General features: G+C 69.2%; 424 protein-coding genes, 6 tRNA genes, 1 other RNA gene, 8 pseudogenes and 2 riboswitches (2 of these 441 running past the window's edge). Of the genes and pseudogenes, 202 read left to right on the forward strand and 237 right to left on the reverse strand.

Going from position 1 to position 447,517, the window contains the following annotated elements; translation table 11 throughout:
* Window positions 1–1,907, reverse strand: partial view of an aconitate hydratase AcnA gene (gene acnA / locus RSP_RS01980; protein WP_017140063.1) — the 5' portion only. Its footprint begins 778 nt before the window's first position; 1,907 of the gene's 2,685 nt are visible here — the first part of the coding sequence; its start codon is at window positions 1,905–1,907; its stop codon lies beyond the left edge, outside the window.
* Between the two features lie 221 nt (window positions 1,908–2,128).
* On the opposite strand from acnA, the gene RSP_RS01985 reads away from it, so the two are divergent.
* A complete protein-coding gene (locus tag RSP_RS01985; RefSeq protein WP_011336996.1) occupies window positions 2,129–2,836 on the forward strand; it encodes a DUF1223 domain-containing protein in 708 nt (235 codons plus the stop codon).
* Window positions 2,837–3,010: 174 nt separating this feature from the next.
* Here RSP_RS01985 and RSP_RS01990 read toward each other — a convergent pair whose 3' ends face one another.
* The gene (locus tag RSP_RS01990) at window positions 3,011–4,069 is read right to left on the reverse strand and encodes a hypothetical protein (RefSeq protein ID WP_011336997.1); all 1,059 of its coding nucleotides are present in this window, start codon (window positions 4,067–4,069) and stop codon (window positions 3,011–3,013) included.
* Entirely contained in the window at window positions 4,066–5,109 is a 1,044-nt protein-coding gene (gene trpS, locus RSP_RS01995) for a tryptophan--tRNA ligase (protein ID WP_023003525.1), read from the reverse strand. The genes RSP_RS01990 and trpS overlap by 4 nt, the downstream gene beginning before the upstream one ends.
* Before the next feature lie 91 nt (window positions 5,110–5,200).
* On the opposite strand from trpS, the gene RSP_RS02000 reads away from it, so the two are divergent.
* On the forward strand, window positions 5,201–5,887 hold the full coding sequence (locus RSP_RS02000) for a rhomboid family intramembrane serine protease (RefSeq protein ID WP_002722664.1): 687 nt from the start codon (window positions 5,201–5,203) through the stop codon (window positions 5,885–5,887).
* A 31-nt stretch (window positions 5,888–5,918) separates the two neighbouring features.
* On the opposite strand, the gene murJ is transcribed toward RSP_RS02000, so the two are convergent.
* Genes murJ through RSP_RS02015 form a run of 3 tightly spaced genes read right to left on the reverse strand, consistent with a single transcriptional unit; the run spans window position 5,919 to window position 11,408 of the window.
* On the reverse strand, window positions 5,919–7,460 hold the full coding sequence (murJ, locus tag RSP_RS02005; RefSeq protein ID WP_011336999.1) for a murein biosynthesis integral membrane protein MurJ: 1,542 nt from the start codon (window positions 7,458–7,460) through the stop codon (window positions 5,919–5,921).
* Window positions 7,457–10,249, reverse strand: coding sequence for a [protein-PII] uridylyltransferase (locus RSP_RS02010; RefSeq protein WP_011337000.1), 2,793 nt, complete (start codon window positions 10,247–10,249; stop codon window positions 7,457–7,459). The genes murJ and RSP_RS02010 overlap by 4 nt, the downstream gene beginning before the upstream one ends.
* The gene (locus tag RSP_RS02015) at window positions 10,233–11,408 is read right to left on the reverse strand and encodes a penicillin-binding protein activator (RefSeq protein WP_002722667.1); all 1,176 of its coding nucleotides are present in this window, start codon (window positions 11,406–11,408) and stop codon (window positions 10,233–10,235) included. The genes RSP_RS02010 and RSP_RS02015 overlap by 17 nt, the downstream gene beginning before the upstream one ends.
* 82 nt (window positions 11,409–11,490) lie before the next feature.
* Here RSP_RS02015 and rsmI point away from each other — a divergent pair, with 82 nt between their 5' ends.
* Genes rsmI through gshB form a run of 3 tightly spaced genes read left to right on the forward strand, consistent with a single transcriptional unit; the run spans window position 11,491 to window position 13,731 of the window.
* Window positions 11,491–12,378 (forward strand): 16S rRNA (cytidine(1402)-2'-O)-methyltransferase, encoded by an 888-nt coding sequence (gene rsmI / locus RSP_RS02020; RefSeq protein WP_011337001.1) that lies wholly within the window; start codon window positions 11,491–11,493, stop codon window positions 12,376–12,378.
* Window positions 12,375–12,728: a YraN family protein gene (locus RSP_RS02025; RefSeq protein WP_002722671.1), complete on the forward strand. Its 354-nt coding sequence runs from the start codon at window positions 12,375–12,377 to the stop codon at window positions 12,726–12,728. The genes rsmI and RSP_RS02025 overlap by 4 nt, the downstream gene beginning before the upstream one ends.
* Window positions 12,729–12,786: 58 nt before the next feature.
* Complete coding sequence (gene gshB, locus RSP_RS02030) at window positions 12,787–13,731, forward strand: glutathione synthase (RefSeq protein ID WP_017140064.1); 945 nt, start codon at window positions 12,787–12,789, stop codon at window positions 13,729–13,731.
* A 364-nt stretch (window positions 13,732–14,095) separates the two neighbouring features.
* Here the strand turns inward: gshB and RSP_RS02035 are convergent, their stop codons facing one another.
* The 7 genes from RSP_RS02035 to RSP_RS02065 all read right to left on the reverse strand — a co-directional run bounded on the left by RSP_RS02035 (window position 14,096) and on the right by RSP_RS02065 (window position 22,364).
* Window positions 14,096–15,634 carry a YifB family Mg chelatase-like AAA ATPase gene (locus RSP_RS02035; RefSeq protein ID WP_011337003.1) on the reverse strand — a complete coding sequence of 513 codons (1,539 nt, stop codon included), beginning with the start codon at window positions 15,632–15,634 and terminating at the stop codon, window positions 14,096–14,098.
* Window positions 15,635–15,722: 88 nt separating this feature from the next.
* The gene (locus tag RSP_RS02040; protein WP_011337004.1) at window positions 15,723–15,959 is read right to left on the reverse strand and encodes a FeoC-like transcriptional regulator; all 237 of its coding nucleotides are present in this window, start codon (window positions 15,957–15,959) and stop codon (window positions 15,723–15,725) included.
* A gap of 6 nt (window positions 15,960–15,965) precedes the next feature.
* The gene (gene feoB, locus RSP_RS02045; protein WP_011337005.1) at window positions 15,966–18,278 is read right to left on the reverse strand and encodes a Fe(2+) transporter permease subunit FeoB; all 2,313 of its coding nucleotides are present in this window, start codon (window positions 18,276–18,278) and stop codon (window positions 15,966–15,968) included.
* A complete protein-coding gene (locus RSP_RS02050) occupies window positions 18,275–18,514 on the reverse strand; it encodes a FeoA family protein (protein ID WP_002722680.1) in 240 nt (79 codons plus the stop codon). The genes feoB and RSP_RS02050 overlap by 4 nt, the downstream gene beginning before the upstream one ends.
* Window positions 18,515–18,520: 6 nt before the next feature.
* Window positions 18,521–18,769 (reverse strand): FeoA family protein, encoded by a 249-nt coding sequence (locus tag RSP_RS02055; RefSeq protein WP_011337006.1) that lies wholly within the window; start codon window positions 18,767–18,769, stop codon window positions 18,521–18,523.
* A 601-nt stretch (window positions 18,770–19,370) separates the two neighbouring features.
* Window positions 19,371–19,868, reverse strand: coding sequence for a YciE/YciF ferroxidase family protein (locus RSP_RS02060; protein WP_009563744.1), 498 nt, complete (start codon window positions 19,866–19,868; stop codon window positions 19,371–19,373).
* A gap of 195 nt (window positions 19,869–20,063) precedes the next feature.
* Entirely contained in the window at window positions 20,064–22,364 is a 2,301-nt protein-coding gene (locus tag RSP_RS02065) for an FdhF/YdeP family oxidoreductase (RefSeq protein ID WP_011337007.1), read from the reverse strand.
* A 246-nt stretch (window positions 22,365–22,610) separates the two neighbouring features.
* On the opposite strand from RSP_RS02065, the gene nadE reads away from it, so the two are divergent.
* On the forward strand, window positions 22,611–24,155 hold the full coding sequence (nadE, locus tag RSP_RS02070) for an NAD(+) synthase (RefSeq protein ID WP_011337008.1): 1,545 nt from the start codon (window positions 22,611–22,613) through the stop codon (window positions 24,153–24,155).
* Between the two features lie 22 nt (window positions 24,156–24,177).
* Here nadE and mog read toward each other — a convergent pair whose 3' ends face one another.
* On the reverse strand, window positions 24,178–24,723 hold the full coding sequence (gene mog / locus RSP_RS02075) for a molybdopterin adenylyltransferase (protein ID WP_011337009.1): 546 nt from the start codon (window positions 24,721–24,723) through the stop codon (window positions 24,178–24,180).
* A 290-nt stretch (window positions 24,724–25,013) separates the two neighbouring features.
* Between mog and RSP_RS02080 the strand changes: the two genes are divergently transcribed.
* The gene (locus RSP_RS02080) at window positions 25,014–26,138 is read left to right on the forward strand and encodes an alcohol dehydrogenase catalytic domain-containing protein (RefSeq protein ID WP_011337010.1); all 1,125 of its coding nucleotides are present in this window, start codon (window positions 25,014–25,016) and stop codon (window positions 26,136–26,138) included.
* A 38-nt stretch (window positions 26,139–26,176) separates the two neighbouring features.
* Here RSP_RS02080 and tldD read toward each other — a convergent pair whose 3' ends face one another.
* Complete coding sequence (gene tldD, locus RSP_RS02085; RefSeq protein WP_011337011.1) at window positions 26,177–27,598, reverse strand: metalloprotease TldD; 1,422 nt, start codon at window positions 27,596–27,598, stop codon at window positions 26,177–26,179.
* Window positions 27,599–27,767: 169 nt separating this feature from the next.
* On the opposite strand from tldD, the gene coxB reads away from it, so the two are divergent.
* The 11 genes from coxB (at window position 27,768) to RSP_RS02135 (ending at window position 37,963) form a co-directional block, all read left to right on the forward strand.
* Window positions 27,768–28,679, forward strand: coding sequence for a cytochrome c oxidase subunit II (gene coxB / locus RSP_RS02090; RefSeq protein ID WP_011337012.1), 912 nt, complete (start codon window positions 27,768–27,770; stop codon window positions 28,677–28,679).
* Window positions 28,680–28,749: 70 nt separating this feature from the next.
* Window positions 28,750–29,682 carry a heme o synthase gene (gene cyoE / locus RSP_RS02095; RefSeq protein WP_002722694.1) on the forward strand — a complete coding sequence of 311 codons (933 nt, stop codon included), beginning with the start codon at window positions 28,750–28,752 and terminating at the stop codon, window positions 29,680–29,682.
* 1 nt (window position 29,683) lies between these two features.
* Window positions 29,684–29,860, forward strand: a complete 177-nt coding sequence (locus tag RSP_RS22160) for a hypothetical protein (protein ID WP_002722696.1) — start codon at window positions 29,684–29,686, stop codon at window positions 29,858–29,860.
* Window positions 29,857–30,432, forward strand: coding sequence for a cytochrome c oxidase assembly protein (locus tag RSP_RS02100; RefSeq protein WP_011337013.1), 576 nt, complete (start codon window positions 29,857–29,859; stop codon window positions 30,430–30,432). Before RSP_RS22160 ends, RSP_RS02100 begins: the two co-directional genes overlap by 4 nt.
* Window positions 30,433–30,459: 27 nt before the next feature.
* Window positions 30,460–31,260: a cytochrome c oxidase subunit 3 gene (locus RSP_RS02105; RefSeq protein WP_002722701.1), complete on the forward strand. Its 801-nt coding sequence runs from the start codon at window positions 30,460–30,462 to the stop codon at window positions 31,258–31,260.
* Window positions 31,261–31,460: 200 nt separating this feature from the next.
* On the forward strand, window positions 31,461–32,132 hold the full coding sequence (locus tag RSP_RS02110) for an SURF1 family protein (protein ID WP_011337014.1): 672 nt from the start codon (window positions 31,461–31,463) through the stop codon (window positions 32,130–32,132).
* A gap of 11 nt (window positions 32,133–32,143) precedes the next feature.
* Complete coding sequence (gene thrC, locus RSP_RS02115) at window positions 32,144–33,529, forward strand: threonine synthase (protein ID WP_011337015.1); 1,386 nt, start codon at window positions 32,144–32,146, stop codon at window positions 33,527–33,529.
* Window positions 33,526–34,785, forward strand: a complete 1,260-nt coding sequence (locus tag RSP_RS02120) for a M16 family metallopeptidase (protein WP_011337016.1) — start codon at window positions 33,526–33,528, stop codon at window positions 34,783–34,785. Before thrC ends, RSP_RS02120 begins: the two co-directional genes overlap by 4 nt.
* Window positions 34,785–35,369 carry a GNAT family N-acetyltransferase gene (locus RSP_RS02125; protein ID WP_002722709.1) on the forward strand — a complete coding sequence of 195 codons (585 nt, stop codon included), beginning with the start codon at window positions 34,785–34,787 and terminating at the stop codon, window positions 35,367–35,369. The genes RSP_RS02120 and RSP_RS02125 overlap by 1 nt, the downstream gene beginning before the upstream one ends.
* Before the next feature lie 333 nt (window positions 35,370–35,702).
* Window positions 35,703–36,509 carry an MBL fold metallo-hydrolase gene (locus RSP_RS02130; RefSeq protein ID WP_011337017.1) on the forward strand — a complete coding sequence of 269 codons (807 nt, stop codon included), beginning with the start codon at window positions 35,703–35,705 and terminating at the stop codon, window positions 36,507–36,509.
* A gap of 38 nt (window positions 36,510–36,547) precedes the next feature.
* Window positions 36,548–37,963, forward strand: a complete 1,416-nt coding sequence (locus RSP_RS02135; protein ID WP_017140066.1) for an FAD-binding oxidoreductase — start codon at window positions 36,548–36,550, stop codon at window positions 37,961–37,963.
* Between the two features lie 128 nt (window positions 37,964–38,091).
* On the opposite strand, the gene RSP_RS02140 is transcribed toward RSP_RS02135, so the two are convergent.
* From RSP_RS02140 to RSP_RS02150, 3 genes are all read right to left on the reverse strand, one after another.
* Window positions 38,092–38,628 carry an adenine phosphoribosyltransferase gene (locus RSP_RS02140; protein WP_011337019.1) on the reverse strand — a complete coding sequence of 179 codons (537 nt, stop codon included), beginning with the start codon at window positions 38,626–38,628 and terminating at the stop codon, window positions 38,092–38,094.
* A 4-nt stretch (window positions 38,629–38,632) separates the two neighbouring features.
* A complete protein-coding gene (locus RSP_RS02145; RefSeq protein WP_011337020.1) occupies window positions 38,633–39,505 on the reverse strand; it encodes an S-methyl-5'-thioadenosine phosphorylase in 873 nt (290 codons plus the stop codon).
* A 304-nt stretch (window positions 39,506–39,809) separates the two neighbouring features.
* Window positions 39,810–40,394 carry a flavin reductase family protein gene (locus RSP_RS02150; protein ID WP_011337021.1) on the reverse strand — a complete coding sequence of 195 codons (585 nt, stop codon included), beginning with the start codon at window positions 40,392–40,394 and terminating at the stop codon, window positions 39,810–39,812.
* An 80-nt stretch (window positions 40,395–40,474) separates the two neighbouring features.
* On the opposite strand from RSP_RS02150, the gene RSP_RS02155 reads away from it, so the two are divergent.
* Entirely contained in the window at window positions 40,475–40,960 is a 486-nt protein-coding gene (locus RSP_RS02155) for a GNAT family N-acetyltransferase (RefSeq protein WP_009563763.1), read from the forward strand.
* A 218-nt stretch (window positions 40,961–41,178) separates the two neighbouring features.
* A complete protein-coding gene (locus RSP_RS02160; protein WP_002722722.1) occupies window positions 41,179–41,943 on the forward strand; it encodes an EcsC family protein in 765 nt (254 codons plus the stop codon).
* 47 nt (window positions 41,944–41,990) lie between these two features.
* On the opposite strand, the gene RSP_RS02165 is transcribed toward RSP_RS02160, so the two are convergent.
* From RSP_RS02165 to ftsY, 3 genes are all read right to left on the reverse strand, one after another.
* Entirely contained in the window at window positions 41,991–42,593 is a 603-nt protein-coding gene (locus tag RSP_RS02165) for an inner membrane-spanning protein YciB (protein WP_002722725.1), read from the reverse strand.
* An 11-nt stretch (window positions 42,594–42,604) separates the two neighbouring features.
* Window positions 42,605–43,510 (reverse strand): DMT family transporter, encoded by a 906-nt coding sequence (locus tag RSP_RS02170; RefSeq protein WP_011337022.1) that lies wholly within the window; start codon window positions 43,508–43,510, stop codon window positions 42,605–42,607.
* Between the two features lie 115 nt (window positions 43,511–43,625).
* Window positions 43,626–44,771, reverse strand: coding sequence for a signal recognition particle-docking protein FtsY (ftsY, locus tag RSP_RS02175; RefSeq protein ID WP_017140067.1), 1,146 nt, complete (start codon window positions 44,769–44,771; stop codon window positions 43,626–43,628).
* Window positions 44,772–44,962: 191 nt separating this feature from the next.
* Between ftsY and RSP_RS02180 the strand changes: the two genes are divergently transcribed.
* Window positions 44,963–45,361: a hypothetical protein gene (locus tag RSP_RS02180; RefSeq protein WP_009563768.1), complete on the forward strand. Its 399-nt coding sequence runs from the start codon at window positions 44,963–44,965 to the stop codon at window positions 45,359–45,361.
* 120 nt (window positions 45,362–45,481) lie between these two features.
* Here RSP_RS02180 and xseA read toward each other — a convergent pair whose 3' ends face one another.
* Both xseA and RSP_RS02190 read right to left on the reverse strand, forming a co-directional pair.
* Complete coding sequence (gene xseA / locus RSP_RS02185) at window positions 45,482–47,041, reverse strand: exodeoxyribonuclease VII large subunit (protein WP_011337024.1); 1,560 nt, start codon at window positions 47,039–47,041, stop codon at window positions 45,482–45,484.
* Window positions 47,042–47,271: 230 nt separating this feature from the next.
* Window positions 47,272–47,625: a hypothetical protein gene (locus RSP_RS02190; RefSeq protein ID WP_011337025.1), complete on the reverse strand. Its 354-nt coding sequence runs from the start codon at window positions 47,623–47,625 to the stop codon at window positions 47,272–47,274.
* Between the two features lie 159 nt (window positions 47,626–47,784).
* On the opposite strand from RSP_RS02190, the gene purD reads away from it, so the two are divergent.
* Complete coding sequence (purD, locus tag RSP_RS02195; RefSeq protein WP_011337026.1) at window positions 47,785–49,047, forward strand: phosphoribosylamine--glycine ligase; 1,263 nt, start codon at window positions 47,785–47,787, stop codon at window positions 49,045–49,047.
* 201 nt (window positions 49,048–49,248) lie between these two features.
* On the opposite strand, the gene RSP_RS02200 is transcribed toward purD, so the two are convergent.
* Window positions 49,249–50,775, reverse strand: a complete 1,527-nt coding sequence (locus tag RSP_RS02200) for a pyruvate kinase (protein ID WP_011337027.1) — start codon at window positions 50,773–50,775, stop codon at window positions 49,249–49,251.
* A gap of 209 nt (window positions 50,776–50,984) precedes the next feature.
* On the opposite strand from RSP_RS02200, the gene RSP_RS02205 reads away from it, so the two are divergent.
* The 6 genes from RSP_RS02205 (at window position 50,985) to RSP_RS02230 (ending at window position 60,056) form a co-directional block, all read left to right on the forward strand.
* A complete protein-coding gene (locus RSP_RS02205; RefSeq protein WP_011337028.1) occupies window positions 50,985–52,244 on the forward strand; it encodes an aspartate kinase in 1,260 nt (419 codons plus the stop codon).
* A gap of 24 nt (window positions 52,245–52,268) precedes the next feature.
* Window positions 52,269–54,512, forward strand: coding sequence for a phosphoenolpyruvate--protein phosphotransferase (gene ptsP / locus RSP_RS02210; RefSeq protein WP_009563776.1), 2,244 nt, complete (start codon window positions 52,269–52,271; stop codon window positions 54,510–54,512).
* A 66-nt stretch (window positions 54,513–54,578) separates the two neighbouring features.
* Window positions 54,579–54,655: riboswitch (SAM riboswitch) on the forward strand.
* Window positions 54,656–54,703: 48 nt separating this feature from the next.
* Window positions 54,704–55,885, forward strand: coding sequence for an O-succinylhomoserine sulfhydrylase (gene metZ, locus RSP_RS02215; protein WP_002722742.1), 1,182 nt, complete (start codon window positions 54,704–54,706; stop codon window positions 55,883–55,885).
* A gap of 95 nt (window positions 55,886–55,980) precedes the next feature.
* Complete coding sequence (gene folE2, locus RSP_RS02220; protein ID WP_002722743.1) at window positions 55,981–57,060, forward strand: GTP cyclohydrolase FolE2; 1,080 nt, start codon at window positions 55,981–55,983, stop codon at window positions 57,058–57,060.
* A 50-nt stretch (window positions 57,061–57,110) separates the two neighbouring features.
* On the forward strand, window positions 57,111–58,559 hold the full coding sequence (locus tag RSP_RS02225; protein ID WP_011337030.1) for a TrkH family potassium uptake protein: 1,449 nt from the start codon (window positions 57,111–57,113) through the stop codon (window positions 58,557–58,559).
* Window positions 58,560–58,601: 42 nt separating this feature from the next.
* Complete coding sequence (locus tag RSP_RS02230) at window positions 58,602–60,056, forward strand: TrkH family potassium uptake protein (RefSeq protein ID WP_011337031.1); 1,455 nt, start codon at window positions 58,602–58,604, stop codon at window positions 60,054–60,056.
* Between the two features lie 69 nt (window positions 60,057–60,125).
* Here RSP_RS02230 and RSP_RS02235 read toward each other — a convergent pair whose 3' ends face one another.
* The gene (locus RSP_RS02235; RefSeq protein WP_011337032.1) at window positions 60,126–61,907 is read right to left on the reverse strand and encodes a trypsin-like peptidase domain-containing protein; all 1,782 of its coding nucleotides are present in this window, start codon (window positions 61,905–61,907) and stop codon (window positions 60,126–60,128) included.
* Between the two features lie 124 nt (window positions 61,908–62,031).
* Between RSP_RS02235 and RSP_RS02240 the strand changes: the two genes are divergently transcribed.
* From RSP_RS02240 to RSP_RS02280, 9 genes are all read left to right on the forward strand, one after another.
* Window positions 62,032–62,955 (forward strand): glycine--tRNA ligase subunit alpha, encoded by a 924-nt coding sequence (locus RSP_RS02240; protein WP_011337033.1) that lies wholly within the window; start codon window positions 62,032–62,034, stop codon window positions 62,953–62,955.
* Window positions 62,952–63,422 carry a DUF6446 family protein gene (locus tag RSP_RS02245; RefSeq protein WP_011337034.1) on the forward strand — a complete coding sequence of 157 codons (471 nt, stop codon included), beginning with the start codon at window positions 62,952–62,954 and terminating at the stop codon, window positions 63,420–63,422. The genes RSP_RS02240 and RSP_RS02245 overlap by 4 nt, the downstream gene beginning before the upstream one ends.
* Window positions 63,423–63,473: 51 nt before the next feature.
* Complete coding sequence (gene glyS, locus RSP_RS02250) at window positions 63,474–65,519, forward strand: glycine--tRNA ligase subunit beta (RefSeq protein WP_371863454.1); 2,046 nt, start codon at window positions 63,474–63,476, stop codon at window positions 65,517–65,519.
* Window positions 65,520–65,637: 118 nt separating this feature from the next.
* Entirely contained in the window at window positions 65,638–68,184 is a 2,547-nt protein-coding gene (locus RSP_RS02255; protein ID WP_002722755.1) for a putative PEP-binding protein, read from the forward strand.
* Window positions 68,185–68,401: 217 nt separating this feature from the next.
* Complete coding sequence (locus RSP_RS02260) at window positions 68,402–69,124, forward strand: cell wall hydrolase (RefSeq protein WP_011337036.1); 723 nt, start codon at window positions 68,402–68,404, stop codon at window positions 69,122–69,124.
* A 99-nt stretch (window positions 69,125–69,223) separates the two neighbouring features.
* The gene (locus RSP_RS02265) at window positions 69,224–70,126 is read left to right on the forward strand and encodes a dihydroneopterin aldolase (RefSeq protein ID WP_011337037.1); all 903 of its coding nucleotides are present in this window, start codon (window positions 69,224–69,226) and stop codon (window positions 70,124–70,126) included.
* A 45-nt stretch (window positions 70,127–70,171) separates the two neighbouring features.
* Window positions 70,172–71,209, forward strand: a complete 1,038-nt coding sequence (gene folP, locus RSP_RS02270) for a dihydropteroate synthase (RefSeq protein WP_011337038.1) — start codon at window positions 70,172–70,174, stop codon at window positions 71,207–71,209.
* Complete coding sequence (gene glmM / locus RSP_RS02275) at window positions 71,206–72,549, forward strand: phosphoglucosamine mutase (RefSeq protein ID WP_011337039.1); 1,344 nt, start codon at window positions 71,206–71,208, stop codon at window positions 72,547–72,549. The genes folP and glmM overlap by 4 nt, the downstream gene beginning before the upstream one ends.
* A gap of 98 nt (window positions 72,550–72,647) precedes the next feature.
* The gene (locus tag RSP_RS02280; protein WP_002722766.1) at window positions 72,648–72,866 is read left to right on the forward strand and encodes a hypothetical protein; all 219 of its coding nucleotides are present in this window, start codon (window positions 72,648–72,650) and stop codon (window positions 72,864–72,866) included.
* Between the two features lie 72 nt (window positions 72,867–72,938).
* Here RSP_RS02280 and ilvC read toward each other — a convergent pair whose 3' ends face one another.
* Complete coding sequence (gene ilvC / locus RSP_RS02285) at window positions 72,939–73,961, reverse strand: ketol-acid reductoisomerase (protein ID WP_009563794.1); 1,023 nt, start codon at window positions 73,959–73,961, stop codon at window positions 72,939–72,941.
* Window positions 73,962–74,090: 129 nt separating this feature from the next.
* Here ilvC and RSP_RS02290 point away from each other — a divergent pair, with 129 nt between their 5' ends.
* From RSP_RS02290 to RSP_RS02300, 3 genes are all read left to right on the forward strand, one after another.
* Window positions 74,091–74,546, forward strand: coding sequence for an Lrp/AsnC family transcriptional regulator (locus RSP_RS02290; RefSeq protein WP_002722770.1), 456 nt, complete (start codon window positions 74,091–74,093; stop codon window positions 74,544–74,546).
* Complete coding sequence (locus RSP_RS02295) at window positions 74,543–75,001, forward strand: Lrp/AsnC family transcriptional regulator (RefSeq protein ID WP_011337040.1); 459 nt, start codon at window positions 74,543–74,545, stop codon at window positions 74,999–75,001. Before RSP_RS02290 ends, RSP_RS02295 begins: the two co-directional genes overlap by 4 nt.
* 177 nt (window positions 75,002–75,178) lie before the next feature.
* Window positions 75,179–76,306 (forward strand): aminotransferase class V-fold PLP-dependent enzyme, encoded by a 1,128-nt coding sequence (locus RSP_RS02300; protein ID WP_011337041.1) that lies wholly within the window; start codon window positions 75,179–75,181, stop codon window positions 76,304–76,306.
* Between the two features lie 4 nt (window positions 76,307–76,310).
* Here the strand turns inward: RSP_RS02300 and RSP_RS02305 are convergent, their stop codons facing one another.
* From RSP_RS02305 to RSP_RS02315, 3 genes are all read right to left on the reverse strand, one after another.
* The gene (locus tag RSP_RS02305; protein WP_011337042.1) at window positions 76,311–77,510 is read right to left on the reverse strand and encodes a UbiH/UbiF family hydroxylase; all 1,200 of its coding nucleotides are present in this window, start codon (window positions 77,508–77,510) and stop codon (window positions 76,311–76,313) included.
* A 51-nt stretch (window positions 77,511–77,561) separates the two neighbouring features.
* A complete protein-coding gene (locus RSP_RS02310; protein WP_002722775.1) occupies window positions 77,562–77,792 on the reverse strand; it encodes a hypothetical protein in 231 nt (76 codons plus the stop codon).
* Between the two features lie 80 nt (window positions 77,793–77,872).
* On the reverse strand, window positions 77,873–78,520 hold the full coding sequence (locus RSP_RS02315) for a pyrimidine 5'-nucleotidase (protein ID WP_011337043.1): 648 nt from the start codon (window positions 78,518–78,520) through the stop codon (window positions 77,873–77,875).
* A gap of 115 nt (window positions 78,521–78,635) precedes the next feature.
* On the opposite strand from RSP_RS02315, the gene RSP_RS02320 reads away from it, so the two are divergent.
* Window positions 78,636–79,271, forward strand: coding sequence for a GntR family transcriptional regulator (locus tag RSP_RS02320; RefSeq protein ID WP_002722779.1), 636 nt, complete (start codon window positions 78,636–78,638; stop codon window positions 79,269–79,271).
* A gap of 7 nt (window positions 79,272–79,278) precedes the next feature.
* Here the strand turns inward: RSP_RS02320 and RSP_RS02325 are convergent, their stop codons facing one another.
* From RSP_RS02325 to carA, 3 genes are all read right to left on the reverse strand, one after another.
* Window positions 79,279–81,189, reverse strand: coding sequence for a glycosyltransferase (locus RSP_RS02325; RefSeq protein WP_017140069.1), 1,911 nt, complete (start codon window positions 81,187–81,189; stop codon window positions 79,279–79,281).
* 137 nt (window positions 81,190–81,326) lie between these two features.
* Complete coding sequence (locus tag RSP_RS02330) at window positions 81,327–82,109, reverse strand: L,D-transpeptidase (RefSeq protein ID WP_029534496.1); 783 nt, start codon at window positions 82,107–82,109, stop codon at window positions 81,327–81,329.
* Between the two features lie 180 nt (window positions 82,110–82,289).
* On the reverse strand, window positions 82,290–83,453 hold the full coding sequence (gene carA / locus RSP_RS02335; RefSeq protein WP_002722785.1) for a glutamine-hydrolyzing carbamoyl-phosphate synthase small subunit: 1,164 nt from the start codon (window positions 83,451–83,453) through the stop codon (window positions 82,290–82,292).
* Window positions 83,454–83,630: 177 nt separating this feature from the next.
* Between carA and RSP_RS02340 the strand changes: the two genes are divergently transcribed.
* Window positions 83,631–84,089: a GatB/YqeY domain-containing protein gene (locus tag RSP_RS02340; RefSeq protein ID WP_009563806.1), complete on the forward strand. Its 459-nt coding sequence runs from the start codon at window positions 83,631–83,633 to the stop codon at window positions 84,087–84,089.
* A 308-nt stretch (window positions 84,090–84,397) separates the two neighbouring features.
* Here the strand turns inward: RSP_RS02340 and RSP_RS02345 are convergent, their stop codons facing one another.
* The 3 genes from RSP_RS02345 to lipB form a co-directional block, all read right to left on the reverse strand.
* Window positions 84,398–84,928 (reverse strand): DUF2244 domain-containing protein, encoded by a 531-nt coding sequence (locus tag RSP_RS02345; RefSeq protein WP_011337047.1) that lies wholly within the window; start codon window positions 84,926–84,928, stop codon window positions 84,398–84,400.
* 13 nt (window positions 84,929–84,941) lie between these two features.
* On the reverse strand, window positions 84,942–86,642 hold the full coding sequence (gene ctaD / locus RSP_RS02350) for a cytochrome c oxidase subunit I (protein ID WP_011337048.1): 1,701 nt from the start codon (window positions 86,640–86,642) through the stop codon (window positions 84,942–84,944).
* Window positions 86,643–87,056: 414 nt separating this feature from the next.
* A complete protein-coding gene (lipB, locus tag RSP_RS02355) occupies window positions 87,057–87,713 on the reverse strand; it encodes a lipoyl(octanoyl) transferase LipB (protein ID WP_011337049.1) in 657 nt (218 codons plus the stop codon).
* Window positions 87,714–87,809: 96 nt separating this feature from the next.
* On the opposite strand from lipB, the gene RSP_RS02360 reads away from it, so the two are divergent.
* From RSP_RS02360 to RSP_RS02395, 8 genes are all read left to right on the forward strand, one after another.
* The gene (locus tag RSP_RS02360) at window positions 87,810–89,369 is read left to right on the forward strand and encodes a peptidoglycan-binding domain-containing protein (protein WP_011337050.1); all 1,560 of its coding nucleotides are present in this window, start codon (window positions 87,810–87,812) and stop codon (window positions 89,367–89,369) included.
* Window positions 89,370–89,490: 121 nt separating this feature from the next.
* A tRNA-Leu gene (locus RSP_RS02365) sits at window positions 89,491–89,577 on the forward strand.
* 289 nt (window positions 89,578–89,866) lie between these two features.
* A complete protein-coding gene (locus tag RSP_RS02370) occupies window positions 89,867–90,970 on the forward strand; it encodes an ABC transporter ATP-binding protein (RefSeq protein ID WP_002722797.1) in 1,104 nt (367 codons plus the stop codon).
* A gap of 54 nt (window positions 90,971–91,024) precedes the next feature.
* Complete coding sequence (locus RSP_RS02375) at window positions 91,025–92,116, forward strand: ABC transporter substrate-binding protein (protein ID WP_011337051.1); 1,092 nt, start codon at window positions 91,025–91,027, stop codon at window positions 92,114–92,116.
* A gap of 51 nt (window positions 92,117–92,167) precedes the next feature.
* Window positions 92,168–93,442, forward strand: a complete 1,275-nt coding sequence (locus tag RSP_RS02380) for an ABC transporter permease (RefSeq protein ID WP_011337052.1) — start codon at window positions 92,168–92,170, stop codon at window positions 93,440–93,442.
* Window positions 93,443–93,520: 78 nt separating this feature from the next.
* A complete protein-coding gene (locus RSP_RS02385) occupies window positions 93,521–94,429 on the forward strand; it encodes an ABC transporter permease (RefSeq protein WP_002722803.1) in 909 nt (302 codons plus the stop codon).
* 179 nt (window positions 94,430–94,608) lie between these two features.
* A complete protein-coding gene (gene rpmG, locus RSP_RS02390; protein WP_002722806.1) occupies window positions 94,609–94,776 on the forward strand; it encodes a 50S ribosomal protein L33 in 168 nt (55 codons plus the stop codon).
* Between the two features lie 74 nt (window positions 94,777–94,850).
* Window positions 94,851–95,336, forward strand: coding sequence for a GNAT family N-acetyltransferase (locus RSP_RS02395; protein WP_011337053.1), 486 nt, complete (start codon window positions 94,851–94,853; stop codon window positions 95,334–95,336).
* A 50-nt stretch (window positions 95,337–95,386) separates the two neighbouring features.
* Here RSP_RS02395 and RSP_RS02400 read toward each other — a convergent pair whose 3' ends face one another.
* Together RSP_RS02400 and RSP_RS02405 are read right to left on the reverse strand one after the other, a co-directional pair.
* Complete coding sequence (locus RSP_RS02400) at window positions 95,387–96,127, reverse strand: Bax inhibitor-1/YccA family protein (RefSeq protein WP_002722809.1); 741 nt, start codon at window positions 96,125–96,127, stop codon at window positions 95,387–95,389.
* A gap of 130 nt (window positions 96,128–96,257) precedes the next feature.
* Window positions 96,258–96,488: a DUF1127 domain-containing protein gene (locus tag RSP_RS02405; RefSeq protein WP_002722811.1), complete on the reverse strand. Its 231-nt coding sequence runs from the start codon at window positions 96,486–96,488 to the stop codon at window positions 96,258–96,260.
* Window positions 96,489–96,605: 117 nt separating this feature from the next.
* Between RSP_RS02405 and RSP_RS02410 the strand changes: the two genes are divergently transcribed.
* Entirely contained in the window at window positions 96,606–97,541 is a 936-nt protein-coding gene (locus RSP_RS02410; RefSeq protein ID WP_017140071.1) for a LysR family transcriptional regulator, read from the forward strand.
* Window positions 97,542–97,548: 7 nt separating this feature from the next.
* On the opposite strand, the gene RSP_RS02415 is transcribed toward RSP_RS02410, so the two are convergent.
* Window positions 97,549–98,508 carry an NADPH:quinone oxidoreductase family protein gene (locus tag RSP_RS02415; RefSeq protein ID WP_011337055.1) on the reverse strand — a complete coding sequence of 320 codons (960 nt, stop codon included), beginning with the start codon at window positions 98,506–98,508 and terminating at the stop codon, window positions 97,549–97,551.
* Between the two features lie 360 nt (window positions 98,509–98,868).
* Here RSP_RS02415 and RSP_RS02420 point away from each other — a divergent pair, with 360 nt between their 5' ends.
* The 4 genes from RSP_RS02420 to RSP_RS02435 all read left to right on the forward strand — a co-directional run bounded on the left by RSP_RS02420 (window position 98,869) and on the right by RSP_RS02435 (window position 103,611).
* The gene (locus RSP_RS02420) at window positions 98,869–99,231 is read left to right on the forward strand and encodes a helix-turn-helix domain-containing protein (protein WP_002722818.1); all 363 of its coding nucleotides are present in this window, start codon (window positions 98,869–98,871) and stop codon (window positions 99,229–99,231) included.
* 88 nt (window positions 99,232–99,319) lie between these two features.
* Window positions 99,320–100,120: an inositol monophosphatase family protein gene (locus RSP_RS02425; protein ID WP_009563818.1), complete on the forward strand. Its 801-nt coding sequence runs from the start codon at window positions 99,320–99,322 to the stop codon at window positions 100,118–100,120.
* Between the two features lie 318 nt (window positions 100,121–100,438).
* Window positions 100,439–100,948, forward strand: coding sequence for a cell wall hydrolase (locus RSP_RS02430; protein ID WP_017140072.1), 510 nt, complete (start codon window positions 100,439–100,441; stop codon window positions 100,946–100,948).
* A 299-nt stretch (window positions 100,949–101,247) separates the two neighbouring features.
* Window positions 101,248–103,611 (forward strand): mechanosensitive ion channel domain-containing protein, encoded by a 2,364-nt coding sequence (locus RSP_RS02435; RefSeq protein ID WP_011337057.1) that lies wholly within the window; start codon window positions 101,248–101,250, stop codon window positions 103,609–103,611.
* Window positions 103,612–103,654: 43 nt separating this feature from the next.
* Here RSP_RS02435 and guaD read toward each other — a convergent pair whose 3' ends face one another.
* Window positions 103,655–104,941 (reverse strand): guanine deaminase, encoded by a 1,287-nt coding sequence (guaD, locus tag RSP_RS02440; protein ID WP_017140073.1) that lies wholly within the window; start codon window positions 104,939–104,941, stop codon window positions 103,655–103,657.
* A 131-nt stretch (window positions 104,942–105,072) separates the two neighbouring features.
* Here guaD and mgtE point away from each other — a divergent pair, with 131 nt between their 5' ends.
* Together mgtE and RSP_RS02450 are read left to right on the forward strand one after the other, a co-directional pair.
* Window positions 105,073–106,452: a magnesium transporter gene (gene mgtE / locus RSP_RS02445; protein ID WP_002722827.1), complete on the forward strand. Its 1,380-nt coding sequence runs from the start codon at window positions 105,073–105,075 to the stop codon at window positions 106,450–106,452.
* Window positions 106,449–107,003 (forward strand): 5-formyltetrahydrofolate cyclo-ligase, encoded by a 555-nt coding sequence (locus RSP_RS02450; protein WP_011337060.1) that lies wholly within the window; start codon window positions 106,449–106,451, stop codon window positions 107,001–107,003. Before mgtE ends, RSP_RS02450 begins: the two co-directional genes overlap by 4 nt.
* A gap of 1 nt (window position 107,004) precedes the next feature.
* On the opposite strand, the gene RSP_RS02455 is transcribed toward RSP_RS02450, so the two are convergent.
* The 13 genes from RSP_RS02455 to RSP_RS02515 all read right to left on the reverse strand — a co-directional run bounded on the left by RSP_RS02455 (window position 107,005) and on the right by RSP_RS02515 (window position 119,155).
* The gene (locus tag RSP_RS02455; protein ID WP_011337061.1) at window positions 107,005–108,315 is read right to left on the reverse strand and encodes a P-loop NTPase family protein; all 1,311 of its coding nucleotides are present in this window, start codon (window positions 108,313–108,315) and stop codon (window positions 107,005–107,007) included.
* 15 nt (window positions 108,316–108,330) lie between these two features.
* On the reverse strand, window positions 108,331–108,834 hold the full coding sequence (locus RSP_RS02460; RefSeq protein WP_011337062.1) for a prepilin peptidase: 504 nt from the start codon (window positions 108,832–108,834) through the stop codon (window positions 108,331–108,333).
* 2 nt (window positions 108,835–108,836) lie between these two features.
* Window positions 108,837–109,685, reverse strand: a complete 849-nt coding sequence (locus tag RSP_RS02465) for a tetratricopeptide repeat protein (protein WP_002722834.1) — start codon at window positions 109,683–109,685, stop codon at window positions 108,837–108,839.
* Window positions 109,686–109,722: 37 nt separating this feature from the next.
* On the reverse strand, window positions 109,723–110,289 hold the full coding sequence (locus tag RSP_RS02470) for a tetratricopeptide repeat protein (RefSeq protein WP_011337063.1): 567 nt from the start codon (window positions 110,287–110,289) through the stop codon (window positions 109,723–109,725).
* Window positions 110,290–110,295: 6 nt separating this feature from the next.
* Window positions 110,296–111,276 (reverse strand): type II secretion system F family protein, encoded by a 981-nt coding sequence (locus RSP_RS02475; protein WP_011337064.1) that lies wholly within the window; start codon window positions 111,274–111,276, stop codon window positions 110,296–110,298.
* 3 nt (window positions 111,277–111,279) lie between these two features.
* Entirely contained in the window at window positions 111,280–112,248 is a 969-nt protein-coding gene (locus tag RSP_RS02480) for a type II secretion system F family protein (RefSeq protein WP_009563827.1), read from the reverse strand.
* A 7-nt stretch (window positions 112,249–112,255) separates the two neighbouring features.
* The gene (locus RSP_RS02485; protein ID WP_011337065.1) at window positions 112,256–113,713 is read right to left on the reverse strand and encodes a CpaF family protein; all 1,458 of its coding nucleotides are present in this window, start codon (window positions 113,711–113,713) and stop codon (window positions 112,256–112,258) included.
* 20 nt (window positions 113,714–113,733) lie between these two features.
* The gene (locus RSP_RS02490; protein ID WP_011337066.1) at window positions 113,734–115,005 is read right to left on the reverse strand and encodes an AAA family ATPase; all 1,272 of its coding nucleotides are present in this window, start codon (window positions 115,003–115,005) and stop codon (window positions 113,734–113,736) included.
* A 346-nt stretch (window positions 115,006–115,351) separates the two neighbouring features.
* Complete coding sequence (locus tag RSP_RS02495; protein ID WP_002722846.1) at window positions 115,352–115,993, reverse strand: OmpA family protein; 642 nt, start codon at window positions 115,991–115,993, stop codon at window positions 115,352–115,354.
* A gap of 5 nt (window positions 115,994–115,998) precedes the next feature.
* The gene (locus tag RSP_RS02500) at window positions 115,999–117,384 is read right to left on the reverse strand and encodes a type II and III secretion system protein family protein (protein WP_011337067.1); all 1,386 of its coding nucleotides are present in this window, start codon (window positions 117,382–117,384) and stop codon (window positions 115,999–116,001) included.
* 253 nt (window positions 117,385–117,637) lie between these two features.
* Window positions 117,638–118,462 carry a Flp pilus assembly protein CpaB gene (gene cpaB, locus RSP_RS02505; RefSeq protein WP_002722851.1) on the reverse strand — a complete coding sequence of 275 codons (825 nt, stop codon included), beginning with the start codon at window positions 118,460–118,462 and terminating at the stop codon, window positions 117,638–117,640.
* A gap of 69 nt (window positions 118,463–118,531) precedes the next feature.
* Complete coding sequence (locus RSP_RS02510) at window positions 118,532–118,678, reverse strand: hypothetical protein (protein WP_227590620.1); 147 nt, start codon at window positions 118,676–118,678, stop codon at window positions 118,532–118,534.
* A gap of 246 nt (window positions 118,679–118,924) precedes the next feature.
* The gene (locus RSP_RS02515) at window positions 118,925–119,155 is read right to left on the reverse strand and encodes a Flp family type IVb pilin (protein WP_002722853.1); all 231 of its coding nucleotides are present in this window, start codon (window positions 119,153–119,155) and stop codon (window positions 118,925–118,927) included.
* Window positions 119,156–119,501: 346 nt separating this feature from the next.
* Here RSP_RS02515 and RSP_RS02520 point away from each other — a divergent pair, with 346 nt between their 5' ends.
* The gene (locus RSP_RS02520; RefSeq protein ID WP_011337069.1) at window positions 119,502–120,392 is read left to right on the forward strand and encodes a lytic transglycosylase domain-containing protein; all 891 of its coding nucleotides are present in this window, start codon (window positions 119,502–119,504) and stop codon (window positions 120,390–120,392) included.
* Window positions 120,393–120,450: 58 nt separating this feature from the next.
* On the opposite strand, the gene RSP_RS02525 is transcribed toward RSP_RS02520, so the two are convergent.
* From RSP_RS02525 to RSP_RS02535, 3 genes are read right to left on the reverse strand one after another with little or no spacing between them, the layout of a single operon-like run.
* The gene (locus RSP_RS02525; RefSeq protein ID WP_011840431.1) at window positions 120,451–120,741 is read right to left on the reverse strand and encodes a GNAT family N-acetyltransferase; all 291 of its coding nucleotides are present in this window, start codon (window positions 120,739–120,741) and stop codon (window positions 120,451–120,453) included.
* Window positions 120,734–121,363 carry a 3-oxoacid CoA-transferase subunit B gene (locus RSP_RS02530; RefSeq protein WP_002722856.1) on the reverse strand — a complete coding sequence of 210 codons (630 nt, stop codon included), beginning with the start codon at window positions 121,361–121,363 and terminating at the stop codon, window positions 120,734–120,736. The genes RSP_RS02525 and RSP_RS02530 overlap by 8 nt, the downstream gene beginning before the upstream one ends.
* A gap of 15 nt (window positions 121,364–121,378) precedes the next feature.
* Entirely contained in the window at window positions 121,379–122,077 is a 699-nt protein-coding gene (locus RSP_RS02535) for a CoA transferase subunit A (RefSeq protein WP_002722857.1), read from the reverse strand.
* A 193-nt stretch (window positions 122,078–122,270) separates the two neighbouring features.
* Between RSP_RS02535 and RSP_RS02540 the strand changes: the two genes are divergently transcribed.
* A tRNA-Leu gene (locus tag RSP_RS02540) sits at window positions 122,271–122,354 on the forward strand.
* Between the two features lie 271 nt (window positions 122,355–122,625).
* Entirely contained in the window at window positions 122,626–123,549 is a 924-nt protein-coding gene (locus tag RSP_RS02545; RefSeq protein ID WP_011337071.1) for a LysR substrate-binding domain-containing protein, read from the forward strand.
* A 139-nt stretch (window positions 123,550–123,688) separates the two neighbouring features.
* Here the strand turns inward: RSP_RS02545 and RSP_RS02550 are convergent, their stop codons facing one another.
* The 3 genes from RSP_RS02550 to RSP_RS02560 are packed head-to-tail and all read right to left on the reverse strand — an operon-like array spanning window position 123,689 to window position 125,318.
* Window positions 123,689–124,210 (reverse strand): GNAT family N-acetyltransferase, encoded by a 522-nt coding sequence (locus RSP_RS02550; RefSeq protein WP_011337072.1) that lies wholly within the window; start codon window positions 124,208–124,210, stop codon window positions 123,689–123,691.
* Window positions 124,204–124,803 carry a 2-hydroxychromene-2-carboxylate isomerase gene (locus tag RSP_RS02555; protein WP_011337073.1) on the reverse strand — a complete coding sequence of 200 codons (600 nt, stop codon included), beginning with the start codon at window positions 124,801–124,803 and terminating at the stop codon, window positions 124,204–124,206. Before RSP_RS02555 ends, RSP_RS02550 begins: the two co-directional genes overlap by 7 nt.
* Window positions 124,800–125,318, reverse strand: coding sequence for a cupin domain-containing protein (locus RSP_RS02560; RefSeq protein WP_011337074.1), 519 nt, complete (start codon window positions 125,316–125,318; stop codon window positions 124,800–124,802). The genes RSP_RS02555 and RSP_RS02560 overlap by 4 nt, the downstream gene beginning before the upstream one ends.
* Before the next feature lie 139 nt (window positions 125,319–125,457).
* On the opposite strand from RSP_RS02560, the gene RSP_RS02565 reads away from it, so the two are divergent.
* Window positions 125,458–126,435 (forward strand): alpha/beta hydrolase family protein, encoded by a 978-nt coding sequence (locus RSP_RS02565; protein ID WP_011337075.1) that lies wholly within the window; start codon window positions 125,458–125,460, stop codon window positions 126,433–126,435.
* Window positions 126,436–126,462: 27 nt separating this feature from the next.
* Window positions 126,463–127,008, forward strand: coding sequence for an AAA family ATPase (locus RSP_RS02570; protein WP_011337076.1), 546 nt, complete (start codon window positions 126,463–126,465; stop codon window positions 127,006–127,008).
* A gap of 43 nt (window positions 127,009–127,051) precedes the next feature.
* On the opposite strand, the gene pdxY is transcribed toward RSP_RS02570, so the two are convergent.
* Genes pdxY through RSP_RS02585 form a run of 3 tightly spaced genes read right to left on the reverse strand, consistent with a single transcriptional unit; the run spans window position 127,052 to window position 128,897 of the window.
* A complete protein-coding gene (pdxY, locus tag RSP_RS02575; RefSeq protein WP_017140076.1) occupies window positions 127,052–127,921 on the reverse strand; it encodes a pyridoxal kinase in 870 nt (289 codons plus the stop codon).
* Window positions 127,918–128,598 (reverse strand): MOSC domain-containing protein, encoded by a 681-nt coding sequence (locus RSP_RS02580; RefSeq protein ID WP_011337078.1) that lies wholly within the window; start codon window positions 128,596–128,598, stop codon window positions 127,918–127,920. Before RSP_RS02580 ends, pdxY begins: the two co-directional genes overlap by 4 nt.
* Window positions 128,595–128,897, reverse strand: coding sequence for a hypothetical protein (locus RSP_RS02585; protein ID WP_017140077.1), 303 nt, complete (start codon window positions 128,895–128,897; stop codon window positions 128,595–128,597). The genes RSP_RS02580 and RSP_RS02585 overlap by 4 nt, the downstream gene beginning before the upstream one ends.
* Before the next feature lie 92 nt (window positions 128,898–128,989).
* On the opposite strand from RSP_RS02585, the gene pdxR reads away from it, so the two are divergent.
* A complete protein-coding gene (gene pdxR, locus RSP_RS02590) occupies window positions 128,990–130,402 on the forward strand; it encodes a MocR-like pyridoxine biosynthesis transcription factor PdxR (protein WP_011337079.1) in 1,413 nt (470 codons plus the stop codon).
* A gap of 1 nt (window position 130,403) precedes the next feature.
* Here pdxR and bioB read toward each other — a convergent pair whose 3' ends face one another.
* From bioB to RSP_RS02605, 3 genes are all read right to left on the reverse strand, one after another.
* On the reverse strand, window positions 130,404–131,390 hold the full coding sequence (gene bioB, locus RSP_RS02595) for a biotin synthase BioB (protein ID WP_011337080.1): 987 nt from the start codon (window positions 131,388–131,390) through the stop codon (window positions 130,404–130,406).
* Window positions 131,387–131,944 carry a biotin transporter BioY gene (locus RSP_RS02600; protein WP_017140078.1) on the reverse strand — a complete coding sequence of 186 codons (558 nt, stop codon included), beginning with the start codon at window positions 131,942–131,944 and terminating at the stop codon, window positions 131,387–131,389. Before RSP_RS02600 ends, bioB begins: the two co-directional genes overlap by 4 nt.
* 83 nt (window positions 131,945–132,027) lie before the next feature.
* Complete coding sequence (locus RSP_RS02605) at window positions 132,028–132,696, reverse strand: GntR family transcriptional regulator (protein ID WP_011337082.1); 669 nt, start codon at window positions 132,694–132,696, stop codon at window positions 132,028–132,030.
* Window positions 132,697–133,158: 462 nt separating this feature from the next.
* Here RSP_RS02605 and dusA point away from each other — a divergent pair, with 462 nt between their 5' ends.
* Both dusA and RSP_RS02615 read left to right on the forward strand, forming a co-directional pair.
* Window positions 133,159–134,154 (forward strand): tRNA dihydrouridine(20/20a) synthase DusA, encoded by a 996-nt coding sequence (gene dusA, locus RSP_RS02610; protein WP_017140079.1) that lies wholly within the window; start codon window positions 133,159–133,161, stop codon window positions 134,152–134,154.
* A gap of 80 nt (window positions 134,155–134,234) precedes the next feature.
* Window positions 134,235–135,053: a sulfite exporter TauE/SafE family protein gene (locus RSP_RS02615; RefSeq protein ID WP_011337084.1), complete on the forward strand. Its 819-nt coding sequence runs from the start codon at window positions 134,235–134,237 to the stop codon at window positions 135,051–135,053.
* A 314-nt stretch (window positions 135,054–135,367) separates the two neighbouring features.
* Here RSP_RS02615 and RSP_RS02620 read toward each other — a convergent pair whose 3' ends face one another.
* The 3 genes from RSP_RS02620 to pyrC all read right to left on the reverse strand — a co-directional run bounded on the left by RSP_RS02620 (window position 135,368) and on the right by pyrC (window position 138,908).
* A complete protein-coding gene (locus RSP_RS02620) occupies window positions 135,368–136,858 on the reverse strand; it encodes a replicative DNA helicase (protein ID WP_011337085.1) in 1,491 nt (496 codons plus the stop codon).
* A 268-nt stretch (window positions 136,859–137,126) separates the two neighbouring features.
* The gene (locus RSP_RS02625) at window positions 137,127–137,825 is read right to left on the reverse strand and encodes an orotate phosphoribosyltransferase (RefSeq protein ID WP_011337086.1); all 699 of its coding nucleotides are present in this window, start codon (window positions 137,823–137,825) and stop codon (window positions 137,127–137,129) included.
* 42 nt (window positions 137,826–137,867) lie between these two features.
* Window positions 137,868–138,908, reverse strand: coding sequence for a dihydroorotase (gene pyrC / locus RSP_RS02630; protein WP_011337087.1), 1,041 nt, complete (start codon window positions 138,906–138,908; stop codon window positions 137,868–137,870).
* A 144-nt stretch (window positions 138,909–139,052) separates the two neighbouring features.
* On the opposite strand from pyrC, the gene RSP_RS02635 reads away from it, so the two are divergent.
* The 6 genes from RSP_RS02635 to RSP_RS02660 all read left to right on the forward strand — a co-directional run bounded on the left by RSP_RS02635 (window position 139,053) and on the right by RSP_RS02660 (window position 146,228).
* Entirely contained in the window at window positions 139,053–139,967 is a 915-nt protein-coding gene (locus RSP_RS02635; protein WP_011337088.1) for an AAA family ATPase, read from the forward strand.
* 104 nt (window positions 139,968–140,071) lie between these two features.
* Window positions 140,072–141,268: a vWA domain-containing protein gene (locus tag RSP_RS02640; protein WP_011337089.1), complete on the forward strand. Its 1,197-nt coding sequence runs from the start codon at window positions 140,072–140,074 to the stop codon at window positions 141,266–141,268.
* 129 nt (window positions 141,269–141,397) lie between these two features.
* A complete protein-coding gene (locus RSP_RS02645) occupies window positions 141,398–141,817 on the forward strand; it encodes a hypothetical protein (protein WP_002722889.1) in 420 nt (139 codons plus the stop codon).
* 214 nt (window positions 141,818–142,031) lie between these two features.
* Window positions 142,032–144,137 carry an OmpA family protein gene (locus RSP_RS02650; RefSeq protein ID WP_011337091.1) on the forward strand — a complete coding sequence of 702 codons (2,106 nt, stop codon included), beginning with the start codon at window positions 142,032–142,034 and terminating at the stop codon, window positions 144,135–144,137.
* 115 nt (window positions 144,138–144,252) lie between these two features.
* Window positions 144,253–145,224, forward strand: coding sequence for an XdhC family protein (locus RSP_RS02655; RefSeq protein ID WP_017140080.1), 972 nt, complete (start codon window positions 144,253–144,255; stop codon window positions 145,222–145,224).
* A complete protein-coding gene (locus tag RSP_RS02660; RefSeq protein WP_011337094.1) occupies window positions 145,224–146,228 on the forward strand; it encodes a molybdopterin-binding protein in 1,005 nt (334 codons plus the stop codon). Before RSP_RS02655 ends, RSP_RS02660 begins: the two co-directional genes overlap by 1 nt.
* Before the next feature lie 71 nt (window positions 146,229–146,299).
* Here the strand turns inward: RSP_RS02660 and infC are convergent, their stop codons facing one another.
* Window positions 146,300–146,911 (reverse strand): translation initiation factor IF-3, encoded by a 612-nt coding sequence (infC, locus tag RSP_RS02665; protein ID WP_227590622.1) that lies wholly within the window; start codon window positions 146,909–146,911, stop codon window positions 146,300–146,302.
* Window positions 146,912–147,009: 98 nt separating this feature from the next.
* Here infC and RSP_RS02670 point away from each other — a divergent pair, with 98 nt between their 5' ends.
* Window positions 147,010–147,645 carry a hypothetical protein gene (locus RSP_RS02670; RefSeq protein ID WP_002722898.1) on the forward strand — a complete coding sequence of 212 codons (636 nt, stop codon included), beginning with the start codon at window positions 147,010–147,012 and terminating at the stop codon, window positions 147,643–147,645.
* A 113-nt stretch (window positions 147,646–147,758) separates the two neighbouring features.
* On the opposite strand, the gene RSP_RS02675 is transcribed toward RSP_RS02670, so the two are convergent.
* The 6 genes from RSP_RS02675 to cobA form a co-directional block, all read right to left on the reverse strand.
* Window positions 147,759–148,565, reverse strand: coding sequence for a ferredoxin--NADP reductase (locus tag RSP_RS02675; RefSeq protein ID WP_011337097.1), 807 nt, complete (start codon window positions 148,563–148,565; stop codon window positions 147,759–147,761).
* 62 nt (window positions 148,566–148,627) lie between these two features.
* Complete coding sequence (locus RSP_RS02680) at window positions 148,628–149,035, reverse strand: DUF934 domain-containing protein (protein WP_011337098.1); 408 nt, start codon at window positions 149,033–149,035, stop codon at window positions 148,628–148,630.
* Entirely contained in the window at window positions 149,032–149,787 is a 756-nt protein-coding gene (locus RSP_RS02685; protein WP_009563863.1) for a phosphoadenylyl-sulfate reductase, read from the reverse strand. The genes RSP_RS02680 and RSP_RS02685 overlap by 4 nt, the downstream gene beginning before the upstream one ends.
* Window positions 149,777–151,447 (reverse strand): nitrite/sulfite reductase, encoded by a 1,671-nt coding sequence (locus RSP_RS02690; protein WP_011337100.1) that lies wholly within the window; start codon window positions 151,445–151,447, stop codon window positions 149,777–149,779. Before RSP_RS02690 ends, RSP_RS02685 begins: the two co-directional genes overlap by 11 nt.
* Before the next feature lie 26 nt (window positions 151,448–151,473).
* Window positions 151,474–151,779 (reverse strand): DUF2849 domain-containing protein, encoded by a 306-nt coding sequence (locus tag RSP_RS02695; protein WP_011337101.1) that lies wholly within the window; start codon window positions 151,777–151,779, stop codon window positions 151,474–151,476.
* Window positions 151,776–152,540, reverse strand: a complete 765-nt coding sequence (gene cobA, locus RSP_RS02700) for a uroporphyrinogen-III C-methyltransferase (RefSeq protein ID WP_011337102.1) — start codon at window positions 152,538–152,540, stop codon at window positions 151,776–151,778. Before cobA ends, RSP_RS02695 begins: the two co-directional genes overlap by 4 nt.
* 142 nt (window positions 152,541–152,682) lie before the next feature.
* Here cobA and RSP_RS02705 point away from each other — a divergent pair, with 142 nt between their 5' ends.
* Window positions 152,683–153,144 (forward strand): Lrp/AsnC family transcriptional regulator, encoded by a 462-nt coding sequence (locus tag RSP_RS02705; protein ID WP_002722912.1) that lies wholly within the window; start codon window positions 152,683–152,685, stop codon window positions 153,142–153,144.
* 170 nt (window positions 153,145–153,314) lie between these two features.
* Here RSP_RS02705 and RSP_RS02710 read toward each other — a convergent pair whose 3' ends face one another.
* The 4 genes from RSP_RS02710 to RSP_RS02725 form a co-directional block, all read right to left on the reverse strand.
* The gene (locus tag RSP_RS02710; protein ID WP_011337103.1) at window positions 153,315–154,496 is read right to left on the reverse strand and encodes a cytochrome P450; all 1,182 of its coding nucleotides are present in this window, start codon (window positions 154,494–154,496) and stop codon (window positions 153,315–153,317) included.
* Between the two features lie 328 nt (window positions 154,497–154,824).
* The gene (tpiA, locus tag RSP_RS02715; RefSeq protein WP_011337104.1) at window positions 154,825–155,562 is read right to left on the reverse strand and encodes a triose-phosphate isomerase; all 738 of its coding nucleotides are present in this window, start codon (window positions 155,560–155,562) and stop codon (window positions 154,825–154,827) included.
* Between the two features lie 111 nt (window positions 155,563–155,673).
* Window positions 155,674–156,030: a HesB/IscA family protein gene (locus RSP_RS02720; protein WP_011337105.1), complete on the reverse strand. Its 357-nt coding sequence runs from the start codon at window positions 156,028–156,030 to the stop codon at window positions 155,674–155,676.
* An 83-nt stretch (window positions 156,031–156,113) separates the two neighbouring features.
* Window positions 156,114–156,476, reverse strand: coding sequence for an SUF system Fe-S cluster assembly protein (locus tag RSP_RS02725; protein ID WP_002722920.1), 363 nt, complete (start codon window positions 156,474–156,476; stop codon window positions 156,114–156,116).
* Window positions 156,477–156,763: 287 nt separating this feature from the next.
* On the opposite strand from RSP_RS02725, the gene RSP_RS02730 reads away from it, so the two are divergent.
* Window positions 156,764–157,567, forward strand: coding sequence for a hypothetical protein (locus tag RSP_RS02730; protein WP_011337106.1), 804 nt, complete (start codon window positions 156,764–156,766; stop codon window positions 157,565–157,567).
* 269 nt (window positions 157,568–157,836) lie between these two features.
* Here the strand turns inward: RSP_RS02730 and RSP_RS02735 are convergent, their stop codons facing one another.
* The 3 genes from RSP_RS02735 to RSP_RS02745 form a co-directional block, all read right to left on the reverse strand.
* Window positions 157,837–158,187 (reverse strand): DUF982 domain-containing protein, encoded by a 351-nt coding sequence (locus tag RSP_RS02735; protein WP_011337107.1) that lies wholly within the window; start codon window positions 158,185–158,187, stop codon window positions 157,837–157,839.
* A gap of 33 nt (window positions 158,188–158,220) precedes the next feature.
* Complete coding sequence (locus tag RSP_RS02740; RefSeq protein WP_011840461.1) at window positions 158,221–158,427, reverse strand: cold-shock protein; 207 nt, start codon at window positions 158,425–158,427, stop codon at window positions 158,221–158,223.
* A 617-nt stretch (window positions 158,428–159,044) separates the two neighbouring features.
* Window positions 159,045–159,785 (reverse strand): Crp/Fnr family transcriptional regulator, encoded by a 741-nt coding sequence (locus tag RSP_RS02745; protein WP_011337109.1) that lies wholly within the window; start codon window positions 159,783–159,785, stop codon window positions 159,045–159,047.
* 126 nt (window positions 159,786–159,911) lie between these two features.
* Here RSP_RS02745 and RSP_RS02750 point away from each other — a divergent pair, with 126 nt between their 5' ends.
* Window positions 159,912–160,178 carry a hypothetical protein gene (locus RSP_RS02750; protein ID WP_011337110.1) on the forward strand — a complete coding sequence of 89 codons (267 nt, stop codon included), beginning with the start codon at window positions 159,912–159,914 and terminating at the stop codon, window positions 160,176–160,178.
* A gap of 494 nt (window positions 160,179–160,672) precedes the next feature.
* Here RSP_RS02750 and RSP_RS02760 read toward each other — a convergent pair whose 3' ends face one another.
* Window positions 160,673–160,816, reverse strand: a complete 144-nt coding sequence (locus tag RSP_RS02760; RefSeq protein ID WP_162129768.1) for a hypothetical protein — start codon at window positions 160,814–160,816, stop codon at window positions 160,673–160,675.
* Window positions 160,817–161,146: 330 nt separating this feature from the next.
* Between RSP_RS02760 and RSP_RS22385 the strand changes: the two genes are divergently transcribed.
* A complete protein-coding gene (locus RSP_RS22385; RefSeq protein ID WP_023003533.1) occupies window positions 161,147–161,884 on the forward strand; it encodes a hypothetical protein in 738 nt (245 codons plus the stop codon).
* 314 nt (window positions 161,885–162,198) lie between these two features.
* Here RSP_RS22385 and RSP_RS02770 read toward each other — a convergent pair whose 3' ends face one another.
* The 4 genes from RSP_RS02770 to RSP_RS22630 form a co-directional block, all read right to left on the reverse strand.
* Window positions 162,199–162,774 carry an IS66 family transposase gene (locus RSP_RS02770; RefSeq protein ID WP_160384103.1) on the reverse strand — a complete coding sequence of 192 codons (576 nt, stop codon included), beginning with the start codon at window positions 162,772–162,774 and terminating at the stop codon, window positions 162,199–162,201.
* A gap of 139 nt (window positions 162,775–162,913) precedes the next feature.
* Entirely contained in the window at window positions 162,914–163,249 is a 336-nt protein-coding gene (tnpB, locus tag RSP_RS02775) for an IS66 family insertion sequence element accessory protein TnpB (RefSeq protein WP_080517257.1), read from the reverse strand.
* A complete protein-coding gene (locus RSP_RS02780) occupies window positions 163,189–163,707 on the reverse strand; it encodes a transposase (RefSeq protein WP_017140083.1) in 519 nt (172 codons plus the stop codon). Before RSP_RS02780 ends, tnpB begins: the two co-directional genes overlap by 61 nt.
* A gap of 450 nt (window positions 163,708–164,157) precedes the next feature.
* Entirely contained in the window at window positions 164,158–164,289 is a 132-nt protein-coding gene (locus RSP_RS22630) for a hypothetical protein (protein ID WP_257722013.1), read from the reverse strand.
* An 89-nt stretch (window positions 164,290–164,378) separates the two neighbouring features.
* On the opposite strand from RSP_RS22630, the gene RSP_RS02785 reads away from it, so the two are divergent.
* Window positions 164,379–164,780: a hypothetical protein gene (locus tag RSP_RS02785; RefSeq protein WP_227590623.1), complete on the forward strand. Its 402-nt coding sequence runs from the start codon at window positions 164,379–164,381 to the stop codon at window positions 164,778–164,780.
* 156 nt (window positions 164,781–164,936) lie between these two features.
* Here RSP_RS02785 and RSP_RS02790 read toward each other — a convergent pair whose 3' ends face one another.
* A complete protein-coding gene (locus RSP_RS02790) occupies window positions 164,937–165,374 on the reverse strand; it encodes a hypothetical protein (protein WP_011337116.1) in 438 nt (145 codons plus the stop codon).
* A 413-nt stretch (window positions 165,375–165,787) separates the two neighbouring features.
* Here RSP_RS02790 and RSP_RS02795 point away from each other — a divergent pair, with 413 nt between their 5' ends.
* The 3 genes from RSP_RS02795 (at window position 165,788) to RSP_RS02805 (ending at window position 168,316) form a co-directional block, all read left to right on the forward strand.
* Window positions 165,788–166,189 carry a hypothetical protein gene (locus tag RSP_RS02795; RefSeq protein WP_023003538.1) on the forward strand — a complete coding sequence of 134 codons (402 nt, stop codon included), beginning with the start codon at window positions 165,788–165,790 and terminating at the stop codon, window positions 166,187–166,189.
* Window positions 166,182–167,372 (forward strand): HlyD family secretion protein, encoded by a 1,191-nt coding sequence (locus tag RSP_RS02800; RefSeq protein ID WP_011337118.1) that lies wholly within the window; start codon window positions 166,182–166,184, stop codon window positions 167,370–167,372. Before RSP_RS02795 ends, RSP_RS02800 begins: the two co-directional genes overlap by 8 nt.
* A gap of 644 nt (window positions 167,373–168,016) precedes the next feature.
* A complete protein-coding gene (locus tag RSP_RS02805; RefSeq protein WP_011337119.1) occupies window positions 168,017–168,316 on the forward strand; it encodes an HNH endonuclease in 300 nt (99 codons plus the stop codon).
* Here the strand turns inward: RSP_RS02805 and RSP_RS02810 are convergent.
* Window positions 168,293–169,147, reverse strand: a pseudogene (locus tag RSP_RS02810) (IS481-like element ISRhsp3 family transposase); the annotation flags it as partial. The gene RSP_RS02805 and the pseudogene RSP_RS02810 sit on opposite strands and share 24 nt — an antisense overlap.
* An 84-nt stretch (window positions 169,148–169,231) precedes the next feature.
* Between RSP_RS02810 and RSP_RS02815 the strand changes: the two are divergent.
* Window positions 169,232–170,122 carry a tyrosine-type recombinase/integrase gene (locus tag RSP_RS02815; protein WP_011337121.1) on the forward strand — a complete coding sequence of 297 codons (891 nt, stop codon included), beginning with the start codon at window positions 169,232–169,234 and terminating at the stop codon, window positions 170,120–170,122.
* 64 nt (window positions 170,123–170,186) lie between these two features.
* On the opposite strand, the gene RSP_RS02820 is transcribed toward RSP_RS02815, so the two are convergent.
* Window positions 170,187–170,262: transfer RNA gene (locus RSP_RS02820), tRNA-Ile, on the reverse strand.
* Window positions 170,263–170,368: 106 nt separating this feature from the next.
* Here RSP_RS02820 and purM point away from each other — a divergent pair.
* From purM to rnd, 3 genes are all read left to right on the forward strand, one after another.
* Entirely contained in the window at window positions 170,369–171,415 is a 1,047-nt protein-coding gene (purM, locus tag RSP_RS02825; protein ID WP_011337122.1) for a phosphoribosylformylglycinamidine cyclo-ligase, read from the forward strand.
* Window positions 171,412–172,002, forward strand: a complete 591-nt coding sequence (gene purN / locus RSP_RS02830) for a phosphoribosylglycinamide formyltransferase (RefSeq protein ID WP_017140088.1) — start codon at window positions 171,412–171,414, stop codon at window positions 172,000–172,002. The genes purM and purN overlap by 4 nt, the downstream gene beginning before the upstream one ends.
* A 96-nt stretch (window positions 172,003–172,098) precedes the next feature.
* A complete protein-coding gene (rnd, locus tag RSP_RS02835; RefSeq protein ID WP_011337124.1) occupies window positions 172,099–173,256 on the forward strand; it encodes a ribonuclease D in 1,158 nt (385 codons plus the stop codon).
* A 36-nt stretch (window positions 173,257–173,292) separates the two neighbouring features.
* Here rnd and RSP_RS02840 read toward each other — a convergent pair whose 3' ends face one another.
* Window positions 173,293–173,745 carry a hypothetical protein gene (locus tag RSP_RS02840; RefSeq protein WP_011337125.1) on the reverse strand — a complete coding sequence of 151 codons (453 nt, stop codon included), beginning with the start codon at window positions 173,743–173,745 and terminating at the stop codon, window positions 173,293–173,295.
* 129 nt (window positions 173,746–173,874) lie between these two features.
* Between RSP_RS02840 and RSP_RS02845 the strand changes: the two genes are divergently transcribed.
* Window positions 173,875–174,303, forward strand: a complete 429-nt coding sequence (locus RSP_RS02845) for a SufE family protein (protein WP_011337126.1) — start codon at window positions 173,875–173,877, stop codon at window positions 174,301–174,303.
* 22 nt (window positions 174,304–174,325) lie between these two features.
* Here RSP_RS02845 and RSP_RS02850 read toward each other — a convergent pair whose 3' ends face one another.
* The 7 genes from RSP_RS02850 to RSP_RS02880 form a co-directional block, all read right to left on the reverse strand.
* Window positions 174,326–174,673: a DUF427 domain-containing protein gene (locus RSP_RS02850; RefSeq protein WP_002719125.1), complete on the reverse strand. Its 348-nt coding sequence runs from the start codon at window positions 174,671–174,673 to the stop codon at window positions 174,326–174,328.
* A gap of 60 nt (window positions 174,674–174,733) precedes the next feature.
* Complete coding sequence (locus RSP_RS02855) at window positions 174,734–176,530, reverse strand: aminopeptidase P family protein (RefSeq protein ID WP_011337127.1); 1,797 nt, start codon at window positions 176,528–176,530, stop codon at window positions 174,734–174,736.
* The gene (gene cobT, locus RSP_RS02860; RefSeq protein WP_009566423.1) at window positions 176,530–178,389 is read right to left on the reverse strand and encodes a cobaltochelatase subunit CobT; all 1,860 of its coding nucleotides are present in this window, start codon (window positions 178,387–178,389) and stop codon (window positions 176,530–176,532) included. Before cobT ends, RSP_RS02855 begins: the two co-directional genes overlap by 1 nt.
* A gap of 51 nt (window positions 178,390–178,440) precedes the next feature.
* Window positions 178,441–178,770: a hypothetical protein gene (locus RSP_RS02865; RefSeq protein WP_002719128.1), complete on the reverse strand. Its 330-nt coding sequence runs from the start codon at window positions 178,768–178,770 to the stop codon at window positions 178,441–178,443.
* Between the two features lies 1 nt (window position 178,771).
* On the reverse strand, window positions 178,772–179,101 hold the full coding sequence (locus RSP_RS02870; RefSeq protein WP_002719129.1) for a hypothetical protein: 330 nt from the start codon (window positions 179,099–179,101) through the stop codon (window positions 178,772–178,774).
* On the reverse strand, window positions 179,098–180,132 hold the full coding sequence (gene cobS, locus RSP_RS02875) for a cobaltochelatase subunit CobS (RefSeq protein ID WP_023003542.1): 1,035 nt from the start codon (window positions 180,130–180,132) through the stop codon (window positions 179,098–179,100). Before cobS ends, RSP_RS02870 begins: the two co-directional genes overlap by 4 nt.
* A gap of 105 nt (window positions 180,133–180,237) precedes the next feature.
* Window positions 180,238–180,873 (reverse strand): J domain-containing protein, encoded by a 636-nt coding sequence (locus RSP_RS02880; protein WP_011337129.1) that lies wholly within the window; start codon window positions 180,871–180,873, stop codon window positions 180,238–180,240.
* A gap of 74 nt (window positions 180,874–180,947) precedes the next feature.
* Between RSP_RS02880 and RSP_RS02885 the strand changes: the two genes are divergently transcribed.
* Window positions 180,948–181,205, forward strand: a complete 258-nt coding sequence (locus RSP_RS02885; protein WP_011337130.1) for a BolA family protein — start codon at window positions 180,948–180,950, stop codon at window positions 181,203–181,205.
* 108 nt (window positions 181,206–181,313) lie between these two features.
* Here RSP_RS02885 and RSP_RS02890 read toward each other — a convergent pair whose 3' ends face one another.
* A complete protein-coding gene (locus tag RSP_RS02890) occupies window positions 181,314–183,473 on the reverse strand; it encodes a malate synthase G (protein ID WP_017140090.1) in 2,160 nt (719 codons plus the stop codon).
* Window positions 183,474–183,572: 99 nt separating this feature from the next.
* Window positions 183,573–184,061 carry an FAD-binding domain-containing protein gene (locus RSP_RS22390; protein ID WP_235896929.1) on the reverse strand — a complete coding sequence of 163 codons (489 nt, stop codon included), beginning with the start codon at window positions 184,059–184,061 and terminating at the stop codon, window positions 183,573–183,575.
* A gap of 274 nt (window positions 184,062–184,335) precedes the next feature.
* Here RSP_RS22390 and RSP_RS22395 point away from each other — a divergent pair, with 274 nt between their 5' ends.
* Window positions 184,336–184,698: a hypothetical protein gene (locus RSP_RS22395; RefSeq protein WP_227590625.1), complete on the forward strand. Its 363-nt coding sequence runs from the start codon at window positions 184,336–184,338 to the stop codon at window positions 184,696–184,698.
* Here the strand turns inward: RSP_RS22395 and RSP_RS22400 are convergent.
* Window positions 184,690–184,938 (reverse strand): annotated as a pseudogene (locus RSP_RS22400) (deoxyribodipyrimidine photo-lyase); the annotation flags it as partial. The gene RSP_RS22395 and the pseudogene RSP_RS22400 overlap by 9 nt on opposite strands.
* A gap of 457 nt (window positions 184,939–185,395) precedes the next feature.
* Between RSP_RS22400 and pepN the strand changes: the two are divergent.
* The 3 genes from pepN to RSP_RS02910 all read left to right on the forward strand — a co-directional run bounded on the left by pepN (window position 185,396) and on the right by RSP_RS02910 (window position 190,302).
* On the forward strand, window positions 185,396–187,951 hold the full coding sequence (gene pepN / locus RSP_RS02900) for an aminopeptidase N (protein WP_011337133.1): 2,556 nt from the start codon (window positions 185,396–185,398) through the stop codon (window positions 187,949–187,951).
* 106 nt (window positions 187,952–188,057) lie between these two features.
* A complete protein-coding gene (locus RSP_RS02905) occupies window positions 188,058–188,969 on the forward strand; it encodes a lysophospholipid acyltransferase family protein (protein WP_017140092.1) in 912 nt (303 codons plus the stop codon).
* A gap of 229 nt (window positions 188,970–189,198) precedes the next feature.
* Window positions 189,199–190,302: a pyridoxal phosphate-dependent aminotransferase gene (locus RSP_RS02910; RefSeq protein ID WP_017140093.1), complete on the forward strand. Its 1,104-nt coding sequence runs from the start codon at window positions 189,199–189,201 to the stop codon at window positions 190,300–190,302.
* Between the two features lie 21 nt (window positions 190,303–190,323).
* Here the strand turns inward: RSP_RS02910 and RSP_RS02915 are convergent, their stop codons facing one another.
* Together RSP_RS02915 and gatB are read right to left on the reverse strand one after the other, a co-directional pair.
* Window positions 190,324–190,767, reverse strand: a complete 444-nt coding sequence (locus RSP_RS02915) for a DUF4177 domain-containing protein (protein ID WP_011337136.1) — start codon at window positions 190,765–190,767, stop codon at window positions 190,324–190,326.
* A 161-nt stretch (window positions 190,768–190,928) separates the two neighbouring features.
* Window positions 190,929–192,440, reverse strand: a complete 1,512-nt coding sequence (gene gatB / locus RSP_RS02920) for an Asp-tRNA(Asn)/Glu-tRNA(Gln) amidotransferase subunit GatB (RefSeq protein ID WP_011337137.1) — start codon at window positions 192,438–192,440, stop codon at window positions 190,929–190,931.
* A 168-nt stretch (window positions 192,441–192,608) separates the two neighbouring features.
* On the opposite strand from gatB, the gene RSP_RS02925 reads away from it, so the two are divergent.
* The gene (locus RSP_RS02925) at window positions 192,609–193,205 is read left to right on the forward strand and encodes a transglycosylase SLT domain-containing protein (RefSeq protein WP_009566412.1); all 597 of its coding nucleotides are present in this window, start codon (window positions 192,609–192,611) and stop codon (window positions 193,203–193,205) included.
* 3 nt (window positions 193,206–193,208) lie between these two features.
* Here the strand turns inward: RSP_RS02925 and RSP_RS02930 are convergent, their stop codons facing one another.
* The 3 genes from RSP_RS02930 to RSP_RS02940 form a co-directional block, all read right to left on the reverse strand.
* Complete coding sequence (locus RSP_RS02930) at window positions 193,209–193,553, reverse strand: DnaJ family domain-containing protein (protein WP_011337138.1); 345 nt, start codon at window positions 193,551–193,553, stop codon at window positions 193,209–193,211.
* 66 nt (window positions 193,554–193,619) lie between these two features.
* The gene (locus tag RSP_RS02935) at window positions 193,620–196,583 is read right to left on the reverse strand and encodes a valine--tRNA ligase (protein WP_011337139.1); all 2,964 of its coding nucleotides are present in this window, start codon (window positions 196,581–196,583) and stop codon (window positions 193,620–193,622) included.
* 118 nt (window positions 196,584–196,701) lie between these two features.
* Entirely contained in the window at window positions 196,702–197,133 is a 432-nt protein-coding gene (locus RSP_RS02940) for an Lrp/AsnC family transcriptional regulator (protein WP_002719143.1), read from the reverse strand.
* Window positions 197,134–197,352: 219 nt separating this feature from the next.
* On the opposite strand from RSP_RS02940, the gene RSP_RS02945 reads away from it, so the two are divergent.
* Window positions 197,353–198,498, forward strand: a complete 1,146-nt coding sequence (locus RSP_RS02945; protein ID WP_002719144.1) for a type III PLP-dependent enzyme — start codon at window positions 197,353–197,355, stop codon at window positions 198,496–198,498.
* A gap of 156 nt (window positions 198,499–198,654) precedes the next feature.
* On the forward strand, window positions 198,655–199,758 hold the full coding sequence (locus RSP_RS02950; protein ID WP_017140094.1) for a DUF2235 domain-containing protein: 1,104 nt from the start codon (window positions 198,655–198,657) through the stop codon (window positions 199,756–199,758).
* A gap of 27 nt (window positions 199,759–199,785) precedes the next feature.
* Here RSP_RS02950 and RSP_RS02955 read toward each other — a convergent pair whose 3' ends face one another.
* The 3 genes from RSP_RS02955 to gltX all read right to left on the reverse strand — a co-directional run bounded on the left by RSP_RS02955 (window position 199,786) and on the right by gltX (window position 203,403).
* On the reverse strand, window positions 199,786–200,262 hold the full coding sequence (locus RSP_RS02955; RefSeq protein ID WP_011337141.1) for a PaaI family thioesterase: 477 nt from the start codon (window positions 200,260–200,262) through the stop codon (window positions 199,786–199,788).
* A 332-nt stretch (window positions 200,263–200,594) separates the two neighbouring features.
* Complete coding sequence (gene gltA, locus RSP_RS02960; RefSeq protein WP_011337142.1) at window positions 200,595–201,881, reverse strand: citrate synthase; 1,287 nt, start codon at window positions 201,879–201,881, stop codon at window positions 200,595–200,597.
* Between the two features lie 106 nt (window positions 201,882–201,987).
* Window positions 201,988–203,403: a glutamate--tRNA ligase gene (gene gltX, locus RSP_RS02965; RefSeq protein WP_011337143.1), complete on the reverse strand. Its 1,416-nt coding sequence runs from the start codon at window positions 203,401–203,403 to the stop codon at window positions 201,988–201,990.
* Between the two features lie 133 nt (window positions 203,404–203,536).
* On the opposite strand from gltX, the gene RSP_RS02970 reads away from it, so the two are divergent.
* A complete protein-coding gene (locus RSP_RS02970) occupies window positions 203,537–205,591 on the forward strand; it encodes a ComEC/Rec2 family competence protein (RefSeq protein ID WP_011337144.1) in 2,055 nt (684 codons plus the stop codon).
* Between the two features lie 55 nt (window positions 205,592–205,646).
* On the opposite strand, the gene lexA is transcribed toward RSP_RS02970, so the two are convergent.
* The 6 genes from lexA to RSP_RS03000 are packed head-to-tail and all read right to left on the reverse strand — an operon-like array spanning window position 205,647 to window position 210,493.
* A complete protein-coding gene (gene lexA / locus RSP_RS02975) occupies window positions 205,647–206,333 on the reverse strand; it encodes a transcriptional repressor LexA (protein ID WP_002719150.1) in 687 nt (228 codons plus the stop codon).
* 56 nt (window positions 206,334–206,389) lie between these two features.
* Entirely contained in the window at window positions 206,390–207,574 is a 1,185-nt protein-coding gene (locus tag RSP_RS02980) for a molybdopterin molybdotransferase MoeA (protein WP_011337145.1), read from the reverse strand.
* Window positions 207,571–208,050, reverse strand: a complete 480-nt coding sequence (moaC, locus tag RSP_RS02985; protein ID WP_002719152.1) for a cyclic pyranopterin monophosphate synthase MoaC — start codon at window positions 208,048–208,050, stop codon at window positions 207,571–207,573. Before moaC ends, RSP_RS02980 begins: the two co-directional genes overlap by 4 nt.
* On the reverse strand, window positions 208,050–208,862 hold the full coding sequence (gene trpC, locus RSP_RS02990) for an indole-3-glycerol phosphate synthase TrpC (RefSeq protein WP_011337146.1): 813 nt from the start codon (window positions 208,860–208,862) through the stop codon (window positions 208,050–208,052). Before trpC ends, moaC begins: the two co-directional genes overlap by 1 nt.
* Window positions 208,863–208,892: 30 nt before the next feature.
* Window positions 208,893–209,909 (reverse strand): anthranilate phosphoribosyltransferase, encoded by a 1,017-nt coding sequence (gene trpD / locus RSP_RS02995; RefSeq protein WP_011337147.1) that lies wholly within the window; start codon window positions 209,907–209,909, stop codon window positions 208,893–208,895.
* Window positions 209,906–210,493 (reverse strand): anthranilate synthase component II, encoded by a 588-nt coding sequence (locus RSP_RS03000; RefSeq protein WP_009566395.1) that lies wholly within the window; start codon window positions 210,491–210,493, stop codon window positions 209,906–209,908. The genes trpD and RSP_RS03000 overlap by 4 nt, the downstream gene beginning before the upstream one ends.
* Window positions 210,494–210,671: 178 nt before the next feature.
* Between RSP_RS03000 and RSP_RS03005 the strand changes: the two genes are divergently transcribed.
* Window positions 210,672–212,105 (forward strand): divergent polysaccharide deacetylase family protein, encoded by a 1,434-nt coding sequence (locus RSP_RS03005; RefSeq protein WP_011337148.1) that lies wholly within the window; start codon window positions 210,672–210,674, stop codon window positions 212,103–212,105.
* A 163-nt stretch (window positions 212,106–212,268) separates the two neighbouring features.
* On the opposite strand, the gene trpE is transcribed toward RSP_RS03005, so the two are convergent.
* Together trpE and RSP_RS03015 are read right to left on the reverse strand one after the other, a co-directional pair.
* Window positions 212,269–213,780 carry an anthranilate synthase component I gene (trpE, locus tag RSP_RS03010; RefSeq protein ID WP_002719157.1) on the reverse strand — a complete coding sequence of 504 codons (1,512 nt, stop codon included), beginning with the start codon at window positions 213,778–213,780 and terminating at the stop codon, window positions 212,269–212,271.
* Window positions 213,781–213,790: 10 nt separating this feature from the next.
* A complete protein-coding gene (locus tag RSP_RS03015; protein WP_011337149.1) occupies window positions 213,791–215,656 on the reverse strand; it encodes a peptidyl-prolyl cis-trans isomerase in 1,866 nt (621 codons plus the stop codon).
* Between the two features lie 197 nt (window positions 215,657–215,853).
* On the opposite strand from RSP_RS03015, the gene RSP_RS03020 reads away from it, so the two are divergent.
* Window positions 215,854–217,836: an AsmA family protein gene (locus tag RSP_RS03020; protein WP_011337150.1), complete on the forward strand. Its 1,983-nt coding sequence runs from the start codon at window positions 215,854–215,856 to the stop codon at window positions 217,834–217,836.
* A 182-nt stretch (window positions 217,837–218,018) separates the two neighbouring features.
* Here RSP_RS03020 and RSP_RS03025 read toward each other — a convergent pair whose 3' ends face one another.
* Entirely contained in the window at window positions 218,019–218,642 is a 624-nt protein-coding gene (locus tag RSP_RS03025) for a GcrA family cell cycle regulator (RefSeq protein ID WP_011337151.1), read from the reverse strand.
* Between the two features lie 585 nt (window positions 218,643–219,227).
* Here RSP_RS03025 and RSP_RS03030 point away from each other — a divergent pair.
* Together RSP_RS03030 and argF are read left to right on the forward strand one after the other, a co-directional pair.
* Window positions 219,228–220,409, forward strand: coding sequence for an aspartate aminotransferase family protein (locus RSP_RS03030; protein ID WP_011337152.1), 1,182 nt, complete (start codon window positions 219,228–219,230; stop codon window positions 220,407–220,409).
* 113 nt (window positions 220,410–220,522) lie between these two features.
* Complete coding sequence (argF, locus tag RSP_RS03035) at window positions 220,523–221,449, forward strand: ornithine carbamoyltransferase (protein WP_011337153.1); 927 nt, start codon at window positions 220,523–220,525, stop codon at window positions 221,447–221,449.
* Between the two features lie 223 nt (window positions 221,450–221,672).
* Here the strand turns inward: argF and RSP_RS03040 are convergent, their stop codons facing one another.
* The 5 genes from RSP_RS03040 to RSP_RS03060 all read right to left on the reverse strand — a co-directional run bounded on the left by RSP_RS03040 (window position 221,673) and on the right by RSP_RS03060 (window position 226,717).
* The gene (locus tag RSP_RS03040) at window positions 221,673–221,879 is read right to left on the reverse strand and encodes a hypothetical protein (RefSeq protein WP_002719163.1); all 207 of its coding nucleotides are present in this window, start codon (window positions 221,877–221,879) and stop codon (window positions 221,673–221,675) included.
* 177 nt (window positions 221,880–222,056) lie between these two features.
* Window positions 222,057–222,551, reverse strand: coding sequence for a GreA/GreB family elongation factor (locus RSP_RS03045; RefSeq protein WP_011337154.1), 495 nt, complete (start codon window positions 222,549–222,551; stop codon window positions 222,057–222,059).
* A gap of 25 nt (window positions 222,552–222,576) precedes the next feature.
* Window positions 222,577–223,053, reverse strand: coding sequence for an NUDIX domain-containing protein (locus tag RSP_RS03050; RefSeq protein WP_011337155.1), 477 nt, complete (start codon window positions 223,051–223,053; stop codon window positions 222,577–222,579).
* Between the two features lie 478 nt (window positions 223,054–223,531).
* Entirely contained in the window at window positions 223,532–225,958 is a 2,427-nt protein-coding gene (gene hrpB / locus RSP_RS03055; RefSeq protein WP_011337156.1) for an ATP-dependent helicase HrpB, read from the reverse strand.
* A 45-nt stretch (window positions 225,959–226,003) separates the two neighbouring features.
* The gene (locus tag RSP_RS03060; protein WP_002719167.1) at window positions 226,004–226,717 is read right to left on the reverse strand and encodes a DUF3108 domain-containing protein; all 714 of its coding nucleotides are present in this window, start codon (window positions 226,715–226,717) and stop codon (window positions 226,004–226,006) included.
* Between the two features lie 136 nt (window positions 226,718–226,853).
* On the opposite strand from RSP_RS03060, the gene meaB reads away from it, so the two are divergent.
* From meaB to RSP_RS03080, 4 genes are all read left to right on the forward strand, one after another.
* Window positions 226,854–227,825 (forward strand): methylmalonyl Co-A mutase-associated GTPase MeaB, encoded by a 972-nt coding sequence (gene meaB, locus RSP_RS03065; RefSeq protein ID WP_011337157.1) that lies wholly within the window; start codon window positions 226,854–226,856, stop codon window positions 227,823–227,825.
* A gap of 213 nt (window positions 227,826–228,038) precedes the next feature.
* Window positions 228,039–228,329: a 50S ribosomal protein L28 gene (gene rpmB, locus RSP_RS03070; protein ID WP_011337158.1), complete on the forward strand. Its 291-nt coding sequence runs from the start codon at window positions 228,039–228,041 to the stop codon at window positions 228,327–228,329.
* 175 nt (window positions 228,330–228,504) lie between these two features.
* Window positions 228,505–228,864, forward strand: a complete 360-nt coding sequence (locus tag RSP_RS03075; protein ID WP_002719170.1) for a hypothetical protein — start codon at window positions 228,505–228,507, stop codon at window positions 228,862–228,864.
* Between the two features lie 29 nt (window positions 228,865–228,893).
* The gene (locus tag RSP_RS03080) at window positions 228,894–229,376 is read left to right on the forward strand and encodes a copper chaperone PCu(A)C (protein WP_011337160.1); all 483 of its coding nucleotides are present in this window, start codon (window positions 228,894–228,896) and stop codon (window positions 229,374–229,376) included.
* A 39-nt stretch (window positions 229,377–229,415) separates the two neighbouring features.
* On the opposite strand, the gene RSP_RS03085 is transcribed toward RSP_RS03080, so the two are convergent.
* From RSP_RS03085 to RSP_RS03105, 5 genes are all read right to left on the reverse strand, one after another.
* Window positions 229,416–229,727 (reverse strand): hypothetical protein, encoded by a 312-nt coding sequence (locus tag RSP_RS03085; RefSeq protein ID WP_011337161.1) that lies wholly within the window; start codon window positions 229,725–229,727, stop codon window positions 229,416–229,418.
* A gap of 207 nt (window positions 229,728–229,934) precedes the next feature.
* Window positions 229,935–230,387 carry a SpoIIAA family protein gene (locus RSP_RS03090; protein WP_011337162.1) on the reverse strand — a complete coding sequence of 151 codons (453 nt, stop codon included), beginning with the start codon at window positions 230,385–230,387 and terminating at the stop codon, window positions 229,935–229,937.
* Window positions 230,388–230,749: 362 nt separating this feature from the next.
* Entirely contained in the window at window positions 230,750–231,235 is a 486-nt protein-coding gene (locus tag RSP_RS03095; protein WP_011337163.1) for a diheme cytochrome c, read from the reverse strand.
* 14 nt (window positions 231,236–231,249) lie between these two features.
* On the reverse strand, window positions 231,250–231,639 hold the full coding sequence (locus RSP_RS03100; RefSeq protein ID WP_011337164.1) for a DUF1924 domain-containing protein: 390 nt from the start codon (window positions 231,637–231,639) through the stop codon (window positions 231,250–231,252).
* A gap of 3 nt (window positions 231,640–231,642) precedes the next feature.
* Entirely contained in the window at window positions 231,643–232,734 is a 1,092-nt protein-coding gene (locus tag RSP_RS03105) for a cytochrome b/b6 domain-containing protein (RefSeq protein WP_011337165.1), read from the reverse strand.
* Window positions 232,735–232,938: 204 nt separating this feature from the next.
* Here RSP_RS03105 and RSP_RS03110 point away from each other — a divergent pair, with 204 nt between their 5' ends.
* From RSP_RS03110 to RSP_RS03120, 3 genes are all read left to right on the forward strand, one after another.
* Window positions 232,939–233,127 carry a hypothetical protein gene (locus RSP_RS03110; protein ID WP_023003545.1) on the forward strand — a complete coding sequence of 63 codons (189 nt, stop codon included), beginning with the start codon at window positions 232,939–232,941 and terminating at the stop codon, window positions 233,125–233,127.
* 703 nt (window positions 233,128–233,830) lie between these two features.
* Window positions 233,831–234,037 carry a cold-shock protein gene (locus tag RSP_RS03115; protein WP_002719178.1) on the forward strand — a complete coding sequence of 69 codons (207 nt, stop codon included), beginning with the start codon at window positions 233,831–233,833 and terminating at the stop codon, window positions 234,035–234,037.
* A 452-nt stretch (window positions 234,038–234,489) separates the two neighbouring features.
* On the forward strand, window positions 234,490–235,467 hold the full coding sequence (locus RSP_RS03120; RefSeq protein WP_011337168.1) for an AraC family transcriptional regulator: 978 nt from the start codon (window positions 234,490–234,492) through the stop codon (window positions 235,465–235,467).
* Window positions 235,468–235,706: 239 nt separating this feature from the next.
* Here the strand turns inward: RSP_RS03120 and RSP_RS03125 are convergent, their stop codons facing one another.
* The gene (locus RSP_RS03125; protein ID WP_011337169.1) at window positions 235,707–236,597 is read right to left on the reverse strand and encodes a LysR family transcriptional regulator; all 891 of its coding nucleotides are present in this window, start codon (window positions 236,595–236,597) and stop codon (window positions 235,707–235,709) included.
* A gap of 97 nt (window positions 236,598–236,694) precedes the next feature.
* On the opposite strand from RSP_RS03125, the gene RSP_RS03130 reads away from it, so the two are divergent.
* Window positions 236,695–237,018 carry a nuclear transport factor 2 family protein gene (locus tag RSP_RS03130; protein ID WP_002719181.1) on the forward strand — a complete coding sequence of 108 codons (324 nt, stop codon included), beginning with the start codon at window positions 236,695–236,697 and terminating at the stop codon, window positions 237,016–237,018.
* Window positions 237,015–237,794 (forward strand): SDR family oxidoreductase, encoded by a 780-nt coding sequence (locus RSP_RS03135; RefSeq protein WP_011337170.1) that lies wholly within the window; start codon window positions 237,015–237,017, stop codon window positions 237,792–237,794. Before RSP_RS03130 ends, RSP_RS03135 begins: the two co-directional genes overlap by 4 nt.
* An 81-nt stretch (window positions 237,795–237,875) precedes the next feature.
* Here the strand turns inward: RSP_RS03135 and RSP_RS03140 are convergent, their stop codons facing one another.
* Complete coding sequence (locus RSP_RS03140; protein ID WP_017140099.1) at window positions 237,876–238,946, reverse strand: sensor histidine kinase; 1,071 nt, start codon at window positions 238,944–238,946, stop codon at window positions 237,876–237,878.
* Between the two features lie 559 nt (window positions 238,947–239,505).
* On the opposite strand from RSP_RS03140, the gene RSP_RS03145 reads away from it, so the two are divergent.
* The 4 genes from RSP_RS03145 (at window position 239,506) to RSP_RS03160 (ending at window position 241,328) form a co-directional block, all read left to right on the forward strand.
* A complete protein-coding gene (locus tag RSP_RS03145) occupies window positions 239,506–239,910 on the forward strand; it encodes a DNA breaking-rejoining protein (protein WP_011337172.1) in 405 nt (134 codons plus the stop codon).
* 20 nt (window positions 239,911–239,930) lie between these two features.
* Window positions 239,931–240,209: a hypothetical protein gene (locus tag RSP_RS03150; protein WP_011337173.1), complete on the forward strand. Its 279-nt coding sequence runs from the start codon at window positions 239,931–239,933 to the stop codon at window positions 240,207–240,209.
* Between the two features lie 72 nt (window positions 240,210–240,281).
* Window positions 240,282–241,016, forward strand: a complete 735-nt coding sequence (locus RSP_RS03155; protein WP_011337174.1) for a CPBP family intramembrane glutamic endopeptidase — start codon at window positions 240,282–240,284, stop codon at window positions 241,014–241,016.
* 15 nt (window positions 241,017–241,031) lie between these two features.
* Entirely contained in the window at window positions 241,032–241,328 is a 297-nt protein-coding gene (locus tag RSP_RS03160; protein WP_011337175.1) for a hypothetical protein, read from the forward strand.
* 6 nt (window positions 241,329–241,334) lie between these two features.
* On the opposite strand, the gene RSP_RS03165 is transcribed toward RSP_RS03160, so the two are convergent.
* Window positions 241,335–242,012 carry a hypothetical protein gene (locus RSP_RS03165; protein WP_023003546.1) on the reverse strand — a complete coding sequence of 226 codons (678 nt, stop codon included), beginning with the start codon at window positions 242,010–242,012 and terminating at the stop codon, window positions 241,335–241,337.
* A 177-nt stretch (window positions 242,013–242,189) separates the two neighbouring features.
* Between RSP_RS03165 and RSP_RS03170 the strand changes: the two genes are divergently transcribed.
* The 12 genes and pseudogenes from RSP_RS03170 (at window position 242,190) to RSP_RS03220 (ending at window position 254,331) form a co-directional block, all read left to right on the forward strand.
* Entirely contained in the window at window positions 242,190–242,351 is a 162-nt protein-coding gene (locus RSP_RS03170) for an RNA polymerase subunit sigma (RefSeq protein ID WP_227590627.1), read from the forward strand.
* Window positions 242,352–242,445: 94 nt separating this feature from the next.
* Window positions 242,446–243,099, forward strand: coding sequence for a hypothetical protein (locus tag RSP_RS03175; protein ID WP_017140100.1), 654 nt, complete (start codon window positions 242,446–242,448; stop codon window positions 243,097–243,099).
* A gap of 468 nt (window positions 243,100–243,567) precedes the next feature.
* Complete coding sequence (locus RSP_RS03180) at window positions 243,568–244,020, forward strand: GNAT family N-acetyltransferase (protein ID WP_011337179.1); 453 nt, start codon at window positions 243,568–243,570, stop codon at window positions 244,018–244,020.
* A gap of 238 nt (window positions 244,021–244,258) precedes the next feature.
* Complete coding sequence (locus RSP_RS03185; RefSeq protein ID WP_011337180.1) at window positions 244,259–245,011, forward strand: SDR family oxidoreductase; 753 nt, start codon at window positions 244,259–244,261, stop codon at window positions 245,009–245,011.
* Between the two features lie 43 nt (window positions 245,012–245,054).
* A pseudogene (locus tag RSP_RS03190) lies at window positions 245,055–245,243 on the forward strand (transposase); the annotation flags it as partial.
* A gap of 39 nt (window positions 245,244–245,282) precedes the next feature.
* Window positions 245,283–246,224, forward strand: coding sequence for a hypothetical protein (locus RSP_RS22750; protein WP_371863453.1), 942 nt, complete (start codon window positions 245,283–245,285; stop codon window positions 246,222–246,224).
* 976 nt (window positions 246,225–247,200) lie between these two features.
* Window positions 247,201–248,697, forward strand: a complete 1,497-nt coding sequence (locus RSP_RS03200) for a P-loop ATPase, Sll1717 family (RefSeq protein ID WP_160384101.1) — start codon at window positions 247,201–247,203, stop codon at window positions 248,695–248,697.
* A 476-nt stretch (window positions 248,698–249,173) separates the two neighbouring features.
* On the forward strand, window positions 249,174–250,688 hold the full coding sequence (locus tag RSP_RS03205; RefSeq protein ID WP_011337186.1) for an SAVED domain-containing protein: 1,515 nt from the start codon (window positions 249,174–249,176) through the stop codon (window positions 250,686–250,688).
* 118 nt (window positions 250,689–250,806) lie between these two features.
* Window positions 250,807–252,018, forward strand: coding sequence for an SMODS domain-containing nucleotidyltransferase (locus RSP_RS03210; protein WP_011337187.1), 1,212 nt, complete (start codon window positions 250,807–250,809; stop codon window positions 252,016–252,018).
* Window positions 252,015–252,548: pseudogene (locus RSP_RS22755) on the forward strand (hypothetical protein); the annotation flags it as partial. The gene RSP_RS03210 and the pseudogene RSP_RS22755, both read left to right, overlap by 4 nt.
* Before the next feature lie 612 nt (window positions 252,549–253,160).
* Complete coding sequence (locus RSP_RS22635; RefSeq protein ID WP_235896930.1) at window positions 253,161–253,820, forward strand: ThiF family adenylyltransferase; 660 nt, start codon at window positions 253,161–253,163, stop codon at window positions 253,818–253,820.
* Window positions 253,813–254,331: a Mov34/MPN/PAD-1 family protein gene (locus RSP_RS03220; protein ID WP_011337189.1), complete on the forward strand. Its 519-nt coding sequence runs from the start codon at window positions 253,813–253,815 to the stop codon at window positions 254,329–254,331. Before RSP_RS22635 ends, RSP_RS03220 begins: the two co-directional genes overlap by 8 nt.
* Window positions 254,332–254,485: 154 nt before the next feature.
* Here RSP_RS03220 and RSP_RS03225 read toward each other — a convergent pair whose 3' ends face one another.
* Genes RSP_RS03225 through RSP_RS03235 form a run of 3 tightly spaced genes read right to left on the reverse strand, consistent with a single transcriptional unit; the run spans window position 254,486 to window position 256,666 of the window.
* Complete coding sequence (locus RSP_RS03225) at window positions 254,486–254,983, reverse strand: hypothetical protein (RefSeq protein ID WP_011337190.1); 498 nt, start codon at window positions 254,981–254,983, stop codon at window positions 254,486–254,488.
* Window positions 254,984–254,995: 12 nt separating this feature from the next.
* On the reverse strand, window positions 254,996–255,805 hold the full coding sequence (locus RSP_RS03230) for a M15 family metallopeptidase (protein ID WP_011337191.1): 810 nt from the start codon (window positions 255,803–255,805) through the stop codon (window positions 254,996–254,998).
* Window positions 255,806–255,859: 54 nt separating this feature from the next.
* Entirely contained in the window at window positions 255,860–256,666 is an 807-nt protein-coding gene (locus tag RSP_RS03235) for a DNA adenine methylase (RefSeq protein ID WP_011337192.1), read from the reverse strand.
* Window positions 256,667–256,969: 303 nt separating this feature from the next.
* Between RSP_RS03235 and RSP_RS03240 the strand changes: the two genes are divergently transcribed.
* The gene (locus RSP_RS03240) at window positions 256,970–257,875 is read left to right on the forward strand and encodes a DMT family transporter (RefSeq protein WP_011337193.1); all 906 of its coding nucleotides are present in this window, start codon (window positions 256,970–256,972) and stop codon (window positions 257,873–257,875) included.
* Between the two features lie 70 nt (window positions 257,876–257,945).
* Here the strand turns inward: RSP_RS03240 and RSP_RS03245 are convergent, their stop codons facing one another.
* From RSP_RS03245 to RSP_RS03370, 26 genes are all read right to left on the reverse strand, one after another.
* Window positions 257,946–258,263 (reverse strand): phage holin family protein, encoded by a 318-nt coding sequence (locus tag RSP_RS03245; protein WP_011336898.1) that lies wholly within the window; start codon window positions 258,261–258,263, stop codon window positions 257,946–257,948.
* 136 nt (window positions 258,264–258,399) lie between these two features.
* Window positions 258,400–258,738 (reverse strand): hypothetical protein, encoded by a 339-nt coding sequence (locus tag RSP_RS03250; protein WP_017140105.1) that lies wholly within the window; start codon window positions 258,736–258,738, stop codon window positions 258,400–258,402.
* 3 nt (window positions 258,739–258,741) lie between these two features.
* The gene (locus RSP_RS03255) at window positions 258,742–259,059 is read right to left on the reverse strand and encodes a hypothetical protein (RefSeq protein ID WP_011337195.1); all 318 of its coding nucleotides are present in this window, start codon (window positions 259,057–259,059) and stop codon (window positions 258,742–258,744) included.
* 6 nt (window positions 259,060–259,065) lie between these two features.
* Entirely contained in the window at window positions 259,066–260,550 is a 1,485-nt protein-coding gene (locus tag RSP_RS03260) for a pyocin knob domain-containing protein (protein ID WP_011337196.1), read from the reverse strand.
* 15 nt (window positions 260,551–260,565) lie between these two features.
* On the reverse strand, window positions 260,566–261,456 hold the full coding sequence (locus RSP_RS03265; RefSeq protein WP_011337197.1) for a hypothetical protein: 891 nt from the start codon (window positions 261,454–261,456) through the stop codon (window positions 260,566–260,568).
* Window positions 261,456–266,462 (reverse strand): hypothetical protein, encoded by a 5,007-nt coding sequence (locus RSP_RS03270; protein ID WP_017140106.1) that lies wholly within the window; start codon window positions 266,460–266,462, stop codon window positions 261,456–261,458. The genes RSP_RS03265 and RSP_RS03270 overlap by 1 nt, the downstream gene beginning before the upstream one ends.
* Before the next feature lie 138 nt (window positions 266,463–266,600).
* A complete protein-coding gene (locus tag RSP_RS03275) occupies window positions 266,601–266,786 on the reverse strand; it encodes a hypothetical protein (RefSeq protein ID WP_011337199.1) in 186 nt (61 codons plus the stop codon).
* 134 nt (window positions 266,787–266,920) lie between these two features.
* Complete coding sequence (locus tag RSP_RS03280) at window positions 266,921–267,307, reverse strand: hypothetical protein (RefSeq protein ID WP_011337200.1); 387 nt, start codon at window positions 267,305–267,307, stop codon at window positions 266,921–266,923.
* On the reverse strand, window positions 267,304–267,747 hold the full coding sequence (locus tag RSP_RS03285) for a phage tail protein (protein ID WP_011337201.1): 444 nt from the start codon (window positions 267,745–267,747) through the stop codon (window positions 267,304–267,306). Before RSP_RS03285 ends, RSP_RS03280 begins: the two co-directional genes overlap by 4 nt.
* Window positions 267,748–267,756: 9 nt before the next feature.
* Entirely contained in the window at window positions 267,757–268,137 is a 381-nt protein-coding gene (locus RSP_RS03290) for a DUF3168 domain-containing protein (protein ID WP_011337202.1), read from the reverse strand.
* Between the two features lie 3 nt (window positions 268,138–268,140).
* Window positions 268,141–268,698, reverse strand: coding sequence for a hypothetical protein (locus tag RSP_RS03295; RefSeq protein ID WP_011337203.1), 558 nt, complete (start codon window positions 268,696–268,698; stop codon window positions 268,141–268,143).
* Window positions 268,698–269,030 carry a phage head closure protein gene (locus RSP_RS03300; protein WP_011337204.1) on the reverse strand — a complete coding sequence of 111 codons (333 nt, stop codon included), beginning with the start codon at window positions 269,028–269,030 and terminating at the stop codon, window positions 268,698–268,700. The genes RSP_RS03295 and RSP_RS03300 overlap by 1 nt, the downstream gene beginning before the upstream one ends.
* Entirely contained in the window at window positions 269,027–269,368 is a 342-nt protein-coding gene (locus RSP_RS03305; RefSeq protein WP_011337205.1) for a head-tail connector protein, read from the reverse strand. Before RSP_RS03305 ends, RSP_RS03300 begins: the two co-directional genes overlap by 4 nt.
* Entirely contained in the window at window positions 269,365–269,799 is a 435-nt protein-coding gene (locus tag RSP_RS03310) for a hypothetical protein (RefSeq protein WP_011337206.1), read from the reverse strand. The genes RSP_RS03305 and RSP_RS03310 overlap by 4 nt, the downstream gene beginning before the upstream one ends.
* 70 nt (window positions 269,800–269,869) lie before the next feature.
* Window positions 269,870–271,171, reverse strand: coding sequence for a phage major capsid protein (locus RSP_RS03315; protein WP_011337207.1), 1,302 nt, complete (start codon window positions 271,169–271,171; stop codon window positions 269,870–269,872).
* 12 nt (window positions 271,172–271,183) lie between these two features.
* On the reverse strand, window positions 271,184–272,023 hold the full coding sequence (locus tag RSP_RS03320; protein ID WP_011337208.1) for a head maturation protease, ClpP-related: 840 nt from the start codon (window positions 272,021–272,023) through the stop codon (window positions 271,184–271,186).
* Window positions 272,020–273,270, reverse strand: coding sequence for a phage portal protein (locus RSP_RS03325; RefSeq protein ID WP_011337209.1), 1,251 nt, complete (start codon window positions 273,268–273,270; stop codon window positions 272,020–272,022). The genes RSP_RS03320 and RSP_RS03325 overlap by 4 nt, the downstream gene beginning before the upstream one ends.
* Window positions 273,270–274,979: a terminase large subunit gene (locus tag RSP_RS03330; RefSeq protein WP_011337210.1), complete on the reverse strand. Its 1,710-nt coding sequence runs from the start codon at window positions 274,977–274,979 to the stop codon at window positions 273,270–273,272. The genes RSP_RS03325 and RSP_RS03330 overlap by 1 nt, the downstream gene beginning before the upstream one ends.
* A 1-nt stretch (window position 274,980) precedes the next feature.
* Window positions 274,981–275,457, reverse strand: a complete 477-nt coding sequence (locus RSP_RS03335; RefSeq protein WP_011337211.1) for a hypothetical protein — start codon at window positions 275,455–275,457, stop codon at window positions 274,981–274,983.
* A 42-nt stretch (window positions 275,458–275,499) separates the two neighbouring features.
* Window positions 275,500–276,399, reverse strand: a complete 900-nt coding sequence (locus tag RSP_RS03340; RefSeq protein WP_011337212.1) for an AAA family ATPase — start codon at window positions 276,397–276,399, stop codon at window positions 275,500–275,502.
* 106 nt (window positions 276,400–276,505) lie between these two features.
* Window positions 276,506–277,168 (reverse strand): hypothetical protein, encoded by a 663-nt coding sequence (locus tag RSP_RS03345; protein WP_011337213.1) that lies wholly within the window; start codon window positions 277,166–277,168, stop codon window positions 276,506–276,508.
* Window positions 277,165–277,743 (reverse strand): hypothetical protein, encoded by a 579-nt coding sequence (locus RSP_RS03350; protein ID WP_017140108.1) that lies wholly within the window; start codon window positions 277,741–277,743, stop codon window positions 277,165–277,167. Before RSP_RS03350 ends, RSP_RS03345 begins: the two co-directional genes overlap by 4 nt.
* Before the next feature lie 197 nt (window positions 277,744–277,940).
* Window positions 277,941–278,624 carry a DUF1376 domain-containing protein gene (locus tag RSP_RS03355; RefSeq protein WP_011337215.1) on the reverse strand — a complete coding sequence of 228 codons (684 nt, stop codon included), beginning with the start codon at window positions 278,622–278,624 and terminating at the stop codon, window positions 277,941–277,943.
* 6 nt (window positions 278,625–278,630) lie between these two features.
* Window positions 278,631–279,182 (reverse strand): DUF1937 family protein, encoded by a 552-nt coding sequence (locus tag RSP_RS03360; protein WP_023003553.1) that lies wholly within the window; start codon window positions 279,180–279,182, stop codon window positions 278,631–278,633.
* Window positions 279,179–279,427 (reverse strand): hypothetical protein, encoded by a 249-nt coding sequence (locus tag RSP_RS03365; RefSeq protein WP_017140109.1) that lies wholly within the window; start codon window positions 279,425–279,427, stop codon window positions 279,179–279,181. Before RSP_RS03365 ends, RSP_RS03360 begins: the two co-directional genes overlap by 4 nt.
* Window positions 279,424–279,762, reverse strand: coding sequence for a hypothetical protein (locus RSP_RS03370; RefSeq protein WP_011337217.1), 339 nt, complete (start codon window positions 279,760–279,762; stop codon window positions 279,424–279,426). Before RSP_RS03370 ends, RSP_RS03365 begins: the two co-directional genes overlap by 4 nt.
* A gap of 32 nt (window positions 279,763–279,794) precedes the next feature.
* Here RSP_RS03370 and RSP_RS22410 point away from each other — a divergent pair, with 32 nt between their 5' ends.
* From RSP_RS22410 to RSP_RS03405, 7 genes are all read left to right on the forward strand, one after another.
* On the forward strand, window positions 279,795–280,388 hold the full coding sequence (locus tag RSP_RS22410) for a helix-turn-helix domain-containing protein (protein WP_227590629.1): 594 nt from the start codon (window positions 279,795–279,797) through the stop codon (window positions 280,386–280,388).
* Window positions 280,389–280,833: 445 nt separating this feature from the next.
* Window positions 280,834–281,031, forward strand: a complete 198-nt coding sequence (locus RSP_RS03380) for a hypothetical protein (protein WP_023003555.1) — start codon at window positions 280,834–280,836, stop codon at window positions 281,029–281,031.
* Window positions 281,028–281,360, forward strand: a complete 333-nt coding sequence (locus RSP_RS03385) for a hypothetical protein (RefSeq protein WP_011337220.1) — start codon at window positions 281,028–281,030, stop codon at window positions 281,358–281,360. The genes RSP_RS03380 and RSP_RS03385 overlap by 4 nt, the downstream gene beginning before the upstream one ends.
* Complete coding sequence (locus RSP_RS03390) at window positions 281,360–281,755, forward strand: DUF2312 domain-containing protein (protein WP_017140113.1); 396 nt, start codon at window positions 281,360–281,362, stop codon at window positions 281,753–281,755. The genes RSP_RS03385 and RSP_RS03390 overlap by 1 nt, the downstream gene beginning before the upstream one ends.
* Before the next feature lie 122 nt (window positions 281,756–281,877).
* On the forward strand, window positions 281,878–283,689 hold the full coding sequence (locus tag RSP_RS03395; RefSeq protein ID WP_011337222.1) for a ParB/RepB/Spo0J family partition protein: 1,812 nt from the start codon (window positions 281,878–281,880) through the stop codon (window positions 283,687–283,689).
* Between the two features lie 75 nt (window positions 283,690–283,764).
* A complete protein-coding gene (locus RSP_RS03400) occupies window positions 283,765–283,995 on the forward strand; it encodes a helix-turn-helix transcriptional regulator (RefSeq protein ID WP_011337223.1) in 231 nt (76 codons plus the stop codon).
* The gene (locus RSP_RS03405; RefSeq protein ID WP_011337224.1) at window positions 283,995–285,020 is read left to right on the forward strand and encodes a tyrosine-type recombinase/integrase; all 1,026 of its coding nucleotides are present in this window, start codon (window positions 283,995–283,997) and stop codon (window positions 285,018–285,020) included. Before RSP_RS03400 ends, RSP_RS03405 begins: the two co-directional genes overlap by 1 nt.
* Before the next feature lie 33 nt (window positions 285,021–285,053).
* On the opposite strand, the gene RSP_RS03410 is transcribed toward RSP_RS03405, so the two are convergent.
* From RSP_RS03410 to RSP_RS03420, 3 genes are all read right to left on the reverse strand, one after another.
* Window positions 285,054–285,130: transfer RNA gene (locus RSP_RS03410), tRNA-Arg, on the reverse strand.
* Between the two features lie 43 nt (window positions 285,131–285,173).
* Complete coding sequence (locus RSP_RS03415; protein WP_011337225.1) at window positions 285,174–285,644, reverse strand: GNAT family N-acetyltransferase; 471 nt, start codon at window positions 285,642–285,644, stop codon at window positions 285,174–285,176.
* Window positions 285,645–285,960: 316 nt separating this feature from the next.
* A complete protein-coding gene (locus RSP_RS03420) occupies window positions 285,961–286,272 on the reverse strand; it encodes an ETC complex I subunit (RefSeq protein ID WP_002719237.1) in 312 nt (103 codons plus the stop codon).
* Between the two features lie 255 nt (window positions 286,273–286,527).
* Between RSP_RS03420 and uvrB the strand changes: the two genes are divergently transcribed.
* The gene (gene uvrB / locus RSP_RS03425; protein WP_002719238.1) at window positions 286,528–288,711 is read left to right on the forward strand and encodes an excinuclease ABC subunit UvrB; all 2,184 of its coding nucleotides are present in this window, start codon (window positions 286,528–286,530) and stop codon (window positions 288,709–288,711) included.
* Window positions 288,712–289,049: 338 nt separating this feature from the next.
* Entirely contained in the window at window positions 289,050–289,763 is a 714-nt protein-coding gene (locus RSP_RS03430; protein WP_011337226.1) for a hypothetical protein, read from the forward strand.
* 5 nt (window positions 289,764–289,768) lie between these two features.
* Here RSP_RS03430 and RSP_RS03435 read toward each other — a convergent pair whose 3' ends face one another.
* Entirely contained in the window at window positions 289,769–290,041 is a 273-nt protein-coding gene (locus RSP_RS03435) for a hypothetical protein (RefSeq protein WP_002719240.1), read from the reverse strand.
* A 100-nt stretch (window positions 290,042–290,141) separates the two neighbouring features.
* Window positions 290,142–290,459 (reverse strand): antibiotic biosynthesis monooxygenase family protein, encoded by a 318-nt coding sequence (locus RSP_RS03440; protein WP_002719241.1) that lies wholly within the window; start codon window positions 290,457–290,459, stop codon window positions 290,142–290,144.
* Window positions 290,460–290,650: 191 nt separating this feature from the next.
* Between RSP_RS03440 and RSP_RS03445 the strand changes: the two genes are divergently transcribed.
* Window positions 290,651–290,842: a hypothetical protein gene (locus RSP_RS03445; protein ID WP_011840590.1), complete on the forward strand. Its 192-nt coding sequence runs from the start codon at window positions 290,651–290,653 to the stop codon at window positions 290,840–290,842.
* 253 nt (window positions 290,843–291,095) lie between these two features.
* Complete coding sequence (locus RSP_RS03450; RefSeq protein WP_002719243.1) at window positions 291,096–291,239, forward strand: entericidin A/B family lipoprotein; 144 nt, start codon at window positions 291,096–291,098, stop codon at window positions 291,237–291,239.
* A gap of 37 nt (window positions 291,240–291,276) precedes the next feature.
* Here RSP_RS03450 and lepA read toward each other — a convergent pair whose 3' ends face one another.
* From lepA to RSP_RS03465, 3 genes are all read right to left on the reverse strand, one after another.
* Entirely contained in the window at window positions 291,277–293,076 is a 1,800-nt protein-coding gene (lepA, locus tag RSP_RS03455) for a translation elongation factor 4 (protein ID WP_011337228.1), read from the reverse strand.
* A 407-nt stretch (window positions 293,077–293,483) separates the two neighbouring features.
* Window positions 293,484–293,558 (reverse strand) — tRNA-Gly (locus RSP_RS03460).
* A 453-nt stretch (window positions 293,559–294,011) separates the two neighbouring features.
* A complete protein-coding gene (locus RSP_RS03465) occupies window positions 294,012–297,476 on the reverse strand; it encodes a pyruvate carboxylase (RefSeq protein WP_011337229.1) in 3,465 nt (1,154 codons plus the stop codon).
* 182 nt (window positions 297,477–297,658) lie between these two features.
* On the opposite strand from RSP_RS03465, the gene RSP_RS03470 reads away from it, so the two are divergent.
* The gene (locus RSP_RS03470; RefSeq protein WP_011337230.1) at window positions 297,659–300,010 is read left to right on the forward strand and encodes an ATP-dependent helicase; all 2,352 of its coding nucleotides are present in this window, start codon (window positions 297,659–297,661) and stop codon (window positions 300,008–300,010) included.
* Window positions 300,011–300,030: 20 nt separating this feature from the next.
* Here the strand turns inward: RSP_RS03470 and RSP_RS03475 are convergent, their stop codons facing one another.
* Both RSP_RS03475 and RSP_RS03480 read right to left on the reverse strand, forming a co-directional pair.
* Window positions 300,031–301,176 (reverse strand): benzoate/H(+) symporter BenE family transporter, encoded by a 1,146-nt coding sequence (locus RSP_RS03475; protein WP_011337231.1) that lies wholly within the window; start codon window positions 301,174–301,176, stop codon window positions 300,031–300,033.
* Window positions 301,177–302,096: 920 nt separating this feature from the next.
* Entirely contained in the window at window positions 302,097–302,312 is a 216-nt protein-coding gene (locus RSP_RS03480; RefSeq protein WP_011337232.1) for a DUF1127 domain-containing protein, read from the reverse strand.
* A gap of 269 nt (window positions 302,313–302,581) precedes the next feature.
* On the opposite strand from RSP_RS03480, the gene RSP_RS03485 reads away from it, so the two are divergent.
* The 11 genes from RSP_RS03485 (at window position 302,582) to RSP_RS03535 (ending at window position 315,353) form a co-directional block, all read left to right on the forward strand.
* A complete protein-coding gene (locus RSP_RS03485; RefSeq protein WP_011337233.1) occupies window positions 302,582–303,643 on the forward strand; it encodes an Mrp/NBP35 family ATP-binding protein in 1,062 nt (353 codons plus the stop codon).
* A gap of 900 nt (window positions 303,644–304,543) precedes the next feature.
* Window positions 304,544–305,050: a division/cell wall cluster transcriptional repressor MraZ gene (gene mraZ, locus RSP_RS03490; RefSeq protein ID WP_011337234.1), complete on the forward strand. Its 507-nt coding sequence runs from the start codon at window positions 304,544–304,546 to the stop codon at window positions 305,048–305,050.
* A gap of 3 nt (window positions 305,051–305,053) precedes the next feature.
* A complete protein-coding gene (rsmH, locus tag RSP_RS03495; RefSeq protein ID WP_011337235.1) occupies window positions 305,054–306,049 on the forward strand; it encodes a 16S rRNA (cytosine(1402)-N(4))-methyltransferase RsmH in 996 nt (331 codons plus the stop codon).
* Window positions 306,050–306,409, forward strand: a complete 360-nt coding sequence (gene ftsL / locus RSP_RS03500; RefSeq protein WP_002719252.1) for a cell division protein FtsL — start codon at window positions 306,050–306,052, stop codon at window positions 306,407–306,409.
* Window positions 306,406–308,199: a peptidoglycan D,D-transpeptidase FtsI family protein gene (locus RSP_RS03505; RefSeq protein WP_002719253.1), complete on the forward strand. Its 1,794-nt coding sequence runs from the start codon at window positions 306,406–306,408 to the stop codon at window positions 308,197–308,199. The genes ftsL and RSP_RS03505 overlap by 4 nt, the downstream gene beginning before the upstream one ends.
* Before the next feature lie 14 nt (window positions 308,200–308,213).
* Window positions 308,214–309,701, forward strand: a complete 1,488-nt coding sequence (locus tag RSP_RS03510) for a UDP-N-acetylmuramoyl-L-alanyl-D-glutamate--2,6-diaminopimelate ligase (RefSeq protein WP_011337236.1) — start codon at window positions 308,214–308,216, stop codon at window positions 309,699–309,701.
* Between the two features lie 88 nt (window positions 309,702–309,789).
* Complete coding sequence (locus RSP_RS03515) at window positions 309,790–311,223, forward strand: UDP-N-acetylmuramoyl-tripeptide--D-alanyl-D-alanine ligase (protein WP_011337237.1); 1,434 nt, start codon at window positions 309,790–309,792, stop codon at window positions 311,221–311,223.
* Between the two features lie 12 nt (window positions 311,224–311,235).
* Window positions 311,236–312,318, forward strand: coding sequence for a phospho-N-acetylmuramoyl-pentapeptide-transferase (mraY, locus tag RSP_RS03520; RefSeq protein ID WP_002719256.1), 1,083 nt, complete (start codon window positions 311,236–311,238; stop codon window positions 312,316–312,318).
* Window positions 312,319–312,414: 96 nt separating this feature from the next.
* A complete protein-coding gene (locus RSP_RS03525; RefSeq protein WP_009562980.1) occupies window positions 312,415–312,996 on the forward strand; it encodes a BON domain-containing protein in 582 nt (193 codons plus the stop codon).
* A 432-nt stretch (window positions 312,997–313,428) separates the two neighbouring features.
* Window positions 313,429–314,826 carry a UDP-N-acetylmuramoyl-L-alanine--D-glutamate ligase gene (gene murD, locus RSP_RS03530; protein WP_011337238.1) on the forward strand — a complete coding sequence of 466 codons (1,398 nt, stop codon included), beginning with the start codon at window positions 313,429–313,431 and terminating at the stop codon, window positions 314,824–314,826.
* Between the two features lie 56 nt (window positions 314,827–314,882).
* The gene (locus RSP_RS03535) at window positions 314,883–315,353 is read left to right on the forward strand and encodes a GFA family protein (RefSeq protein ID WP_011337239.1); all 471 of its coding nucleotides are present in this window, start codon (window positions 314,883–314,885) and stop codon (window positions 315,351–315,353) included.
* A 353-nt stretch (window positions 315,354–315,706) separates the two neighbouring features.
* Here the strand turns inward: RSP_RS03535 and RSP_RS03540 are convergent, their stop codons facing one another.
* The gene (locus RSP_RS03540; RefSeq protein ID WP_017140118.1) at window positions 315,707–316,177 is read right to left on the reverse strand and encodes an SRPBCC domain-containing protein; all 471 of its coding nucleotides are present in this window, start codon (window positions 316,175–316,177) and stop codon (window positions 315,707–315,709) included.
* Window positions 316,178–316,353: 176 nt separating this feature from the next.
* Between RSP_RS03540 and ftsW the strand changes: the two genes are divergently transcribed.
* From ftsW to recN, 12 genes are all read left to right on the forward strand, one after another.
* Window positions 316,354–317,520: a putative lipid II flippase FtsW gene (ftsW, locus tag RSP_RS03545; protein WP_002719261.1), complete on the forward strand. Its 1,167-nt coding sequence runs from the start codon at window positions 316,354–316,356 to the stop codon at window positions 317,518–317,520.
* A gap of 1 nt (window position 317,521) precedes the next feature.
* Complete coding sequence (locus RSP_RS03550) at window positions 317,522–318,616, forward strand: UDP-N-acetylglucosamine--N-acetylmuramyl-(pentapeptide) pyrophosphoryl-undecaprenol N-acetylglucosamine transferase (RefSeq protein ID WP_011337241.1); 1,095 nt, start codon at window positions 317,522–317,524, stop codon at window positions 318,614–318,616.
* Window positions 318,613–320,025 carry a UDP-N-acetylmuramate--L-alanine ligase gene (gene murC / locus RSP_RS03555; RefSeq protein ID WP_002719263.1) on the forward strand — a complete coding sequence of 471 codons (1,413 nt, stop codon included), beginning with the start codon at window positions 318,613–318,615 and terminating at the stop codon, window positions 320,023–320,025. The genes RSP_RS03550 and murC overlap by 4 nt, the downstream gene beginning before the upstream one ends.
* Before the next feature lie 13 nt (window positions 320,026–320,038).
* Window positions 320,039–320,293, forward strand: coding sequence for a DUF2484 family protein (locus tag RSP_RS03560; protein WP_011337242.1), 255 nt, complete (start codon window positions 320,039–320,041; stop codon window positions 320,291–320,293).
* On the forward strand, window positions 320,290–321,216 hold the full coding sequence (murB, locus tag RSP_RS03565) for a UDP-N-acetylmuramate dehydrogenase (RefSeq protein WP_011337243.1): 927 nt from the start codon (window positions 320,290–320,292) through the stop codon (window positions 321,214–321,216). The genes RSP_RS03560 and murB overlap by 4 nt, the downstream gene beginning before the upstream one ends.
* Window positions 321,217–321,255: 39 nt before the next feature.
* Window positions 321,256–322,179 carry a D-alanine--D-alanine ligase gene (locus tag RSP_RS03570; RefSeq protein ID WP_011337244.1) on the forward strand — a complete coding sequence of 308 codons (924 nt, stop codon included), beginning with the start codon at window positions 321,256–321,258 and terminating at the stop codon, window positions 322,177–322,179.
* The gene (locus tag RSP_RS03575) at window positions 322,167–323,093 is read left to right on the forward strand and encodes a cell division protein FtsQ/DivIB (RefSeq protein ID WP_011337245.1); all 927 of its coding nucleotides are present in this window, start codon (window positions 322,167–322,169) and stop codon (window positions 323,091–323,093) included. The genes RSP_RS03570 and RSP_RS03575 overlap by 13 nt, the downstream gene beginning before the upstream one ends.
* A complete protein-coding gene (gene ftsA / locus RSP_RS03580) occupies window positions 323,090–324,424 on the forward strand; it encodes a cell division protein FtsA (RefSeq protein ID WP_002719268.1) in 1,335 nt (444 codons plus the stop codon). Before RSP_RS03575 ends, ftsA begins: the two co-directional genes overlap by 4 nt.
* A gap of 179 nt (window positions 324,425–324,603) precedes the next feature.
* Window positions 324,604–326,262, forward strand: a complete 1,659-nt coding sequence (ftsZ, locus tag RSP_RS03585; protein WP_011337246.1) for a cell division protein FtsZ — start codon at window positions 324,604–324,606, stop codon at window positions 326,260–326,262.
* Between the two features lie 227 nt (window positions 326,263–326,489).
* Window positions 326,490–327,410: a UDP-3-O-acyl-N-acetylglucosamine deacetylase gene (lpxC, locus tag RSP_RS03590; protein WP_002719270.1), complete on the forward strand. Its 921-nt coding sequence runs from the start codon at window positions 326,490–326,492 to the stop codon at window positions 327,408–327,410.
* A 114-nt stretch (window positions 327,411–327,524) separates the two neighbouring features.
* Complete coding sequence (locus RSP_RS03595) at window positions 327,525–328,361, forward strand: outer membrane protein assembly factor BamD (RefSeq protein WP_011337247.1); 837 nt, start codon at window positions 327,525–327,527, stop codon at window positions 328,359–328,361.
* A 27-nt stretch (window positions 328,362–328,388) separates the two neighbouring features.
* Window positions 328,389–330,029 carry a DNA repair protein RecN gene (gene recN / locus RSP_RS03600; protein WP_011337248.1) on the forward strand — a complete coding sequence of 547 codons (1,641 nt, stop codon included), beginning with the start codon at window positions 328,389–328,391 and terminating at the stop codon, window positions 330,027–330,029.
* 10 nt (window positions 330,030–330,039) lie between these two features.
* On the opposite strand, the gene RSP_RS03605 is transcribed toward recN, so the two are convergent.
* The 5 genes from RSP_RS03605 to RSP_RS03620 form a co-directional block, all read right to left on the reverse strand.
* Window positions 330,040–330,432: an SgcJ/EcaC family oxidoreductase gene (locus tag RSP_RS03605; RefSeq protein ID WP_011337249.1), complete on the reverse strand. Its 393-nt coding sequence runs from the start codon at window positions 330,430–330,432 to the stop codon at window positions 330,040–330,042.
* Window positions 330,429–331,802, reverse strand: a complete 1,374-nt coding sequence (locus RSP_RS03610; RefSeq protein ID WP_011337250.1) for an FAD-binding oxidoreductase — start codon at window positions 331,800–331,802, stop codon at window positions 330,429–330,431. The genes RSP_RS03605 and RSP_RS03610 overlap by 4 nt, the downstream gene beginning before the upstream one ends.
* Before the next feature lie 135 nt (window positions 331,803–331,937).
* A complete protein-coding gene (locus tag RSP_RS03615) occupies window positions 331,938–332,567 on the reverse strand; it encodes a DUF1638 domain-containing protein (RefSeq protein ID WP_011337251.1) in 630 nt (209 codons plus the stop codon).
* On the reverse strand, window positions 332,567–332,719 hold the full coding sequence (locus tag RSP_RS22165; RefSeq protein WP_002719276.1) for a hypothetical protein: 153 nt from the start codon (window positions 332,717–332,719) through the stop codon (window positions 332,567–332,569). Before RSP_RS22165 ends, RSP_RS03615 begins: the two co-directional genes overlap by 1 nt.
* A 52-nt stretch (window positions 332,720–332,771) precedes the next feature.
* Window positions 332,772–333,470, reverse strand: coding sequence for a corrinoid protein (locus RSP_RS03620; RefSeq protein WP_002719277.1), 699 nt, complete (start codon window positions 333,468–333,470; stop codon window positions 332,772–332,774).
* A 156-nt stretch (window positions 333,471–333,626) separates the two neighbouring features.
* Here RSP_RS03620 and RSP_RS03625 point away from each other — a divergent pair, with 156 nt between their 5' ends.
* Window positions 333,627–334,715 carry a PA0069 family radical SAM protein gene (locus tag RSP_RS03625; protein ID WP_011337252.1) on the forward strand — a complete coding sequence of 363 codons (1,089 nt, stop codon included), beginning with the start codon at window positions 333,627–333,629 and terminating at the stop codon, window positions 334,713–334,715.
* A gap of 97 nt (window positions 334,716–334,812) precedes the next feature.
* On the opposite strand, the gene bmt is transcribed toward RSP_RS03625, so the two are convergent.
* Together bmt and RSP_RS03635 are read right to left on the reverse strand one after the other, a co-directional pair.
* Window positions 334,813–335,820: a betaine--homocysteine S-methyltransferase gene (gene bmt, locus RSP_RS03630; RefSeq protein ID WP_011337253.1), complete on the reverse strand. Its 1,008-nt coding sequence runs from the start codon at window positions 335,818–335,820 to the stop codon at window positions 334,813–334,815.
* A gap of 211 nt (window positions 335,821–336,031) precedes the next feature.
* Window positions 336,032–336,352, reverse strand: a complete 321-nt coding sequence (locus RSP_RS03635) for a DUF1476 domain-containing protein (RefSeq protein ID WP_002719280.1) — start codon at window positions 336,350–336,352, stop codon at window positions 336,032–336,034.
* Between the two features lie 182 nt (window positions 336,353–336,534).
* Here RSP_RS03635 and RSP_RS03640 point away from each other — a divergent pair, with 182 nt between their 5' ends.
* The 6 genes and pseudogenes from RSP_RS03640 to RSP_RS03665 all read left to right on the forward strand — a co-directional run bounded on the left by RSP_RS03640 (window position 336,535) and on the right by RSP_RS03665 (window position 344,780).
* The gene (locus RSP_RS03640; protein WP_002719281.1) at window positions 336,535–337,287 is read left to right on the forward strand and encodes a phosphoribosylaminoimidazolesuccinocarboxamide synthase; all 753 of its coding nucleotides are present in this window, start codon (window positions 336,535–336,537) and stop codon (window positions 337,285–337,287) included.
* Between the two features lie 14 nt (window positions 337,288–337,301).
* The gene (gene purS, locus RSP_RS03645) at window positions 337,302–337,541 is read left to right on the forward strand and encodes a phosphoribosylformylglycinamidine synthase subunit PurS (protein WP_011337254.1); all 240 of its coding nucleotides are present in this window, start codon (window positions 337,302–337,304) and stop codon (window positions 337,539–337,541) included.
* 231 nt (window positions 337,542–337,772) lie between these two features.
* Window positions 337,773–338,441, forward strand: coding sequence for a phosphoribosylformylglycinamidine synthase subunit PurQ (purQ, locus tag RSP_RS03650; protein WP_002719283.1), 669 nt, complete (start codon window positions 337,773–337,775; stop codon window positions 338,439–338,441).
* Window positions 338,442–338,488: 47 nt separating this feature from the next.
* Window positions 338,489–340,252 (forward strand): sensor histidine kinase, encoded by a 1,764-nt coding sequence (locus RSP_RS03655; protein ID WP_011337255.1) that lies wholly within the window; start codon window positions 338,489–338,491, stop codon window positions 340,250–340,252.
* A 9-nt stretch (window positions 340,253–340,261) separates the two neighbouring features.
* A complete protein-coding gene (locus tag RSP_RS03660; protein ID WP_002719285.1) occupies window positions 340,262–341,590 on the forward strand; it encodes a sigma-54-dependent transcriptional regulator in 1,329 nt (442 codons plus the stop codon).
* A 506-nt stretch (window positions 341,591–342,096) separates the two neighbouring features.
* Window positions 342,097–344,780, forward strand: a pseudogene (locus RSP_RS03665) (Rne/Rng family ribonuclease).
* A gap of 135 nt (window positions 344,781–344,915) precedes the next feature.
* Here the strand turns inward: RSP_RS03665 and RSP_RS03670 are convergent.
* A complete protein-coding gene (locus RSP_RS03670) occupies window positions 344,916–345,143 on the reverse strand; it encodes a sulfurtransferase TusA family protein (protein WP_011337257.1) in 228 nt (75 codons plus the stop codon).
* A 144-nt stretch (window positions 345,144–345,287) separates the two neighbouring features.
* Here RSP_RS03670 and RSP_RS03675 point away from each other — a divergent pair, with 144 nt between their 5' ends.
* The gene (locus RSP_RS03675) at window positions 345,288–346,034 is read left to right on the forward strand and encodes a cytochrome c biogenesis CcdA family protein (protein ID WP_002719288.1); all 747 of its coding nucleotides are present in this window, start codon (window positions 345,288–345,290) and stop codon (window positions 346,032–346,034) included.
* 28 nt (window positions 346,035–346,062) lie between these two features.
* Window positions 346,063–347,277: a hypothetical protein gene (locus tag RSP_RS03680; RefSeq protein ID WP_011337258.1), complete on the forward strand. Its 1,215-nt coding sequence runs from the start codon at window positions 346,063–346,065 to the stop codon at window positions 347,275–347,277.
* On the opposite strand, the gene RSP_RS03685 is transcribed toward RSP_RS03680, so the two are convergent.
* The 7 genes from RSP_RS03685 to RSP_RS03715 all read right to left on the reverse strand — a co-directional run bounded on the left by RSP_RS03685 (window position 347,259) and on the right by RSP_RS03715 (window position 352,426).
* Window positions 347,259–347,480 (reverse strand): ribbon-helix-helix domain-containing protein, encoded by a 222-nt coding sequence (locus RSP_RS03685; RefSeq protein ID WP_002719290.1) that lies wholly within the window; start codon window positions 347,478–347,480, stop codon window positions 347,259–347,261. The two genes, RSP_RS03680 and RSP_RS03685, sit on opposite strands and share 19 nt — an antisense overlap.
* Window positions 347,477–347,680 (reverse strand): DUF4169 family protein, encoded by a 204-nt coding sequence (locus tag RSP_RS03690; RefSeq protein ID WP_011337259.1) that lies wholly within the window; start codon window positions 347,678–347,680, stop codon window positions 347,477–347,479. The genes RSP_RS03685 and RSP_RS03690 overlap by 4 nt, the downstream gene beginning before the upstream one ends.
* The gene (gene fumC, locus RSP_RS03695) at window positions 347,680–349,074 is read right to left on the reverse strand and encodes a class II fumarate hydratase (RefSeq protein WP_011337260.1); all 1,395 of its coding nucleotides are present in this window, start codon (window positions 349,072–349,074) and stop codon (window positions 347,680–347,682) included. Before fumC ends, RSP_RS03690 begins: the two co-directional genes overlap by 1 nt.
* Before the next feature lie 166 nt (window positions 349,075–349,240).
* Entirely contained in the window at window positions 349,241–349,699 is a 459-nt protein-coding gene (locus tag RSP_RS03700; protein ID WP_002719293.1) for an SspB family protein, read from the reverse strand.
* 102 nt (window positions 349,700–349,801) lie between these two features.
* Complete coding sequence (locus RSP_RS03705) at window positions 349,802–350,458, reverse strand: DUF1194 domain-containing protein (protein ID WP_011337261.1); 657 nt, start codon at window positions 350,456–350,458, stop codon at window positions 349,802–349,804.
* A gap of 42 nt (window positions 350,459–350,500) precedes the next feature.
* Window positions 350,501–350,855, reverse strand: a transfer-messenger RNA (tmRNA) gene (gene ssrA / locus RSP_RS03710).
* Window positions 350,856–351,379: 524 nt separating this feature from the next.
* Entirely contained in the window at window positions 351,380–352,426 is a 1,047-nt protein-coding gene (locus RSP_RS03715; RefSeq protein ID WP_002719295.1) for an ABC transporter substrate-binding protein, read from the reverse strand.
* A gap of 338 nt (window positions 352,427–352,764) precedes the next feature.
* Here RSP_RS03715 and RSP_RS03720 point away from each other — a divergent pair, with 338 nt between their 5' ends.
* From RSP_RS03720 to RSP_RS03755, 8 genes are all read left to right on the forward strand, one after another.
* Complete coding sequence (locus RSP_RS03720; RefSeq protein ID WP_011337262.1) at window positions 352,765–354,003, forward strand: aminotransferase class V-fold PLP-dependent enzyme; 1,239 nt, start codon at window positions 352,765–352,767, stop codon at window positions 354,001–354,003.
* 151 nt (window positions 354,004–354,154) lie between these two features.
* The gene (gene phrA, locus RSP_RS03725) at window positions 354,155–355,570 is read left to right on the forward strand and encodes a DNA photolyase PhrA (RefSeq protein WP_011337263.1); all 1,416 of its coding nucleotides are present in this window, start codon (window positions 354,155–354,157) and stop codon (window positions 355,568–355,570) included.
* Window positions 355,571–355,603: 33 nt separating this feature from the next.
* Window positions 355,604–356,815, forward strand: coding sequence for an SAM-dependent methyltransferase (locus tag RSP_RS03730; protein WP_011337264.1), 1,212 nt, complete (start codon window positions 355,604–355,606; stop codon window positions 356,813–356,815).
* A gap of 25 nt (window positions 356,816–356,840) precedes the next feature.
* Entirely contained in the window at window positions 356,841–357,281 is a 441-nt protein-coding gene (gene trgA, locus RSP_RS03735; RefSeq protein ID WP_011337265.1) for a tellurite resistance protein TrgA, read from the forward strand.
* Complete coding sequence (gene trgB / locus RSP_RS03740) at window positions 357,281–358,366, forward strand: tellurite resistance ADP-ribose pyrophosphatase TrgB (RefSeq protein ID WP_011337266.1); 1,086 nt, start codon at window positions 357,281–357,283, stop codon at window positions 358,364–358,366. The genes trgA and trgB overlap by 1 nt, the downstream gene beginning before the upstream one ends.
* Before the next feature lie 332 nt (window positions 358,367–358,698).
* The gene (locus tag RSP_RS03745) at window positions 358,699–359,733 is read left to right on the forward strand and encodes a cysteine synthase A (RefSeq protein WP_002719301.1); all 1,035 of its coding nucleotides are present in this window, start codon (window positions 358,699–358,701) and stop codon (window positions 359,731–359,733) included.
* 3 nt (window positions 359,734–359,736) lie between these two features.
* Complete coding sequence (locus tag RSP_RS03750) at window positions 359,737–362,280, forward strand: DUF3772 domain-containing protein (protein ID WP_011337267.1); 2,544 nt, start codon at window positions 359,737–359,739, stop codon at window positions 362,278–362,280.
* Complete coding sequence (locus tag RSP_RS03755; protein ID WP_011337268.1) at window positions 362,280–362,999, forward strand: alanyl-tRNA editing protein; 720 nt, start codon at window positions 362,280–362,282, stop codon at window positions 362,997–362,999. The genes RSP_RS03750 and RSP_RS03755 overlap by 1 nt, the downstream gene beginning before the upstream one ends.
* A 125-nt stretch (window positions 363,000–363,124) precedes the next feature.
* Here RSP_RS03755 and RSP_RS03760 read toward each other — a convergent pair whose 3' ends face one another.
* The 12 genes from RSP_RS03760 to RSP_RS03815 all read right to left on the reverse strand — a co-directional run bounded on the left by RSP_RS03760 (window position 363,125) and on the right by RSP_RS03815 (window position 375,332).
* On the reverse strand, window positions 363,125–363,838 hold the full coding sequence (locus RSP_RS03760) for a glycosyltransferase family 2 protein (protein ID WP_011337269.1): 714 nt from the start codon (window positions 363,836–363,838) through the stop codon (window positions 363,125–363,127).
* Window positions 363,835–364,386, reverse strand: a complete 552-nt coding sequence (locus RSP_RS03765) for a VTT domain-containing protein (protein WP_011337270.1) — start codon at window positions 364,384–364,386, stop codon at window positions 363,835–363,837. The genes RSP_RS03760 and RSP_RS03765 overlap by 4 nt, the downstream gene beginning before the upstream one ends.
* Entirely contained in the window at window positions 364,383–365,471 is a 1,089-nt protein-coding gene (locus tag RSP_RS03770; protein WP_011337271.1) for a glycosyltransferase, read from the reverse strand. The genes RSP_RS03765 and RSP_RS03770 overlap by 4 nt, the downstream gene beginning before the upstream one ends.
* On the reverse strand, window positions 365,471–366,277 hold the full coding sequence (locus RSP_RS03775; RefSeq protein WP_011337272.1) for a UDP-2,3-diacylglucosamine diphosphatase: 807 nt from the start codon (window positions 366,275–366,277) through the stop codon (window positions 365,471–365,473). The genes RSP_RS03770 and RSP_RS03775 overlap by 1 nt, the downstream gene beginning before the upstream one ends.
* A 133-nt stretch (window positions 366,278–366,410) precedes the next feature.
* Window positions 366,411–367,712 (reverse strand): hypothetical protein, encoded by a 1,302-nt coding sequence (locus RSP_RS03780; protein WP_011337273.1) that lies wholly within the window; start codon window positions 367,710–367,712, stop codon window positions 366,411–366,413.
* Between the two features lies 1 nt (window position 367,713).
* Window positions 367,714–369,039, reverse strand: a complete 1,326-nt coding sequence (gene hisD / locus RSP_RS03785) for a histidinol dehydrogenase (RefSeq protein WP_011337274.1) — start codon at window positions 369,037–369,039, stop codon at window positions 367,714–367,716.
* Between the two features lie 9 nt (window positions 369,040–369,048).
* Window positions 369,049–369,846, reverse strand: a complete 798-nt coding sequence (locus tag RSP_RS03790; protein WP_011337275.1) for an ABC transporter permease — start codon at window positions 369,844–369,846, stop codon at window positions 369,049–369,051.
* Window positions 369,843–370,778 carry an ABC transporter permease gene (locus tag RSP_RS03795; protein WP_011337276.1) on the reverse strand — a complete coding sequence of 312 codons (936 nt, stop codon included), beginning with the start codon at window positions 370,776–370,778 and terminating at the stop codon, window positions 369,843–369,845. The genes RSP_RS03790 and RSP_RS03795 overlap by 4 nt, the downstream gene beginning before the upstream one ends.
* Window positions 370,779–371,337: 559 nt before the next feature.
* Window positions 371,338–372,435 carry an ABC transporter substrate-binding protein gene (locus RSP_RS03800; protein WP_002719312.1) on the reverse strand — a complete coding sequence of 366 codons (1,098 nt, stop codon included), beginning with the start codon at window positions 372,433–372,435 and terminating at the stop codon, window positions 371,338–371,340.
* A gap of 19 nt (window positions 372,436–372,454) precedes the next feature.
* Window positions 372,455–373,588 carry an ABC transporter ATP-binding protein gene (locus RSP_RS03805; protein WP_011337277.1) on the reverse strand — a complete coding sequence of 378 codons (1,134 nt, stop codon included), beginning with the start codon at window positions 373,586–373,588 and terminating at the stop codon, window positions 372,455–372,457.
* Window positions 373,589–373,664: 76 nt separating this feature from the next.
* The gene (locus RSP_RS03810; protein ID WP_011337278.1) at window positions 373,665–374,429 is read right to left on the reverse strand and encodes an SDR family NAD(P)-dependent oxidoreductase; all 765 of its coding nucleotides are present in this window, start codon (window positions 374,427–374,429) and stop codon (window positions 373,665–373,667) included.
* Window positions 374,430–374,624: 195 nt separating this feature from the next.
* Window positions 374,625–375,332 (reverse strand): phosphatase PAP2 family protein, encoded by a 708-nt coding sequence (locus RSP_RS03815; RefSeq protein WP_011337279.1) that lies wholly within the window; start codon window positions 375,330–375,332, stop codon window positions 374,625–374,627.
* Window positions 375,333–375,627: 295 nt separating this feature from the next.
* On the opposite strand from RSP_RS03815, the gene RSP_RS03820 reads away from it, so the two are divergent.
* Window positions 375,628–376,431 (forward strand): lytic murein transglycosylase, encoded by an 804-nt coding sequence (locus RSP_RS03820; RefSeq protein WP_002719316.1) that lies wholly within the window; start codon window positions 375,628–375,630, stop codon window positions 376,429–376,431.
* Window positions 376,432–376,484: 53 nt separating this feature from the next.
* Window positions 376,485–376,559 (forward strand) — tRNA-Glu (locus RSP_RS03825).
* A 242-nt stretch (window positions 376,560–376,801) separates the two neighbouring features.
* On the opposite strand, the gene RSP_RS03830 is transcribed toward RSP_RS03825, so the two are convergent.
* Window positions 376,802–377,257: an Lrp/AsnC family transcriptional regulator gene (locus tag RSP_RS03830; RefSeq protein ID WP_002719317.1), complete on the reverse strand. Its 456-nt coding sequence runs from the start codon at window positions 377,255–377,257 to the stop codon at window positions 376,802–376,804.
* A 110-nt stretch (window positions 377,258–377,367) separates the two neighbouring features.
* Between RSP_RS03830 and putA the strand changes: the two are divergent.
* The 3 genes and pseudogenes from putA (at window position 377,368) to RSP_RS03845 (ending at window position 382,133) form a co-directional block, all read left to right on the forward strand.
* Window positions 377,368–380,807 (forward strand): annotated as a pseudogene (gene putA, locus RSP_RS03835) (bifunctional proline dehydrogenase/L-glutamate gamma-semialdehyde dehydrogenase PutA).
* A 232-nt stretch (window positions 380,808–381,039) separates the two neighbouring features.
* Window positions 381,040–381,780, forward strand: a complete 741-nt coding sequence (locus tag RSP_RS03840) for a rhomboid family intramembrane serine protease (protein WP_011337281.1) — start codon at window positions 381,040–381,042, stop codon at window positions 381,778–381,780.
* On the forward strand, window positions 381,777–382,133 hold the full coding sequence (locus tag RSP_RS03845; protein ID WP_009562919.1) for a GFA family protein: 357 nt from the start codon (window positions 381,777–381,779) through the stop codon (window positions 382,131–382,133). Before RSP_RS03840 ends, RSP_RS03845 begins: the two co-directional genes overlap by 4 nt.
* A 235-nt stretch (window positions 382,134–382,368) precedes the next feature.
* Here RSP_RS03845 and RSP_RS03850 read toward each other — a convergent pair whose 3' ends face one another.
* From RSP_RS03850 to RSP_RS03860, 3 genes are all read right to left on the reverse strand, one after another.
* Window positions 382,369–383,154, reverse strand: coding sequence for an inositol monophosphatase family protein (locus tag RSP_RS03850; RefSeq protein WP_002719321.1), 786 nt, complete (start codon window positions 383,152–383,154; stop codon window positions 382,369–382,371).
* A gap of 131 nt (window positions 383,155–383,285) precedes the next feature.
* Window positions 383,286–384,803 carry an inorganic phosphate transporter gene (locus RSP_RS03855; RefSeq protein WP_011337282.1) on the reverse strand — a complete coding sequence of 506 codons (1,518 nt, stop codon included), beginning with the start codon at window positions 384,801–384,803 and terminating at the stop codon, window positions 383,286–383,288.
* Window positions 384,804–384,930: 127 nt separating this feature from the next.
* Window positions 384,931–385,836: a LysR family transcriptional regulator gene (locus RSP_RS03860; RefSeq protein ID WP_002719323.1), complete on the reverse strand. Its 906-nt coding sequence runs from the start codon at window positions 385,834–385,836 to the stop codon at window positions 384,931–384,933.
* Between the two features lie 94 nt (window positions 385,837–385,930).
* On the opposite strand from RSP_RS03860, the gene metF reads away from it, so the two are divergent.
* A complete protein-coding gene (gene metF, locus RSP_RS03865) occupies window positions 385,931–386,797 on the forward strand; it encodes a methylenetetrahydrofolate reductase [NAD(P)H] (protein ID WP_002719324.1) in 867 nt (288 codons plus the stop codon).
* A 151-nt stretch (window positions 386,798–386,948) separates the two neighbouring features.
* Here metF and RSP_RS03870 read toward each other — a convergent pair whose 3' ends face one another.
* The 4 genes and pseudogenes from RSP_RS03870 to RSP_RS03885 form a co-directional block, all read right to left on the reverse strand.
* Window positions 386,949–387,494, reverse strand: a complete 546-nt coding sequence (locus tag RSP_RS03870; RefSeq protein ID WP_011337283.1) for a biotin transporter BioY — start codon at window positions 387,492–387,494, stop codon at window positions 386,949–386,951.
* Window positions 387,495–387,507: 13 nt separating this feature from the next.
* Window positions 387,508–388,098, reverse strand: coding sequence for an energy-coupling factor transporter transmembrane component T family protein (locus RSP_RS03875; protein ID WP_011337284.1), 591 nt, complete (start codon window positions 388,096–388,098; stop codon window positions 387,508–387,510).
* Window positions 388,073–388,813: an energy-coupling factor ABC transporter ATP-binding protein gene (locus RSP_RS03880; protein ID WP_011337285.1), complete on the reverse strand. Its 741-nt coding sequence runs from the start codon at window positions 388,811–388,813 to the stop codon at window positions 388,073–388,075. The genes RSP_RS03875 and RSP_RS03880 overlap by 26 nt, the downstream gene beginning before the upstream one ends.
* A 302-nt stretch (window positions 388,814–389,115) precedes the next feature.
* Window positions 389,116–390,392 (reverse strand): annotated as a pseudogene (locus tag RSP_RS03885) (4-aminobutyrate--2-oxoglutarate transaminase).
* Window positions 390,393–390,644: 252 nt separating this feature from the next.
* Here RSP_RS03885 and dprA point away from each other — a divergent pair.
* Window positions 390,645–391,763, forward strand: a complete 1,119-nt coding sequence (gene dprA, locus RSP_RS03890; protein WP_011337288.1) for a DNA-processing protein DprA — start codon at window positions 390,645–390,647, stop codon at window positions 391,761–391,763.
* 247 nt (window positions 391,764–392,010) lie between these two features.
* Window positions 392,011–394,665, forward strand: coding sequence for a type I DNA topoisomerase (gene topA / locus RSP_RS03895; protein ID WP_002719330.1), 2,655 nt, complete (start codon window positions 392,011–392,013; stop codon window positions 394,663–394,665).
* A 48-nt stretch (window positions 394,666–394,713) separates the two neighbouring features.
* On the opposite strand, the gene choV is transcribed toward topA, so the two are convergent.
* The 3 genes from choV to choX form a co-directional block, all read right to left on the reverse strand.
* A complete protein-coding gene (gene choV, locus RSP_RS03900; protein WP_011337289.1) occupies window positions 394,714–395,742 on the reverse strand; it encodes a choline ABC transporter ATP-binding protein in 1,029 nt (342 codons plus the stop codon).
* Window positions 395,739–396,593: a choline ABC transporter permease subunit gene (gene choW, locus RSP_RS03905; RefSeq protein ID WP_011337290.1), complete on the reverse strand. Its 855-nt coding sequence runs from the start codon at window positions 396,591–396,593 to the stop codon at window positions 395,739–395,741. Before choW ends, choV begins: the two co-directional genes overlap by 4 nt.
* 104 nt (window positions 396,594–396,697) lie before the next feature.
* Entirely contained in the window at window positions 396,698–397,624 is a 927-nt protein-coding gene (choX, locus tag RSP_RS03910; protein ID WP_011337291.1) for a choline ABC transporter substrate-binding protein, read from the reverse strand.
* Window positions 397,625–397,710: 86 nt separating this feature from the next.
* Between choX and betI the strand changes: the two genes are divergently transcribed.
* The 4 genes from betI (at window position 397,711) to RSP_RS03930 (ending at window position 402,158) form a co-directional block, all read left to right on the forward strand.
* Complete coding sequence (gene betI / locus RSP_RS03915; RefSeq protein WP_011337292.1) at window positions 397,711–398,295, forward strand: choline-binding transcriptional repressor BetI; 585 nt, start codon at window positions 397,711–397,713, stop codon at window positions 398,293–398,295.
* Complete coding sequence (betB, locus tag RSP_RS03920; RefSeq protein WP_011337293.1) at window positions 398,292–399,743, forward strand: betaine-aldehyde dehydrogenase; 1,452 nt, start codon at window positions 398,292–398,294, stop codon at window positions 399,741–399,743. Before betI ends, betB begins: the two co-directional genes overlap by 4 nt.
* 9 nt (window positions 399,744–399,752) lie before the next feature.
* Window positions 399,753–401,399: a choline dehydrogenase gene (gene betA, locus RSP_RS03925; protein ID WP_011337294.1), complete on the forward strand. Its 1,647-nt coding sequence runs from the start codon at window positions 399,753–399,755 to the stop codon at window positions 401,397–401,399.
* Between the two features lie 114 nt (window positions 401,400–401,513).
* A complete protein-coding gene (locus RSP_RS03930; RefSeq protein ID WP_017140124.1) occupies window positions 401,514–402,158 on the forward strand; it encodes a thermonuclease family protein in 645 nt (214 codons plus the stop codon).
* 307 nt (window positions 402,159–402,465) lie between these two features.
* On the opposite strand, the gene pccR is transcribed toward RSP_RS03930, so the two are convergent.
* The 3 genes from pccR to RSP_RS03945 form a co-directional block, all read right to left on the reverse strand.
* The gene (gene pccR, locus RSP_RS03935) at window positions 402,466–403,851 is read right to left on the reverse strand and encodes a propionyl-CoA assimilation transcriptional regulator PccR (RefSeq protein WP_002719339.1); all 1,386 of its coding nucleotides are present in this window, start codon (window positions 403,849–403,851) and stop codon (window positions 402,466–402,468) included.
* A 61-nt stretch (window positions 403,852–403,912) separates the two neighbouring features.
* Entirely contained in the window at window positions 403,913–405,133 is a 1,221-nt protein-coding gene (locus tag RSP_RS03940; protein ID WP_011337296.1) for a multidrug effflux MFS transporter, read from the reverse strand.
* A 36-nt stretch (window positions 405,134–405,169) separates the two neighbouring features.
* A complete protein-coding gene (locus RSP_RS03945) occupies window positions 405,170–405,523 on the reverse strand; it encodes a DMT family protein (RefSeq protein ID WP_002719341.1) in 354 nt (117 codons plus the stop codon).
* A 128-nt stretch (window positions 405,524–405,651) separates the two neighbouring features.
* Between RSP_RS03945 and RSP_RS03950 the strand changes: the two genes are divergently transcribed.
* From RSP_RS03950 to RSP_RS03970, 6 genes are all read left to right on the forward strand, one after another.
* Window positions 405,652–407,184 (forward strand): acyl-CoA carboxylase subunit beta, encoded by a 1,533-nt coding sequence (locus RSP_RS03950; RefSeq protein WP_002719342.1) that lies wholly within the window; start codon window positions 405,652–405,654, stop codon window positions 407,182–407,184.
* 151 nt (window positions 407,185–407,335) lie between these two features.
* Window positions 407,336–407,683, forward strand: coding sequence for a DUF6497 family protein (locus RSP_RS03955; RefSeq protein ID WP_011337297.1), 348 nt, complete (start codon window positions 407,336–407,338; stop codon window positions 407,681–407,683).
* Between the two features lie 214 nt (window positions 407,684–407,897).
* Window positions 407,898–408,032: a hypothetical protein gene (locus tag RSP_RS22640; protein ID WP_002719344.1), complete on the forward strand. Its 135-nt coding sequence runs from the start codon at window positions 407,898–407,900 to the stop codon at window positions 408,030–408,032.
* 72 nt (window positions 408,033–408,104) lie between these two features.
* Window positions 408,105–408,503, forward strand: coding sequence for a hypothetical protein (locus tag RSP_RS03960; RefSeq protein WP_002719345.1), 399 nt, complete (start codon window positions 408,105–408,107; stop codon window positions 408,501–408,503).
* 313 nt (window positions 408,504–408,816) lie between these two features.
* Window positions 408,817–409,044: a hypothetical protein gene (locus RSP_RS03965; RefSeq protein ID WP_002719347.1), complete on the forward strand. Its 228-nt coding sequence runs from the start codon at window positions 408,817–408,819 to the stop codon at window positions 409,042–409,044.
* 182 nt (window positions 409,045–409,226) lie between these two features.
* The gene (locus RSP_RS03970) at window positions 409,227–411,227 is read left to right on the forward strand and encodes an acetyl-CoA carboxylase biotin carboxylase subunit (protein WP_017140126.1); all 2,001 of its coding nucleotides are present in this window, start codon (window positions 409,227–409,229) and stop codon (window positions 411,225–411,227) included.
* A 1-nt stretch (window position 411,228) separates the two neighbouring features.
* Here the strand turns inward: RSP_RS03970 and RSP_RS03975 are convergent, their stop codons facing one another.
* On the reverse strand, window positions 411,229–411,672 hold the full coding sequence (locus RSP_RS03975; RefSeq protein WP_011337300.1) for a DUF4174 domain-containing protein: 444 nt from the start codon (window positions 411,670–411,672) through the stop codon (window positions 411,229–411,231).
* Between the two features lie 91 nt (window positions 411,673–411,763).
* On the opposite strand from RSP_RS03975, the gene scpA reads away from it, so the two are divergent.
* The 4 genes from scpA to gcvP all read left to right on the forward strand — a co-directional run bounded on the left by scpA (window position 411,764) and on the right by gcvP (window position 418,829).
* Entirely contained in the window at window positions 411,764–413,893 is a 2,130-nt protein-coding gene (gene scpA / locus RSP_RS03980; protein WP_011337301.1) for a methylmalonyl-CoA mutase, read from the forward strand.
* A 333-nt stretch (window positions 413,894–414,226) separates the two neighbouring features.
* Window positions 414,227–414,318, forward strand: a riboswitch (glycine riboswitch).
* 138 nt (window positions 414,319–414,456) lie between these two features.
* On the forward strand, window positions 414,457–415,590 hold the full coding sequence (gene gcvT / locus RSP_RS03985; RefSeq protein ID WP_011337302.1) for a glycine cleavage system aminomethyltransferase GcvT: 1,134 nt from the start codon (window positions 414,457–414,459) through the stop codon (window positions 415,588–415,590).
* A gap of 8 nt (window positions 415,591–415,598) precedes the next feature.
* On the forward strand, window positions 415,599–415,955 hold the full coding sequence (gene gcvH / locus RSP_RS03990; protein ID WP_002719352.1) for a glycine cleavage system protein GcvH: 357 nt from the start codon (window positions 415,599–415,601) through the stop codon (window positions 415,953–415,955).
* A gap of 3 nt (window positions 415,956–415,958) precedes the next feature.
* Complete coding sequence (gcvP, locus tag RSP_RS03995) at window positions 415,959–418,829, forward strand: aminomethyl-transferring glycine dehydrogenase (protein ID WP_011337303.1); 2,871 nt, start codon at window positions 415,959–415,961, stop codon at window positions 418,827–418,829.
* Between the two features lie 189 nt (window positions 418,830–419,018).
* Here gcvP and RSP_RS04000 read toward each other — a convergent pair whose 3' ends face one another.
* From RSP_RS04000 to RSP_RS04025, 6 genes are all read right to left on the reverse strand, one after another.
* Window positions 419,019–421,220 (reverse strand): 3-hydroxyacyl-CoA dehydrogenase NAD-binding domain-containing protein, encoded by a 2,202-nt coding sequence (locus tag RSP_RS04000; RefSeq protein ID WP_011337304.1) that lies wholly within the window; start codon window positions 421,218–421,220, stop codon window positions 419,019–419,021.
* A gap of 14 nt (window positions 421,221–421,234) precedes the next feature.
* Window positions 421,235–422,446: an acetyl-CoA C-acetyltransferase gene (locus tag RSP_RS04005; RefSeq protein WP_011337305.1), complete on the reverse strand. Its 1,212-nt coding sequence runs from the start codon at window positions 422,444–422,446 to the stop codon at window positions 421,235–421,237.
* 70 nt (window positions 422,447–422,516) lie between these two features.
* Window positions 422,517–422,960, reverse strand: coding sequence for a GFA family protein (locus tag RSP_RS04010; protein WP_011337306.1), 444 nt, complete (start codon window positions 422,958–422,960; stop codon window positions 422,517–422,519).
* Window positions 422,961–422,986: 26 nt separating this feature from the next.
* On the reverse strand, window positions 422,987–424,762 hold the full coding sequence (locus RSP_RS04015) for an acyl-CoA dehydrogenase C-terminal domain-containing protein (protein ID WP_011337307.1): 1,776 nt from the start codon (window positions 424,760–424,762) through the stop codon (window positions 422,987–422,989).
* Between the two features lie 18 nt (window positions 424,763–424,780).
* A complete protein-coding gene (locus tag RSP_RS04020; protein ID WP_002719358.1) occupies window positions 424,781–425,176 on the reverse strand; it encodes a MerR family transcriptional regulator in 396 nt (131 codons plus the stop codon).
* 124 nt (window positions 425,177–425,300) lie between these two features.
* On the reverse strand, window positions 425,301–425,681 hold the full coding sequence (locus tag RSP_RS04025) for a MerR family transcriptional regulator (protein WP_002719359.1): 381 nt from the start codon (window positions 425,679–425,681) through the stop codon (window positions 425,301–425,303).
* Between the two features lie 107 nt (window positions 425,682–425,788).
* Here RSP_RS04025 and RSP_RS04030 point away from each other — a divergent pair, with 107 nt between their 5' ends.
* From RSP_RS04030 to RSP_RS04040, 3 genes are read left to right on the forward strand one after another with little or no spacing between them, the layout of a single operon-like run.
* On the forward strand, window positions 425,789–426,280 hold the full coding sequence (locus tag RSP_RS04030) for a PaaI family thioesterase (RefSeq protein WP_011337309.1): 492 nt from the start codon (window positions 425,789–425,791) through the stop codon (window positions 426,278–426,280).
* Window positions 426,277–426,783, forward strand: coding sequence for a PaaI family thioesterase (locus RSP_RS04035; protein WP_011337310.1), 507 nt, complete (start codon window positions 426,277–426,279; stop codon window positions 426,781–426,783). The genes RSP_RS04030 and RSP_RS04035 overlap by 4 nt, the downstream gene beginning before the upstream one ends.
* Window positions 426,776–428,110, forward strand: a complete 1,335-nt coding sequence (locus RSP_RS04040) for an MATE family efflux transporter (RefSeq protein ID WP_011337311.1) — start codon at window positions 426,776–426,778, stop codon at window positions 428,108–428,110. The genes RSP_RS04035 and RSP_RS04040 overlap by 8 nt, the downstream gene beginning before the upstream one ends.
* 11 nt (window positions 428,111–428,121) lie before the next feature.
* On the opposite strand, the gene RSP_RS04045 is transcribed toward RSP_RS04040, so the two are convergent.
* The 13 genes and pseudogenes from RSP_RS04045 to RSP_RS04105 form a co-directional block, all read right to left on the reverse strand.
* Window positions 428,122–428,880: a TIGR02186 family protein gene (locus RSP_RS04045; RefSeq protein WP_002719363.1), complete on the reverse strand. Its 759-nt coding sequence runs from the start codon at window positions 428,878–428,880 to the stop codon at window positions 428,122–428,124.
* Window positions 428,877–429,797 (reverse strand): sulfite exporter TauE/SafE family protein, encoded by a 921-nt coding sequence (locus RSP_RS04050; protein ID WP_011337312.1) that lies wholly within the window; start codon window positions 429,795–429,797, stop codon window positions 428,877–428,879. The genes RSP_RS04045 and RSP_RS04050 overlap by 4 nt, the downstream gene beginning before the upstream one ends.
* An 85-nt stretch (window positions 429,798–429,882) precedes the next feature.
* Window positions 429,883–430,683, reverse strand: coding sequence for a purine-nucleoside phosphorylase (locus RSP_RS04055; RefSeq protein WP_002719365.1), 801 nt, complete (start codon window positions 430,681–430,683; stop codon window positions 429,883–429,885).
* A 1-nt stretch (window position 430,684) separates the two neighbouring features.
* Window positions 430,685–431,653, reverse strand: a complete 969-nt coding sequence (locus RSP_RS04060; RefSeq protein WP_011337313.1) for an ABC transporter permease — start codon at window positions 431,651–431,653, stop codon at window positions 430,685–430,687.
* Window positions 431,650–432,744, reverse strand: a complete 1,095-nt coding sequence (locus tag RSP_RS04065) for an ABC transporter permease (RefSeq protein WP_011337314.1) — start codon at window positions 432,742–432,744, stop codon at window positions 431,650–431,652. The genes RSP_RS04060 and RSP_RS04065 overlap by 4 nt, the downstream gene beginning before the upstream one ends.
* Window positions 432,744–434,321, reverse strand: a complete 1,578-nt coding sequence (locus RSP_RS04070; RefSeq protein WP_011337315.1) for an ABC transporter ATP-binding protein — start codon at window positions 434,319–434,321, stop codon at window positions 432,744–432,746. Before RSP_RS04070 ends, RSP_RS04065 begins: the two co-directional genes overlap by 1 nt.
* Entirely contained in the window at window positions 434,322–435,317 is a 996-nt protein-coding gene (locus RSP_RS04075) for a BMP family lipoprotein (RefSeq protein ID WP_002719369.1), read from the reverse strand.
* Between the two features lie 153 nt (window positions 435,318–435,470).
* A complete protein-coding gene (locus RSP_RS04080; RefSeq protein ID WP_011337316.1) occupies window positions 435,471–435,953 on the reverse strand; it encodes a GNAT family N-acetyltransferase in 483 nt (160 codons plus the stop codon).
* Window positions 435,950–436,558, reverse strand: coding sequence for a tRNA (adenosine(37)-N6)-threonylcarbamoyltransferase complex dimerization subunit type 1 TsaB (tsaB, locus tag RSP_RS04085; RefSeq protein ID WP_011337317.1), 609 nt, complete (start codon window positions 436,556–436,558; stop codon window positions 435,950–435,952). The genes RSP_RS04080 and tsaB overlap by 4 nt, the downstream gene beginning before the upstream one ends.
* Entirely contained in the window at window positions 436,548–437,108 is a 561-nt protein-coding gene (locus RSP_RS04090; RefSeq protein WP_011337318.1) for a NifU family protein, read from the reverse strand. Before RSP_RS04090 ends, tsaB begins: the two co-directional genes overlap by 11 nt.
* Before the next feature lie 146 nt (window positions 437,109–437,254).
* Window positions 437,255–437,715 (reverse strand): annotated as a pseudogene (locus tag RSP_RS04095) (universal stress protein).
* Window positions 437,716–437,768: 53 nt separating this feature from the next.
* Window positions 437,769–438,632 (reverse strand): branched-chain amino acid aminotransferase, encoded by an 864-nt coding sequence (locus RSP_RS04100; RefSeq protein WP_011337320.1) that lies wholly within the window; start codon window positions 438,630–438,632, stop codon window positions 437,769–437,771.
* A gap of 70 nt (window positions 438,633–438,702) precedes the next feature.
* The gene (locus tag RSP_RS04105) at window positions 438,703–439,182 is read right to left on the reverse strand and encodes a VOC family protein (protein ID WP_011337321.1); all 480 of its coding nucleotides are present in this window, start codon (window positions 439,180–439,182) and stop codon (window positions 438,703–438,705) included.
* 262 nt (window positions 439,183–439,444) lie between these two features.
* Here RSP_RS04105 and RSP_RS04110 point away from each other — a divergent pair, with 262 nt between their 5' ends.
* Window positions 439,445–439,987 (forward strand): L,D-transpeptidase, encoded by a 543-nt coding sequence (locus RSP_RS04110; RefSeq protein WP_011337322.1) that lies wholly within the window; start codon window positions 439,445–439,447, stop codon window positions 439,985–439,987.
* Between the two features lie 34 nt (window positions 439,988–440,021).
* Here the strand turns inward: RSP_RS04110 and RSP_RS04115 are convergent, their stop codons facing one another.
* The 6 genes from RSP_RS04115 to RSP_RS04135 all read right to left on the reverse strand — a co-directional run.
* A complete protein-coding gene (locus RSP_RS04115; RefSeq protein WP_011337323.1) occupies window positions 440,022–440,903 on the reverse strand; it encodes a lysophospholipid acyltransferase family protein in 882 nt (293 codons plus the stop codon).
* A gap of 298 nt (window positions 440,904–441,201) precedes the next feature.
* A complete protein-coding gene (locus RSP_RS04120) occupies window positions 441,202–442,275 on the reverse strand; it encodes a flagellar motor switch protein FliG (protein ID WP_002719378.1) in 1,074 nt (357 codons plus the stop codon).
* 59 nt (window positions 442,276–442,334) lie between these two features.
* Window positions 442,335–442,490 (reverse strand): hypothetical protein, encoded by a 156-nt coding sequence (locus tag RSP_RS22170; protein ID WP_002719379.1) that lies wholly within the window; start codon window positions 442,488–442,490, stop codon window positions 442,335–442,337.
* A gap of 126 nt (window positions 442,491–442,616) precedes the next feature.
* The gene (purB, locus tag RSP_RS04125) at window positions 442,617–443,921 is read right to left on the reverse strand and encodes an adenylosuccinate lyase (protein ID WP_002719380.1); all 1,305 of its coding nucleotides are present in this window, start codon (window positions 443,919–443,921) and stop codon (window positions 442,617–442,619) included.
* A gap of 107 nt (window positions 443,922–444,028) precedes the next feature.
* On the reverse strand, window positions 444,029–444,283 hold the full coding sequence (locus RSP_RS04130; protein ID WP_017140127.1) for a putative hemolysin: 255 nt from the start codon (window positions 444,281–444,283) through the stop codon (window positions 444,029–444,031).
* A gap of 157 nt (window positions 444,284–444,440) precedes the next feature.
* On the reverse strand, window positions 444,441–447,517 hold the 3' portion of the coding sequence (locus RSP_RS04135) for an efflux RND transporter permease subunit (protein WP_011337325.1). It continues 70 nt past the right edge of the window; 3,077 of the gene's 3,147 nt are visible here — the last part of the coding sequence; the start codon falls outside the window, past its right edge; its stop codon occupies window positions 444,441–444,443.

The following is a 447,517-nucleotide window of genomic DNA, read 5'->3' on the forward strand; positions in this document are numbered from 1 at the left end:
GGCCAGTCGTAGGTCTGGCTGTCCGTGGTCGAGACCGACTGCCACTTGGCATCGCCCTTGAAGACATCGGCATATTTCTTCTGGAAGGCCTCGCGGGTCACGGTCTTCTCGACCAGCTCGGCGATCTCGGCGTTGGTGGGCCAGATGTCCTTGAGATAGACCGGCCCGTTCGTGCCCATGCCGATGGGCTCCGAGGTCAGGTCGATGTTCATGTCGCCGGCCAGCGCATAGGCCACCACCAGCGGCGGCGAGGCGAGGTAGTTCGCCCGCACGTCGGGGCTGATCCGGCCCTCGAAGTTCCGGTTGCCCGAGAGCACGGCGGCGGCCACGAGGTCACCCTCGTTGATGGCGGCCGAGATCTCCGGCTGCAGCGGGCCCGAGTTGCCGATGCAGGTGGTGCAGCCGTAGCCCACGAGGTTGAAGCCCACCGCGTCCAGATCCTCCTGCAGGCCCGCGGCCTCCAGATATTCGGACACGACCTGCGATCCGGGCGCGAGCGAGGTCTTGACCCACGGCTTGCGGTTCAGCCCCAGCGCGCGCGCCTTGCGGGCGACGAGGCCGGCGCCGATCAGGACATAGGGGTTCGAGGTGTTGGTGCAGGAGGTGATCGAGGCGATCACCACCTTGCCCGAGGACATGGTGTAGTCTTCGCCCGCGACGGGCACTTCCTTGCCCACCGGGCGCTTGAAGCTCGTCTCCATCTCCCGCGCGAACGAAGCCTTGGCGTCGGTCAGCGGCAGGTAGTCCTGCGGGCGTTTCGGGCCCGAGATGGCGGGCACGATCTCGCCCATGTCGAGATGCAGCGTGTCGGTGTAGATCGGCTCGTAGGAGGCGTCGCGCCACAGGCCGTTGGCCTTGGCATAGGCTTCGACCAGCGCGATGCGCGACTCGTCCCGGCCCGTCTGGCGCAGGTAGCGCAGCGTCTCGCCGTCGATCGGGAAGAAGCCGCAGGTCGCGCCATATTCCGGGGCCATGTTGGCGATGGTCGCGCGGTCCGCGAGCGGCAGATGGTCGAGACCCTCGCCGTAGAATTCGACGAACTTGCCCACCACGCCCTTCTTGCGCAGCATCTGCACGACCTTCAGCACGAGGTCGGTGGCCGTCGTGCCTTCGATCATTTGGCCGGTCAGCTTGAAGCCCACGACCTCGGGGATCAGCATCGAGACCGGCTGGCCCAGCATCGCGGCCTCGGCCTCGATCCCGCCCACGCCCCAGCCGAGGACGGCCAGACCATTGACCATCGTGGTGTGCGAATCGGTGCCCACCAGCGTGTCCGGATAGGCCACTTCCATCCCGTCCTGGTCACGGTCGGTCCAGACCGTCTGCGCGAGATATTCGAGGTTCACCTGGTGGCAGATGCCGGTGCCCGGCGGCACCACGCGGAAGTTGTTGAACGCCTTCTGCCCCCATTTGAGGAAGGTGTAGCGTTCCATGTTCCGCTCGTATTCGCGGTCCACATTCATCTGGAAGGCGCGCGGATTGCCGAATTCGTCGATCATGACCGAGTGGTCGATGACGAGATCGACCGGGTTCAGCGGGTTGATCTTTTGCGCGTCGCCGCCGAGCCCGAGGATGCCGTCGCGCATCGCGGCAAGGTCCACCACCGCCGGAACGCCGGTGAAGTCCTGCATCAGCACGCGGGCCGGGCGATAGGCGATCTCGCGCGGGTTCCGGCCGCCGTTCGCGCCCCATTCCGAGAAGGCGCGGATGTCGTCGACCGACACCGTCTTGCCGTCCTCGAAGCGCAGCATGTTCTCCAGCACCACCTTCAGCGCGGCGGGCAGGCGGGCGAACTGGCCGAGACCGGCTTCCTCCGCTGCCGGAATCGAGTAGTAGGCATAGCTAGAGCCGCCGACGCTGAGGGTCTTGCGGGTCTTCTGGCTGTCGTGTCCGACGGTGACGGTCATGCGGTCCTCCTGGCGCCGTGGCGAGGGTTGGGCTTGTGCTCCGCGCGCGTTTTGCCCCACCGGGCCTGGTCGCGCAAGGGAGATGGCGGTCTTGTATACCGATGTATGCCGAAAATCCAGAGCCCTTCTGCGGCTTTTTCGCGGGCGAGCCTCGCAAAACCTTGATTGGAACGGCCGAGGCAGGCAGGGCTAGAACGGGATCAGGACATTCGGGAGACTTCATGCAGATGCGATGGACGCTCGGCGCTGCTTGCGCCCTTTCTCTGGGCATTGCAGGTGTCGCCCACGGGCAGTCGCAGGCGGGGGTGGTGGTCGAGCTCTTCACCTCGCAGGGCTGCTCCGCCTGTCCGCCGGCCGATGCCTTCCTCGCCGCGCTGGCCGCCGATCCCCGCGTCATTCCGCTCGCGCTGCATGTGGATTACTGGGACTACATCGGCTGGGAGGACCAGTTCGCCGACGCCCGGTTCACGCAGCGCCAGAAATCCTACGCCCGCGCCATCGGCAGCCGCACGATCTACACGCCGCAGATGATCGTGGGCGGCACCGACCGGGTCGAGGGCAATGCGCCCGAAAAGGTCGCGGCGCTGATCCTCAAGCACATGCAGGCGGCCGAGCGCGTGGGCCTCTGGCTCGAGCGCGACGGCGACGTGCTGCGCATCCATGCCGAGGCCGACCCGCCGCTCGATGAGGCGGTGCGGGTGCAGCTCGTGCGCTACCGCCCCGAGGAGACGGTCGCCATCGAGCACGGCGAGAACGAGGGCCGCACGGTCACCTACCGCAACATCGTCACCTCGTGGGAGGTGGTGGGCGACTGGGGCGGTCAGGCGCCGCTGTCGATCGAGGCCAAGGCCGCAGGCGCCGAGCCGCTGGCGGTGATCCTGCAGAACGAAGGCCCGGGCGCGATCCTCGCCGCCGCAAGCCTGCGCTGATCGTTTCTCCGGCGAGAAGTTCCGCTTCCGCGCTTTCAGCCATGCCCGAACGGGGTGACCGCAAGGCCGCCCTATGCTCCGTCACGCGCGGCGACGCAGGAGGCAGAGACGGAGGCTCCGGGCCCCGCCTTCAACCACGCCAGACAGGGAGAGCAAGCCCGCGCTGCGCTTCCGTCACGCGAGGCGGCGCAGGAGGCGGAGGCCGAGGCTCTGGGCCGCGCCCAAGAGCAGGGCTGTCGCGGAGGCGAGAAGCGCCGCGAGGCTTGCCATCAGCGCCCGGGCGGCCTCGGACCAGCGCAGCGTCGCGCGCAGGAAGCGGGTCTTTCCCAGCATCTCGACCCGGACCACCGTCCGCGGCCCCAGAGCCTCGGCGGCGGCGGCGAAGCGGCGGGCATCGGCCGCGTCGTCGACATGGCGCAGCAGATGCAGCGTCTGTGCGGGCGGCAGGCGCGCGCCGATCCGGCCCAGACCCTCCGCCACCTCTGCCATCGGCCTGAGCGCCTCGGGCCGCAGCAGACCCGCCATGTCGCCGGTCGAGCGGACGGCCGGCAGCCGCGCCCAGTCCACCGCCGTGGCGGCGGTGCGGGTCACGAGCCGGGCGAGCGGCGGCGAGAGAAGCCGCATCCGGTGCGCCATCCGCAGAAGGCCCGCCCCCACCTTCACCGTGGCAGAGCTGCCGCCCGAGACCAGCACCGCCGCCGTGGCCCCGAGGCCCACCGTGGAGAGAGTGAGATCCACCCGGTCGACCTCGGCGCCGCTGGCCCAGGCCTGACCGGCGCGCGCCAGCCCCGCCACATCGCCTGCGGGCGTCAGCACCATGGGCGCCTGACAGAGAAGCTCGGCCGAGAGGCTGCAGGAGGCCGCGTCCCAGAGGCAGGCGAGGCAGCCCGCGGCATCCTCCCACAGCGTCTCCTCGCGCAGCTCTTCGAGACGGGCGGCGGTGTCGGGGGGCAGGGTCAGGCCCTGTTCCGCCGCCAGCTCCGCCAGCGCCTCGACGGCCACGGGGTTCGGCGGTTCCTCGGCCAGCCGCTCTGCGAGCCGGGCGAGGATCGCCTCAGGCGGAGCATGGCGGGCCATGGCCCGGTCCGAGGCGGCGCGGATCTCGTCCGCCGCCGCCTCGGTGAAGGGCGTGAGCGCGGGGTCGCGGGCGATCCGCGCAGCCGTGAGGCCGGTCGCCGCGAGCGAGCCCATCAGCGAAAGGCCGAGGACCGCCCGGGCGAGCCGCCGGATCATCTGCGCCGCGAGCGGATCATGCCGACGATGTCATGGACCTCGTCGAGCACCGGCCGGGCCAGCGCCTCGGCCCGGTCCGCGCCGTCGCCGAGGATGCGGTCGATCTCGGCGGGATCGGCCATCAGCCGGTTCATCTCGTCGCTGATCGGCGCCATGACCGACACGGCGAGCTCGGCCAGTTTCGGCTTGAACGAGCCGAACTGCGCGCCCGCGAACTCGGCCACCACCGCCTCGGGCGTGGAGCGCGAGAGGGCGGCATAGATGTTCACGAGGTTGCGCGCCTCGGGCCGCTCCTTCAGCCCCTCGATGCTGTCGGGCAGAGGCTCGGGGTCGGTCTTGGCCTTGCGGATCTTCTGGGTGATCGTGTCGGCATCGTCGGTCATGTTGATCCGGCTCTGGTCGGACGGATCGGACTTCGACATCTTCTTCGTGCCGTCCCGGAGGCTCATGACGCGGGTCGCCACGCCCTCGATCACGGGCTCGGTCACCGGGAAGAAATTCACGCCGAAGTCGTTGTTGAACTTGATCGCGATGTCGCGGGTCAGCTCCACATGCTGTTTCTGATCCTCGCCCACCGGCACATGGGTCGCGCGATAGGCAAGGATGTCCGCCGCCATCAGCGCGGGATAGGCGAAGAGGCCCAGCGAGGCCGCCTCGGCATTCTTGCCCGCCTTGTCCTTCCACTGCGTCATGCGGTTCATCCAGCCCATGCGGGCCACGCAGTTGAAGATCCAGGCCAGCTCGGCATGGGCCGTGACCTGGCTCTGGTTGAAGAGGATCGAGCGCACCGGATCGACGCCTGCGGCAAGGAAGGCGGCGGCGATCTCGCGGGTCTGCTGGCGCAGCTTCGCGGGGTCCTGCCAGACGGTGATGGCATGCATGTCGACGACACAATAGATGGTCTCGACCCCGTCCTTCTGCATCTCGGCAAAGCGCTTCAGCGCGCCGAGATAGTTGCCCAGCGTCAGCCCACCGGAGGGCTGGATGCCGGAGAAGACCCGGGTGGGGAAGACCTGAGGCGTTTGGACCGGCTCGGTCATGGTTGGCTCCGTCTGGTAAAAGGGTGCCATTGGCCTTATCCCCCGGGACAGGGGCCGTCAATGTGACGGCCCGCGCCAGACGGGGTGCCCCATGCGTGACAATTACAATGCCTCGCCGGTCAATCCGATGCCGGCGGTGGTCTGGTTGCTGGCCCTGCCGATCGTCGCCATGGAGGCGGTGGTGGCGCTCGGCGCGAGCGGGATCGTGGGCGGCGGCGCGGGCGCGGGCTGGCGGCTCGACGCCTGGCAGCGGTTCGCCTTCTCGCCCGACCTCATGCGGGCGATGCTCGAGACCCACACCTATCCCTGGCAGGGGATGATCCGGCTGGTCTCCTATCCGCTGGTCCATGCCACCTTTCTCCATGCGCTGATGGCGGTGGTGATCCTGCTCGCGCTCGGCAAGATGGTGGGCGAGGTGTTCCGGCCCTGGGCGGTGGCGGCGGTCTTTCTCGGTGCCGCCGTTGTCGGGGCGCTGGCCTATGCGGCGATCCCGGGCGTGCGGGCGCCGCTGATCGGCGCCTATCCGGCCGATTACGGGCTGGTGGGGGCCTTCACCTTCCTGATCTGGACGCGTCTTGCCGCGACGGGGGGCAACCAGTACCGCGCCTTCTCGCTGATCGGGATGCTGCTCGGCATCCAGCTTCTGTTCGGGCTCTTCTTCGGCGGCGGCTACGAATGGGTGGCCGATCTCGCGGGCTTCGCGACGGGGTTCCTGCTGTCCTTTGCCGTCAGCCCCGGCGGCTGGGCGCGGGTGAAGGAGAAGCTGCGCCGTCGCTGAGACCCTCCCGGCCCTCTCTGCCGGAGGCCGCTCAGGCGCGGCGGCGGAGCGACCGGAGATCCGAGAGGCGGAAGGCGCCGATGGCCGCGCCCGCGCCGAAGTAGCTCGCGATCCCCGCGGCCACGAGGGCGGCCAGACCGGGATAGCGCCATCCCGGCTCGGAGAGGAGCGGCTCGAGAAGCCCGGTCGCGCCAAAGAGCACCAGTCCCATGAACAGCGCGGCCACCACGATCCGCGGCAGCCGCGCGCGCAGCCGCTCGTCGAGGCGGCTTGCTGCGCCCATCCCGCGCGAGCCCGCCCAGAGCTGCCAGACCATGACCCAGCCCGAGACCGTGGTGGCGAGGGCGGCGGCGAGGAAGCCCATGACCGGCATCAGCCCGATGGCGAAGGCGAGGTTCACGACCATCGAGACGACCGCATAATGGAACGGCCGCCGCGTGTCCTCGCGCGCGTAGTAAAGCGGCTGCAGCACCTTGTGGAGCACGAAGGCCGGCAGCCCCAGCCCGTAGGCGCCGAGCGCCAGCGCGGTGTTCCAGGCGTCCTCCGGTCCGAAGGCGCCGCGCTGGAACAGCACCTGCGTGAGCGGCAGGGCGATCACCACCAGCGCCACGGCGGCGGGCACCGTCAGCATCAGCGCGAATTCCGTGCCGCGGTTGAACGAGGCGCGGCTTCCGGCCTCGTCCCCAGCCCGCAGCCGGCGCGAGAGGTCGGGCAGCAGCACCGTGCCGATGGCGATGCCCACGACGCCCAGCGGCAGCTGATAGAGCCGGTCGGCATAGGAGAGCCAGGCCACCGCGCCTTCGGTGAAGCTCGCGACCTGACGGCCGACGAGGAGGTTCACCTGCACCACGCCCCCCGCCAGCACGGCCGGGGCCGCGATCACGGCCAGACGCTTCAGGTCCGGCGTCAGCCGCGGCAGATGCGGCCAGAGGGTGAAGCCCAGCCGCCGCGCCGCAAACCAGGTGAAGAGGAACTGCGCCACCCCCGTCACCGGCACCGTCCAGGCAAGCGTCAGGCCCATGTCCCAGCCCTGCCGGTCGGCGATCAGCATGGCGGCGATGAACATGAGGTTCATCAGCACCGGCACGAAGCTCGCCTCGGTGAAGCGGCCGAAGGCATTGAGCACCCCCGACAGAAGCGCCACCAGCGAGATGAAGAAGATGTAGGAAAAGGCGATGCGCCCGAACTCGACCGCGAGGTCGAAGCGTGCGTCGCCCGCAAAGCCCGAGGCCATGGCAAGGACGAGCCACGGCATGAGCAGCGTGCCGAGAAGCGTGAAGACCACGAGGATCCCGGCCAGCCCCGAGAAGGCGTCGCGGGCGAAGGCCTTGGCATCCTCATGACCTTCCAGCTTCTTCGCGAACATCGGCACGAAGGCCATGTTGAAGGCGCCCTCGGCGAAGAAGCGGCGGAACATGTTGGGCAGCGAGAAGGCCACGAGGAAGGCCTCGGCCACCGGGCCCGCGCCCAGATAGGCCGCCATCATCACGTCGCGGGCAAAGCCCGCACCGCGGCTGAGCAGCGTCCAGCCGCCGACCGTCAGGAACCCGCGGGCGAGAGAGATCGGCTTCACTGCTTTGCCCGCTCCGCGCCTTCGACGATCGCCTGACGGAGCTTCTTCTCCAGCGTCTCCTGCCGGTTCTTCTGGTGCAGCTTCAAGCCGAACATGTCCTTCACATAGAAGCTGTCCACGACCTGCGCCCCGTAGGTCGCGATCACGGCAGAGGCGATGTAGATGTTGTTGGCAGCCAGCGTCCGCGTCAGGTCGTAGAGCAGGCCCGGGCGGTCGCGGGTGTCGACCTCGATGATCGTGTAGATATCCGACCCCTCGTTGTCGAAGGCGATATGGGTCGGGAAGCGGAACTGCGCCTCGCGCTTCTTCAGCTTGTCGCGGTCCTTCAGCGCCTCGCGGGCCACGACCTCGCCCTTCAGCGTCTTGTCGATCATGCTGGTCAGGCGGGGCAGGCGGCTGATCTCGTAGGGCGAGCCCTCGGAATCCTGGATCCAGAAGACGGCGGTCGCATAGCCGTCCTTGGTCGTGTAGGTCCGCGCATCGACGACATTGGCGCCCACCAGCGCCAGCGCCCCCGCAAGCCGCGAGAAGATGCCCGGATGGTCGGCCAGCGCGAAGCAGGCGCGGGTGGCGTCGCGGTCGGGATCGGGGTCGAGGTCGATGCGGATCTCGGTTTCGCCCAGGCCCCGCAGCATCCGCGCGAAGACCGCATGCGTCGCGTTCGACAGCGCCTGCCAGTAGGGGGGATAGTGGCGCGCGAGCTCTGCCCGCAGATCCTTCGGATCCCACTCCTCGAGCAGTTCGCGCAGGGCGCGCTTGGCCTCGTCGGCGCGGTTCTCGCGGTTCAGGCTCTCGAGGCCTGCATCGAGCGCCGTCACCGTGTCGCGGTAGAGCTTGCGCAGAAGCTGCGCCTTCCAGTTGTTCCAGGTGCCGGGCCCCACGCCGCGGATGTCGCAGACGGTCAGCACGGTCAGCAGGTCGAGCCGCTTCTTCGACCGCACCGCCTTGGCGAAGTCGCGCACCGTCCGCGGGTCGCCGATGTCACGCTTCTGCGCCATGTCGGACATGAGCAGGTGGTAGCGCACCAGCCATTCCACCGTCTCGCATTCCTCGGCGGTCAGGCCGAAGCGGGGTGCCACGCGGCGGGCGATCTGGGCGCCGAGGATCGAATGATCCTCGGGCCGGCCCTTGCCGATGTCATGCAGGAGCAGCGCCACATAGATCACGCGGCGGCTGATCCCGTCGGTCAGGATCCGGTTGGCGATGGGCAGCTCTTCATCCAGCTCGTGCCGCTCGATCTGGGCCAGCGTCGAGATGCACTGGATGGTGTGCTCGTCCACCGTGTAGTGGTGGTAGACGTTGAACTGCATCATCGCCACGATGCGCTCGAACTCGGGGATGAAGGCGCCGAGCACGCCCAGTTCGTTCATCCGGCGCAGCGCCCGTTCGGGATTGCCGTGGCGCAGCAGCATGTCGAGGAAGATCCGGTTCGCCTCGCGGTCGTGCTGCATCTCCTCGTCGATCAGGTGCAGGTTGGCCGCGATCAGCCGCATGGCGCCCGGATGGATCAGGAAGCCCGTGCGCAGCGCCTCCTCGAAGATGCGCAGCAGGTTCAGCTTGTCGGCGAGGAAGGCCTTGGGATCGAGCACGTCGATGCGGCCGTTCACGAGGCTGTACTCTGGCTTCAGCCGCTTCTTGCGCCGGAAGAGGCCCATGATCTTGGGTTCGCGCTTCTCGTGGCGCGCCTCGAGCTGCGCGAGGAAGACGCGGGTCAGCTCTCCCACGCGGGTGGCGTGGCGGAAATAATCCTGCATGAAGACCTCGACCCCGCGGCGGCCGCGGGTGTCGGCATAGCCCATGCGCGCGGCCACCTCGACCTGCAGATCGAAGGTCAGCTGGTCGGTCGCGCGGCCGGTGGCGTAATGCAGGTGGCAGCGCACGGCCCAGAGGAAGGACTCGGCCCGCTCGAAGGTCTCGAACTCGTCCCGCGTGAGCAGGCCCGCCGCCACGAGGCCGGAGGGCGAGGGGACGCGGTTGAGATATTTCCCGATCCAGTAGAGCGTCTGCAGGTCGCGCAGCCCGCCCTTGCCCTCCTTCACGTTGGGCTCGAGCACATAGCGCTGGCCGCCCTGCCGCTTGTGGCGCTGGCCGCGCTCCTCGAGCTTGGCGTCGATGAACTCCGCGCCCGTGCCGCGGAACAGGTCGTTCCAGAGCGTCTCGTCGAGCTCGGCCGCGAGCGGCGCGTGCCCCGCAAGGAAGCGATGTTCGAGGAGCGCCGTGCGGATGGTGATGTCCTCGCGCCCGAGGCGCAGGCAGTCCTTCACCGTGCGGCTCGAATGGCCGACCTTCAGCCGCAGGTCCCAGAGCATGTAGAGCATGCTCTCGATGACCATCTCGGCCCAGGGCGTGATCTTCCACGGGGTAAGGAAGAGCAGGTCCACGTCGGAATGGGGTGCCATCTCGGCCCGGCCGTAGCCGCCCACCGCGAGGACAGCGATGCGCTCGGCCTCGGTGGGGTTGGCCAGCGGGTGCAGCCGCTCGCAGGCCACGCGCAGTGCGGCGGTCACGAGCCCGTCGGTCAGCGCGGCCTGCGCGCGGATCAGACCGCGCGCCTCGCGCGGGCGGGCTTCGAACGTCTCGGAGAGGGCGCGGTTGCCCGCAGCCTTCGCCTCCGTCATCTGGCGCACGGCGATGGCGCGGGCGGACTTGGGGTCGAGCGGACCGGCCGCGTCGATCTCGGCCAGGATGCTGCGCGTCAGCGCCTCTGCGTCGAGAATGCGGGAGCGGGGCAGGATCAGCCCCGAGAAGAGCGGATCCTGCGCGGGGCCGGCCTCAGAAGCCGGCGCCACCGAAGCTTCGCGGCGCGGGGTCAATCACTACCACCTGATTGTTGCGGATCTGGGCGACGGCCAATCCGCGTTCGTTGGTGCCGTCGCTGCGCAGCCGGAATATGCCGTTCACGCCGACGAATCCAGAGCCTTGGGTGAGGGCGCGGCCGCTGAGCCCGTCCGAGGCGCCGCGCTTGAGAAGCGCCCCCACGGCGGCGACGCCGTCGTAGGCGAGCCCCGAGATCGGATGCGGCGCCTCGCCGTAGGCCGCGCGGTAGCGCTGCTCGTACTGGCCGTAGACGCCCGGATCGGGCAGGGCGAACCAGCCGCCCTGGACGCCCGGCAGCGAGAGGGTGGCCGAGGGAATGTCCCAGCGCGTGAGGCCGATGAAGCGGGCGGTCTCCTGCGGCAGCCCGTTCTCGCGCAGCACCTGGGTCACGAGCGGCAGCGCGCCCGCCGTGTCGGCGGTCAGGAACAGCGCCTGCGCATTGGTCACCTGCGCGCGCTCGACGATGCCCGGCGCGGCCGAGACGATGCCGTTCTGCGAGAATTCGTAGTCCATCGACGCCACGAGCGTGCCGCCGGACTGGGCCACGCCGCGCTCGATGGCGGCGCGTCCCGATTGGCCCGCCGGGGTGCGGTCGCTCACCGCCATGATGCGGCCGTTGCCCTGACGGACGGCATAGCCCGCGAGCCGGTTGGCGGTGTTCTGGAAGGTCGGCCCGAGGACGAAGACGTTGCCGCCCGCGATGTCGGGGTTGTTCGAGAAGCTGAGCACATTGACGCCGCTCGGTGCGACGGCCGCGCCCACGGCATTGGCTTCCTGCGCGAAGACGGGGCCGAGGATGATCTTCGCCCCGTCGGCCACCGCCTGCGACGCCACGCTCGCGGCCTGCGAGGGCTGGCCCGCGGTGTTGTAGACCCGAAGGTCGATCTGGACATTGCCCAGGTCGGCCGCAGCGAGGCGGGCCGCGTTCTGCAGGCTGCGGGCCAGAAGCTCGTCGCTGGCCTGCCCCGAGCCCGCCGGCACGAGAAGCGCCACCGGCACCGGTTTCGAGCTGTCCACGGCCGGGCCCCCGCCGGTCATGGCGACGGGTTCGCAGGCGGCAACGCCCAGCGCGGCAAGCGCCAGAGCGGCGCGGCCCAGCGACTTGCGGGCGCGGCTGAGAACGGACAACATGCTGGCTCCTCATCCCGTTGCAATGTTGCGACCGAGCCTATGCGGTCGCATCCGGGATGGCAACTTTGGAAGGAGCGCCCCCATGACCATCGGCGAAGCCGAGCCGGAGAGCGGCCCCGGCGGGGCCCGGCCGCTCGCGCCCGGGCTGCATTTCATCGCAACGCCGATCGGCGCCGCGCGCGACATCACGCTCAGGGCGCTCGACATCCTGCGGGCGGCCGATGTGCTGGCGGCCGAGGACACGCGGACGCTGCGCCACCTGATGGAGATCCATGGCATTCCCCTCGGCGGGCGGCCGCTCGTGGCCTATCACGACCACAACGGAGAGGCGGCGCGCCCGCGCCTCCTCCGGGCGCTCGCCGAGGGGCGGAGCGTGGCCTATGCCTCCGAGGCGGGTACGCCGCTCGTGGCCGATCCGGGCTTCCAGCTCGGCCGTGCGGCGATCGCGGCCGGCCATCCGGTGCTGGCCGCGCCGGGACCTTCGGCGGTGCTCGCCGCGCTGACGGTCTCGGGGCTGCCCACGGACCGCTTCCTCTTCGCAGGCTTTCCCCCCGCCACCGCCTCGGCGCGCCGCAAGTTCCTGGCCGAGCTCGCGCCCGTGCCCGCGACGCTGGTTCTCTACGAATCTCCCAAGCGCATTCACAAGACATTAGAGGATATGGCGGTAGTGCTGGGAGACCGGCAGGCCGCCGTCTGCCGGGAACTGACCAAGCGATTCGAGGAAGTGTCGCGGGGGCCGCTGGATCTCCTGGCGCAGGAGTTCGGCGACCGCTCCGTCAAGGGCGAGATCGTGGTGGTGGTCGACCGTGCCCCGCCGGTGCAGGCGGGGCCCGAGGATCTCGAGGCGGCGCTGATCGCGGCGCTCGGGACCATGTCGGTGAAGGAGGCCGCGGCGGCGGTGGCCGGGCAGCTCGGGCTGCCCCGGCGGGATGTCTATCAGGCCGCGCTGCGGCTGGCGGAGGAGCGATGAGCGGCGAGGTGTCCTATTACGCGGGCCAGACGGCCGAAGAGGCGGTGGCCCGGATCTACGACCGATCGGGGCGGCCGGTGGCTGCCCGGCGCTGGCGGGGGGTCTCGGGCGAGATCGATCTGATCGCCCGCGAAGGGGCCGAGGTGATCTTCATCGAGGTCAAGAAGAGCACGAGCCATGCCGCCGCCGCGGCCCGGCTCTCGCGCCGGCAGATGGACCGCATCTACGGCGCCGCCTCCGAGTTTCTGGCCGGAGAGCCGCGGGGGCAGCTGACCGCCAGCCGGTTCGACGTGGCCCTCGTCGATGCGCTGGGCCGGGTCGAGATCATCGAGAACGCCTTCGCCGCCTGATCCGGTTGCAACCGTCCGGGCGCTGCGCCATCAAGGGCCCATTCGGCAGGAGATGCGCATGAGCCTGAACGTCGCCCTTCAGATGGATCCGATCGGATCGGTCAATATCGATGCGGACAGCACGTTCCGCATCGCGCTGGAAGCCCAGGCCCGCGGGCATCGGCTGTTCTTCTACACGCCGGACCATCTCGCCTACGACGACGGGCGGGTGACCGCCCGGGGAGCTTGGATCGAGCTCCGGCGCGAGAAGGGCAACCATGTGAGCTACGGCGAGACCACGACGGTCGATCTCGGCGACTTCGACGTGGTCTGGCTGCGGCAGGATCCGCCCTTCGACATGGGCTATATCACCACGACCCATATCCTCGAGCTGCTGATGCCCGAGGTGCTGGTGGTCAACGATCCGTTCTGGGTGCGCAACGCGCCCGAGAAGCTCCTCGTGCTGCGTTTCCCCGATCTGATCCCGCCCACCACCATCGCGCGGGATCTGGCCACGATCCGCGCCTTCAAGGAGCGGCATGGCGACATCATCCTGAAGCCGCTCTACGGCAACGGGGGCGCGGGCGTCTTCCGGCTGGACCCGAACGATCGCAACCTTTCTTCGCTGCATGAGCTCTTCACCTCGATGAGCCGCGAGCCGCTCATCGCGCAGAAGTTCCTGCCTGCGGTCGAAAAGGGGGACAAGCGGATCATCCTCGTCGACGGCGAGCCCATCGGCGCCATCAATCGCGTGCCGCAGGCGGGCGAGACGCGGTCGAACATGCATGTGGGCGGCCGGGCCGAGAAGGTGAGCCTGACCGATCGCGACCGCGAGATCTGCGCGGCGCTGGGGCCGGTGCTGCGCGAGAAGGGGCAGATCTTCGTGGGGATCGACGTCATCGGCGACTGGTTGACCGAAATCAACGTGACCTCGCCCACCGGCCTGCAGGAACTGGAGCGGTTCGACGGCACCAACGGCGCCGCGCGGATCTGGGAGGTGATCGAAGCCCGCAGGCGCGGCTGACCGGCCTCGGGGCTTCGAGCGGGCCTTCTTCTCCGGCGCGGCCCTGCCGGAGGCGCGCCGGAGATGGTCCTGACATCGGGCCGGAAGCAGGCGTCGTCCGTGCCCTGCCAGAGACAGCGTCAGCCGATCCGATCCTTCCGGAGGCGGCAGGAACCGGAGGCGCGGGTCGCGCGAGCATGGCATCCTCGGCGCTGAACCGCCCGGCTCGAGGTCACATGGGCGCGGGCCAAGGGCTGCCGCGCCATGGACGGCTGCTGCATCCTCTCCGAGCCCGCGCGCGCGGGATAAGGATCCTCGCGGGAGGAACGGCCCGGAGGGCCTGCTGCGAAGCTGCAGCCGCAGGCTTTGAAGAGCTTCAGGCCTGTCAGCCCGAGGTGGCGGGAGCGTTCCTCGGCCTCGTGGCCGTAAGCCGGTAGCTCACCGCTTCCGCCAGATGGGGATGGCGCACCTCTGGCGCGCCGTCGAGGTCGGCGATCGTGCGCGCCACCCGCAGGATCCGGTGATAGGCCCGCGCCGACAGGCCGAACCGCTCTGCCACCCGGGCCAGGAGTGCGCGTCCCTCGGCGTCGGGAGCGGCCACCTGCTCGAGCAGCGGGCCCTCTGCATCGGCATTCACCCGCACGCCGGCCGATCCTTCATAGCGCCGCGTCTGGAGTGCCCGCGCGGCCGCCACGCGGGCTGCGACGGTGGCCGAGCCTTCGGTGGCGGGCGGCAGTCGTCCGTCGACCCAATCCACCGGGGGCACCTCGATCCGCAGGTCGAGCCTGTCCATGAGCGGGCCCGAGATCCGGCCGAGATATTCCTCTCCGCAGATGGGGGCGCGGCTGCAGGCCTTGGACGCATCCGCGAGATGGCCGCAGCGGCAGGGGTTGGCCGCCGCGATCAGCAGGAAGCGGCACGGGTAGCGATGGCGGGCATCGGCACGCGGCACCATGATCTCGCCGGTCTCCAGCGGCTGGCGCAGCGTGTCGAGCACGCGCGGCGGAAATTCGGGCAGTTCGTCGAGGAAGAGGACACCGTTGTGGGCGAGGCTGGCCTCGCCCGGCCCGGCCCGGCGGCCGCCGCCGACGATGGACGCGGGCGAAGCCGTGTGATGGGGGCTGCTGAAGGGGCGCGCCCGGCTGATCCCGCCGTCGCTGAGCTTGCCCGCGAGCGACTGGATCATGGAGGTCTCGAGCGCTTCGGCCGGAGTCATCGGCGGCAGGAGGCCGGGCATGCAGCGCGCGAGCAGGGACTTGCCCGACCCGGGCGCCCCGATCATCAGCAGATGGTGCCGCCCGGCTGCGGCGATCTCCAGCGCGCGCCGGGCCCGCTCCTGCCCGCTCACCGAGGCCAGATCGACCGAGACAGCAGGCCGGTCGATCACCTCGCCCGCCTCGGCGGGCGGGATCGACGCCTGTCCGGTGAAATGGCGCACCACCTGGTCGAGCGAGGCGGCTGCGAGGACCTCCGTGGCCCCGACCCAGGCCGCTTCGGCCCCCGAGCCGCGGGGGCAGAGGAGCGCGCGATCCTGTTCGGCGGCCGCGACCGCGGCCGGCAGGGCGCCTGCCACCGGCACGAGGCGCCCGTCGAGCGACAGTTCTCCGATGGCGAGGATCCGCTCGACCTCTTCGGCGGGCACGATCTCGAGCGCGGCCAGAAGTGCCAGCGCGATGGCGAGATCGAAGTGCGAGCCTTCCTTGGGCAGATCGGCAGGCGAGAGGTTCACCGTGATCCGGCGCGAGGGCAGGGCGATGGACATGGAGGCGAGCGCCGTCCGCACCCGCTCGCGCGCCTCCGAGACCGCCTTGTCGGGCAGGCCCACGATGGCGAAGGCGGGCAGCCCCGGCGAGACGGCACATTGCACCTCGACGCTGCGCGGATCGATGCCTTCGAAGGCAACGGTGAAGGCTCGGGCGATCATGGGTGTCCCCTTTCGCCCGAGCCTTAGCCCGAATTGGTTTCACGAGCGTTAACCGCTTTCGGGCGGCCGGGTCCGCGCCCGCAGAGGCTCAGTGCGGCGGCCCTTCGACCCATTCGTAGATCACCTCCGGGGCCTTGGTGCAGCCGCAGCAGGACTTGCCGCAGGCCAGCGGCGCGCAGGGCAGCTCGCGCGCCTTGCCCTTGCCGACCCAGTGCTCGACCATCCCGCGCATGGCGGCCGGATCGCAGCGGAAGCGGTGCGCAAGGTCGCCGAGGCTGGCCTGGTGGCGCTCGCGCAGATAGTCACGGACGGCGATCAGCAGCATGGATCCTCAGGCTCCGGCGGGGGCGGAGCGGGAGGCGCCGGTGCCCCCGATCCGCTTCATGACGAGGATGACGAGGGCGAAGGCCGCGAGGACGCCGCCGATCCAGAGCGCCGAGGCCTCGGGATGGCGGGCGAAGGTGGCGGCCTGATAGTAGACCGTGGCCGAGCCCCAGCCCATCATCAGCGTCCAGACCGAGACGAAGCCCGTCCAGGCCGGGCCCGCCTCGCGCCAGACGGCGGCAATGGCCGCGGTGCAGGGCACATAGAGCAGCACCATGAGGAGATAGGCGAAGGCCCCGGCCTGACCGTCGAAGAGCGCGCGCATCGCGCCGAAGGTGCCGGTCGAGACCTCGAGCTCCTCCGCGGCCGCGTCCGTCGAGGAGAGGTCGCCGATCTCGATCCCGAGCGGATCGGTGAGCGCGTCGGCGAGATCGCCGAAATTCTCGCCGATGGTCGCCACGGCGGCCGAGAGGCCGGCAGTCAGGCTGTAGGGCGCGGCCTCTTCCTGCGCCTCCTCCGTTTCGCCCATGCCGGAATAGAGCGCGTTCAGCGTGCCCACCACCGCCTCCTTGGCCAGAAGGCCGGTGAAGATGCCGACCGTCGCGGGCCAGTTCTCCGGGCGGAGGCCCATGGGCTCGAAGGCCGGGGCGATGGTCTGCCCGATGGCCGCCAGCACGGAATTGTCCGTATCCTCGTTGCCGAAGCTGCCGTCGCGCCCCCAGGAGTTCAGCACCGCAATCACCGCCACCACCGGCACGAGCACCCGGCCCGCGCGGATCACGAAGGACTTGAGCCGGTCCCAGGTGCGCAGCAGCACCGCGCGCAGCGTGGGGATGTGATAGGGCGGCAGTTCCATCACGAAGGGGGTGGTGCTGCCCGGCAGGAGCGTGTTCTTCAGCACGAGACCGGTGAAGACCGCCGCGAGGATCCCAATCAGATAGAGCAGGAACACGAGGTTCTGCCCGTTCGCCGGGAAGAAGGCGGCGGCGAACAGCGCATAGACCGGCAGCCGCGCGCCGCAGGACATGAAGGGCGCCATGGCGATGGTCATGGTCCGGTCGCGCTCGTTCTCGAGCGTGCGCGTCGCCATCACCGCGGGCACGTTGCAGCCGAAGCCCACGATCAGCGGCACGAAACTCTTGCCCGGCAGGCCCACGATCCGCATGAACCGGTCCATCACGAAGGCCGCCCGCGCCATGTAGCCCGAATCCTCGAGCACCGAGAGGAAGAGGAAGAGGCAGGCGATGACCGGGATGAAGGTCGCCACCGTCTGCACGCCGCCGCCCACGCCCGAGGCGAGCACGGTCGTCAGCCAGTCGGGGCTGCCGGCCCGGCCGAGCAGTTCGGCGGTGCCCTCGACGAAGATCGTCGCGGCCGCCACGTCGAAGAAGTCGATGAAGGCGCTGCCCACGTTGATCGTGAACAGGAACATCAGATACATGACGAAGAGGAAGATCGGGATGCCGAGCACCCGGTTCAGAACCACCCGGTCGATCCGGTCCGAGAGGGTGCGGCCCAGTTCCGAGGTCCGGCGCACCGCCGCGGCCGTCGCCTCGGCCACCGCATCGTAGCGGCCGCTCGCGATGGCCGTGTCGGGATCGTAGCCCAGAGCCTCTTCCAGCGCCTGCCGCGCGCGCGCCACCTCGGGAGCCAGCGCCGGCACGCGGGCGATCAGCGTGCGGCTGCCCTCAAGGAGCTCGAGCGCGAGCCAGCGCGGCGCGCGCGTCTCGCCTGCCGCCTCGATGGCGGGGACAAGATCGGCCACCGCCGCCTCGATCTCGGGAACGTAGGAGAGCGGCTTCACGGCTGGCACGCCGGTGTCGAGTGCCCGCACGAGGGCCGCCTTCAGCTCCTCGATGCCCCGGCCGGTGGCGGCCACGATGGGCACGACCGGACAGCCGAGCCGGGCCGCGAGCGCCTCAAGGTCGATCTCGATCCGCTGGCTCGCGGCGATATCCATCATGTTGAGCGCCACCACCACCGGCACGCCCATCTCGAGGATCTGCAGCGTGAGGTAGAGGTTCCGCTCGATGTTCGAGGCATCGACGATATTGACCACCAGCTGCGCCTCGCCCGAAAGGGCGAAGTCGCGCGCGATCCGTTCGTCGGTCGAGACGGTGTGGCCCGATCCCAGCGAATAGGTGCCGGGCAGATCGACGAGGGCCGCGGTGCGGCCGGCGAAGCGGATCTCGCCCGTCTTCTTCTCGACCGTGACGCCGGGCCAGTTGCCGACCATCTGCCGCGTGCCGGTCAAGGCGTTGAAGAGGGTGGTCTTGCCGCAGTTGGGATTGCCCAGAAGGGCGATGGTGGCCCCGCTCATGCCGCGGTCTCCTCGATGGACAGGGCCGAGGCCTCGGCCTTGCGCAGCGACAGCTGGTAGCCGCGGACTTCGATGACCACCGGATCGCCCAGGGGGGCCACGCGCAGAACGCGCAGCGCCGTGCCGGGCGTGAGGCCCATCGAGAGCAGCTTCTGGCGGTAGGCGGCACCGCCGGGGGCGTAGCCCGTGACGCGGGCGGTCGCACCGGCCGCCATGTCTTTCAGCGAGAGAACCATCGGCCGTTACCTGTCCTGCAGCGGAGTGACGAAGATCTTGCGCGACATCTCCTGCCCGAGCGCGAGGCGCGACTTGCCCACCGCGAGGAGGAGCGGGCCCGTGACGCAGCCGCGGATCACCTTGACCTCGCCGCCGACATGCAGGCCCATCTCGGAAAGACGCTTCTGCATCTCCTTGCAGCCCGCGAGCCCCGTGACCGCCAGCCGCGCCTCTTCCGGCGCGAAGGCCAAGGGCATCTGCCTCGCATTCATCATAAACTCGTCTCCTTCGCCCCGGACCCTCTGCCCGTCTGACCACCCTGAGTGGTTTACGGTTTTAATAGGGATTGGAGGCTGGGGCACCTTGACGCGGATCAAGTTCCGGCCCCGAAGAGAGGATGTTTCGAATTTTCGGAGAGGCTGCCTGCCCTTGTCCGAGCTGTTCGCTCAAGAATTGGGCGGACTTTGCGCAAGGCTGCCCTCCGGGCCTTCCGTCGAGGCCGGGAGGTCCCGGCTCCCGAGTCCTATTGGCGCGACAGAGAGGAGCCCACGGCGCGGCGCGACGGCGCGCGCGAGGCGCATGACCTCCGAGCCATTGGCTGGGTCGGAGTGTGTGTGACGGAAAGTGCGCGGGTGCGCTCCGCGATGCCGGGAAGATGCCCTGCTTCCGGTCGTCAGCGGCGTGTGGCACTCCGGTTCTGCGTCGATGCTCGACACTTCGGGCGGCGGCCCGGACGCGGGATGCGCGCGCGATACGGAAGCTCAGGCGCGGGCACCGACGGGAGGGGCCATCGGCCCCTCCATCCAGATGGAACCCGCGGCAAGACCGTCAGAGGCGGATGCCGATGGGAGGGGCCGGAGGCCCCTCCGTCCGGGCTCAGGCCGCTGCGAGGGCGCTCTGGTTCACTTCGGCGCCGGCGAGATCGTTCAGCAGGCCATCGGTCTTCTTCTCTTCTTCCAGCGTTTCCGCCAGAAGCTTCGCCGCATCCTCCATCCCGAGGGTCCGGGCCCAGGCCACGAGCGTCCCGTAGCGGGCCATCTCGTAATGTTCGACCGCCTGCGCCGCCGCGAGCAGCGCGGCATCGAGGGCCGGGCTGTCCTTGTATTCGTCCATCACCTCGGAGCCTTCCTCGATGATCCCGTCGATGGCCGGACAGGTCTTGCCCTGCGCCCGCTTGCCCAGAAGCTCGAACACCTTCTCGAGGCGCTCCTTCTGGCCCTCGGTCTCTTCGCGGTGGGTCTTGAAGGCCTCCTTGAGCTGCTCGGACTTGGCGGCGCGGGCCATCTTGGGCAGGGCCTTCAGGATCTGCCGCTCGGCGTAATAGACGTCCTTGAGCATGTCGTGAAAGGCCGTGTCGAGTTCCTTCGTCTTCATGTCCGTCTCCATTCAGGTTATGCCCGGTGAACCGCCGGTCAGGCCGGATGTTCCGGCCGTCGGCGCGCTGAATGGCCTGACCGCGCGGAAGCGGGAGCGGCGCCCACCGGAATGAGAACATCCGGCGGAGGAGGACCTCCACCGGATGCGAGAGCCGCCGGCCGCAACCTTGCCCGCGGGCCTCGACGACCAGCCTCAGAGCGGGGCGGCCGACCCTTCCGCCCGGACCCGCACGGGCGTGCCCTTGTAGGCGGGCGTGCCCGACAGCTCGTCGCGGGCCGCCAGCGGCACCAGCGGATTGGTCTCGGGATAATAGGCGCCGACGCAGCTGTCGGGCAGGTCGTAGGCCGTCACCCGCAGCCCCGACACGCGGCGATCTACCCCGTCGCTCCAGGCGCATTCGAGGGTCACCCGCTGGCCCTCGTGCAGCCCGTGCCGCGCGATCTCCTCGGGGTTCATCAGAAGCACGTTGCGCGGTCCTTCGAGCCCCCGCAACCTGTCCGAGAAGCCGTAGATCGTCGTGTTGAACTGATCGTTCGACCGCAGGGTCACCAGTGTCATCTCCTTGCCCTCGGGCGGCTCGCCCAGGGCGCAGAGCTTGTCGGGCGCGGTGAACTGCGCCTTGCCGCTTTCGGTCTTCCATTGCCGCTCGCGCGCGGCATTGCCGCGGTAGAAGCCGCCGGGCGTGAACAGCCGCGCATTGAAGGCCGCGAACTGCTCCGGCCAGCAGGCCTCGATCAGATCGCGGATGTGGCGATAATCGCCGACCCAGTCGCGCCAGCGCAGCTTCGGGTTTGCGGGCAGCGTCGCCTCGGCCAGGCCCGCCACGATGGCGGCCTCCGACAGAAGCCACGCCGAGGCGGGCGGGCGCTTGCCCACCGAGCCATGGATGTGGCTCAGGCTGTCCTCCATGGATACCGCCTGAGGGCCGCTCGCCTGTCGGTCCTCTTCGGCGCGCACGAGGCAGGGCAGAAGCCAGCTCTCGCGGCTGACCAGCGTGTGCGAGCGATTGAGCTTCGTCGCCACCTGCACGTTCAGATCGAGCCCGGCCCAGGCGGCGTCCGTCCGACCCTGATCGGGAATCGCCCGCGCAAAGTTGCCCCCGAGCGACAGGAACGCCTTCAACGTCCCATCGAGCAGTTTCTCCGTCGCGACGGCGGTGTTCCAGCCCTCGTCCCGCGGAATGGAGAGGCCGAACAGCTCCTCCATCTTGTCGATGGGCACGAGCGAAGGCTTCTCGCTGATCCCGACCGTCCGCTGGCCCTGCACGTTCGAGTGGCCGCGGACCGGGGAAATACCGGCGCCCCTGCGCCCGATATTGCCCCGCATCAGGAGAAGGTTCACCAGCATGCCGATGTTCAGCCAGCCATGCACATGCTGGGTGAGGCCCATGCCGTAGATCCCGATCACCTTCTCCGACCGGGCATAGATCTCGGCCACCTGCTCGAGATCGGCGCGCCGCAGCATCGAGTTCCGCTCGATCTCTTCCCACGGGGTGTCGCGGATGCGCGCCTCGAAGGCCTCGAAGTCCGACGTATGTTCGGCCACGAAGGCGCGGTCGATCACGGAGCCGCGCTGGTCCTCCAGTGCGAACAGATGCTTGCAGATGCCCGCCAGCGCCGCGATGTCGCCGCCGGGGCGCACCTGAAGATAGATGTCCGAGATCCGCGTCGGGCTGCCCAGCGTCATCTGCGAGGGGTTCTGCGGGTTCACGAATTCCACGAGGCCCCGCTCGCGCACCGGGTTGAAGGTCACGATCTTGCAGCCGCGCTGCACCGCCCGCTGCAGCTCGTGCAGGAAGCGCGGGCTGTTCGTACCGGTGTTCTGGCCGAAGAAGAGGATCATGTCGCAGTGGGTGAAATCCTCGAGCACGCAGGTGCCCACGGGCGAGCCGATCACCTTCTTCAGTCCGACGCTCGTGGTCTCGTGGCACATGTTCGAACTGTCGGGCAGATTGTTGTGTCCGTAAGCCCGCGCGAAGAGCTGCCAGAGAAAGGCGGTCTCGAGGCTCGCCTTCCCGGAGGTGTAGAACACCGTCTGTTTCGGATCGATGCCGCGGAGCCTGCCGCCGATCTCGCGGAAGGCCTCTTCCCAGGTGACGGGAAGGTAGTGGTCGCTCGCCGCATCATAGCGCATCGGATGGGTGAGGCGACCGATCTTCTCGAGGTCATGGTCCGACCAGGTGCGCAGCTCGGACACGGAATGGGCGGCGAAGAAGTCCGGCCCGCAACGGTCCGTGGTCAGGTCCCACACCGTCGCCTTCGCACCGTTCTCGCAGAATTCGAACAGGTTGGGCTTTGCGGGCTTGGCCCAGGCGCAGGAGGTGCACATGTGCCCCCCGGGCTTGTTCTGGCGCATGAGTGTCCGGACCACGCCGGGACCCGGCTTCTGGTCGAGCAGCACCCGGGCGATGCCACGGACCGACCCCCAACTGCCCGATGCCGCCTCATAGAAGGGCGTGTCCTTGCGCTGCCGCTTCTCCTTGGGTCGATCCATCGGCTCCTCCTTGCGTGGCGTGGGTGGGCAACCGGCAGGAGCCGCCCCTGTTCCGTCACGACCTGAAGAGCAGAGGCGAAACAGGACCGCCCGGCTGCCTGCCAAGGCGGCGGTCGCGATGCGCCCCGCGCGAGGGGGGCGGGTATTCCTGCCGACACCGCCGGAGATAGTGCCGAAGGTTCCTTCAACAGGAACATTCACCCGAGCCACCTGTTCGCAGCCCAAGGCAGCAGCAGGAGACACGAGATGAGCGGTCAAGTCGCAGCGGCTCGGCAGGAGACGCTGGTGGAGGAGATTCTCGATCTGTCGCGACAACGGCAGGCGGGCCCCCTGTCCCCATGGTTCGCCGCTCGGCTGGAGGAGCAGGTCGAGAAGGGTCTGTTCCTGTCCCCCGAGGATCTCGAGGCGACGGGCGCGCGGCTGGTCGAGGAGCTGGTCGAGTACCGCACCCGGACGCAGGTCTCGACGGCCGTCATCGGCATGTCGGGAGGGGTGGATTCCGCGCTGACGGCGGCTCTCTTCAAGGCCGCGGGCTGGCATGTCATGGGCCACACCCTTCCCATCGAGCAGGACCCCACCGAAACGGACCGCGGGATCGAGGCCTGCGCGGCGCTCGGGATCGAGCATCGTCCCCTCGATCTCTCGGGCGCCTACGAGGCGGCGCTCGCCCAGCTCGGCGAGCTCGATCCGGATCTTCTCTCCTCCGACGAGACGCCGGCGCGGACGCGCCGCGGGAACCTGCGCGCCCGGCTGCGGATGATGACGCTCTACGATCAGGCGCACCGGCTGGGCGGCCTCGTCGCCGGCACCGACAATTTCTCCGAGCTGACCGCGGGCTTCTGGACCCTCCACGGAGATGTGGGGGATCTGGCGCCCGTCCAGTCGCTGCTGAAGTCATGGGAGGTGCCGTGGCTCGCGCGTGCCTACCGCGTGCCCGAAGCGACCTGGCGGGCGATGCCCACGGATGGGCTCGGCATCGGCGGCGGCGACGAGGCCCAGATCGGCGCCACCTATCTCGAATGGGACATCCTGCAATTCGCGCTGGCCGAGGCGCTCGGCGACGATCCGGGGCTTGCGACCCGGCATCTCGCCTTCGCGTTGCGGATGGATGCGGACCGCCACGCTCAGGAGGTGCTCGGCACCCTCATCGCGCGGATGCGGGCCACATGGCACAAGCGCCTGAACCCGATCCGGCTCAACCATCCGAAGGCCGACCGCTACGAGCCGCTCGAACGGATGGAGGCGCGGCTTTTCCGGCCGCAGGGGGTGAAGTCGGACGAGGCCCTGATGGGGTTTCCGACAGAGATGCAGGATCTGGCGGCGCATCTCGTCTGGGCGCTGAAGGCGGCCGACTGCCGGCTGGTGACGGCCGAATCCTGTACCGCGGGGCTGATCGCGGCCTGCGTCTCGGGGGTTCCGGGCCGTTCGGGCGTTCTGGAGGGAAGCTTCGTGGCCTACCGCCCGACGATGAAATTCGCGGCGCTGGGCGTGCCCGAGGCGCTGATTGCCGAAGAGACGGTCTACGATCCCAAGGTCGCCCGCCGCATGGCGGAGGGGGCGCTGGCGTCCGCCCCCGAGGCCGATCTCGCTCTGGCCGTCACGGGCGTCGCGGGGCCGGGCGAAGACGAGGGCCACCCGCCCGGATATGTCTGCGTCGCCGCGGCGCTGCGCGGGCAGGAGACCCGCGTGAGCGAGCATTACTTCCCGGGCAGTCCCCGTCAGGTCCTTGCGGCCACGCTGCGGCGCGCCCTTCAGGAAGGGCTGACCGTGCTGCAGGAGGCGCACCGCTGACGGGGTGCCTGCCGGGCGGGCCTCAGGACCGGAGATAGTCCGGCAGGGTGGGGGCCGCGCGGCCCTCCGCGCCCCAGCGGTCAGAGACGGTCATCCGCCCCGCGCCGATCAGGTCGAGACATTTCGGGATGGCGCCGAACACGCCCTGCAGCGAGAGCGCGATGGCCGCGGGCTGTCCCGGCAGGTTCACGATCAGCGATCTCCCCCGCACGCCCGCGGTCTGGCGCGACAGGATCGCGGTCGGGGTCTGCTGCAGGCCGATGCTGCGCAGGAGCTCGCCGAACCCCGGTAGCTCCTTCTCGATCACGCCCACCATCGCCTCGGGCGTGAGGTCCCGCGGCGATGGTCCCGTGCCACCCGTGGTGAAGACGAGCGCCGCCCCCTCCGCGTCGCACAGCTCGATCAGCGCCGTGCGCACCGTTTCCACCCCGTCCGGCACGATGCGTCGCACGATCTCGTAGGGCGAGGTCATGGCGGTGGCGAGCCAGTCGGCGATGGCGGGGCCGCTCAGGTCCTCGTAGTCGCCGCGGCTGGCGCGGTCCGAGGCGGTCACGATGGCAATCTTCACAGTCTGACGCTCCTTCCGGCTGATGCCGCCACTCTGGCCCGCCGCGGCGACGGGGGAAAGCCCCTTGCCTGCGCCGGGACGGGCGGGGCTGCCACGGCGGGCCGCCGAATTTTGTCTGCAGGGGACACCACTGCGCAGGATGGGCTCTGGCGCGTCCGCTTCGGGGATCGGGTGGAGCCGCAGGCCGAACGCCGCGAGGCCTCCCGAGAAGCGATGGACCGCATGGCGCCACTTTTGACCTGACGCGGCGCGACGGGCAGCCTAGGCTGGCGCAAACGGGAGGGATCGGCATGAAAATCACGGCGGCGGTGCTCGAACGCGACGGGATCGCGGGGAATTATGCCGAGGAGCGGCCGCTCGCGATCCGCGAGCTCGATCTCGCGGAGCCGGGGCCGGGCGAGGTCCTGATCCGGGTGGCCGCCGCGGGCATCTGCCATTCCGACCTGTCGGTCATCAACGGCACGCGGCGGCGGCCGCTGCCGATGGTGCTCGGCCACGAGGCCTCGGGCCATGTCGAGGCTCTGGGCGAGGGGGTCGAGGATCTCGAGCACGGCGACCATGTCGTCTGCATCTTCGCACCCGGCTGCGGCCGCTGCACGCCCTGCGCCGAGGGGCGGCCTGCGCTCTGCGAGAAGGCGGCGCGCCATCATGCGGTGGGCGAACTGATGACCGGGCACCGGCGGCTGTCGCTCGGCGGGCGGTCCGTGCACCATCACCTCGGCATCTCGGGCTTCGCCACCCATGCCGTGGTGGCGCGGCCGTCGCTGGTCCGCGTCCCGCGCGAGGTCCCGCCCCATGTCTCGGCGCTTTTCTCCTGCGCCATGCTGACGGGGGCGGGGGCCGTCTTCAACACGGCGCAGATCCGGCCCGGCTCGAAGGTCGCCGTGGTGGGGCTGGGCGGCGTCGGCCTGTCCGCCATCCTCGGCGCGGCGGCGGCCGGAGCGGCCGAGATCGTGGCGATCGACCCGTTTCCCGCCAAGATGGAGGCCGCGCGCGCCATGGGCGCGACGCTCTCGGTGCCCGCGGACGGAGATACGGTGGCGGCGGTGCGCGACCTGACGGCGGGCGGCGTCGATTACGCCTTCGAGCTGGCGGGCTCGGTCCGGGCGCTCGAAACCGCCTTCGCCGTCACCCGCCGCGGCGGCATGACGGTGACCGCGGGCCTGCCCCACCCGGACGACCGGATGTCGCTCGAGGCACTGAAGCTCGTGGCCGAGGAGCGCACCCTGAAGGGCAGTTACATCGGGTCCTGCGTGCCCCAGCGCGACCTGCCGCGGATGCTGGCGCTGCACCGCCGCGGCCTGCTGCCGGTCGAGAAGATGCTGACCCACCGGCTGAAGCTCGACGAGATCAACCTCGCGATGGACCGGCTGGCCAAGGGCAGCGCGATCCGGCAGGTGGTGGACCTCGGCTGACGCGGCGCGACCCGGCCCGGGGTGGCGCCGCGCGGCCGTCAGGCCTTGCTGCCGCCGACCGTCAGCCCGCCGATCATCAGCGTGGGCTGGCCCACGCCCACCGGCACCCATTGACCCTGCTTGCCGCAGTTGCCGATGCCGGGATCGAGCTTCATGTCGTTGCCGATGGCGCGGATCTGGCGCAGCGCCGTCGCGCCGTCGCCGATCAGGGTCGCGCCCTTCACCGGGGCGCCCACCTTGCCGTCCTTCACCAGATAGGCCTCGGTGCAGGAGAAGACGAACTTGCCGTTGGTGATGTCGACCTGACCTCCGCCGAAGCCCACGGCATAGATCCCGTCCTTGAGGTCGGCCACGATCCCGGCCGGATCGGCATCGCCGCCCAGCATGTAGGTGTTGGTCATGCGCGGCATGGGGATATGGGCATAGCTCTCGCGGCGGCCGTTGCCGGTCGAGGCGGTGCCCATCAGCCGGGCATTCTGGCGATCCTGCATGTAGCCCACGAGGATGCCGTCCTCGATCAGGACGGTGCGGTTCGAGGGCGTGCCCTCGTCATCGACCGAGATCGAGCCGCGCCGGTCGGGGATCGTGCCGTCGTCGAGCACGGTCACGCCCGGCGCCGCGATCCGCTCGCCCATGAGGCCCGCGAAGGCCGAGGTCTTCTTGCGGTTGAAGTCGGCCTCGAGCCCGTGGCCGATGGCCTCGTGCAGAAGGATCCCCGGCCAGCCCGCGCCGAGCACCACATCCATCACCCCGGCAGGTGCGGGCACCGCCTGAAGGTTCACCGTGGCGATGCGCACCGCCTCGCGTGCGGCGGCCTGCCACCAGTCGGGCTCCATCAGCTTCGACAGGCCGAAGCGTCCGCCGCCGCCGAAGCTGCCCGACTCGCGCCGGCCGTTCTCCTCGACGATCACCGAGACATTCATCCGCACCATCGGCCGCACGTCGGCGAGCCGCGTGCCCTCGGGACGCAGGATCTCGACCTCCTGCAGCCCCGCGCCGACCGTGGCCGAGACCTGGATCACGCGGGGGTCGAGGTCGCGCACGAAGGCGTCGATCTCGCGAAGAAGCTCGATCTTCACCGGGAAGGCCGCATCGGCCATCGGATCGAGGTCGGCATAGAGCCTGCGGTTCGTCCCCGCAGGCGGGGCCGCCATCGCGCCGCCGCCGTCGCCCACCGCGAGCCGCGCCGTCTCGCAGGCCCGCTTCAGCGCCTGTTCGGAAATCTGGGTCGAATGGGCGTAGCCTGCCACCTCGCCGCGCACGGCGCGCAGCCCGAAGCCCTCGGAGGCATCGTAACTCGCCGTCTTCACCCGCCCGTCGTCGAGCACGAGTGATTCCGAGCGCGACCTTTCCAGGAAGAGTTCGCCGTCGTCGGCGCCCCGCGTCGCTTCGCGCAGGATCGCGGAGGCGGTCTCCACGTCCAGATGCGTCTCGAAAGGCCGGAAAGCCGAGTCGGTCATGACTACTGTCCTTGATTCAGATCAAATGATGACGCTTCGACGCATCGTTTTCCTTGTCGTCGCCAAAACAATATGGTCTCAATCGGTTCAGGAACAACGGGAAATCTGCCCGGTTTCCGGGCGGCGAACTGACGGCACGATGGCCGGCCGAAGCCAACGGGATCTGAACATGAGACATTCCACGACCTTGACCGGATGCGCCACGGGGGCGGCAGGGCTTCTGGCGGCCACGGCCGCGGCCGCGCAGCAGCAGAGCCTCGAGATCATCGGGCGGCCGCAGCCGGGGGGCACGGGCTTCCAGCCTTCGGCGAGCCCGGTGGCCACGCAGATCCATTGGCTCGACGGGTTCATCCTCGTCATCATCGCCGCCATCACCATCTTCGTCACGCTCCTTATCCTCTATGCGGTCTGGCGCTTCCATGAGAAGCGCAACAAGGTGCCGGCCCGCTTCACCCACAATTCCCCGCTCGAGATCGCCTGGACGATCGTGCCGATCGTCATCCTCGTGGCCATCGGGGCCTTCTCGCTGCCGGTGCTGTTCAACCAGCAGGAAATCCCCGAGGCGGACGTGACGGTGAAGGTCACGGGCTACCAGTGGTACTGGGGCTACGAATATCCCGACGAGGAAATCTCGTTCGAGAGCTACATGATCGGCTCGCCCGCCACGGGTGGCGACAACCGTATGTCGCCCGAGGTCGAGCAGCAGCTGATCGAGGCCGGCTACAGCCGCGACGAGTTCCTGCTGGCCACCGACACCGCCATGGTCGTGCCGGTGAACAAGACCGTCGTGGTGCAGGTGACCGGTGCCGACGTGATCCACTCCTGGACCGTGCCCGCCTTCGGCGTGAAGCAGGATGCGGTGCCGGGCCGGCTCGCGCAGCTCTGGTTCCGGGCCGAGCGCGAGGGGATCTTCTTCGGCCAGTGTTCGGAGCTCTGCGGCATCTCGCACGCCTACATGCCGATCACGGTCAAGGTCGTGTCGGAAGAAGCCTATGCCGCCTGGCTCGAACAGGCCCGCGGCGGCACCTACGAGCTGTCCTCCGTCCTGCCCGCGACGCCTGCGGGCGTGTCGGTGGAGTGAACGCAGGAACGAACAGGCGCGGCGCCACGTTCGGGAGGAGAATCCGGGCCGGCGCCGCAGGGAGAGCTGAATGACCGACATCCGTATCACCGGGATCCCCAAGGAGGCCGGATTTGGCGACTATGTCGCCCTCCTGAAGCCGCGCGTCATGTCGCTCGTGGTCTTCACGGCGCTGGTGGGTCTTCTGGTGGCGCCGGTGACGGTCCATCCGATGATCGCGCTGACGGGGATCCTGTTCATCGCGCTCGGTGCCGGGGCCTCGGGCGCGCTGAACATGTGGTGGGACGAGGATATCGACCGGGTGATGAAGCGCACCCGGAACCGGCCGGTGCCCTCGGGCACTGTGGCGCCGGGCGAGGCGCTGGGGATCGGGCTCGCGCTCTCGGGCATCGCGGTGGTGATGCTGGGGCTGGCCACCAACCTCTTCGCCGCGGGGCTGCTGGCCTTCACCATCTTCTTCTATGCCGTCGTCTATTCGATGTGGCTGAAGCGGACGACGCCGCAGAACATCGTGATCGGCGGCGCGGCGGGGGCCTTCCCGCCCATGATCGGCTGGGCTGTGGCGACGGGCGGCGTCTCGGTCGAGTCGCTCTTCATGTTCGCGCTCATCTTCATGTGGACGCCGCCGCACTTCTGGTCGCTTGCGCTCTTCATGAAGTCCGACTATTCCGACGCCGGCGTGCCGATGCTGACCGTGACCCACGGGCGGCGGGTGACGCGGGCGCATGTGCTGGTCTATTCGCTGCTGCTTGCGCCGCTGGCGGTGGCGGGCGCCTTCACCGGAATCGGCGGACCGCTCTATCTCGCCACGGCGCTGGCACTGAACGGCTGGCTTCTGGTGGGCGCGGTGCGGATCTGGCGGCGCGACGAGGCGCAGGCCGAGGCCGACCGCTACCGCGTCGAGAAGGGCTTCTTCCGCTTCTCGCTCTATTATCTCTTCCTGCATTTCGGGGCGATCCTCGCCGAGGCCGCCCTGAAGCCCTACGGACTGGGAGGCTGGTGACATGACCATCCGCGCCGAACACGAGATCCACCGCCGCAGGCTCGGCCGCAATCTGGGCGTGGGCCTCACGCTCGCGGCCTTCATCCTCGTGGTCTTCGGCCTGACGGTCGCCAAGGTCTCGCAGCTGGGCGAGCAGGGCGCCTTCGCCCATGCCCCGCCGGGGGCCATGGGGCAATGAGCCTCTCGCCGCATCAGAAGACCGCGGGGGGCCTCGTGCTCGTCGTGGCGGTGATGGGGGCGGCCTCGTTCGCGGCCGTGCCCTTCTACAACTGGTTCTGCCGGGTCACGGGCTTTGCGGGCACGACCGCCGTCGCCACCGAGGCGCCGGCCGAGGTGCTCGACCGCACCGTGAAGGTCCGGTTCGACGCCTCGCGCGAGGCGGGGATGCCGTGGGAGTTCCGCCCGCTCCAGCGCGAGATGAAGCTGAAGATCGGCGAGACGGGCCTCGCCTTCTACGAGGCCTACAATCCCACGGACCGCACGGTCGCGGGCACCGCCAGCTACAACGTGACGCCCGATGCGGCGGGCGGCTATTTCGCCAAGATTGCCTGCTTCTGCTTCACCGAGCAGGTGCTGGCGCCCGGCGAGCGGGTCGAGATGCCGGTGACCTTCTATGTCGATCCCGCCATCATCGACGATCCCGACGGGCGCTACGTCCGCCAGATCACCCTGTCCTACACCTTCCACGAGACCGCACTGACCGAGGAACAGGCCGCACTTGCCGCCGAGTCCGCGACCGACGTGAACTGATCCAGAGACGCCACCCCGGGGGGAACCATGGCCCACGCCAAGAACCACGACTACCACATCCTGCCGCCCTCGATCTGGCCCTTCATGGCCTCGGTCGGAGCCTTCGTCATGCTGTTCGGCGCCGTGCTCTGGATGCACGGCTCGGGGCCCTGGATGGGGCTGATCGGGCTCGTCGTGGTGCTCTACACGATGTTCGGCTGGTGGTCCGACGTGGTGACGGAAAGCCTCGAGGGCGACCACACGCCGGTGGTGCGTCTGGGCCTGCGCTGGGGCTTCATCCTCTTCATCATGTCCGAGGTGATGTTCTTCTCGGCCTGGTTCTGGAGCTTCTTCAAGCACGCGCTCTATCCGATGGGGCCCGAGAGCCCGATCATCGACGGGATCTTTCCGCCCGAGGGGATCATCACCTTCGATCCGTGGCATCTGCCGCTCATCAACACGCTGATCCTGCTCTGCTCGGGCTGCGCGGCCACCTGGGCGCACCATGCGCTGGTGCATGAGAACAATCGCCGCGACGTGGCCTGGGGGCTGGCGCTCGCCATCGCGCTCGGCGCGCTCTTCACGGTGTTCCAGGCCTACGAATACAGCCACGCGGCTTTCGGCTTCGCGGGCAACATCTATGGCGCCAACTTCTTCATGGCGACGGGATTCCACGGCTTCCACGTCATCGTGGGCACGATCTTCCTGCTCGTCTGCCTGATCCGGGTGCAGCGCGGCCACTTCACCCCCGAGAAGCATGTCGGCTTCGAGGCGGCGATCTGGTACTGGCACTTCGTCGATGTGGTCTGGCTGTTCCTCTTCGCCTCGATCTACATCTGGGGCCAGTAAGTCCGACGCCGGACTGGGGGCCGCTGCGCCGAGCCTATGGACCCACCGGGCCAGCACGCGGGCTGTCGGGCCAGGGAACTCCGGTGTCCAGCTCGGGTAGCAGGGGAGGGTCCGGGAACTGCACCCTTGCCAGCCGCCTCCCCCGGGATCAGAAAGCGCGGGCCGCGAGGCCCGCGCTTTCCGCATCGAGGAGCTGCCCCATGATCCGCCGGATGATCCTGCCCCTTCTCTTCGGCCTGATCGGGGCGGCGATCCTCGTGTCGCTCGGCCTCTGGCAGGTGCAGCGGCTCCAGTGGAAGGAGGGGGTGCTGGCCGACATCGAGGCCCGCGTCGCGGCTCCGCCCGTGACCCTGCCCGAAGCGCCCGAAGCTGCGCGCGACCGCTATCTGCCCGTCACCGTCTCGGGCCGCTTCACCGGCGAGCACATCGACGTGCTCACAAGCCGCAAGGACAGGGGCGCGGGCTACCGGGTGATCTCGGCCTTCGAGACCGACGAGGGACGCCGCATCCTGATCGACCGGGGCTTCCTTCCGCAGGAGGATCGCGGCCTGCCGCGCACGGCGGTGGGGGCGGGCCTGACCGGCAACCTCGCCTGGCCCGCGGAGGTGGACAGCTTCACCCCGTCGCCCGATCCGGTCTCCGGCATCTGGTTCGCCCGCGACGTGCCCGCCATGGCCGAGGCGCTCTCGACCGAGCCGGTCCTCGTGGTGGCCGCCACCCCCACCGGCGACGGGATCGACCCCTGGCCCATCGGCACCGAAGGCATTCCGAACGACCATCTCGGCTATGCGGTGACGTGGTTTTCGCTTGCCGTTCTCTGGCTGGGGATGACAGTCCTGCTGCTCTGGCGTATCAGGCGTCGGATGGAATGAAGGCGGTAACGATGCAGTATATCTCGACTCGCGGCACGGCTCCGGTTCTCGGCTTCGGCGAGGCCATGCTGACGGGCCTTGCCCGGGACGGCGGTCTCTATGTGCCCGAGTCGGTGCCCGCCCTGTCGGAGTCCGAGATCGCGGCGCTGGCGGGCCTGTCCTACGAGGAGGTGGCCTTCCGCATCATGCGGCCCTTCGTGGGAGAGACCTTCGGCGACGACGAGTTCCGCGGCCTGATCGCCGCCGCCTACGAGGGCTTCGGCCATGCCGCCCGCGCGCCGCTGGTGCAACTCGGCCCGAACCACTTCCTGCTCGAGCTGTTCCACGGGCCCACGCTCGCCTTCAAGGACTTCGCCATGCAGCTGATCGGCCAGCTGTTCCAGGCGGCGCTGGCGAAGAACGGGCAACGGATCACCATCGTCGGCGCCACCTCGGGCGACACCGGCTCGGCCGCGATCGAGGCCTTCCGCGGCCTCTCGAACGTCGATGTCTTTATCCTCTTCCCGCACGGCCGCGTGTCCGAGGTGCAGCGACGCCAGATGACGACGCCGTCCGAGCCGAACGTTCACGCCCTCGCGGTGGACGGCGACTTCGACGATTGCCAGGCCCGGCTGAAGGACATGTTCAACGACTTCGCCTTCCGCGATGCGGTGGGGCTGGCTGGCGTCAATTCGATCAACTGGGCGCGGGTGCTGGCGCAGGTCGTCTATTACTTCACCTCGGCCGTGGCGCTCGGCGCGCCGCACCGCGAGGTGAGCTTCACGGTGCCCACCGGCAATTTCGGCGACATCTTCGCGGGCTACATCGCGCGGCGCATGGGGCTGCCCATCGCCCGCCTCGTGGTGGCCACCAACCAGAACGACATCCTGCACCGTGCGCTCTCGACGGGCGCCTACGAGACCGAGGGCGTCACGCCGTCGATCAGCCCCTCGATGGACATCCAGGTCTCCTCGAACTTCGAGCGGGCCTTGTTCGATGCCTATGGCCGCGACGGGGCGGCGGTGGCAGCCCTCATGGCCGAGCTGAAGGAGGGCGGCTTCCGCATCTCCGAAAATGCGCTGGGGACGCTGCGCGCGACCTTCGCCTCGGGCCGCGCCTCCGAGGAAGAGACGCTGGCCACGATCCGCGCCACCCATGCGGCGACGGGCGAGCTTCTCTGCCCCCATTCGGCCGTGGGCGTGAAGGTGGCCGAGGAGGCGCTCGGCCCCGAGCCGATGATCACGCTCGCCACCGCCCATCCGGCCAAGTTCCCCGATGCGGTCGAGGCGGCCACTGGCCTGCGCCCGCCGCTGCCTGCCCGCATGGCCGATCTCTTCGACCGACCCGAGCGGGTGACGCGCGTTCCCAACGACCTGTCCGCCCTCGAAACCCTCATCCGCGAAAGGACCGGGCGTTGACCGTTCTCCTCGACACCCTGCCGAACGGCTTCCGCATCGTCACCGAGCACATGCCCGGGCTGCATTCGGCCTCGATCGGGATCTGGATCGCGGCGGGCGGTCGCCACGAGCGGCCCGAACAGAACGGGATCGCCCATTTCCTCGAGCACATGGCCTTCAAGGGCACGAAGACCCGCAGCGCGCTGCGCATCGCCGAGGAGATCGAGGATGTGGGCGGCTACATCAACGCCTACACCTCGCGCGAGATGACGGCCTATTACGCCCGGGTGCTCGAGGCCGACACCGGGCTCGCGCTGGACGTGATCGCCGACATCGTTCTGAACCCGGTCTTCGACCCGAAGGAGATCGAGATCGAGCGGCACGTCATCCTGCAGGAGATCGGCCAGGCGCTCGACACGCCCGACGACATCATCTTCGACTGGCTGCAGGAGGCCTCCTACCCCGGTCAGGCCTTCGGCCGCACCATCCTCGGCCCCGAGGAGCGGGTCTCGACCTTCGGGCGCGCCGATCTCACGCGCTTCGTGGGCGAGCATTACGGCCCGGACCACATGATCCTCGCCGCTGCGGGGGGCGTCGATCACGGCAGGATCGTCGCGCAGGCGCAGGCGCTGTTCGGTCATCTGAAGCCGGTGGGCCAGCGCCCGATGCAGCCCGCGGACTTCCTCGGCGGCGAGCGGCGCGAGCTGAAGTCGCTGGAGCAGGTCCATTTCGCCATGGCATTCGAGGCGCCGAACTACCGGGCGCCCGACGTCTATGCGGCGCAGGTCTATGCCATGGCGCTCGGGGGCGGCATGTCCTCGCGGCTCTTCCAGAAGGTGCGCGAGGAGCGCGGCCTCTGCTATTCGATCTTCGCCCAGTCGGGCGCCTACGAGGATACCGGGCAGATCACGATCTATGCCGGCACCTCGGGCGAGGAGGTGGCCGATCTCGCGGGGCTTACGGTGGACGAGCTGAAGCGCGCCACCGAGGACATGTCCGAGGCCGAGGTCGCTCGCGCCCGCGCGCAGCTCAAGGCCGGGCTCCTGATGGGGCTCGAAAGCCCCTCGAACCGGGCCGAGCGGCTGGCGCGGCTTCTGGCCATCTGGGGCAGGGTGCCGGGCGTGGACGAGGCGGTGGAGAAGATCGACGCGGTGACGGTCGGGGCGGTGCGCGACTATGCAGAGCGCATGGCGCAGGCCCGCTCGGCGCTCGCGCTCTACGGCCCGGCCGAGGCGGCTCCTGCCCTCGCACAGATCCGCGAGCGGCTGGCCGCCTGATGCTCGGACTGCGGCGGAAGGTTCGCATCGAGACGGAGCGGATGACGCTGCGCCTGCCGGCCCATTCCGACTGGCGCGACTGGGCCGCCCTGCGCGCCGAGAGCGCGACCTTCCTCACGCCGTGGGAGCCCGTCTGGTCCTCGGACCATCTCTCGCGCAAGGCCTTCACCAACCGCGTCTACTGGGCCGCCCGCGCCGAGAGCCAGGGCACCGCGCTGCCGGTTCTGCTGATCCGGCGCGAGGATCAGGCGCTGCTGGGCGCCATCACGCTCGACAACATCCGCCGCGGTCCGGCGCAGTCGGGGACGCTCGGCTACTGGATCGGCCGGCCCCATGCGCGGCAGGGCTACATGCGCGAGGCGATCCAGGGCATCGTGCACCACGCCTTCACCGCGATGGACGTGAGCCGGATCGAGGCCGCCTGCCTGCCCGAGAACGCGGCCTCGCGCGGGGTGCTGGAGAAATGCGGCTTCAAATACGAGGGCGTGGCGCAGAGCTATCTGCAGATCGCGGGGCGCTGGCGGAACCATGTGCTCTACGCGAACCTCCGCGGCGACCGGCGCGGACGCACCGACGCGGGCTGAGGGGGCCGCAGGCGGGGGGCTTTGCGCCCCCCGCACCCCCCGCAGGATATTTGGGCCAGAATGAAAGCCGGAAGGGCGCGGGGCGCGAGGCTTCGTGCGGTCCGCGCCTTCGGCAGGATTTCTTTATCTCGCAGCGGATGTCCGGGGTTGGCTGCGGCGGCCGGGCGGGTGGCGCACCGCCGGTCGCCCTTGAGGATTGGCGGGAGGCGGCGGCCGTGGCGCCGGGCGAAGCCCCAGCGTCTGCAGGCTTACGGGCGTGGGGCGGGCGGCTGACGCAGCTGTGAACGGGCGCGCGGGCGCGGGCTGGTACGCTTCGGCCCGGAGGTGCCGCCGATGATCCGAACCGCCCTCGCCACCCTTGCCCTTGCCGTTCCGGTTGCCGCCCCGGCGCAGGAGCGGACGCCGAGCCACTGCATCGCGCTGGCCCAGGGGCCCGAGCGGGTGGTGCCTGCGGCCTTCGGCGATCCTCTCGCCGAGGACCGGGTGCGGATCCGCTATGTCCATCACGCCACCTTCCTGATCGAGACGCCGGGCGGGCTGGTGGCCGCGACCGACTATACCGGCCTTCTGGGGCAGCGCGACGTGGTGCCGGATGTGGCCACCATGAACAATGCCCATTCCACCCACTGGACCGATCTACCGGATCCGCGCATTCCGCATCTGTTGCCCGGCTGGCAGGAGGGCGGGCGCGCCGAGCATCATCTCGATCTGGGCGAGATGCTGGTGCGCAACGTGCCCACCGACGTGCGGTCGCGCTGGGGCGAGGGGATCCGCAAGGACGGCAATTCGATCTTCGTCTTCGAGGTGGCGGGGCTCTGTATCGGCCATCTCGGCCACCTGCACCATGAGCCGGACGCAGCCCAATATGCGGCGCTCGGCCGGCTCGACGTGCTGATGGTGCCGGTGGACGGCGGCTATACCGTCGGTCTCGAGACGATGCAGAAGGTGGTCCGCCGCCTGCGCTCCTCGGTGGTGCTGCCGATGCACTGGTTCTCGGGCCGCTCGCTCGAGAGCTTTCTGGGCGAGATGGAGCCCGAGTTCGAGGTGGTGCGCCTCGAGGGCCCCGAGATCGAGCTCTCGCTGACCTCGCTGCCGCGGCGGCCCACGATCATGGTGCTCGACCCGGCCTGGGTGGACTGAGCCCGGGGGCGCGCGTAGAGAGGCACCCGGAGGTGCCCATGCTGAACCCCGCCGACGATGCCTTCCTCGCCCGGCTGGCCGGGCGCCTGCCGCCGGGCTCGCTGACCGCGCCCGAGCCGCGCCATCTGACCGAGCCGCGCGGCCGCAGGCAGGGGCAGGCGGGCGCGCTGGCGCTGCCGCGCGACACGGCCGAGGTGGCCGCGATCGTCGCGGCCTGCGCCGCGGCGCGGGTGGGGATCGTGCCGCTCGGCGGCGGCACCGGCCTCGTGGGCGGGCAGGTGATGGAGACGGGCCCGCTGCCGCTCCTCCTCTCGCTCGAGCGGATGAACCGCGTGCGGGGGATCTTTCCGGAGGAGAATGTGATTCTCGTGGAAGCGGGGGCCATCCTCGCCGAGGTGCAGGCGGCGGCCGAAGCGGCGGGGCGGATGTTCCCGCTCTGGCTCGCCTCGGAAGGCTCCTGCCGGATCGGCGGCAATCTTGCCTCGAATGCGGGCGGGACGGCGGTCCTGCGCTACGGCAATGCGCGCGACCTCTGCCTCGGGCTCGAAGCGGTTCTGCCGGACGGGTCGGTGTTCCACGGGTTGAAGCGGCTGCGCAAGGACAATACCGGCTACGACCTGCGCAACCTGTTGATCGGCGCCGAGGGCACGCTCGGGATCATCACGGCGGCGAGCCTGAAGCTCGTGCGGCCGCCCGCGGCGGAAGGGGCCGCGCTTCTGGCGGTGCGCGACCCCGCCGCGGCACTGGAGCTGCTGGGGCGCGCGCAGCGGCGGCTCGGGCCGCTGGTGACGGGGTTCGAGCTCATGCACCGGCAGGGCTTCGCCTTTCTGGCCGAGACCATGCCCGAGCGGCGGTTGCCCTTCGCCGACCTGCCGGACTGGACGGTGCTCGTCGATCTGGGCCTGACCGAGGGCATGGATCCTGCGGCCGAGCTCGAGGCTTTGTTCGCCGAAGCGGCCGAGGCGGGGCTCGTCTCGGACGGGGCCCTCGCGCAGTCGCTGGCCCAGCGGGCGGATTTCTGGGCGCTGCGCGAGAGCATCCCCGAGGCCAACCGCCGGATCGGCGCCATCGCGAGCCACGACATCTCATTGCCCCTGTCGGAGATCGCGCGCTTCGTGACGGAGGCCGGTGCGGCGATCGGACGGCTCGGCGATCTGCGGGTGAACTGCTTCGGCCATCTGGGCGACGGCAACCTGCATTACAACGTCTTCCCGGCGGCGGGGCGGCGGCGCGAGGCGTACGACGACCTGCGGGGCGAGATCACGCGCACCGTGCACGATCTCGTGGCGGCGGCCGGAGGCTCGATCAGCGCCGAGCACGGGATCGGGCGGCTGAAGGTGGAGGATCTCGAACGCTACGGCGATCCCGCGAAGCTGCGGGCGATGCGCGCCCTCAAGGCGGCGCTCGACCCCTTCGGGATCATGAACCCGGGCGCCGTGCTGCGGGCGGAATGAGGCCACGAAAAGCCCCGCCGGAGCGACCGGCGGGGCGAGGTTGGGGTTGAGGTTACGTCGAGCAAGCAGCGCCGGTCGCCCGGTCCTTCCGATGTAGGACGATTCGCCTAACAGCCGGTTAAGGCGCCTCAGAGGCCCTCGAAGGCGCAGAGGGCATGGACCTCCATCCCCATCGCCTCGAGCCGCTTGCGGCCGCCGAGGTCGGGCAGATCGACCACGAAGGCGCAGCCCACCACCTGTCCGCCCAGCTGCTCGATGAGCTTGATCCCAGCCTCGGCCGTCCCGCCGGTCGCCAGAAGATCGTCGACCAGAAGCACCTTCTCGCCTGCCTGGATCGCGTCGTCATGCACCTCGACCACCGCCTCGCCATATTCGAGCTGGTAGCTGACCGAGATGGTGCGGCCGGGCAGCTTGCCCTTCTTCCGGATCGGCACGAAGCCCGTCGAGAGCCGGTGCGCCACCGCGCCGCCGAGGATGAAGCCGCGGGCCTCGAGCCCCGCCACCTTGTCGAACCGCATCCCGGCGTAGGGCGCCAGAAGCTGGTCGATGGCGATGCGGAAGCCGCGCGGGTCGGCAAACAGCGTGGTCACGTCGCGGAACAGGATCCCCTCGTGCGGGAAGTCCACGATGGTGCGGATATAGTCGCGGACCGACTTGTGGGTCATGGTCTCAGCCCTTCAGAACGCGGCCGGCGACCGCGTCGAGTTTCGCCAGAAGCTCCGGGTCGCGCTTGGCGGGAGCGGTCATGAGCGCATGGTCGAGCGCCCGGTCGCAGCCGTGCGGGCAGAGGTCGCGCTCGGTCCCGAGGCGGGCGGGCAGGCCCGCCACCAGCCCGCGGGCATGGTCGGCATTGGTGCCGAGCGTCGCGATGATCGCGGTGATGTCGACCTCGCCATGGTGGGGGTGCCAGCTGTCGTAGTCGGTGACCATGGCCACCGAGGCGTAGCAGATCTCGGCCTCGCGGGCGAGCTTGGCCTCGGGCATGTTGGTCATGCCGATGACATGGCAGCCCCAGCTCTTGTAGAGGAGCGACTCGGCCAGCGTCGAGAACTGCGGCCCCTCCATGCAGAGATAGGTGCCGCCCTCGTGGACGGTGACGCCGGTGGCGCGGGCGGCCTCGGCGCAGAGCGCCGAGAGGCGACCGCAGGTCGGGTGGGCCAGCGAGACATGGGCCACGCAGCCCGAGCCGAAGAAGGATTTGGCGCGGGCGAAGCTGCGGTCGATGAACTGGTCGACGATCACGAAATCGCCCGGCGCCATCTCCTCGCGGAACGAGCCGCAGGCCGAGACCGAGACGAGGTCGGTGACCCCCAGCCGCTTCAGCGCGTCGATGTTGGCGCGGTAGGGCACGGTCGTCGGGCTGTGGACATGGCCGCGCCCGTGCCGGGGCAGGAAGGCCATCGGCACGCCGTCGAGCCTGCCCGTGAGGATCTCGTCCGACGGATCGCCCCACGGCGTCTCGACCTTCGTCCAGACCGCATCCTCGAGCCCGTCGATCTCGTAGACCCCCGAACCGCCGATCACCCCGATCATGGTCTTCATTGCTGTCCCCGGTTGGATTGACCGGCCGGACAGTAGGCCGCGCGCCCGGAGGAGAAAAGCGCGAACCCCGCCCGACCGGGTGCGATAAATCGCCGTTGTCGCTCGCGAAGCGCGAATTGCGGGCTTTGTGCTGCCGCTGGCTCAGGTCTCTGGCGTGGTCATGGGTCACTCGCCCCGAAGGAATGGGCGCCGCGGCTTGCGGGCCTCCGGTGCCGCTCCCGAAGCGCAGGGGGTCTGCGTGGCGGGGTCTGTGCGACCGGCCGGCACGGGGCGCGGCCGTTCACGACGCGCGAATTGCAGGCGCTCAGCCTTCTCCCGGGCGGGAGAGCTCGATCACCTCGCGCACCACGGCATAGTCGCGGTAGCCGAGGCGCGCCATCGGGCGGAAGGCGGTCACGTCGAACCGTCCGTCGCGCAGGCAGTCGTCGCGCAGATGCACGCCCGTGACCTCGCCGAGGATCAGGAAATTGTCGCGGCCCAGAAGCTCGACCACCTGCGTGACCCGGCATTCGAGCGACGCGGGCGCGTCGGCCACCCGCGGGCAGGGAATGGTGCGGCATTCCTCTTTCGGCACCTCTGCCGCGAGGAATTCGTCGGTCCCGCGCGGGAAGGCGGCGGAGGTGGCGTTCATCCGCGCGAGCGCCGCCGCCTCGACGATGTTCACGCAGAAGACGCCGCTGGCGCGGAGCGCCGCCAGACTGTCCTTGGCGCCGGTCGAGGCGAACATGACCTGCGGCGGAACGTAGGCCACCGCATTGAAGAAGGAATAGGGCGCGAGATTGTCCCCCTCGGGGCCGCGGGTCGAGATCCAACCGATCGGGCGCGGCGAGACGATGGCGTTGAAGGGATTGTGCGGCAGGCCGTGGCCGTCTTCGGGGCGGTAGAACATGGAGGCTCCTTTCCGGTTTGATCCCGGTCTGCCCGCATGTTACGCGCCTTTCCAGGCAAATCCGGGGCAGGGGGATCGGCGTGTATCGCCTTGAACAGGAACGTGAGGCCGACTGGTGGGAAGTCGAGGCGCTCTACGACCTCTGCTTCGCGCCCGGCCGCACGGCGCTCTCCTCCTACCGGCTGCGCGACGGGGTGCCCACCGTGGCCGACCTCTGCGCGCTTTTGCGCGACGAGGACGGCACGCTGGCCGCAGCGATCCGCTACTGGCCGGTCACGGTCGGGGGCAAGCCGGTGCTCCTCCTCGGGCCGGTCGCGGTCCACCCGACGCGGCAGGGCGAGGGGCTGGGCGCGCTTCTGATCGCGGAGACGCTGGCCGAGGCGCGCCGCATCGGCTGGGAGCGGGTGATGCTGGTGGGAGACGCGCCCTATTACCGGCGCTTCGGCTTCCGCAAGCTCGAGAAGGTCGTGATGCCGCCCCCCACGAACCCCGAGCGCGTGCTGGGGATGCCGCTCGTCATCGGCGCCTGGGAGGGGGTCGAGGGCCTCGTGACGAAGGCCGCCTGAGCCGGCAGCCTGCCGACCGGCCGGAGACGTGGCCGCCCGCCAAGAGCTCGCCGTGAGGGGTTTCGCCGAAGGGGCGGCCCAGGGGGGAAACTCCGGCCTGACGCTTCCCGCAAGGCGCCGGCCCCTCTCAGTTGCGGCGCCTGACGGGGATCGGCGGGCAGGCGCGCTCCGGCGGGAGGGCCATTGCCCGAAGGGGCTCTCGATCCTACTTCTGTGCCATGACACAGAAGACCCGCCTGCCTGCCCTGCACACCGGCCCCGAGGCCGAGATCGCGGCCCTCGCCCTGCGGTTCGATCGCGCGCACGGACCGCTCATGTCGCTGATGAACCGCCTCGGCGGCTCGGTCGAGGAGCGGATGGCCCTGCTGCCCGCGCCCGTGCTGCGCCAGATCGAGGCGGTGACGCGGCGCGCGCTGGAACAGAGCCACCGGGTCGCGGCGGCAGGCCGCGCCGCGCCGGATCTCGGGCGCCGGGGTGCGCCGGCGCTGGTGGCGCTGACCGGGGCCGCGGGCGGCGCGGGCGGGATCGCCACCTCGATCGCCGAGCTGCCCGTGACGATCACCGTCATCATGCATGCGATCCGCAACGCGGCCGAGGCCGAGGGCTTCGACCCCGACGATCCGGCGATCCGGGTGGAATGTCTGCGCATCTTCGGTGCCGGCAGCCCGCTGCAGCGCGACGACGGGGTGAACACGAGCTTCATCGGCGCCCGGATCGCGATGAGCGGCGCGGCGGTCAGCAAGGTGGTGGCCTCGGTCGCGCCGAAACTCGCCACCGCGCTCGGCCAGAAGCTCATGGCGCAGGCGGTGCCGGTTCTGGGGGCGGTGGCGGGCGCCGCGCTCAACACGGCCTATCTCACCTACTATCGCGAGATCGCCGAGATCCGCTTCGCGCTGCTGCGGCTCGCCCAGACCCATGGGCCCGAGCGCGTGCTGTCGGAGTTCCAGTCGGCGGTGAAGCCGATCCCGCTCTACCGGGCCTGACATCTGCGGCGCCGCCGGTCTGCCGGGGGCGCCGGGCAGGCCGCGCCTCAGGCCTCGTCCTTCCGCTCCGGATTGTAGCGCTTGAAGAGGCCGCTCTGGGTCATGAAGAAGACGAAGATCGCCAAGGGCAGGCCGAAGGTCTTGAAATTCACCCAGGCATCGGTGCTCATCAGCCGCCAGACCGCCTCGTTGGCGATGGCCAGCGCGAAGAAGAAGGCCATCACCCGGCGCGTGAGGATCATCCAGCCCTCGTCCTGCAGCGGGATCGCCTCTTCCAGCACGAGCCGGAGCCAGCTCTGCCCGCGCAGGAGCCCGATCCCGAGCAGCACGCCGAACAGCAGGTAGATCATGGTGGGCTTCATCTTGAAGAAGCGGTCGTCGTTCAGCCAGACCGACAGGCCGCCGAAGACCACGACCAGCACGACGGTGGCCACCTGCATCTTCGAGAGCTTGCCCGAGAGCCACCAGAGGAGGCCGGTGCAGATCACCATCAGCGGAATGAAGGCCGCCGTGACGATGATGAACCCCTGATAGTCGGTGCCGGCGACGGTGAAGGTCTCGTCCTTCAGCTTGACGTAGCCGAGGAAGAAGGCCGCGATCGGGCCCCATTCCAGCACCGCCTTGACCACCGGGTTGATGCGCTCTGCCATGTCTCTCCCTTTCAGGCCAACTGAACCAGTATCGCGCCGAGGGCGATCAGGCCCATCAGCAGTATTTTCGCGGGCCCCGACCGCTCGCCGAGCAGGAGCCAGCCGATGGCTGCGGCGAAGAGCGTCGAGGTCTCGCGCAGCGAGGAGACCTCGGCCACCTTGCCGAGCCTCGTCCCGAGCATCACGCCGCCGAAGCTGACGAAGGCCACGAGCGCGCCCACGAAGCCGCGGAGCGCGAGGGCTGCCGCCGCCTCCGGCATCTGCCGCGCCTTCAGCAGCCTGTAGCCCAGCAGCAGCGGGAAATCGAGCGAGGTCATCAGGAAGAACCAGGCGAGGAAGGTGAAGGGATCGGGCATGAGCCGGATCGCCCAGGCGTCGAAGGTCGTGTAGATCGCGACCATGAGCCCGCCGGCGAAGGCCCAGACGAGGCCGGCCTTGAGGTCCATCCGCCCGATCTGCGGGCTCGCGGTGAAATTCAGCCGGGCGAGCGCGAGGATCGCCGCCGACAGGATCGCGACGCCCAGCCACTGGATCGCCACATAATGCTCGCCGAGAAAGAGCGCGGCGAAGGCGAGCGTGGCGAGCGGTCCCACGCCGCGCACCACCGGATAGACGACCGTATAGGCCGCGCGCGAATAGGCCCGCGCCATGGCGATCTTGTAGGCGAGGTGGATCGCCATGACGCCCGCCATGACCAGCCACTCGACGCCCCGCGGCCAGGGCACGAGGAAGACGGCGACCGGCGCCGAGAGGAGCAGCATGAAGCTGTCGATCGCGCCGCGGGAGAGCCAGGGATCGTGCCGCCCCTTCTGGAGCGCGCCGAAGCAGGCATGGGCGAAGGCCGACGTGAGCGCGAGGAGGAGCGCGATCCGCGCGCCCTCCGGGGTGCCTTCGAGAGAGAGGATCCAGGCTGTCATGATCGGGCGGAGCGGCGGACCGGGGCTCTGGGGCGGACCGCCGGGGGGCTTTCCGCCCCCCGGACCCCCCGAGGATATTTTTCCAGAGTGAGAGGGGACGAAGGGGGCGGGGGCGTCAGTCGTCCAGACCCATCAGGGCGCGGGCGAACTCCTCGGGATCGAAGGGCGCGAGGTCGTCGATCTGCTCGCCCACGCCGATGGCATGGATCGGCAGGCCGAACCGGTCGGCCAGCGCCACGAGGACGCCGCCCTTGGCGGTGCCGTCGAGCTTGGTCATCACGAGGCCCGAGACATCGGCGAGCTTGCGGAAGATCTCTACCTGGTTCAGCGCATTCTGCCCCGTCGTGGCATCGAGCACGAGGAGCGTGTTGTGCGGCGCGTCGGGATCCTTCTTGCGGATCACTCGGACGATCTTGGACAGTTCCTCCATCAGGTCGGCGCGGTTCTGCAGCCGGCCGGCCGTGTCGATCATCAGGAGGTCCGCGCCTTCGGCCTGGGCCTTCGTCATGGCGTCGAAGGCGAGCGAGGCCGGGTCGGAGCCTTCGGGCGCGGTCAGGACCGGCACGCCGGCGCGGCGGCCCCAGACCTGAAGCTGCTCGACCGCTGCCGCGCGGAACGTGTCGCCCGCGGCGATCACCACCGACTTGCCCGCAGCGCGGAACTGCGAGGCGAGCTTGCCGATGGTCGTGGTCTTGCCCGAGCCGTTCACGCCCACCACCAGCACGACCTGCGGGCGCGACGGATAGAGCGGCATCGGCCGCGCCACCGGCTCGAGGATGCGGGCGATCTCGGCGGCCAGCGCCTCCTTGATCTCGCGGGCCGAGACCCTTCGGCCGTAGCGGCCCTCGGCGATGTTCGCGGTGACGCGCAGTGCCGTCTCGACGCCCATGTCGGCCTGGATCAGCACTTCCTCGAGGCTCTCGAGCATCGCATCGTCGAGGATGCGGCGGGGCTCCTCGGTCTGACCGAACATGCGGCCGAAGAGGCCCGGGCGGCGTTCGGGTTCGGGCTCCGGCGGCAGGCCGGGCAGGGGCGCGGCGGGGGGGGCGGGGGCGGGCTGCGGCTGCGGGTCGGGCGCCTGCGGCACGGGCCGGTCGAGGATCAGGGGGGCGTCCTTCTCCGGGTCGGGCAGGGGCCCGGGTGTCGGCACCTCGGGGGCCGGCGCCTCGGAAGCCTTGTCCTCGACCAGCGCGTCCAGATCCTCCGACAGCCGGTCCGAGGAGCGGAACATCTTCTCGCGCATCTTCTTGAAGAACGACATGGGCTTTCCGCCTCCCCTGCTTGCGGCCCCTGACACCTAGTCGCTCAGGCGGCGCGAGGGAAGGGGGAAGCCCGCCGCAGTCGCCCCCGCCCGGGGCTGGCGCAGGCGTGACTGGTCAGAGGGGCGGGCTTCTGGCAGGCTGATGTCCGTCGCGGCCGGTCGCGCCGTTTCAACCCGCCGGAGGAGACATCATGCACAGGATCTGGGCCGCGGCCCTGACCCTCGCCCTCGCCGCTCCCGCGCTTGCGGCCGAGCCGATGAGCGCGGAAGAGTTCGAGGCCTATTCGACGGGCAAGACGCTCTCCTATGCGGTCGGCGGCGAGATCTATGGCGCCGAACAGTATCTGCCGGGGCGGCGCGTGGTCTGGGCCTTCCGCGGTCAGGAATGCACGCATGGCCAGTGGTACGAGCAGGCGGGGCAGATCTGCTTCGTCTACGAGCACGATGCCACGCCGCAATGCTGGAGCTTCTACCGCGAGGCCTCGGGCGTGCGGGCGCAGTTCGAGGGCGATCCCACGGGCACCGAACTGTCGGAAGTCTCCCAGACGCGCACGCCCCTGATCTGCGCGGGCCCGGACGTGGGGGTCTGACGGGCGCCTGCCGCAGGGCCTCGGGGCACGCGCGTCCGGGGCTGTCCGTCCTTCCGGAGATCGCGCGGAGGGTCCGGTCGTCGCGGCAGGAGGGGCGGCGCGGTGCCGGCGCGGGTGGGTTCAGAGCAGGCTGCCCTGCGCGGGCGGCTCTTCCTTTGGCTTGCGGGTCTTGCCGCGACCCACGGAGAGGCGGCCATCCTGGAACTCGATTTCGAGCATCGCGGCGGCTCCGGCCTCGGCCTTCGTCGTGAGCACGGCGCCGTCCGCGCGCACCACCGCATAGCCGCGCTTCAGCGTCTCGCGGTAGCCCAGCGTCTGGCGCAGGCGGTCGAGCGCCTCGAGCCGGTCCGAGAGGCGGGCAAGCCGCGCCTCGGGAGCCGCGTCGAGCCGCGCCGCAAGCGTGCCGAGCGTGGCCGCGTCGCGCCGGGTCGCGCGCTCGGTCTCGGCGATGAGCCGCGCGAAGGCCGGGGCAAGGCGGGCCGAGAGGGCGTCGAACCGGTCCCGGGCGCGCTCGGCCCGCCGCCCGAGGCAGGTCTCGAGGCTGCGCGTCCGGTCGCCCAGCCGGTCCTTCTGCCGCGCCACCAGATCGGCGAGCAGCCGCGGCCGCAGATGCGCGCCGAGCGGCTCGAGCCGGGCCCGGCGGGCGGCAACGCTCTGGCCGAGCGCCCCCGAGAGCCGGCCCGACCAGAGGTCGAAGCGCTGGCTCGGGCCGGCCACGAGGCTCTCGAGCCGCGGCAGGGCGCGGGCGAGGTCGCGCAGGCGCTGGTCGCGCCGCCGGATGGTCTCGGCCGCACAGCGCGAGAGCCGCGCGACCTGACCGTCGAGGCCGGCGAGCAGCTCGAGCCGCACGGGCACCGCCATCTCGGCCGCGGCGGTGGGGGTCGGCGCGCGGCGGTCGGCGGCATGGTCGATGAGCGTGGTGTCCGTCTCGTGCCCCACGGCCGAGATCAAGGGGATCCGGCTCTCGGCCGCGGCCCGGACGACGATCTCCTCGTTGAAGCCCCAGAGATCCTCAAGGCTGCCGCCGCCGCGCGCGACGATCAGGAGGTCGGGGCGCGGGATAGGGCCGCCCTCGGGCAGGGCATTGAAGCCGCGGATGGCGGCGGCCACCTCGGGCGCGCATTTCTCGCCCTGCACCGCCACGGGCCAGATCAGCACATGGCTCGGGAAGCGGTCGCGCAGCCGGTGGAGGATGTCGCGGATCACCGCGCCCGACGGCGAGGTCACGACGCCGATCACCCGCGGCAGGAAGGGGAGGGGGTGCTTGCGGGCGGCGTCGAACAGCCCCTCCGCGGCCAGCGCCGCACGGCGCTTCTCGAGCATGGCCATCAGTGCGCCTGCGCCTGCGGGGGCCATGTCCTCGACGATGATCTGATATTTCGACTGGCCGGGGAAGGTGGTCATCCGGCCGGTGGCCACCACCTCCATCCCCTCTTCGGGACGCACGGAGAGCCGGCCGGCCTGACCCTTCCAGCAGATCGCCGCCATCACGGCGCGGTCGTCCTTCAGGTCGAAATAGAGGTGCCCCGAGGCGGGCCGCGAGACGCGCCCGATCTCGCCGCGGACCCGGACGAGGCCGAACTCGCCCTCGATCACCCGCTTCACGGCGCCCGACAGCTCCGAGACGGTGAATTCCGGCGTGTTGCGGCTGGGGGCGGGATCTTCGAAGAGGTCGGACATGGGGTCTTTGTGCCCGAGGCCCGTCCGACAGGCAAGCTGCGGGTTCGGGCCGCCTGCAACGGGTCGGGATCTTGCCCGGAGAGGAGGGCCACAGGTGTCGCGCCCTCGGGACGCTGCCGGCCGCTGTCCGGAGAGCGGGCCTCGGCCCGGGCTGAGTGAGGCTTGCGGTCGGCGCGCGCCGGAGCGTCTGCCCCGTCTCTCCGGCCGTCACCGCGGAGGGGCGGCGAAGGTCAGCCCTCGTCGCCCTCGCCGTAGAGCCAGGACGAATAGCCCCGTTCGGCGAGGCTTTTCGCGAAGGCGCGGGCCTCCTCGTCGGTGGCGAGCGGCACGGCCACCATGCCTGCGGAATTCTCCTCGATGAAGGTCGCCGCATCTTCGAGCGTGCGCCCGTCGCCGGGGCCGGTGCTGCCGTCGACCGGTCCGACATAGAGGCCCGCGATCTCGAGCTCTTCCTGAACGGCCACCCGCTCTTCGGGGGTGAGGGCGGCGAAGGCCGCCTCGAGACGGGCGATCGTGGCCTCATCGGCCAGAAGCGGGGTGGCGGCGAGAAGGGCTGCGGGGAGGAGAAGGGTGCGGAGATCCATGACCTGTGCTCGGAGAGGACCGGCCCTCGTGGCCGGGCGCCCGGGCTTCTTCGCATGGCGCCCGGCCCCGCGCAACGGGGCGCGAAGGGGGCGCGGGCGCCTTGTCCCACGGGACGCTTTCGGATTAGAGACGCGGCACCGATGGACAAGGGAGCGGCCATGAACATCCTCATTCTCGGCGGCGGCGGGCGCGAACATGCGCTGGCCTGGGCGATCAAGCAGAACCCGAAATGCGACCGTCTGATCGTCGCGCCGGGCAATGCCGGGATCGCGCAGATCGCCGAATGCGCCGATCTCGACATCCTCGACGGGGCGGCGGTGGTGGCCTTCTGCGAAGCGAACTCGGTCGATTTCGTGGTGGTGGGCCCCGAGGCGCCGCTCGCCGCGGGCGTGGCCGATGCCACCCGCGCCGCGGGCCTCCTGACCTTCGGCCCGTCGCAGGCGGCGGCGCGGCTCGAGGCCTCGAAGGGCTTCACCAAGGAGGTCTGCGACGCCTGCGGCGCGCCCACGGCAGGCTATGCCCGCTTCACCGAAGCCGAGGCCGCCCGCGCGCATGTGCGCGCCACCGGCGCGCCCATCGTCATCAAGGCGGACGGGCTCGCGGCGGGCAAGGGCGTCGTGGTGGCCATGACCGAGGCCGAGGCGCTGGCCGCCATCGACGACATGTTCGGCGGCAGCTTCGGCGCGGCGGGCGCCGAGGTGGTGATCGAGGAGTTCATGACCGGCGAGGAGGCGAGCTTCTTCGTCCTGACCGACGGGCGCACCGTCCTGCCCATCGGCACGGCGCAGGATCACAAGCGCGCCTTCGACGGCGACGAGGGGCCGAACACCGGCGGCATGGGCGCCTATTCGCCCGCTCCGGTGCTGACGACGGCGGTGCAGCGGCAGGCGCTCGACGAGATCGTGAAGCCCACCATCGCCGAGATGGGCCGCCGCGGCGCGCCCTACAGCGGCGTGCTCTATGCCGGGCTGATGATCGAGGAGGGCCGCGCGCGGCTCGTGGAGTACAACGTCCGCTTCGGCGATCCGGAATGTCAGGTGCTGATGCTGCGGCTGGGCGCGCAGGCGCTCGATCTGCTGCTGGCCTGCGCCGAGGGGCGGCTCGATCAGGTGCAGGTGAACTGGGCCGAGGATCATGCGCTGACGGTGGTGATGGCCGCGCAGGGCTATCCCGGCAGCTACCGGAAGGGCACCGAGATCCGCGGCCTCGAGGCGCTGCCCGAGACCAGCCGGCAGGTCGTCTTCCATGCAGGAACGGCCGCAGAGGAGGGCCGCATCCTCGCCACCGGCGGGCGGGTGCTGGCCGCCACCGCGCGGGGCGCCACCCTCGCCGAAGCGCAGGCCGCGGCCTATGCGATGGTCGATGCGATCGACTGGCCCGAAGGCTTCTGCCGCCGCGACATCGGCTGGCGCGCCCTCTGACGGGGCCCGAGCGCGGGTAGACCGAGCCCCGAGGCCTTCCGCCGGAGGGCCGGTGCCGCGCGCCAATCGTGGCGCGCAGGCATGAGCGCTCCGGTCACGGAAGGCCTCGGTGCCGCGCCTGATGAAGGCGCAGGCTCGTCCGCCCGGCGCAAGGTGCGGCCCAGCGGCGTCCGTCCTTCCGGGCGAGGCTTCTTTCGCGCCTCAGCCCGCCCAGACGCGCAGCGGGCCGAGGCGGGCGCTCTTCTTCGTCTGGTGGCGGTCCATGCGGATCAGGATGTCGCGGAGGAACTCGATGGCGGCCGCCACATGCGGCCCCTTGTTCAGCATCACGCAGTCCGCCCGCTGGCTCATCGCGGCGTCGGTCACCTCGGCGCGGCTGGCCTGACCCTCCTTCACCATCCCTTCCAGCACCTGCGTGGCCCAGACCACCGGCACCTTTGCCGCCTCGCAGAGCCAGAGGATCTCTTCCTGGATCTCGGAGAGCCGGTCGAAGCCGATCTCGACGGCGAGATCGCCGCGCGCGATCATCACCCCCACGGGCAGCGAGCCGCCGGCCTCGACGATCAGCTCGGGCAGGAGATGCAGCCCCATCGGGGTCTCGATCTTCAGAAGGATCGCCGGGAGCGGGCGCGGATGGCAGGCCCGCGCCTCCATCGCCGCGATCAGGGCGCGCACGTCGCCCGGTGTCTGGACGAAGGAGAAGGCCACGAGGTCGGCCTCGGCCACCACCACATCGAGCGCCGCAAGGTCTTCCTCGGTCAGCGCGGCCACATCGAGATGCGAGCCGGGCAGGTTCACCCCGCGGCCGGGCTTCAGCTTCAGCCCGCGCTCGCCCACGCGGTCCACCTCGAGGAGCGCGTGCCCCCGGCCGGTCTGGATCACCGTGGCCCAGAGCTTGCCATCGTCCACCGAGACCTGCACGCCCGGTGCAAGGGCGGCAAGCAGCGCGGGATGGCCGAGCATGGCCCAGCCCCGGCCTTCGGGCGCCAACGAGGGTTTCTCGACGAAGGCGAAGCGGTCGCCGGCCTGCAGGCGCTTGGGCAGCGGCCCGCCGGTCTTCGTCACGCGGAACTTCGGCCCGCCGAGATCCATCGAGATCGGCAGCTTGCGTCCCGTCATCCGCTCGGACTTGCGGATGTGGCCGATCATCGCCGCCCAGGCCTCGGGGCCGTCATGGGCGCAGTTGATGCGGAAGGCATCCGCCCCCGCCGCCACCAGCTCGCGCACGATGGCGGGATCCGACGCCGCCTCGGAGGGCAGGGTCACGAGGATGCGCGTGCCGGGCGCTGTGTCCCGCGCGCCGAACAGGGCGTCGCGCCGTGCGTGGAGGCTGCGGAGCTCGGGGTCGAAGCTCTCCCGGTCGGGAAAGGCCGGACCCTCGAGGCCCGCGATGGCCGAGAGCGCCGCGATCACCGCCTCGAGCGAGGGCGGCACATGGCCGTCGAGCCGTCCGAGCGTCGAGAGGCCGAGGCGGCTCAGCCGCGGCTGGAGCGTCGTCAGATCCGCCTCGCGCAGCGCCAGCCAGTCCGCCATGTTGGCGACCGACGGCAGGAATTCCAGCCGGCGCACCCGCGTGGCCCAGTCCGCCATCCGCGCATCCGCCCGGCGGAAGAGATCGGCACGGAGCGCGGTCAGCTCGGCCAGAAGCGCGCGTGCCTCGGCACGCGGATCGTCGCCGGACGGAGGCGAGTCCTCCCCCATCATCTGCCGCTCTGCCACCCCATCCATCGTTCATCCCCTCGCACCCGTGACGGCGAGGAGGCTCGCAGGCTTCTGCAACAGGAACATGTCGACGGCGCCGCGCTACAGGGGGACGCCGCCCGCGAGGATGTCGCAGGCCCGCCCGGCGCTCGACGCACGGCGGGAAGCCCTTGCCCTTCCGTCCGCCCCCGCATAAGAAGCGCCGGATTCCGGGGTCCGGCTGCGGGGGTTGATCCATGCCGCTTCTAGTGATGAAATTCGGCGGCACCTCCGTTGCCGATCTGGCGCGCATCAAGAACGCCGCGCAGAAGGTCAAGCGCGAGGTGGAGCGCGGCTATGACGTGATCGTCATCGTCTCGGCCATGTCGGGCAAGACCAACGAGCTTGTGGGCTGGGTCGAGCAGACCTCGCCCCTGTTCGACGCGCGCGAATATGATGCGGTGGTCTCGTCGGGCGAGAATGTGACGGCGGGCCTGATGGCGCTGACCCTTCAGGAGATGGAGGTACCCGCGCGCAGCTGGCAGGGCTGGCAGGTGCCGATCAGGACCACCTCGCAGCATTCGGCCGCGCGCTTCCTCGAGATCCCGCGCGAAAATCTCGACGCGAAATTCGCCGAAGGCTTCAAGGTCGCGGTGGTCGCGGGCTTCCAGGGCGTGAGCCCCGAGGGGCGGATCACGACGCTGGGCCGCGGCGGCTCGGACACGACGGCCGTGGCCTTTGCCGCCGCTTTCGCCGCCGAGCGCTGCGACATCTATACCGACGTGGACGGGGTCTATACGACCGATCCGCGGATCGCGTCCAAGGCGCGCAAGCTGGAAAAGATCGCCTACGAGGAGATGCTGGAGCTCGCCTCGCTCGGCGCGAAGGTGCTGCAGACCCGCTCGGTCGAGCTGGCGATGCGCTACAAGGTGAAGCTACGGGTGCTGTCCTCGTTCGAGGACACGGACGAGACCTCGGGAACCCTGGTCTGCGACGAGGAGGATATCATGGAATCGAAAGTCGTCTCTGGCGTCGCCTATTCGCGCGACGAAGCGAAAATGACCCTCGTCACCGTCGAGGACCGCCCCGGCGTCGCCGCGGCGATCTTCGGGCCGCTGGCCGAGGCCGGGGTGAACGTGGACATGATCGTCCAGAACATCTCGGAAAAGGACTACGGCAGCCATCCCGGGTCGGTCACCGACATGACCTTCTCCTGCCCGATCAATCAGGTGGCCCGCGCGCGCAAGGCGCTCGAGGATGCCAAGGCCGAGGGCACCATCGTCTATGACGATCTGGTGGTCGACACCGAGGTGGCCAAGGTCTCGGTCGTGGGCATCGGGATGCGCAGCCATGCGGGCGTCGCGGCGACCATGTTCAAGGCGCTGGCCGCCGACGGTGTGAACATAAAGGTCATCGCAACCTCCGAGATCAAGATTTCGGTGCTGATCGACCGGAAATATATGGAACTCGCGGTGCAGGCACTCCATGATGCCTTCGCATTGGAGACGGCCAACTGAGGCCGGCATTGACGCCGGGGGGTCATGCCTGAACGCAGCGAAAGCGAAAGCCGCAAGCTTCTCAGGCGGTTGCGGGACAGTCTGGCCCTGTCCGGAAAGGGCCAGGACCGGCTGGACCGCATCACGTCCCTGATTGCGGACTCGATGCGGACCGAGGTCTGCTCGATCTATCTCTTCCGCGACCCCGACACGCTCGAGCTCTGCGCGACCCAGGGTCTCAATCCCGAAGCCGTCCACCAGACGCGGCTGAAGATGGGCGAGGGCCTTGTCGGCCGCGTGGCGCGGATGGCGAGCCCGATCAACACCGGCAACGCGCCGTCCGAGCGCGGCTTCCGGTTCATGCCCGAGACCGGCGAGGAGATCTATTCCGCCTTCCTTGGGGTGCCGATCCAGCGCGTGGGCGAGAAGCTCGGCGTGCTGGTGGTGCAGTCGCGCGAGGCGCGGGAATATTCCGAAGACGAGGTCTATGCCCTCGAGGTGGTGGCCATGGTGCTGGCGGAAATGGCCGAACTGGGCGTCTTCGTGGGCGAGGGCGAGGCGCTGTCGGCCAAACATACGCAGCCCGTGCTGATGCGCGGGTCGACCGGGCAGGAGGGCGCGGCCGAGGGCCATGTCTGGCTGCACGAGGCGCGCGTCGTGGTCACGAACCCGGTGGGCGACGATCCGGTGCACGAGACCGAACGCATCCGCGCCGCCGTGGCGCAGCTGCGCGTCTCGGTCGACGATCTTCTCTCGGCCTCGACGCTCGACAAGGATCAGCGGCAGGTGCTCGAGGCCTATAGGCTCTTCGCCCATTCCCGCGGCTGGCTGCGGCGGATGGAAGAGGACATCATGGCCGGCCTCTCGGCCGAGGCCGCGGTGCAGAAAGAGCAGTCAGCCGCCCGCGCGCGGCTCGAGCAGGTGCCCGACGCCTATCTGCGCGACCGGCTCCACGATCTCGACGACCTGTCGCACCGGCTGCTCAGGATCCTGACCGGGCAGGGGCGCGACACCGGCGCCGAGATGCCGGAGAACCCGGTGCTCGTGGCGCGCAACATCGGGCCCGCCGAGCTTCTGGAATACGGCCGCAAGCTGCGCGGCATCGTGCTCGAGGAGGGTTCGGTCGGCTCTCATGCCGCGGTCGTGGCGCGGGCGCTGGCCATTCCGCTGGTCATTCATGCCGAGCGGATCACCACCGAGGCGCTGAACGGCGATCATATCATGGTGGACGGCGACAACGGCCTCGTGCATCTGCGCCCCGAGGCCTCGATCGCCGCGGCCTTCCGCGACAAGATGGCGATGCAGGCCAAGGCGCAGGAGCGCTACGCCTCGCTCCGCAACCTGCCCGCCCAGTCGAAATGCGGCACGGTCACGGGCCTCATGATGAATGCGGGGCTCATGGCCGATCTGCCCTCGCTCGATTCCTCGGGGGCCGAGGGCGTGGGCCTCTTCCGCACCGAGCTTCAGTTCCTGATCCGCAACCAGATGCCCAAGCGCGACGAGCTGGCGCGGCTCTATGCCCGGGTGATGGATGCCGCACGCGGACACCGGGTGGTGTTCCGCACGCTCGACATCGGCTCGGACAAGGTGCTGCCCTATCTCAAGCCGCAGGATGAGCCGAACCCCGCGATGGGCTGGCGCGCGATCCGCGTCGGGCTCGACAAGCCCGGCGTGCTGAGGATGCAGCTTCAGGCGCTGATCCGGGCCTCGGCGGGGCGCGATCTGTCGATCATGTTCCCCTTCGTGTCCGAACACCACGAATTCATGATGGCCCGCAGCCATCTGCTGCGCGAGCTGCACCGCGAGCGCAGCCTCGGCCATCCGGTGCCGGTGAACATCCGCGTGGGCACCATGCTCGAGACGCCGAGCCTCGCCTACGCGCCGCGCGCCTTCTTCGAGACCACCGATTTCATCTCGATCGGCGGCAACGACCTGCGCCAGTTCTTCTTCGCGGCCGACCGCGAGAACGAGCGCGTGCGCCGGCGCTACGACGTGCTGAACGTGAGCTTCCTGACCTTCCTCGAGCATATCGTGAACCGCTGCGCCGAGACGGCGACGCCCCTGTCCTTCTGCGGCGAGGATGCCGGCCGCCCGGTCGAGGCCCTGTGCTTCGCGGCCATGGGCATCCAGACGCTCTCGATGCGCCCCGCCTCGATCGGCCCGGTGAAGGCGCTGCTGCGCCGCGTGGATCTGATCGAGGCCCGCAAGGTGATCGAGATGGCCCGCGCCTCGGGCGCCGAGACGGTGCGCCCCGCCATCCTCGAGTGGCTGGCGACGCAGGTCGACTGACGGTTCGCCCGCGCCCCTCGGGATGCGCCCTTCGCGCGATTGACCTGCCCCCGGGACAGGCGTAAGGGCAAAAGCCGTGGTGCTTTGTGCCGGATTGCGGGCCACGTTAAAGAAACCGCTAAAGAGGCGAGGGCCCGCCGCCCCCGTGCTCGCCCGGCATGGGTATCGCGTTTCGTGAAGGACGGACGGGCATGACGAAGGACTGGAAGACAAGGACGCAACTCGTCCACGGGGGCAGCCGCCGGAGCCAGTATGGCGAAATGGCCGAGGCGATCTTCCTGACCCAGGGCTTCGTCTACGACTCGGCCGAACAGGCCGAAGCGCGCTTCATCGAGACCGGCGCCGACGAATTCATCTATGCCCGCTACGGCAACCCCACGACGCGCATGTTCGAAGAGCGCATCGCGGCCGTCGAGGGCACCGAGGATGCGTTCGCCACCGCCTCGGGCATGGCCGCGATCCACGGCGTGCTCACCTCGATCGTGCGGGCGGGCGATCATCTGGTGGCGGCGCGCGCTCTGTTCGGCTCCTGCATCTACATCCTCGAGGAGGTGCTGGGCCGATTCGGCGTCGAGGTGACCTTCGTCGACGGCACCGATCTCGATCAGTGGCGCGCGGCGGTGCGGCCCGGCACGAAGGCCGTGTTCTTCGAGTCGGTCTCGAATCCGACGCTCGAGGTGGCCGATATCGGCGCCATCGCCGAGATCGCCCATGCCGTGGGCGCGCTCGTCATCGTGGACAATGTCTTCGCGACGCCCGTCTTCTCGACGGCGGTGCGGCAGGGCGCGGATGTGGTGATCTATTCGGCCACCAAGCACATCGACGGGCAAGGGCGCGCGCTCGGCGGCGTGGTCTGCGCCTCGCAGGCCTTCATCCGCAAGGTGCTCGAACCCTTCATGAAGCACACCGGCGGCTCGATGAGCCCCTTCAACGCCTGGCTCATGCTGAACGGGATGGCGACGCTCGACCTGCGCTGCCGCGCGATGGCCGACACGGCCGAGAAGATCGCCCGCGCGCTCGAGGGCCATCCGCAGCTCGGCCGCGTGATCCATCCCGCGCTGGAAAGCCACCCGCAGCACGAGATGGCCAAGGCGCAGATGGAGCGTCCCGGCACGATGATCGCGCTCGACCTCGCCGGGGGCAAGGAGGCGGCCTTCCGCTTCCTCGACGCCCTGAGGATCGTGAAGATCTCCAACAATCTGGGCGATGCCCGCTCGATCGCGACCCACCCGGCAACGACCACCCACCAGCGTCTTTCCGACGCGCAGAAGGCCCATCTCGGCATCACGCCCGGGCTCGTGCGGCTGTCGGTGGGGCTCGAGGATGCGGACGACCTGATCGCCGATCTGAAACAGGCGCTCGCGGTGATCTGAACCGTCGCTTAACCCGTATCAGCATCGACAGTTGGGGAACGGGCCGGACCTCTCTATATTGGGGGTCCGACCCGCATGTGACGAGGGGAAGCGCGATGAACATCCTGACGCCCGTGGCCGAGCGCCTGCCGAGCCGTGAGGAAGCCGAAGAGGCACTGGCCGTGCTCCGCCGCTGGGCGACGCATACGCCGGCCTCCGATGTGGCCGCGCTCGCGCCCGAGGCCCCGGCTCTGGTCTATCCCGACCTCAGCCGCGCCTATCCCCGCACCTTCACGGTGGACGAGGCCTACAAGGCCTCGCTGCCCGACCTGCAGAACGGGCCCGCCAGCCTGATCGTCGGCGCGAAGGCCGTGATCCAGCATGTCGGCATCTCGAACTTCCGCCTGCCGATCCGCTATCACACGCGCGACAACGGCGATCTGCAGCTCGAAACCTCCGTCACCGGCACCGTGAGCCTCGAGGCCGAGAAGAAGGGCATCAACATGAGCCGCATCATGCGGTCCTTCTATGCCCATGCCGAGCAGGCCTTCAGCTTCGAGGTGATCGAGCGCGCGCTCGAGGATTACAAACGCGATCTCGAGAGTTTCGACGCCCGCATCCAGATGCGCTTCTCCTTCCCGGTGAAGGTGCCGTCGCTGCGCTCGGGCCTCACAGGCTGGCAGTATTACGACATCGCGCTCGAGCTGGTCGACCGCGGCGGGGTGCGCAAGGAGATCATGCATCTCGACTTCGTCTATTCCTCGACCTGCCCCTGCTCGCTGGAGCTGTCGGAACATGCCCGTCGCGAGCGCGGGCAGCTGGCCACGCCGCATTCGCAGCGGTCGGTCGCGCGGATCTCGGTCGAGGTGCGGCAGGGCAAGTGTCTCTGGTTCGAGGATCTTCTGGATCTCGTCCGCAGCGCGGTGCCGACCGAGACGCAGGTCATGGTCAAGCGCGAGGACGAGCAGGCCTTCGCCGAGCTGAATGCCGCGAACCCGATCTTCGTCGAGGATGCCGCGCGCAGCTTCTGTCAGGCGCTGCAGTCCGATCCGCGGATCGGCGACTTCCGCGTGGTGGCGAGCCATCAGGAATCGCTGCATTCCCACGATGCGGTCTCGGTTCTGACCGAGGGGCCGACGTTCGCTGCCGAAAGTCTCGATCCGAGGCTCTTTTCCAGCCTCTACCACGTCGGCTGAACCGGCGGGCTTGACAGCCGCAGACCGGCATCGCACGGCTGGCGACGATCATGCTGGACCTGCGCCCCGTCGGATTCATCATCGGCCTGCTCGTGGTCGCCTTGGGCGCCGCCATGCTGCTTCCGGCATCGGTCGATCTGCTGCTTGGAGACGGCAACGGGCCGGCGATCCTTCAAGCCGCGATGCTGACCATGTTCACCGGCGGGGCGGTGGCGCTGGCCTGCGCCAATGCCCCCACGAAGCAGCTCGGCATCCGGCAGGCCTTCGTGCTGACCGCGGCGATCTGGTTCGCGCTGCCGGCCTTCGGCAGCCTGCCGTTGATTCTGGGCGAGCCCGACCTGACCTTCACCGACGCGATGTTCGAGGCGGTCTCCGGCATCACCACGACCGGCTCGACCGTGATCGTCGGGCTCGACCATCTGCCCGCGGGCACGAATCTCTGGCGGGGGATGCTGAACTGGCTCGGCGGTCTGGGGATCGCCTTCATCGCCATGATCTTCCTGCCGGTCATGCGGGTGGGGGGGATGCAGTTCTTCCGCACCGAGGGGTTCGACACGCTGGGCAAGGTGCTGCCGCGCGCCACCGACATCGCCCGCGCGCTGCTCGGCGTCTATACCGGGCTCACCGCGCTCTGCATCGCCACCTACCTGCTGATCGGGATGGAGCCGCTCGACGCGGTGGTGAACGGGGTGGCCACCATCGCCACCGGGGGCTTCTCGCCCTCGGACGCCTCGTTCGGGAAATATCCCGGCGCGGGCGAATATGCGGGCACCGTCTTCATGATCCTCGGGGCCATGCCCTACATCCGCTTCGTCCAGCTCGTGAGCGGTGCGCCGCAGGCCTTCTTCGGCGACAGCCAGATCCGCGCCATGCTGCGCTGGATGGTCTACGGGGTGGGCATCGTGACGCTCTGGCGGGTGCTGACCTCGGATCAGGGGCTCGAGCCCGCCTTCCGCGAGGCGTCCTTCAACCTCGTCTCGGTCTTCACGGGCACCGGCTTCTTCTCGGGCAGTTTCGCCAACTGGGGCGGCTTCGGGATGGTGGTCGCCTTCTGCGTCGGCATGATCGGCGGCTGCTCCTCCTCGAGCTCGGGCGCGCTCAGCGTCTTCCGGGTGCAGGTGGTGCTGACGGCGATCCGCGTGCAGATCGAGCGGATCGGCATGCCCGACCGCATGGCCTCGGTCCGCTACGAGGGCCGGCGCGTCGAGGACGACGTGATGAACGCGCTGATCCTCTATGTGACGGGCTATATTCTCGCCATCGGCACGCTGAGCGTGGCGCTGACCCTGACGGGCGTCGATCCGACCTCCGCCCTGTTCGGCGTCTGGACCTCGATCGGCAATATCGGCTACGGATACGGCCCGCTCGTCGCACGCACGGGCACCTTCATAGACTTCCCGGAGCTGGCGAAATGGGTGCTCATCCTGGCAATGCTGATGGGGCGGCTCGCCCTTCTGGCGCTCGTGGTGCTGGTGCTGCCGCGCTTCTGGCGGCAGTGAGGCCCGCTTGACAGCCCGGCCGCCCCCCGCCAAGCCTCGCGCATGATCGACCCTCGCCCCGTCGGATATATCCTCGGTCTGCTCGTGGCCACGCTGGGCGCGCTGATGCTGGTGCCGATGGCGCTCGATCTGGCCGCGGGCGACCGGCACTGGCTCTCCTTCGCCGAGACCGCGACCATCACCACCGTCGCGGGCTCGATGCTCGCGCTCGCCTGCGCGAACGGGCGCGGGCAGGGCACGGGGCTCTCGCTGCAGCAGAGCTTCCTGCTCACCACCGGGGCCTGGGTCCTGCTGCCGGTGTTCGGCGCGCTGCCCTTCATGATGGGGCGGCCGGACGCCAGCTTCACCGATGCGGTGTTCGAGGCCATGTCCGGCTTCACCACCACCGGCACCACCGTCTTCGTGGGGCTCGATGCGCTGCCGCTCGGCACGAACCTCTGGCGCGGGATGCTGCAATGGCTGGGCGGCCTCGGGATCGTCATCGTGGCCATGATCTTCCTGCCGGTGATGAAGGTGGGCGGGATGCAGTTCTTCCGCTCCGAGGGGTTCGACACGCTAGGCAAGATCCTGCCCCGCGCGCTCGACATCTCGACGGCGCTCATCCAGATCTACCTCGTGCTGACCATGGCCTGCGTGATGACCTTCCTCGCGCTCGGCATTCCGCTGTTCGAGGCCGTCGTCCATGCGCTGACCACCGTCTCGACCGGCGGCTTCTCCAGCTCGGACCGGTCGTTCGGCCTGTTCCAGGGGCCCGCCGAATATGCCTGCGCCTTCTTCATGGTGCTGGCCTCGCTGCCCTTCGTGCGCTTCGTCCAGCTGGCGCAGGGCACCTTCCTGCCGCTCTGGCGCGATCCGCAGGTGCGGGCCTACCTGCGCTGGAACGGCTATGCGATTGGGCTGATCGTGGCCTACGAGGTGGTCACGCGCAATGCGCCGGTCCTGCCCACGCTGCGCGAGACGACCTTCAACGTCATCTCGACCTTTTCGGGCACCGGCTTTTCCAGCGTCGATCTCGGGCTCTGGGGCACCTTTCCCTTCGTCCTGCTGATCGTGGTGGGGCTGATCGGGGGCTGCACCTCCTCGACCGGCTGCTCGGTCAAGGTGTTCCGCTACCTGATCCTGCTCGAGGCGATCAAGGTGCAGATCCGTCGCCTGCAAAGCCCGAGCGCGGTGATCTTCGTGGATTACGAGGGCCGCCGCGTGGGCGAGGATGTCATCAACTCGGTGATCCTCTTCTTCACCATGTTCATCCTGAGCTTCGGCGTGCTCGCGGTGCTCCTGTCGCTGACCGGGCTTCAGACCAAGACGGCCATCACCGCCGCCTGGACCGCCATCGCGAACGTGGGCCCGGCCTTCGGGCCCGAGGTGAGCGCGACCGGGGCCGTCGACCGCTTCCCGGCGGTGGCCAAATGGCTGATGATCGGGGGCATGCTGGTCGGACGGCTGGAGCTTCTGTCGGTCTTCGTCCTCCTCACGCCCCGGTTCTGGCGCAGCTGACGGGACGGCGCCCCGCGGACGGGGGAGGGGGCAGGGCCGCGCCCGGCCGCCCCGGGCGAGGCTCTTCGTTCAGTCCCAGCAGGAGACGAGGGCGGTCATGCCGTCGCCCAGCCGGACCAGATCCTCGGGGGCGAGGGCGCCGCTGCCCTCGGCGCGGCGCGGCTCGATGCCCGCCTCCGAAAGGCGCGCGGTGAGCGCGGCCGGGGCGAGGGCGAAGGAGACCTCGTCGGGCAGCCGCCGCTCGCCCGTCTCGGGCGCCACCAGCATCCCCAAGACCGCGCCCGACCCGTCGAGCACCGGCCCGCCCGCGTCGCCCGGCCGCGACGCAAGGCGGAGACGGCGCAGGTCGGCCTCGCCCTCGAGCCCCGTCAGCGCATCGAGCGCCCCGAAGGTGAGCGTGGGCGCAGGCAGCGCCTCCCCGTAGGGATAGCCCGCCACCGCCACGGGCGAGCCGAGCCGCGCCTCGGTGCTGCGGAAGCTCGCGGTGACGCGGGGCGCCATCGGATGAACCGGCCGCAGGAGCGCCATGCCGAGGGCCGTGTCGGTCGCCACCACCTTGGCCTCGTGCTCGCGGTCGATGGTCACGCGCCCGCAGCCCGCCACCGCCTCGGCCGTCGTGAGGACGGCGCCTTTCGGATCGACGAAGATCCCCGAGCGCGACTGGCGCGGCTTGCGCACCTCGAGCCCGGCCAGCATTCCCCGCCGCTGCTCTTCGGTCATCTCGACCATGCCCGGATCGAGCGCCCGGTCGCCGAAGGGGCGGAAGCTCGACTGCATTGCCGTCAGCACGCGCGCCATCCGCTCGTCGTCGCCCGGATGCCAGACCAGCATGTAGCCCTTGAGGAGACCGCCGGCGAGCTCGACATGGGTGTAGCTCGCCAGATCGGCCGAGCGGCCCTCGATGGTGAAGCCGGTCTCCGTCCGGCTGCGGGTGCCTTCGGGCGGCACCACTTCCAGCGTCTGGAGGATGTCATAGAGGCCGTAGAGCGCGCCCCGGTCGCCCGGCTCCGAGATCAGCATGACCTGCACGCCCGATCCGTCCTTCGGCGCGTAATGGACGAAGGGCGGGTCGTAGCGGTCGAAGGCCACGAGGGCGATGGGCAGGGTGATGCGGATGCCGGCCTCGTCTTCGGTCACCGTCTCGAGCCCAAGTTCCGCCTGCGCCCGCCCGTAGCGGTCGAGAAGCTCGGCCCGCTGGCGCGCGGTCAGGATGCCGGTGGCCTCGGCGCCCTCGGCCGCCTGCCAGGCCGCCATCGAGGCGCGGGTGCCCGGGCCGAAGGCCCCGTCGATGGCCGCGCCGTAGAAGCCGAACCATTGCAGGGCGGCCTGCAGCTCCTGCCGCTCGGAGGCGATGAGAAGCGCCTCGGACCGCCGCGCCTCGGCGGGGGTCTCGTCCGGCAGGGGGGCGGGCGCGGCCTCAAGGGCCGGGGGCGCGTCCAATGGCTCGTCCTCGGGCAGCATCTCGGGGCCGGGCACCGCCAGAGCTTCCGCGTCGGGGGCCGGGGGCAGCTCGCCCGGGGCGAGGAAGGGCTCGCGGAAGGCGCGCCCGTCGGCGATGAAACTGTCCCGGGGGATCATGCCCGCTTCCAGCAGATCCTGCAGCCGCAGCCGCGCCACGTCCGTCCCGTAGGGGCCGAGCACGATCGCATACCATCCCGAGGACAGCCGGTAGCCTGCCACGTCGGGGAAGACCTCGGCATAGGCCCGGGCGCGCTCGTCGGCCTCGGCCTCCGTGGGCCGCGCCTCGATCTGCACCCAGACCCGCGTCTCGCTCTGCTCCTGTGCCCAGACCGGAGCCGCCGCAGGCAGGGCCGCCCCCAGCCACAGAAGGAAGATCGCCTGTTTCATCATCGGCCGTCCCGCCTCGCGCGGGCCCCGGCGGCAGGCCCGTCATTTCCGGTCCGCGCGGCCGCCGCCGATTGACCCTTGCCTGCCTCTTGCCTATGGAGAGGGCGCTTTGCAAGAGGGCCAGCGCATGACCGGCAAACCCGTTCCCCCCCGCAGCTTTCAGGAAATCATCCTGCGCCTGATGACCTACTGGGGCGCGAAAGGATGTGCCGTCCTGCAACCCTACGACATGGAAGTCGGCGCGGGAACCTTCCATCCGGCGACGACGCTCCGCTCGCTCGGCGCCCGTCCCTGGGCTGCGGCCTATGTTCAGCCCTCGCGCCGCCCGACCGACGGCCGCTACGGCGAGAACCCGAACCGCCTCCAGCATTATTACCAGTATCAAGTCCTCATCAAACCCTCGCCGCCGGATCTGCAGAAGCTCTATCTCGGCTCGCTCGAGGCGATCGGGATCGACATGGATCTCCACGACATCCGCTTCGTCGAGGACGACTGGGAGAGCCCGACGCTCGGCGCCTGGGGCCTCGGCTGGGAAGTCTGGTGCGACGGGATGGAAGTCAGCCAGTTCACCTACTTCCAGCAGGTGGGCGGGCACGACTGCAGGCCCGTCTCGGGCGAGCTCACCTACGGGCTCGAGCGGCTGGCCATGTATGTGCTGGGCATCGACCATGTCATGGACATGCCCTTCAACGATCCCTGTGGTCCCACGCCGCTCACCTATGGCGATGTCTTCCGCCAGACCGAGCAGGAATATTCGCGCTGGAACTTCGATCAGGCCGACACCGACATGCTTCTGCAGCATTTCAAGGATGCCGAGGCCGAATGCGAACGCATCCTTGCCGCGCCCGAGACCGACAAGGCCGGCCGTCGCATCGTCATGGCCCATCCCGCCTACGATCAGTGCATCAAGGCCAGCCACCTCTTCAACCTGCTCGACGCCCGCGGCGTGATCTCGGTGACCGAGCGGCAGGCCTATATCGGCCGCGTCCGCGCGCTCGCCAAGAAATGCGCCGACGCCTTCGTCACCACCGAGGCGGGGGCGGCTGCGTGAATGGCAAGCTCCTCGTCGGTGGCATCGTGCTGAGCGCGCTCGCAGCCGGCGCCGTCATGTGGTGGGCCCAGCTCTATGCCTATTACGAGGAGGCCAGCTTCGCGCCGGGTGAGGAGATCCGCCTCACGCCGATCCTCGGCGACGCGCCGGAGGCGATCGTCGCGAACGAGGTGACGGGGATCGATTCCGGCTCGTCGCCGCTCCGGTTCCGGGCCTGCTTCACCACGCCCTTGAGCCAGGCCATGCTGACCGAGACCTACCGCGTCTATCCCGATCCCACGCCGCTCAACGCGCCGCCCTGGTTCGACTGTTTCGACGCCGAGCGGATCGACATGGCGCTGCAGAAGGGCGAGGCCATCGCCTTCCTGTCCGAACATGACATTGCCCCCGGGGTGGACCGCGTGGTCGCGGTCTTTCCCGACGGCCACGCCTTTGCGTGGCACCAGCTGAACGCCGAGGAACAGTAGCCCATGCCCGATCTCTTGATCGAACTCTTCTCGGAAGAGATCCCCGCCCGGATGCAGGCCCGCGCGCGCGAGGACCTGAAGAAGCTCGTGACCGACGGTCTCGTCGAGGCAGGCCTCACCTATGCCTCGGCGGGCGCCTTCTCGACCCCGCGCCGGCTCGTCCTGTCGGTCGAGGGCCTCTCGGCCGAAAGCCCCACGCTCCGCGAAGAGCGCAAGGGCCCCAAGGCCGACGCGCCCGCCGCCGCCATCGAGGGCTTCCTGCGCTCGACGGGCCTCACCCGCGACCAGCTCGAGACCCGCGAGGACAAGAAGGGCGCCGTCCTCTTCGCCGTGGTGGAAAAGCCCGGCCGGCCCGCGCCCGAGATCGTGGCCGAGGTGCTGGAGCGGACGATCCGCACCTTCCCCTGGCCCAAGTCGATGCGCTGGGGCACGGGCAGCTTGCGCTGGGTGCGGCCGCTCCAGTCGATCCTCTGCCTCCTCTCCGACGAGGCCGGCGCCGAGGTCGTGCCGATGACGCTCGACGGGTTGACAGCCGGCAACAGCACCGAGGGCCACCGCTTCATGGCGCCCGCGCGCTTCGCCGTCTCGGGCTTCGAGGATTACCGCGCGAAGCTCGCCCGCGCCTTCGTGATGCTCGACGCCTCCGAGCGCGAGCAGGCGATCTGGCACGAGGCAACGACCCAGGCCTTCGCGCAGGGGCTCGAGGTCGTGCCCGACGCGGCGCTCCTCTCCGAGGTCGCGGGCCTCGTCGAATGGCCCGTCGTGCTGATGGGCGCCATCGGCGAGGATTTCTTGGGCCTCCCGCCCGAGGTGCTGCAGACCTCGATGCGCGAGCATCAGAAGTTCTTCTCGGTCACGAACCCCGCCACCGGCCGGATCGAGAAATTCGTGACCGTGGCCAACCGCGAGACCGCGGACCACGGCGAGACGATCCTGAAGGGCAACGGCAAGGTGCTCTCGGCCCGGCTCTCGGACGCGCGCTTCTTCTGGGAGAACGACCTGCGCACCGTGAAGACGGCGGGCCTCGAAGGCATGGCCGAGGGGTTGAAACAGGTCACCTTCCACAACAGGCTGGGCAGCCAGGCCGCCCGCATCGCCCGCATCGAGGCGCTGGCGCGCGAGATCGCCCCCCTCGTCGGCGCCTCCCCCGACCTCGCTGCCGAGGCAGCCCGCGTGGCCAAGGCCGACCTGCAATCGGCGATGGTGGGCGAGTTCCCGGAACTGCAGGGCACGATGGGCAGCTACTACGCCCGCGCGGCGGGCCTGCCCGAAGCGGTGGCGCAGGCCTGCAAGGCCCATTACCAGCCGCTCGGCCCCTCCGACGCGGTGCCCACCGACCCCGTCTCGGTCGCTGTGGCGCTGGCCGACAAGATCGACACGCTGGCAGGCTTCTGGCGGATCGGCGAAAAGCCCACGGGCAGCAAGGACCCCTTTGCCCTGCGACGCGCGGCGCTGGGGGTGATCCGGCTGCTACTCACGAACAATTCTCGTGCGGGCCTCATGGGGATAATGCTCCCCGCGATGAACCGGCACTTGGAACCCTTCGATACATCCGACTTTACCCCGTACGAACGGGACCTCCTCGCCTTCTTCCACGACCGCCTGAAGGTCCACCTGCGCGAGCAGGGGATCCGGCACGACGTGATCGACGCCTGCCTCGCCATGCCGGGGAACGACGATCTCACGCTCCTGGTGAAGCGCGCGGAAGCCCTGTCGGCCTTCCTCAAGACCGACGACGGCACCAACCTCCTGCAGGGCTTCAAGCGGGCGAACAACATCCTGACCCAGGCCGAGGCGAAGGACGGGGTCGAATACAGTTTCGGCGCAGATCCGAAATTCGCCGAAACCGACGCCGAGCGCGCGCTCTTCGCAGCCCTCGAGACGGCCGAGGCGGCCATCGGCCCCGCCCTGCAGGCCGAGGATTTCGCCGCCGCCATGTCCGCCATGGCCGCCCTCCGCGCCCCCATCGACGCCTTCTTCGAGACGGTGCAGGTCAATGCCGACAATGCGGTCCTGCGGCGGAACCGGCTCAACATGCTCCATTCCATCCGCGCCACCTGCGCGCGCGTGGCGGATCTCACCCGGATCGAGGGCTGAGCCCTTCATTCTGGCCCAAATATCCCACGGGGGTGCGGGGGTGTGAAACCCCCGCCGCCCACCTCTCCGCTTGCTTGCCCGGTTGCGATGCGTATCCTGCCCTGAAGGGAGCGCCGCAGTGCAGAAAATCGAGCCGATCAGCGACTTCGACCGTATCACGCCGACCGCGGCGATCAGCCTGAAGACGCATGGCTTCCGGGCCAAGTGCCTGCAGCGCCTCGTCCGGCTCGACCTGCCGGTGCCGGTCACCGTGGCGCTGCCCGCCACCACCGTCCGCGCCATCGCGGCCGGCCACCCGGTCGATTGCCCGGCCATTCTCGCCGATTTCGGCCCCACTCCCCTCGTCTCGGTGCGGCCCAGCCCCGAGAATCCCGACTGGGGCGGACCCGCCACCGTCCTCAACATCGGCATGAACGCGGCCCGCCACGCGGCGCTCGCGCGCATCCATGGCGAGGAGGCGGCCGACGCGATCTATCTCGGCTTCATCCAGAGCTATGCGATCCATGTGGCCCGCCTCGATCCCGAGATGTTCGAGACCGGCGGCTCCTCCTCCGAGGCGCTCCGCGCGGCGCTCCATGCCTGGGCCGAGGAGATGGACGAGCCCTTCCCGCAGGATCCCGCACAGCAGCTCTCCGAAGTGCTGCGCTCGATGGCGCGGGCCTGGGAGGGAACGACCGCCCGGCTCCTCCGGCAGGCGAAGGGCGCCCCCGCCGAGGCGCGGCTCGGCCTCGTCGTGCAGGAGATGGCGCAGGATCTGGGGCAGGGGATCTCGGGCTCGGGCGTGATCCAGTTCGTCGATCCCGCCACCGGCGTCCCGCAGGTGACGGGGCGCTTCTTCAACCGCTCGCGCGCCTGGCACGGCAAGGCCGAGACGCTCTATCTCACGCAGGATCCGCGCGGTCCCTCGCTCGAGGAGCGCGCGCCCGAGATCTTCGCGGCCCTCTGCCGCCACGGCTCGGTCTGCCGCGCCCGCCTGCGCGAGGAGATGCAGATCGAATTCACCATCGAGGACAGCCACCTGTCGGTGCTCGACGCGGTGAAGGTGCAGCGCTCCTCGCGGGCGGGGCTCCGCATCGCGGTGGCGCTGGCCGACGATCAGGTCATCACCCGCTCCGAGGCGCTCCTCCGGGTCGAGCCGCGCGCGCTCTCCGAGCTTCTGCATCCGCAGGTCGATCCGCGCGGGCGGCGCGACCGCTTCGCCCGCGGCATTGCGGCCAGCCCCGGGGCGGCGGTGGGCCGGATCGTCTTCTCCTCGCAGGCGGCGCAGGCCTCGGCCGCGCGCGGCGAGCCCTGCATCCTCGTCCGGCGCGAGACCTCGCCCGAGGATATCCGCGGCATGAACTGCGCGGCGGGCGTGCTGACCGAGCGCGGCGGCGTCACGAGCCATGCCGCCGTGATCGCGCGGGGCCTCGGCCTGCCGTGCGTCGTGGGCGCCTCCGAGATCCGGCTCGATGCGCGCGAGCGCCGTCTCGTGGCGCCCGACGGGCGCGTCTTCCGCGAGGGCGACCTCATCACCGTGGACGGCACGGCGGGCGAGGCGCTCGCGGGCGAGGCGGCCATGCTCGCGCCCGCGCTCGACAGCTGCTTCCGCAAGCTCCTCTCCTGGGCCGACGAGATGCGCGACATCGGCGTGCGCGCCAATGCCGACACGCCCGCCGATGCGCTCGTCGCGCGGCAGTTCGAGGCGCAGGGCATCGGCCTCTGCCGGACCGAGCACATGTTCTTCACCGACGACCGGCTCGTGGTGATGCGCGAGATGATCTTTGCCGACAGCGCGACCGACCGGGCGGCGGCTCTGGCGCGGCTGCTGCCGATGCAGCGCGCCGATTTCGTGCAGCTCTTCGAGATCATGCAGGGTCATCCGGTCTGCATCAGGCTGCTCGATCCGCCGCTGCACGAGTTCCTACCCCATTCGCGCGAGGGGCTGCTGGAGCTGGCCGAGGCGCTCGACCGGCCCCTGTCCGAGGTCACGCGGCGCGTCGAGGCGATGGCCGAGTTCAATCCCATGCTGGGGATGCGGGGCGTGCGGCTGGGTGTGGCCATCCCCGAGATCTACGACATGCAGGCGCAGGCGATCTTCGAGGCGACGCTGGAGGTGGCGGGCCGCGGCGATCCGGTGGTGCCCGAGATCATGATCCCGCTCGTCTCGGCGCGGCGCGAGGTCGAGCTGGTCAAGACCCGGATCGATGCGGTGGCTGCGGCGGTCCATACCAAATACGGCCGCGAGTTCGCCTACCGGCTGGGGGTGATGGTCGAGACGCCGCGGGCGGCGCTGCGGGCGGGCGAGATCGCGCAGCACGCGGCCTTCCTCTCCTTCGGCACCAACGACCTGACGCAGATGACCTACGGCCTCTCGCGCGACGACGCGGGGCGTTTCATGAACACCTACGTCCAGAGCGGGGTCTTCCCCGAGGATCCGTTCCACATTCTCGACGTGGACGGGGTGGGGGAACTGCTGCTGATCGGGGCGGAACGGGGGCGGGCCACGCGGCCCGATCTGGTGGTCTCGATCTGCGGCGAACATGGCGGCGACCCCGAATCAATCGAGTTCTGCCGCCGCGCCGGCTTCGACTATGTGTCCTGTTCGCCCTATCGCGTTCCGCTGGCTCGGCTGGCGGCCGCTCATCTGGCGATCCGCAGCCGGGAGCAGCCGAATGCCTCTTGATGCAAGCGGTTAGCCCAAAAATCGGGCAGGTTTGTCACAGTGGCGCGGGAGCAACACCGGCGGGAACCCGCCGATGGATGCCCCTGCTGACCGTGGCAAAAATGTCACGTGGGTGGACTCGTTAAGGATTTTCCGGCTAGCCACGTCGCGATTTCGCACGGGGCAGGGTTCGACGCCCGCCTCTGTGCAAAGCGGACCATGACCGGGAACAGAGTAAATGCGCTTGCTTGATATCTGGATGCGCAGTGCCGCGGCACTGATGCTCCTGAGCGGAGCGGCCTTCGCCGATGTGACGGTGAGCCAGTCCAACGATCCGTCCGTCAGTCTGGGCGGGCAGCTTTCGGCCCTTCTGGGCGCCGAGCGGAGCGCCCTCGGGACCCTGCCGGCCCAGCGGCTCGAGCAGGTGGCGGCCGCCGTGGCCCGCCCCGAGGCGAAGCCCGAGGCGCCGGTCAAGGCGGTGGCGACCAAGGGCAACCGCGGCGCCAAGGCCGCGGACGACGCTCCGGCGCCGCGCTACGACGAGGCCTGGCTCGCCTCGCAGCCGGCGACCGCGAAGGACTCGGACGAGTGGAAGTGTCTGGCCACGGCGCTCTATTTCGAGGCGCGCGGCGAGTCGATCCAGGGCCAGTTCGCGGTGGCCGAGGTCATCATGAACCGCGTCGACCGCCCCGGCTATCCCGGGTCCATCTGCGGCGTGGTCCGGCAGGGCGGGCAGTTCTCCTTCATGTTCGACGGCAAGCCCGAAACGATCCGCGAGAAGGCGGCCTTCCAGCGTGCGGGCAAGATCGCGGCGCTGATGCTGGCGGGCGCTCCGCGCCAGCTCACGCAGGGCGCCACCCACTTCCACACCCGCGCCGTCCGCCCCGGTTGGGCGCACCGCTTCCCGCGCACGGCGGCCATCGGCGCGCATCTGTTCTACCGCCAGCCCGGCGGCTCCTGACCGGCCTCCTGTCGCAAGACTTGCCTCGCCTGCCGCCTTCGGGCTAGGCGGTGCCGGTGCCGGGCCTATGCTTCCCGGAAGCTGACGCGGGAGGCCGCCTTGACCAACGATATCCGCCTTGCCTTCGCCCATCCCGAGGAGCGGGCCGAGGCCTCGGCCGGCGCCGCTCCGCGCGACCGCATCAGCCTGCGCGATCATGTGGCCGAGGTCGAGATCGGCGCCTTCCAGCAGGAGCGCGGCACGAGGCAGCGGGTGCGCTTCAATGTGGTGGTCGAAGTCCGGCCGCATCCGGCGCCGCTGCAGGACGATGTGGACCGCATCCTCTCCTACGACCGGATCACCGAATCCATCGCCGACGAGCTGTCGGCCGAGCGACTGAACCTGCTCGAGACGCTGGCCGAGCGGATCGCCGAGCGCATCCTCGCCGAGCCGCAGGCCATGCGGGTCTTCGTGCGGATCGAGAAGCTCGACCGCGGCCCCGGCGCGCTGGGCGTCGAGATCGTGCGCTCGCGCGCCGAGGCGCCGCTCCGGCGGACGGGCGAGGGCGGCGAGGCGGTGCATCCCTTGGTGGCTTTCCTCGACAATGCGGCCATTGCCGCGCCCGACCTGCCCGCCCGGCTGGATGCGCTCGAGGCGCGGGGACTGCCGCTCGTCCTCGCCGTGGGTCTGCCCGATGCGCCGCGGCCCGAGACGCACCATCGCCCGACCCAGCGCCGGATCGACCTTCTGGCCATCGAGCAGAATGCCTGGGCGCTGGCCGCCCGCGATCCGCGCTGCGTGGTGGTGGCCACGAGGACCGAGATCGACTGGGCGATGCGGCGCGGCCAGACCATCGTCTGGGCGCCCTCCAAGCTGGTGCTCGATGCGGTGGACGGGCCGAACTCGCGCGATCCGGTGGCGCTGGCCCTGTGGCTGGCGGAGATCCTGGCGGCCGAGCGGATGGTCGTTCACGGCGATGTAACATTGCCGGCGGGAAGCCGCGTGCCGCTCGAACGCGCCTGAGCGGAGGCCCTTGCGCCGGGGCGGCCGGGGCCGCATGAACCGCGCATGACCTATGTCCGTCCGATCCCGCTCGCCGATGCGGCCCGCCCCGAGGGCGCGCTGCCGCTCGCCGGCGGTCCGCTGTTCTTCGACCTCGTCGAGATCCTCGAACGCGGACGCGCACCTGTCGTGCTGCCCGCAGCCGAGCTCGATCCGGCCACGCTCGCCCCCCTGACGGCGCCGCGGCCCCCGGTGGCGGGGCTCGCCATGGGCCGGCCGCAGATCATGGGCATCCTCAACGTGACGCCCGACAGTTTTTCGGACGGCGGCCGGTTCGCGGCGCTGCCCGAGGCGCTGGCACAGGCCGAGGCGCTGGTGGCGGCGGGGGCGGACATCCTCGACATCGGCGGCGAGAGCACGCGGCCCGGTGCTGCGGAGGTGGAGCCGGCCGAGGAGATCCGCCGCACCGCGCCGGTGATCGAGAGGCTGCGGGGGCAGGGGATCGCCGTGCCGGTCTCGATCGACACCCGCAAGGCCCCGGTGGCCGAGGCCGCGCTGATCGCGGGGGCCGATCTCGTGAACGATGTGGCGGCCCTGACCTGGGACGCAGGGCTGGCCGCCGTGGCGGCGCGGCGGGAGGCGCCGGTCTGCCTCATGCATGCGCAGGGTACGCCGCAGACCATGCAGGCCGATCCGCGCTACGACGACGTGCTGCTCGATGTCTACGACTGGCTGGCCGAGCGCATCCGGGCGGCCGAGGCGGCGGGCATCCCGCGCGCCCGGATCGTGACCGACCCGGGCATCGGCTTCGGCAAGACGCTCGAGCACAATCTGGCGCTGCTGCGCCGGCTGTCGCTCTTTCACGGGCTGGGCTGTCCGATCCTGCTCGGCGCCTCGCGCAAGCGTTTCATCGGCACGCTCGCGGACGAGCCTTCGGCCGAACGGCGCATGGCGGGCTCGGTCGCCGTCGCGCTTGCGGGCGCGGCGCAAGGAGCGCAGATTCTCAGAGTGCACGACGTGCGCGAGACACGTCAGGCGCTGATCCTGTGGCAGGCAGTCACACGCGAGGCGGCAGAGACCGCGGCAGAACGGAGGCAGGCATGACGAGGAAGCTCTTCGGCACCGATGGGGTGCGCGGCACGGCCAACACCCATCCGATGACCGCCGAGATGGCGCTGCGGCTCGGCGCCGCGGCGGGGCGCTATTTCCGCCCGGTGGGCGCAGGCTCGCCCCGGGTGGTGATCGGCAAGGACACGCGGCTCTCGGGCTACATGCTCGAGAATGCGCTGACCGCGGGCCTCACCTCGACCGGGATGAACGTGCTGCTTCTGGGGCCGGTGCCCACGCCCGCGGTGGGCTTTCTCACCCGCTCGATGCGGGCGGCGCTGGGCGTGATGATCTCGGCCAGCCACAATCCGCACGAGGACAACGGGATCAAGTTCTTCGGTCCCGACGGGTTCAAGCTGTCGGACGAGGCCGAGGCCGAGATCGAGGCGATCCTCGCGGGCGAGATCCAGCCCGCGCAGCCCGGCAACATCGGCCGCGCCAAGCGGATCGAGGACGGGCGCGGGCGCTATCAGGAATATTGCAAGACGACCTTCCCCTCGGGACTGCGGCTCGACGGGCTGAAGGTCGTGATCGACTGCGCCAACGGCGCGGCCTACCGCGCGGCGCCCGAGGTGCTGTGGGAGCTCGGCGCCGAGGTGATCCCGGTGGGGGTCGAACCCAACGGCAAGAACATCAACCTGCGCTGCGGCTCGACCCATCCCCAGGCCGCGGGCGAAGCGGTGCGCGCCCATGGCGCCGATGTGGGGATCTGCCTCGACGGGGATGCCGATCGCGTCATCATCCTCGACGAGACCGGCAAGGAGGCCGACGGCGACCAGATCATGGCGCTGTTCGCGGCCCGCTGGGCGGACGAGGGGCGCCTCCGCGACGGAACGCTGGTGGCCACCGTCATGTCGAACCTCGGGCTCGAGCGGTTCCTCGGCGCGCGGGGGCTCCGGCTCGAGCGGACGCCGGTGGGCGACCGCTATGTGGTGGAAGCGATGCGGCGCGGCGGCTGGAACCTCGGCGGCGAGCAGTCGGGCCATATCGTCATGACCGATTTCGCGACCACCGGCGACGGGCTGCTGGCGGGGCTCCAGTTCCTCGCGGCCATGGCCCAGACCGGGCGGCGCGCCTCGGACCTTGCGCGCAGTTTCGAGACCGTGCCGCAGCTTCTGCAGAACGTGCGCTACGCGGCCGGGCAGGAGCCGCTCAAGGCGCCGGGCGTGCAGGCGGTGATCCGCGACGCCGAGGTGCGGCTGAACGGGGCGGGGCGGCTTCTGATCCGCAAGTCGGGCACCGAGCCGCTGATCCGGGTCATGGCCGAGTGCGAGGACGAGGCGCTGCTCCGCGACGTGGTCGAGGAGATCGTGGCTGCCGTCCGGGACGCGGCGTAAGAAGGGGAACCCGCGACCCCTTCCGGCATTGTCGGAGCATGGCCCGAGCGGCGGAGAGGATCCCCGCGCTCGGGCCGACCCCTGACAAGGAGACGCCCATGGACTTCGCCTGGATCATCCCCTTCCTGTCGCTCATCACGCTTCTGGCAGGCATCATGTTCGCGATCGCGAGCAAGGACCGCGTCGAGGCGCGCCGCCACGATCCGAACGCGCCCAAGTCGACGCTGGCCAAGGACGGCCCGCAGGGCGGCGTGGCCTTCCTGCGCAAGGACGGGCCCACCGCCCGCAAGCCCGACGCCGAACCCGTTCTGGAATAAGCGGCCCCAGACGGGACCCGATGCAGAAAGGCGCCCCGAGGGGCGCCTTTCGCGTTTCCGAGTGCCGCCGGATCAGTTGCGGGCGCGGTCGACCATCTTGCCCTTGGAGATCCAGGGCATCATGCCGCGCAGCTTCTCGCCGACCTGCTCGATCTGGTGCTCGTCGTTGATGCGGCGGGTGGCCTTGAAGAAGGGCTGACCCACGGCATTTTCCTGCATGAAGTCGCGCACGAACTTGCCGGTCTGGATGTCGGTCAGCACGGCCTTCATGCGAGCCTTGGTCTCCTCGTAGGGCAGGATCCGCGGGCCCGAGACATATTCGCCATATTCGGCGGTGTTCGAGATCGAGTAGTTCATGTTGGCGATGCCGCCTTCGTAGATCAGGTCCACGATCAGCTTCACCTCGTGCAGGCACTCGAAATAGGCCATCTCGGGCTCGTAGCCGGCTTCGACCAGCGTCTCGAAGCCCATGCGGATGAGCTCGACGAGGCCGCCGCAGAGCACGGCCTGCTCGCCGAAGAGGTCGGTCTCGCATTCCTGACGGAAGTTGGTCTCGATGATGCCCGAGCGGCCGCCGCCGATGGCCGAGCAGTAGGAGAGGCCGATTTCCATCGCCTTGCCGGTCGCATCATTGTGCACGGCCACGAGGCAGGGCACGCCGCCGCCCTTGACATATTCGCCGCGGACGGTGTGGCCCGGGCCCTTCGGCGCCATCATGATGACGTCGACGCCCGGCTTCGGCTCGATCAGGCCGAAATGCACGTTGAGCCCGTGGGCGAAGGCGATCGCCGAGCCTTCGCGCAGATTGTCGTGGACGTATTTCCTGTAGGTCTCGGCCTGAAGCTCGTCGGGCATGGTGAACATGATGAGGTCGCACCAGGCGGCGGCTTCGGCGATGCCCATGACCTTGAGGCCCTCGGCTTCGGCCTTCTTGGCGGAGGGCGAGCCCTCGCGGAGCGCCACGACCACGTTCTTCGCGCCCGAATCGCGCAGGTTCAGCGCATGGGCATGACCCTGGCTGCCATAGCCGAGGATGGCGACCTTCTTGTCCTTGATCAGGTTGATGTCGCAGTCGCGATCGTAATAGACGCGCATGGGGCGCTCCTTCCGTGATGAACTGTTGCGCAGGATAGGCATGGGGGCGCGTGACGGGCTGCAAAGTTTGACGCTGCGGACGATATCTGGCAAAGGTCATGCGCCGGATGGCACTTCAGTGAAAAGATCATGCTCGACGACACCGACCGCCGCCTGTTGCGTCACCTTCTGGCCGAGCCCGCGCTCGGCACGGCGGAGCTTGCCGCGCGGGCGGGACTGACCACGGCCACCTGCTGGCGCAGGCTCGAGCGGCTGACCGAACGCGGCGTGATCGGGGCCCGGCAGGCGGTGATCGACTGGCGCAGGCTTGGCTACGAGGTCGAGGTCTCGCTGCGCTTCACGCTGGACAAGACCGACCCGCGCGCCTTCGACGAGTTTCTGGCCGCCGCCCGCACCGTGCCCGAGGTGATCGGCATCGAGACCTTCCTCGGGCGGGTGGATGTGCGGCTCAACGTGATCGCGCGCGACATGAAACATTATCAGGAGCTCTACCGCTCCCGGATCCTGTCGCTGCCGCATATCACCGACATCGAGGCGCTGATGCTGGTGGCCACGATCCGCGAGGCGGAGGCGCTGCCGCTGTGATCGATCTCGACGATATCGACCGGGCGCTGCTCCGGGCGCTGGCCGAGGATGCGACGCAGGGCGCAGGCGCGCTCGGGCGGCGCTTCGGCCTGTCGCAGCCCGCAGCCTGGCGGCGGATCCGGCGGCTGGAGGAGGCGGGCGTCATCGCCGGAAGGCGCGTGGTCGTCGACCGCGAGGCGCTGGGGTTCGGGGTGACGGTGTTCCTCGGGGTGAAGCTCGCGACCAAGGGGCGGGTCAGCCTCGAGGATTTCGAGCGCGCGGTGACGGCGATCCCCGAGGTGCAGGTGGTGCAGCATGTGCTGGGCCTGTTCGATTACCGGCTGCGGGTGGTGGCGCGCGACATCGCCGATTTCGAGCGGGTGCTGCGGCGGCGGATCATGACCCTGCCGGGGGTGGGGCAGGTCGAGGCCAATGTGCTTCTGACCGAGGAGAAGCGGCCGGGCCCGCTCGGCTGACGCGGCGCCCGGCGGAACGGCCGGGGGCTGTCTGCCCCCGGACCCCCGAGGATATTTGCGCAGAGTGAAAGCGGGGGCGGCCGCGGAGGGGCGGGGCGGACCTTGTGCGACCTTTTTCAGGTGGCGCCGGGAGGGCGGCGGGCGCTATCTCTCGGGGAGCTAGGAAGGAGGCTGCCCATGCCCGCGCTGCGCCCGGATGTCGATCCCGACGGTCTGATGGAATTCTCGGTGGTCTTCACCGACCGGTCCCTGAACCACATGTCCGCGAAGTTCCAGCACGTGATGCGCGACATCTCGGGGATGTTGCGCGAGGTCTATGGCGCCGAGGCGGTGGCTGTCGTGCCGGGCGGCGGCACTTTCGCCATGGAGGCGGTGGCGCGGCAGTTCGCGACCGGGGCGCAGGCGCTCGTGGTGCGCAACGGCTGGTTCTCCTACCGCTGGACGCAGATCCTCGAGGCGGGCGGCTTTGCAGCCGGGCAGACGGTGGTGATGGCCCGGCCCTCGGGCAACGGGGCGCGCGCGCCCTTCGCGCCGCCGCCGATCGAGGAGGTGGAGGCGAAGATCGCCGAGGCGAAGCCGGATGTGGTCTTCGCGCCGCATGTCGAGACCTCGGCCGGGATCATCCTGCCCGACGATTACATCGCCCGGATGGCGGAGGCCGCCCATGCGGCCGGCGCGCTGATGGTGCTCGACTGCATCGCCTCGGGCTGCATCTGGGTCGACATGGCAGCGACCGGGGTCGATGTGCTGATCTCGGCGCCGCAGAAGGGCTGGTCGGCCTCGCCCGCCGCGGGGCTCGTGATGCTGTCGGGCCGGGCGGTCGAGCGGCTGGAGGCCACGGCCTCGAACAGCTTCGCGCTGGATCTGAAGAAATGGCGCGCGATCATGGCGGCCTACGAGGCGGGCGGGCATGCCTATCACACCACCATGCCCACCGATGCGCTGCTGGGCTTTCGCGATGCGATGGCCGAGACGAAGGCCATGGGCTTCGAGGCGGCCAAGTCGGCGCAGTGGCGGCTCGGGCAGGAGGTGCGCGCCATGCTGGCCGAAAAGGGCGTGGTCTCGGTCGCGGCCGAGGGCTTCGCGGCTCCGGGCGTTGTGGTGAGCTACACCGACGATCCCGAGGTGCAGACCGGCCGGAAGTTTCTGGCGGAGGGGCTGCAGATCGCGGCGGGCGTGCCGCTGCAGGTGGGCGAAGGGGCGGAGTTCCGCACCTTCCGGCTCGGGCTCTTCGGGCTCGACAAGCTCGCCGATGTCGAGGGCACGGTGGCCCGGCTGCGCCGGGCGGTGGAGGCCGTCCTCTGAGGGATCAGGCGACGCCGAGGCCCGCGCGCATCAGCGTGCGGCGCACCGGCGCCGAGCCGTAGAGCGCATCGAGGAGCTTGGCGCGCAGGTCGCGCCAGGCCGGATCGCCTGCCATCGAGGCGCGGTTCAGGAGGTCGATGCCGAGGATGCGGGCCTGCACCTCCCAGTGACGACGGCGGTGGTAGGCCTCGAGCAGGGCTGCGGAGCCGGGATCGTCCCGGTGATCCGCCAGAAGCTCCAAGAGCGCGCGCAGGTCGGCGAGGCTCATGTTCAGCCCCTGCGCGCCGATGGGCGGCATGACATGGGCGGCCTCGGCCATCAGGGCCGTGCGCTCGCCCGACATGCGGGCCGCGACCTGGCTGATGATCGGCCAGACATTGACCTGCGAGGCGAGGGTGAGCGGGCCGAGGATCCCGCAGGAGCGTGCGGTCATCTCGGCCTCGAAGGTCTCGCGGGGCAGGGCCTTCAGCCGCAGCGCCTCCTCGCCGCGTTCCATCCAGACGATGGCCGAGGCGGGCTTGCCGCCTGCGTCGGGCAGGGGAACGAGGGTGAAGGGGCCGCCCGAGCGGTGGATCTCGGTCGAGACATTCTCGTGCGGGATCGGGTGGGTCACGGTGAAGGCCAGCGCCTTCTGGCCGTAGCGGGTGGTGCGCACCGAGATCCCCAGCGCCTCGCGCACCGGCGAGTTGCGCCCGTCGGCCGCGACCAGCAGCCGGGCCGCGACGCGGGTGCCGTCGGAGAGGGTGACAAGCGCTTCGCTCTCGCGGGTGAGGACCGATTTCGTGGCGATGCCCGGACGGAAATCCACGCGCTTCAGCGTCTTGAGATGGGCCACCATCTCGCGCCGCAGGAGCCAGTTCGGGAGGTTCCAGCCGAAGGGCTGTTCGGAGATGTCGGCCGCGTCGAAATCCTTGATGACGCGCGGCTCGGCCACCGGTCCGCCCGCATCCACGATGCGCATGACCTGCAGCGGCGCCGCATGGGGCGCCAGACGCGGCCAGAGGCCCGCGGCCTGAAGGAGCGGGATCGAGGGCTGGAGGAGGGCGGTGGAGCGCAGGTCGGCCCCCTCGGCCTCGGCCGAGGTGACGGGGGGCTGCGGATCGACGCAGATCACGGACCAGCCGGCCGAGGCGAAGGCGGCGGCGGCCGTCAGGCCGGCCACTCCTCCGCCGGAGACGAGAATGTCGGTTGCGATCCGGGCCATGGTTCCCTCCGTTTCAGGGGAAGCTAGAGGCCCGGACGCGGGTCGTCCAGATCAGCCCAGCGTAATCATGATGATGACGACCATCATCACCGGCACGAAGAAGAGCGCGGTCATCCCCAGCATGACGGGGCCGAACGCCCAGGTGCCCAGAGCCACGATCGAGACGAGGGCGGCGGCGAAGGCGAACAGGACGAGATCCTCGCGGGTCGTCTTGCGCGTATGGCGCTCCATCGGCGGGATGATGTGGTTCGGCAGGTCGGTGACGTCGGCGTAAGCGTTCATGCGAGATCTCCGTTAACGACGCGGGACAGATAGTCGCAAACCGGTCATGTGGCTAGGGCATTATGCCGCGCCGTCGCGTCTCAGGGCTGCAGAAGGGCCAGGAACTCCGACAGATCGAGCGTGTGGTGGTGGATGTGCGGCGCAGGGAGCGCCTCGGGCGCCACATGGACGGTGCGCATCCCCATCTCGTGCGGCGCGAGGAGATTGCGCGAATCGTCCTCGAACATGGCCGCGGTCCCGGGCGCCAGCCGGTCGGCGGCGAAGACGGTCTCGAAGGCCGCGCGGTCGGGCTTCGGCCGGAAGCCCGCATGTTCGACGCCATAGACCGCATCGAAGAGGTTCGCGAGGCCGCGCGCCTCGAGCACGCGCTCGGCATAGGGCGCGCAGCCGTTGGTATAGACGATCTTGCGCCCCGGCAGCGCCCGGATGCGCGCGGCGAGGATCATGTCGCGCTCGAGATGGTCGAGCGAGATGTCGTGGACATGGCTCAGATAGGGCGCGGGATCGACCCCGTGCTCGGCCATCAGCCCTGCCAGCGTGGTGCCGTAGGTGGACCAGTAATGCCGCCGGAGCCGGTCGGCCTCCTCCCGCACCACGCGAAGCTCGGTCATCACCCAGTCCGTCATCCGTCGCTCGATCTGGTCGAAGAGGCGCGCGGACGGGGGATAGAGCGTGTTGTCGAGGTCGAAGACCCAGCCCCGGACATGTGAGAAACGATCGGCCACCATGGGCGGAGGCTACGCCCGGCCCCGTGGCGGCGCAATGGTTTGCGGTTGATCCGCGGCGGCGCTCGCGGCTAACGTCGCGACGTTCCACCCTTCGTTTGGGAAAGGCCGCCCCGTCGTGCAGAAAGATGCCTATACGCTGATCCTCGAGGCCATCGAGGGCGGCACCTACAAGCCCGGGGACCGTCTGGTGGAATCGGAACTGGCCGAGCGGCTGGGCGTGTCCCGCACCCCGGTGCGCGAGGCGCTGCAACGGCTCGAGACCCAGTCGATGCTCACGCGCGACGGCCGCAGCCTGATCGTGGCCTCGCTCGACCATAACCAGCTGGCGGAGCTCTATGCCGTGCGCACCGAGCTCGAGGGGCTGGCCGCGCGGCTTGCGGCCCGGCACGCGACCGAGGAGGAGATCCGGGTGCTGCGCGGCATGGTCGAGGACGACCGGGCGCTTCTGGGCGGCGATCCGCGGGCGCTGTCGCGCGCCAACAAGCGGTTTCACAAGCAGATCCATCTCGCCTCGCACAACCGCTTCCTCGTGCAGCAGCTCGACCTCGTGCACCGCTCGATGGCGCTGATGGCCACGACCTCCTTCGCGGCCGAGGGGCGCGACGAGGTGGCGATGGCCGAGCACGAGCAGATCGTGCAGGCGATCGAGGCGCGCGACGGCGAGGCGGCCTATGCGGCGCTGCGCAACCATATCTCGAAGGCCTTCGAGACCCGGCTCCGGGTGGATGCGGGCGAGCTGCGCATGCGCTGACGGCGGATCAGGCGGGCTGCAGGAGAGGGCGGCCGCGGGCCTGGGCGTCGAAGACCCCGTGGCAGGTCTTGTCCCAGTAGAAGGGCGCGCGCAGGAGCTCCCACAGCGCCTTGTAGGCCGCGAAGGTGGCGAGCGGGTTGTAGAGATGCAGGGTCGGCACCCAGAGCGGGTTCAGGCGGTGCCGGGTCTGCCGCAGGGCGAGGATGCCCATGGCAATGGCGGTGCCCTCCGATCCGATGAGAAGCCCGATCATCGACCAGAGCAGCGGCTCGGGCACGAGCGGCGCCACCGGATGCGGCAGGCCGAGCGCCAGCAGCCAGAAGGACCAGAGCACCGGCGCGAGCAGGGTCTGCGAGATCGAGCCGAGGAACATCACCTGGAAGCCTGCAAAGCGCCAGGGGCCGAGTTGCCGCCAGAGCAGCCGCGGCGCGCGCATATGGACGGCCCATGTCATCATGAAGCCCTTGATCCAGCGCGATCTCTGCTTGATCCAGGGGATGGCGCGGCAGTTGGCTTCCTCGGCCGTCACCGTGTCGATGAGGTCGGTGCGGTAGCCGTGCCGCGCGAGGCGGATGCCGAGATCCGCATCCTCGGTCACGTTATGCGCGTCCCAGGCGCCCAGCTCCTCGAGCGCCGCGCGGCGGAAGAAGAGGGTGGTGCCTCCGAGCGGGACCACGAGCCCCAGCCGGTCGAGCCCCGGCAGCATCAGCCGGAACCAGGCCGCATATTCGATGGTGAAGCAGCGCGACAGCCAGTTGGTGCGCGGGTTGTAATAGTCGAGCCGTCCCTGCAGGCAGGCGACGTGCGAGCCGCGCCGGCTGAAGCCCTCGACCACGCGGCGGATCTGGTCGGGCTCGGGCGCGTCCTCGGCGTCGTAGACGCCCACGATGGAGCCCCGGCAATGGTCGAGCGCCACGTTGAGCGCCCGCGGCTTGGTGCGGATCGCGCCTTTGGGCGAGACCACGATCCGCATCCAGGGCGGCAGGCGCGCCTCGAGCAGCGCCCGCCGTGTCCGTCGGTCGGCCTCTTCCACCACAAGCAGGATCTCGAGCCGGTCGTGGGGATAGTCGAGGCGGCCGAGGCGCGCCACGAGACGGCCCGCGATATCCTCTTCGCGATAGAGCGCCACGATGATCGAGACCATCGGCAGATGCAGGAGCGGCGGGCTTTCGGGCTCGGGCGGAGGGCGGCGCAGGCTCGCCACCGCGGTTGCCAGCCGCAGCGCTGTGCCGCAGGCTAGCGCCAGAAGCGCCCAGGCGGTCAGGGCGAGCAGCACAAGGCCCGGTGCCAAGGCGAGGCCCGCGGCGAGGGCGAGGCCCGCCAGCGCCGCGAGCCGAGTCATCCGCCCCGTGCGCCAGTCGCGGCAGCTTTCCTCCGGTGCGACCCGAAGTTCGGCCGCGGCTCCGATGGCGTCCGCGCGCAGCTCCTGCAGCGCGTCCTCGATGGACGAGCGGCTGGCGAGGGCGGGGATCACGGTGCCGAACAGCTCCTCGAGCCGCGGCCGGTGGCGGCGGAAGCTCTCGGGGGCCGCCGCCGCCAGCAGGACGGCGCTGCCCGTGTCGCGGAGGGGCAGGAGGCCCTCGCGCAGACAGTCCCGCACCCCCAGCCGGTCGATGAGCCGGGGATCGGGCCGCTCGGCCGCGGGGTCGAGCACCGGCAGCCCGCTCCGCCGCGCCATCATGGCGAGGATCTCGTCCTCGGACAGGGCGCCTTCGGCGAGCAGCAGATCGGCGAGGGGTGCGGACGGCCGCCCGCCGTGACTGAGGGCCGCCATGATCCGGTGCGGCGCGAGATGCCCTTCGCGCAGCAGCATCACGCCCATCGGCTCCGCGGCCTCCGCGGGCGAGGGCAGGGGGCGCGGCGCTGCAGGCGCGCGGCCCGGCCGGATCTGGGGCAGGGAATCGGGGAGTGCTGGCAAGGCCGTGCCCTTTCGCTGGACACGGAACCATCCTCCCGCGAGATTAAGAGATCGTAAACCACGATGACGATGGCGCGCGATCTCCGGCGGACGTCACCGGCGCCGCGGCTGCGGCGCCGGAAGGGGCCTTCCGAGGATCAGAAGCTCTCGGTGAAGAACATCGTGGCGGCCGTCTCGCCCGGAGGTGCCACGCTGTTCAAGCCCGCAACGCGCGGCGGCAGTGCCCGCCCCGCGGGCACCGTGCCCTTGCCCGACTCGGCCTCCGTCAGCACCACCACCTGCGTGCCCAGCGACACCCGCGCATAGAGATCGAGGATATCCTGGTTCCAGAGCCGGATGCAGCCCGCCGAGGTGGCCTTGCCGATCGAGGAGACATCGTTGGTGCCGTGGATCCGGTAATAGGTGTCCTTGCCGTCCCTGTGCAGATAGAGCGCGCGGGCCCCGAGCGGGTTCGAGAGCCCGCCGTCCATCCCGTCCTTCCACGGCCCGTACTGCTCGGGATCTTCCGCAATCATGCTCTTGGTGGGAATCCAGCGCGGCCATTCCCGCTTGATCGGGATCACTGCCTCGCCCGAAAAGCCGCGGCCTTCCCGCCCGACGGCGATGGCATAGCGCAGCGCCCGCTGGCCGGGCTGCACCAGATAGAGGTAGCGCGCATAGGGATCGACCACGATGGTCCCCGGCGGCTGATCGGTGAAATAATCCACCTCGCGCCGGACCTTGTCGGCCGAGAGATATTGCGGCGGCACCGCCGGGATGATCCGCTCGCCGTCCGCCACCGGGCCGTAAAGGGCCGCGATCTGCGGCGAGAGGCCCATCGGCGTGGCGCTGCGGGTGGGCGGCGGTTCGGGCGCACAGGCGGCGAGCAGCGCGAGCGCGGCGAGGGCGGGCAGGAGGCGGCGCGGGAGAGATCCGGTCATCGGCATGTCCTTGTTGCGGGCCCTGCCGCGACGGGGCGCCGTGCCCCGGAAGCCGCGGATATGGCCCTCCATCGCCGAAAAAAGGTCCCGCATCGCCACTTGGTTCCGGCACAACAGTGCGAGGCCCGCCGCGAACTCTGTCGCGGCGGGCCTCGGAAAGGGCCGAACGGGTGGGCCGGGTCAGGCCGCGCGGCGGGCGCGCATGGCCGCGGCGAACCGATCGAAGAGATAATAGCTGTCCTGCGGGCCGGGGCTCGCCTCGGGATGATACTGCACCGAGAAGACCGGCCGATCCTCGACCCGGATCCCGCAGTTCGAGCCGTCGAAGAGGCTCACATGGGTTTCCTTCACGCCGGCGGGCAGCGTCTGGCTGTCGACCGTGAAGCCGTGGTTCATCGAGGTGATCTCGACCTTGCCGGTCTCGAGATCCTTCACCGGATGGTTCGCGCCGTGGTGGCCGTGGTTCATCTTGACGGTCTTCGCCCCGAGCGCGAGGGCCAGCATCTGGTGGCCGAGGCAGATGCCGAAGAGCGGCATGTCCCGTGCGAGCACGCCCTGGATCATCGGCACCGCATAGGCGCCGGTCGCCGCCGGATCGCCCGGGCCGTTCGAGAGGAACACCCCGTCCGGGTTCAGCGCCAGCACGTCCTCGGCCGTGGCGGTCGCGGGGAGCACGGTCACGTCGCAGCCCGCCGAGGCGAGGCAGCGCAGGATGTTGCGCTTGGCGCCGTAGTCGATGGCCACGACCTTCAGCCCCGGCTCGCTGCGCGACCGGTAGCCCTCGGGCCAGGCCCACCGCATCTCGTCCCAGCGGTAGCTCTGGGCGCAGGTCACGTCCTTGGCGAGGTCGAGACCGACGAGCCCGCGCCAGCCGCGGGCCTTGGCCACCAGCGCTCCGATGTCGAAGCGGCCTTCGGGATCGTGGGCCAGCGCCACATGCGGCGCGCCCTGCTGGCGGATCGCCCGGGTGAGGCGCCGCGTGTCGATGCCGCCCACGCCGATCCGGCCCTTGGCCTCGAGCCATTGGGTGAGCTCCGAGGTCGCGCGCCAGTTCGAGGGTTCGGTCGGGTCCCACTTCACCACCATGCCGGCGGCGACCGGCTCGGCCGTCTCGTCGTCCTCGGGGGTCACGCCCACATTGCCCACATGCGGGAAGGTGAAAGTCACGATCTGCCCCGCATAGGAGGGATCGGTCATGATCTCCTGATAGCCGGTCATGGCGGTGTTGAAGACGAGCTCGGCCACCGTCTCGCCCCGGGCGCCGAAGCCCCTGCCGTAGAAGATGGTGCCATCGGCGAGCGCGAGGCAGGCAGTGGGCTTGTCGGTGGGGCTGGCTGCGGCCATGGCGCGACTCCTTGGCAAAATCTGGCGGACACTAAGGTTTGGGCGGCCAGGGGTCAAGGCTGCGTCAGAAATGAACTATCCTTTTAGATCAATGGCTTGATCTTTGGTGCCGTGGTTGTGTCGGGCGAGGCTTGCCTGTATGGTGCGAGTTTCGCATGGCCATGGAGACGAACGAGAATGACTCTGCGCGAGCGGCTTCAGGACGCTATGAAAGAGGCGATGCGTGCCAAGCAGCCGGACCGGCTCTCGACGCTGCGTCTCATCAATGCCGCCATCAAGGACCGCGACATCGCCGCCCGCGTGGATGGCGCCGACGGCATGGTGTCGGACGAGGAGATCACCGCCATCCTGGGCCGCATGGTCCGCCAGCGCATCGAGAGCGCGCGGGCCTACGAGGAGGGCGGCCGGCTCGAGCTCGCCGAGAAGGAACGGGCCGAGATCGGCGTGATCGAGGACTTCCTGCCGCGCCAGCTCGATCCGGAGGAGGTGGAGGCTGCGATCTCGGCCGCCATCGCCGAGGTGGAGGCCACGACGATCCGCGACATGGGCAAGGTCATGGCCGAGCTGAAGACGCGCTACACCGGCCAGATGGATTTCTCCGCCGTGGGTCCGATGGTGAAGGACCGGCTGGGCTGAGAGGTTACGGCTGCCGGCCGGGTCGGGCCCGCAGGTCCGGTCGAACCTTGTCCCCTGAGGTCGCGCGCTGAGCGGCCTGCGCCCGGGCGGGGCCCGGGTCGGGCGATGCGCGGGGCAGGGCGGCTCGCAGAGCATGGGGGACGCTGCCCGTCCGGGCGAGCGCAGTCATGCCCTTCGCGCCCCTGGCGGCTCCCGCACGACTCTTCTCCCGCGGCGCGCCGGTTCAAGCTGCGGGCCTCCGGCTCCCGGTCCGTGGCAACGCGGCGCGAGGGGCCTCGATGGCCCCGCTGCGACGCTCCTCCCGCCCGTCAGCGCGCCCGGGAGAAAGCGCGTTCCAGTTCGGGCCAGAGCGCCAGACGCTCCTCCTCGCCCAGAAAGGCGCCGATCTCCACCTCGCGCGGTCCGCCGCCGAGCGTGAGGTAATGGGGCACCGGCCCGCCGCTTCGGTGCAGCGTCACCCGCACCCAGTGCGGATTGGCCTGCCAGCTCTGCCGCCGGCCGCGCGGCCCGTGCCGATCCAGCGTCACCCTGTCGGGCCAGAGCGTCAGCTCCTCGAGGATCTCCCCGTCGCCGTAGCTGCGGTTCAGCGCCAGCCACATGCCGGTCACGACCGCTACGAGGAAGGGCAGCAGCGCCCAGAGCACGGGCGAGCCCAGCAGCCCGATCAGCGGCAGGGCGAGCAGCAGGCAGGTCACGCCGATGAAGGCCGCGAAGCCGCGCCGTGGCAGCGAGCGGTAGGGCCACAGATGAAGCCGGCCGAGAGGATCTTCCTCCCCCGAACGAGGAAAGGCCCCGGATGTCTCCGGGGCCTTCGGGGCAATGACCCATTCGTAGGGCATCAGAAGGCGGGCATCAGTGGGCGGGCGCGCGTTCCCAGTCTTCCCGCTTGGGAAGCTGCTCGAACGTATGCTCCGGCGGCGGAGAGGTCAGCGTCCACTCCAGCGTGTCGGCATGTTCGTTCCAGTAGTTGTTCGCCGTCACCCGCGCCCCGCGCGTCAGCGTGTAGAAGATCACGCCGAGGAAGAAGAGGAACGAGGCGAAGGACAGGAAGGCGCCCAGCGACGAGACGAAGTTCCAGGTGGCGAAGGCCTCGGGATAGTCGATGTAGCGCCGCGGCATGCCCTGGCGGCCGAGGAAGTGCTGCGGGAAGAAGGTGAGGTTCGCGCCCACGAACATCATCCAGAAATGCAGCTTCCCGGCCCATTCCGGATATTGCCGGCCCGACATCTTGCCGATCCAGAAGTAGATCCCTGCGAAGATGCCGAAGACCGCGCCGAGGCTCATCACATAATGGAAGTGCGCCACGACATAGTAGGTGTCGTGATAATAGCGGTCGACGCTCGCCTGGCTCAGCACGATGCCGGTGACGCCGCCCACGGTGAAGAGGAAGAGGAACCCGAGCGCCCAGAGCATCGGCGTCTTGAGCTCGATCGAGCCGCCCCACATGGTCGCGATCCAGGAGAAGATCTTGATGCCGGTGGGCACTGCGATCACCATGGTCGCCATCATAAAGTAGCTCTGCTGGGTGAGGCTCAGGCCGGCTGTATACATGTGGTGGGCCCAGACCACGAAGCCCAGCACGCCGATCGCCACCATCGCATAGACCATCGGCAAATAGCCGAAGATCGGCTTTTTGGCGAAGGTCGCGATGACGTGGCTGACGATGCCGAAGGCCGGCAGCACGATGATGTAGACCTCCGGGTGGCCGAAGAACCACAGGATGTGCTGGTAGAGCACCGGGTCGCCGCCGCCCGAGGGCTGGAAGAAGGTGGTGCCGAAGTTCCGGTCGGTCAGCAGCATGGTAATGGCGCCGGCGAGCACGGGCAGCGCCAGCAGGATCAGCCAGGCGGTGACGAAGATCGACCAGGCGAAGAGCGGCACCTTGTGCATGGTCATGCCGGGTGCGCGCATGTTCAGGAAGGTCGTGATCATGTTGATCGCGCCGAGGATCGAGGAGGCGCCCGACAGGTGCACCGCGAAGATCGCGAGGTCGGTGGAATAGCCCGATTCGGAGGTGGAGAGCGGCGGATAGAGCACCCAGCCGATGCCAGAGCCCAGCTGGCCGTTGCCGCCCGGCGCGAAGAGCGAGGCGACGGCGAGCGAGGTGCCCGCGACATAGAGCCAGTAGGAGAGGTTGTTCATCCGCGGGAAGGCCATGTCCGGCGCGCCGATGTGCAGCGGCATGAAATAGTTGCCGAAGCCGCCGAAGAGCGCGGGAATGACCACGAAGAACATCATCAGGATCCCGTGGCCGGTGATCATGACGTTCCACAGATGGCCGTTCGGGGTGCAGTTTTCCACCGCCGAGGGCCAGAGCGACTGGAAGAAGCCCTTCACGAGGCCCGATTCCAGATGTTCGGCGCACATGAACTGCACGCCCGGCGCCATGAGCTCCATCCGCATGTAGACGGTGAAGGCCACCGAGATCAGCCCGACGAGGCCCCCGGTGAAGAGATAGAGAACGCCGATGTCCTTGTGGTTCGTCGACATGAACCAGCGGGTGAAGAACCCCCTCCGGTCGTGCTCGTGGCCATGGATGGCTGCGTCGGCCATTGGCTTGCCTCCCCGCGTGCTGTTTCCGATCAGACGGGCGTCGGATGGATCCGTGCCAGCATCTCCCGGATATCTGTAGAGCGCCGGTCTTGTTCCGGCAACGCCGCACTTTGATCTGGATCAATAAAAACGCCCACTCCTTCCTTGGTGGGGGTGGCATCTCGTCGCGGAAACGAAGCCGGCCCGAGACCCCGCGGGCGCCGGCCCGGGCGGGACACTCGCCCGGGCGGCAGGCCTCGTCGGCAGGCCGTGCCGAGCGCCTGCGTGCCACCGGCGCGCACCCTCCTGCGTCGACCCTGCGGCCCGGATCACGAGAACGGCTCCTCGGCGAACAGGCGCGCTCCGTGCGGGCCTCTGGCGGGAGGCCCGGTTCGGCCCGGCAGGCGACCGGCCAAGCCGGAGCCGCCTGCGGCGTCAGTCGGGAAAATGCTGCGGGAAGGTGCGCAGCAGGGCCGCGTCGAGGTCCTGCATCGTGACGGGAAGCCCCAGATCCACGAGGCTCGTCACCCCGTGTTCCCGGATGCCGCAGGGCACGATCCCCTCGAAATGCGTCAGGTTCGGCTCGACATTGATCGAGAGCCCGTGAAAGCTCACCCAGCGGCGGAGCTTGACGCCGATGGCCGCGATCTTGTCCTCGCGCGGGCTGCCGTCGAGGCCCGCGGGCCGGTCGGGCCGCACGACCCAGACCCCGACGCGCCCCTCGCGCCGCTCGCCCCGCACGTTGAACTCGGCCAGAGTGGCGATCACCCAGTCCTCGAGCGCCGTCACGAAGCGGCGCACGTCCCGGCCGCGCCGGTCGAGATCGAGCATGACATAGGCCACCCGCTGCCCCGGCCCGTGGTAGGTATATTGTCCGCCGCGACCGGCCACATGGACGGGAAAGCGCTCGGGCTCGACCAGATCCTCGGGCCGGGCCGAGGTGCCGGCGGTGTAGAGCGGGGGGTGCTCGAGCAGCCAGATCGCCTCCGCGGCCTCTCCGGCCCGGATGGCGGCCACCCGGTTCTCCATCGCCTCGAGCGTCTCCCGATAGGGGCTCAGGCCGGGCAGGATCGACCATTCCACTGCGGACATCGCCTTATGATCCCCTTCTCCACCGCAAAAAACATGCCGGCAGTTCACATGGCCGTGTTACGCTTCCCGAGTCCTTCGACTTCCGGGAGATGTCCGATGTATGGGAAATATCTAGTCACCGCCAGCCTCGCTGCCCTCATCGGCCTGGCCCCGGCCGAGCCTGTGAAGGCGGATGCGGGCGACGCCATCGCGGGGGCGCTCGTGGGCGGCATCATCGGCCATGCGATCGCCAACGACCAGAACCGCCGCCGCGCCCAGCAGCAGCAGGTCTATCGCCGGGCCCCGGCCAAGGCCACCATGTCCAGCGCCCAGCGGGAGCAGAACAAGGAGGTGCAGACGGCCCTCAACTACTTCGGCTATCCGGTGGGGACGGTGGACGGGGTGCTGGGGTCGCGCTCGCGCTCGGCGGTGTCGCAGTTCCAGGTGCTGATGGGCTACCAGCCGACCGGCCAGCTCACGGAATACGAGCGGACGATCCTGACCACCGCCTATCACCGCGGCATCGCCGGCGGTCCGATGGTGCAACAGGCGATCGCGACCCATCCGCAGGGGATGCGCGGGCTTCTCCTGATGCAGCGCGACGAGATGGCGGGGCTGCCCGCCGCGCAGTCGGCCATGGCGCTGATGCCGCAGGCGCCGGCTCCGCAGATGCCGATGGCCGTGACGGCCCCCGTTCTGCCGGTGGCCCCCGCGGCGGCCGCAGCCGGGGCTGCCGCAGCCGTTCTGCCGGAGCTGCCCGCTCCCGTGGCCGAGCCTGCGCCGGCGGCGCCCGAGCTTCCCTCGTTCCTGGGATCGGGGGCGACGATGGCCTCGCTCGCCTCGCACTGCAACACGATCGGGCTGCAGACCAACGCGAACGGGGGCTACACGACCTCGGCCGGCATGACCGATGCGAGCTTTGCCCTGGGCGAGCAGTTCTGCCTCGCGCGGAGCTACGCGATCTCGGCCAGCGAGGAGCTGACGAAGCAGGTGCAAGGCTTCACGCCGCAGCAGATCGCCGACCAGTGTCAGGCGCTCGGGCCTGCGCTGCAGGATCAGGTCTCGGCGCTGTCGCTCGAGCCGCGCGACGATGTGCTGAAGGATGTGTCGGCCTTCGTGCTGGCCTCGGGCCGGCCTCCGGCGCAGCTGGCGGGTTCGGCCCGGATCTGCCTCGGCACGGGCTATGCGCAGGACCGCATGGATGTGGCGGTGGCCTCGGCGCTCCTGCTGACTGCGCTCGGCCAGAAGGGCTATGCCGAGCTTCTGGGCCACCATCTGGCGCAGGGCTTCGGGGCGAGCCAGCGGCCCGATCTGGCGCTGGACTGGTATCAGATGGGGCTCGACGCGGCCCAGTCCGGCACGGCCGTGTTCGGGCAGGGGATGCCCGACCGGACCGAGGTGATTCGGAAAGCGGCCTACACGGTCGGCGGGCGGGCGGATCTGATCGTGCCCCAGACGCCCGCGCCGCTGCCGGTCTTCGCCCCGGTCACGCCCCCTCCGGTCGAGGTGGCGGCCCCTGCGCCTGCGCCCGTGGCAGCGCCGACGGTCGAGGCGGCGGCCTCCGCTCCGGCGCCCGCTCTGGCCCTTGCGGCACAGCCGTCCGGCGAGATGGCGGAGGCGGGCGCCAAGGCCGTCTCGGCCGCCGCGCGGCTGCCGTTCCTGCTTCTGGGCCAGTGACTTGAGCGCGAGGGGCCGGCGGGCTCGCCGGCTCCTCGAAGGCATTTTTGACGCGGTGCAAAAATACCCCTTTTCTTCCCCCGCGAGCTTGGCTAAGAACCCGCCACCAAGCCAAGACAGTGCGGTCGTGGCGGAATTGGTAGACGCGCAGCGTTGAGGTCGCTGTGGGGTAACTCCCGTGGAAGTTCGAGTCTTCTCGACCGCACCATTCTTCTGACGAAGCGCCCAAGGGCGGCCTCTCCGGGCCGCCTTTTGGCGTTTTCGGGCCCCGGCTCAGGCCGCCGGTTCGCTTCCGTCACCGATCGGTCGCATTCGGGTGCCCTCTGTTCGCATCCCGTCGCTTGGGCACGCGGGCTCTCGTGCTAGCTGCTCAACCATGCGGCAGACGCCGTCCCTCCCGCAGACCGTGCACAACAAGATTGCAATGGTGGGGGCCTTCCGCTTTAAACAATGACAACAAGTGCAGGAAACCTGCCGGTCAAGATGGGGAGAATGGGGTGGTGGCTTCTACCCAGGACGACGGTTTTGTCGTTTTCGAACATGTGCAAAAAAGCTATGATGGCGAGACGCTCGTCGTCAAAGATCTCAACCTGACGATCGGGCAGGGTGAGTTCCTGACCATGCTGGGGCCCTCCGGGTCGGGCAAGACCACCTGCCTGATGATGCTCGCGGGCTTCGAGACGGCGACGCACGGCGAGATCCGCCTCGACGGTCGCCCGATCAACACGGTGCCCCCGCACAAGCGCGGCATCGGCATGGTGTTCCAGAACTACGCGCTTTTTCCTCACATGACGGTAGGCGAGAACCTCTCCTTCCCGCTCGAGGTGCGCGGCATGTCCAAGTCGGACCGCGAGCGCAAGATCAAGCGTGCGCTCGACATGGTCCAGATGGGCGCCTTCGCCAACCGCCGTCCGGCGCAGCTGTCCGGCGGGCAGCAGCAGCGGATCGCGCTGGCCCGGGCCCTCGTGTTCGACCCGCAGCTCGTGCTGATGGACGAGCCGCTCGGCGCGCTCGACAAGCAGCTGCGCGAGCATATGCAGTTCGAGATCAAGCATCTGCACGAAAGCCTCGGGATCACGGTGGTCTATGTCACCCACGATCAGGGCGAGGCGCTGACCATGTCGGACCGGATCGCCGTCTTCAACGACGGGCGCATCCAGCAGCTGGCCCCGCCGTCCGAGCTCTACGAGCGGCCGAAGAACAGCTTCGTGGCCAGCTTCATCGGCGAGAACAACCGCCTGCCCGGCACCGTCGAGGAGATCGCCGACGGGCGCGCGCTGGTGCGGCTCGAGACCGGCGAGCTGATCGACGCCACGCCGGTGAACGTCGCCCGCAAGGGCCAGCAGACGCTCGTCTCGATCCGTCCCGAGCGGGTCGAGTTCAAGCCGGAGATGCTGCCGCCCAACGCACATCTCATCGATGCCGAAGTGCTCGAGTTCATCTACATGGGCGATATCTTCCGCACGCGGCTGCGGGTCGCCGGATCCGAGGATTTCGTGATCAAGTGCCGCAACACCCTCGGCCAGCGCGTCATGCAGCCGGGCGAGAAGGTCAGGATCGGCTGGGCGCCTCAGGACGCCCGCGCGCTCGATCCGCTTTAACTCCGTAGTAACGGACCTGCCGCCAAGCTGCGGCCAACAAACAAACGACACAACATGGGAGAGCACAAGATGAAGAAGGCCCTCATTCTATCCACGGCCTTGTCGGCCGTGGCCTTCGCCGCCTCGGCGGAGCAGATCACCGTGATGTCCTGGGGCGGCGCCTACACGACCAGTCAGGTCGAGGCGTTCCACAAGCCCTTCACCGCCGAGACCGGCATCGGTGTGGTCTCGGTCGATGCCGACAATCCGGCCACGCCGCTCAAGGCCATGGTCGAAGCGAAGAACGTCAGCGTCGACGTGGTCGATGTGAACACGTCCGACGCCGTGCGCCTCTGCGACGAGGGCCAGCTTGAGGAGATCGATCCGGCGATGCTGCCGGCCGCGCCCGACGGCACGCCCGCGACCGAGGATTTCCTGCCCGGCGCTCTCAGCGACTGCGCCGTGGGCAACATCGTCTATTCGATGATCGTGGCCTACGACGAGTCGAAGTTCCCGAACGAAAAGCCCAAGACCATCGGCGATTTCTTCGACACCGAGAAGTTCCCGGGCAAGCGCGCCATGTGGAAAAGCGCCAAGACCACGCTCGAGATGGCGCTGATGGGCGACGGCGTGCCTGCGGCCGAAGTCTATGATGTGATGGGCACGCCCGAAGGCGTCGACCGCGCCTTCGCCAAGCTCGACGCGATCAAGGGCGACCTGATCTGGTGGGAGGCGGGCGCCCAGCCGGTCCAGCTTCTCGCCGATGGCGAGGTGGCCATGACCACGGCCTACAACGGCCGGATCTTCGCGGCGGCGGTCAGCGAGAACAAGCCCTTCGTGCCGATCTGGGACGGACAGGTCTACGAATACGACCTGTTCGTGATCCCGAAGGGCGCGCCGAACCTCGAAGCGGCCAAGAAGTTCGTGGCCTTCGCGACCGGCACCCAGCCGCTCGCGGACCAGGCCAAGTGGATCAGCTACGGTCCCGCGCGCAAATCCTCGGCGCCGCTGGTCGGGCTCTATCAGGACGGCAAGACCGAGATGGGTCCGAACATGCCGACGGCCGAGGCGAACCTGACCAATGCTCTGCCCTCGTCCTACGAGTTCTGGGTCGATCACGACACCGAACTGGAAGAGCGCTTCAACGCCTGGCTGGCGTCGAACTGATCCGGACCGGCGCGCGCTCCGGCGCGCGCCACCTCTGACATGAGGGACAAGATGGCCGACGCAACCGCCCAGATCGCTGCCGCCGGGACCGAGCGGCTCACCACCGCGGACGGGCGCCCGCTCAAATCCGCGCTCGCGCGCGCTCAGGCCCGCGCCCGACGCCGCGCCTTCCTTCTGGTGCTGCCGCTGCTGCTGTTCGTCGTGGTGACCTTCATCGTCCCGATCGGCCAGATGCTGCACCGCTCGATCCACAACGACGGCTTCGCGGCCAACATGCCGCAGCTCACGCAGTGGTTCGCGGAGACCGAGCCGGGGACGGAGCCCGACGAGGCGGCCTATGCCGCGCTCGCCGCCGATCTCAAGGCCGCGGCCGAGGCCAAGACGATCGGCGTCGTGGGCACGCGCGTGAACTACGAGATGGCGGGCACCCGCTCGCTCTTCACCTCGACCGGGCGGAAGGCCAGGAACTTCGAGCCACCCTACCGCGCGGCGATCCTCGAGGCGGACGAGAAATGGGCCAACCCCGACCTCTGGGGCACGATGCGCCAGGTCTCGCGGGCCTACTCCCCGAACTTCTTCCTCGCCGCCGTCGATCTCGCCCGCGACAACGAGGGCAACATCGTCCGCGCTCCGGCCGAGCGCCGCGTCTATGTCATGCTGTTCGAGCGCACCTTCCTGATCGTGGGCCTCATCACCTTCCTCTGCCTGCTGCTCGGCTATCCGGTGGCCCATTTGCTGGCGACCCTGCCGCTGCGCACCTCGAACCTCCTGATGATCCTCGTCCTGCTGCCCTTCTGGACCTCGCTTCTGGTCAGGACCACCTCCTGGATCGTGCTCCTGCAGGGGCAGGGGGTGGTGAACAACACGCTGGTGGCCACCGGCCTCATCTCGGACTCGAGCCGGATCCAGATGATCTACAACCAGGCCGGCACGATCATCGCGATGACGCATATCCTGCTGCCCTTCATGATCCTGCCGCTCTATTCCGTGATGCGCCCGATCCCGCCCTCCTACGTCCGGGCCGCGCGCTCGCTCGGCGCCTCCAGCTGGACGGCCTTCCGCAGGGTCTATCTGCCGCAGACCCTGCCGGGCATCGGCGCGGGCGCGCTGCTCGTCTTCATCCTCGGCGTGGGCTACTACATCACCCCCGCCCTTGTCGGAGGCGCCTCGGGGCAGCTCATCTCGAACCTGATCGCCTTTCACATGCAGGACAGCCTGAACTGGTCGCTCGCTGCCGCCCTCGCGGCCGTGCTGCTCGGCGCGGTGCTGGTCCTCTACTGGCTCTACGACCGCCTCGTCGGCATCGACAATCTGAAGCTGGGCTGACCCGGCCCTTCACTCTGCCCAAATATCCCGGGGGTCCGGGGGCAGAGCCCCCGGCCTCTGCCGCAGGAGACAAGCCCGATGGCTCTTCCCGTCTACGCCAGCCCGCTCGAGCGCCTCTGGTATTACAGCTACCGCGTCCTCTGCGGGCTGATCTTCCTGTTCCTGATCGCGCCGATCCTGATCGTCATCCCGCTCAGCTTCAACGTCGAGCCCTACTTCACCTTCACCGAGAAGATGCTGTCGCTCGATCCCGACGGCTATTCGCTGCGCTGGTACGACACGCTCCTGACCTTCGGCATGGCCAATCCCGAGGCTCCGCGCGACTCCTCCTGGTGGATGGATGTGTGGAACAACGCGGCCTGGGTGCGGGCGGCGAAGAATTCGGTCATCATCGGCGTCTCCTCGACGGTGGTCGCGACCGTGCTCGGCACCGTGGCGGCCTTGGGCCTCTCGCGCCCCGAGATGCCCTACCGGCGCGCGATCATGGCGATCCTGATCTCGCCCATGATCGTGCCGATCATCATCACCGCCACGGGCCTCTTCTTCTTCTATTCCGCGACGGGTCTCGCGGGCAGCTATGTGGGCGTGGTGCTGGCCCATGCGACCCTGGGCATCCCCTTTGTCATCATCACCGTGACCGCGACCCTCGTGGGCTTCGACCGCTCGCTCACCCGGGCCGCCGCCTCGCTCGGGGCCAGCCCCACCACCACCTTCTTCAAGGTCACGATGCCGCTCATCCTGCCCGGCGTGATCTCCGGCGCCCTCTTCGCCTTCGTCACCTCCTTCGATGAGGTGGTGGTCGTGCTCTTCGTTGCGGCCCACGACCAGCAGACGATCCCGCGCCAGATGTGGAACGGCATCCGCGAGCAGATCAGCCCGGCGATTCTCTCGGTGGCCACCATCCTCGTCATCGTGTCGGTGCTCCTCCTTGCCACGGTCGAGCTGCTCCGCCGCCGCTCGGAGAGGCTCCGCGGCATCTCCGGCTGACCCCTCCGCTAGCCATTTCGGGGCCCGTCCGGCATCCCCTGCCGGGCGGGCCTTTCCATCTGTCGGGCCCTGCGATTTCAGGGGGCTTTTGCAGTTGACTCTCGCATCAGCCTCGGTAAAAGGCGGGCCTCAGGGATTTTTGCGGGGGGCGTCTGCCCGCCGACTGCAGGAGAGAAACCATGGCGAAGCCGACGACGATCAAGATCCGGCTGAACTCGACGGCGGGCACCGGGCACTTCTACGTGACCAAGAAGAACGCCCGCACCATGACCGACAAGATGGTCGTGCGGAAGTACGATCCGGTCAAGCGCGAGCATGTCGAATACAAGGAAGGCAAGATCAAGTAAGATCTGCCTCTCCTGTTCGCGGACAAGGCCGTGCCTCCGGGGCGCGGCCTTCTGCATTTGAGGAGCCTGCGCCCGTGACCGTCGCCGGCCTGCATCTGCGCCTCGCGCGCCCCGGGGATCTGTCGGCGGTGGATGCGCTCTTCGCCCACAGCTACGCCCGGCTCATCCGGGCCGACTATCCGCCGTCGGTGCTGGTGACCGCCGTGCCGCGCCTCGCCCGTGCACAGCCCGCGCTTCTGGCCTCCGGGCGCTACTGGCTGGCGGAGACGGAGGGGGGGATCCTCGCCGCCGGCGGCTGGAGCCCGCGCGGCGCGGCAGAAGGCGAGATCCGCCATCTCGTGACCCGCGCCTCCCATGTGCGGCAGGGCATCGCCTCGGCGCTGCTTAGCCGCTCGATCGCGCAGGCTGCGGCCGAGGGCATCCTCCGCCTCCATTGCCTCGCCACGCGCACGGCCGTTCCCTTCTACGAGCGGATGGGCTTTCGCCGGCTGGGGGAAGTCTCGGTGCCGCTCGGCCCCGGCGTGGCCTTCCCGAGCGAACGGATGCTGCGCGCACCATGAAAAAGGGCCGGTCCGAAGACCGGCCCCCGTTCGTGGCGTCCGTGCTGCTGTTACTCGCGGTTGCCCATGAATTGCAGCAGGAACATGAAGAGGTTGATGAAGTCGAGGTAGAGCTGCAGCGCGCCCATGATGGCGGCCTTGCCCAGCCACTCCGCATCGCCGGTGTGGGCGTGCTGGAGGTAGGTGTTCTTGATGTTCTGCGTGTCATAGGCGGTAAGGCCCGCAAAGATCAGCACGCCGATCACCGAGATCGCGAAGGCCAGCGCAGACGAGGCGAGGAAGATGTTCACGACCATCGCGACCAGAAGGCCGACCACGCCCATGATGAGGAAGGTGCCGAAGCCGGAGAGGTCCTTCTTCGTCGTGTAGCCGAAGAGCGACAGGCTCGCGAAGGCGATCGCCGTGATCAGGAAGGTCTGCGCGATCGAGACGCCGGTGAAGGCCACGAAGATCCAGCTCAGCGACAGGCCCATCACCGCCGCATAGGCATAGAAAAACAGCTGCGCCGCCGCCTGGCTCAGCCGGTTCAGCACGGCGCCGAAGGCGAAGACCATGATGAGCGGGGCGAACATGACGATCCAGCCCAGGATGTTCGGGCTCATCGTCACCGGGTCGCGCAGCAGCGAGAACAGCTGCTCGCTGGTGCCGAAGGCCCAGGCCACGCCGCCGGTAAGGAGCATCCCGACCGACATGAGTCCGTAGACCTTGTTCATGTGGGCGCGCAGGCCCTCGTCGATCCTGGCCGCCCGGGCGCCTGCGCCGACCGAACGCACCGTCTGATAGTCAGCCATCTCGTACTCTCCTTGTTGACCGTCATCCTGTCCGGCCCACCGGACACGTTTGACGCCTATATTGGAAAGCTGGCCCCGCAATTCAAGGATTTCCGGGCAGAACCGGGGGCCATGGCCGTGGCGATGGGTCTCAGCGGCGCCAGTTCGAGGGCACGTCCCAGAGGGGACGCGCGGCCTCGGCCCGGGCCTCGTCGACGGTCAGGCCCACATCGGCCAGAAGATGCGGGTCGAGATGGGCAAGGGCCCGGCGCTGCCGGTGCGCGGCGAGGGCAAGATGGGCGCGGGCGACGAGGCGCTGAAGGCTCCCGCCCGCCTGCACGCCGCGGGTCGCGAGGCGGGCTGTGTGAAGCGAGGCAAACATGGGTCCGTCCTTTCGGGATCTGATCTGGGCAGAGGGTCTCTCCGCTTGCTCCTTATGCCCGAATCGTTCACATTTGGAAAATGAATGCTTTTGACTTCAATCATCAGGAGTCGTGATATGCCGCGCAACCTCGACCTGACCGCCCTCCGCTCTTTCGTGGCCGTGGCCGATGCAGGCGGGGTCACGCGCGCCGCGGGCTTTCTCAATCTCACCCAGTCGGCGGTCTCGATGCAGATCAAGCGGCTCGAGGAGACGCTCGATCTGGCGCTGCTCGACCGGTCGGCGCGCCGGGTGGCGCTGACCGCCGCGGGAGAGCAGCTTCTGGGCTATGCGCGGTGGATGCTGGCGCTGAACGACGAGGTCTTCGGCCGTCTCACCCATGACGATTTCGAGGGAGAGGTCGTGCTCGGCGTGCCGCACGACATCGTCTATCCGGCGATCCCGCAGGTGCTGCAGCGGTTCTCGGCCGAGTTTCCGCGGATGCGCGTCACGCTCCTCTCCTCCTATACGCGGAAGCTGAAGTCGCAGTTCGCGCGCGGTGAGTGCGACGTCATCATGACCACCGAGGATACGGTGGAGCCGGGGGGCGAGACGCTGGTGGAGCTGCCGCTGGTCTGGGTGGGGGCGCCGGGCGGGCAGGCCTGGAAGCAGCGCCCGCTGCGGCTCGCCTTCGAGCCGAACTGCATCTTCCGCATGGGGGTGCAGTCGGCTCTCGATGCGGCAGGGATCCCCTGGACCATGGCGGTGGAATCCGACAGCTCGCGCACCATCGAGGCCAGCGTCTCGGCCGATCTCGCCGTGCATGTCTCGCTTGCCGGCGCCGAGCCGCGCTACATGGAGCGGATCCCGCATGGCGGCACGCTGCCGGATCTCGAGACGAGCAAGGTCAACCTGTATGTGGCCGATCCGGTGCACAGCCCCGCCGTCGAGGGGATGGCCGAACTGATCCGGCGCGCCTATGCGGCGCAGGCCGCGGGGGCGGCGGCTCCCCGCCCGCTCGCCCCGGTGGAGGGGGCGGCAGGGGAGGGGCCGCGCTTCGCCCTGCGGGCGTAAGTCATGCTCAGGGCGTGATGACGACCTTGCCCGTGGCCTGCCGCGTGCGGAGCAGCTCCAGCCCCTCGGCCGCCCGCTCGAGGGGCAGCTCATGGCTCACATGCGGCCGCAGGCTGCCGTCGGCGAGCCATCCAAGCAGCGTCTCGAGGCTGCGGATCAGCACCTGCGGCGCAAAGGTCATGTAGCCGCCCCAGTAGAGGCCGATCACGCTCAGGTTCTTCACCAGAAGCAGGTTGGCCGGCACCTGCGGGACATCGCCGCCGGCAAAGCCGATGGCAAGCAGCCGCCCCTCTGGGCGCGAGGCGCGCAGCGCCGCGTCGAAGCCCGCGCCGCCTACCGTATCGTAGGTGACATCGATCCCGCCCAGCGCCTTCAGCACGCCCTTGAGATCCTCCGTCTCGCTGTCGATCGCCTCGTGGGCCCCGGCGGCCCGCGCCACCGCCAGCCGCTCCTCGCCCCGGGCCGTGGCGATCACATGCGCCCCCATCCGCCGTCCGATCTCGACCGCGGCCAGCCCCACGCCGCCCGCGGCCCCGGTGACGAGCAGCCGCTCGCCCGGCTGCAGCCGGGCGCGGTGGTCGAGGGCGAGATGGCCGGTGCCGTAAGCGATCTGGAAGGCCGCCGCATCGCGGAAGCTCACGCTGTCGGGCAGGGGCAGGCAGCGGCCCGCGGGCCAGCAGCCGAACTCGGCGAGGCCCCCGCAGGAGCCGAAGGCCGCGACGCGCGTGCCGGGGGCCGGGCCGCTCACGCCCTCGCCCAGCGCATCCACGATGCCCGCGACCTCCATGCCCAGCGTCAGCGGCAGGGGAGGGCGCTCCTGATAGCGACCCTGGATCATGAGGAGATCCGCGAAGTTGAGCGCACAGGCGGCAATGCGCAGCCGGATCTCGCCGGGGCCCGGCTCGGGCAGGGGGTCTTCAGTCAGGTCCGGCGCGAGGCCGGTCTCTCTCAAACGGAAAGCGCGCATGGACGGATCAGGACCTCTCGTCGGGAAAAGCGCGCCGAACTTCAGCATCCCGGGCCGGTTTCCGCCAGCCCCCTCCCGAATATTCGCGACTTGCAAAGTTTCGGCGGCGAATTCGCTGCAAATTGCATTGCAGAATGCAAAAGACCTCAGAGGCGAGTGACGTGTCTCCCGTGCTCCCGAGGGATGATCCACAGCGGCGGACGCCGAACGAACCCAGCTTGTATGAATGGACATATCCAAAAAGACAGGTTTGTTTCAAGACAAGTTTTTCTGGATGGAATTGGACGTCGAGCGGGGTTTTGGCACACAATATGCTTGTTATCCGGGCAGGGACAGCTGGAAGATTTACGGAGACATTTCATGAAACATCCCGTCGACGCCCACGTTGGCAAACGCATCCGCCACCGCCGGTGGATGGTGGGCATGACGCAGCAGCAACTGGCTGATTGCGTGGGCATCAAGTTCCAGCAGATCCAGAAATACGAGACCGGCATGAACCGCGTCAGCGCTTCCCGCCTGTGGGACATCGCCGAGGCTCTGGGCGTGTCGATCAGCTTCTTCTTCGAAGGTCTCGAAGGTGCCGGCGATCAGGCCCGCCAGGCCGAGGGCGACCGCATCACCGACAAGGAAGCCCTCGAACTGGTCCGCTCCTACTATGCGATCCCCGAGGCGCAGCGCCGCCGGCTGTTCGACCTCGCGCGTGTGCTTTCCGAAGCCGCCTAGCTCGATGACTGAGCGGGTGTGCCTCTCCGGCCGCCGCGCTTGACCCTGACCGCCCCGCAGGCTACGCGCGGGGCGCAGGAGGGCCGGGATGCAGATGCTCACCGATCGCGAGACCGCCGACATCATCGACACCGCGGCAGAGATGGCCGCGGCTGCCCGAGACGCCACGCTGCTTCATTTCCGCAGCAGGGGCCTCTCGGCGGATACCAAGGAAGCCGACAGGTTCGATCCCGTGACCGTGGCCGACCGGCTGTGCGAAGAGCGCATGCGCGCCATCCTCGCGCGGCGGCGTCCGCGGGACGGTATCCTCGGCGAGGAAATGGGCGTGCAGGCCGGCGACAGCGGCCTCACCTGGGTGCTCGATCCGATCGACGGGACGCGCTCCTACCTGTGCGGAACGCCGACCTGGGGCGTGCTGATCTCGGTCGCGGATGCCAGCGGGCCGATCTACGGCCTGATCGACCAGCCCTATATCGGCGAGCGGTTCGAGGGCGGCTTCGGCCTCGCCCGCGTGCGCGGCCCGAGGGGCGAAGACCGGCTGGCCACGCGCGCGGCGCGGGCCCTGTCCGAGGCGATCCTCATGTCGACCTTCCCCGAAGTAGGCACCGCCGAGGAAGAAGCCGCCTTCCGTCGCCTCTCGCGGCAGGTCAGGCTGACGCGCTACGGCACCGACTGCTACGCCTATGCCCTGCTGGCCGCGGGACAGATCGACCTCGTCGTGGAAGCGGGCCTGCAGCCCTATGACGTGCAGGCGCCCATGGCGGTGATCGAGGCCGCGGGCGGCCTCATGACCGACTGGGAGGGGCGCCGGAACCCGCAGGGCGGGCGTGTGATCGCCGCGTCCTGCCCCGAGGTTCATGCCGCAGCGCTCGAGATCCTGCGGGGGTGACGCCAGCCGCTCCGCTGGAGCGGGCGCAGGTCTCGCAGACAGGCTCGGTCTCTGGCTGCACGGTCAGGTCTCGCGAAGATCGCGGGCGCAAAGCTCCATCGCTTCCCCTTCGACATCCGCGACCGACGGCGACCCCTTTCGCCCACGTCACGGCCGCTTGCAGCGCCGCAGGCGGTAAAGCAGCATCCGACCAGATCCCTCCGCGGGGTCTGGACCTCGGACCCGGAGTCCTTCATCCTCGCCCCGTTCCACCATAAGCCGAGACCGAGCAGATCGCCTCTCGGCCAGAAGGGCGCAGAGCCCCGCGAGGAGGCAGGTTTGGCGACGAGACTTCTCCGGATATCGATCCGTCTGGTCCTCTGCACGGCCCCGGCGCTCCTGCTGCTGGGATGCGGCCTCTTCCATCGTCCGAGCGATCTGGAATGCATGGAGCGGGCCATGTATTTCGAATCGCACCGCTCGAGCCGGGACGGAATGGTGGCGGTGGGCACGGTGGTGATGAACCGCGTGAACTCCGGCCAGTTTCCGAACACCGTCTGCGGCGTTGTGGGCCAGCGCAACCAGTTCGCGCCGGGCGTGATGTCGAAGCGGATGGACTCGCGCTCGCTGCCCCGGGTGCGCGAGGCCGCGCGGGCCGTTCTGCGGGGCGAGCGGCATCCGTTCGTGGGCAATGCAATGTTCTTTCACACGGCGGGGCACCGCTTTCCCTATGACAACATGCATTACACGCTCGTGACCGGCGGCAATGCCTTCTACGAGAAGCGCCGGAGCGAGCTCGTGACCCAGCCGGTGCCGCCGCCGCCGGTCGACGGGCTGACCGGCTGGTAGGGGAAAGGGCCTCACTGCCGGGCCGCCATTCGCGAAGCGTGAATGACAGGCCGCGGAGCCGAGCCCTCCCGCATCGCCTCCGGGATTCAAGCGTCTGCCGATCAGCGGGACGCGGAGGCGCCGCGGGGGAGTGGGGCCGCCGCTGGATCAGGAAGCCGCGCACGAGACCGGCCGCAGGAGGACAATCCGGGGCCCGATGCACCGCCTTCGCCGGCAAAATCCCGCGAAAACCCCGTCTGGAAGAGGAAAAAGGTCGGGAAGGGGTTGGAAGTCCGGGCAAAGGCACTCTTTCATGCGGCATGACCCGACTGTTCCGAACGCTTGCCGCCCCGCTGCTTCTCGCGCTGACGCTTTTCCTCGGCTCGACGATCGCCTTTCTCCCCGCCTATGCGCAGACCGCGCTCTTGCCCGGCTCCGGGGCAGAAGAGCCCGCCGCGCCCACTTCGGCCGCCACGCTGCTCGACCTCTTGCGCAACGATCAGGCGCGGGCGGAGCTCATCGCCGAACTGGAACGTGTCGCCGCCGCGGGTGAGCCTGCGACGCCCGCAGTGAGTGCGCCCTCCGACGAGATCCTCTCCTTCGGCAGGTCGGCGGCCCTCTTCACCCAGGAGGCGGCGGAGTCGGTTGCGACCAGTGTCCGGGGCCTCTGGGATGCGCTCAAGGCCTCGCCCGAGCTGTTCGCGGGGCTCTCGCGGCTCGATCTGGGCGTGCTCGGCGATGCGCTGATCGAGCTTCTGCTGCTGATCGTGGCCACGGCGGCGATCTTCAACCTGCTGCGCCGGGCGGTCATTCCCACCTACCGCCGCATGGGGCAGCGGGCGCGCTCCGCCGGGGTCGTGAAGCGCATCCTGCTCTATGTCGGGGCGCTCGCCCTCGACGTGCTGATCGTGGTGGGCGCCTGGGCCATCGGCTATGTGCTGGCCATCGCGGTGATCGGCAGCGCCGGACAGATCGGCCTGCGCCAGACGCTCTATCTCAACGCCTTCCTCGCGGTCGAACTCCTGCGCACCGCCATGCGGTTCGTCCTGTCGCCCTCGACGGGCGATCTGCGGATCGTCGCGCTGCGTGACCGTCCGGCGCGCTATCTCTCGGCCGCGATGAGCTTCAGCATCGCGCTTCTGGGCTACGGGCAGCTCCTGATCGTGCCGATCGTCGAGGAAAGCACCTCGCGCGCCGCAGGCCGCGGCGTCTCGGCGCTGATCTCGGTGATCGGCGTGCTCTTCGTGGCCTTCCTCGTGGTCCGCAACCGCAAGGCCGTGGCCGAATGGCTCCTGCGCGAGACCCAGCCGGTCTCGGCCCGCCATGTCGCGGCCGAGCCCCCCGCGCCGCCGGTGGTGACGACACAGGAGATCGATCCCGACCTCGCCGCCGACATCGCGGCGGGCAGGGCCGATGCGCCGCCCCCGCCCGAGGCGGAGCCGGTGAAGGTCACCCCGGAGCCGCATCCCCGCGTGCGGCGCTCGCCCGCCCTCGTGGCGCTGGCGCAGTCCTGGCACTGGTTCGCGCTGGCCTATCTGGCCGTGATCCTCGTCCTGTCTCTGGTGAGCCCGGGCGGCGACGCGATGGGGCCGACCTTCGCCTCGCTGCGGATCGCGGCCGTCTTCGTGGTGGGCTTCTTCCTGTCGGGCGCGCTCGCCCGCGCCATCACGCGCGGCGTCCGCCTGCCGGCCACGGCGAACGAGCGGCTGCCGCTGCTCGAGCGGCGCTTGAACCGCTTCGTGCCGCAGGCGCTTCTGGTGCTGCGGCTCCTGATCGTGGCGGCGGTGCTCTTCTTCACGCTCCACACCATCGGCCTCATCGATGTGGGCACCTGGCTCGAGAGCCAGCTCGGACGGCGGCTGATCGGCACGCTGATCGCGGTCTCGGCCATCCTCGCCGTGGCCTTCGCGATCTGGATCGCGCTCTCCTCCTGGATCGACTACCGGCTGAACCCGGCCTTCGGCCATGTCGCGACCTCGCGCGAGCAGACGCTGCTGTCGCTTCTGCGCAATGCGGCGACCATCGCGCTCGTGGTCATCACGCTGATGTTCTGCCTGTCCGAGATCGGGCTCAACATCGGCCCGCTTCTGGCTTCCGCCGGGGTGCTGGGCCTCGCCATCGGTTTCGGCGCCCAGAAGCTGGTGCAGGACATCATCACCGGGATCTTCATCCAGTTCGAGAATGCCATCAACGTGGGCGACGTGGTGACGGTGGCCGGCACCTCGGGCGTGGTCGAGCGGCTGACCGTCCGTTCGGTCAGCCTGCGCGACCTGAACGGGGTCTTCCACATCATCCCCTTCTCGTCCGTGGACATGGTCTCGAACTTCATGCGGGACTTCTCGTTCTTCGTCTGCGACATGGGCGTGGCCTACCGCGAGGACGTGACCGAGGTCCGCGCCGCCATGTTCGATGCGTTCGAGGAGCTGCGCCGCCGGCCCGAACATGCGGCCGTGATCCTTGCCGACCTCGAATGGCTGGGGCTCGATTCCTTCGGCGACAGCGCGGTCATCCTGCGCGCCCGGATCAAGACCCTGCCGGGCAAGCAATGGGGCGTCGGCCGCGCCTACAACGAGATCCTGAAGCGCATCTTCGACGAGCGCGACATCGAGATCCCGTTCCCGCATCAGACGATCTATTTCGGCCAGCCGAAGCAGGGCCAGATCCCGCCGCAGCCGGAGAGCTGAAGGGGGGAGAGCAGGGGCCGCGCCTCTCGGCGCGGCCCGCCGGTCAGCCGCGGGGCGCGGGCGCGCCGTTCACCCAGACCGCCCGGATCGCGCGGTCGTCGCCCATCATGATGGTGGGAAACAGCGCCTGCCAGATCGTCTCGGCCCGACCCGTGGCCTGAGCGATGGCCGGGGTCGAGGCGAGGTCCACCACCACGAGATCGGCCTCCATGCCGGGCGCGAGATTGCCGATCCGGTCCTCGGCCCGAAGCGCCCGCGCCGAGCCTGCCGTGGCGAGCCACCAGAGCTGCGCCGGATGCAGCGCCTGCCCGCGCAGCTGGCCGATCTCGTAGGCCGCGGCCATGGTGCGCAGCATCGAGAAGGACGAGCCGCCGCCGGTATCGGTGGCCAGACCCACCCGGATCCCCTCGGCCACGAGGCCCATGTCGAAGAGCCCCGAGCCGATGAAGGTGTTCGAGGTCGGGCAATGGACGAGGCTCGCGCCCGCCTCGGCCAGCCGCGCCCGCTCGCGCGGGGCGAGGTGGATCGCATGGCCGAAGACGGCCCCCTCGCGCAACAGCCCCTGTGCCTCGTAGGTGTCGAGATAGTCGCGCGCCTGCGGATGCAGCGCCTTCACCCATTCGATCTCGTCGAGCTGCTCGGAGAGGTGGGTCTGCATCAGGCAATCGGGATGCTCGCGCCAGAGCGCCCCCAGCGCCGCGAGCTGCTCGGGCGTCGAGGTGGGCGAGAAGCGGGGCGTGATGACATAGGAGAGCCGGCCCTGCCCATGCCATCTCTCGAGCAGCCGCTTGCTGTCGGCATAGGCGCTCTCGGCCGTGTCGCGCAGCCCCTCGGGCGCGTTGCGATCCATGCAGGTCTTGCCCGCATAGGCCCGCAAGCCCCGCGCCGCCGCCGCCTCGAAGAAGGCGTCCACGCTCTCGGGATGGATGGTGGCATAGCTGCAGACGGTGGTCGTGCCATGGGCGAGGGTCAGGTCGAGGTAGCGGCCCGAGATCTCGGCGGCATAAGCGGGATCGCCGAAGCGCATCTCCTCGGGGAAGGTGTAGGTCTCGAGCCAGTCGATCAGCCGCTTGCCCCAGCTCGCGATGATGGCGGTCTGCGGATAGTGCACATGGGCATCGATGAAGCCCGCCGAGATCAGCGCCTGCCCGTAATCGGTCACCCGCGCGCGGGGATGGGCCGCGCGCAGCGCCTCGGCCGAACCCACGGCGGCGATGCGCCCGTCCTCCACCAGAACGGCGCCGTGGCTCTCGTGGCGCGCCGCGGCCTCGCCCTCAAGGAACGGATCGGCCGTGAAGGACAGCACCTGTCCGAGGAGCAGGTCGGTCATGGCAGGGTCTCCCATCTGCTGAAGCGCTCCAACCTAGCCCCTTTTCGAGGCAGGGTAAATTTCCTGCCGCCCCTGTTTCTGCGCCGCATCCTTCGGTATGGTCCCTGCGACAGTTGAGCGGGGGCGCCATATTGCAGGTCGAGACGGGCGATACGCGCGAGGAAGAGCGGTCGGGCGTGCCCGACCGGGTGGTGGATTCGGTCCTCGAAGCGGTCGAGGAGCGGGATGAGGCGCGCCTGTCCGACCTGCTCGAGCCGTTGCATGCCGCCGATATTGCCGACGTCCTCGAGCAGATCGGCTCGGCCGAGCGGCGCGAGCTGCTCACGCTCTGGTCGGGCGGGATCGACGGCGAGATCCTCTCCGAGATCAGCGACTCGATCCGCGAGGAGGTGATCGAGCACCTGCCGCCCGAGGTCATCGCCGAGGCGGTGCGCGAGCTCGATACCGACGATGTGGTCGACATCCTCGAGGATCTGGAGGAGCCGCAGCAGGAGGCGATCCTCGGCGCCCTCGACCGGGCCGACCGGGTGGCGGTCGAGCAGGCCATGGCCTATCCGGAATATTCCGCGGGCCGCCTCATGCAACGCGAGGTGGTGGTCGCGCCGGTCCACTGGACGGTGGGCGAGACCATCGACTTCCTGCGCGAGACCGAAGAGCTGCCGGACCAGTTCTACCACGTCATCCTCGTCGATCCGCGGATGAAGCCCGCGGGCTATGTCACGCTGGGCCGGCTGCTTTCGTCGCGCCGCGACGTGAAGCTCACCGCCATCGAGGAGGAGAGCTTCCGCACCATCCGCGCGACAATGGCCGAATCCGAGGTGGCCTATATCTTCAACCAGTACCACCTGATCTCCTGCCCGGTGGTGGACGAGAACGACCGGCTGGTGGGGATCGTGACCATCGACGACGCGATGAACGTGCTCGACGAGGAGCACGAGGAGGATATCCTCCGCCTCGCAGGCGTCGGCGACGAAAGCAGCCTGTCCGACGGCCCCTTCGCCACCGCCCGCCAGAGGCTGCCGTGGCTCGCCGCGAACCTCTTCACCGCCTCGCTCTCGGCGCTGGTGATCTCGGCGTTCGAATCGACCATCGCCCAGCTCGTGACGCTGGCGGCGCTCATGCCGATCGTGGCCTCGACGGGCGGGATCGCGGGCACCCAGTCGCTCGCGGTGGCGGTGCGCGCGCTGGCCACCCGCGACCTCACCTCGGCCAACGCCCCCCGCGTGGTGCGGCGCGAGCTGTTCGCGGGGCTCCTGAACGGGATCGGGCTGGCGCTCATCCTCGGGCTCGCGGGCTTCGTGATCTTCGGCGATCCGGTGCTGGGCGCGGTTCTCGGCATGGCGATGATCTGCAATCAGGTGGTGGCGGCCCTGGGCGGGGTCCTGGTGCCGCTCGGCCTCAACCGGCTGGGCCTCGACCCGGCGCTCGCCTCGGGCACCTTCGTGACCACGCTCACCGACGTGATGGGCTTCTTCGCCTTCCTCGGCCTCGCCAGTCTGGTGCTGATATGACGGTCGCCGCGCTGAAGGCCGAGGCACGCCGCGCCGCCGGCGCCGCCCGGGCGCTTGCGCACAAGGCGGGGCAGGGGCAGGCGGCCGAGCTTCTGGCCGACTGGCTCGTGCCCCATCGCGGGCGGGTTCTGTCGGGATACATGCCGATCCGGTCCGAGATCGACCCGCTCCCGGCGATGGCGGCCCACGACGGGCCGGTCTGCGTGCCGGTCATCGTGGCCCCCGGCGAGCCGCTGCGCTTTCGCGAATGGAGCCCGGGCTGCGCCATGGTCGACGGCCCGTTCGGCGCGCGGGTGCCCGAAGACGGCGCCTGGCTCGACCCCGAGGTGCTGATCGTGCCGCTTATGGCCTTCGACAGGCGCGGCTTCCGTCTGGGCTACGGCGGCGGCTTCTACGACCGGACGCTCGAGCGGCTGCGCGCGCGTCACCCGGTCACGGCTGTGGGCTTCGCCTTTACCGCGCAGGAACTGCCCGAGGTGCCGATCGATGCCACCGATCAGCCGCTCGACGCGATCCTGACCGAGATCGGCCCCATCCCCCTCCGGCGCTGACCTATTTCGCGATCACCTCGTCGCGCACGAACATGTTCGACCAGGCCCGGTCGATCAGGGCCGGGGTCATCTGATAGGGCAGGCCCTCGAAGTCGCAGACCGAAATCATCTGGTCGATCAGATAGACCGGCATGTAATTGGCATAGCGGTTGTCGATGGTGGGGAACTTCGCCTTCATCAGATGCACCAGCGCCGTCTCGTCGAGCGGCATCTTCCGCTTCTTCGCCACCATCGCGAAGATCTTCAGGAAATTCTCCTGGCTCGGCCCGTCCACCTTGATCTTGAAGAAGATCCGCCGGAGAGCCGCGCCGTCGAAGATCTCGTTCGGGTGGAAGTTGGTCGAGAAGATCACCAGCGTGTCGAAGGGCACGGTGAATTTCTCGCCCGACTGCAGCGCGAGGATGTCGCGATTTTCCTCGAGCGGCACGATCCAGCGGTTCACCAGCTTCTGCGGCGGCTCCGCCTGACGGCCGAGGTCGTCGACGATGAAGATCCCGCCGGTGGCCTTCAGTTGCAGCGGCGCCTGATAGGTGCGCGCGACCGGATTGTAGGTGAGATCCAGCATGTCGAGCGTGAGCTCGCCCCCGGTAATCACTGTCGGGCGCTCGCACCAGACATAGCGGTTGTCGAACCGGTTCGAGGTGCGGCGCAGGCTGGTCGGATCGTCCACGGCCGATTCCGCCGACCGGTGCACGATCGGGTCGTAGACCGTGATGACCTGACCGGAATATTCCAACGCGCGCGGCACATAGATCCGGTCGCCCAGCGCATCGCGGATCCCGTTCGAGATCGAGGATTTCCCGTTGCCCGGCGGCCCGTACATCAGGATCGAGCGGCCCGAGGTGACGGCCGGCCCCAGATGGTCCAGAAGCTCGTCGGGCAGGATCAGATGCCCCATCGCCGCCGTCAGCTGCGCCCGCGTGAGCTTGATGTGGCGCACCGACTGCCGCTCGACCTGCAGGCGGTAGCGGTCGAGCGGGACGGGCATCGCGCCGTAATATTCCGACTGGCTCAGCGCATCGAGCGCGCGCGCCTTGCCCTGATCGGTCAGCTGATAGCCCATCTCGTTGCCCGAGGTGGCGTGCAGCGTGCCCGTCGCCTCGACCAGCCGCTGGCTGCGGGCAAGGTCCACCAGCTCCTGCGCGAGAGGGGCGGGCAGGCAGATCACCGGCGCGATCTGCGAGACCAGTTCGAGGTTCATCCGGAACATGGTCTTGAGCAGGATGTCCCGCAGCATGACGAGCGACAGGCCCGTGTCGGGCAGCGTGCGCGGCGCGGGAGGTGCGATGACGTCTGAGCTCTGCACGGTCATGGACTCACCCTTGGGTCAGCGGCCGAAGAGTGCCGCGAGAAGGTAAAGGATCAGCATCCCGGCCAGCGCCAGCCCCATAGGAAAGTCGCGGCGGCGCCAGCTCTCCCAGTCGGCGGTGGCCCGGCGGAAGGGCCCGAGAAGCCCAAGGCCCCGGTGACTGGCGAAGGCGCCGAGGAGGGAGGCCGCGAAGAGCGCGAGGGCCAGCCTCAGGTCCTCCAGCGCCACGAAGAGGGCCATGGCGGCGGCGAACTTGGCGTCGCCTGCGCCGATCAACCGGCCCATGTTCATCAGGAACCCCACCGCCAGCACGACCAGAAGATGCAGCCAGCGCCAGAGCCAGTCGTCGAGCGGCAGGACAAACGGGCCCGCGACGAGGAAGACCGCCGCCAGCGCCAGCACCGCCTTGTTCGGGATCTTCATGAATTTCATGTCGCTCCAGGCCACCCAGAGCGCGATGGGCAGCACGAGGGGCAGGAAGACCGCGGCCGCCGGGGCAGGAGTGGCGATCAGGTCCGCCACGCTCAGCCCGCGTCGAGCGCCTCGAGACTGCGCACGGCGGCCTCGAAATATTGCGGATGCGTGTCGATGGCCGACTGAAGCAGGCCCTTGCCCACCGTCACGTCGCCTTTCTTGATCGCAGCGAGCGCTAGCGTGTAGATCAGCTGCGCCCGCTCGGTCTGCGTCATCTGGATCACCGGCAGGTCGTATTTGCGCTGCGCGCCCCGGGCCAGAACGAGGTTGTTCTTGGCCGTGAAGGAGGTCGGGTCGTAGGTCAGCGCCTCGTAGAAGAGCCGCTCCGCCGCCGCCGCATCGCCGCGCGAGAGCTTCGAGAAGCCCCAGTTGTTCAGGACGCCCGCGGGCTGGGTCGTCATGCCGGTCGCCGTCTCGTAGAAACTGTCGGCCTTCGTCCACTGCTTTTTGCTGTCGGCCACCATCGCCTCGAGCCGGTAACGCTCGAAGGTCTCGTAGGTCGGCGGGATGCGGGACAACTCCGCCTCGGCGCGGCTCCAGTCGTTCGAGCGGATCAGCGTGTCGGCAAAGGCCACACGGTCCGCGTTGGTGCCCTCGTGGCTGTTGACCACCTGGCTCCAGACCGTTGCCGCCTCGGCGGGGCGCTGGGCGCGCACGAGCGACTTGGCAAGGCTGCGCTTGAGGTCGATCCGGTCGGGCGCCTTCTCGACGGCGCCGCGGAAATAGGCCACCGCCTCGTCGGGGGCGCCCACCGTCAGCATGATCTCGTTCAGGTTGCTTTCGTCGGCGGCGCTGAGGCTCTTCAGCGCGCGGTCGACTTCGGCATCGCGGCCGCCGCCGCAGCCGCTCAGGAGGGCCGTGCCGACAAGGCACAGCGCGGTCAGGACGGGGTGGCGCATGGTTCTGCGTCCTCTTGCTGCTCGATCCCGGTCGTGTTCAGAGCTGCGACAGCAGCACATACTGGCCCTGCCCGCGCCGGACGAGGGAGAAGGCGTGTCGTTCCTCCGGCTCGACATACAGCGACGCCTCGCTCTTCGCGATGGCGCGGCGCAGATTTTCCCGGATGGAGTCGGTGGCGCCACTGTCGAGCGCGAAGGCCTGCTGGAAGACGAGCCGCGCCTCGGGGGCACGGCCGCGCTCCATCAGGACGACGCCCAGATTGTTGACAGCCGGCACGAAGGTGGGGTCGAGCTCGATGGCGCGGCGCAGCAGCTGTTCGGCCTGGTTCAGCCGCCCGAGCCGCAGGTTGGCGGAACCGAGCGCCGAGAGCACGTCGGCCGTCATGCCCTGCTCGGACGCGGCGCGGAGATAGGCCCGCAGCGCGAGCTCGCTCTCTCCCGCGGCCAAGAGCCTGTGCCCCACCAGCAGCCCGTCGATCCCGTTCCGGCCGGGATCGACCCCGAAGGGCGCGTTGCGTTCCGAGGCCTGCCGCGACAGCGCATCCGGTCCGCCGCAGGCGGCAAGCGTCGCGCAGAGGAGGAGGAAGACAAGGCCCCGGGTCACGTCGTCTCACTGTCCGCCCAGCTGAGTGGCGATGCCATAGACCGAGGGGCCGATCAGGATCAGCATCAACGGCGGCACGGTCAGAAGCATTGTGCCGAGCGTCAGCTTCGTGGGCAAGGTGTTTGCCTTCTCCTCTGCCCGCATCACACGTTTGTCGCGCATTTCGGAGGAGTAGACGCGGAGCGCCTCGGCGATCGAGGTGCCGAACGTGGCCGACTGGATGAGGGTCGTCACGAAGGAGGAAACGTCGGGAATGCCCACGCGCTCGGACATGTCCTTCAGCACGGCCACGCGCTCCTTCCCGGCCTTGACCTCGTGGGCCACGATCTCGAACTCTTCGGCAAGCGCCGGATAGCCCGCCGCGGATTCTCGGGCCACGCGCAGGATCGACTGATCGAGCGACTGGCCCGCCTCGACGCAGACCAGCATCATGTCGAGCGCATCGGGAAAGCCCGACACGATCTGGTCGTACCGCTCCTGCGCGCGGCGCTTGATCCAGTAGACTGGGAGGTAGTAGCCGATGGCCCCGGGCAGGATCGTGTAGAGCACCATCTGCTGCATGGTGAGCGGTGCCGCGGCCGAGGCGACCATCGCATAGAGGAGACCGGCTGCCAGAAACCCCACCCCCAGCGCGAACTGGGCCGCGTGGAACGCGCGCACGGCGCCCTTCGAGCGGTAGCCGGCGCGCATCATCTTGAGACGCGAGGCCGACATCTCTTCGGCAGTCTTGGGCTCCAGGAGATTGGCGAACCGGTCGAGCTTCTCGCTGCCCGACGCGCGGCGCAGCGCCTGTCCCTTCTGAACCGGCGCCGCCACCGCCGCCGTGCGCTGGGCGCGGATCCGGTCGAACGGCTCCACCCGCTTTTTCAGCATCACGGGCAGGGTGAGCGCGATGAGCAGGATCCCGAGCGACCCCACGGCGATGAGGGGGCCGAGCGGACCCAGCCGGTCGGTCAGGTAGGTCTCGAGCAGGGAGAGGAGTTCCATGGGTCAGACCTTGATGTTGACCATGATCTTCATGAAGATGACGTTCGCGATCAGGAACGCCCCCACGACGAGTGCCGCCGGAATGAAGAGCGGTGTCTCCTTCACCCCGTCGTAATAGTCGGGCTTCAGGATCGAGATCGCGACCAGCGCCACGATGGGGAAGGCCGACAGGAAGGTGCCGGACCATTTCGCCTCGGCCGTGATCGCCTTGACCCTGCGGAAAAGCTTGAAGCGCGAGCGGATCACCTTGGCCAGCCCTTCGAGGATCTCGGCGAGGTTGCCGCCCGACTGCTGCTGGATGGTCACGGCTACGGCGAGGAAGCGGAGGTCCTGGCTCTCCATCCGCTCGGCGAAGGCGCGGATGCATTCGGCCACGTCGCGCCCGTAGGCCGCCTCGTCCGCAATCACGCCGAACTCGGTGCCGAGCGGGTCGGGCACCTCCTTGGCGACGATCTGGATGGCCGAGGAGAAGGGATGGCCCACCCGGAGCGAGCGCACCATCAGCTCGACCGCGTCGGGCAGCTGCTCCTCGATCAGCGCCATGCGTTTCTTGGCCTTGCCGTTGACCCAGACATAGACCGCGCCCACTCCCATCACGACCGCGACCGCCCCGCGCACGAGGGGTGCCGCGCTGGTGCCGATGGTGAGGCCGAGGTAGGCCACGGCCGACAGGAGCACCATGATCCCGACCAGAGCCTTGGGCGAGAAGGCGATGTTGGCCTTCTGCGCCTTCGAGGCGAGGATCGCATAGAGCGGGATCCCCCGCGCGTTCATGTGCTGGCTCATCTCCTTGCGGAGCTGTTCCAGCACCTGCTCGCGGTTCTGGTTCTTCTCGAGCAGCGCGAGGCGGCGGCTGACGCGCGAGTTGAGGCTGATCGTCTTGCCGAAGACGGTCAGATAGATCCCCTCGACCAGCAGCAGCACCGCGACGAAGATCAGGATATAGATGATGGGTGCCGCGCTCAGCTGCATGGGGCCCTCAGGGAATGGGGTCGTAGATGGTGGCGGGCAGGATGTAGCCCCACTGGCGGAAGCGGTCGGAATAGTGCGAGCGCACGCCCGTCGCGTTGAACCGGCCGATGATCTTGCCCGACGGCTCGACCCCCAGCCGCTCGTAGCGGAAGATCTCCTGCATCGAGATGACGTCGCCCTCCATCCCGGTGATCTCGGTGATCGAGACCATCCGGCGCGAGCCGTCCTGCAGGCGGCTGGCCTGCACGATCAGGTTGACGGCCGAGGCGATCTGCGCGCGCACCGCCTTGATCGGCATCTCGATCCCGGCCATCGCCACCATGTTCTCGAGCCGGCTGATCCCGTCGCGCGCGGAGTTGGCGTGGATCGTGGTCATGGAGCCGTCGTGGCCGGTGTTCATCGCCTGCAGCATGTCGATGACCTCCTCGCCGCGGGTCTCGCCCACGATGATCCGGTCGGGCCGCATCCGGAGCGCGTTCCTCAGACAGTCGCGCTGCGTCACCGCGCCCTTGCCCTCGACGTTCGGGGGCCGGCTCTCCATCCGGCCGACATGGGCCTGCTGCAGCTGAAGCTCGGCCGTGTCCTCGATGGTCAGGATCCGCTCGGAATTGTCGATGAAGGACGACAGCGCGTTCAGCGTCGTGGTCTTGCCCGAGCCGGTGCCGCCCGAGACGATGATGTTGAGCCGCGTGGCCACGGCGGCCTGAAGGTAGGCCGCCATCTCCTCGGTGAAGGCGCCGAAGCGCACGAGGTCGGCGATGCCGAGCTTGTCCTTCTTGAACTTCCGGATCGAGACGAGCGAGCCGTCGACCGCGATGGGCGGCACCATGGCGTTGAAGCGCGACCCGTCGGCCAGACGCGCGTCGACGTAAGGGGTCGATTCGTCCACCCGCCGGCCCACCGCCGAGACGATCTTGTCGATGATCCGCAGCAGGTGGCGCTCGTCCTTGAAGGTCGTGTCGGTCAGCTCGAGCTTGCCGCTGCGTTCGACGAAGATCCGGTAGGGGCCATTCACGAGGATGTCGTTGATCGTCTCGTCCTTCAGGAGCGGTTCGAGCGGGCCGAGGCCCATCACCTCGTCGTAAAGCTCCTGGTTGAGGATCGCGCGTTCGTCCTTGTTCAGGACGACGCTCATCTCCTCGAGCGCCTCGCCGCAGATGGCCGCGATCTCGCTCCGCAGGCTCGATTCCGAGGCGGTTTCGAGGGCGGCGAGGTTGAGGTCGTCGAGCAGCCGGCGGTGCAGCTCGACCTTGAGCTCCATCAGCCGTTCCTTGCGCTTCTTCTCCTTGTCGCTGGCAATCGCCTCGGCGCCCGTGCGCGGCGCCGCAGGCCCCGGGCGGGGCGGGGCCGCGGGCTTGGCCGGCGCAGGCGCGACGGGGGCCGTGACCGAGGGCGTCGCCGCCCCCACCGCCGCCGAGGGCGCGGGCTTGGGCCCGTCGGGCGACTTGCGATAACGCGAGAACATTCAGGGCACCTTCCGCAACATCAGGTCTTGGCCGCTTCCACCGCGCGGCTGTGGTCGTAGAGCGACTTGGCGAGCTTCTGCAGTTCGCGCCGCAGCGGGTTCTTGGCAGCGGATTCCGACAGAGGCAGGCCGTGGTCGTTGGCCTGCGTGACGGCCACGCCGCCATCGGGCAGCTGAAGCTCGAACTCGATATCGAGGCTTTCGGCCATGCGCTTGACCCGGCCTCTGGCCGAGAGATCGGTGAAGCGCGGTGCCCGGTTCAGGACGAAGCGCAGCTTGTCGTGCGGCAGGCTTTCCGCCTTCAGCGCCCGCACGAGCCTGAGCACGTTCTGCGCCGAGCGGAGGTCGAGCTCCATCATCGCGAAATAGGCCTGCGACCGGGTGAGCACCGCCTCGGTCCAGGAGACGACGGTCGTCGGCATGTCCAGCACCACGAAGTCGAAGTTGGCCTGCGCCATGTCGAGCAGCCGGCCGATGTCCTCGGCCGTCATTATGTCGAGCGGGAGCATGTCGGGCGGCGCGGTGAAGACATGCAGCCGGTCGTTGAAGGTGAGCATGGCCTGCAGGAACCCGTCGCTGTCGGCCGCTTCGGTGTCCGACAGGATGTCGAACACGGACTCGCGCCGCGGCAGGTCGAGGTAGGTCGAGACCGCGCCGAACTGGAGATCGAGATCGATCAGGCAGACGCGGGGCCCCTCGGTCCTGGCCACGGTGGCCAGTTCCCAGGCAAGGTTGCAGGCGAAGGTCGAGGCGCCGACCCCGCCGGCCATCCCGTGCACGGGCAGCACGATGGCATCGCGGTCGCCCCGGGCCTTGAAGGCCGGCGCATGGGGCAGGCCGGGCGAGGCGGGCGGCGTATGGTCGGCCTCGGCGGGCGGCGGAGGCGCCTTGCGGATGCGGTCGATCGCTTCGTGCAGCGCGCCCTCGGGAAGGGGATAGGGCACGAAATCGTCGGCCCCGAGCCGCAGAAGCTGATGCAGCGCGATCGGGCTCACCTGGTTGGCGATGAGGATGACCTTGATCGCCTTTTCCTTGGCGGTGCGAATGATGTCCGTGAGCCGCGCCAGATCGCCTTCGTCCTCGCCATCGACCGCAAGCGCCACGAATTCCAGCGTGCGCGCCTCGGGCTGGCGGAGGAACAGCCCCGCATCCTCGAAGCAGAGATCGCCCCAGCTCTCGCCGAGTTCGCTCTCCATGTCGTTGATGAGGATCTCGAAGTTCTGGACGTCCCTCGAGATCGTGCAGGCCACGATCGGTGCGGGTTCCGGTTGAAGCGTGGCCAAGCTGCTCATCCCAACAAGTCCTTCCCCCTGGCGGGGCCGCAAGGGGCCTCGGTCGAACGCCGACCTCGGACCCGAAGGGGCCCTGAACGCCCAAAGCTGCGGCAACCGCCGACCAGCCGCGTCCGGCCAGCCCGACTGTTTCCGTTGCGCACAAGGTGCTGCGCAATGGTGGCAGGATTTGGGCTAAAAATACGTTATTGTTTGATTTGCCGGCGCGGCTGCAGCGCCGCCGCCCGCGGTCCTGCGAAGCCCCGGCCGGGCGCGTGAGATGCCATGGCCTCTCCGGCAGGTCCGCCGAGGCCCCAAGACACACCGCCCCTTCCGGCGCAAGCCCCGGAAGTCGCAGGAGAAAGCATCAGCCTTCCGGCGCCACCTGCGTCGCGATCACCCGGTTCCTCGGATGCTCCCGGGTGGCGCCCGCGACATATTCGCGGAAGACCACGGCGGCATATTTGCCGTTCATCTGGCCCCCGCGTCCCGTGACGAAGCCCGACACTTCGGTGACGGTGCGGCGGTTGCGCTCCTCGGGCGCCGCGACGGGAATCACCGGCCTTGTTTCCCCGTAGGAAACAAGCGCCTCGAGACGGGCCGGGCTGATGCCCTGCGAGGCCAGATAGGCCACCACCGCCTTCGCCCGGCGCAGCCCCAGCCGCTTGTTGTAGGCCTCGGAGCCGACGAGGTCGGTGTGGCCATAGACCCGGAAGCGCACCTCGGGGAATTGCCGGATCCAGTCCGCCTGCCGGCGCAGCGTGGCCTGCGCCTCCGGCGTCAGGGCGGCGCTGTCGAAGGGGAAGGTGATCGTCGGATCGACCTCGGAAGCGAACCGCTGCCCCAGGGCCTGCGTCGCGCTCACCGCCCCCATCTGCAAGAGCGAGTTGTTCATCGTGGCATTGCCGAAGGTGCCGTCGTTGATCTCGGTCGAGACCGGCCGGTCGCCGCAGGCCGCGAGCGCGAGAGCCAGCGGCAGGGCGAGGAGGGGGGCACAACGCATCCGCATCGGGGTCACTCCATCACATAGCCGTAGGAGCCGCTGAAATCCTGCCGGGCGACTTCGGCCGCTGCCCCCCGGCCGGTGACGCGGCCGAACAGGAAGAGATCCTTTTCGGACGGCAGTTTCACCCGGTCGGTGGGCAGCGCCAGCGCCTCGCCCCGGGTGGGGGTCACGAGATGCGGCGTGACGATGATGACGAGCTCGCTCTGCGAGCGCTGGTATTCGGCGCTGCGGAAGAGGGCGCCGAGGATCGGGATGTCGCCCAGCCACGGCACCTGGCCGTTGAGGTTGCGGAAGTCGTCCTGCAGGAGGCCCGCGATGGCGAAGCTTTCGCCGTCGCGCATCTCGACGGTCGTCGAGGTCTCGCGCCGCTTGAAGGCGTTGATGGTGAAGCCCGAACTTTCCAGCGTCACGGTATTGTCGATCGAGGAGACGGCGGCATTGATCATCAGGTTGATCTGGTTGCCGTCCACCACGACCGGGGTGAAGTTCAGCTCGACGCCGAAGGGCTTGTATTCGATCGAGATCTTCTCGTCGCCGCTGGCCACCGGGATCGGATATTCGCCGCCGGCGAGAAACTTCGCCTCCTGCCCCGAGAGGGCGGTGAGGTTCGGCTCGGCCAGCGTCCGCACGACCCCCTTCGATTCGAGTGCCTCGAGCAGCACCTGAAACTCGAGCGCGCCGACCGAGAAGCCGAGGCTCAGGGCGCCATTGCCTGAGGTGGCGATCGAAGCTCCCGACGGCGGAATGCCGTTCTGCAGCAGCGTCCCCGTGCCGCCGATCACCGAGCCCGATCCATTGCGGGCGTAGATCGACGAGCCGAGGCTCTTGGCGACCGAGCGCTGCATCTCGGCGAAGCGGACCTTCAGCATGACCTGCTGCGTGCCGCCGACGCTCATCAGGTTGGACACGCGGTCGGGCGCGTAGCGGCTGGCGAGATCGAGCGCGCGATCAAGCTTGGCCGTACTGGTGACGGTGCCGGACAGAACGATCCCGTCGTTGGCGGTGCGGACTTCGATATTCTCGCCGGGCAGGATCTGGCGCAGCCGCTCCTTGAACTCGGCCACGTCGGGCGTGACATGCACGTCCACGTTCGAGATCAGCCGCCCGTCGGCCCCGAGAAGCGTGAGCGTGGTGCGGCCGGGCGCCTTGCCGAGGACATAGATCGAGGTCTCGGACAGGGTGGAGATGTCGGCGATGCCGGGATTGGCGATGGAGAGCTCGGCGAAGGGCCGGTCACTTTCCACCACGACCGCGCGGTTCATCGGCACATTGAGCGCCCCCGAGGCCGAGCCCTCCATGACGCGCAGGGTCTGCGCCGCCGCGGGCGTGAGCGCCATGCCCGCCGCGAGCGCGAGGACCGCCAGCCCGGCCCGGAATATGTCCTTCGTGCTCATCTGCCCTGCCTCTCATGTCCGCCTCGGTGCAGGTCTTGATCGCCCGCTCTGGGGCGAGGATGCCGTATCCCCGAAAACGACGCAATGTTCAGGGGGTTGCAGGCCGGAGTGTATGTTGACAACCGGCAACACCGAAGGCGCGGGTTCCCGGCGCGCAAAGCCGCTGCCCGGCGCACGGGAGCGGCTTGCCGTGGGATGCACCCGGCTGCGATACCTGCGGCAGAGACCTGCCCGCGGCTGCGCGGGGCGACCGTCAGTTGGTGCAGGGAATGCTCTCCATGACCTCGGCCCCGCGCCGGGTGCGCACGATGCAGGCCGGCTTTTCCTCGACTTCCACGACCTTGTCGGGCTCGCCGATCAGGTTTCGGGTGTCGACGGGGGTCGCCGTCGCCTCGGTCGTGTCGTCGCGTCCGACGAGCGACAGCGAGAGCCGACCGGTCGCCTGCGCCTGCGCGAGCCGCGCCACCTGCTGCGGAGACACTTCCACGGTGACGGTGCGCGCGATGATGGCCGAGGTGGCCAGATCGGCATTGGCGGTCTGGTCGACCGCGACGATGGGAATGGTCTTCTCGATCAGCCGCGTGGTCTCGCCGCTGCTGGCGGAGCCCGTCCAGTAGACATCGACCCGGTCGCCGGGCTGCAGGAAGCCGGAGACGCCCGAGGCCACGTCGACCTTGATCGCGAAGGCGCGCATTCCGCTCGCCAGCCGGATGCCTGCCTCGATGCCGGGCGCGGTCACCTTGACGCCCAGCACCGGCTCGAACTTCTCCATCTGGCGCAGGACGTAGCGTGGCTTCGCCGGGTCGGGGAAGAGATCGCTTTCCTTCTGGAAGATCGTCTCGGGCAGGGCGTTCGCGGGCCACATGATGGTGCGGACATCCGCGCGGGTGAGGGGGGCGCCGTAATTGAGCGGCTTGTTCGTCACGAAAACCTCGACCATGGGGCCGAGCTTCTTGCGTGCGGCACGCTCCTTCTCGAGCGCGATCTGCGTCTGGCTGATATAGCCCTGCGCCATGTAGACGGCGAAGCCCGCAAGGGCGATGCCGATCAGGAGGACGAAGGCGAAGACGAGACGCATGAGCTTGTTCCGGGGTCAAGGCTATTTGAGGCGGGAACCTGCGAGAGCAACGGGCACGCGAAAACGATCTTATGGGGCGGAAAGACTGGTCACGATTTCGACCAGCCGGGCGGCAAGAGCCTGAGCGACCCCGGATGAGGAGGTGTAGGCCGGGATGGTCACCAGGAGGCACAAGCCAATGATGGCGGCCGTCAGCACGATCCAGTCGACCGTCACCGCGCCGTCTTCCGCTCTGACAAACGCGTTCCACAGATCAAGTGGCCGTCGGACCATGTGCAAAGCCCTCCATGCTCTCATGACCCATCGGGCCAGTGTAAATGCGCGGCGCCTGTAGAGCTGCCGCGCACTCGCTGACTTGTCCACTGACATGCGCATCCGCGCCGTCTGCCCAGCGCACCCAAGGACGCGCCACGTCAGGTTATGGATGAGGGGCGGTTTCCGGCGTCGAAGGGATAAAGACGATTACGGATTGGTCGGATCAGTTTCCGTGTCAGCGCCATTACCCGCGGCTTGCGTCATCGTGGCGTCGAGGTCTTCAACGAGGGTGTTTGCCGCGTTGGTCAGGCCGCCCGACACCGCGCCCACGACGAGAATGCCGAGGCCCACGATGGCGGCGGTGAGCACGACCCAGTCGACGGTGACGGCGCCGTCTTCGTCGTTCCGGAAGGTCTTGAAGATGTTCAGCAGTTTCATGGCAGCAGCCCTTGCTTGAATGAACCCTATCGCCGGAGGGGCGGGGTGGTCTTTCCGGGTGGTCCGGTCCGAGCTCCGCTTCGGCATGGACCGACTAAGCCCTTCGAATGTGGCGGCACTTTGGTGCCGGATGGGTTTTTTGGCGAAGGAAAGGAGGGGGGAGGACGTCCTTCCGTATCGGCTTCCGCTCGAAAGAAGGGGGGCGGCGTCCGGCGCGCAGCTCCGGGACTGTGGGAAATGGGTCCTAGTTCCGGCAAATCTCCCGCGGCCCGGCCGCGAACCGTCGCTCCGCAGGCGGGCACCGCCTAGGCTCGCCGGAAAACAAGGGCAAGCGGGCAGCTTTCCGATGCGGACCTGGACAGGCGTGTTGATCCTCGCCCTGGCATGCGCGCCGGGGATCGCCGTGGCCGAGCCCGGCCCCGGCAAGGACTTCACCTTCCGCCGGGTGAAGCCTCCGGGCAGCGGCGCGGGCAAGCGCATCACCGTCCAGATCGATCCGGCCGAACAGGCGCGCTGGCTCGCGGCGCTGCCGAAGGTCGAGCCGAGGAAGCCCGACGCCCCGGACCCTGCCGTTCCGGCCCCCGCGGTGCCTGCCCTGCCCGGAGCGCTCTGGCCCGAGCCGGGGCCTGCGCCGCAGGGCGCCTCCTACGGATGGTTCTGGGAGAGGGTGCCGGTGGCGCTCGCCGCCGTGCAGGGGCGCTTTCCGCTGGCGCTTGCGAGCCTCTCGCAGGGGCCGAACGGGGCCGCGGTGCGCGCGCCGCGGATGCAGCATCTGCAGCAGATCGCCGAACGCCATGGGCTCGAGATCCTGAAGGCGACGCTCGGCACCCGCGTCTCGCCTGCGCTGGTTCTCGCCGTCATCGGTATCGAGAGCGGAGGTCGGGTCGATGCGGTGAGCACGGCCGGCGCGCGGGGGCTGATGCAGCTCATTCCCGCCACCGCGCAGCGATTCGGCGTGACGGACGTGCTCGACCCGGCCCAGAACATCCGCGGCGGCGTGGCCTATCTCGACTGGCTGATGGGCGAGTTCGGAGGCGATCCGCTGATGGTGCTCGCCGCCTACAACGCGGGCGAGGGGGCGGTGAAGGCCAACGGCGGCGTGCCGCCCTATGCCGAGACCCGCGATTATGTGCCGAAGGTGCTCGCCGCCTGGCAGGTCGCGCAGGGGCTCTGCCTCACGCCGCCCGAGCTGGTCTCGGATCCGTGCGTCTTCCGCATCCTCTCGGCCGGGCTCTGAGGATCGGAGCGGAAGCGCAGGCCCCGTGCCGGTCGCGAAGGCCGCCGGCGAAAGCGCTTCATACGGCGAAGACGTCCGCCCATTCCGGGTGGCGCTGGCGCTGCGCATTCACGAAGGGGCAGAGCGGCACGATCGTGAAGCCCTCGGCGCGGGCATCGGCGACGAGACGCTCGACCAGCGCCCGCCCGGCGCCGGTTCCGCGGAAGCTGTCGGGAACGCCGGTGTGGTCGGCGATGATCCGTGTGGGCGAGAGGACGGACCAGGTGAGTTCCGCCTCCTCGCCGCCGCGGCGGATCACATAGCGGCCCCTGGCGGGGCCGCTCTCGCGCTCGATGACGAACTCAGTCAACGATCGTGGCCTCGGTCGCGGCCCGCAGCTCGGCCTCGGTCACGCCCTCGGCGCATTCCACGATCCGGAGACCGCCCGGAACGACATCGAGCACGCCGAGGTTGGTCACGATGCGGTTGACGACGCCCTGACCGGTCAGCGGCAGGGTGCAGTGCTTCAGCACCTTCGATTCGCCGTGCTTCGAGGTGTGGTCCATCACCACCACCACGCGCTGCACGCCCGCCACGAGGTCCATCGCCCCGCCCATCCCCTTCACGAGCTTGCCCGGGATCATCCAGTTCGCCAGATCGCCGTTCTCGGCCACCTCCATCGCGCCGAGGATCGCCATGGCGATCTTGCCGCCGCGGATCATGGCGAAGCTCTGGGCACTGTCGAAATAGGCGGTCTTGGGCAGTTCGGTGATCGTCTGCTTGCCCGCGTTGATGAGGTCCGCATCCTCCTCGCCCTCGAAGGGGAAGGGACCCATGCCGAGCATGCCGTTCTCGGATTGCAGCGTCACCTCGATCCCCTCGGGGATGTAGTTGGCCACCAGCGTCGGGATGCCGATCCCGAGGTTGACATACCAGCCGTCCTGAAGCTCCTGCGCGGCGCGTGCCGCCATCTGGTTGCGATCCCAGGCCATGTCTGTCTCTCCCCCTCAGGCGCGCTTGCGGACGGTGCGCTGTTCGATGCGTTTCTCGTGCGTGCCCTGGATCAGGCGATGCACATAGATCCCCGGCAGGTGGATCGAGTCCGGCTCGAGGCTGCCCAGCGGCACGATCTCCTCGACCTCGGCCACGCAGACCTTGCCGCAGGTGGCGGCCGGCGGGTTGAAGTTGCGCGCGGTCTTGCGGAAGACGAGGTTGCCCGAAGGGTCCGCCTTCCAGGCCTTGACGATCGAGAGATCCGCCACGATCCCGCGCTCGAGGATGTAGGTCTCGCCGTCGAACTCCTTGTGCTCCTTGCCCTCGGCGATCACGGTGCCCACGCCCGTCCTGGTGTAGAAGCCCGGGATGCCCGCGCCGCCCGCCCGCATCCGCTCGGCCAGCGTCCCCTGCGGATTGAATTCGAGCTCCAGCTCGCCCGAGAGATACTGCCGCATGAATTCGGCATTCTCGCCCACATAGGAAGAGATCATCTTCCGGACCTGGCGCGACTCGAGGAGGACGCCCAGACCGAAGCCGTCGACGCCTGCGTTGTTCGAGGCGACGGTGAGGTCCCTGGTGCCCGCCTCGCGGATTGCCCGGATCAGCAGTTCGGGGATGCCGCAGAGACCGAAGCCACCGGCCGCGATCAGCATCCCGTCGAACAGCAGCCCGTCCAGCGCGGCGGCCGCGCTGTCATAGACCTTCTTCATGGAGACCTCCCGAAATTCCTCGGGGGAATTTGTGGCCGAGCCTCCGCAGCCTGTCAATCGCCGCGCCGCGGCGTCAGGCCGCGGATCGGGCTCTTCCGGCGCCGTCCGGTCCCCCGCGACGGATCGGCCGGCGGGCGGGGCGCCCCACTTTTCCCTTGCCGGTTCCGGGTGCGCGTCCTATCCGGCACTCGGGGCGGGCATGGCGGAAGTGGTAGACGCAAGGGTCTTAAACACCCTGTCCTCTGGAGTGCCGGTTCGATCCCGGCTGCCCGCACCAGCGCCCGAGCCGCCGTAGCGGCCCCGGTGCGGATCCGGAAGAGTGGTGGAGGGCAGGGGCGTCCCCGAGTCCGGAAAAGAATGCGGTCGGGCGCTGCTGCCCGCTCGCGATCCCGCGATGAAGCGAGAGGCTGCGCCCCTGCGTCGGCGCCGGGCCGAGGTCCGGATGCACGAACGGGCTGGGCCTCACCTTGCGCAACAGGGCTGGCACGGAGGGGAAAGCGTCGTTTGCGCGGTGGCGGTTCTCGGCGATAGTCCTCGTGTGAGGATCGATGGATAGACAAGTCCCCCATAGGCTGACTGTGCCGCTGAACGCCCTGCGCGCCTTCGAGGCCGTAGCGCGCCATCTCTCGATCAAGGAGGCGGCGCTGGAACTTGGCGTCACGCCGTCGGCCGTCAGCCACCAGCTTCGCGGGCTCGAGGAGGCGCTCGGCCTGACCCTGCTGCGGCGGGTCGGTCCGGCGCTGGAACTGACCGAGGCCGGAGCGAGACTGGCGCCGGATCTGAGCGAGGGCTTCTCCCGGATCAGCGCAGCGGTCGGCGGGCTCCGGCAGGATCGGAGCGCGGGCCCCCTGCGCCTGTCGATGTTGCCGACCTTCGCCGCCCACTGGTTCTCGCCCCGGCTGACGCGCTATCCGTTCGAGCGGAACGGGTTCGATCTGCTGATCTCCACGACGCAGGAGGCGGTGGACCTTTCGGCCGGGGTGGCCGATGCAGCGGTGCGGCACGGGCAGGGCCGCTGGGAGGGCTTGCAGGCGGATCTGCTGTTCGACGAAACCGTGAGCCTGTTCGGCGCGCCGCCCCTGGGCAGGCATGATCCGGACGACATGCGGGCGCAGATCGCGCGCCGGACCCTGTTCCTCTCGCAGCATCGGAAAGAGAATTACGCGCGATGGAATGCGACCCTGCCGGGCGGGCCGATCCGGCCCGCGGCGGTGATGATGGTCGATTCCGCGGGGCTCGCCCTGCGCGCGGCCATGGACGGGGCAGGGGTGGCACTGGCCGGCGTCGAAATCGCCGCCTTCGATGTGAGGGCCGGGCGGCTGGCGCAGCTCTTTGCGCACCGGGCGCCGACGGGCGGAGGCTACTTCCTCGTCTATCCCGACGCGCTGGCCCGGGACCGCCGCGTGCGCAACCTGAGCCGCTGGATGGTCGAGGCCTCGGCCGGGGAAAGGGCCCTCGCGCAGAGCGGGTGAAGCCGCTGCGGTCGATATCCGGGATCTTCAGGCAGCGGATCGTGCGGCAGGGGGCTGGCGCAGGACCCTCGGGCATCTCGCGGCGCCGGGTCAGGTCCGTGGGCCTCTGCTGGCGGCGCCTCATGGATCGGCCCGTGCCCTAGCGCTTCTCGACGGAGGCAGCAGGCCGCCGGTTTCGCGCAGATGGTCCTTCGTCAGCACAGCGGCTCAGGTCGATCCGGAAACTGTCCCAGGGCGCAGGGTCGGCGATCGACCGATACAGGTGGATTGCTGTCGCATTGTCCTGCGGCACGAGCCAGCGCAGATGGGTCCAGCCGCGCGCGGTGCCGATCTCGGTCAGCTGGCGGATCAGGGCGCGGGCGAGGCCGCTTCCGCGGGCCTCGGGCATGACGAAGAGGTCGTCGAGCTGACCGGCGCGGCCTCCCGAGATGATTTCGGGCAGCTCGAAGGCGAGGGCGAAGCCGGCCAGCGCGCCGCCGCAGTCCGCCCCGAGAAGCAGCAGATCGGGCGCGCGGAGGGCGCGCTCGATCAGCGCCGCGGCCTGGCCCGGCGTCGTCGCCTCGGCCGGTCCGCTCATGGCCCTCCGATAAGCCGTCGCCAGATCGGCAAGGCGCGGAGCGTCTGCGGCGGAGAGCGCCCGGATCGTCGGAACGCTCACCATCCGCCGGTCCTGATCCACTCTGCCATCATCTCCATGCGATCCCAGCCCCAGAAGGGCTCGTCATCGACGAGGAAGAAGGGAGAGCCGAAAATGCCCCGTGCCACCGCGTCTTCGCCGATCTTCCGGACTGTCTCTTTCAGCGCAGGGTCGGCGATGCCGGCCAGAAGGGCCTCGGGCTCAAGGCCGACCTCCGGGCCGAGGCGCGAGACGGCTTCGGGCGAGGCGGTGTCGAGACGGTCGCTGAAATACAGGTCGAAGACCCTCTGCGCGAAGGCGGTCGCCGCGTCCGGGCTCTGGGCCTCGATCCAGTAGAAGGCGCGCGTCGCCGCCAGAGCGACATGCGGATGGTCGGCGGGCGGGCGGAAGGTCAGGCCCCGTTGCCGCGCGATCCGGGCCCAGTCGCGCTGCGCATAGTCGCGTTTCAGCGGCGTCGACGACAGTCCGCGAGCCCCCGTCACGCTGAAGGCGGCGCCCAGCATGTAGGGCCGCCAGAGCACGGTCCGGCCCAGCTCTGCCGCAAGGGCCTCGATCCGCTGCGCCGCGAAGAAGGCGTAACCGGACGAGAAGTCGAACCAGAATTCGATAGGGTTCATGTCTCCTCGCCCTCCCAGTAATCGACCGCATCCGTGGTGCGGAAGGAGGCGGCGACCCGCCGCTTTGCCTTGTCGCCTCCGGGCGCGGCTCCCGCGAAGACGGTCAGCTTGCCGCTGTCGGGATAGGTCATCACCTCCGGCTCGCGCATGGTGCTGACCGCGACATAGCGCAGAGGGTCAGGGCCTGTTGCGATCAGCTGATGGGCCGTCTCGGCCCCGCCCGCGGGGCAGACGGCCACCATGCCGGCGGCGACCGGATACCGGTCGAGGCCGAACCGCAGCTCGCCATTGCCCGAGAGAATGACGAACAGCTCGTCATTGGCGTGATGGGCATGGAACGGCCAGGCCGCCTTGCCCGGCGGTACCTCCACCAACCGCGCACCCAGATGCGCAGCGCCGAACGGGGCGGCAATGGCCGCCATGGCGGCATGAAAGCGGGTTCCATGGCTCTGCGGCGACAGCTTCAGATCGTCGAGGGTAACGACGGGGCTGCGGGGCATGCGATCTTGGGTCATTCGGGACCTCCTGACGGAAGAGAGCGCCATTCCGCGCGGTCGCGCAATTGAATTGGTTTCAGGTGAGGCGGTGCAAAGCTCATTTGAAGCGCCGTCCCCTGCGCAGGAAGCTGCCCTCCCGGAGGAGGACCCGAGACGCATGTGGACATCTCCGCTTGACCGCTGGAGACCGGAAGCCGCGCCCTTGCGGCTGAAAGCCGAGAGATCCGCCTCGGCGATGCCCGACGAACGCTTCGAGGTGGCGGCCGAGGACGGCTATCCGATCAGAGGCGGGATCTGGCATGCCGATACCGGCCCTGTCGTCGTGATCCATGCCGCCACGGCGGTTCGGGCGCGCTATTACGCCCGGTTCGCCGCCTGGCTCTCCGGGCAGGGGGCGACGGTCCTGACCTTCGACTATCGCGGGATCGGCGAGTCCCGCTCCGTGCCGGTGAAGGATCTGCAGGCGGGATGGATCGACTGGGGTGCCCTCGATGCGGAGGCCGTGCTGGCCTATGCCGGCAGGCGCTGGCCGGATCGGCCGCTCCGCGCCGTGGGCCATTCGATCGGCGGCTTTGCCCTTGGGTTGGCACGCAGCGCGGCGCGGCTTGACCGGATCGTGACGGTGGGCGCGCAATTCGCCTACTGGCGCGATTACGACGCCCGCAGGCGGTGCGCCATGGTGCTCAGATGGCATCTCTTCATGCCCGCCGTGACGCGGCTCTTCGGCTATTTCCCCGGCGCCCGGCTTGGATGGCTCGAGGATGTGCCGCGCGGCGTGGTGCGCGACTGGAGCCGGATGGGGCCGCGGTTCGAGACGAGCGTCTGCTCCGATCTGGACCCGGCAGACCTCGCGGCGCGTCATGGCGCCACCCGGGCGCGGCTTCTGGCCATCGGGTTGACAGATGACCCGTTCTGCACCGAAGCTGCCGCGCAGCGATTGCTCGGCTACTATTCCGCGGCGGATCGGACCCATCTGCGGATCGCGCCGTCGGATATTGCGGTGCCCGAGATCGGGCATTTCGCCTTCTTCCACGCGCGTTTCGAACAGACGCTCTGGCCGCTGGCCGCCGCTTGGCTGCTCTCCGGTCGTCTGCCGGAGGAGGTGCCGGGGCGGATCGTCTCTCCGGCGGGCTGAGCGCAGGTTTCTTTCAGCAGGATCCCCATGAACGACCGACTTTTCGTCATCACCGGCGGCCCGGGATCGGGCAAGACGACGCTTCTGTCCGCGCTGGCGCGGCATGGCCTCGCAACGATGCCCGAAGCCGGGCGGGCGATCATTCAGGATCAGACCACGATCGGCGGACCGGGGTGGCACGGTCAGGACCGGCAACTTTTTGCAGAGCTCATGCTCGGATGGGAGATGCGCTCGTGGCACGAGGCGCAGGGCCTCCGCGGTCCGGTGATCTTCGACCGCGGTATTCCGGACTTGATCGGCTATCTTCAGCTCTACGAGGGCGAGGCGCCGGCGCATGTCCACGCGGCCGCCGAACTTTTCCGGTATCGCCCGACGGTGTTTCTGGCGCCGCCCTGGCCCGAGATCTTCGGGCAGGATGCGCAGCGCGGGCAGGATTTCGACGAGGCCGTTGCCACGGCAGAAGCGATGGAGCAGGCCTATGCCATGGCGGGATACGACCTTCTGCCGCTGCCTCTGACCACGGTCGAAGCGCGGGTCGAGTTCGTTCTGGAGGTTCTGGATCGGTCCGCCTGATGGGCCGCGTTGGCCAGTGCAGAAAGGCGACCGCGCGATGGGATCAGGGACGCGGCGGCTCAGCCTCGCCAGTCCCGAGCGCAAGCAGCGCGCGGCGGAACTCCGGCTCGCTCAGCACCACTTCGCCCGCGCCAAGCGCCTCGGCGTGGCGGAGGGCGCGGGCCGTGAGGGTCTGGGCGGTCTCGATGGCCCGGGGCAGGACAAGGCCCCGCCCGAGGCCCGCGACCACCAGCCCCGCGAAAAGATCGCCGGTGCCGGGAAGGGCGATGGTCAGGCGCTCGGTCGGGTGGCGGCTGAGCCCCTCGGGGCCCATGAGCACGGTTTCGAGCTGGCCGGGGCCGGTATCGTCGAGCACGCAGCCGGTGGCGATCAGATGCGCAGCTTCGGCGAGGGAAAGCGCCGCGCGGGCGGCCTGAAGATCGTCCAGCGTGCGGATCTGCCGGCCGGTGAGCCAGGCCAGCTCGAACGGGTTCGGCGTGGCGATGTCGGCCATGGGCAGCAGCCGGTCGCGCATCACGCCCGCAATGGCCTCGGGGACATAGAGCCCGGGGCCGGTGTCGCCCATCACCGGGTCGCAGATATAGCGCAGGCGCGGGTTTGCACCCTTCGCCTCGGCCACGAAATCCGCCACCATCTCGGCCACATCGAGCGAGCCGATATAGCCGGTGAGGATATAGTCCGCCCGCTCGGGCAGCCCGCGTTCGCGGGCGCCCTGCAGCAGATCCGAGAAGAACTCGGGCGGCAGGGCGCGACCGCGCAGGGTCGGGTAATCCGGGGTGTTCGAGAAGACCACGGTCGGGATCGCCGCCACCTCCAGCCCCGCCGCCTGCATCGGGAACAGGGCTGCGGAATTGCCCACATGGCCGAAGACCACCTGACTCTGGATCGAAATGACGAAAGGGGGGCGTGTCATGCGGTGCCGTCCAGCCTCTTGCTCCAGTCCTCGACCCGCCGGCTTTCCAGCCGCCGGACCGCATGGTTGCGCCAGCCCTCGGCCAGCACGTCGAGCGCGGCCATGCCTTCGAGCTCGGCAAGGTTCATCCGGTCGACATAGAGGGCGTGCCAGAGCCGTCGCAGGCTCCAGTCCGGTGCCGGCCGGTCGATCAGCTCCAGCCGGTCGCCGGGGGCGACGGTGCCGGGCTCGAGGACGCGGTAATACCATCCGGTGCGTCCGGTCAATTGCACGCGCCGCGCCATATCGGGCACGCCGAACCGGTGGTTGAGCTTCCAGCAGGGCTGGCGCCCCTGCGAAACCTGGATCAACGCCCCGCCCAGCCGGAAGGTATCGCCCACGGCGACCTCCGCTTCGGTGAGCCCGACGGTCGAGAGGTTCTCGCCGAACCCGCCGGGCGCGAGGAGCGCCGGAAGGTCTCCGAGCTCCGCGCGCCAGCTCGGGTAATGGTCCGACGGATAGTGATGCACGGCCTTCTCGGCGCCGCCATGCACCCGCCGGTCGGCCTGTTCGTCGCCCTCGAACCCCTCGCGGCCAAGCGTCAGCGGGCGGGTGACGGGTGTCTTGCCGATCCCGCTCAGAACGTCGCTGTCGGGCAGGGGCGCGGCGCGACCCGTCAGGAGGGTGAGGGGGGTCATGCGTCGCGCTCCCGCAGCCGATGCTCGGGTGTGGCCTGCCCGGCGATCCGCCGCACGGAGCCATCGGCTCTGGCCCCCCGCCGCAGGGCTTCTGGGGCAATCCGCGCCCGTTCTGCGCTCTGGCCCAACCGCCAGTGCTCGAAGTCCGGCAGCACAGTGGCCGGACTCGGGTCGACAGGGGCGGGCAGCGGGTCCACCGCCTTCATCCCGCGGAGCAGGTCGCCGGCACTCGGCAGAACCGGACCGAGGAAACGGGCATCTTCAAAGGCCGGGTGGCGCAGGATCGGGGCTGATGTCATCACGGTGGCCTTTCGCGTCTCTTGCCTCTTTGGCAATTCACTGGCCTGTCTGGAAGTGCCAGTATGAACGAATGAGATAGGCCGGTTTGGACATGCGCGAGCCTCTTGCCCTCGAGATCGACCCGGGCCACGGCGGCCCGCTGTTCCTCACCATCGCCGAGGCGATCACCCTCGACATCACCCGCGGGCGGCTGAGGCCCGGAGCGAGACTGCCCGGCACGCGCGCGCTGGCACGCGCGCTCGGGGTGCACCGCAACACGGTGGATGCCGCCTATCAGGAGTTGCTGACCCAGGGCTGGCTGCAGGCGGAACCCGCGCGGGGCACCTTCGTGGCGCAGGATCTGCCGCAGGGGATGCTGGTGCGCAGGCCCGCGCCCGCGCCGGTCGAGCCGGTCGCGATGCGCGCGGGGCTCGCCTTCTCCGACGGCGCGCCGGACCCCGAGCTGGTGCCCGACAAGGCGCTGGCGCGGGCCTTTCGCCGGGCGCTCCTGTCGCCCGCCTTCCGCGCCGGAGCGGATTACGGCGATGCCCGCGGCACCTCCTCGCTGCGGGAGGCGCTGGCAGCCTATCTCGCCTCGGACCGCGGCGTGGTCGCGGATCCTGCGCGGCTGCTGATCGCGCGGGGCAGCCAGATGGCGCTCTTCCTGGCCGCCCGGGCGGCGCTGGCGCCGGGCGAGGCGATCGCGGTCGAGGAGCCGGGCTATCCGCTGGCCTGGGAGGCGTTCCGCGCAGCGGGAGCGGAGGTGCGGGGCGTGCCGGTGGATGGCGGCGGACTCAGGATCGACGCGCTCGAGGCCGCGCTGTCCCGGGATCCGTGCCTCCGGGCGGTCTATGTCACGCCGCACCACCAGTATCCGACGACCGTCACCATGGGCGCCGCACGGCGGTTGCAGCTTCTGGAACTGGCAGAGCGCCACGGGCTCGCGCTGATCGAGGACGATTACGACCACGAATACCGTTTCGAGGGCCGCCCGGTGCTGCCGCTGGCCGCCCGCGCGCCCGAAGGCCTGCCGCTGATCTATGTGGGCTCGCTGTCGAAGCTGCTCTCGCCCGGTATCCGGCTGGGCTATGCGCTGGCGCCCGAGCGGCTGCTGACCCGCATGGCCGCGGCGCGCGCCGCCATCGACCGGCAGGGCGACGCGCCGCTCGAGGCGGCGCTGGCCGAGCTGATCCGCGACGGCGATCTGGGCCGCCATGCCCGCAAGGCGCGCAGGGTCTACCGCGCGCGGCGGGATCTGCTGGCGGAGCGTCTCACGGCGCAGCTGGCCGGGCGCGCCGCCTTCGATCTGCCGGCCGGGGGCCTCGCGCTGTGGCTGCGCTGCACGGGCGTCTCGGCCGAGACCTGGGCCGAAGCCGCAGGGCAGGCGGGGCTCGCCCTGCTGCCGGGCACGCGCTTCGCGCTGGAGAGCCCGGCGCCGCAGGCCTTCCGGCTGGGCTATGCGGCGCTGGACGAGGGGCAGATCGCCCGGGCGGTGGAGATCCTCGCCCGGAGCTTCCCCGGCTGACCTAGTCCGCCGCGACCGGGGGGCGGGCCCGCGCGGGGGCCACATGCAGGCCGAGCCGGCTCAGAAGGTCCCGATCCTTCCACGCCGCCGGATTGCCGGTGGTCAGCAACTGGTCGCCCACGAAGATCGAATTTGCGCCCGCGAGGAAACACAGCGCCTGCAGCTCGTCGCTCATCTCCGTGCGCCCGGCCGACAGCCGCACGACCGAGGCCGGCATCAGGATGCGGGCCAGCGCCACGATCCGCACCAGCGCGAAGGGATCGACCGCCTGCGCGCGGCCCTGCACCGGAACGCCCTCGATCTCGTTCCAGAGGTTCACCGGCACGCTGTCGGGATGCGCGGGGAGGGTCGCCAGCGTCACCAGCAAGGCGATGCGGTCTTCCTCGGCCTCTCCCATGCCGAGGATGCCGCCGCAGCAGACCTTGATGCCGCCCCTGCGGACCTGCTCGACGGTCTCGAGGCGATCCTCCATCGTCCGCGTGCTGGCGATCCGCGCGTAATAGGCGGGCGAGGTGTCGATGTTGTGGTTGTAGAAGTCGAGGCCCGCCGCCTTTAGCCGCGCGACCTGCCCGGGCGAGAGCATCCCCAGCGTCATGCAGGTCTCGAGCCCCAGATCGGCCACGCCCCGCACCATGTCGCAGAGCCTGTCCATGTCGCGGTCCTTGGGGCTGCGCCAGGCAGCCCCCATGCAGAAGCGCTGCGCGCCGGCGGCCTTGGCGCGCCTGGCGGCGGCCAGAACCTCCTCCGTCCCCATCAGTTTCGTGGCCTTCACCCCGGTGTCGTGATGGGCGGACTGCGAGCAATAGCCGCAATCCTCGGGGCAGCCGCCGGTCTTGATGCTCAGAAGGCTCGCGGTCTCGATCGCAGTGGGGTCGAAATGCGCACGGTGGAGCGTCTGGGCACGGTGCATCAGCTCGGGGAAGGGCAGGGCGTGGATCGCCCTCGCTTCCTCCAAGGTCCAGTCGGTCCTGAGGGCGGGGCGGATCATTGCCCGCGTCCCTTGAAGCGCGCGAGCGCGCCGACCAGCCCGGAGGCCAGGGCCAGCTTGACCAGATCGCCCAGGATGAAGGGCAGGAAGCCCGCCGCCAGCAGGGACGCGGCCGGCACGAAATGGGCAAGCCAGGCGAGGCCGGTGGCGTAGACTACGGTGAGCCCCGCAAGCATGGCCAGGAAGCGCACTATCGCCCCGCGCCCCTCCGCCAGCCAGCCGGCAAGGCCCGCGCCCAGCAGGTAGCCCGCAAGATAGCCTCCGGTCGGCCCGGCCATGTAGACAAGCCCGATGCCGCGCTCCGGCGTGCCCGAAAAGACCGGCATCCCCAGAGCGCCGGCCGCCAGATAGGTCGCCATCGCCGCGAACCCGAGCCTCGGGCCGAGCGCTGCGGCGAGGAAGAACACCGCGAGCGAATGCAGCGTCATCGGCACCGGCCAGAACGGGATCTGGATCTTGGCGCCGAGCGTGATCAGCGCCGCGCCGCCGAGCGCCAGTGCAAGGCCGCATCCGAGCGCTGCGGGACGGCCGATGGAAGGGGTGAGAAGCGCCAAGGGTTTGTCCTCCGGAGATAGGGTCGAATCTATCTATAATCAGGAGGGAGCCACGCTGCTCTGGCAACGTTAATTATAGATAATCAGTCGTGAATGTCGTAAGTTCCAGGCCTGTCTCCGTTATTTGCGGATGGCCTGCGCCGTCCGACCCAGCCGACATGGCGGGCGAGCGTGGAACAGGCGAGGTCGGTCTGCCCCTTGCGCAGCGCATCGAGGATCGCGCGGTGGTCGTGATCGGTGCGCGCCTCCCAGTCGCGCCGCCAGGCTGCGAAGAGAAATCGCGCGCTGGCCGCCTGCAGGTCGTCGATGGTCCGCAGCAGGCGGGGCATGCGGCAGGGAGACAGGATCAGCCGGTGGAAATGGCGGTTTGCCTCCTCCCACTCGCGGACCGTGCTGGCCGAGTCTCCGCGGCGCGTAATTTCTTCTGCCTGCAGCAGAATGGCGCGTGTCAGGTTGGGGGCGGCATGGCGCAGGGCGAGGCTCTCGAGGCTGGAGCGCATCTCGGCGACCTCGCGCAGCTCGGCCACGTCGAACTCGGTGACGCGGAAGCCGCGCCTCGGTTCGCTCTCGGCCAGCCCCCTGGTCTGCAGCTCGCGAAAGGCCTCGCGCACCGGCACATGGCTGGCGCCGAACTCGATGGCGACATGATCCTGCCTGAGCCGCGCGCCGGGCGGGATCTCGCCCGAGATGATGCGATCTGCAAGGATGCGGGCGATGCGGGCGGATTGAGTTTCTTCCGGGCTGTGCTGCATGATTTATAGATAATTGACGCGGAATGGCTTGTCGACGGCTGAGGCTGCCGCTCAACGTCTCCCATCACTGTTCGCCGACGTCAGGCGCTGGAGAGGCAACGCTCCGAAGGCATTTTCCCTACCGCGGCTTGACCCGCGCGGATCCGCTGGGCCCGCAGTGGGACAGCGGCGGGTCGGGTTGGGTCAGCTTCGCGCACCGATCTTTGCCGGCTCCGTCTCACGTTTCTTGAGCCCAGCGGCTGCGGCAGGGCGTCTGTCAAAGCTCTGCGTCTCATGATACGAGGTCCCTTCTCGCATCGCGCGCGCGGGGGATCTGCTGCCGGCTCCCTTAGGTTGGCGTACACCGAAGCGAGCCCATGATGACCTTCTGACATGGCGCATGGGACGCATCGGGTCCGATGGCGAGATCGGCGTGGATGGAACATGACGGACCGAAACGAGACGAAGGCGAGGGGAGTATAAGTGACTGAACTGAAGCAGCCTTCGTCAACGGCCTGCCGCCTGTCAGTGGCTCCGATGCTGGACTGGACCGACCGCCATTGCCGCTTTTTCCACCGGCTGATGACGCGGCGCGCCATGCTTTATACCGAGATGGTCACCGCGCCCGCCGTCATTCACGGGCCGCGCGACCGGCTTCTCGGGTTCTCCGAGGCGGAGCATCCCGTGGCGCTGCAGCTCGGCGGCTCCGATCCGGCGGAGCTTGCGCAGGCGGTCCGGCTGGCGGAACCCTATGGCTATGACGAGATCAACCTCAACGTGGGCTGCCCCTCCGACCGTGTGCAGTCCGGCTGCTTCGGGGCCGTGCTGATGGAGCGGCCCTCCCTCGTTGCCGACTGCGTGGCGGCCATGATCGCGGAAAGCCCGGTGCCCGTCACCGTCAAGTGCCGGATCGGCGTCGACGAGCAGGAGCCCTCCGAGGTGCTGCCCGCCTTCCTCGAGACCGTGGCCGCTGCCGGTGTGCGGCATTTCGTGATCCACGCCCGCAAGGCCTGGCTGCAGGGGCTGAGCCCACGGGAGAACCGCGAGATCCCGCCGCTCGATTACCCGCTGGTGATCGCCATGAAACGCCGTTTCCCCGAACTCACGATCTGTCTCAACGGCGGGGTGGGCAGCCTTACGCAGGCCGAGGCGCTGCTGGCGCAGGGGCTCGACGGCATCATGATCGGCCGTGCCGCCTATAACGAGCCCGAGCTGCTGCTCGAGGCCGACCGGCTCTGGGGCGAGGAGCCGCCGCGCGATCTCGCGGCGGTGCTGGCCGACATGCGCCCCTACATCTCGGCGCATCTCGAGGGCGGCGGACGGCTGCACCAGATCACCCGGCACATGCTCGGGCTCTTTGCCGGGCGGCCCGGTGCCCGCCACTGGCGGCGCATCCTCTCCGAGGGCGCCGCCCGGCCCGGGGCAGGGCTCGCGCTTTTCGACGAGGCGCTCGAGGCGGTGCAGCCGCGCGCGGCCTGACGTTTCCGAAGGGCGGGCCTCTGGCCTTCGCGGCCGACGCAGGCTAAGGCGGGGCGCATCCCCGCAAGAACAGGCTCGCCATGACCGAACTCTCGCTGCTCCTGCCCATGCTGGCGCTCCTCCTCGCCATCGGCGCCTTCGCGGGGATCATCGCGGGCCTTCTCGGCGTGGGCGGCGGGCTCGTCCTCGTGCCGGCCTATCTCTATGCCTTCGAGGCGATGGGCTACGGCGGGCCCTCGCTGATGCGCGTCTGCCTCGCCACCTCGCTCGCCACGATCATCGTGACCTCGCTCCGCTCCGTCCATGCCCACCACCGCAAGGGTGCCGTCGATCTCGAGATCCTGCGGCGATGGGGCCTCTGGATCGCGCTCGGCGCGGTCGCGGGCACCTTCCTCGCCTCCAGCATGAAGTCGGTCGTCCTGCAGGGGATCTTCGGCGGCGTGGGTGTGGCCGTGGGGCTCTACATGGCCTTCGGCAAGACGAGCTGGCGGCTCGGCGAGAGCCTGCCCCAGGGCGCGGCGCGGGCGGCCACCGGCACCGGAGTGGGGCTCCTGTCGGTCCTGATGGGCATCGGCGGCGGCACCTTCGGGGTGCCGCTCATGAGCCTCTTCAACGTGCCGATCCACCGCGCCGTGGCCACCGCGGCGGGCTTCGGCGTCATCATCGCCCTGCCCTCGGCCGCGCTCTTCCTCTTCACGCCCACCGATGCGGCGCCGCCCCTGACGGTGGGCGCGGTCAACTTGCCTGCCTTCGGCATCACCATCGCCATGACGCTCTTGACCACGCCCCTCGGCGTGAAGCTCGCCCATGCGATGGACCCCAAACCCCTCAAGCGGGTCTTCGCCGTCTTCATCATGATCGTGGCGCTGAACATGCTGCGAAAGGCGTTCCTCGCCTGATCCGCACAGCGGGGCGAAGGCAGGCCTGCACCCGAGCGTCGGAGCTCGCCCCAAGCGGTGCAGCACCGGACCGGCGCGCGAGCTTCAACCGAACGCTCCTGCAAACTCCTGCCTGATCGCCGCCGGGTCGGGATAAAAGCGCCCTGCCACGCAAGAGCCGGAAGGCACGGCGCAAAGGGCACCTGTCGCGGTCCTGCCGATCTCCGAAGGAGCGCGCCAGTCACCTGATGCAAGCGCGTGGGCTGCCTGTGTCTTCCGCGGCAGCGCCGGAGAGCGGGGGCTCGATGCCCCCCGAGCCGGCCCCTCTCGGCGCGTCAGTAGCTCTCGATTCCCTGCTGCCAGGGCCGCACGAGATTGCCGAACCGCGTGAAACGGCCTTCGAAGCTCAGTTCCACCGAGCCGATGGGCCCGTGGCGCTGCTTGCCGATGATGACTTCGGCCTTGCCATGGACCTGCTCCATGATCGCCTGCCACTGGGCCATCTTCTCCATCTCGTGGTCGCCGGGCTTCTCGCGCTCGCGGTAATATTCCTCGCGGAACACGAACATCACCACGTCGGCGTCCTGCTCGATCGAGCCCGACTCGCGCAGGTCGGACAGCTGCGGCCGCTTGTCGTCCCGGCTCTCGACCGACCGCGACAGCTGCGAGAGCGCCACCACCGGGATGTTCAGCTCCTTCGCGATGGCCTTCAGCCCCTGCGTGATCTCCGAGACCTCCTGCACGCGGTTGTCGCGCGAGCCGCCCGAGCCCTTCAGCAGCTGGAGATAGTCCACCATCAGCACGTCGAGCCCGTGGGTCCGCTTCAGCCGCCGCGCGCGCGCCGCCACCTGACTGATCGGCAGGGCCGGCGTGTCGTCGATATAGAGCGGGCAGGCCTCGAGCGCCTTCGCGGCCTCGACGAAGCGGCGGAACTCGGCCTCGGTCATGTCGCCGCGGCGGATCTGCTCCGAGGGAACCTCGGCCGCTTCCGACAGGATCCGGGCGGCCAGCTGCTCGGCGCTCATCTCGAGGCTGAAGAAGCCCACCACGCCGCCCTCGATCGCCCCTTCCGCCCCGTCGGGCAGGCGCCCGCGGCGGTAGGCCTTGGCGATGTTGAAGGCGATGTTGGTGGCGAGCGAGGTCTTGCCCATCGAGGGGCGCCCGGCGAGGATCAGAAGGTCGGAGGGATGCAGCCCGCCCAGCTTCTTGTCGAGATCGGCAAGTCCCGTCGAGATGCCGGCAAGGCCCCCGTCGCGCTGGTAGGCCGCATTGGCCACGTTCACCGCGTCGGTCACGGCCTTCAGGAAGCTCTGGAAGCCGCGCTCGGCCTGGCCCTGTTCGCCCAGCCGGTAGAGCTTCTGCTCGGCCTCGACGATCTGCTCCTTCGGCTCCGACGCCACATCGACCCGCGCGGCCTTGGCGGCGATGTCGCGTCCGAGCCCGATCAGCTCGCGCCGGACAGCCAGATCGTAGATCATCTGCGCATAGTCGCGCGCGGCGAAGGCCGAGATCGCCGCCCCCGCGAGCCGCACGAGATAGGCGGGCCCGCCCAGTTCCTTCAGCCCCGCATCCTCCTCGAGGAAGGCCTTCAGCGTCACCGGCGAGGCGAGCGCATTCTTCTGGATCCGCGCCGCCGCGATCTCGAAGATGCGCTGGTGGACCGGATCGAAGAAATGCTCGGCCCGGATCACCGAGGCGATGCGGTCGAAGATGTCATTGTTGGTCAGGATCGCGCCGAGCAGCTGCTGCTCGGCCTCGATGTTGTGCGGAAGCACCTCCGGAGATTTCTCCGCCTGAGGCTCCCGGAGCGCCCTGACCTCGTTCATGACTCTGCCCTCTGCTCTCGTTGCGCGGGCGCCACCTTCAGCGGGCGCCCTTCCTGTCTCGCTGGCCCCTGATACCCCCGAACGGCCGTGTCGGGCAGGGGGTATAGGTTCGGGGACGATCCGGCCTGAAGCCTGTGGACAAGCTGTGGATCGTTTTGCGGTCTCCACAGCCTACCACATATCGCTGCGCCTTCAGCCCGAAAACGCAGGCTCTGGGCCGCACTTCGGGCAGGGCCCGGATTCGCCCACAGGCCCCGTGCCGCCTCCGTCAGAGGCTCTTCGTCGGATCGGCCGGTTTCCGCGCGTCCTGCCAGTCGCGGGGGTTGGACAGGAAGCTCTCGACCTCGGCCAGCGTGCCCGCGTCGAACGTGCCCGAGGCGCGCGCCTCGGCCAGCACATCCCACCAGGTGCACAGATGATGCAGCGTGACCCCGTGCGCCTGCAGCCGTCCGATCGTTTCGGGAAAGATCCCGTAGTAGAAGATCACCGCCGTATGGGCGCAGCTGGCGCCCGTCTCGCGGATCGCATCGACGAACGAGAGCTTCGAGCCGCCGTCGGTGGTCAGATCCTCGACCAGAAGCACGCGCTGACCCTCGGTCATGACCCCCTCGATCCGGGCGTTGCGGCCGTAGCCCTTGGGCTTCTTGCGCACATAGGTCATGGGCAGGCCCAGCCGCTCGGCCACCAGCGCCGCGAAGGGGATCCCGGCCGTCTCGCCGCCCGCGATATTGTCGAAGGCCTCGAAGCCCGCGTCGCGCAGAAGCGTCACCGCCATGAAATCCATCAGCGTCGACCGGATGCGCGGATAGGAGATCAGCTTGCGGCAGTCGATATAGGTGGGCGAGGGCAGACCCGAGGCCAGCGTGAAGGGCTCCTGCGGGCGGAAATGCACCGCCTCGATCTCGAGCAGCATCCGCGCCGTCAGACGGGCGATCTCCTCGCGCGGCGGAAAGGAGGTGGGGATCATCGGGATGGTCCTTTCATCGGGTCCGCCTGCGGCGGGAAGGGGTCAGGGTTCGACGTGCCACAGAAGCGGGAAGCCGGGATCGAAGACCGTGACCGGCCCGGCGCCCGTCTCGATCTTGCCGGGCAGCGCGAGAGCCGCCCCCTTGCGCAGGGTGATGCGCTCCTCGTTCGCCGGCAGGCGGTAGAAGGCGGGCCCGTGGAGCGACACGAACCCTTCCAGCCGGTCGAGCGCGCCCTCCTCCTCGAACACATGGGCGAGGATCGAGAGCGTGTTGGGGGCGGTGAAGCAGCCCGCGCAGCCGCAGCCGCTCTCCTTGGCCGCATCGACATGCGGCGCGCTGTCGGTGCCGAGGAAGAAGCAGGCCTCGCCCCCCGTCGCGGCAGCGCGGAGCGCCAGCCGATGCGTCTCGCGCTTGGCCACCGGCAGGCAGTAGTAATGCGGCCGGATGCCGCCCGCGAGGATGTGGTTGCGGTTGATGATCAGGTGATGCGTGGTGAGCGTGCCGGCCATGTCCGGCCCCCCGCCGCGCACATAATCGAGCCCCTCCCGCGTGGTCACATGTTCGAGCACGACCCGGAGCCCCGGCGTCGCGCGCCGGATCGGATCCAGCACCCGGTCGAGGAACACGGCCTCGCGATCGAAGATGTCCACGGCCGGATCCGTCACCTCGCCATGCACGCAGAGCGGCAGGCCGATCTCGGCCATGGTCTCGAGCACGCCGCGCACCCGGTCGAAGTCGCGCACGCCCGAGGCCGAATTGGTCGTGGCCCCCGCGGGATAGAGCTTCACCGCCGTCACGAGGCCCGAGGCCGCCGCCGCGCGCACATCGGCCGGATCGGTCGTCTCGGTCAGATAGAGCACCATCAGCGGCTCGAACCGCGCGCCCTCGGGCAGGGCGCGCAGGATCCGGGCCCGGTAGGCCTGGGCCTCCGCCGCGGTCACCACCGGCGGCACGAGGTTCGGCATCACGATGGCGCGGGCGAAGTGCCGTGTGGTTTCGGGCAGCACCCCCTCCAGCATCGCGCCGTCGCGCAGGTGGAGGTGCCAGTCGTCGGGGCGGCGCAGGGTCAGGCTCTGGGTCATGCCTGCCGCCTACTGCAAAGGGCGGGCCTTTTCCAGTGAGTCGCGCAAGCCCCCGCCGCTCGCGACCTTGGTCGCAGACCGCGGCCCCGCGCTTGACCCGGGCGGCGCGGCCCGCCACCTTCGGCCCATGACCGGAGTGCCGCCGTGACCCAATCCCTGCCCGCCTCGATCAACGCCGCCGCAGCTCTCCTCGCGGGGCAGGGCTATGTGAGCGACCGGGCGCTCTCGACCGTCGTCTTCCTGTCTCTGAAGCTCGGCCGGCCGCTCTTTCTCGAAGGCGAAGCCGGCACCGGCAAGACCGAGATCGCCAAGGCGCTGGCCGCCGCCCTCGGGCGCCGCCTGATCCGGCTGCAATGCTACGAGGGGCTCGACGCGGCCTCAGCCGTGGCCGACTGGAACTTCGCCGCCCAGATGATCGCGATCCGCACCGCCGAAGCCGCGGGCGGGGCCGACCGCAGCGCGCTCCGCACCGAGCTCTTTATCGAGGAGTATCTGATCGAGCGCCCGCTCCTGCAGGCCATGCGCCCCCAGCCCGGCGGCGCCCCGGTCCTGCTCATCGACGAGCTCGACCGCACCGACGAGCCGTTCGAGGCCTTCCTGCTCGAGGCGCTCTCGGACTTTCAGGTCACGATCCCCGAACTCGGCACCATCCGCGCGCCCGAACCGCCGCTCGTGATCCTCACCTCGAACCGGACCCGCGAGGTGCATGACGCCCTCAAGCGCCGCTGTCTCTATCACTGGGTGGATTATCCCGATTTCCCGCGCGAGGCCCGCATCCTCGCCGCCCGCGTGCCCGAGGCACAGGAGCGGCTCAGCCGCGAGATCGTGGCCTTCGTCCAGCGCCTGCGCCGCGAGGATCTGTTCAAGCGCCCCGGCGTGGCCGAGACGATCGACTGGGCCAAGTGCCTGCTCGCGCTCGACGTGATCGAGCTCTCGCCCGAACTCATCGCCGACACGCTGGGGGCGCTCCTGAAATATCAGGACGACATCCAGAAGATCCAGGGCTCCGAGGCGCGCCGCCTGCTCGACGAGGCCCGCCGCGACCTCGCCCCGGCATGAGCCTCTTTCAGTCTGGCGCAAATATCCTCGGGGGGGCCTCCGGCCGCGGCCGGAGGCGCGGGGGGCAGACAGCCCCCCGGCGCGGGCGGGGACGGAGCTGAGACATGGAGTTTGAGGCCCCTGCCGACGGCAGCCTTGCCCGCAACATCCTGTGGTTCGCCCGCGCCCTCCGCAAGGCGGGCCTGCCCATCGGATCGGGCCGGATCGCCGATGCGGTCCGCGCGGTCGAGGCGGCGGGCTTCACCTCGCGCGAGGATTTCTACTGGACGCTCCACGCCTGCTTCGTCTCCCGCCCCGAGCATCGGGCGGTCTTCGCGCAGGTCTTCCGCCTGTTCTGGCGCGATCCGCAGTTCCTCGAACAGATGATGAGCCTCCTCCTGCCGCAGCTCCGTGGGGTGCAGGAGGACCGGCCGCCGGAGCCGGCCGAGAAACGTGCGGCGGAGGCGCTTCTCGACGGTGCCGAGCGTCCCGAGCGCGCGGCCCCCGACCCCGAGGGCAGCCTGATCGAGATCGACGCCTCCGACACCGCCTCGGGCGAGGAACGGCTGCGGCGGCTCGATTTCGAACAGATGTCGGCCGAAGAGATCGCGGCGGCCCGGCGCATGCTGGCGCGCCTGTCGCTCCCCGTTCCGCCGATCCGCTCGCGGAGGCTTGTCGCCGCGGCGGGCGGGCCGCGGGTCGATCTGCGCCGCACGCTCGCCCGCGCCCTGCGGCAGGGCGGCGAGATCCCCGCGCTCGCCCGCCGCCGCCCGGCGCTGCGCTGGCCGAACCTCGTCGTCCTCTGCGACATCTCGGGCTCAATGTCGCTTTATTCACGGCTGGTGCTGCAGTTCATCCATGCGGTCGCGAACCGGAAGGGTCAGGGCTGGGCGCGGGTCCATGCCTTCACTTTCGGCACGCGCCTGACGAACATCACCCGTCACCTGCGCCGCCGGGATGTCGATGCGGCGCTGGCCGCCGCCGGAGCCGAGGCGCAGGACTGGTCGGGCGGCACCCGCATCGGCGAATGCCTGCACATCTTCAACCGCGACTGGTCGCGCCGCGTGCTGGGGCAGGGGGCGGTGGTGCTTCTCATCACCGACGGCCTCGACCGGGGAGACCCGGCGGCGCTCTCGCGCGAGATGGAGCGGCTGCATCTGTCGGCGCGCAGGCTGATCTGGTTGAACCCGCTGCTGCGCTGGGAGGGCTTCGCCCCGCGCGCCGGCGGCATCCGCGCCATGCTGCCCCATGTGGACAGCCTGCGCGCCGCTCACTCGGTGGCCTCGCTCGAGGCTCTGAGCGAGGCACTTTCGCGGCCCTGAGGGCCCCCGATCACACATCTGTTATCTCCGTCTCTCATACGCCGGGGGAACGCAGTCGGCGCCGGTCGGTTGATGCGCCATGCAGATCCGATGCCGAGAGGCCGAGATCACAGAGAGAAAGGACAGACGATGACCTTCAAACTGCTCCAGACCACCGCCGCCCTGTCGCTCGGCCTCTTCGCCCTGCAACCGCTTGCGGCTGCCGCGCAGACGACGACCGAAGACTGCATTCCGAGCGCCAGCGTGACCTGCCCGCCGGGGGCCTCTTCGGTCCCGGGCACCGAATCGCCCGGCGGCACCGATGACTCGACCGCTGCCGCGCCGGTGGATTCGACCTCGACCGGCGGCGGCGCCTCGGGCAGCACCTCGACCACGCCGATGGTCCCGGGTGCGGAAGCGCCGGACGGCACGGACGATTCGACCGCTGCCGCGCCCGTCGATCCCAGCTCGACCGGTGGCGGCCTTACGACCGAGGGTATGGCACCCAGCGTTCCGGGCACCGAATCCCCGGATGGCACCGACGACTCGAACGCCGCCGTTCCGCAGTAACGTCGGGCCTCTCAGAAGCCTTACTCCTGCCGCCGCCCGATTGGGCGGCGGCTTTTTTCATTCCACGGGCAAAGGCCCTTCGGGCGCCGGTCCAGCACTGGCATCTGTCCGCCTGTCGCTGCGCCGGACGGAACGAAAACAGGGGCAGACGGTTCTCAAGCAGCATGAAAGGTCCGGTCGCCAAAACCCGGATCAAGGATGAAAGGATTTTCCGATGAAGAGCCGTCTTATGACGACCACGGCTGCGCTGTCGGTCGCGCTTTCCACTTTCCAGCCGCTGCCCCTGATGGCGCAGGATGCCAACAAAGCTGTCTGCGCGCAGAACCCCGACCTGTGCCCGCCCAGGCAGAAGCGGGGCGAGGGTGCCCAGAAGCGCAAGGAGCAGGAGCAGGCGAAGGAGAGGCGGAAGGAAGAGCGTCCCGCCGCGCGTGCGGCTCAGGAGGAAGAGGGCGCGGCTGCCCGCGCGCGCCGTGCCAACCGCGAGCAGGTGGAAGAGGGCGGTCAGGCGCGCCGGCCTGCAGCCGAGCAGGACGCTCCCGCCCGGGGCGACAAGGCGCGCGCCCGCGCGCGTGACAGCGAAGACGGCGCGGCGCGTGCCCAGGCGGAGGGGAATGCGGCCGACGACACCCGCCTCCTTCAGGAGGGGAACGGTCAGGGCGATGCGGCTCGTCCGGCCAAGCGGGCGCGCCCGGCCGAGGAAGAGCGCCCTGCCGACCGCGAGCGGGCGGGTGACCGCGCCCGCGCGGCCGAAGAGGGCGGCGCTGCCCGGGATGCCGTCCGCGCCGGCGACGAGCGCCCGGCCGCCGGTGCCGAAGGCAGGAAAGCCCAGACCCGCGAGGCCTCGCCGGACGGTGACGGCCCGGATGCCGAGGAGCTGCGCCGCAGGCTGCAGGGGGAGGCTCCCGCCAAGGACCGTCAGGCGCGCGGCGACCGCGATGGCGGCGCGGCGGCCGATGAGGAAGGCGGCAGGAACGCTGAAGCCCGCGGCGACGGGCAGGCCCGTGATGCCGAGGGCCGCGATGCAGAGCGCCCGCGCAACCGAGACGCGGAAGGCCGCGATGCGGACCGCGAGCGCAACCGCAACGCCGAAGACCGCACCCGTCCGGCCGATGCCCAGGCCCGCGACGGCCAGGGTCGCCAGCAGGCCGGAGACGAGGCGCGGCGCGCCCGTCAACAGCAGCCCGAGCGCGAGGAGGCGCGGAAGTCGCTGGCCCGCATCCTCGAGAGCGAGGATCAGGGCGAGGAGTCTGCGGCTGCGGCGGCCGCCTCTGCCGAGGATGCGAGTGAGGCTGCCCGCGAGGCGCGGCGTCAGGCCAATCGTGCGGAGCGCATCACCGAGGAGAACAGCCGCTCCAGCAACGAGGAATTTCGCACGCTGCTGAACGGCAACCGCGACAAGAAGAATGACGACGACGACGATGAGGGCGGCCTCTCGAACTTCGAGAAGTTCGGCCTGCTCGCGCTCGGCGGTCTCGCGGTGGGGACCCTGCTCAACAACAACCGCGGCGAGGTCGTCTCGAACAGCGGCGACCGGGTCGTCGTGCAGCGGTCGGACGGCACCTATTCCGTGCTGAAGGACGATGACACGCTGCTGCGTCGTCCGGGATCCGAGGTGGTGACGCAGTCCTTCGACGACGGCTCGACCCGCTCGGTCGTGACCCGCGCCGACGGCACCCAGATCGTGACGATCCGCGATGCGTCGGGCCGCGTGCTGCGCCGGACGGCCGTCGACGGTCAGGGCCGCGAGGTCATGCTGATCGACGATCTCGAGTCTTACCAAGCTGTCGATGTCTCGCGTCTGCCCGAACCGGCGCCGGTCTACAGCTTCGTCCAAACGCGGGACCAGCGAGACCTGCGGCAGGCTCTGGAACAGACCCGCACGCGCGATCTGGACCGGACCTACAGCCTGCGCCAGATCCGGGAATATCGCGAGGTGCGCGCGCTCGCTCCGGCGATCGACGTGGACCAGATCACCTTCGACACCGGTTCGGCCGCCATCGATCCCGACGAGGCCGAGAAGCTCGCCTCGCTGGGCCAGACGATCGCCGACATGATCGCCGAACGTCCCGAGGAGGTGTTCCTGATCGAGGGCCATACGGACGCCGTGGGCGATGCTGCATCGAACCTCGCGCTGTCCGACCGGCGGGCCGAGTCGGTGGCGCTGGCGCTGACCGAGTATTTCGACGTGCCGCCGGAAAACATGGTCGTGCAGGGCTACGGCGAAGAGGATCTGCGCGTCGACAGCGACGGGCCGGAGCAGCGCAACCGCCGCGTGGCGGTCCGGCTCATCACGCCGCTGATGCAGACGGCGTCGAACTAAGCCGGCGGGGGTCTGCCCCCGTCGCCTGCCAGCCTCGGGCCGCCATGCCACCTTTTGGCACTGGCGGCCCCTCCGTGCCCCGTCGCATGATCGCTGAAACAACGGGGAGGCAGCCTTGGCCGGCCACGACGATATACCCGAACTTGCGCTCGACTGGCACCGCGCGGGTCGAGCGCCCGTGATTGCCACGGTGCTCGAGACCTGGGGCTCGGCGCCGCGGCCCGCGGGAAGCCAGCTCGTGATCGCGGACGATGGCGAGATGATGGGCTCGGTCTCGGGCGGCTGCGTCGAAGGCGCCGTCATCGCCGAGGCGGCAGAGGCGCGGGCCGACGGGCGCCCGCGGGTCCTGACCTTCGGGGTGTCCGACGACGAGGCCTTCGCAGTGGGCCTTGCCTGCGGCGGCACGATCCGCGTGCTGGTCGAACCCGTGGGCTCCGCCCTGCCGGAGGCCGTTCTCGCCGATCTCGTGGCGGCGCGTGCGGGCCGACGGCCGGTGGCGCTGGTCTTTCACCCTGAGACGGGCGGGCATCGGCTGGCCGGCCCCGAAGAGGCGTCCGTGGCGGCCCGGCTCAGGTCCGACCGGTCGGGACTGGAGGAGGACGGCCGCTTCATCGGTATCCACAATCCGCCCCTGCGTCTGATTGTGGTGGGGGCGGTCCATATCGCCCAGCCGCTCGTGGCCATGGCCCGGATCGCGGGCTACGGGCCCACGCTCATCGACCCGCGCAGCGCCTTCGGATCCGAGGCGCGCTTCCCGGGCGAGACCATTCTCGACGCCTGGCCCGACGAGGCGCTGGCCGGGCTCGCCCCCGACGCGCGGACGGCGGTGGTGACGCTCACCCACGATCCGAAGCTCGACGATCCGGCGATCCTCGCCGCCTTCGACAGCCCCGCCTTCTACATCGGCTGCCTCGGCTCGCCGCGCACCCACGCGAAGCGGCTCGACAGGCTGCGAACGGCCGGCGTGCCCGAGGCGCAGATCGCGCGCATCCATGCGCCGGTGGGGCTCGACATCGGCGCGCGCAGCCCGGCCGAGATCGCGCTGTCCATCCTCGCCCAGATCACCGAGCGGCTGAGGCGCGGCTGATGCGCTTCGGAGCCGTTCCGCTCGACGAGGCGCAGGGCGCGGTCCTCGCCCATTCCGTGGCCCTGCCCGGCGGGCGGCTGCGCAAGGGCCTTGTGCTCGGTGCCACGGAGATTGCGGATCTGGCGGCGGCGGGGCATCGGGAGGTCATGGCGGCCCGGCTCGACCCGGGGGACGTGCCGGAGGATGCGGCGGCGGCGCGCCTCGCCCAGGCCCTCGTGCCCGACGAGCGGACGTCGTTGCTGGCGCGGTCGTCTGCCTTCACGGGGAGGGTCAATCTCAATGCCACCTTGCCGGGGCTGGTAATGCTCGATGCCGGCCGCATCCATGCGCTGAACCGGATCGATCCGGCCATCACGCTGGCGACGCTGGCGCCTCTGGCGCGGGTCGAGCCGGGAATGCTCGTGGGCACGGTCAAGATCATCGCCTATGCGGTGGAGGAGACGGCGCTGGCGCAGGCCGAGGCGCTGGCACGGGGCGCACTCAGCGTCCTGCCGGTGGTGCGTCGGAGCGCGGGGCTCCTTTTGACCGAGGTGCCGGGGCAGGAGGCGAAGCTCGCGGCCAAGGGCCGCCGCGCCGTCGAGAAGAGGCTCGCGGCGCTCGGGATGGAGCTGGCCGGGGTGGAGGTGACGGCGCACGAGACGGGGCCCATGGCCGAGGCGCTGGCACGGCTGCCGGGCGAGATGCTTCTGATCCTGACCGGCTCGGCCACTTCCGACGTGCGGGATACGGGCCCCGAGGCGCTCCGGCATGCGGGAGGCGAAGTGGCCCGGTTCGGAATGCCGGTCGATCCCGGCAATCTCCTCTTTCACGGACGGCTCGGTCCGCGCCCGGTGATCGGGCTGCCCGGCTGCGCCCGCTCGCCGGCGCTTAACGGAGCGGACTGGGTGCTGGAGCGGCTGGCCTGCGGTCTCGAGGTCGATGACGCGGCGATCGCCGCCATGGGGGTTGGGGGGCTTTTGAAGGAGATCCCCCTCCGGCCCCAGCCGAGGGAGCGGCGGGCGTGAGCGTCACTGGCGCCCGGACATGAAGAAGGGGGCCGCCGGCCCCCTTGCTTCGGCTCATCCGAGGTGGCGCCTCATTTCGGCGCGATCATCATCACCATCTGGCGGCCTTCGAGTTTCGGCATCGCCTCGACCTTGCCGGCCTCGGCCTCCGAGACATGGGCCGCGACGCGGTTCAGAAGCTCCAGACCAAGCTCCTGGTGCGCCATCTCGCGGCCGCGGAAGCGCAGGGTGACCTTCACCTTGTCGCCTTCGCTGAGGAATTTCAGCACGGAGCGCATCTTCACATCGTAATCGTGGGTATCGGTCCCGGGACGGAACTTGATCTCCTTGATCTCGATGATGTGCTGCTTCTTGCGGGCCTCGGCCTCGCGTTTCTGCTGCTCGTACTTGAACTTGCCGAAGTCCATGATCTTGCAGACCGGCGGTTCCGCGTTCGGCGAGATCTCGACAAGATCAAGACCGGCCTCTTCGGCCATCATCATGGCACGGGAGGGGGTGACGACTCCGATGTTCTCGCCATTGGCGCCGATCAGTCGGACCTCGGGGCAGCGGATTCGCTCGTTGACACGGGGGCCCGTTTCGCGTTGCGGCGGGGCGTTGTGGGGTCTGCGGGCTATGGTGGCGTTCCTTGTGCAGTTGGCAATTGTGCGGCGCAAAATAGTGTCCCGGCCGTTGCCTTTCAACCGAATTCGGGCAGGCAGCAGGGGCTTTGCGGGGAACGGGGTGCGGCATGGCGACGTTTTCCCCTGCAGCCGGAATGGCGTGGCTGGAGGGAGCTGGAATGAACAGGATTGCGATCATCGTCGGGCTTGTGCTGCTCGCGGCAGCGGGCTTCGGCTGGTACCAGTATAGCTACCTGCCCGATCAGGAAGCGGCCGAAGCCGCCCGCGTGGCAGAGGAAGATGCGGCGCGCGCCGCCGACGAGGCGCGGGAGGCGGCGGAGGCCGCCCGCGAGGAAGCCGCGGCCGCGGCCGAAGAGACCGAGGATGCGGCGGCGCAGGCGGCCTCCGACGCCGCGGCTGCCGCCGATGCGGCCACCGCCGCCGCCTCGGATGCCGCCGCCGCCGCGGCCGCCGCCACCGAGGAAGCCGCGCGTACCGCCGGTGAGGCCGCGTCTTCGGCGGCGGATGCAGCCGTCGAGGCTGCGAAGGAGGCCGCCGCCGCGGCGACCCTGGCCGCCCGCAACGCAGCCGACGCGGCGGGCGAGCTCCTGCCCGAGGATCTGCTGCGCGTCGAAACCTTCGACCGGGCCCGGGTCGATGCGATGATCGACAGCTCGGACCTCGATCCCTCCACCAAGGAGCGGCTGAAGAACACGATCGACGCGGCCCAGTCGACGCCCGAACTGCTGGGGCCGGCGCTCGAGACGGTGCGCACCTCGCTCGGCTTCGCCCCCTCTGCGGCAGAGGCGGACTGAGGCCGGTGCGCGCGGGAGCCCTGAGCGCGAAGGTCAGGGCTGCCGTTCACGAAGCGCGAAATGCAAGACCGCCGCGCGGGGTCCGCGCGGCGGTCTGGGTTGTCTCGGCGATCTTAGATCCCGTCGCCGACGAAGGCCTTCTCGACCACATATTGCAGCGGTTCCGAGTTCGCGCCCTCGCGCAGGCCGAAGCTCTCGAGCACGGTCTTGACGTCGAGGTTGAACTGGAGCGAGCCGCAGACCATCGCGCGGTCTTCCTCGAGGTTCATCTTCGGCACGCCCAGATCCTCGAACACCTTGCCCGAGCTGAGGTTGTCGGTGATCCGACCCATCCGGTCCGAGGTCTCGCGCGTGGTGGTGGGATAGTAGAGCAGCTTGTCGCCCACCATCTCGCCGATCAGCGGATCGTCCTTCAGGCTCTCGACCAGTTGGCGGCCATATTCGAGCTCGGCCTGCTCGCGGCAGGTGTGCATCATGATGACCTGCTCGTAGCGCTCGTAGGTCTCGGGGTCGCGCATCAGCGAGGCGAAGGGCGCGATGCCGGTGCCGGTGGCGAGGAACCAGATCCGCTTGCCGGGCAGAAGCGCGTCGAGAACGAGCGTCCCCACCGGCTTCGGACGCAGGATGATCTGGTCGCCGGGCTGGATATGCTGGAGCCGCGAGGTCAGCGGACCGTCCGGCACCTTGATCGAGTAGAATTCGAGCTCTTCGTCCCAGTTGGGCGAGGCGATGGAATAGGCGCGCATGATCGGCTTGCCGCGCTCGTCGAGCAGCCCGATCATCACGAACTCGCCCGAGCGGAACCGCAGCGACTGCGGACGGGTCACGCGGAAGGAAAAGAGACGGTCCGTCCAATGCTGCACCGAGGTCACGGTCTGCGCATCGGGCAGGGTCTTCACAATGGCGGCGTTCTGGTTCATGGCTCGGTCCCCTTGGTCCGCTCTTTCAGTAAAACTTCGCACCCCGCGAAGAAAGGCCGGAATCAGCGCTTAAGCTGCGACTGATAGTCATGGTTTTGCCAGTCGGCGCGAAAGAGCCATTGATCCTCGGGCTGACGGGCGGCGAGATCGTCGGGGATTTCCACCTCGTCGAAGCCGGAACGACGGGCCATGGCATATTGATCCGCGATGAGCGGCCCATGCGCGCGCAGCCGCCCGCGGTAGCCCATCCGCCGCAGCCGCTTGGCAAGCGTGAAGCCCCGCCCGTCGCTGAAGGAGGGGAAGGCGATGCGGATGAGGCCCAGCTGCTCCAGCCGGTTGCCGAGGCGCGCCGGATCGTCGGTGTTGGTCAGATCGACGGCCTCGGCCCCGTCTTCCAGCGCCTCGAGCGATGCGATCGCCCCCGGCCAATCGTCGGCCGCGAAGCCCTTGTCGGTGACGATGACGCTCATGCCGCGTCCTCCTTGTTCACGGGTCCGCGCACCGCGCGGCCGTTGATGAAATGGATGCCGCATTCGGTCTTGGCGCTGCCGCGCCAGCGGCCCGCGCGGGGATCCTCTCCCTCGGCCACCGGCGAGGTGCAGGGCTCGCAGCCGATCGAGGGATAGCCCCTGGCGACCAGCGGATGACGCGGCAGGTTGTTGTTGACGATATAGTCTTCCAGATCCTCGCGCCCCCAGTGGGCGAGCGGATTGACCTTGATGCGCCGGTCGTCCTCGGCCTCGAAGAACTCGACCGCCGCCCGCGTGCCGCTCTGGTAGCGCTTGCGGCCGGTGATCCAGCCATCGAAATGCTTGAGCGCCCGTTCGAGCGGCTCGACCTTGCGCACCGCGCAGCAGGCGTCGGTGTTGTAGCGGTTCAGCGTCCCGTCCGGATCCTCGAAGGCGATCCGCGGCTGGGTCGCCCGGATCGTGCGGATGTCGCAGAGGTGCAGCGTGTCGGCCAGCTCGCGCTGATAGTCGAGCGTCTCCTGAAACAGCATCCGCGTGTCGATGAAGATCACCGGCGTCTCGGGCGCGATGACCGAGACGAGATGCAAAAGCACGACCGACTCGGCCCCGAAGGAGGAGACAAGCGCCACCCGGCCCAGATCCGCATCCTTCAGCGCATGTTCGAGCACGGCCGTCGCGCCGTGGTGCTTGTAGCGACCGTTGAGCGCCGCCACGCGCTCGGCGACCGGGGCCTGGGGAACCTCACGCAGCATCCTGCTTGCCTTCCGCCTCATAGAGCGCCGCCTTGAAGGGCGCATGGCCCACGCGCCGCAGCGTGTCGAGGAACGTCTCGGAGGGCTCGCTGCGGATCTCGAGATAGGCGCGCACGATCCGTTCGACGGCGGGCACGATCTCGTCGTAGGCGAAGCCCGGGCCGGTCTTCTCGCCGATGGCCGCCGTCTCGGTGCCGTCGCCGCCGAGCGTGATCTGGTAGTTCTCGACGCCGGCGCGGTCGAGGCCGAGGATGCCGATATGGCCGACATGGTGGTGACCGCAGGCATTGATGCAGCCCGAGATCTTGATCTTCAGCGGGCCCACCTCATGCTCGAGATCGAGCGTATCGAAGCGCGTGGCGATCTCCTGCGCGACCGGGATCGAGCGGGCGGTGGCCAGCGCGCAGTAATCCATGCCGGGGCAGGCGATGATGTCCGAGATGAGCCCCACGTTGGCCGTGGCGAGCCCCGCCTGCGCCAGCGCCGCATGGACCGCCGGAAGATCGGCCTTGTGGACATGCGGCAGGATCACGTTCTGCTCGTGGCTGATGCGCAGCTCGTCATGGCCGTAGCGTTCGGCCAGATCGGCCATGACCCGCATCTGCTCGGCCGTGGCGTCGCCGGGCGTGGCCCCGTGCGCCTTCAGGCTGATCGTGACGATGGCGTAATCGGCGTTGCGGTGGCGGGCAAGGTTGGTGTCCGCCCAGGCCCGGAAGATCGGATCCGCCCGGTAGAAATCGTCATAGGCGGCGGTCGGCGCCTGCCGGAAGGCGGGCGGCGCGAAGGCCCGTTCGATCTCGGCCAGAAGCGCCATGTCCTGCCCGCCGAACTCGGCGCGGGTCTCGAGGAACCGCTCCTCGATGATCTCGCGCAGCGGCTCGAGCCCGGTCTCGTGGACTAGGATCTTCACCCGCGCCTTGTATTTGTTGTCGCGCCGGCCGAGCTCGTTGTAGACGCCGAGGATGGCCTCGACATAGGGCAGCAGGTCCGCCTTGGGCAGGAAGTCGCGGACCACGCGGCCGATCATCGGCGTCCGGCCGAGGCCGCCGCCCACGATCACCTCGAAGCCCGGCTCTCCGTCGGCGTTGCGCACCATGCGCAGGCCGATGTCGTGCGACTTCGTGACCGCGCGGTCGTTGGGCGAGCCGGTGATGGCGATCTTGAACTTGCGCGGCAGGAACTGGAACTCGGGATGGTCGGTCGACCATTGGCGCAGAAGCTCGGCCACCGGGCGCGGATCCTCGATCTCGTCGGCGGCGGCGCCGGCGAAATGGTCCGCCGTCACGTTGCGCACGCAGTTGCCCGAGGTCTGAATGGCATGCATCCCGACGTCGGCCAGGGCCGAGAGGATCTCGGGCACGTCGCCGAGCTTGGGCCAGTTGAACTGGATGTTCTGGCGCGTGGTGAAATGGCCGTAGCCCTTGTCCCACCGCTCGGCGATCATGGCGAGCTGGCGCATCTTGCGGCTGTCGAGGGTGCCGTAGGGGATCGCCACGCGCAGCATGTAGGCATGGAGCTGCAGGTAGAGTCCGTTCATCAGCCGGAGCGGCTTGAACTCGTCCTCGGTGAGCGAGCCGTCGATGCGGCGGCGGACCTGCTCGCTGAACTGGGCGACGCGGGTGCGGACGAAGGCTTCGTCGAAGTCGGTGTAGCTGTACATGGCTGCCTCTTCCCGGACCGGTGGCGTCAGAGCGCCGCCGCCTCCTGCTTGCCGTGGCGATAGTTCGAGGGGCCGCGCGTGCGGAAGACCTCACGGAAATGGATGGGCTCGGGGCCGTCGGGGCCGGCCTTCGCGTCGGCAAGATAGGGGCCCACCACCTCGGCCTTGCGCGCCGCCGCATGGAGCAGGCGGAGCTGGGCGTGGGCCTCATCCTCGACCAGTTCGGCCTCGTGGTGATGGCGGGTCCAGCGGTCGTCCGCCGTCAGATAGACGACGTCGCCCTCGAGGAGCGCATTGGCGGTGACGACCTTCGGGATGTAGGGGCGGCTCATGCGGTGGCTTCCTTCAGGAGGGGCAGGGCGGCTGCGGCCCGGCGCGGCGCGAGGCCGTAGAGGACGATGGCGGGGCCGGAGAGGCCGGCTACGGCCTCGGGCAGGGTGGCGAGGGTGGCGGCGACGATCCGTTCGTCGGCGCGGCTCACGTTCTCGATCACCGTCACGGGGGTCTCGGGGTCCGCCCCATGCATCATCAGGCGGCCCTGGATGAAGCGGGCCGACTTCTTGCCCATGTAGATGGCGGCGACCTCGCCCACCCGGGCCAGCCCGCGCCAGTCCTGCTCGGCGTAGCCCGCCATGTCGTGGCCGGTCACGATCCGCAGCGCCGCGTTGCGCCCGCGCTTCGTGAGGCCCTGACCGATGGCCGCCGCGGCGGCGGCGGCCGTGGTCAGGCCGGGCACGATGCGCCAGCCGAGACCCGCGGCATCGAGCGCCTCGATCTCTTCGTCGAGCCTACCGAAGATGCCGCTGTCGCCGGACTTCAGCCGCACCACGCGGCGCCCCGACGCGGCATGGTCCACGATCAGCGCGTTGATCGTCTCCTGCGGGGTCGAGGGGCCGAAGCCCTCCTTGCCCGCCTCGATCCGGAGCGCCTGCGGCGGGATCAGATCGAGGATCTCGGGCCCGACCAGCCGGTCATGGATGACGACCTCGGCCTGCGTCAGCGCCCGGCAGGCGCCCATGGTCAGGTGGTCGATGGAGCCGGGGCCGGCGCCGACGAAGATGACCTGTCCGGGGGCGGTGAGCGGGTTCAGCATCCTTGCCATCCATTGCTGGGAGTTCGCCGCCCAATCTAGGACATTTTCCCCCTTGGATGCCATATCCGCTTGCAGATAAGGAAGATCGTTCCGTATGCTGCGGCGGATGGAACCTGGTTCCGCAGGAAGGGGAGTTGCGCGGATGGCGGTCCGGCTGGACGAGATGGACAGGAAAATCCTTGCCGAGCTGCAGGCGGACGCGAGCCAGTCGCTCGATGAGATCGCGCGCAAGGTGGGCTCGTCGAAGACGCCGGTGTGGAATCGCATCCGCCGGATGCGCGAGGCCGGGGTGATCCTGCGGCAGACGGCGCTCCTCGATGCCGAGGCGCTGGGGCTCGAGGCCTGCTTCTTCGTGCTGATCCGCACCTCCGAGCACGAGGCCGAGTGGCAGCGGAAGTTTCTCAAGGCCCTGCGGGAACGGCCCGAGGTGCTCGAGGCGCACCGGCTGGCTGGCGACATCGACTATATCCTCAAGGTCCGGGTGGCCAATGCGCGGGCCTATGACACTTTCTACCAGGCGCTCATATCCGAGGTCCGTATCTACAATGTGACGGCGCTCCTCTCGATGGAGGAGATCAAGGCCACGACCGTCCTGCCGGTCTGACCCGCCGCGCAGGCGGCGCTCTCCGGCGCCGCGTGCCGCCGCCGGCTGCGTCCTGTCGGCGAGCGGGGCAGAGCAGGTGGGGGGAGCGGGAGCCTTGCGACGGAGAGGGCCGGCGCCTCCACCTCTTCCGTGGCCGGCCTCCCTGACGCGGAGAGGGCGTGCCGCCCCGCTCAGGCCGACACGATCAGCCGCTCGAGCCCCCGGAAGTGCCAGCTGTCCCCGTAGGACGGCGGCTTCACCAGCTGCAGGTTGGGCAGCCGCCCGAACAGGATCGGCAGCGCGGTCGCCAGCTCGAGCCGCGCGAGCGGCGCACCGAGGCAGAAATGCAGCCCCGCGCCGAAGGCCAGATGCGTCTTCTCGGGCCGGTTCCAGAGGAAGCGGTCCGGCCGCTCCCAGGGGCCCGGGTCGCGGTTCGCCGCCCCGAGGAGGAGCGCCACCTCGCAGCCCTCCTCGATGGTCCGCCCCATGATCTCGACCCTCTCGTAGGCCATGCGACGGAACAGGTGGAGCGGCGGGTCGAAGCGCAGCAGTTCCTCGACCGTGCCCAGCAGATGCGGCGGCGCAAGCGCCTCGGGCGGCGTGCGGTGGCGCAGCAGGACGGCCGCCGCATTGCCGATGGCATGGACCGCCGCCTCGTGGCCCGCGTTCAGGATTAGGATGCAGGTCGAGACGATCTCGTCGGTCGAGAGCTGCTGCCCGTCGGCTTCGGCCGCGATGAGATGGGTGAGCAGATCGTCGGCCGGCGCGTGGCGCCGGGCTTCGATATGAAGCCGCAGGAAATCCGAGAAGTCGGCGGCGGCCAGCGCCGCGCGCTCTTCCGTCTTGCGGGTGCGGCCCGCCTGATACATGGCAACCATCGCCGACGACCAGCGCAGCAGTTCGGGCGCCAGCGACTCGGGGATGCCGATCAGCCGCGCGATCAGCGTGATGGGCAGGCGCTGGCTGAAGGCGGGCAGCAGATCGAACGGGCCCTCGGGCACCGCGGCCACGAGGCTCTCCGACAGGGCCGCGACCTCGGGCTGCATGGTGCCGATGCGGCGGCTGGTGAAGGCGCGCAGCACGAGGTTGCGCAGCCGCGTGTGGCGGGGCGGCTCGAGCTCCAGCATGGAATGGGCCTCGACCGCCGCGAAGGGCGCGAGATGATCGGGGACGGCTGAAGCCCGTCCGGGGGGCACCTCGCGGCCGAAGCGCCGGTCGCGCAGGATGGCGTTGGCGGCAGCGTAGGAAGTGGTGCAGACGAGCCCCAGCTCCTCCCAGTGGAAGAAGGGTCCGGCCGCGCGTGCCTCGCGATAGAAGCGGTAGGGATTGCGCAGGAAGCGGCGGTCGTGCGGGGATTGGCTCAGGGTCTGCATCGATAGGCGGTCGTCCGGAAGGAGCGGGGCGCACCGCGCTTCTGCGGCGGCGCCCCTATCAGTCCCCAAGGAAGATGGCGGAGGGGCCGCGTCCTGTCCAGTGCCACCGCTCCCGCTTCAAGGCGCTCAAGCCATTCGGAAGACGCGAGAAGATCGTGAGGGGGCCCGCTCATGCCGGAGGGGTCTCCGGCTGCCCGGCATTGCCTGCGTTCCGGGCGCACGCCCGGGTCTCGGGTGTCGGCTGTCAAGGCCCCCGAGCCACAAGCGACCGCTCCCTGGGCGACCGTCTGGAACGGTCCCCTCGCAGCCAGCCTTCGGAGGCCGGAGCTCAGGCGGCCGAAAGGGCCGCCACGATCCCGCCGAAATCCGCGGCCTTGAGGCTCGCGCCGCCGACCAGCGCGCCATCGACATTCGGCACGGCGAAGATCTCGGCCGCATTCGACGGCTTCACCGAGCCGCCGTAGAGCAGCCGGAAGCCCTCCGCATCCGAAAACCGCTCGGCGAGCCGCGCGCGGAGGAAGGCGTGAACCTCGGCGATCTCGGCGGTCGTGGGCGTGCGGCCGGTGCCGATGGCCCAGACCGGCTCGTAGGCGATCACGGTGTTGGCCGCGGTGGCGGCTTCCGGCACCGAGCCCGCAAGCTGTGCCCCGATCACGTCGAGCGTCTGGCCCGCGTCGCGCTGGGCCTCGGTTTCGCCCACGCAGACGATGGCGACAAGGCCCGCGCCCCAGGCCGCTTCGGCCTTCAGCCGCACGAGCGAGTCCGTCTCGCCATGATCGGCGCGGCGTTCGGAATGGCCGAGAATGACGTGGCTCGCCCCGGCATCGGCGAGCATGGCGGCCGAGACGTCGCCGGTATGGGCGCCGGAGGTCTTGGGGTGGCAGTCCTGCCCGCCGACCATCAGGCCCTGCGCCGCGCGTCCCGCCATGCGCGCAACAAGCGTTGCGGGCGGACAGATCAGCATCTCGCAGCGGGGCGACGGATGCGCGGCGAGCAGGGCGTCGATCTCGCCCAGATCCGCCTCGGTTCCGTTCATCTTCCAGTTTCCGGCCGCAAGTTTGCGCATCTTCTTCCCCATCCTTTTCGCGTTGGGGCAAGTGTTAAGCGATTGCGGCAGGCGGGGGAAGCCTCGGGCGCCGTCGCACCCCGGCGGCACCCGGATCGGCGCGTCCGGCTCTCAGGCCTCGGCTTCGCGGAACTTGATCGATTCGCCGCAGCCGCAGGCATCCACGACATTGGGATTGCGGAACTTGAAGCCGGATTCGATCAGCCCGGTCTCATAGTCGATTTCGGTGCCGAACAGGAACATCTGCGCCATGGGCGCGATCATCACGCGCGCGCCGTCCTGCTCGACCGTCTCGTCCATCGGGTTGATGTCCGACACATAGTCCATCGTATATTCCATGCCCGCGCAGCCGCCCTTCTTGACGCCGATGCGCAGACCTTTCGAGCCCTGCTTCTGCATCAGCCGGGCGATCTGCTTCGCCGCGGCGGGGGTGAGGGTGACGGCCTGCTTGCCGGGAATGGAGAACATCGAAGAAACCTCTCGCTGGTCCGAGGGATATGGGCTGCGGAGACGCCCGTCTCAAGTCCTCCGCAGGACGACGGGCGGCCGCCTCACATGAAGCCGAGCTCCAGCCGTGCCTCGTCGGACATCATGTCCATGCCCCAGGGCGGATCGAACGTCATGCCCACGACGACGCTCTTCACGCCCGCGATGGGCTCGACCGCGTCCTGCACCCAGCCCGGCATCTCGCCCGCGACAGGGCAGCCCGGTGCCGTGAGCGTCATGAGGATCTCGACCTCGTTCTCGGCCGAGACGTCGATCGTGTAGATCAGGCCGAGATCGAAGATGTTCACCGGGATTTCCGGGTCGTAGACCGTGCGGCAGGCCTCCACAATGCTGTCGTAGAGCGGGTGGTCGGTCGTCGACGGCTTGATGAGGGGCGCGCCCTCGATCATGTCCTGCTGCTGGTTCATGGGACTCTCGCGCGGTTTGTTGACTGATTATATAGGGAATGCGGGGCCCGAGGTCCAGTGGCGTGAAGGGTCGCTTCCGCCGCAGGCGCCGCGAAAGGCCGCAGGCCGCCCGGCAGCGTTCTCCCTCCGGCGCATGACGAGGCCCGCCGCCCCGACAGGGTCGGAAGCGCAGACCGTGGACCTGTCCTGCAGGCCAGAGCTCGGTCAGGGTCGCGCGCCTGCGTGCTTGACTTCCCCCGCCGGAGACTTCTTCTCGGAGACAGGACGGACAGGCGGCGCGAGGTGACATGCTGAAACAGGTGATCTGCATCAACTGGGGGACGAAATACGGGCCCCGGTTCATCAACCGGCTTTACGCGATGGTGGCCCGGAACATCACGCCCCCGTTCAGCTTCACCTGCTTCACCGACAACGAAGAGGGCATTCGCCCCGAGGTGGATTGCCAGCCGCTGCCGCCGCTCGATTTCGTGATGCCCAAGAACACGAAGGGCAAATGGCCCAAGGCGCGGCTCTGGAGCCCGACGCTCGGCGATCTGAAGGGGCCGGTGCTGTTTCTCGATCTCGATCTGGTCATCACCGGCTCGCTGGACGAGTTCTTCACCTACGGAGACCCGGACAGGGTGATCCTCGCGCGCAACCCCGCCAAGCCCTTCGAGCGTCTCGGTCAGACCTCGGTCTTCCGCTTTCCGGTGGGCAAGCTCGTGGAGTTGCAGCGGATCTTCCTCGCGGATCCACAGGCGGTGGCCGACGAATATCGCTTCGAGCAGAGGTTCGTGACCATGAACGCGCCGGGCGGCGTGGATCTGTTTCCCAAGGCATGGGTCCGCCATTTCCGCTATCAGTGCATGCTGCCCTTCCCGCTGAACCTCGCCCTGCCGCCGCGTCTGCCGCAGGGAGCGAAGATCGTGATCTTTCCCGGAGGCGTGCATCCCGAACATGCGATCCAGGGCGGATGGGTGCGTCGCGAGGGCTGGACCCTCGGGCAGCATCTGAAAGGGCTGGCCGAGCGTCATGCCGACGGCTCCCGCTGGCGGTATCTGCGCCATTACATGCGCCCGACCGGCTGGGTGGCCGACCACTGGAAGGAATGACGGGCGCAGGGGGCTGCCGCGACTCCTGTGTGCAGCGCCCAATGTCCGGCGTGATCGGCACTGACATAATCAACGGGTTAGGAGACAGGTGTCGCGCGCTCTCCGGATCCCTTGCCGTGCGCGGAGGGGCGGGATCCGGCGCTGCGCTGCGTCACCTGAACCCGAAAGCAAGGTCGGCGCGATCGAGCGTGAGGGGCGCTGGAGATGCGCAATATTGCACCGCAGATCCCGTGCGGCATGCGCCTCCGGCGCTTCGGCGCTGTCGGGGATCAGACGAGGGTCCGATGCTCCTGGCTCATCAGATCCTCGGCCACGAAACCTGCGCTCCGGGCGGCAGCGATGAAGGAGCGGCGGGCGCTGCCGACCGAGCCCACGCAATCCATGGCGGCTTCAAGATGATGGATGGCACGCCGCCGCGCGTCATTCTCGACCGGCCATCTACGGCGCAGCCAATATCTCGCCTGTTCGATGGTCGTGAATTTCTGCACGTCCCCTTCCGGAGACACGACGAAGGACAGGGGTTCCCCCCAATGAATTTCGATCAAGTCAGTTCTTTCGGATGAAGAGAACCGCGCAGCCTGACAGGCCGCTGCGGTTCGAATGAAAGCGGGCAGCTTCAAGCCGCCCCGCTTTCCGATCTCAGCAGGCGTCGCTCAGGCGAGAACGAGGTTCGTCGCCGATTCGCGGCCGTTGCGATCACGCTCGAGGTCGAAGCTCACAGCCTGGCCGTCATCGAGTTGCCGAATGCCGGCGCGCTCAAGAGCGGTCACATGGACGAAAACGTCCTTCGAGCCGCCCGCCGGAGCGATGAAGCCGAACCCTTTGGTTGCGTTGAACCACTTCACGGTGCCATTGGCCATCGTGATGTCTCCTGTCTCGTTCGCCACCCGCGTGATGCGGTGGCCTGGCTCAGTTTCGTCAGAGTCGCAACTGAAGCCGTAAGGAAACAGAAGTTCAAAAGAGGATGCTTAGCCCGGTCTTCATGACAGACAATTTCGTTTCACACAAGCCATGGTGGAAAATCGCTCGCCGTAAAGATGCGGGTCCTTTCGGCAGGCGAGGGTGGACCCGGCAGAACCTCCGGGCATCGCGGCCCAATCGAGAGGCGGGCCATGGCGCCGCGCCGGCTCCGAGCTGACGCTCCAGCTGGCTCTGGCTTGGCCTGCGGCATCGCCATGCGGGCGAGGAAGAGCCGCAGACGGGCCCGCTTGCAGCCCGAAGCGGCTCCGTCGGTCAGAGGCGGGCGAAGGTCCGAAGCCGTCCATGCTCAGACCTTCGCGCTCCCTGCCGCACGGGAGAGGCGCTGGCGCGCGGGGCCGCAAGCGGACAGACGCACCTCCTTCGGCGCGCGACAGGATCGACCTGCTGCAGGCGCTTCCTGGGCATCGCTGAAACCTGCTTCATGGCGCACCTCGCCTCGGTCGGATGGGTGGGGTTCGGGCCGCGGGGCCGAAGCCCGATCGCGGCCGGGCAACGCTCACAGCGCACCGCTGAGCAGGGGTTCCTCCTGATCCAGATAGGCCATGTCGAAATCGGCCAGTCGCACCAGCTCCGCCGGGTCGAGGAACTCCGCCTTTCCCTTCTGGAACCTCATCAGGTCCGCCTCCCGAAAGCCGCGAAGCACCCGGTTCACATGGATCGCGGTCAACCCGAGCGCATCGGCCAGATGATACTGCGACAGCGGGCAGTCGAAGGAGGTGGCGGTTGCGAAACCGACGAGCCGCAGCCTCGCGTGGAGTTCGAGGAAGAAATGCGCCAGCCGCTCTCGCGGGCCGCGGCGGCCGACGCCCACCAGATGCTCGACCACCATCGCCTCGTCGCGCGAGGCGGCCCAGAGCACGGCCGCCGCAAGACGGGGCGCGCGATTGAAGCCTCCGACGAGATCCTGGATCGAGACTTCCGAGGCTTCGATCCTCGTCACGGGCATGATGTTGTGATCGGATGTGCGGAACAAGAGCGACCGAAGTCCGAGAAAGTCGCCCGGGATCTGGAAATCGACGATCTGCCGGCGCCCGTCGGGCAGCAGCTTGTAGGACGATGTCCAGCCGGAAGCGAGGACGTAGGCCGAGCGGCGCTCCTGCCCCTGATGGATCACGTCCTGCCCCGGCGGAAAGACGCGGAGGCGTCGGGAGACGGCTTCGAGAACCGCCAACTCGTCATCGGACAGCACGGCAAAAGCACCGAGTTTTCGGGCAAGAGGGCGAAGTTCGATTGGCATGGCGTCCCCGGGCCTTCGCAGTGCGGCTGAGTTCGAAACTATCACGGGGTTGCCCGATCATGCTGCTCTCGATCAGTGCCGGCCTTGCGAACGCTGCCATACTCCACGGGCTCGGTTGCGAGGCATATGCCCAGCACCCTGTCGGAGAGGCCCAAAATGCCCATGCATCCTCCGGACTCTGCCGGGGTCGCGGCCCTCGCGATCTGCGAGGCCCTGCTCCTCTCCCTGCTAGACAGGAAGATCCTTCCCGAGGCCGAGATACTGGGCATCCTCGAGGATGCCGCGGCGGCCCACACCGCGCATCCCGATGACGGCGATGCCGAACTGCACCGGGCCGCTGCCCGGCTGATCGCCGGGATCAGGATCGGACAGATCATGCCGCGTCGGCGATGAGGGATCCCGGTGCGGCACCTCTGGCTGAGGTCCGCAACAGGCGAGGACATTCTACGGTGCCGATTGAAGCGATGACGTTCGGACAGTCTGTTTTCATGACGGCGGACCGGCTCTTCCGAGAGGAAGGACCGGTCCTCATTCCCGGGGGCAGAACCGGGAGCCTTCCCGCAGACCTGCGGTCATTTCCGGCCGGATTTGCGGACCGGCTTCGGTGCCGGAGGCTGGGCCGCGAGCGCCGCATCGCGTTCGAGCCGTGCCGACCTCAGCCGCGCGACCTGCGCATTCCGCGCATCGGTTTCGGCGGCAATGATCGCCTTCGCTGCGGCGTCGGCGCGCTGCGCGGCTTGGCCGGGACCGGATCGGGGGGGATCGGACTTGGGAGATCGCATTCCTGCTCCTTGGTTCGCTGTCGGGATCGATCGTTTCGCGCAGGTTCCGGCGGCCCCGGAGGTCGGGCGAACATGCGCTGCCTCGCGATCTGCGCGGCGCCCGGTTCAGGGCTTCTTCGCGGCGCCGGAACCGGACGACGGAGAGAGGACCGAATGGGCGCTCGCTACCGCGACAACGACGGGCGTCTTCTTCGGTTGTTTCGGCTTTTTCGCCTGCCGGTTTCCGCGGATGTCCATGCCCTTGGCCACTTGGCTCTCCATTCGAAGGGTTCCGGCGGGGAGGTGCCGGTCGAGGCAGCAGAAGACGAGCCGCGGGTCCTTAACACAGGAGGAGAGCGCCGAAGGTCGCCCCCATGCCGCACGGCAGATGGATCATGGCCGGGACGGAAGCCCACGGCCCTGGACCCTTGCACCTATCGTCAGATGGGGATGAGGGGGAGGCGGCACAAGGGCTGATCGCGAGACGGCCCTTCAGGGCGACATGCCATGCGGCGCCCGGCTGCACGCATCAGCATCTCGCACCCGCCTTCGATCCGCCGATCAGGAAGCACCGCGCGGCAGGTCATGAGGAGAGAGGACATGGAACTGCGGGCCATCCATTGGGACGTTTCCTTCCGGAGCGCCTTCCGCCTCGGCGACAACCTCCTTCCGCCGGGGACATACGAGATTTGCGCCGAGGTCGCTGGTGCTCTGGCGCCCAAGGAAGTTTGCTGGCAACGGATCCAGTTCTACATCACGATCGAGCGCTCGATCGGGCGCGAGCGGCGTCCGATCGATCTTCGCGCCCTCGATGACGCCCTGCGGCGGGATCGCGCTCTGGGCGCCACTGCAAGTGCGAAGCTCGTGCCGGATGCGTGCGACCCGACTACGCACGCGAGACCGCTCCGGACCATCGCCGCGTGCGGCCCGGAGCGCGAGCGAACCCGAGACAGGAGGACCTCCATGGCCCAACGCATCGTCCGATCCACCGCGGTGTTCCTGCGACCGTTTCATCTGCCGGGCTATGACGCGGAGCTTCCGGCTGGCAGATACCAGCTTGATACCGAGATCCGTCCTCCTGCGGGCATGACGGATCCGGCAGCATGGCGGGCATCGGTGGTGATCCATCTTCATCCCACGACTGAGATGCCCAACCTCGCCCGGGCTCTGACCGTGCGGCTGGCCGACATCGACGCGGCGATCGCGCGCGACGAAGCTTCGGGCCAATCGCTCGATCGGTTCTTCCTGCAGGCGATGCTGGACGATCCCATGATCCGGATGGTCATGGAGTCTGACGGCGTCACCGAGGCCGACTTGCGCCGCCTCTATGAGCCTTGATCCGCTTCACACGCCCTGATCCGTCGCACCCCGCGGCGGCATGCTTCTGGATAAACCGCGAACCTGCCGTCTGAAGACGCGCCTCGCCATCCGGCCCGCCGTGCTGTAGGGTAGGTCTGAGCCTGGACTTCTCTTCCACAGCCTCTCTGACACCTCCGATGCGGCGATCTGGATGCGCTTCGACGTCGGGTCTTCATGATCATCACCTGACAGGAAGGACTCGACCATGAGCAACCGCCGGCCTCCCATCCTATTGCCACGCCAGCGCCGGGGCCTCGTCTTTGGCTTCCTCGGACCGACAGGGGGCGACAATATCAACAGCCTGCCGGTGCGCCCCGTGCCTCTGTCGCTCGCAACCCGGAAGTGGCGCTCGGGGCTGGGCTGGCGCGAGTTCCTCGCGCTGCAGGGGGGACGTCCTCCACGTCGTACCAGCCGGAAATTCTGGCAGGTATGGTTCTGAGCTGCAGAACTCGGAACGACGGAATGAACCGCTGCCGGTTTCGCGGCAGCAAGTTGAACCTGTCTGCGCAGCGGGACCCCTGCCGAAGGCGCTGAGGGTGCCCGCTGAAGGCTGAGGAGACGGACGTTCTCGCCCCAGACCTTGAAGCCGCCGAGGCGCGTCGCCGCCCGGCGCAGGGTCGTGAGGTCGCCGAACTCGTCCCCCGCCAGATAGCTGACGTCGACCTGAAGGCCCGCGACCTTGTCCGTGCCTCGACGGCCGCGTCATGCTCCTCGGTCGCTGCGGCCAGCGCCAATTCGATGTCCTCGAACGCCAGCTCCATCTGGTCGGGGTGGAGCTTCTCGGACCGCGGCCCGAAGCGCGCCCGCTGGAGTTCCCGGACCAGATGCTCGAGCCGGGCGTTGCGGGTCCTCAGCTCGGCGTTCTCCACCGCGAGCGCCTGGACCTGCGCCTCGAGCGCCGCGCGCAGGGCGGCGGAAGCTGGGCCAGAAGGTCGGGATCGAGCGCCGGCGGCATGGGTCGAGTTTACCTGACTGCACGCCGAACCCCAGCAAAACAAGGTGCTTGATTCAACTCGCCGCAGCCGGAGGAAGCACCCGCTGCGCCATCACCCGCCGCCAGTCCAGCCCTTCGGAGAGTGCCTCGAACTGCGCCCGCGACAGCCGCATTGTCCCGTCCTGCACCTTCGGCCAGACGAAGGCGCCGCTCTCCAGCCGCTTGTAGATCAGCACCAGGCCGCTGCCGTCCCAGACCAGGATCTTCAGCCGGTCGCCGCGCCGGGAGCGGAAGATCACCGTCAGCCCGGAATGCGGGTCGAGCTTCAGCTCGTTCTGGACCTTCGCTGTCAGCCCGTTCGTCGGGAAAACGATCCACCGGATCGTTTTCTGATCCTCCTCACTGACCACAGCGGAAGTCCACCGGTCGCGTGGCGATCACGATCGGCATCCTCTGGCCGGGGATGATCATCCGCGCCGCGCCCCAGCGCCGCCGCGATCTCCGCCACGCGGGCCGCCGGCGTCGAGCCGGACACGCGGATCGTCACGCCGCCCGCCTCGATCTCGATCCGCTCGTCGGGAGGGACCCGAGGCGCTCGCGGCGCGGCGTCCACCATCAGCGGCACGAACTCGGCCGTCTCGGGAAAACCCGGCGCCTCCACGGGCAAGCCGAACCGCCCCTCCCGAGCCATCCGGCGCCAGGTCGTGAGTTGAGACGGAAGGAGCCGATACTTCCGCACCACGTCCTCGACGCGCATCCCCGGCACGTAGCTCTCCATCACGATCCAGAGCTTCTCCTCGTCCGGCCAAGTCCGCCGCCCCATCGGCTCGTCCAGGATCTGGAACGACCCGACATATCCCTCGCCCATGACTATTCTCCACGCTGTCTCGCGCGAAGGATCCGCCAACGCGCGTCAAGCCGGAAGCAAAGACATCAACGGGGAAGACCACCGCTTACGTTGAGGCGAAAGTCATTAGGAACTCAATTGTCTTCTCGGCGACATGGAGGACAAGAGCCGCGTTGCTGCGAAGAAGGCCCTGATGCGCCTGTGCACTTTCCAAGTGGCAGCCGGGATGCCGGAAAAGGCAGAGAGTCCATGCCTGCGGATCCTGTAGTCTACCGCATCGACCTGAAGGTCCCGGACAGTCTGAAGGCAGCCATTACGACCGTCGAGGGCGCCAACCGCCTTGTGCCAGCGGGCACCGCCTAATCCCGCAACCTGTCGCCAGTTTGCGCTGTCTTCGTTCGGAAGCTGGGGGAGCAGCGCGACACTCTGGGTGAGGGAGACGCGACAATGGGTGCCATCAGGACCCGCTTCTCAACCCTCGGCAGGTCCGAGATCGAGGCCGTCGCCTGAACAGCCACGGGAAAGGGGCCTTTCGGCCAGAACGCCGCTTTGCGCAACAACGCCGTGCCATTGCACCATGCCTTGCAGGAGCACGCCGCTCATCCTAAGGCTGGTATCCTGTGAGTTGGATGGAGTGCATCATGATAACCAGAACTACCCCAAGGATGGACATAGTTAGGCAGCATTGTCGGTTGAGCATCTCGGATATTGCTGCAGAGGCCGCGGCGCGATCCTCATCCATTGAGGAGAAGATCGCCGCCTCGGGACTTGAGCCTTCGGGGCCATGGATATTCGTGTCACATAACCTGCCGCAGGATGCTGAAACCCTGTTCGACTGGGAAATCTGGCGGCCTGTTGCCGGCTTGCCAAATGAAGCCACTGCGATGGAAGTCGAGCATATTCCCTCGGCACGAGTTGCCAGTCGACTATTTCGCGGCATCTTGGCGGAGATATTTACGTGTGGCTATCTTCCGCTTCTGACGGAGATTGCAGAGGAGGGTCTTGCTCTTTCTGGCGAGAGCCGGGAAATCTATCACCAATGGAGCGGCCCGGAGGAAAAAGCCGAAGTCGAGATTCAATTCGTCCTGGCCTAGGGCGTAAGCGCACGTACCGATAGCCACGCGAAGATCATTGCGAAAGGAAGCACCATGGCCGTGATGTTTCCCAGGCGAGATGCTCCGCTCGCATCGCCTCGACCTGTTAGGGCAGGAAGAGGGAGAGGTTCGCTTTCCGGAGAACGCGCCACAATTTCATGGTAGGAATATCGTGCGGCCTTTGATTGAAGTCTGGGCGGCCCACACGGAAACAATGGTGGTAATGGAGATCGCGACCCCGACGAGGGAGAGGATGCCAACGAAGTTTGACGCGAATACTTCAAGATTCTGCTCTGTGGTGTCCCCTGCGGCCTTAATGGAAAGCGCAGCGGCGGCGAAAAGAAATGAATTGAGAGATATGAACCATGACATTCGTTGATTTACAAGATTGTTTTCACCTTCGATTTTCTTTGCGTACAGTTCAAACAATTTAATCCTGTCGATTCCTTCCATTTCTGCCTCGCGATTGAATGCAGGATGCTCGAAAAATAATGGCGCCGAATAACATTGACGGGATTCGGTCGTGGTTGCAAGGTGAACAATTCTTGCCGGCAGCATTGTATCGGCGGCTCGGCCCGACCGATCGCGATCCATGCAGCAAGCATCATGATCTGCGGGGCGTCAAACCAGCCGTGGCGGCGCGAGCGGCCTGACTGCCGCTGCGCTGCGCCGGCCGCGGCAGTTCGGCTTGCGCCCGCCTGACCCGCAATCTGCGCTTCTCGACCCGAAGGCGCAGGGCATCAAGCTGGCCAAAGCGGCCGGCCTCATGAAGACACGATAGCCGTCGCCGGTAAGCTCGGCGCCGTTCTCCGCGCATGCGCAGGACAAATATGCCGTTCCGCTGCCCGGCTGTAGCGCCAAGACCCGCCATCGTTTATAATTGAAGCTGGCGCGCTCAATGATTTGAACCAATGAGGTATGGTGATTAATGCTAAGGCCTTATCTTTGCATAATCGCTGCTTCCTGCGCTGGCGCCGGTCCAACGTCGACATCGGGAGGGGATGGCAATGGCCTCTGAGAGTGAACTCGGACATGCAGCCCCATCGTGGTTCTCCGCACCGGGAGAGACCGACTTTCTGGCATGGGTCACTGCCGTTCTGATAATACTCGCCTTGTTCGGTCTAATCACATTGTATGCTGCCTTTGATCGGTGGGCGGAGCATAAGTCGAGCGGAACGCCGCTGGCCAAGACGATCCCGACGCTGCTCACTATCGCGCTTCTATATGAAATTTTCCCTCTGGATCATGTCAGTGCGCTCCTGCCGCTCAGTGCCATCCTGATCGCGCTCGCCGCAGATTGGTCTCGGTTCCACCTCGTCGGCCCGCTGACGCCTGGAAACGCCGCCACGCAATCGGACGGGCGGACCGGCGACCCGACAGAAGCCGAAGGAGAGTCTGGGCATGCTTGAACTCCTGCTGACCTCCTTTCCCGCGATCTTCCGCTATTATCAGCTGAAGCGACGGGCCGAGGCGATGACCGTCTGGAACATGCGGACCGCGGTTTTCGCCTGGGCCGTCATGGCTATGGGCCTGTTTCTCGTAATTTTCTACTTCCATCCCAAATCCTATTCCGGTCTGCTTCCGTTCCGGACGATCTCTGTCGTGGCGCAGACCAGCGGCCCGGTCACCGAGATCCACGTCGAGAATGGCCAGCGGGTCGCTGCGGGCGATCTGTTGTTCAAGATCGAGGACAGTTCCCAGAAAGCACGGCTGAACCAGGCCGAAGCGGAATTCGACAAGATCGCCGCAGCAGAGATCAAGGCGCAGGACACCCTGAGAGTGGCCTTGGCAAGCGTCGCCGCGGCGACCTCGACGCTGGAGAAGCTGAGCGTAGACCGCGATAACGCCCGTCAGCTTCTGACGCGCAATGTCGGAACGCAGGATACCCTTCGCCAGACCGAGGCATCGGTCGCTGCGGCGGACGCCGAACGCGAGGCCGCCCAGGCACAGGCCGATCTTGCCCGTGCAGAGCTCTCGCAGGCCATCCCGGCTCAGCACAAGGCGGCAGAGGCCGCGTTGCAGGTCGCTCGGGCCGATCTGGCCAAGACCGAGGTCCGATCCTTCTCCGACGGACTTGTCACTCAATTGGCGTTGAGCGTCGGCAGCCCGGCCGCCACGCTCATCTTGAGCCCCGCGATGCTGATCATCCCGGATCGGCCCGAGGATCTTCCGCTGCGGTTCACCGCAGGGTTCAATCAGGTTGCGAGGTCCACGCTTTATGTTGGCATGCCGGCGGAGATCGCCTGCAACACGAATATCAACCTTTCCTTTCGCGATACTGTTCTTCCTGCCCGGATCCAGGCGATCCAGCCGGCTATAGCGTCAGGTCAGGTGGTTCCGGGGGGGCGCCTGCTCGAAGCTGAAAGCGGCATGCAACGGGGATCCCTGCTGGTCTATCTGGAACTGATCCACCCCGAACAAGAGAGCATCACGATCGACGGCAGCGGTTGTGTGGTGCAGACTTACACCGACAATCTTGACGGGATCTTCGGTCATGTCATTGCGGCAACAGGGGTCATCAAGGCTGCGGGGCTAAGGCTCAAGGTCTGGGGGGCTATGGTGGCAGGGGTCGGCCTTGGCGGAGGTCACTGAGGGCGCATTAGATTGCGGGTAAACGCGATCGGACGCCGCTTGAGAGGGACGGCCCCTCCCGAAACCCATGCTGTCGCAAGCCAAGGCGCAATCAGCCCGCCGCATGGCCACTGCCGGCCACGCGCCAGTGGGTCCGAAGGTCTCGGATGGCCTGACTTCGGCCTTCCGCCTCGGCGCGAAGGGCCCCTTCCGGCCAAGTGCATCGGTTGCGCACTGCGTGCCGTGCTGAGCGCCACGTGTCATCGCGACCGTTCGTATCTTCGGAGTGAGTTGCAGGTCCACAGTAAGCGGTAGCCTTTCCCATTGATGTCGTTGCTTCCGGTTTGACGCTCGTTGGCGGAACGCGCGTTCCGTGACGCCATGGAGGCTCTGCTCGCGGCCGGAAGGATTGAGGTGCGCGAGGAAGGTCCGCCGTCGCGCCGCGTCAGCTTCCTCTGGGATGCCCGCTCGTGAAGTCCTTCAACCCCCCTTCAACCCCCTGCCTTCATCCCCCCTCCCCCTAAAGGGGGAGATGGAAGCGCCATGCGCGACGCGCTTCCATCTGTAAAAGGCCGGCGGCTGGTCGCCGCCGAAGCCAATCCTCGGGACCGCCTGTCGAACGGCGCGTCTCCGGTTCACAGCCCTCGGCTGGCGGAGGCAATCTGATGGCTGGATGGCCCTACAACACCTCCCGGTGGTCGAAGCTCCGCGAGGCCAAGCTCGCTGAGAAACCCCTGTGCGAGATCTGCCAGCGCCGCGGCATCGTCGAGCCTGCGGTCGCGGTTGACCACTTCGTAGCCATTCGGCATGGCGGCGATCCGTTCCCGCCGCTGTCCGGTCTGCTGTCTCTGTGCGTGGCCTGCCACAACGAGAAGACCGCGAGCTTCGACAAGCCGGGCGCCGATCCGTTCCGCCGTCGCTTCAAGGGCTTCGATGTCCACTTAACCTTCTTGACTGACGAATGACATGACGGTCTCGACCGGTCGACGGCCCATGTTTCGGTAGCCGAGATGTGGCCGTTCGGTATTGTAGTGGACGAGCCAGGCGTCGAGATCGGCCTGCAGGGCCTCTACGCTTTCGTAGAAATTGTCGCGCATCGCGACCCGGAAGAACTCGTTCAGGATGGTGCCGTTGAAGCGCTCGACGAAGCCGTTCGTCTTGGGCGTCCGGACGCGGGTTCGGCGGTGCTCGATGCCGTTGAGGTCGAGATAGAGCTCGTAAGGATGCCGCTCCGTCCCGCAGAACTCGCGGCCGTTGTCGGTCAGCACCGCGCCGACGGGCAGATCCAGGTTGCGGTAGAACGGCAGCACGTCGTTGTGCAGCACCGCCACCGCCGCCTCGGGTTGCTTGGAGACGTGCAGGAACCCGAAGGCGTAGGAGCCGAAGGTGTCGACGACAGCGTGCAGGTAGACCCGACCGATCCCCTTGAGCGCGCCGACGAAGAAGGTATCGGCGGAGAGGAGTTCGCCGGGGGCGCTTGATTCCACATGCCTTTCCCGAAAGCACGGGTTCAGCTTCTCGATGAAGGCGGCCTGCTCCGCGGTCAACTCGATCCTCTTTTCAGCGTTGGCCTGCTCCAGCGCCAGCCAGCGGTCGGACTTCGTGCCCAGACCGTTCTCGTTCAGGATCTTCTGGATGGTGATCGACGAGACCCGGATGCCCTCCAGCGCCAGCATCGCTTCGAACCGGTTGCAGCCATAGGCCGGATGGGCGAGCGCCAGAGTCTTGATCCGCGCCACCGTCTCCGGGGGCGTCGATTGCGGGTGGCTCTTGTGGATCGGCGGCAGGTCCTTGACCACCCCGACTTCCTCTCCCACTACAGCGCCGGGCGACAGGGCGAGAAATGGACCGGCCCTGCGACAGCACCGCAGCCGAAGGCGGTGACCCACTCGATCCAATGGCTGGTCGGCAGATACCTCACGCACCTCGAGAGCCTCGTCGAGGCGAAGCTCGCCTCCCTGCTCACATTGAGGCAGCGCCGCTCTCAGCTGCGCCGGTTCTGCGAAATGCCGACAGAGGATGGCGGCACCTACGGCGAATATGACTTCCGGGCGCCTCGCAGCGCGATCATCGCCGCGCGGGACCAATGGCGGCACAAGCCCGGCGAGGCCGACAACCTCGTGAAGTCGATCTCGGCCATGTATCGGTGGGCCATCGACGAGGCGGAGATCGCGACCGAGAACCCGGCCGTGGGCATCAAGAAGCTGAACAAGGGAGGCGGAGGCGCCGCAGCCTGGACGGCCGACGACCTCAAGCGATTCCGCGAGGCGCATCCCTTCGGCACGACCGCGCACCTATGGCTCACGCTGCAGATGTTCACGGCCTGCCGGATCGACGACGCGCGCAAGCTCGGGCGCAGCAACGAGATCGACAGGGGAGGGACGCTCTGGCTGGAGTTTCAGCCCGGCAAGAAGGGAAGCGCCCCCGTCTCGATCCCGATGCTCCCGCCGCTCCTGAAGGCAGCGCGGGCCCAGAAGGTCCAAGGGGCTACATATCTGCTGACCGCGGCCGGCAAGCCCTTCAGCACCGCGGAGAGCCTGCGGAACCGCGTCCAGAAATGGTGCGCCGCCGCGGGCATCGAGGGGAAGTCCTCGCACGGCATCCGAAAGGCCGCGGCGGAGTTGCTCGCCGAGGCCGGATGCACCCAGCACCAGATCATGGCGCTTATGGCCCACACCCAAGCGAAGACCTCGGAGATCTACACGAAGGGCGCCCAGCGACGGCTTCTGGCGGCCGATGCCGCTGCGGCTTTGGCCACCCTCGAGTGGTGACGGTGCTCCACGCTCCGTAAACGTGGAGCACTAGCCTTAGAAAACAAACGAAAAAATAGGCATGTGGTAGGCCCGGAGGGACTCGAACCCCCAACCAAGGCGTTATGAGCGCCCTGCTCTGACCATTGAGCTACAGGCCCGGCCAGTTCCGGTTACGGCGAAGCGGAGCAGGGGTCAAGCGCGCTTCGCGTTGCGAAGCGGGAAGGGATCGTCTAGAGGGACCGCAGGCAGCGGCAGGGGTGAAAGATGGCCGAACAGCAGAAGGGTCTGACCTACGCGGACGCAGGGGTGGACATCGACGCCGGCAACGCGCTCGTCGAGCGGATCAAGCCCGCCGCCAAGCGCACGGCGCGCCCGGGCACGGTCTCGGGTCTCGGCGGGTTCGGCGCGCTCTTCGACCTCAAGGCCGCGGGATATCAGGACCCGGTGCTGGTCGCTGCCACCGACGGGGTCGGCACCAAGCTGCGCATCGCCATCGACACGGGCGAAGTGGACACGATCGGCATCGACCTCGTGGCCATGTGCGTGAACGATCTCGTCTGCCAGGGCGCAGAGCCGCTGTTTTTCCTAGATTATTTCGCGACGGGCAAGCTCGAGGTCGCGCAGGCTGCGCGGATCATCGAGGGAATCGCGGAAGGCTGCGCCGCCTCGGGCTGCGCGCTGATCGGCGGCGAGACCGCCGAGATGCCCGGCATGTATCACAAGGGCGACTTCGATCTCGCGGGCTTCGCCGTGGGCGCGATGGAACGCGGTGCCGACCTGCCGCAGGGCGTCGCAGAGGGCGACTTGCTGCTGGGCCTCGGGTCGAACGGGGTCCATTCGAACGGCTATTCCTTCGTGCGCAAGGTGGTCGAGCTCTCGGGGCTCGGCTGGGATGCGCCCGCGCCCTTCGGCGGCGACAGCCTCGGGCGGGCGCTTCTCGCGCCGACGCGCCTCTATGTGAAGCAGGCGCTGGCGGCGGTGCGGGCGGGGGGCGTGCATGCGCTGGCCCATATCACCGGCGGCGGCCTCACCGAGAACCTGCCGCGCGTTCTCCCCAAGGGTCTGGGCGCGCGCATCGACCTTTCCGCCTGGGAGCTGCCGCCGGTGTTCCGCTGGCTGGCCGAGACCGCCTCGATGGCCGAGCCCGAGCTCTTGAAGACCTTCAACTGCGGCATCGGTATGATCGTCGTGGTCGCGGCCGATCGCGCCGACGAGATTGCGGCCCTGCTCGCGGCCGAGGGCGAGACAGTCACGCGGATCGGCGAAGTGATCGCAGGCGAGGGCGTGAGCTACGACGGCCGCCTTCTGTGAAACGGGTTGCCGTCCTGATCTCGGGCGGAGGCTCGAACATGCTGGCGCTGCTGCGCAGCATGGAGGGCGCGCACCCGGCGCGGCCGGTGCTCGTGGCCTCGAACGATCCCGCGGCGGCGGGGCTCAAACGCGCGGCCGAGCTGGGCGTGCCGGTCGCTGCGGTGGATCACCGGCCCTTCCGGGGCGACCGCGCGGCCTTCGAGGCGGCGCTGCTCGAGCCGATCCTCGCGGCCGAGCCGGACATCCTGTGCCTTGCCGGCTTCATGCGGGTGCTGACGCCCGCCTTCGTCGCGCGCTTCGAGGGGCGGATGCTGAACATCCATCCCTCGCTCCTGCCGAAATATCAGGGGCTGCACACGCATCAGCGGGCACTCGAGGCGGGCGACGCCGAGGCCGGCTGCACCGTCCACGAGGTGACGGCCGCGCTCGACGACGGGCCGATCCTCGGTCAGGCGCGGGTGCCGATCCTGCCGGGCGATAAGGCGGAGACGCTCGCGGCGCGTGTGCTGACGCGGGAACATGCGCTCTATCCGGCGGTGCTTCGGCGTTTTGCCGCGGGCGATCGCACGCCGCTGCTGCTGGACTGATCCCAACAGCCCATCGGGCTTTCCTTTTTCCCCGACGCCGCCTATAGCGGAAGGGCGCGGGACGAACCCGCACGAACCCCGAGATGCGGGATCTTGATGCAGACCATCACCACCACCGAGGCGCTGGCCGCCTTCTGCGAGGCCGCCAAGGCCGAACCCTATGTCACGATCGACACGGAATTCCTGCGCGAGCGCACCTACTGGTCCAAGCTCTGCCTGATCCAGATGGCGCTGCCGGGCAAGACCGGCGAGGCGGTGCTGGTGGACCCCATCGAGGGGCCCGACATGTCGCTCGAGCCGCTCTACGACCTCTTCCGCCACGAGGCGACGGTGAAGGTCTTCCATGCCGCCCGGCAGGATCTCGAGATCTTCTTCGTAGAGGGGCGCGCCTTCCCCGTGCCGCTCTTCGACACGCAGGTCGCGGCCATGGTCTGCGGCTTCGGCGAGCAGGTCGGCTACGAGACGCTGGTCAAGAAGATCGCACGCGAGCAGCTCGACAAGACCTCGCGCTTCACCGACTGGTCGCGCCGTCCGCTCAGCGACGCGCAGAAGACCTATGCCATCGCCGATGTGACCCACCTGCGGGTGATCTACGAATGGCTTTCGGCTCAGATCGAGAAGAACGGCCGGCAGAAGTGGGTCGAGGAAGAGCTCGCGATCCTCACCGATCCCGAGACCTACACGGTCCGGCCCGAAGAGGCTTGGCTCAGGATCAAGACCCGCACCACCTCGGGGCGCTTCCTCGCCGTGGTGAAGGAGCTCGCCCGTTTCCGCGAGGACTATGCGCAGAAGAACAACGTCCCGCGCTCGCGGGTGATGAAGGACGATGCGCTGCTCGAGATCGCCTCCACGCGGCCCACGAATGCCGAAGAGCTGGGCCGCTCGCGGCTTCTGCTGCGCGAGGGGAGGCGGGGCGACATCGCCGATGGCATCCTTGCCGCGGTGAAGGCGGGCATGGAGGTCAAGAACGAGGACCTGCCGAAGCCCGATCTCTCGCGCGAGCAGCTTCAGGTGAACCCGGCGCTGGCCGATCTCCTGCGGGTGCTGCTCAAGGCCAAGTCGGAAAGTCTGGGCGTTGCGGCGCGGCTCATCGCCTCGGCCTCCGAGCTCGATGCCATTGCCGCGGGCGAACGCGACCTGCCCTCGCTCAAGGGCTGGCGGCTCGAGGCCTTCGGGGCCGATGCACTGCGCCTCTGCCGGGGCGAGATCGCCCTGTCGGCCAAGGGCAACGACGTGCGCGTGGTCAAGCTCTGACCGGTGCCGGGCGGCCTTGGCCGCCCGGAGCGTGCCTCAGCGGCGGCTGGTCAGGGCGTTGCCTGCCGAGACCACCGTGATCTGGCTGATCGAGCGCAGCTGATAGGCCGTCAGATAGGCGCCCACCGTCACCTCGCGCGAGGCCTGCGTGCCGACGGCGGCCCCCCTCGGCGGCGGCAGGGCGCGGAACTCATAGGTCATCACGCCATCCTGAACCGGCCGCGCCACCAGCTCGGCGTTCCAGAAGCCCTGCGTCGGAGGCACGCCCACGGCGCGCACCACAGCACCCCCCCGGTTCGGCTCCACCTCGAGCGAGATCACCTGCGCTATCAGCGGCCGCGCATCGGGCGCCGTGGCCGGCAGATCGGTTGGCGCCAGAGTGGCGGGCGCGGGCTCGGAGCCGCCGATCCAGTTCAGCGGGTTGAGCCGCGAGCCGCAGGCCCCGAGTGCCAGAACCAGCGCAAGCCCCACGAGCAGCGGTCGTCTCATTCCTTCATCCCTCGCATCCTTCTCTGCTCATTGGCTAGCCGATGCGGCGGGCTTTGGAAAGCGCGGGCTGGCAGGGCTGGACCTCGCTGGACCCAGCGATTACCTGTGGCTGCAGGAATGGAGGGCAGGATGGCCACTCAAGCCTTTGAAGAGATCGCCGAGACGTTCGACTTTCTGGACGACTGGGAAGACCGCTACCGCCATGTGATCGAACTGGGCAAGGCGATGCCGCCGCTCGACGAGGCCTTCCGGGTGCCCGCGACCAAGGTCGAGGGCTGCGCGAGCCAGGTCTGGATCCGGCCCGTGATCGAGGGGGAGGGCGGGGGCGCGCGATTCGACTTTCAGGGCGACAGCGACGCGATGATCGTTCGCGGCCTGATCGCCGTGCTTCATGCGCTCTATTCCGGCCTGTCGGTGGCCGAGGTGGGCCGGGTGGATGCGCCGGCCGAACTGGCGCGGCTCGGCCTCGATCAGCATCTCTCATCGCAGCGCTCGAACGGGCTGCGCGCGATGGTGGAGCGGATCCGCCGTGTCTCGGCAGAGGTCGCGGCGGCCTGAAGGCGGGCCGCCGCCCGCCGGCTCAGTACTGGCCGACCTTGGTGCAGTCCGGCGCGAAAGCCAGATAGCCCGCGATGGCTTCGAGCCCTTCCTTCGGTGATTCGTAGGACCAGGCCGCGTCTTTCAGCGTGCCGCTGGCGCCGACGATGGAGTAGTAGCTCGCCTCGCCCTTCAGCGGGCAGGCCGTGACCTTCTCGCTCTTGTCGAACATGACCATCGCCACATCCTCACGCGGGAAGTAGATGACCGGATCGCGGCTGCCCTCGGTCAGTTCGATGGCGTTCAGCGTCTCTCCCAGCACAGCCGAATCCGTCCGGATGACCCATTTGCCCTCGGCCTTGCGCAGGCGGATATGATTGTTCATCTGCATGTCCTTCACGGTGCTGCAACGCAGCAAATGATGCCGCTGCCGCTCCTCATGGGCAAGAGGTCAAAGAGGCGCAGCCGCCGCTTCCAGCCAGTCCCAAGCCGCGGGCGACAGGCGTGAACCGATCTTTTCGAGAACGTCCCGGTGGTAGGCGTCGATCCAGTCCCGCTCTGCCGAGGACAGGAGCTGCGGCAGGATCAGGCGGCGGTCGAAGGGCACGAAGGTCAGCGTCTCGAAGGCCAGTTGCCGACGATTGTCGCCCAGGGCAGGGGCCTCCTCGACGACGATCAGGTTTTCCAGCCGGATCCCGAAGGCGCCTTCGCGGTAATAGCCGGGCTCGTTCGACAGGATCATGCCCGGCTCCAGCGGCACCTCGGAGATGCGGGCGATCCGCTGCGGCCCCTCGTGGACCGACAGGAACGCGCCGACGCCGTGGCCCGTGCCGTGGTCGTAATCCTGTCCGGCGAGCCAGAGCGGATAGCGGGCGAGCGCGTCGAGGTCGCGCCCGGCCAGCCCCTTGGGCCAGCGCGCGCGGCTGATCGCGATCAACCCCTGCAGCACGCGGGTGTAGCATTCCCGCGCCTCTTGCCCCGGATCGCCCACCGCGACCGTGCGGGTGATGTCGGTGGTGCCGTCGGCATATTGCGCGCCCGAGTCGACGAGCAGCAGCTCATCCCGCTGCACCGGGCGGTTCGAGCCGTCGGTCACGCGGTAATGCATGATCGCGCCGTTCGGACCCGCGCCGCAGATCGTGTCGAAGCTGATGTCGTGGAGCGCATTGGTCGCGCGGCGGAAGCCCTCGAGCGCCGTCACCACGTCGATCTCGGTCAGGCCGCCCTTCGGGGCCTCGGCATCGAGCCAGGTCAGGAATTCGACCATGGCCGCCCCGTCGCGCAGATGGGCGTCGCGCATGCCCGCGATCTCGGCCGCGGTCTTGCAGGCCTTGGGCAGGCGGCAGGGATCGTCGCCGTCCACCGCCTCCACGCCGGCATCCTGCAGCTCGAGGAGCACGGCCAGCGGCGCCGTCTTGCGGTCGACCTGCACCGGGCCTGTCAGTGTCCGTAGTGCCGGCACGAAGGCCTGCGGCGGGCGCAGCGTCACGCCCGCGCCCAGATGCGCGCGGGTGGCCTCGTCGAACTTCGCGGCTTCAGCGAAGAGGGTCACGCGGGCATCGTCGTGCAGCACGGCAAAAGCGTGGAGCACCGGATTGCGCGGTACGTCCGACCCGCGGATGTTCAGAAGCCAGCAGATCGAGTCGGGCAGGCTCAGCACGACCGCCCTGCGGCCCGCGGCGGCGAGCGTCTGGGCCAGACGCTGGCGCTTGGCCTCGCCCGTCTCGCCCGCGAGCGCGTCGGGATGAACGAAGGCGCGGCCCATCGGCGGATCGGGCTGATCGGCCCACAGCCGGTCGAGCGGGTTCTCCACCGGCCTGAGCGTGATGCCGGAGCCCGCCAGCGCCGTTTCGAGCCGCGCGATCTCGTCGGCGGTATGGAGCCAGGGATCGAAGCCGATCACGCCTTGGGAAAGTTTTTCACGCAGCCAGTCGCCAGGCTGGATCTCGGGCCAGGCCACCGGCGTGAAATGGGCCAGATCCACCTGATGCTTTACCTGCACCCGGTAGCGACCGTCGATGAAGACGCCCGCCACCTCGGGCAGCACGAGGCAGAAGCCGGCCGAGCCGGTGAAGCCCGTCAGCCATTGCAGCCGGTCGTCGCGCGCGGCCACATATTCGCCCTGATGCGCGTCCGAGCGCGGCACGAGGAAACCGGCCAGCCCCTCGGCGGTCAGCGCCTGCCGCAGGGCGGCAAGCCGGGCCGGCCCCTGAGCCGGGGAGGAAGTCGCATGGAACGTCTGGAACATCAGGCCACCCGCCGTTTGCCGATGCGCTTCTTCGGATCGGCGTCGAAAAGCGATGCCAGCTGCTCGGTCATGGCGCCGGCCAGCTGCTCCACATCGGTGATCGTCACGGCGCGCGCATAGTAGCGCGTCACGTCATGGCCGATGCCGATGGCGATGAGCTCCACCTGCCGCTTGCGCTCGACCATCGCGATCACATCGCGGAGATGTTTTTCAAGATAGCTCGCCGGGTTCACCGACAGGGTGGAATCGTCCACCGGCGCCCCGTCCGAGATCACCATGAGGATCTTGCGCGTCTCGGCCCGGCTGCTCAGCCGACGATGCGCCCATTCCAGCGCCTCGCCGTCGATGTTCTCCTTGAGGAGCCCTTCCTTCATCATCAGGCCGAGATTCTCGCGCGCCCGCCGCCAGGGCGCGTCGGCGCCCTTGTAGACGATGTGGCGCAGGTCGTTGAGCCGCCCGGGCTGCTGCGGACGGCCCGCTGCCAGCCATTTCTCGCGGCTCTGCCCGCCCTTCCAGGCGCGCGTGGTGAAGCCCAGGATCTCGACCTTGACCTGACAGCGTTCCAGCGTGCGCGCGAGCACATCGGCGCAGATCGCGGCGATCGAGATCGGCCGACCGCGCATCGAGCCGGAATTGTCCAGCAGCAGCGTCACACAGGTGTCGCGGAATTCGGTGTCCTTCTCGACCTTGAACGAGAGCGGCGTGGTCGGGTTGGCCACCACCCGCGCGAGGCGGCCGGCATCGAGGATGCCTTCCTCGCGGTCGAATTCCCAGCTGCGGTTCTGCTGCGCCTGAAGCCGGCGCTGCAGCTTGTTCGCAAGCCGGCTCACCGCGCCCTTCAGCGGCTCGAGCTGCTGGTCGAGATAGGCCCGCAGGCGCTCGAGCTCGGCCGGTTCGGCCAGATCCTCGGCGCGGATCTCCTCGTCGAACTCGGTGGCGAAGACGACATAGGCCGGATCGGCCTCGGAATAGGCTGCAGGCGGCGGGGGTTCGAGCGGCGCCTCGCCCTCGGGCAGCTCCATCTCCTCGCCCTGATCCGAATCGGGCTGGTCGTCCATCGAGACCTGCGCCTCGGTCGGATCCTGCTGCTCTTCCTGGCTGCGCTCGGGTTGCGCCTCGGGCGACTCCTCGGACTCGTCTTCGCCCTGGCTCTGGGAGTCGTCCTCGTCGGTCTCCGCGTCCTCGCCCGCCTCGTCCTGCTCGTCGGTATCGGGATCGTCGCCGAGCTGGTCGCCGTAGCCCAGATCCGAGATCACCTTGCGCGCGAGCCGGGCGAAGGCCGCCTGATCGGACAGCACCTCGTCGAGGTTCTGAAGCGTGTCGCCCGCCTGCTGCTCGATGAAGCCGCGCCAGAGCTCCATCACATTGTCGGCGCCGCCGGGCAGGGTGCGCCCCGTCGCCAGATGGCGCACGAGATAGCCCGCCGCCGTGGCGAGCGGCGCATCCGCGGCCTGGGTGATCTGTGCATAGCCCTTCCGCTCGGCCTCGTGTCCGATCCGCGCGTCGATGTTGCCGGCAGTGCCGGGCATGGTGCGCGCGCCCACCGCCTCGCAGCGCGCCGTCTCCATCGCCTCGTAGATCTCGCGCGCCATCTGGCCCTGCGGCAGGTAGCGGGCCGACAGGGCATCGTCGTGATAGCGGCGGCGCAGGGCGAAGGCATCGGCCGTGCCGCGGGCGAGCATCACCTCGTCGCGCGTCATCCGGCGGCTGACCTGCGGCAGCCGCATCCCCTCGCGGTTCATCCCCGCGGGATCGACCGTGAAGGTCACCGTCATCTCCGGATCGCAGGCGAGGGTCTTCGTCGCCTCGGCAAGGGCCTTCTTGAACGGATCGGCGGGGTTGTCGCTGGGCTTGCTCATGGCTTCAGATAAAGCACCCGGACCGGGCGCGGACAAGGGGAGAGAGAGCCGTCACCGGAAGAGCTTCCAGCGCTCGGCGCGGTCGAGGGCCCGGTTGAGCCGGTAGCGGTCCATGGCCAGAGCCACGGCCTCGGGGTGGGCGCGTTCGAGATCGGTCAGGTTGCGCATCACCGCCGCCGCTCGGAGCCGGGTCAGGAGCCCGGTGGCCAGGGCGGCGAGCAGCCCCGCCGCAAGGGCAAGGAGAGCCGATCCGGCCGCAAGCCAGACCACCGCCCCCACGAGGACCGCCGCCAGCGCGCCGAGGATCCGTCCCTGACGCCGCAGGGTCTCAAGGGACCCGTGAAGTTCGGCGAGACGTGCGGCGACGGCGGCCTGATCCATTTCAGCAGTAGAGTTTGTAGCGTCCGGCGCGCTCGGTCGCCATCACCATGCGGTAGCGTTCGAGCGCGGCCGGATAGAGATCGGGATGCTCGACCGCGAGGCGCGCCTGCCGCCGCCCGGCCGAGAGGAGCGAGAGGCCCGCGCCGGCCGCTCCGAAGGCCGCCCCGGCAAGGGCAAGGGCGAGCGCGGTGCCCGCGCCGCCGAAGAGGAGGAAACCAAGGCCCGCGCCGGCCAGAGCCAGCACGGGAACGAGCGTCAGGATCTGGCGCCTTGCCCGCGACCGCGCCGCCTCGCAGGCGGCGATGCGCTCGGCCAGCGCCGCGATACTCATTTCATCGCCGTGGAGGCGGCGCTTTCCGGCAGTTCCTCGTTGAAGCAGCGCTGGTAGAACTCGGCCACCGTCTGGCGTTCGAGCTCGTCGCACTTGTTGAGGAAGGTGAGCCGGAAGGCATAGCCCACGTTGCGGAAGATCTCGGCGTTCTGCGCCCAGGAGATCACGGTCCGCGGGCTCATCACCGTCGAGAGGTCGCCGTTCATGAACGCGGTGCGGGTGAGATCCGCGACCGTCACCATCTGGCTGATCTGCTTGCGGCCCTTCTCGGTGTTGTAATGCGGGTTCTTCGACAGGACGATCGCCACCTCGGCATCGTGGCTGAGGTAGTTCAGCGTGGCCACCAGCGACCAGCGGTCCATCTGGCCCTGGTTGATCTGCTGAGTGCCGTGGTAGAGGCCGGTCGTGTCGCCCAGGCCCACGGTGTTCGCGGTCGCGAACAGCCGGAAGCACGGGTGGGGGGTGATGACTTCGTTCTGGTCGAGCAGCGTGAGCTTGCCGTCGGTTTCCAGCACGCGCTGGATCACGAACATCACGTCGGCGCGGCCCGCATCATATTCGTCGAAGACGATGGCGCAGGGGTTGCGCAGCGCCCAGGGCAGGATGCCTTCCTGGAAGGTCGTGACCTGCTTGCCGTCCACCAGCTTGATCGCGTCCTTGCCGATCAGGTCGATCCGGCTGACGTGGCTGTCGAGGTTCACCCGCACGCAGGGCCAGTTGAGCCGGCTCGCCACCTGTTCGATATGGGTGGATTTCCCGGTGCCGTGATAGCCCTGGATCATGACGCGGCGGTTGTAGGCGAAGCCTGCGAGGATCGCGAGCGTCGTGTCGGCATCGAACTTGTAGGTGGGATCGATGTCCGGCACCCGATCGGTGCGCTCGGCGAAGCCCTTCACCTTCATGTCGGTGTCGATGCCGAAGGTCTCGCGAACGGAAATTTCCTCGGTGGGTCTCACAGTCATGTCCAGCATTCCGTCCGCCTTGTTGCCGCATCGGCCGCCCTTCCGGGCGCCCGGCCTTTGATGAAACATATCGGGCAGGGCTGCAAGGGAAAGGGCGACAAGCCGCGTTGACCTTCTTGCAGTCGCCATCCCGGGCGCGCACTCGTGCCGCGCGAAGGTGCGGCGCGACCGGGGTCAGTCGCGGAAGTAGCGGCTGTCCTTGATCTGGTCCCAGGCCCAGACCACTTCCTGCAGCCGTTCCTCGTCGGCGCGGTTGCCGCCGTTCATGTCCGGATGCAGGTCCTTCACGAGGCTCTTGTATTGCTTGCGGATCTCGAGCTTCGTCCAGGTGTCGCGCGCGTCGAGGATCTCGAGCGCCTTGCGCTCGGTCGGCGGCAGCTTACGCGTGGCGGTGGTGGCGACCTTGCCGGGGTTCTGCGTGGCCTTCTCGCCCAGGATCTCCATCGGGTCGTCGACGCCCAGCCGCGACCAGACGCGGCCCTCGTCGGGACGTTTGGCGAAGGGCTGGGTTTCGCGGCCCCAGAGCCGGTCCTTCTCCATGATGCGCTTGATCTCGTCCTCGCCCGATCCCTGGAAGAAATTCCATTTCAGGTTGTATTCGCGGACGTGATCCTTGCAGAACCAGAAGAACTCATCGAGCAGGTCCGGCGATTTCGGGGCCCGATAGATGCCCGCCTCGGAGCAGTCGGGATATTCGCACTGACGATTGGACGTCTCGAACGCGCCCGACATGCCCCGGCGGCCGGTCTTGCGCCGCTTCTTGTCCGAGGAGACCCGGATGTCGAATTCGAAGGGGGGGCGGTTCGTCATCTCATCATGCCTTTCCGACTCGGAGGCGTGAGTTTAGGGGTTTGTGCGCGGGATTGAAGAGGGGAAGGCACGGGATGGGCGTGGTCGAGGAAATTCGTGATCGGCTGGAGGCGGCCTTCGCGCCGGAAGAGCTTGAGGTGATGGACGAAAGCGAGCAGCACCGCGGCCATGGCGGCTGGCGCGAGGGCGGCGAGACGCACTTTCGTGTGAGGATGCGTGCGGCCGCGATGGCGACGCAAACCCGGCTCGAGCGGCATCGGGCGGTGAATGCGGCGCTCGGGAAGGATCTCGTCGGGCGCATTCACGCGCTCGCGCTGGATGTAGCCGGCTGAGGCGCCGCCCGAGCGTCCGGCGGCCCGCGAGAGGCCGTCGTCGCATGGATATTTAAGCCAGAGTGAGGGAGCGGGGCACGCCCTCCGGGCAGGAGGGCGCCCCCGCGGTCAGGCGCGGCTGACCTGCGGCGTGCGCTCGGCCTTCACCTGCAGGCGCCGGGCATGGAGCACCGGCTCGGTATAGCCCGAGGGCTGCTCGCGGCCCTTGAAGACGAGGTCGCAGGCCGCCTGGAAGGCCGCGCCGTCGAAGCCGGGCGCCATGGGCCGGTAGGCCGGATCGCCGGCATTCTGCGCATCCACCACGGCGGCCATCTTCTTCAGCGCCGCCATCACCTGATCTTCCGACACGACACCGTGGTGCAGCCAGTTCACCAGCGCCTGGCTGGAGATCCGGCAGGTGGCGCGGTCTTCCATCAGGCCCACGTCGTTGATGTCGGGCACCTTCGAACAGCCGACGCCCTGATCCACCCAGCGCACCACATAGCCGAGGATGCCCTGGGCATTGTTCTCGATCTCCTGGCGCAGCTCGGCCTCGGACCAGTTCACTCCCTCGGCCACCGGCAGCGTCAGCAGGTCCTCGAGGCTGCCGCGCGGTCCGCCCGCCGCGATCTCCTTCTGGCGCGCGGTCACGTCCACCCGGTGATAATGGGTGGCATGCAGGGTTGCGGCCGTGGGCGAGGGCACCCAGGCGCAGCTCGCTCCGGCCTTCGGGTGGCCGATCTTGGCGGCCAGCATCTCGGCCATCCGGTCGGGCATGGCCCACATGCCCTTGCCGATCTGCGCGCGCCCGCGCAGGCCGCAGGCCAGACCGATGTCCACGTTGCGATCCTCGTAGGAGGCGATCCAGCGCGAGGCCTTCATGTCCCCCTTCTTCACCATCGGGCCCGCCTCCATGCCGGTGAAGATCTCGTCGCCCGTCCGGTCGAGGAAGCCCGTGTTGATGAAGGCCACCCGATGCTTCGCGGCCCGGATGCACTCCTTCAGATTGACCGAGGTGCGCCGCTCCTCGTCCATGATGCCGAGCTTCACCGTGTAGTGCGGCAGGCCCAGCACCTCCTCCACGCGGGTGAAGAGCTCGTCGGCGAAGGCCACCTCGTCGGGCCCGTGCATCTTGGGCTTCACCACATAGACCGAGCCTGCGACCGAGTTCCGGATGCCGTCGGCCTTGGCCAGATCGTGCAGGGCGCAGAGGGTGGTGGCGAAGGCATCGAGCATCCCCTCGAAGATCTCGGCGCCAGTCTCGTCGAGCACGGCAGGCGTGGTCATCAGATGGCCCACGTTGCGCACGAGCATCAGCGCCCGGCCCTTGAGGGTGACGGTCCCGCCGTCCGGCGCGGTGAAGGCGAGGTCGGGCGCGAGCTCGCGCACGAACATCCGCCCGCCCTTCGAGATCGCCTCGCGCAGGTCGCCGCGCATCAGGCCCAGCCAGTTGGCGTAGGCGAGCGCCTTGTCCTCGCCATCCACCGCGGCGACGGAATCCTCGCAATCCATGATGGCCGACAGCGCGGCCTCCATGCGGATGTCGGCGACGCCCGCGCGGTCGGCGGCGCCGATCCGGTGCTTGCGATCAATGTCGAGGATGAGATGCAGCCCGTTGTTCTTCAGAAGGATGGCCGTCGGAGCCTCGGCAGGCCCCGCGTGGCCCGCAAATTGCGCGGGATCCGCCAGTGCGGGCACCAGCGCGCCGCCCTCGACCCGGTAGCCCTCGACATCGGCATGGCTGCCTTGGGCCAGCGGCGCGGTCTCATCGAGGAACCGGCGCCCCCAGGCGATGACCCGCGCGCCCCGCGCAGGGTCGAACTCCGCACCCTCCGGCAGATCGCCCAGAGCATCGGTGCCGTAGAGCGCGTCATAGAGCGAGCCCCAGCGCGCGTTGGCCGCGTTCAGCGCATAGCGCGCATTCATCACCGGCACCACGAGTTGCGGCCCCGCCACCTCGGCGATCTCTGGATCGACATGCGCGGTCTCGATGGTGAAGTCGGGCCCCTCCGGCAGCAGGTAGCCGATCTCGCGAAGGAAGGCGGTGTACTCTCTAAGGCTCGGCCGCTCGCCGCGGTGAGTGCGGTGCCAGTCGTCGATGGCAGCCTGAAGCTCGGCGCGGCGGTCGAGGAGGGCGCGGTTCCGCGGCCCGAGAGTGCGCACCGTGTCGGCGAGGCCTCCCCAGAAGGTTTCCTCGCTGACACCGGTGCCGGGCAGCGCCTCGCGGGCCACGAACTCGGCCAGACGCACATCCACCTGCAACCCCTGCTTCTCGATCCGATCGGTCAAGACCCCACTCCCGCTGATGACATTCTGTCGCAGCAATAGGGGCAAACCGGGCCGCATTCAACCATCTGGTCATGAAACATGACCAATCCGCCGGAGCGGTCAGAGGTCGAGACAGAGCTGCTGCGTCGGATCCGAGGCGGGCCGTCGGGGCGCCGCGCCTTCTATCACCTCCACGCGCGCGGTCGGGCGCCGGGCCAGCGTCCGCCCCGCGGCGCGTGCCGCCGAAGGATCGACCAGTGGCTCGGGATAGCGCCGCCCGAGCAGCCCCCTCGCGCCCTCCCAGCGCCAGGGTGCCTGGAGGACCCGATCGGGCACCTCCGCCAGTTCGGGCAGCCAGCGGCGCGTGAAGGCGCCATCGGGATCGAGCACGCCCGCCAGCCTCTCGGGGTCGACCGGACGCCCGAGCGCCACGCGGCGCATCTGCGCCCAGTGAATCGGCGGCGAGTGATCGGTGAGTCCTGCCGCCAGCGCCGCTCCCGCGGCCTGCTCCGACAGGCCGAGGTGATGCAGCGCCACCGAGGCAAGCATCCCGCGGAGCCGCGCGGGCAGCCAGCCCGAGGCCGCCATCGCGCGCAGTGCCGCATCCACGAAGGGCAGGCCGGTCTCTCCGGCGTGAAGCGCGGCCAGACGCAGCCTGAGCGCGTCCGGCTTCCCCTTCAGTCTGGTCCAAATATCCTCGGGGGGAGCCGCCCCCTCCGGGGCGGCCGGGGGGGCAGACAGCCCCCCGCGCACCGGGGGCACCCGAAGCCAGCGCCGCCCGGAAGGCGCCGAGGCTGCGCACCCAGTCGGCGTCCGGCCGCTCCGCCAGCCGCGCCGCCACGGCGGCCAGCACCTCCTCGCGCGACAGAGTGCCCGCCGCAAGATGCGGCGACAGGCGCGAAGAGGCCCGCTCCGCCTGCAAGAGCCGGTTGCGCCCGTCGCGGTAAAGCGCTCCGCGCCGCTCAAGGAAACTCTGGAGCAGGAGCTGCCCCTGCGGACGCCCGCCCGGCTGGCGGTGGGGGCAGCGGTCCTCGGCCAGCCGCAGGGCGCGGGCAGGCGGGATCGGCCCGGGTTCGACCGCGGGCAGCGGGGTCAGCGCCGCGGGCGCCCCGGCGCCGGGCTTCAGCCGGATGAAGTCGAGGCCGGTGCCCCCGGCCCAGGCCTGCAGGGCCAGATCGAGCTCCGCGAAAGCGGGATCCTCGAGGCAGAGGATGCGCCCGATCCGGTGCAGCTTGCAGAGCTTTGACAGAACCGCCTGCGCGTCGCCCACGCGCACCGCAAGCGGCGCCCCGAGCGCCGCCAGATCCGCGCGCAGGTCAGCGAGACATTCGGCGCGGAACGCCCATTGCCGGCCCGAGCGCGCCGGATCGGCCCATTCTGCCGGATCGACGATGGCGAGCGGCAGCACGCGGTCGTCCGCCGCGCGCGCCAGCGCCGGATGATCCGCCACCCGCAGGTCGTTGCGGAACCAGATCAGAACATTCATGGAACACTGATGCCCGCATCGCACGGAAAGGGCAAGGGGCCGCGTCGCTCGGAAATGATGAATGGCAGGTCGCCCATCGGTCTGCGATCTCTTGCCCTCTGATCGAGAGCCGCAGGGCTGGCGCGGCGCGTGCTCCCGGCGCTGCCTGCCGCGTCTTTCACGAGGCAGGTCGCGAAGGCGACGACACGGCCTTTCACGGGCCGCCCACCGGCGGTTGCGGGCAGGGCGGACGCGGGCTCGCTCCGTCTCGCAGAGGCGAACCGCCGAGGCCACCGGCCTGCGTCATCCTTCTGCCACCGAAGGCCCGCAGGATCTGCGGGGCCGGGTCGGATCGGCGCCGCCGCGGACGGGGCGCCGATCGCGGGCGAGGAGAGGCGCTCCCTGCGCTCCGGATCCTGCCCGGCGGGCCTTGCGCACGCCGCGGCGCGGACTAGGCTGCAAGATCCAGGAGAAGATCATGACCGACACCCCGATCCGCCTTGCCGACTACCTGCCCCCCAGCCATCTCGTCGATGGGGTCTCGCTCACCTTCCGGCTCGATCCCGGCTGCACGCGCGTGCTCTCCGAGATCCGGTTCCGGCCGAACCCGGCCCGGACGGGGCGCCCCGACCTGCGGCTCGACGGCGAGGGGCTGGCGCTCGTCTCGGCCGCGCTCGACGGCGCGCCCCTCGCCGTTCAGCCCGACGCGACAGGCCTGACCCTTCCCGGCGCAAGCCTTCCCGATGCGCCCTTCGCCTTCACGGCCGAGGTCGAGATCGACCCGGCCGCCAATACTGCGCTCGAGGGGCTCTACATGTCGAACGGCATGTATTGCACCCAGTGCGAAGCCGAGGGCTTCCGCAAGATCACCTTCTATCCCGACCGGCCCGACGTGATGGCTCCGTTCCGCGTGCGGATCGAGAGCGACCTGCCGGTGCTCCTGTCGAACGGCAACGAGGTGGCCTCGGGGCCGGGCTGGGCCGAATGGCACGATCCCTGGCCGAAGCCTTCCTATCTCTTCGCGCTGGTCGCGGGCGATCTCGTGGCCCACAGCGCGGGCTTCACCACGGCCTCGGGACGGACGGTGGCCCTCAACATCTGGGTGCGGCCGGGCGACGAGGCGCGCTGCGCCTATGCGATGGACAGCCTGATCCGCTCGATGAAGTGGGACGAGGAGGTCTATGGCCGCGAATACGACCTCGACACGTTCAACATCGTCGCCGTGGACGACTTCAACATGGGCGCGATGGAGAACAAGGGGCTGAACATCTTCAACTCGAAGTATGTGCTGGCCCTGCCCGAGACCGCGACCGACGACGATTTCGCCCGGATCGAGGCGGTCATCGCGCATGAATATTTCCACAACTGGACCGGCAACCGGATCACCTGCCGCGACTGGTTCCAGCTCTGCCTCAAGGAAGGGCTCACCGTCTTCCGCGACCAGCAGTTCAGCTCGGACATGCGCTCGGCCGCGGTGAAGCGGATCGAGGATGTACTGACGCTGCGCGCCCGGCAGTTCCGCGAGGACGACGGGCCGCTGGCCCATCCGGTCCGCCCCGAGGAATATATCGAGATCAACAACTTCTACACGGCGACCGTCTACGAGAAGGGGGCCGAGCTCATCGGCATGCTGAAGCGGCTCGTGGGCGACGAGGCCTATGCGCGCGCGCTCGACCTCTATTTCGAGCGTCATGACGGGCAGGCCGCCACCATCGAGGACTGGCTCACGGTCTTCGAGGATGCGACGGGCCGCGATCTGGCGCAGTTCAAGCTCTGGTATTCCGAGGCCGGCACGCCGCGGCTGAAGGTCAGCGACCGGTTCGAGGACGGGCGCTACACGCTCGAATTCGAGCAGGTGAACCCGCCCACGCCCGGCCAGCCGGTGAAGCAGCCCAAGGTGATCCCGGTGGCGGTGGGCCTGCTCAATCCGAACGGCGACGAGGTGCTGCCGACCACCGTCCTCGAAATGACGGAGCCGCGCCAGAGCTTCACCTTCGAGGGGCTGGGCGCCCGTCCCGTGCCGTCGATCCTGCGCGGCTTCTCGGCGCCCGTGGTGCTCGAGCGCGAGACCTCTCCCGAGGAGCGCGCCTTCCTGCTCGCCCATGACACCGACCCGTTCAACAAATGGGAGGCCGGACGGGCGCTCGCCAAGGACGTGCTGGCCCGGATGGTCACCGGGGGCGCCCAGCCCGGACCCGACTGGCTCGAGGCGCTGGCACGGGTGGCGGTGGACGAGACGCTCGACCCGGCGTTCCGCGCACTCGCCCTGCGCCTGCCGGGCGAGGACGACATGGCCCAGACGCTCCATGCCGCGGGCCATGTGCCGGATCCGGCCCGCATCAACGCGGCGCGCGAGCGGATGGCGGGGGCGCTGGCCGAACGGCTCGAACCCGAGCTCGGGGCTCTCATCGAGACGCTGGCCGAGCCCGGCCCCTTCTCGCCCGAGGCCCGGGCCGCAGGGCGCCGGGCGCTGCGGCTGGCCGCGCTGGGCCTCGTCACCCGCCGCGACGGCGGGGCGCGGGCCGAGGCCGCCTTCCGCGCGGCCAACAACATGACCGAGGAAGTGGGCGCGCTGGCCTGCCTGCTCGAGATCGGCCGCGGGCAGGAGGAGCTGGGCCTCTTCGAGACGCGCTGGGCCGGCGACCGGCTGGTGATGGACAAGTGGTTCGCCCTCCAGATCCTCCATGCCGCGCCCGAGGAAACGGCGGCCACCGTCGAGCGGCTGACCGCCCATCCGGCCTTCGACTGGAAGAATCCCAACCGCTTCCGGTCGGTCGTCGGGGCGCTCTCGGCCAATCACGCGGGCTTCCATCACGCCTCCGGTGCGGGCTACCGGCTGCTCGCCGACTGGCTGATCCGGCTCGACCCGCTGAACCCGCAGACGGCGGCGCGCATGTCGACCGCCTTCGAGACCCGGGCCCGCTACGATGCGGACCGGCAGGGCATGATACTGGCCGAACTCGACCGCATCCTCGCCACGCCGGGCCTCAGCCGCGATCTGGGCGAGATGGCGGGGCGGATGAGGCACGCATGAGCGGGTGGGAACAGTTGGACGGGAAGCGGCGTTCTGACCGGCGGATGACTGCCGAGCGCAGATCGGTGCAAAGGACGGCGCTTGCCGGCCGGGACAACCGGGCCTCATGTCATGCGAGAGCAGGAGGCCCCGGGTGTCGCTCATGATGCAGTCTCGAATCGATCCGCTCATCGAAGAGCGTGCCCCCTGGCTCTTCTCCGGCCGTCCCCATCATGAAGCCTCGCGCAGACTTCTGTGCCGCGTTCTGGGCTACGACCGCACCGTCGAGATCGGAGAGCAGCTGAAGGACGATCCGACGCCCGAGATCATGCGCCGCGTGGCGCAGATGATCGCGCGGGACGTAGAGGTCTCGGGTCTCGAGAACCTGCCGCGCAACGGCCCGGCGCTGGTCGTCTGCAACCATCCGACCGGCATCGCCGACGGGGTGATCCTCCACCACATCCTCGCGCCCCTGCGGCCCGATCTCTTCTTCTACGCCAACCGCGACATTCTTCGCGTGCTGCCGCAGATGGAGGACCTGATCTGCCCGGTCGAATGGCGGCAGGAGAAGCGGAGCCTGCAGAAGACGCGCGAGACGATGGACTACACCCGCCGCGCCATCGAGGCCGGGCGGCTGGGCGTAATCTTCCCCTCCGGGCGGCTGGCCAAGCGGACGGGACTGAAGCTCATGGAGCGGCCGTGGATGGCCTCCGCTGCGATGATCGCGCGGAAGTTCGACCTGCCTGTGGCGCCGGTGAACATCCGGGCGCGCAACTCGACGCTGTTCTACCTCTTCGACCTGATCCACCCCACGCTGCGGGACATCACTCTGTTCCACGAGGTGCTGAACAAGCATCGCCAGCCGTTCCGACTGACGATGGGCCGGCCGATCCCGGCCGAGCGTCTGCCGTCGAAGTCCGAAGAGGGGATCGAGATGCTGCGCGAGGCGACGCTCGCGCTCGGCGGGCAATATTCGCCTGCCGTCAGCATCCTGCAGATGACGAGCCTGCGCGGCGCGCTCCGCTACGCACGCGGGTAGGGGATCCCGGAGCGCGCGGCTGGCCGGACAGGCGGCCGCGCCTCCTCCCCACCCCTCCGCGGCCGGCAGGGAGCTGTCGCCGCTGCGTTCCGGCAGCCGCGGGCGGCCATTTTCCTCATGCTCCTGCAGTGACCGGAGGACCCGTCGCCGCCGCGTCCAACGGCAGGCGCAGGACGCCCCCTTCGTCATGCTCTTGCACGGCGGCGCGGGATGGCGTTCAACTCGCGCCATGACCGGACCGCGCTACACCCCGCTCGTCGAGAGCCTGCCCTCCACCGTTCCCTTCGTCGGCCCCGAGACGCAGGAGCGTGCGCGTGGCCGCCCGTTCCGCGCCCGCTTGGGCGCGAACGAGAGCCTCTTCGGCCCCTCGCCGCACGCCGTGGCAGCCATGGCCGCGGCCGCCGCCGAGGTCTCGCTGTATGGCGATCCAGAGATCCATGCGCTGCGCACTGCCATCGCGGCCCATCACGGCGTGGCGCCGGATCAGGTGACGGTGGGCGAGGGCGTCGACGGGCTTCTGGGCAACCTCGTCCGGCTGCTTGTCGACGAGGGCGCGCCGGTCGTGACCTCGGAGGGCGCCTATCCGACCTTCGCCTTCCATGTGGCGGGGTTCGGCGGCCGCCTGCACAAGGTGCCCTACCAGGGCGATCACGAGGATCCCGAGGCGCTGGCGGCCGAGGCCCGGAGGGTCGGGGCCCGGATCGTCTATTTCGCCAATCCGGACAATCCGATGGGGTCGCACCATCCTGCCGCCTCCGTCCGCGCCCTGATCGAGGCGCTGCCCGAGGGCACGCTGCTCGCGCTCGACGAGGCCTATGTGGAACTGGCCCCCGAGGGCACGGCGCCCGAGATCGCCCCCGAGGATCCGCGGGTGATCCGCTTCCGCACCTTCTCGAAAGCCTACGGGATGGCGGGTCTGCGCGTGGGCTATGCCATCGGCGCCCGCGACCTCATCCGCGCCTTCGACAAGGTCCGCAATCATTTCGGGGTGGGGCGGATCGCGCAGGCGGGCGCGCTGGCCGCGCTCGAGGATCGCGCATGGCTCGCGCATGTGCAGGCGGAGGTGCAGGCGGCGCGGGCCGAGATCGGCCGGATCGCCGAAGGCTGCGGGCTGACGCCGCTGCCGTCGGCCACCAACTTCGTGACCATCGACTGCGGCCGGGACGGCGCCTTCGCGCGCGCCGTGCTGACCGAACTTGTCGCCCGCGACATCTTCGTGCGGATGCCGTTCGTGGCCCCGCACGACCGCTGCATCCGGGTGAGCTGCGGCCGCGCCGAAGAGCTCAGGGCCTTTGCCGAAGCCCTGCCTCTGGCGCTGGCCGCCGCAGGCTGACCGGCAACGCCGGGGCCGGGCCTATTCCGCCACGAGGCCGCCCCGCGCCGGGCCTACCGCCGGGGCATGGCCCTCCGGCGCCTGGACCGTCGGCGCTCGCCGACCGTCGCCACCGCGCGGCGTCAGGGTGGCCGCCAGTTCCGACGGAGCCGGCGTGCGTTCGGGCCGGAAGAAGGCGGGCAGGTCCGCGGGCAGCTCCTCGCGGGCCGGCGCAGTCGCAGGCGCGGCCTGTTCGACCGCGCGCCGGAAGATCAGCAGGTTCTGATAGGTGGTGGCCTTGCCGGTGAAGCCCACGCGTTCCTCGCAGGGCAGCGTCTCGGCGCGCAGATATTCCCATCCGTCGCGGCCAAGGTCGTTCATCATCTGGGTGAGGGCGTGGGCGAACCGGTCGGTGGCCGTCCTGGCCCCCTTCACCTTTTCGCCCTTCCGCGGGGCGGGAACGACCTTGTATTCGAATCGGGGCATGATGAAAATTCTCGCTGGCTGTCCCCCGAGTCTAGGACGGTTCGCGCATCTGCCAAGGGGCAAGGCGCGGAGCCGGCCCGCGCGCGCGGCGAACGGCCGAGCCGACCGCCACCGCGCCGAGAGGGTGTCGCCGGAAGGGCAGGGCCCTGTCCGGCTGCGGGTCAGAGCCCCAGCTTCTGGGCCACGATCTGGTTGACGGCGGCCGGATTGGCCTTGCCGCCCGTGGCCTTGATGACCTGACCCACGAACCAGCCCGCAAGCTTGGGGTTCGCCTTGGCCTTCTCGACCTGCGCGGGATTGGCCGCGATGATCTCGTCGACCGCCGTCTCGATGGCCCCGGTGTCGGTCACCTGCTTCATGCCGCGCGCCGCGGCCACCTCTGCCGGATCGCCGCCCTCGGTCCAGAGGATCTCGAACAGATCCTTGGCCATCTTGCCGGAAATCTCGCCCGACGCGATCAGATCGAGAACCCCGCCCAGCTGTCCGGCCTTCACCGGCGTGTCGGCGATGGTCAGGCCCTGCTTGTTCAGCCGGCCGAAGAGCTCGTTGATGACCCAGTTCGCCGCCTGCTTGCCGTCGCGCCCGCGAGCCACCTCCTCGAAATAGGCCGCCGCATCGAGTTCGGCCGTCAGCACATTGGCGTCGTAGTCGGTCACGCCATAGTCGGCCATGAAACGGGCCTTCTTCGCGTCCGGCAGTTCGGGCATCGAGGCCGCGATCTCGTCCACCCAGCCCTGTTCGATCTCGAGCGGCAGGAGGTCGGGGTCGGGGAAGTAGCGGTAATCGTGCGCCTCTTCCTTCGACCGCATCGAGCGCGTCTCGCCCTTGTCGGGATCGTAGAGCCGCGTTTCCTGCACCACCTTGCCGCCATCCTCGAGAATGGCGATCTGGCGGCGCGCCTCGTAATCGATGGCCTGCTGGATGAAGCGCATCGAGTTCATGTTCTTGATCTCGCAACGGGTGCCCAGATGCGAGAAATCCTGCGTCTCCTGATACTTCTCGTACTGTCCCGGACGGCAGACCGACACGTTCACGTCGGCGCGGAGGTTGCCGTTCTGCATGTTGCCGTCGCAGGTGCCGAGGTAGCGCAGGATCTGGCGGAGTTTCGCCACATAGGCCGCCGCCTCCTCGGGCCCGCGGATGTCGGGGCGGCTCACGATTTCCATCAGCGCGACGCCGGTGCGGTTGAAGTCCACGAAAGAGAGATTCGGGTCCATGTCGTGGATCGACTTGCCCGCATCCTGCTCGAGGTGAATGCGCTCGATCCGCACCAGCCGCGCGATGCCCGGGGCCAGCTCGACCAGCACCTCGCCCTCGCCCACGATCGGATGGTAGAGTTGGCTGATCTGGTAGCCCTGCGGCAGGTCCGGGTAGAAGTAGTTCTTGCGGTCGAAGGCCGAGACGAGGTTGATCTGCGCCTTCAGGCCGAGGCCGGTGCGGACCGCCTGCGCCACGCAGAACTCGTTGATGACCGGCAGCATTCCCGGCATCGCGCAATCCACGAAGGAGACGTTCGAGTTCGGCTCGGCCCCGAAGGTGGTCGAGGCGCCCGAGAAGAGCTTGGCATTCGACGAGACCTGGGCGTGGATCTCCATCCCGATCACCAGTTCCCAGTCGTGCTTGGCCCCGGCGATCACCTTGGGCTTGGGGGCTTCGTAGGTCAGGTCGAGCATGGGTCATCCCTCCGGTCGCGGGCCCGTTCTAGGCAGGGAACCGCCAAAGGGCAAGTCCACCCCGGGCGGAGTCTCGCCGACATCCGATGGATTGGGTTGCCAGAATCCGCCGCTGACCGGCACAACCTGCGGGCCGCAGCGTAAGGCGGTGCTGAACAAGGTCTTCGCATGAAGCTCCGCATGGTCCTGATCGGTCTGCTGCTCGCCCTGCCCATCTCCTGCGGTGAGGCGCGGCCCACGTCGGATGTCCGCAACTTCCTGCCCGTCATGCGGTGGGATCACCGGCCCGAAGCGAAGATCTGGACCGAGCGGACCCTGCTCGCGGTGGAACAGCGCGACGACTTCCTGACCGATACGGTGCCGCAGGACATCGGCACCTGGTGCCCGGGCTATCCCGACGCCACGCCCGAAGAGCGGCGCGCCTTCTGGACCGGCATCCTCTCGGCGCTGGCCAAGCACGAGAGCACCTGGAACCCGGTCGCTTCGGGCGGGGGCGGGCGCTGGATCGGCCTCACCCAGATCGCGCCGCAGACCGCGCAGGCCTACGGCTGCCGGGCTCAGAGCGCAGGCGCGCTGAAGGACGGGGCGCTGAACCTCTCCTGCGCCGTGCGGATCGCCGCGCGGCAGGTCGAGCGGGACGGTCTGGTGGCCGGCAACGGCACCCGCGGCCTCGGGCGCGACTGGGCGCCCTTCCGCAGCGCCTCGAAGCGGGCCGAGATGGCCGCCTGGACCCGCGCGCAGCCCTATTGCAAGGTCAAGAGCTGAGGCTCAGCCGCGCAGGAAGCGGCGGCGCGCCTCTTCGGCCATCGCCTGCCGCATCTCGATCCGCGCCAGTTCCGCCATGGCCGCGCGCCGTTCCTCGGGATCGCTGATCCCCGCCAGCCGTGCGCGCTGTTCCGCGGCCTGCTTCTTCAGGACGATCTCTTCGGGCAGGACGCCCGCTTCCGCCATGATGCGGAAGCCCACTGCTTCGCCGGGGCTGGTGAAGGCCTCCGACGGTCTCTCGGGCAGGGGCTGACCCTCGCCCGACAGGCCCGAGAGCTGGCCCTCGGCCCGGGCCTTCAGCATCCGCCGTTCCGCAATCCGGTCGAGCCAACCCATCCGCACCTCCATCGGGTCCAAGATCGGTCTCGGGCCCGTGTCAGGCAAGGGCGGCGCTGCCGCCCCCGCCGGTCCCGCTCAGGCGATCTCGGACAGCCGGGCGAGGGCGGCCGAGAGCTTGGCCCCTTCCTCTTCCCCCTGTTCGAGCCGGGTGCGCGCCTCGTCCACCACTTCTTCCGGGGCCGAGGCCACGAAGTTCGGGTTGCCGAGCCGCCCGCGGAGGCCCGCCATGTCCTTCTCGAGCTTCTCGAGGGTCTTGGCGAGGCGCGCCTTCTCGGCGCCGATGTCGATCACGCCCTCGAGCGGAATGGCGAAGCTGCCGCCCTCGACCGCGATGGTGAGCGCCCCCTTCGGCGCGCTCGCCGCCTCGGTGAAGCCCTCGAGCCGCGCCAGACGCAGGATGAGCGCCTCGTTCCGCGCCAGCGCCTCGCGCCCGGCCGCATCCAGCGCGAGCTGCACGACCGGTAGTTTCAGCCCCGCCGGCACATGGACCTGAGCGCGGGCCGAGCGGATCTCCTCGATGAGCGAGATCACCCAGCTCATCTCGCGATCCGCCGCGGGATCGACCAGTTCGGCCCCGAAGGACGGCCAGTCGGAGTGAACCAGCATCTTGGTCCGGCTGCCCGTGGTGGCCCAGAGGTCTTCCGTGATGAAGGGCATGATCGGGTGGAGCAGGACCATGCACTGGTCGAGCACCCAGCCCATGGTGGCGCGGGTCTCGGCGGCCGCCTCCGTATCGAAGAGCGGCTTCGAGAATTCCACATACCAGTCGCAGACCTTGCCCCAGACGAAGGCATAGAGGGCGTTGGCCGCCGAATCGAACCGGTAGGCCGCCAGCGCCGCATCCACTTCCTCGCGCACGCGTCCCGTCTCGCCGATGATCCAGCGGTTGACCGTGGCGGTCGCGGCGGGCGGGGCGGCCTGCGTGGCGTGGCCTTCCCAGACGCCGTTCATCTCGGCGAAGCGGCAAGCGTTCCAGAGCTTGGTGCCGAAGTTGCGGTAGCCCTGGATGCGCGCCGTCGAAAGCTTCAGGTCGCGTCCCATCGCGGCCATGGCCGTCAGGGTGAAGCGCACGGCATCCGCGCCGAATTCGTCGATCAGCTCCAGCGGGTCGAGCACATTGCCGAGCGACTTCGACATCTTCTTGCCCTTCTCGTCCCGCACGAGCGCATGGACATAGACGGTCTTGAAGGGCACCTCGTTCACCACGGCAAGCTGCATCATCATCATCCGGGCGACCCAGAAGAAGATGATGTCGAAGCCGGTGATAAGCACGTTCGTCGGGAAGTAGCGGGCGAGCTCGGGCGTCTCCTCGGGCCAGCCCAGCGTGCCGATGGGCCAGAGCCCCGACGAGAACCAGGTGTCGAGCACGTCCGGATCGCGCCAGACGGGGTAGACCAGATGGGTCGGATCCTCGTTGAGGTTGTAGTCGGCCAGCGCCTGTGCCAGCCGGTCGATGGCCTCGGCGCGGCTCGCCACCTCGACCACGCGCGCATTGTTCAGCGGATGGGGCAGCGAGGCTAGATCGTCGAGGAACTTCTCGGACACCCCCTCGAAGTCGAAGGCGCAGTGATGCGTGGGATCGGCATGGTTGAACGCGCCGTCCTCGAGCAGCTCGAAGATCTCGACCTCGTCGAGCGTGTCGTCGCCGTCATCCTCGAAGCGGGCAGGCCAGATGTCGAGCCCGTACCAGACCGGGATCTGGTGACCCCACCAGAGCTGGCGCGAGATGCACCAGGGCTCAATGTTCTCGAGCCAGTGGAAATAGGTTTTGGCGTCGCGCTCGGGCAGGATCTCGGTCCGGCCGGTCCGCACCGCATCGATGGCGGGCTGGACGATCTGGGCCGTATCCACGAACCACTGATCGGTCAGCATCGGCTCGATGGCGACCTTCGAGCGATCGCCGTGCGGCACCATGTGCCTGTCCTGATCGATCCCGTCGAGCCAGCCCTGCTCCTCGGCCAGCGCCACGACGCGCTTGCGGGCCTCGTAGCGGTCGAGCCCGTCGAGGGCCAGCGCCTCTTCCGAGGGCGCACAGCCCTCGGTGAAGTCCGGGTTCTCGATGAGGAACATCGTCGCGCGCCCGGACATGACGTTGATGGCGCGGAGGCCGGTGCGCTGACCCACCCCCCAGTCGTTGAAATCGTGCGCGGGCGTGATCTTCACGGCGCCGGTGCCCTTCGAGGGATCGGCATAGTCGTCGGCCACGATCGGGATGCGGCGGCCGACCAGCGGCAGGACCACCTCTTTCCCGATCAGGTGGGCATAGCGCTCGTCCGCCGGATTCACCGCGATGCCGGTGTCGCCCAGCATGGTCTCGGGGCGGGTGGTGGCGACGGTCAGGTAGTCGCGCTCTTCCCACTCTGTCGGGCGGCCCTCCTCGTCGAAGGCCACCGGATGCCGGTAGGTCGCGCCATCGGCCAGCTGGTAGCGCAGGCGCCACATGTTGCCGTTGACCTCTACCTGCTCCACCTCGAGGTCCGAGATCGCGGTCTCGAAATGGGGGTCCCAGTTCACCAGCCGCTTGCCGCGGTAGATGAAGCCCTTCTCATAGAGGTCCACGAAGACCTTCAGCACTGCGCGCTGGAAATTCGGGTCCATGGTGAAGGCATTGCGCGACCAGTCGCAGGAGGCGCCGAGCCGCTTCAGCTGGTTGACGATGGTGCCGCCCGACTGCTCCTTCCACTCCCAGACCTTCTCGAGGAAGGCCTCGCGGCCCATCTCGCGGCGGCCCGGCTGGCCGGACTTCGCAAGCTCCCGCTCCACCACCATCTGCGTGGCGATCCCGGCATGGTCCTGCCCCGGCTGCCAGAGCGTGTCGAAGCCGCGCATCCGGTGCCAGCGGGTCAGGATGTCCTGCAACGTGTTGTTGAACGCATGCCCCATGTGGAGCGAGCCCGTCACGTTCGGCGGCGGGATCATGATGCAGAAGGTCTCGGGACGCGAGGCATTGGCCCCGGCGCGGAAGGCGCCTGCCTTCTCCCAGGCGTCGTAGAGCCGGGCCTCGGCCTCGGCGGCGTTGAAGGTCTTGTCCATCGGCATGTCGGGCCTCGCAGTTCGTTGCGCCCGGTCTATCCAAGCCGCGGCCCGAGGCCAAGCCTCATCGCGCCCGGGCCGTTGCGGTCGCGGTCGCGTCTCCGGCAGGCTCGGTAACTGCCCGTCACACGGCCCGGTCGATCCGGGTCGAGAGATGGATGAGGCTTTCCGAACTGCGGACCCCGGTCATGGCGCCCACCTCGTCGAGCACCTGATCGAGAACCTGCGTCGAGGGGGCCGCGATCTGCAGCAGCAGGTCGAACCGGCCCGAGGTGGTGAAGACCCGCTCGACCTCGGAAATGGCCTTGAGCCGGGTGAGGATCGCCGCCTGCGTCCGGGGCTCGATCGTGAGCAGGACCGAGGCCCGGAGCCGCCCCTGCCGCGCCTGTTCGCCGAGCTTCAGCGTATAGCCCGCGATCACGCCCGAGGTCTCCAGCCGCTCGAGCCGGGCCTGGATCGTGGAGCGTGCCACCTTCAACCGGCGAGAGAGTGTCGCCACCGAGGTGCGGGCATCCGCCCCAAGGATGCCGAGAATGTTGCGATCAAGCTCGTCCATGCATTATGCCTGAAGTTTTCGTCATTATGCCAACAGATCGCGGCAATTCAACACTTTTGATCGGTGGAATTGTGCCCCATTTGAGGCATCCTTCTTTGCAGGAAAAGGGCGGCTCATACGCACCTGGCCTGGTTTGTCGAAACCGCGCAGGTGCCTCCCAACTTCCCCCCATGTAACGCGGGCAGAGGGCTTGCGTCTTGTTGGCCGAAAGGAACGCCGATGGGACTCTCGAAGACGATCTGGACAAACCCCGCCGAATATCTCCGTGCGCTCTCTCCCGAGGCGCCGGTGCTGTTCTTCTCGCCGTCGACCCTGCAGGCGACGGCGCGGCGCTTCATCGACGGCTTTCCGGGCATGGTGACCTATGCGGTCAAGTCCAACCCGGAAGAGGTGGTGATCGAGAACCTCGCCGCCGCGGGGATCCGCGGCTACGACGTGGCCTCGCCCCACGAGATCCGCATGATCCGCCGCATCGCGCCGGATGCGGCGCTGCACTACAACAACCCCGTGCGCTCGCGCTCCGAGATCGGCGTGGGCGTCGAGATGGGCGTGAAGAGCTGGTCGGTCGACTCGGCCTCGGAACTGGCCAAGCTCATCGAGCTCGTGCCCGCCGAGGGCTGCGAGATCGCGGTGCGCTTCAAGCTGGCGGTCTCGGGCGCGGCCTATAACTTCGGGGCCAAGTTCGGCGCGACGGTCGAGCTCGCGGTCGAGCTGCTGCGCCGGGTGGCCGAGGCGGGCTTCATCCCGTCGATGACCTTCCACCCGGGTACGCAATGCACCGACCCCGCCGCGTGGGAAACCTACATCCGCACTGCCGCCGAGATTGCGCGCGACGCCGGCGTGACCATCGCGCGGCTGAACGTGGGCGGGGGCTTCCCCTCGCACCGGCTGAACGGGGTCGAACCCGAGCTCGAGGCCATCTTCCACCTGATCGACCGCGTGACGGATGAGGCCTTCGGGGCCGACCGGCCGCTCCTCGTCTGCGAACCGGGCCGGGGCATCTGCGCCGACGCCTTCACGCTTGCCGCGCGCATCAAGGCGGTGCGCGACGACGCCCATGTGTTCCTCAACGACGGCGTCTACGGCTCGCTGACCGAGCTGCCGATGATCGGCGTGATCGACCGCGTGGCGGTGCTGACCCCCGAGGGCCGTCGGCGCGACGGAGAGACCCGCGACCGCATCATCTTCGGGCCGACCTGCGACTCGGTGGACCGCCTTCCGGGCGAGCTGCCGCTTGCCGCGGATGTGGAGGAGGGCGACTTTCTGGTGTTCCAGGGCATGGGCGCCTACTCCGCCGCCACCAATACCCGCTTCAACGGCTTCGGCGAACTGAGTATGGCCACCGTCCTCTCGCTCAAATTGTAAATCGTTCACCTGTCTGTGATATTTTAAAGCCCGGCCGGAACCTCCCGGTCGGGTTTTTTCTTCATCCTCCATGTAACAGTGGATGGGCACCATGTTGACGCTCGGCCGGTGGAACCAGTGCAAGGGGAACGGGACGGTCGGGCCGGAGGGTCGGGCATGTCGCTGATCAAGAGCGTCCGCCACTGGCTGCGACGCCATCCCACCGTCGCCACCGAGCCCGCAACGCCGCCCGCGCGGGGCGCCCATCGCGGCCAGGTCGATCATGTCATCCTCTTCGACGGAACCTGCTCCTCGCTCGAGGCGGGGCACGAGACAAACGTCGGGCTGATCTTCAAGCTGCTGCGCGAGGAGCGCCGCTCGGTGCAGCGCACCATCTACTACGAGCCGGGCCTGCAATGGGGCGGCTGGCTGCGCATCGGCGATCTCGTGCAGGGCAAGGGGCTCAACCGTCAGATCCGGCGCGCCTACGGCTATCTCGCCTCGCACTACCAGCCGGGCGACCGGATCTTCCTTTTCGGCTATTCGCGGGGCGCCTATGCGGCGCGCTCGCTTGCCGGCGTGATCGACCGCGTGGGGCTGCTCCGCCGCGAGGAGGCGACGGAGCGCAATGTCCGTCTTGCCTGGCGCCATTACGAGCAGGGCAGCATCCGCCCGCACGCCCGCGCCTTCTCGCGCCGGCACTGCCATGCGCGGGTCGAGATCGAGATGGTGGGCATCTTCGACACGGTGAAGGCGCTGGGGCTGCGGCTTCCTCTGCTCTGGCGGCTGAGCGAGGATCGCCATGCCTTCCACAGCCACAAGCTCGGCCGCACGGTGCGCCACGGCTTCCACGCGCTGGCGCTGGACGAGACCCGCACCGTGTTCGAGCCGGTGCTCTGGGATTACCCCTATCACGGCCAGATCGTCGAACAGGCCTGGTTCCGGGGCGGGCACGGCGACATCGGAGGCCAGTTGGCCGGCGGGCGGCACGGCTCGCGGCTCCTGTCGAACATCCCGTTGGTCTGGATGCTGGAGCGCGCGACCCATTGCGGGCTGCAGCTGCCCGAGGGCTGGCGCGCGCGTCACCCCTGTGATGTCACGGCACCCATGACCAGCATGTATGCGGGTTGGGGCAAGATATTCCTCTCGCGCCAGCGCCGCCCGACCCTGCGCTGCCCGACGGAATATATCCACCCGACCGCGCTCCGCCCCGAGCCGCGGCGGCGCAAGTGGCGGCTGCGCTGGGGCGGCGCGCCCGAGGGCGAGCCCACGCAGGGCTGAAGCGCCGCTGGCAGCCGGGCGGGGGGCTTAGCCCAGAAGCAGGCAGGTCGTGCTGCCGGTGGCGTAGAGCCGGTCGTCCTCGGCATCGCGGATCTCGCCATGGGCCACGGCGGTGGTGCGGCCGGCATGATCCGAGATCCCTACGGCGAGGATGTCGCGCCCGACCGGCAGCGCGCGGGTGATGTTCACCTTGAACTCGAGCGTGGTCCAGCGCCGGCCCTTCGGCACCCCGGTCATCACCGCACAGCCCATGGCGCTGTCGAGGATCGTCCCGTACCAGCCGCCGTGGACGCCGCCGAAGGCGTTGGTATGGGCGAAGGCCGGAACGCCCCGCCAGACCACCCGCCCGGGTTCGACGCTGACCAGCCGGTAGCCCATTATGCGGCCGATGGTGGGTTCGGGAACGCGGCCCTCCAGCATGGCCTGCATGTAGTCCATCCCCGACAGTCCTGCGACCGTGGCGGCCGCCGGGAAATCCTCGGGACGTTCGGCGAAAAGCGACATGGAAGATCCTCCTTCGGCCCCTGTCTGGCAGGCGAGGGCAGCGAGGTCGAGATCCCCGCCGCGCCCGCCCTGTCCGGCGTTCGATGACGCAGCGTCACAGGCCGCAGCCTCTGCGCTTCGTGAGCGGCGGTGCCGGAACGGCAAGCGGAGACGGCGGTGCGGCGCCCGTCGGCCAAAGCCCTTGCGCTCCGTGAATGGCGGAGCCGGCCGCCAAGGTCCGCCCATCTGGCGAGGGAACGCCGGTCCGAACCTGGCGGCAGCCGCCGCCGCCCGTCTCCGAATGCAAACGGCGGCCCCGAAGGGCCGCCGCCGGACATTCCGTGTCGCGCCGCTCAGCGGTGGCGCAGGTCGACGTAGTCGCGACGGGTCTCGCCCTTGTAGAGCTGCCGCGGGCGGCCGATCTTCTGCGTGGGATCGCCGATCATTTCCTTCCACTGCGAGATCCAGCCCACGGTCCGAGAGATCGCGAAGATCGGGGTGAACATCGAGGTGGGGAAGCCCATCGCATCGAGGATGATGCCCGAGTAGAAGTCCACGTTCGGATAGAGCTTCTTCGCGACGAAGTAATCGTCCTCGAGCGCGATCCGCTCCAGCTCCTTGGCGACCTGGAGCGTCGGGTTGTTCTCGATGCCGAGCAGGCCCAACACCTCGTCGGCGCTTTCCTTCATGACCTTCGCCCGCGGGTCGAAGTTCTTGTAGACGCGGTGGCCGAAGCCCATCAGGCGGAAGGGATCGTCCTTGTCCTTGGCGCGCCGGATATATTCCGGGATCCGGTCCACGGTGCCGATCTCGCGCAGCATCTCGAGACAGGCCCGGTTGGCGCCGCCATGGGCGGGGCCCCAGAGGCAGGCGATCCCGGCCGCGATGCAGGCGAAGGGGTTGGCCCCCGACGAGCCCGCCAGACGCACGGTCGAGGTCGAGGCATTCTGCTCGTGGTCGGCGTGCAGCATCATGATCCGGTCCATCGCCTTGGCGAGGACGGGGTTCACCGTGTAGGGCTCGGCCGGCACGGCGAAGCACATGTGCAGGAAGTTGCCCGCGTAATCGAGATGGTTCTGCGGGTAGTTGAAGGGCTGGCCGATGGAATATTTGTAGGCCATCGCCGCGATCGTCGGCAGCTTGGCGATCATCCGGATCGCCGCGACCTCACGCTGCCACGGATCGTTGATGTCGAGCGAGTCGTGGTAGAAGGCCGACATGGCGCCGACCACACCCACCATCGTCGCCATCGGATGGCTGTCGCGGCGGAAGCCCCGGAAGAAGTAGTGGATCTGCTCGTGCAGCATCGTGTGCCGCGTGATCCGGTATTCGAAATCGGCCTGCTGCGCCGCGTTCGGCAGTTCACCGTAGAGCAGGAGGTAGCAGACCTCGAGATAGTGCGACCGGTCGGCCAGCTGCTCGATCGGGTAGCCGCGGTAGAAGAGCTCGCCCTTGTCGCCGTCGATGTAGGTGATGGTGCTTTCGCAGGCGGCGGTCGAGGTGAAGCCCGGGTCGTAGGTGAAAACATCGGCTTCCGCGTAGAGCTTGCGGATGTCGACCACGTCCGGCCCCAGGGTGGGCGAGTGGATCGGCAGGTCGATGACCTTCTCGCCGATCGTGAGCTTTGCGGATTTCGTCATGCTACTCCCTCTCTCGTTCGGGCCGGCTCCGCACGGGATGGCGCGGGGCCGATAGGTTCCGGTTCCGCGACGGACCGGGGCTCGGACAGAAGGAGAGGGCGGCGGCTCAGGCCGCCGCGGCATCCTCCAGCCGCGCAATCGTCTCGTCCCGACCGATGACAAGCATCATGTCGTAGACGCTGGGCGTCACCGTGCGCCCGGCAAGGGCTGTGCGCAAGGGGGCGGCCAGTTTCCCGAAGCCCATTCCCTTCTCGCTCGCAAAGGCGGTGAGGATGGCCTCGAGATCCTGCTTCGACCAGCTAGCAGCTTGCAGCATCGGCGTCAATTCGCGCAGTATACCACGGGATACCGGATCAAGCGCTTTTGCCGCAGCGTCATCTGCCACAATCGGCCGCGACTCGAGTGCAAAGCGCGCCTTTTCAAGCAGTTCCGGGAAGGTCTTGGCCCGGTCCTTCAGAGCGTAGAGCCCTTTCTCCAGCCGCGCGGCCTGCAGATCGGTGAGGGCGGGTTTCCGCGCTGCAGCGAGATATGCCGCAATTTCGCGCATCAGCTCGGCATCCTCCATGACGGCGATGTGCTGACCGCAGACGCTTTCCAGCTTCTTGAAGTCGAGTCGCGCGGGCGAGCGGCCGATTCCACCCAGATCGAACCAGTCCATCGCCTGCTCGGAGGTGAAGAACTCGTCGTCCCCGTGCGACCAGCCGAGCCGCGCGAGATAGTTGCGCATGCCCGCGGCGGGATAGCCCATCGCCTGATATTCCTCGACCCCGAGCGCCCCGTGCCGCTTCGAGAGCTTCTTGCCGTCCGGCCCGTGGATCAGCGGGATATGGGCCCAGACCGGCACCTCCCAGCCCATCGCCTCATAGACCATCGTCTGGCGCGCGGCGTTGTTCAGGTGATCGTCGCCCCGGATCACATGGGTCACGCCCATGTCGTGATCGTCCACCACCACGGCCAGCATGTAGGTGGGCGTGCCGTCCGAGCGCAGCACTACCATGTCGTCGAGCGTCTCGTTCTGGAAGCGCACCGTGCCCTGCACCTCGTCCTCGATCACGGTCTCGCCGCTCCTCGGCGCCTTCATGCGGATCACGAAGGGCGCATCGGGGTGGCTTGTGGGATCGGCATCCCGCCAGGGGCTGCGGAACAGGGTCGAGCGGCCCTCGGCGCGGGCGGACTCGCGGAAAGCCTCGATCTCCTCCTGCGTCGAGAAGCATTTGTAGGCCGCGCCGCGTTCCAGCATCTCGCGCGCCACCTCGGCATGGCGGTCCTTGCGGGCGAACTGGCTCACCACCTCGCCATCCCAGTCGAGGCCGAGCCAGGTCAGCCCGCGCAGGATCGCGTCGGTGGCCTCGGGCGTCGACCGCTCGCGGTCGGTGTCCTCGATGCGCAGGAGGAACGTGCCCTTGCGTCCGCGGGCATAGAGCCAGTTGAAGAGAGCGGTCCGCCCGCCGCCGATATGCAGATAGCCGGTCGGCGAGGGGGCGAAACGGGTGACGACGGGCTTGTCGGACGCGGCGGGCATGGGCGGATTAACCTTTCTGAAACCATCAGGTGCTCAGGATCGCGCCTGTCTAGGCAATCGCGGATCGGGAAACAAGGTGCGGGCGCTCCACCCTCAGGCCGTCCCCGGAGATCTGGAGCCCCCCGCCGCGCCGGTGGCAGCCTTCGCCCTCCGCGCGCTGTGGCGGCCGGTCGAGGCACTGGCGGCCGCCCGCGGCTTCCTTTTCCCCTTCGTGCCGGTGTTTCTCGGAATCGGGATCGGCCTCTGGTTCGCGCTCCTCTCCGAACCGGGGTGGCCCGCCTATGCTGCGGCTCTGTCGGCGCTCGCGCTCTGGGCGTGGGTCCGCTGGCGGGGGCACGAAGCCCTGCACCCGCCGGTCGCGGCGCTGGCCTGCCTCGGCGCGGGATTTCTGGCCGCGGGCCTGCGGGCCGCGCTGGTTGCAGCGCCGATCCTCGGCTTTCACTATTACGGCGCCATCGAGGGGCGGGTCATTGCGATCGACCGGTCTCAGAGCGACGCGTTGCGCCTCACGCTCGACCGCGTCGTGCTGGAGCGGACAGATCCTCGCCGCACGCCCGAGCGGGTGCGGATCACGATCCATGGCGAGCAGCCGATGGAGCCTGCGCCGGGCATGACCGTGGCGCTCACGGGGCATCTCGATCCGCCGCTTCCCCCGGCCGAGCCGGGCGGGTTCGACTTTCGCCGCATGGCCTATTTCGACCGCCTGGGCGCGGTGGGTTATACCCGCACGCCGGTCGTGCTGCTCGAGCCCGCCCATGCCGGCGACAGCCCGGTGAACCGTCTGCGCACCGCGATCCGGGAAGGCGTGCAGGCGCGCTTTCCCGGCGAGGCGGGCGCCTTCACCGCGGCCGTGCTGACGGGCGACGAGGCCGGCATCAGCGCCGCCACCATGGAGGACCTGCGCCGCTCCGGCCTCGCCCATATCCTCGCCATCTCGGGGCTGAACATGAGCCTGCTTGCGGGCTTCGTCTTCGGCCTCGTCCGCCACGGGTTGGCCCTGGTGCCGCCGCTCGCGCTGCGGCTGCCCACCAAGAAGATCGCGGCGGTGGCAGCCTTCCTCGGCACCGGGTTCTATCTCCTGATGTCGGGCGGCAATGTTCCTGCGCTGCGCTCCTTCGTGATGATCGCGGTGATGCTGGTCGCGGTCCTTGCCGACCGCCGTGCGCTCTCGATGCGGAGCTTCGCGCTTTCGGCCATCATCATCCTGCTGTGGCAGCCCGAGACGCTGCTCGAGGCGGGTTTCCAGATGTCCTTCGCCGCGACGGCGGCGCTGATCTGGGGCTTCAACGCGCTGCGCGAGCGGGTCCATCCGAAAAGCCTCTCGCGCTGGGTGGCGCCCTTCTTCATGCTCGTCGTGGCCTCGCTCATCGGCGGGCTCTCGACCGGCCCCTTTGCTGCGGCCCATTTCAACCGGATCGCGGTCTACGGGCTTCTGGGCAACCTGATGGCCGTTCCGGTGATGGAGCTTCTGGTGATGCCCGCGGCGGCGGTGGCGGCGCTTCTTGCGCCGCTCGGGGCGGCCGGGCCCCCGCTCTGGGTGATGGAGCAGGGCGCGCGCTGGATCCTGTGGGTCGCGCACTGGGTTGCCGCGCTGCCGGGGGCCGTGCGGGCGGTGGTGTCCCCCGGGCCCTGGGTGCTGCCGCTCTTCGCGCTCGGCTCGCTTTGGCTCATGCTCTGGCGGGGGAGGGCGCGGCTGGCCGGCCTCGCGGGGATGGCCATGGCCTTCCTGCTCTGGTCGGCCGCCGAGCGCCCGCCTCTCTTCGTGGCGGCTGACGGTGCGCTGGTGGGCCTGATGGGACCGGAGGGCAGAGCGCTCTCCGATGCGCGCGGCGGCGGCTTCGCGGCACGGAGCTGGCTCGAGAACGACGGCGATCTGGCCGATCAGGCAGCCGCCGCGGCGCGCCCGGGCTTCGAGGGCCCGCGCGAGGCGCGCCGCTTCCAGCTGAATGGCCTCCCGGGCGTGGTCCTGAAGGGCAAGGGGGCGGCAGATCATCTGCCCGAAGCCTGCGCCTCGGCGCGGCTGGTGATCCTCGCCGCGCCCTACGAGGGGCCGGCGCCGGGCGCCTGCCTCCTCATAGATCGGACGTCGCTGGCGCGGACCGGCGCTCTCGCCATCCGGGAAGAGGCCGGGGACCTCCGCCTTCAGCCTGCCCGGATCGGGCACCGCCTGTGGAGCGGACGTCCCTGAACCACGCTTCCCGTCAGACCGGGTGGCGAGGGCCGCAGCGCCTCCGCCCTCAGCGTCAGTAGCTGCGGATCAGCCCGACGAGCCGTCCCTGCACCTTCACCATCTGTTCGGGGTAGACCTGCGTCTCGTAGGAGTCGTTGGCGGGCTCGAGAGCGATCATGCCGCCGCGACGGCGGTAGCGCTTCAGCGTGGCCTCGTGATCGGCCACCAGCGCCACCACGATGTCGCCATTGTCGGCCGTCTGCTGCTCGCGGATCACCACGATGTCGCCATCGTTTATGCCGGCGGCGATCATCGAATCCCCCTTCACCTCCAGCGCATAATGCTGGCCGCGGCCCGAGAGCATCATGCCGGGTACGGTGACCGACTGCGGGCCGCCGTTGATGGCCTCGATCGGCAGACCGGCCGCGATCCGGCCCATGAGCGGCAGATCGAGTGCCCCGGCGGTCTCGACCGTCACGGCGCCCTTCGGCAGCGGGGCCGCCGCAGCCTTGGCGGCCCGGGCGCTGAAGCCGGCTCGCTCCATCGCCTCGGGCAGTTTCACGATCTCGATCGCGCGGGCGCGGTGCGCCAGCCTGCGGATGAACCCCCGCTCCTCGAGCGCCGTGATGAGCCGGTGAATGCCCGATTTCGAGCGGAGGTCGAGCGCGTCCTTCATCTCGTCGAACGAGGGTGGCACCCCGTCACGATCCATCCGCGTCTTGATGAAATCGAGCAGTTCCATCTGCTTACGCGTCAACACACCGGCACCCTCCGTCTTTGGTTCACCGCCTGTTCTGCCCGCGTTCCCTCTTTGTGTCAAGAGTTCAATGAGATATAATCCACCAGATCTCCGACCGCGCGCGGACCATCGTCCACCGGGCGCACCAGAAGGGCATCCGCCTCGGCAAGAAGGCGCAGAAGCGCGCTGTCCTGCGACGAGAAGGGCTCGATCCGCGGCAGCCCGTCCTGCCGGGTGAGGCGCGCCCGCATATAGTGGGCGCGGGTGGGATTGGCCGGCAGCGCCACCGCAAGCTCGGCGCGCAGAAGCGGCGCGGGGGCTGGCGGCAGCCCCAGCATCGCCCGCAGCATCGGCAGCAGGAAGAGATGGGCACAGACGATGGAGGACACCGGATTGCCCGGCAGCCCCAGCATCGGCACCCCGCGCAGGCGGCCCGCCATCAGCGGCTTTCCCGGCCGCATCGCGATCTTGTAGAAGGCGCGTTCGAGGCCCATCCCGGCCGCGACCTTGCCCACCAGATCGTGATCCCCCACCGAGGCCCCGCCGATCGTCACGATCAGGTCGGCATCGGAGGCCAGATCCAGCACGGTGCGCAGCTCGTCCTCGGTATCGCGTGCGATGGGCAGAAGCCGCGCCTCGGCCCCTTCGGCCTCGACCAGCGCCTTCAGCGCGAAGCTGTTCGAGGCCACGATCTGATCCGGCCGCGGCACCTCGCCCGGCATCACGAGTTCGTCGCCTGTGGCGATCAGCGCGACCGAGGGCCGGCGCGTGACGGTCACTTCGGGAATGTTCATCGCCGCCAGAAGGGCCAGATCGTTCGGCCGGAGGCGCCGCGGCGAGAGGCTGTCGCCGGTGCGGAAGTCCTGTCCCCGCGGCCGGATGTGCGTGCCGCCCGTGGCCGCGGCGTTGAGCCGGATCGTGCCGCCCTCGGCCGTCACATCCTCCTGCAGCACGACGCGGGTCGCGCCCTCGGGCACCGGTGCGCCGGTGAAGATGCGCACGGCTTCGCCGGGGCGGAGCGCCCCCTCGTAGCCGTGGCCCGCCGCGGCCTCGCCCACAACGGGGAAGGTCGCGCCCGCGGGCGGATCGCCGATCAGCGCATAGCCATCCATGGCGGAGGCGTCGAAGGGCGGCTGATCGCGGGTTGCCAGCGCCGGGCGGGCCATCACCCGCCCGCGGGCCTCGCCCAGAGCCACGCGCTCGACCGGCAGCGGTGCGGCCAGTGCCAGCGCGCGGGCGAGCGCCTCCTCGACCGAGATCACGCGCTGGCCTCGAAGCGTCCGGACTTGCCGCCCTCCTTGAGGAGCAGCCGGATGCCCGTGATCTCCATGCCCTTCTCGACGGCCTTCACCATGTCGTAGATCGTGAGGCAGGCCACCGAGACGGCGGTCAGGGCCTCCATCTCGACCCCGGTCTGGCCGCCGGTCTTGACCGTGGCCTCGACCACGACGCCCGGCAGGGCCGGATCGGCGGTCAGCTCCAGCGCCACCTTGGTGATGGGCAGCGGATGGCAGAGCGGGATGAGATCGGCGGTGCGCTTGGCCCCCATGATGCCCGCCAGCCGCGCGACGCCCAGAACGTCGCCCTTCTCGGCCCGGCCCTCGGTCACGAGCGCCAGCGTCTCGGCGCTCATCTTCACCGCCCCGCGCGCGACGGCGACCCGCGCCGTGACGGGCTTTTCCGAGACATCGACCATATGGGCACGGCCGGACTCGTCGAAATGCGTCAGGCCCGACATCAGACCCCCCCCTGTGCCGTCAGCGGATCGGCGAGGATCGCGCGCGTCGCGGCCTCGACATCCGCCTGCCGCATCAGGCTCTCGCCGATCAGGAAGCAGCGCGCGCCGTAGCGGGCGAGATCGGCCAGATCCTCGGGCGTGTGGAGCCCGCTCTCGGAGACGATCAGCCGATCCTCGGGCACGCGGCGCGCCAGATCGCGCGTCACGTCGAGCGAGACCTCGAACGTGTCGAGATTGCGGTTGTTGATGCCGATCAGCCGCGACTTCAGATGTTCGGCGCGGGCCAGTTCCTCGCGGGAATGGACCTCGACCAGCACATCCATGCCCCAGTGGCTGGCCGCCGCCTCGAGCTCCAGCGCCTGACTGTCGGTCACGCTCGCCATGATGATGAGGATGCAGTCGGCGCCGAGCGCCCGCGCTTCGGCCACCTGATAGGTGTCGTAGAGGAAATCCTTGCGCAGGCAGGGCAGTTTCACCGCCTCGCGGGCCTGACGCAGGAAGTCGTCGGCGCCCTGGAACGAGGGGCCGTCGGTCAGGACGGAGAGGCAGGTGGCGCCGCCGGTCTCGTAGGCGCGGGCGAGGGCGGGCACGTCGAAATCCTCGCGGATGAGGCCCTTCGAGGGGCTCGCCTTCTTGATCTCGGCAATGAGCCCGTAGCCGGTGGCCGCGGCCGTCGAGAGCGCGCGGGCGAAGCCGCGCGGCGCGGGGGCGGCGCGGGCCGCATCCTCTACGGCCACCAGGGGGCGCTCGGCCTTGCGGGCCGCGATCTCTTCCAGTTTGTAAGCCTTGATGCGGTCGAGAATGGTGCTCATCGCCGGCCGGTCCCCCTTCTTGTTTGGCCGTCAGGCGGCGTTCGTCAGCCGGGCCAGCAGGGCGACCTTCGCCTTGGCGGCACCGGACAGGATGCTGTCGGTGGCGATCTCCACCCCTTCGCGCAGATGCGCCGCGCGGTCGGCCACCACGAGCGCCGCCGCCGCATTCAGCAGCACCGCATCGCGGTAGGCGCCCGGCGCGCCGTCGAGCAGCGCGCGGAAGGCCTGCGCATTCTCGGCGGGTGTGCCGCCCACGATCTCCTCGAACGGATGGACGGGCAGACCCGCCTCCTCGGGATGCAGTTCGAATTCGCGGATCTGCCCGCCCTCGAGCGCCGCGACCTTCGAGGCGGCCGAGATCGCGAGCTCGTCCGTCCCGTCGCCGCCATGGACGAGCCATGCCTTCTCGGAGCCGAGCGCGGAGAGCACCTCGGCCATCGGCCGGATGAGGTCGGGCGAGAAGGCGCCGGTCAGCTGGCGCTTCACCCCCGCCGGATTGGTCAGCGGCCCGAGGATGTTGAAGATCGTCCGCGTCCCGAGCTCGGCCCGCACCGGCCCGACATGGCGCATGGCCGGATGGTGCATCGGTGCCATCATGAAGCCGATCCCGGCCTCCAGCAGGCAGGCCTCGACCTGTTCGGGGCCGATCATGACATTGAGGCCCATCTCGGTAAGCGCATCGGCGGCGCCGGACTTCGACGAGAGGTTGCGGTTGCCGTGCTTGGCGACCGGCACGCCCGCCCCCGCCACCACGAAGGCCGTGGCGGTCGAGATGTTCAGCGTGCCCTTGCCGTCGCCCCCGGTGCCCACGATGTCGATGGCGCCGTGCGGGGCGCGCACCTTGTGGCACTTGGCCCGCATGACCGAGGCGGCGGCGGCATATTCGTCCACCGTCTCGCCGCGGGTCCGCAGCGCCATCAGCAGGCCCCCCATCTGCGCGGGCGTGGCCTCGCCCTCGAACAGGCACTCGAAGGCGAACTCGGCCTCCTCGCGGCTGAGGGGGCGGGTGGCCGCGGTGCCGATCAGGGGCTTCAGCCGGTCGCTCATGCCGTCACCGCAGCGCGGGCGCTGTCGAGGAAGGTCCGCAGCATCTGGTGGCCGTGCTCCGAGGCGATGCTCTCGGGGTGGAACTGCACGCCCTCGATGGGCAGGCTCTTGTGGCGCAGGCCCATGATCGTGCCGTCCTCGAGCCAGGCCGTCACCTCGAGGCAGTCGGGCAGGCTGTCCCGCTCGACGACGAGGCTGTGATAGCGGGTGGCGAGGAAGGGCGAGGGCAGGCCCGCGAAGACGCCCTTCCCCTCGTGATGCATGGCGCCCATCTTGCCGTGCACGATCTCGTGGCAGCGCACCACCTTGCCGCCGAAGGCCTGCCCGATGGTCTGGTGGCCGAGGCAGACGCCCAGAAGCGGGATCCTGGCCTCGGCGGCGGCGGCGGTCAGCGGCAGGCAGATGCCCGCCGCGGCAGGATCGCACGGCCCGGGCGAGAGCACGATCGCGTCGGGATGCATCCCCATTGCGGCCTGCACGTCGAGCGCATCGTTGCGCCGCACCACGACCTCGGCCCCGAGTTCCCCCAGATAATGCACGAGGTTGTAGGTGAAGCTGTCGTAGTTGTCGATGAGAAGCAGCATCTTGCGGCACCCCGAGGCGATGTGGAGGATAGGGGGTGAACCCTTGCGACGGTCGCGTTATACATGGGCCGAGCGGCGCAGGGGCGTCAAGGGGATGAACGGCGCAGTCAATGCGCGAAATGCCCCAGACGGGCCCGAAAGGGCCCGGCGGCGCAGGGGCGAGGGCAGGAGAGGCCAGATGAGCCGGGGTTTCCTTTCGGGCGTGGTGATGGGCGGCATCGTGGGCGGGATCGGGCTCGCGCTCGCCTCGCAGATGGCACCGCCGCCGGGCACGACCTGGCCCGAGGCGCAGGCGGACGAAGCTCTGGCCGGGCCCGCACCCGACGAAGCGTCCCGCTCTCAGGCGGCTGCCGACGGCGCTCGGAAGTCCGACACGGCCGATCCCGACGCAGCACCCGCCGAGAGCGTTTCCGCGGGTGCCCGTGCCGCTCAAACCCCCGGGGCCGCCACCGATCTCGCGCCGCCGCCGGGCTCCGAGTTTGCGCGGCCGCTGCCCGATGCGGTGCCCGTCGTGCCGTCGGCCGATCGGGCGCCGGACCGGACCGAGGTGTCGGTGGTGGCGGCGCCCGAGGTGCCGGACGGCGGCGCGCCGGACACCGAGACCGCGGCGCGTCCACAGCCCCTGCCGCTGGTGCCCGCAGCCCCGGCCGCACCTGCCGCCGAGGCCGCGGCGCCGGCGGTGCCGGGGCTGACGGCCGCCACGCCGGCCCGCAGCGAGGGGGCGGCCCGTCCGGGCGCGCCGGCCGCCGAGGCGGATCCCTCGGCCGCCGACCTGCCGCCGCCACCGCCCCTGACGCCCGAGGAGGAGGCGATGCTGGCCGAGGCGGCGGGAGAGCCCGCGCCCGCCGAGCCCCGGCGCATCGAGCCCGACCCTCCTCGTGCCCCTTCCGAGGCGTCGCGCCTGCCGCGGATCGGCGATCCTGCGCCTGCGGCCGAAGAGGAAGAGCCGCCGCTCCGCCGCTATGCGCAGCCCTTCGAGAACCCGGGCCGGAAGCCGCTTTTCTCGATCCTCCTGCAGGACACGGGCGGCCCGCTCCTCGACCGCGAGGCGCTGGCGGCGCTGCCGTTTCCCGTCACCTTCGTGATCGACCCGCAGGCCCCCGACGCGGCCACGGCGGCGGGGATCTACCGCGCGGCCGGTCATGAGGTGCTGATGCTCGCCAGCGGCCTGCCCGAGAGGGCGCGGCCCGCCGACGCCGAGGTGACGCTCGAGAGCGCGGCCGCGGCCCTGCCCGAAGCGGTGGGCCTGATCGACCTGCCTGCGGGCGGCTTTCAGGAGGCGCGCCCGCTCTCGACGCAGGTGGTCGAGATCCTCGCCGCGCAGGGCAGGGGACTTGTCACCCACGACCACGGCCTCAATGCCGCCGATCAGGTGGCCCGGCGGGAGGGGCTGCCCTCGGCGGTCGTCTTCCGCCGCCTCGACGAGGGCGAGGCGGATGCGGCCTCGGTGCGGCGCGCGCTCGACCGCGCGGCCTTCAAGGCGGCGCAGGACGGTCGGGCGATGGTTCTGGGCGACACGCGCCCCGAGACGCTGAAGGGCCTGATGGAATGGTCCCTCGAGGGCCGCGCCGATGGCTTGGCGCTCGCCCCCGCCACGGCGCTCCTGCGCTGAGAGGAAGGCCGGCCGTCCGCCTGAGGGGAGAGACCGGCCGGGCAGGGTCTCTCAACGCGTAGGCCCGGCCGGACCGGGAACCGCATCGGCAGATGCCTCCGGGACGGCGTGACGGCGCGGACCTGTCAAGGCCCGCACGCCCGCGCGGTCAGCCTGCGGGACGTCAGCCGTTCCCGGCGCGGCGGGCGAAGAGGCCCGCATCCTCGGCGGCCCGGCGGAGCGCCCTGGCCTTGTTGACCGTCTCCTGATATTCGGCCTCGGGGTCGCTGTCATAGACGACGCCGCCGCCCGACTGGATGTAGAGCGTCTCGTCCTTCAGGACCGCGGTCCGCAGCGCAATGCAGAAATCCATCTCGCCGTTGGCCGCGAAATAGCCCACGCCGCCGCCATAGACGCCGCGCTTTTCCGGCTCGAGCTCGTCGATGATCTCCATCGCCCGCACCTTGGGCGCGCCCGAGACGGTGCCCGCCGGCAGGCCCGCCAGCAGCGCCGAGAGCGCATCCTCGCCCTCCGCGATCTCGCCCACCACGTTCGAGACGATATGCATGACGTGGGAATAGCGCTCGATGATGAACTTCTCGGTCGGGCGCACGGTGCCGATCTTCGCCACCCGGCCCACGTCGTTTCGCCCGAGATCGAGCAGCATCAGATGCTCGGCCAGTTCCTTCTTGTCGGACAGAAGGTCGGCCTCCAGCGCGCGGTCCTCCTCGGGTGTCGCGCCGCGCTTGCGGGTGCCGGCGATGGGACGCACCGTCACCTCGCGGTCGCGCAGCCGCACGAGGATCTCGGGGCTGGCCCCCACAACCTGGAAGCCGCCGAAGTTGAAGAAGAACATGAAGGGCGAGGGGTTCGTCTTGCGCAAGGAGCGGTAGAGCGCGAAGGGCGGCAGACGGAAGTCCTGCGCCCAGCGTTGCGACGGCACCACCTGGAAGATGTCGCCCGCGCGGATGTAGTCCTTGGCCTTCTCGACCGCGGCCTTGTAGCCCTCGTGGGTGAAGTTCGAGCGCATCTCGCCCACCTGCGCCACCTCGCCGAAGTCGCGCTGCGCGGGCGGCGCGCGGTCGAGATCGCGCAGCGCATCCATCACCCGCTCGGCCGCCTGCGCATAGGCGGCCCGCGCCGAGAGGCCCGACGAGACCCATGCGGGCGCCACCACGGTGACCTCGCCCTTCACCCCGTCGAGCACCGCCACGACCGAGGGCCGCATCAGCACCGCATCGGGCAGACCGAGCGGATCGGGGTTGATCCCCGGCAGATGCTCGACCAGCCGGATCATGTCATAGCCGAGATAGCCGAAGAGGCCCGCCGCGATCGGGGGCAGGTCGGCCGGCATCTCGATCCGGCTCTCGGCGATCAGCGCCCGCAGCGTCTCGAGCGGGTGGCCTTCCAGCGGCTGGAAGGCCTGCCGGTCGAAGCGCGCCTCGCGGTTGATGCGGCTGTCCTGCCCGTGGCACTGCCAGATCAGGTCGGGCTTCATGCCCACGACCGAATAGCGGCCGCGGATCTCGCCGCCCGTCACCGATTCCAGCATGAACGTGTCGGTGCGCGCCTCGGCGAGCTTCAGCATCAGCGACACCGGCGTGTCGAGATCCGCGGTCAGCCGGGCATAGACGATCTGGTTCTGCCCGGCCTTCCAGCCGCGCTCGAAGCTTTCGAAGGAGGTCACGAGCGACACGGGGGGCCTCTTACTGGAACTGGGCCTGAACCGCAGAGATGGCGGCGTCGTTGAGCGTGATGCCGGCCTCCTGCATCAGGCTGTTGGAAAAGAGCGCGAGCGCATCCTGCGACAGCGCCTGCTCGATCTGCGCCGAGAGCGAGGCCTTGAGCGCCCGGGCCGCCTCGTCGTCGGCCGCCGCGGGTTCGACCGCGTCGAGCCGCAGGACGCCGGCGAAGTCCGCCCCCTCGATGGCGCGGAAGGCGCCCTGCTGCATCTCGAAGGCGGCGGGCACGAGCGTCTCGGGCACGCCCTCGACGAAGCCGTCGCGGGTCATCGGTCCCAGATCCTCGACCGGGCCGAAGCTGCCGAGGTCGGTGCCCTCCTCGGCGGCCTTGGCGATCTCGGTCGCGCGGGCGGCCAGCGCTTTGGTCAGGGCGTCCTTGCGGGCCGCTTCGGCCACATCGTCGCGCACCTCCTCGAAGGGCTTCAGCTTCGGCGCCACCACCTCGTCCAGCCGCATGGCCAGAAGGCCCCCGTCGTTCAGCAGGATCGTCTCGGGGAAATCGTCCTTCTGCAGCTTGTCGGCGGCCGTGCGGAAGGCCTCGTAGCCCGCGATGTCGGAATCGAGACCCGGCGCGTAATCGACGGTCGCGATCTCCATGCCGGCCTCGCCGGCAAGATCCTCGAGCGTGGCGCCTGCGGCCAGAAGGTCGTCGATCTGCTCGCGGCGGCCCGCGATGGCGCGGCCTGCGGCTTCCTGCTGATATTCCGTCAGGAGATCGTCGCGCACCTCCTCGAAGGGCGTTTCATGCGCCGCGATCACCCCGTTCACCCGGAAGAGCGCCGGGCCGAGGTCGGTCTCGACCGGCCCCGCGATGCCGGGCTCGGTCAGGGCGAAGACGGCGTCCGCCGCGCCGCCGAGAGCGTCCCGCGACGCATCGCCGAGGTCGATGTCGGCGAGCTCCAGCCCGCGCTCGGAGACGAGCGTCTCGAAAGGGGTGCCCGCATCGAGGCGCTTGCGCGCTTCCGCGGCGGCCTCGGCCGTGGGGAAGACCAGCCGCTCGACCAGCCGCCGCTCGGGCTGCACGAACTCGGCGTGCCGCTCGTCGTAGAGCCGGCGCAGCGCCGCCTCGTCCGCGGGCAGGGTCGCGGCCACATCCTGCGGCAGCAGCGCGGCATAGGTGATCCGCTTCGTCTCGGGGGCGGTGAAATCGGCCGGATGCGCCTCATACCAGGCCTGAAGCTCGGCATCGGTCGGTGCGGCCAGCGGCTTGGCCAGATTGGCCTCGGTCACGCGCAGCAGCCCGAAGCTCCGCCGCTCGGCGATATAGGCGTGGAGCGTATTCACCATCTGGGCCGGGGCGATGAAGCCGCCGCCCACCGCGCCCTGCAGGAGAGAGCGCGCCATGTCCTCGCGCAGGCCGGTCTCGAACTCGCCCTCGGAGAGGTTGTTCTGGCGCAGCACGAGCCGGTAGGTCTCGCGGTCGAACTGGCCGGAGGGGCCGTGGAAGGCGTCCGTGCCGGTGATCTCGCGCGCCACGCGCGCGTCGCCCACCGACAGGCCGATCCGGTCGGCCTCGTTCGAGAGCGCGGCCTCGGTGACGAGCCGGCGACGCACCTGCTGGTCGAGGCCGAAGGCCTTGGCCATCTCCATCGTGACCGGCTGGTTGATCTGCGCGCCGAGCGCCCGCATCTCCTGCTGGAGCGCGCGGGCATAGGCCCCGGTGGTGATGTCGCGGTCGCCCACGCTGCCGACCGTGCTGAGGCCGCCGCCGAAATTGGTCACGCCGAAGCCGCCGAGGCCCACGGCCATCAGCCCGACGAGGCCCCAGAAGACGAGCTGCGTGCCCTTCTTCTTCGGCTTGTGGTGCTCGATCGACGTCAGTTTCGACATGGCATTCTTCCGGTTTGGGCGGTTGCGACTGTCTAGGGCCTCGGCGGCTCCGGGGCAAGACGCAGAGGGCCGCACGGCACAGGCCCGCAGGCGCCGCCTCACGCAATCCTGACCGCGGCGGCCCCGGCGCTCCGGCAGGCTGCTTGCTGCGGCGGAAGGCGGCGGCTAGGCTTTCCCCACTCAGATCGGAGGTGTCGATGCGCTGGCTGGTCCGTCTGGCGGCTGTGCTCTTCGGGCTCGCGGCCCTGTTCCTCGTGGCCCTCGTGCTCATGCCCCGCGAGCGGGTGGCCGAGCTTGCGGCCCGCGAGTTCGAGGCCGCGACCGGCCGTGACCTGACGATTTCGGGCGATGTGCGGCCCTCGATCTGGCCGCGCCTCGGCGTGCGCACGGGGCCTGTCACCGTGGCCAACGCGCCCTGGACCGACGAGGGGCCGATGCTCGAGGCGCGCTCGCTCGAGATCGGGCTCGACACGCTCGCGCTCATGAGCGGCGCCTGGCGCATCAGCCGGATCGCGCTCGAGGAGCCGGTGATCCGGCTCGAACGGGATGCGGAGGGCCGGGCCAACTGGGATCTCTCGTCCCCGCCGCGCGGGGCGGAGGGCCGCGCCGCCGAAGGCCGAGCCAGCCCGGCGCCGGCCTCGGCCCAGGCGGGCTTTCCGCTCTTCTCGCTCGACGAGGGGCTGGTCACCGGGGGACGCGTGCTCTGGATCGACCGGGCGGCGGGCACCCGCACCGAGATCTCGGGGCTCGACCTGCGCGTGAGCCTTCCCGAAGCGGGCGGGCCTGCGGATCTCACCCTCTCCGGACAGGCGAACGGCCACGGCTTTGCCGTCGAGGGGCGGCTCGCCGAGGCGGGCACGAGCCTTGCCGGCCGCGTGGCGCCGGTGCGCCTGTCGCTGGTCACGGGCGCGGCCCGGATCGGCTTCGACGGCGAAGCGGGCAGCGCTCCGCCCATGGCCGAGGGCACCATCGACGCGGCCCTCGGCGATCTGGGCGATCTGGCGGCGCTCTTCGGTCAGGACCGCCCGACCTTGCCCGAGGGGCTGGGCCGGCGCCAGATCGCTCTGACGGGCGGGCTTACCCTGGCCGAAGGCGGCACGCTCCATCTGCGGAACGGGCAGGTGACGGCCGACAGCAACCGTCTGGCCGTCGAGGCGGACCTGATCCCGCAGGGCGAGCGTCCGAAGCTCGAGGCGAACCTGCGCGCCGAGACGCTGAACCTCGCGAGCCTTTCCGCCGGTGGCGGCGGCACGGGCGGCGGAGGCGGCGCAGGCAAGGGCTGGTCGCGCCAGCCCATCGATGTGAGCGCGCTTTCCGCGCTCGATCTGGGCCTTGCGCTCTCGGCGGGAAGCGTCGATTTCGGCCGGCTGAAGCTCGGGGCCACGAAGGCGATCCTGACGCTCGACCGGGCCCGGCTGGTGGCCGACCTGCGCGAGGTCGCGGCCTATGGAGGTACCCTCTCGGGCGAGCTGATCGTGAACGGCCGGCAGGGGCTGTCGGTGGGCGCGGACCTCACCCTCGCGGGCCTGCAGACCGAGCCGTTCCTCGGCGATCTGGCGGACTTCGACCGGCTTGCCACGCAGGGCGACCTGCGGCTGAAGCTGCTGGCCGCGGGCCCGCACGAGGAGGCGCTGATGCAGAGCCTCTCGGGCACGGGCTCGGTCCGGTTCGGCAAGGGCGAGCTGCGCGGGCTCGACATCGCGCGGATGGTGCGGACCCTCGATGCGGGCTCGGTGGGGCAGGGGACCCGGACGATCTTCGACCGCATGGGCGCGAGCTTCACCCTCGAGAAGGGCGTGCTGCGGAACGAGGATCTGACGCTCGAGGCGCCGCTGATGCGCGCCACCGGCAAGGGGCAGGTGGGGATCGGCGCGCGGACGCTCGACTATCGGCTGCTGCCCACGCTCCTGCCGCAGGCCGACGGCACCGGCGGGGTGAGCGTGCCGCTCCTCGTCTCCGGCCCCTGGGCCAGCCCGCGCTACCGGCTGGATCTCGATGCGCTGGTGCGCCAGCCCGTGGGGCAAAAGGTGAAGGAGCGGCTGGAAGAGGAAGCGGCCGAGCGTCTGGGCGTGGTGCCGGAGGAGGGCGAGAGCCTCGAGGAGGCTGCCAAGCGCCGCGCCCGCGAGGCCGTGCAGGGCGAGGCCGGACGCGCCCTCAACCGGCTCTTCGGCGGAAACTGAGCCGCTTATCCGACGAGCCCCGGGGGCGTCTGACCATTCTGGCCCGCGAGGGGCCGGCCGGCTTTCGGTTCAGGTCTCGGGCGGTCAGGAGAGGCCGGTGTGCCTAACCTCGCAGGCCGAGGCGGTGCGCAGGGCCGCCCCTGCGCGGGGAGGCGGCAGGTTTCCCTGCCGCCGGTCAGGCGTCAGCGGCGCCGGTCGCGGCGGGCGCTCATCGGCTGGAAGGCCACGCCCACATGCGCCTCGCAATAGGGCTTGCCGGCCGAGGAGGGCAGGCCGCAGAACCAGAAGTCATCGGTCGCCGGATCGCCGATCGGCCATTTGCAGGTCCGCTCGGTCAGTTCCATCAGCGTGAGACGGCGGGCGCGCTTCTCGACCTCGCGCACGGAGGCGAGCGCCTCGGGGCTGATCTCGTTGGCCGAGGGCTGCGGCGGCAGCGGCTGGCCCGCGGCCACAACGGGCTTGCGGATCGGCACCGGCGCCGCGGGGGCGGCCGGAGCCGGGGCAGGCCGTTCCGGCGCCGGGCGCGGCTCGGCGGCGCGAGGGGGCTCGGCCGGGCGGGCCGGCTCGGGACGCGGCGGAGCCGGGGGCGGGCTGGCCGGAGCCGCGCCCAAGGCCGGCGCCGCCTCTTCCTCGGCTTCCTCGCGGCTGCCGTTGCCGCCCACGCGGTTCGACAGGCCCAGACGGTGCACCTTGCCGATCACCGCGTTGCGGGTGACGCCGCCGAGTTCCTTGGCGATCTGGCTGGCGCTCTGGCCCTCGGCCCACATTCGCTTCAGGGTCTCGACGCGCTCGTCGGTCCAGGACATGCCGCAACTCCGCTTGAGGGTGGACCCGACCGGATGCCGGGCTTCCGCCGCTCCCCGCCTTCGGGGAGGAAGGGCGAGATTTACACCCGCCCCGCCCGTGTTTCAAGCCGCTCCGGCGCCGCGGCGCCTCCGGCCCGCCCCACAGGCCCCCGACCGGAGGCATCCGGCCGCCCTGCTTTCGCCGGAGATGTCGCCCCGACGCCGCGCGAACACGCGGGCGCCGGATGCCGCGCAAACGAAAGGCCGAAGACCTCGCATCCGCCGACGCTGCGCGAACGGCAGGGATGCCCGCGCGTTCCCCGACGCCGCGCGAACGGGGAGACAGGGCATTGCAGACCCTCTCCGCCGGGCCTCTCTTGCCGGGAGCACTGCCGACCCTCGGAAAAGCAGTGGACAGTCCGGCCGCACGGCGTTACGACCCATCGCATGACCTGCCGGACCCGCGCCCTTTCCGACCGACGTCGACGCTTCTGAGCGTCGCCCGCGCCTGCGCGCCTCTTCCGCCTGTCATTCCTTCCTGACACATCACGTTGACTTGGGGCGCCGCCTCTGGCACCCCTGTGGCTTCTCAAGGGACCCCTGCCGATGATCTCCGCCGTCCTGCCGACCTATAACCGCGCGCCCCTCGCCTTCGTTGCGGGCGAGGGCTCCTGGCTCACCGCCGAGGACGGCAGCCGATACCTCGACCTGGGCGCCGGCATCGCGGTGAATGCGCTGGGCCACGCCAATCCCGCGCTCGTCGAGGTGATCTCGGCGCAGGCCGCGAAGCTCTGGCATGTCTCGAACCTCTACCGCATCCCCGAGCAGGAGCGGCTGGCCGAGAAGCTGGTCGAAGCGACCTTCGCCGACACGGTGTTCTTCACCAACTCGGGCACCGAGGCCGCGGAACTCTCGATCAAGATGGTGCGGAAATACTGGTCCGAGAAGGGCCAGCCCGACCGGATCGAGATCCTCTGCTTCGAGGGCGCCTTCCACGGCCGTTCGACCGGCGCCATCGCGGCGGCGGGCTCGGAAAAGATGACCAAGGGCTACGGGCCGCTGATGCCGGGCTTCCGGCAGCTGCCCTTCGGCGATCACGAGGCGCTGCGGGCGGCCATCTCGGAGAAGACCGCGGCCGTGATGCTCGAGCCCGTGCAGGGCGAGGGCGGGATCCGCGTCCTGCCCGACGTCTGCCTCAAGGGGCTGCGCGACGCCTGCGACGCCGTGGGCGCGCTTCTCGTCTTCGACGAGGTGCAGTGCGGCATGGGGCGCACGGGCAGGCTCTTCGCCCATGAATGGGCGGGGATCGAGCCCGACATCATGATGGTGGCCAAGGGCATCGGCGGGGGCTTTCCGCTGGGCGCGGTGCTGGCGAAGAAAGCCGCGGCCGCGGCCATGACCGCAGGCACCCACGGCTCGACCTACGGCGGCAACCCCCTGGGCTGCGCAGTGGGCGCGAAGGTCATGGAGATCGTGGCCGATCCCGCCTTCCTCGCCGAGGTGAACCGCAAGGCCGCGCTCTTCCGCCAGAAGCTCGAGGGGCTGGTCGCGGCCCATCCGCAGGTCTTCGAGGAGGTGCGTGGCGCGGGCCTGATGCTCGGCCTCAAGTGCCGGGCGCCGAATGCCGATCTGGTGAAGGCGGCCTACGGCCAGCATCTGCTGACCGTGCCCGCGGCCGACAATGTGGTGCGCCTGCTGCCCGCGCTCAACATTCCCGACGAGGACATCGCCGAGGCGGTGGCGCGGCTCGACCGGGCGGCGGGGACGCTCGATGCCGATGCGGCCTGACGCCTGCCTGCGGGCCGACCCGCGCCGACGAGGGACCGCCGTTCCCCGTCACGCATGAACATCCGGCAGGCGGCGGTGCCCGAGGCCCGCGCCCGAGACAGAAGGCCCTTTCCGTGAACCACTTCCTCGATATCCACAAGACCGACACCGCCGAACTGCGGCAGATGATGGACAGCGCCCATGCGATGAAGGCCGCGCGCAAGGGGCGGCCCAAGGGCCAGCTCGACGAGGACCAGCCGCTCGCCGGTCGCATGGTCGCGCTGATCTTCGAGAAGCCCTCGACCCGCACCCGCGTCTCCTTCGACGTGGGCGTGCGCCAGATGGGCGGCCAGACCATGGTGCTTTCGGGCAAGGAGATGCAGCTCGGCCACGGCGAGACCATCGCCGACACGGCCCGCGTGCTCTCGCGCTATGTCGATCTCATCATGATCCGGACCTTCGAGGAGGCGACGCTGCTCGAGATGGCCGAGCACGCCACGGTGCCGGTCATCAACGGGCTCACGAACCGCACCCATCCCTGCCAGATCATGGCCGATGTCATGACCTACGAGGAACATCGCGGCCCGATCGCGGGGCGTAAGGTGGTCTGGGCGGGCGACGGCAACAATGTCTGCGCCTCGTTCCTGCATGCGGCGGGGCAGTTCGGCTTCGACTTCACCTTCACCGGCCCCTCCACGCTGGATCCCGAGGCCGAGTTCGTGGGCTATGCCCGCGAGAAGGGCCGGCGCGTCTCGATCGAGCGCGATCCGGCGAAGGCGGTGGCGGGCGCCGATCTCGTCGTCACCGACACCTGGGTCTCGATGCACGATCCGCAATCCGCGCGCGAGCGGCGGCACAACCAGCTCAGGCCCTATCAGGTGAACGAGACGCTGATGGCGCAGGCCAAGCCCGATGCGCTGTTCATGCACTGCCTGCCCGCGCATCGCGACGACGAGGCCACGAGCGCGGTGATGGACGGCCCCCATTCGGTGATCTTCGACGAGGCCGAGAACCGGCTCCATGCGCAGAAGGCCATCATGCGCTGGTGCCTCGGCCTCTGAGGCGCAGGCCAGGGGCGGGCCGGCTGATGGCCCGCTTTCAGCCTTCGGAGCGCGCAGGAGGCGGGCCCGAGGGGCTTGCCGGGCCGAAGTCCGGCTGCCGTGGACGGATCGCGGGTTGCCGCTCCGGCTCCGGCCCGTCAGACGGTGCGATCCGTGGGGCGCCGACGCGGCTGCGGCCGGTCATGCCTCCCGGTCCGTCAGGCGCCGCCCCGGCTCCGGCCCGTCAGGCGTCCTGTTCGCTGGCGGCGCGGAAGCGGCAGCTCCAGCTTGCGACATGGTAGCGGGGATGATCGAAGATCCACTTCGCCAGTTCCGGCTGCGCCCGCAGCACGCAGGCGGTCGGCGACAGGTCGTCGGCATAGTAGAGGCTGCGCTTCTCGCAGGCGGCGGGGGCGGCGCTGAGGCAGGCCACGAAGGCAAGTTCGATCATGTCGACCTCTTCAAAAGGGTTGGCGTGATCCTCCCTGAACACCGCTGATACCGTGAAACGCTTGCAGGACCCTTGCACGGCGGTGCCCCGCGAGGGGCAAAGACCTCGTTCCGGCCCCCAACGTGCAAAGACGGTTCCGGTTGCCGAAGATATGCGCATCGAGAAAAACGCCGGCCGTCACTCCGGACGCGCGATTCCCGTCACCGTCAGCGTGACCTCGCCCGCGGGCCGGGTCCAGACCACCTTTTCGCCGAGACGCGCCCCCATCAGCGCGCGGGCGAGGGGGGCCTGCGGCGCGATGCGGCGGGCCGTGGCCTGCGCCTCGTCCTCGCCGGTGATCTCCCAGACGGTGCGGCGGCCGGCCTCGTCCTCGACGGTCACGGCGAGGCCGAAGGCCACCTCGTCCAGCGGCTGGGCCGCGGGATCGACGAGGATGGCCGAGGCGATGCGCGCCTCGAGATAGCGGATGTCGCGCTCGGCCGCGGCCTCGGGCAGGCGATCCAGCCTGTCCTCGCGGGCGCGGAGCGCGCGCAGGCGCGCCTGCGTGGCGAGAAGCCGGGCCTGCAGATCGGCCAGCCCGCGCGGGGTGACGAGGTTCGGATGCGGGCTGATCGGCAGGTCGGGCAGGGGCGTGTTGTCCGGCCCGTCCTCCTTCACGAAGGCGCGGCTCATGGGGCTCTCCGGCAGCGGGGCAGGGTCATCGGACGATCACCTCCAGCGGGTCGTAGAGGAGGCCGCCGCCCCAGGCCGCCCCCGCGAGGCTGTCGGGCTTGTGGCGGATGCGGGCGAGCTCTGCTTGCGCGAAGAAGCGCCGCTCGGTCACGATGCCCGCGGGATCGCGCCACTCGGCCGAGAGGCTGCCCGCGAGGATGCGGCAGCGGAAATAGACGTCGACCTGATGAAAGCCCGTGCCGGGATCGTGGAACTCGTTCACGAGGCAGGGATCGTCCACCGCCACGGTGAGGCCGGTCTCCTCGGCCACCTCGCGCACCAGATTGTCGGGCAGCGAGGCGCCGGGCTCGACCCCTCCGCCGGGGGCGCACCACAGATCCGACACACCGCCCGGCCAGGCATTGACCAGAAGCAGGCGGTTCTCGTGCAGGATCAGGGCGCGGACGGCGAGGCGGGGAGATGTCATGTCCCGACCCTCGCAGGCGCCGCGGGCCTTGTCCATCGCCCGGCGCAGGAGGGCAGGCGCCGAGGCGGAGCAGGGCCCTGCGACGGAAGCCCGACCTGCACGGGACCGGACCTCAGGGGCGCTCGGGGAACCGGCAGGCGAGGTGCGGCCCCGGCCGGATCCGGGCGGGGGAGCCGTCGGCAGGGGCATCGAGCCCCCGCCGACGGCGCTGCCGCGGACGAGGCGCGGGCGCGACCGGACCTTCCGGTCAGCGACGGGGTGCAGCCCATGGCCCCGTCCGTGCCGAGCCCGGGGCCAGGACGGAAGCGGGCGGCCGCCTTAAGGTTTACCGATGGGACCGGCGCTGCCGCTGGCGAGGCGCCAGCCGGCCGAACCTTGCGGTGGCGACGGCCGTCGCCCGAAGCCCCGATCCTCGCTGCGCCCATCCGGGCCAGAACCGCAGCGAGGCGCTGCCTTCGAGCGTCGCAGCCCGGACGGCGCGGCCCCGGATGCGGTGCCGCCTGCTCCGATCCGGTCAGGTTCCGCGGGGCTTCGCCCGCAGCGTGGGCTCGGCCACCGTCGGATCCTCGGGCCAGGGGTGGCGCGGATAGCGACCGCGCATGTCGCGGCGCACGTCGGCATAGGAGCTGGCCCAGAAGCCCGGCAGGTCCATCGTCACCTGCACCGGTCGCTGGCCCGGCGACAGGAGCGTGATCCGCAGCGGCAGCCGCTTCGGCCCCACCGTCGGATGCTCCGTCACCCCGAAGAGTTCCTGCAGGCGGATCTCGATCCCCGGCGCCTCGCCCTCGTAGTCGATGGGCACCCGGCGGCCGAGCGGCGTCTCGAACTGCGGCGGAGCGAGCCTGTCGAGGAGCTGCATCCCCTCCCAACCGAGGCGGGCGCGCAGCGCCTCGGTGAGATCCAGCGCGCGGAGCTCGGCCTCGGTGCGCCGGCCGCCGAGGAAGGGCAGGAGCCAGCCCGGATCCTCGAGCAGGGCCGCATCCGACATGTCGGGCATCGGGGCCCCTTCCGCGCGCAGAAGCTCCACCCGCGCCCGGAGCCGCCGGGCGGAGGCGCTCCAGGGCAGGCCGATCTGGCGCAGCCCCTCGACGGCCGCCAGCGCCAGCGCCTCCGGCGGCACCTCGGGCCAGGTCCGGTCGTCGAGCACGAGCGCGCCGAAACACTCCTGCCGGCGGGCCACCACGCGACCCTCGCGGCGCGACCAGTGGCAAACCTCGCGCCAGCGGATCTGCGGCGCGAAGAGCGCGCGGAGATCGGACTCCGGGATCGGCGCCGCCTGCCGCACCTTCGCCTCGCGCGCATCCCCGTCGAGATCGGTCGCCACGATCAGCCGGACCCCGGCGAGCGGCTGGCCCGGCTCCATCGCCGCCCCTTTGCCGCCCGAGAGCACCCAGCGCGGCGCCTCGCCCTTGCGCCGGAGCCCCACGCGGTCGGGGTAGGCCAGGGCCGCCATCTGGCCCACCGACAGCCCCGCCTCGGGTGTCGTCACCGCACGGGCGAGCCTGCGGGCCTCCTCGCGGATGCGGGCGAGGGCCGCGCGGTTCACCTCGTGCGGATGCTCGTCCGAGAACCTCTTCGGATCGGCCAGCGCGGCGAGACGCAGCGCGAGGTCGGGCGGTCCCCTCACCGGATCGCGGTCGGACATCAGGGCCGCGAGCGGCGCGGCCGAGGGCCCGGCCACCGTCAGCATGTGGCCGAGGCGCGGATGAAGCGGCAGCCGGGCCAGCGCCTGCCCATGGGCCGTGACCCGCCCCTCCTCGAGCGCGCCCAGACCCTCGAGGAGGCCGCGCGCCTCGGCCAGCACCCCCGGATGGGGCGGGGTCAGGAAGGGCAGGTCGGCGCTGCCCCAGACCGCAAGCTCGAGCGCCAGCGCGGTGAGATCGGCCGCCTCGATCTCGGCCGGCGGAAAGGCCGCAAGCGCGCCTTCCTCGCCGCGGGTCCACATCCGGTAGCAGATCCCCTCGGCCACCCGACCGGCACGGCCGCGGCGCTGGTCGGCCTCGGCCCGCGTCACCCGCTCGGTCACCAGCCGCGACATGCCGGAACTCGGATCGAACCGCGCCCGCCGCGCCCGGCCCGCATCGACCACGACCCGCACGCCGGGAATGGTGAGCGAGGTCTCGGCGATCGAGGTCGCGAGCACGATCCGCCGCCCGGGCCCTTCCTCCAGCGCCCGGCGCTGGGCCGCGAGATCGAGCGCGCCGAAGAGCGGCGCCACCTCGCAGCCGAGGCCGCCGAGAAGCCCCTCGACGCGGCGGATCTCGCCCTCGCCCGGCAGGAAGACCAGCAGATCGCCCGCGGTCTCGGCCACCGCCTGCCGCACGAGGGCCGCCACCTCGGGCTCGAGCCGCGCGCCCGCGGGCAGCGGCCGCGGAAGCCACCGCGTTTCGACCGGAAAGGCGCGACCCTCCGAGGTCACCACCGGCGCGCCGCCCATCAGCCCGGCCACGGGGCCCGCGTCGAGCGTGGCGGACATGACCAGAAGCAGCAGATCCTCGCGCAGCGCGCTCCGCACCTCGAGCGCGAGGGCGAGCCCCAGATCGGCATTCAGGCTGCGCTCGTGGAACTCGTCGAAGAGAAGCGCGCCGATGCCCGTAAGCTCCGGGTCGTCCTGAAGGGTGCGGGTGAGGATGCCCTCGGTCACCACCTCGATCCGGGTCTCGCGCGAGACGCGCGCCTCGCCGCGGATGCGGTAGCCCACCGTGCGGCCCACGGGCTCGCCCAGCGTCGCCGCCATCCGTTCGGCGGCCGCGCGGGCAGCCAGACGCCGCGGCTCGAGCATCACGATGCGCCCCTCGGTGAGGCCCGCCTTCAGGATCGCCAGCGGCACGCGCGTGGTCTTGCCCGCGCCGGGCGGCGCCTGCAGCACCGCCATCCGCTGCGCGCGGAGCGCCGCGATCAGCCCGGGCAGGGCGGCATCGATGGGAAGCGTCTCGGTCATGCGGCCCTTATGGCGCCCGGCGCGGGCGCGCGCCAGAGCGGGCGGTCAGCGCCGCCGCAGGGTGGCCTTGCCGTAGATCGTGTCGGTGGCGACCTGCACGACGCGCATGCGCCCCTCGGCGGTGGGCTCGTAGCGCAGCGTGAAGGGGAAGCGCGACTTCTCGGCCATGTCCTCCTCGGAATAGCCCGCGATCCGCCGGAACTCTCCGGCGCAGGCGACGCCGCCCTCGGCCGCCTGCGGCGCGCCGAGCACGACCTGCGTCCGCCGCCGCCCGTCGAAGATCTCGAGCGAGGTCCGGCATTCCTGCCCGGGATCCACGTCGCGCAGCGCGGCATAGAGCGCGGTCAGCGGATCGACCGTGCCGCGCTGGGCGGCCGGATCCACATCGTAGGAGCGGGGCTTGCGCGCAGGCTCGTAGCGTTCGACCACCGGCCGGCCGTTCCGCCAGGCGAGCTGCACCTCGGACTGACGCCGCCCGGTGTCGGCCTTCTCGCTGTAGGCGCTGGCCTGCGGCGTGCCGCGCACGATCCGGCCGCTCGCGCGGGCATCGTAGCGGACCGTGCGCAGGAGGCTCACGAGACCGCCGCTCTGCAGCCGCCCGTTCACCGCATAGCGCCCGTCCTGCTCGCTGCCCGCGAAGGAGAGCGTGCCCGCCCGCACCCCGCGCAGCACGAGGTCGAACACCGCCTCGTCGGACTGGGCCGCCGCCGGCCCCGCCAGAAGCAGCATCAGCGCCGCGATCCCGAACCCGATCCGCATCGAACCCTCCTTTGCCGCATCCGAGCCTCTGGCATATCGCGGGAAGAGAGGGCACAACAGCCCCGCATCCCCGGGCAGGCCTGACAATCGCGTCACCGCGCCCGCGATGCGCCAGACCCTCATGCCGGAGCGCCCGATGGACCTGACCGATCTCGCCTCCCGTCTCGCCAGCGGCGACCGCCGTGCGCTGGCGCGCGCCATCACGCTGGTCGAGAGCCGCCGCGCCGATCACCGCGAGGCGGCGCTCGCGCTTCTGGCCGATCTGGCCCGGAACGGGCGCGAGGCGCTGCGCATCGGCCTCTCGGGCACGCCCGGCGTCGGCAAATCCACCTTCATCGAGAGCTTCGGCCTCCGGCTGACGGGGCAGGGGCTGAAGGTCGCCGTGCTCGCGGTCGATCCCTCCTCGGCGCGCTCGGGCGGCTCGATCCTCGGCGACAAGACCCGGATGGAGCGGCTCTCGCGCGATCCGCAGGCCTTCATCCGGCCCTCGCCCTCCCAGACCCATCTGGGCGGCGTCGCGCGGCGCACGCGCGAGGCGGTGGCGCTCTGCGAGGCCGCGGGCTTCGACGTCATCCTGATCGAGACGGTGGGGGTGGGCCAGTCCGAGACCGTGGTGGCCCAGCTCTGCGATCTCTTCCTGCTCCTGCTCGCGCCCGCGGGCGGCGACGAGCTGCAGGGCGTCAAGCGCGGCATCATGGAGATGGCCGACCTCATCCTCGTGAACAAGGCCGACGGCGATCTGAAGCCCGCGGCGCTGCGGACGGTGGCGGACTACGCCGGCGCGCTGCGGCTCCTGCGCCGGAGGCCGCAGGATCCCGAGGACTTCCCCAAGGCGATGCCGGTCTCCGCACTCGAGGAACAGGGGCTGGCCGACGCCTGGACCGAGATGCAGGCGCTCGTGGCCTGGCGCCGCGAAACGGGCCATTTCGCCCGCCGCCGCGCCGAGCAGGCGCGCCACTGGTTCGAGGAGGAGGTGCGCGAGGGCCTCCTCGCCGTTCTGAGCCGCCCCGGCCCTGCGCGCGAGCGGATGGCGCGCCTCGGCGCCGCCGTGACCCGCGGCGAGATCACCCCCGAGGCCGCCGCGGCCGAGCTTCTGACCACGCTCTGAGGCCCCCGGCCCTTCAGTCTGGCCCAAATATCCCGCGGGGGTGCGGGGGCGCGAAGCCCCCGCGCGGCCGGCCCCCGCCTCCCGGCCCGCGGGCTCTCCCTCCCGCCCCTGAATCGCTTGACGCCGCCCCGCTTTGCCCCTAAACGGCCTCGATGGAATTCGGCGCGCTGCCTTTGGCGGTGCCCTTCATGCACAACCACGAGGATCTCGACCATGTCGCGCGTCTGCGAACTTAGCGGTAAGGCTCCGATGACCGGCAACACGGTCAGCCACGCCAACAACAAGAGCCGTCGGCGCTTCCTGCCGAACCTGAACGATGTCACGCTGATCTCGGACGTGCTCGGCCAGTCCTTCAAGCTGCGCATCTCGGCCGCGGCGCTGCGGACGGTCGACCACCGCGGCGGCCTCGACGCGTTCCTCGCGAAAGCCAAGGACGACGAGCTGTCGGTCAAGGCCCGCGCGATCAAGAAAGAGATCGAGAAGGCTCAGGCCACCGCGGCCTGATCCGGCGCCTTCGCCGCATGAGTGGGGGCCCCGCGTCGCGCGGGGCCTTTTTCGTTTCGGACATTCCCCGCTGCGGCCCGGGACCCGGCCGGAAGCCCCACGCGGATCGCGGCCCCGGGGTGCGCCGGCGCCATCTTCGCGCCGAGGGCCGCTTGTGGCCGGCGCCGGGCGGCCTATGATCGGGGCCATGATGCGCTCCCTTCTGGCCTGCCTCCTCTCCCTCTGTCTCGCCGCGGCCTCGCTGACGGTGGCCGAGGCGCGCGGTCGCGCGGCGGGAGCGCAGCAGGTGGTGATCTGCACCGGCTACGGCGTGACCGCGGTCGCGCTCGATGCGCAAGGCCGGCCGGTGGGCCCGCTCCACCCCTGCCCGGATTGCCTCGGAGGGCTGACCCTTCTGGCGCTTCCGCAGGCCCCGGCACTGCCCGCCCTGTCGCTCGGGCGGGGCGAGGCTCTGGCCGTGCCGCCTCCGATCCGCGCCACTGCGGCCGCCTCTCCCGTCCCCTGCGCCCGGGATCCGCCTGTCTCGTCCGCCTGATCGCCAAATCACACAGTCAGGAGAGACAGATGACCCCGTTCCAAGCCATCCTCGCGGCCGCCGCCGTGACCTTTGCCCTGCCGGCCTTCGCCGACAGCGAACTTGCCGTGACCGACGCCTATGCCCGCGTCGCGAGCCCCGCCGCCCAATCCGGCGCCATCTTCATGGTGATCGAGAACCACGGCGCGAGCGACGACCGCCTCGTCTCGGCCGCAACCGACGCGGCCGCCCGGGTCGAACTCCACACCCACCTCGCCGGGCAGGACGGCGTCATGCAGATGGTCGAGGTGAAGGAAGGGTTTCCGGTGCCCGCGCACGGCAGCCATGCTCTCGCCCGCGGCGGCGATCATGTGATGCTGATGGGCCTCACGAAGCCGCTGAAGGAGGGCGACGAGATCGCGCTGACGCTCACCTTCGAGAGCGGCAAGGTGCTCGAGGTCGCGGCGCCGGTGGATACGAGCCGCGAGGCGCCGATGGGCGACCACATGAAGGGCATGACGCACGGCAACTGACGTGCGGGCAGGGCGCGCGACAACGCGCGCCCTCGGCCGTCAGCCGCCGCAATAGGCCTGAGCCGCTTCCCCGAAGGATTTGTAGCGCTTCCAGAAAGCCGTGTCCGAGCTGCGGCTCGAGAAGCGCACGTCCTGCGCCTCGTCGGGATTGGCGAAGAACTTCGCCGCGCGCCGCTGGTCGCCCGAGGGCAGCGTCATGTCCGCAACCTGCTGGATGCAGTTGCAGGTCGCCACATTGGCGGCCTGCCGGTCGGAGCGCAGGCAGGCCCGTTCGATCGGACCTCCGGCGCTGGCGATGGTGGGAAGGACGAGCGCGGCAAAAGCCGCCGCCGCGAGGGCCGGTTTCTTCATCGTCTGCCTCGTTTACTGCTCCGGCAGGTTGATCCCGCCGCGTTGGTCTTCGCGAACTATGCCCGAAAGCCGGTTTTCTTCAAACCGATTCGAGCCTTGCACCGCGATCTTCAGAGATCACGGTCCCGCGAGCACCCTTGGCAGCCGCCGCAGGCCCGAGGCCGGGCAGGTGCATCCGGATCTCTCGCCCCGCCCGGCGGGGCACGCTCAGCGACGCGCCACCCACGCCTCGGCGGCGTCCCTCTGCGTCAGGGGAAAGGTGCGCGCCTGAACCGGCATGAACCAGTCGCTCGTCTCGATCATCAGGGCCGCGATCTTCGGGGGCTCGACGACGGCATAGCGGCGGACCTTGCCGAGGGAGCGGAAACCCGCCTTCAGCCCCTCGAGATCGAGGGCCGCGGCGGGGGTGAGGCCGGTGAACTCCGGCAGCACCACCAGCATGTCGACGCTCTCGAACCGGTCGAAAGCCGCGAGGACGGTCTCCGCCATGCGCCGGATCTCGGGGCGGCCGACATGACCGCCGAGCTCGAAGGTGAGGATATGCGGCGCAGGGCTCGGAAGCCGGCGCAGCCAGCCCGGCCGCCCGCGGCTCTGCGCGCCGAGCGCCACTGCCCCGAGCCCGAGCAGGCCAAGGCCGAGGAGGACGGTCCGCGCGCGCATCAGCGCAGGCCCCCGGACCGGAGGACGGGACGGCGTCGCGCCGCCCGCCCGCCCGTGCCCGCGTCACCGCATCCCATGGCCGGGAAGATCGCCGCCCCGCGCGCCGTCCCGATGGCAAGATCCGCTCTCATGGCCTCCATGCGCCTCTCCCGTTGCTTGTGTCGGGGGCAAACGCGGTCGAAGGCTTCCGGTTCGCGACCCTCTTCAGAGGATCCGGGGCAGGGGGGCAGGCGGGGCGCCTGCTCTGCCGTGCGCCCCGGGTCACGGCGGGTTGCCCGATGGTGCCTTCGGTCGCCCTTGCGACCGCTGTGGCCCCCGGCGGCGCGACGGGCGCCTCCGGGAGCCCGGGTCGAAGACGCCGGTCAGTCGTCGTCGAACAGGCCGCGCTCGGCGCCGGTATGACAGGCGGCGCAGTTCGACATGCTCCGGGCCTTCTCCAGCATGCGCGGCGACACTTCGTCGGCATGCTTGCGCTTGAACCAGGGCAGCTCCGAGATCCGGAGCGGCGTGTCGGTCTGGACCAGTCCGCGCAGCGCGCGGCCCGCGCCCGAACTGTCCGCGGCATTCGCGACGAGGTAGGATTCGATCTGGCCGCGGCTCGCCTCGTCGAGCGAGGCATCCTCGCCGAAATGGTTGGGAAGGTCTGCCATCAGGGCGGTCCAGGACCGGGCGGGCAGCAGCGCCGCCGGATAGGCCATGTGGCAGGCCGAACATTCGGTCCGGGTGAGCGGATCGGTCACCACGAGGGCGGCGCGCCGGCCGCCGTGTTCGCCGTCGTCATCGGCATAGGTGGCAGTCCAGCCGGCCGGCAGAAGGCACAGCGCGAGCGCAAGGATCCGGAGGGTCATCGTCTGTCCTCCGCTCATTGGGCCGCGAGCCAGGCCAGAAGATCGGCCTTCTCGCCCGGCGTGCAGTCGCGGCCGATCACGCTGTTGCAGTTGCGGCCGAGCCATTTCTCGACCCTGGCGCTGTCGGTGAAGCGGTCGGGCGTGGCCGAGGGCGCGAGCGGCGCGATCTCCTTGCCGGTGCGGGTCTGGCCCGCCCGCGTCACGTCCGCACCGTGGCAGGTGGTGCAGGAGGGCGTGTCGGGCTTGCCGCCGGTCTGGGTCGACAGGAAGAGCGCGCGGCCCCGTTCGGCATCGGCGGGCGCGCCGGCGGCGGCCTCGTAGCCTGCGATGAGCTGCGCGGGGCTGGTGTCTCCGGCCAGTGCGGGACCGGCCAGAACGGCCGAGAGGATGAGGAAACGGGTCACGGGTCACTCCTTGGGTAGGTGGATCGAAAAGGGCGAGAAGAGGCCGCTCTCGGCGTCGGCATGGCAGGCCGTGCAGGTCGCGGGGCTGCGGACCGAAGGCTGGCGGAAGAGCCTGTCGGGCAGTCCTCCGTGCAGGCGCTTCCAGCCCGGCGTCTCGGTGAGGGTGAAGGGCGCGCCGGGCGCGGTCTCGGCGAAGGCATGGGCGGGCAGGGTGTCGGCCGTCTCCGCGGCATGTCCGGTGAGCCATGCCTCGATCTCGGCGGCGGTGGCCGGATCGAGGCGCGCATCCTCTCCGAAATGGTCGGCGAGGCCCGCCATCAGCATCCGCCACGAGGCGGCGGGTAGCAGGCTCGGATGATAGGCCATGTGGCAGGCGGAGCATTCGTCCCGCGTCGTGGCGTCGAAGGCCACGGGCATCCCCTGCGGCGCCCGCGCGGAAAGCGCGCTGCTGGCGGCCCAGAGGCCGGAGCCCACCAGCAGCAGAAGGACGAGGGCCAGCGGACCGCGCGCGGGGATCTCCTCCGCCGGGTGGTCGCCCGGGCGGGCCTCCTTGCTGCCGGTCAGCATGGCGCGGGCGAGGTTCTCGCGGCTGCGGCGGCTCTCGAAGGCGACCCCGCCGAGATGCAGCGCGACGAGCCCGAACACCGCCCAGGCGGCGACCTCGTGGAGCATGTGCCACGCGCGTCCGGCCTCGAACGACCAGAAGGCCAGCGGGCCGGTCTTGAACAGGCCGCCCAGCAGGATGAGCCCGGAGAGGCCGATCAGCAGGATCGACCCGATCAGGGCCAGCACCATCAGCGCGCCCAGCGGGTTGTGCCCGAGGTGGCGCGGGGCTGCCGAACGGAGGTGGCCCAGCACGGCGGCCGGCGAGGGGAGGAAGTCGCGGAACCGCGCGTGGGTGGGGCCGGTGAAGCCCCAGACGATCCGCGCGATCACGAGCGCCAGCGCGGCGAGGCCGCCGCCGATGTGCCAGCGGATCGCCTCCGCGCCGCCGAGAAAGCCGGTGGCGGCCGACAGGCCAATGCTGGCGGCCAGCGACCAGTGAAAGAGGCGGATCGGAAGATCCCAGACGGGAACGAGGGGCGGGCGACTCATGACGGACTCCGATGGCAACGGACTTCTTCTTCCGGGCCAAGGTGACGAGCGGCTGACGCGGTCGGTCAGCTTCCTGTCAGCATCCGGAGACGCTGGGGCCGGCAGGCGCGTGACAGCCGCCTGACAGGCCGCGTCAGCCGCGGCTCAGGGGAAGGTGCGACAAGGGTGCACCGATCCGCCTCTGTCCTCTCATGGGAGATTGCCATGTCCCTGTCCGCCGTCACCCCGTCCGCCCGCCTCCTGCCGATGGCGGTGCGCCCCGACCCTCCCCGCGCCGAGGGCGCCGTCTCGCGGTCGCAGGACCCCTGCGGCCGCTGCACCTTCAGCTGGTGCGACGCGCCCTGGTCCTCGGGCCGCACCGGCTGCCCCGCCTGCCCGGGACGCGCGAGCTGACCGGCCGCGGAAAGGGCGCGGACTGTCAGGCCCCTCCGCATGCCGAGGCCCCGCGCGACAATGGCCGGTGCGCAGCAGGGCGCCCGAGCGCGGACGATGCCGGAGCGGCTGGCAGACCGGCCCACGTCCGAGACATCCGTCCGGCGCACGCCCTCGCCCATGCGCGGCCGAGCCCGCGCGCCCCGGAAGCCCGTGCATGAAAGGGCTCCCGGTCTCCGGGCCGGAGCGGCAGCGCGGCCAGCCCGCGACGGCACCGGAGGCCTCGTCCGCGAGGACAGTGGCGCGATGAGCCGCGCCGTTGCCCGCCGCCGGCGCCTCGTCAGGCCGCGCGGCTTTCGGCTGTCCCGACAAGGCGATGCAGGGCACCCGAGCGTCGGGCACCGCAGGTCGCGCGTGACCCCTCTCAGGCCGTCGGCGTCTTCATGTGCCGGAGCGGGCAGGGCCGGGGGGAGGGAGCCAGCGGCAGGAAAGGCCGCCCCCGGGGGGTTGAGCGGGCACGATGAGCGACGACCCGCCCTCGGCCGTCCGGGAATCGCGGCCGGTGTCTCGACCGAGGTTGTTTTGTCGCCCGGTTTCTGTCATACAGGCGGAGCAAAGCATCTCTTTCGACCTTCTGTTTCCTTGCGGCTTCAGTTGCGACTCTGACGAGACTGGGCCGGGCCATCGCATTCAGCGGATGGCATCAAGATAAGGAAATACCACGATGGCCAACGGCACCGTGAAATGGTTCAACGCCACCAAAGGTTTCGGCTTCATCGCTCCGGCGGGTGGCTCGAAGGACGTGTTCGTCCACATCAGCGCCCTCGAGCGCGCCGGCATCCGTCAGCTCAATGACGGCCAGGCCGTGACCTTCGACCTCGAAACCGACCGCAACGGCCGCGAATCGGCGACGAACCTCGCTCTCGCCTGATCGGCAGGTCGACTTCAAGGCAGGAACGGGCGGCTCGGCCGCCCGTTTTTCATTTCTGATCTTTCATTTCCGGATCGCTCGGTCGAAGCCACCTCATCCGATCCGGCGCGCGGCCTCGTCCCGGCCGCGGCAGATCCGGGGGTCTTCCAGTGACGTCCCGCAGGGCCGTCCCCTCGTCAGGAACTCCCCGATCGACCGGAGGCCCGGATCCCGCCCGGCCTTCTTCATGCAAGGACCACCGCCGGACCGGTCGCAGGCCCGATCCTGCTCGTTGCGAATAGGTCGAGCGGCGGGCGGCCGCCCCGCGCGCGCGAGAGACCGGTGCTCCGGTTCGGCGGCTGCGTGCCTCGGGCCGATCCTGCTCTCCTCGGCCGCGCCTGCCTGTGGACGGCGCGAATCCGCCCGTTTCATGATATGGGAAGCGGGTGGGCCACAGGCGGGTGGAGCGGGACATGCCAGACGGAAACGCCAGTTTCCGGACGCAGCGTTTCACGGGCGGCGATGCGGCGCAGCCCCTGCCGTCGATCATGTTCGCCGAACGGCGCAGGCTGGCCATCCTCGGCGAAAACGGGTTCGTCGAGACCTGCGTGCGGACCATCGAGGGCAGCGACATCGTCTTCGGCAGTGTCCGGTCGTCCGGGCATGTGATCGAGCTTCGCGAGCCGGATCGGTTGACCCTCCTTCTGCCGAGGGCGGGGCGCCTGCGGGTGCGGATCGGGTCTGCCGAGCATGGCGTGACGCCGGGCTGCCCCATGGCCTTCCGGCCGGGCGAGCGGGTGACCGACGCCACCGCCGGCCGCGACGGGCTCTTCGCCGCGATCACGCTGCAGGTGCCCGCCGCGCGGGTCCGGGCGCTGGCCGAGGCGGCCGAGCTACCGCTGCGGGGTCTGCTCGGCCCGGATGCCGTGGCCCTGCGCGCCCGGCTCGAGGCTTCGGCGCTGGAGGGCATGGCCCGGCTGGCCTGCGACCTCTTCCTGCGGCCGAAGACCGCCCTTCCGCCCGGCGTCGCTCTGGCGATCACCGACTTCGTGGATGCGCAGCTGCTGGCCCTGATGGACGGCCGGCCTGCTCCGGCCCGATGCCGCGTCCTGTCGGCCTTCCACCGCGTGCGGGCGGCCGAAGAGATCATGCATGCCCACAGCGAAGAGCCGCTCGCCATGCTCGATCTCGCACGACGTCTGGATATCGGCCTGCGCAGCCTGCAGCTGGCCTTCCGCGAGGTGCATGACGGCCTCTCGCCGCGCGAGGTCTACAGCCGGATCCGGCTGGACCGCGCGCGGCAGCGGCTGCTGGCGGCTTCGGGGGCCGATCGGGTGACGACCATCGCGCTCGACAGCGGCTTCGGTCATCTCGGGCGGTTCGCCATGGCCTATGCGCGCACCTTCGGCGAGCTGCCGAGCGAGACGCTTGCCCGCCGCCGCAGGATTTGACAGCTGTCAACCGGGCGGCAGGCTTCAGTGCCCTCATTGCCCTCATTGCCCTCAGTTTCTTCAGTCTCTTCAGGGGCTTGACGCAGCCGCCTTTGCTTTCGCGGTCGGAAAGCCCTGCCTGTCCGATGTGTGCCTCGTGAAGATCGGTGGACCCGGCGTCCGGCCGCGGGACAGACCGGGTCCCTCCCGATCCCGGACGCCTGTCTCCGATAGGCCCGCATCGGTGGCCGCGTCCCGCGTCAGGCCGCCTCCCTCTCGCGGGCCATGGCGAGAAAGGCGGTGAAGCCGGCCGAGGGGTTGCGGCGGCCGGAGTAATAGAGGCTGAAGCCGGGGCGGTTCGGCGTCCAGTCCTCCAGGAGGCGGATCATGCGACCGGCGGCGATGTCCTCGGCCACATCCGCTTCTATGAAATATCCGATCCCGGCGCCGTCCAGCACGGCGGCGCGGGCGATGGCGGCTTCGTCCACCGTCAGGCGGCCGCTCGCCTCGAAGGGCAGCGGCACCCCGTCCTTCTGGAAGGGCCAGCGCAGCAGCGCGCCGTTCGGCAGGCGCACGCGGAGGCACGCATCGGGATCCAGATCGGCGGGCGAGCGCGGCTCCGGATGGCGGACCAGCCAGTCGGGAGAGGCCACCACCGCATGGCGCACGGGGAGGCCCAGCGGCAGCGCGATCATGTCGCGCGGCACCAGATCGGCGGGACGGATGCCCATATCGAACCCCTCCGCCACGATGTCCAACAGCCGCCCCTCGGTCACCAGATCGACCCGCATCTCGGGGTAGCGGCGCAGGAAGGCCAGCACGAGCGGGGCCACCGCCCGTCCGGCCTGCACCGAGGCGTTGATCCGCAGCATTCCCGAGGGCGTGGCACGCTGCGACCGGACCGTCTCCAGCGCGGCGCGGATCTCGGTCAGCGCCGGGGCGATGCGGGCCACGAACTCGCGCCCGGCCTCGGTCAAGGCCACGCTGCGGGTGGTGCGGTGGAAGAGCCGGACGCCGAGGCCGGCCTCCAGCCGCGCGACCGTATGCGACAGCGCGGTGGTCGAGACGCCCAGATCCAGCGCCGCCGCCCGGAACGAGCCCTTTCGCGCGATGGCCAGAACCGCCTCGAGCGCCTTCAACCCGCTGTCCATCATTGTCCCGATCCTGTCATCACCAGATGCCGATCTATCCCGATTATCGGGCGCTTCGTCGAGGATTATGGTGAAGTCACAGCAACAGGAGCCGCCCATGACCCTACCCGCCCCGATCGAGACTTATTTCACCGCAGAGGCGCCGCAGGAGGGCCCGCGGTTCGCCGCAGCCTTCGCGCCGGAGGCCATCGTCCATGACGAGGGGAAAAGCCATCGCGGCCCCGCCGAGATCGAAGCCTGGTGGAAGGCCGCCAAGGCGAAATACCGCCACCGCGCCGAACCGCTGGAGGTGACGGAGGCCCGCGGCAAGACCGTGGTCCGCGCGCGCGTCAGCGGCCACTTCCCGGGCAGCCCGGCGATGCTGACCTTCACCTTCGGTCTCTCGGGCGACCGCATCACGGATCTGAGGATCGGCGGATGACCGGGTTCCTGACGCTGCAGGGCAAGCGCGCCCTCATCACCGGCGGCACGCAGGGCGCGGGCGCGGCCACGCTCGCGCTCTTCCGCGAGCTCGGGGCCGAGGTCCTGACCTCGGCGCGCCACCGCCCCGGCGACCTGCCCGAGGAAATGTTCGTGGCCGCCGACCTGACGACCCCTGCGGGCTGCGGGGCGCTGGCCGCGGCGGTGCGCGACCGACTGGGCGGGGTGGACATTCTGGTCCATATGCTCGGCGGATCTTCGGCACCTGGCGGGGGCTTCGCCGCGCTGGGCGAGGCGGAGTGGCAGGCGGAGCTGAACCTGAACCTGATGCCCGCCGTCCGCCTCGACCGCGCGCTGCTGCCCGGCATGGTGGCGCGCGGGTCGGGCGTCGTCGTCCATGTCACCTCGATCCAGCGCCTCCTGCCTCTGCCCGAGGCGACGACGGGTTATGCCGCGGCCAAGGCCGCGCTGTCGGCCTACAGCAAGAGCCTGTCGAAGGAGGTGGCGCCGAAGGGCGTGCGCGTGGTGCGCGTGACGCCGGGCTGGATCGCGACCGAGGCCTCGCTCCGGCTGGCCGAGCGTCTGGCCGCAGAGGCGGGCACCGATCTCGAGGACGGCAAGCGCCGGATCATGGCCTCGCTCGGCGGCATCCCCCTCGGCCGCCCCTCGACGCCTGCCGAGGTTGCGAGCCTGATCGCCTTCCTCGTCTCTGACCGGGCGGCGAGCATCACCGGGACGGAACATGTGATCGACGGAGGCACGGTGCCGACGGTGTGAGGGCCGGGCCGGAGCGAGGCGGGCTGCCTGAGCCGAGGCCGGCGAGGGCTGCGGTGCGTCAGGGGGGGGCCGCCGGGCCGGTCAGGCGCCGTTGAGGGGCGCGATCAGTTCGAAGTGCAGGCCCGCGGGCTCGTAGCTCACCTCGACCGTGCCGTCGAACTCGGCCGCGAGAACCTGTTTGACGAGGAGGCTGCCGAAGCCGTGATGGCTGGGAGGTGTCACGGGCGGGCCGCCGCGCTCGGTCCAGGATAGGCGCAGCCTGCGGGTTCCTGCATCCCGCTGGTCGGACCAGTCGACCACGACCCGCCCCTCGTTCGTGGACAGCGCGCCGTATTTCACCGCATTGGTCGCCAGCTCGAACATGGCGAGCGTCAGGGCGAAGGTCTGCTTGTCGGTCAGGGACACCTCCGGGCCGGAGGCGAGGAACCTGCAGCCCTTGTCGTCGAGCCGCCGGTGGACGTGGGCCAGAACCTCGGTGACCGTCGCTCTGGAGCTGCCGTGCAGGGACAGGATATTCTGCGCCTGTCCCATGTCTTCCAGGCGGTGGAGCAGCTTCTCGGTCAGGTCCTCCACCGTGGCCGCCCGGCGCGCGCTCTGCCGCACGACGGCAGAGACGAGGGCGTAGGAATTCTTCATCCGGTGAACGAGCTCGCGGTTGCTGATGGCGGCGCGGCGCTCGAACCGGACGCGGTCGGTCGTCTCCACCACCGTGTCGATGAAGCCGCGGATCACGCCCGCCTCGTCCGCGACGGGACTGTAGGAAAAGGTGAAGAAGGCCTTCTCCATCCCGCGATCGTCGCGCAGGACCGACAGGGGGAAATCCTTGATGAAGGTGGACTCGCCCGCCATGGCCTTCGCCGCGATGGGTCCGATGGACGGCCATGCCTCGTGCCAGATCACCGAGAAGGGCAGGCCGAGGCAATCGCCCTTGTTGCCGAGGATCGGCACGAAGGCGTCGTTGTAGATGGCGATATGGTCCGGCCCCCAGCACAGACATTGCGCGAAGCCCGAGTTCAGCGTCATCGCCACGCTGACCTTGAGGGCAGGCGGCCAGTCCTCGATCGCGCCCAGCGGTGTCACGGCCCAGTCCAGGGCCGCGACACGCTGCGCCATGGGAAGGCTGAGATCCAGAAACGCAAACGGATCGGTCATCGGGTCTCCGCTTGTCGTTGACCGCCTTCTGTAAGCCATGGCCATGCGGTGCCGCAAGGTGGGAAGCCCGGCCAGTCGAAGGCAGTCCCTCGGGCCGAGGCGCCGCATCCTGTTCGTTGCCCCTCCCGCCACGGTGCCTGAGGCTAACTCTGGCACGGGGAAACGGCCATGCGTGCACCCCCGGGGGATGGAGCCCCGAACTTTGAAGTCCAGGCCCGCGTGCAGGGCCCCTGCCTCGATGCGCTCGAGGCGGCAACCGCCTGTCGTGCCGGATGGCGATCTCAGGGCTTCGGCCCGCGCCGATTGCGCCCTCCATTCCACCCAAGCGTGTGTCGCCTTCGCATTCCGGATAGCGGAGTCGCAAATATGCCATCAACCTTGGGTCGTCCACGTCGGAGGGACCATGCTGTCAGTCCTGCGCCTCTTCAGCCTGCGGCACCGAGAGTGTCTCCGACCCGCTGCCGGCAGGCTTCTGCACGGCGCCCCGGATGCGTGATGCCGCCGTCCCGTGAGTAGCCGGTCACGTCGCTGTCGCCCCAATCGCTGAAAGGACCGTTCCATGACCTGTCGCAAGCTGACCCGGCTGGCCGCCCTGCTGCTGACGATCGGCGGCGTGCCGGCGATGGCAGACGACATCCGGCGCGAGGCCGTGCACTTCGCCCCGGGAACCTCGGGCTCGACGATCAACGGCAGGATCAAGGGCTACAACGCGGTGCAGTACAGTCTCGGCGTCAAGGCAGGCCAGAAGATGAGCGTGCAGCTCGATTCCGGCAATGCGAGCCTCTACTTCAACATTACGGCTCCGGGCGCCAGCGAGGCGCTCTACAACAGCTCCATCGATGGCAACGGCACGTCGGTCACCATCCCGTCCAGCGGCACCTATGTGATCGACGTCTATCTGATGCGCAATGCCGCAAGGCGGGGTGAAACCGCCAACTACTCCCTGACGCTCTACGTCGAATGACCCTCAGGAAAGGACAAGCCATGAAACATGCCGCATTGCTGGCCGGCGCGCTGACATTGTCTGCCTGCGCCGAGGCGGGAGGAACGAGCCCCTCCGACTTTCCCGAGGATGTGAAGGCCTGCAAGCAGGCGATGGCCTATCGCTCGATGACCACGCCGACCTTCATCGAGGTCGTCAGCGCCGCCCCGCTTCGGGACGGGTCCGGTATCCAGATGTTCCTGACCCATAACGGCCAGAACATGACGATCTGCCGCACGAACAACAGCCACGAGGTGAAGGAGCTTTTCGCCTACGGCTGAAGGCCGGACGGTCGAGGGCTTCGGCGCTGCGTCCTGCGCGCACCGCAGCGACCGGGCAAGGGCAGTTCCATCATGACGGCGAAACCGGATTTCCCCTTCTACAATGGTCGGCCGATCCCGTTCGAGGGCCGGGACTGGCTGCTGCTGATGGGCTCTCTGGCAGTGGCTCTGGCAGTCCTCACGCTGCTGCCGCTGCGCCATTTCCCGCAAGACATCGTCCCGGCGCTGCTCTTCCTCGCGATCCCGCTTCTGGCGCTGCGCCATGTCGCCGGGCCGCACTGGACGGCGCTGTTCCGTCCGGTGGGCCTCCGTGAGATCGGCCTGATGCTGCTCTTCGGGCTGCTCACCCTGGGGGGATCGATCCTTGCGGGGCTGATCCTCTCCCAATTTCTCACCTTCAGCGGCAATCCGGTGGCCGAGAGTTTCGACGGCATGACCGGCATCGCGCTGGTAGCCCGGCTTCTCCCGACCGTCCCGCAACTCATCGGCGAGGAGCTGCTCGGCATTCTGCCGTTTCTGGCCGTGCTCTGGTTCTGTGTCACCCGGATGCGCCTCTCGCGTCCGGCTGGGGTCCTTATCGGGCTTCTGGTCTCGGCGCTGGTCTTCGGCGCGGCGCATCTGCCGACCTATGACTGGAACTGGGGGCAGGCGCTGCTCGGAATCGGATCGGCAAGGGTCTTCCTGACCCTGGCCTATGTCGCCACGCGCAATCTCTGGGTTTCGGCGGGGGCGCATGTGCTGAACGACTGGATCGGTTTCATCTTCGCCTTCGCTGCGGGCCATGCGCCCATCGGCTCCGACCCCTGAGCCGGAGGGTAGATCATGGCCCTGTCGCATGATGCTGTTGTTCGCCTCACGACCCTGGGCTGGGCGCTGCTCCTGATTCTGTTCGTGATCGGTGCGCTGCTGCTCTGGGCGGCCTCGCCGCTGCTCTTTGCCGGGGTGGTCCTTGTCGGAGCGCTGCTCGGCCTTTTGATCCACGCCGCCCGGCGCCTGACGCGCCGCGACGGATGGCCCCCGGGCCGGACGCGGGCCGGCCTGATCGGCGCGGGGCTGCTGACCTGCCTTGTCGCTGCCCCGGTCTGGTGGCTGGGCCAACTGCGACTCGCCCCGCCCTGAGCGGGGTCACGATCCGATCGTCACCGGGCCGCTCAGCAGAGACAGCGCGAAGACGCCGAAGAAGCAGAGTGCACCGATGACGAGGGCCAGCGCGGTCTGGCCCATGGCCTGACGAAGGCGCGTGTTGCGGTGGATCATGAAACCGCGCGTCAGCGCCACTGCGTACCAGCCGAGCCCGAGCAGGAAGATCGCCAGCGCCGTCGGCCCGGTCCAGACGGGCTCGAGAGTGCCTAGCATCATCGCGAGGTCCAGCATCAGCACGAAGGGCACCGTCACGTAGCATTGGGCGTAGAACATCGGGCGCAGCGTCTTGCGGCTGAGGACCTGACCGGAGAGCCGCACATGCTGGATGCCGAGGAGCAGCGGGAACAGACTGAAGGCCACCGCCCGCAGGATCAGGAGGTTGCGCTGATCGGACAGCACGCCCTCGAAGGCCGCGTCATTGTGCAAGACGCCGCGCTGCACCATGTGAGCGATCATCAGCGTCAGGAACAGGAAGATCGGCGGGCTGAGCGCCTCGGAGAACTGCTCCTCCGGCGGCCGGGTCAGCTCCTGTTCGGCGTAGGCGATCATCGCCATCGGGTGCCGCAGGCATCGCCACAGCGTCAGCGGGAAGAAGACCAGCCAGCTCACCACCTCGTAGAGCAACAACTCCGCCGAGCGGAGGAGATTCATGAAATCCATGGCGGGCCTGTGATCCGGGTCGGACAATCCTAGCGCCCTCGAACCGGGTAAGTCATCCGGGCATCTTCCGCCCGCCCAGTGCGGCAGAGGAGAAGTTCGAGACGCAGCGCCCCCTGTTGCCGCCTCTTGCAGGTCGCACGGATGCTCCTCGGTCTGTCGCGGAAGAGGGGAGAGGAGATGGACTGTCTGCAGGTCGCGATGATCGACGGCCTTCCGGGGGTCATCTGCCGCATGGGCCGCGAGCTTCAGGCCACGGCTCTCGAGCTGGAGGCCGGTGGGATCGCCCGCATCAACTTCACGCGGAATCCTGACAAGCTGACCAGGGGGAGGTTGAACTGAGCTGCGGCATCTGCCCGCGTGGTCCATCCGGCCATCGGAAACCGCCCGCCGCAATCCGTCGTTGAGCAAGGGTCGCTACACAAGGAACACCGGAATGCTGAAGCCTCTCGCTGCCACCCTCCTTCTTGCGGGTCCCGCCTTCGCGTCGAGCGACGATGCCTGGGCCGAGTTTGCCGCCGAGGTCGAGAGCGCCTGTCTTGCCGCGGCCGGCGACACGCTGTCCGATGCGTTGGCGGTCGTCGATCCGTTCGGCAGTGAGAGCTACGGGCTGGCGATCGTCAGCGGGCGCACGGCGAACGATGCTCCCGCGAGCATGATCTGCGTCCTGAACAAGCAGAGCCGTGCGGTCGAGATCGGCGGTGAGCTGGCGATCCGGGTCTCGGATCGGGGGCCAGAGCCTCTGACCGCCGAAGATACGGACAAGGCGGCCCTGACGGGCGAGCTCTTCTGCAGCTTCGAGGCCGAGGCGCGGACGCTCCTTTTCGCCGCGGGCAACGTGGCCTCGGACCAGCCGGCGGAGGCGGCCGTCAAGCTCTCGGGCCAGCCGGTGAAGCTGAGCGTCGACGGCGGGTTCGATGCCATCACCCGGGGCGCCGTGTTCACAGACCACGCCGCTACGGCGGAGGTGGCGGTGACCGGCGAGGCGACCGAAGGCGGCGAATCTCCCGCCTATCCGGCGACCCTGACCGTCCGGCCCGAAGAGGGTCCCGAGATGGCCGCCGAGGGGCTCTGGCGCTGCGGCCCGTAAGATGTCGCGTGACGGGCGGCACCTCGCGCCCGCCCTCGCTGCTGCCGCGCAGGCGCGGCCGGGGCGGTGGGGCCACGCCGCCCGCGGGGGCCCGGAAGCCGGCGCGGGTCTCGATGCGGTCGGCCGGGCCGGGCCGCATGGCCTCGGGAGCGCGGAGGGTGGCCGCCCTCCGTCGGATCGTCGGAAGCGCCAGATCGGGGCCATCTTCCCCTGCCGTTCCTTCCGCCGGACGGCCATCCGTCGCGGAGCGCCTTCCCTGTCTTCCGGGATGCGGGTGAGCGCTTCAGGGACTCGAAACAATGTCCGATCCGAGCGTCATGGCCGCTGTTGAAGCAGATCCTCTGCAACGCTATAAGAGCGGCACCACAGAAGGAGGTTGATGCACAGAGGACTCGATTGAACCGCATCCGGCGGTATCGCCCGGCAACTGAGTGCCGATCCTTTTTGCATATCTTCGTGGGAGTTCTCATGGGAACCCTGAACATCCTGATCCGGCCGTATGATGCGGCAACGGATCTCAAGCGCCTGTCCGATATCTGGTTCGATGCCTCGATGGCGGCGCATCCCTTCATCGGCGAGGCGAGACTGGTGGAGCAGCGCCAGCTGATCGAGGAGGACTATCTCCCGACGGCCGAGACCTGGGTTGCCTGCCATGAGCGGGAAGCCGTCGGCTTCATCAGCCTGCTGGGCAGTTTCATCGGCGGGCTCTTCGTCGCCCCTGACCGGCAGGGCATGGGTGTCGGGCGCAAGCTCGTTTCCCATGCCCTCGCCCGGCACGGGGAACTGTCCCTTGAGGTCTATACCGCCAACGAGCAGGCGGTGCGCTTCTACAGCTCGCTCGGCTTTCGCGAGCTGTCCCGGCGCGATGTCGACGACTTCGGTTTTCCGTTCCCGAACGCGTCCCTGCACCTGAAGGTCTGAGAGGTGACCGGGCAGAGGGTCTGCCCGGTCCATAAAGTCCCACACGGCGGGAGCATCGCTTCCGTGATGCTGGAGAGCGAAATGCAAGGCCCGCTCCGAGACCGGCGTTGCAGGCGCTGCCTCCGGGACGAACGGCGGCTCTGCATCCGGCATGGAGGATGTTTGCGCATGAAACGGGTCGGTCTCACGGCAGGGTCTGATTAGGACTCCTTCGACAGTTCATCGAAGGAAAATCGGCATGCTTCTGAACGGAAAGACGATCATCATTTCTGGCGCAAGCAGCGGCATCGGGGCCGCAGCGGCGAGGCTTTTTGCGGCGGAGGGGGCGCGCCTGATCCTCGGCGCGCGTCGTGCCGCGCTGCTGGAGGAGATCACGAACGAGATCCTGGCCGGAGGTGGCGAAGCGGATTTCGTCGTCGGAGACGTCGAGGACAGCGGTTTCGCGGCAGAGCTGGTTCAAAGAGCCGAAGACCGCTTCGGCGGACTTGACGGTGCCTTCAACAATGCCGGGGTGACCGGGGAGATGTGTCCCATCCCCGACATGCCCGAAAGCAACTGGCACAAGGTGATCGCGGTGAATCTCAGCAGCGGATTTTACGCGGCAAAGCATCAGATACCTGCCATGCGCAAACGCGGCGGTGGCTCGATTGTTTTCACCTCCTCCTTCGTGGGACACACGATCGGGCTCCCCGGCATGGGCGCCTATGCCGCAGCGAAGGCGGGCCTGATCGGCATGACTCAGGTTCTGGCCGCGGAACATGGACCCGAGAAGATCCGCGTCAACGCGCTCCTCCCGGGCGGGACCATGACGCCGATGGCCGGAGAGGACGCCGGCTTTCATGAGGTCGTGCGGGGTTTCCACGCGCTGAAACGCATGGCGGATCCATCCGAGATCGCGCAGGCGGCGCTTTTCCTGCTCTCCGATCAGGCGTCATTCGTGACCGGGACCGCACTGATCGCGGACGGGGGAAATTCGATCAGCAAGCTCTAGGGTCAAGACCCATCGATCTGCTTGAGACTTTCCCGCTTGCGTGATGCAGATCCCCCGAACGGACGGGGTGGTGAGGAGCGACCCTTGCCGGCTGACGGACGAGCGGATGGAGCGGCTGACGCCGTTCTTTCCGAAAAGCCATGGCAAGCCGCGCGTTGATGACCGGCGGGCGTTGAGCGGGATGATTTTCATCAATCGCGATGGCTTGCGGTGGTGCGATGCCCCGCGGGAGCAGGCGTAGGGCGCGACGCCGTTCAGCCGGCAGGTTCCGATGACTGAGGCGAAGCGCGCTTGGGACTGGCTGCGCTCGTCGTGGCCGGCGAGGAGCGCGTTCCTTCGCCCGAGGGTCGGCGGCCGGATGCGGTTCTCGACGGGTTCGAGGCCGTCTCGATCCGGCCGCCGTCGGGGACAGCCGCATCGCCCCGTCCTGCACCCGAGCGCTCCGCGCGTTCATCCCTTCGATCCGTCTACGGGACGGATCGATCCCTTCGGGACCGGTCTTCACCTAAACAAAGCTGCCGCTCTTCAGCCGCTTGTCGATCAGCACGAGCCCGCTGCCGTTCCGGACCTGGTCGCCCTTCGCGCCCTCATCCAGCGCCTGAGCTACACCCTGACGGTCAGTTCGGGGTCGAGCCTCTACAACCGCGATGTCGTCCTCACCGTGCCGGACGAGGATCCGGCGCTGCGGGGTGCCGGCCTGCCGTCGCCGGAGGCGGATCTTCCCGGCAACGATCTTGGGGATGAACCCGGCCGCGGCGTTGCCCGGGGTTTGTCACGCCGGCTCTCGGCGCCGCAATGCCTCCACGCGCTGCGGCTCGCCGCCACTTTCGGCACCCGCGAGACCTTTCGGCAATGTCTCGCGCCGGGCGCGGTGACCGTGATCGGAGACCTGCGTCCCGACGAGGTCAGGCCGCCCTCGGACCTGCTGCGGCTCGGGCTGCTGCCGCCGGGCTACTGGATCCACTCCCGGGCGGACCAGAAGATCGAGGGTGAGTCCCTCCTGCTGCTGTCGCCGGTGGCCGACGGCGACTTGATCGCTCCGGCCAAGCGCCGCAGCTTCCACGAGCGTCTCCCCCAAGCCTTCGACGCGCTCCTTCTGGTGCTGATCCTCTGTCCCGAGGAAGCCAAGCCTCCGGCAGACCTCTTGCGCTCCTTGCCGGCGCTGCTGATGCTGGCGCGGGTCGATCGCTCGATGATGCTGCACTGGGGCTGACCCATGCGATCCCCGACGACGCCGATATGGCCGACGTTCATTCCGCGCTTCCAGCCTTGAGCCGAACAAGCTGATCCTGAGGGCCAGACCGGATCCGAAGCCTAAGGAATTACACGCCGACGGCCGTTTGTGCCAGCCGAGCGAGCGGATCACAGAACCCAGATCTTAGTCAATGGCGTGGCGCTTAGAGCAGACATCACGCGATTTTGTCTTGATGCAGGGAGCGCAGAAAAATCCCCGAAACGTAAATCTTTATGCCTCTCTGGCAGCCACTTGCGTGGCACTTGGCGGGCCCAGAAGGTGTGCGGAAAGCAAGCGCAGCCAGAGGCTTGCTCAGTAAACACCGCCTCAGCGCGCTCCTTGCAGATCAATCACTTAGACATCTACGTGTAAACGTGCTGTGCGAAGATGATGGCGATGAATTATGCCGTTCAGTGGACCCATCTGGGACGCAGGACAGGTCGATGAAGCGCCCTCCGTCACGTCGCGATGCAGACCGAAGTTCAGGCCGAAGCGGCCCATCCGGGCCGCCGGCAGCGAACGTCTGGAACCAGCCCATTGCCGTCGGTCGTGCGGAGCGCTGCAGGCCGGTGGCCCCACCGTACAGGGCGGTGAACCGCCCGTGAGGCTGCGGCATCGCGTCCGCGGCAATCGGCGAAAGCGGCCATTCGCGACTCGCCCGTGGCGCAACGCAGTGCGCAGGAAGCGGACCCGAGCGCCTGCAGCCTGATCGGCAGCCGAGCGCAGGAAGCGGCCGGAGGTGGCCCAAGCCAAATACACTAAAGCAATACGGCTGCCTGCTGTTGCGCATCCACCAATTCATGCACCTGCTATGTGGGGCGAACGAACAGTCGACATACTACTGAAATCTGTTTACTTACGTCTTCAAGTGAAGCGCATTGCTGGGTACTAGCCACGTGGTCGATCACGTCAAGCCAATAAAGCGCCTCTCGAAGAAGCTGAAAAGGGGTTCTCCATGACGATTCCGACATTCAAAGATATTGATTTTGGAGAAATAGATGCGAATGCGGAGCACCTCATGGCGCTGCTTAGAAGAGGCATTCCAATGTTTGAGCGGGCCTTCGTGCCTCCGCCAATGCAGAACCTTGATCGCTTTAAGCAACATGAGAAATTTTTGATCTATGGCCAGAAGGGAACTGGGAAGTCGGCAGTTCTCAGACATCTTGAGGCGCATTCAGTTAAGGCGGGATATCGAACGGACTATATAATTTTCAAGGACAATGTCTCAGAAGAATCGGATTTGTTTGAAAGCGGAATTCTAAGCCCCGTATCCGAGCAGGATGTCTTAAAAATACGACATTATCTTCACATTATGAAAAGAATGCTGCTCCTTAAGTTTCTCTACTTAATGATTGCGGAGAAGGGTGAGAGAGTTGCTGGAGAGTTGGATGCGGCGGCTCCCTTCTTGGGCAAGGTCATGGAGTGGTTCAAGAATTCAACGCTTTCGGACGTATCATCTTACGCAATCCGAACAGCATTTGATTTAGCTTCATCGGTAAAGAAAGACGAACAAGAAGGATTGAGGTCGATTGACTTTGGCAAGCTCTTAAAGGGTCAAAACGATACGCTGCTGAAATCTCTCGTCGCTCAGGCTAAGAAGGAGAGCTTCAAGGCTGTAATTTTCGTTGATGAAATCCACTTCTCATTTAAGGATAACGAATCTTATAGACAAGATGCGATGTTGGTTCGCGATTGCATCGCTGCGGCTTTGAACCTTAACGAGACATTCATTCGAAACGGCGTAACCTGCTTTGTCCAAGTGGCCGTTCGGTCGGAATTTCTTGAGCACCCCGTTATTGCACAGGCGGAAATACAAAATCAAATTCATTCATTTGGCGAGCCTATAGATTGGTCGAGTGAGAAATATGATGAAAAATCTAGGCTTTGGGGTTTTGTTTTGGCGAGAGTTAAACTCGAAGATAGCCGAGTCACCTCAAGGCAATTCTTCGATAATTATGTAGGGAATGGAAGAGCAACGTCGCTTCTTGAACATACCTGGTCTAAGCCTCGAGATTTGATTCGCTTCTTCAACGTTGCAAAACGCCGTTATCCAAAAAAAACTAATCTCGACAAGGCTGATTTTGATAGCGTCATCAAGGAATATAGTATCGAGGCATGGCGGGAACTTAGGACAGCACTCTCATCCTTCCTAAACGAGTCCGCTCTGCTCAGGCTGGAAGAGTTCTTAGGAGAGAATGCGCACAGAAATTATAACCATACCCCCTTCAAGAAAGAAGATCTTGTGGATTTCCTGATGGGCGTAAAGTCGGAGTTTGATAATAATTTGGATGTGGGACTGGTTTTGGGCTTGCTATATATATTGGGCGTCCTGCAGATGCGTAGTGAGATGGCTGGCGGGACGATATTCAACGCCTACCATCGCGCAAATCTTCAGCCGAAATGGGATTGGGAGATTTATATGCACCCCGCTGTTGCGAAAAGATTTTCATAGTGGGATTGGGGGCGGCACCACGCCGTTCCTGCCATGAACGGTAGCTATGGGCTGTGAGCGCCTATCGCTGCGGCTTGCCCGAGTGACCGCTTCGGCGGCAGACACCGGGAGTTCCGACCGTCGGCTGTGGGCCGCAATGGGCGGGGCTGAACAGGTCGTGCCAAGCGTTCCTTCCTGTGCGCTACGGCCGCTTCCCTGCGCATCGCCGCCATCCGAGCGTGGCGCGGCGAAAGACCGCAGGCAGCCCTTTACCGCCACTCATGCGAAGCGGAGCATGACGCCCAGCGTCTTCGCTGAGGGCGGAAAGCCGTCAGTCGTCAATGCAGCGTGGCAACTGTAGCAGCTGTGGGGAAGCAGTCTTTCGCGCTGTGCAGAACGAGAACCCGACAAATCGACGGGTGTGCCGCTACCTATTGACTAGGCTTCGAAATTACTGAACTTCAGGTGCGTTGGAGTAGCATGTCGGGAGAAGAACGATGGCAGATCCGAGTGCGCGGTGGCACGGAGACGACTATCAGTCACGCCATTTCTGGATACATGCCGCTTCCCTCCTGGACGAGCATTCCACTCATGTAGCTGAAGTCACATTCGAAGCACACGGTCCCAAATCATTTGACGATGTCGTTGTCCGGTACGATCCCGGCCGGCCCGATCGGAGGAGCCCGGAACCAGTTCATCAGGATCACTATCAGATCAAGTGGCACACTGATCACTCGGGGCACTTCGGCTACGAGCAGCTAATGGATCCAAGGTTCATTTCGGGAACTGCCGTATCGTTGCTCGAAAGGTTGCGCAATGCGAAGCTGACTGCCCCCCCGAACTCAGCCTTCCATTTTGTCACCACCCATGACTTGACGCAGGGCGACCCGCTGCGGGAACTTGTCTCCAATGTGGACCATTCAATCCGCCTGAAGATCCTTAAAGAGGGTAAAACCGCTAGAAGCACGATGGGAAAGGTCCGGAAAGCTTGGTGCAAACATCTCAAGGTGACGGACGAAGAGCTTTTCGACATTCTGACCGGCTTCCACATAGAGACCCGTGCCCGAAGCCTAGAGTCTTTGCGAACCGAAGTGGCCATGCGTTTCCGGACGGTTGGCCTGAACGGCCACGAGACCGATACGATTTTCCCCTATGATGGGTTCGCAAGGGAGCTCGTCGTCAAGCAAATCCGAAGTCTGGACCGCGCCAAGTTTCGGTCCCTTTGTGAGCGAGAGGGCTGGTATCTTCAGAAGCGCGCGCCCTCCAAACGCGGGGTTGCAATCCAGACATACGCGCCCCGTGCAACGCCTGCCGATCTCCTACTTGCCGCGCCGGAGAATACCTTGGTCCTGGCTGATCACTTCAACGACCGGAAATTGAAGGAGGGGCATAGCTGGGATCAGATCAGAGATGAAGTTAGAAGCTTCTTGGACGCCAAGCTACGTGAGACCGTCGATTTCCGGCTTTTCCTCGATGCACCGTCTTCGTTGGCATTCCTGTCCGGCTCCTGTCTAGGTCTGAAATCTGGAGCATCCGTCGAGCTAGTCCAGATGGGTTACGGCAACCCGAACCGGATCTGGGATACCGCTGACGGGCGAGGTGGTCCGCTTCCCGACATAGAGACGCTTAGAGTTGGAGACGGGCAAGACATCGGCCTCGTTATAAGCCTTGCCCGCAACGCACTTTACAAAGTGCGAGAGTATCTCCAGAGAGAATTGCCGGAGGTGGGAACCGTAATACACGTCACGCCGCCCGGGGGCGCTGCGCAGGGGTCTGTGTCGGGCGGAGAGCATGCTCTTGCCATTGCGGGTCAGGCAGGTCAAGTGGTGTCGGATCTTTCTCGGCCAGGCGGTCGTACGCATATATTTATTGCTGCCCCGAATGCCGTAGCGTTCTTTCTTGGTCAGCAGGCTGACTCCATGGGCGTCTGCATCCCATACGAGTTCGACTTCAAAAAGGAAGTCGACGCCTCCTATCGTCCCTCCTTCGAGATTGGACTTCAGCGGCCTTGAAAGGTCGTCAGGCGACGCCCTATGCTTAGGCGATTCGCCCCCGTGCACGCTGGATAAGGTGCTTGAGGGACGGATCTGACGTATCCTATTGTTACCATTTTGGCCGGAGGAGCTCCTCGTGAAGCTCGAGTCGCAGTTTAGGGATTTTCTTCGTGAGATCCGCCCCACCGAAACTCAGCAAGAGGACTGGAAGGCTGGGGCGAAAACTCTGAGAACGAGGTTGGCTCAGGATCCCGACCTGAAAGACATCTTGGAAGAAACCTTCCTTCAAGGCAGCATTCGCAGATCGACCGCAATCCGTCCCAGCGGCAACAAGCGACCGGATGTGGACATTGTGGTGGTGACGAATATCGACTACACCCAGACCACACCTCAGCAGGCCATGGATCTGTTCAAGCCGTTTCTGGACAAGCACTACGGCGGTAAGTGGCGTCCGCAGGGCCGATCCTTTGGAATTGAGCTTTCATATGTCGATATGGACTTGGTGATCACCGCACTGCCCAGAACCGTGCAACTGCTCGATGAGCGTCAGGTTGCACGTTTTGCAGACAAGGACGCTCTCACCAGTATCTACAAGTCCGATGCGGCAACCTCCCTCTCGACACTGGAGGAGGACACCAGCTGGCGCCTCAACACGCGCTGGCAAGACAGCCGATCCTTCAGTGATCTTGACGGGCTGAACCGTGAGCTCGGCTCGGCTGTCAATGAAAGCCTCAAGGACGAGGTTACCGAAGAGTGGAAGTCGGAACCCTTGTGGCTCCCAGACCGAGACACCAAAAAATGGGGGCGCACACATCCCCTTCTTCAGATTTCGTGGACGGCCGAGAAAAACCGAAGGACGAACAAGACTTATCTCCACATTGTTCGGGCCATCAAATGGTGGCGTCTGGAGATTGCGGAAAAGCTGCCCAAGTACCCCAAGGGCTACCCTCTCGAGCACATGGTTGGGCATCTCCTCGAGGACGGGGCGGACCTGTCCACCGCTCAGGGCATCGTCCAAGTATTCGAGAGCTTCCGCGACAAGTGGCTTCTTGTAGCAAGGAACCATCAGGTCCCTGTGCTTTGTGACCACGGCGTGGCCGAGCACAATGTACTTGCCCGCCTGAGCGCCGAAGACTTCGTGGGGTTTGTCGAGGTAGTATCTAAGTTTGCAGCCCTAGCGCGCCAAGCATTCAACTCGACTGATCCTGTCGAATCCGGCAAGCTTTGGCAACAAATCTTCGGGTCTAAATTTCCACTACCCGGCCCCAACGGCGGAGATCGAACTGGCAGCCACTTTGTCAAGCCGACCGTTGCCGCTGTGCCCCCGACCAGCGACCGCTTCGCTTGAAGTCGCCAAACGATGAGGAGATCCCGGATGTTCTGCATCCGGTTACCTCCTTGCTGCGTATTGGCGTTGGTCCCGTGACTGCGCTGGAAGGTTGGAAAGAGTGGCGAAGGGGGTTTTTCTCTCTTCCGCTTGTTGCTCGTGTCACAATTTCGCCCGGCCAGAGCTTTCCTGCCGAAAGCAGATGGCACCTTGTCGTGTCCTCTGGGTCCTACCCGGCAGATATCTTCATCTTGCCCGACAAGGTGGCAGGTCCGAACTTGACCTTTCCCCACCAGGCCGCAGTCTATTCTCGCGATGGCAAAGAACCGTGGTTGAACGGTGAGCCCTGCCTGACAGATCCGACGGCCGCGTTCGGTGATCGCCACGGATCCCGACCGGAACCCATCGCCCTTGCGGACCGGCTGATCTGGAAGGTCGAACGCTTTTCTCGCTGGTGCGAGCTAGCCGCCGCGGGTCGTCTCCATAATCCCGGTGATCACTTCGAACTCCCGCCCCTTAGCGGACATACCAATCCGATGACCATCGGGTTCCATGAGACAGAGGGGGATCTCGTCAGATGGACCCAAGGCGCCGCTAGAGCAGGTATTGTGCACTTGGTCAGTGTATCTTCCTCTAGTAAAGTCCTTGCAGCGCAAAGTTGGCGGACAACTGAGGATGATCTCCTCCATATGCCAGATTGGGGTCTCCTGATAAAGAATCAGTCGCCGGGACAGATACCAGCGATATGGTTCTTGCTCGAAGAGATCCCCATCATCGGTGCTTGGCAGTTGCCCCGGACATATCGGGAGCTCAGCGAGAGACTTGCAGGAGAAACGATTGACCTAGCCAAATCTTTAGCGGTGTTGGGCCAAAGCATGAGGAAAAGGAACATTAGCCGACCGGCCGTAATCATGTTCGGCTTTCCTATTCCACGGTTCTTTGGAGATGCCCCTTCGCGCATTCACTGGCTCGCAATATGTGACGTCCGCTTGACCCGAAAAAACAGCGCAAGGAATGGTTTCCGCTCCTCCGAGGCGAACCGACAACGGTTTGATCGTGACCTCGCACGGTCAGCCAAAGCCCTTTCTTGGGCTACATGTGAAAACTGGGCACCTGATCAGATAAGGACGCGCCTGCGTAGCGCGCCGGGCTCGCAGCCGAAGATGCTGCTGATCGGTGCTGGTGCGCTTGGCAGCCAAGTTGCCGAGACGCTCATGCGTACGGGTGTGCGTGACATTGATGTGCGTGACCGAGATGAACTCGCGGCGGGAAACCTCTGCCGACACGCTCTCGATCTCACCATGATCGCTGTGAACAAGGCCGCAGCCCTAGCCGCGCAACTCAATCGCCTTCAACCTGACGGAAGAGCCCGAGGCGATGATCGGGCCTTCCCAACTGTCGGACCGGACGGGCCTGAGAATGCCGATGACTATGATGTCATCCTCGATTGCACCGGCGAGAACAAGCTGTTGCGCAGCCTTTCGATGATACCCTGGAAGTCCGAAAAACTGTTCATCTCCCTCTCTGTAAACTGGGGCGCGCGGGGTCTCATGTTCTGGTCATCTCGGGGCGCATCATTTCCGGCAGTTGATGCAACGGAACGTCTCGAGGCGCTTGCAAGAAAGTTCAGGCCCGAGGGAATCGATGAGCGGTTTGAGGGGATCGGCTGCTGGCATCCGGTCTTCCCAGCTGATGCAGCAGACATCCGAATCTGGGCCGGAATGGGGGCAAGATATGTGCTGGACCAGATCGAGGGCGGCCCAGAGGGGTGCGGCATCTATTTCTTCAACGACGATCGGACCATCGGACTTGAGCATGGATAGGTCTGACCGGCATTTCACATCCGATTCTGGGGCGACGGTTACTTTAACTGCCAGAGCATTCGCGAAAATGGCCGAGTTCGCTGCCAAACGATCTCAACGCGAGACCGGAGGTATACTCATTGGTCATTATTCAGAGGATCTGACGATCGCCAGAATAGAAGCCGCGAGTGACGAGCCGCCAGACTCGCGTGCAGGTCGGACTTGGTTCGTGCGTGGCCAAGTAGGGCTCGCCGAGATATTGCAACGGGCTTGGCGTGAGGGGCGCTACTATTTGGGTGAATGGCATTCTCACCCCGGAGCCAGCCCTGCACCGAGCGGCCCGGACTTGTCCGCCATTGCAAAGATGGCGCGTCACCCGACCTTCATTTGCCACCGTCCAATTCTGGTTATCATCGGTGGCAATTTCCATCAACAACCGCTCTTGTCCGCCACTTTGGCTGCCAAAACAGGCGTTACAACTCAGCTGCGTGCGGAACTGTACTCCAATGAGCATGAACGACTGCTTCGGTGAAGTTTAAGGACACAGACGGAGGAGTATCGAATGGTAGCTCAGGGCCGGGCGCGCAATCTTGCTGCGCTCGGCCAAGCAGCAGCGGGGGGCCGCTTCCTGCGCATAGCGGTCATAGGAGCGCGGCCGGTTGCCGCGCGCCATGCAGACTAGGTGTTCAGAGTTCGGCGGCTTGGGCCAGCCTGGACCGGACCAGCGCATCTAGCGTGTCCGTCGGCGGGCCGAGCTCCTTCAGCGCATCCGGCACCGATTTCTGAACATAGCTTGAGACAAACTCGGACGCCGCATCGGGGGCAAGCTTCCGGGCCACCGCAAGGCGTGCGGCCGTCATGACAGCCGAATGCAAGGCCTCGCGATGGCGAGCTTCGATCTGGATCCCGGTCCAGTGCTGGAACCGAACGGTTGCGAAGCCGATCAACGCGGTCAGTGCCACGCCCGCGAGATCAAGGAGGCTCGGCGCCAGGGCGGTCAGGAGGTCGCTGCCGGTCGATGCGGCGGCCGGTAGGGCGAGCATGGCGACGATGGGGACCGAGATCGCGATGCGCGCCAGAGCGGCCAGCAGCGGCAAGCCTACCAGCTGGATGAAGGCGGACGCACAGAGAGCGAGCATGAGCACGAGGAGCGCCGGGGGCGCGAGGATGAAGATCGTGGACATGGGGTCTCTCCTTCACAGGCGGGCGAACTGGAAGTGCATCCAGTCGCGGTTGCAGGCGCGGCCGAGGCTCGTGGCGCCGGCGGTTTCGACGATGGTCCAGAAGGGCTCGTAGGCGGGCGCGGCGAAGCTCGCGCGGTCGCGGCCCCAGCGGAGCGGGTTGCGCTCGGGGTCGAGGTCGACGGCGATGCCCCAAGCGTGCATCGAGAGGGCCGAGCCGCCGCGCATGGGCCGGTGGTTGAAGCAGCCCCCGAAGAAGTTCAGCCGCAGGCTCTCGAACTGGTCGGCGCCGTAGTGCGCCACCGCCTCGCGGAAGATCCGCGTCATGGGGGCCGCCACCAGCTTGTGGCAGCGGAAGCTCGTGATGCTCGTGTTGAGATCCCAGGCGAGCCGGAACGGGATCGGCAGCTCGACGATCCCGGCGGTGCAGTCGGGGCCGCCGGCGACGCCATAGAAGGTCGCGACAGACTCCTGCCGCGGATAGGCGCCCTGGGCATCGGCCACGGCATGGCCCGGCAGCGGCACCCGGTCGACGGCGGCCCGCACCGGCCCGGAGGCCCACGCGGTCAGCGCCTCGCGGGTGTTCGGCCCGAGGAGCCCGTCGATCCGGCCCGGCGCATGGCCGAGCCGCGCCAGCACCGCCTGGCCGGCCGCGATCCGCTGCCGGCGGGAGGGCCAGGTGCGCCAGGGCACCGCCTCTCGCTCCAGCGCGGCCAGCGCGGCCGCCTGGGTCAGCGGCCCCGCATCGCCGTCGATGGCGCCGCGGTAGAGCCCCGCGGCCGCGAGCAGCCGCTGGATGTCGGATGTCGTCACGTCTTTCTCCATATGCAAAAGCCCCGCACAAAGGCGGGGCGTGGTGGGTCGGACTGGTGGGATTTTTCAGAGGAGGGTCGCGATCCGCTCGCGGTTCGAGACGAGGAGCTCCTGCGCCTCGGTGCCGCCCGCCGCAGAGACCGAGTAATTCAGCCGCACCGGCTCGAGGTGGAACCGGCCGAAGAGCGCCCGGATCTCCGACGTGTCATTGATCGACAGGAGGAAGGCGCCCTTCAGGCTGCCGAGGATCTCGGCGATCCGCGCGAACTGCGCCCGGTCGAAGATCCCGCGGCCGTAGTCGTTCTCGCCGCCGAAGTAGGGTGGGTCGAGATAGAACAGCGTCTCGGCCGTGTCGTAACGCGGGATCAGGTCGGCCCAGTCGAGGCTCTCGAAGACCACGCCGTCGAGCCGCTCGTGGGCGGCATCGAGGACCGGCTCGAGACGCGCCAACGAGAAGCGGGGCCCGTGCCCGGCCGAGACGCCGAAGACCCCGTCGAGCTTGCCGCCGAAGCTGAGCCGCTGGAGGTAGAGGAACCGCGCGGCGCGCTCGAGGTCGGTGAGCGTGGCCGGGTCAGTCACGCGCAGCCGGTCGAACTCGCGCCGGCTGCAGATCTGGAAGCGCATGATCTCGAGGAGCTGCGGGTAATGCCGCTGCAGGATCCGGAAGAGGTTGATGATCTCGCCGTTGCGGTCGTTCATGACCTCGAGGCGCGGCCGGAAGCGGCGGCGGAGGAAGATCCCGCCCATGCCGACGAAGGGCTCGACATAGGCGCGGTGGGGGATGGCCTCGATCCGCTCGAGGATGAGCGGGTGGAGACGTTTCTTGCCGCCGAGCCACGGAGCAACCGGGGCGGCGGGAGGTACTTGTTTCATAAGGTGATTCGGCCTCACAAGGCGCCTGCCCTCGCGAGGGGTGGCAGGCAGTCTGAAAGGCGACGGACAGGCTGGCGCGGTCGCTGGTGACACATTGGCCGCGTGGTTCGGGCTGTTTGCGCAGCCCGGCCCCTGCCAGAGGGGCGTTACGGGCGCCCCGAGGAAGGGCGCGCCGGATCGGATGATCCATGATCGGGAATGGGCATCAGGGCGGCCGAGGTGCGCTCCCGGCGCGAGCTTCAGGGTGAGGTTGTGCCCCGCGTTGTGTTCCCCTAAAGTTCCCTCTCGTGGCAGGGAGGTTTCATGTCGGCATCTGCAAGAAGCTCCTCCGAGGACCGCATCCCCCTTGCCGTCACGTCGATCATTCTGACGGTTCTTGCGCTGTCGCTCGGGGATGCGCTGGTCAAGATGACCAGCGGCAGCTTCGTCATCTGGCAGATCTTCGTGGTTCGGTCGCTGATCCTGCTCCCGATCCTGATGGGTGTGGCCCTGTCGCTCGGCTGCCTGCGCGTGCCGCAGGCAGGGATATGGATCGCGGTGCGGAGCCTCATGCTGATCGCGATGTGGATCTGCTACTACTTGGCGCTGCCGAACCTGTCCCTGTCGGCCGCAGCGGCGGCCTACTACACGCTGCCCATCTTCATCACCCTGTTCTCCGCGGTGTTCGTTGGCGACAGCATCACGGCGAAGGGCTGGGCCGCCGTTGTGCTGGGGTTCGTCGGCGTCCTGTTCATCCTTCGCCCGAGCGCGGGAGACTTCAATCTCTATGCGCTCCTGCCGTTGCTGGCGGCGATGCTCTACGCCGGGGCCATGATCTTGACGCGGACGCGTTGCCAGTCCGAGCATCCGGTCATCCTGTCGCTGGCGCTGAACCTCGGCTTCATCATCGCCGGCGGCATTGCCGCCTGCCTGATCTGGCAGCTGCCGGCAGACATGAGGCAGGGTTTCCTGCTGTCGGAATGGACGGCCATGGGGTGGAGCGAATGGGTGTCGATGGGGCTTCTGGCGGCCTCCATCCTGATCGGCAGCATCGGGGCGGCCATCGCGTACCAGAATGGCCCGCCAGCCATGATCGGCGCCTTCGACTTCGCATATGTCGGCTTTGCCGTCCTCTGGGGCATCGTGTTCTTTAACGAAACTCCCGATCTGATCGCGTCCATCGGCATGATCATGATCGTGGGTGGCGGGATCCTGTCCCTCCGCCAGTGAGCGGCAGCCTCGCTCGCCTCCTCCACTATGCGTGTGGGTGCAGATGGCCGCCGGTGGCGCTGCTCCCGTTCTACCCCGCGCTCCTTCCCCGCCAGAGCCGCTCCAGCATCGCCGTGGTGCCGCGCGGCCCGAGATAGGCCAGCATCGCGACGAGGCCCATCGCCGCCCGGCCGTCGAGGTCGAGGTACGAGCTCAGGGCCTCGCCGATGAAGGCCATGGCGACGAGGGCGGGGATCTCCCAGAGGAGCTCGCGGCCGAAGAAGGCGCGGCGGCGGGCGCGCACCTCGCCGGTGTGATACATGAGCCGCCCCATGGCGGCGGCGATCAGCGTGGCGATGGCCCCGCCCCAGAGCGCCGTGATGGTGTCGATCAGTCCCTTTTCCGGCATCGCGCCGCTCCTGTTGTGTGCGCTCCGCGCGTCTGTCGGCCCGGCCGGAGGCGGCCGGGTCTTGTCATGATGATCGGGAAGGCGGGGGCGCCTCAGTCTGCCGGTGGCTCGGGGAAGCCCGACTGATCGATCAGGCTCAGAGCCTCACCTCTGCGGCTTCGACGAACAGCCGATCCGTCTCCTCCGGCGAGAGGCCGAGGAGGAAGGCCAGCGTGTCCGTCGTCTCCGATCCGCGGACGAGCATCGTCGCGCCGCGCAGCGCGGCCCGCATCGCCCAGGGGTAGGAGGCGTCCTCCGCGATGGCCATGGCCTCGGCCCACTTCTCCTCGCCGATCACGATCATGGCCTGCAGGACAGAGACCTGGGCCGGCCCCCGCGCGCGAGCCTCGGCCTGCGCCCTGATGTCCGCGGCCTTCACGAGCCTGCTGTAATCGATGGTCGCGGTCGTCATCATTGCTGCTTTCTTCCTGGTCATGGATCAGCCTTCCGCGGACGGCGGGAGGTAGGGCGGGATCGGGATATCCTGATCCTCGACCTCGACAGTGCCGGGGTTCGGCAGCGGATTGTCCCCGTAATAGCCGTGGGGGAAGACCACCTCGAACTCGAGGACACCGTCGATCCGGGTGACGTTGCTCGTGACCCAGGTGTTGTCCATGGCGTCCCAGGGCAGCACGTCGCCCTCCCCGACGCCGCTGAAGTCGTAGACCATGTCATTGCAGGTCAGGGTGTCCCCCTCGGCCCGGAAGACGGTCAGCTCATACATCCGCCGAAGCGGGACCATGCGAATGCGCATCATGGCGGATTACCTCCAGCGGCCGGTGACGAGAAGATCGACGACCTGCGTGCCTCCGTAGGACGTCGGAGCCAGCAGCATGTAAGCGGCGACGTTCGAGGCCCCCGGCCGGCAGAGGAGCGAGATCACCGAACCGCCCCGGCAGCCGCCGGTCACGCAATGGCCGTTCAGGGCCGCGCTCACGAACTCGACCGGAAGCGTCACCGTCTGCCATTCGGTGCGATAGAGCGAGCCCTGCGCGATGGTCGGACCCGGAACCCCGGTCTGGACCAGGCGGCAAAGCTGTGTCCCATCCGCAAAGCGCACATATTCGGCGCCGGCCGTCTCGCCCTTTTCGATGATGCCGCCGCGGGGGAAGCCGGAGGACCAGCTGACAGCGCCCACGATGTTGCGCTGGTCGTAGGTCAGGAACCAGTCGCCCCAGGTCGTATCCTTCTGCCGGCACCAGCGCCCGGTATCGGTGGCCGTCTGCGGATAGGCGATCTGGATGGCGCGCGCCGCCCCGTGCTGGATGTGCTGCAGGGTGCCGACGCCCATGCCGGCGGGACGGTTCAGCGTGGCGCCCGTGACCTGATAGAAGCCCGTCGTCCCGATCTGGTCCGCATCGTTGCCCGGGATCGGGCGCGCGGTGCCGCCGAGGCCGTAGTCCCCGACCTTCAGGAGGCGGCCGGGCGTGGTGTCGAGATCGCTCTGGGTCACGGCGGTGCCGGAGAGAAGCCCCTGCAGCTCCATGCCGGACGGCGTGAACCGCGCCCGTTCCGTCCCCTGGCAGGTGACGCCGATCTCGTTCTCGGCCGCGAGGAAGAAGCCGGTGTTCGAGCCCACCTCCCCGTTGAAGGTGAGGCCGGGGAAGGTCGGCGTCCCGTCCGGAACGCTGAAGGGAACCAGCGCCGCCGCGCGGCCGGAGCCGACGCGGAACCGTTCCTCTCCCCCGGCCGCGATCCCGAGCAGGTCCGCCGCCGCCCGGAAGATCCCGGTGTCGAGGTCGCCCGCGAAGGTGAGGCCGGGGGCGGCCGCCGCCCCGACGGGCACCACGGCCGGGAGGGTGGACTGGAAGTGGGTGGTGGAGAAGAAGCCGCGCGTGGCGCCGCCGGTGACGAAGTGCAGCACGTCCGCCCCGTCGCTGCGGATCCCGGTGTTCGGATCGGCCTCGAACGCGATCCCCGGCGCGGCCGCCGTCCCGAGCGGCGCCCGGAGCGGCACGGTCGAGGTCAGCGCGAGGGCGGAGACCGTGAGCCGGAGGACGCCGCCGGCCGCGATCCCCAGCGCGTTGCTGCCCGGCCGGAAGAGCCCGGTGTCGGGATCGCCCTTCCAGACGAGGCCCGGCGCGGCCGCGGTGCCGTCGGAGAAGCCCGCGCCGGTGAGATAGGGCAGCAGCGCGTTCAGCTCGGCCACGAAGGCCGGGAACCAGCCGAGGAAGGCGTCGGCATCGTCGTTGAAGGTGCCGGGGTTGCCGCTGTTCGGCGGCGTCGGCGGGGGAGAGAAGAAGTCCATGGGATGTCCCTTGCGTCAGGCGAGGCTCTCGACCTCGGCGCGGCCGTCGCAGATGGCATGGCCGAGGGTCAGGTCGTAATCGCGGAGGATGCCGGCGACGGTGGTGCCCCAGAGGTCGACCCCTTCGCCCGCGTAGAAGACGGCGAGCCGGCTCGAGACCCGCTCCATGATCGACTGGACGCGCGCGGCGCCCTCGAGCGGGACCTGGAAGGCCAGCGAGACGGTGCGGGTGACGGGGCGCGGCACGATATAGAGCCCGCCCCATTCGTCGCGCTGCTTCACGGAATAGTCGACGAGGCCGAGGCCGGTGCCGGCGACCGTGGTGCCGACCGGCGTGTCGCGGCCCATGACGATCTCGCCCACGCGGGTGACGGCGCCCCCCGTGACCGTGATGTCGAGCGTGGCGCCTGCCGGCAGCGGCGCGGCCACGATCACGTTCGGGGTGAAGGCGAACTCGGTGAAGACATATTCCCAGAAGGTGCCCACCGGGTCGCGCGCCACGAGACCCTCCGTCCGGTCGTGGATCGTCACGCCTGCGGGCGTGGTGACCTTCACCCGGACGGAGGCCGCATCGAGGTTGAAGAAGGCGATGCGGTTCAGCGTGCGCGGCAGCCGGATGGAATAGGCGATGGTGGGGCCGCCGACCGTCTGGCCGCCGATCCGCTCGTCGAAGGCGCGCCAGCGGTTGGTGGCCCCGATCCGGAGCCACCAGCTGCCGAGCGTATCGCCCGCCGGATCGTGGCCCGTGTTGCCGTCGGCCACGCTCTCCCAGACGCCGTGATGGGCCACGACGCGGGCGCCGCGGGCGTAGGTCACGCCCGGGCCCCAGGCAGGATGGTCGTCCTCGGGGATGTTGCTCGCGAGGAGCGCCGCCGGCGTGACCGGCGTCGGCAGGATGATCCGCATCAGACGGCCTCCGTCGGGTCGATCCGGACGCCCACCGTTCCGATCCGGCGCAGGTCCTTCGCCGTGGCGGTGGAGGCCTCGGCCCCCTTGCGGGCCCAGACCTTCATCTCGGCGAGCTCGCGCGCGATCTGGGCATTCTCGGCCCGCAGAGCCACGAGCTCGGCCTGCAGATCGCGCACGGCGCCGGCCACCTCGGAGGCGCCCATGGCGGCGCCGCCGAGAATGTCCGCGGTCCGCCCCGCACTGTGGATCCGGCTCGGGCCGGTGGCCTCGAGCTCGGGCCCGAGCTCGCCCACGAGGCGCAGGCCGCCCGCATGCAGGCCGCCCGCGGCGAAGCCCGGGACGTCGAGGCCGATGGCCGACCAGTCGAACACCTCCGGCTTGAACGGCCGCAGCCCCGCGAGGATCGCCTCACGGCCGTGGTTGCGGTAGTGGATGGTCGGGTCGTAGCCGTACTCGTCCGCGGCCACGTCCGGGTAGAGCCGCAGATAATCGGCTGTATCGAGCGGGATCCGGCCCTGCCGCTGCTGGAAGAGGCCCCAGAGGTAGTCCTTCAGGCTCCCCGGCAGCCGGCGGATCGTCTCGATCCCGTCGAGCGGGGAGAAGCCCTCGATGGCCCGCATGACCTGCCCGATGGTCTTGCCGTCGGTCGAGATCCCGGCCTTGGCGGCCATCGCCAGGATCTGCTTGTCGGTGGCAAGGATGTCGCCGGCCGCGTTCGTCGCGAGGCCCCCGGCGAAGGCCGACAGCGCCGCTCCGCGCTCGCGCTGCCCGGCCGCGCGCCCTTCCGCGAGGATCGCGTCCCTCAGATCGTCGAGTGCCGTGCGCAGCGCCGTCATCGGCGCCGTGATCGCCCCCCTCGTCGTGGTCTCGAACCAGCTCGAGAAGCCGGTCGAGGGGTCGAAGGCGAAGCTGCCGCCGAGGGTGATCCGGCCGCCCTGGGCGCCGAGGGCCTTGAGGAGCTCCGCCATGCCGAGATCGGAGGCGGGCTTGTCCATCACCAGCGCGAGCCGGCGCACCGACTGCGCCACGCGAACGGCGGCGAGCGCGCGCAGATCGTCGGGCAGCGCGTCGGTCTTCGCTAGATAGCTGATGCGCGCGAGGTGGTCGGAGGAGGCTTTCGCCGCGATCCAGACCAGATCCGGCGTGAGATCCATCCGCCGCAGCACCATGTCGAGCGAGACCTCGACGCCGCTCGTGGCATTCTTCAGGATGCGGCGCAGGTCGGCCGGGATGTCCGCCGTCGCCATCAGCCCCACGGTCACGTCGATCCGCTCGCGGAGGGCGGCGTAGGAGATCTCCTTCGCCGCCGCGATGGCGCCCTCGAGCGAGCCCAGCTGCGCGTTCAGCGCCGCGATCTGCTCGGGCTTCAACGCCTCGCCGCCGGCGAGGTAATCGCGCACCTCGGTCAGGAGATCGACCTGCTCCCGATAGAGGCTGGCCAGCACATCCTCCTTCGCCCCCTCAAGCCCGGTCACGCCCTGCAGGAGCTGCAGGTCGGAGAGCACCTGCGCCTGCGCGCGGGCCACATCCACCGCCGACCGGGCCTGCCCGCGCACCGCCTCGATATAGGCCGAGGCCGCGCCGGAGACGGCTTTGGCCGCCTCCTGATCGCCCGCCATCGCGCTTGCCAGCATCGTCTGATAGCGCGCCTGCGACTGGGCCGCGGCCACCGCGGGCGAGATCAGCTCGGAGGCCGCGCTGCGCAGATCGCCGATATAGTCGCGCAGCGCCACGGTGACCTGATACCAGCCCTTCGCCGCCGCGGCCGCCCCCCGCTGCGCCTCGGCCGCGCCGGAGATCATCCCGTCGAGATCCGTGCTGATCGTGCCCACGAGGCCCGCCAGCTCGGCCGAGAGGCTCGCCACGCTCGGCAGGATCTGATCCATGACGCCCGCCATGCCCACGAGGGCCGCGTAAAGCTCGCGCCCCCGCTCGGTGGTGAGATCCTGCGCCTCGACCAGCCGGCGATATTCGGCGCGGGTCGCGGGCAGCGCCACGCCCAGCTTGGCCAGCGCCTCGGTCGCCTGCCGCGTCGCGGTCTCCATCCGCTCGGCCTCGCTATAGAAGGCCTGGTAATAGGAGGAGGTGGCGGAGACCATTCCTTCAAGCCCGCCGAAGAGCGCGGCCAGATCCGAGGCCATGCCGGCGGTCACCATGTCCACCGCCCGGAAGCTCATGCCCAGCGTGTCCATGACGCCGTTGACCCCGGTCATCGCCGCGCTCAGCCGCTGCAGGGCCTCGACGAAGCTCTCGCCCTCCTTCACCAGAGCGGCGAGCTCGGGGCGGGTCGAGACGAGGCTGTTGCCCGCGATCAGGTCTGCCAGATCGCCCTGCCGCTTCCGGCCGAAGAAGGCGGAGAGAAGCCGGTCGCCGATGGACCCCTTGAGCCCGCTCACCACCGCATCGGACGTCCCCTCGGCGATCCGCTTCTCGAGATCCTTGATCGCCTGGTCGTTCTTTCCGACATAGCCGAAGGCGCGCGCGGCGAAGCTGTCGCCGAGCTCGGTCAGCTTCTCCTGCAGCTTCGCGCCGATCTCCTCGTCGGAGAGCCCCTTGGTCGAGAACTTCACAGACGCCGCAAAGCCCTTGAAGGCCTCGGCGCCGATGCCGAGCGTGTCCGCAACATCCATGACCGAGGCCTGCATCTGGCTCACGGCCTTGACGATGGGGCTCGCCACCGCCCCGTCTGCGAGGCCATAGCTGGTGCGCCGCGACTTCGAGAGCCCGCCGAACCGGGACTTCTCCACCTTCTTGTAGGTTTCGACCATGGCATTCAGCTCGCGCACGGTGACGCGCAGCCCTGCATCGAGGAGCTTCGTCTTCGAGCCGAAGAAGGAGACGGCCGCCGCCACGGCGGCGATGGGGCCCAGAATGGCGCCCGCCGCCTGCGCGAAGCCGACAAGACCGCTCGTCGCCATGCTGAGCGACTGGCCGATATAGGCAAAGCCCCCGGAGAGGCCGCCGGAGAAGAAGTTCCCGAGCGAGCCCAGAGCCCCGCTGCCGAAGGCGCTGAAGGCATTGCCGATGCCAAGGACCCCGCCACCGCCGCCACCACCGAAGAGGCTCCCCAGCATCCCGAGGCCGCCGCCGCCCATGCCCGGCACGCCCGCCGCGGCCGCGGTGCCGGCGACGCCACCGCCGCCGAGCCCCATCCCGATGACGATCCGGTTACGCGCCGCCGTGGCGATCATCTCGGCCAGCATGCTCTTGAAGCTCCCGAGGACGTTGCTCACGAAGCCCTTGAAGTCCTTGAACCCGCCGGTGACGAACTCGCCCCAGGCCGTGGCCACATCGCCGATGATCGGAATGCCCTCGCCGAGCTCCCGGTTCAGCTCTCCGATGGCGCGCCGATGCTCGTCGGCCGAGAGCAGGCCCTTCTTCGAGAGCTCGCCGAGCTTCGCGATCTCCTCGCGGTACTTCTGAACCGGCGTCTTCAGCCGCTCCTTCCACGCCTTCGCGGCCGTGACCAGATCGGAGAGCTTCTGCTTCGCCCCGCCCGCGGCGGCGCCCAGATCCGACACGTTGTCGCCGAGGTCGGAGACGGGCGCCGCCGCCCCGTCGGCGGCCTCCCCGGTGCCCGTCACCGCGGAGCGCAGCTCGGCCGCGGCGGCAGCGGCGGCGTCGAAGCCCTCGGAGGCCAGCGCCCGGGCCTCCTCCTTCAGCGCCTGCGCCTCGTCGCGCGCGCCCCGGGCGGCCGAGGTCAGGGCATGGACCCCGGACCCGGCCAGGATCGCCATGTTGCCCACCTCGAGCGCCGCCTCGCCCATGCCGGGGACGGCCGCCATGCCCTGCGACAGGTCGCGCAGGAAGTCGGTCCATTTGCGGGCGACGGCGGCGATCATGGTCAGAAAGCCCGCCTCGACCGTCTTCCAGACCGCGTTCAGCGCCGGGCCGAGAGCGGTGGCGCTGGTCTTCATCCCCTCCCAGACGCCCCTCGCGACCCGGCCCATGATCTCCATGGCATTGCCGAGACCGCCCACCGCCTTGACCGTGCGCGTCACTTGATAAGCCAGCTCGCCCACCGCGACCACGGCGATGCCGAGGCCGGTGCGGATCAGGGCCGCCCGCGTCGCGACCAATCCGGCCACGAAGGCCCACGCCGCGCGGGTGGCGACGATCAGGGCCGGGGTCATGGAGACGGCGAGCGCCGCGGCCGCCGTCGCCGTGTAGACCGCGAGCCGGTCGATGTTGTCCGCCACCGCGCCCGCGACCGAACCGATCCCGTCGATCACGCCGCGCAGCAGCCCGCCCTCGCGCATCGAGGTCGTGAAGGCCACGGCCATGGCCTGGACGGCGGGGGCGAGCTCGGCCGCGATCCGGTCGCGGGCGGCCGAGACCGCCGTGGCCATCTGCCCGAGCGCGAGGTGGGCGTCGCGGAGGGCCGCCACCGCATCGTCGCCGAGGATCGCGCCGAGGTCGGCCGCCTGGTCCCCGAGCCGCTCCATCTCGGCGCCGTTGCTTCGCAGAAGGGGGAGCAGCAGGGTCGCGTCATTGGCGATGGCCTCCATGTAGAAGGTCATCTCGGCCTGCGAGACGCCGGCCTTCTCGAGGCTCGAGACATAGAGCTGCAGCGCCTGCGGCCCCGACAGATTGCGGAACTCCTTCGCCGTGACCCCGACCTTCGGGGCGATCTTCTCGAAGAAGTCCTTCATCTCGCCGCCGCCGGTCGAGAGGAAGTCGCCCACCTTGTCGTTCACATCCTTCAGGATGTCGGCGAGCTTCTCCTGCTCGATGCCCACGCTCTTCGAGGTGGCGGACCAGCGCTGCAGCGTCCCGGGCGTGGTGTTCGCGACCTGCGCCAGCCGCGAGATCTCGTTCGCCGCGCGGGCGGTCGGCACGACGATGCCCGTCATGGCGGCGCCGACCGTGGCGCCGATGGCCGAGAGCGCGCCGAAGGCCTTCGCCGCCGCCCCGAGCGAGGACTGCGCCCTCTTCAGGCCCTTCTGGAACTCTGCGCTGTCGAGGCCGAGGTTGACCCGGAGTGCGCCGATGACTGCCGACATGGGAAGCCTCCTCATGGAGAAGGCCGCCCGGAGGCGGCCTGGTCAGTTGCGTTTGTGCGGAGCTGGTCCGGGGACGGCGGCCGGTTCATGTTGCAAGGGGCGGTCTTGGTCCGGCGGCGGGCCGCGCCCTCACGGGGATTACCCGCGCCCTCTGAGCGCCATGCCGATGAGCAGGCCGCGCACCCGCTCGTGGTCGGTATCCCAGCCGGCGTCCGCCTTCTGCGCGGGCGGCGCGCCTGCCTCTGCCGGCGGCTTGTAGTCCGGCATCCTGCCCGGCTGGTGGAAGGCGAAGGCCACGAGGGTCGCGAGCTCGTGCTGCAGCACGCGCCGGTCCTCGATCTCGCGCCGGCGCCGCTTGTAGTCGCCTTCGAGGATCGAGATCAGCTCGCGCGGAGTGAGCCGCCAGAACAGCTCGTATTCCTGCCCGGCAGCGAGCCACCGGGCGAGGAGGTCCTCGATCAGGCCGCGGCCGGCTTGGCCTTGGGCTTCGCCGGCGCCGGGGCGTTTCCCCCGGCGTTCTCGACCTCTGCCTCGGCCTTGGCCGACTCGGGGAAGGCGGCGCGGATCGCATCGCCCAGAAGCCGCGAGGCCTCGGCCAGCCCGATCTCGTCTATCAGGTCGCCCGCCGCATCCTCGCTCAGCCCCTCGTGGCCCATGCCGGCCCAGATCAGCCGCCGGAGCCGCAGCATGTCGCCCTGCGAGCCTTCGCCCTGCATGGCCACGATGGCATCGACGAGGGTCTCCCCCGCGCGCTCCTGATAGCGGACCTGGGCATTGGTGGTGAGCCGGATGAAGCGCTCACGCCCCTCGGCCTCGAACGGGATCGCGCCACGGATCATGTTCATGCCTCCGTCCCCCGCGTCCAGGTGGGCGCGCCGGTCCCGCGGATGTTGAGGTTGATGCCGACCGGGGCGCCGAGGTCGCCCGCTTCGATCTGCGGCACCGGGAAGCCGCGGAACTCGAACACGTCGCCGGTGCTCTGGTCCGGGGCGGGCTTCATCGTCACGCGGTAGTGGATGGGGTTCGGGGCCTCCTGATCGGCGATCATGGCGGCGTAACCCGCCGAGGTGTAGCCCATCGGGATGGTGATCTGGCCGATGTCCTTCAGCCCCTTGATGTAGTCGCGGTAGCCGCCCTCGCTGTCGAGCGAGGTCACATCCTGATAGTCCTGCTCGACGACAGGTACGGCGATGCCCTTGGCTTCCGGGATCACGGTCCAGCCGCTGGTCCCATCGGTGGAGCGCTCCACCTTGGCCCCGTAGGCGATGATCTGTTTCGAGGCCATGTGGCCCTCCTATGCTGAGTAGATGGTGAGGAAGTCGAGCGAGACCCGGAAGGGCCGCCCGGTGTCGTCGCCGGGCTCGCGCAGGTCGCGCGCGCCGTCGAGGAAGACACCCCGGAACCCGCCGCCGCTGTGGCCGTGGAGCACGGCGCGCACGGCGCGGGAAAGCTGCTTCGCTGCGCCGTAGCTTTCGGCGTAGCAGTCGATCTGGACGCGGGCCTGCTGCACTCCGTCAGGCCCGCTGACAGTCAGCCCCTCGCGGTCGCTGATGGTGTTGAGCACGAGCGCGGGGAGCGGGTCGCCCTGGGGGTGGCGGCCGAAGTTGACCCGCCTGCCGGCAAGCGCCGTCACCCCGCTGGAGACCAGCAGGAGCGCGCGGAGAGCTTCTTCCATGGGTCAGCCCCCTGCGGCTTTCGCTGCGGCCCGGGCCGCGCGCTTCTCGGCGCGGACGATGGCCTTCCGGATTTCGGCCCAGATCTCGACCTTGAGCCGCCCGAGCAGGGCCTCTCGATCCTGATCCCATGCGGGCCGCATGTAGGACTGCGGTGCCTGCTTGATGGAGCCGAACTCCTGCACCACCGCCTTGATGGCCGCTCGCTTCGACGCCTTGATGGGGCCCATGTAGAGCTCGATCGCGCTGAGGTTGCCCGCGTCGGTTGCCGCCCGGCGCGCATCGCGCAGGGCGGCTCGGGCCTCTCCCACAGAGCCGCCAGCGCGCATCACGGCTCCGAACTCCGCCTTCCCGATCTCGGCGCCGCCGCCCACGGCCTTGGCCGCGACGGTGATGCTCTTCGACAACTCCTCTGTGTCTTTCGGGGCGAGACCGCGGGCGATCTCCGCCATCGGCTGCAGGGACTTCACACCGGCGCGGCGCAGGGCGCCCCGAGCGGCCCCCTTGCTCAGGCGCGCCAGCTGCGCCTCGAGCTCCTTCAGCCCCTCGACCTTGACCCGCATCAGTCGATCCTCGCCGCCGCCGTGATCTCGATCCACTGCCGCCGGGTCTCCGGCGGCTCCTTGATACCGGTGATGTCGAACTCCCGACCTTCGCAGACGAGACGATCCTTCGGATTGATGGCGGCCGCGAAGGCCGACCACCGCACCGTGAAGCGGGTCGTGACGCCGGCCGCGACCTCGGCCGCGCGCCAGCGCTCGCCGTCGCTGAGATCCGCGCGGGCGGCCCAGACCGGCGATCCGTGATCGGACCACGTCTCAACCTCGGCGAAGCCATCGTCCACCAGGGCAGCCCGGCGGAACTGGATCCTGCGGTCGAGCTTCTCGGCCTTCATGGCCGCTCCTCCGGCAGATCCCGCCACGCGCGATAGGGCTCCATCAGGCTCCGCACCGGCCCGGGCAGGTCGGGGGCGGCTTGCGTCCACTCGCCGTCATAGATCATGCCGACCAGCAGCATCACCGCGACGTGGAAGGCGCGCGGCGCAACAATGGCAAGCGGATCATGGTCGGGGTCACCCGGCGCCGGGATCAGCGCGGCGTCGGCGTAGACGGGGCGATCCAGGAATGCCGTCAGCCGCTCCTCCACCGCCTCGGCATAGAGAACGATCAGGCCATTCTGGATCTCGGCACTGGCCCGAAGATGCTCCTTCAGAATGGCCAGATCGGTGATCATTCGGAGCCGCCCCCCTCACCGCCGGCCGCCTTGGCGGCATCGGCTTGGCGCTGCTGCTCGGCCTTCGCCTCCTGCTCCGCCCGCTCACGAGCAGCTGCCGCGTCCTTCTCGGCCGCGGCTTTCGCCTCCTTCTCGGCCTCCTTCCGCGCGACCTCGGCCTTCTTGCGGGCGGCTTCCGCCTCGCGCTCGGCCTCCTTCTCGGCCTTCTGGCGCGCGGCCTCGGCCTCACGCGCCGCTGCGGTCTCGGCATCGAGCCGGGCCTTGATGCCGGCGGCGCGTTTCTTCGCGACATCGGACAAGCCCTCCACGAAGTTGCCGCCCTTCACGAGGCGGGCGCCGAGGTCGGCATCCACCTTGATCGGCACATGCGCACGCGCACGCCCGTAATCGCCGACCTGCATGCGCAGCGGCGTGACCGTCATCTTCGACATGGTCTCTCTCCAAAGGGGATCGGAACTGAGAGGCGGGCCCGAAGGCCCGCCCCGGTCACCTGCGCCGCGATCAGGCGACGCGGCCGAAGTCGCCGTAGATCAGCGCGGCCGCACGCTTGATGGCCAGCGCCAGCCGCTTCTCGGCCCGCACGGTCAGCATGTTCTTCACGAAGTTGTCCCGGTCCTCGGACGAGATCAGCACCTCGGTGTCCATGCGGTCGTAGATCGTGGCGGCCGCGCGGAAGGCCCCCACGAGGAACTTGTCCTCGTCGATCTCGGTCGTCGGCACCACGGGGCGGCCCCAGAGCACGGGACCGGCCAGCTGCAGCGGGTTCGCAAAGATGTAGCGGTTCTCGGAATCCTTGGCCGTCTCGATCAGCGCCCAGTCGATCTCGTTGAGCACCATCCCGTCCGCCGGATAGAGAGCGAGGCTCGCCTCCAGCAGCGCGAAGCGCAGCTTGTCGATCGCCGTGGCGCCCGCGGGCTCGTAGACGCCGGAATAGGCGCTGGCGTTGGTGATCAGGCCCGACAGGTGCTGACCCTCGCCGTCGCCCGAGAGGATCTCCGCCTCCTCGGTCAGGTCGAGACCGTAGCGAAGCTCGCCGTCGATCTCGCCCTGCAGCTGGTCGGCATCTTCCAGAGCCTGCCGCGAAACCGGGATCCAGTGCGCGATGGTTCGCACCGGAGCGTCAGCGGCCTCGTATTCCAGCCCGCTCTCGGGCTTCAGCGCGCCTTCCGCCACGACGCCGGCGGCATTGGTGCGGGCCTTCATCCGGGCATACTGGACGAGGTTCGAGTTGGTGGTGGACCGGCTCAGAAGATCGCGGACGAACACCTGCCGGCGGGGGAGACCCACGATCTCGGTCTCGCGCTGGGGCGCGATCAGCGGGCCGGCCGAGGCCGAACCCGAGGTAATCGCGTTCTGCACGATGAGAGTGATGGTGCCCTTGCCGTTGAAGGCCTTGACCTGGGCGTCCATCGAGATTGCCTGCCCGAGGGTCTGGCGCGCAGTGCCCCCGCCCCGGCGACCGGACATGCGCTGCTCGATGTCGAGGTTGCGCGCATCCATGTCCTCCAGCCGCTGCTGCAGCTTGGCGACCGAATCCTGCAGGGCGTTCTGCGCGGTCAGCAGACTGTCGGCCTTGACCTTGGTCTCGTCCGAGAGCTTGCCCGCGTTCTTCGCCTCCTGGAAGGCGGTGTCGGCCGTCTTGCGGACGTCATTGCCGATGCGGTCGAGCTCCTGCTTGACCTCCTTCAGCAGGGCTTCGAGGTTGCCCGCGCCACCCTCTGCCCGGGGGGCACAGAGCACGGCATGGGGCTGGGTCGCCGCGAGGAGCGCGGACGCCACCAGCGGCATGTTCAGATGTTTCATGGTGATCTCCGATCAGATGGTTTTCGCGAAGTTCAGGAGGTTCCGCACCTCCGCAGCGACCGCAGCGTCATGCATGCTGGCAGGAGCAGCGCCCGGCTTGCTCCCCTTCAGGGCGGCGAGCAGCTCGCGCGCCTCAGAGCGTGAGACCCCCGCCTTGCTGGCGAGGACGTCGAATTTCCTTTCGGCGCGGGCGGAGGCCCGCCCCTCGTCGGCATCGGACAGGTCCAGCTCGTCCGCCGACAGCAGCCCGTCCGCGAAGCCCTGCTCCACCGCCTGGCCGCCCGAGATCCACGTCTCCCGGTCGAGCATGGCCGAGATCTTCTTTGCATCGATCCCGCTGCGTGCCGCGTAGATGTCGGCCGAGACGGCATCGAAGGGCTCGAGCCACTGCGCCACCTCGGTCAGCGCGTGGCGGTCGCCGGCCGCGAGCACCCAGGTGTTGTGGATCATCAGGAAGCCCGCCCGGGCGATGCGGATCTCGTCGCCCGCCATGGCGATGACGCTGGCGGCCGAGGCGGCGACACCGAGCACCCGGACCGTCACCTTCGCGGGATGCTCGCGCAGCGCGTTGTAGATCGCGAGGCCCTCGAAGAAGTCCCCGCCCGGGCTGTTGATGTTGACCACCACATCCCGGTCGCCGATTGCGCGGAGCGCCCCGCTGATCCGCTTTGCCGTCACGCCGTCGCCCCAGAAGTCCTGCCCGATCACCTCGAGGATCGAGATGCTGGCATCGCCCTCTTCGGCGGCCGATCGAACATCGGGGTTCCAGCGCTGCAGCGCCTTCACGTTCACATCGCTCCGGATGCCGGGCTTGGCCGAGACTTCGGCCTTCGGCAGGTCGCGCATGCTCATGCCTGATTCTCCTTCTGGCCGAGATCGGATAGCGGCGCCATCGCGGTCTGAGCCGTCAGCTCGTCGCCGCCGTCGCGCCGGGAAAGGTTCAGTTTCTCGCGGGCCTCGTTGCGGGACATGATCCCGTTGGAGACGAGCTTGGTCAGAAACTCGGACTTGGCCTTGCTGTCCATCTGGAGGATGCCCTCGCGGTTGAACTCGGCGTAGCGCGAGAGCCGCTCACCCCGGGGCATCAGATCCTTTTGGATCCGCTTCTCGATGCGCCGCAGCACCGGGTTCAGCCCGAGCTCCATCCAGGCGATCAGGATCTGCTCGACGCCCGAGCCCCACATCGTCTGGCCCTCGCCCGCGTGGCCGATCACGATCGGCGGCACCCCGAACCAGCGGCAGATGTCCTCGACCTGGAAACGCCGGGTCTCCAGCATCTGGGCATCTTCGGGGTTCAGCGTCAGCGCCTCGAAGCTCATTCCGGCTTCGAGCACCATCACCTTCCAGGCGTTGTCCGAGCTGCGGTAGGCCTCCAGCATCGTCCGCATCTGCTGACGCTGCTCGGCGGTCAGCGTTTGCCCTGCCTTCAGCACCCCCGAGATCTGCATCCCGTTCGAGAAGAGCTTGCCCGCGCTCTCGTCGGCCGCCAGCGCCGTGCCCATGGTCTGGACGCCGAAGTTGATGGCCGACAGCCCCATGTCCCCGCCGAAGCCGAACCCCTTCACATGGAAGACCTTGTCGCGGGGCAGCACCTCGCTCTTCCCCCGATCAAGGATCTGGTAGAAGAGCTCGCCGTCGCTGTTGCGGATCGGGCGGGTCATGTTGGCCGGCAGCGGCTGCAGCGACGACAGCCGCCCGCCGATGTCGGTCCGCTCGGAATAGCAGTTGCCGTTGACCATCAGCCACGCCACCTGCCCCTCCCAGTGCTCGAGCGCGGTCTGATCGAGGTTCGGCGAGACCGAGAGGACCTCGGCCAGCCGGTCATCCACCGAGCTGCGGGAGCCGTCGCCTTCCTTGCGGTAGACGGCGAGCGGCAGGGCCGAGATGGCCATGGCGGTCTGACGGACGCAGGCCCAGACGGCCGAGAGCTGCATGGCCTTGTCGAGGGTGACCGGCTTGCCGGCCGCGGATGTCCTGCCGAAGAGCCGCGACCATCCCGGGCCGTCCGACAGCGACAGACGCCGTTCCTTCTCGATGTCGTAGGCGGCGCTGCGGACCTGCGCCGGCAGGCGCGCGGCGAGGCGGGTGATGAGGGACATCAGATCACCAGCACCGGGTCGGACAGGAAGTCGTCGAGGCTTGCCGGAGCCTGAGGATTGGTGTCCATCAGCACCGCCCCCGTGAAGAGGGCGATCAGGGGATCGATCTTAGCCACACCTGCAGCCTCCTTCGTTATGTAGACATTGTTCCCGCGCTGCTCGGCCTTCGCGTTGCCGACGCACCATGTCATCATCGGCTGGCCGGCATGCCGGATGCGGCCGTCGAGCAGCCGCCGCTCCAGTCCCTTCACCGCGCCGTTCAGCTTGTAGCCCTGCCCGATGGGTGCGATCCGCGTGGACGGATCGAAGCCCTCGGCCTCCAGCGCATCGACGAGAGCCGCCACGCCATAGGGGTCGAGGCCGATGCAGACGCCGTCCGGAAGCCTGCCCGCGTCCCGCGCCTCGCAGATGATCGCGACCGCCTCCTCGACATGCTCGGCCGCGCCGTCGGTGATCCGAAGATCTCCGGCCCTCTCCAACTCCTCGAGCCGGGGCGCGATCTCCTTGCGGTTCTTCAGCACGTCTCTGACGCACCACGCCCAGCTGCGGGTCAGCCAGATCTTGGTCTCGCGGTGCCGGCCGATGGCCGTGAGGCCGAAGAGATCGTCCGCGCCGCCGACATCGCCGCCGAAGATGACAACCTCGCACTGGTCGAGCAGCTGCGCATAGGTCAGCCCCGGCTCCGCATTCTTCAGCCAGTAGTCCGCCCCGACCCACCGGTCGGAATGCAGGCCGATGCCCATCTCCACGTTGAGATGCTGCGAGGCGAAGAGCGCGAGCTTGTCGTCCCCGCCCTCCTGCGCCTCCACGAACTTCTCGCGCAGGAAGTCGATCGAGACCGACCGCTCGAGGTTCGGGTTCACCAGCCCCCAGGTGCTGTCGTCCATCCATGCCTTGGCGGCCTGCATCTTTGCCGGCAGCTCGTAGAGCACCGGCAGGATCGGCAGGCTCACCTTGCCATCGCGCACGTCGCGGGCCAGCTTCAGCCGCCGCTTGAACTCGCCATGCGGCTGGACCTTCGACTGGGTCGTGATCTCCAGCAGGAAGCCCTCGGGCCGGGAGGCGAGCCCGCCCTCCAGCTCTAGATAGATCGCATCCGCCTTCGACTTGTGGCCGAGAACGTGGGTCTCATCCACGAGGATGTAGGCCGCCTTCGACCCGGTAATGACATCGCCATCGGCCGAGAGGATGCGGATCACCGCGCCCGTGTTCATGTGCACGATCGTCTTGGAGTGATCCTTGACGTCGAAAATGCCGCCCTTTTCCTTGTCGAGCCGCGGGTCGAGCCGGATGATCCCGGCCGCCTGGCGGAAGGCGATGTCAGAGATCTTCTGCGTCTCGGCGATCAGGATCGCCTCCGCCAGCGGGCGCTCGTTGAGGATCACCGCCGTCACGATGATCGCGGCCGAGATCGATGACTTCCCGTTCTTCTTCGGGATCATCACGAAGAACTGCCGGATCATCCGGCGGCGGGTCTCCGGGTCGTAGGCGCCGAAGATGGCCCTCACGAGATCGAAGATCCATTCCTCGCAGACCTCGCCCAGCGTCGGCGTCCCGATCATGTCCGGGACGCGCAGGCTCTTGAAGATCCGCAGCGCCTTGTCCGCGACCGGCCGGAAGAGCGGCAGGTCGGGGATCAGCGAACGGCCTGACGCGAGCCGCTCCGCCCAGTCCGGGCAGGCGGTCGACCAGTCATTGGCGTGGATCATGTCAGTGCGTCCGGTAGACGCCCGGCGTCAGGTCCGGGTCCGAGATCGCCGCCTCTGCCGCGGCGCGGCGCGCGGCCTCCTTCTTGCCGATCGGCTCAGCGGCCGCATCGGCCGGCTGATCCTTCAGGGCCTGCTCGGCCGCCAGGCGGTCCCGCTTCTCCATGATCTTCCCGAGTTCCTTGAGCGCGCCGACATTGCCCTTGTTGGCCTCATCCGCGAGGACCTTCGCCCGCCACAGCTCGAACCGGGTCCGCTGCATCGACGCGGCACGCAGCTCGGAAAAATAATACTTCCGCAAGGTGGGCAGGGAGATGTGCAGCCCCTGCGCGATCTCCTCGGCCTTGTAGCCGAGCGCCAAGCCCATGATCACCTTGTCGGCGTTCGATTTGGACCACTGGTGGGACGGCCGTCCACGACGCCCCGAGGGCAGCGTGACGCAGTCGCCGAAAAGGTCGATTGTCGTTTTTCCGCTGTCCAAGAAAAAAATCTCCGCGTGAGGGGAGCGCGGGTCTTCCTTCCGTCACCCCCTGGACTTTGCACCCACCCCCGGGTGAGGGGGCGCGATGACAACCTCGCCGGGCCGGGGGCCATAGTCGGCCCACCACCTCGCGACGACGGCGGCAATGCCTGCCTTCCGCCGGTCTCCGGCAGCTGCATCGGCCTGGCACCGGCGCACGCACTCTGCCTCCGGCGTGGCCAGCACCACGATCCGCTCGGGGCGCAGGCGATCCGCCCACCATTGCCGGTGATCGGCCCGGGGCTCGGTCAGGATCAGCCACGCGCGCGGCCACCGGCCCCGGGCGCTGGTCCGCATCAGGTCGCCCAGCATGGCGTTCCGCTCCCGCAGCACATCACCGATGCGCCGGTCGCCCTCCTCCGCATTGAGGCGGTCGATCCCGAGCAGCCGGCGCGTGATCTGCTCGAAGCAGATGACCAGATCGTCGGGCCCGGCCGCTGCTCTCACCCACGTCGACTTGCCCGCGCCCGGCGGGCCCACGACGATGGTGAGCGGCACATGCACGGGCCGGAACCAATCGGGCCGTGCCATCGGAGCAGGCGATGCCGCCTGCGGTTGCGCGCGCTCCTCACTCTGCTTCACGCTGTCATGGCAGGACTTGCACAGACACTGCAGGTTGGCGCGATCCCAGAACAGCGCCTCGTCGCCCCGGTGCGGTACCTTGTGGTCAGCCACGAGCTGCGATGTGTTCCCCTCGACCCGGCCGCACATGCGGCAGGTGAAGGCCGCCTCGGTCAGGATCTCCCACCGAAGCGCGCGCCAGCGGGCGGTGTTATACCACGCGCGCCACGGCGAGAACGTCAGGCGAGCCTTGGTCCTGCTGCGGCCTTCACCGCCCGAGAGCGATGCCAGGCGTGCGGGCGCAGAGGCAAGCCGCTGCGGGATCTTCCTGAGCCGCGCCATGTCTGCCTGCCATGATGAGGGTGCCGGAACGAGAAGCGCCCGGGGAGCATCTGCTCTCCGGGCGCCATTCGGTCCGCCTGCAAAATGTCAATGCAGTGAGGTTCTGTCAACGGCCTTGTTCGCGCCATGGCGACATGGGCGGCATGTCTGCGGTCAGTTGGACCGTCGACAGAATGTCGAGCGTGCGCAGCTCGTGGCCGAGATGCAGCAAAGCCCCCCACCATGTGAGCCACTCGCGCCGCGCGGCGGCAATCTGGGCGTGGCTCGGGGCATAGGTAACAGGACAGGCCTCGACCGGCCGGACGACCCGACGCCCGCGGTGCACCGTCACGATCTCATCCACCACCTCGATCCGCGCGAACATCCCGTGCTTGGATCGGCGCCAGTCGCGCGGCACACAACGCGGGCGCGCGTCGGGCATCCAGTCGGGCCGCAGGCCGGCGCGCGCGAGGGTGGCGATCTTCACCGCCATGCCGCGCCCGCCATGCTCGGGTGGAAGCGCCGCCACGGCCGAGGCGATCATCTCGGCATCGTCAGCCGGAAGGGAATGCCCGCCGCCGTCGATGCGGCACCCGATGGCGCCCCGCTGCGCCACCAGCCAGGCCGACGAGACGGTCCGGCGATAGCTGTCCGGTGCGGCTTCTTCCGCGAAGTCGACGCTGGCGCACTCGGTCTGGAACGCCCAGACCAGCGCGCGTTCGATCGACATCTCTCGCCGCGCCGGCGCCACCGGCTCCGCCCGCCGCAGGTCCACCGCGCGCCCGATCATGCCGCCGCCCCTTCCTTGCGGGCGCGGCCGGCATCCACCAGCGCGCGGGCCTGTGCCCGGTCGCGGAGATAGAGCTCGAGCCAGTCGCGATCCTCGCGGCTGGCCGTCTCGCGGTCGATCCGGTCACGGATCAGCTCGCAGCGCCGGGCGTTGTCCTGCGCCTCATCCCGGATCTCGCGCAGGTCCATCGCGAGCGGCGGGCGGGGGTGTTTGAGGAGCCAGCGGTAGAGCTCCACCAGATGCCCGCCGGCCTCGGCCTTCGGCCCCTCGACCGAGGCGAGCCAGCTCGAGACCAGCCGGCGTTCCGCCGGCGGCGGCTCCTCGATGGCCCGCGCGAACTGCCGGATCAGCACCTCGGACGGCCAGACCCCATCGGCCGCGCTGTCGATCAGCACCTCGGCCAAGGTCATCAGGTTCTCCGCGCCCATGTAGCCCAGCTGCTCGCAGAGCCTGGCCATCGCCGCCTCGTGCGCCGCGGCGGCCGTGCCGCGCCGCCTCACCATCCCGGCCTGCTCCAGCCGGTCCACCACCAGCGCCTTCACCCGCGCTCGCTCCTCTGCCTTCGTCATGGCCATCCCTTTCTCAGCCAGCCACGCCTGCCGTCTCGCCACCGCCCGATCTTCTCACCCCTGCAGAAGGGATGTTTTGTCAGGTTCTGTTTTGTCGGGTCCGGTCCTGTCCTGTCCTGTGGGGCAATTACAGTTCCGGCCCTGAAAATTGCTGTAAATGACTGTAAGGATTGCAGTCGATTACAGTCGATTACAGCTGTAAATCACTGGACCTGCACGAGCTTGGGCCCGCCGCGCGTGGCCTCGAAGGCCGCGCGCACATTGTCCGTCGTGATGTAGAGATCGCGCTCGCCGAGCCAGTCCGCGATGGCGATCACCACGTCCGGGCTCTCGGCCGCGCGCGAGCATTTGATCTCGATGAGCTTCTTCTTCACCCGCGTCCGGGCCACGGCCTTCGAGCCTTCCGTCCGCGCCTGATCGCGCCCGCGCTTTCGGCGGTGCATGTCGCGGGCGATGCCCGCGATCATCACATGGCCGAGCCGCCGGTTGGCGGGCGCATCCTCCTGGTTCGAGATATGGGTCTCGCGCCAGCCGTAGAGCGCGCCCTCGCGCGCCGCGCGCCAGCTCTCGAGATCGGCGCCATAGCCGGCAAGCCGGGCGAGCTCAAGATCGTCGTCGGGCAGCGTCCCAGCCGGGTCCTGCCGGAACGCCTCGCACCAGAGAAGGAGCGCGGTGCCGATGTCGGCGCGCCGGTTCTCCGCGAGCGCTCGGGCGACGAAGCGGGAGGTGAGGAGGCGGTTGATGTGGAGCGGCACCCATTCGTGGCTCGAGAGCGTGTCGCCGAAGGCCAGCGGATATTCCCAGAATTCGCCGACGATCTCGGTCGCGGGCTCGGTCAGTCGGTCATGCGGCACGGGCACCTCCCGCGGCGCGTCGGAAGCGGTCACGCTTCGTCATGGCAGGCCTCCATAGATGAAGACGGGCACCTGGGCGGCGAGGGCGGATGCGACCTCGTGCCGGATGCCGGTGGAGTCTGACCAACCGCGGATCTCGGGGACCACGACGGCGGCGCAGACAGTGAGAAGGGGACGACACCAGTCCTCCCAGAGGGCCAGAGCGAACGGGTCGATCCGGAGCCGGGGGAACATGGTGGCATGGAGCGCGGCGGCCGAGAGCACCACGGGCGAGATCGCCGTGACGCCGACCTCCAGTAGCCGCGCCACCTCGCGCGCGGCGTCGGCCATCGCGGCCTCGGACAGATCCCGCGACCAGCGGCCGTCCGGGCCGACCGCGCGGAGCGTGTAAGGGCTCGCCAGATAGACGGGCCGCCCCCAGCGCGCATGCCGCGCGACGAGCGCCGGGGTCGCGCCCCAGCGCAACAGATCCGCGCGCCCTGCAGGATGGCGCCGCAGCGCGGCCCATTCGCTCGATCGAAAAGCGCCGGAGGCCGCAGCCCCCGGCGAAGTGGCCGCGTCCTGTACAGGCAAGGGCGCGGCGGCGGTCACAGAAGGCTCCCGACGGCCGTGGCGAGGATCGCCGATCCGGCGAGCACGGAGGGGACGAGCCACCAGCAGGAGGGCAGGCGGCAAGGCGAATGCTCCTCGCTTTCGTCATCGCGGTGCAGCCATGTCTCGGCCAGCCGGGAAGAATATTTCCGCGACTGTTTCTTGAAGTGCAGATGGTTGCAGAAGGCGCGGAAGGACCGCGCCTCGTAGAACCGCTGCATGAGATACCAATAGACCCGCCTCATCCCCGTCCCTCGATGATGCTGAAGATTTCCTCGCCGCAGGCGATGGTCATGACCGCGAAGACATGGCGCAGCGCCGCGTCGTTCTCGCATTGCAGCCAGTTCCGGACCTGCCGCTCGCTCACGCCGAGCACCGGCGCGGCCTTCGCCGCCAGATCCCGCTCCGAGGAGGCCGGGAAGGCCCGCCACAGAAGCCCCGCGAACCTTTTTCGGCTCGCTCGGGCATGAACGTCACTTTGGGCAAGATTTTTCCGCATGTTCACTCCATCTTCTCCCTTGGAGAGGGTTTTCGATGACGAAGCGATTTCACGACCGGAGAGGGGGGCGGCGTAGAGCATTACGCCGCCCCTCTAACTTCGCTGGACCGGTCGTGGACGGCCAGCATCCATTCTGCGGTCGCAAACGTCAGGCCTCGAGCGGCGGCAGCTTTCACGACTGCGGCTTGCCAGTCAGCAGGAACACGTCCTGCCCTCGCCCACTTGTGGACTGCCTCCACATTCGCGCCGACTTCAGCGGCGAAGGCCCGGCGCGTCGGCCAGCAAGCGATCAGCTTTTCGATCAGGTTCTCGGTCTGCATGCCGCATATTCTGGACAAAACATCCAGAAAGACAAGATGGAAGAAACTTCAATGGGCAAACTTTCCATTTGCCGTCAAAATGTGCCCATGAAATCAATGCCTAGCAGGCTCCCCAAGATTGATCAGGCTGGCGTGGCGCGTCGGCTGGAGGCCCTAAGAGACGCACTTGGTCTCGATAAGGGCGAATTCGCACAATCGTTCGGCCTCGATCCTTCGAGCTACTCCAAGGTGTTGCAGGGCAAGAAGCCGCTTAAGTCCGAGTACGGCCATGCCATAGCCGAAGGCTGGGGCGTCAGCATGGACTTTATCTATCGGGGCGACATGTCCCGGATCGACGAGACTTTACGAACTAAGGTCATGCAGAACCTCACCGCACCCATGCGATAGAGGCGATCAATCGACATTCCGGAAGCATCGGCAAGCGCGAACAGCAACCGGTCTCCTGCATCGAGTCTCATCCCTACCCCTCTCGTTCACATGCGGTTCTAGGCAAGCTATGGCCATCACAAGGCCATTTCGGTCAGTGCCAGGTCGGGGATCGTCGTATGTCGCAACGGCGAAAATCCGCGTCCTAGTGAAAATTCTCTTTTTTGCTCGCATCATACGATGACGGCAAGCGCAACCCTCGGCCACTTCTGACGCCTCTGAGTTCTGCCACTCCACGGCCAAGGCTTCCCCACCTGCCGCTGCGGCCACTTCAGCTCATCAATGACCTCTCGGGAGCCTACGTAAGCGGCGCTTCTCAAGTAACTGGACGTTTCGTCCATCAATAAGTTGACGATGGAAGAAATGTCCAGCATGTTGAGACGTGCTTACTTGCATGGAGATCCTCATGCCCGCCACCGCTATCCGTTACCCGGCCTCCGCGCCGGTTGCCCGCTTCGCCCTTCTTGACCTGACCGAGCCCCAGCTGCGCCGGCTGCTCGCGGCGGCCGAGGCGGGGCTCCCGCAGCTCGAGCCCATAGACGACGAGACCGAGGCCGAGCTCGCCGCGATCCTCGGCCAGGCGCGGGAGGCGCTCGGGGCATGAGCCGGATCCTGCCCCTCACGCCCCGCAATCTGAATGCCGCGCGCCATCGTGCCGAGCACGCGCCCACGCCCGAGGTCCGCGAGGCCGCGAGCCGGCTGCTGACGGAACACGAGCTGGCCGTCGCCACGGGCCGCCCGCTGCACCGCGCCCGGCCGCGGCCCGCCTTCCGGACGAGCAGGCCCAGCCCGCTCGGGTCCAGGCTCACCGGCTTCCTCGTGGGGGCGCTCGCGCTCCTGGGCTTCCTGTTTGTCGCCACGGTCCTCTGGGCGCACGCTACCGACGTGGCCGAGACCATGCGCCAGCAGGCCAGCGCCATGCGGGGCATGTGATGGAGGCCGCCCCGCATCCCGCGCCGCGGTCCGGGCCCGTTCCGGTCGAAAGCCTCAACGCGGCCGACCTCGACCGCATGGCCGCGGCCATCGACAGCGGCCGGATCCGCAGGCCGCCGATGAAGGAAACGCCGGCCGACCGCGCCGTGGCCGAGGCCGCCTATCAGGTCGCGGCCGACGAGCTGCGGCAGTTCATCGAACGCTACGAGCAGCTCGAGGCCGAGAAGAAGGAGATCGGCGGCCAGCAGAAGGAGCTGATGGCCGAAGCGAAGGGCAGGGGCTACGCGCCGAAGATCCTCAGGATGATCGTGGCGCTCCGCAAGCGCACCCCCGACGACATCGCCGAGGAGGAGACGCTCCTCGAGCTCTACAAGGCCGCGCTCGGCATGGCCTGACCCACCCCCGGCGCGGCGGGTCCGTCCGCGCAGCTTCCGTTCAACCTGCCCGGCGCCTCGGCGCCCGGGTTCATTCCCGCGCTCCGGCGCGCCGGAGAAGAATTGCATGAAGGGCATCCCGCATGGCTAAGGACTTCATCTTCCGAGGCGATCTGCGCCTCATCCCGCTCGCCGAGCTCCGGCTCTCGCCCCTCAACAGCCGGCAGGAGATCGCGGCCGAGGAGGTCGAGGCCATGGCCGAGAGCCTCGCCGTGGCGGGGCTGCTGCAGAACCTCATCGGCCATCTGACGCCCCAGGGCGTCGAGATCGTGGGCGGCGGCACCCGGCTCCGCGCGCTGCAGCGCCTCGCGGCCGAGGGCTGGAGCCGGCACCCGGATCTCATTCCGATAGATCCGGTACCGGTGAAGGTGACGGCCGACCTGCAGGAGGCGGTGGCCTGGGCGGGGACCGAGAACAGCGCGCGCTCGGCGCTGCATCCGGCCGACGAGGTCCGCGCCTATGCCGCGATGCGCGACCGCGGCGCGAGCCTGTCGCGGATCGCGCGCAGCTTTGCGCGCTCCGAGGCCCATGTCGAGCGGCGCCTGAAGCTCGCGGACCTGCCGGCCGAGGCGCTGGCGGCGCTGCGGGCGAACGAGATCTCGCTCGAGATGGCGAAGGCGCTGACGCTCGCGCCGAGCGGCGAGCGCTGCCTCGAGGTGCTGGGATCGGTGCGCGGCCGCGACATGCGGCCCGAGCAGGTCCGGCGCGAGCTCACGCCCGGCACCGTGCCCTCGACCGACCGCCGCGTCCTCTTCGTGGGGCTGGAGGCTTACCTTGCTGCCGGCGGAACCTCTCAGCGCGATCTCTTCGCCGACCGGACGCTGCTGGAGGACGAGGCGCTCCTCGACCGGCTCTTCGCCGAGAAGGGCGCGGCCGAGGCCGAGCGGATCCGCGCGGAAGAGGGCTGGGAATGGGCGACGTGGGTGCCGGAGGAATATGTCTCCTGGACCGTCACGCAGAAGCTGGTGCGGCTCTACGCCCGGCCGGGGAAGCTCTCGGACGGAGAGGAAGCGGAGCTCGCGGCGTTCGAGGAGCGCGAGGCCGACGACACCCTCGACGAGGCTGGCCGCGCGCGGCTGGCTGAGCTCGAGGCCCGGCGGGAGGGCGGCTTCACCGACGCGCAGCGCGCCTCGGCCGGGATCTTCGTCTATTGCAGCAGCCGGGACGGGCTCTCGGTCGAGCGCGCCTATCAGCAGCCGCGGGCGGTTCCGCGTGGCGCGGCCGAGGCGGCGCCCGACCTGCCGCAATCGCTGATCGAGGACCTGCACCGGATCCGGCTCGGGGCGCTGCAGGCGCGGCTGATGGATCAGTCCGAGCTCATGCTCGACCTTCTGGCATGGTCGCTCGGCGGCGGCCTCCGCCCCTGGGCGCGCCCGCTCGCGATCTCGCCCACCGATCAGCCCATTGTGCCGGAGAAGGGGGAGGGCACGAGCTACCCACCGCGGCTGGCGGCACGGATGGAGCCGAACACGAGCCTCGGGCCGGACGGCACCCCGGCCGAGTTCGAGGCCTTCCGGGCGCAGGGCAAGAAGCACCGCAACCAGATCCTGACCGAAGCCCTCGCTCGAACGTTCTGCACCGGCAGCTCCGGCCTCTCGGCCACGCTCGCGCGCCAGCTCGGGGTGGAGGTGCGCCGGATCTGGACGCCGACCGCACAGGGCTTCCTCGGCCGCTGCAGCGCGAGCTATCTCGACCGGCTCTGGGGCGAACTCGTGCCGGCGGCCGAGGCGGATCAGAGCTTCCAGAAGCTGAAGAAGGGCGAGAAGGCGAAGCGCCTCGAGGCGCTCTTCGCCGATCCCGCCACGCGCGAGGCCCTTGGCCTCAGCCGCGAGGATTGCGCGAAGATCGACGCCTGGGTGCCGGCGGAGCTCGGCTGGCCGGAGGGTGACAAATGAGCGCGGAGAAGGAACAGGTGCGCGCGGCGCCGCCGGTGGGCGTGCTGTGTCGGGCGCTGAGAGGGAGCAGGGGCCATGAGCGCTAAATCGTCTCTCACTTTCGCACCGCGGTTGCTGCCGGCGCCGCAGGCCGCGGCTTATCTCGGTGTCAGTGCGACCACGTTGCGGGGGCTGCCCATCCCGCGCAAGGTGCTGGGCGGGAAGCGGCTCTATGACCGGCTGGAGCTCGAGGCCTATGCCGATTCCCTCTCCACCGAGGGCGAGGTGAAGGCAAACTCATGCGACGGCGCCTTCGGGATCACCTGATGCTGCCCCGCGTTCACAGGGTCAGGCGCGGCGGGACGGTCTACAAGTACCACCGCCGCACCCGGAAGGAGCTGCCGCGGGACGTGCCCGAGGACGATCCGCGCTTCGTGGCGGCATGGCTTGCGGAAGAGCAGCGCGCGCCGACCGTGCGCTCGCGGAGCCAGGCGGGAACGATTGCCGCCGCCTGCGAGGCCTATCTTGGCAGCCGCTCCTATCGCGAGCTCTCGGACGGATACCGGCCGGTGATCCGGCGCCACGTCGAGCGCATCAAGGAGCAGGGGGAGAAGGCGCTGCTGAAGGATCTCCTGCCGCGCCACATCCGCGCCGATCTCGAACCGCTGTCGCCGCCCGTGGCCTCCTCGCGGCTGAAAGCCTGGAGGAAGCTCGCGGAGTTCTGGCTCCTGAAGGGGATGCTGGACGCCGATCCGAGCGAGGGCGTGAAGCGCAAGAAGATGGGAAAGGTGGCCGGCTTCACGGAGTGGACCGCCGAGGATCTCGAGGCGTTCCGCGCGCGCTGGCCCATCGGTACGGCGCAGCGGCTTGCGCTCGAGCTCTATCAGTGGACGGGTGCCCGGTGCGTCGACGTGATCCGCCTCGGGCCGCAGATGGTGGGGCGGGACGGGGTCCTGACCTATGTGCAGCAGAAGACCGGCAATCCGGCCCATGTGCCCTGGACCTGTCCCGCCTTCGGACTCGAGGAGCAGCGCGCTGATCTGATGCGCTGCCTGCCGGTCGGATCGCCGGTCTACATGCTGACGGAATACGGCAAGCCCCGGACGCAGAAGGGCGTGAGCCAGTGGTTCTCGGCCGCCGCGCGGGAGGCGGGGCTCGAAAGCCGGACCGCGCACGGATTGCGCAAATACCGCATGAACGCCTTGGCCGAACATGGCGCTTCCGTGCTCGTCATGCAGTCATGGGTGGGGCACACGACTCTGCTCGAGGTGCAGGAATACACCCGCCGGGCCGACCGCCGCCGGGTGATCTCCGGAGGGCACCCTGTAAAACGCGACCCTGCGGGAGCGTAAACATCGGGGAATGTCAGCCACTTGCGTGGCACATGGCGGGCCCAGAAGGACTCGAACCCTCAACCTGCCGATTAGAAGTCGGCTGCTCTATCCAGTTGAGCTATGAGCCCGCGCCCCGTTCTTTTGCGTCAGTCGGAGAAGGGGCGCAAGGGGTCAGAGGCTGCGGGTCATGAAGACGCTGTTCGGATCGTCCCAATAGCCTTCGAACGGGCCGCAGGTCTCGAAGCCCGCCCGTTCGTAGAGCAGACGCGCGGGGGCGAAGGGCGGTTCGACGCCGGTCTCGAGGCTCATGCGGCGGAAGCCTGCCGCGCGGGCTTCGGCCAGCAGATGCTCGAGGAGACGCCGGGCGAGGCCCTGTCCCCGCGCCTCGGACAGGACATGCATCGACTTGATCTCGCAGTGCGTGGCGTCGATGGCCTTGAAGGCGCCCATGCCGACGAGGGCGCCTCCGACACGCATCCCGTAGAAGAAGACGCCGGGCGCTGCGAGGTCGGCCGGGTCGAGCGCATGAACGCTCTCGGGCGGCGAGGTCTCCCGCATGAGGGTCAGGTGGCGCATGAAGATCGGCTGGAAGGTCGGATCGGTGGGATCGGCGCGGCGGATGTCGATGTCGGCGGGCGGCATGAGGATCCTGTGGTTTGCGAAGCTCTCCGATGCCACGGATGCGGCGCGGGACCAAGGGAGAAGGGGGCGCGCCTGCGCCTTGTCCGGCGGTGCAAGTCCATCCAGGGAGTGGTGCCGCCCGACCGTGACGGCAGGGGGCTTGGGACGGCAGTCGTTCTTGGCGCGTCCTTCGGGCGGCACGGGCCGGCCATGCGGTCCAGCGGACGGAGAGCGCCGTCGGCAGCCGGCTGTCCTCGGCGGTCGCAGGCTGCACATCCGTTCAACAGGCCTGAGGCGCCGGCAGCGCGGAGGCGGTCCCGAGGCTGAGCGGTTGGCCTCAGTGCGTCCAGGCGCCGCGGCGGTCGGTCGCGAAATTCTCGCCGTAGCCGCGGGGGCGGATGTTGGCCTTGCGCGGCTTCGCTTCGGTCACCTCGACCTCGATCCGGTGCGCCTTGGCATAGTCGAGCGCGGCCTCGCGGCTGTCGAACTGCAGGACGACCTGATTCTGCGTGTCGGCCGACGAGGTCCAGCCCATCAGCGGGTCGATATCGCGCGCCTCGCGGCTCTCGAAGACGAGCACCCAGCCCTTGGCCTTCCCGGTCCCGGACTGCATGGCGTTTCGGGCTGGCTGATAGATACGCGCGCGCATGAAATGCTCCCTGACAGATGCCATGTTTATTGGCGGCTTTTCCGTCGCAGATCAAGACCCGCAACCGCGGGGCAAGCGGCTGTCGATCGATCACGGGAGGGGTGGGTGGGGTGTGGGGTGCAACCGACCGACAGCGTTCTGCTGCTTGCCCTGCCTTTCTAGCGGTCTTGGGTTAATTGAAGGTAAAGAACCTGCCGCTCCGCCCTTGTTCGCGAACAAAAACGGATCAAATCTAAGCGGCTGAAGGGAATCATCATGCCGCACAACAATACGAACCTGCCGATGCATCGTCCCGAGGTGCTGACCCGCCCGAAGCTCGAAGGCGGTCGGCGTTTCGAGATGAAGACCCCGTTCCAGCCCGCGGGCGACCAGCCCACGGCCATTGCCGAACTGGCCGCCGGGGTGCAGGGGGGCGAGCAGAACCAGGTGCTGCTCGGGGCGACCGGCACCGGCAAGACCTTCACGATGGCCAAGATCATCGAGGAGACCCAGCGTCCGGCGATCATCCTTGCCCCGAACAAGACGCTGGCGGCACAGCTCTACGGCGAGTTCAAGGGCTTCTTCCCCGAGAATGCCGTGGAATATTTCGTCTCCTACTACGACTACTACCAGCCCGAGGCCTATGTGGCGCGCTCGGACACCTACATCGAGAAGGAATCGCAGATCAACGAGCAGATCGACCGGATGCGCCACTCGGCCACCCGGGCGTTGCTCGAGCGCGACGACGTCATCATCGTGGCCTCGGTCTCCTGCATCTACGGCATCGGCTCGGTCGAAACCTATTCGGCGATGACGCAGGATCTGATCGTGGGCGAGAGCTACGACCAGCGGCAGGTGATCGCGGAACTTGTGGCGCAGCAGTACCGCCGCAACGACCAGGCCTTCCAGCGCGGCAGCTTCCGCGTGCGGGGCGATTCGCTCGAGGTCTGGCCTGCCCACCTCGAGGATCGCGCCTGGCGCTTCTCCTTCTTCGGGGAAGAGCTGGAGAGCATCGTCGAGTTCGATCCGCTGACCGGCGCCAAGACCGACAGCTTCAAGCAGATCCGCATCTATGCGAATTCGCACTATGTGACGCCGCGCCCGACGATGCAGCAGGCCATTCAGGGCATCAAGCGCGAGCTGCGCCAGCGGCTCGACCAGCTCGTGAACGAGGGCAAGCTCCTCGAGGCTCAGCGGCTGGAGCAGCGCACGAACTTCGACCTCGAGATGCTGGAAGCCACCGGCGTCTGCAACGGCATCGAGAACTACTCGCGCTATCTGACGGGCCGGGCCCCGGGCGAACCGCCGCCGACGCTGTTCGAATTCATCCCCGACAATGCCATCGTCTTCGCCGACGAGAGCCACGTCACCGTGCCGCAGATCGGCGGCATGTATCGCGGCGACTATCGGCGCAAGTTCACGCTGGCCGAGCACGGCTTCCGGCTGCCCTCCTGCATGGACAACCGACCGCTCAAGTTCGAGGAGTGGGACGCGATGCGCCCGCAGTCGGTCTTCGTCTCGGCCACGCCCGCCGCGTGGGAACTGGAGCAGGCGGGCGGCGTCTTCGCCGAGCAGGTGATCCGGCCCACGGGGCTTCTCGATCCGGTGGTCGAGATCCGCCCCGTCGAGATGCAGGTGGACGACCTGCTGGACGAGATCCGCAGGGTCGCGGCCGCGGGCCTGCGCGTCCTCGTCACGGTGCTGACCAAGCGCATGGCCGAGGATCTGACGGAATATTTCCACGAGCAGGGCATCCGCATCCGCTACATGCACTCGGACATCGATACGATCGAGCGGATCGAGATCCTGCGCGACCTGCGGCTCGGGGCCTTCGACGTGCTGGTGGGGATCAACCTCCTGCGCGAGGGGCTCGACATCCCGGAATGCGGGCTGGTGGCGATCCTCGATGCCGACAAGGAGGGCTTCCTGCGCTCCGAGACCTCGCTGATCCAGACCATCGGCCGCGCGGCACGGAATGCGGACGGGCGCGTCATCATGTATGCCGACCGGATCACCGGCAGCATGGAGCGCGCGCTGCGCGAGACAGAACGGCGGCGCGAGAAGCAGATCGCCTACAACATCGAACATGGCATCACGCCGCAGACCGTGCGCAAGAACGTCGAGGATGTGCTGGCGGGCCTCTGGCAGGGCGATACCGACCAGAGCCGCGTCACGGCCAAGGTCGACAAGCCGATGGTCGGGGCGAACCTCGCAGCCCACCTCGACGGGCTGCGTGTCTCGATGCGGAAGGCGGCCGAGAACCTGGAGTTCGAGGAAGCGGCGCGGCTGCGCGACGAGATCAAGCGGCTCGAGGCGGTGGAACTGGCCATTTCCGACGATCCTCTGGCGCGCCAGACTGCGGTCGAGGAGGCGGCCGAGGCCGCGGTCAAGAGCTCGGGCCGCAGCACGGCCGGCCGCGCGGGCCAGCGCGGCGGCAACAAGCGCCGCCGGGGCCACTGAGTGGGGCCGCCGCCGGCAAGCCCGGCGCGGTCGCACCAAGCGCCGCGGGGGCGTTTCAGCAGTGCTGCCGCCGGCGGCGCTACGCTGCGGCGTCAAGCCGGTCGGAGCACTGAGACGGGCAGCCATCAGCGGTCTCGCGCGGGAGGATGGCCCGGTCACAGTGCCGGTCTGCCTCGGCCGACAGGCTCCTTTCCGCGATGCCGCAGAGCCGCTCGTGCCAGTGGGCGTCGCCTGCGGTTGGGAGATCGGGCGGCTCGATGCGGCAGGGTAGCCTGCGGGCCTTAACCCGTCGTTAACTAGGGCGCATCAGGCTGGCGGGGGTTCGGAGGGCTCGTTCGATGCACACCGCTCTCGCCTCTCTCGCGCTTGTCGGCATGGTTGCTGTGCCCGCGTCCGGTCTCGCGGGGCCCTGGGCGCGCGAGAAGGGCCGCGTCTTCCTCACGCTCTCGCAGCAGCAGGACGGCGCAGGCGAGAGCTGGACCGGGCTCTGGGCGGAATACGGGCTCACGCCGCGGATCACGCTCGGGCTCGATGCCGGCCGGTCGGGGCGGGGAGATGGCAAGCTCATCCTCTGGGCGCAGAAGGCGTGGGAGAGGGGGCCTCACCGGATCGCCGCTTCGGCCGGGCTCGGGGCCGTCCGTCTCGAGGGCGCGCTGGCGCCGCTGGCTCAACTGGGCGGCGCCTGGGGCAGGGGGATCGAGACGCGCTTCGGGCCCGGCTGGCTAGCAATCGAGATGCGCGGCATCGTCACCGGGCGCAACGTGACCTTCGAACAGCGCCTCGATGCGCAGACGGTCGCCACCGTGGCCTACCTCGTGCCCGAGACCAGCGCGAAAGCCGAGCTGACGCTCGGCCTTTCGCCGCGCGACCGGCTGAAGGTGATCGAGCAGCTTCAGCTGGAATATGGCCGCGACTCCGGCTTCGAGGCCCGGCTCGCGACCTCGCTGGTCTACGATCTCGCGCGGCCCACGAAGCTGGAGATGGGCCTGATCCTGCCCATCGAGAGCGCCTCGGAGCCCGCGCTGAAACTGGGCCTCTGGCTTGAGTTCTGAGGCGCTCAGTCGAAGATGAGCTTCGCGAGGAAGAGCACCACCGCCGCGCCGATCAGCGCCGCAACGACCATCGCGACAAGGCCCGAGGCGGCGAGCACCGTCACCCCCAGCGCCAGCAGAAGCAGCGGCGTCGCGAGGGCCGCCAGAAGGCCTATGATCATGTAGCGCCCGCGATGGCGTCCGCCTGCGACAGCGCTTGCGATCCAGCCGGCGGCGAGCCCCACCAGCGCCAGCACCACGAGCCCGACGATTCCGACCCCTTGGATGAATTCTTCCATGATCTTCTCCCCTTGTTGCGGGTCGAACGCGGCAGGCGGGGCTTCGGGTCCGCGCTGCCGCAAAGATGGGAAGCGTGCGGCGCAGGTCCCGGCCGGCGCGTCAGTAGCCTGCGACCACCTCGTACATGACCGGCTCGAAACTGCGGCAGAGGGTGGCGAAGCGGCGGGTGCGCTCGCGCATCTCGGCGGTGCGGAGCATCGCCTGGAAATCCTCGCGGCGCTGCCATTGCGAATAGTTGGCGATACGGGTCTGGGCGTCGTTCACATGCAGGCTTGCCGAGATGAAGCCCGGCTGATGCCGGATGAAGCTGTCGAGTGTCGCCTGCAGCTCCTCGAGCAGATCGGCGCAGGTGCCGGGGGTCATCTCGAAGGTGGTGATGACGGTCTGGCCGGTGAAGGCCGGGTCGATCTGGGTCATGGCTGTCCTCCTGTTCTGCCGGGAAGCCTAAGCGGCGCCACCCCCTGCCACAAGCGCGGCGAAATGCGGCACCCTGTGGCCCCTTCCGCAGCGCGCCCGGAGAGGCGTCCCTCGCGCCCCGAATGTCCCGCGGAGAGGCTGCGGCAACTTCGCGCTACCCGGGCAACGGGGGGCGGGGTAGGCTCCGGCTCATGCAGCTCATCGACCCCAACCACCCGTTCTTCCGCGCCGCCTGGCGCCGCTGGCTCACCGCGATCCTCCCGATCGCCTGGTCCGGAGTGGAGTTCTTCGCGCTTCACAGCCCGATCTGGGCCGTGATCTTCCTGCTTCTGGGGGCCTATGCCTTCTGGGTGCTGGTCATCAAGGGACCCGACGCGGCCTGACAGTCGCGGCGACCGGCCCGCCAGAGCGGTGCCCGGGGCGCCCTGATCCGCCGACGTGCCGCGCGGGATCTGTCGCGCACCAGAACCGGAGCCGCGCTCAGCGCCGCCAGAACCGTCAGGAAGAGGACTAAGACGATCTCGGTCATGGGGCCAGTTGGCCACAGGACCCTTAAGGAGGAATTAAGCGCAGAGTTCCTGGGGAACGCCGGTGGCCTTTCGTGCGTTCGGGGCCCAGCAACCACGGAGTATCATCATGAAGAAGTCTTTCCTCCTGCTGCCCCTGCTCGCCCTGATGGGTCTCGCCGCCTGCGAAACCGTCGAGGGCGCGGGCCAGGATCTGTCCGCAGCCGGTAGCGCAATCAGCCAGGAATCGCGCGAGGCGCAATCGGGGATGTAAGGCTCGTGACGCGGCGCCCGGGGGCGCCGCGTCCGCCTCAGCTGTCCATCTTCAGCGCATTGATGAAGGCCTGCTGCGGGATCTCGACCTTCCCGAACTGGCGCATCTTCTTCTTGCCCGCCTTCTGCTTGTCCAGGAGCTTGCGTTTCCGCGTGGCGTCGCCGCCGTAGCACTTGGCCGTCACGTCCTTGCGCATCGCCGAGATCGTCTCGCGCGCGATGACCCGCCCCCCGATCGCGGCCTGAATCGGGATCTTGAACATGTGCCGCGGGATGAGCTCCTTGAGCTTTTCCACCATCGCCCGCCCGCGCATGTCCGCCCGGTCGCGGTGCACCATCATCGACAGCGCATCCACCGGCTCGTCATTCACGAGGATCGACATCTTCACGAGGAAATCCTCGCGATAGCCGGTGATCTGGTAATCGAAGCTCGCATAGCCCTTCGTCACTGACTTCAGACGGTCGTAGAAGTCGAACACCACCTCGTTCAGCGGCAGGTCATAGACCACCATGGCCCGCGCGCCCGCATAGCTCAGGTCGAGCTGGATGCCGCGGCGATCCTGGCAGAGCTTGAGCACGTCGCCCAGGTACTCGTCCGGCACCATGATCGTGGCGCGGATCCGCGGCTCTTCGATATGGTCGACATAGGTCAGGTCCGGCATGTCGGTCGGATTGTGCAGCTCCTGCAGCGTGCCGTCCTTCATGTAGATCTGATAGACCACCGACGGGGCCGTGGTGATGAGGTCCAGATCGTATTCGCGCTCCAGCCGGTCGCGCACCACCTCGAGATGGAGGAGGCCCAGGAAGCCGCAGCGGAAGCCGAAGCCGAGCGCCGCCGAGGTCTCCATCTCGTAGGTGAAGGAGGCGTCGTTCAGCGCGAGCTTCTCGATCGCCTCGCGCAGGGCCTCGAAATCGTTCGCATCGACCGGGAAGAGGCCGCAGAACACCACCGGCTGCGCCGGCTTGAAGCCGGGCAGGGGCGCCGCGCAGCCCTTCTTCTCGTGGGTGATCGTGTCGCCCACCCGCGTGTCGCGGACCTGCTTGATCGAGGCGGTCAGCACGCCGATCTCGCCCGGGCCCAGTTCGGCAATGTCCACCATCTGCGGCTTGAGCACCGCGAGACGGTCGATGCCATAGACGGCGCCCGTCTGCATCATCTTGACCCGGTCGCCCTTGCGGATCACGCCGTCCATCACCCGGATCATGACCACGACGCCCAGATAGGCATCATACCAGCTGTCCACCAGCATGGCCTTCAGCGGGGCCTCGCGGTCGCCCTTCGGCGGCGGCAGGCGGTGGACGATGGCTTCGAGCACATCGGGAATGCCGAGGCCCGACTTGGCCGAGATCAGCACGGCGTCCGAGGCGTCGAGACCGATCACATCCTCGATCTGGCTCTTCACCCGCTCGGGTTCGGCCGCGGGCAGGTCGATCTTGTTCAGCACCGGCACGATCTCGTGCCCGGCATCCAGCGCCTGATAGACGTTGGCCAGCGTCTGCGCCTCGACCCCCTGCGACGCATCCACCACCAAGAGCGATCCCTCGACCGCACGCATCGACCGGCTGACCTCATAGGCGAAGTCGACGTGACCGGGCGTGTCGATCAGGTTCAGGACATAGGTCCGGCCGTCCTTCGCCGGATAGTCGATCCGGACCGTGTTGGCCTTGATGGTGATGCCGCGCTCGCGCTCGATATCCATCGAGTCCAGGATCTGGGCCTTCATGTCGCGTTCGGCCACCGTCCCCGTCAACTGGATCAGCCGGTCGGCGAGGGTGGATTTGCCGTGGTCGATGTGCGCCACGATGGAAAAGTTGCGGATGAGGTCGAGCTGGGTCATGCGCGGCATATAGCCTGTCCCAGCCTCGCCGGGAAGAGGCGAGCGCGCGGGCCCGCGGCTTTGCATGGGCACGGGTGCCGCGGACAGGCGCCGGCTCAAGAGGCTGGCATGGCTCGAAAATCTCCGCGCGAGGCCCGGCAGGCCGACCCCCGGCGAGGCCGCTCATCCGCCAGAGGCGGCGGGATTGATTCTATCGCCCGCGCCGCGGACGGCCTCTGCCTGTCGCAGCCGGGCCATCGGGGCCATGCGGATCGGCGAACTCCGGCTCGCAGGAGAAGAGTGTGAAGGTGCCGCCGGCCAATCCCGGGATTGCCTGAGGCAGGCGCCGCGCATCGAGCGGCAAGCTCAAACGAAAAAGAACCGCCGAAGCGGTTCCGTTTCCAACTCGCTGATCCAGCGAGAGTTTTTGGAGCGGGCGATGAGATTCGAACTCACGACCCTTACCTTGGCAAGGTAATGCTCTACCCCTGAGCTACGCCCGCGTCCTTGGGTGAGCGGGGATTTATAAAGAGCCGCGGGCGGCCGCAAGGGGAAATTTCGGCCCGGCAGAAAAAAGTTCGACGGCGTCGGCGGGCGGGAGGCCGCGGCCCGCCTTTGCGGCCGGTCCGCCGTCCCCGGCCACCCCTCCGCGCGCCCGTCGGATCGGCAAGCCGGAGCGCCCCGGCCGCGAAGCGCCTGCCTCCTGCCGGGCCGTCGAACCTCTCGCCGCTTGCCGGCCGCTACCAGCGTCGGGCCCAGTCGAAGCGATGACCCAAGGGCCGCTTCGGCGTGCGGAGGCAGGGGCCGCCGACCGGGTTGGGCGTGCCGCGAAGTCTCTGGCCTCGGCCGCAGAGAGCGGGGGAGGGCGCGCGCCCGCGCGCAAGCGTTGATGGCGGAGGCCGGGAAGAGGCCCCACGCCCTGCGGGGCGTGGGGGCGCTGGCAGTTCCCGGGAGCCTCAGTCCTCGAGTTCGACCAGCAGGTCCTTCGCCTCGATCTGCGCGCCGGGCCCGACATGGACAGCCTTCACGGTGGCCGCACGGTCGGCATGGAGCCCGGTCTCCATCTTCATCGCCTCGATGGTGACGAGGAGATCGCCCGGCTTCACCTTCTGGCCCGCCGAGACCGCGACCGAGGCGACCGAACCCGGCATCGGGGCGCCGACATGGGCCGGATTGCCGTCCTGCGCCTTGGGCCGGGTCGCGGTCTTGGCCTTCACCGCCCGGTTGGCCACGCGGATCACCCGCGGCTGGCCGTTCAGCTCGAAGAACACCTTGGCATCGCCGTCGTCCGACGTCTCGCCCACGGCGGACAGCCGGATCTCGAGCGTCTTGCCGGGGTCGATTTCGGCCGAGATCTCCTCGCCCGGCTCCATCCCGTAGAAGAAGGTCCGGGTCGGCAGCGTCCGCACCGGCCCGTAGATCCTGTGGCGGGCGCGGTAGTCGGTGAAGACCTTGGGATACATGAGGTAGCCGTTCAGATCCTCGGCATCGACGGCCGTGTCGAGCGGATCGTCGTCGCCCTGCTTGATCTCCGACAGGAGCTTCTCGCGCGCGGCTGCGATGTCGACGGGCGGCAGATGCGCGCCCGGTCGCTCGGTCGAGGGTGCCTCGCCCTTCAGCACCTTCTTCAGGATCGGCTCGGGCCAGCCGCCGTGGGGCTGGCCGAGATTGCCCTTGAGCATGTCCACGACCGAGTCCGGGAAGCTCACCTCGACCTCGGGATCCTCGACCTCTTCCCGCGTCAGCCCCTGCGCCACCATCATCAGCGCCATGTCGCCCACCACCTTCGACGAGGGCGTGACCTTCACGATGTCGCCGAACATCCGGTTCGCGTCGGCATAGGCCTGCGCCACCTCGGACCAGCGTTCCTCGAGCCCCATGGAGCGCGCCTGCGCCTTGAGGTTGGTGAACTGGCCGCCGGGCATCTCGTGCAGATAGACCTCGGAGGCGGGCGAGGGCAGGCCCGATTCGAAGGCCGAATACTGCTGGCGCACATGGCCCCAGTAGTCCGAGATCTCGCGGATCGCCGCGATGTCGAGGCCCGTGTCGCGGTCGGTGTGCTTCAGCGCCTCGACGATCGAGCCGAGGCAGGGCTGCGAGGTGCCGCCCGAGAAGGCGTCCATCGCCGCATCGACCGCATCCACCCCGGCATCGCAGGCGGCGAGCACGGTCGCGCCCGCAATTCCGCTCGTGTCGTGGGTGTGGAAGTGGATCGGCAGGCCCACCTCCTCCTTCAGCGCCTTCACCAGCACGCGGGCGGCGGCAGGCTTCAGAAGCCCGGCCATGTCCTTCAGACCCAGCACATGCGCGCCCGCGTCGCGCAGCGCGCGGCCCATGCCGACATAGTAGTTCAGATCGTATTTGGAGCGGTCGGGATCGAGCAGGTCGCCCGTGTAGCAGATCGTGCCCTCGCAGACCTTGTTGGCCTCGATCACCGCATCCATTGCCACGCGCATGTTCTCGACCCAGTTGAGCGAGTCGAACACGCGGAACACGTCGACGCCGGTTTCGGCCGCCTGACGGACGAATTCCTGCACCACATTGTCGGGGTAGTTCGTATAGCCGACCCCGTTCGAGGCGCGCAGCAGCATCTGCGTCATGACGTTGGGCAGCCGGGCGCGGATGTCGCGCAGCCGCTGCCAGGGACATTCCTGCAGGAAGCGATAGGCCACATCGAAGGTGGCGCCGCCCCAGCATTCCACCGAGAAGAGGCCGCCGAGGTTCGCCGCATAGGCGGGCGTGACCTTGATCATGTCGATCGAGCGCATCCGGGTGGCGAGCAGGCTCTGGTGGCCGTCGCGCATCGTCGTGTCGGTCATCAGCACGCGGGTCTGCGCGGCCATCCAGTCGGCCACCGCCTGCGGGCCCTTCTCCTCGAGGAGGGTCCGCGTGCCGGGCTGCGGTGCGCCCTTGGGCTCGGGTGCCTTCGGATCCTTCAGCTCGGCCGAGGGGCGGACCCGGCCGGCCGTCTCGGGGTGCCCGTTCACGGTGATGTCGGCGATGTAGGTCAGGATCTTCGTCGCCCGGTCACGACGCGGCTTGAAGTTGAAGAGGTCGGGCGTCGTGTCGATGAATTTCGTCGTGTAGGAATAGTCGAGGAAACTCGGGTGCTTCAGCAGGTTCTCGACGAAGGCGATGTTGGTGGCCACGCCCCGGATGCGGAACTCGCGCAGCGCCCGGTCCATCCGCGCGATGGCCTTTTCGGGCGTGGGGGCCCAGGCCGTCACCTTCACGAGGAGTGAATCGTAATAGCGGGTGATGACGCCCCCGGCATAGGCCGTGCCGCCGTCCAGCCGGATGCCCATGCCCGTGGCCGAGCGATAGGCGGTGAGCCGGCCGTAGTCGGGAATGAAATTGTTCTGCGGATCCTCGGTCGTGACGCGGCACTGCAGCGCATGGCCCGAGAGCTTGATGTCGTCCTGGCTCGGGCATCCGGTTGCCTCGGCCAGCGTCGCCCCTTCCGCGATGCGGATCTGGGATTGCACGATGTCGATGCCCGTCACTTCCTCGGTGACGGTATGTTCGACCTGAACCCGCGGATTGACCTCGATGAAATAGAATTTCTCCGAGTCCATATCCATCAGGAACTCGACCGTGCCCGCGCATTCGTAATTCACATGGGCGCAGATCCGGCGGCCGAGCTCGCAGATCTCTGTCCGCTGCTCCTCGGTGAGATAAGGCGCGGGCGCGCGCTCGACGACCTTCTGGTTGCGCCGCTGCACGGTGCAGTCGCGCTCGTAGAGATGGTAGATCGCGCCGTATTTGTCGCCGAGGATCTGCACCTCGACGTGGCGCGCGCGCTGGATCATCTTCTCGAGATAGCCCTCGCCGTTGCCGAAGGCGGCCTCGGCCTCGCGTCGGCCCTCGCGCACCTTGTCGGCCAGCTCGGCCTCGGAAGTGATGGGCCGCATGCCGCGCCCACCGCCGCCCCACGAGGCCTTGAGCATCAGCGGATAGCCGATCTCGGCCGCCTGCCGCTTGATCTCCTCCATATCGTCGCCCAGCACCTCGGTCGCCGGGATCACCGGCACGCCCGCGGCCATGGCCACGCGGCGGGCCGAAGCCTTGTCGCCGAGCGCGCGCATCGTCTCGGCCTTCGGGCCGATGAAGGCGATGCCCGCTGCGTCGCAGGCCTCGACGAAATCGGGGTTCTCCGACAGAAGCCCGTAGCCCGGGTGGATCGCATCGGCGCCCGACATCTGCGCCACGCGGATGATCTCGGGGATCGAGAGATAGGCGCCCACGGGCGAGAGGCCCTCGCCGATCCGGTAGGCCTCGTCCGCCTTGAAGCGGTGGAGCGAGAGCTTGTCTTCCTCGGCATAGACGGCGACCGTCTTCTTGCCCATCTCGTTTGCCGCCCGCATCACCCGGATGGCGATCTCACCACGGTTGGCGATGAGGATCTTTCGGAACTCGGCCATGCATTCACCTCCGGGCATCAGGCTGGTGCGCGAACTCTAGTGGTGCCGCGGTGCGGCGCAATAGCTCAAGGGCGACGTCCGGGAAGAAAATCTGACCGATCCGGCGCCTGCCGGAACAGGTTTTGTGAACGATTGCGGAACACTTCTTTAACTCCGGGCAGAGGCAGGCTAGATTGGCGGGCATGAGCCAGATCGATGAAAGCGAAGCCTTCGAGGCGGCCGTGCCGCTCAGCCAGCGCGCCATGGCCGCGCGCCCACGTCCCTATATCGACGAGCTGAATCCGGCGCAGCGTGCGGCGGTTCTGGCGCTGGATGGACCGGTGCTGATGCTGGCCGGGGCGGGCACCGGCAAGACGAAGGCGCTGACGGCGCGAATCGTGCATCTGCTCGATTCGGGAAAGGCGCGGCCGAACGAGATCCTCGCCGTGACCTTCACCAACAAGGCCGCGCGCGAGATGAAGGACCGGGTGGCCCGCCTTCTGGGGCAGGTCGAGGGCATGCCCTGGATGGGCACCTTCCACGCCATCAGCGTCAAGATCCTGCGCCGGCACGCCGAACTGGTGGGGCTGAAGTCGAACTTCACCATCCTCGACACCGACGACCAGCTCCGGCTGCTGAAGCAGCTGATCGTCGCCGCCAACATCGACGAGAAGCGCTGGCCCGCCCGGATGCTGGCCGGCCTCATCGACCACTGGAAGAACCGCGCCTGGACGCCGGCCAAAGTGCCCGCCTCGGAGGCGTCGGCCTACAACAACCGCGGCACCGAACTCTACGACCAGTATCAGCAGCGCCTGCGCGAGCTGAATGCCACCGATTTCGGCGACCTGCTGCTCCATGTGCTGACGATCTTCCAGTCGCACCCCGACGTGCTCGAGCAATATCGCCGCTGGCTGCGCTACATCCTCGTGGACGAATATCAGGACACGAACGTCGCGCAATATATGTGGCTCAGGCTTCTGGCGCAGACGCACCGCAACATCTGCTGCGTGGGCGACGACGACCAGTCGATCTACGGCTGGCGCGGGGCCGAGGTGGGCAACATCCTGCGGTTCGAGAAGGATTTTCCCGGCGCGCAGGTGATCCGGCTCGAACAGAACTACCGCTCGACCCCGCATATCCTCGCCGCCGCCTCGGGCATCATCGCGGCCAATGCGGGCCGGCTCGGCAAGACGCTCTGGACCGAGCGGCAGGAGGGCGAGAAGGTCCGGCTGATCGGCCACTGGGACGGCGAGGAAGAGGCCCGCTGGATCGGCGACGAGGTCGAGAGCTTCCAGCGCGGCCGCGGCGGCCTCGGCCCCTTCCGTCTCGATGACATGGCGATCCTCGTGCGCGCCAGCCACCAGATGCGCGCCTTCGAGGACCGGTTCCTGACCATCGGGCTGCCCTATCGCGTCATCGGCGGCCCGCGCTTCTACGAGCGGCTCGAGATCCGGGATGCGATGGCCTATTTCCGCCTCGCCGTCAGCCCGGACGACGATCTGGCCTTCGAGCGGGTGGTGAACCAGCCGAAGCGCGGACTGGGCGACAAGGCCCAGCAGGAGATCCAGCGTGAGGCCCGCGCCCATGGCACCTCGCTTCTCGAAGGCGCGCGCAGCCTTCTGGCCCGCGGCGGCATCGGCGGGAAGGGGGCGGGGCAGCTCCGCGCCTTCGTCGACGGCATGGACCGCTGGCACGGCACCACGCTCGACCGCGACCATGACCATATCCGCCTCGCCGAGCAGATCCTCGACGAGTCGGGCTACACCGCCATGTGGCAGGCCGACAAGACGCCCGAGGCGCCGGGCCGGCTCGAGAACCTCAAGGAGCTGGTGAAGGCGCTCGAGCAGTTCGAGAACCTGCAGGGATTCCTCGAGCACGTCGCCCTCATCATGGAGAACGAGACCGAGGAATCGGTCGACAAAGTCACGATCATGACGCTCCACGCGGCCAAGGGGCTGGAGTTTCCCGTCGTCTTCCTGCCGGGCTGGGAGGACGGGCTGTTCCCGTCACAGCGCGCGATGGACGAGACCGGCCTCAAGGGGCTCGAGGAGGAGCGGCGGCTGGCCTATGTCGGCATCACCCGTGCCGAGCAGCTCTGCACCATCTCCTTTGCGGCCAACCGCCGGGTCTATGGCCAGTGGCAGAGCCAGCTGCCGTCGCGCTTCATCGACGAGCTGCCGTCCGCCCATGTCGAAGTGCTCACCCCGCCGGGCCTCTATGGCGGCGGCTACGGCGCGGCCGGCATGGCCTCCTCGCTGGAAGCGCAGGCCCTGCGGGCCGATGTCTACGATTCGCCCGGCTGGAAGCGGATGCAGACCCGTGCCGGCGGCCGCCCGATGGCCCAGCCGCGCGAATCGCGCCATGTCACCATCGACCTCGAAGCCGTCTCGGCCTTCGCCGAGGGCGACCGCGTCTTCCACCAGAAGTTCGGCTATGGCCATGTCATGGGAATCGAGGGCGACAAGCTCGACATCGATTTCGAGAAGGCGGGAGCGAAGAAGGTCGTGGCCCGCTTCGTGGTGGCGGCGCATCAGGCCGACGACATCCCCTTCTAGCGGTCGCGTCGGCCTCGGGCTCAGCGCCTCCGGGCCGCGCGTTCCGTCACATGGACCGCCAGCCCCGCGAGGAGCCCCCAGAAGGCCGCCCCGATCCCGGCCATGGCCACGCCCGAGCCGGTGACGGCCAGCGTCACCACCGCGGCGAACCTCTGCTCGGGATGGGCGAAGGCCGCCGTCAGCGCGCCAGTCAGCGGCCCGAGCAGCGCGAGCCCCACCAGCGCCGTGACGAGGGCGGGCGGAAGGGCCGCGATGCAGGCGAGGATCGCCGGGCCGAAGAGGCCCAGCCCGACCCAGACCGCCGCATAGACGAGCCCCACGCTCCAGCGGCGGCTCCGGTCGGGATGAACCTCGTCGCCCAGACAGATCGCGGCGGTGATGGCCGCCATCGACACGGTATGCGCGCCGAAGGGCGCCGTCAGCGCCGAGAGCCCGCCCGTCACCGTCAGCGCGCTGCGCACCGGGGGCTCGTATCCGGCGGCCCGCAGGACGGCGAAGCCCGGCAGGTTCTGCGAGGCCATCGTGACCAGATAGAGCGGCAGGCCCAGTCCGATCAGCACCGTCGGATCGAAGGCCGGCGGGATGAAGGTCAGGGTGGGGAACGCCAGCGGCAGCTCCGGCATCGCGGCCTCGCCTGCGAAGGCCAGCGCGCTGCCCCCGGCCAGTGCCGCCAGCACGGCCAGCGCAGGGTTCCAGAGCCGGACGAGGGCGAAGACCGCGATGGCGGGCAGGACGAGGAGCGGCAGGGCCTCGGCCGCTCCGGCGAGCTTCAGGCAGAAGGGCAGGAGCACGCCGGCCAGCATCCCGCCCGCGATCCCGTCGGGGATCAGGGCCACGGCCCGGCCGAGCGGCTTCAGCGCGCCGGTCAGAGCGATGAGCAGCCCCGCCAGCAGGAAGGCGCCCACGGCCTCGGGCATCGTGATCCCTTCGGTGGCCGCCACCAGCGCGGCCCCCGGCGTCGACCAGGCGAGGATCACCGGCACCCGGCTCCGCCAGCTCAGGAAGGCGCTGCCCACCGCCTTGCCGAGGCAGATCGCCAGCACCCAGCTTGCCGTCTGCGCCTCCGTGGCCCCCAGCGCGGCGGCCGCCGCCAGCACGAGGGCGATGGTCGAGCCGTAGCCCACAAGAGCGGCCACCAGCGCCGCCGAAAGCAGGGAAAGACGCATGATACCCTCCGCCAGACCGGGCCGACTATGCCCGCGGACGGGATGGGCGCAAGGGGAAGTCCCTCATCGGCCGCATGAATCCGGCCAGGGAAATGAAAACGGCGGCACCCTGGAGAAGGTGCCGCCGTTCGATCTGGGCCGGTGAGGGAACGCCGGTCCGAAAGGGGGGCGGCGGCTCCAGGGAGGAGGAGGGAGCCGCCGCTTGGTCATCGGCACCGCGGGAGGAGGTGCAGTGCCGAAGTCCGGTGGGAGGGGGCGCGCGGCCCGATCCCGGAAGGGGAGGCGGCGGCTCCAGGGAGGAGGAGGGAGCCGCCGCTTGGTCATCGGCACCGCGGGAGGAGGTGCAGTGCCGAAGTCCGGTGGGAGGGGGCACGCGGCCCGATCCCGGAAGGGGAGGCGGCGGCTCCAGGGAGGAGGAGGGAGCCGCCGCTTGGTCATCGGCACCGCGGGAGGAGGTGCAGTGCCGAAGTCCGGTGGGAGGGGGCACGAGGCCCGATCCCGGAAAGGGGAGGCGGCGGCTCCAGGGAGGAGGAGGGAGCCGCCGCTTGGTCATCGGCACCGCGGGAGGAGGTGCAGTGCCGAAGTCCGGTGGGAGGGGGCACGAGGCCCGATCCCGGAAAGGGGGGCGACGGCTCCAGGGAGGAGGAGGGAGCCGCCGCTTGGTCATCGGCACCGCGGGAGGAGGTGCAGTGCCGAAGTCCAGTGGGCAGGGGGTGCGAGGCCCGATGCCCGGATCTGGTGCAGCGACCCCAGGGAGGAGGAGGGGGCCGCTGCGGTTCCGATCGGCCAGGGAGGAGGAGAGGCCGTTCGAAGAGGGGGAAGCTTGCGCTTCGGAAGAAAGGACGGCGACACCAGGGAGGAGGAGAGGCGTCGCCGCTGCTGCTACAGGTCCCGGGAGGAGGTGGGACCTCGCAGGAAACTCAGAGACCGTAGGCGGCTTCCATCGCGATGCGGGTGATCATCGAGCGGTGGATGCCGAGGTCGGACAGTTCGCGGGTCGTCAGCGAGTTCAGTTCGCGCACGGTCTGCCGGTAGATCCGGCGCTGCGCGAGAGCGAGTTTCACCGAAGCCACCAGGGCCGAAACACGGTCTCCCAGACCGTGGTGCCCGATACGGGTGGTGTTTGCGTAAGCCATTTCATCTGCCTCAGGTTCGTCTAGACTGCGCGGACCGGGTTCGTTCGTGACTTTGCCGTCGCGCTGTTAGGGCAAACATGGGCCATTTGCTGCATCTGCACAATGCGCCGCATGGGCAATGCTGCCATGCGGCGTCTGCATGGCTCTCCCGCCCGGATTTGTGCGCTCTTGCAAGCGCTTCGCCCGCTTCGGGGGCGCTTTGAAAACGCAGGCTTGTCCTTTAGTCCAAGCCCTGCAAGCTAGGCCCGCCCGGGTCAAAGGAGAAGGCCATGCCCATCGCTCGTGAATCCGTCCTCGCGGTCCTCGACCGCATCCCGCTGCCGGACGGGGGCACGCTCGTTTCGAGAGATTTGATTCGTGCGCTGACCGTCGAGGGCGATGCGGTGCGCTTCGTGATCGAGGCGCCGAGCGCCGAGGCCGCCCGTGCGCTGGAGCCTGTCCGGGCCGAGGCCGAGCGCGCGCTGCGCGCTCTGCCGGGCGTCGCGGGCGTGCAGGCGGTGATGACGGCCCACGGGCCTGCCGCGCCCTCGCTCAAGATCGGCCAGCATCCGACGCCGCAGGCGGCCGGGCCCCAGCCGATCGCCGGGATCGACCGGATCATCGCGATCGGATCCGGCAAGGGGGGCGTCGGTAAATCCACCGTCTCCTCGAACCTCGCCGTAGCGCTCGCGCGGCAGGGCCGGAAGGTCGGCCTGCTCGATGCCGACATCTACGGCCCCTCGCAGGCGCGCATGATGGGGGTGAACCGCCGGCCCGCCTCGCCGGACGGCAAGACGATCCTGCCGCCCTCCGCGCATGGCGTCACCATGATGTCGCTCGGCCTCATGCTGAAGGAGGACGAGGCGGTGATCTGGCGCGGCCCGATGCTGATGGGCGCGCTCCAGCAGCTTCTGGGGCAGGTGGCCTGGGGCGAGCTCGACGTGCTACTCGTGGACCTGCCGCCGGGCACGGGTGACATCCAACTCACCCTCTGCCAGCGCACGCAGGTCACGGGCGCCATCGTGGTCTCGACGCCGCAGGACGTGGCACTCCTCGACGCGCGCAAGGCGCTCGACATGTTCCGCAAGCTGAAGACGCCCGTTCTCGGACTGATCGAGAACATGTCGAGCTACGTCTGCCCGAACTGCGGCCACGAGGCCCATATCTTCGGCCATGGCGGCGTGGCGGAGGAGGCGCGGCGCCTCGACGTGCCGTTCCTGGGCGAACTGCCCCTCGATCTCTCCATCCGCCTCGCGGGCGACGAGGGCCGTCCGGTCGCGGCCGGCGAGGGGCCGATCGCCGAGGCCTATGCCGATCTCGCCCGCCGCCTCGTGGCAGGCGGCATGGCCTGAGGCCCGGCGACCCGGCTCCCGCCTCTGCGGTGGAGGGAGCCACCTTCTTCCCATGGCGACGAGCCGTCTGAAGCTGCTCCCACAGACCGGCTTCTGCCGAGCCTGCGCGACCGCGCGCCGTGAGGTGCTCCCGTCCGGGTTCTGGCCAGGGAAGGGGATAGCCGCAAGGCCACGGGAAATCATGGGATTGAGTCCGCAGGACCGTCCCGCGGCCGGACTGCGACCCGGAAGACACGGGCTTCCGGGAAATCGTGGGAAAGGCGCCCGGCCGCTGGCACCTCTCCGGGATTCCATGGAACACAGGCTCTCATGTGCCGATCCCGAGGAATCAAAGCTGCTCACATCCCCGCGATTCGCACCGTCAGGCGGCGACCTGCCCGGACGAATTTAACCGAATATGTGGCAAATTCGCTGCAGCCGCGAGTCTCCGTGGGAAAGTATGGGATGGCGCAGCTGGCCAATTTCACACAATATTTCGGCGCAGGGGAGTTCTGACTCCCAATATCTGCTGTTTCAGGTTGTGCGGATCCAACTTGCCGCGTCGTTGACCGTCAGCGGCTTCCCGCGTTTTGGGGGGCCTGGGCCCATTCTGCCCATTGCGTCCCATGAAATCCCATGGCATCCCTAGCTCACGAGATGAGAACGGGACAGTGAACAGGGGCGACAGACCCCGAACAGGCGAAAAGCAGGCTTCATACAGGCACCCGCTTTCATCCAATGACAGATCCGGCGCGCATGCGAGCAGACATCCCCCCAGGTGTGTGTGCGCAGTTGGACACCCAGCGATGGGACAGGCACGGCGGATCGGGCAGTGGCAGCCGCTCGATCCGCCGCTTTCGTTTCCGGGGTGCGTGGTGCGCCTCCCGGAACGGCACCGGACAGTGAAGGAGCCGCAGGGAAGTGGCGGAGGCGTTCAGAGGCGAATACAACCAGAAGGTTGACGCCAAGGCGCGGGTGTCGATCCCGGCCCCCTTCCGTCGTGTCATCGAAGCGGGCGATCCCAAATTCTCCGGCGGCCGGTCGAGCTTCGTGCTCGTCTATGGCGGCGACCGCTCCTACGTCGAATGCTACACCATTTCCGAGATGGAGCGGATCGAGGAACGGATCCGCAGCCTGCCCATGGGCACGCCCAAGCGGCGCTATCTCGAACGCAACATGATCACCCTCGCGCTTAACATGGAGCTCGACGAGGACGGCCGGATCGTGCTGCCGCCCAAGGGCCGCGAGAAGCTGGGCATCTCGCCCGACGAGCTGAAGGGCGGCACCGAAGCCACCTTTGCGGGCACGCTCAACAAGTTCCAGATCTGGAAGGCCGACACCTACGCAGCCGAGCTCGCCGCCGAAGAGGAGGTGCTCCTGCCTCCGGGCGCCGACATGCTCTCGCTGCTCGAAGAGACGGGGCTCTGACCCATGGCCGAGGCCGACACCGAGCGCCGGCCCCACATCCCGGTGCTGCTGCGTCCTCTTCTGGCCGCGGTGGCGCCGGTCGAGGGCACATGGCTCGACGGCACCTTCGGGGCGGGCGGTTATGCGCGGGGTCTGCTCGAGGCGGGCGCGGACCGGGTGATCGGCGTCGACCGCGATCCGCTCGCGCTGAAGATGGCCTCCGGCTGGGCGGGTGACTACGGCGACCGCCTGCGCCTCGTGGCGGGCACCTTCTCGCAGCTCGACAGCCATGCGGGCGCGCCCCTCGACGGGGTGGTGCTCGATCTCGGCGTCTCCTCCATGCAGCTCGATCTGGCCGAACGCGGCTTCTCGTTCCAGAAGGACGGCCCGCTCGACATGCGCATGAGCCAAGAGGGCGAAAGCGCGGCCGATCTGGTCAATACCGCCTCCGAGGAGACGCTGGCCGACATTCTCTATCATTATGGCGAGGAGCGCGCCTCGCGCCGCATCGCCCGCGCCATCGTCGAGGCCCGCGCCGCGGCGCCCATCACCCGCACGCTCGCGCTGGCCGAGATCGTGGCGCGCTGCCTGCCGCGGCCGAAGCCCGGCCAGATGCACCCGGCCACCCGCAGCTTTCAGGCGATCCGTATCGCGGTGAATGCCGAATTCTCGGAACTGGTCGAGGGGCTCGAGGCGGCCGAGCGCGCGCTCAGGCCCGGCGGCCGGCTCGCCGTCGTCACCTTCCACAGCCTCGAGGACCGGATCGTGAAACGGTTCCTCCAGCTCCGCTCGGGCGGCGAGGGGCAGGGCAACCGCTACGCCCCCGAGACGCGCGCCGATGCGCCCCGCTTCACTCTTCCGCTCCGTCGTGCCATCAGCCCGGACGAGGCGGAACTCGCCGAGAATCCGCGCGCCCGGTCGGCCCGGCTGCGGGTGGGCGTCCGGACGGACGCCCCCGCGGGAAAGGTCGATCCGCAGGCGCTCGGCACCCCGCTCATCCCGAAGAAAGGACGCCGCTGAATGCGCCCCGTGCTCTATGTCCTCACCTTCCTCGCCGTGATGGGGCTGGCCTTCTGGGCCTACCGTGAGAACTATGCCACGCAGCAGGCGCTCAAGGATGTCTCGGCGCTCAACCGCGAGATCGCGACCCTGCGCGAGTCGCTCTCGGTGCAGCGCGCGGAATGGGCCTATCTGAACCGTCCCGACCGGCTGCGCGAGCTGGCGGCGCTGAACTTCGACCGTCTGGGCCTGCTGCCGCTCGAGGCCGTGCAATTCGGCTCGGCCGCGCAGGTCTCCTACCCGCCGGATCCGCTTCAGGTGGTCACGCCGCAGGATCTGCGGCCGGGCGACATCTCGGGCGAAGTGGGAGAGCCGCTGTGATCCGCACGCCGCTGCGTCCCCTCGCCCGGATCCTCGACGCCCGCGCCAAGGGCGAGAATCCCGATTCCATCGAGCGCGAGAACCGCCGCATCCGCCACGAGGCGATGCGCGACAAGGCGCGCAACCGCGCCGAGGGCCGGCTCCTGCTGCTCGGCCTCAGCTTCTTCCTCGCCTTCTCCGTCATTGGGGCGCGCATGGGGCTTCTGGCCTCGACCCAGCCCATGGAGCCGCGCGCGGCGGCGAGCGGGGCCGAGATCCTGAACCAGCGGGCCGACATTACCGACCGCTCGGGCCGGATCCTCGCCACGAACCTGCTGACCCATTCGCTCTACGCCCATCCGCAGGACATGGTGGATCCCCTCCGGGTCGCCCGCGAGCTGGCGGCGATCTTCCCCGAACTGAAGGAAGAGGATCTCGCCAAGCGCTTCACCGACGGCCGCCGCTTCCTCTGGATCCGCAAGAAGCTCTCGCCCGAGCAGATGCAGCAGGTGCATGACATCGGCGACCCGGGCCTGCTCTTCGGCCCGCGCGAGATGCGCCTCTATCCCAACGGCCGGCTGGCGGCCCATGTGCTCGGCGGCACCAGCTTCGGCGCCGAGGGCGTCCATTCGGCGGAAGTGATCGGCACGGCCGGCATCGAGAAGGCGCTCGACACGCGGCTGCGCGATCCGGCGGCGGCCGGAGAGCCGCTGCAGCTCTCCATCGACCTGACCGTGCAGGCGGCCATCACCGAGGTTCTCGGCGCCGGCATGAAGATGATGAACGCCAAGGGCGCGACGGCGATCCTGATGGAGGCGCACAGCGGCGAGATCCTCGCGCTCGCCTCGCTGCCCGACTTCGATCCGAACGACCGTCCGGCGCCCCTCGTCGATCGCAACGCCGATCCCGGCGACAGCCCGCTCTTCAACCGCGCGGTGCAGGGCGTCTACGAACTCGGCTCGACCTTCAAGATCTTCACCGTGGCTCAGGCGATGGAGCTGGGCCTCGTGAATGCGCAGACCATCGTCGATGCCAATGCGCCGATGCGCTGGGGCCGGTTCCTCATCAAGGAATTCAAGAACCACAATTACGGCCCGCTCCTCTCGGTCACCGACGTCATCGTGAAAAGCTCGAACGTGGGTGTGGCGCGGCTCGCGCTCCAGATCGGGGGGCTGCGCCAGCAGGCCTTCCTGAAATCGCTGGGCTTCTTCGATCCGACCCCGGTCGAGCTGGTCGAGGCACCCTATGCCCGCCCGCTCGTCCCCGCGAAATGGGCCGAGATCACCACGATCACCACCTCCTACGGCCACGGGCTCGCCGCGAGCCCGCTGCATCTGGCCGCGGCCTACGGCACGATCGCGAACGGCGGCATCACCGTGAAACCCACGCTCCTTCATGGGAACGACCGTCCGCAGGGCGCGCGCGCCATGCGGGCCGAGGTCGCGCACGATTCGCTCGCGATGCTGCGGCAGGTGGTGACGCGCGGCACGGCCTCCTACGGCGACGTCGAGGGTTACGAGGTGGCGGGCAAGACCGGCACCGCCGACAAGCCCAACCCGCGCGGCGGCTATTATCACGACAAGGTGGTGAACACCTTCGCCTCCATCTTCCCCGCCTCGGACCCGCGCTATGTGCTGATCGTCACGCTCGACGAGCCGGTCGAGACCTCGGGTCCCCAGCCGCGCCGGACGGCCGGCTACACCGCCGTCCCCGTGGCCGCCGAGATCATCCGTCGCACGGCGCCGCTCCTCGGCCTGCGCCCCAAGGTTGAAGCCCCACCCGTGGATCGGATAACAGCGGTGCGCAACTGACAGGGAGACCGCTGATGGCGGATCGCGCAGCAACACTCTCGGCGCTCGGGCTCACGCCCGCAGGCGGCCGCGGAGGCGACATCGCCGTGACCGGCCTCGCGGTTGACAGCCGGCAAGTGCGCCCCGGCACCCTCTTCGCGGCGCTGCCCGGCTCCCGCAGCCACGGCGCGAGCTTCGTGCCGGCGGCGCTCGCCGCAGGCGCCACCGCGATCCTCACCGATGCCGCCGGCGCGGCGCTCGCGCGCGAGGCGCTCGCGGGCTCGGGCGCGGCCCTCGTCCTGGCCGAGGATCCCCGCCAGACCCTCGCCGGCGCGGCCGCCCTCTGGTTCGGCCGCCAGCCCGCGACCGTGGTCGCCGTAACGGGCACCAACGGCAAGACCTCGGTCGCGACCTTCACCCGCCAGATCTGGGCGGCCCTCGGCCATGCCGCGATCAACATCGGCACGACCGGCGTCGAGGGCGCCTTCGCAGCCCCCTCCGCCCATACCACGCCCGAGCCCATCACCCTCCACCGGCTCCTCGCCGAGGCGGCCGAGGCGGGCGTCACCCATGCCGCCATGGAGGCCTCCTCCCACGGGCTCGAGCAGCGCCGCCTCGACGGCGTGCATCTCGCGGCCGCGGGCTTCACCAACTTCACCCAGGACCATCTCGACTATCACGAGACCTTCGAGGCCTATTTCGCCGCCAAGGCCGGGCTCTTCACCCGGGTCTTGCCCGACGAGGGCACGGCGGTCGTCAATCTCGACGATCCCCGCGGCCCCGAGATCGCGGCCCTCGCGCGGGCGCGCGCGCAACGGGTGATCGGCACGGGCTTTCACGCCGATGCGGACCTGCGCCTTCTCTCGCAGCGCTTCGACGCGACCGGGCAGGACCTCCGCTTCTCCTGGCAGGGCGAGGTGCATCTCGCGCGTCTGCCGCTGATCGGCGGCTTCCAGGCCTGGAACGTCGCGGTCGCGGCCAGCCTCGCCATCGGCGCGGGCGACGCCCCCGAGCGGGTCTTCGCCACCTTCTCCCGGCTTCAGGGCGTGCGCGGGCGGATGCAGCTCGCCGCCACCCGCAAGAACGGTGCCTCGGTCTTCGTCGATTATGCCCATACGCCCGACGCCCTCGCCACCGCCCTCAAGGCGCTGCGCCCGCATGTGATGGGGCGCATCGTCGTCGTCTTCGGTGCCGGCGGCGACCGCGACCGCGGCAAGCGCCCGCTGATGGGCCGCGCCGCGGCAGACCATGCCGACGTGCTCTATGTCACCGACGACAATCCCCGCACCGAGGATCCCGCCGCCATCCGCCGCGCCATCCTCGAGGCCTGCCCCGAGGCGCATGAGGTGGGCGACCGGGCCGAGGCCATCCTGCGCGGCGTCGATGCGCTCACGCCGGGCGACGCGCTCCTCATCGCGGGCAAGGGCCACGAATCGGGCCAGGTGGTGGGCACCGACATCTTCCCCTTCGACGATGCCGAACAGGCGAGCATCGCCACCGCCGCGCTGGACGGGCTGATATGACCCCCACCTCCCTTCTTCATTCTGGCAGAAATATCCCGGGGGGCGCGGGGGGCTGGCCCCCCGTCTCCGCCGGCAACGGGCCTGACGCATGACCCCCCTCTGGACCTCCGACGAGGCCGCCGCCACGACGGGCGGCCGCGCCACCCGCGCCTTCGCCGCCACAGGCGTCTCGATCGACACCCGCAGCCTCGGGCCGGGCGACCTCTTCGTGGCGCTCACCGACCAGCGCGACGGCCACGCCTTCGTGGCCGAGGCGCTGGCCCGTGGCGCCGCCGCGGCGCTGGTCTCGCGCCGCCCGGAAGGCCTCCCCGAGGATGCGCCGCTCCTTCTCGTGCCCGATGTGCTGGAAGGGCTCCGCGCGCTCGGCCGCGCGGCCCGCGCCCGGACCCGCGCCCGCGTCGTGGGCGTGACGGGCTCGGTCGGCAAGACCTCGACCAAGGAGATGCTGCGCGCCACGCTCGGCGGGCAGGGCACCGTCCATGCCGCCGAGGCCTCCTACAACAACCACTGGGGCGTGCCGCTCACGCTGGCGCGGATGCCCGCCGACGTGGATTTCGCCGTCGTCGAGATCGGCATGAACCATCCGGGCGAGATCGCCCCGCTGTCGCGCCTCGCCCGGCCGCATCTGGCCCTCATCACCACCGTGGCCGCGGCCCATCTCGAGGCCTTCGACAGCCTCTCCGCCATCGCCGAGGAGAAGGCCGCGATCCTCGAGGGGCTCGAGCCGGCCGGGCGCGCGATCTTGCCCGCCGGGCTCGAGGTGTCGCCGGTGCTCGCAGCCCGCGCCGCGGCGCTGGGCGTGCCGGCCGTGACCTTCGGCCAGACGGCCGACGCCGACTGGCGCCTCGCCGACATCCAGATCACCCCCGAGGCCACCGTCGCGCGGGCGAGCCATGCCGGCGGAACCTTCCTCTTCAAGGTGCTGACGCCGGGCCGGCATTTCGCCTCGAACGCGCTCGCCACTCTGGCCGCGGCCGAGGCGCTCGGGCTCGATCTCACCATCGCCGCCTGCGACTTGGGTCTCTGGACGCCGCCCTCGGGCCGCGGCACGCGCGAGCGCATCGCGCTCGACCCGGTGGACGAGGCAGGCTTCGACCTGATCGACGATGCCTTCAACGCCAATCCCGCCTCGATGGCGGCGAGCCTCGAGCTTCTGGCCGCGATGGCGCCCACCGACGGGGTCGGGCGGATCGCCGCCGGCCGCCGGATCGCCATCCTCGGCGACATGCTCGAACTCGGGCCCACCGAGGCAGAGCTGCATCGTGCGGTGGCCGACCATCCCGCCCTGGCCGAGATCGCCCTCGTTCACTGCGTGGGCCCCCGGATGCGGGCGCTCCACGAGGCGCTGCCGCGCCGCCAGCGCGGCGAATGGGTCGAGACCGCGGCCGAGCTCGTGCCGCGGGCCCGTCTGCTCGTCGATGCGGGCGACATCGTGCTGGTGAAGGGCTCGAAAGGGATCAAGGTCAGCCTGGTGGTTGACGCGCTCCGCAAACTGGGCCAGTCGAGCCCATCCAGGACCTGAGGGGCCGACCAGATGCTGTATCTCCTGACCGCCTTCTCCGACGGCGGCGACATTTTCAACCTCTTCCGCTACCTGACCTTCCGGGCCGGAGCCGCCTTCTTCACCGCGCTGATCTTCGGCTTCCTCTTCGGCCGCCCGCTGATCGACTTCCTGCGCCGCAAGCAGGGCAAGGGCCAGCCGATCCGGGACGACGGGCCGACCACCCACTTCGCCAAGGCGGGCACCCCCACCATGGGCGGCCTTCTGATCCTCTCGGCACTTGTGGTCTCGACCCTCCTCTGGGCGCGGCTCGACAATCCTTACGTCTGGATCGTCCTCCTCGTGACCGTGGCCTTCGGCCTGATCGGCTTCGCCGACGACTATGCCAAGGTGAAGAAGCAGAACACCAAGGGCGTGCCGGGCCGGGTGCGTTTCCTGATCGGGCTCCTGATCGCCGCGCTCGCGGCCATCGCGGCCGCCTGGTCGCATCCGCCGGATCTGACGCTCCAGCTCGCCATGCCCTTCTTCAAGGATGCGCTCATCAATCTCGGCTGGTTCTTCGTGCCCTTCGCCATGGTGGTGATCGTGGGCGCGGCCAATGCGGTGAACCTCACCGACGGGCTCGACGGGCTGGCCATCATGCCGGTGATGATCGCGGGCACCACCCTCGGCGTGATCGCCTATGTCGTCGGCAACTTCAATCTGACCGACTATCTGGGCGTCCATTTCGTCCCCGGCACGGGCGAGCTTCTGATCTTCAGCTCCGCGCTCGTGGGGGGCGGGCTGGGCTTTCTGTGGTACAACGCGCCCCCGGCCGCGGTCTTCATGGGCGACACGGGCTCGCTCGCCCTGGGCGGCGCGCTCGGCGCCATCGCGGTCTGCACCAAGCACGAGATCGTGCTCGCGATCGTGGGCGGCCTCTTCGTCACCGAGGCGCTCTCGGTCATCATCCAGGTTCTCTATTTCAAGCGCACCGGGCGGCGGGTGTTCCTGATGGCGCCGATCCACCACCATTTCGAGAAGAAGGGCTGGGCCGAGCCGCAGATCGTGATCCGCTTCTGGATCATCTCGCTGATCCTCGCCCTGATCGGCCTCTCGACCCTCAAGCTGCGCTGAGCGCAGCGCGCGCGCCCGGTCCTGCCGGGCGCTGCAGCCCCCGGGAACAAGCCCCGCCCGACGCCCGTTCTCCTGCCGCAACTTGAGGAGAACGACATGGCAAAGGCGCCGCACGAGAGTCCCGAGGAAGGCGACCCGAAGGATCCCTACGCCACCGGCGACGCTGCGCGGCCCGGCTCGGCCACGATGGCCGACCGCGAGACCGAGCAGCCGCGCGATATCGACGATACCGGCCGCACCGATGCGTCGGGCTACGATGTCGATCCGCCGCCGGACGCCCGAACGCGGCACAGCCACGACATCGGCCTCTCCGACGAGGATGCCGAGCATCAGGGCTGGCGCGAGTTCGACAGCACCGTCGAATGGGAGGGCGAGGAGCCCTATCCGGCCGAGCCCGCCACCGACGTGGAGGAAGCGGCCGAAGAAGAGGCGCTGGCCGACGAGGATCTCGCCGACGATACGGGCGAAGAGGCCCCGGTGGCCGATCTGGCCGAGGCGGTGACGGCGCTCCTCGAGGACGATCTCGAGATCGACGTGGCCGACCTCTCGGTCGAGGTGCGCGGCGCGACGGTGATCCTGCGCGGCAGCGCGGGCAGCGCCGAGGACAGCGAGCGCGCCGCCGAACGCGCGGCAGGCGTGCCGGGCGTGCGCGCGGTCGAGAACGAGCTCTCCGTCTGACGGTCCGGGCGTCGCCGGCGGCCTTCCGCGAGCCTTGCGTCCGACGGCCCTTCGGACCGGGCCCCGCGCCGGGTCGGGACCGTCGGCCGGACGACCTTCGGCTCGGCTCCGGAACGGCCTTCCGTCCGCCGACCCCCGGGTCGGGCTCTTCGCCCGCTTCGCGTAAATCCTTCTTTCGGAAGACCCTGCGGCTTGGCTCCGCGCTCGTGCGGGGAACATGCCATGCGTCCGCGGCCCCCGGGTCAGGCTTCGCGCCCGGTTCGGATCGAACCTTCTGCCGGGCGACTCATCGGCCCCCTCTCTGCTCGGACCTGGGAAGGCGCTTGCCGGAGATCTGCGGATCGGTCGGGGCGGGAGAAGGGGAGGGGCCGCCTTGCACCTCCCCGCATCCGCCTCCATTCTCCGGCCCGATCTGCAGAAGGATGCGTCAGAATGATTCCCGTCCGCGGCCTCGAGGGCCGAAAGGTGGCCGTGCTCGGCCTCGGCCGTTCCGGTCTTGCCACCGCCCGTGCGCTGGAAGCCGGGGGCGCCGAGCCGCTCCTGTGGGACGACAGCCCCGAAGCGCGCGCCAAGGCCGAGGGGCAGGGCTTCACGGTGACGGATCTCACCCGCGAGCGGGCTTTCGAGGGCGTGGCGCTTCTGGTGACGAGCCCCGGCATCCCGCATCTCTATCCCGCGCCGAACCCGGTTATCGCGCGCGCCATGGCGGCGGGCGTGCCGGTCGACAATGACATCGGCCTCTTCTTCCGCAGCTTCGCCACCCGCGACTGGGACGCGTTCGACCAGATGCCGCGCGTGGTCTGCGTCACCGGCTCGAACGGCAAGTCCACCACCACGGCGCTCATCCATCACATCCTGTCGGAGGCCGGCCGGCCCACGCAGATGGCGGGCAACATCGGCCGCGGTGTGCTCGATCTCGACCCCGCCCGCGATGGCGAGGTGGTGGTGCTGGAGCTCTCCTCCTACCAGACCGATCTCGCCCGCGCGCTGACGCCCGACGTGGCGGTCTTCACCAACCTCTCGCCCGACCATCTCGACCGGCACGGCGGGATGGGCGGCTATTTCGCGGCCAAGCGCCGACTGTTCGCCGAAGGCGGCCCGGACCGCGCCGTGATCGGGGTGGACGAGCCCGAGGGGCTCTATCTCGCGGGCCAGCTGTCGGTTGCGCCCGAGGATGACCGGGTGATCCGTATCTCGGCGGGCCAGAAGCTCGAGCGGTTCGGCTGGTCGGTCTTCGCGCGCAAGGGCTTTCTCGCGGAATGGCGCAAGGGCCGGCAGATGGCCTCGATCGACCTGCGCGCCATGCCGGGCCTGCCCGGGGCGCACAACCACCAGAACGCCTGCGCCGCCTATGCGGCCTGCCGGACGATGGGCCTCGCCCCGCGCCAGATCGAGGCGGCGCTCGCCTCCTTCGCGGGCCTGCCGCACCGGAGCCAGACGGTGGGCGAGAAGGGCGGCGTGCGCTTCGTGAACGATTCGAAGGCCACCAACGTGGACAGCGCGGCCAAGGCGCTGCAGGCCTTCCCGAAGATCCGCTGGATCGCGGGCGGGCTCGGCAAGGACGGCGGGATCGTGGCGCTCCAGCCGCATCTGGGCTCGGTGGTGAAGGCCTATCTCATCGGCCATTCGGCGCGCGATTTTGCGTTGCAGATCGGGGCGACCGACCACGAGATCTGCGAGACGATGGAGCGCGCGGTGGCCCGCGCGGCCGAGGAGGCGCAGCCGGGCGAGGTCGTGCTGCTTGCGCCTGCGGCGGCGAGCTTCGACCAGTATCCGAACTTCGAGAAGCGGGGCGAGGACTTCATGGAGAAGGTGAAGGCCCTGCTGTAACGACGGAATCCGGGCCGCGACGGTCGGCACGGCTGCAGGCGAGGGAGGGAGAGGAAATGGAAGGACGCTGCATCTGCGGGGAGGTCGCCTACCGGCTGACCGAGCGGCCGCTCTTCGTTCATTGCTGTCACTGCAGCTGGTGCCAGCGCGAATCCGGCAGCGCCTTCGCGCTCAACGCCCTGATCGAGACCGACCGGATCGAGCTTCTGGCGGGGCAGCCCGAGAGGGTGGCGATCCCCTCGCATTCGGGCAAGGGGCAGGAGGTGCTGCGCTGCCCGCGCTGCCGGATCGCACTCTGGAGCCATTACGCCGGGGCCGGGCCGTTGATGGCCTTCGTCCGCGTGGGCACGCTGGCAGAGCCCGCGGCCTGTCCGCCCGACATCCACATCTACACCACGACGAAGCTGCCCTGGGTCCGGCTCGACGAGGGCGTGCCGGCCATGGCGGACTATTATGCCCGCAGCCAGCACTGGCCGGAGCCGAGCCTCGCCCGCTGGAAGATCCTGCGCGAACGCATGTCCGGTTGATCCGGGGGCGCCGCCGGGCAGGGCAGGGTCGGAGGGCATCGACCGGTTGGGCGGGCGGTCCCCGCCGGCTGACTCCGCAGTTCGGCTGAAGGCCTGAACGACCGGGGGCGCTCGAGAGGGGCGGCGGCGGGCCGAAGCTCATGCGACGGGAAAGACAGCCATGGCGCCCGGGCTCCGGCGGCTGTCTCGCTCGGGCAGACCCGCGGCGCAGGCGGCCCGGTCCGGTCCCGATGCGGGTGTGCCGGCGGCCTTTTCCGCGTCTTCCCGCCAGAGGGCGACAGAAGGATCGGCGACACGACGCGGGATCCTCATGACCGACACGGCCCCCGGCGCTCCTTCCGCCCCCCGTCCGCTCAGGCGGCGAGCATGACGTCGAGGTGGCGATAGGCCTCCTCCATCTCGGTCGCCATGGCCGAAGCGGCGACCGCGTCGCGCGCCTCGGGCGTGGCGTAGTCCACCGCCATCGCAAGTTCGGTGCCGCCCTCTACGGGCAGAAGCTGCAGGGTCACGAGCGTCTCGCCGCCCGTCCAGTCCTCGTCATAGAGCTCGCTGTGGATCAGCCGGTGCGGCGGTTCGGCCAGGATCACCCGGCCGGTGAGACCCCGCGTGCGGCCCTCGGGCCCGGTCCAGACCTGTCGGATGAGGCCGCCCTTGTGGGGCTCGAACACGCACTCGGTCATGGGCCAGCCCCTCGCGAAGAGCCAGGCCGGAAGGAGCGCGGGGCTCGTGAGGGCGGCCCAGAGCTGTTCGGGGGTCGCCGCGAAATGCCGCCGGAACTCGAGGCGCGTGGCGCTCCCGGGGCCGATCTGGATTTCGTCCGCCATCGGTGCTCTCCCTCTCCCGTGCGCCTCCGCGCGCATCGCGCGGCCCTGCCCAAGAAACGTCGGTCCGGCGCGTCCGTTCCGTCCGCCTTTCCGCTGGCCATGAGCCCCGCATTTGGCTAGACTTTTCACCAGACCCGGAAAACGGGCGGACGAGGCAGTGCAGGCGGATTTTTCCCATGACTGAGATGGTCTATGGCTCCATGCCCGTGCGGGCAACCGAGCCGGTTCTTCCCCGCTGGTGGCGCACCATCGACAAATGGTCGCTGACGTCGATTCTGGTGCTGTTCGGGATCGGGCTCCTGCTCGGCCTCGCGGCCTCGGTGCCGCTGGCCACGCGCAACGGGCTCGACCCGTTCTATTATGTCCAGCGGCAGGCCTTCTTCGGCGGCATGGCGATCGTGGCGATGTTCGCGGTCTCGATGATGTCGCCCGACATGGTGCGCCGCCTGGGCGTGCTGGGATTCGCCGGCGCCTTCGTGGCCCTCGTGCTGCTGCCCTTCTTCGGAACCGACTTCGGCAAGGGCGCGGTGCGCTGGTTCTCGTTCGGCTTCGCCTCGGTGCAGCCGTCGGAATTCCTCAAGCCCGGCTTCGTGATCCTCGGCGCCTGGCTCATGGCCGCGAGCCAGGAGCTGAACGGCCCGCCCGGCAAGAGCTTCTCCTTCGCCCTCACCACCGTGATCGTGCTCCTCCTCGCGATGCAGCCGGACTTCGGTCAGGCCGCACTGGTGCTCTTCGGCTGGAGCGTGATGTATTTCGTGGCCGGTGCGCCCATGACGCTGATCGCCATCATCATGAGCATCGTGGGCGCGGGCGCCTTCTTCGCCTACAACTCGTCCGAGCACTTCGCGCGCCGGATCGACGGCTTCCTGAACCCCGATCTCGATCCGCGCACCCAGCTGGGCTACGCCACGAACGCCATCCAGGAGGGCGGCTTCTTCGGCGTGGGTGTGGGCGAGGGGCAGGTGAAATGGTCGCTGCCCGACGCGCATACCGACTTCATCATCGCGGTCGCGGCCGAGGAATACGGGCTGATCCTCGTCCTCATCATCCTCGCGCTCTACGGCACGGTGACGGTGCGCAGCCTCTTCCGGCTGATGCGCGAGCGCGATCCCTTCATCCGCCTCGCAGGCACGGGCCTTGCCTGCATCTTCGGCGTGCAGGCCATGATCAACATGGGCGTGGCCGTGCGGCTGCTGCCGGCCAAGGGCATGACGCTGCCCTTCGTGAGCTATGGCGGCTCGTCGGTGATCGCGGCGGGGGTGACGGTGGGGATGCTGCTGGCCATGACCCGCTCGCGCCCGCAGGGCGAGATCGGCGACATCCTCTTCAAGCGGGGGCGGTGACATGGGCCGGCCGCTCCTCCTGATCGCAGCGGGAGGGACGGGGGGGCACATGTTTCCCGCTCAGGCCCTGGCCGAGGCGATGGTCCGCCGCGGCTGGCGCGTGAAGCTGTCCACCGATGCGCGCGGCGCCCGCTATGCCGGGGGCTTCCCCCATGTCGTCGAGATCGAGGAGGTGAGCTCGGCCACCTTCGCGCGCGGCGGCCCGCTGGCCAAGGCGCTGGTCCCCCTCCGCATCGCGGGCGGCGTGGCCTCGGCCGTCGCGGGCTTCCTGCGCGACCGGCCCTCGGTGGTGGTGGGCTTCGGCGGCTATCCCTCGATTCCCGCGCTGTCGGCGGCCGTGGCGCTGCGTCTGCCGCGGATGATCCACGAGCAGAACGGGGTGCTCGGCCGGGTGAACCGGCTGTTTGCGCCGCGCGTGCAGGCGGTCTGCTGCGGAACCTGGCCCACGGACCTGCCCGAGGGGGTCGAGGGCTACTACACCGGCAATCCCGTCCGGGCCGCGGTGCTCGAGCGGGCCGCCGCCCCCTATATCGTGCCCGGCGACTATCCGATGAGCCTCGTCGTCATCGGCGGCAGTCAGGGCGCGCGGGTCCTCTCGGACGTGGTGCCCGAAGCCATCGCGCGGCTGCCCGAGGAGATCTTGGCCAACCTCCGCATCGCCCATCAGGCGCGCGAGGAGGATGTGGCGCGCGTCACCGAAGCCTATGACCGGGCGGGGCTTCTGGCCGAGGTGAAGACCTTCTTCACCGACATTCCGCGCAGGCTCTCGGAGGCGCAGCTCGTGATCTCGCGCTCGGGCGCCTCGTCGGTGGCCGACATCTCGATCATCGGCCGGCCCGCGATCCTCGTGCCCTTCGCGGCGGCCACTGCCGATCACCAGACCGCGAACGCCCGCGGCCTCGTCGAGGCCGAGGCCGCCATCCTCATCCCGGAATCCGCGCTTGACCCCGGCGCGCTCTCGGAGCACATCGCCGCGGTGCTGTCGCAGCCCGACGCGGCGCGGCAGATGGCGCGCAATGCGCTGGCCCACGGCCGCCCCGATGCCACCGAGCGTCTCGTCGAGGTGGTGGAGCATCTGGCAAGGAAAGAGACATGAACGCCGCAACGAAGCTGCCGGGGGAACTCGGCCCCATCCATTTCGTCGGCATCGGCGGCATCGGCATGTCGGGCATCGCCGAGGTGCTGATGACACTGGGCTACCGCGTGCAGGGCTCGGATGCGAAGGCCTCGAAGATCACCGAGCGGCTGGTGTCGCTGGGCGCCACCTTCTTCGAGGGGCAGCGCGCGGGCAACCTCGGCGAGGCGGCGGTCGTCGTGATCTCCTCGGCGATCAAGAAGGGCAATCCCGAGCTCGAGGAGGCGCGGCTGCGCGGCCTGCCGGTGGTGCGCCGGGCCGAGATGCTGGCCGAGCTGATGCGGATGCGCTCGAACATCGCCATCGCGGGCACCCACGGCAAGACCACGACCACTACCATGGTGGCCACCCTTCTGGACAAGGGCGGCTTCGATCCGACCGTCATCAACGGCGGCGTGATCCATGCCTATGGCTCGAACGCCCGGGCGGGCGCCGGCGAATGGATGGTGGTCGAAGCGGACGAATCGGACGGCTCGTTCAACCGCCTGCCCGCGACCATCGCCATCGTGACGAACATCGACCCCGAGCACATGGAGCACTGGGGCTCGTTCGATGCGCTGCGCAAGGGCTTCTACGACTTCGTCACCAACATCCCCTTCTACGGCCTCGCCGTCTGCTGCACCGACCATGCCGAGGTGCAGGCGCTGGTCGGCCGCGTGACCGACCGCAGGATCGTGACCTTCGGCTTCAACGCGCAGGCCGACGTGCGCGCGATCAACCTGCGCTACGAGAACGGCATCGCCCATTTCGACGTGGCCCTGCAGTCCGAAGGAACGGGCCATGTGATCGAGGGCATGAGCCTGCCGATGCCGGGCGACCATAACGTGTCGAACGCGCTGGCCGCGGTCGCGGTGGCCCGCCATCTCGGCATGAAGAAGGACGAGATCCGCGAGGCCTTGGCGGCCTTCGGCGGCGTCAACCGGCGCTTCACCAAGGTGGGCGAGGTGGGCGGCGTCACCATCATCGACGATTACGGCCACCATCCGGTCGAGATCGCGGCGGTGCTGAAGGCCGCGCGGCAGGCGGTGAAGGGGCGGGTGATCGCGGTCCACCAGCCGCACCGCTACAGCCGGCTCCATTCGCTGTTCGACGACTTCTGCACCTGCTTCAACGAGGCCGATGTGGTGGCCATCGCCGAGGTCTATGCCGCGGGCGAGGATCCGATCCCGGGGGCCGGCCGCGACGATCTGGTGGCGGGGCTCATCGCCCACGGCCACCGGCACGCGCGCGCCATCCTCTGCGAGGACGATCTCGAGCGGCTGGTGCGCGAGCAGGCCCGGCCGGGCGACATGGTCGTGTGCCTCGGCGCGGGCACCATCTCGGCCTGGGCGAACAACCTGCCCGCGCGTCTGATGGGGAAGGCGGCGTAAGCCGCCGAGGGGGATGGTCGCTCCGCTTCTCCTCGCCGGGCTCTGGGTGGTGGCTGCGATGGCCGTCCATCACCTGCCGGCCCGCGTGCACTGGCTGGGCCTTGCCCTCCTCATCCTGGCCGGCATCCCGCTTCTCGGCTGGGTGACCTACCGGCACGGACCCTTCCTCGGCATGTTCGCCCTGATCCTCGGCGCGGCCAGCCTCTACTGGCCGGTGGGCCGGTTCGGCGGCCGCCTGCGCCGCCCGCCGCCGGAGCATATCGAATGATGCCGCCCGTCCGCGGCACCCTGACCCAAGGCCGCTCCCTCGCCGATCTGACCTGGCTCCGCGTGGGCGGCCCGGCCGACTGGCTGTTCCAGCCCGCCGACGAGGCCGACCTCGTGCAGTTCCTCGGCGCGCTCGATCCGGCGGTGCCGGTCTTCCCGATGGGCGTGGGCTCGAACCTCATCGTCCGCGACGGCGGGCTGCGCGCCGTGGTGATCCGGCTCGGCCGCGGCTTCAACGCGATCCGCATCGAGGGCGACCGCGTGATCGCCGGGGCCGCCGCGCTCGATGCCCATGTGGCGCGCCACGCGGCGGATGCGGGGCGCGACCTCACCTTCCTGCGCACCATCCCCGGCTCGATCGGCGGGGCGGTGCGGATGAACGCGGGCTGCTACGGCTCTTATGTCGCGGACCATCTGATCGAGGTTCGCGCCGTCACGCGCGAGGGCAGGCCGGTCACGCTGCCCGCGGCCGAGCTGGGCCTCGCCTACCGCCAAAGTGCCCTGCCCGAGGGCTGCGTGCTGACCGAGGCCACCTTCCGCGCCGAGGCGGGCGATCCGGCCGCACTCGCGCGCCGCATGGACGAGCAGATCGCGCGCAGGGATTCGAGCCAGCCCACGAAGGAGCGCAGCGCGGGCTCGACCTTTCGCAATCCGGCCGGTTTTTCCTCGACCGGGCGAGCCGACGACACGCACGAGTTGAAGGCCTGGAAGCTCATCGACGAGGCCGGACTGCGCGGCGCGCGACGCGGCGGGGCGCAGATGAGCGAGATGCATTCCAACTTCCTCATCAACGCGGGCGGCGCCACGGCGGCCGATCTCGAAGGTTTGGGGGAGGAAGTGATAAAAAGGGTTTTCCAAAGCTCGGGAATCCGGCTAGAGTGGGAAATCATGCGGGTTGGTGAACTGCCCGTTAACAAAGAATAATAACGCGTCCACAGGACGCGGCTGAGGCGGAAAAGATACATGGCGGGACAGTCCGGCAGGACGTTCCCCAGGGTTGCTGTGCTGATGGGCGGGGCCTCGACCGAGCGCGAGGTGTCGCTGTCGTCGGGCCATTCGTGCAGCGCAGCCCTGCGGGACGCAGGCTATGAGGTGACGGAGGTCGATGCCGGCCCCGACCTCGCCCGCGTGCTGGCGGAGCTTTCTCCCGATGCGGTCTTCAACGCGCTCCACGGCCGCTGGGGCGAGGATGGCTGCGTGCAGGGCCTGCTCGAGTGGCTGCGCATTCCCTACACCCATTCCGGGGTGCTGGCCTCGGCGCTGGCCATGGACAAGGCCCGCGCGAAGGAGGTCTTCGCCGCGGCCGGGCTGCCCGTGACCCAGAGCGTGCTCGCCACGCCCGAGGAGGTACGGGCGCGCCACATCCTGCCGCCGCCCTATGTGGTCAAGCCCAATGCCGAGGGCTCTTCGGTAGGCGTCTATATCGTGCACGAGGATGCCAACGGTCCGCCGCAGCTCGCGGCCGACATGCCGCAAGACCTGATGGTCGAGACCTATGTCCCCGGCCGCGAACTCACCGTCACCGTGATGGGCGACCGGGTGCTCGCGGTCACCGATATCCTGTCCGACGGCTGGTACGATTACGACGCCAAATACCGTCCCGGCGGCTCGCGTCATATCGTGCCTGCGGACCTGCCGGCCGAGATCACCGAGGCCTGCCACGACATCGCACTCCGTGCCCACCGCGCGCTCGGTTGCCGCGGCATCTCGCGCTCGGACCTGCGCTGGGACGAAGCGCGCGGGTTGGCGGGGCTGATCCTCCTTGAGACCAACACTCAGCCGGGCATGACCCCCACCTCGCTCTCGCCCGAGCAGGCGGCGCATTGCGGCTATTCCTTCCCCGAGTTCTGCGCCTGGTTGGTGGAGGACGCCTCATGCAGTCGCTGAGCTTCCCGCCGAACCGCCGCACCCCCCGGCTCGCGCCGCCGCGCCGCGAGACCGGCCGCCGCGACCCTGCGCCCTCGCGCTGGGCCTATCGCGCGCAGCGGCTCTGGCTCACGCCCATGTTCCGCACGGCGCTCCGCGTGGGGCTGCCGATCGTGGGCGTGCTGCTGGTGGTGGCGCTGATCTTCGCCAGCGCCGACCGGCGCGCCGCCATGGCGGGCGCCTTCACCGGCCTCGTCGACAGCTTCCAGCAACGCCCCGAATTCATGGTAACGCTGCTTTCGGTCGATGGCGCCTCGCCGGAACTCTCAGACCGGATCCGGGCCACGCTGGCGCTGAAGCTGCCGCTCAGCTCGTTCGACATCGACCTGACCGCCGCCCGCGCCCGCATCGAGAGCATCGACGCGGTGGCGCAGGCCGAGGTGCGGGTGCGCTCGGGCGGACTGCTCGAGGTGCGCGTGACCGAGCGCGAACCCGCGATCATCTGGCGCCGGGCCGCGAACCTCGTGCTTCTCGACGGGACCGGCCGCCGCGTGGACGATCTCGCCTTCCGCAGCGAGCGGGGCGATCTGGCGGTGATCGCGGGCGAGGGCGCCGAGCGCGCCGTGCCCGAGGCGCTCGAGATTCTCGCCGCCGCCCGCCCCATCCTCGAGCGGATCCGCGGGCTCGTGCGGATGGGCGAGCGGCGCTGGGACATCGTGCTCGACCGCGGGCAGCGCATTCAGCTGCCCGTCGAGGAACCCGTGGCTGCCGTCGAGCGGATGATCGCGCTCGACGAGGCCGAGGACCTTCTGGACCGCGACGTGATTTCCGTCGACCTGCGCATCAAGGACCGTCCGGTGCTGAGGCTCGCGCCCTACGCCCTGAACGCCGTCCGCCGCGCGCGGGGCATTGATACAAGTGGAAGCGACCTATGACCGACCTCTATCAGTCCCAGCGCGCCATGCGGAACATGCGCCGCGCCGCCATGCAGCGGGGCGTGATCGCGATCCTCGACGTGGGCTCTTCCAAGATCACCTGCCTGATCCTGCGCTTCGACGGGCCGGACCGGCTGCGCGAGCATGACGGGGTGGGGCCGATGGCCGGGCAGTCCTCGTTCCGGGTCATCGGGGCCGCCACCACCCGGTCGCGCGGGGTGCATTTCGGCGAGATCTCGGTGATGAACGAGACCGAGCGCGCGATCCGCACCGCGGTGCAGGCGGCGCAGAAGATGGCCAACGTCCGGGTGGACCATGTGATCGCCTGTTTCGCCGGCGCCGATCCGCGCAGCTACGGCCTCGCGGGCGAGTGGGAGCTGCAGGATTCGGTCGTGACCGAGCAGGATGTGGCCCGCGTGATGGCCGCCTGCGACGTGCCCGACTTCGGTCAGGGCCGCGAGGTGCTGCACGCCCAGCCGGTGAACTTCGCCCTCGACCACCGCACCGGGCTCGGCGATCCGCGGGGCCAGATCGGCAACCGGCTGGCGGTGGACATGCACCTGCTCACCGTCGAGGCGGACGCGATCCAGAACCTGCTCTACTGCATCAAGCGCTGCGACCTCGAACTCGCGGGGATCGCCTCCTCGGCCTATGTCTCGGGCGTCTCGTCGCTCGTCGAGGACGAGCAGGAGCTGGGGGCCGCCTGCATCGACATGGGCGGCGGTGCCACGGGCCTGTCGATCTTCATCAAGAAGCACATGATCTTCGCGGATTCGGTGCGGATGGGCGGCGACCATGTGACCTCGGACATTTCCAAGGGCCTGCAGGTGCCGCTTGCCACCGCCGAGAAGATCAAGACGCGGCACGGCGGCGTCGTGGCCACCGGCATGGACGACCGCGAGATGATCGACATCGGCGCGGACACCGGCGACTGGGACAAGGACCGCCGCACCGTCAGCCGGGCCGAGCTGATCGGCATCATGCGTCCGCGCGTCGAGGAGATCCTCGAAGAGGCGCGCGCGCGTCTCGATGCGGCCGGTTTCGAGCATCTGCCGAGCCAGCAGATCGTCATCACCGGGGGCGGCAGCCAGATCCCGGGTCTCGACGGTCTCGCGGCCCGGATCCTCGGCCAGCGGGTCCGTCTGGGGCGCCCGCTGCGCGTTCAGGGCCTGCCGCAGCAGGTCTCCGGGCCGGGCTTCTCCTCGGCCGTGGGGCTCTGCCTCTTTGCGGCCCATCCGCAGGACGAATGGTGGGATTTCGACATTCCGGCAGAGCGCTATCCCGCCCGGTCCCTGCGGAGGGCCATCAAATGGTTCAAGGACAACTGGTAAGCCCCAGATCCTGCGTCCTCAGCGAAATACCGCTTACGCGGCCCGGCGATCACCCACATTTTGTGGGTAATTTGCCTTTTTTTGATGACGACTCCGGCGTCTGCCGATAAGGTCGTTCCAATGCGGAGAAGGGCGCTGCTAAACGCGCCGAAGGACAACGACAAGCAGGCGGATTGGCAATGGCACTCAACCTCATGATGAACAACGCACGTGAAGAGCTGAAGCCGCGCATCACCGTGTTCGGTGTAGGCGGTGCCGGCGGCAATGCCGTCAACAACATGATCGAGCAGCAGCTGGAAGGGGTGGAGTTCGTCGTGGCGAACACCGACGCCCAGGCCCTCCAGCAGAGCCGCGCGACCTCGAAGATCCAGATGGGCGTGAAGGTGACCGAGGGTCTCGGCGCGGGCGCCCGTCCGTCGGTCGGGGCCGCCGCCGCCGAGGAGACGATCGAGGAGATCGTGGACCATCTCGCGGGCGCGCACATGTGCTTCATCACCGCCGGCATGGGCGGCGGGACCGGCACCGGCGCGGCGCCGATCATCGCACAGGCCGCGCGCGAGCTGGGCGTGCTGACCGTGGGCGTCGTGACCAAGCCCTTCCAGTTCGAGGGCGCCAAGCGGATGCGACAGGCCGAGGACGGCATCGACGCGCTGCAGAAGGTGGTCGACACCCTCATCATCATTCCGAACCAGAACCTGTTCCGCCTCGCCAACGAGCGCACGACCTTCACCGAGGCCTTCGCGCTGGCCGACGACGTGCTCTATCAGGGCGTGAAGGGCGTGACCGACCTGATGGTGCGGCCGGGCCTCATCAACCTCGACTTCGCCGACGTGCGCGCGGTGATGGACGAGATGGGCAAGGCCATGATGGGCACCGGCGAGGCGATGGGCGAAGACCGCGCGCTGCAGGCCGCCGAGAAGGCCATCGCGAACCCGCTGCTCGACGAGATCAGCCTCAACGGCGCCAAGGGCGTGCTCATCAACATCACGGGCGGCTACGATCTCACGCTGTTCGAGCTGGACGAAGCGGCGAACGTCATCCGCGAGAAGGTGGATTCGGACGCCAACATCATCGTGGGCTCGACCCTCGACACTTCGATGGAAGGCATGATCCGCGTGTCGGTCGTGGCCACCGGCATCGACGCCACGAAGCCCGCGCAGGACATGCCGGTGCCGCGCCGCTCGATGGCCGCGCCGCTGCCCGCGAGCTTCTCGCAGCCCGAGCCCACCCCGGCGCCGCAGCCCGCTCCGCGTCGCGAGATGCCGGCCCCGCGCGCGGCCCAGCCGGCCGCTGCGCAGCCTGCGCCGCAACCCGAGCCGCAGCCCGCGCCCGAGCCTGCGGCGCACCACTTCGACCCGGCTGCCAGCCAGCATTACGAGCAGGACCACTACGTCGACGAGGACGACATGCCGCCGCCGGCCTACCGCCCGCAGCCGCAGGCGCAGCCCCGTGCGACGAACGTGCACGAGCAGGACGCCGCCGCCTTCGTGGCGCCCCGTCCGCGCGCGCCCGGCCAGCCCTCGCCCGAAGCGCTCGCCCGCCTGCAGGCCGCGGTGAACAAGAACCCGGCGCAGAACCGTCCCGGCATGGCCGCAGGCCAGCAACGCCCCGCCGCTCCGGTCCAGCGTCCGGCCGCCGCCGCCTCGGCCGAGAAGCCGCGCTTCGGCATCGGCTCGCTCATCAACCGGATGGCCGGCCACGGCGAGCAGCAGCCCGAGCCGCGCCCGCAGCAGTCGCGCCAGCAGCCGCCGGTGACGAGCTACGAGGACGAGCCGGAGATGTCCGCCGACCAGGAGCGCATCGAGATCCCGGCGTTCCTGCGGCGTCAGGCAAACTGATCCGTTCACATCTCTTTTTGGAAAGGCCCGGCGCGTCCGGGCCTTTTTCTTTTACGGATCAAGCAGTTCCGGCGGGTCGGCGGAGAGGGTGCGCCGATGACGTCTCTCTGTTACATGCGGTCACAAAGAGTGAATTGAGAAGAAATGCGCGACATCCTAACTCACGATGGCAAGACGGACTGAAGCCGTCGACGTGAACCGGACCACAAGCCGGAAAGGACAAGGCCGTGCAGAGCACTCTGAAATCCGCAGCGAAATTCACCGGCGTCGGGCTCCATTCCGGCGAGCCTGTCCGCATGGTCGTGAAGCCCGCCTCCGCCGACTACGGCATCTGGTTCCGCCGCGTGGACGTGACCTCGGGCGACGCGCTGATCCCGGCGCGCTGGGACGCGGTGGTGCCCTCGCGCCTCTGCACCTTGATCGCGAATCCCTCGGGCGTGACGGTCTCGACCATCGAGCATGTGATGGCGGCCCTCGCCGGCTGCGGCATTCACAATGCGCTGATCGAGATCGACGGCCCCGAGGTTCCGATCCTCGACGGCTCGTCGGTGCCCTTCGTCGAGGCCTTCCTCGCCCGCGGCATCCGCGAACAGGCCGAGCCGGTGCGGGCGATCCGCATCCTCGAGCCGGTCGAAGTGCGCGAAGGCGAGGCGGTGGCCCGGCTCGAGCCCGCCGACGATTTCGAGATCGACTTCTCGATCGAATTCGCCGAGGCGGCCATCGGCCGTCAGGAGAAGTCGCTCAACATGGCCAATGGCGCCTTCGTGCGCGAGCTCTGCGACAGCCGCACCTTCTGCCGTCAGGCGGATGTGGATGCGATGCGCGCGAACGGTCTCGCCCTCGGCGGCACCTTCGAGAATGCCGTCGTGTTCGAGGGCGACCGCATCCTCTCGCCGGGCGGCCTGCGCCATGCCGACGAGCCGGTGCGCCACAAGATGCTCGACGCGCTCGGCGACCTTTCGCTCGCGGGCGGCCCGATCATCGGCCGCTACACCGGCATCCGCGCCGGCCACGCGCTGACCAACCGGCTGCTGCGGACGCTCTTCGCCCGCCGCGACGCTTTCCGTCTCGTGGACTGCGGCCTCATGACGGGCTGCAAGCTGCCGGGCGTGGGCGTCCACCGGTCGGACGTCCCTGCACTGCGCTGATCCTGGCGACGGGGCGCAAAGGCGTTTTGCGCCCCGGATTTTTCTGTGCTAGGAACCGGGCAAACAGCCGTCGGGCTATGGTCTGACGGGGCAGAGGGCAGAGGTAAGCGGAACATGGTGAAGTCTGGCGCGCGGTTGCTCGGCACGGCCCTCTGTGTCGCGCTGATGGCCGGCTGTGGTGGGGGCAGCCAGAAAGAGCCGCCTCTGGAGAATTTCACCGCCGAGCAGATCTATCAGCGCGGCGAATACGAGCTCGAGGCCCGCACCAAGCCCGACCGCGCGATCCGCTATTTCTCCGAGGTGGAGCGCCTTTATCCCTACACGGAATGGGCCAAGCGCGCGCTCATCATGCAGGCCTACAGCTATCACAAGGCCAAGGACTACGAAGAGGCGCGCGGTGCCGCGCAGCGATTCCTCGACTTCTATCCGGGGGACGAGGATGCGGCCTATGCGCAGTATCTGCTGGCGCTGTCCTATTACGACCAGATCGACGAGGTGGGCCGCGACCAGGGCCTGACCTTCCAGGCGCTGCAGGCGCTGCGCGTCGTGATCGAGGATTATCCCGAGAGCGAATATGCCCAGTCCGCGATCCTGAAGTTCGATCTGGCCTTCGACCATCTCGCCGCCAAGGAGATGGAGATCGGCCGCTACTACCTCAAGCGCGGCCATTACACCGCCGCGATCAACCGCTTCCGCACCGTGGTCGAGGATTTCCAGACCACGACCCACACGGCCGAGGCGCTGCACCGACTGGTGGAAAGCTACCTCGCCCTCGGGCTCGTCAACGAGGCGCAGACCGCCGGCGCGATCCTCGGGCACAACTACCGCTCGAGCCCGTTCTACGAGGACAGCTACAAGCTCCTCACCGGGCGCGGCCTCTCGATGGAGGCCAAGGGCGACAGCTGGCTCTCGAAGGTCTATCGCCAGATGATCCGCGGCGAGTGGCTCTGACGCGCGCGAACCTCACGAGGCAGGGCAATGCTGCGCTCGCTTGACATCCGCGACATGCTCATCATCGACCGGCTCTCGCTGGCCTTCCAGCCGGGGCTGAACGTGCTCACCGGCGAGACGGGGGCGGGCAAGTCGATCCTGCTCGACTCGCTGGGCTTCGTGCTGGGCTGGCGCGGCCGGGCCGAACTCGTGCGCGCGGGCGCGGACAAGGGCGAGGTGACGGCCGTCTTCGACCTGCCGCCCGGCCATGCCGCCCGCGCCGTGCTCGACGAGGCGGGGATCGAGGCCGAGGACGAGCTGATCCTGCGCCGCGTGAATTTCGCCGACGGCCGCAAGACCGCCTGGGTCAATGACCGCCGGGTGTCGGGCGAGGTGCTGCGGGGCCTGTCGGACCGGCTGGTGGAGCTGCATGGTCAGCACGATGACCGCGGCCTTCTGAACCCGCGCGGCCATCGGCAGATGCTCGACACATTCGCGGGGCTCGACCTCTCGGCCTGCCGCCGCGCCTGGACGGCGCTCGGCACCGCGCGGCGTACGCTGCTGGCCGCCGAGGAAGCGCTGGCCGCCGTGCGCGCCGAAGAGGATTTCCTGCGGCACGCCGTGGCCGAGCTCGACAAGCTCGATCCGCAGCCGGGCGAAGAGGCGCTGCTCGACACCCGCCGCCGCGAGATGCAGGGCGCCGAGAAGATCCGCGACGACATCGCCCGCGCCCATCGCGCGCTCTCCGCCGAGGGGGCCGAGACGCTGCTGGTCGATGCGCTGCGCTGGCTCGAGACCGCCTCCGACCGGGCCGGCAACCGGCTGGAGGCGCCGCTCGCCGCGCTGTCGCGCGCGCTGCTGGAGCTGGGCGAGGCGCAGGACGGGGTAGAAGCCTGCCTCGCCGATCTCGACTTCGACCCGCGCGATCTCGAGGCGCTGGAAGAGCGGCTCTTCGCGATCCGGGCGCTGGCGCGGAAACATTCAGTGCTGCCCGACGAACTCGGCACCTTCGCCGAGGAGCTGCGCGGCCGTCTGGCAGCGCTCGACGGCGGCACGAAGCAGATCGACGCGCTGCGCCGGGCGCTGGCCGAGGCGGAAGCCGCGTGGGAGGCCGAGGCCGCGATCCTCTCCGAGGCGCGCCGCGGGGCCGCGGGCCGGCTCGATGCCGCCATGGCCGCCGAACTCGCGCCGCTCAAGATGGAGCGCGCGGTGTTCGAGACGCAGGTGACGGAGGCCGATCCCGGCCCCGAGGGGCGCGACGCTGTGGCCTTCACGGTGGCCACCAACCCCGGCGCGCCCGCGGGGCCCCTGAACCGCATCGCCTCGGGCGGCGAGCTCTCGCGCTTCCTGCTGGCGCTCAAGGTCTGTCTGACGGGCGACAGCCCGGGCCTCACGCTGATCTTCGACGAGATCGACCGCGGGGTAGGGGGCGCCACCGCCGACGCCGTGGGGCGGCGCCTGAAGGCGCTGGCCGAGGGTGCGCAGGTGCTGGTCGTGACCCACTCGCCGCAGGTGGCCGCCCTCGGGGCGCATCACTGGCGAGTCGAGAAGCGGGTGGCGCATGGCATGACCACCTCGACCGTGAGCCCGCTCGGCGCGGGCGACCGGATCGAGGAGATCGCCCGGATGCTCGCAGGCGACACGATCACCGATGCCGCGCGCGAGGCGGCCCGCGCGCTGCTCGACTGACCGGCGCGCCTTAGCCCTCGACCACCGTGAAATGCAGCGTGACGGCGTCGCTTCCCGCCTTGCGCGCGAGCAGCACGGCCGTCAGCACCGCCCCGATCCGCCCCGCGTCGCGCCCTTCGGCATCGACCAGCCCCGAGAGCACGAAGCGCTGATGGACCAGCGTCGCCCCGGGCCCGAGCGGCCGCAGGTCGGTCTTGCCGGTCACCAGCCGCGAGCGGGCGAAGGCGCCCGACAGTTCGGCCTTCAGCGCGGCGAGGATCTCCTTGCGCCCCTCGCACCAGAGGCCGGTGAGGGTGAGCATGGTCGCATCCTGCGCCAGAAGCTCGGACAGGGCCTCGGCATCGCGGGCGGCCCAGAGGGCGGCGAAGCGGCGGTGGAAATCTTCCGGTGTGGGCGCGCTCATGCCGAAGCCACCATCTTGCCGGGATTCAGCAGCCCCAGCGGATCGAGCGCCTGCTTGATCGCGCCCATCACCGCCCAGCCCGCGCCATGTTCGGCCTCCATGTAGCCGAGTTTGCCGAAGCCGATCCCGTGCTCGCCCGTGACCGTCCCGCCGAGCCGCAGCGCCCGCTCGGCCATCCGGCCCGACAGGCGCTTCGCCTCGGCCAGCTCCTCCGCGCTCTGGGGATCGACCAGCAGGATCGCATGGAAGTTGCCGTCGCCCACATGGCCGAGAATCGGTCCCGGCACCGGGCTCGCCGCGAGATCGGCCTGCGTCTCCTCGACCGCCTCGGCCAGCCGCGAGATCGGCACGCAGACATCCGTGACCCAGCCCTCGGCGCCGGGGCGCAGCGCGAGGCAGGCGCGGTAGGCCGCGTGGCGCATCTTCCAGAGCCGCGCCCGGTCCTCGGTCCGCGTGGCCCACTGGAAGTCCGCAGACCCGTGCTCGGCCGCGATCTCGCCGAAGCGCTCCGCCTGCTCGGCCACGCCCGCCTCGGTGCCGTGGAACTCGATCAGCAGATGCGGCACCGCCGGCATCTCCATCTGCGCATAGGCGTTGCAGGCGGTGACCGAAGCCGCATCGAGAAATTCGATCCGCGCCATCGGGATGCCGTGCTGGATCGTTTCGATCACGCAGCCCACCGCCGCGCCCATGTCGGGGAAGGCGCAGACGGCGGCCGACACCGCCTCGGGCTGGCCGTGAAGCCGCAGCGTGAGCTCGGTGATGAGGCCGAGCGTGCCTTCCGACCCCACCATCAGCGCGGTCAGATCGTAGCCCGAGGAGCTCTTCGGCGCCGCGGTGCCGGTGCGGATCACCCGCCCGTCGGACAGCACCACCTCGAGCCCCAGCACATTGTCGCGCATCGTGCCGTAGCGCACCGCCGTCGTCCCCGAGGCGCGGGTCGCGGCCATGCCGCCGAGGCTGGCATCGGCGCCGGGATCGACCGGGAAGAACAGGCCCGTGTCGCGCAGCGCCGCGTTCAGCCCCTCGCGGGTGAGGCCGGGCTGGACGCGCACGATCATGTCCTCGGGTCGCAGCTCGAGGATCCGGTCCATCTGGGCGAAGTCGATGGTGACCCCGCCTTTCAGCGCCAGCGCGTGCCCTTCGAGCGAGGTGCCCGCGCCCCAGCCCACCATCGGCACGCGGTGAGCGGTGCAGATCTCGGCGATCCGCGCCACCTCGGCCGTCGAGCGCGGAAAGGCCACCGCATCGGGCGGACCTGCATGAAGATGCGTCTCGCTCTGGGCATGCTGCTCGCGCACCGGACGCGAGCGCGAGAGCCGCTCGCCCAGAACCGCTTCGATGTCGCCGAGTGCCGCGTCGATCCGCATGATCTCCTCCTTGCCGTGCCGCGACCCTAAGCCAAGGGGGAGGCGGCGGAAAGAGCCCGTCCGCCGCGCAGCCCGGGCACGCGCAAGAGGCCGCCGGAGAAACGGTCCGACCGTCTCAGGCGACGCCCGGGCGCTTCAGCCCCCGAGGCCCGCCAGCCGCGGCGCCAGATCGCCATATCCGGTGAAGCGCCGCTGGTAGGCGAGCCCCAGCCTGCGGGCGCAGTCCTCGGCCTTGGCGTCGAGCGCCGGATCCTCGGTCTGCGCCTGATAGACGAGGGTCGTGTAATGGCCGAAATACATGTCGCGAAGCTCGGGATGCCGGTCGAGCCCCATCGGGCGCCAGACGAAGGCATCGAACTGCCGCACGAGGAAGTCGGTCAGGTAGAAGGCGGTGAATTCCTCGTCGGCGCGGGCGGCGAAGGCCGCATTGCCCTCGAAGAAGGAATAGCAGTGCGGCCCCTCGACCATCTCGACGCCAAGTTCCTGGCATTTCCGCTCCAGCGCGCCGCCGGTGCCGCAATCGGCATAGACCACGAAGACAGGCCCGTCGGCCGCGCGCACCGCCGCCTCGACCGCTTCGACGATCTTCTCGGGTCGGAGATGGAGCTTGGCGGGCAGGCACTGCAGGTCGAGATGGTCCCAGCCGTTCGCCCGCTTCAGCGCCAGGATCTCGTGGGCCAGCGCCCCGCAGGCAATGAGGCGGATGCGGCCCGTGCCCTCGGGCGCCAGCCCCTCGTCGGACAGGCGGCGGTCGTCGGGGCCCATCACGGCCCCCGCAGCCGCAGGAGGAGGCTCGCCACCAGCGCCACCAGCCCCAGCGCGCCGAGCGGCCATCCCGCCCCGTGAAACAGCGCGACCGTCACCCCTGCAGCGAGGAGGACGGTCGCGATCATGGCGAACAGGAGGGCGGGCGGCATGGCAGGGCTCCTTTCCCTCAAGATGAGCATTCCCGCCGCCCGGGAAAAGGCCTCAGGCGTTCAGACGGTTGTGACGCCGCGCGACCTGCACCTTGGCCGTCTCGACCGCCACCGCCGCGTCGCGGCAATAGGCATCGGCCCCGATGGCACGGCCGAACTCCTCGTTCAGCGGCGCGCCGCCCACGAGCACGATATAGTCGTCGCGCACGCCCTTTTCCTTCATCGTGTCGATCACGACCTTCATGTAGGGCATCGTGGTGGTCAGCAGCGCCGACATGCCGAGGATGTCGGGCTTCTCGGTCTCCAGCGCCTCGAGATATTTCTCGACCGGATTGTTGATGCCCAGATCCACCACCTCGAAGCCCGCGCCCTCCATCATCATGGCCACGAGGTTCTTGCCGATGTCGTGGATGTCGCCCTTGACGGTGCCGATCACCATCTTGCCCATCCGCGGCGCCCCGGTCTCGACCAGAAGCGGCTTCAGGATCGTCATGCCCGCCTTCATGGCGTTCGCGGCGAGCAGCACCTCCGGCACGAAGAGGATGCCGTCGCGGAAGTCGTTGCCCACGATGGTCATGCCCGACACGAGGGCCTTCGTCAGCACGTCATAGGGCGTCCAGCCGCGCTCGATGAGGATGTTCACCCCCTCCTCGATCTCGTCCTTCATCCCGTCATAGAGGTCGTCGTGCATCTGCAGCACTAGCTCCTCGTCATCGAGTTCGGACAGGATGATCTCTTCGTCGTCAGCCATGGCGGGCTCCTGAGGGAGTAGGGGTTTCCGACTGAATGCGGCCAAAGGTCCGCGGACACTCATCGGTTTGCGACATGGGGCGGATGAAAGCCGACAGCGCGCTTCGCCGCTGCGGAAGGTCTGGCTTTCGTTCCCTTTGCGTTCTAGGATGCGTCCATGTCTTCGCGCGATCCCAGCCTTTCGCCCACCCTGCGCCTGCGAGCCCGCGGGGCGCTCGCCAACGAGACCGGCCGGTTCGAGACCGAGCGGCGCGAGGCGTTCGACGACGGCTGGGATCTGCCCGAGGAGGAGCGGCTCCTGCGCACCGAGGTCAGGATCGAGCGGCCGCGCTCCGCGCTCACCTACAACCGCTCGCCGGACCTGCCCTTCGACCGTTCGGTCAATCCCTACCGCGGCTGTGAGCACGGCTGCATCTACTGCTTCGCCCGCCCCAGCCATGCCTATCTGAACCTCTCGCCGGGTCTCGATTTCGAGACCCGGCTGATCGCGCGCCCCGGCATCGCCGCCGTGCTCGAGCGCGAGCTCCGCGCGCGATCCTATCGCGCAGCGCCGATCGCGCTCGGCACCAACACCGATCCCTACCAGCCGATCGAGGCCACGCACCGGCTCATGCGCGAGATCTTGGAGGTGCTCGCGGCCTTCCGCCATCCCGTCGCGATCACGACGAAGGGCACACTCATCGAGCGGGACCTCGACCTGCTCGCGCCGATGGCCGCCGAAGGCCTTCTGCGCGTGGGCCTCTCGGTCACGACGCTCGATCCGAACCTCTCGCGCAGGCTCGAACCCCGCGCGCCCTCTCCCGCGCGGCGACTCCAGACCATCCGGCGGCTGGCCGAGGCGGGCGTCCCGGTGCGGGCCATGATTGCCCCGGTCATCCCGGGCTTGACCGACAGCGAGCTCGACCGCCTCCTCGCAGCGACGGCCGGAGCAGGGGCGGTGGCCGCCAGCTGGATCGTGCTGCGCCTGCCGCGCGAGGTGGCGCCGCTCCTGCGCGCCTGGGCCGAGGAACATTACCCCGACCGCGCGGCCAAGATGCTGGCCCGGATCCGCGAGATCCACGGCGGACGCGACTACGATCCGGCCTTCGGCAAGCGGATGCGCGGCGAGGGCATCTGGGCCGACCTCATCGCGCGCCGCTTCCGGCTCGCCGCCGCGCGCCACGGGCTCGACCGGGCGCAGCCCCCGCTCCGCTCCGATCTCTTCCGCCCGCCGCCGCGCCCGGGCGACCAGCTCAGCCTGCTCTAGGTTCGGAAACGCCCGAACCCTTCGCTTTCACTCTGGAAAAATATCCTCGGGGCGGGGGTCCGGGGGAGGGGCAGACAGCCCCGCCCCCGGCGGCTCCTCAGCTCCGCCGCCGGCGCCGCTCGCGCGTGGGGCCCGCATCGTCCGACCCGTCCGAGGCCGAGGAAAAGCCCCCCAGCGTCTCCGAAATCGTCTCGAGCGAGGGCCGGGGCCCGCGCGGACGGCCCTCGAGCGCCGCCCGCATCGCCTTCAGATGCTCCGGCATCGTCCCGCAGCAGCCGCCGATGATCCGCGCGCCCGCGTCGCGGGCCAGCACCGCATATTCCGCCATCAGCTCGGGCGTCCCGTCGTAATGGATGTGGCCGTCGTGATATTTCGGGATCCCCGCATTGCCCTTGGCGATGATCGGCACCTCGATGCCCTGTGCGGCGAAGCCCAGCACCGTGCGCAAGAGGTCCGAGGCGCCCACGCCGCAGTTCGCGCCGAAGGCGAGCGGCGGGTTCGGCAGCTTCGTGACCAGATCGACGAGGGCCGCGGCCGTGATCCCCATCATGGTCCGGCCCGCGGTGTCGAAGCTCATCGTGCCGCACCAGGGCATCCCCGCCAGCCGGGCCGCCTCGGCCGCCGCCTTGAATTCCTCGGCCGCCGAGATGGTCTCGACCCAGAGCACATCCGCGCCCCCGGCCTTCAGCGCCTCGGCCTGCTCGTGGAAGATCTCGACCGCCATCCGGTGGGTGAGGGTGCCCATCGGCTCGAAGATTTCGCCGGTGGGGCCCATCGATCCCGCCACGACCACCGGACGGCCCGCGGCATCGGCCACCTCGCGCCCGAGTTCGGCCGCGATGCGGTTCAGCTCGCCCACCCGGCCCTGCGCCTCGTGCAGCTTCAGCCGGGCCGCATTGCCCCCGAAGCTGTTGGTCAGGAAGATGTCCGATCCCGCCTCCACCGCCGCGCGGTAGAGGCTGCGGATATTGTCGGGGCGGTCGACGGTCCACAGTTCCGGCGGCTCGCCCGACGACAGGCCCATGTTGAAGAGGTTCGTCCCCGTCGCGCCGTCGGCCATGAGCCAGTCGCGGGTCCGGAGCAGTCGGGAAAGGGCGTCGGTCATCTTGTCCTCGCTGGGATCAGGGACGGAAGGGCGCGGGCGCCCCGGCGCGCGAAGCTCTGCCATGCAGCGAGCCGCGAGGCAAATCCAATTGTCCCGAAAAGCCCGTTCCCGCTGCTGCCGCGCCGAACCGTCGCTGCCGCGCCCGGCACGGGCATCGACCACGGGCCGAGCGCTTCGGTCGCGTTGCGGCCGCGCCTTGCGCGGACGACGCTCAGGCCTGCGTCTCGGTCATCAGCTGCGCCTTGGCCACCGGCAGAAGCTCGAGCATCTTGCCGCGCACCATGTCGGCCGAGGCCCGGTCGCCGAGATCGGCCGAGACCTTGCGCACCACATCCTCGAAGCCGGGCTCGTGCAGGTCGGCCTGGATCACCGCGCGGGCATAGACCTGCGCCTCTTCGCCGGTCTTGCCCAGAAGCTCGGCCGCCCAGAGGCCCACCAGCTTGTTGCGGCGCACCTCGGCCCGGAACTGCATTTCTGCGTCATGCGCGAACTTGCTTTCGAACGCGCGCTCGCGGTCATCGAAGGTGGTCATGATGGCTCCTCCCGTGGCATGGCTCCGTTTCTGATATGCCCTCGCGCGCAGGGCCGGGCAAGTGCGCCGAGGGCCGCGGATCCGCGATTGCCTTGCGAGCGGGGGCCGCTTGGCTTATAGGCCAGATCAACCTGAACGGGGCGCGCCCTGCGCGCCCTCTTCGTCGTTCGATCGGAGTGTGCATGGCACGTCGCAAGAAGGTCTACGAGGGCAAGGCCAAGATCCTCTACGAGGGGCCCGAACCCGGGACGCTGATCCAGTACTTCAAGGACGACGGAAGCGCCGCCTCGACCCCGCCGCAGACCGCGCTCGAGGGCAAGGGCGTCCTCAACAACCGGCTGTCCGAGTTCTTCATGAACGGTCTCAACGCCATCGGCGTTCCGACCCACTTCATCCGCCGCCTGAACATGCGCGAGCAGCTGGTCAGGATGGCCGAGATCATCCCGCTCGAGGTGGTGGTCCGCAATTTCGCCGCGGGCGGGATCTCGAAACGGCTGGGCATCCCCGAGGGCACGCCGCTGCCGCGGCCGATCGTGGAATATTACTTCAAGGACGACAAGCTCGGCTGCCCGCTGGTGTCCGAAGAACATATCATCGCCTTCGGCTGGGCCAGCCAGCAGGATCTCGACGATGTGGTGGCGCTGGCGCTCCGCGTGAACGACTTCCTGTCGGGCGTGATGATGGGCGTGGGCATCCGGCTGGCGGACTTCCGCATCGAGGTCGGCCGGATCTGGGAGGGCGACTACATGCGCCTGATCGTGGCCGACGAGATCAGCCCCGACAGCTGCCGCCTCTGGGACGTCCGCGCCGAGGGCGAGGGCGGGGCCCCGCGCGAGCCCGGCCCGCTGCAGGACGTCTATACCGAACTCGCCCGGCGTCTGGGGGTGCTGCCCTCGAACGTCACCCATTCTCCCAAGCCCACGCTGATCAACTGAAAGGCCTCGCTGCGATGAAAGCCCGCGTCCATGTCATGCTGAAGGATGGCGTCCTCGATCCGCAGGGCGAGGCGGTGAAACATGCGCTCGGCACGCTCGGCTTCTCGGGTGTCGAGGGCGTGCGTCAGGGCAAGGTGATCGAGCTCGATCTGACTGCCACCGACCGTGCCGAGGCCGAGGCCGAAGTGCGCCGGATGTGCGAGAAGCTGCTCGCCAACACGGTGATCGAGAAATACACGGTCGAGATCGCCTGACCGCCCCGGCGGAGCGTGCCGCGCTCCGCCCTGCCATGCCGCAGGGCCCTCCGGGGCCTTCCGGGTCCGGCCCGGCATCGGAGGCCCCTCCCGGGGCCGTTCGGGCGGGCCGATCCGCGCTGTCGCAGGCGCGGGTGCCTGCCGGACCCCTCCGGGGTCCTCCGCCTCTTCCTGACCGCGAGCGCAGGCTCGTGGCCATCGCCCCCAGTTCTGCCAGCCGGAGCGCCGCCGATGAAAGCCGCCGTCATCACCTTCCCCGGGTCCAACTGCGACCGTGACCTCGCCACCGCCTTCGAGAAGGCCGGCGCCGATGTCACCCGCGTCTGGCACAAGGACACCGCGCTGCCCGAGGGCGTCGACGTGGTGGGCGTGCCCGGGGGCTTCTCCTTCGGCGACTACCTGCGCTGCGGGGCCATCGCCGCCCGCTCGCCCATCGCCGCCGCCATGATCCGCCATGCCGAGCGCGGCGGCTATGTGCTGGGCATCTGCAACGGCTTTCAGGTGCTGACCGAGACCGGCCTCCTGCCGGGCGCGCTGATGCGCAACGCGGGGCTGAAGTTCATCTGCCGCCGCGTGGATCTGCGTGTGGCCACGGCCGACAGCGCCTTCACCTCGGGCTGGGCCGCAGGCGATGCGGTCCGCTTCCCCATCGCGCATCATGACGGCAATTACACCGCCGACCCCGAGACGCTGGCGCGGCTGCGCGGCGAGGATCGGGTCGCCTTCACCTATCTCGACAATCCCAACGGCTCGATGGAGGACATCGCCGGTATCCTCTCCGCGAACCGCCGCGTTCTCGGCCTCATGCCGCACCCCGAGCGGGCGGTCGAGGAGGCGCAGGGCGGGGCCGACGGGATGGGCCTCTTCCGCGCGCTGCTGGGCGGGATGGCGCTGGTTTGATCGGGCCGCGCTTGTTGCGACAAGCGCCCTTCAGTAACGTCGCGCCCATGCAGGACACGGGCTTTCAGAATGACGCGCCGGTGCCGCCGCCGGGTCACGGCCGGCGGGTGAAGATCGCCGTCGTGGCCATCATCGTGGTGGCCGTGGCGGTGGTCCTCGTCACCAACCGCTGGATGAGCGAGCGCTTCACCGAGAGCACGCGCTCGCGCGCCGAGCTGCGTCTCGCGCTCTATTCGGGCAACATGCTGACCGAGCTGCAGCGGACCTCCGTCGTGCCGCTCCTTCTCGCCCGCGATCCCTCGCTGATCGGGGCGCTCGGCTCGGGCGACTTCTCGACCACGTCGCAGCGGCTGATCTCGTTCCAGACCGAGATCGGCGCCGCCTCGATCATGCTGCTGGACCGCGACGGCCGCACGGTGGGCGCCACCAACCGCAACCTGATCGGCACCAACCACCGCAGCCAGCCCTATTTCATCGATGCGCAGCGCGCCCGCGACACGGTCTTCACCGCGGCGCAGCGCGACGCGGGCATCTTCGACTTCACCTATTCCAAGGCGATCCTCTCGGACAACCGGCTGGTGGGGGTGATCGTGGTGGCGGTCGATCTGATGAAATACGAGCGCGCCTGGGCCGGGCTGCAGGATGCCGTGATGGTGACCGACAGCACCGGCACCGTGATCCTCGCCACCGAGCCGCGCTGGCGCGGCCTCACGATCAAGGAGGCGCTCGCCGCCCGCGATGCGCCCTCGGCGATCCGGCGCGCCCTTCAGGCGACCGCCGACTGGGCGCAGCAGCCGCCCGACGCCTATCTGAAGGGCGAGGCGGTCATGAAGACCGACGCCCGCGTGCCCTTCCGTGGCTGGCGCATCGTGACCTTCACCGCCTACGATTCCGTGCGCGAGCGGGTGAACGGCATCCTCGCGCTCGAGATCATGGGCTTTGCGATCCTGCTCGCCCTGACCTTCTATGTCCTGTCGCGCCGCGCCTGGTCGCAGAGCATGTCCTTCCAGCGCGAGTCGGCGGAACTGCGCCTGCTCAACGCGCGTTTGCAGCGCGAAATCGCCGAGCGCGAAAAGGTGCAGAAGGACCTCGCCGTGGCGGAACTGACCCTCGCGCAGTCCTCGAAGCTCGCGGCTCTGGGCGAGATGTCGGCCGCGGTGAGCCACGAGCTGAACCAGCCGCTCGCCGCCATGAAGACCTATCTGGCGGGGGCCAAGCTGCTTCTCCAGCGGCGGCGGACCGAGGAGGCGCTGGCCTCCTTCCAGCGCATCGACGATCTGATCGAGCGCATGGGCGCCATCACGCGCCAGCTCAAGTCCTATGCCCGCAAGGGCGGCGAGGCCTTCGAGCCGGTGGACATGCGCCTCTGCGTCTCCTCGGCGCTCACGATGATGGAGCCGCAGCTGAAGATCCGCGTGGTCCGCATCACCCGCACCCTGCCGCGTCAGCCGGTGATGGTGATGGCCGACCGGCTCCGGCTCGAGCAGGTCATCATCAACCTCCTGCGCAATGCGCTGGACGCGACGAAGATCGTGCCCTCGCCGCAGATCGACCTCGTGCTGGCCGCGGGCGAGACCGCGACGCTTACCGTGCGCGACAACGGCCACGGGATCGAAGATCTCGACAACCTGTTCGAGCCTTTCTACACCACCAAGAAGCCCGGTGAGGGCGTGGGCCTCGGCCTCGCGATCTCCTCCGGCATCGTGACGGACCTCGGCGGACGACTGACGGCACGGAACGCCGACGGCGGCGGGGCTGTATTCGAGGTCCAGCTCCCCATATTGGGCGCAGACATAAAAGCAGCCGAGTGAGGAAGAGGCATGGCGCGTGCAATGAAGGTGGCGATCGTCGACGACGAGGCCGATATGCGGCAGTCGATCAGCCAGTGGCTTGCGCTCTCGGGGTTTGACACCGAAACCTATGCGAGCGCCGAGGATGCGCTTAAGGGCCTCAACGCGGACTTTCCGGGCGTTGTCGTCAGCGACATCAAGATGCCCGGCATGGACGGGATGACGTTCCTCAAGAAGCTGATGAGCATGGATTCGGGCCTGCCCGTGATCCTCATCACCGGCCACGGCGACGTGCCGATGGCGGTCGAGGCGATGCGGGTGGGGGCCTTCGACTTTCTCGAGAAGCCCTTCAACCCCGACCGGATGACCGAGCTTGCCAAGCGCGCGACCCAGCTGCGCCGGCTCACGCTCGACAACCGGGCGCTCCGGCGCGAGCTCAGCGACGGCACGGTGCTGATGAAGAAGCTGATCGGCTCGTCGCCGGTGATGGAGCGTCTCCGCGAGGACATCCTCGATCTGGGGCAGGCCGACAGCCATGTGCTGATCGACGGCGAGACCGGCACCGGCAAGACGCTGGTCGCCCATGCGCTTCATGCGGTGGGGGCACGGGCCGGGCGCAAGTTCGTCACTATCTCCTGCGCCGCCTGGTCCGAGGATCAGCTGTCGTCGAAACTGTTCGGCCCGGCCGAGGACGGCTCGCTGCCCCTCGTCGAGGAGGCCCGCGGCGGCACGCTCTGCCTCGAGGATATCGAGTCGCTGTCTCACCCGCTCCAGTCGCGGCTTCTGACCGTGATCAATGAGCAGGGCACGCCGCCAGAGACCCGGATCATCGCCATCTGCAACGAGCACGCCCCCGACACCACGCTCGAGAACGTGCTGCGCTCGGATCTCTATTACCGGCTCGGTGCCATGACCATCGTGCTGCCGCCGCTCAGGACCCGCGGCGAGGATATCCTCACGCTCTTCACCCGCATGTCCGAGCAGTTCGCCGAGGAATACGGCTGCGAGGCGCCGCAGGTGACGGCGCAGGAGGCGGCCCAGCTGCTTCAGGCGCCCTGGCCCGGCAATGTCCGCCAGCTCGTCAACATCGCCGAGCGGGCCGTGCTGCAGAATCGCCGCGGCTCGGGCTCGATTGCCTCGCTGCTGATGGCGGACAACGAGGCATCGGGGCCCGCGCTCACCACCGAGGGCAAGCCGCTCAAGGACTATGTCGAGGCCTTCGAGCGGATGCTGATCGACAATACGATGCGCCGCCACAAGGGCTCCATCGTGGCCGTGATGGAAGAGCTGTGCCTGCCGCGCCGGACGCTGAACGAGAAGATGGCGAAATACGGCCTCAGCCGTGCCGACTACGTCTGATCCGAAGCACTTCCGAGACAGCTTGCCAACGGTTCAGGGTCGGCCCCGCCGACCCTGACCGGCGCGTCGCAGGGCGCGCTCGACCTGCGGTTGCAGGCGGTCGGGCAAAAATAGGCCATTGTCTTTTGCCCGTTCCTGCCGCTAATGTCGCACCTACGCAAGCCCCCGGCTATCGGCAGGAGTTTGCGCACCAGTTTCTCTGCCGTGCGCGCCATTCGGACGAGGCGTCCGAAGCGCGGCCTCAGCAGACAGTCGGACCGAAAGGTCCCCACGATCGCCCGCCAAGTCCCTGACGGATCGGGCCAGTACAATGGACGCCCCGGCGTCCCGGGATATAGAACCGCGATGAGCCGCGCCGACCGACTGCCAGATTGCGCGAGGGGCCCATGGGGCTCCGCGCGCTCTGGCCCCCGGCGCAGCTTCGCCCGAACAAGCCACCACGCACAGCGGATACCGGCCGGAGCTTGCTCCGGCCAAAGCCCGTTGTCCGGGTGCCATGGAATCAAATGGCCAAGAAAATGCTTATCGATGCCACCCACCCGGAGGAGACCCGGGTCGTGGTGGTGGACGGAAACAAGGTCGAGGAGTTCGACTTCGAGACCGTCAACAAGCGGCAGCTCGCCGGCAACATCTATCTCGCCAAGGTAACGCGCGTCGAGCCGTCGCTGCAGGCGGCCTTCGTCGATTACGGCGGCAACCGGCACGGCTTCCTCGCCTTCGCCGAGATCCACCCCGACTATTACCAGATCCCGGTCGCCGACCGTAAGGCGCTGCTCGAGGAAGAGCGGGCCTATGCGCGGGCGGAAGATGACGAGGACCACGGCCGCTCGCGCCGCCGGTCCCGCCCCGCTCCGGCCGCCGCGGCCTCGGGCGATGCGGTCCAGTCCGGCGATGTGGCGGGCATGGATGTCGTCGATCTGGGCGAGGAGACGGGTGCCGACGCGCTCTACGAGACCGATGGCTCCGACGCGGGTGCCGCCGACAGCGGCCAGCCCGAGGCGCCGGATGCGGACGAAAAGCCCTACCGGGCGATGGACCATGCCTCGGATGGCGACGACGAGATCGAATCCGTGGCCGACGAGGATGTGGCCGAGGAGATCCCTGCGCCCAGGAAGCCCCGCTCGCGCCGCTACAAGATCCAGGAAGTCATCAAGGTGCGCCAGATCATGCTGGTGCAGGTCGTCAAGGAAGAGCGCGGCAACAAGGGCGCGGCGCTGACCACCTATCTCAGCCTCGCCGGGCGCTACTGCGTGCTGATGCCCAACACCGCGCGCGGCGGCGGGATCTCGCGCAAGATCACCCAGGCCGCCGACCGCAAGAAGCTGAAGGAGATCGCCTCCGAGCTCGAAGTGCCGGAAGGCGCGGGCCTCATCATCCGCACCGCCGGCGCCAAGCGCACCAAGCAGGAGATCCGGCGCGACTACGAATATCTCCTCCGCCTCTGGGAGCAGATCCGCGACCTCACTCTGAAGTCGGTCGCGCCCGCGCCGATCTACGAGGAGGGCGACCTCATCAAGCGCACGATCCGCGACCTCTTCAACCGCGAGATCGAGGAAGTGCTGGTCGAGGGCGAGACGGGCTACCGCACCGCCAAGGACTTCATGCGGATGATCATGCCGGCCCACGCCCGGCAGGTGATCCGCTACGATGAGCCGATGCCGCTCTTCGCGCGCTATCAGGTGGAAAGCTACCTCTCGGGCATGTTCAACCCGGTGGTCCAGCTGAAATCCGGCGGCTACATCGTCATCGGTGTGACCGAGGCGCTGGTCGCCATCGACGTGAACTCCGGCCGGGCCACCAAGGAAGGCTCGATCGAGGAGACCGCGCTCAAGACGAACCTCGAGGCCGCCGAAGAGGTGGCGCGCCAGCTGCGGCTGCGCGACCTCGCCGGTCTGATCGTCATCGACTTCATCGACATGGAAGAGCGCAAGAACAACGCCGCCGTCGAGAAGCGCCTGAAGGACAAGCTGAAGACCGACCGCGCCCGGATCCAAGTCGGCCGCATCTCGGGCTTCGGCCTGATGGAGATGAGCCGCCAGCGCCTCCGTCCGGGAATGCTCGAATCGACCACCCAGCCCTGCGCCCACTGCCACGGCACGGGTCTGATCCGGTCGGACGACAGCCTCGCGCTTCAGGTCCTGCGCCAGCTCGAGGAAGAGGGCACCCGCAAGCGCTCGAAGGAAGTGCTTCTTCGCGCACCGATTGCGGTTGTCAACTTCCTGATGAACAGCAAGCGCGAGCATATCGCCATGATCGAGGCGCGCTACGGCATGGCCGTGCGTGTCGAGGCCGATCCCTCGCTCTCGAGCCCCGATTATGTGATCGAGAAGTTCAAGACCGCGACCCGTGTGGTGCCGGAAGCCGTGAAGGTGATCTCGGGCAGCGCCGATCTGATGGGTGCGCCGGTGGACGAGCCCGAGGACGACTGGGTCGAGGAAGAGCCCGAGATCGTCGAGGAGGCCGAGGAGGTCGCGGACGCGGCCGAGGCGGCGCCCTCGGAGGGGCAGCCGAAGAAGAAGCGCCGTCGTCGGCGGCGGCGTCGGAACGGCGTGAACGGCGCCAACGGCTCCGACGCGCAGGAGAACGGCGACGAGGGCGACGAGTCGGACGAGGATGAGGGCGATGCCGCCGACGAGCCGGAGGCCGTCGAAGCCGCCGCCGCCGTCCCGGAGCTGGCGCCCGAGGCCGTCGTGAGCGCGCCCGAGCCGGCCGCGGCCGAGCCGGAGCCGACCCCCGCCGATCCGGTGGCCGCACCGGCCGCCGAGGAGCCCGCGGCCCCGCGCAAGCGCACCCGGACGCGGAAGCCGAAGGTGACGGAGGAGGCTCCGGCCGAAGCCGCCGCGGAGGCGCCCGCGGAGGCGCCCGCTGCTGAAGCGCCCGCCAAGGAGGCGAAGAAGCCGCGCACCCGCACGAGCCGCAGCCGCAAGACGGCCGCCGCAGCCGAGGCCGTTCCCGCGGTCGAGGTGGCCGTGACGGTCGACGAGACGCCGGCGGAAGCCTCGCTTGAAATCGCCCGGACGACCGAGGCGGCCCCGGAGACGACGCCGAGGCGCCCGCCGCCGAAGCCCCCGCCGCCGAAGCGCCTGTGGCCGAAACGCCTGCGCCGCAGCCCGAGCCGGTGGCCGAGGAGGCGGGCGAGGGCGAGGACAACAAGCCCAAGCGCCGCGGCTGGTGGTCGATCGGCCGCTGATCTCCAGAGATTGACACAGGGGCGCCTCCGGGCGCCCCTGTTCGTTCCCGCAGGAGCCGATGGGAGGCTCGCGCGGTGGCCGACCGCCCGAGCAGGCGGGATTCCGGGGCTTCGCGACCTGCGGTGATTGGCGGCTCAGCCGCGGCGGATGAGCCAGACGCTCTCGGCGCCCTCCCGGTCGCAGGACAGAACCTCGTGCCCGGCCTCGGCGCAGAAATGCGGCAGGTCGATCACCGCCATCGGGTCGGTCGCCGTCACCCGCAGCACCCGGCCCGGCGCCATCGCCATCAGCCGCTTGCGGGCGCGCAGGACGGGCAGGGGGCAGAGCAGCCCCGCGCAGTCGAGATCCTCGTCGAACTCCATCGCCGTCTCCAGAGGTTGCGCCGGATCAACGCGGGCGGCCCGGTTCCGCGCGATACGCCGGGGGCCGATCCACGTCAATGTGAGACGCGCCCTCGTGACGGGGCGGCGCCGAGCGGCTAGGAGAGGGACAAAGAGGGAGCCAAGATGTTCGGACTGGACCTGATCGACGCAGGGCTGCTGCCGGCGATGCTGATCGCGCTGGTGGCGGGGGTGCTCTCCTTCCTCAGCCCCTGCGTGCTGCCCATCGTGCCGCCCTACCTCGCCTACATGGGCGGCATCTCGATGAAGGAGCTCAATCAGGGCGCCCGGCGCGGCCCGCTGATGGCCGCGCTCTTCTTCGTGCTGGGCCTCTCGACGGTCTTCCTGTTCCTCGGCTTCACCGCTTCGGCCTTCGGCGCCTTCTTCCTGTCCAATGCAGAAACCTTCGCCACGCTCGCGGGCGTCATCGTCATGGCCTTCGGGGCGCATTTCGTGGGGGTCTACCGGATTCCCTTCCTCGACCGCGAGATGCGGATGGATGCGGGCGACCGCGGCGGCTCGGCCTTCGGTGCCTACGTGCTGGGCCTCGCCTTCGCCTTCGGCTGGACGCCCTGCATCGGCCCGCAGCTGGGCGCGATCCTGACGCTCGCCGCCTCCGAGGCGAGCATCGCGCGCGGCACCACGCTGCTCGCCATCTATGCCGCAGGCCTCGGCATCCCCTTCCTGCTCGTCGCGGCCTTCTTTCCGCGGCTCACCGGCGTCATGGGCTGGATGAAGCGCCATATGGAGCGGATCGAGCGCATCATGGGGCTGCTGCTCTGGACCATCGGCCTTCTCATGCTGACGGGCGGCTTCTCGAGCTTCTCCTACTGGCTGCTCGAGACCTTCCCGGCGCTGGCCCGGCTGGGGTAATCTGCTCCTGTCGTGACGGGAGCGGATGATGGACCTGCTGGCGGAACCGAAGCTGAGGCGACCTTTCCGGCGGCGGGTGTTCCTGATCCCCGGCGGCGAACCGGTGCCGCCCGCCTTCTACCGGGAGCTCTATCTGCGGCAGGGGACGGCGCAGGCCGACCTCGCGGAGATGGCGCTGGCGCTGCGCCCGGGGCGGGGGCCCGCATCCTGGCGCGTCGCGGGCGCGATGGAGGCGGGCTTCTGCGACACCGAGGTCGAGCTTCTGCCCTGGGCCGATCTCGTTCCCGGAGCGGCGGGGCAGGCGATCCTGCCGGCGCTCGCGGGCAGGCTCGGCACGCTCTGGATCTATCTCGCGACCGGCACGCTCCTGCGCCTGTTCCGGCTGCGGCCTGTGGCGGTGCTGGCGATCCTCGTGCCGCCAGCGGTGCTCTCCGGGCTTGCCGCGCTGGCGCTGGGCGCGGGGCTGCTGCTGGCTCAGGCGCTGGCCGCCCTGATCTGGCCGCCGGCGGGCTGGCTGGCGGGGCTCCTGCTTGCGGGGGTCCTCCTCCTGCGGGTCCGCTTTCCTCCGCTGCCGTTTGCCGATCTGGGATTGCTGGCCCGGCAGCGCGGGGCGCTGTCGCCCGCCCTTGCCGAGCGGATGGGCCGCTTTCGCGCCGCCCTGTCGGAGGCGCTGCGGAGCGAGTGCGACGAGCTGCTGGTGGTGGGCCATTCCACGGGCGCGGCGCTTGCCGTGTCGCTCATGGCCGACCTGCTGCGCGGCGGACTGCCCGGCCGCCGGCCGGCGCTCGCGCTGCTGACGCTGGGACAGCGCGTGCCGCTCCTGTCCTTCCTGCCCGAGGCCCGGCAGGTCCGGCGCGATCTGAACGCGCTGGCGGCCGCGGCGGAACTGACCTGGGTCGATGTGAGCGCGCGCGAGGATCCGCTCTGCTTCGCGCTCTGCGACCCGGTGTCGGTGTCGGGCGTGGCCCCGGAGGGCCAGCTCTGGCCGCTGGCGATCTCGGCCGCGCTCGCGGAGACGCTTTCGCCCGCGCGGAGGCGCAGGCTGCGGGGCCGGCCGGGGCTGCGCCATCTGCAGTATCTCTGCGCCTATGACAGGCCAGGAGATTACGATGTCTTCCGCGTGACGGCCGGGCCGAGGCCGCTGGCCGAGCGGTTCCCGGGCCGGGGGCGGATCGACCGGGTGAGTTCAGGGCAAGGGACGACGGGTGCGCCGCGCGCGGAGGCTCAGCGGCCGGTGCGGTAGTGGCGCAGCACGAAGACGCGGAGCGCGGAGGCAAGGCCCACCTCCGGGTCGCGGGCCTCGTCCACCTCGGCCGCCAGCGCATTGAGCGGCAGGCCGCGCTCGGCTGCGATCTCGCGGAAGGCGCGCCAGAAGTCGGCCTCGAGCGAGACGCTGGTGCGGTGGCCCTTCAGAGTGAGCGAGTGTTTCTCCGGGCGGCCGTTCATGGATCGGTGGGCTCGTCGGGCGCGTCCGTCTCGCGGCGGTGGCCCTCGAGATGCGCCCGGGCCTGTTCGGCCCGGGTCTCCTCCAGCCTGCGCTCGGCCCTGGTGCGGCCGTGCTTCGCTGCATTCTCGTCGCCCTTCCGGCGGCGGGCATCGCGCTCCGCCGCCTTGCGCTTCGCGCGAAGGTTGACGATCTCGGCCATCAGCCCTTCGGCCCGATCATGTCCTCGGGGCGGACGACGCGGTCGAAGGTCTCGGCATCGACGAGGCCGAGGGCGATGGCCTCCTCGCGCAGCGTCGTGCCGTTCTTGTGCGCGGTCTTGGCGACCTTGGTGGCATTGTCATAGCCGATGGTGGGGGCCAGCGCCGTCACCAGCATCAGGCTCTCCTTCATCAGCTTGTCGATCCGCGCCACGTTGGCCTGCGTGCCGACCACCATGTTGTCGGTGAAGCTGCCCGCAGCATCGCCCAGAAGCTGCATCGATTGCAGCACGTTGTAGGACATCATCGGATTGTAGACGTTCAGCTCGAAGTGGCCCTGGCTGCCCGCGAAGCCGATCGCCGCGTCATTGCCCATCACATGGGTACAGACCATGGTCAGCGCCTCGGCCTGCGTCGGGTTCACCTTGCCCGGCATGATCGAGGAGCCGGGCTCGTTCTCGGGCAGGATCAGCTCGCCCAGACCCGAGCGCGGACCCGAGCCCAGAAGCCGCATGTCGTTGGCGATCTTGAAGAGCGAGGCCGCGACCGTCTTCAGCGCGCCCGAGAACATGACCATCGCATCGTGCGCGGCCAGCGCCTCGAACTTGTTTTCGGCGGTGACGAAGGGGAGGCCCGTGATCTCGGCGATCTTCGCGGCCACGCGGCTGTCCCAGCCCTGCCGGGTGTTCAGGCCCGTGCCAACCGCCGTGCCGCCCTGCGCGAGCTCGTAGATGTCGGGGAGGCAGGCCTTCACGCGGGCGATGCCCTTCTCGACCTGCTTGGCATAGCCCGAGAATTCCTGCCCGAGCGTCAGCGGCGTCGCATCCTGGGTGTGGGTGCGGCCGATCTTGATGATGTCCTTGAACTCTTCCGACTTGGCGACAAGGGCTGCATGGAGCTTCTCGAGCCCCGGCAGCAGCACGTCGCGCGCCATCATGCCGATGGCCACATGCATGGCGGTGGGGAAAGTGTCGTTCGAGGACTGGCCCATGTTCACATGGTCGTTCGGATGGACGGGCTTCTTCGAGCCCATCGTGCCGCCCAGCATCTCGATGGCGCGGTTCGAGATCACCTCGTTCGCGTTCATGTTCGACTGGGTGCCCGAGCCGGTCTGCCAGACGACGAGCGGGAAATTGTCGTCGAAGCGGCCCTCGATCACTTCGGTCGCGGCAGCGGCGATGGCCTGACCCAGCTCCTCGGGCATGTCGCCCTGGGCCACATTGACGAGCGCGCAGGCCTTCTTGATCACGCCCAGGGCCCGGACGATGGCCACCGGCTGCTTCTCCCAGCCGATCGGGAAGTTCTGGATCGACCGCTGCGTCTGGGCGCCCCAGTATTTGTCGGCAGGAACCTCGAGCGGGCCAAAGCTGTCGGTCTCGGTGCGGGTTGCAGTCATGCGCAAGCTCCTTGATTTTCCCGCAAGCTCTTAGGCAAGACGGGCAGGAAAATCAATCGGCATGCCGTCGCATACCGCACCGTCGCGGGGGCTGCCCGCCCCCGTCTCCGGCAGAGCCGGAGACTCCCCCGGGGATATTTGGGCAGAGTGAAAGCGCAGGCCTGCGCTACTTGCGGAACTTGTCGAGGCTCACGACCTGCGCGTCGTGGCGCGGCGGCTCGTCGTCGCCGTCGGGATCCTCGTCGCCGCCCGTCTCCTCCTCCTCGTCCTCCTCGTGGGTCTCGAACCGGAGGCCGAATTCCACGGACGGGTCGACGAAGGTGCGCACGGCATCGAAGGGGATGACCAGCGGCTCGGGCTGGTTGCCGAAGTTCAGCGTGACCGAGAAGCCGTGGTCGTCGGCGGAGAGGTTCTCGTACCAGTGCTGGATCACGACCGTCATCTCCTGCGGATAGCGCGCGCGGAGCCAGTCGGCCATGGCCACATCGGGATGGGTCGTGTCGAAGGTGATGAAGAAATGGTGCGCGCCGGGCAGCCCGTGCTCGGCCACATCCTCGAGCACGCTCTGGATCAGGCCCCGCATCGCGCGGTGCATGAGGTTGCCGTAATCGATCGAACGCGCCATGCAAGATCCCCTGTCGCTTCGGGGCCAGCATAGGGGATTCGGTTCGGAAGAAAAGGGGGCGGCGCCTCGCATTTTCAGCCGGAAGGCGAACGGCGGGGCGGTTCAACTGGCGGGCTTGCCGAGTTCGCGCAGCAGTTTCTCGCGGATCGCCCGCCGGTAGTCCTGCAGCCCGCGGGCGGTCAGCACGAAGCCGGTCCGGGTGACGGCCCAGCGGTCGTAGAAGGCGGTGATCGGGGCCGAGGCGCCCATGTCCTCGATGGCGATGGCATTGATCTCGACGGCGGCGGCCTCGGCCGCGCGGCGGGCGCGGGCCACGGTGAAGCCCGCATTCTCCGGCCCGTCGCCCGAGATGTCGATGACCCTGCGGCGGCAGTCGCCCACGGCCGCGAACTGCGCGAGCGAGAAGGAGATGGCCTCGCCCACCGCCGTGTCGGAGGCAGCGAAGGCCCGCGGCAGGGTGCGGCTGGCCCCGGCGAAGGCCGCCACGTCGGAGGGCGCGAGCATCCGCCGCCAGGGCAGCGCCAGGGCCTGCCGGCCCACCCCCGACCAGTGGACGATGGCGAGGGCGCTTTCGCCCGCGAGGAGCAGATCGGCCACCGCCGGGTCGGAGAGGGCCAAGGCCAGCCCCTCCGCCTGCAGCGCATATTCGCCGCGGTCGATCGAGCCCGACACATCGATGGCGAGGAGGAGGGCGGTCTCGCAGGCGCGCGCCGGGCCGTGGCAGGCGAGCGACAGGGCGAGGGCGAGCGCGCGGATCATGGCGCGAAGCGTGGCGCGGGCCGGGTCGCAGGGCAAGGAGGAAGTGCAGGTTTCTGTTGCCAGGTACCTGCGAACCCCGCCTTACGCGGCTAAGCGCAAGGGCTTAAGTTTCGATAACTCGAACTGCTTACGCAGCCAGAGCCACCGGAGCACGGTTGTCGTTGGCAACTGTACTTTTCGGACCGATAACGGTGGTACCTCACCGGGACAAAGCCAACCCCTTTAGACGTTCGTCGATCCTGTTTCGGCCCCCTCCGCCCCCAACGAGGGACTGTTGGTGGAGCCGCCGGGTACCGCCCCCGGGTCCGATCCGCTTATGACGAGCGCGTTTATGTCCATAGTCCGGGTTGCCCCGGACAGGCGGAATATAGGCGGGAGGGGCGGCCTCCGCAAGCGGCCGCAGGCGTGCCGGGGCGGATCCGTGGGGCAGCGCCGCGACGGGCTCCACCCGCACGGGCCGGCGTTCGCGGGGGGGGCACGCGGGCCGCGTGGCGTGCCGGGCCTCTGCGGCGCCGGTCGCGAGGAGGGTCACGAGATCCATGGCCGTCCGGAGCAGCGCCGCCGGACGGTCTCTCAGCCCATGCGCCACGGGCCGGGGGAAGAGCCGGCTCAGGCCGGGTGGTCGGAAGCGGGGCTGCGGAGACCGGGCTGTCCGCGGATGACGGGGCGCCGACCGGGAGCGCTTTTCCCGAGAGGGCTCGGGAGCGCGAAGGGGCGGGCGGCCCTCCGCCGGCAGACGGTGCAGGGGATGGGGAGCGGCTATCCGGGATGCGGGCTGCTCGGGTGCCCCGGAGGGGGGCGGACAAGGGCCGGATCCGTGCGGCGAGGGGAGAGTGCTCGGGAGGGCTACGCGGATCCTCTCGGAGGAGGCGTGGCCGTCCGCGCGTGCGGAGGCGGGCGCCGGAGCGCCCGCCGGGCGGATCAGAAGCCCGCCTTGATCTTCTCGAATTCCTCGAGCATCCGGTCGCGCATCGCCGGATCGAGCGGGGTCTGGGCCAGCAGCGTCGTGTCGACCGGGTCGAGCTCGGCCGCCTTCAGCGCCTCCGGGGTGATCTCGGCCATGGCGGCCTCGTTCGTCAGCGCATAGCCGTGGGTCTCGAGCAGCGAGGCGGCCGAGGAATGGGCGAGCCACGAGTTGATGAAGTCGTAGGCCTTGTCCTCGCTGCCGGGCGCGTCCTTCATGTTGACATAGCCGCAGAACCAGGTGGCCGAGCCCTCCTTCGACTGTCGCTGGAAGCCCACGGGGAAGCCTTCCTGCCGCATCAGCGCGATGGCGTCGTTCCAGGTCCAGGCGAGCTGCACCTCGCCCGTCGCCATCAGCTGCGCCAGCTCGGACGGGTCGGCCCAGTAGGCGCGGACATTCTCGTGCGCCTGACGCAGCCACTGGGCGCCGGCCTGGAACTGCTCCTCGGTCAGGTTCGTCCAGTCCGAGACGCCGGTGGCCAGAAGCGCCAGCGACCAGATGTCGTCGGTGTTGTCGGGCAGCGAGATGCGCCCGGCATATTTCGGGTCGAGGAAGGACTGGACCGAGGCCACGTCCTCGGCGGGCACGCTGTCGGTGTTGTAGGCGATGGCCGTGTAGGCATAGTCGGTGGGGATGTACCAGACGCCCTGATCGTCGTTGAAGATCCTGGAATCCTTGAAGCGCGGCGCGATGTTGTCGTATTCTGGGATCCGGCTCACGTCCCAGGGCTCGATCAGGCCCGCGTCGCGGTATTTCGAGACCATCTGCGAGCAGGGATGGGTCACGTCCGACTTGAAGCCGGAGGCCACCTTCTGGAAGGCCTCGTCGTCGTCGCCATAGAGCGCATAGGTCGGCATCTGGCCGTTCTTCTCGATGTAGCTCTTCAGCAGGCCTTCGCTCTCGAAGCCGGCCCAGTCGAAGACGATGAGGTCGGGATCGGCGGCGAGCGCGGGCAGCGCGACGAGGGCGGCGGCGCTGGCCAGGAGGGTGGTGCGGCGGATCATGTAAGCTCCTTGAAACATTGGTCTGCGACGGGTCCCGGGCTGGCCGGCCGATGGTCGGACGCTAGAATAGGGGCGGTAGCGGCTCAAGCGTTTATTGCAGTCTGGGGGGCGGCGCGGCCTCGGGGCAAGCGCCGGGCGCGCTCTTCACGCAGGCTTGTGCGGCGGGTGGGCAGATCGCGGGCGGACGGGCCGTTGCGAGGGCGGAAGGCGGCGCCGGCGGCGCGGGGAGGCCGCTGCCCGCGCCGCCGCTCCGTCCCGCCGTGGCAGCCGTGGTCGGAGGATGCCTTGTCTTGCCGCAGGCGGATGGCTAGCCTCGGCCGGTCAGCCCCGGAGTTTGCATGACCTTGCTCGACATAGGCTACGTCCGTTCCTTTTTCCCCGCCTTCTCGGAACCCGCGCTGGCGGGACAGGCCTTCTTCGAGAATGCGGGAGGCTCCTACACCTGCCGGCCGGTGATCGACCGGCTGAGCCGCTTCTACCACCAGCGCAAGGTGCAGCCCTATGCGCCCTATGCCGCCTCGCATGCGGCGGGCGCCGAGATGGACGAGGCGCGTAGCCGCCTCGCCGCCCTGATGGGGGTGGAGGAGGACGAGCTGTCCTTCGGCCCCTCGACCTCGGCCAACACCTACGTTCTGGCGCAGGCGGTGCGCGGCTGGCTTTCGCGCGAGGGCGGGGCCATCGTCGTGACGAACCAGGACCACGAGGCCAACAGCGGCGTCTGGCGTAGGCTCGCCCACGAGGGGATCGAGGTCCGCGAATGGCGCATCGATCCCGAAACGGGCCATCTCGATCCCGCGGGCCTGCCGCCGCTTCTGGCCGACGGGCGGGTGCGCCTGGTCTGTTTCCCGCATTGCTCGAACGTCGTGGGCGAGATCAATCCGGTGGCCGAGATCTGCGCCACCGCGCGGGCGGCGGGCGCCTTCACCTGCGTGGACGGCGTGAGCTATGCGCCCCACGGCCTGCCCGACATGGAGGCGCTCGGGGCCGATATCTATCTCTTCTCGGCCTACAAGACCTACGGCCCGCATCAGGGGATCCTGCTGATGCGGCGCGCGCTGGCCGAGCTTCTGCCCGCGCAGGGGCACTGGTTCAACGCGGACACCTTGTTCAAGCGCTTCACGCCGGCGGGGCCGGACCATGCGCAGGTCGCGGCCTGCGCGGGGCTTGCCGATTATGTGGATGCGCTGGCGGCCCATCACGGCGCGGGCGGGGCCGCGCCGCTCGAGCGGTCGCGCGCGGTGCACCGGCTGATGCGCGAGCATGAGATCCGGCTTCTGCGGCCGCTCCTCGACCAGCTGGCGGCGCGCAACGACCTGCGCCTGATCGGGCCGCGCACGCCCGAGACCCGGGCCCCCACCGTGGCGCTGGTGCTCGACCGGCCCGTGGCGCCCGTCGCGGCCGCGCTGGCCGCGCACGGGATCATGGCGAGCGCGGGGGATTTCTACGCCGTCCGTCCGCTCGAGGCGCTGGGGATCGATCCCGCCCGGGGCGTGCTGCGGCTGAGCTTCGTCCATTACACGTCGGAGGCCGAGGTGGCGCAGCTGATGCTCGCGCTCGACGCGGTGCTGGGGCGCTGAGGGCCGCGCGGGCGCGGGGGGGCGTCTGCCCCCCGGATCGGCCTCAGGCCGATCTCCCCCCGAGGATATTTCAACCAGAATGAAAGAGTTGGGGCGAGAGGATGATCCGGGAAGCGGGCCCGCGCGTAAGAGGGAGGAGACGAGAAAGGGCATGATGGCCGACGCTCCCCTGATCCTGTGGTTCCGGCGCGATCTGCGGCTGGCCGACAATCCGATGCTGGCAGAGGCGGCGGCCACGGGCCGGCCGCTGATCCCGCTGTTCATTCTGGATCCCGAGACCGAGGCGCTGGGCGCCGCGCCGAAATGGCGGCTGGGTCTCGGGGTGGAGGCCTTCGCTCGGGCGCTGGAAGGACTGGGCAGCCGGCTCGTGCTGCGGCGGGGGCCGGCGCTTGCCGTGCTCGAGGCGCTGGTGGCCGAGACCGGGGCTGCGGGGGTGCACTGGTCGCGGCTCTGGGAGCCGGACTGGCGGGCGCGCGACGAGGGGGTGAAGGCGGGGCTCCGGCAGGCGGGCATCGAGGCCGCGAGCCATGCGGGCCATACGATCTTCGAGCCCCGCGAGGTGGAGACCGGGCAGGGCGGCTTCTACCGGGTCTATACGCCGTTCTGGAAAGCGGTGAAGGACCGCCCGGTCGCGGCTTCCTCCCCGCCGCCCGCGCGGCTGCTGTCTCCCGCGGAGTGGCCGGTCTCCGAGCGGCTGGCCTGTTGGGATCTGGGGCGGGCGATGCACCGAGGCGCGGCCGTGGTGGCGCCGCATCTGGCGGTGGGCGAGGCGGCGGCGGCCGAACGGCTGACGCGGTTCCTGAGCGGGCCGCTCGACCGCTATGCCGCGGAGCGCGACCGGCCGGATGCGCCCGTGACCTCGCGCCTGTCGGAAAACCTCACCTATGGCGAGATCTCGGCCCGCAGCCTCTGGCACGCCGGCATGCGTGCCCGTGCGGAGGGGCGGGCGGGGGCCGAGAAGTTCCTCCAGGAGCTCGCCTGGCGCGAGTTCGGCTGGCATCTGCTCTACCACACGCCCGAGATCGCGCGCCGCAACTGGCGCGGCGACTGGGATGCCTTTCCCTGGCGCGGCGACAATCCCGACGCGGAACGCTGGCGGCGTGGCATGACCGGCGAGCCCTTCGTCGATGCGGCCATGCGCGAACTGTTCGTGACCGGCACCATGCACAACCGCGCGCGGCTGATCGCGGGCAGTTACCTTACGAAGCATCTGCTGACTGACTGGCGCGTGGGTCAGGCCTGGTTCGAGGACTGCCTGATCGACTGGGACCCGGCGTCGAACGCGCTCGGCTGGCAGTGGGTCGCAGGGTCGGGGCCCGATGCCTCGCCCTATTTCCGCATCTTCAACCCCGCGACCCAGGCCGAGAAGTTCGATCCCGAGAGTGCCTATCGCCAGAGGTTCCTTGCTGAAATCGCGCGCAGGCCCGGCCCCGAGGCGCTTGCCTTCTTCGAGGCGGTGCCGCGAAGCTGGGGCCTTCGGCCCGATCGATGCTACCCTCGGCCCGTCGTGGGGCTGGCGGAGGGGCGGGAGCGGGCACTGGCCGCCTACGGGCGGCGCAACAACTGAGACACGGCCCTCTGCCGACGAGGAAGGACACGAATGACGGCTCTGACCAGCACGCGCGGCCAGCAGGATCTGCCGCGCTATTTCTCGCAGGTGTTCGACGTGATGCAGGGACTGCGCCACGGTCGGCTCGACTTCGTGCTCGACGACGGGCGGCGCTTCCGGGTCGAGGGGCAGGGGCCGGGGCCGGTCGCCGAACTCGACATTCATGATGCGGATCTCTTCGCCCGTCTGATCCGCGAGGGCGACCTCGGCTTCTGCGAGGCCTATCTCGACGGCGGCTGGTCGACGCCGGACCTGCAGGCCTTCATGGATCTGATCCATGCCGACAATGACGATGTCTATGACGGCTTTCCCGGTCAGGGGCTGCTGCGCGCCTACGAGAACCTGCGCCACTGGCTGCGCGGCAACTCGAAGCGGCAGGCCCGCCGCAACATCGCGGCCCATTACGACCTCGGCAACGACTTCTACGCCCTCTGGCTCGACGAGAGCATGACCTATTCCTCGGCGCTCTTCCGGACCGGGCAGGAGAGCCTCGAGGAGGCGCAGCGGGCGAAATATGCCAGCATGGTCGACCGGATCGGCGCGCAGCCCGGCGAGCATGTGCTGGAGATCGGCTGCGGTTGGGGCGGCTTCGCCGAATATGCGGCGCGCGAGCGGGGGCTGCGGGTGACGGGCCTCACCATCAGCCAGGCGCAGCACGATTATGCGGTCGAGCGGATCGCGCGGGCGGGCCTGTCGGACCGGGTCGAGATCCGGCTTCAGGACTACCGCGACGAGCGGGGCAGCTTCGACGGCATCGCCTCGATCGAGATGTTCGAGGCGGTGGGCGAGAAATACTGGCCGGTCTATTTCCAGACCCTGCGCGAGCGGCTGAAGCCCGGGCGCAATGCCACGCTGCAGATCATCACCGTGCAGGACAAGAGGTGGGAGGTCTACCGGCGGGGGGTGGATTTCATTCAGAAGTACATCTTCCCCGGCGGGATGCTGCCCTCGCCCACCGCGCTCCGGGTCGAGGTGGCGAAGGCGGGGCTGCATGTAACGGACTCGGTCGAGTTCGGCGAGAGCTATTCCATGACGCTGCGCCGCTGGCACGAGACCTTCAACGACCGCTGGGACCGGGTGGCGGCGCTGGGCTTCGACGAGAGGTTCCGCCGCATGTGGAACTTCTATCTCACCTCTTGCGCAGGCTCATTCGACGGCGGAAACTGCGACGTGACGCAGATCACCGTAACGCGGGCCGCGTAAGACGGCCCCCTCGGGCAGGACAGGAATGCCGACCGCCGCCAAACTCGTCGCCGCCCTGGCCTTCGCGGCGCTGGGCTATCTGGGGGGGCGGCTCTTCGCCGGGGAAGTGCCCGAGGGCACGCCCACCGCCCTCTTCGGCCCCTGGGGCGCGCTTGCGGGGCTTCTCTGCGGCTGGGCGATCTCGGGCGCGCGGGCCGGGCGGGGCTACTGGCCCGCGCTCGGGACGGGCGTACGGACGGTGGTGACGGGGGTCTTTCTCGCGCTCCTCGGCTATTCCCTCTACATCATGGTGCTCCGCGCGATGCGGATGCTCTATGACGGCCCGATCGAGGCGCTGCTCGGGGTGTTTGATCTCATGCTGGATCAGGCGCAGCTTCTGGCGAGGCCCGAGATTCTCGGCACGCTCGCCCTGGGCGGGATGATCGCGGGCAGTCTGACGGAATGGGCCGGGCGACGGTGGAAATGATGCGTGTCTTTCTCTGCGGGCCGCTGGCCTCCGACGGGCTGCGGCAGCGGGTGCTGGGCTCCGCCCCGGACGGGGTGCCCGCGCGGCTCGCCGATCATGCTCTGGGCGCGGCGGGGGCCACGGTCTCGCCCATGCCTGCGCCCGGCGCGTCGGTGGCGGGCCTCGTGATGGAGCTCGGTGCCGAGGCGGGGGCGCGGCTCCTGCACTACCAGACCGCGACCGGCCACGAGGCCCGCACGCTCGCGGTGGCGGGCGCGCCGGCGCTCGTCTTCTTCGCCCCGCCCGAGGGGCTCGAGCCGTGGGACGAGGCGGCGTGGGGCGCGCTCTGGGGGCCCATCGTCGTCGCCACGGCGGGCGACGTGATGGCCCTCTGGCCGGAGGTGCCGGCCGAGCGGATCGCGCGACGCTACCGGCTGATGCTGGTGCAGGGCGCGAGCCGCGTGCGGGCCGCGGCCGATCCGGGGCCGGCCCGGCGGCGCCATGCCGCGCAGCCGGGCGACGTCCGGATCGTGCGGCGCAGCCAGCCCTATGCCAATTTCTTCGCGGTGGAGGAATATGACCTGTCGTTCCGCAGCTTCGGCGGCGGCATGAGCCCCACGCTGAACCGCGCCGTCTTCATCTCCGGCGATGCGGTGACGGTGGTGCCCTACGATCCGGTGCGCGACCGGGTGCTGCTGATCGAGCAGTTCCGCCCCGGTCCCCTCGGCCGCGGCGATGCCCAGCCCTGGCTCCTCGAGCCCATCGCAGGCCGGGTCGATCCCGGAGAGACGCCCGAGGCCGCGGCCCGCCGCGAGGCGGTGGAGGAGGCGGGGCTCGACCTCGGCGCGCTCCTGCCGGTGGCCTCCTACTATCCGACCCCGGCGGCCAAGGCGGAATATCTCTATTCCTATGTCGCGCTGGCCCAGCTGGACGACGGGATCGAGGGCATCTTCGGCATGGAGGGCGAGGGCGAGGACATCCGCGGCCACCTCATGTCCTTCGATGAGATGATGGCGCTGATCCGCTCGGGCGAGATCTGCAACGGGCCGCTCCTGCTCACCGCCTTATGGCTCGACCGCGAACGCCCGCGCCTGCGCGGGGAGTGACGAACCGCCCCCGCCGGTATCGAGGTTCGCCGCCACGCCGCCTGACGGCGCCCGCGGCCGCAAGCGTCCGGCCGTCGGCTGCCCCGCTCGGGAAGAGCTCTGCCGGATACTGCCCTCCGGCAATTCGCTGAGGCCTGCGTCCCGGTGCGGTCGCGGGTTCTGCCTTGGCTCCGCGAGGAAGAGGGCGTCGCGCGGGTCTGACCGGCAGGCGCGCCATGGCCTTCCGCCCGTCCGGGCTGAAAGCCGCTGAGCGCCGGCAGGCGTGATGGCGGCGGCGCTTGAGTTCGCCGGACCTGCCTCCTACACAGGGAGCCTCAGAAAGGACGGCCCCCATGCGCATCCAACGTGACCTTGCCGAAGCGATCGGCAACACCCCCCTCATCCGCCTCCGCAAGGCGTCGGAGCTCACGGGCTGCGAGATCCTCGGGAAATGCGAGTTCCTGAACCCGGGCCAGTCGGTCAAGGACCGCGCCGCGCTCTACATCATCCGCGATGCGGTGGCGAAGGGGCTCCTGCAACCGGGCGGCACCATCGTCGAGGGGACGGCCGGCAACACCGGGATCGGCCTGTCGCTGGTGGGCGCCTCGATGGGCTTCCGCACGGTCATCGTCATCCCCGAGACCCAGAGCCAGGAGAAGAAGGACATGCTGCGCCTTGCGGGCGCGCATCTCGTTCAGGTTCCGGCGGCGCCCTACCGCAATCCGAACAACTACGTCCGCTATTCGGGCCGCCTCGCCGAGGCGCTGGCCCGCACCGAAGAGCGCGGCGCGATCTGGGCCAACCAGTTCGACAATACCGCGAACCGTCAGGCCCATGTCGAGACGACCGGCCCCGAGATCTGGGAGCAGACCGACGGCAAGGTCGACGGCTTCATCTGTGCCGTGGGCTCGGGCGGCACGCTCGCGGGCGTGGCCATGGCGCTTCAGCCCAGGGGCGTGAAGATCGGCCTCGCCGATCCCGAGGGCGCGGCGCTGCACAGCTTCTACACCGAAGGCACCTTCGAGGCGCCCGGCAGCTCGATCACCGAAGGCATCGGGCAGGGCCGGATCACCGCCAACCTCGAGGGGCTGACCCCCGACTTCAGCTACCGCATCCCCGATGCCGAGGCGCTGCCGATCATCTTCGACCTGATGCAGGAAGAGGGCCTCTGCCTCGGCGGCTCGTCGGGCGTGAACATCGCCGGCGCGATCCGCATGGCGCGCGAGATGGGGCCGGGCCACCGGATCGTGACCGTGCTCTGCGACTACGGCAACCGCTACCAGTCCAAACTCTTCAATCCGCAGTTCCTGCGCGACAAGGGGCTGCCCGTGCCGCAATGGCTCGACGAGGCGCCCCCGGCGATCCCTGCGGTGTTCGAGGATCTCTGACCCATGAAGGCCCTGCGTTCGATGCGGCTCTGGTTGGTCTGGGCCTGTCTGGCCTGCGCGGCGCTGCACGCCTTCGCCCCCGCTCCGACGCTGGCGCAGGGCATCCTCGGGCCCGCGACCTCGGCCGACGAGCTCGCCCCGCCCGACTACAAGCAGTGGGAGAAGACGGCGACCCGCGCCGAACGCGAGATCGCCGACCGCGAGACCGACAGCGTCGCCTACGAGGCGATGCGCGGCTATCTGGTCGAATGGCGCGACACCTTCCTGCGCGCGCAGGGCATCAACGCCAGCCGCATCGCCTCGGTGCGGGGTCAGGTCGACGCGCTGGGGCCCGCGCCCGCCGAGGGCGCGACCGAGCCCGACGACATCGCCCAGCGGCGCAAGGAACTGACCGAGCAGCTGGCCGAGCTGCGCGCCCCGGTCGTGTCGGCCGAGGAGGCCTATCAGCGCGCCGACGGGCTGATCCGCGAGATCGACCGCGTGGTGCGCGAGCGCCAGACGCAGGAACTGCTGCGCCTCTGGCCCATGCCGCTCAATCCGGCCAACTGGCCGGCGGCGGCCAGCGAGACGAGCACCCTCGCCGTCGATCTGTGGAACGAGGGGGCCACCCGGTTCGGGTCGGAGCGGGCTCGCGCCACCGCGCGCGACAACCTTCCCGCGATCCTCGGGCTTCTGGTGGTGGGCCTGCTGCTGATCGCCCGGGGCCGGGCGCTGATGGAGCGCCTGACCCAGACGCTTCAGGATCAGGCATCCGCGCGCGGCCGCAAGGTGGGCTCGCTGCTCGTCTCGCTGGGCCAGATCGTGGCGCCGGTCGCGGGCGTGGTGGCCGTGAGCCACGCGATCACGCTCTCGGCGATGGCCGGGCCGCGCACGACGCTGGTCGTCGAGGTGCTGCCCGCGATCAGCTTCATCCTCTATGCGGCTGGCTGGCTGGCAGGCCGGGTCTTCCCCAAGAACGGCCTGCAGACCTCGCCGCTGAACCTCTCCGAGGACCGTCGGCGCGAAGGCCGGTTCCACACCGCGATGTTCGGCGTCGTGATGGCGCTCGACGCGCTGCGCACCGTGGCGCTGCCGCCCGCGCGGGTGGGCGAGGCCGCAACCTCGGTCATGGCCTTCCCGTTCATCGTGGTGGCGGGGCTCCTGCTGTTCCGCATCGGTCAGCTGATGCTCGCCAGCGTGCGCAACGATCTGGGCGACGACGAACCTTCGAGCTTCCGCAACAGCGTGATCGACCTTCTGGGCCGCGGCGCCATCGCGATCGGCGTGATCGCGCCGCTGCTGGCGCTGCCGGGCTACATCGCCGCGGCGACGGCGCTGGTCTATCCGGCGGGCCTGACCCTCGGGCTGATCGGCGTGCTCTTCGTCTTGCAGACGCTGGTGGTCGATCTCTACGGCCTCGCCACGCGGAACGAGGACGGCGGGCGCGACGCGCTTCTGCCGGTGCTGATCGGCTTCCTGCTCGCGCTCGCTCTGGTGCCGCTGCTGGCGCTCGTCTGGGGCGCGCGGGTGGCGGACCTCACCGAGATCTGGGCCCGCTTCCGCGAGGGCTATCAGGTGGGCTCCACCCGGATCTCGCCCACGAGCTTCCTTCTGCTCGCCATCGTCTTCTCGATCGGCTACGGCATCACGCGCCTGCTGCAAGGCGCGCTGAAAAGCCAGATCCTGCCCAAGACCCGGCTCGATCAGGGCGGGCGCAATGCCGTCGTGTCGGGCGTGGGCTATCTCGGGATCATCCTCGCGGCCCTCGTCGCGGTCAATTCGGCGGGCCTCGACCTGTCGAACCTCGCCATCGTCGCCGGGGCCCTCTCGGTCGGCATCGGTTTCGGCCTGCAGAACATCGTCGGCAACTTCGTCTCGGGCATCATCCTGCTGATCGAGCGCCCGGTCTCCGAGGGCGACTGGATCGAGGTGGGCGGCGTGCAGGGCACGGTGAAGTCGATCTCGGTCCGCTCGACCCGGATCCAGACCTTCGACCGCACCGACGTGATCGTGCCGAACCAGGATCTGGTCGCGGGGCAGGTGACGAACTGGACGCGCTACAACATGACCGGCCGGCTGATCGTGCCGGTGGGCGTGGCCTACGGCAGCGACACCCGCCATGTCGAGCGCGTGCTGCGCGAGATCGCCGAGGCGCAGCCGCTGGCGATCCTCAACCCGCCGCCCTCCATCGTCTTCATGGGCTTCACGCAGGAATTCCTGAGCTTCGAGATCCGGGTGATCCTGCGCGACGTGAACTTCTCGCTGTCGGTGCGCTCGGACATCAACCACATGATCGCGAAGCGTTTCGCCGAGGAAGGCATCGGCCTCACCCACATCCCGCGCGAGATCTGGCCCGCGTCGGAGCCGGAGGTGGAGAACGGCCTGACCGAGGCGGAGATCGCGGCGCTCCTCGTGGTGGAGCCGCCGCACAGGCCGCAGAAGGACAATGTGCCGAAGGGCACGCATGTGGTGGACCTGCACCGCCAGACCGAGGAAGAGGAGGACGCGGACGGCGACGGAGAGGCCGACGCCGAAGGAGCCTCCGAAGGAACCGGGAGCACGCGCTGATGACCGAACCGCTTTTCCGCACCGACCCCTACCTGCGCGAGGCCGAGGCCCGCGTTCTGGGCCTCACGCCCGAGGGCGGCATTCTCGTCGACCGCTCGATCTTCTATGCCACGGGCGGCGGCCAGCCCGGCGACAGCGGCTTTCTCGACTGGGACGGCGGGCGGATCGACGTGGCCACCGCGGTCAAGGCAGACGGCGGGCGGATCGCCCTCGTGCCGGCCGAGGCCGGTCCGCTGCCGCCCGAAGGCGCCTCGGTGCGCCAGACCCTCGACTGGGAGCGGCGGCACCGGCACATGCGGGTGCATACGGCGCTGCATCTTCTGTCGGTCGTGATCCCGCTGCCCGTCACCGGCGGCCAGATCGGCGCCGAGCGCGGGCGGCTCGATTTCGACATGCCCGAACCCCCGGCCGATCCCGCGGCGCTCGAGGCGGAGCTGAACGCCCTGATCGCCCGCGATCTGGCTGTGACCGAGGACTGGATCACCGACGAGGAGCTTCTGGCCGATCCCTCCATCGTCAAGACCATGTCGGTGATGCCGCCGACCGGACAGGGGCGGGTGCGGCTCGTGCGGATCGGGCAGGGGGCGGAGCAGGTGGATCTCCAGCCCTGCGGCGGGACCCATGTGGCGCGCACCGGCGAGATCGGCCGCGTCCTTCTCGTCAAGATCGAGAAGAAGGGCCGCCAGAACCGCCGCGTGTCCATCGCGCTGGCCGACTGAGGCGCGCGCCGGCCTGCGCGCGCGCCCCGGATCCCGTCCGAGCCGGTCCCGCACGCGGTGACGGGTGCTCTCCCTCGTCCCCGGCACCGGGGCAAACGCCGATCGACCGGGAGCGGCGCGCGCCCTCAGCCCGGCTGGTGGCGGGGTTCTGGGAGGGGGCCGCGGGACAGGCGGCGGAGCGCCCGGATCTGGTGCAGCGCCTCGGGCGCGGGAATGGTGCGGAAGATGTCGGCCAGCATGGCGAGATCGGCCCGGATCCCGCGCCAGAGGCCGCGCTTGCGGGCCTTGGGCGGGCTCGCCACGCCGGGCCAGCGCACCACGGCCACGCGGCAGCCTTCGGCGATCCAGAGACGGTTGAGGAAGACCTCGAGCCCGAAGCGGGGGAGGGCCGCCAGTGCCGGCCCCTGCCGGGCGATCTGTGCCCGCGGCAGCACCCGCTCGCCCGAGATATAGTCGAGCCCGATCAGCCGCCAGAGGAGGGGCGCATTGCTCCGCAGGCTGATCGCCACCTCGGCCTCGCCGCGCAGAACCGGCGCCAGCAGCGCGCTCACCGCCGCACGGTCGAGGCCCTGAAGGTCGCTGTCGAGCATCAGGATCCAGCGCGCCTCGAGCGCCGCGATCCCGGCCGCGACGGCGGCGGTCTTGCCTCCGTTCCGCGGCAGCGCCAGCACCTCGGCCCCCGCCGCTTGTGCCACGGCAGCCGTGCCGTCGGTCGAGCCGTCGTCCACCACCAGCACCCGGTCGATGGCGGGATGATCGAGCACGACCGAGAGCACCCCCTCTATGCGCGCGGCCTCGTTGTAGGCGGGGATCAGGCAGGCCACGCGGGGAGGGCTCACGGGCAGCGCCTCCGGGCGAGGAGCAGGGCCGTCCCCGCCGTCAGGATCAGCGCGATCGAGACCGGCAGGATCCAGGCGCCGATCCGGTCGTAGCTCTCGCCCGCCCACCAGCCGAGCGCCACGAAGGCGAGGCTCTTCGGCAACGTGGCAGCCGTATTGCAGAGCATGAACCAGCCGAAGGGCACCCGCGCCGCGCCGGCCGCGAACAGCACCGCCGCCCCCGCGGCATGGGTGAGCTTCGCCCCGATCAGAAGCCGCCCCGCATTCTGCCGCAGACGCAGCGCCAGCGCCTCGACCCGCGCGGGGCGGAGGCGCAGGAGCCGCGCCACCCGGTCGCCGCCCGTGCGGCCCGCGGCATAGACGAGCGCATCCCCCACCAGATCGGCCAGCACCACGACGGCCACCACCGCCCGGAGGTCCAGAAGGTCGCGCTGCGCGAGCCATGCCGCGATGATGGTGACAATGGGCCCCTCCACCAGCGCCAGCGGAGCCACCAGCGCGATCCCGTGCGCCGCGATGAGCGAGAGCGCCGTGCCGGGCTCGATCATGCCGCGGGCCGGTCCGGTGCGGGCGCCATGGCGGTGCCGCGCCACTCGAAGCCCTGCCGCGCGAAGGTCGCGGCCCAGAGCACCGGCAGCATCAGATCGCGCAGCACCCAGGCCGCGAGGTCGCGCCGCCCCGCGGGCCAGCCCATCGCGCGGCAGAGAAGCGCCTCGCCGCCATACCAGAGCGCGAGGAAGAGCGGGATCATGAGCGGCGCCGTAGCGGAGAGCATGAGAACCGGCAGCACCGGCGAGAGCAGGGGCTCGAGCGCGAAGAGGGCGGCGAAGCCCTGCCGCCGGATGCGCGACCAGCGCAGCTGCCGCGCCCAGACGTCGCGCAGCCGCCGCCGCCCGATGGGCTGGGTGAAGGGCCGCGGCACGAGCCGCACCGTCCCCCCCGCCGCCCGGACGAGCCGGGTCGCCGCCACATCCTCGGCCAGTTCGCCCCCGAGCGCCGCAAGCCCGCCCTGACGGTCGAGAAGCGCCCGGTCGAGATACATGGTCTTGCCCTGCGCGAAGCCGAGACCGAGCCGCGCCGCCGCAAGCTGCCAGCGGCCCTGCAGCCCGTTCAGGAAGCCCGCCTCGAGCGCGCCCCAGAGCCCCTCGGCGCGCCCGCCCGCGGGCGGCGAGGAGACAAGCGCCACCCCCGGCCGCCATTCGGCGGCGAGCTGCTCCAGATAGTCGCGCGGCAGCAGCAGGTTGGCATCCGCGATGGCGATCATCCGCGCGGGCGAGGCGGCCCAGCCCTTCGCCAGATTGTTGAGCTTCGGATTGGCCGTGATCCGCTCTTCGCCGATCAGGAGCCGCGCCCGCGCGCCGGGATGGAGCCGGATCAGCTCGCGCACCAGCGGCACGGCGGCATCCTCCTCGCGCGCGGCACAGAAGACGATCTCGTAGTCCGGCCAGTCGAGGCCGAAGCTCGAGGCCAGCGTCTCGCGGTCGAACCGGTCCTGCCCGCAGACCGGGCGCAGGAGGCAGACGAAGGGGCGCGCGGAGGGCGGAGCGGGGCGGCGGCGGCCCTGCGCCGCGGCGAGGCCCGCGGCCGCTAGATGGAGGGCAAGAAGCGAGAAGGCTGCGGCGGAAAGGGACATCATGCCTCGGCAGGAAGGGGGAAGGCGGAGGCGAAGCCGGAGGCGGGCTCGGGCGCAGGGCTGCCTTGCAGGAGCGTGAGGTGGCCCGCCGCGTCCTCGGCCAGCGCGGTGAAACTGTCGACCCAGTCGCCGCAGTTGGCATAGACGAGCCCGTGGGCCTCGTGCAGCGCGGGCTTGTGGAAATGGCCGCAGATCACCCCGTCGCAGCCGGCGCGCCGGGCGCGCGCCACGAGGCGTTCCTCGTAGGCGGTGCCGAAGGCCAGCGCCGCATCGACGCCCTTCAGCAGCGCCTCGATCAGGCTGCGCCGCTCGGGGTCGGCGGTGCGGCGCATCCGCTTCAGCCGCCCGTCGAGGTTGCGCAGCATCCAGTCGAGCCGGCTGCCGATCCGCGTCATGACATGGAAGCGCAGGATGCGCGGGTCGCAGGCATCCCCATGGGTGACGAGATAGCGCCGCCCGTCGGCCGCCGCATGGACCGTCTCCTCGGCCAAGGTGATGCGCTGGAAATGCTCGCCGAGATAGACCCGCATGGCCGCATCGTGGTTGCCGGTCAGATAGTGGATCCGCGTGCCCTGCTGCACCCGGCCCAGCAGCAGCGCGAGGATCGCGTCGTGGCTCGGCGTCCAGTGCGGGAAGGGCGGGTGCCAGAGGTCGAGGATATCGCCCACAAGGTAGATGTCGGGGGCGGTATGGTCGCGCAGGAAGGCGAGGATCCGGTCGGCGCGGCAGCCGCGCGAGCCGAGGTGGAGGTCGGACAGAAACAGGCTGCGGTGACGGCGCGGCGGCGGCAGGAGGGTCATGTCCATGGGCGCGTCCTTCGACTGATGGCACGGGCGGCAGCCGGCACCGGGACCGGCTGACCGCCCTATGACATGGCGAGGACACGGTTTTGTGACCGCCGCCTCTCAGTTCTGCGACGCAGCGTCCGGGCCCCTCCGCTCAACCCTGCACCGGAAGGCCCCTCGGGCGGACCGCGTCGAAGAAGCGCACCAGCCGATCCTCGCCCGCGACGGGCCGCGCGCCCGCGCGGACGGCCGCCATCAGCCCCAGCGCCGAGGAGGCGGGCGTGTGCGGCCCGGCGCCCGGCCCCGCGCGCAGGCTCATGACCAGCGTCGGGCAGAGGAAGAGCGCGAGCCGCACCACCTCTTCCCAGTCGGGCGGCAGCAGGCCCTTCGCCGCCAGATGGGCGAGCCACGGGCGCCAGAACCGCCGGGCCTTCACCGCGAGAAGCCCCTCGCGCAGCGCGCCGGGCTGCCAGTCGCTGTCCAGATGCAGCGCGCCCTCCTGAAGCCGCGCCGTGACCTGCCAGCGCGGCGCCACCTCCTCGGGATCGTAGAGCCAGAGCGGATGGGCGAGGATATTGTGGAAGGTGGATTTCACCTCGGCCAGCAAGGAGGGCACATGGCTGCCCGCGAAGGCCGGATCGAAGAAGACGAGGCGGTCCGCCTCGGCCCCGCGCTCATACCAGACATTGGCGTTGTGCGCGTCGCCATGGGCGGTGATCCCGCCCGCATCCGCCAGCCGCTCGGGCGCAAGCCGCGCATGGGCCTCATCGAAGAGCTGGGCCAGCGTGCGGTCGTAGGCCATTCCGTCGATCACGAGGGGCGCGTGCGCCAGCACCTCCCACGGCAGCGTCAGGCCCGGCAGCTCGAAGTCCTTGCCCACATAGAAGCCCGAAAGCCGGCCGCCCGGATAGGCCCGGCTGCCGGGCTCGACCAGCCGCTCGTGAAATAGCCGGTGGATGGGCTCGGCCTGCGACTGGGTGGGCGTGATCGGATGCAGGCTCTCCTGCGCCACGGCGAGCAGCCGGTCGTTCAGCACCCCCTCCGCCTCCAGCGCCCGCGCCATGGCCGCGGCGTCGGGCGCCAGATCGAGCCCGCGCAGCAGGTCCGAGAAGCGCGGATCCGACCGGCGGCGATAGATCAGGATCTGCTCGCCCGGCAGCGACGAGACCCGGATCGGCCGGTCCACCGGCAGGCCCGCCTCGGCCAGCAGATCCGCGCGGTAATATTCGCCGCGCATCGCCTCCTCGCCCTCCTCCTGATGGAACTTGAAGAAGCAGGGCCCCTCGTCGCTCTCGAAGAAGCCGTTGAGCGAATTCAGCGAATAGCGGTCGAGGTTGATCGCGAGGTCGCGCACCGCGATCCCGAAGAGGTCGTGGATCAGCCGGGCGAGCATGTCCTCGGCCGCCCGCCGGTCGCTGCGGGCGGTGGCGCGGATCTGGGCGGTGCGCGAGGTCATCTCAGCGCTTCAGATAGGCGTCGCGCATCGGGCCCACGGCGTTGGCGTGGGACGAGAAGCCCTCGTATTCCGCAAGCCGCTTCGCCACCTCGGCCAGTTCGGGATAGGCGGGGGCGGTGACATAGCCGACCGAACTCCGGCGCAGGAAGTCATGGACCGAGAGCGGCCCCCAGGTGCGCGCGCCCCGCGAGGTGGGCAGCACCGCATTCGGCCCGAGGCAGAAGTTCGCGATGGTGATGGGCGTGTGCGGCCCCATCAGCACCTCCGCCGCCTCGGTGATCCGCCCCAGATGCTCGAAGGGTTTCTCGGACAGGATCTGCAGATGCTCGGGCGCGTAATCGTTGACGAAGGCGTGGCTTTCTTCGGCCGAGCCGGTCAGCACGATGCCGCCCGCCCGCCCGCAGAGCACGGCCTGCGAGAAGTCCACCCGCTGCGGCGTCATCGCCGACCAGTGGCCCGGCAGCGCCGCCAGCGCCTCCTCGGCCACCTGCCGCGAGTGGGTCACGAGCCAGGCCGAGCTGTCGGGGCCATGCTCGGCCTCGATCAGCAGGTCGAGCGCGGCGAGCCCGCCATGCACCGTCTCGTCGGCGAGGATGATCGATTCCGACGGGCCCGCCGGAAGGCCCGGATCGATCACGCCCGCCAGAAGCCGCTTGGCCGCCACCACCCAGGGGCTGCCGGGACCCACGATCTTCAGCGCGGGCGTCACGGTCTCGGTGCCGTAGGCCGCGGCCGCCACCGCCTGCGCGCCGCCCACCTTGTAGACGGTCTCGACGCCCGCGAGGCGCGCCGCGACCAGCGTCGCCGCATCCACCCTGCCGTCCGGCGCAGGCGGCGTGAAGATCGCGATCTGCGGCACCTTCGCCACCACCGCCGGCACCGAGGTCATCATGGTCACCGACGGGAACGAGCCCTTGCCGCGCGGCACATAGAGCGCCACCGACCGGATCGGCGTGAACCGGTCGCCCGCGAAGGCGCCGGGGCGCAGCTCCTTCAGCCACATGGGCTCGGGCGCCTGCTCCTCGTGGAAGGTGCGGATGTTGCCGATGGCGAAGCGGATCGCCGCGACGATCTCGGGCTCGACCAGCCCGAAGGCCTCGTCGAACTCGGCCTCGGTCACCTTCAGACCCTCGCGCGTCAGCCCCTCGGCGCGGTCCAGTTCGCGCCCGAAGCGGACGAGCGCCGCGTCGCCCTCGGTGCGCACCGCCTCGAGGATCGGGCCCACCTTCTCGAGGAACATCGACAGGTCCGTCTCGGACCGGCGCAGCAGCGCCGCGCGCCCGGCGGCGTCGAGCTCGGCGAGAACCTGGAAATTGACCTGGACCATGGGGCTACCTCACTTGGATTTCAGGAAGATCTCGAGCCCCACCAGCCGGTCGAGCACTGCGATCGCGGCGCCCGCGATCACGATGAAGACGACCGAGACGGCGGCGAGATCGGGGGTGATGATCGAGCGGATCGAATTGTAGATCTGCACCGGCAGCGTGACGGTGCGGGCGTCGGTCAGAAGCAGGCTCACGAGGAATTCGTTCATCGCGAGGATGAACATCAGAAGCGAGCCGGTGATGACGCCGGGCATGACGGCGGGCAGCGTGACATGCAGGAAGGTCTGCACCCGGCCCGCGCCGCAGTTGGCCGCGGCATGTTCGAGGTCGGGGTCGAGGAGCGTGGCACTCGACGAGACCGACCAGACGAGGAAGGGCAGGTTGATGACCGCACAGGCCACGCCCACCGGCCAGAGGCTGCCCAGCACCCGCCATTCGCCGAAGACGAGCATGAGGCCGATGCCCGAGCCAATGAGCGGCACGGTGAAGGGCAGAAGCAGATAGACCTGCAGCGCATTGGCGAAGCGCAGGCGGTAGCGCGAGAGGGCGATCCCCGCCAGCGTGCCTACGGGCAGCGCCACCAGCGTGCAGACCGTGGCCACCACGAGCGAGCGGCCGAAGGCCTGCCGCAGGTCGCGGGCCATCGCGATCTTCTCATACCATTTGAGCGAGAATCCCTCGGGCGGAAAGGCGATCATGTTGCCCGAAGTGACCGAGGCGCCGAGGACGACGACCGTCGGGGCGGAGAGGATCAGGATCGAGATCCAGACGAGGCTCCAGATTGCGAGGCGCTGGCCGGCCGTGGTCATCTGCGTGCCCCCATGGCGAGCGTGCCCGCGCCGAAGAGACCCAGCACCAGCGCCACGATGGCCGATCCCGCCGCCACCAGCATCAGCGCCAGCGCCGAGCCCAGACCCTGATCGGCCGTGCGGAAGAACTGGTCGTAGATCGCATTGGCGATGAAATCCTGCGAGCCGCCGCCCAGCATCGCGGGCGTGGCGAAGTCGGTCAGGGCGAGCGTCATGGTCACGAGCCCGGCCCCGATCAGCCCCGGGCGGGCCATGGGCAGCACCACATGCCAGATCGTCCGCAGCCACGAGGCGCCGAGCGAACGCGCTGCCGTCTCGGTCTCGGCGGGGATCGCGGTCAGGGCGGGGGCGAGCATCAGGACCGCGAAGGGCAGCAGATATTGCACGAGCCCGAAGACCACCGCGGAGAAGTTGAAGAGAAGCCGCTGCGGCGCGATGCCCACGAGCCCGAGCGCCTCGTTCACCATGCCGCCGTTGCCGAGGATGATGAGCCAGCCGTAGGCGCGCACCACCTGGCCGATGAAGAAGGGCAGGAACAGCACCACGAGCAGCGCCTTGCGCGTGACCGCCCCCGGCACCCGCACCAGCGCATAGGCATAGGGAAAGGCCAGCGCGAGCGTGAGCGCGGTGGCGAGCGTGGCGCCGAGGATCGAGCGGCCGAAGACGCGCCAGTAGGTGGCCGAGCCGAGCGCGGTCTCGTAATTGGCGAGGCTCAGCTCCTCGGACGGCAGGAAGGTCGCCCGGTCGAGCGTGCGGAGCGACCCGTCGGCCATCTCGACCAGCCCCAGCACCAGAAGCCCCACGAGGAGGAGCGCGGGGGCGATCATCAGCCAGCCGGTGAAGCGCGAGAGCCTTTCGGGCCAGAGCAGGTCGGCCGCCCGTTCGAGCGCATCCATCAGGCGCCAGCGGAGCGGATAGCGGAAGGAGGACATGGCGGTCTCGTTTGGCGGCAGCGGACGGATCGAAGGGAAGAGCCTGGCGGATCAGGCAGGCGGCGGAGAGGAGCGGACGGATCGGGCGGGCGGCGGAGCCGGGAGGAGAAGCGGCGGGCGGATCGGGCAGGTGGCGGAACCGGGAGGAGAACCGTCGGGCGGGTGGACGGGAAGAGGCTGGCGGATCGGGCGGGCGGCGGAACCGGGAAGGAGCGGCGGGCGGGTAGACGGGAAGCGGGATCGGACGGGCGGCGGTGCCGGGCGGAGAGGAAGCGGGTGGGTCGAAGGGAAAGGGCGGGCGGATCGGGCGGACGGCGGAGCCGGGACGGGGAGAGGCGGGTCGAAGGGACGGAGGGAGCGCGGGCAAGGTCCGGGGCCGGTGCGGGCTCTGCTGGAGGCCGGGACGGGTTTGCCGGACGGTGGGACGGGTCCGGCCGGAGGCTTGGACGCGACGTGGCGCGCGCATTGCGTCCGGCCGGGGTTCGTCCGTTTCTGCGCGCCCTCGCCTGCCGAGGTACCGGCGGCCGTGTTGACAGCCGGCAACTCGTGGGGGCGCGCCTCAGCCCTGCATGATCTCCTTGAACTTCGCGAACCAGTCGCTCTCGTTCTCGACCTGCACCTGTGCCGAAACCCGGATCAGATGCTCGAAATCCTCGGGCTTCGTCGGATAGGAGGGGTCGTCCGCAAGATCGGCGGGCGGCGTCAGGCCCGGCACCACGCCCGGCAGGCCGAGCCCGTCGAGCCAGACCTGCTGCGCCTCGGGCGTGATGGCGAAGTTGATGTATTGCTTGGCCCAGTAGAGCTCGTTCTCGGGCAGGCCCTTCGGGATCCAGAGCCCGTCGGTGTCGAACTTGCAGCCCTCTTCGGGCACGGTCCAGGCGATATCCACGCCGTTCTTCCGGGCCTCGCGCGCGTTGGTCGAGATGGTGCAGGCCAGATCGATCTCGCCGTTCTGGAACCAGGCGGTGAAGTCCGGATCCTCGCCGAGGAGCGGCTGCTGCGCCTTGACCTTGGCGATGAAGTCCCAGGCGGGCTGCATGTTGCCCGGAATGTCCTCGAGGCTGCCGCCGCCTGCGACCTGCGCCGGGAAGTGGAAGCCGATCCCGTCGTTGTAGAGCGCGATCCGGCCCTTGAAGCGCGGCTCGAGCAGCACCTCCCAGGATTTCGGCGGCCCGTCCGGGAAGACCTCGGGACGATAGGCCAGCACATAGACATAGCCGTAGGTGTTCACGATCGGATAGCCGTCGAGACCCACGGGCTTGGCGAGATCCGTGGTGGCGGCGAGGTTCGGCAGGCCCGACAGATCCTCGGTCACGCCGCGCAGCGCCGACTTGGTGGCGTTGGTCGTCGTGTCCCAGTTGATGTGGATCGGCGGCACGCGGCCCTGCGCCACGGCGGCCCAGACCTTCGGCTGGATCTCGTTGTCCTCGGTCAGGTCGTGGCGCACGGCGATGCCGGTGGCCTTGGTGAAGGGATCCGAGACGCCCGCCTTCAGCGCCTCGACCCAGCTTCCGCCCCAGGCGCGGACGATGAGCTCGGCAGGCTTCTCGGGCTCCTGCGCCCAGAGCCGGGTGCCCGTGACCGAGCCGAGGAGGGCGGCCGAGCCCGCCGCGGCGGTGCCGCGGAGCAGTCCGCGGCGCGTGAGTCTGTGGATCATGGTCCTCTCCTTGTTGGGGTCATCGTCCGTCCCGGCCATCCTGCCGGTTGAAGATCAGCAGATCGCGCGCATTCCAGCCGAGGCTCACCTCCGCCCCGGCGTCGAACAGCGCGAATTCCTCGGGGTCGTGGTGATAGACCTGCAGCGCGAGGCCGAGCGCCGGGACCTCGACGAGATAGAGGAGCCGTTCGCCCTCGAAGATCGTGTCGCGCACGATCCCGCGCAGGACCGTGTCGCAGCCGGCAAGCCGCGCCGGGTCGGCCTCGATGCGGATCTGCTCGGCCCGGATCGCGCCCTGCACGGGCGCGCCCTCGGGGATCGCGCCCACGGGCGTGCCGGCGCAGGCCGCCCCACCCGCGTCGAGGCCGGTGGCGGTCCGCCGACCCTCGAGGAAGGTCGAGACGCCGACGAAGCCCGCCACGAACGGATTGGCGGGCAGGCGATACATCTCGACCGGGCGGGCATGCTGCTGGATGCGGCCGTGATCCATCACGATGATCTCGTCGGACACGACCAGCGCCTCGCGCTGGTCGTGGGTCACGTTGATCGTGGTGACGCCCAGCTCCTTCTGGATGCGGCGGAATTCGAGCTGCATCTCCTCGCGGAGCTTGCGGTCGAGCGCGGCCAGCGGCTCGTCGAGCAGCAGAAGTTCGGGCTCGAACACCAGCGCGCGGGCGATGGCCACGCGCTGCTGCTGGCCGCCCGAAAGCTCGTGGATGCGCCGCCCGCCGAGCCCGCCCAGCCGCACGAGATCGAGGTAACGCTCGACCTTGCCCGGAATGGTCGCCGGATCGTGGCGGCGCATCTTGAGCGGGAAGGCCACATTCTCGGCCGCCGTCATGTGGGGAAAGAGCGCGAGCTTCTGGAACACCATGCCGATCGAGCGGCGGTGCGGGGCGGTGGCGGTGACCGCCTGCCCGCCGAGGCGGATCTCGCCGCGGGTCGGCTGCTGGAAGCCCGCGATGATCCGCAGGAGCGTGGTCTTGCCCGAACCCGAGGGGCCGAGGATGGTGAGGAAGCGCCCGCGGGCGAGCGCGAAGCTCGCGCCCGCCACGGCGAGCGGGCCGCTGCCGAAATCCATGTCCACATCCCGCACCAGCACCGCGGGCTGCCCCGGTTCGGGCGCTCGGTCGGGGCGGGGCAGGGGGGTCATGGGGCGATTTCTCCGGCTTTTCGGCGGTCAGGTGCTACTTGCACCCGTTTTGCCCCGGGCGGCAAGGGCCAGACTCTCAGATCGAGCCGAGATAGCCGCCATCGACGCCGAGACACTGGCCGGTGACGTAAGCCGAGGCATCCGAGGCCAGAAAGACGGCAGCGCCCACCAGATCGCGGCCCTCCCCGAAGCGGCCCTGCGGGATCCTGGCCTGCATCGCCTGCGCCCAATCCTCATTCTGATAGAAAACCTCGGTCAGGGCGGTGCGGAAGTAGCCGGGCGCGATGGCATTGACCCGCACCCCGCGCGGGGCCCATTCGGCCGCCAGCGCCCGCGTCATGCCCAGAAGCCCGCTCTTCGACGAGCCGTAGGGCACGGCCGTGGGCACGCCTACGAAGGAGGTGAGCGAGCAGAGGTTGACGATCGACCCCTGTCCGCGGGCCAGCATCCCACGCGCCGCCGCTTGCGTGACGAAGAAGGCGCCGCGGAGGTTCGTGTCGAGGATCCGGTCCCAGAGCTCGGGCGTGACCGCCTCGGACGGGCAGACCTCCTCGGTGCCAGCATTGTTCACGAGGATGTCGATCCGCCCGGCGGCCTCCATCGGGGCTGCGACCGAGGCCGGGTCGGACTGGTCGAGCGCGAGGCAGAGCGCCTCGCGCCCCAGCGCCCGGATGCGGGCCGCCGTCTCCTCGAGCGCGCCTGCCGCGCGGGCGGTCAGCACGAGATCGGCCCCCGCCTCGGCGAGGCCCAGAGCGATGGCCTGCCCGAGCCCGCGGCTCGCGCCCGTCACCATGGCGCGCCGGCCCGTGAGGCTGAAGAGGCCCTGAAGGAAGTCGCTCATGCCGCCCGCCCCGCGCCGGGCGCCTGCCCGTGCCGCCCCTGCGCGAAGGGTTGCCCTGCTGCCGTCCGCTCCATCCGTCTCTCCCCGTGATCCGGGCCGGAGACTAGCGCGCCCGGGGCGGCCGCGGAAAGGGGCCGGATCGGGCAGGCGTGCCGGAGCCGACGGTGGCTCGGGCCGGGCCCTTTCCGCGTCCCGTCAGGCGAGGGCGGCGGCGAGGTCGCGCAGCAGGTCGCGCACCGGGCCGAACATCAGCGCCACCTGCCAGGTGACGAAGAAGACCGCCGGATAGAACAGCGCGCCGTGGCTTGCGGCATAGCCGGGCAGGTCGAGCCGCTGGAACTGCCGGGCGAGGACGGGCACCAGCACCACGGCCATGGCGATGCCGATGATCGTCCCCGCCACGATGTCCCCGGTATAATGCAGACCGAAGTAGATCCGCGGCAGGCAGATGATGAAGATCGCATGGAGGAGCGCCACCACGCCCACCGCCCGGTGGGCCAGGAAGATCCCCGTCGCCAGCGCGAAATAGAGCACGGCATGGTCGCTCGGCATCGAGCTCCAGCCGTCGAGCGTCTCGTGGCTGAGGCCGCTGTGCAGCAGGAACCCCAGATCCGGGTCGTGGATCGGCCGCGGCCGGTAGGGCAGGACCATCGCGAGCGTGCGCCCGACCGCCACGGCCAGCACGGCCACCACGAGCGTGGCCAGCAGGCGGGCGTGGGTGCGGGCGACATCGCGGCTTGCCGCGAACCAGAGGCCCCAGAAGAGCATCATCGAGAAGACGCCCTTGAACAGGCTGTTGCGCTCGACGATGTGCAGGAGCTGGTCGAAGGTCGGCAGGCTGCCCATGGCGCTGTTCACGAACAGGGAAATGTGAAGGTCGAGCGCGGCAAGGGATGCGAGCAAGAGAACGTTCCTCGGTATAATTTTGCTTAATGATGAAAGATGATCCCGTTTGTCATAAAAACGTCAAGAATAAACCTCCCATTCTCGACCTTCCGGCTCGGACTCACCTCCCTCCGGGCGGGGGCTTCGGACGGGCGGCTCTGCGCCGTCCCTGAGCCGTCACGAGAGGGTTTCCGCGCCTCTCGCCGCAGGGGCGAGGCGGCTCGACAACTTCTCGTGCGAAAGGCGTAGGACCCTCTTGCGCGGCACGGCGCCCGGCCTACAGTCAGCCCGTTCTTCAACAAGGGATTGCCCGATGATTTCCAGCCTCCGCCCCGCTTCCCTCGCCCTTGTGGCCGGCCTTCTGGCAGGGCCGGTGGCGGCTGCGCCCTGCAGCGATACCGGCGCGAACTACGAGAGCTGGAAGCCGCAGATGGCGCAGGAGGCCGCGGCGGTGGGCGTGGGCCAGCGCGGGATCGCGGCGCTGATGGGCACGTCCTATTCCTCGCGCACCATCGCGGCGGACCGCAACCAGAAGAGCTTCAAATACAGCCTCGACAAGTTCATGCAGGTGCGCGGCTCCGAGACGATCGTGAAGCAGGGCCGCGCGCGCAAGGCCAAGTCGCCCGACCTCTATGCCGCGCTGGAGCGTCGCTACGGCGTGCCCGCGGGCGTGCTCCTCGCGATTCACGGCATGGAGACGGGCTTCGGCAACTTCATGGGCGACACGAACGTGGTCTCGGCCATCGCGACGCTGGCCTATGACTGCCGCCGCAGCGATTTCTTCACGCCCCATCTGCTGGCGGCGCTGGTGCTCGTCGATCGTGGCTCGATCAGCACCGCGTCGGTGGGTGCCAAGCACGGCGAGATCGGCCACACCCAGTTCCTGCCCGGCAATGCGCTGACCTATGGCGTGGACGGCAACGGCGACGGGCGGGTGGATCTGACGAACCTCACCGATGCGCTGGCCTCGACCGCGAACTTCCTCGCCGCGAAGGGCTGGCAGCCGGGCCTCGGCTACCAGCCGGGCGAGCCCAATTTCGCGGTCATCCGCGAGTGGAATGCGGCCTCGGTCTATCAGCAGGCCATCGCCATCATGGGTCAGCGCATCGACCGGTGATTTTGCCTCTTGCGCCCGGCGGACGAGTCGCCTAGACACCGCTTCGTCCGGATGGCCCGTTCGTCTATCGGTTAGGACACCAGGTTTTCAACCTGGGAAGAGGGGTTCGACTCCCCTACGGGCTGCCACTTCTTCCTGAGATCATGACCTCTGCCGGTGCTGCGCACCGGCGCCCGCGCCGAGCGGGATCGGGGAGCTGTTCGACCGAAGATCAGGGCGCCTACGTCCGTGCAAGTGCCGGCGCGCGACACGTCGCCCCCTGACGGCGAACGGCGTCTCTGTCCTGCCTGAAGCTCAGCCGCCCGCAGGCGCCTTGCCCGTGTGGCGCGATCTCCGCGCTGGGGCAGGGGCTGCGGTGCGTCTGCGCCCCTCAGCCGCGGGCCTCCTTCACCGATTCCATTGCGACATGGGTCGAGGTGGAGGCGACGAAGGGCAGGGTCGAGAGCTTCTCGCCCAGCACCCGGCGGTAATCCTGAATGTCGGCGGTGCGGACCTTCAGCAGATAGTCGAAGCGGCTGGCGATCATGTGGCACTCCTCGACCTCGGGCACGGCGAGCACGGCGCGGTTGAAGGCCTGAAGCGCGCTCTCGCGCGTGTCCGACAGCTTCACCTCGACGAAGGCCACATGGGCGAGGCCCATCCGGATCGGATCGAGGCGCGCGCCGTAGCCCGTGATGACCCCCGCAGCCTCGAGCCGCTTCATCCGGGCCTGGGTCGGCGATTTCGTGAGCCCGATGCGCCGCGCGAGTTCCGTGGCGCTCACGCGGCCATCGGCGGCCAGCACGCGCAGGATCGCATGGTCGAACCGGTCGAGCTCCAGTTGCATTCGGCCTGCCTGAGCCTCCATCTTCAGCCGTATCGGCTGCTTCTTGACGATAATCGGGACGAACGGCTTCCGATTGCACGGTAATCTAGGCGAAACAGGAGTGTCCGTCCATGCTCGCCGCCGCTGTCCATCCCACCTCTTCCGACACTCTCGACGAGGCGGGCCTCGTGGCGCGCCTGATCGCCGAGGCCGATCTCGACCCGTCCGCCCGTGCGCGCATCGTGGACCGCGGGGCGGATCTCGTCCGCCGCATCCGTCAGGGATCGCGGCCCGGGCTGATGGAGGGCTTCCTTGCGGAATACGGCCTCTCGACCGACGAGGGGATCGCGCTCATGTGCCTGGCCGAGGCGCTGCTGCGGGTGCCGGATGCCGAGACGATGGATGCGCTGATCGAGGACAAGATCGCGCCCTCGGACTGGAACCGGCATCTGGGGCGGTCGGCCTCGAGCCTTGTCAATGCCTCGACCTGGGCGCTGATGCTGACGGGCAAGGTGCTCGACGACCGCGAGCCGGGCGTGGCGGGCCATCTGCGCGGCCTCGTGCGGCGGCTGGGCGAGCCGGTGATCCGCAAGGCCGTGGCCCGCGCCATGAAGGAGATGGGGCGCCAGTTCGTGCTGGGCGAGACCATCGAGGGCGCGATGGCGCGCGCGGCCGAGCTGGAGGCCAAGGGCTACAGCTACAGCTACGACATGCTGGGCGAGGCTGCCCGGACCGAAGCCGATGCGCGGCGCTATCATCTGGCCTATTCGCGCGCCATCACCGCCATCGCGGCGGCGGCGAAGAGCCGTGACATCCGCGACAATCCGGGGATCTCGGTCAAGCTCTCGGCGCTGCATCCGCGCTACGAGGTGGCCAAGCGCACCCGCGTGCTGGCCGAGCTCGTGCCGCGCGTGACGGCGCTGGCGGGGCTGGCGCGGGCGGCGGGCCTCGGCTTCAACATCGACGCCGAGGAGGCCGACCGGCTCGATCTCTCGCTCGAGGTGATCGCGGCCGCACTGGCCGAGCCGTCGCTTGCGGGCTGGGACGGGTTCGGCGTGGTGGTGCAGGCCTACGGTCGCCGCGCGGGCGAGGTGCTGGACCGGCTTTATGGCATGGCCGTGCGGCTCGACCGCAAGCTGATGGTGCGGCTCGTGAAGGGCGCCTACTGGGACGGCGAGGTGAAGCGGGCGCAGGTGCTGGGTCTGGACGACTTCCCGGTCTTCACCCGCAAGATGGCGACGGATGTGAGCTACATCGCGCAGGCCCGCAAGCTCTTCTCCATGTCCGACCGGATCTATCCGCAGTTCGCCACCCACAATGCCCATACGGTGGCCGCGATCCTCGAGCTGGCCGAGGGGCGCCCGTTCGAGTTCCAGCGCCTGCACGGCATGGGCGAGCGGCTGCATGACCTCGTGCTGACCGAAGAGAAGACGCGCTGCCGGATCTATGCGCCGGTGGGCGCGCACCGCGATCTTCTGGCCTATCTGGTGCGCCGCCTGCTCGAGAACGGGGCCAATTCGAGCTTCGTGAACCAGATCGTCGATGAGAGCGTGAGCCCTGAGGCGGTGGCGGCCTGCCCGCTCACCGCGATGGAGCGGACGGAGCCCGTGCGCAACCCGGTGCTGCGCGCCGGCACCGACCTCTTTCCCGGGCGCAGGAACTCGCGCGGCTTCGATCTCGCCTCGGCCGAGGATCTGGCGCTGATCGAGAGCGCGCGCAGCCCCCACCGGACGGCGCTGTTCGATGCGCGGCCGATCCTCGCGGAATCGCTCGCGGGCGGGCAGCGGGCCGAGGTGACGGATCCTTCCACCGGGGCGCGGGTGGGCAATGTGCTGCCCGCGAGCCTGCCCGATGTGGAGACCGCGCTCCATCATGCCGTGCCGTGGGAGGCGCGCCCCGAGGACCGGGCAGAGGTGCTGCGCCGCGCGGCCGACCTCTACGAGGCGAGCTTCGGCCCGATCTTCGCCCTTCTGGCGCGCGAGGCGGGCAAGACGCTGCCCGATGCGGTGGGCGAGCTGCGCGAGGCGGTGGATTTCCTGCGCTACTATGCGGCCGAGGGCGAGGCGCTGACTGCGCCGCCTCTGGGCACCGTGGTCTGCATCAGCCCCTGGAACTTCCCGCTTGCGATCTTCACCGGCCAGATCGCGGCCGCGCTGATGGCGGGCAATGCGGTGCTGGCCAAGCCCGCCGAACAGACGCCGCTGATCGCGGCTCTCGCGGTCGAGCTTCTGCACCGGGCGGGCGTGCCCGTCACCGCGCTCCAGCTTCTGCCGGGCGAGGGCGGGACGGTGGGTGCGGCCCTCACGCGCGATCCGCGGGTGGGGGGCGTGGTCTTCACCGGCTCGACCGAGACGGCGCGGGCGATCCGGCAGAGCATGGCGGCCCATCTCGATCCCGCGGCCCCGCTCATCGCCGAGACCGGCGGCCTCAATGCGATGATCGTCGATTCGACCGCGCTGCCCGAGCAGGCGGTGCGCGACATCCTCGCCTCGGCCTTCCAGTCGGCGGGCCAGCGCTGCTCGGCGCTCCGTTGCCTCTATCTGCAGGAGGATGTGGCCGAGGGCGTGCTCGAGATGCTCTTCGGCGCGATGGACGAGCTGCAGGCGGGCGAGCCCTGGGATCTGGCAACCGACCTGAGCCCGGTGATCGATGCCGAGGCGCAGGCGGGCATCCGCGACTGGATCGCCGCCGCCCGCGCCGAGGGGCGGGTGCTGAAGCAGCTGGCGGTGCCCGCGCGCGGCACCTTCGTCGGCCCGACGGTGATCCGCGTGGGCTCGATCCGCGAGATGGACCGCGAGATCTTCGGGCCGGTCCTGCATGTCGCGACCTTCCGCGCCACCGAGATCGACCGGGTGATCGCCGAGATCGACGCCACGGGCTACGGGCTGACCTTCGGCCTGCACAGCCGGATCGACGACCGGGTGCAGGCGCTGGTGGGCCGGCTGCGGGTGGGCAACATCTACGTCAACCGCAACCAGATCGGCGCCGTGGTGGGCAGCCAGCCCTTCGGCGGCGAGGGGCTCTCGGGCACCGGGCCGAAGGCGGGCGGCCCGGCCTATCTGGCGCGGCTGGTGAGCCGGCCCGCGCCGGATTGCGCCGGGAGCGAGGCGCCCGCGCAGCCCGCGGCCGAGGTGCAGGCGGCGCTCGACCGCCTCGCGCCCAAGGCCGGAGAGCTCATCGGCACCCACGCACTGCCGGGGCCCACGGGCGAGTCGAACCGCCTCTCGCTCCTCCGCCGTCCGCCGCTCCTCTGCCTCGGGCCGGGCGCGGCCGCCGCCCGGGCGCAGGCCGAGGCGGTGCGCACGCTCGGCGGGCTCGCGGTCGAGGCGCCGGGCCTCGCGCCCGAGGCGCTGGCCACGCTTCGCGGCTTCGCGGGCGCGCTCTTCTGGGGCGGGGCCGGGGACGCGCGACCCCGGGCGCAGGCGCTGGCGTCGCGCGAGGGGGCGATCCTGCCGCTGATCGGCGGCCTGCCCGACGAGGCCCATGTCGCGGTGGAGCGGCATCTCTGCATCGACACCACCGCCTCGGGGGCAATGCCGAACTTCTCGCCGCGGCCTCCGGCGGGCGGTAGGAGGCCCGGCCGCCGCACGCGGCTGCGGAGGAAGCGGCCCGTGCGCTGGAGAAAGACGGATCCCGAACGGGGCCGGCGGGCGGCGTCTTCGCCCGCCCGTCCGGCGCAGGGGGATGGGCTCCGGCGCCCGGGCTGCCCCTGCCTTGGCGCGGTCCGGGCGATCGCGTCCGGCGGCATCCGCAGGGCTGCGTTCCGCGCTTGACGGCACGCACGGGATCGGAAACGCTGCGCCATGTTTCCGATCCGCGACCACAATCCCTCGGGCCGCACGCCCTATATGACCTATGCGCTGATCGCGGCGAATGTCCTGATCTTTCTCGCGATGCATTACGGCTCGGCTTCGCCTCTGGCGCTGGAGGCCGCCTTCTTCGACTGGGGCCTCGTGCCCGCGGAACTGATGCAGGGGCAGGGCTACGAGGGGCTTCTGACCTCGATGTTCCTCCATGGCGGCTGGGCGCATCTGCTCGGCAACATGCTCTTTCTCTACATCTACGGCGACAATCTCGAGGATGTGCTGGGGCACGGCGGCTTCTCGCTCTTCTACCTCGCCGCGGGGCTTGCGGCGGCAGGCGCGCAGGTGCTGGCCGATCCCTTCTCGTGGATCCCCATGGTGGGCGCCTCGGGCGCCATCGCCGGGGTGATGGGGGGCTATCTCCTCCTCTTTCCGAGGGCGAAGGTCGATGTGCTCATCATCATCGTCATCTTCTTCCGCATCATTCCCGTCCCGGCCTTCCTGCTGCTCGGGCTCTGGTTCCTGTTCCAGATCGTCTCGGGCGTGGCGGTGCCGACCGATCAGGGCGGCGTGGCCTACTGGGCCCATGCGGGCGGCTTCGGCGCGGGCATCCTGCTCACGCTGCCCGCCTTCATCGCCCGCGGCGGGCCGGCCTTCTGGCAGCGCACCCACGGGCTGCCTCCCCATCCCGAGGCGGCGCTGCCGCGCTCGAACGTCCCTCTTGTGCGGAGAAAGCGATGAAAGGCACCTGCCACTGCGGCGCGGTCGAGATCGAGGTCGAGCTCCTGAACGGCTTCGCCGATGCGCGGCGCTGCGACTGTTCCTTCTGCCGCCGCCGCGGCGCCATTGCGGCCACCGCGCGGCTCTCGGATCTGCGGGTGGTGCGCGGCGCGGAGAACCTCACGCTCTACCAGTTCGGCACCCGGACGGCGAAACACTGGTTCTGCCGGACCTGCGGGATCTACACCCACCACCAGCGGCGGTCGAACCCCGAGGAATACGGGGTGAATGTGGCGATCCTCGAGGGCGTCAATCCGCGCGATCTGGGGGAGGTGCCGTGGACGGACGGGGTGAACCACCCGTCCGACCGCTGAGGGAGGCTGGCCAGCGTCCCCTGGCGGTCCTGACAGGTCCGGGCACCGATGCGGCCGACGCACGCCGGGAGGGCGTCCCTCCGCCGTTCCCTGAGGGTGGCGCAGGTGCGGGCAGGTATCCTGCTAGGGCGTCGACGCGCGTCAGGAGGACCGCTTCAGCGAGCCAACCAGAGCAAGCCACGTCCGGCACGGCCGCCGGCCGCGCTCCACCGCCCGCCCTTCCGGGCGGGGCGGCTCACTCGCCGCGGATGACCTTGCGGAAGGGCTCGAACAGGTTCTGGTTGCCGCAGATGAGCGAGCCGTCGATCGGGTTCTGATCCTCGCGGATGCCCGAGATCAGACCGCCGGCCTCGCGCACGAGCACCACGCCCGCCGCCACGTCCCACGCGCTCACGCCGCGCTCCCAGTAGCCGTCGTAGCGGCCCGCCGCCACATAGGCGAGGTCGAGCGCCGCCGAGCCCCAGCGCCGCACGCCGGCGCAGGTGGGCATGAGCCGGGCCAGATCCTGCAGCGTTGCAGGCAGGGTGGAGCGGCCGCCGAAGGGCACGCCGGTGGCGAAGATCGCCTCGATCATGTGGCGTCGGCCCGAGACGCGCAGGCGGCTTTCGTTCATCCAGGCGCCCGCGCCCTTCTCGGCCCAGTAGAGCTCGTCCTTGGCTGCGTCGAAGATCACGCCCGCCACGATCTCGCCCTTGTGCTCGAGCGCGATCGAGACCGCCCAGTGCGGCAGGCCGTGGAGGTAGTTCGTCGTCCCGTCGAGCGGATCGACGATCCATCGCCGGGTCGGGTCCTGACCGGCGGCCTCGCCGGTCTCCTCGCCGAGCCAGCCGTAGGTCGGGCGCGCGCCCATCAGCTCCTCGCGGATGATCCGCTCGGCCTCGCGATCGGCCTTGGACACGAAGTCGCCCGGCCCCTTGGACGAGACCTGCAGGTTCTCGACCTCGCGGAAGTCCTTCACGAGCGAGCGCCCCGCCTTGCGGGCCGCCTTGATCATCAGGTTGAGGTTCGCGCTGCCTTGCATCCGTCCGGGCTCCATCCGTTCAAGGGCGCTGCTATAAGGCGGGAAGGGCCGGAAGGGAAGGGAGGAACCGACAGGCCGGAGCCCGAGGGCCAAGCCGGGGCCGCCCTCCGGCAGGCGGCCGCCGCCCCCGGTCAGTTGCCGAGGGTGCGCAGCCCGAGGAAGATCGCGGCCGACAGGGCGGCGGTGGCGGGCACCGTCACCACCCAGGCGGCGCCGATGGTCAGGAAATGCGCCCGGCGCACCAGCTTGCGGCGCTTGCGCTCTTCGGGCGGCAGGGGCTTGCCCTTGATGAGGCCCAGGGCGCGGCTGCGGCGCTCGGCCTGCCACTCGCGGTAGAAGCCCACGCCGAAGATGCCGCCCACGGCGATGTGGGTCGACGAGACCGGCAGCCCCAGCCCCGAGGCCACGATGACGGTGATCGCCGCCGACAGCGCCACGCAGTAGGCCCGCATCGGATTGAGCTTGGTGATCTCGGATCCGACCATGCGGATCAGCTTCGGCCCGAACAGCACGAGCCCGAACGAGATCCCGCCCGCCCCGATGATCATGACCCAGAGCGGGATCGAGACCTTGGCGGCCGTGTCTCCGTCCGAGACCGCATGGACGATGGCTGCGAGCGGGCCCACCGCATTGGCCACGTCGTTGGCGCCATGGGCGAAGGAGAGGAGCGCGGCCGAGACGACGAGCGGCAGGCCGAACAGCTTCTTCAGCGACTTCTTGCGGTTCTCGAGGCCCTCGGACTGGCGGCGCACCAGCGGGCGGGTGAGAAAGACCGTCAGCACGCCGAAGACGAGCCCGATCAGCAGCGCCGCCGGAAGATCCACCTCCATCAGCTTGCGCAGGCCCTTCAGCACCAGATAGGCCGAGAAGGCCGCGGCCATGACCCCGATCAGGAGCGGCACCCAGAAGCGGGCCGCCGCGATCTTGTCCTCGGCATCGATCAGCCGGTGCTTGATGAAGGCGAGGAAGAGCGCCGCGAAGACGCCGCCCAGCACCGGCGAGATCACCCAGCTGGCGGCGATCTGGCCCATCACCGGCCAGTTCACCGCGCCGAGGCCCGCGGCCACCATGCCCGCACCCATCACGCCGCCCACGATGGAATGGGTGGTCGAGACCGGCGCGCCGATGGCGGTGGCCACGTTCAGCCAGACGGCGGCGGCGATCAGCGCGGCCATCATGGCCCAGACGAAAATCCCGGCCTCGGCGACCGAGGCCGGGTCCACGATCCCGCCCGAGATGGTGCTGACGACGTCGCCGCCCGCGATGAGCGCCCCCGCCGTCTCGAAGACCGCCGCGATGGCGAGGGCCCCGGTCATGGTCAGCGCATTGGCACCGACCGCGGGCCCCATGTTGTTGGCCACGTCGTTGGCGCCGATGTTCAGCGCCATGTAGGCGCCGAAGGCCGCCGCCGCGACGATGACGAGCGCATTGGGCGTGCCGCCGACGATGACCGAGGCGGCGACGCCGGCCAGCACGATGAAGACCAGCGCGATCCCGAGGGAGAGGAGCGGGCGGCCGACGAACTGGCCGGCCTGTTCGAGCTGGACGATCCGCTTGAGATCCTTGTCGAGCGTCTTCCACTGGTTGATCGGGGCGCCCGTCTCGGGCGTTCCCGCAGTCTCGGCAGGTCGGGTCGGTGGGAGGGTCATTCCTGGCCTGTCATCTAAGCTTTGCGCGGCGGAGGTATCGTTTTGCGTCCTTTCGGGCAATCCGATTCCGTTCGGAGAGGGGGCTCCGCCGTGCCGTCCCGACGCGGGAGGCGGCCCATTGTTCCCGTCAGGCCCGCTGAAGCTTCACGGGCTCGCTGCGTCCGAGGCGCAGGAAATGGGCCATGAAGGGCTTTGTCGCATCCTCCGTGCGCGTCGCGGCATAGAGGCGCTTCGTCACCGTCTTCGGCCCGAGCGGCCGGGTCACATAGTCGGCATGGCTGCGCACGTCGCGCAGTACCCAGTCGGGCAGCACCGAGACGCCGCGATTCGAGGCCACCAGCATCAGGATCACCGCCGTGAGCTCGACCTGCCGCGTGCCGCGCGGCTCGACCTTGGCCGGGGTCAGCACCTCGGTGAAGACGTCGAGCCGGTCGCGCGACACCGGATAGGTGATGAGCATCTGGTCGCGGAAGTCCTCGGCCGAGATGAACTCCCGCGCCGCCAATGGGTTCGAGGCGGCGGCGACGAAGGTCGGGTGGTAGTCGAAGAGCGGATTGAAGACCATGCCCTCGACCGTGACCGGATCGGAGGAGATCACCAGATCCACCTCCTCGCGCATCAGGGCGGGCAGCGCCTCGAAGGCGAGGCCCGCGCGGATGTCCACGTCGATCTCGGGCCAGGCGTGGCGGAAGAGCTCGAGCACGGGGAACAGCCATTCGAAACATGCGTGGCATTCAATGGCGATATGCAGCCGCCCGGTGCGTCCCGAGCGCAGCGCACGGAACTCGTCTTCGAGCGCGTCGATCTCGGGCAGGATGCGCTCGGCCAGCCGCAGCAGGCGGATACCGGCGGCCGAAAGCTTCAAGGGTTTGGAGCGCCTTACGAAAAGCTCTATCCCGGCCTGATCTTCCAGCCCCTTTACCTGATGCGAAAGGGCCGACTGGGTCATGTGGAGCACGTCGGCCGCGCGCGCCAGACCCCCCGCCTGATGGATCGCGCGGATGGTGCGCAGATGGCGGAGCTCGAGGTGCATGTTACAAATCGCCTCATATTGATCTTGAGCATTATGAATTTGTCTCACATGGCAGAAGCTGCCACAAGAGACGCAAGGAACAGGAGACAGTCCCATGGCCAGACCGCGCATCTCGTTCGAGTTCTTCCCGCCGCAGACGCTCGAAGCGTCGTTCCGGCTGTGGGAAACCGCGCAGATGCTGGCGCCGCTGAAGCCCGATTTCGTGTCGGTGACCTACGGCGCGGGCGGCACCACGCGCAAGCTGACCCACGACGCGGTGGAGACGATCCACACCCACTACAAGCTGAATGTCGCGGCGCACCTGACCTGCGTCGATGCCACGAAGGCCGAGACGCTGGAGATCGCGGCCTCCTATGCCGAGGCCGGGGTGACCGAGATCGTGGCGCTGCGCGGCGATGCGCCGAAGGGCGTCGACCGCTTCACGCCCCATCCCGAAGGGTTCGCGAGCTCTGTCGAGCTCGTCGAGGCGCTGGCCGCCACCGGCCGCTTCAAGCTGCGCGTCGGCGCCTATCCCGAGCCGCATCCGGATGCGGCCGATACGCTGGCCGACGTGCGCTGGCTCAAGCGCAAGATCGAGGCGGGCGCCACCTCGGCCATCACCCAGTTCTTCTTCGAGGCCGAGACCTTCCTGCGCTTCCGCGACCTCTGCGCCAAGGAAGGCATCACCGCGCCAATCATCCCGGGCATCCTGCCGATCGAGAACTGGTCGGGCGTGAAGAAGTTCGCCGCCCGCTGCGGAGCGCAGGTGCCGGGCTGGCTCGACGACGCCTTCGACCACGCCAGGCGCGACGGTCGCGAGGAGCTGTTCTCGGTCGCGCTCTGCACCGAGCTCTGCGACAGGCTCCTGTCGGAAGGGGTGGAGGATCTGCATTTCTACACGCTGAACCGCCCGACGCTGACGCGCGAAGTCTGCCATGCGCTGGGCATCCTGCCCGAGGTGGCGCTGCAGAACGTGGCCTGAGAGCGCGGCGCCGAGGCCGCGCGCCCGATCCCGGAAGGCGGCCCCTGAAAGGGAAGATCCGCGCCGAGGGGATGGCCAGGCCTCGATGCCCCGGCGAGACACCCGAGACACCGCAAGAACCGCCCGGAGGCCCCGCCTCCGGGCGTTGTCGTCAGGAGCGCGAGAGCAGGACGCCCGGCCGCACGCGCGAGAGGCCGCGCGTGACGAGGCCCGCGATTGCGGCCTTCAGCACGTCGCCCGCGATGAAGGGCGTGAGGAGAAGCGCCGCCTCGGGCAGCGTCTTGCCCAGCACGAAGGCCATGCCGACGAGGCCGAAGGCATAGAGCGCCACCACCCCGCCCAGAAGCGCGCCGACGAAGGCCGCGAGCGTCACCGGGACCGCCCGCCACTTCTCGACCACGAGGCCGGTCACGAAAGCCGCGACGGGGAAGCCCACCACGAAGCCCACCGTGGGGCCCGCGAGCACGCCGAGGCCGCCGCGCCCGCCCGACAGAAGCGGCAGGCCGAGGAAAACGAGGACGAGGAACAGCAGCACCGCCAGCGCACCGCGCCGGGCGCCCAGCACCGCGCCGCAGAGCATCACGCCCAGCGACTGCGCGGTGACCGGCACGCCCGACATCAGGGTGATCTGCGGCACCAGCCCCAGTACGGCGATCAGCGCGGCGAAGAGCGCGATCAGGGTCACGTTGCGTTCCATCGGTCTCTCTCCCCTAGAGGCCGCCCCGGGCGCGGAGGGCCTCGGCCACCTGTTCGGCATCGTCGAGGGCTCCCAGCGCCAGCGGCGCCACGATCCGCCACGAGGGACGGCGGGGGCTCCGCGCGCGCCAGGCCTCGGCCAGCCGCTCTGCCCGCGCAAGTAGCACCGGCGTGAAGCGGATGACAAGCGCGATGGAGATGGCCAGCACCTGCGGCGCAAGGCCCACCCGTTGCAGCGGCCGCGCCACCCGTTCGAGCACCGCGATCATATCGTCGAGCCGGGTGGTCATGGTCACCAGATTGGCCAGCGCCACCGCGATCAGAAGCTTGAGCGCGACCGCGCCGCCGCGGGCGAACTCGCCCGTCCAGCCGTGCCAGAGCGCGAGGATCAGAAGGAACGGCCAGAGCGGCCGCAGAAGGGCGAGCCCGTGGCGGGCGAAGGCCCGTCCCTGAGCGCCGTAAAGGAGCGCGGTGGCGAGGGCTGCCGGCGCGAGAAGGGGCAGGCTGTCGAGCGGCACGAGCGCCACCGCCGCCAGCGCCGTGAGCTTGGCGCCCGCGGGCAGGCGGTGCAGCGGCGTCTCAACCGGCGAGGTCAGCGTCAGCATCGAGGCTCCCCAGTCGGTTCATCTCGGCGCGGTAGGCCTCGACCACATCCGCAGCCGGCCCGTCCGCCCGCACCCGCCCGCCCTCGAGCCAGATGGCGCGGTTGTAGCCTGTCACCACCGCCGGATCGTGGGTGATCGTCACCAGCCGCTGCGGCAGCGCCGCAAGGCGCCGGGCGAGGCGGATCTGCGTGGGCAGGTCGAGCCCCGAGAAGGGTTCGTCGAGCAGGATCGTCCCGGGCGCCATCGCGAGGACAGCAAGAAGGCACAGGAACTGCTTCTGACCCTGCGAGAGGGTGGCGACCGGCGCCGCCGCCCAATGGCCGCGGCCATGCGCCGCGAGCGTGGCCCGGGCCGCCGCGCGCGCCTCGTCGGCGCCGCGGCCCATCTGCTTCAGCCCGAAGGCCAGCTCCTCCTCCACCGTGGGAAAGATGATCTGATGTTCGGGATTCTGGAACAGGATGCCGATGGCGCCCAGCATGGCGCGCCGGTTCGTCGCGGGCTCGATCCCGTCCACCGTCACCCGTCCCGTCGTGGGCGCGATCAGCCCCGCCATCAGCCGCAGGAGCGTGGTCTTGCCCGACCCGTTGGGGCCCAGAATGGCGATCCGCTGCTCGGTCAGATGGAGCGAGATGTCCTGAAGGATCGCGCGCCCTCCCACGCCGTAGGCGGCGCGGTCGAGGCGGAGGCCGGTCTCGGTGGGCGAAGCGAGCTGCATCCGCGCCTCTTAGCCGCCGCCGCCCCGCCTGTCAAGCGGACAGGGGATCCGCGCCTTGCTCTCGCGAGCGTTGCAAGGTCGAGGCTCCGTGCGCACGATCAGCCCTGCCGAGACGGGGGGTGGCACCCTGCGCAGGAACGGTCCTGCCGGGGCGGGGCGGGGACGCTGCCGAAGCGGGGTGGGCCCCCCTAACCGCCTGACGGGGCGGCGTGTGCCCCTCGTGCAGGAGCAGCCCTGTTGGGACGGGGTGGGCCGCCTGCGCCGGATCGGCCCTTCCGGGCGGGGCGGCCCCCTGCGCAGGGTCAGCCCTGCCGGGCCGCTGCGACCGAGGCTTCGAGGATCTCCAGCGCCTCGGCGAAATGCGGCTCGGGGATGGTGATCGGCGCGAGGAAGCGGATCACGTTGCCATGGACGCCGCAGGTGAGCAGGATCAGCCCGCGCTTCAGCGCCTCCTCGCGCACCCGGTTGGTGAAGCCCGCGTCGGGCGCCTTCGAGCCGGGATCGGCAAATTCCGCGCCCACCATGAAGCCCGGGCCGCGGATGTCGGCGATCTCGGGCGCCGTGGCCCGGATCTCGGCCAGCTTCTGCTTCAGCCGGCTGCCGAGTTCGGTCGCGCGGGCGCAGAGGTTCTCCTCCTCGATCACGTCGAGCACCGCATGGGCCGCGGCGATGCCCAGCGGGTTGCCGCCGTAGGTGCCGCCGAGGCCGCCCGGATGGGCCGCGTCCATGATCTCGGCCCGCCCCGTCACCGCGGCGATGGGCAGGCCCCCGCCCAGCCCCTTGGCCATGGTGACGAGGTCGGGCGCCACGTCATAGCCGTGCATGGCAAAGAGCGTGCCGGTGCGCGCGAAGCCCGTCTGCACCTCGTCGGCGATCATGACGATCCCGTGCGCATCGCAGAGCTGCCGGATCGCCCGCACCAGATCCGGCGGCGCGGGATAGAAGCCGCCCTCGCCCTGCACCGGCTCGAAGATGATCGCGGCCACGCGGCCCGGGTCGAGGTCGGCCTTGAAGAGCCGGGCGAGGGCCGCCATGGCCCCTCGGTCGAGATGCCGTGCAGCGCCTGCGGGAAGGGGACGTGGTAGACCTCGGGCATCATCGTGCCGAAGCCCTTCTTGTAGGGCTCGACCTTGCCGGTGAGCGACATGGTCATGAAGGTGCGGCCGTGGAAGCCGCCGCCGAAGGCCACGACGGCCGAGCGCCCGGTGTGGATGCGCGCGATCTTGATCGCATTCTCGACCGATTCGGCGCCGGTGGTGACGAAGACCGTCTTCTTGGGGAAGTCGCCCGGCGCCGCGGCATTCAGCCGCTCGGCGAGGCGGATGTAATTCTCATAGGGCAGCACCTGATGGCAGGTGTGGGTGAAGCGGCCCATCTGCTCGGCGACCGCAGCCATGACCTTCGGGTGGCAGTGGCCGGTGTTCACCACCGCGATGCCGGCCGCGAAATCGATGTAGCGGCGCCCCTCGATGTCCCAGATCTCGGCATTGACCGCGCGGTCGGCATAGATCTGGGTCTGCATCCCCACGCCGCGCGACACGGCTTCGGTGCGGCGGCGGCTTACGTCGGCATTCAGCATCACTGGCTCCCTCAAGGCCCCCGGGGGCGGATCCTCTCCTGACTGGACCGGAGGGCGGCGGCTTTCTGTCCAGCGGGCGACAGGGCAGCGTCCGACTCCGGCCTCGGAGAGGATAACCGGCGGGCCGCCGTTCACCAGCCGTTAACCATTCGCCCGCAGGCTCGGAGGCCGGTCGATCCTGCGGCTCCCGGCCGGGTCGCGACTTCCTCTCCGGCCGCCCGCGCGCGGCCGCCGCACCGGCGAAAGGCATCCATGCGGGCCAAGGCGCAGAAACCCATCTCTTCCCCGGCCGAGGCCGAGTGGCTCGACCGGCTGCGGCTGATCCGCTCGCGGCGGGTGGGGCCGGCCACCTGGCGGCGGCTGATGGCCGAGCACGGAACGGCGGCCGGGGCGCTGGCGGCGCTGCCCGGCGTGGCGGCGGCGGCCGGGATCGAGGGCTACGAGGTCTGCCCGCTGCCCGTCGCGCTGAAGGAGATGGCGGCGGCGCGCGCGGCAGGCGCCGCGATGCTCTGGCTCGACGAGCCGGGCTATCCGCCTCTCCTCGGCCAGATCGGCGATGCGCCTCCCCTTCTCTGGCTGCAGGGCGATCCGGGCCTTCTGGCGCGGCCCATGGTCGCGCTGGTGGGGGCGCGCAACGCCTCGAGCCTCGGGCTGCGCATGGCGCGCAAGCTCGCCGCGGCGCTGGGCGAGGCGGGCTATGTCGTCGTCTCGGGCCTCGCCCGCGGCATCGATGCCGAGGCCCATGCGGCGGCGCTGGGGCAGGGGACGGTCGCGGTGCAGGCGGGGGGCGTGGATGTGATCTACCCGGCCGAGAATGCGGGCCTCGCCGCCGAGATCGCCGCCCGCGGCTGCCGGATCTCGGAGCAGCCCATGGGCCTCGTGCCGCAGGCCCGCCACTTCCCGCTGCGCAACCGCATCGTCTCGGGGCTGGCGCGCGCGGTGGTGGTGGTGGAGGCGGCGGCCCGGTCGGGCAGCCTCATCACGGCGCGCGAGGCGCTCGATCAGGGGCGCGAGGTGCTGGCGGTGCCGGGCCATCCGTTCGATCCGCGCGCGGCGGGCGGCAACCAGCTCATCCGCGAGGGCGCCACGCTGGTGCGCCATGCCGCCGATGTGATCGAGGCGATCGGCACGGCCCATCCCGCGGCGCGGTCGCCCGAGCCGCAGCCCGATCCGCCGCGCCGGCCTCTCTACGAGATCTCGGCCGTCCACAGCCGGATCCTCGACCGGCTGGGACCTGTGCCCGTGCCCGAGGATCAGCTCATCCGCGATCTGTCGCTGCCCGCGGGCCGCGTGGCGCAGGAGCTGGTGGCGCTGGAGCTCGAGGGGCGGATCCAGCGCGATCCGGGCGGCCTCGTCTCGCGCCCGGAGTGAGGTCCGCGCCGCGCAAGGACCCGGAGCGGGCGTCCCGCAGCGGCGCGGCTGGGGGCGCTCGGGCGCCCGCCGGGAGCGTTTCCCCACCCGCGGCAGCGCCGGCCGCGAGGCCCTTTGCGCTCCGCCGGGACGGTGCGGCCCGCCGTCCGGCGGGCGATCCGCCGCCGAGCCGCGCATTGACATTGGCGCGCGATCCCCCACATGGTGCCGCGCTTATCCGCAGGTCGCAGGGCAAGAAGAGGGTTCCATGGCTGTCGTCGTCGTCGAAAGCCCGGCCAAGGCCAAGACAATCAACAAATACCTGGGCTCCGACTATACGGTTCTGGCCTCCTATGGCCATGTCCGCGACCTGCCTCCCAAGGACGGATCGGTCGATCCCGAGCATGAATTCGCCATGACCTGGGAGGTCGCGGCGGATTCGAAGAAGCATGTCCGCGCCATCGCCGACGCGCTGAAGACCGACGACACGCTCATTCTCGCAACCGACCCAGACCGCGAGGGCGAGGCGATCTCGTGGCACCTGCAGGAGGCGCTGGCCTCCTCGCTGAAGAAGGGCAAGACCGTCCGCCGCGTGACCTTCAACGCGATCACCAAATCGGCGGTGACCGAGGCGATGAAGGCTCCGCGCGAGGTCGATACCGCGCTGGTCGAGGCCTATCTGGCCCGCCGGGCGCTCGACTATCTGGTGGGCTTCACCCTCTCGCCGGTGCTCTGGCGGAAGCTGCCGGGGGCGAAATCGGCGGGCCGGGTGCAGTCCGTGTGCCTGCGGCTCATCGTCGAGCGCGAGATGGAGATCGAGGCCTTCCGCGCCCGCGAATTCTGGACCGTCTCGGCCGTTCTCGCCACCCCGCGCGGGCAGGAATTCGAGGCCCGTCTGACCGTGCTCGGCGGAAAGAAGCTCGAGAAGTTCGACCTGGCCACCTCCGAGGCGGCGGAACTCGCCGTGCAGGCCGTGACCTCGCGGCCGCTGAAGGTGGCCTCGGTCGAGGCCAAGCCCGCGAGCCGGAACCCCTCGGCCCCGTTCATGACCTCGACCCTCCAGCAGGAGGCGTCGCGCAAGTTCGGCATGGGCGCGAAACAGTGCATGTCGGCGGCGCAAAGGCTCTATGAGGCGGGCCACATCACCTACATGCGGACCGACGGCATCGACATGGCGCCCGAGGCCGTGATGGCCGCGCGCGACGAGATCAAGCGGCGCTTCGGGGCGAACTACGTGCCCGACAGCCCGCGCATGTACAAGAACAAGGCCAAGAACGCGCAGGAAGCCCACGAGTGCATCCGGCCCACCGACATGTCGGCCTCGCCCGAGAAGCTGGGGCTGACCGACACCGACCAGCGCAAGCTCTACGAGCTGATCTGGAAGCGGACGCTGGCCAGCCAGATGGCCGCGGCGCGGCTCGAGCGGACCACGGTCGAGATCGCCTCGCCCGACGGGCAGGTGGGCCTGCGCGCCACGGGTCAGGTCGTGCTCTTCGACGGCTTCCTCAAGGTCTACGAGGAGGGGCGCGATGACCGCAGCGACGGCGACGAGGACGATGAGGGCCGCCTGCCGCAGATCATGGCGAACGAGGCGGTGGAAAAGAAATCCATCACGCCCGAGCAGCACCACACCCAGCCGCCGCCGCGCTATACCGAGGCGACGCTGGTCAAGCGGATGGAGGAGCTGGGCATCGGCCGGCCCTCGACCTATGCCAGCATCGTCTCGACGATCCAGGACCGGGAATATGTCCGCAAGGACAAGAATCGGCTGATCCCCGAGGACAAGGGGCGGCTGGTCACGGCCTTCCTCGCGAACTTCTTCCGCAAATATGTGGAATACGATTTCACCGCCGATCTCGAGGGCGAACTCGACGACGTCTCGGCGGGCGAGCGGAACTACAAGGAAGTGCTCGCGCGCTTCTGGCGCGACTTCTCGGCCGCCGTGGCCGAGACGGCCGATCTGCGCATCGGCGAGGTGCTCGACAAGCTCGACGAGTTCCTCGCCCCCCATCTCTATCCGCCGCGGCCCGACGGGTCGGATCCGCGGATCTGCCCGACCTGCGGCTCGGGGCGTCTGCATCTGAAGACGGCGCGGGGCGGCGGGGCCTTCATCGGCTGCGGCAACTATCCCGACTGCCGCTACACGCGGCCGATCTCGGTCACGGGCGACGAGGAGAATGCGATCTCGCCCGACGGCAAGCTTCTGGGCCATGACGAGGACGGCGCGCCGATCTCGCTGCGCTCGGGCCGGTTCGGGCCCTACGTCCAGAAGGGCGAGGTCACGGCCGAGGTGCCGAAACCGCCGCGGGCGAGCCTGCCCAAGGGCTGGGCGCCCGACACGGTCGATCTCGACCGCGCGCTGATGCTGCTGAACCTGCCGCGCCTCGTGGGCAGCCACCCCGAGGACGGCCAGCCGGTCGAGGCGGCCATCGGCCGCTATGGGCCTTACGTCAAGCATGGCTCGACCTATGCGAACCTGCCGGATGTGGAGGAGGTCTTCACCATCGGCATGAACCGCGCGGTCGAGGTGCTGGCGCAGAAGGCGGCCGGCCGCCGGGGCGCCTCGGCGCCGGCGCAGCCGATCAAGGAGCTGGGCGAGCATCCCGACGGCGGCCTCCTTGCCGTGATGCCGGGCCGCTACGGGCCCTACGTCAAGTGGGGCAAGGTCAATGCCACGATCCCGAAAGGGATCGAGCCCGAGGCGATCACCCTTGAGGAAGCTCTGGCGCTGGTGGCCGAGAAGGCCGGCAAGGCGCCGAAGAAGAAGGCGCCCGCCCGGAAGGCCAAGGCCGAGGAGGGAGCGCCGAAGAAGGCTGCGCCCAAGAAGGCCGCCGCCAAGACGACCAAGACGGCCGCCAAGAAGCCGGCTGCCGCGAAATCCACGGCCAAGAAGAAGGCGGCGCCGGATACCGACGCCGCCTGACGGAAGAAGCCTGCCGGTCGGGGAACCGTCCGGCGGGCGGTTCGGGCCTCAGACCGTGCCGCGCGGGTCGATGAGGCGGCCCATCACCGCCTCGGGGCGGATCGTGCCGATCACCGATCCGCTCTCGGTCACCGCCAGTTCTCCGGCGCCGTCGCGCAGCATCTCCATCACCGTGCGCACCGTGCAGTCTGCCCCGACGCTCTGGCCGGCGGGGGAGGGCCCCGCCTCCATCACGTCGCGCGCGGTCAGCACGCCCAGCGGGTTCATGTGGGCCACGAAATCGGCCACATAGTCCGACACCGGATTGGCGATGATCTGGCGCGCGGTGCCGCACTGGACGATGCGTCCGCCCTCCATCAGCGCGATGCGATTGCCGATCTTGAATGCCTCGTCGAGGTCGTGGCTCACGAAGATGATCGTGCGCTTCAGCTTGCGCTGGAGGTCCAGAAGCTCGTCCTGCAGCCGCGAGCGGATCAGCGGATCGAGCGCCGAGAAGGGCTCGTCCATCAGCAGGATCGGCGCCTGGGTCACGAAGGCGCGGGCGAGGCCCACGCGCTGCTGCATCCCGCCCGAGAGCTCGCCCACCTTCCGGTCGGCCCAGGCCGAGAGGTTGACAAGTGTCAACTGCTCGTCCACCAGCGCCCGCCGGTCCCTCGGCGACATGCCCGCCATCTCGAGCCCAAGGCCCACATTGTCGCGCACGGTCCGCCAGGGCAGCAGGCCGAACTGCTGAAAGACCATGGCGATCCGGCTGAGGCGCAGTCGGCGCAGGTCGGCCGGCGTGGCGTGCGTCACCGACACCATCCGGTCGCCGTCCGAGACGCGCACCTCGCCCCGCACGACGGGGTTGAGCCCGTTCACGCCGCGCAGGAGCGTCGACTTGCCCGAGCCCGACAGGCCCATGAGCACGAGGATCTCGCCCTCGGCCACGGTGAGCGAGCAGTCGTGCACGCCGAGCACCTGTCCCGTCTCGGCCTGCACCTCGGAGCGGCTCTGCCCGCGGTCCATCAGGGGCAGGGCCCGTTCGGGATGATCGCCGAAGACGATGGAGACCCGGTCGAATTCCACGGCGGTCATTTGCGCGTCACCCTCAACATGCGGTCCAGGACAATCGCCACGACGACGATGATGAAGCCCGACTCGAAGCCGAGGGCGGTATTGACGGTGTTGAGCGCCCGCACCACCGGCACGCCGAGCCCGTTCGCCCCCACGAGCGCCGCGATGACGACCATCGAGAGCGAGAGCATGATGGTCTGGTTGAGGCCGGTCATGATCTGGGGAAAGGCGTACGGCAGCTCGACCTTCCAGAGCCGCTGGCGGGGCGTCGCCCCGAAGGCGGTCGCGGCCTCCTTCAGCGCCATCGGCGTCGAGGCGATGCCGAGATGCGTAAGCCGGATCGGCGCAGGCAGCACGAAGATCACCGTGGCGATCAGGCCGGGCACCATGCCGAGACCGAAGAAGACGATGGCCGGGATCAAATAGACGAAGGTCGGCAGGGTCTGCATCAGGTCGAGCACGGGGCTCATCGCCTGATAGAGCCGCGGCCGGTGGGCGGCGGCGATCCCGAGCGGCACGCCGATCGCCATGCAGGTGACGCAGGCCAGAACGATCAGCGTCAGGCTCTGCATCGTCTCGTCCCAGTAGCCCTGGTTCAGGATGAAGGCGAAGCCTGCCACCACCAGCGCCGTGACGCGCCAGTTGCGCTGGAGGATCCAGGCGAGTGCCGCGAGGATCGCGATCACCAGAAGCGGCGGTGCCGCATCCAGCACGTTCAGCATGGCGTCGATCACCGCCTGCATCATGCGGCTGATCAGATTGAAGAACGGCCCGCCATTCGCATTGAGCCAGTCGAAGCCCATCTTCGACCAGCGGCCGACAGGCAATTTGTGATCGGTCAGCCAGCCGAGATCGGTGAGCCAATCCAACATGCGCACCCCGTGTGGTGGATCATGGAAGGCGGCCCCGTGGCGGGCCGCCGAGGTCTGCCGGGATCAGACGGCGCGCGCCCCGGGCGGGACGCGCGCCGGACGGATCAGAGGCCGAGGGCTTCCTTGACCACCGGCAGCGCGTCCTTGCCGTCCACCGTCGTCACGCCGGCGAGCCAGGGATCGACGGTTTCCGGGTTGGCCTTCAGCCATTCCATCACCGCCGCATCGGGCTCCATCCCGTCGTCGAGGATCTTGCCCATGATCTCGTTCTCCATGGGCAGGGTGAATTTCTGCTGCGACAGCATCTTGGTCACGTTCGGGCAGTCTTCCTTGAAGCCCTTGCGCGCCACGGTCTTGACCACGCCGTCCTCGCCGAAGAAATCCTCGCCGCCCGGCAGGTATTTCAGCGAGAAGGTGGCGTTCATCGGGTGGGGCTCCCAGCCGAGGAAGACCACGCCCTTCTCCTGCGGATAGAAGCGGGCGACCTGCGCCAGCATCCCCTGCTCGGAGCTCTGGACGACCTCGAACCCTTCGAGCGGCTTGCCGGCCTCGGTCAGGCTGATGAGATATTCGTTGCCCTCGTTGCCGGGCTCGATGCCGTAGACCTTGCCTTCCAGCTCGTCCTTGAACTTGGCGATGTCGCCGTAGCTCTTCAGGCCCTTGTCGTAGAGATAGGTCGGCACCGCGAGCGTGTATTTCGTGCCTTCGAGGTTCGTCGTGATCTCCTCGATGCTGCCCTTCTCGAGATAGGGGCCGATGGCGCTTTCCTGAGCGGGAAGCCAGGTGCCGAGGAACACGTCCACGTCGCCCTTGTCCATCGAGGCGTAGGTCACGGGCACGCCGAGGATGTCGACCTCGACCTCGTAGCCGAGCGCCTCGAGCACCTGACGGGTGGCGGAGGTGGTGACGGTGATGTCGGTCCAGCCCACGTCGGAGAAGGTCACCTCGCGGCACTGGTCCTGGGCGAGGGCAGTCCCGGCCATGGCCAGGGTCGAGGCGGCGGCCAGCAGGGCCTGTCGTATGGGCGTCATGGTGTCTCCCCGTTTTTTGTTGATTGACGAGTCAATAAACTTCACGATAGCTCGGCTTGGCAACCACAAAATCAGGTATTCTGCACATGCCGAAACTCGGTATGGAGCCTATCCGAAAGGCCGCGCTCGTCAAAGCCACGATCGTCGAGATCGGGCGGGCGGGTTCTCTCGATGTGACCGTGAGCCAGATCGCCAAGCGCGCGGGCATGTCTTCGGCCCTTGCCCACCACTACTTCGGTGGAAAGGAAGCGCTTTTCATTGCGGCGATGCGCCACGTCCTGTCGCTCTACGGGGCCGAGGTGCGGGGCGCGCTGCTCGGGGCGGAGACCCCGGCGGCCCGGATCACCGCCATCCTGCAGGCCTCGTTCTCGGCCACGAATTTCCGGCGCGAGGTGGTGGGGGCGTGGCTGAATTTCTACGTTCTGGCCCAGACCGCGCCCCAGGCGAGGCGGCTTCTGGCGATCTACCAGCGCCGTCTGCGGTCGAATCTCCTCGTCGGGCTGCGGCCCCTGGCCGGAGAGCGGGCGGCAGACCTCGCCGACGGTCTGGGCGCGCTGATCGACGGCCTCTATCTGCGCGAGGTGCTGAAGGAGGGCCCGCCCGACAGCGCGGCCGCCGTTGCCTGTGCCCGCGCCTATCTGAACGCCCATCTGAAGGAATGTCCCCTGTGAGAGCCCAGCCCGCCGCCAGCCATTTCGTCGACGGTCGTCCGCTCGAGGATGAGACCGGCGCGCCGATCCCCGTGATCTATCCCGCCACCGGCGAGGAGATCGCCCGCCTTCACGAGGCCACGCCCGCCGTGATCGAGGCGGCTTTGGCCTCGGGCGCCCGCGCGCAGGCGGCCTGGGCCGCGATGCGGCCCGTCGAGCGGGCGCGGATCCTGCGCCGGGCCTCGGACCTGATCCGGGCGCACAACGAGGAGCTGAGCCTTCTCGAGACGCTCGACACCGGCAAGCCGCTGCAGGAGACGCTGGTGGCCGACTGGGCCTCGGGGGCGGATGCGCTGGAATTCTTCGCCGGTCTGGCGCCCGTCGTCACCGGCGAGACCGTGCCGCTGGGGCAGGATTTCGTCTATACGATCCGCGAGCCGCTGGGCCTCTGCGTGGGCATCGGCGCCTGGAACTACCCGAGCCAGATCGCCTGCTGGAAGGCCGCGCCCGCGCTCGCGCTCGGCAATGCGATGGTGTTCAAACCCTCGGAAGTGACGCCGCTCGGCGCGCTGAAGCTGGCCGAGATCCTGATCGAGGCGGGCCTGCCGCCCGGGCTCTTCAACGTGGTGCAGGGCCGCGGCGCGGTGGGGGCGTCGCTCGTCACCGACAGCCGGGTGGCCAAGGTCTCGCTCACGGGCTCGGTGCCGACGGGGCGGCGCGTCTATGCGGCTGCGGCCGAGGGCGTGCGCCATGTCACGATGGAGCTCGGCGGCAAGTCGCCCCTGATCGTCTTCGACGATGCCGATCTGGAGAGCGCCATCGGCGCGGCGATGCTCGGCAACTTCTATTCCGCGGGCCAGATCTGCTCGAACGGGACGCGGGTCTTCGTGCAGAAGGGGATCAAGGAAGCGTTCCTCGCCCGGCTGGCCGAGCGGGCCGATGCCATCCGCATGGGCGATCCGCTCGACCCCGAGGTCCAGATGGGGCCGCTCGTCTCGCAGGCGCAGCTCGAGAAGGTGCTGGCCTATATCGAGAAGGCCCGCGCCGAGGGCGGCCGCCTCGTCTGCGGCGGCGAGGCCTCGGTCAGCCCCGGCTGCTATGTCCAGCCCACGGTCTTCGCCGATGTGACGGACGCCATGACCCTCGCCCGCGAGGAGGTGTTCGGTCCGGTGATGGCGGTGCTCGATTTCGAGACCGAGGAGGAGGCGATCGCGCGGGCGAATGCCACCGACTTCGGCCTCGCCGCGGGGGTCTTCACCGCGGATCTCACGCGGGCGCACCGGGTGGTGGCGCAGCTGCAGGCCGGGACCTGCTGGATCAACGCCTACAACCTTACGCCGGTCGAGGCGCCCTTCGGCGGGGTGAAGCTGTCGGGCGTGGGCCGCGAGAACGGCCGGGCCGCCGTCCAGCACTATACGCAGGTGAAGTCGGTCTATGTCGGCATGGGGCCGGTGGACGCCCCCTACTGAGGAGCCGGAATGTTCGATTACATCATCGTCGGCGCCGGCTCGGCCGGCTGTGCCATGGCCTATCGCCTCGGCGAGGCGGGCCGCTCGGTGCTGGTCATCGAGCATGGCGGCACGGATGCCGGGCCCTTCATCCAGATGCCCGCGGCGCTCTCCTATCCGATGAACATGGGGATCTACGACTGGGGCCTGAAGACCGAGCCCGAGCCGCATCTGGACGGGCGCGTGCTCGCCACGCCGCGCGGCAAGGTGATCGGCGGCTCGTCCTCGATCAACGGCATGGTCTATGTCCGCGGCCACGCGCGCGACTTCGACCATTGGGCCGAGAGCGGGGCCACCGGCTGGGGCTTTGCCGATGTGCTGCCCTATTTCAAGCGGATGGAGAACTGGCACGTCCCCGGCGATGTCGAGTGGCGCGGCCATGACGGGCCGCTGCATGTGACGCGCGGCCCGCGCTCCAATCCCCTGTTCAACGCCTTCATCGAGGCGGGGCGGCAGGCGGGCTATCCGGTGACCGACGATTACAACGGCGCGGCGCAGGAGGGCTTCGGCCCGATGGAGGCCACGATCTGGCAGGGCCGGCGCTGGTCGGCCGCCAATGCCTATCTCAGGCCCGCGATGAAGCGGTTCGGGGTCCAGCTCACCCGCGCCCTCGCGCTGAAGGTGGTGATCGAGGAAGGCCGTGCCGTCGGCGTCGAGGTGCAGCGCCGCGGCGGCCGCGAGGTGATCCGGGCCGGCCGCGAGGTGATCCTCGCCGCCTCCTCGCTCAACACGCCGAAGCTTCTGATGCTGTCGGGCATCGGGTCCGCCGCGCATCTGGCCGAGCACGGGATCCCGGTCGTGGCCGACCGGCCGGGCGTGGGCCAAAACCTCCAGGATCATCTGGAGGTCTACATGCAGTTCGCGAGCCTCCAGCCGGTCACGCTCTTCAAGCACTGGAACCTGCGCGGCAAGGTCAGCATCGGCGCGCAGTGGCTGTTTACCGGGCGCGGGCTCGGGGCCTCGAACCAGTTCGAGGCCTGCGCCTTCATCCGCTCGAAGCCGGGCGTGGAGTATCCCGACATCCAGTATCACTTCCTGCCCATTGCCGTGCGCTACGACGGCAAGGCCGCCGCCGAGGGCCACGGCTTCCAGGTGCATGTGGGGCCGATGCGCTCGCCCTCGCGCGGGTCGGTGACGCTGCGCTCGGCCGATCCCGAGGCGCCGCCGGTGATCCGCTTCAACTACATGTCGACCGAAGAGGATTGGCAGGACTTCCGCCGCTGCGTCCGCCTCACGCGCGAAATCTTCGGGCAGGAGGCTTTCAAGCCCTTCGTCCGGCACGAGATCCAGCCGGGGGCGGCCTGCGCTTCGGACGCGGAGATCGACGCCTTCATCCGCGAGCATGTCGAGAGCGCCTATCACCCCTGCGGGACGGCGCGGATCGGGCGGGCGGACGATCCGATGGCGGTCGTCGATCCCGAGTGCCGGGTGATCGGGGTCGAGGGGCTGCGCGTGGCCGACAGTTCGATCTTCCCGCGGGTGACGAACGGCAACCTCAACGCGCCCTCGATCATGGTGGGCGAGAAGGCGTCCGACCATATCCTCGGCCGGACCCCGCTCGCGCCGCTGAACCTCGAGCCGGTGACGAACCCGAACTGGCGCACGGCCCAACGCTGAGGGTTGGGGCCTTCCGGCAGGTCGGGGCCGCTCCGGGGTGGATCTTAAGACTTTCTTAACGCATCCCTGACTTCCGACTTGCGTCCGGCCCGGCGCGGCGGGCATGTCTGCGGCATGTTAAGACTTCGTTCACTTCTCGTTCTGGCCGCCCTTCTGCCGCTTCCCGTCCTCGCCGCGCCCGTGGAGGGGCCGGCGCGGGTGATCGACGGCGACACGCTCGAGATCGAGGGGGTCCGGGTCCGCCTCTTCGGCATCGACGCGCCCGAGCACGACCAGACCTGCGGCGACCCCGACCGGCTCTGGCCCTGCGGGGCCTGGGCCACCGAACGGCTCGAGCTGATGCTCGGCGGCGGGGCGGTGCGCTGCGAGGGCGACGAGCGCGACCGCTACGGCCGCCTGCTCGCGACCTGCGAGGCCCGCGGCGAGGATGTGGGCGCGCGGATGGTGCGCGACGGCGCGGCGGTGGCCTACCGGCGCTACTCGGCGCGCTATGTGCGCGAGGAGGCGCGGGCCGAAGCGGAGGGCCTCGGCGTCTGGTCCGGCCCGATGCAGCGCCCGGAGGACTATCGTCATGCGCCGCCCGCACCGCCTCCGCCGGGAGAGTGCGCGATCAAGGGCAATGTCTCGCGCAACGGCCGGATCTATCACATGCCCGGACAGGCCGACTATGCGCGCACCGTGATCTCGGGCCCCGAGGAGCAGTGGTTCTGCACCGCGGCCGAGGCCAAGTCTGCGGGCTTCCGGCCGGCGAAGCGCTGACATTGATACGCATCAAGGCGGCAAAAGAATCTGTGACGTAGCTTTTCCTTAACGAAACCAAGAGGGAGCACGGCATGATCCACACCCCGCACGAGCTGATGGCGGATCTTCCGGGCGTGACCGGGCCGAACGGAACCCTCAGGAAAACCGACCCGCATTTCGCGCGTCTTGTCTGAAACGAACGCGGCTGAACCTCGTGGTTCGCAGGGTCCCTCGCAGGACCGCAGAGCCGGGCACGCACCGGATGAGGATCGCGCCATGAGCGCGTGCATATGAGAGGGCCTGCAGGCCGCGCAACCGCGGCCTGCTAATCGACAATCTCGTATGGCAGCAACCCGCGCCGGTCGGGGTCCACCCGAAGGCGCTTTTCCAGCGGCGGCACAGACCGCTGGTGGCACTCCTGCCGGTCACAGATCCGGCAGGAGATGCCGATCGGCTCGAAGCTCCCCTTCAGATCCAGCCCGTCCGCATAGACCAGCGCATCGGCATGCTGCACCTCGCAGCCGAGCCCGATGGCATAGCGGCGCACGGGCGCGGTGAAGGAGCCGCCGGGCTTCGACACGTCCCGTGCGAGCAGCAGATAGCGCACCCCGTCCGGCGTCTGGGCCAGCTGGCGCAGGAACCGCCCCGGTGTCTCGAAAGCGCGGTGGACGTTCCAGAGCGGGCAGGCGCCGCCGAAGCGCGCGAACTGGAAGCGCGTGGCCGAGTGGCGCTTGGTGATCGTGCCCGCCTGATCGACCCGGACGAAGAAGAAGGGCACGCCCTTGGCGCCGGGCCGCTGCAGGGTCGAGAGCCGGTGCGCCACCTGTTCGATCGAGGCGCCGAACAGGTCGGCCAGCCGCTCCAGATCGTGCCGCGTCTCGGCCGCCGCCTGCAGGAACGGGCGGTAGGGCAGGAGGGCCGCCCCCGCGAAATAGTTGGCGAGCCCGATCTTCGCGATCTCGCGCGCCTCGGCCGTCTGGAACCGGGCCAGATCCAGCGTGGCCTCGAGCAGGTCGTTCTGGGTCAGGAGCGCCACCTGATGCAGCAGCTGGAACCGCTGCGTCGGCGCCGCCGCCCGGGCCGAGAGGCGCAGCGCATTCCCCTCGCGGCTGCGGATCGCCGGCATGTCCGAAATCTGCAGATCGAGCCCCGCCCGTGTCAGGGTCTCCATCGCGGCGGAAAAGACGTCGCGCCGCACACCGCCGGGGGCCGCGTAATGTTCGGCCGCCCGGTCCACCGCATCGAGGTAATTGTCGCAATAGTGGAAGAAGTCCCGCACCTCCTCCCAGGGCGAGGGGCGCAGGTCGGCCTCGTCGCGCCCCAGCGCCTCGTCGAGCGAGGCGAGCCGCTCGTGGGTCTGCCGGTAGGCGCGGTGCAGGTCGAGGAAGGCGCGCGCGAAGGCCGGCGCGTTCGAGGCCACGAGCCGGAGGTCGGCCAGAGGCGGGCTGTCGGTGAAGACCGGATCGGCCAGCGCCTCGCGCATGTCGGTGACGATGCGCTCGGCCTCGGAGGTGGTGAGCTTGGTCACATCCACCCCGAACTCCTGCGCGAGCGCCAGGACCACGGTGGCCGAGACCGGCCGGTGGTTGTTCTCCATCTGATTGAGATAGGGCAGCGAGGCGCCCAGCCGCTCGGCGAAGACCTTCTGGGTGAGCCCGAGCTTCACCCGCAGCTCGCGCAGCTTCGCCCCGGCATAGAGTTTCTGCGCCATCCCCGGCCTCCTTTTGCAAAGTTATTCCTGCCTTTGCAAAGGGGCCGCGTCAACGGCTGCGTCAGATGGTGAGGCCGAGCGCCCGCGCGCGGCGCATCACCCAGAGGATCGAGACGACCGAGGCCGCGCCCGAGAACAGCATGATGAGGATGAGCGGCATCTCTCCGCCCTCCACTGTCAGCACCACCCCGGCGAGGGCCGCGAGGGCGGCGCCGCCGCCGATCATGATCGCCCCGCCGAGGCCCGACGCGGTGCCCGCGAGCTGCGGATGGATCGAGAGCATCCCCGCATTGGCATTGGGCAGCACCATGCCATTGCCGAGCCCCACCGCCGTCATCATGCCGAAGAAGAAGAGCGGATGGTGCAGCCCCGCGAGCGTGCCCGCCATCAGGATCGCAAGGCCCAGCGTGGTGGCGACCGTGCCCCAGAGCACCATCCGGTTCATGCCCATGCGGATCGAGAAGCGCCCCGACAGGAAGTTCCCCAGCGCATAGCCGATGGCGGGGGCCGAGAAATAGAGCCCCACCTGCGAGGAAGACAGGTGGAAGATCTCGGTGCCCACGAAGGGCGCGCCGCCGAGATAGGCGAAGAAGCAGCCCGAGGCGAAGGCTGCGCAGAGCACATAGCCCCAGAACCGCTGCGAGCCCAGAAGCGCCGGATACTGGCGCAGCTGCGCGCCGAAGCTCACCGGGCGGATCTCGGAGGTTTCGCCGAGATCGGCCCAGACCAGCGCCATGACGAGGAGCCCCAGCACCAGAAGGAGGGTGAAGTTCGCCTGCCAGCCGAAGGCCTCGTCCAGCATCCCGCCGATCACCGGCCCGATCATGGGCACGAGCGACATGCCCATGGTGACATAACCGATCATCGAGGCCGCCTGCTCGTCGGGCACCATGTCCCGCACGACGGCGCGGCTCAGCACCATGCCGGCCGCAATCACCGCCTGCGCCATGCGGAAGACGAGGAAGATTTCGGCCGAGGGTGCCAGCAGCGTGCCCACCGTCGCCGCGAGGAACAGGCCCAGCGACCACAGTATCACGTTCCGCCGGCCGAACCGGTCCGAGATCGGCCCCACCGCCACCTGAAGGAGGGCGCTGAGCCCGAGATAGAGCGCGACCGACAGTTGCAGCAGCTGGTAGGGCGCATCGAACCAGGCGGACATCCCCGGCAGCGACGGCAGGAAGATGTTCATGGCCAGCGCCGCCAGCCCCGTCAGCATCACCAGCGTGAGGATGTGGGGCGGCGAGCGACGGTCGAGGAAGCGGGGTGGGGGGAGCGCGATCATCGATCAGGAATTAGGCCTGCTGCAGCGGACTGTCCATCAGCTCCAGCTGTGGAAGATGAAGAATGCGCCGAGCCCGATGAAGGCGAAACCCAGCAGGTGATTCCAGTGCAGCGGCTCCTTCAGCCAGAACACCGAGAAGGCGGCGAAGACGAGAAGGGTGATGACCTCCTGGATGGTCTTGAGCTGGGCGGCCGAGAAATGGGTATGTCCGATCCGGTTGGCCGGCACCTGCAGCAGATATTCGAAGAAGGCGATGCCCCAGCTCGCGAAGATCACGATGAGAAGCGGCGCGCTCTTGTACTTCAGGTGCCCATACCAGGCGAAGGTCATGAAGATGTTCGAGGCGAGAAGCAGACCGATGGTGACAAGGGGCACCGGAAGCGTGGGCATGGCGAGATCCTGAGAAGGGTTTGCGATTTGCAGGCGGGATTTGCAAAGTCATTTGCAAATATCCCGAAATTTTCTTTCGCAGCGAAGGGCTCCTGACTATGGTGCGGCCAAATTCGAGGGGCAAGGCCATGAAAGACATTCTCCAGGAACTCGAGAACCGCCGCGCGATCGCCCGCGCCGGCGGCGGCCAGCGCCGGGTCGAGGCGCAGCACAAGCGCGGCAAGCTGACGGCGCGCGAGCGGATCGAGCTTCTGCTCGACGAGGGCTCGTTCGAGGAATTCGACATGTTCGTGCGCCACCGCTGCACCGACTTCGGGATGCAGGACGACCGTCCCGCGGGCGACGGCGTCGTGACCGGCTGGGGCACGATCAACGGCCGCATGGTCTATGTCTTCAGCCAGGACTTCACCGTGTTCGGCGGCTCGCTGTCCGAGACCCATGCGCAGAAGATCTGCAAGATCATGGACATGGCGATGCAGAACGGCGCGCCGGTCATCGGGCTGAACGACTCGGGCGGTGCGCGCATCCAGGAGGGCGTGGCCTCGCTCGCAGGCTATGCCGACGTGTTCCAGCGCAACATCATGGCCTCGGGCGTGATCCCGCAGATCTCGGTCATCATGGGCCCCTGTGCGGGCGGCGCGGTCTATTCGCCCGCCATGACCGACTTCATCTTCATGGTGCGCGACACCTCCTATATGTTCGTGACCGGCCCCGACGTGGTGAAGACGGTGACGAACGAAGTGGTGACGGCCGAGGAACTCGGCGGGGCCTCCACCCATACGAAAAAGTCTTCCGTGGCCGATGGCGCCTTCGAGAACGACGTCGAGGCACTTTATGAGATTCGCCGCCTCGTCGACTTCCTGCCGCTCTCGAACCGCACGCCCGCCCCGGTGCGGCCCTTCTTCGACGATGTGGCCCGGATCGAGGACAGCCTCGACACGCTGATCCCCGACAACCCGAACCAGCCCTACGACATGAAGGAGCTCATCCTGAAGATCGCCGACGAGGCGGACTTCTACGAGATCCAGAAGGACTTCGCGGCCAACATCATCACCGGCTTCATCCGGCTCGAGGGCCAGACGGTGGGCGTGGTGGCGAACCAGCCGATGGTGCTGGCGGGCTGCCTCGACATCGACAGCTCGCGCAAGGCCGCGCGCTTCGTGCGCTTCTGCGACGCCTTCAACATCCCGATCCTGACGCTCGTCGACGTGCCGGGCTTCCTGCCGGGAACGGGTCAGGAATATGGCGGCGTCATCAAGCACGGGGCGAAGCTGCTGTTCGCCTATGGCGAGGCGACCGTGCCGAAGGTCACGGTCATCACCCGCAAGGCCTATGGCGGCGCCTATGACGTGATGGCCTCGAAGCATCTGCGCGGCGATTTCAACTATGCCTGGCCCACGGCCGAGATCGCGGTGATGGGCGCCAAGGGCGCGACCGAGATCCTCTACCGCTCGGAACTGGGCGACAAGGAGAAGATCGCCGCCCGTGCGAAGGAATATGAGGACCGCTTCGCCAACCCGTTCGTGGCGGCCGAGCGCGGCTTCATCGACGAGGTCATCATGCCGCATTCGACCCGTCGCCGGGTGTCGAAGGCCTTCGCGAGCCTGCGGAACAAGAAACTCGCTAATCCGTGGAAGAAGCACGATAACATCCCCCTCTGATCGGGAGGAGGGGAAGGATGAGGCTCGCCGCTGAGGAAAGCGTCGGCACCGCGCGGAGCCCTGTGGCTCCCGCGCGGAGGCGCGCGGATCGTCGGGGTCGTGGGCTGTCTCTCAGGCAGACCGTCGGTGTCCGGCGGGGAGGGGCCGCGGCATGACCGAGGCCGACCCGATCGCCGTGCCCTCGGGCCAGGCGGTGACGCTGATCGACACGATCTGGAACGAGCCGGGCCCGGCGGGCCTGACCTTCCGCTTCCGCTTCCTCACACCCGGCATCGCGGCCGGAGGGGGAGTGGATTACGATACGGCCTTTGCCGACATGGTGGCCCTGTGCGAGAGCTACGTCCTGCCCCGGGTTGCCGAAGTGGTTCCGCCGCCCGTGCAGGTCATCGTTTCCCTCTCGGACAGGCCGGTTCCCTTCGGCGAGGCCGACCCCGACGCCACGCAATACTTCGAGGCCTTCAGCATCCGGGATGGCCACTGCATCTGGGAGGCTTTCTGATGGCAACACCACCTATTGTGGCCCGGCCCCAAATTTCGGGGTTGGCTGATGTAGAAGAGTCACAGGACAAGGCTTTGAAACGCATGATGTGTCAATCGCTTGGGGGATCAGATACGATGCTGGACGACCGAACCCAAGCGGTCTATGCCTCGCAGGAAGTCCACGTTGAGGAAGGTTCCTCAGCGTCGGCTTGCAATAAAAAATGGAGTAGAGGATGTCGAAGAGCACTGTCGTTTTCGCGCTGTGCATGGTTGCTTTCGTGGCTGCCTGCGCGAAGAAAGAAGAAGCCGTGTACGTTGAACAGCCGGCCGTCACGACCGAGCCGGTCTACACGGGCAAATACAAGTAATCGGCCCGGGCGGGCCGTCGAGTCTCTCCGGCCCGCCTACCCCTTCGCCCTCCGGATCCGGGAGGGCGCGCCATGCTGAAGCACCGCGGCTTCCCGAGCCGGCTTCCGGGCACCGACCTCCAATATACGATCCGCCGCGCCAACAAGGAGGGCGCCACGCGCATCATCCGGCGCGAGCGCTACCGTGACCGCAAGGCCGTCGATCGCGCGGCCGATGCGGGCTTCCTCGCGGCCCTCTGGGCGCATTTCGGCGAGGAGCCGTTCGAGCGCGGCAACCTCGACGCGGGCCGCCTGTCGTGGCTCTTCGGCCGCGAGGTCGTGGCGGCCGAGGATCCGTTCGATCCTGAATCCTACGACGCCCTGTTGCGGATCGACCGCCGCAAGGCCGAGGCCGCCTTTCCCGAAGTCTTCGCTCCCGATGCGCCGCCGGCGGCCTTCGAGGACGATTGGGACGACGCGGACGAGGACTAGGCATGGACTCGCGCAAGCATCTGCTCCTGCGGCCGGATTTCGCGCATCGCGAAATGCACGCCCACTTGGCCTTTGTCTGCCCGCCGGATGCGCCCCATGTTGAAGAAGCGGAAGCCCCCGCCTCGGCGGGGCACCTTCCGCAGTCTTGCGACCCTTCCCTTTCCTTCCGGTCCGGCGCGTCTCGCACCGGGCCGGCCTTTTGCCGGTGTGAGCGGCAATCGGCCGAACCTGCCCCCCGGCCGATTTTCGGCTTTTCCGCGTCGCCGGTTGCGGTAATCCTCGGCTCCGACAAAACAGAAACCGGAGGCAGAGCATGTCCAACATCACGAAATTCCTTCTTCTCGGGGCCATCGCCGCGACCGTCTCGGCCTGCGACACGGCGACCGGCCGCGCCGGTGGCGGCGCGCTTGCAGGCGCTGCTCTCGCCGATGCGACCGACGAGAACATGGTGGCCGGTGCCGCTCTCGGCGCCCTCGCGGGCGCTGCCAGCTGCGGCGTGGCGGGCCTGCCGCCCTGCCGCTCGGGCGGCAACTACTACTGAGGCCGGCGCCGCTCCCGCGGCGCTGATCGCAGGCTGCGGCACCGCTCTGGCGGCGTCGAGCACCCATTTCCGCGCCGCTTCGGCCGCGCAGACCAGTGCATCTCAGGGACCGTCCGGGCTTTGGCCCGGGCGGTCCTTTTCGTTTTCGCGCCTTGCCGCGCGCTGCTGACAAAGGGACGATGATGTTCAAGAAGATCCTGATCGCGAACCGGGGCGAGATCGCCTGCCGCGTCATCAAGACCGCCCGCAAGATGGGCATCCAGACGGTGGCCGTCTATTCCGACGCCGACCGCAATGCGCTCCACGTCAGCATGGCGGACGAGGCGATCCACATCGGGCCGCCGCCCGCCAACCAGTCCTATATCGTGATCGACAAGATCATGGAGGCGATCAAGGCCTCGGGCGCCGAGGCGGTGCATCCGGGCTACGGCTTCCTGTCGGAACGGATGGATTTCGCCGCGGCGCTCGAGGCGGCCGGCGTGGTCTTCATCGGCCCGCCCTCGGGCGCGATCGAGGCGATGGGCGACAAGATCACCTCGAAGAAGCTGGCGAAAGAGGCGGGCGTCTCGACGGTTCCGGGCTACATGGGCCTGATCGCCGACGCCGACGAGGCGGTGAAGATCTCGAACGAGATCGGCTATCCGGTGATGATCAAGGCCTCCGCCGGCGGCGGCGGCAAGGGCATGCGCATCGCCTGGAGCGAGGCCGAGGTCAAGGAAGGCTTCGAATCCTCGAAGAACGAGGCCGCCAACAGCTTCGGCGACGACCGGATCTTCATCGAGAAGTTCGTGACCCAGCCGCGCCATATCGAGATCCAGGTGCTGGCCGACAAACACGGCAACTGCGTCTATCTGCACGAGCGGGAATGCTCGATTCAGCGCCGCAACCAGAAGGTCATCGAGGAGGCGCCCTCGCCCTTCCTCGACGAGGCCACCCGCAAGGCCATGGGCGAGCAGGCCTGCGCTCTGGCCAAGGCCGTGGGCTATGCTTCGGCCGGCACGGTGGAGTTCATCGTGGACGGGCAGAAGAACTTCTACTTCCTCGAGATGAACACCCGCCTGCAGGTGGAGCACCCGGTCACCGAGCTCATCACCGGCATCGACCTCGTCGAGCAGATGATCCGCGTGGCGGCCGGCGAGAAGCTGCCCTTCCAGCAGTCGGACCTGAAGATCAACGGCTGGGCGATGGAGAGCCGTCTCTATGCCGAGGATCCCTACCGCAACTTCCTGCCCTCGATCGGCCGCCTCACCCGCTACCGCCCGCCGGTGGAGAGCGTGACGCCGACCTCGGTCGTGCGCAACGATACCGGCGTCTACGAGGGCGGTGAGATCTCGATGTATTATGACCCGATGATCGCCAAGCTCTGCACCTGGGCGCCGACGCGGGAAGCGGCCATCGAGGAGATGCGCCTCGCGCTCGACACGTTCGAGGTGGAGGGGATCGGCCACAACCTGCCCTTCGTGGGCGCGGTGATGGACCATCCGCGCTTCGTGAAGGGCGACATCACCACGGCCTTCATCGCCGAGGAATATCCCGACGGCTTCCAGGGCGCGGTGCTCGACGAGCCGACGCTGCGCCGGGTGGCCGCCGCCGCCGCCGCGATGAACCGCGTGGCCGAGATCCGGCGCACCCGCATCTCGGGAACGATGAACAACCACGAGCGGCATGTGGGCGTCGACTGGGTGGTGGCGCTGCAGGGCGAGAGCTATCACGTCAGCATCGCCGCCGACCGTGAGGGCTCGACGGTCAGCTTCTCGGACGGCTCCTCGCTGCGCGTGACCTCGGACTGGACGCCGGGCCAGCCGCTCGCAAGCCTGATGGTCGACGGCAGGCCGCTGGTCATGAAGGTGGGCAAGATCCCGATGGGCTTCCGCCTGCGGCTGCGCGGCGCGGATCTGAAGGTCAATGTCCGCACCCCGCGTCAGGCCGAGCTTGCGCTTCTCATGCCCGAGAAGCTGCCGCCGGACACGTCGAAATACCTGCTCTGCCCGATGCCGGGCCTCGTGGTGAAGATCAACGTGGCCGAGGGCGACGAGGTGCAGGAGGGTCAGGCGCTGGCCACGGTCGAGGCGATGAAGATGGAGAACATCCTGCGCGCCGAACGCCGCGGCACGGTCAAGAAGATCGCCGCCGCGCCGGGGGCGAGCCTGCGGGTCGACGATGTGATCATGGAGTTCGAATGAGCTACCGGCCGGCCGGGTTCCTCTCGAGCAGTTCGTCCCGTCGCAGGGGGAACTTGTCGATGGCCCGGCCGATCTCGCGCACGTCCCAGGGCAGGGGCTTGCGCAGCTTCACCTGCCCGTCCTTGTCGAGGATCACGAGCGAGAAGCCGCGGGGATGCAGCGTCCTGCGGATCTCGGACGGATCGTCGGGGCTGGTGTCGAAGATCACGATCACGTCGCGCTCGTCCAGAAAGTCCAGGCGGGCCGCGATCATCTCCATCTGCCGGATGAAGTTCGGATCGGCCTCGGTGTCGGCGAAGACCACCACCGGCCGTTTCGCCCACAGGAACTGTGCGAGCGTGAACCCATGGGCCTCGACCGGCCCCGGCCCTTCGGGGGCTGGGGTCTCCGCGAGGGCGGACAGGGGTAGAAACGCTGCAAGAGCAAGAATTTGAAGGGGTTTCATGCGGCCTCCCGTCCTCATATAGGCCGGCACCCGCCGAAACCCAAGTCTCACGCGTGGCCCCGCGCCCGCGGTCAGTAAGAGGGAAGAGCCGATGACCGAAGATCTCGATGCGTGGCGCAAGCTCGCCGAGAAGGAGCTGAAGGGCAAGAGCCCCGACAGCCTGACCTGGAACACGCTGGAGGGCATTCCGGTCAAGCCGCTCTATACCAGGGCCGATCTTGCGGGGATGGAGCATCTCGACGGGCTGCCCGGGGTCGCGCCCTTCACCCGCGGCGTGCGCGCCACGATGTATGCGGGCCGCCCCTGGACGATCCGGCAATATGCGGGCTTCTCGACCGCCGAGGCCTCGAACGCCTTCTACCGCAAGGCGCTGGCCGCGGGGCAGCAGGGCGTCTCGGTGGCCTTCGACCTTGCGACCCACCGCGGCTACGACAGCGACCATCCGCGCGTGGTGGGCGACGTGGGCAAGGCGGGCGTGGCCATCGACTCGATCGAGGACATGAAGATCCTGTTCAACGGCATCCCGCTCGAGAAGATCTCGGTCTCGATGACGATGAACGGCGCGGTGATCCCGATCCTCGCCAATTTCATCGTGACCGGCGAGGAGCAGGGCGTGCCGCGGGCCGCGCTGTCGGGCACGATCCAGAACGACATCCTCAAGGAGTTCATGGTCCGCAACACCTACATCTATCCGCCCGAGCCCTCGATGCGGATCATTGCGGACATCATCGAATATACCTCGAAGGAGATGCCGAAGTTCAACTCGATCTCGATCTCCGGCTATCACATGCAGGAGGCGGGGGCGAACCTCGTGCAGGAGCTGGCCTATACGCTGGCCGACGGGCGCGAATATGTCCGCGCGGCGCTGGCGCGCGGCATGAATGTGGACGATTTCGCCGGGCGCCTCAGCTTCTTCTTCGCCATCGGCATGAACTTCTTCATGGAAGCCGCGAAGCTCCGCGCGGCGCGGCTTCTGTGGCACCGGATCATGTCCGAATTCGCGCCGAAGAAGCCCGGCAGCCTGATGCTGCGCACCCACTGCCAGACCTCGGGCGTGAGCCTGCAGGAGCAGGACCCCTACAACAACGTCATCCGCACCGCTTACGAGGCGATGTCGGCGGCGCTCGGCGGCACCCAGTCGCTGCATACCAACGCGCTCGACGAGGCCATCGCGCTGCCCACCGAATTCTCGGCCCGGATCGCTCGGAACACCCAGATCATCCTGCAGGAAGAGACGGGCGTGACCAGGGTCGTCGATCCGCTGGCGGGCTCCTACTATGTCGAAAGCCTGACCGCCGAGCTTGCGGAAAAGGCCTGGGCGCTCATCGAGGAGGTCGAGGCCATGGGCGGCATGACCAAGGCCGTGGCCTCGGGGATGCCGAAGCTCCGGATCGAGGAATCGGCCGCCCGCCGGCAGGCCGCCATCGACCGCGGCGAGGATGTGATCGTCGGCGTGAACAAGTATCGGCTGGCCAAGGAAGATCCGATCGAGATCCTCGACATCGACAACGTGGCCGTCCGCGACGCGCAGATCGCGCGGCTGGAGAAGATGCGCGCCACCCGTGACGAGGCCGCCTGCCAGGCGGCGCTCGACGAACTGACCCGCCGCGCCGCCGAGGGCGGCAACCTGCTCGAAGCCGCGGTGGATGCCTCGCGCGCCCGCGCCTCTGTCGGAGAGATCAGCATGGCCATGGAGAAGGTGTTCGGCCGCCACCGTGCGGAAGTGAAGACGCTCTCGGGTGTCTATGGCGCGGCCTACGAGGGCGACGACGGCTTCGCGCAGATCCAGCGCGACGTCGAGAGCTTCGCCGAGGAAGAGGGCCGCCGGCCCCGGATGCTGGTGGTGAAGATGGGGCAGGACGGCCACGACCGCGGCGCCAAGGTGATCGCCACCGCCTTCGCCGACATCGGCTTCGACGTCGATGTGGGCACCCTGTTCCAGACGCCCGAGGAGGCGGCGCAGGACGCCATCGACAATGACGTCCATGTGGTGGGCATCTCCTCGCTGGCCGCGGGCCACAAGACCCTCGCGCCGAAGCTGATTGAGGCGCTGAAGGAGAAGGGCGCGGGCGAGATCCTCGTGATCTGCGGCGGCGTGATCCCGCAGCAGGATTACGACTTCCTGCAGCAGGCGGGGGTGAAGGCCATCTTCGGCCCCGGTACCAACATCCCCTCGGCGGCCAAGCACATCCTCGACCTGATCCGCGAGGCCCGCAGCTGACCCGACCGGCGCCGCCCGACCCCCGGGCGGCGCCGGTTGTCCCTTGCGGCCCCTGCGCAGGCGGGTCCCGCCCGCGTCCCTCCCGGACCCGGCGAGCCGAGGGCCGACCCCGGCACCGCGTCCCGCCCCTCACCGCGCTTTCACTCTGCCCAAATATCCCGGGGGTGCGGGGGCAGCGCCCCCGCGCGCGGTCTCCCCTCGCGCAGGCCCTGCCGAAACCGGGACGGAGGCCGCCCCGCCCGGACCATCCGCCGCACCCCCATGTCGCCTTTCGCGGCGAAAGCGTCGTGTTCTTTTCCGCTGGACAGCCGCTTTGCCGCCGGGCTAGGTGAAAGCCACAGGATCGGGAGAATCCGGGGGCGACCCCGGTGCCGAAGGAGCAACCGCCCCGGTAAACTCTCAGGCGCAAGGACCGTCCTGTTTCGAAGACTCTGGAGAGAGGCCGGACGGCCCGCCGAAGGGATAACGATCTCAGGCGCAAGGGACAGAGGGGGCACTGCGGGACGGGGAACCGTCCATGCGGTGCCGCGCATTCCGCCGGCATCGGACCGAAGGAGGGCGGCGTGAGCGACGAAACCCCAGGGCTGCGGCGACTGCCGCTGCATGATCTGCATGTCCGCCTCGGCGGCCGGTTGGTGCCCTTTGCCGGCTGGGAAATGCCGGTTCAATATCCTGCGGGCGTGATGAAGGAACATCTGCACACCCGCACTGCGGCCGGGCTCTTCGACGTGAGCCACATGGGACAGCTTGTCCTGCGGCCCCGGGGCGGGATGGCCGCGCTCGGCGCCGCCTTCGAGAGGCTGATGCCGGTCGATGTGCTGGGGCTGGCCGAGGGCCGCCAGCGCTACGGGATCCTCACCAACGAGACCGGCGGCATCCGCGACGACCTCATGTTCGCCAACCGGGGCGACCATCTCTATGTCGTGGTCAATGCGGCCTGCGTGGCCGAGGACACGGCCCATCTCCGCGCGGCGCTGGGCGACGCGGCCGAGGTGGTGACGGTCGATGACCGCGGCCTCCTTGCCCTGCAGGGCCCCGCCGCCGAGGCGGTGCTGGCCTCGCTGGTTCCCGCCGCAGCGGCAATGCGCTTCATGGATGTGATCGCGGCCGACTGGCAGGGTGCCGAGCTCTGGATCTCGCGCTCGGGCTACACCGGCGAGGACGGGTTCGAGATCTCGGTCCCGGTCGAGGCGATCGCCGCCTTCGCCGAGGCGCTTCTCGCCCGCGAGGAGGTGGCCCCGATCGGGCTCGGCGCGCGCGACAGCCTGCGGCTCGAGGCCGGGCTCTGCCTCTACGGCCACGATATCGACACGACCACCTCGCCGGTCGAGGCGGGCCTTGCCTGGGCGATCCAGAAGGCCCGGCGGCCCGGCGGCGCCCGCGCGGGCGGCTTTGCCGGCGACCAGCGCATCCTCGCCGACCTCGAGGCGGGACCCGAGCGTCTGCGCGTGGGGCTCTCCCCGTCGGGCCGCGCGCCGATGCGCGAGGGCACCGAGCTTTTCACGCCCGACGGCACGCCCGTCGGCCGTGTCACGTCCGGCGGCTTCGGCCCCTCGGTCGAGGCGCCGATCGCCATGGGCTATGTGGCGACCTCCCACGCCGCCCCCGGTACGGCCCTCGTGGGCGAGGTGCGCGGCAAGCGCCTGCCCGTGACGGTTGTCGATCTTCCTTTCCGACCCTCCACCTACAAACGCTGAGGCTGAAGATGAAATACACCAAGGAGCATGAATGGCTGCGGGTCGAGGGCGACCTCGTCGTGGTCGGCATCACCGAACATGCGGCGACGCAGCTCGGCGATGTCGTGTTCATCGAGCTGCCCGAGATCGAGACCGTGGTCGCGGAGGGCGACGAGGTGGCGGTGATCGAGAGCGTGAAGGCCGCCTCGGACATTTCGGCGCCGATGGACGGCGAGATCGTCGCGGTGAACGAGAAGCTCGTCGACAAGCCCGGCCTCGTCAACGACGACCCGATGGCCGCCTGGTTCTTCAAGATGAAGGTCGACGACCTCTCGGTGCTCGACGACTTCATGGACGAGGACGAATATCAGGATCTGATCGGCTGAATCATGAGCTTCACCCCCACGGACTATAACGCCTACGATTTCGCCAACCGCCGGCACATCGGCCCATCGCCCTCCGAAATGGAAGAGATGCTGCGCGTGGTGGGGGTGTCCTCGCTCGACCAGCTGATCGAGGAGACGGTGCCCGCCTCGATCCGGCAGGAGACGCCGCTCGACTGGGCGCCGCTCGCCGAGCATGAGCTGCTCGCCCGGATGCGCGAGGTGGCTGCCAAGAACCGCGTGATGACCTCGCTCATCGGGCAGGGCTATTACGGCACGGTCACGCCGCCTGCCATCCAGCGCAACATCCTCGAGAATCCGGCCTGGTACACGGCCTATACGCCCTACCAGCCCGAGATCGCGCAGGGGCGGCTCGAGGCGCTCTTGAACTACCAGACCATGGTCGCGGACCTCACCGGCCTGCCGGTCGCCAATGCCTCGCTTCTCGACGAGGCGACGGCGGCGGCCGAGGCCATGACCATGGCCGAGCGGGCCTCGAAGTCGAAGGCGCGGGCCTTCTTCGTCGATGCCGACTGCCATCCGCAGACGATCTCGGTCATCCGCACCCGCGCCGAGCCGCTGGGCATCGAGGTGATCGTGGGCCATCCCGCGCAGCTCGTGCCCGAGGATGTGTTCGGCGCGCTGTTCCAGTATCCCGGCACTTACGGGCTCGTGCGCGACTTCACCCGCGATATTGCGGCGCTGCACGAGGCGAAGGCGCTGGCCGTGGTGGCGACCGACCTTCTGGCGCTCTGCCTCCTCAAGGAGCCGGGCGCGATGGGCGCCGACATCGCCATCGGCTCGAGCCAGCGGTTCGGCGTGCCGATGGGCTACGGCGGTCCGCATGCGGCCTTCATGTCCTGCAAGGACGATCTGAAACGGTCGATGCCCGGCCGGCTCGTCGGCGTTTCGGTCGATGCGCGCGGCAACAAGGCCTATCGCCTCGCCCTCCAGACCCGCGAGCAGCATATCCGCCGCGAGAAGGCCACCTCGAACGTCTGCACCGCGCAGGCGCTTCTGGCGGTCATGGCGAGCTTCTATGCCGTCTTCCACGGCCCCCGCGGCCTCCGCGCCATCGCCGAGCGGGTGCATCTGAACACCGTCCGCCTCGCGACCGCGCTGAAGGAGGCGGGAGCCCGCGTCAGCCCCGAGGCCTTCTTCGACACGATCACCGTCGAGGTGGGCGTGGGGCAGGCGGGGATCCTCGCCGCTGCGCGTCACCGGGGCATCAACCTGCGCAAGGTGGGCCGCGACCGGGTGGGGATCTCGCTCGACGAGACGACCGATGCCGGCGTGATCGCGCGCGTGCTCGATGCCTTCGGGATCCACGAGCCCGCCCCCGCGAAGGTGGGCTTGGGCTTCCCCGAGCCGCTCCTGCGCGAGACCGGCTATCTCTCGCATCCGGTCTTCCAGATGAACCGGGCGGAATCCGAGATGATGCGCTACATGCGCCGCCTTTCGGACCGCGACCTCGCGCTGGACCGGGCGATGATCCCGCTTGGCTCCTGCACGATGAAGCTGAATGCCGCCGCCGAGATGATGCCCATCACCTGGCCCGAATTCGGCACGCTGCATCCGTTCGCGCCGGCCGATCAGGCCGCGGGCTATCACGAGGCCATCGGCGATCTGGCCCAGCGGCTCTGCCGGATCACCGGCTACGACGCCATGTCGATGCAGCCGAACTCGGGCGCGCAGGGCGAATATGCGGGGCTTCTCACCATCCTCGCCTATCACCGGGCGCGGGGCGACGCGGAGCGCACGATCTGCCTCATCCCGGTCTCGGCGCATGGCACCAACCCGGCCTCGGCGCAGATGGCAGGGATGAAGGTGGTCGTGGTGAAGTCGGCGCCGAACGGCGACGTCGATCTCGAGGATTTTCGCGACAAGGCGGCGGCGGCGGGCGACCGGCTCGCGGCCTGCATGATCACCTATCCCTCGACCCACGGCGTCTTCGAGGAGACGGTGCGCGAGGTCTGCCGCATCACCCACGAGCACGGCGGTCAGGTCTATATCGACGGGGCCAACATGAACGCGATGGTGGGCCTCGTGCAGCCGGGCGCCATCGGCGGCGATGTGAGCCACCTGAACCTGCACAAGACCTTCGCCATTCCGCATGGCGGCGGCGGCCCCGGCATGGGGCCCATCGGGGTCAAGGCGCATCTCGCGCCGTACCTGCCGGGCCATCCCGAGGTGACGGGGCCGCTGACCGGAGGCCATGACGAGGCGGCCGACGAGGGGCCGGTCTCGGCCGCGCCCTATGGCTCGGCCTCGATCCTGCTCATCTCCTGGGCCTATTGCCTGATGATGGGCGGCGAGGGGCTCACGCAGGCGACGCGGGTCGCGATCCTGAACGCAAACTATATCGCGGCGCGGTTGCGCGGGGCCTACAAGGTGCTGTTCATGGGCAATCGCGGGCGCGTGGCCCACGAGTGCATCCTCGACACCCGGCCCTTCGCCGAGGCGGGCGTGACGGTGGACGATATCGCCAAGCGGCTGATCGACAACGGCTTCCACGCGCCGACCATGAGCTGGCCCGTGCCGGGGACGCTGATGGTCGAGCCCACGGAATCCGAGACCAAGGCCGAGATCGACCGGTTCGTGGCGGCGCTCCTGGCGATCCGCGAGGAGATCCGCGCGGTCGAGGAGGGCGAGATCGCCGCGGCGGACAGCCCGCTGCGCCATGCGCCGCATACGGTCGAGGATCTGGTGGCGGACTGGGATCGCAAATATCCGCGCGAGCAGGGCTGCTTCCCGCCGGGCTCGTTCCGGGTCGACAAATACTGGCCGCCCGTCGGCCGCGTCGACAATGCGTGGGGCGACCGCAACCTCGTCTGCACCTGTCCGCCGGTGGAAAGCTACAGCATCGCCGCACAATAGCTTGGGCCTCCTGAAAGACGGAAAAGGGCGGGGAGTTCCCCGCCCTTTCTCGTGTCGGCAACCTTCGGGCATCGGCCCCTCGGCAATCCCAGCCTCCGAGCCTCCGAGCCTCCGCGGCCCGGGAGCGGGCGGCCCTGCGGCCTCCGGCGGGTTCGGGAGACGGCATTCCGTCTCCCGAAAGGCCGCCCGTCAGGCCGCGCGGGCCTGCGGTGCGAAGCGGGCGTAGAAGCTCTCGCCCTTGCCGGCCATCTCGACCAGCAGCTTCGGCGGCGCGAAGCGGCTGCCGTGACGCTCGGCCAGCCCCTCGCAGATCTCCACCGCGCGCGGCGCGCCGATCATGTCGAGCCAGCTGAACGGGCCGCCCGACCAGGGCGCGAAGCCCCAGCCGAGAATGGCGCCCACGTCGCCCTCGCGGATGTCGGTCAGCACGCCCTCCTCGAGCGCGCGCACCGCCTCGAGCACCTGCGCGAAGAGAAGCCGGTGCTGCACCTCGGCAAGCTCGGGCTGCGCCTCGGCCTGCGGCCAGCGGTCGGCGAGGCCCGGCCAGAGACCTTCGCGCTTGCCGGCGGCGTCGTAGGCATAGAAGCCCGCGCCCGCCTTGCGGCCGAGCCGCCCCTCGTCCGCCAGCGGGAAGATCACCGCATCCACCGCCGCGTCCGGATAGGCCTCGCCCAGGGCGGCCTTCGTGGCCTTGGCGATCTTCACCCCGAGGTCGATCGAGGTTTCGTCCACCAGCTGAAGGGGGCCGAGCGGCATCCCCACCAGCTTCGCCGCATTCTCGATCAGCGCGGGCGCCACGCCTTCGGCCACCATGCGGATCCCCTCGTTGAGGTAGGGGATGATGCAGCGGTTGGCGTAGAAGAAGCGCGCATCGTGGACGACGATGGGCGTCTTGCGGATCTGGCGCACGAAATCGAGCGCCTTGGCCACGGCGCGGTCGCCGGTGGCCTTGCCGCGGATGATCTCGACCAGCATCATCTTGTCCACGGGCGAGAAGAAATGGATGCCGATGAACTGCGCCGGATCGCGGCTCGCCTTGGCCAACCCCGAGATCGGCAGGGTCGAGGTGTTGGTTGCGAAGATACAGTCGGGCCCGACCGCGGCCTCGACCTTCTGAGTGACCTCGGCCTTCACCGCGGGATCCTCGAACACCGCCTCGACGATCAGATCGCAGCCCGAGAGGGCCGCATAGTCGGTGGTGGCGGCGATCCGGCCCAGCACCTCGGCCTTCTTCTCGGCCGAGACCTTGCCCCGCTTCATCCCCTTGTCGAGGAGACCTTCCGAATGGGACTTGCCGCGGTCGGCCGCCTCCTGCGTCGCGTCGATCAGCACGACCTCGATGCCCGCATTGGCCGCGACATGGGCGATGCCCGCGCCCATCATGCCCGCCCCGATCACGCCCAGCTTCCGGACCGACTGGTCGGGCAGGGCAGGGCGGACGGCGCCCTTCTCCAGCGCCTCCTTGTTGATGAAGAGCGACCGGATCATCGCCGACGAGGAGGGATTCATCAGCACATGGGTGAACCAGCGCGCCTCGATCTTCAGCGCGGTGTCGAAGGGCACGAGCGCGCCCTCGTAGACCGCGGCGAGCAGGCCCTTGGCCGCCGGATAGACGCCCATCGTCTTGCCCGTCACCATGGCCGAGGCGCCGACGAAGGTCATGAAGCCCGCCGGATGGTAGGGCGCGCCGCCAGGCATCTTGTAGCCCTTGGCGTCCCACGGCTTCACCAGATCCGCGTCCTTCGCGCCGAGCACCCATTCCTTCGCCCGCGGGAGCAGCTGATCGGCCGGCACCACCTCGTCGACGACACCCATGGCCTTGGCGCCCTTGGGATCGTTCAGCTTGCCCTCGAGGAGGAGGGGAGCCGCCATCATGGCGCCGAGCCTGCGGACGAGCCGCGTCGTGCCGCCGCCGCCGGGGAAGATCCCCACCATGATCTCGGGCAGGCCGATCTTGGCCTTGGGATTGTCGGCCGCGATGATGCGGTGGCAGGCCAGCGGCAGCTCGAGCCCCAGGCCCAGGGCGGTGCCGGGCAGGGCCGCCACGATGGGCTTGCCCCCCTTCAGCGTCTTCGGATCCATGCCCGCGCGCTCGATCCGGCGCAGGACGGCATGCATCTCCATCACGCCCTCGAACACGGCCCGGGCCGGATCGTCGCCGCCTTCCTCCTTCATGCGGGCGATGACATTGAGATCCATCCCCGCGGCAAAGTCCTTCTTGCCCGAGGTGAGGATCACGCCCTTGACAGACGGATCGCCGAGCGCCGCGGCGATCAGCCCGTCGAGCTCGGCAAATCCCGCCATCGACATGACGTTCATCGACTTGCCCGGCACGTCCCAGGTGATGGTGCAGACCCCGTCCGCGTCGGTCCGGCTGGTGAAATCGGTCATCTGGTGGCCCTCCCTCAGACGCGTTCGATGATGGTGGCGGCGCCCATGCCCGAGGCCACGCAGAGCGTGGCGAGGCCCACCGAGCGGTCGGTGCGCTCGAGTTCGTCGAGGAGCGTGCCGATGATGATGGCGCCGGTCGCGCCCAGCGGGTGGCCCATGGCGATGGCGCCGCCGTTCGGGTTCACGCGCGCGGGATCCACGCCGAAGGCCTGCTGGAAGCGCAGCACGACCGCCGCGAAGGCCTCGTTCACCTCGAAGAGATCGATGTCCGAGATCTGCATCCCGGCCTCGCGCAGGATCTTCTGGGTCACCGGCACCGGACCCGTCAGCATGATCGTAGGGTCGGTGCCGATCTTCGCGGTGGCGCGGATGCGCGCGCGCGGGCGCAGGCCATGGGCCTCGCCGAAGGCACGGCTGCCGATCAGCACGGCCGCCGCCCCGTCCACGATGCCCGAGGAATTGCCGGCGTGGTGGATATGCTCGACCCGCTCCAGCTCGGGATATTTCATCAGCGCGAGCTTGTCGAAGCCCGGCATCTGTTCGCCCATCTCCTTGAAGGCGGGCTTCAGCGCGCCCAGCGACTGCATGTCGGTGTTGGGCCGCAGATATTCGTCGCGCTCGAGGATCGTCACGCCGTTCTGGTCGCGCACCGGCACGACCGACCGGGCGAAGCGGCCCTCGGCCCAGGCCGCGGCGGCGCGCTTCTGGCTTTCCACCGCCAGCGCATCGGCCTCGTCGCGGCTGAAGCCGTAGCGGGTCGCGATGATGTCGGCCGAGATGCCCTGCGGCACGAAATAGGTCTTCATGGCGAGAGAAGGGTCCGCCGCCACCGCCGCCCCGTCCGAGCCCATGGCGACGCGGCTCATCATCTCGACGCCGCCCGCGATATAGGCCTCGCCCGCCCCGGCGCGCACTTGGTTCGCGGCGAGGTTCACCGCCTCCATCCCGCTTGCACAGAAGCGGTTGATCGAGAGGCCGGGGATCGACTCGTCGAGATCCGAGAGCAGCACCGCCGAGCGCGCGAGGCAGCCGCCCTGTTCGCCCACCTGCGTGGCATTGCCCCAGATCACATCCTCGACCGCGGCGCCGTCGAGATGGTTGCGCTCCTTGACCGCGTTCAGCACCTTCGCCGACAGCGCGACCGAGGTCACCTCATGCAGCGCGCCGTCGGGCCGGCCCTTGCCGCGCGGGGTGCGCAGGGCGTCGTAGATATAGGCTTCCGTCATCTGTCCTCCTCGGCCGGATGTCGGGATCCGGCTCTCGTGGTCGGTGCGCGCGCCGCGGGGGCGCGCCGCGTCATTCGTCGGGGGCCTGATGCGAGACGACCCGGCTCAGAAGCTCGGGCCGCGTGGCCCGGTCGGGCAGGGCCGCGAGACCGCCGAGCCAGCCCACGCGGCCCTCGATCCCGTGGTTGGCGATGGGGCGGAAGTCGAAGCCCGCCAGCGTGCCCGCCATCAGTTCGGTCGTCTCGTCGCTGCGATAGAAGAGGGGGGTGCCGCAGGTGGCGCAGAAGCCGCGCTCGGCCACCGAGGACGAGGCCCAGACGGCGGGGGTGCCTTCCCAGACCACGTCGGCGGTTGGCACTTCGAGGAGCGGCGCGAAGGCGTTGCCCGTCGCGCGCTGGCACATGCGGCAGTGGCAGACCGTCGATTTCTTCGGCCCGGCGGGAACGCTGTAGCGCACCCTGCCGCACTGGCACCCGCCGCGGGCGGCGGGCTCGTCTCTCCATCCCTCGCGCATCGGTCCCTCCCCGGCCAATCCGTGCTTCAGAAGGCTTCGGCGGGCAGTCCCATCACCGGCTCCGCCCCGCTCTCGATCCGCGCCAGATGCAGCGCGGTCGCGGGCAGGTGCCGCGCCATGTAATAGCGGCCCGTCGCGATCTTGGCCTCGAGCGCGTCGCGGTCGCCGCGGCCCGAATCGAGCGCCGCCATCGCGGCCCTGGCCATCTGCGCCCACATGTAGCCGAGGCAGAGATGCCCCATCATGGTCATGAAGTCGTAGGAACCTGCCAGCGCCTCGTCGGGGTTCTTCATCCCCTTCTCGGCGAAGAACATGGCGGCCTTCTGGGTGTCCTTCGAGGCCTGCTTCAGCGGCTCGAGGAAGCCTTTCAGCCGGGCATCCTCCTCGTTCTCCTTGAGGAAGCTGCGGATCATCTGGAAGAAGGCCATCGCGGGCTTGCCGCCCTCTGCCGCGAGCTTGCGCCCCACGAGGTCGAGCGCCTGAATGCCGTTCGCGCCCTCGTAGATCATGGCGATCCGCGCGTCGCGGACGAACTGGCTCATGCCGTTCTCCTCGACATAGCCGTGCCCGCCCCAGACCTGCTGCGCGGCCACCGCGCTTTCCAGACCCTTGTCGGTCTGGAAGCCCTTGATGACCGGCGTCAGCAGCGAGATCAGCCCCTCGGCCTCGGCATCCCCCTGCCGCACCGAGCGGTCGATGAGCTGCGCGCCCCAGAAGGTCAGCGCGCGCGCGCCCTCGACGAAGCTCTTCTGGTCCATCAGGTTGCGGCGGATGTCGGGATGGACGATCAGCGGATCGGCCGGACCGGCCGTCGTGCCCTGACCGGAGAGCGAGCGGCCCTGCAGCCGGTCGCGGGCGTAGGCCACCGCATTCTGATAGGCGGTCTCGGCCACGGCGTAGCCCTGCAGCCCCACGCCGAGGCGCGCCTCGTTCATCATCGTGAACATGGCGCGCATCCCCTTGTGAAGCTCGCCCAGTAGCCAGCCCTTCGCGCCGTCGTAGTTCAGCACGCAGGTGGCATTGCCGTGAATGCCCATCTTGTGCTCGATCTTGCCGACAGTGACGTTGTTGCGCTCGCCCAGCGAGCCGTCCGGGTTCACCAGATATTTCGGCACGATGAAGAGCGAGACGCCCTTCGTCCCCTCGCCGCCGCCCGGGGCCTTGGCCAGCACGAGGTGCACGATGTTCTCGGCGAGATCATGGTCGCCCGCCGAGATGAAGATCTTCTCGCCGGTAACGAGATAGGAGCCATCCTCCTGCGGCTCGGCCTTGGTGCGCATCATGCCGAGATCCGTGCCCGCATGGGGCTCGGTCAGGTTCATGGTGCCGGTCCAGTCGCAGGTGACCATCTTCGGCAGCCAGGTGCGCTTCTGCTCCTCGGTGCCGTGGGCATGGATCGCGGAATAGGCGCCGTGGGTCAGGCCCTGATACATGTTGAAGGCCATGTTGGCCGAGACGAAGATCTCGCCCACCGCCGTCTGCATCACATAGGGCAGGCCCTGACCGCCATACTCCGGGTCGCAGTCGAGCGCGGTCCAGCCGCCTTCCTTGAGCTGGGCGAAGGCCTCGGCGAAGCCCTCGGGCGTGCGCACCACGCCATTCTCCAGCCGGCAGCCCTGCATGTCGCCCACGCGGTTGAGCGGCGCCAGCACATCGCGGGCGAGCTTGCCCGCCTCTTCCAGCACGGCGGAGGTGAAGTCGGGCTCCAGCTCGTCATAGCCCGGGATCCCCGAGCCGGAGACCTTCAGCACCTCGTGCAGGATGAACTGCATGTCGGTCACGGGCGCATTGTAGATCGGCATTCGTTCCCCCCTTTGCCGTTATTCGGCCGCAGCGCGGCGGAAGGCGGCCAGCGCCTCCTCGCCCCAGGCCAGTTGGTCCTTCAGCTCCGCGATCGCCTCATCGAGCTCGGCGCGCTGCCGCTCCATCTGCTCCAGCCGCTGCTGGGCCACCTGATAGGTGCGCGCCAGTTGCAGTTCCTGGCTGCCGTCGCGGTCGTAGAGGTCGAGAAGCTGGCGGATCTCCTCGAGGCTGAAGCCGAAGCGCTTGCCGCGCAGGATCAGCTTCAGCCGCGCGCGGTCGCGCCGCGTGAAAAGGCGGCGCGTGCCGTCCCGGATCGGGAACAGCAGCTCTTTCGACTCGTAAAATCTCAGCGTGCGCGGCGTCACGTCATAGGCGTCGCACATCTCGCGGATGGTCATCACGTCGCTGGTCATCACTCTCTCGCAGGCTCTGGACGGGCTTCGACAGCCTTCCAGATGGATCGCCCGGACAGAGATACCAGAGTGCTTGACGTTGACGTAAACGTGACGTGACGTCAGATCGCCGCGTGACGCTGTGTCAGCTTCCGGGGGCCGCCAGTTCCGCCGCCGTCGAGTCCCGAAGAGCCTGCAGATCGGCGATCGCGACCTCGAGTTCCGCCCTCTGCCGGGCCAGTTCCTTGAGCTGTCGGTCGGCCATCTCGATCCACGCCTCGAGCTGCGGCCGGGTGCCCTTCTGCTGGTAGATGAGCAGCCACTGGCGGATCTCCTCGAGCCCGAACCCGAAACGGCGCCCGCGCAGGATCAGGGTCATCCGCGCGATCTCGCGCGGGCCATAGAAGCGGGCTCGGCCCTCCTTCTCGGGCTGCAGAAGCTCGATATATTCGTAGTAGCGCAGGGTCCGCGGCGTGACGTCGAACCGGGCGCACATTTCCTTGAAGGTGAGACGGGTATCGGACATGGGCTTCCTCCGTGGCCGCACCGTAAGCCGTCGGTCCGGCGGGTGCAATCTGGCCTTGCGGCCCGCGCGCGATGGGCGATTATGCAGGCCCCTGAAGAAGGTGACCCATGACCGACATCGCGCTCGCCCGCCAGTTCATCGAGGCCATTCCGCACTCTCGCGCGCTCGCCATGCAGGTCGACGAGATCGGCGCGGGCCGGGCGGTCATCTCGATGCCATGGGACGCGCGCTTCGTGGGCGACCCGTCGACGGGGGTGATCCATGGCGGCGCGGTCTCGGCGCTGATGGACACGGCGAGCGGGGCCGCCGTCATGTCGCATCCCGAGGCCGGGGCCACCACGGCCACGCTCGATCTGCGCATCGACTACATGCGCCCCGCGGCGCCCGGCCAGCGCATCCGGGCGGTGGCGGAGTGCTACCATGTCACCCGGACCGTGGCCTTCGTGCGGGCCGTGGCCACCGACGAGGACGAGACGCGCCCCGTCGCCACCGCGACCGGCGCCTTCACGGTCGAGCGCGCGCGTGCCGCGGCCGGGGATCCGGCCCGCGCCACCGCGGCCGTGGCGGGCGCCGCCGAAGCCGGGAGGACCGCCGAATGACCCGCGCCCAGCCCGAACCCGTCCAGGTGGTCAAGCAGCGGCGCGATGCGGCGCTGCGCGCGCTCGTCTCGGGGGTGCCCTACATCACCTATCTCGGCATCCAGTTCGACCGGCGCGGCGACGAGTTGACAGCCGTCCTGCCCTTCGACGAGAAGCTGATCGGCAATCCGATGCTGCCCGCGATCCACGGCGGCGTGACGGCGGCCTTCCTCGAGGTGGCCTCCATCATCGAGCTCTCCTGGTCGGTCCTCTGGCACGAGATGGAGCAGGGGCGGCTCGATCCCGACCAGATCGAGGCCCGGCTGCCGCGGCTGCCGAAGACGATCGATTTCACCGTGGATTACCTCCGCTCCGGCCTGCCGCGCGACGCCTATGCGCGGGCGCGGGTGAACCGCTCGGGCCGCCGCTATGCCAGCGTCCATGTCGAGGCCTGGCAGGACAACCGCCTGCGGCCCTTCGCACAGGCCACGGGGCACTTCCTGATGCCTGCGCGGAATGACTGACACCCCGGCGGTCGCGCCGCCCGAGCTCACCCATGCCCGCATCCTGCGGATGGCGCTGCCCATCGTGATCTCGAACGCGACCGTGCCGCTGCTGGGCGCGGTCGACACAGGCGTGGTGGGCCAGCTCGGGCAGGCGGCCCCCATCGGGGCGGTGGGGCTCGGCGCCGTGGTGCTGGCCACGCTCTACTGGATCTTCTCCTTCCTGCGCATGGGCACCTCGGGGCTGGCCGCACAGGCCCATGGCGCGGGCGATGAGGCCGAACGGTCGGCCATCCTCCTGCGCTCGCTTCTGATCGGGCTCGCGGCCGGGCTCTGCTTCATCCTGCTGCAGCTGCCGGTGATCTGGGCCACCTTCCGCGTGGCGCCCGCCTCGGCCGAGGTCGAGGCGCTGACGCGCACCTATCTCTCGATCCGGATCTGGGGGGCGCCCGCGACCATCGGCCTCTATGCCGTCACCGGCTGGCTCGTGGCGCTCGAGCGGACGCGGGGCATCCTCGTCCTCCAGCTCTGGATGAACGGGCTGAACATCGGGCTCGACCTGCTGTTCGTGCTGGGGCTGGGCTATGGCGTGGGCGGCGTGGCGGTGGCCACGCTGATCGCGGAATGGACGGGCCTCGCGCTCGGGCTCTGGCTCTGCCGCGACGCCTTCGGCCCGGTGCTGGCCGCGGCGCGCGCGCGCCTCGCCGATGCCGAGGCGATCCGGCGGATGCTGGGCGTGAACCGGGACATCATGATCCGTTCGGTGCTGCTTCAGGGCAGCTTCACCGCCTTCGTCTTCCTCGGCGCGGGTTTCGGCGACGTGACGCTGGCCGCGAACCAGGTGCTTCTGCAGTTCCTCGAGGTCTCGGCCTATGCGCTGGATGGATTCGCCTTCGCGGCCGAGGCGCTGGTCGGGCAGGCGGTGGGCGCGCGCTCGGTCGGCCGGGTGCGGCGGGCCTCGATCATGCTCGGCCAGTGGGGCGCGGGCGGGGCCGCGTTGATCGCGCTCGGGATCGCGCTCTTCGGCCCGGCGGTCATCGACCTGATCTCGACCGCGCCCGAGGTGCGGGCCGAGGCCCGGGCCTATCTGCCCTGGCTCGTTGCCGCGCCGCTGATCGGGGTGGCGAGCTGGATCTTCGACGGCATCTTCATCGGCGCCACCCGGACGCGCGAGATGATGCAGGCCATCATCGTTTCGGTCACACTCTACGGGCTGGCTCTGCTGCTCTTCGTGCCGCTCCTCGGCAACCATGGGCTCTGGGCCGCGCTCGCGGTCCTGAACGCGGCCCGCGGCGTCACCATGGCCCTTCTCTATCCGCGGGTAGAGCGGTCGGCGGCGCGCGTCTGACCCGCCGAGGGTCAGCGCACGAAACGGAAGGCGGCCGAGGCGCCCCAGCCCGCGGCCACGGCCATCACGAGCGACAGGAGCCCGTAGATCAGAGGCTGCTCGTGGGCGAGCGCATGGATGAAGCGCTCGACCCCCGCCTTCTGCACGCCGATCGAATCCTCGAACATGTCGACCACATGGCCGTCGCGGGTGAGAAACACCCGCACGTCGTAATTGCCTTCGATCAGGTTCGCGGGCAGCTGCACGTCGGTGCGGAAGAGCGTGCCCCCCGTCACCCGCACCATGCCCTCGGCCATCACATACCGGTCCTCGCGGGTGCGGATCCGCTCCAGCGCCTCGACGAAGCTCGGCGCATTCTCGGCCTGTGCGCTGATGCCGATGGCGCGGATCGCGCGCGGGATGGTGATCTTGTAGCGCAGATTGTCGGTGGCCGAGAGCACCTCGCCGATCGGACCCGACGTGGCCACCGCATAGAAGCTCGGCGCGCGGCCGATCCGCACCTTCTCGCGGTTGATCCAGATGCCGAGGCGGCGCTCCTTCTTGCGCACCATGACCTGCGTGGGCGGGCCCGAGACCGTGACGATCACGCCGAGATCGCCGTCGGGCTCGGGGCTGTAGCGCTGCACCGCGCCATAGATCATGATCTGCGATCCCTGAAAGTCGGCGGTGATCGCCACCCGCGTCTCGGACAGGCCGAGCACGATGCGCTCGTCCTGCGCCAGCGCGGCCGGGGCGCAGAGGGCGAGGATCAGGACGAGCAGGCGGATCACGGCAGCACCCCCACGGTGAGGCTGTAGAGCTCGTTCGGGCGGATCAGAAGATCCGCCGCGATCTTGCCGCAGACGGCCAGCACGAGAAGCGAGAGAAGGATGCGCAGCTGCTCGGCCCGCAGGCGCACCCCGATCCGCGCGCCGATCTGAGCCCCCACCACACCGCCCACGATCAACAGGAAGGCCAGCGCCATATCGACGGTCTGGCTGGTGACGGCATGCATGACAGTGGTGAAGGCGGTGACGAAGATGATCTGGAAGAGCGAGGTGCCGATCACGATCTTGGTGGGCATACCCAGCAGGTAGATCATGGCCGGCACCATGATGAAGCCGCCCCCCGCGCCCATGATGGCGGCGAGAAAGCCCACGAAGGCCCCGACCATCAGCGGGGGGATCACCGAGATATAGAGCCCCGAGGCACGGAACTTCATCTTGAAGGGCATCTTGTGCGCCCAGCCGTGCTGGCGCGCGCGCTTGACGGGCGCATCGGGGCGCCGGGCACGGCGGAGGGCGCGCACGCTCTCCTGCAGCATGAGCGCACCCACGAGGCCGAGGAACAGGACGTAGGACAGCTGGACGAAGAGATCGACCTGCCCCAGCGTGTTCAGCCGGGCGAAGACCGCCACGCCGAAGGCCGATCCCGCCACGCCTCCCGCCAGCAGCACGAGGCCCATGCGGAAATCGACCGTCTTGCGCTTGAGTTGCGCGAGCACTCCCGAGACGGACGAGGCCACCACCTGATTGGCGCCGGTCGCCACCGCCACGGCCGGCGGAATGCCGATGAAGAACAAGAGCGGCGTGATGAGAAAGCCTCCTCCCACGCCGAACATGCCGGACATGAAGCCGACGATCCCGCCGAGCCCGAGGAGGAGGAAGATATTGACCGATACCTCGGCGATGGGCAGGTAAAGCTGCATGGGGCCGTTCGCGGGGGGGAGGGGACGTGCTCAAGACATGCGCGCTGTGGCATGGCTTGTCAAATGACGGGGGCGCGGGCGTCCCTCATCGCAGGCGGCGGAGGAATTCCCTGAGCAGCGTCTCGAGCTTGGCGGCCCCGAGCGGCGCCATGGCCTTGGTGTGTTCGTGGCTGATGGCCTCGTCCGAGAGGCCCGCGCCCATGTTGGTGACGGTCGAGATGGCCGCGACCTTCAGCCCGAGGAAGCGTGCGAGGATCACCTCGGGCACGGTCGACATGCCGACCGCATCGGCGCCCAGAACCCGCGCCATGCGGATCTCGGCCGGGGTCTCGAACGAGGGCCCCGAGAACCAGGCATAGACGCCCTCGCCGAGCGGCACGCCCGCCGCTTCGGCGGCCGCGCGCAGCCGGGCGCGGAGGTCGGGGTCGTGCGCATCCGTCATCGGCACAAAGCGCGCCTCCGACGGCTCACCGATCAGCGGGTTCGCGCCCGAGAGGTTGATGTGGTCCGACAGCAGCATGAGGCTGCCCGGCGGCAGGTCGGCCCGCAGGCTGCCCGCGGCATTGGTCGCGATCAGCGCCTCGGCGCCCAGATGCTTCAGCACCGCGAGCGGCACCCGCATGGCGGCCGGATTGCCGCTCTCGTAGTAATGCGCCCGGCCGCCGAAGACCGCGACCCGCACCCCTTCGAGGTCGCCCACCACGAGCCGCGGCTGATGGCCCGAGACGCCGGCCTCGGGGAAACCCGCCAGCTCCTCGTAGGGCAGCGACACGCCCTCGACGGCCTCCGCCAGATGGCCGAGGCCCGAGCCCAGCACGAGGCCGAGCCGCACCGGCTGGTGCCCCGCCCGGGCGCGGATCAGGCTTGCGAGCCGTTCGACCTGCATCTCAGCGTTCCTTCACATAGGGTTGGCCGCCCGCGCGCGGCGGGATCGCCTTGCCGACGAACCCGGCGAGGATGATGACCGTGAGAATGTAGGGAAGCGCCTGCATGAACTGCACCGGAAGCGGCAGACCCCAGAGATTGAGCGACTGATAGCGGTTGGCGACCGCCTCGAGCAGGCCGAAGAGCATGGTGGCCCCCAGCGCCTGCCAGGGACGCCACTTGGCGAAGATGAGGGCCGCGAGCGCGATATAGCCGCGCCCCGCGGTCATCTCCTTCACGAAGCCCGCCGAGAGGCTGCAGGCCAGATAGGCGCCGGCGAGCCCGGTGAGGAGCCCGCAGATCGCCACCGCCGCATAGCGGATGGCCACGACGGACACGCCCGCCGTGTCGACGGCGGCCGGGTTCTCGCCCACCGCGCGCAGCCTCAGGCCGAAGCGCGTGCGGTAGAGGAGCCACCAGGACGCGGGCACCGCGAGCAGCGCAATGTAGACCAGCGCCGTATGGCCCGAGATCAGCTCGCGATAGATCGGCCCCAGCACCGGCACGCCGCGCAGCTCTTCCGCGAAGGGCAGCGTGATCGGCGCGAAGCGCGCGGCCCCCTCGAGCGAGGGCGTGCGGCCGCCGAGCGCGAACCAGTATTGTCCGAGCAGCACCGTCAGGCCGGAGGCGAGGAAGTTGATCGCCACGCCGGAGATCAGCTGATTGCCGCGGAAGGTGATCGAGGCGAGCCCGTGGATCGCCGACATCAGCAGCGAGGCCACGATGCCTGCAATGAGCCCGAGCCAGACCGAGCCCGTGACGAAGGCCACGGCGGCGGACAGGAAGGCCGCCGCCAGCATCTTGCCCTCGAGCCCGATGTCGAAGATGCCCGCCCGCTCGGAGAAGAGCCCGGCGAGGCAGGCGAGAAGCAGCGGCGTCCCGAGCCGGATGGTGGAATCGAGGATCTGAAGGAGGGTCGGCAGATCCATCATTTCGCCCCCTTCCGCGCGCGCAGGAACAGGGCCTCGACCGGCTGGCGCACCATGTTGTCGAGCGCGCCGGTGAAGAGGATCACCAGCGCCTGGATCACGGTGATGAGCTCGCGCGGGATCGAGGTCCAGAGCGCGAGCTCGGCGCCGCCCTGATAGAGGAAGCCGAAGAGGAGCGCCGCGAGCAGCACGCCGAACGGATGGGACCGGCCCATCAGCGCCACCGCGATGCCGATGAAGCCCGCCCCCTCGACCGAGTTCAGCACCAGCCGCTCGGCCTCGCCCATCACATTGTTGATCGTCATCAGCCCCGCGAGCGCGCCCGAGATCAGCATGGCGAGCATGGTGATGCGGACGGGCGAGATCCCGGCATAGACGGCGGCCTTCTCGGACTTGCCGAAGGCGCGGATCTCGTAGCCGAGCCGCGTGCGCCAGATCAGCGCCCAGACGAGGAAGCAGGCGCCGAGCGCGATGAAGAGGGTGACGTTGGCGGGGGTGGTCTTGGCGAAGGGAATGCCCACGGCCGTCAGCATGTCGCCGATGCCGGGCAGGCTGGTCGCGCCCGGAAAGCGCGCCGTCGCCGGATCCATGCTGCCCGTCGGGCGCAGCACATTGACGAGGATGTAGTTCAGAAGCGAGGCGGCGATGAAGTTGAACATGATCGTCGTGATGACGATGTGGCTGCCGCGCCGGGCCTGAAGCCAGGCGGGCACGGCTGCCCAGGCCGCGCCCAAGGCCGCGCCCATGGCGGCCGCCCCGATCAGCGCCAAGGACCAGTGCGGCCAGGGCACGAAGAGGCAGGCCAGCGCCACGCCGAGCCCGCCGAGCGTCGCCTGGCCCTCTCCGCCGATGTTGAACAGGCTCGCATGGAAGGCCACCGCGACGGCGAGGCCGGTGAAGATGAAGTTGGTGGCGTAATAGAGCGTGTAGCCCCAGCCGTAGCTGGAGCCGAGCGCCCCCGTCACCATGATCTTCAAGGCCTCCCACGGGTTCTCGCCGATGGCGAGGATCACGCCCGAAGAGATGGCAAAGGCCACCACGAGCGAGATCAGCGGCACGAGAAGCGCATCGGCCCAGGCTGGCATCCTCTCCATCAGGCGGCCCCCCTCGTGCCGTCCATCCCGGCCATCATCAGGCCCAGCTCGCGCTCGTCGGTTCGGGCGGGATCGCGCAGGCCCATGATCCGCCCGTCGAACATCACCGCGATCCGGTCCGAGAGGCTCATGATCTCGTCGAGCTCGACGCTCACCAGAAGGATCGCCTTGCCCGCATCGCGCAGCGCCACGATCTGCTTGTGGATGAACTCGATGGCGCCGATGTCCACCCCCCGCGTGGGCTGGCCGATCAGCAGCAGATCCGGGTTGCGCTCGATCTCGCGCGCCACGATCAGCTTCTGCTGATTGCCGCCCGAGAAGTTCTTGCCCGCAAGGGCGGGCAGGGGCGGGCGCACGTCGAAGCGCGCCATCTTGCCCTCGCACTCGGCCCGAAGCGCATCGTTGTCCATGAAGAACCGCCCCGCCCGATATTCGGGGGCATCCTGATAGCCGAAGGCCACGTTCTCCCAAGCGGCGAAATCGAGGATCATGCCCAGATGCTGCCGGTCCTCGGGGACATGGGCGATGCCCGCGGCCCGCCGCGCGCGCCCGTTGCAGCCGCGCCCCGACAGATCGAGCTCGGTCCCGTTCAGTCGCACCCGGCCCGTTCCCTGCGCGATCCCGCCCAGAAGCTCCAGAAGCTCCGACTGGCCGTTGCCCGCCACGCCCGCGATGCCGAGGATCTCGCCCGCGCGCAGCGTGAGGTTCACGCCCTTCAGCCGCTCGACCCCGTGGCCGTCGCGCACCCGCAGATCCTCGATCTCGAGCACGGTCCGCCCCGGCGCGGCGGGCGCCTTGTCCACCCGCAGAAGCACCTTGCGCCCGACCATCAGCTCGGCCAGCGCCTCGGGGCTGGTGGCCTCGGTGCGCACCGTGGCCACCATCTCGCCGCGACGCATCACGCTCACCTCGTCGGTGATCTCCATGATCTCGCGCAGCTTGTGGGTGATGAGGACGATGGTCTTGCCCTGCGCCTTCAGCCCCTTGAGGATGCGGAACAGATGGTCCGCCTCGGCGGGCGTCAGCACACCCGTGGGTTCGTCGAGGATCAGGATGTCGGCCTGCCGGTAGAGCGCCTTCAGGATCTCGACCCGCTGCTGGTGGCCCACCGACAGATCCTCGACCAGCGCATCGGGATCGACGTCGAGCTCGTAATCCTCGGCAAGCCGCGTCAGCTCCCGCCGCGCCTTGGCCAGCGAGGGGCGCAGCAGGGCGCCCTCCTCGGCCCCGAGAACCACATTCTCGAGGACGGTGAAATTCGGGACCAGCTTGAAATGCTGAAACACCATGCCGATGCCGGCGCGGATGGCGCTCTGGCTGTCGGGAATGGCGGTGGGGCGGCCGCCGATCAGGATCTCGCCCGCATCCGCGCGATAGAAGCCGTAGAGGATCGACATGAGCGTCGACTTGCCCGCGCCGTTCTCGCCCACGATGCCGTGGATCGTGCCGCGCGCGACCCGCACGCTGATGTCGCGGTTCGCCTGCACCGGCCCGAAGGCCTTCGAGATCCCCCGAAGCTCGATGGCCGGGGGAAGGGCGGCCGCCTCCGGCCGCCCCTGAGCCTGCCGCTCGGCCATTCAGAAGGTCGCGGCAGGGCAGGTGTTGTCGGTCATGTAGTCGTGGACCTCGATTTCGCCCGACTTGATCTTCTCGGCAGCCGCATCGACGGCGGTCTTCATCTCGTCGCTGACGAGCGCGGCATTGTTCTCGTCGAGCGCATAGCCCACGCCGTCGCCCTTGAGGTCGGCCACCACTGTGCCCGTCTCCAGATCGGTGCCGGACTTGAACGCTTCGTAGACGGTATTGTCTACGCGCTTGATCATCGAGGTCAGCACCTTGCCCGGATGCAGGTGGTTCTGGTTGCTGTCCACCCCGATCGAGAGCACGTTCTCGTCCGCGGCCGCCTGCAGCACGCCCATGCCGGTCGAGCCTGCGGCGGCATAGATCACGTCCGCCCCCTGCGAGACCTGAGACTTGGCCAGCTCGGTGCCCTTCACCGGGTCGTTCCAGGCCGCGGGCGTCGTGCCCGTCATGTTGATGATGATCTTGCCATCGGGCTTCACCGCCTTGAAGCCCTGCGCATAGCCGCAGGCGAACTTGCGGATCAGCGGGATGTCCATGCCGCCCACGAAGCCCACCGTGCCCGATTTCGAGGCCATCGCGGCCATCATGCCCACCAGATAGGACCCCTCGTGCTCGGAGAAGACGACCGAGCGGACGTTCGGCTGCTCGACCACCGCATCGATGATGGCGAATTTCGTGTCGGGATAATCGGGCGCCACCTTGTCGAGCACCTCGCCGAAGGCGAAGCCCGTCATCACGATCGGGTTCGAGCCGGTCTCGGCCAGCCGGCGCAGCGCCTGCTCGCGCTGGGCCTCGGACTGCATCTCCAGCTCCTTGTAGGAACCGCCGGTTTCCTCCTTCCACCGCTGGGCCCCGTTGAAGGCCGCTTCGTTGAAGGACTTGTCGAATTTGCCCCCGAGATCGAAGATCAGCGCCGGATCGGCCAGCGCTGCCCCTGCCGTCAGCGCAAGAGCCGCGGCAGTGCCGGCAAGGGTCTGGAATAGGGTCATGGAGCTCTCCCGGTTGTCGTTGGCGCGGCCGGCTCTTTGCCCGTCCGGTCGCGGCAGGTCCGGGTCAATCTAGGGCTGAACGACGGAACAGGGTCAACAGGATTCTGTGAGGCCCGGGCGGCGCTTCCGCGGCGTCCTGCGCCTGCCGCGGCGTCAGCCGAGCGGGCGGCTCATCACAAGCGCATCGAGCGGGCGGCCCTCGGGGGTGCGGTAATAGCCGCGCCGCCGCCCGGCCTCGGCAAAGCCCGCGACGCGGTAGAGCGCAAGCGCCGGCTCATTGTCGGCGGCCACCTCGAGAAAGGCGCTCTCCGCGCCCCGGGCCCGGGCTGCCAAAAGGAAGGCTGCCACCAGCCGGGCGCCGAGGCCCTGCCGCCGCGCCTCGGGGGCCACGGCCAGCGTCAGGATCTCGGCCTCGCCCGCGATGGCGCGGCCCATCAGGAACCCGTCCGGCGCGGCAGGCTGCAGCGCCTCGGACGCCGAGCCCGGGCGCGGTTCGGTCAGCAGGAACACGGATGGCTCGCCCAGAAGCGCCCGGAACTCCGGCACCGACCAGGGCCGGGGCGTCTGAAACACCCGGCCGTGCAAAGCGGCAAGCGCGTTCGGTCCGACGGGCGATAGGGCAGGGGCCGCGGTCACAGGATCACCGGCGGGGGATCGGCGGCCGGCGCGGCATCGGCGCCGCGCAGATAGAAGGGCGCGGGCCGGGGCTGCGGCTGGCCGAGCCTAGTTGCCGCCACCCGCGCAATGGCCTCGGCCAGGGGGTAGAGCGGCTCGAGCCGGTCGGCGAAGGCCGCGCTGCCCACCTGCCGGGGCGCCGTCACCGAGAGCCCCTCGAGGGCCACGAGCCGTGGCGGCAGGGCCCCGTCGGCCAGATAGACCTCGCCCCGCCGCGCATCCTCGAGCACCGCCACGGGCGCGGGCAGACCCAGCGCCAGAGCCTCGAACCGCGAGACGCCCAGGGCCGGCTTCCCCAGCGCGAGCGCCAGCCCCCGGGCGGCCGCGACCGCGATCCGCACCCCGGTGAAATTGCCGGGCCCGGTCCCCACCGCCAGCGCGTCGAGATCGGCCCAGCCCAGGCTTCCCTCGGCCAGAACCTCCTCCAAGAGCGGCATCAGCCGCTCGGCCTGGCCCTTCTCCATCGGTTCGGTCCGGAGGGCGAGCAGCCGGTCCCCCGAAAGCAACGCGGCCGCGCAATGCGCGGCCGACGTGTCGAAGGCCAGGATCGCGGGCTCAGGCCGCAACCGGGCGCACCTCCAGCACTTCCGGGATGTAATGCCGGAGCAGGTTCTCGATCCCCATCTTCAGCGTCAGCGTCGAGGAGGGGCAGCCCGCGCAGGCACCCTGCATGTGCAGATAGACGATGCCGCGGTCGAAACCGTGGAAGGTGATGTCGCCACCGTCCTGCGCCACCGCCGGACGGACACGGGTGTCGAGCAGCTCCTTGATCTGGCGCACCACATCCTCGTCCGGCCCGTCGTGGCTCGCGTGCCCCGAGGCCGCCTGCTCGCCCTCGAGCACCGGCGCGCCCGATTGGTAATGTTCCATGATGGCGCCGAGGATCGCGGGCTTGATATGATCCCAGGCCACCTCATCGGCCTTGGTCACCGCCACGAAATCGGTGCCGAAGAAGACGGCCGACACGCCGCCCGCGGCGAAGATGCGCCGGGCGAGAGGCGAGGTCGCGGCCGCCTCGGCCGTTGCGAAATCGGCGGTGCCCGCCTCCAGCACCATCTGGCCGGGCAGGAATTTCAGCGTCGCCGGGTTCGGCGTGGATTCGGTCTGGATGAACATGGGCAGCCTCCGCGATCAGGCCCCGATATGCGCTTCCCGACCCGCCAAGTCAAGAATTGGCCCCCTCCGCGCGCGCCCCGCGCGCTTTCACTCTGCCCAAATATCCCGGGGGTCCGGGGGTAGCGCCCCCGGCCTTTCGCCGGATCTCAGGTGATGGCCTCCAGCCGCTCCTTCGACATCTCGCCCGGCACGATGGTGATCGGGATGGGCAGGTTGCCGGAATTGCGGCTCATCTGGGTCACCAGCGGCCCCGGCCCCGCCTTCTCCGTCGAGGCGCCGAGCACCAGCACCCCGATCGCCGGATCCTCCTTCACCTGCGCGAGGATCTCCTGCACCGGATCGCCCTCGCGGATCACGAGTTCGGGATCGATCCCCTGCCGGTCGCGCATCCACTTCGCGAAGACCTCGAAATGGGCCTCGATCCGCTCGCGCGCCTCGGTCCGCATCAGGTCCGAGACGCCCATCCAGTGCTGATATTCCTCGGGCGGGATGATCGACAGGATCTGCACGCCGGCCCCGGTATGGGCGGCGCGCAGCGCGGCGAAGCGCATCGCATCGCGTTCAGGCACTCGCGGCTGTCATCCAGAACGACCAGAAACTTGCGCATCACGTCCTCCCTGACCGCGGGATCATGGCGAAGCCTGTCCCGGCGCGCAAGGCTCAGCCCACCGAATGCGCCCAGTCCCAGTAGAGCTGCCGCACCAGCCGCGTGACCGGACCCACCTGATAGACGGTCTCATCGAAGCCCGTGACCGGCGTGACCTTGGCGAAATTGCCCGAGAGGAACACTTCGTCGGCGCCGTGGAAATCCTCGAAGGTCAGCACCGTCTCGACCACGTCGACCCCGTCGGCGCGCAGGTTGGCTATGTGGCGCGCCCGGGTGATGCCCGACAGGAAGGTGCCGTTCGGAACCGGCGTGAAGACCACGCCGTCCTTCACCATGAAGACGTTGGCCGTGGCCGTCTCGGCCACATTGCCCATCGCGTCCGCCACCAGCGCATTGCCGAAGCCCTTCGAGCGCGCCTCGACCAGCATCCGGGCATTGTTCGGATAGAGGCAGCCCGCCTTCGCGTTGCAGACATTGTCCTCGAGCACCGGCCTGCGGAAGCGGGTGCGGGTGAGCGTGGTCGTGACCTCGGGCGCGGGCATCGCCACCTCCTCGAGGCAGAGCGCGAAGCCCGTGGCGCCGGGCTTCGGCGCCACCCCCAGATCCGATCCGTCGAGCGCCCAGTACATCGGCCGGATATAGACCGCCTGATCGCGCCCGTAGGCCCTGAGCCCCTCGCGCGCGATGGCGACCATCTCCTCGGTGCCCACCGTGGGCGTGATCATCAGCGCCTCGGCCGAGCGGTTCACCCGCGCGCAATGGGCCTCCAGATCCGGCGCCACCCCGTCGAACCAGCGCGCGCCGTCGAAGACCGAAGAGCCCTGCCAGATCCCGTGGTCGGCTGCGCGCATCACGGCCACGTCGCCCTCGTGCCAGCGGCCCTCGAAGAAGGTGCGGATGTTCCTGCCGAATGCCATCGTGATCTCCTGCCTCTTGCGGCCCCCCTTAAAGCACCGCGCAGGGGCGGGGTCCAGACGGCGTGCCGCCTCAGTCCGCCTCGGCCAGCAGCGCCGCGAGATCGAGCCGCCCGGTCCCCATGGCCAGCGCGCCGTGGGCGTCGCGTGGCCAGTCCTCGGGCGCCCGGTCGCGGTAGAGTTCCACCCCGTTGCCGTCCGGATCGCGCAGATAGACCGCTTCCGAGACGCCGTGATCGGCAGCCCCCTCCAGCGCCACGTCGGCATCGAGAACGCGCCGCACCGCAGCCCCGAGCGAGGCGCGGTCGGGAAACAGGATGGCGGTGTGATAGAGGCCGGTCGTGCCGGGGGCGGGCGGCTCGCCCCCGAGGCTCTCCCAGCTGTTCAGGCCGATATGGTGATGATAGCCGCCGGCCGACAGGAAGGCCGCGCGGCTGCCGAGCTTCTGCTGAAGCTCGAAGCCGAGGACGCCCCCGTAGAAGGCGATGGCGCGGTCGAGGTCGGCCACCTTCAGATGGACATGTCCGATGCGGGTCTGAGGCGGAAGGGTCATGGCGCACTCCTGCAACTGCTGGCCCGAGGGTAGCCCCGCCGCGGCCCGCAGGACAGGTGCGGCCCCGCACAGAGACTGAGCGGAAGCGCGCGTCCCGCCCGGTGCGCGGGCAGGGCCCGGACGCTTCACCCCCGGATCGGCGGAATTCGCCAGCGGAAAGAATTCGTGAATTGCCGGGCTTCCCCGGCGGCACCACCTTGGGGGCAGGGCGCGGTCACGAGTCGCAGCCTCTCAAAAAAAGACAATGAGCAGGACACGTTCGATGCAGAAGCTGAACCTCCGAAGGCGGGGGATCCTATCGGCCGCGGCGGCGGCCTTCGCCGGCTTGGCTCTGGCGGGCGGGGCGCGCGAGGGCCTGGCGGAAGAGTCGACCGACTGGCAGGATCATTTCGAAACGCTCGAGCATGGGGCGGTGCTGGCCGACCTGCGCCAGCGTGTGGTGCTGTTCTGGTCGGAGGACGGCACGGTGCACCGCCGCTATCCGGCGGCCATGCCCGACACGCGCGCCTTCCCGCGTCTGGGCGGCACCCGGATCATCCGCAAGGTCGAGGGGCCGACCTGGCGTCCGACCCCCGCGATGCGCGCCCGCGACCCGGAGTTGCCCTGGAGCCTGCCGCCCGGGCCGGGCAACCCGTTCGGCACCCATGCGCTCCATCTCGAATGGCAGCATTACCGCATCCACGGCACGCATGACCCCTCGACGATCGGCGGCGTGACGGCCCATGGCTGCATCGGCCTCTCGAATGCCCATATCGCGGAGCTCTTTGCCCATACCACAGTCGGCACGCAGGTGCGGCTGGTCTGACGGCGGGGCAGAGAGCCCGCCTTCGTGGCCTTCCTCAGGCCGCCGGCGCCACGCGCCAGCGGCGGTGGATCCAGAACCACTGGTCGAGATGCTCGCGCACCACGGCCTCGAGCGAGTCGTTCAGCGCCTGTGTCATCTCGGCCGGGGTGCCGCGCGGGATCGGCGCATCCACGCGGATCTCGAAGTCGAGCCCGTTCTCGGCGCGGATGGCATAGACCGGAACCAGCGGCGCGTCATATTTCAGCGCGAGATCGGCGGCCGAAAGCGCGGTCTTGGCCGGATGGCCGAAGAAGCGCAGCACCGCGCCGTCGCGCATGTGGACGTCGATCAGCAGGCCCAGCATCCCGCCGCCCTTGAGGTGGCGCAGCATCCCCGCGAGCCCCGCCTTGCCGCGGGCGAAGACCGGGCCGCCGATCGCCGCCATGGCGCGGACGTAATGCTCGTTGAAATAGCGGTTGTTCATCGGCCGGTAGAGGCCGCCGATCTCGAAGCCGCGGGCGCGGAGCGCGGCGCGGCTCGCATCGTAATTGCCGAAATGGCCGGTCACGATCACGACCGGTCGCCCGGCTTCATGGGCGGCCTCGAGCGTGGCGAGCCCCGGCCCTGTGACGGGCGCGCGTGCGGCCCGCTCGACGAAGGCCTGCCCCGAATAGGATTCGATCACCGCCCGGCCCACATTGTCCGGGACCCTGCGCATGAGGCGCCGCACCTCGGCCTCCGGCAGGTTGGGCAGCACCCGTGCGAGGTTGGCGCGCACCCGCCGGTCCCAGCCCGCGAAGGGCGCGATGAGGCGCGACATGACCCAGCCGCAGAGCGGTACCCGCCACGCGTAGGGCAGCAGAAGTAGCGCCCCGATCAGGGCGCGCAGAAGGCGGTCTTGCGCCCATGCGGCAGGTCCGGTTCGTCTGGAAGCCATGGTCTCCGCGGTCAGCGCCGCCTTCGTTGGGTGGTCCAGACATAGAGACCCGTCCTGCGAACCTCAAGCGGAGGGGGCGAGGGAACCGTGCCCGACGCTTCCACGGGCGGCTTCGCGCCGCAGGGATCCCGCAGGCCGGACCCGGGCGACGACGGTCGCAGATCCCAATGGCTGCGCCCGGAAGGTCGGACGGCTGAGCCTGTTGGCCGGTTCCGCGGGTGTCCACCGCCTGTCCTGCGAAAGGGTAGCTTCGGCATTGCGGGCTGCGATGATGACGGTCATGCGGTGGCACCGGAGGTCATCCGCCCTCTTCCTCCTCCACCACCAGAACGAGCTCACCGGCCGCCTCGAGCTGGCGGATGCCGGCCACCACGGCGTTCATCGCCTCCTCCGCCTCTTTGTCCTTCACCCGTCCGCGCGCGGCGGCATCCTCGCGCAGCGACTGGGCGAGGCGCTGGGACATGTTGGAGAGCAGGAACTCCACCCCCTCGGACAGCTCCGGGCGGCTGGAGGCGGCGGCGATCACCGCCACCAGCCGCGCCTGCTCCACCACCCGGGTAACCTTCGGCACATCGCGCCCCAGCACCCGGCGCGGGACATGTTCGAAGGTGAAGATGGCCTTGCGCACCTGCTCGGCGAAGGCCGCGTCGGCCTCGTCGAGCCCCTTCAGAACCTCGTCGCGGGTAACCGCGGCCGAGACGTTGAGGATCGCCCCGACCCGCTCGACCGGCGTCGCCGTGAAGGCGCGCGGCGGCTCGGCCTCGAGCTGACCCAGAAGCGAGAGGCCGATCCGCCGCACCGTCTCGGGCTCGACCGAGCCGGTCATCGACACGGCATAGGCCACGCGCCGCGCCTTCTCGCCCGGCAGCTTGCCCAGAACCTCGGCCGCCTTCGGCACCGGCAGCTTCGAGAGCATGACCGCGGCCACCTCCACGCTCTCCTCTTCCACCACCTTCAGGAGTTTCTCGGCCGGCAGGGTCACGATCCGCTCCCACGGATCGCCCTTCACCCCCGCCTGCCGGCGCAGACGGGTCGCCGCCGAGGGGCTGATGTGGCCGTCCATCACGGCCAGCGCGCCGTCGAGCCCGCCGGGGAAGGAGAGGCCTACGGACTCGAGCTCTTCGACGAATTCCTCGATCACTGCGGTCATGGTGGAGCGGTCGACCGTCCGCATCCGGGCCATCTGCTCGGCGAGGCCTTCCTGCATGTCATCGGGCAGGGAAGTGAGGGGCAGGGGTGCGCCTTCGGCCAGAAGAAGCCGCACGATGATCGCCGCCTTCTCGCGGCGCGAGAGGGGACGGGGGCCGTCCTCCTCCCCATCTAAGGACACCGCCCCGCGAGCGGGGCGGAACCGTGCCAGAGCCTGTGCCATGCTGTCCCGAATCGCTGATCCTCGGGGTCCAGCTTGGCGGCCCGGCGGTTAAGGCCGCCTTATCCGGTGACGGTCGTGCAGGCCTTGGTGGCGCTGTCGTAGACCTGCCCGTCGCCACAGGCCGAGGCGGTGGTCTGGTGCTTCATCGGGCAGTCCGCCATCGCCAGCGCGGGGGCGGCGATCAGGGCGAGGGTCGCGAGGGTCAGCTTCGTCATTCATTCCTCCTGTCAGGGGTGGGATGGCAAAGGCCGGCGTCAATCGCACCCACGGAGGCTAACATGATTCGCCCCGCGGCGGAGACCGCGGGGCGTCACGCACGCGTGAAGGACGAGCTTTCCCGCTCAGGCGCCGAAGACGCGGGCGAAGATCGTGTCCACATGCTTGAGGTGATAGCCGAGATCGAACTTCTCCTCGATCTCGGCCGGGCTCAGCGCGGCCGTCACCTCGGGATCGGCCAAGAGCTCCTCCTTGAAGTCGCGGCCCTGTTCCCAGACCTTCATCGCGTTGCGCTGAACGAGCCGGTAGGCATCCTCGCGGCTGACGCCCGCCTGCGTCAGGGCCAGCAGCACGCGCTGGCTCATGACGAGGCCGCGGAACTTGTTCATGTTCTTCAGCATGTTTTCGGGATAGACCACGAGCTTTTCGATCACGCCCGCGAGGCGGTGCAGCGCGAAATCGAGCGTGATGGTGGCGTCGGGGCCGATCGCGCGCTCGACCGAGGAATGCGAGATGTCGCGCTCGTGCCAGAGCGCCACATTCTCCATCGCGGGCACAACGGCCATGCGCACCAGCCGGGCGAGGCCCGTCAGGTTCTCGGTCAGCACCGGGTTGCGCTTGTGCGGCATGGCCGACGAGCCCTTCTGGCCGGGCGAGAAGAACTCTTCGGCCTCGAGCACCTCGGTGCGCTGCATGTGGCGGATCTCGATGGCGACATTCTCGATCGAGGAGGCGATGACGCCGAGCGTCGCGAAGAACATCGCATGCCGGTCGCGCGGGATCACCTGCGTCGAGACCGTCTCTGGCACGAGGCCGAGCTGGGCGCAGACATGCTCTTCCACCGCCGGGTCGATGTTGGCGAAGGTGCCGACCGCACCCGAGATGGCGCCGGTGGCGATCTCGGCGCGCGCATTGACGAGGCGCGTGCGGTTGCGCGCCATCTCGGCATAGAAGCGGGCGAAGGTCAGGCCCATGGTGGTGGGCTCGGCATGGATGCCGTGGCTGCGGCCGATGCGGACGGTGTCCTTGTGCTCGAGCGCGCGGGCCTTCAGCGCGGCCAGCACCCGGTCGAGCCCCGCGAGCAGCAGGTCAGAGGCGCGCACGAGCTGGATGTTCAGCGTCGTGTCGAGCACGTCCGAGGAGGTCATGCCCTGATGGACGAAGCGCGCCTCGTCGGCGCCCACAATCTCGGCCAGATGGGTGAGGAAGGCGATCACGTCATGTTTCGTCACCGCTTCGATCTCGTCGATGCGGGCCACGTCGAAGGTCGCCTCGGCGGCCTTCCAGACGGCTTCGGCATTCGCTTTCGGGATCACGCCGAGGGCGGCCTGCGCGTCGCAGGCATGGGCCTCGATCTCGAACCAGATGCGGAACTTCGTCTCGGGCGACCAGATGGCCACCATGTCGGGGCGGGAATAGCGCGGGATCATCGGGGCCTCTCCTTCTACCGGCGGGGTCGCCTTAGCGCCCGTGGCCGGTGCTGGCAAGGCTTCGGGGCGCGGATCGCTTGCCGCCGGGGCAGGCGGCCGCTCCCGGGTCAGAGCGGCTCGGCGTCGCGGTAGAGCTCCCATTCCTCGAGAGTTCGGCCATCGGGCAGGTGGCAGTAGCCGGTCTGGCCCGCCCCCTCGCTGCGGATCTCGAGCCGTCCGCCGCGCTGGGTGCAATAGACCGAGGCCGGATTGGCCATGCCCGACCGGTGGAGGTCGCCGGGCGCGGCCACCGGCGTGGGATCGGGACCGCCGCAGGCCGGCAGGGCGAGGATGAGGAGGAGCGGCGCGCGGGAGAGGAACATGGGGAAGCCTTGGGCCAGAGCAGGGCAGGGAGAGCGGGCGGGGTCGTGTCCGATCTTCACAGCGCGGCCCGCCCGCCGCAAGGGGCTGTGCCCGGATGCGGGGGCGGGGCGGCGAAAATCGGACGGCGGCGGCGCGGGACCGGGCTCGGCCTGACGGTCATTCGGCCGGCCGGCCCTCGACCGGGGGCGGCATCCGCGTGGCGTCGTGCAGCTCGCGCAGGAGGCGGGTCTGCTCCTCGGCCTTCGGCCGCGAAAGGCCTGCGAGCAGGAGATAGGCCACCGGCGTGAGGTAGAGCGTGGCCACCGTGGCAAGGCCGAGGCCCCCCACGATGATCCAGCCCAGCACCTCGCGCGCCTCGGCGCCGGCGCCGGCCGCGAAGACCAAAGGAAGCCCTCCCAGCACGGTGGCGATCATGGTCATCATCACCGGGCGCAGGCGGATCGCGCAGGCATCCTCGATGGCCCGCCGCACCGGCAGGCCCTCGTCGCGCAGCTGGTTCGCGAACTCGACGATCAGGATGCCGTTCTTGGCCATGATCCCCACCAGCAGGACAAGCCCGATCTGGCTGTAGACGTTGAGGCTGCCGCCGGTGGCCACCAGCGCGAAGATCGCGCAGGCGAGCCCGAGCGGCACGGTCGCCATCACGATGAAGGCCGAGACGAAGCTCTCGAACTGCGCGGCCAGCACCAGAAGCACGATCACGATGGCGAAGCCGAAGGTGGCCGTCAGCCCGGAGGAGGTCTCGCCCAATGTCGCGGCCTCGGCCAGGGGCTCGATCCGGCTGTCGCCGGGCAGGATGTCGGCCGCCAGCCGCTCCACCTCTTCCAGAGCCTCGCCGAGCGCCAGCTCGGGCGTGAGGCTGGCCGAGATCGGCACCGCCCGCAGCTGCCCCTCGCGCGAAAGCTCGGGCGCCACGGCCCGTTCGGTGAGGGTCACGAAGCTCGAGATCGGCACCATCTGCCCGTCGCCCGACTGCACGAAGATCCGTTCGAGGTCGCCGGGATCGTTCACCGGATCGGTGGTGGAGAGCATCTGGATGTCGTAGCTCGCATCGTCGAGGAAGACCGTGCCCACCGTGCGGCCATCGAGCACCGCCTGCAGCGCCTCGCCGAGCCCCGTGATCTCGATCCCGAGGTCGGAGGCGCGGGTGCGGTCGACCTCGATGAAGAGTTGCGGCTGCGTCGTCTCGTAGCCGAGCCGCACCTGGCCGAAGGCCGGGTTCTCCTCCATCCGGTCGACGAGTTCCTGCGCGCCTTCGGCCAGCCGGGCGTAGCTGTCGCCCACCACCGCGAAGCTCAGCCCCTGGCCCGCGCCGCGGACGCCAAGCGAGTTCGGCTGGATGGCGAAGGCGCGGATGCCCACGATGCGGCTCAACCCCTCGTTCAGCTCGGCTGCGATCTCCTGCTGGCTGCGGTCGCGGTCCTCCCACGGGGCGAGCGAGATCACCATGAAGCCGCGGTTGTCGCGGCTGCCCGAGCCCGCGATGGCGAAGACGCTGAAGACCTCGCCCTTCTCGCGCAGGGGGGCGATCAGATCCTCGATCTCGCGCATCTTGCCGTCGGTATATTCGAGCGCCACGCCCTGCGGCGCCTGCACCGACATCAGGATCACCGACCGGTCTTCGGAAGGGGTCAGCTCCTGCTTCAGCGTGCCGAAGAGGAAGACGGCGGTCAGCGCGAAGCCCGTGGCAATGGCCAGCGTGACGGCTGGCGCGTCGAGCGCCCAGTGCAGCGTCCGGCGGTAGAAGGCCGCGAGCGTCCGGCCGAGCCAGACCACCGGGCCGCGGGCGTGGCTCTCGTCGCCCGCGCGCAGGAAGCGGCTGGCGAGGACGGGGCAGAGGCTCAGCGCCGTCACCGACGAGAGCAGGACCGAGATCGCCAGCGTGAAGCCGAACTCGCGGAAGAGGCCGCCGGTCTGGCCGGGCAGGAAGGAGAGCGGGATGAAGACGGCGGCCAGCGTCGTCGTCGTGGCGATGACGGCGAAGAAGACCTGCTGGGTCCCGAGCACGGCCGCGGCCCGCGGCCCGATCCCCTGCGCCCGCCAGCGCACGATGTTCTCCAGCACGACGATGGCATCGTCCACCACCATCCCGGTGGCCAGCACAAGGGCCAGGAGCGTGAGGATGTTGATCGAGAAGCCCGCGATCCAGATGGCGGCGAGCGTGCCCACCAGTGCCACGGGGATGGCCAGCGTGGGGATCAGGGTGGCGCGCATGTCGCGCAGGAAGAGGTAGATGATCGCCACCACGATCAGGACCGACAGGCCGAGCGCGATCTCGACCTCGTGGATCGCGCCGTTGATGAAGGTCGCGTCGTCCGAGGTCACGAAGATGCGGACATCCTGCGGCAGGTCGGCCTGCAGCCCCGCCACGATCTCGCGCACCGCCTTCGAGATCTCGAGCGTGTTGCTCTGGGCCTGCCGGATGATCCCGAGGCCCACCCCGTTCTCGCCGTTCGCCCGCAGATAGGAGGCGCCGGGTTCGGGGCCGAGCTCGACCGTGGCCACATCGCCCAGCCGCACGTCGGGCGCGATCTCGAGCGCCTCGAAGGCTGCGGGGGTGGTGACGGTCGCGGTCGTGCGGACCACGAGGCTCTGGCGGTCCGAGGTGAGCGAGCCCGCCGGCGCATCGTAGGCCACATTGCCGAGGGCGGTGCGCAGATCGGCGAGCGTCAGCCCCCGCGAGGCCAGAAGCATCTGATCCACATCGACGCGGAAGATGGGCGTGCGGTCGCCGTAGATCTGGAGGTCCGCCACGCCCGGAGCGGCGAGAAGCCGGCTCTCGATCTGGTCCTCGACGATCTGGGTCAGCTCCTGCGCCGAGCGGCGGGCCGAGGTCACGGCCACCCGCATCACCGCCTCGGAATTGGCATCGGCCTTCACGATGCGCGGTTCGTCGGCGTCGTCGGGCAGATTGTTGCGGATGCGCGAGATCGAATCGCGCATGTCGCTGGCGGCCACGTCGAGATTGGTGTCGTCGTTGAACTCAACCGTCACCTGACTGCGCCCGAAGCGCGAGCTGGAGGAGATGGACTTCACCCCCGCCACGCGCGAGGCCGCGCCCTCGATCTCGTCGGTCACTTCCTGATCGATCGTCTCGGAAGAGGCGCCGTCGAAGGTCGTGGTGACGGTGATGACGGGGCTGTCCACGTCGGGCAGCTCGCGCACGTCGGCGCCGTAGAGCGCGGCCAGCCCCGCGATCAGGATCAGCGCATTCAGCACGAAGGCGAGGATCG

The sequence above is a fragment of the Cereibacter sphaeroides 2.4.1 genome, from assembly GCF_000012905.2.
GTDB lineage: Bacteria > Pseudomonadota > Alphaproteobacteria > Rhodobacterales > Rhodobacteraceae > Cereibacter_A > Cereibacter_A sphaeroides.

Bases quoted from the DNA above. Each gene is read 5' to 3' on its own strand.
- RSP_RS04100 (WP_011337320.1), bottom strand. From the start codon at position 438,632: ATGGCATTCGGCAGGAACATCCGCACCTTCTTCGAGGGCCGCTGGCAC.
- phrA (WP_011337263.1), top strand. From the start codon at position 354,155: ATGATGGCCGACGCTCCCCTGATCCTGTGGTTCCGGCGCGATCTGCGG.
- gcvP (WP_011337303.1), top strand. From the start codon at position 415,959: ATGAGCTTCACCCCCACGGACTATAACGCCTACGATTTCGCCAACCGC.
- glmM (WP_011337039.1), top strand. From the start codon at position 71,206: ATGACGAGGAAGCTCTTCGGCACCGATGGGGTGCGCGGCACGGCCAAC.
- RSP_RS03225 (WP_011337190.1), bottom strand. From the start codon at position 254,983: ATGTCCACGATCTTCATCCTCGCGCCCCCGGCGCTCCTCGTGCTCATG.
- RSP_RS04110 (WP_011337322.1), top strand. From the start codon at position 439,445: ATGCAGAAGCTGAACCTCCGAAGGCGGGGGATCCTATCGGCCGCGGCG.
- RSP_RS02360 (WP_011337050.1), top strand. From the start codon at position 87,810: ATGTATGGGAAATATCTAGTCACCGCCAGCCTCGCTGCCCTCATCGGC.
- RSP_RS02930 (WP_011337138.1), bottom strand. From the start codon at position 193,553: ATGGAGGTGCGGATGGGTTGGCTCGACCGGATTGCGGAACGGCGGATG.
- RSP_RS03680 (WP_011337258.1), top strand. From the start codon at position 346,063: ATGGACCTGCTGGCGGAACCGAAGCTGAGGCGACCTTTCCGGCGGCGG.
- RSP_RS02745 (WP_011337109.1), bottom strand. From the start codon at position 159,785: ATGCCAATCGAACTTCGCCCTCTTGCCCGAAAACTCGGTGCTTTTGCC.
- RSP_RS02290 (WP_002722770.1), top strand. From the start codon at position 74,091: ATGCTCGACGACACCGACCGCCGCCTGTTGCGTCACCTTCTGGCCGAG.
- RSP_RS02945 (WP_002719144.1), top strand. From the start codon at position 197,353: ATGGGACTCTCGAAGACGATCTGGACAAACCCCGCCGAATATCTCCGT.
- ftsY (WP_017140067.1), bottom strand. From the start codon at position 44,771: ATGTCGTTCTTCAAGAAGATGCGCGAGAAGATGTTCCGCTCCTCGGAC.
- RSP_RS03255 (WP_011337195.1), bottom strand. From the start codon at position 259,059: ATGATGCGCATTCGCATGGTCCCGCTTCGGCGGATGTATGAGCTGACC.
- RSP_RS03745 (WP_002719301.1), top strand. From the start codon at position 358,699: ATGCGCATCCAACGTGACCTTGCCGAAGCGATCGGCAACACCCCCCTC.
- RSP_RS02710 (WP_011337103.1), bottom strand. From the start codon at position 154,496: ATGCAGACCCTGAGCCAATCCCCGCACGACCGCCGCTTCCTGCGCAAT.
- RSP_RS02570 (WP_011337076.1), top strand. From the start codon at position 126,463: ATGAACGACCGACTTTTCGTCATCACCGGCGGCCCGGGATCGGGCAAG.
- RSP_RS03400 (WP_011337223.1), top strand. From the start codon at position 283,765: ATGAGCGCTAAATCGTCTCTCACTTTCGCACCGCGGTTGCTGCCGGCG.
- RSP_RS03080 (WP_011337160.1), top strand. From the start codon at position 228,894: ATGACCCCGTTCCAAGCCATCCTCGCGGCCGCCGCCGTGACCTTTGCC.
- RSP_RS03670 (WP_011337257.1), bottom strand. From the start codon at position 345,143: ATGGAGTTCGACGAGGATCTCGACTGCGCGGGGCTGCTCTGCCCCCTG.
- RSP_RS02705 (WP_002722912.1), top strand. From the start codon at position 152,683: ATGGCGGTCCGGCTGGACGAGATGGACAGGAAAATCCTTGCCGAGCTG.
- RSP_RS02170 (WP_011337022.1), bottom strand. From the start codon at position 43,510: ATGACAGCCTGGATCCTCTCTCTCGAAGGCACCCCGGAGGGCGCGCGG.
- RSP_RS03480 (WP_011337232.1), bottom strand. From the start codon at position 302,312: ATGGCTTACGCAAACACCACCCGTATCGGGCACCACGGTCTGGGAGAC.
- RSP_RS03280 (WP_011337200.1), bottom strand. From the start codon at position 267,307: ATGAACATGATCCGTGGCGCGATCCCGTTCGAGGCCGAGGGGCGTGAG.
- metF (WP_002719324.1), top strand. From the start codon at position 385,931: ATGGCCAGACCGCGCATCTCGTTCGAGTTCTTCCCGCCGCAGACGCTC.
- cobS (WP_023003542.1), bottom strand. From the start codon at position 180,132: ATGTTTCATCAAAGGCCGGGCGCCCGGAAGGGCGGCCGATGCGGCAAC.
- RSP_RS03085 (WP_011337161.1), bottom strand. From the start codon at position 229,727: ATGAAGAAACCGGCCCTCGCGGCGGCGGCTTTTGCCGCGCTCGTCCTT.
- RSP_RS03345 (WP_011337213.1), bottom strand. From the start codon at position 277,168: ATGATCGGGCGCGCGGTGGACCTGCGGCGGGCGGAGCCGGTGGCGCCG.
- RSP_RS02055 (WP_011337006.1), bottom strand. From the start codon at position 18,769: ATGATGAATGCGAGGCAGATGCCCTTGGCCTTCGCGCCGGAAGAGGCG.
- RSP_RS03450 (WP_002719243.1), top strand. From the start codon at position 291,096: ATGAAGAAGTCTTTCCTCCTGCTGCCCCTGCTCGCCCTGATGGGTCTC.
- RSP_RS02330 (WP_029534496.1), bottom strand. From the start codon at position 82,109: ATGACCGGATCTCTCCCGCGCCGCCTCCTGCCCGCCCTCGCCGCGCTC.
- RSP_RS02845 (WP_011337126.1), top strand. From the start codon at position 173,875: ATGGCCACTCAAGCCTTTGAAGAGATCGCCGAGACGTTCGACTTTCTG.
- RSP_RS02150 (WP_011337021.1), bottom strand. From the start codon at position 40,394: ATGTTCTACCGCCCCGAAGACGGCCACGGCCTGCCGCACAATCCCTTC.
- murD (WP_011337238.1), top strand. From the start codon at position 313,429: ATGATTCCCGTCCGCGGCCTCGAGGGCCGAAAGGTGGCCGTGCTCGGC.
- trpD (WP_011337147.1), bottom strand. From the start codon at position 209,909: ATGAGCGACCGGCTGAAGCCCCTGATCGGCACCGCGGCCACCCGCCCC.
- RSP_RS02740 (WP_011840461.1), bottom strand. From the start codon at position 158,427: ATGGCCAATGGCACCGTGAAGTGGTTCAACGCAACCAAAGGGTTCGGC.
- bioB (WP_011337080.1), bottom strand. From the start codon at position 131,390: ATGATCCGCCCCGCCCTCAGGACCGACTGGACCTTGGAGGAAGCGAGG.
- RSP_RS02420 (WP_002722818.1), top strand. From the start codon at position 98,869: ATGAAACATCCCGTCGACGCCCACGTTGGCAAACGCATCCGCCACCGC.
- RSP_RS03620 (WP_002719277.1), bottom strand. From the start codon at position 333,470: ATGGCTGACGACGAAGAGATCATCCTGTCCGAACTCGATGACGAGGAG.
- RSP_RS02500 (WP_011337067.1), bottom strand. From the start codon at position 117,384: ATGAGCACGAAGGACATATTCCGGGCCGGGCTGGCGGTCCTCGCGCTC.
- RSP_RS03860 (WP_002719323.1), bottom strand. From the start codon at position 385,836: ATGCACCTCGAGCTCCGCCATCTGCGCACCATCCGCGCGATCCATCAG.
- RSP_RS03765 (WP_011337270.1), bottom strand. From the start codon at position 364,386: ATGATCGAGCCCGGCACGGCGCTCTCGCTCATCGCGGCGCACGGGATC.
- RSP_RS03660 (WP_002719285.1), top strand. From the start codon at position 340,262: ATGGCGCGTGCAATGAAGGTGGCGATCGTCGACGACGAGGCCGATATG.
- RSP_RS03780 (WP_011337273.1), bottom strand. From the start codon at position 367,712: ATGACCTCGCGCACCGCCCAGATCCGCGCCACCGCCCGCAGCGACCGG.
- RSP_RS02885 (WP_011337130.1), top strand. From the start codon at position 180,948: ATGGGCGTGGTCGAGGAAATTCGTGATCGGCTGGAGGCGGCCTTCGCG.
- RSP_RS03625 (WP_011337252.1), top strand. From the start codon at position 333,627: ATGTCTTCGCGCGATCCCAGCCTTTCGCCCACCCTGCGCCTGCGAGCC.
- RSP_RS02140 (WP_011337019.1), bottom strand. From the start codon at position 38,628: ATGACCCACAAGTCGGTCCGCGACTATATCCGCACCATCGTGGACTTC.
- purS (WP_011337254.1), top strand. From the start codon at position 337,302: ATGAAAGCCCGCGTCCATGTCATGCTGAAGGATGGCGTCCTCGATCCG.
- nadE (WP_011337008.1), top strand. From the start codon at position 22,611: ATGAGCGGTCAAGTCGCAGCGGCTCGGCAGGAGACGCTGGTGGAGGAG.
- RSP_RS03140 (WP_017140099.1), bottom strand. From the start codon at position 238,946: ATGACCGATCCGTTTGCGTTTCTGGATCTCAGCCTTCCCATGGCGCAG.
- RSP_RS03365 (WP_017140109.1), bottom strand. From the start codon at position 279,427: ATGAGGCGGGTCTATTGGTATCTCATGCAGCGGTTCTACGAGGCGCGG.
- meaB (WP_011337157.1), top strand. From the start codon at position 226,854: ATGGACCTGACCGATCTCGCCTCCCGTCTCGCCAGCGGCGACCGCCGT.
- RSP_RS02955 (WP_011337141.1), bottom strand. From the start codon at position 200,262: ATGTCGCTTTTCGCCGAACGTCCCGAGGATTTCCCGGCGGCCGCCACG.
- RSP_RS02385 (WP_002722803.1), top strand. From the start codon at position 93,521: ATGGCTCTTCCCGTCTACGCCAGCCCGCTCGAGCGCCTCTGGTATTAC.
- RSP_RS03945 (WP_002719341.1), bottom strand. From the start codon at position 405,523: ATGCCCACGCTTCCGGTGCCCCTTGTCACCATCGGTCTGCTTCTCGCC.
- RSP_RS03130 (WP_002719181.1), top strand. From the start codon at position 236,695: ATGACCCTACCCGCCCCGATCGAGACTTATTTCACCGCAGAGGCGCCG.
- RSP_RS03755 (WP_011337268.1), top strand. From the start codon at position 362,280: ATGACCGAACCGCTTTTCCGCACCGACCCCTACCTGCGCGAGGCCGAG.
- trgB (WP_011337266.1), top strand. From the start codon at position 357,281: ATGCGTGTCTTTCTCTGCGGGCCGCTGGCCTCCGACGGGCTGCGGCAG.
- RSP_RS03950 (WP_002719342.1), top strand. From the start codon at position 405,652: ATGAAAGACATTCTCCAGGAACTCGAGAACCGCCGCGCGATCGCCCGC.
- RSP_RS02190 (WP_011337025.1), bottom strand. From the start codon at position 47,625: ATGGATCTCCGCACCCTTCTCCTCCCCGCAGCCCTTCTCGCCGCCACC.
- RSP_RS03515 (WP_011337237.1), top strand. From the start codon at position 309,790: ATGACCCCCCTCTGGACCTCCGACGAGGCCGCCGCCACGACGGGCGGC.
- RSP_RS03285 (WP_011337201.1), bottom strand. From the start codon at position 267,747: ATGGCCTCGAAACAGATCATCGCCTACGGGGCCAAGGTGGAGCGCTCC.
- fumC (WP_011337260.1), bottom strand. From the start codon at position 349,074: ATGACTGCAACCCGCACCGAGACCGACAGCTTTGGCCCGCTCGAGGTT.
- RSP_RS02485 (WP_011337065.1), bottom strand. From the start codon at position 113,713: ATGTTCTCGCGTTATCGCAAGTCGCCCGACGGGCCCAAGCCCGCGCCC.
- RSP_RS02915 (WP_011337136.1), bottom strand. From the start codon at position 190,767: ATGCCCCGATTCGAATACAAGGTCGTTCCCGCCCCGCGGAAGGGCGAA.
- RSP_RS02425 (WP_009563818.1), top strand. From the start codon at position 99,320: ATGCAGATGCTCACCGATCGCGAGACCGCCGACATCATCGACACCGCG.
- RSP_RS03105 (WP_011337165.1), bottom strand. From the start codon at position 232,734: ATGAGTCGCCCGCCCCTCGTTCCCGTCTGGGATCTTCCGATCCGCCTC.
- RSP_RS03685 (WP_002719290.1), bottom strand. From the start codon at position 347,480: ATGAACGGCCGCCCGGAGAAACACTCGCTCACTCTGAAGGGCCACCGC.
- RSP_RS22630 (WP_257722013.1), bottom strand. From the start codon at position 164,289: ATGAGCGGCGTGCTCCTGCAAGGCATGGTGCAATGGCACGGCGTTGTT.
- murC (WP_002719263.1), top strand. From the start codon at position 318,613: ATGAACGCCGCAACGAAGCTGCCGGGGGAACTCGGCCCCATCCATTTC.
- topA (WP_002719330.1), top strand. From the start codon at position 392,011: ATGGCTGTCGTCGTCGTCGAAAGCCCGGCCAAGGCCAAGACAATCAAC.
- RSP_RS03805 (WP_011337277.1), bottom strand. From the start codon at position 373,588: ATGACCCCCCTGCCCCGCCCCGACCGAGCGCCCGAACCGGGGCAGCCC.
- RSP_RS02685 (WP_009563863.1), bottom strand. From the start codon at position 149,787: ATGCTGCGTGAGGTTCCCCAGGCCCCGGTCGCCGAGCGCGTGGCGGCG.
- RSP_RS03005 (WP_011337148.1), top strand. From the start codon at position 210,672: ATGAGCCGGGGTTTCCTTTCGGGCGTGGTGATGGGCGGCATCGTGGGC.
- RSP_RS03095 (WP_011337163.1), bottom strand. From the start codon at position 231,235: ATGACCCTCCGGATCCTTGCGCTCGCGCTGTGCCTTCTGCCGGCCGGC.
- RSP_RS02105 (WP_002722701.1), top strand. From the start codon at position 30,460: ATGGCCCACGCCAAGAACCACGACTACCACATCCTGCCGCCCTCGATC.
- RSP_RS03560 (WP_011337242.1), top strand. From the start codon at position 320,039: ATGGTCGCTCCGCTTCTCCTCGCCGGGCTCTGGGTGGTGGCTGCGATG.
- RSP_RS03595 (WP_011337247.1), top strand. From the start codon at position 327,525: ATGGTGAAGTCTGGCGCGCGGTTGCTCGGCACGGCCCTCTGTGTCGCG.
- RSP_RS02145 (WP_011337020.1), bottom strand. From the start codon at position 39,505: ATGAAGACCATGATCGGGGTGATCGGCGGTTCGGGGGTCTACGAGATC.
- RSP_RS02625 (WP_011337086.1), bottom strand. From the start codon at position 137,825: ATGATCCCCACCTCCTTTCCGCCGCGCGAGGAGATCGCCCGTCTGACG.
- RSP_RS03110 (WP_023003545.1), top strand. From the start codon at position 232,939: ATGTCCCTGTCCGCCGTCACCCCGTCCGCCCGCCTCCTGCCGATGGCG.
- RSP_RS03440 (WP_002719241.1), bottom strand. From the start codon at position 290,459: ATGACCCAGATCGACCCGGCCTTCACCGGCCAGACCGTCATCACCACC.
- RSP_RS03705 (WP_011337261.1), bottom strand. From the start codon at position 350,458: ATGATCCGCGCGCTCGCCCTCGCCCTGTCGCTCGCCTGCCACGGCCCG.
- RSP_RS22635 (WP_235896930.1), top strand. From the start codon at position 253,161: ATGCTGCTGATCGGTGCTGGTGCGCTTGGCAGCCAAGTTGCCGAGACG.
- RSP_RS02110 (WP_011337014.1), top strand. From the start codon at position 31,461: ATGATCCGCCGGATGATCCTGCCCCTTCTCTTCGGCCTGATCGGGGCG.
- RSP_RS03295 (WP_011337203.1), bottom strand. From the start codon at position 268,698: ATGCGGGTCAAGGTCGAGGGGCTGAAGGAGCTCGAGGCGCAGCTGGCG.
- pyrC (WP_011337087.1), bottom strand. From the start codon at position 138,908: ATGACCCAGAGCCTGACCCTGCGCCGCCCCGACGACTGGCACCTCCAC.
- RSP_RS03205 (WP_011337186.1), top strand. From the start codon at position 249,174: ATGGCAGATCCGAGTGCGCGGTGGCACGGAGACGACTATCAGTCACGC.
- lepA (WP_011337228.1), bottom strand. From the start codon at position 293,076: ATGACCCAGCTCGACCTCATCCGCAACTTTTCCATCGTGGCGCACATC.
- RSP_RS03300 (WP_011337204.1), bottom strand. From the start codon at position 269,030: ATGAAGGCCGAGAAGCTCGACCGCAGGATCCAGTTCCGCCGGGCTGCC.
- RSP_RS03840 (WP_011337281.1), top strand. From the start codon at position 381,040: ATGTTTCCGATCCGCGACCACAATCCCTCGGGCCGCACGCCCTATATG.
- RSP_RS02300 (WP_011337041.1), top strand. From the start codon at position 75,179: ATGCCCGCGCTGCGCCCGGATGTCGATCCCGACGGTCTGATGGAATTC.
- rnd (WP_011337124.1), top strand. From the start codon at position 172,099: ATGCAGACCATCACCACCACCGAGGCGCTGGCCGCCTTCTGCGAGGCC.
- RSP_RS02340 (WP_009563806.1), top strand. From the start codon at position 83,631: ATGACTCTGCGCGAGCGGCTTCAGGACGCTATGAAAGAGGCGATGCGT.
- cobT (WP_009566423.1), bottom strand. From the start codon at position 178,389: ATGAGCAAGCCCAGCGACAACCCCGCCGATCCGTTCAAGAAGGCCCTT.
- RSP_RS03075 (WP_002719170.1), top strand. From the start codon at position 228,505: ATGATCGGGGCCATGATGCGCTCCCTTCTGGCCTGCCTCCTCTCCCTC.
- RSP_RS03145 (WP_011337172.1), top strand. From the start codon at position 239,506: ATGACCTGTCGCAAGCTGACCCGGCTGGCCGCCCTGCTGCTGACGATC.
- RSP_RS03855 (WP_011337282.1), bottom strand. From the start codon at position 384,803: ATGACCCTCCCACCGACCCGACCTGCCGAGACTGCGGGAACGCCCGAG.
- RSP_RS03240 (WP_011337193.1), top strand. From the start codon at position 256,970: ATGTCGGCATCTGCAAGAAGCTCCTCCGAGGACCGCATCCCCCTTGCC.
- RSP_RS02730 (WP_011337106.1), top strand. From the start codon at position 156,764: ATGCTGAAACAGGTGATCTGCATCAACTGGGGGACGAAATACGGGCCC.
- RSP_RS01985 (WP_011336996.1), top strand. From the start codon at position 2,129: ATGCAGATGCGATGGACGCTCGGCGCTGCTTGCGCCCTTTCTCTGGGC.
- RSP_RS03940 (WP_011337296.1), bottom strand. From the start codon at position 405,133: ATGATCGCGCTCCCCCCACCCCGCTTCCTCGACCGTCGCTCGCCGCCC.
- RSP_RS02380 (WP_011337052.1), top strand. From the start codon at position 92,168: ATGGCCGACGCAACCGCCCAGATCGCTGCCGCCGGGACCGAGCGGCTC.
- RSP_RS03690 (WP_011337259.1), bottom strand. From the start codon at position 347,680: ATGGCCGAGATCGTCAACCTTCGCGCGAAGCGCAAGGCGGCGGAGCGC.
- RSP_RS02240 (WP_011337033.1), top strand. From the start codon at position 62,032: ATGACCGGCAAACCCGTTCCCCCCCGCAGCTTTCAGGAAATCATCCTG.
- gatB (WP_011337137.1), bottom strand. From the start codon at position 192,440: ATGCTCGACCTGACCTACGAAGCCCCCAAGCCCAAGGTGATCGCCGGG.
- RSP_RS02060 (WP_009563744.1), bottom strand. From the start codon at position 19,868: ATGAAGACGAAGGAACTCGACACGGCCTTTCACGACATGCTCAAGGAC.
- RSP_RS02855 (WP_011337127.1), bottom strand. From the start codon at position 176,530: ATGTTCCAGACGTTCCATGCGACTTCCTCCCCGGCTCAGGGGCCGGCC.
- folE2 (WP_002722743.1), top strand. From the start codon at position 55,981: ATGAACATCCTGACGCCCGTGGCCGAGCGCCTGCCGAGCCGTGAGGAA.
- ftsA (WP_002719268.1), top strand. From the start codon at position 323,090: ATGACCGACCTCTATCAGTCCCAGCGCGCCATGCGGAACATGCGCCGC.
- RSP_RS04070 (WP_011337315.1), bottom strand. From the start codon at position 434,321: ATGGCCGAGCGGCAGGCTCAGGGGCGGCCGGAGGCGGCCGCCCTTCCC.
- RSP_RS03640 (WP_002719281.1), top strand. From the start codon at position 336,535: ATGGCACGTCGCAAGAAGGTCTACGAGGGCAAGGCCAAGATCCTCTAC.
- RSP_RS02235 (WP_011337032.1), bottom strand. From the start codon at position 61,907: ATGATGAAACAGGCGATCTTCCTTCTGTGGCTGGGGGCGGCCCTGCCT.
- RSP_RS02605 (WP_011337082.1), bottom strand. From the start codon at position 132,696: ATGCAGCACAGCCCGGAAGAAACTCAATCCGCCCGCATCGCCCGCATC.
- gltX (WP_011337143.1), bottom strand. From the start codon at position 203,403: ATGCCCGCCGCGTCCGACAAGCCCGTCGTCACCCGTTTCGCCCCCTCG.
- RSP_RS02720 (WP_011337105.1), bottom strand. From the start codon at position 156,030: ATGTTCTCCATTCCCGGCAAGCAGGCCGTCACCCTCACCCCCGCCGCG.
- RSP_RS02230 (WP_011337031.1), top strand. From the start codon at position 58,602: ATGATCGACCCTCGCCCCGTCGGATATATCCTCGGTCTGCTCGTGGCC.
- choX (WP_011337291.1), bottom strand. From the start codon at position 397,624: ATGACGCCCATACGACAGGCCCTGCTGGCCGCCGCCTCGACCCTGGCC.
- RSP_RS02135 (WP_017140066.1), top strand. From the start codon at position 36,548: ATGCTGAACCCCGCCGACGATGCCTTCCTCGCCCGGCTGGCCGGGCGC.
- RSP_RS03525 (WP_009562980.1), top strand. From the start codon at position 312,415: ATGGCAAAGGCGCCGCACGAGAGTCCCGAGGAAGGCGACCCGAAGGAT.
- metZ (WP_002722742.1), top strand. From the start codon at position 54,704: ATGACGAAGGACTGGAAGACAAGGACGCAACTCGTCCACGGGGGCAGC.
- trgA (WP_011337265.1), top strand. From the start codon at position 356,841: ATGCCGACCGCCGCCAAACTCGTCGCCGCCCTGGCCTTCGCGGCGCTG.
- RSP_RS04010 (WP_011337306.1), bottom strand. From the start codon at position 422,960: ATGCGCGAGGGATGGAGAGACGAGCCCGCCGCCCGCGGCGGGTGCCAG.
- RSP_RS02650 (WP_011337091.1), top strand. From the start codon at position 142,032: ATGAAGAGCCGTCTTATGACGACCACGGCTGCGCTGTCGGTCGCGCTT.
- RSP_RS03060 (WP_002719167.1), bottom strand. From the start codon at position 226,717: ATGCGGATCGGGTTCGGGATCGCGGCGCTGATGCTGCTTCTGGCGGGG.
- rsmI (WP_011337001.1), top strand. From the start codon at position 11,491: ATGACCATCGGCGAAGCCGAGCCGGAGAGCGGCCCCGGCGGGGCCCGG.
- RSP_RS03465 (WP_011337229.1), bottom strand. From the start codon at position 297,476: ATGGCCGAGTTCCGAAAGATCCTCATCGCCAACCGTGGTGAGATCGCC.
- RSP_RS04035 (WP_011337310.1), top strand. From the start codon at position 426,277: ATGACCCGCGCCCAGCCCGAACCCGTCCAGGTGGTCAAGCAGCGGCGC.
- RSP_RS03570 (WP_011337244.1), top strand. From the start codon at position 321,256: ATGGCGGGACAGTCCGGCAGGACGTTCCCCAGGGTTGCTGTGCTGATG.
- RSP_RS04040 (WP_011337311.1), top strand. From the start codon at position 426,776: ATGACTGACACCCCGGCGGTCGCGCCGCCCGAGCTCACCCATGCCCGC.
- xseA (WP_011337024.1), bottom strand. From the start codon at position 47,041: ATGTCCGACCTCTTCGAAGATCCCGCCCCCAGCCGCAACACGCCGGAA.
- RSP_RS03880 (WP_011337285.1), bottom strand. From the start codon at position 388,813: ATGCAGCTCGCTTCGCCCACCGAGACCGGCCTCCGCCTCGACCGCGCC.
- RSP_RS03655 (WP_011337255.1), top strand. From the start codon at position 338,489: ATGCAGGACACGGGCTTTCAGAATGACGCGCCGGTGCCGCCGCCGGGT.
- lipB (WP_011337049.1), bottom strand. From the start codon at position 87,713: ATGTCCGCAGTGGAATGGTCGATCCTGCCCGGCCTGAGCCCCTATCGG.
- RSP_RS03575 (WP_011337245.1), top strand. From the start codon at position 322,167: ATGCAGTCGCTGAGCTTCCCGCCGAACCGCCGCACCCCCCGGCTCGCG.
- RSP_RS04090 (WP_011337318.1), bottom strand. From the start codon at position 437,108: ATGTTCATCCAGACCGAATCCACGCCGAACCCGGCGACGCTGAAATTC.
- RSP_RS03155 (WP_011337174.1), top strand. From the start codon at position 240,282: ATGACGGCGAAACCGGATTTCCCCTTCTACAATGGTCGGCCGATCCCG.
- RSP_RS02050 (WP_002722680.1), bottom strand. From the start codon at position 18,514: ATGGTTCTCTCGCTGAAAGACATGGCGGCCGGTGCGACCGCCCGCGTC.
- ctaD (WP_011337048.1), bottom strand. From the start codon at position 86,642: ATGGCCGACGCAGCCATCCATGGCCACGAGCACGACCGGAGGGGGTTC.
- tpiA (WP_011337104.1), bottom strand. From the start codon at position 155,562: ATGCGCAAACTTGCGGCCGGAAACTGGAAGATGAACGGAACCGAGGCG.
- RSP_RS04015 (WP_011337307.1), bottom strand. From the start codon at position 424,762: ATGCCGATCTACAATGCGCCCGTGACCGACATGCAGTTCATCCTGCAC.
- RSP_RS03150 (WP_011337173.1), top strand. From the start codon at position 239,931: ATGAAACATGCCGCATTGCTGGCCGGCGCGCTGACATTGTCTGCCTGC.
- RSP_RS03845 (WP_009562919.1), top strand. From the start codon at position 381,777: ATGAAAGGCACCTGCCACTGCGGCGCGGTCGAGATCGAGGTCGAGCTC.
- RSP_RS02925 (WP_009566412.1), top strand. From the start codon at position 192,609: ATGAAGCTCCGCATGGTCCTGATCGGTCTGCTGCTCGCCCTGCCCATC.
- RSP_RS22395 (WP_227590625.1), top strand. From the start codon at position 184,336: ATGCGGCGACAGGCGCGAAGAGGCCCGCTCCGCCTGCAAGAGCCGGTT.
- RSP_RS03165 (WP_023003546.1), bottom strand. From the start codon at position 242,012: ATGGATTTCATGAATCTCCTCCGCTCGGCGGAGTTGTTGCTCTACGAG.
- RSP_RS03115 (WP_002719178.1), top strand. From the start codon at position 233,831: ATGGCCAACGGCACCGTGAAATGGTTCAACGCCACCAAAGGTTTCGGC.
- RSP_RS03675 (WP_002719288.1), top strand. From the start codon at position 345,288: ATGTTCGGACTGGACCTGATCGACGCAGGGCTGCTGCCGGCGATGCTG.
- RSP_RS03260 (WP_011337196.1), bottom strand. From the start codon at position 260,550: ATGGACTTCTTCTCTCCCCCGCCGACGCCGCCGAACAGCGGCAACCCC.
- RSP_RS03325 (WP_011337209.1), bottom strand. From the start codon at position 273,270: ATGTCCCTCATCACCCGCCTCGCCGCGCGCCTGCCGGCGCAGGTCCGC.
- mraY (WP_002719256.1), top strand. From the start codon at position 311,236: ATGCTGTATCTCCTGACCGCCTTCTCCGACGGCGGCGACATTTTCAAC.
- RSP_RS04105 (WP_011337321.1), bottom strand. From the start codon at position 439,182: ATGACCCTTCCGCCTCAGACCCGCATCGGACATGTCCATCTGAAGGTG.
- RSP_RS02455 (WP_011337061.1), bottom strand. From the start codon at position 108,315: ATGACCGTGCAGAGCTCAGACGTCATCGCACCTCCCGCGCCGCGCACG.
- RSP_RS02910 (WP_017140093.1), top strand. From the start codon at position 189,199: ATGACCGGACCGCGCTACACCCCGCTCGTCGAGAGCCTGCCCTCCACC.
- RSP_RS02805 (WP_011337119.1), top strand. From the start codon at position 168,017: ATGGCTGGATGGCCCTACAACACCTCCCGGTGGTCGAAGCTCCGCGAG.
- RSP_RS02310 (WP_002722775.1), bottom strand. From the start codon at position 77,792: ATGAACGCTTACGCCGACGTCACCGACCTGCCGAACCACATCATCCCG.
- rpmB (WP_011337158.1), top strand. From the start codon at position 228,039: ATGTCGCGCGTCTGCGAACTTAGCGGTAAGGCTCCGATGACCGGCAAC.
- rpmG (WP_002722806.1), top strand. From the start codon at position 94,609: ATGGCGAAGCCGACGACGATCAAGATCCGGCTGAACTCGACGGCGGGC.
- RSP_RS02080 (WP_011337010.1), top strand. From the start codon at position 25,014: ATGAAAATCACGGCGGCGGTGCTCGAACGCGACGGGATCGCGGGGAAT.
- RSP_RS02620 (WP_011337085.1), bottom strand. From the start codon at position 136,858: ATGAACGAGGTCAGGGCGCTCCGGGAGCCTCAGGCGGAGAAATCTCCG.
- RSP_RS02545 (WP_011337071.1), top strand. From the start codon at position 122,626: ATGGATAGACAAGTCCCCCATAGGCTGACTGTGCCGCTGAACGCCCTG.
- RSP_RS04020 (WP_002719358.1), bottom strand. From the start codon at position 425,176: ATGACCAGCGACGTGATGACCATCCGCGAGATGTGCGACGCCTATGAC.
- RSP_RS03020 (WP_011337150.1), top strand. From the start codon at position 215,854: ATGCGCTGGCTGGTCCGTCTGGCGGCTGTGCTCTTCGGGCTCGCGGCC.
- RSP_RS02400 (WP_002722809.1), bottom strand. From the start codon at position 96,127: ATGGCTGACTATCAGACGGTGCGTTCGGTCGGCGCAGGCGCCCGGGCG.
- RSP_RS04075 (WP_002719369.1), bottom strand. From the start codon at position 435,317: ATGACCCTATTCCAGACCCTTGCCGGCACTGCCGCGGCTCTTGCGCTG.
- RSP_RS03350 (WP_017140108.1), bottom strand. From the start codon at position 277,743: ATGGCCATGACGAAGGCAGAGGAGCGAGCGCGGGTGAAGGCGCTGGTG.
- purM (WP_011337122.1), top strand. From the start codon at position 170,369: ATGGCCGAACAGCAGAAGGGTCTGACCTACGCGGACGCAGGGGTGGAC.
- RSP_RS02660 (WP_011337094.1), top strand. From the start codon at position 145,224: ATGCGCTTCGGAGCCGTTCCGCTCGACGAGGCGCAGGGCGCGGTCCTC.
- RSP_RS02520 (WP_011337069.1), top strand. From the start codon at position 119,502: ATGCGGACCTGGACAGGCGTGTTGATCCTCGCCCTGGCATGCGCGCCG.
- RSP_RS02695 (WP_011337101.1), bottom strand. From the start codon at position 151,779: ATGAGCCGCCCCTACATCCCGAAGGTCGTCACCGCCAATGCGCTCCTC.
- RSP_RS03800 (WP_002719312.1), bottom strand. From the start codon at position 372,435: ATGATCCACAGACTCACGCGCCGCGGACTGCTCCGCGGCACCGCCGCG.
- ilvC (WP_009563794.1), bottom strand. From the start codon at position 73,961: ATGCGCGTCTATTACGATCGCGACTGCGACATCAACCTGATCAAGGAC.
- RSP_RS02790 (WP_011337116.1), bottom strand. From the start codon at position 165,374: ATGGATCGCGATCGGTCGGGCCGAGCCGCCGATACAATGCTGCCGGCA.
- RSP_RS03390 (WP_017140113.1), top strand. From the start codon at position 281,360: ATGGAGGCCGCCCCGCATCCCGCGCCGCGGTCCGGGCCCGTTCCGGTC.
- RSP_RS02870 (WP_002719129.1), bottom strand. From the start codon at position 179,101: ATGAGTATCGCGGCGCTGGCCGAGCGCATCGCCGCCTGCGAGGCGGCG.
- RSP_RS04055 (WP_002719365.1), bottom strand. From the start codon at position 430,683: ATGCAGGTCGAACGGCTCGCAAGCCTGATCCGCGCCCGGGCGGGGCAC.
- pccR (WP_002719339.1), bottom strand. From the start codon at position 403,851: ATGGCGCAGAAACTCTATGCCGGGGCGAAGCTGCGCGAGCTGCGGGTG.
- RSP_RS03775 (WP_011337272.1), bottom strand. From the start codon at position 366,277: ATGGACATGACCCTCCTGCCGCCGCCGCGCCGTCACCGCAGCCTGTTT.
- RSP_RS03025 (WP_011337151.1), bottom strand. From the start codon at position 218,642: ATGTCCTGGACCGACGAGCGCGTCGAGACCCTGAAGCGAATGTGGGCC.
- RSP_RS03230 (WP_011337191.1), bottom strand. From the start codon at position 255,805: ATGGAGAAAGACGTGACGACATCCGACATCCAGCGGCTGCTCGCGGCC.
- RSP_RS04115 (WP_011337323.1), bottom strand. From the start codon at position 440,903: ATGGCTTCCAGACGAACCGGACCTGCCGCATGGGCGCAAGACCGCCTT.
- RSP_RS03970 (WP_017140126.1), top strand. From the start codon at position 409,227: ATGTTCAAGAAGATCCTGATCGCGAACCGGGGCGAGATCGCCTGCCGC.
- RSP_RS02375 (WP_011337051.1), top strand. From the start codon at position 91,025: ATGGGAGAGCACAAGATGAAGAAGGCCCTCATTCTATCCACGGCCTTG.
- pdxR (WP_011337079.1), top strand. From the start codon at position 128,990: ATGCGCGAGCCTCTTGCCCTCGAGATCGACCCGGGCCACGGCGGCCCG.
- carA (WP_002722785.1), bottom strand. From the start codon at position 83,453: ATGGCCGCAGCCAGCCCCACCGACAAGCCCACTGCCTGCCTCGCGCTC.
- RSP_RS22170 (WP_002719379.1), bottom strand. From the start codon at position 442,490: ATGACGAAGCTGACCCTCGCGACCCTCGCCCTGATCGCCGCCCCCGCG.
- cpaB (WP_002722851.1), bottom strand. From the start codon at position 118,462: ATGCGTCTCGTCTTCGCCTTCGTCCTCCTGATCGGCATCGCCCTTGCG.
- RSP_RS02640 (WP_011337089.1), top strand. From the start codon at position 140,072: ATGGAGTTTGAGGCCCCTGCCGACGGCAGCCTTGCCCGCAACATCCTG.
- RSP_RS02675 (WP_011337097.1), bottom strand. From the start codon at position 148,565: ATGAACCAGAACGCCGCCATTGTGAAGACCCTGCCCGATGCGCAGACC.
- RSP_RS03180 (WP_011337179.1), top strand. From the start codon at position 243,568: ATGGGAACCCTGAACATCCTGATCCGGCCGTATGATGCGGCAACGGAT.
- betI (WP_011337292.1), top strand. From the start codon at position 397,711: ATGCCGAAACTCGGTATGGAGCCTATCCGAAAGGCCGCGCTCGTCAAA.
- RSP_RS04005 (WP_011337305.1), bottom strand. From the start codon at position 422,446: ATGACGGAAGCCTATATCTACGACGCCCTGCGCACCCCGCGCGGCAAG.
- RSP_RS02345 (WP_011337047.1), bottom strand. From the start codon at position 84,928: ATGCCCTACGAATGGGTCATTGCCCCGAAGGCCCCGGAGACATCCGGG.
- RSP_RS03090 (WP_011337162.1), bottom strand. From the start codon at position 230,387: ATGCGCGCGCGGACCGTCCTCCTCGGCCTTGGCCTGCTCGGGCTCGGG.
- RSP_RS03315 (WP_011337207.1), bottom strand. From the start codon at position 271,171: ATGAAACATCTGAACATGCCGCTGGTGGCGTCCGCGCTCCTCGCGGCG.
- RSP_RS02750 (WP_011337110.1), top strand. From the start codon at position 159,912: ATGCCCAGCACCCTGTCGGAGAGGCCCAAAATGCCCATGCATCCTCCG.
- RSP_RS02315 (WP_011337043.1), bottom strand. From the start codon at position 78,520: ATGGTGGCCGATCGTTTCTCACATGTCCGGGGCTGGGTCTTCGACCTC.
- purB (WP_002719380.1), bottom strand. From the start codon at position 443,921: ATGATCCCGCGCTATTCCCGCCCCGACATGGTGGCCATCTGGTCGCCC.
- RSP_RS03715 (WP_002719295.1), bottom strand. From the start codon at position 352,426: ATGATCCGCCGCACCACCCTCCTGGCCAGCGCCGCCGCCCTCGTCGCG.
- RSP_RS03040 (WP_002719163.1), bottom strand. From the start codon at position 221,879: ATGATCGAACTTGCCTTCGTGGCCTGCCTCAGCGCCGCCCCCGCCGCC.
- RSP_RS02015 (WP_002722667.1), bottom strand. From the start codon at position 11,408: ATGTTGTCCGTTCTCAGCCGCGCCCGCAAGTCGCTGGGCCGCGCCGCT.
- RSP_RS22160 (WP_002722696.1), top strand. From the start codon at position 29,684: ATGACCATCCGCGCCGAACACGAGATCCACCGCCGCAGGCTCGGCCGC.
- RSP_RS03850 (WP_002719321.1), bottom strand. From the start codon at position 383,154: ATGCAAGGCAGCGCGAACCTCAACCTGATGATCAAGGCGGCCCGCAAG.
- cyoE (WP_002722694.1), top strand. From the start codon at position 28,750: ATGACCGACATCCGTATCACCGGGATCCCCAAGGAGGCCGGATTTGGC.
- gcvH (WP_002719352.1), top strand. From the start codon at position 415,599: ATGAAATACACCAAGGAGCATGAATGGCTGCGGGTCGAGGGCGACCTC.
- RSP_RS02780 (WP_017140083.1), bottom strand. From the start codon at position 163,707: ATGGGCGAGGGATATGTCGGGTCGTTCCAGATCCTGGACGAGCCGATG.
- RSP_RS22750 (WP_371863453.1), top strand. From the start codon at position 245,283: ATGACTGAGGCGAAGCGCGCTTGGGACTGGCTGCGCTCGTCGTGGCCG.
- RSP_RS04120 (WP_002719378.1), bottom strand. From the start codon at position 442,275: ATGGCACAGGCTCTGGCACGGTTCCGCCCCGCTCGCGGGGCGGTGTCC.
- RSP_RS03265 (WP_011337197.1), bottom strand. From the start codon at position 261,456: ATGCGGATCATCCTGCCGACGCCGGTCACGCCGGCGGCGCTCCTCGCG.
- RSP_RS02160 (WP_002722722.1), top strand. From the start codon at position 41,179: ATGACACAGAAGACCCGCCTGCCTGCCCTGCACACCGGCCCCGAGGCC.
- RSP_RS03485 (WP_011337233.1), top strand. From the start codon at position 302,582: ATGCCCATCGCTCGTGAATCCGTCCTCGCGGTCCTCGACCGCATCCCG.
- bmt (WP_011337253.1), bottom strand. From the start codon at position 335,820: ATGACCGACGCCCTTTCCCGACTGCTCCGGACCCGCGACTGGCTCATG.
- RSP_RS02555 (WP_011337073.1), bottom strand. From the start codon at position 124,803: ATGAACCCTATCGAATTCTGGTTCGACTTCTCGTCCGGTTACGCCTTC.
- RSP_RS02840 (WP_011337125.1), bottom strand. From the start codon at position 173,745: ATGAGACGACCGCTGCTCGTGGGGCTTGCGCTGGTTCTGGCACTCGGG.
- choW (WP_011337290.1), bottom strand. From the start codon at position 396,593: ATGTTGGATTGGCTCACCGATCTCGGCTGGCTGACCGATCACAAATTG.
- RSP_RS02670 (WP_002722898.1), top strand. From the start codon at position 147,010: ATGAACAGGATTGCGATCATCGTCGGGCTTGTGCTGCTCGCGGCAGCG.
- RSP_RS02415 (WP_011337055.1), bottom strand. From the start codon at position 98,508: ATGCGCGCTTTCCGTTTGAGAGAGACCGGCCTCGCGCCGGACCTGACT.
- RSP_RS02560 (WP_011337074.1), bottom strand. From the start codon at position 125,318: ATGACCCAAGATCGCATGCCCCGCAGCCCCGTCGTTACCCTCGACGAT.
- RSP_RS02565 (WP_011337075.1), top strand. From the start codon at position 125,458: ATGTGGACATCTCCGCTTGACCGCTGGAGACCGGAAGCCGCGCCCTTG.
- ftsW (WP_002719261.1), top strand. From the start codon at position 316,354: ATGACTGAGATGGTCTATGGCTCCATGCCCGTGCGGGCAACCGAGCCG.
- RSP_RS02475 (WP_011337064.1), bottom strand. From the start codon at position 111,276: ATGGAACTCCTCTCCCTGCTCGAGACCTACCTGACCGACCGGCTGGGT.
- RSP_RS02025 (WP_002722671.1), top strand. From the start codon at position 12,375: ATGAGCGGCGAGGTGTCCTATTACGCGGGCCAGACGGCCGAAGAGGCG.
- RSP_RS02585 (WP_017140077.1), bottom strand. From the start codon at position 128,897: ATGACATCAGCCCCGATCCTGCGCCACCCGGCCTTTGAAGATGCCCGT.
- RSP_RS03000 (WP_009566395.1), bottom strand. From the start codon at position 210,493: ATGCTGCTTCTCATCGACAACTACGACAGCTTCACCTACAACCTCGTG.
- RSP_RS02795 (WP_023003538.1), top strand. From the start codon at position 165,788: ATGGCCTCTGAGAGTGAACTCGGACATGCAGCCCCATCGTGGTTCTCC.
- RSP_RS01990 (WP_011336997.1), bottom strand. From the start codon at position 4,069: ATGATCCGGCGGCTCGCCCGGGCGGTCCTCGGCCTTTCGCTGATGGGC.
- RSP_RS02130 (WP_011337017.1), top strand. From the start codon at position 35,703: ATGATCCGAACCGCCCTCGCCACCCTTGCCCTTGCCGTTCCGGTTGCC.
- RSP_RS02410 (WP_017140071.1), top strand. From the start codon at position 96,606: ATGCCGCGCAACCTCGACCTGACCGCCCTCCGCTCTTTCGTGGCCGTG.
- RSP_RS03955 (WP_011337297.1), top strand. From the start codon at position 407,336: ATGACCGAGGCCGACCCGATCGCCGTGCCCTCGGGCCAGGCGGTGACG.
- RSP_RS03730 (WP_011337264.1), top strand. From the start codon at position 355,604: ATGACGGCTCTGACCAGCACGCGCGGCCAGCAGGATCTGCCGCGCTAT.
- RSP_RS03875 (WP_011337284.1), bottom strand. From the start codon at position 388,098: ATGCTGACGCTGACCTCGCCGGTTGAGACGCCGCTGCACCGCCTGCCC.
- RSP_RS03120 (WP_011337168.1), top strand. From the start codon at position 234,490: ATGCCAGACGGAAACGCCAGTTTCCGGACGCAGCGTTTCACGGGCGGC.
- RSP_RS03160 (WP_011337175.1), top strand. From the start codon at position 241,032: ATGGCCCTGTCGCATGATGCTGTTGTTCGCCTCACGACCCTGGGCTGG.
- scpA (WP_011337301.1), top strand. From the start codon at position 411,764: ATGACCGAAGATCTCGATGCGTGGCGCAAGCTCGCCGAGAAGGAGCTG.
- RSP_RS02450 (WP_011337060.1), top strand. From the start codon at position 106,449: ATGACGGTCGCCGCGCTGAAGGCCGAGGCACGCCGCGCCGCCGGCGCC.
- RSP_RS02865 (WP_002719128.1), bottom strand. From the start codon at position 178,770: ATGGATCAGGCCGCCGTCGCCGCACGTCTCGCCGAACTTCACGGGTCC.
- RSP_RS03870 (WP_011337283.1), bottom strand. From the start codon at position 387,494: ATGGAACGCAACGTGACCCTGATCGCGCTCTTCGCCGCGCTGATCGCC.
- folP (WP_011337038.1), top strand. From the start codon at position 70,172: ATGACCTATGTCCGTCCGATCCCGCTCGCCGATGCGGCCCGCCCCGAG.
- murB (WP_011337243.1), top strand. From the start codon at position 320,290: ATGATGCCGCCCGTCCGCGGCACCCTGACCCAAGGCCGCTCCCTCGCC.
- RSP_RS03380 (WP_023003555.1), top strand. From the start codon at position 280,834: ATGCCCGCCACCGCTATCCGTTACCCGGCCTCCGCGCCGGTTGCCCGC.
- RSP_RS22640 (WP_002719344.1), top strand. From the start codon at position 407,898: ATGTCGAAGAGCACTGTCGTTTTCGCGCTGTGCATGGTTGCTTTCGTG.
- RSP_RS02480 (WP_009563827.1), bottom strand. From the start codon at position 112,248: ATGCAGCTGAGCGCGGCACCCATCATCTATATCCTGATCTTCGTCGCG.
- cobA (WP_011337102.1), bottom strand. From the start codon at position 152,540: ATGCTGAACCCGCTCACCGCCCCCGGACAGGTCATCTTCGTCGGCGCC.
- RSP_RS02725 (WP_002722920.1), bottom strand. From the start codon at position 156,476: ATGAACCAGCAGCAGGACATGATCGAGGGCGCGCCCCTCATCAAGCCG.
- RSP_RS02680 (WP_011337098.1), bottom strand. From the start codon at position 149,035: ATGAGCGTCATCGTCACCGACAAGGGCTTCGCGGCCGACGATTGGCCG.
- RSP_RS03975 (WP_011337300.1), bottom strand. From the start codon at position 411,672: ATGAAACCCCTTCAAATTCTTGCTCTTGCAGCGTTTCTACCCCTGTCC.
- pdxY (WP_017140076.1), bottom strand. From the start codon at position 127,921: ATGACACGCCCCCCTTTCGTCATTTCGATCCAGAGTCAGGTGGTCTTC.
- trpS (WP_023003525.1), bottom strand. From the start codon at position 5,109: ATGACCGAGCCGGTCCAAACGCCTCAGGTCTTCCCCACCCGGGTCTTC.
- RSP_RS04000 (WP_011337304.1), bottom strand. From the start codon at position 421,220: ATGACCGATTTCACCAGCCGGACCGACGCGGACGGGGTCTGCACCATC.
- RSP_RS03415 (WP_011337225.1), bottom strand. From the start codon at position 285,644: ATGCCGCCCGCCGACATCGACATCCGCCGCGCCGATCCCACCGATCCG.
- RSP_RS03795 (WP_011337276.1), bottom strand. From the start codon at position 370,778: ATGTCCTCCTTCCGCTATCCGCTCCGCTGGCGCCTGATGGATGCGCTC.
- RSP_RS22165 (WP_002719276.1), bottom strand. From the start codon at position 332,719: ATGCCGCCCGCCCTCCTGTTCGCCATGATCGCGACCGTCCTCCTCGCT.
- RSP_RS03475 (WP_011337231.1), bottom strand. From the start codon at position 301,176: ATGCGTCTTTCCCTGCTTTCGGCGGCGCTGGTGGCCGCTCTTGTGGGC.
- RSP_RS02100 (WP_011337013.1), top strand. From the start codon at position 29,857: ATGAGCCTCTCGCCGCATCAGAAGACCGCGGGGGGCCTCGTGCTCGTC.
- RSP_RS03470 (WP_011337230.1), top strand. From the start codon at position 297,659: ATGAGCCAGATCGATGAAAGCGAAGCCTTCGAGGCGGCCGTGCCGCTC.
- RSP_RS02205 (WP_011337028.1), top strand. From the start codon at position 50,985: ATGCCGCTTCTAGTGATGAAATTCGGCGGCACCTCCGTTGCCGATCTG.
- RSP_RS03635 (WP_002719280.1), bottom strand. From the start codon at position 336,352: ATGACCACCTTCGATGACCGCGAGCGCGCGTTCGAAAGCAAGTTCGCG.
- RSP_RS02645 (WP_002722889.1), top strand. From the start codon at position 141,398: ATGACCTTCAAACTGCTCCAGACCACCGCCGCCCTGTCGCTCGGCCTC.
- RSP_RS02260 (WP_011337036.1), top strand. From the start codon at position 68,402: ATGCGCTTGCTTGATATCTGGATGCGCAGTGCCGCGGCACTGATGCTC.
- ftsZ (WP_011337246.1), top strand. From the start codon at position 324,604: ATGGCACTCAACCTCATGATGAACAACGCACGTGAAGAGCTGAAGCCG.
- RSP_RS02850 (WP_002719125.1), bottom strand. From the start codon at position 174,673: ATGCAGATGAACAATCATATCCGCCTGCGCAAGGCCGAGGGCAAATGG.
- RSP_RS03310 (WP_011337206.1), bottom strand. From the start codon at position 269,799: ATGTCGAAGATGACGGTCACGCCGCTGCGCATGCAGGTCGGCGATTAC.
- RSP_RS22385 (WP_023003533.1), top strand. From the start codon at position 161,147: ATGGAACTGCGGGCCATCCATTGGGACGTTTCCTTCCGGAGCGCCTTC.
- RSP_RS04130 (WP_017140127.1), bottom strand. From the start codon at position 444,283: ATGTTCCTCTCCCGCGCGCCGCTCCTCCTCATCCTCGCCCTGCCGGCC.
- RSP_RS03790 (WP_011337275.1), bottom strand. From the start codon at position 369,846: ATGACCACGGCCGGCCAGCGCCTCGCAATCTGGAGCCTCGTCTGGATC.
- RSP_RS03250 (WP_017140105.1), bottom strand. From the start codon at position 258,738: ATGACCAGGAAGAAAGCAGCAATGATGACGACCGCGACCATCGATTAC.
- RSP_RS02000 (WP_002722664.1), top strand. From the start codon at position 5,201: ATGCGTGACAATTACAATGCCTCGCCGGTCAATCCGATGCCGGCGGTG.
- RSP_RS03720 (WP_011337262.1), top strand. From the start codon at position 352,765: ATGACCTTGCTCGACATAGGCTACGTCCGTTCCTTTTTCCCCGCCTTC.
- RSP_RS02515 (WP_002722853.1), bottom strand. From the start codon at position 119,155: ATGAAACTGCTGAACATCTTCAAGACCTTCCGGAACGACGAAGACGGC.
- RSP_RS03305 (WP_011337205.1), bottom strand. From the start codon at position 269,368: ATGATCACCGATCTGGCCATTCTGAAGGAGCATCTTCGGGCCAGTGCC.
- RSP_RS03030 (WP_011337152.1), top strand. From the start codon at position 219,228: ATGATCTCCGCCGTCCTGCCGACCTATAACCGCGCGCCCCTCGCCTTC.
- RSP_RS02435 (WP_011337057.1), top strand. From the start codon at position 101,248: ATGACCCGACTGTTCCGAACGCTTGCCGCCCCGCTGCTTCTCGCGCTG.
- RSP_RS03965 (WP_002719347.1), top strand. From the start codon at position 408,817: ATGTCCAACATCACGAAATTCCTTCTTCTCGGGGCCATCGCCGCGACC.
- RSP_RS02165 (WP_002722725.1), bottom strand. From the start codon at position 42,593: ATGGCAGAGCGCATCAACCCGGTGGTCAAGGCGGTGCTGGAATGGGGC.
- trpC (WP_011337146.1), bottom strand. From the start codon at position 208,862: ATGAGCACCATTCTCGACCGCATCAAGGCTTACAAACTGGAAGAGATC.
- rsmH (WP_011337235.1), top strand. From the start codon at position 305,054: ATGGCCGAGGCCGACACCGAGCGCCGGCCCCACATCCCGGTGCTGCTG.
- RSP_RS02495 (WP_002722846.1), bottom strand. From the start codon at position 115,993: ATGCGGATGCGTTGTGCCCCCCTCCTCGCCCTGCCGCTGGCTCTCGCG.
- RSP_RS03405 (WP_011337224.1), top strand. From the start codon at position 283,995: ATGCTGCCCCGCGTTCACAGGGTCAGGCGCGGCGGGACGGTCTACAAG.
- ptsP (WP_009563776.1), top strand. From the start codon at position 52,269: ATGCCTGAACGCAGCGAAAGCGAAAGCCGCAAGCTTCTCAGGCGGTTG.
- RSP_RS02035 (WP_011337003.1), bottom strand. From the start codon at position 15,634: ATGATCGCCCGAGCCTTCACCGTTGCCTTCGAAGGCATCGATCCGCGC.
- RSP_RS03930 (WP_017140124.1), top strand. From the start codon at position 401,514: ATGTTAAGACTTCGTTCACTTCTCGTTCTGGCCGCCCTTCTGCCGCTT.
- RSP_RS03770 (WP_011337271.1), bottom strand. From the start codon at position 365,471: ATGTCCCTTTCCGCCGCAGCCTTCTCGCTTCTTGCCCTCCATCTAGCG.
- RSP_RS03370 (WP_011337217.1), bottom strand. From the start codon at position 279,762: ATGCTCTACGCCGCCCCCCTCTCCGGTCGTGAAATCGCTTCGTCATCG.
- RSP_RS03605 (WP_011337249.1), bottom strand. From the start codon at position 330,432: ATGAGCGCGCCCACACCGGAAGATTTCCACCGCCGCTTCGCCGCCCTC.
- RSP_RS02225 (WP_011337030.1), top strand. From the start codon at position 57,111: ATGCTGGACCTGCGCCCCGTCGGATTCATCATCGGCCTGCTCGTGGTC.
- recN (WP_011337248.1), top strand. From the start codon at position 328,389: ATGCTGCGCTCGCTTGACATCCGCGACATGCTCATCATCGACCGGCTC.
- RSP_RS03015 (WP_011337149.1), bottom strand. From the start codon at position 215,656: ATGTCGAAACTGACGTCGATCGAGCACCACAAGCCGAAGAAGAAGGGC.
- RSP_RS04030 (WP_011337309.1), top strand. From the start codon at position 425,789: ATGACCGACATCGCGCTCGCCCGCCAGTTCATCGAGGCCATTCCGCAC.
- RSP_RS03245 (WP_011336898.1), bottom strand. From the start codon at position 258,263: ATGCCGGAAAAGGGACTGATCGACACCATCACGGCGCTCTGGGGCGGG.
- RSP_RS04025 (WP_002719359.1), bottom strand. From the start codon at position 425,681: ATGTCCGATACCCGTCTCACCTTCAAGGAAATGTGCGCCCGGTTCGAC.
- RSP_RS03420 (WP_002719237.1), bottom strand. From the start codon at position 286,272: ATGCGCGCGCGTATCTATCAGCCAGCCCGAAACGCCATGCAGTCCGGG.
- choV (WP_011337289.1), bottom strand. From the start codon at position 395,742: ATGACCGCCGTGGAATTCGACCGGGTCTCCATCGTCTTCGGCGATCAT.
- RSP_RS02490 (WP_011337066.1), bottom strand. From the start codon at position 115,005: ATGAGCAGCTTGGCCACGCTTCAACCGGAACCCGCACCGATCGTGGCC.
- RSP_RS02530 (WP_002722856.1), bottom strand. From the start codon at position 121,363: ATGGCCTGGGATCGCAACCAGATGGCGGCACGCGCCGCGCAGGAGCTT.
- RSP_RS02550 (WP_011337072.1), bottom strand. From the start codon at position 124,210: ATGGTGAGCGTTCCGACGATCCGGGCGCTCTCCGCCGCAGACGCTCCG.
- RSP_RS02935 (WP_011337139.1), bottom strand. From the start codon at position 196,583: ATGCCGATGGACAAGACCTTCAACGCCGCCGAGGCCGAGGCCCGGCTC.
- RSP_RS03385 (WP_011337220.1), top strand. From the start codon at position 281,028: ATGAGCCGGATCCTGCCCCTCACGCCCCGCAATCTGAATGCCGCGCGC.
- dprA (WP_011337288.1), top strand. From the start codon at position 390,645: ATGCGGGCCAAGGCGCAGAAACCCATCTCTTCCCCGGCCGAGGCCGAG.
- moaC (WP_002719152.1), bottom strand. From the start codon at position 208,050: ATGTCGGGCCTGACGCATTTCGACGAGTCCGGCCGTGCCCATATGGTC.
- RSP_RS02305 (WP_011337042.1), bottom strand. From the start codon at position 77,510: ATGGCCCGGATCGCAACCGACATTCTCGTCTCCGGCGGAGGAGTGGCC.
- RSP_RS03340 (WP_011337212.1), bottom strand. From the start codon at position 276,399: ATGGCGCGGCTCAGGAAGATCCCGCAGCGGCTTGCCTCTGCGCCCGCA.
- RSP_RS03185 (WP_011337180.1), top strand. From the start codon at position 244,259: ATGCTTCTGAACGGAAAGACGATCATCATTTCTGGCGCAAGCAGCGGC.
- tldD (WP_011337011.1), bottom strand. From the start codon at position 27,598: ATGACCGACTCGGCTTTCCGGCCTTTCGAGACGCATCTGGACGTGGAG.
- RSP_RS04060 (WP_011337313.1), bottom strand. From the start codon at position 431,653: ATGATGGATCTGCCGACCCTCCTTCAGATCCTCGATTCCACCATCCGG.
- RSP_RS03220 (WP_011337189.1), top strand. From the start codon at position 253,813: ATGGATAGGTCTGACCGGCATTTCACATCCGATTCTGGGGCGACGGTT.
- RSP_RS03235 (WP_011337192.1), bottom strand. From the start codon at position 256,666: ATGAAACAAGTACCTCCCGCCGCCCCGGTTGCTCCGTGGCTCGGCGGC.
- RSP_RS03430 (WP_011337226.1), top strand. From the start codon at position 289,050: ATGCACACCGCTCTCGCCTCTCTCGCGCTTGTCGGCATGGTTGCTGTG.
- guaD (WP_017140073.1), bottom strand. From the start codon at position 104,941: ATGACCGACCTGCTCCTCGGACAGGTGCTGTCCTTCACGGCCGATCCG.
- RSP_RS04065 (WP_011337314.1), bottom strand. From the start codon at position 432,744: ATGGAGAGGATGCCAGCCTGGGCCGATGCGCTTCTCGTGCCGCTGATC.
- RSP_RS03960 (WP_002719345.1), top strand. From the start codon at position 408,105: ATGCTGAAGCACCGCGGCTTCCCGAGCCGGCTTCCGGGCACCGACCTC.
- RSP_RS02280 (WP_002722766.1), top strand. From the start codon at position 72,648: ATGGACTTCGCCTGGATCATCCCCTTCCTGTCGCTCATCACGCTTCTG.
- purD (WP_011337026.1), top strand. From the start codon at position 47,785: ATGAACATCCTCATTCTCGGCGGCGGCGGGCGCGAACATGCGCTGGCC.
- RSP_RS03175 (WP_017140100.1), top strand. From the start codon at position 242,446: ATGCTGAAGCCTCTCGCTGCCACCCTCCTTCTTGCGGGTCCCGCCTTC.
- gltA (WP_011337142.1), bottom strand. From the start codon at position 201,881: ATGACGAAATCCGCAAAGCTCACGATCGGCGAGAAGGTCATCGACCTG.
- RSP_RS02580 (WP_011337078.1), bottom strand. From the start codon at position 128,598: ATGACCCCCCTCACCCTCCTGACGGGTCGCGCCGCGCCCCTGCCCGAC.
- RSP_RS03330 (WP_011337210.1), bottom strand. From the start codon at position 274,979: ATGATCCACGCCAATGACTGGTCGACCGCCTGCCCGGACTGGGCGGAG.
- RSP_RS03550 (WP_011337241.1), top strand. From the start codon at position 317,522: ATGGGCCGGCCGCTCCTCCTGATCGCAGCGGGAGGGACGGGGGGGCAC.
- RSP_RS03395 (WP_011337222.1), top strand. From the start codon at position 281,878: ATGGCTAAGGACTTCATCTTCCGAGGCGATCTGCGCCTCATCCCGCTC.
- ftsL (WP_002719252.1), top strand. From the start codon at position 306,050: ATGCGCCCCGTGCTCTATGTCCTCACCTTCCTCGCCGTGATGGGGCTG.
- RSP_RS02040 (WP_011337004.1), bottom strand. From the start codon at position 15,959: ATGCTGCTGATCGCCGTCCGTGACTATCTGCGCGAGCGCCACCAGGCC.
- RSP_RS03700 (WP_002719293.1), bottom strand. From the start codon at position 349,699: ATGGCGCGTTCGATCGATTACGGCAACCTCATGCACCGCGCGATGCGG.
- RSP_RS02880 (WP_011337129.1), bottom strand. From the start codon at position 180,873: ATGACGAACCGCCCCCCCTTCGAATTCGACATCCGGGTCTCCTCGGAC.
- RSP_RS03125 (WP_011337169.1), bottom strand. From the start codon at position 236,597: ATGGACAGCGGGTTGAAGGCGCTCGAGGCGGTTCTGGCCATCGCGCGA.
- RSP_RS03820 (WP_002719316.1), top strand. From the start codon at position 375,628: ATGATTTCCAGCCTCCGCCCCGCTTCCCTCGCCCTTGTGGCCGGCCTT.
- RSP_RS02125 (WP_002722709.1), top strand. From the start codon at position 34,785: ATGCTCGGACTGCGGCGGAAGGTTCGCATCGAGACGGAGCGGATGACG.
- RSP_RS02950 (WP_017140094.1), top strand. From the start codon at position 198,655: ATGTCGCTGATCAAGAGCGTCCGCCACTGGCTGCGACGCCATCCCACC.
- RSP_RS03750 (WP_011337267.1), top strand. From the start codon at position 359,737: ATGAAGGCCCTGCGTTCGATGCGGCTCTGGTTGGTCTGGGCCTGTCTG.
- glyS (WP_371863454.1), top strand. From the start codon at position 63,474: ATGCAGGCCCGCGCGCGCGAGGACCTGAAGAAGCTCGTGACCGACGGT.
- RSP_RS02065 (WP_011337007.1), bottom strand. From the start codon at position 22,364: ATGGATCGACCCAAGGAGAAGCGGCAGCGCAAGGACACGCCCTTCTAT.
- RSP_RS02615 (WP_011337084.1), top strand. From the start codon at position 134,235: ATGACCGAACTCTCGCTGCTCCTGCCCATGCTGGCGCTCCTCCTCGCC.
- hrpB (WP_011337156.1), bottom strand. From the start codon at position 225,958: ATGACCGAGACGCTTCCCATCGATGCCGCCCTGCCCGGGCTGATCGCG.
- RSP_RS02405 (WP_002722811.1), bottom strand. From the start codon at position 96,488: ATGTTTGCCTCGCTTCACACAGCCCGCCTCGCGACCCGCGGCGTGCAG.
- RSP_RS03540 (WP_017140118.1), bottom strand. From the start codon at position 316,177: ATGGCGGACGAAATCCAGATCGGCCCCGGGAGCGCCACGCGCCTCGAG.
- uvrB (WP_002719238.1), top strand. From the start codon at position 286,528: ATGCCGCACAACAATACGAACCTGCCGATGCATCGTCCCGAGGTGCTG.
- RSP_RS03045 (WP_011337154.1), bottom strand. From the start codon at position 222,551: ATGAGCCGCGCCTTCGTGAAGGAGGACGGGCCGGACAACACGCCCCTG.
- RSP_RS03135 (WP_011337170.1), top strand. From the start codon at position 237,015: ATGACCGGGTTCCTGACGCTGCAGGGCAAGCGCGCCCTCATCACCGGC.
- RSP_RS03615 (WP_011337251.1), bottom strand. From the start codon at position 332,567: ATGGGCCCCGACGACCGCCGCCTGTCCGACGAGGGGCTGGCGCCCGAG.
- RSP_RS03510 (WP_011337236.1), top strand. From the start codon at position 308,214: ATGGCGGATCGCGCAGCAACACTCTCGGCGCTCGGGCTCACGCCCGCA.
- RSP_RS02905 (WP_017140092.1), top strand. From the start codon at position 188,058: ATGTCATGCGAGAGCAGGAGGCCCCGGGTGTCGCTCATGATGCAGTCT.
- feoB (WP_011337005.1), bottom strand. From the start codon at position 18,278: ATGAGCGGGGCCACCATCGCCCTTCTGGGCAATCCCAACTGCGGCAAG.
- RSP_RS03610 (WP_011337250.1), bottom strand. From the start codon at position 331,802: ATGCGGATCGACGCGGCACTCGGCGACATCGAAGCGGTTCTGGGCGAG.
- pepN (WP_011337133.1), top strand. From the start codon at position 185,396: ATGACCGACACCCCGATCCGCCTTGCCGACTACCTGCCCCCCAGCCAT.
- RSP_RS02690 (WP_011337100.1), bottom strand. From the start codon at position 151,447: ATGTACAGCTACACCGACTTCGACGAAGCCTTCGTCCGCACCCGCGTC.
- RSP_RS03445 (WP_011840590.1), top strand. From the start codon at position 290,651: ATGCAGCTCATCGACCCCAACCACCCGTTCTTCCGCGCCGCCTGGCGC.
- RSP_RS03050 (WP_011337155.1), bottom strand. From the start codon at position 223,053: ATGGACAAGGCCCGCGGCGCCTGCGAGGGTCGGGACATGACATCTCCC.
- RSP_RS02800 (WP_011337118.1), top strand. From the start codon at position 166,182: ATGCTTGAACTCCTGCTGACCTCCTTTCCCGCGATCTTCCGCTATTAT.
- hisD (WP_011337274.1), bottom strand. From the start codon at position 369,039: ATGGTCCAGGTCAATTTCCAGGTTCTCGCCGAGCTCGACGCCGCCGGG.
- coxB (WP_011337012.1), top strand. From the start codon at position 27,768: ATGAGACATTCCACGACCTTGACCGGATGCGCCACGGGGGCGGCAGGG.
- RSP_RS03810 (WP_011337278.1), bottom strand. From the start codon at position 374,429: ATGAGCGACTTCCTTCAGGGCCTCTTCAGCCTCACGGGCCGGCGCGCC.
- RSP_RS03200 (WP_160384101.1), top strand. From the start codon at position 247,201: ATGACGATTCCGACATTCAAAGATATTGATTTTGGAGAAATAGATGCG.
- RSP_RS03290 (WP_011337202.1), bottom strand. From the start codon at position 268,137: ATGGAAGAAGCTCTCCGCGCGCTCCTGCTGGTCTCCAGCGGGGTGACG.
- betA (WP_011337294.1), top strand. From the start codon at position 399,753: ATGTTCGATTACATCATCGTCGGCGCCGGCTCGGCCGGCTGTGCCATG.
- RSP_RS03320 (WP_011337208.1), bottom strand. From the start codon at position 272,023: ATGAGCATGCGCGACCTGCCGAAGGCCGAAGTCTCGGCCAAGCCCGGC.
- thrC (WP_011337015.1), top strand. From the start codon at position 32,144: ATGCAGTATATCTCGACTCGCGGCACGGCTCCGGTTCTCGGCTTCGGC.
- RSP_RS03170 (WP_227590627.1), top strand. From the start codon at position 242,190: ATGGACTGTCTGCAGGTCGCGATGATCGACGGCCTTCCGGGGGTCATC.
- RSP_RS04050 (WP_011337312.1), bottom strand. From the start codon at position 429,797: ATGCAGCTTTACCTGCCCATCGCCGAGGTATCGGTCAATATCTTCCTC.
- RSP_RS02940 (WP_002719143.1), bottom strand. From the start codon at position 197,133: ATGGACGAGCTTGATCGCAACATTCTCGGCATCCTTGGGGCGGATGCC.
- RSP_RS03435 (WP_002719240.1), bottom strand. From the start codon at position 290,041: ATGGAAGAATTCATCCAAGGGGTCGGAATCGTCGGGCTCGTGGTGCTG.
- RSP_RS03270 (WP_017140106.1), bottom strand. From the start codon at position 266,462: ATGTCGGCAGTCATCGGCGCACTCCGGGTCAACCTCGGCCTCGACAGC.
- gshB (WP_017140064.1), top strand. From the start codon at position 12,787: ATGAGCCTGAACGTCGCCCTTCAGATGGATCCGATCGGATCGGTCAAT.
- RSP_RS02180 (WP_009563768.1), top strand. From the start codon at position 44,963: ATGCACAGGATCTGGGCCGCGGCCCTGACCCTCGCCCTCGCCGCTCCC.
- RSP_RS02465 (WP_002722834.1), bottom strand. From the start codon at position 109,685: ATGCGCCACCCCGTCCTGACCGCGCTGTGCCTTGTCGGCACGGCCCTC.
- RSP_RS02535 (WP_002722857.1), bottom strand. From the start codon at position 122,077: ATGAAGAAGGTCTATGACAGCGCGGCCGCCGCGCTGGACGGGCTGCTG.
- purQ (WP_002719283.1), top strand. From the start codon at position 337,773: ATGAAAGCCGCCGTCATCACCTTCCCCGGGTCCAACTGCGACCGTGAC.
- RSP_RS02200 (WP_011337027.1), bottom strand. From the start codon at position 50,775: ATGGATGGGGTGGCAGAGCGGCAGATGATGGGGGAGGACTCGCCTCCG.
- RSP_RS03535 (WP_011337239.1), top strand. From the start codon at position 314,883: ATGGAAGGACGCTGCATCTGCGGGGAGGTCGCCTACCGGCTGACCGAG.
- RSP_RS03830 (WP_002719317.1), bottom strand. From the start codon at position 377,257: ATGCAACTGGAGCTCGACCGGTTCGACCATGCGATCCTGCGCGTGCTG.